The sequence below is a fragment of the Pantoea sp. X-Soil-OKNW-556 genome (assembly GCF_059730695.1).
Genome location: NZ_AP035990.1, coordinates 2986759 through 3448131 on the forward strand (window position 1 = coordinate 2986759; position 461373 = coordinate 3448131).

Below are 461373 nucleotides of genomic sequence, written 5' to 3' on the forward strand. Positions count from 1 at the left end.
GGATACGCTTTATTGGGGCGGGTTTGACAGCGCCAACGACTGGACGCAGAAAAACTACGATGTGATCATCTCTAACCCGGATTACGTCTATATGGATTTCCCGTATGAGGTCAATCCTCTGGAACGCGGTTATTACTGGGGCACCCGTTATAGTGATGAACGCAAGATGTTCAGCTTCGCACCTGATAACCTGCCGCAAAATGCTGAAACCTCGGTTGATCGTGATGGCAATGCGTTTACCACTACCTCGGAGAAACCCTGGGGTGGCGCATATGGTCTTTCTGCCCAGTTGTGGAGCGAAACCGTACGTACCGATCAGCAGATGGAATATATGATCTTCCCGCGTTTGTTATCCGTGGCCGAACGTAGCTGGCATCGCGCCAGCTGGGAACTGGATTATCAGCAAGGTCGCAACTTCAAAGGGGGAGAAACCCAGCATGTTAATCAGAAGCAGCTCAAGCGCGACTGGCAACGTTTTGCCAATCTGCTGGGGCAACGCGAACTGGGTAAAATGGATAAAGCCGGTATCCACTACCGTCTGCCGGTGCCTGGCGCACGCATTCTCGAGGGTAAGCTGGAAATGAATGTCGCCCTACCTGGTTTGCCGCTGCAATATAGCCTCGATAACGGCAACAGCTGGCTGGATTATAACCCACAAGACCGTCCTGAGATTGGCGTAAACGACAAGGTGATGGTGCGCAGCCAAAGCCCGGATGGTACACGGATAAGCCGCGTAGAAGCACTGTAAATCGCGAAATTGCGCTGGATCAATTCAGGCAGGTAATCAACCACACCGGTCTGACTGATCCAGCGCAAATTTTCATACCAACGCTAAATCAATCAAAATAGAGGCGACGCATTAAATAACCAATAAGAGTTACGCGAATGAAATTAAATTAATAACAAAGATCAAAATAATTAAAATAAAACCATCATCCGCGGCGGGGTATTTTTATCTGCAAATAAGAAATAATATCAAAATGAGACCGACATCACTGCAACTTGATTAATATCAAGCCGCCACCAGGAAAAAAACGGCCTAATTTCATTCCGGACTAAAAGCTCATAATTCCGGTAAACACAATGAAATTAAAATTATTCAGTTTTATTCCGCACGCACACAAATGGCGCAACATCACGATTTCACGTAAAGGCGCAGTTTCACCAGGCGGCCGCCACTATCACTCCACGCATGTTCAGGCTCATTGCAAAAGGTGTGGCGAACGCATTCATCGCGTTTATTATCGTGATATCAGCGATGCCGAAGCGCGTCGTTGGTTAGGATAATCGTATTAATATCAGCGGATTGTATGTTGCAGCCCTTGGCTGGCATGTTACCCTGCAAGCATTGACCTCTTGCCAATATTGCAGCTATGCCTGATTTGCTTACAACATTGAGTCATCAGATCTACCTCTCGGCCCCATTATTTATCCTTATTTTTCTTGGCTACTGTCTGACCCGTATTGGCAAATGGCCGGCCAGCATCAGCGAAGGGATGAATCGGTTTGTTTTCAACGTTGCCCTGCCCTGCATGCTGTTTGATGTAATGAGTGACTTTTACAAAAGCCCACCCGTGGATTTCCGTCTGCTGCTGGCATTTTTTGGTAGCTGTTTGCTGGTGTTTATTGTCGGGCGCATCATCGCAGCAAAAGTGTTTCAGTTGGAAAGCATCGCCGGGTCGGTGTTTGCACTGGGCGGTATTTTTTCCAATAACGTGATGCTGGGTATTCCGATTGCCACCGTGCTACTCGGGGAGCAGGCGTTGCCCTCGGTGGCGCTAGTGCTGGTATTCAACAGCCTGATCCTCTGGACATTACTCACGGTTTCGGTGGAGTGGTCAAAACACGGCAGCTTCTCACTTCAGGGTCTTGGCCGAACGGTGATTAGCGTGCTGAAGAATCCGTTAATTATCGGCATCCTGAGCGGCACGGCATGGAGTTTCCTGCAACGACCGCTGCCCCTGATTGCCGCCCAACCAATTGACATGCTCGGCACCATCGCAGCACCGCTGTCGCTGGTGACGCTTGGCATGAGTCTGGCCCATTACCGGGTACGTGATGGCCTGAAGGAGAGTTACAGCATCTGCATGTTGAAACTGATTGTGCAGCCGATGTGTATCTGGGCGATCGCATGGCTGACCGATCTCCCGGCGTTGGAAAGTAAAGTGGTGGTTTTACTCGGTTCGATGGCGGTCGGGGTCAATGTTTATCTGATGTCACAAAAGTTTCAGGTACTGACCGGTCCCGCAGCAGCCAGTATGTTGTTTTCAACGCTATTTGCCGCAGTGACGACCCCAGTGTGGATGATGCTGATGACGCTGGCCGGTTATTAAGTTGCCACCTCGCGTAATGCCGCGTAACGGCGCGATATATCGGGGAAATTTTCACAAAAAAAGCCCCGCAACACAGGTTGCAGGGCGGTTGCGTGGCTATCGCAAGAAAACTTATTCAGCCGGTTTGGTGCGGATCAGATAGTCAAAGGCGCTCAGTGACGCTTTCGCCCCTTCACCGCTGGCAATGATGATCTGTTTGTACGGCACCGTGGTGCAGTCGCCCGCAGCGAATACGCCTTTCAGGCTGGTTTCGCATTTGGCATCAATAATAATTTCACCCATGCGGTTGCGTTCCACCGCGCCTTCCAGCCAGGTGGTATTTGGCAGCAGGCCGATCTGGACAAAAATACCGCTGAGTGCAATTTCATGGCTGGTCTGGGCGCTGCGGTCAATATAAGACAGACCGGTCACTTTGCTGCCGTCACCTTTCACTTCAGTGGTTTGCGCGTTCAGGATCACATCCACGTTTTTCAGGCTGCGCAGTTTATCCTGCAACACCTTGTCGGCACGCATTTCACTGGCGAATTCCAGCAGCGTCACATGTTCAACGATACCTGCGAGGTCAATCGCCGCTTCAACGCCAGAGTTACCTCCGCCGATGACTGCCGTGCGTTTGCCTTTGAACAGTGGGCCGTCACAGTGCGGGCAATAGGTCACGCCTTTGGTGCGATACTCTTCTTCACCCGGCACGCCCATATTACGCCAGCGAGCCCCGGTCGCCAGGATAATGCTGCGTGATTTCAGCACTGCGCCAGATGCCGTTTCAATCGCATGCAGGCCACCCTCTTTGGCGGCAGGGATCAGTTTGATCGCGCTCTGGGTGTCAATAACATCCACATCGTAATCATCAACGTGTGCGCGCAGTGAACCGGCCAGCTTCGCGCCTTCGGTTTTCGGCACTGAAATGTAGTTCTCGATGTCGACGGTATCCAGTACCTGACCACCAAAACGCTCGCCCATCAGGCCAGTGCGGATACCTTTACGTGCGGAGTAAATGGCTGCCGCTGCCCCCGCCGGGCCGCTGCCTACAATCAGCACTTCATAGGCATCACGTTTGTTCAGCTCTTCCGCCGCGCGTTTTTCAGCGTTGGTATCCACTTTGCCGACGATCTCTGCCAGGCTCATGCGGCCCTGGCCGAACTCTTTACCGTTCAGGAACACCGCCGGAACGCCCATCACGTTACGGTCGGTGATTTCATTCTGGAACATGCCACCGTCAATCGCGGTGTGGCTGACGTTCGGGTTCAGGATCGCCATCAGATTCAGCGCCTGCACCACATCCGGGCAGTTGTGGCAAGACAGGGAATAATAGGTTTCGAAATGGAACTCGCCTTCCAACGCAGCGGCCTGATCCAGCAGGCTTTGTGCTTCTTTAGAAGGATGTCCACCGGTTTGCAGCAGTGCCAGCACCAGTGAAGTAAATTCGTGGCCCATCGGCGAACCAGCAAAACGCGGGCCGCTGTGGCTGCCAGGGTTAGTAATCAGGAACGAAGGTTTACGTACCGGGCGATCGTTCTCTTCGCGGAAGCTGACTTTGTCAGACAGGCTCGCGATATCTGCCAGCAGGGTCCGAATCTCTGTGGATTTGGCGCCATCATCCAGTGTGGCAATTAACTCAACCGGTTTCGTTAATTTCTCAAGGTAAGCCTTGAGTTGGGTTTTTAAATTGGTGTCGAGCATAATAAGTTCCTGTTGCTGGTCGAAAAATCGGGTGCCGTAGCACCCGATTGGAGAAAAATCGAAGAGCTGGGAGGTTGCTTAGATTTTGCCAACCAGGTCCAGTGACGGAGCCAGAGTTGCGTCGCCTTCCTGCCATTTAGCCGGGCAAACTTCACCTGGGTGAGAAGCAACATACTGAGCCGCTTTCACTTTACGCAGCAGGTCAGATGCGTCACGGCCAATGCCTTCTGCGGTGATTTCGATAGCCTGGATGATGCCTTCCGGGTCAACGATGAAGGTACCACGATCTGCCAGACCTTCTGCTTCACGCATGATTTCGAAGTTACGGGTCAGCGCACCAGTCGGGTCACCGATCATCGCGTATTTGATTTTCGCGATGGTTTCAGAAGAACCGTGCCAGGCTTTGTGGGTAAAGTGGGTGTCGGTAGAAACAGAGTAGATATCTACGCCCAGTTTCTGGAATTCTTCGTGATGATCAGCCACGTCGCCCAGTTCGGTCGGGCAAACGAAGGTAAAGTCAGCTGGGTAGAAGAAGAAAACACTCCATTTACCCTCAACGTCTTTCTCGGTTACGTCGATAAATTCGCCGTTTTTGAATGCTGCGTTTTTGAACGGTTTAATTTTGGTGTTAATGATAGACATCGGGTGACCTCCGTTAAAAGATGTGATGCAGGTTACATAATTTTCGGGCCAACATCTAATATGCAGCCGTTATCAATTGGATAAACAAAAGCTATCAAACGCGGTAAGGCCCGAGGGGTGCGGCCTGCCGCGGCATTCTACACAGAAATAACCCTGATTTAACGTGGTTTATCTTTTTGCCGCATCGCTGCTACTTTTGAGTTAACCGCCTGCTGGAGTTTATCTGTGCAAATCCGATTTTTTCAGGAAGCTGATCGCCCTTTTCTGCGCACGTTGTTCCTCGCCGCACGCCGTTCCAACTGGACCTGGCTTAAGGGGGATGACTGGCAGTTGGAAGATTTTGACCGGGTGATCCTCGGTGAGACGGTGCTGGTGGCCGAGGTGGACGGACATCGCGCCGGGTTTGCCGGGGTGCTGGATAATGATAATTTCCTGCATAGCCTGTATGTTGACCCGGCTTTTCAGGGCCAGGGCGTTGGCAGTGCATTGCTGAAAGCCGTGCAGGCACGTTTTACCGGCACCGGCGCGTTAAAATGTTTGCTGCTGAATGTGCCGGCGCAACGCTTTTATCTGCAACATGGCTGGCAAAAGGTGGCGCAAGGTGAAAGCGATCAGGGGAAATATCTGTTGATGCACTATCCGCTGGCGACACGCACCAGCGGAACCTGAACCCTTAAACCGCGCGGAAGGCGATATCGCCGGGGATTACTTCCCCCTGCCAGTAAAGCTGCGCGGCGACACGTCCCGCCAGTTGGCGATACAACGCGGTAAACTCGCTATCGGGACGGCGGATCACCGTCGGCTCGCCATCATCCAGATCCTCACGCAAGTTAATATGCAAAGGCAACTGAGCCAGCAGACGGGTGTTGTAATCCTGCGCCAGCTTTTGTGCCCCGCCAGTGCCAAAGATCGGCTCATGATGACCGCATTCGCTACAGATATGAATGCTCATGTTCTCCACCACGCCAAGTACCGGCACGTTGACCTTCTCGAACATCACAATCCCTTTGCGTGCATCAATTAACGCAATGTCCTGGGGCGTAGTGACCACCAGCGCACCCGTGACGGGCACATTCTGTGCCAGCGTCAGCTGGATATCGCCAGTGCCGGGCGGCATATCCAGCACCAGATAATCCAGATCCGGCCACAAGGTTTCATTCAGCAACTGCATCAGTGCCTTGCTGGCCATAGGGCCACGCCACACCATCGCGTTGTCATCCGTCACCAGATAACCAATCGAGTTAGTTGCCAGCCCGTGCGCCATAATCGGTGCCATATGGGTGCCATCTGGCGAGGTCGGTCGTTGGTTTTCGGTGCCGAGCATATTCGGGATCGACGGACCGTAAATATCCGCATCAAGGATGCCGACGCGCGCGCCTTCCGCCGCCAATGCCAGCGCCATATTCACCGCGGTACTCGATTTACCGACGCCGCCCTTGCCTGAACTCACGGCGATGATATTTTTCACTCCGGTGGCTCCGGGATGATTTTTCACCCGCTTCAGCGTGGCGATATCGTGCCGTAGCCGCCAGTCAATGGCATCGCTCTGCGTCAGTCGCAGCAGCTCGCCACTGGTCTGTGCTTTCAACTCTTCAAACGCACTGGCCCAGGCGAAAGGCATCACCAGTTCAAGATGCAGTTTGCCATCCAGTAACGCCACATGGCGCAACGCTTTCAGGGTGGTCAGATTGTGTTGCAGTGTCGGGTGTTCAAAGCCACTCAGCACGCCCATCACCACGGCACGTAGGGCCTCGGGTGAATATTGTTCCCGGGATAGTGAAGTCATCCCCGCTCCTTACTCTTTATTCTGACGCTGAATTTCAGCGATGTGTTTTCAATAATATCAGATAGGCGCTAAATGTGACCGTGGTTGTCCCCAGAGAGTGCTTCGGTTAACATCTTAAGCCCGATTTTTCATTTACAGAAAGCTACGCAAACTATGACTCAAGTCGCTAAAAAAATTCTGGTAACGTGCGCGCTGCCATACGCGAACGGTTCAATCCATCTCGGCCACATGCTCGAGCATATCCAGGCAGACATTTGGGTGCGTTACCAGCGAATGCGTGGCAATCAGGTTTACTTCATCTGCGCTGATGATGCGCACGGCACACCGATCATGCTGAAAGCCCAGCAGCTCGGTATCGCGCCTGAGCAGATGATTGCTGAGATGAAGCAGGAACACGAGACAGATTTCGCCGGCTTCGACATCAGCTATGACAACTATCACTCGACGCACGGCGATGAGAACCGCCAGCTGTCGGAGCTGATTTATCGCCGTCTGAAAGAGAACGGCTTTATTAAAAATCGCACCATCTCTCAACTGTTCGACCCGGAAAAAGGCATGTTCCTGCCTGACCGTTTCGTCAAAGGTACCTGCCCGAAATGTAAATCGCCGGATCAGTATGGTGACAACTGTGAAGTCTGTGGCGCGACCTACAGCCCGACGGAATTGATCGAGCCAAAATCCGTCGTCTCTGGTGCGACACCGGTGATGCGTGATTCCGAACACTTCTTCTTCGACCTGCCGTCTTTCAGTGAAATGCTTCAGGCATGGACCCGTTCTGGCGCGTTGCAGGAGCAAGTGGCGAACAAGATGCAGGAGTGGTTCGAGTCTGGCCTGCAACAGTGGGACATCTCGCGTGATGCCCCGTATTTCGGCTTCGAAATCCCTGATGCTCCGGGCAAATATTTCTACGTATGGCTTGATGCGCCTATCGGCTATATGGGTTCCTTTAAGAACCTGTGCGACAAACGCGGCAATATCGATTTTGACGAATTCTGGAAACAAGATTCCACTACCGAGCTGTATCACTTTATTGGCAAAGATATCGTTTATTTCCACAGCCTGTTCTGGCCAGCGATGCTGGAAGGCAGCCAATACCGTAAGCCGACTAACCTGTTTGTACACGGCTATGTGACGGTAAACGGCGCGAAGATGTCGAAATCACGCGGCACCTTCATCAAGGCCAGCACCTGGTTGCAGCACCTGGATGCCGACAGCCTGCGTTACTACTACGCGGCGAAGCTCTCTTCACGCATTGATGATATCGATCTGAATCTGGAAGACTTCGTCCAGCGCGTCAACGCAGACATCGTCAACAAAGTGGTGAACCTGGCGTCACGTAACGCGGGCTTCCTGACCAAACGCTTTGGCGGCAAACTGTCGGCTGAGCTGGCGGACCCTGCGTTGTATCAGACCTTTATCGATGCTTCTGAGAAGATCGGCGAAGCCTGGGCCAGCCGTGAATATAACCGCGCAATCCGTGAAATCATGGCGCTGGCGGATCTCGCCAACCGTTATGTGGATGAGCAGGCACCGTGGGTGGTAGCGAAACAGGAAGGCCGTGACGCTGACCTGCAAGCCATCTGTTCAATGGGTATCAACCTGTTCCGCGTACTGATGACCTGGCTGAAGCCGGTACTGCCGTCGCTCAGCGCGCGTGCAGAAGCCTTCCTGCAAAGCGAATTGAGCTGGGATGCCATTCAGCAACCGCTGTTGGATCACAACGTGGCACCGTTCAAAGCGCTGTATGGCCGCATTGAGATGGCTAAAGTCGACGCCCTGGTTGAAGCATCAAAAGAAGATGCTGCCGCGGCCAACAAACCGGCTGTTACCGGACCTTTGGCTGACGCGCCGATTGGCGATGCCATCACCATTGATGATTTCGCTAAAGTCGATATGCGCGTGGCGCTGATCGAGAAGGCTGAGCTGGTGGAGGGTTCGGATAAATTGCTGCGTCTGGAGCTGGATCTTGGCGGCGAAAAACGTCAGATCTTCTCGGGTATCCGTGCTGCCTATCCGGATCCGTCCGTGTTGGTCGGCAAGATGACCATCATCGTTGCCAACCTGGCACCGCGTAAGATGCGTTTTGGTATCTCGGAAGGCATGGTGCTGTCAGCCGGACCGGGTGGAAAAGACCTGTTTGTATTGTCGGTGGATAGCGGCGCGCAACCGGGGATGCCGGTAAAATAATACGCTGCTGTTACCCTCACCCCGGCCCTCTCCCGCAAGCGGGAGAGGGAGATGTTTGTGCGGCCCTCTCCCGCTTGCGGCAGAGGGAGATGTTTGTGCGGCCCTCTCCCGCTTGCGGGAGAGGGAGATGTTTGTTCGGCCCTCTCCCGCTTGCGGGAGAGGGTTAGGGTGAGGGTGACCAATTAAGTTGCCGATAAATCTCCTCCACCACCGCATCTAATTCGCAAAACACCTGATTATTCCAGAAGCGAATCACCCGCCATCCGCAACGATGCAAATAGGCTGTCCTGACTTCATCGTAGTGCAACGTCGATTGTTCAGCGTGCTGACCACCATCAAGCTCGATAACCAGTAAACGCTCGATACAGGCAAAGTCGACAATGTAACGTCCGATTGCGTATTGCCGACGGAATTTTACCCCGCATAAATTCCGGTCACGCAAAAAACGCCATAACCGAAGTTCCGCCTCAGTCATATTCTTGCGAAGCTCACGTCGCAGCAGAATCGCTCTTTTCATTCTCACCTCCTTATGAACGCCGCCAGACTATGCTTTTTTACCGGGTCTGTCTGGAAATGCCGCCAAACCCGGAATCTGTCTCGCAATGTGATCTCTGGCACGCTATGCGCTTAATGCGTATGATGAAGTCCTGAGAAAACAGGAGCCTGTCATGCCCACCGTGCTGTCTGTCTGCTGGCGCTATTTACGTGCCTTTGTCATTATTTACGCTGCTCTTTATGCCGGAATCGGCATTGCCGCCCTTCTCCCGATCACCATTCCCGGTAGCATCATCGGTATGTTGCTGTTGTTTGCCTTGCTGGCACTGCAAATTCTGCCGGTTGATTGGGTCAAGCCTGGCTGCCACTTGATGATCCGCTACATGGCGTTGCTGTTTGTGCCGATCAGTGTTGGCGTGATGGGCTATACCGACATCCTTACCGCCCAATTCGGTCCGATTGTGGTTTCCTGCCTGGTCAGTACTTTCCTGGTGTTGGTGGTGGTGAGCCTGAGCGCTGAACGGATGCAACGGCCAAAAGTGAGGAAGGAATCGAACGATGAGTGACATCTGGTGGTCATTACCCCTCACCCTCGCCGCTTATTTCCTGGCACGCAAGCTGGCCGCGAAAATCAATATCTCCATCATTAATCCGCTGCTGGTGGCGATGGCGATTGTGATTCCAATTTTGTTGCTCACCCATATGCCTTATGCGCGTTACTTCGCGGGCAGTGCGCTGCTGAATCAATTATTACAACCTGCCGTGGTTGCACTGGCCCTGCCGTTGTATGAGCAGATGCATCAAATCCGCGCGCGCTGGAAAACCATTATCAGCGTCTGTTTTATTGGCAGCCTGACCGCCATGATTTCCGGCACCGCCATTGCGTTATGGCTGGGAGCGACCCCGGAGATCGCCGCCACCATTATGCCGAAATCCGTCACCACGCCGATCGCGATGGCCGTGTCCGGCTCGCTGCATGGTATTCCCGCCATCAGCGCCATCTGCGTGCTGATTGCTGGGGTGCTGGGTGCCGTGTTCGGTCATATGCTGCTGAATCTGTTACAGGTAAAAAGCAAAGCATCGCGGGGACTAGCCATTGGCAATGCTTCGCATGCGTTGGGTACTGCGCGAGCGGCGGAAATTGATTATCAGGAAGGGGCATTCAGTTCTCTGGCGTTGGTGATTTGCGGCATTATTACGTCGTTACTGGCACCGTTTCTCTACCCGGTCCTGATGCACTGGCTGAGATGAAACTTGCGAGAGATCTCTCAAAGTTGAAACGCGCAAATCGTCTTACATTGTCAGAGAGATATAGATCACATATAAACCTTCTGGCGGCGTGCCGCCGCTGACGAGGTAACGAGGCCATTATGCATCCAAGATTCACTTCCGCTTTCTCTGCCCTGCCGCTCAGACTGCAACAGGCGCTGCAACCCTTGCTGGACGCGGCCGATTTTCATGGCGTGCTGCATGCCAATGAAGTGACACAGCTACAGCAGGCTACCGGTCTGGATGCAGATGCCCTCGCTCTCGCGCTGTTGCCATTGGCGGCATCCTGCGCGATTGCCCCGGTGTCGAACTTTAACGTGGGCGCGATCGCGCGCGGCATCAGTGGCAACTGGTATTTTGGTGCCAATATGGAGTTCCGCAACGCCCCGTTGCAGCAGACAGTACATGCTGAGCAAAGCGCTATCACCCATGCCTGGCTGCGTGGTGAAACCCGGCTGGAAACCATCACCGTCAACTACACACCTTGCGGGCACTGCCGCCAGTTTATGAATGAACTGAACAGTGGCACCGCAATTCGCGTCAGCCTGCCGGGACGGGCAATCCGCACCCTTGGCGATTATCTGCCCGATGCCTTTGGCCCGGCAGATTTGAATATTGCCGAACGTTTGCTCACCCCGGTTGATCATGGTTTTGCTTTGCAGGGCGATACACTGCAACAGGCAGCCATCGAAGCCGCCAATCAAAGCCATGCACCCTACAGTCAGAGCTACAGCGGCGTGGCGCTACGCAGTCGCAGTGGGCAGATTTTTACCGGACGCTACGCCGAAAATGCCGCGTTTAATCCCAGCCTGCCACCGCTACAGGCAGCATTGATTCTGATGAATATGCATAACGAAGCCCTGGATGGCATTCAGCAGGCGGTACTGGCGGAGTGTCAGACGGCAACCCTCAGCCAGCGAGATGCCACGCGTGCGACACTTGCGGCGCTGGGTTGTCATGCGTTTGCAACAGAAACCTTGTCAGCCATCGCAGTTAAGTGATCCTTTTACCGCTTTTGTGACCTTTTATTAACAAAAGCTGTACATCCGCAGGAAATTTCATAGGATCGGGCGCCAGAAATCACTTCACAATAAGAAAGGCTGGCGTTACCTTTCCCGGCGACACGCCAGAAAACACTGCAACCGGAGCAAACATTGCATGGAACTCGAGTACGAAAGTAAACGTCCGCTGTATATTCCTTACGCGGGTCCGATCCTGCTGGAATTTCCGCTGTTGAACAAAGGCAGCGCCTTCTCTCTCGAAGAACGTAATGAATTCAATCTTAATGGCCTGCTGCCCGAAGCGGTTGAAACCATTGAAGAACAGGCAGAGCGTGCCTGGCGTCAATTCCAGGATTTTAAGAACAATAACGACAAGCACGTCTATCTGCGTAATATCCAGGACACCAACGAAACCCTGTTCTACCGACTGCTGGACAATCATCTGGAAGAGATGATGCCGATCATCTACACCCCGACGGTCGGTGCCGCCTGTGAACACTTCTCCGAGATTTATCGTCGCGCACGCGGCGTGTTTATTTCCTATAACAATCGCGACCGCATCGAAGACATGCTGCAAAACGCCACCAAACAGAACGTGAAGGTAATTGTGGTCACGGATGGTGAACGTATTCTCGGCCTCGGTGACCTCGGCATCGGCGGCATGGGGATCCCGATTGGTAAACTTTCGCTGTATACCGCCTGTGGTGGCATCAGTCCGGCGTATACCCTGCCGGTAGTGCTGGATGTAGGTACCAATAACCAGCAATTGCTGAATGACCCGCTGTACATGGGCTGGCGTCATCCGCGTATTTCTGGCGAAGAGTACGAAGCCTTCGTTAATGATTTTATCCAGGCCGTTAAACGCCGCTGGCCGAAAGTTCTGCTGCAATTTGAAGACTTCGCCCAGAAAAACGCCATGCCGCTGCTGGAACGTTATCGTGATGAAATCTGCTGCTTCAACGATGATATTCAGGGCACCGCCGCGGTGACCGTGGGTACGTTGATCGCCGCCAGCCGTGCCGCAGGCAGCCGCCTGTGCGAACAAAAAGTGGTGTTCCTGGGTGCCGGTTCTGCTGGCTGTGGTATCGCCGAACAAATTATCGCGCAAATGAAGTCGGAAGGTCTGAGCGATGATGAAGCACGCTCTCGTGTCCTGATGGTGGATCGCTTTGGTCTGCTGACCGACAAATTGCCAAATCTGCTCGATTTCCAGAGCCGTCTGGTGCAGAAGAGCGACAATCTGAAGGGCTGGGATATCACCAGTGATTCGATCTCTCTGTTGGATGTGGTACGCAACGCCAAACCGGATATCCTGATTGGTGTTTCCGGACAGCCAGGTCTGTTCACCGAAGAGATCATTCGTGAGATGAACAAGCACTGCAAACGCCCGATTGTGATGCCGTTGTCCAATCCAACCTCGCGCGTTGAAGCAACTCCGGCAGATATTATCGCCTGGACCGACGGAGCCGCACTGGTGGCAACTGGCAGTCCGTTTGCACCGGTGAACTGGAAAGGTAAAACTTATCCGATTGCCCAGTGCAACAACTCCTATATCTTCCCCGGTATCGGTCTGGGTGTGATTGCCGCGGGTGCTTCGCGCGTCACCGATTCGATGCTGATGACCGCCAGCCGCGCTTTGGCTGATTGTTCACCGCTGGTGAATGATGGTGAAGGTCCGGTGCTGCCGGAGATCAAGGATATCCAGGGCGTATCGAAAGTGATTGCGATGGAAGTGGGCAAAGCCGCGCAGCTGGCAGGTGTCGCGGTGGTGACCTCAGAAGATGTCCTGTCACAAGCCGTCAACAATAACTTCTGGCTGCCGCAGTACCGTCACTATCGTCGTACTTCAATCTGATGCTGTTCCATGCCGGGCTGTGACACAGGCCCGGCAGTGCTTAAAAAAACGCCAGCCAACTGGCGTTAACTTGCTTCCCGCAGATGCCTAAAGTAGCCTTTAACCATTACTTTTTCCGCCAACCGAGTGCCTGCGTGCATGATTAAACGCATTTTCATTGGTCTGCTTTTCATCATCTTACTGATGATGGCGACCGCGCTTGGCCTCGATCGCTGGATTAGCTGGAAAACGGCTCCTTACATCTATGAAAACGTTGCCTCGCTGCCGCATCGGCAGGTCGGCGTGGTGTTAGGCACTGCCAAGTATTATCGTACCGGCGTTATCAACCAGTATTACCTGTATCGCATTCAGGGCGCACTCAACGCCTACAACAGTGGCAAAGTGAATTACCTGCTGCTGAGTGGTGACAATGCGCTGCAAAGCTACAACGAGCCGATGACCATGCGGCGCGATTTGATCAAAGCAGGTGTCGATCCAGCGGATATCGTGCTCGATTATGCTGGATTTCGTACGCTGGACTCGATAGTGCGCACCCGCAAGGTTTTCGACACCAACGATTTCATCATCATTACCCAGCGTTTCCACTGCGAGCGTGCATTGTTTATCGCCTTACATTTAGGGATCCAGGCGCAGTGCTATGCCGTGCCTTCGCCAAAAAATATGCTGACAGTGCGTTTCCGCGAGGTGGGTGCTCGCCTGGGTGCGCTGGCGGATCTTTATCTGATGAAACGTGAACCGCGATTTTTAGGGCCGCTGGTGCCAATCCCGGCACTGCATGAAGTGCCGGAGGATGCACAGAGTTATCCGGCAGTCACACCGGAACAGTTGCTGGAACTGGAACAGAAGCTGAAGAAATAACCCGATGCCGCTACGGGAATAACAAAAGGGCCGCTTATAGCGGCCCTTGTTGTTAACGGTATGGTTATTTCTTGCGTGCGTATTTCAGTGAATCCAACGCCACGGCGAAGATAATGATGCCGCCCTTGATGATGTACTGCCAGTAAGGGTTAACACCGATATAGGTCAGACCGTAGTTAATAACGGTGAAGATGATCACACCGGTCACCACACCCGCTACCGTACCAACACCACCGGCGAAGGAGACGCCGCCGACCACACAGGCCGCGATCGCATCCAGTTCATACATAAAGCCGAGGTTGTTGGTAGCACTACCGATACGCCCCGCTTCCAGCATCCCACCGAAGGCATAGAACACCCCCGACAACGCATACACCAGAATCAGGTTCAACGGGACGTTTACGCCAGAGACTTTCGCCGCTTCCGGGTTACCACCGATAGCGAAGATGTTTTTACCGAAACGCGTTTTGTTCCACAGAATCCACACGAACACGATAGCGATGATGGCGTAGAAGGTGATGTATGACAGTTTGAAATCGCCAAAGCGGAAGAAGCCCTGAGCAAACTTCGAGAAGCCCGCATCAAAACCAGCAATCGGCGATGCACCGACAAAGTCGTAATACAGCGAGTTAATACCGTAAACGATGATCATGGTGCCAAGGGTGGTGATGAACGGGGTCACTTTCAGGTAAGCAATGATGACACCGTTAACCAGGCCGATGATACCGCCAATCACGCACACGGTGAGGATCACCAGCGGAATCGGCACGGTATCAAGATGCGGGAACACCTTGTTAGCGTTATCCATCGCCTGCAACAGCGTTGCTGCCACCACCGCCGCCAGGCCAACCTGACGACCTGCCGACAAGTCAGTACCCTGGGTGACAATCAACCCGGCGACACCGAGTGCGATAATAATACGCACTGATGACTGGGTCAGAATATTACTCAGGTTCATTAAACTTAAAAATGTCGGATCCTGGAAAATAATAATAGCCAGCAGTACCAACAGGACAACGTAAATGCCGCCCTCTTTTAACCAGGTTAGCGCATTCTTTTTAGTAGTCGCTTTCATGTTAAAGCCCTTGCTTCATTAAAGGTGTAATGACGCTAAACGCAGGATTTCATTCTGCGAGGTCGTTTTAGTATCAACAATGCCCGCTACCTGTCCATTACTCATCACCAGAATGCGATCGGTAATGCCCAACAGTTCTGGCATTTCAGAAGAGATAATAATGATGCCCTTTTCTTTCTTCGCCAGCTCAGCAATCAACTGGTAAATTTCGAATTTTGCCCCAACATCAATACCACGAGTGGGTTCATCCAGCATCAGAATTTCCGGCTGAGTGAGCAACCAGCGGCCAATAATTACCTTTTGCTGGTTACCGCCAGAAAGCGATCCAATTTGTGTATGGTGCCCGGGCGTTTTCACCCGCATCGCATCAATCACCCATTGGGTGTCGCTTTTCATGCGTTTATTGTCCAACAGCCCCATATTATTTTTATACTTTCTGATATTAGAAATAAGCGAGTTAAATCCAATATCGAGGTAAGCATAAATACCGGTAGAACGACGTTCTTCCGTGACCAGCGCAAAACCGTGGTTAATGGCTTCGTTGGCGCTGTGGTTATTAATCGCTTTACCGTGCAATTTGATGGTGCCGCCCGATTTTTCGCGAATACCAAACAGCGTTTCGACGATATCGGTACGTTTGGCCCCCACCAGCCCGGCAATACCCAGGATTTCACCTTTATGCAGATCAAACGAGATATCGCGGATCGACGGTTGGCGCAGCGACGTCAAATGACGCACTTCCAGAATCACTTCACCCGGCACGTTGATTTTGTCCGGGAAGCGCTGGTTAAGCGAACGCCCCACCATCATGGCGATGATCTTATCCATATCCAGCCCTTCCAGCGGCTGGGTGGCAATCCATTGTCCATCACGCAGAATGGTAATCTCATCGCATAACTGGAAAATTTCTTCCATCTTATGCGAGATATATACGATGCCGCAGCCACGATCTTTTAACTTACGGATAATAGTAAAAAGATGATTAACTTCTTTTTCCGTCAGCGATGAAGTGGGCTCATCCATAATAACGATTTTGGCGTCATAGGAGAAAGCCTTGGCAATTTCAATCATCTGCATTTGTGAAACAGAAAGATTGGCCACTTTATCGCGTGGGTCGATATCAATATCCAGTTCTTCAAAGATCGCCTTGGTATCGCGATACATTTTATCCTGATCAACAAACACGCCTTTGCGCGGATAGCGGCCCAGCCACATGTTATCCATTACGCTGCGTTGCAGAACCAGGTTTAATTCCTGATGCACCATCGACACGCCATTTTCCAGCGCCTCTTTGGAGCTTTTGTAATCAATTTCCTCACCCTGAAACAGGATGCTCCCCGTATCCTTTTTATAAATCCCAAACAGACATTTTAATAATGTGGATTTCCCGGCACCGTTTTCACCCATTAATGCGTGAACTGAGTGAGGGCGCACTTTTAAATTCACATTATCTAAGGCTTTAACCCCTGGAAATGATTTTGAGACATTCGTCATCTCCAGCAGATATTCACGCTGTGTGGTCGGATTATCACTGGCCATAATTTACCTGGCTAAAAAAAGCGTTGGTCAGATGCAATAAGGCGCGGCGAAACGCCGCGCCCAGGACGGATTACTTCACAAACTGGGACAGATTTTCTTTATCTACCGGTACATAAGGAACACGGACGATCTTATCAACCATCTTGAAGTTGGTACCTTCAGTCGCTGGCTTGCCGTCAGCCAGGTTTTTCGCCATATCCAGCGTAGCTTTGGCCTGGTTTTCCGCATCGTTCAGCACCGTACCAGCCAGCGCGCCAGATTTGATCAGCGCCAGGGCTTCCGGCAGGGCGTCAACACCGAACACCGGGATAGAGGTCATGTTGTGTGCTTTCAGTGCTTCAACCGCACCCATTGCCATCGCATCGTTGTTGGCGATTACCACTTCGATTTTCTTAGAGTTAGGGCCAGACAACCAGGCGTCCATCTTATCTTTCGCCTGTGCGGTGTCCCACATCGCGGTATCCATCGCTAACTGCTGGGTTTTGATACCGTCTTTGTTCAGGGTATCAATAACGTATTTGGTACGGGCTTCCGCATCCGGGTGGCCCGGTTCGCCTTTCAGCAGCACAAACTGGATTTCGCCATCTTTGTTCAGATCCCACGCCGGAGTCGCTTTCCAGTGTTTCTCAATCAGTTTGCCCTGGATAACGCCAGACTCTTTGGAGTCAGTACCCACGTAGTAGGCTTTGTCATAGCTGGCCAGCACTTTCGCGTTCGGTTCTTTGTTGAAGAACACCACCGGCACATCATTCGCTTTGGCTTTATCAATCACCACCGCCGCTGCCGCCGGGTCTACCAGGTTGATCGCCAAAGCTTTCACGCCTTTGGCCATCAGCACGTCAATCTGGTCGTTCTGTTTTGACTGGTCATTCTGCGAGTCATTCATCAGCAGCTGCACGCCGCCCACTTTCTTCGCTTCACTCTCAATGTCCTTACGCACCATGGACATAAAGTTGTCGTCATATTTGTAAATGGTCACGCCAATACGGGTATCGGCGGCGTGAGCAGTTGCACCAAACATCATGCTGGCAACCAGTGCTGTGAGCGTGAAAACCTTCTTATTCATGGTATCTCCGGTTTTTTTATGCAGGGTATTTCATCGCGCCGTGCTGCTCTGCGGCAGACAACGCAGTCGGTTGAAACTCTCTGATGGGTGGTTGCATAACGCTTAAGCCGAACCCCATCGTTTTCCTGACTTCCCTGTGCGTAACCGCTTCCTGAAGAATGTTGTGAACCATTTCAATCGGCTGCTGAAACCATACCGGGGAAGGAAAACCCGGCGTTACATAATGTTTCAGTCCGGTAAGACGCTGCCATCATAGTGAGCGCCATGTTAATTAACTGTGAATACAATCACAGATTGAAAACGGTTACACTGCCCCATCGCCTGAATTAGTGACGGACTCCACATTTTGCCGCTGGGCCACGGAGTGGCGACGCACCAGCGTTGGCATAAAGCAATGCGTGGCATTGTGATCAAGTTCGCCAGCCGCCCCTTTCAGCGCCAGTTCGGTAGCCAGTTTTGCCATTGAAACAATGGGATAGCGCACCGTCGTCAGTTGCGGATCGGTATAACGCGAGATAGGAATGTCATCGAAACCGATGACGGAGAAATGTTGTGGCACCTGAATGCCGTTATCCTTCAGCGCGGTGAGCGCGCCTGCGGCCATGCCGTCGTTATAGGAAAAGACGGCGGTTAAATGTTGGTTACGTCCCAGTAACTCCACCATCGCCGCTTCACCGCCTTGCATATCGGGTTCAGCCTGGGCGATCCAACTCTCTGGCGGGCGTATTCCCTGCTCTGCCAGCGCCTGCAACCACCCTTCACGGCGCTGCGCGACGTCCTCAATCGGATGGCTGGAGCTGAGGAAACCAATGCGTTGATGGCCCTGCTGTAACAACATGCGCGTGGCAACCAGCGCACCGGTGACATTATCCAGACAGACGCAACGGTCCTCATAGCCTGGAATAGTACGATTAATCAGTACCATACCCGGAACCTGTTCGAGGAATTGCGCCAGCTCGGCGTCTGAAAGCGTTTTCGCGTGTACCACCAGCGCGTTGCAACGCTGGCGGATCAACACCTCAATCGCGTGGCGTTCTTTCTCTTCCTGATGCCAGGAATTGCTGATCAGCACATGTTTATGCATACGCTGAGCGACGGTATCAACCGATTTCACCAACGCACCAAAAAAGGGGTCAGACACGTCCATCACCACGACACCAATGGTATCGCTGACCTGGGTTGCCAGCGCCTGAGCATTGGCGTTGGGGCGATATCCCAAGGTTTCCACCGCCTGTAGCACGGCGTCGCGGGTATCTGGCGTAACGGCACTGCTGTTATTGAGCACTCGCGAGACGGTGGCTACCGACACACCGGCCTGACGGGCGACATCACGAATCGTTATCATGCAGCTGTTCCACAGAGGAGAAAATGCGCCTGGCGCGCGTAACGGCGCTATTCTGTCAGGGCATTTGTGGGCACAGCGTGAATTACGTCACACGGATGAAAACGGTTACATACAATTCTGCAACCTTTGTGATGGCCGTCATTATCTTTACGGGATCGCGTTACTTGATTTACCGGCAGCAAGGGCGGTCAGTTTCCGCCATAGCCACTCCATCGGCCCCTGGCGGAACGCGCGCAACCACAATACGGAAAACAGGATATTAACCAGCCAGATAGCCGGAACGAAAGCCAGCAGGTGCAGCCGGTCAAACTTCATAAACAGGCCAAAACGGTAGAACAGCGTGGTGCAGATTAAGGTCTGAAGCAGGTAGTTACTGAGCGCCATGCGTCCGACACATTGAATGGCAAAGCTGATGCGCGTGCGGGCGATTTGCGGCCAGAATCCCAGGCAAAGCGCGGCATAGCCGAGGCTGATAAACGGGCTGGCCACATCGCGCGGCACCTGTAAGTAAAAGCCACTCCAGAGGAATTCCCAACCAAGGTGCCACTGGGCGACGATGCCGGGGATGGCAATCAACCAACCCACACCCAGCAACATCACTGCCGCACGTCGATAATGCTGCACGCTGAACTGGCCGCTCAGCCAGCCGCTGCGCATCAGTGCCGCACCGATCAGCATCAATCCCGCCAGTTGCCAGCCGTATTGTGATGCCAGCGCCATCAGGCTGGATGCAAGGTGATCGAGCCGGTTTTGCACCGTCTCCCAACCGCCCAGCAGCTTCCAGTAACGTTCATATTGCAGATCGGCCGCTCCCGGCAACCAGGAACGGCTGGGCTGCGGCGTGGAAATCGCCCCAAACACCACCAGCACCCCACACCCCACCAGATACAGCAGCACGCCAGTTTGCAGCAAGGCTCGATCGGAGGGCACTTCACGCAGCATGCGCCAGATAATCAGCCCAACCAGGCCATAATCCAGCAGGATATCCCCTTCCCAAAAAAACACCGCGTGGATAAAACCAAGCAGCACCAGCAGCGATAAGCGCGATGTTATCCAGCGGCTGCCGCGCGGGATCTGCATATGCAGACCGGCCCCGAACAATAACGCAAACATTGTGAGGAATTTGAGTTGGGCCAGGCCATCCATGATCGCCCAGGTCCAGGCATCGGACAACGATATGTCACCCTGCCAGGCCGGGTTGAGGTAGGCCGCCGAAGGTAAACCAAAGCCGACAATGTTGAGCAGTAAAATGCCGAGGATGGCGCAACCACGAATGAAATCCAGCGCGAGATAGCGTTGCATCGGGTGTCCTGAGAGAAAAATGAAAACGGGCGGCAAACGCCGCCCAAATTAATTAGTTGTGACGCACTGCGCGCAGAAACTCCTGACGGGTATTCTGGCTGGATTTGAACAAACCACCTAACGAGGTGGTGGTGGTCGCACTGGTGGCATCCTTGACGCCGCGCGCTTTCACGCAGTAATGCACCGCATCGATCGACACCGCCACATTGTTGGTGCCCAGCAACGTTTGCAGCGCCACCAGCACCTGCTGGGTCAGACGCTCCTGCACCTGGGGGCGCTGGGCAAAGAACTGCACGATGCGGTTGATTTTCGACAGGCCAATGACCTTGTCTTTCGGGATATAAGCGACCGTGGCTTTCCCATCGATAATCACAAAGTGATGTTCGCAGGTGCTGGTCAGCGTGATATCACGTACCGTCACCATCTCATCCACTTTCATCTTGTTTTCGATAACGGTGATTTTCGGGAAGTTGGCGTAGTCAAGACCTGAGAAAATTTCATCAACATACATCTTGGCGATGCGATGCGGTGTTTCCATCAGGCTGTCATCTTCCAGGTCGAGATTCAGCAGCTGCATAATTTCGGTCATATGACCGGCGATCTGACGCTTACGGGTTTCGTCGTCCATCTCGCGCACCGGGGCGCGTAACGGCGTTTCCAGGCCACGCGCCAGCAGCGCTTCATGAACCAGGGCGGCTTCCTGACTTAAGGTGCTCATCGTACTCTTCTCCGGCAGGTGATGCGCCCGCAGATTTTTGCCTGCGGGGGAAATTCTGAGCGCGTATTGTGAAACACTCCGCGCCCTTAATCCAGCAATCAATCTGATTGGAGATGAAAGCTTTTCATGGTGCCGCGCGACGCAACACCAGAGCTCCGGCCAGCAACAAACCGGCTCCGGCTACCCACAACGCCGGCTCCAGCTGATGCCACAGCAGCGAGGAGATCCACGACAATAATGGCCCACCCAATTGCCCGACGGCATAACCGGTGGTCAGCAGCCCGGCCAGATAACGTGTATGCTGCGGAGCCAGTTCGCGGCCATACTGCAACGCCAGCTGCACCACGCACAGGAAGCCGCCACCAATTAACGCAGCCCCGATCATCAGGCCATTCAGCCCCGGCATAACACTGGCCGCAATCACCCCCAACGCCTGCGCCCATAACACCAGCGCAAGGCGAAAATGGCTGGTGCCCCAATGTCGGGTCAGGATGCCCAGCACAATCCCCAACACCGCCGCACCGCCGAATACCGGCCAGACAAACTGCGCAAACGCGCTGTGCGGGAAACGCGCAGCAGCCATTTGCGACAGAAAGGTGGCGGGCAGAATATAACCGAATCCGGCCAGGCTGTAGCTCAGCACCAGTCGCTTCAGGTTGCCATTCAGCACCAACGGTGCAGGTGCCTGATCGGGACGATGGAGCTGGCCCTTGCGCGGCAGAAATCGTGCGATGGCGGCAATCAATACCAACGCCAACAGGCCATAAGCGCCCCATGCCAGCGCCGCGCTGGCACCGATGGCGTGCAGCAGTACCGCCAGCATGCCGCTGAGGAAGATGCCGGTACCCGGCCCGGCAAACACCGCCGCCGACAGGCCCGGACGACCGTGGTGCAGCAGCTGCTCATTACTCCACGCCGCCACCAGCACCATCGCCCAACCACTGGCACAACCGATCAGGAAACGGATCAGCCCATGCATCCACGGGCCACTGACGCAGGCGGAGATCAACGTCAGCACCACCGCGCCCCAGACCCCCATCTGTAAACGCCACTCAACGCGTTTGCGTGCGCGCATGGCATCAAAAGAACCGCACAGATAACCGAGGTAGTTGAGCGCCGCCACCAGGCTGGCGCTGGTTAAGGTCAGCTGATGGTCCTGAATCATCAACGGCACCTGCGGCGTGAAAGCAAATCGCCCAATCCCCATAGCAACCACTAAACTTAAGAATGCGCTGAGCGCGACGCGAAACGGCATAACCAACCCCTGATCTTGTTTTATCACTTGCCTCAAGCATGCGCGATGTTTAAACTCACGAAAAGTGAATAATACTAACTAAGTTGTTTACGAGAAGAGAATATGGATTTAGTCCAGTTACGTATGTTCTGTTCTGTAGCCGAAACCGGCTCGCTGGTTCGCGCGGCGGAACAACTGCACCGTGTCCCCTCCAACCTCACTACCCGCCTGCGTCAGCTGGAGGAAGAGTTAGGAGTGGATCTGTTTATCCGCGAGAAACAACGTATCCGTTTGTCGCCGATGGGCCATAACTTTCTGAATTACGCCCAGCGTATTCTGGCGTTGAGCGATGAGGCGCTGAGTATGACACGCGCGGGCGAACCCGGCGGCAATTTTGCCCTCGGCTCGATGGAAAGCACTGCGGCAACCCGTCTGCCTGGCCTGTTGGCGGCTTATCATCAGCGTTTTCCTGCGGTGGCGCTCTCGCTGATCACCGGCACCTCCGGGGAGATCATCGATAAAGTGCGCGAAGGTACACTGGCGGCAGCGCTGGTGGATGGCCCGGTCACCCACGACGACTTAAACGGTTGTATCGCTTTTCGGGAAGAGATGGTGCTGATCACCAGCCTTGAACATAAACCGATTAAAAACGCACGGGATACCCAGGGCGACACGCTGTTTGCCTTCCGTAACAGCTGCTCGTATCGCGTCAAACTTGAGTCCTGGTATCGCGACAGCCAAACCGCACCGGACAGCGTGATGGAAATCCAGTCCTACCACGCCATGATGGCCTGTGTGGCGGGAGGGGCCGGCGTCGCGATGATCCCGGCCTCGGTGCTGAACCAGATGCCGGGTAAAGTTCGGGTACAGGAACACGCGTTGCCACCGGAGTATCGCGACACCGCCACCTGGCTGATGTGGCGGCGTGATGCCTTCACTCCCAACGTGGAAGCGTTGAAGTATTTGATTATTGAACAATTTGACGACCGGCCGCTCAATGATGAGTTAATGCATCCTTTGCATGCTGCTGAGTAATTTTAACCCTTATCACGACCAACGGGCTGTTTGGCCCGCATCTACAGGAAGAGGAATTGCATGAACATGATTAAAACCCGTGCCGCCGTTGCCTGGGCAGCTGGTGAACCGCTGAAAATCGAAGAAGTGGATCTGATGCCACCACAGAAAGGCGAAGTGCTGGTGCGCATTGTGGCGACCGGTGTGTGCCACACCGATGCTTATACCCTGTCGGGTAAAGATCCGGAAGGCGTGTTCCCGGCGATCCTTGGCCATGAAGGCGGCGGCATCGTGGAAGCGGTTGGTGAGGGTGTGACCAGCGTGGCCGTCGGCGACCATGTGATCCCGCTGTACACCCCGGAGTGTGGCAAATGTAAGTTCTGCCTGTCGGGCAAAACCAACCTGTGCCAGGCGATTCGCGCCACCCAGGGCAAAGGCTTGATGCCGGATGGCACCACCCGTTTCTTTAAAGACGGTCAGCCGATTTTCCATTATATGGGTACCTCGACCTTCTCTGAGTACACCGTCGTGCCGGAAATTTCGCTGGCGAAAATCAGCAAAGAAGCGCCGCTGGAAGAAGTGTGCCTGCTGGGCTGTGGCGTCACCACCGGTATGGGTGCGGTGATGAACACCGCCAAGGTGAAAGAAGGCGATACCGTGGCGATCTTCGGCCTGGGCGGTATCGGTCTGTCGGCGATTATCGGCGCGAAAATGGCGAAAGCTGGCCGCATTATCGGTATCGATCTCAACACCAGTAAATTCGATCTGGCACGCAAACTGGGCGCCACCGATCTGATTAACCCGAAAGATTATGACAAGCCGATTCAGGATGTCATCGTCGAGTTGACGGATGGCGGCGTGGATTTCTCATTCGAATGTATCGGTAACGTCAACGTGATGCGCTCCGCGCTGGAATGCTGCCACAAGGGTTGGGGCGAATCCGTGATCATCGGTGTGGCGGGTGCCGGGGAAGAGATCTCCACCCGTCCGTTCCAGTTGGTGACCGGTCGCGTATGGCGTGGTTCCGCATTCGGCGGCGTGAAAGGCCGTACCCAGCTGCCGGGTATCGTGCAGGATTACCTCGACGGGAAATTCGCGCTCAACGATTTCATCACCCACACCATGCCGCTGGAAGAGATTAACGACGCCTTTGAGTTGATGCATGAAGGAAAATCCATCCGCTCGGTGGTGCATTTCAACAAATAAGCAGGAGGCGTTATGGCATCCACTCTGGAATTGCTGGAAGAACATCGCATGTTTGGTGGCTGGCAACAGCGCTGGCGGCATTATTCAGCGGTGCTGAACTGCCCGATGATCTTCAGCATTTTTTTGCCGCCGCCGCAAGACGACACACCGCCGCCGGTGGTGTGGTTCCTCGCCGGACTGACCTGTACCGACGAGAACTTCACCACCAAAGCGGGTGCGCAGCGCGTGGCGGCGCAGCTGGGTCTGGTGCTGATTATGCCGGATACCAGCCCACGCGGTGACGATGTGGCGAATGACAGTGCTTACGATCTGGGCCAGGGCGCGGGGTTCTACCTCAACGCCACCCAGCAACCGTGGGCCGCGCATTACCGCATGTTCGATTATCTCAGCAAGGAGTTACCGGCACTGGTCGCCGATAACTTCAAGTTGAGCGAACGACAGTCGATTATGGGGCATTCGATGGGCGGCCACGGCGCATTGCTGCTGGCGCTGCGCCTGGGCGGACGTTTCTCTTCGGTGTCCGCTTTTGCACCCATCGTAAATCCGACGGAAGTGCCGTGGGGACAGAAGGCGTTCAGCGCCTATCTGGGCGAGGATCGTGCCGCCTGGCGTGAGTACGATAGCTGCCTGTTGATGAGTGAGGTGGAAAATCGCCTGCCAATCCTGATCGATCAGGGTGACAACGATCAGTTCCTGGCGGATCAACTGCGTCCGGAACGTCTGGAAGAGGTGGCGCGTGAACAGGGTTTCCCGCTGGAGTTACGTATTCAGCCGGGCTACGACCACAGCTACTTCTTTATCGCCAGCTTTGTTGAAGACCATCTGCGTTTTCACGCGAAGCATTTACTGGTGTAACTGACAAAACCTACGTAGCGGCGCGATTTATCGCGCGAGTCTTGAGCACGCAGCTCGAAAAAAACGCGCGATAAATCGCGCCGCTACGAACGCCTTAAATGATAGATTCGGCTACCAGCCCATCAATCATCACCTGCGGCATACCACGCGAGCAGCATTCAATGCGGCCGCGCACCCCATAAACCTGAGCCAGCGTCTCCGGCGTGATCACCTGAACCGGCTCGCCGTCAGCCAGCAGCGTCCCGTTTTTCAACATCAACGCATGATCGGCATGGCGCAGCGCAATGTTGATATCATGTACCACCACCACGGTGACGATATTGCGCAATTGCGTTTCACGGCGTACCAGATCCATAACGTGGAACTGATAGTTAAGGTCCAACGCACTGAGCGGCTCATCGAGCAGCAACAACTCCGGGCGACGAATTAAGGATTGTGCCAAACCGACTAACTGTTTCTGCCCACCCGAGAGTTGGTCCAGATAGCGCATGGCCAGATGTGCAATGCCCAACTGATCCAGCAGATGCATAATTTCTGCTTCGCTGGCTGCGCTGTGCAGACCACCAGAAGCGCGCTGCGCGACAATGATCGATTCCAGCACATGCAGATGCACCCCGGCGGGTAGGGTCTGTGGCAAATAAACCACACGCTGGGCACGACGGGCAAACGGCTGAGTCATCAACTCTTCACCATTCAACCACAACTCGCCCTCCCCCTTGCTTAACCCCGCCAGCGCACGTAGCAGCGTCGACTTACCACAACCATTTGGCCCCAGCAGCACGGTGATTTTACCGCGAGGCAGTTGTGGCACATTGAGGTCTTCAATGACTTTGCGTTTGGGGTAGCCCGCGTAAAAGTGGCTGAGACGTAATCCTTGCTCCATCACACATTCCCCCGATGACGCAAAATAATACTCAGGAAGAACGGCACGCCAACCAGAGAGGTCACGATACCGACCGGAATGATGACGCCGGGGATCAGGTTTTTCGATGCCACAGAAGCCAGCGACAGCACCAGCGCACCGATCAGCGCACTGGCAGGCAGATAATAACGATGGTCTTCACCGAACATCATACGGGCGATATGCGGCGCCACCAGGCCAATAAAGCCAATCGGCCCAACAAACGCCACTGCCAACGCGGAAAGGATGCTGATACGCAGCAGGGTGGCGAGGCGCAGACGGCGCACGTCAATACCGAAACTGATGGCACGATCTTCACCAAGACGCAGCGCGGTCAGCTTCCAGCTACTGAGCATCGAGAAAGGCAGCAGAATGGCAAACGCAGCGGTTAGCACGCCGAGTTTCTCCCAGGATGCGCGCGCCAGACTACCCATGGTCCAGAACACCAATCCCTGAAGCGTATCTTCGCTGGCGATAAACTGCATCATCGACACCAGCGCATTAAAGGTAAACACCAGCGCGATACCAAACAGCACCACGCCTGAGGTAGAGACTCGCGTCCAACGTGTAATGCCGTCCAGCATCAGCGCGGCAAACAGCGCGAAGATAAAGGCGTTAGCCGAGATAAACCACTGGTCCGGTACGCCGGGAATACCAATGCCGAGAATAATCGCCAGCGCCGCACCAAAAGCCGCCGCAGAAGAGACACCAAGGGTGAAAGGGCTGGCCAGCGGGTTATTAAGGATGGTTTGCATCTCCGCACCGGCAAGCCCGAGCGAGAATCCGACCACAATCGCCATCAGCGCATAAGGCAGGCGGATATCCCAGACAATCACTCGTGTACCCGCATCGACGCTATCGGGGTGCGTCAGGGTTTGCCACAGGGTATCTAGTGAAAGACCGGCCGGGCCAAGAGTGAAATCGAGAATTAATGATGCCAGAATCGCCAGCACCAGAACGCCAATCAGCAACATCCTCTGACGCAGCACCTGGTGATAGCGCGTCATGGTATCGATATCGTTGCTGTTTTCCGCCACCAGCGCGGCTTCCGTGGTACGCATTGATCTACCTGTTCCCCGTTGCAATCATAACGGCTGCCACAATAGAGCAGGTGATAATAATTATCAATTTTATCTCTGTTACAAAGAAGCAAAAAAAAGCGCGGACTTTGCCGCGCATTTCTCTTTATTACGTCACTCTTTAAACGTCGGGAAATCCATTTCGTTGTATTTCACAAAACGGGTGCCACGCACCAGCTTGTAACCCAACCAAATCACCAGGAACAGTGGAATACCGATATAGGTTGCCACCACGCCGTACCAGTCAATACGGTCTGCCAGGAACGCCTGATAATTCTGGCCCAGTGTAATAATCAGACACAGCACAAACGCGAAGATAGGTCCAAGCGGGAAGAAACCTGAGCGATAGGGTAAATCCGCCAGATCCCTGCCCTGCGCCATATAGCCGCGACGGAAACGATAGTGGCTGATGGCAATGCCCAACCAGGCGATAAAGCCGGTCATACCCGAGGTGTTCAGCAACCACAGATAAACTTCCTGGTTACCAAATTTCGAGGTCAGGAAGCACAGCCCGGCAACCACGGTGGTGGCATACAGCGCGTTACGCGGCACACCGCCTTTCGACAGTTTGCCAAAAATACGCGGGGCTTTACCTTCACGCGCCAGATTGAACAGCATACGGGTCGAGGCATACATGCCAGAGTTACCCGCTGACAACACCGCCGTCAGGATCACCGCATTCATCACCGCCGCCGCAGACAGCAAACCGGCATTCTGGAACACCAGGGTGAACGGGCTGATGCTGATATCGGTGATGTCGTTATGCAGCAGCTTAGGATCGGTATACGGCAGAATCAGGCTGATGATCAGAATGGCGAACACGTAAAACAGCAGGATACGCCAGAACACCTGACGTACCGCACGCGGAATATTCTTCGCCGGATCTTCAGACTCTCCCGCAGCGATACCAATCAGTTCGGTACCCTGGAAGGAGAAACCAACAATCATTGCCACGCCAATCATCGCGGCAAAACCACCAGCAAACGGCGCATCCCCTACCGTCCAGTTATGCCAGCCCGCATTTTCCGCGCCACGCATAATGCCGACGATCATCAACACGCCGACCACAATAAAGATAATCACGGTGGCGACTTTAATCAGCGAGAACCAATATTCCGCTTCACCAAAGCCTTTAACCGAGATGTAGTTGAGCAGGAACATCAGGCCGAGGAACAGCGCGCTCCAGATCCAGCCGGGGGTATCCGGGAACCAGTAGTTCATTACCAGCTGAGAAGCGACGAGATCGACCGCGATGGTCACTGCCCAGTTGTACCAGTAGTTCCAACCCAGCGCGAAGCCGAAGCCCTCTTCCACGTATTTGGCACCGTAGGTGGCAAAGGAACCGGACACTGGCATAAAGGCGGCCAGTTCGCCGAGGCTGGTCATCAGGAAGTAAACCATCAGCCCGATCAGCGCATAGGAGAGCAGCGCACCGCCCGGACCAGCCTGAGAAATGGTGGCACCCGAGGCGACAAATAGACCAGTGCCGATCGATCCGCCAATGGCGATCATAGTGAGATGGCGCACTTTTATTTCACGGCGCAGCCCAGGTTGTTGTGTTGTTTTTGAGTCATTATGCATGTGTAAACGCTATGCTGAATAAAAATAAGGCGCGATTGTAGCAGCTAAGCCTGCTCTGTATAGCATTCACGTCGGGTTATTAGTTACGTTCATAATCGTTACAAAATTATTAGCCAGTTGCGTTTACTCGCGGCAATACGTCAGGAAACGGTTGAGTGCTTTTGACAGGTGTTTCTGCCGATGATGGATGCGATACAGGGTGCGTGTCAGACGCGGCAGCGGCACCGCTACCTCAACCAACGTGCCGGCTTCCAGCAGATCAGCAATCACCCGCCGTGACAGGCAACTGATGCCCATCCCGTGGCGCACCGCGTGTTTGATCGCCTCGGAATTCCCCAATTCCATACCCAGTTGGAACTGCGGCAAATGCGACAGCAGCAGATAATCGACGATTTCACGCGTACCGGAACCGCGCTCACGCAGGATCCAGGGGGCAGCCGCCAGACTTGCCAGGGTGATCGGTTGTTGCAGGATGGCGGCATCTGGCGCGGCAAACACCACCAACTCATCTTCCAGCCAGGGTTCGCTAATCAATTCCGGCATATGGCATGGCCCTTCAATCAGACCAATATCCACGCGGAAATCAGCCACTGCATTGATGGCATCCTGGCTGTTACCCACGCTCAGTTCCAGCGGCAGCGCGGGAAAATCGCGCCGATACGCCGCAATCATGCCCGGCAACAGGTAGTTGCCAATGGTGCTGCTGGCGAACAGACGGATCGCCCCGTTGTCCTCTTTAAACAGCTGCTCGATTTCGCCAGCCTGCTCCAGTAACCCAACGGCGCGCGGATAAAGCAGACGACCATGCTCGTTTAACACCAGACGTTTGCCGACCCGGTCAAACAGTTGCACGGCAAGCTGGCTTTCCAAATCCGCCAGCGCGGCGCTTACCGCCGACTGCGACAGCGCCAAAACCTGCGACGCCTGCGTCGTTGAGCCACTTTTCAGTACTTCAGTAAAAACCTCGATCTGACGCAGCGTAATGTGCACGCGTCCTCCTCACATTGCTTACCACTTATAATGGTTAATTATAAATATATTATCAATTTCACTTTTAAGCCAGCCAGGCGCACGCTAAAGACCTACTAAGGAGGAGTGTATGGCTGACATAAGCGTAAGCAAAACCCCGTTTCCCTTTCATCACTGGCTACCCGGCTTGCTGCTGACTGCCGCCATTGCGGGCTGTGCCGCGTTACTGGCTCAGCAGCCCTGGCTGGCTGGCGCAGGGTTTGGTGCATTAACGCTGGCGATTATTTTGGGCATCCTGCTCGGGAACAGCCTGTATCCCCGTCTGGCCAGCCAATGTGATAGCGGCGTGCTGCTGGCGAAACAGCGTCTGTTGCGTCTCGGCATTATTCTGTATGGCTTTCGCATTACCCTACAGCAAATTGGTGATGTTGGCCTGAGTGGCGTGTTGATTGATGTGCTGGTGCTCAGCTCGACTTTCATGTTGACCTGTTTTCTCGGCATTCGCCTGCTGAAAATGGATCGCGAAACCGTGTGGCTGATTGGTGCGGGTAGCAGCATCTGTGGGGCAGCGGCAGTACTCGCCAGCGAACCGATTATCAAAGCCGAGCCGTCAAAAGTGGCCGTCGCGGTCGCCACCGTGGTGCTGTTTGGCACCCTTGGCATCCTGTTATATCCGGTGATCTGGACGCTGATACCGCCGGTCAGTGAAGCGCATTTTGGCATCTACACCGGTTCGACGCTGCATGAAGTGGCTCAGGTAGTCGCTGCCGGTCATGCTATCGGCGCGGATGCGGAAAACAACGCGGTGATCGCCAAGATGCTGCGCGTGATGATGCTGGCCCCTTTTCTGCTGGTGCTGGGCAGTTGGTTACGCCGTCAGCGCAGTCACAGCAGTACGCGTTCTCAACCGGTGGCCTTTCCGTGGTTTGCCCTGCTGTTTATTGGCGTGGCGTTGTTTAACTCATTGCATCTGTTGCCTGCCAACGTTGTGGGTGGCATCAACCAACTGACAAACCTGATGCTGGCGATGGCGATGGCCGCGCTTGGCTTGACCACCCGCTTTAGCGCGTTGAAGCAGGCTGGCGTTAAACCTCTGCTGCTGGGATCGATGGTGTTTATCTGGCTGATTATCGGTGGCGGCGCACTGAATGTGCTGGTGCAACATTTCATGGCCCAGGTACATCCGCTATGATGGGCGTTTTGCAAAACCCAGCCCATTCAGGAGAGCGGCATGAAATATATCGGCGCACATGTCAGTGCATCAGGCGGCGTAGACCAGGCAGTGATCCGTGCCCACGAACTGGAAGCCACAGCTTTCGCGCTGTTCACCAAAAATCAGCGCCAGTGGCGCGCCGCCCCCCTCTCCGGCGAGGTGATTGATGCGTTCAAAAGCGCCTGCGAGACGTATAAATTCACGCCAGGCCAGATTTTGCCGCACGACAGCTATCTGATTAACCTTGGCCACCCGGTGATGGACGCCCTGGAAAAATCCCGTGATGCCTTTATTGATGAAATGCAACGCGCTGAACAACTTGGCCTGACGTTGTTGAACTTCCATCCGGGCAGCCATCTGCAACAAATTGAAGAAGAGGCCTGCCTGAAACGTATCGCGGAGTCGATCAATATCGCGCTGGAGCAGACGCACAACGTTACAGCCGTGATTGAAAACACCGCCGGTCAGGGCAGCAACCTCGGTTTCCGCTTTGAACATCTCGCGACCATCATTGAACACGTCGAGGATAAATCACGCGTTGGCGTGTGCATTGATACCTGCCATGCCTTTGCCGGGGGTTATGACCTGCGTACGGAAGAGGCCTGTGTCGCGACCTTTGCTGAGTTTGAACGCATTGTTGGTTTTCAGTATCTGCGCGGGATGCATTTGAATGATGCCAAGAGCACCCTCGGCAGCCGTGTTGACCGTCATCACAGCCTTGGCGAAGGCAATATCGGTAAAACCGTGTTTAGCTGGCTGATGAAAGATGCACGCTTTGATGGTATCCCGATGATTCTGGAGACTATCAACCCGGACATCTGGAAAGACGAAATTGCCTGGCTGAAGTCGGAACAGCAAGGATAAAAAAAGGGGCGACCTTACGGTTCGCCCCTTTGCTTTTCCTGGTGTTGGCGTTAAATCAGGCGGCTTTGGTTGCCAGCTCTTCTTCCGGGCGTTTCAGGATAGCGTAGCCAAGGCCCGCCACCGCTGTACCAATCACGATGGACATCAGGTAACCCAGTACCGGCGTAATCGCCCCTGGAATCAGCAGCACGAACAGACCACCGTGTGGTGCCATCAGCTTCGCGCCAATTGCCATCGAAATCGCACCGGTCACCGCCCCACCAACGATACAGCATGGCAGGACACGCATCGGATCACGCGCTGCGAACGGAATCGCACCTTCAGAGATAAAGCACAGGCCCAGTACCAGCGCAGCTTTGCCACCTTCCTGCTGACCTTTGTTGAATTTACGACGCGCAACAATAGTCGCCAGACCCATCGCCAGCGGTGGCACCATACCGGCGGCCATAATCGCGGCCATCGGTGCGTAAGTCTGCGAGCTCAGCAGTCCCACACCAAATGCGTAGGCCACTTTGTTCACCGGACCACCCATATCGGTACACATCATGCCACCGAGGATAGCGCCCAGCAGGACAGCGTTCGCCGTACCCATGTTCGCCAGCCAGTGAGTCAGGCCGCTCATGATGCCCGCTACCGGTTTGCCTACCACGTAAATCATCAACAGGCCGGTGATCAGACTGGCAACCAGCGGAATAATCAGAATCGGTTTTAGCGCTTCCATACTTTGCGGCAACTTCACTTTGCTGCTCAGCATCTTCGCGGCGTAACCGGCAATGAAACCGGCGATGATACCCCCCAGGAAACCGGCGTTAATGCTGGTCGCGATCATCCCGCCGATCAGACCTGGCGTCAGACCCGGGCGGTCAGCAATGGAGAAGGCGATAAAGCCTGCCAGCACCGGCACCATCAGGGCAAAGGCGCTGCCGCCACCAATCTGCATCAGCGCAGCGGCGAGGGTGCCCGGCTCTTTAAACGCGGTGATACCGAAGGCGAAGGAGAGCGCAATACTCAGACCACCAGCCACCACCATCGGCAGCATGTACGACACGCCGGTCAACAGGTGACGATAAGCACCGGTTTTTTCCTGCTTATCTTCCTGGCCGCCAGAAGCACGCGCACCGCTTGGCTGGTAAGTTTTGGCTTCGGTCTGGGCTTTATCCAGTTCCTGCGCGGTTTTCTTCAGCGCAAGGCTGGTTGAGGTACGGTACATCGGCTTCCCGGCGAATTTCGCCAGATCCACATCGATATCGGCCGCAACCACCACCAGATCGGCAGCTGCCACTTCTTCCGGGGTGATAGCGTTACCCGCACCCACGGAACCGCGGGTTTCCACTTTCACCCACCAGCCACGTTTTTTAGCTTCAGCTTCAATGGCTTCGGCAGCCATAAAGGTATGCGCTACGCCAGTCGGGCAAGCGGTGACAGCAACGATGCGTTTCGGCCCGCTGCTCTGTACCGCAGCCGGGGCGGCAACCGCACTTTGCACCGGTTGGGCGTTGGCTTTCGCCTGGCTGATTGTCGCCAGCGGATCGCGCAGCAGCTGCTGAACATCCACCAGCGCCAGTGATTTGCCTGCCAGCTGTGCATCGCTCGGGGCGTTGTGACCCGCCACCAGCACCAGATCGGCGTCAGCAGCATTTTCTGTAAGGGTAAGACCAGCCTGCGCCGCAACCGCACGCAAACTTTCCATCGCTAAATGACCTGAGGCGAGGCCCAGGGAAGAATCTTTAATCAGCAGCGTTTTCATTATACCTCTCCTGCTGTTAGTTAACGGGTTGTAAGTCAACACGCGCCATCATCGCGGCCAACTGGGTACGATCGGTAACCCCAACGTTGCTCTGGCTGACGGCCATAGCCGCCACTGCCGTTGCAAGACGCAGGGTGTGTTCACTGGATTCGCGCATCAGCAGGCCATAAATCAGTCCACCAACCATTGAATCCCCGGCACCTACGGTGCTGACCACTTCACACGCAGGCGGTTTGGCAATCCATTCGCCTGAAGCATTCACCCACAGCGCCCCTTCTGCTCCGAGTGAAATCACTACATGGGCTATGCCCTGCTCGCGCAGCTCATGCGCGGCGTCAATCACATCTTTCAGCGTCGGCAGCTTACGCCCCGCCCAAATCTCCAGTTCGCGGCGATTGGGTTTTACCAACCACGGCGCGGCTTTCAGACCTGCCACCAGCGCTTCACGGCTGCTGTCGAAAATGATGCACGGACATTGGGTGCGCAGATCGCTCATCCACTGGGTAAAGGCTTCCGGCGCCACCCCTGCTGGCAGGCTGCCGCTGACGCACACCATGTCGAACTGACCAAGCCAGGTCAGAGAGTCGGCGGTGAAGCGCTCCCAATCCTGGGCGGTGACGTCAAAACCGGAAAAGTTCAGGTCGGTCACTTCACCGTCTTTTTCCGTCAGCTTGACGTTGATACGGGTACGGCCCTGCACCACCTGAAAACGGTTGGCGATACCCAGCTCGCTGAACAGCTGCTGAAAGCCGTCCTGGTTCTCTTTACCAAGAAAACCACCCACGGTGACATCGATGCCTAAGTCTTTCAGCACTTTCGCGACATTGATGCCTTTACCTGCGGCATGCAGGCCGGTGGTTTTGACCAGGTTAACTTCCCCGCGCTCGATCTCCGGCGTATAGCCGACCAGATCATAAGCCGGGTTAAGTGTGATGGTGGCTACGCGACGACTCATGCTACCCCCTCGCCCAGGCCGCTATTAATGGCCTCTTCAATGGCATTCAGTGCCTGCTGTGCATCTTCACCGCTGGCGGTAAAGCGCAGGCGATGACCTTTCTTCACACCCAACGCAACCACTTTCATCAGGCTGCGACCATTGGCGGGTTTACCGCTGCCGTCAAGGTTGGTGACGGTGATGTCGCTGTTAAACTGTTTGATCACGCTGACCAACGCGGTACCCGGACGGGCATGCAAACCGTGTTCGTTACGGATGGTGTATTCAGCGGTCAGCATATCGGCTTGTTCGTCCACTTCGCTGGTCAGCAACGCCAGAATCCCGGCAGCATCGGCTTTCAGCAGACGTTCAGCTTTATTGGCATGCAGTAAGCTGCTGAGGTAGCCCAGCACTTCCAGCGGACGGTCGTCGCTGGCTGCCACGGTCACCAACAGCGCCACGTTTTCACCGGCGTGGTCAAACGGTGTTGCCGCACGGCTGACGGCCACGGCGCTGTTCAGGTTGCCGATGGCGCTATCGCTCAACCAGATGCCCTGGCCGAGACTCAACGGCGCGTTTGATACCACGCTGGCAACGAAACCAGCATCCACGGCACCTGCCGCCTGTAAACGACCGGCGTTCAGTGCCTGCAACGTCATCAGGTCACTGGCAGCAACATCGACTGCAATCAAGGAAGTATCGAATTTGAATTCCGCCGCCTGCTTTTCACCCATCAGCAGCGCACGCAGATCTTCTGCCGATGCAGTTTTCAGCTGCTCGGCAATGCTGTCATCGCTGAGTACATGGGTCAGCTGACGCAGCAAGGCGAGATGTTCGTCGGATTTCGCGGCAATACCGATGGCGACATACGCCGTCTGGCCGTCGCCCCACGCCACACCCTGCGGGAACTGGAACACCTGCACGCCGGTTTTCAGCACCAAATCGCGGGTGTCGGTCGTACCGTGTGGGATGGCAATGCCGTTGCCGAGAAATGTGGTGGTTTGCTGTTCGCGCGCCAACATGCCATTAACGTAGCCTTCCGCTACATTGCCCGCAGCGGTTAACGCTGCCGCGACCTGACGAATGGCTTCTTCTTTGTTCTGTGCGCTGGCACCGGTATGAATGGCCTGAACTTCGAGCTGGAACATATCTCTCCTCGCTTGCTGAATTGAATCGTTTCAGCTTGATGGCGAAAAAATACGCTGTACGACATCGGCTTAGCCGGGACGACAACGCTGAAACGTTTCAGGGAATATGGTACAGCTCTGCCCGACAGGCAAGAAAATGCGTAATCGACGTAGCAGATTTTTGACGCTACGCACACTTCAGATGTGATTTAGGATTTTCGCCAGATGCAACGCTGACGGTTTTGCTGTAACGCCAGCGGCAGTTAAAGCCACCATTTCAGCAAAATATCAGCAAATCTTCAGGGCGCGGTATCCGCTTCTAATTTCAGCAGATAAATCATGGCCTCAGCGCGACTGGTGTGACACATTTCGGCGCTGGGTTGCAGGCCCGCGCACACCGCCGGGCGTAACGGTGAACCAAATATTTTACAGCGTTGCTGGGCATCAAGCTGAATGCAGGGGGTATTGGCCGGTTTGCCATTGGGCATGCCAGGAATGGGAGATGAGATGGAGGGAGCTGTGCAACAGGCACCGCACTGGTCACGACACAACATTACAGGTACCTGCACCGGGATTTCGCGGCGACAATAGCAGGCTACCTGTGGGAACGCCACTTCATTTCCCGTAGCGGCGCGATTTATCGCGCTCTTTTGACCTTTGGGTATAAAAAACCGCGCGATAAATCGCGCCGCTACACAATATGCCCGAATTCCCTACAAGATGGGAAAATTTGCGCCAGTCCGCTTGCCTGTTTTTACCGGCGCGGGTAACGTGGCGCGATCAATTCTCTCTTAGCGAGTAACACACGATGCCAAAGGCAAACGAAGTTAAAAAAGGGATGGCTGTCACCTGGAATGGCAAACTGCTGCTGGTGAAAGACATCGATATTCAAAGCCCCAGCGCGCGTGGCGCGTCAACCCTATACAAGATGCGTTTTACCGACGTGCGTACCGGCATGAAAGTGGAAGAACGCTTCAAAGGCGACGATATTCTGGAAGCGATCACCCTGACCCGTCGCTTTGTCTCCTTCTCTTATATAGATGGTGACGAATACGTGTTTATGGATGATGAAGACTACACGCCATACACCTTCAAAAAAGAGCAGATTGAAGAAGAGCTGCTGTTTATTCCTGAAGGCGGTATGCCTGGCATGCAGGTACTGACGATGGATGGTCAGTTGCTGGCACTGGAACTGCCACAAACCGTTGACCTGGAAATTGTTGACACATCACCGGGCATCAAAGGCGCTTCCGCCAGCGCGCGCACCAAACCCGCCGGAATGAGCACCGGTCTGGTTATCCAGGTTCCGGAATATCTCAGTAATGGCGAACGCATCCGCATTCATATCGCGGAACGTCGTTATATGGGACGTGCTGATTAAGCACACCCTGACTGTCCGGCGCGCCACAAATGTTATAGTATAACAATCTATTGGCTGCGCCGGGGAGTGATCTCCTGCGCACGTTGTTCTCGATGATTGAGGCAGAATTGTGACGCATGTAAATCTGATTACCGGATTTCTCGGCAGCGGCAAAACCACCGCCCTGCTACATCTACTCGCCAATAAGCCGCCCGGCGAAAATTGGGCAGTGCTGGTGAATGAGTTTGGCGAAATTGGTATTGATGGCGCGCTGCTCGCCGATCGCGGAGCCACGCTCAAGGAGATCCCTGGCGGTTGTATGTGCTGCGTCAACGGCCTGCCATTGCAGGTTGGCCTGAATATGCTGCTGAAGCAAACCAAACCTGACCGCCTGCTGATTGAACCTACCGGGTTGGGCCATCCCCGACAATTACTTGATATGCTACGCGCTGCCGTCTATCAACCCTGGTTACAGGTTGATGCTACGCTGACGCTGCTCGATCCGCGGCATCTGGCTGACGAACGCATTGTGCAGAATGAAAACTTCCGCGATCAACTCAGTGCCGCCGATATCGTGGTTGCAACCAAAAGTGACCGTTGGCATGCAGAGGATCGGCAACGGCTTACTGCCTGGAAACAGCAAAACCTTGGCGATCGTCAGTGGGTAGAAGCGGCCTTGGGCCAGATCGATCCCGCGCTACTCAGGCAACAGGGTTTGGCGGATCGTGCGGTTCCCCAAGCACAACATCACCACCCAGAATCTCGCCCGCAAGGGCTGGCGGCGCTGAAACTTGATGGTCAGGCGCGCTGGCGACGCGCGCTAAATGATGGTCAGGGTTATGCTTCCTGCGGCTGGATTTTCGATGCTGACACGGTGTTCGATACCCTCCCAGCCCTTGAATGGGCGCGGCTTGCGCCAGTGGACAGGGTGAAAGGCGTGCTGCGTACGCCTGACGGATTGGTCACCATTAATCGTCAGGGTGAGGACCTGTTTATTGAAACGCGTCCCACCACACCACCTGATAGTCGCATTGAATTAATCCACCATCAGCCCGTCGACTGGAACATTTTGCAGTCCGGCTTGTTGAAGATTCGTTTAAAATAACTGCGGTAGGTTTCCCCGTTATTTTTCTTTTTTTGAGTTGAACTATGCGCGCTTCTCGTCTTCTCACCATCCTGCTGTTGAATGTGCTGGGTGTGGTGATTTTCTTTTCCTGGTATTTGCCGCCCGACCACGGCTTCTGGTTTGGGCTTGATAAAGCCATCTTCTTTGGTTTCAACGATCAGATGGTGGTACACCACGGCTTTGCGATTTTGGTGGCGATCACCAACTTTCGCGGTTTTGACCTGGTGTCACTGCTGGCAATGGGGCTGCTCTATCTGTGGTTCTGGCGTCGCGAAACACCGCAGGGCCGTCGCCGGATGTTGGCAATCGGCGTCACCATGCTACTGACTGCGGTGGTGCTGAACCAACTGGGTCATCTGCTGCCCGTGCAACACGTCAGCCCGACGCTGTTCTTTGAAAACGTCCATCGCGTCAGCGAACTGACTGGCATTCCCGCTAAAGATGCATCCAGCGATAGCTTCCCTGGCGACCACGGTATGATGCTGATTATCTTTGCCTGCTTTATGTGGCGCTATTTCGGCTTCCGCGCTTTCCTGGTGGGTTTGGTGATCGTATTCGTGTTTGGTTTGCCGCGTGTAATGGCTGGTGCGCATTGGTTCACTGATATCGCTGTCGGTTCACTGTCCGTCGTACTGGTGGGCCTGAGCTGGTGGTTATTAACGCCGGCCAGTGACAAATTAGTTAACTGGTTGTATCGAAGCTTGCCGGGTAAATATAAGCCGCAAGCGTAATTGTTTAGCGCGAGTGATCAAACAACAAAATAGTGATCGCTCGCGCTTAATGAAACCCTAAATAGATTATTAGCTCGCTAAGTAGTTATCAGTAAAAAGAAAAGATTATGGTGTGATCTGTTGTAGACCAGGCTTTTTCTTAACCTGTCCAGTCAGAACCCTCTTAAAATCGGCCTTAACGCCAGAATTAGCCCCTGATCCTGCCGCTATTTCCCTGTTTAATCGCTGCCAGTTGTCGATAAAGTAGCCATTGTGTTACAGATTGATTTCACATCGAAAAAACCTATAAAAATTTATATAAAAGCACTCGCCACGCGGTCTGTAATCGGTTAACCTCAAACGCAATCAGTAGCTGAACAGCATAAAATGTGGTTCCGAAGGCAACAAAAATGTGTGCATTAACACATTTTAGTAATTAAGGAATTGTCTTAGCTGGTCGCTCTTATTAATCTCGACTCGTTTTGTCATCTGGCTGGCGACATTTTGTCGTAAGGATTTCGAAGGAAAACACCCATAATGGTCAAGTCTCAACCAATACTGAGATACCTCAGACGGATTATTCCGGCAGTAGCATTAGCAACGCTCTTATCAGCATGTAGCAGTACCCATAACGGGCAGAACGCGAATAACGAGAATCATGAAGTTAACAACCAGAATGGTTTTTTACTTCAGGCGTCTCAGGATGAATTCGAACAGATGGTGCGGAATGTGGATATCAAATCCCGCATCATGGACCAATACGATGACTGGAAAGGCGTGCGTTATCGCTTAGGCGGTGATACCAAGCGCGGCATCGATTGTTCCGCTTTTGTTCAGCGCACCTTTCGTGAGCAGTTTGGGTTAGATCTTCCGCGTTCAACTTATGAACAGGAAGATACCGGTAAGCAGGTCTCTCGTACAAAACTGCGCCCTGGTGATTTAGTGCTGTTCCGCGCCGGTTCAACCGGTCGCCATGTCGGCATCTATCTGGGTAATGATAATTTTGTACACGCATCCACCAGCAGTGGTGTGATGATCTCCAGTCTCAACGAGAGTTACTGGAAGGCACGTTACCGTGAAGCACGGCGTGTTTTAGGGCGTAATCCCAGCTAATCAATCCCCTTTGAAGATCCTCTCAGCCAGAGAATCAGAAGACGCTGCCCCGGCAGCGTTTTTTTTCGCCTGTCGTTTTTTTCTCCCTCAGAATCGATAAAAAGTAATTGAGAATCAGAAATATAACGAGACTTTTCTCGCGCTCTCGTTATATTCTCGTTCACTTACTTACCCTCATCAAATCGGGTTGCACAGCGGCGAAAGACGCAGCAGCAACCAGACGGAAGACGGGAAGACACCAGATAGCAGTAGTGCGCGGTTAACATAATAAAATGGCAAGACAAGGGGAATTCACTCCATGCCACTGTCGGGGACGTTAAAACGTCATGCAACCTATTCGCGCCGAATCGCCTGGAGCAGCGTGATCGTCGGCGCCGTGTTCTTTCTGTTGTTTGTCACTGTCCTGTTAACGATGACCTGGCAAAAAAGAGTTCAGCAGCATACGTTGCTGTTGTCTCATAGTCGGGACGATTTACAACAGGTGATGACAACTCTGGTCAATACCCTTTATCCACTTCAGCAATACACCCAACTGGAGTGCAACAGCGTTGGTCGCGAGCTTACCTCACGCGCCGCCTTCGCCGGTAATATTCGTGCCATCCTGTTGGTGCGTCATGGTAACGCCTATTGTTCATCCGCCACCGGGGCCTTCCTGTTGCCGGTGGGGGATATCTCCCCGGAATCGGAACTGGAGCGCGACAGCGATCTGCGCTTAATGGAAGGCACGCCGCTGCAACCCAAAAAACCGGCGCTGGTATTGTGGATGAAAAATCCCGGCAACGAAGAAACCGGCATTCTCACTACCATGAACCTCAGCCTTACGCCTTATCAGCTACTGGCCTCTTACCATCCAGAAATCACCGGCATGGCGCTGATAGTCGGTGATCGGGCTATATTAAGCGGCAGTAACCAAGTGGTGCACGTAAGCGATTTACCCCCGTCTCTGGCAAGTATTACGTTTAATCAGGGCACCATGCAGTTTGTCCTGTTTGGCTCCACCCTCGCCGCACCGGATTATCACCTGATTGTTCTCAGCGGCATGTTATTTTCACTGCTGGTGGGTGGTGCCTGCTGGTTGCTGTTGACGATTCATCAACACCCCAGCAAAGAGATTATGCAGGGCATCAAACGAGGTCAGTTTCACGTTGAGTATCAGCCGCTGGTCACCGCACAAGACGGCAAACCCTATGGTGTGGAAGCCCTGCTACGCTGGACTCATCCCAGCGAAGGCATGATCCCGCCCGATGCATTTATCAGCTACGCTGAAGCCCAAAACCTGATTATCCCCCTCACCCGTCATCTGTTTAAATTGGTCGCGCGTGATGCTCATGAGATGTGTCATCAATTACCGCGTGGCACCCGCATGGGTCTCAACCTGTCACCGTTGCACCTCGCTTCCGACAGTTTCCGACGTGATGTGCAGGACTGGATTGCCGACATGCCGCCCAATCACTTCAACTATGTGTTTGAGATTACCGAACGCACCATGGTGAAGGAGAAAAACGCAGGTGAAATCTTTGCCTGGTTGCATGATAACGACATCAAAATTGCGATTGATGATTTTGGTACCGGACACAGCGCCCTGATTTACCTCGAAAAATATCCCTTCGACTATCTTAAGATTGACCGTGGTTTTGTACAAAGCATCGGTACCGAAACCGTCACGTCACCAGTGCTGGATGCAGTGCTACTGCTGGCAAGAAAACTCAATCTGAAAACCGTGGCGGAAGGGGTGGAAACCGGTGACCAGGCAGCCTGGCTGGTTAATCGGGGGGTGACGCATTTGCAGGGTTATCTGTTTAGCCGCCCGCTGAAACCGGAGAATCTGGTGAATTATTATCAGCAGCAACTGGCTGCTGCGGGTTAACGTCACGCGAACGTCATGAAACTGCTACCATAAGGTGCGGATAACGAAAGGAGAGCGTCCCTCTTATGCTGCTTCGTTTAATCACAGCGTTATTGATTGGCTGTGTCATGTCGTCAGTACATGCGGAAACCATCAACGAAAGCTATGCCTTCGCCAAGCTGGGCGATCCAAAGTATGAGGTGAACTTCACCCATTATGATTATGCCAACCCGGCAGCGCCGAAAGGTGGCAAGCTAACGCTGGCGGTGATCGGCACCTTTGACAACTTCAACCGTTACGCTTCGCGCGGCAATCCCGGCGCTGCGACCGATACGCTGTACGACGGTCTGTTCACCACCTCCGATGATGAGCCAGCCAGTTACTATCCTCTGATTGCTGAATCCGCTCGCTATCCCAGTGATTTCCACTGGATGGAAGTGTCCATTAACCCACACGCGCAATTCCAGGATGGCACGCCGATTACCGCGCAGGATGTCGCCTTCACCTTTCAGAAATTTATGACCGAAGGTGTGCCGCAGTTCCGTGTGGCATTTCGCGGCGTTGAAGTCAAAGCGCTGAACCGCCTCACGGTGCGGATAGATCTGCCCAAGCCGGATAAAGACTTAGCCCTCAGTTGGCTGACGCTGCCGGTGTTGCCGCAAAAATTCTGGCAGGATAAAAAATTCAACGAACCCATTGGTTATCCCCCCCTTGCCAGTGGCCCTTATCGCGTCACGTCGTATAAATCCGGGCAGTTTATTCAGTACAGCCGGGTGAAAAATTACTGGGCCGCCAATCTTCCGGTGAATCGCGGTCGTTTTAATTTCGACACTATCCGTTACGACTACTATCTCGACGATAATGTGGCGTTTGAGGCCTTTAAAGCCGGTGCCTTCGACCTGCGTCTTGAAGGTTCCGCCAAGAAATGGGCAACGCAATATCGTGGCCGCAATTTTGACAACCACGCCATCGTCAAACAGGTCACGCCGAATGATGTCTCCACCAATACCAGTTGGCTGGCATTCAATAATGAAAAGCCATTGTTTCAGGATTTACGGGTACGTCAGGCGATGAGCCTTGCCTTTGATTTTGAATGGATGAATAAGGCGTTGTTCTACGGTGCGTATAAACGCTCCAGCAGCTACTTCCAGAACACCGCGTATGCGGCAAAAGGTTACCCCGACGCCGCACAACTGATTTTGCTGGCACCTTACAAAAGCGAACTGCCGCCGGAAGTGTTTACCAATGAGTATGCGCCCCCCCGCTCCGATGGTAGCGGTTTCGATCGTGACAATTTGCTGAAAGCCATGAACCTGCTGAAAGAAGCCGGTTGGGAGATTAAAAACCAGCAGTTGGTCAATTCGAAAACCGGTCAACCATTCCGCTTTGAGCTACTGCTGAACAGCGGTTCAAACAATGACTGGACCCTACCGTTCCAGCACAGTCTGGCGCGACTGGGCATTCAGGTCTCCCTGCGTCAGGTAGACAGCTCACAATATCTGCGTCGCCTGCGCCACGGTGATTACGATATGACGCCATCAACCTATTACGCGATGCCGTGGCCATCGACCGATCTGCAAACCATCTGGCAGTCTGAATATATCGAATCAACCTGGAACACCGCGCGGGTGAAAGATCCGGTTGTTGATCACTTCGTGCAACAGATAGTCGCGGATCAGGGCAATGAGAAAGCGCTGCTGCCGCTCGGTCAGGCGCTGGATCGCATCCTGCTGTGGCGCGCCTATATGATCCCGATGTGGTACAACGCCGAACAACGGCTGGCATACTGGAATAAATTCTCGCACCCCGAAATCAAGCCCGCCTTCGCCACCGGGCTGGAAAACTGGTGGTACGATGTGAACAAAGCCGCGCGTTTGCCGGCCGATCGACGCTGAGGAGTGCGGTTTGGGTGCTTATTTCCTGCGCAGATTACTGCTGATCATCCCCACCTTGTGGGCCATTATCACGCTCAACTTTTTTATCGTCCAAATCGCACCGGGTGGGCCTGTGGATCAGGCGCTGGCGAATATTCAGTTTGGTCACAGTAGTGGGATACCCGGCGCGCCAGCTGGCGACAGTGGCGGAGCGCGTGGTGCGCTAAGCCGTGATAATCCCGGCGATAGTCAGTATCGCGGCGCACGCGGCCTTGACCCTGAAGTGATTGCCGAGATCAAAAAGCGCTACGGCTTCGATAAGCCGATGTGGCAACGCTATGTGGAGATGCTGTGGAATTACGTGCGCTTCGATTTTGGCGACAGCCTGTTCCGCAGTTCGTCGGTGCTCCAGTTAATCAAAGAAAGTTTGCCGGTCTCCATCAGCCTTGGGTTATGGAGCACGTTAATCATTTATCTGGTGTCCATTCCGCTCGGTATCAAGAAAGCGGTCCGTAACGGCAGCGCTTTTGATATCTGGAGCAGCAGCTTTATCATTATTGGTTACTCGATTCCGGCGTTTCTGTTCGGCGTGATTTTAATTGTGTTATTTGCCGGGGGCAGCTATCTCGACTGGTTCCCACTGCGCGGTCTGACATCACCCCAATTCGACAGCCTGCCGTGGTACGGCAAAATTACCGATTACCTGTGGCATATTACGCTGCCGGTGCTGGCGACGGTGATTGGCGGTTTTGCCACCCTGACCATGCTGACCAAAAACTCTTTTCTCGATGAAATCCGCAAACAATATGTAGTGACCGCACGCGCGAAGGGCCTTGATGAAAAACGCATCCTGTATGGCCATGTGTTCCGCAACGCCATGCTGTTGGTCATTGCTGGTTTTCCCGCCACGTTCATCAGCATGTTCTTCACCAGTTCGGTGCTGATTGAGGTGATGTTCTCCCTTAATGGCCTTGGCCTGTTGGGCTACGATGCCACCATCCAACGTGATTATCCGGTGATGTTTGGCACGTTGTATATTTTCACGCTGATTGGCCTGCTGATGAATATTCTCAGTGATTTGACCTACACCCTGGTCGATCCACGCATTGATTTTGAGGGTCGCTGATGCGCTTGTCCCCATTAAACCAGCAGCGCTGGCAGCGTTTTCGCCACAATCGACGGGGTTACTGGTCGCTGTGGATTTTCCTGATTATTTTCCTGCTGTCGCTGGGTGCCGAGTTACTGGCTAACGATAAACCGTTGCTGGTGCATTATCAGCAGCGCTGGTATGTTCCGCTGCTGTTTAACTACAGCGAAAGCGATTATGGCGGGGATTTTTCGACCCCGGCGGATTATCAGGACCCGTGGCTGAAACAACGCCTTGCTCAACAAGGCTGGGCCATTTGGGCACCGATTCGTTTCAGTGACAGCACCATCAACTTTGCAACCAATGTCCCCTTCCCTTCTCCTCCGTCGACGCAGAACTGGCTCGGCACCGATGCTAACGGCGGCGATGTGTTGGCCCGCCTGTTGTATGGCACGCGGATTTCGTTGCTGTTTGGTCTGCTGCTGACGCTGTTCTCCAGCGTGATTGGCATCGTGGTCGGCGCGGTGCAGGGGTATTTCGGCGGACGCGTCGATTTAGTCGGGCAGCGCCTGATTGAAGTGTGGTCCGGCATGCCATCGTTGTTTTTATTAATCTTACTTTCCAGCGTCATTCAGCCGGGTTTCTGGTGGCTGTTGCTGGTGACGGTGGTGTTTGGCTGGATGAGTCTGGTCAGCGTGGTCCGGGCAGAATTTCTACGCACCCGCAACTTTGACTATATTCGTGCAGCACGCGCGCTGGGCGTCAGTGACAGCCGCATTATGTTGCGCCATATGCTACCTAACGCGATGGTCGCCACCTTAACCTTTTTGCCCTTTATTCTGTGCGGGTCGATCACCACGCTGACCTCACTCGATTTCCTTGGCTTTGGTCTGCCAGTGGGTTCACCGTCGCTGGGCGAGTTGCTGTTGCAGGGTAAGAATAATTTGCAGGCGCCGTGGCTCGGGTTATCGGGCTTTTTTGCGTTGGCCATTTTGCTGTCGCTGCTGATTTTTATTGGTGAAGCGGTACGCGATGCCTTTGATCCAAGCCGGGGGAGCTAAATGAGCAACTTACTGACCGTCAATCACCTCGCTGTTGCGTTTCAACAACGCACCGTGGTGGAGGATATTTCGCTGCGCATTGATGCGGGTGAAACCCTGGCGCTGGTCGGCGAATCCGGTTCTGGGAAAAGTGTCACCGCGCTGTCGATTATGCGCTTGCTGCCGCAGCCGCCGGTCAGCTATCCACAAGGCGAGATTCTGTTTAATGGGCTGAACCTGTTGCAGGCCAACGAACGCACGTTGCGTGGCTTGCGCGGCAACCAGATGGCGATGATTTTCCAGGAGCCAATGGTATCGCTCAATCCGCTGCACAGCGTAGAAAAGCAGTTGTATGAGGTGCTGTCGCTGCATCGGGGGATGCGGCGTGAAGCGGCACGGGCGGAGATCCTTAGCTGCCTTGATCGTGTTGGCATCCGCCAGGCCGCAACGCGTTTGCAGGATTTCCCTCATCAACTCTCCGGCGGTGAACGCCAGCGCGTCATGATTGCGATGGCGCTGCTGACTCAACCAAAATTGCTGATTGCCGATGAGCCAACCACCGCACTGGATGTCACGGTACAGGCGCAGATCCTGCAACTGCTGCGCGAGTTGCAACGCGAGTTGAATATGGGGATGCTGTTTATCACCCACAACCTCAACATTGTGCGTCAGCTGGCACATAGCGTCACCGTGATGCGTAATGGCCGGGAAGTCGAACATAACCGTTGCGCTGCGCTGTTCAGCCAGCCACAGCACGCCTATACCCGAGAATTGCTGGCAGCGGAGCCAGATGGCAGGCCCGCCCCTCTCAGCGACACTCTCCCGCTGTTGCAGGTAAAGAATCTGCATGTCGGCTTTCCGGTGCGCCGTGGCCTGCTAAAACGTACCGTGGCGGAGAAAACGGCGGTGCAGGATCTGAGTTTTACCTTGCGGCGCGGCGAAAGTCTTGGCCTGGTGGGTGAGTCCGGCTCCGGCAAAAGCACCACCGGGCTGGCACTGCTGCGCCTGATTGCGGCGCGTGGGGAAATCTGGTTCGATAATCAACCGTTGCATCAGTTGTCAGCGAAGCAGTTGTTACCGCTGCGGGAAAAAATTCAGGTGGTGTTTCAGGATCCTAACTCGTCACTTAACCCACGGATGACGGTGCAGCAGATTATCGCCGAAGGCCTGGCAGTACATCGCCCCTCTCTCAGCGCCGCCGAGCAGGAAGCCAAAGTGATAGCGGTAATGGAGGAAGTCGGACTGGATGCGGCAAGCCGTACACGCTATCCGGCTGAATTTTCCGGCGGCCAGCGTCAGCGCATTGCTATCTCGCGGGCGTTAATTCTTGAGCCACAACTGATGGTGTTGGATGAGCCGACCTCATCGCTCGATCGCTCGGTGCAAAAACAGATACTTAGCCTGCTACGTCGTTTACAGCAACAACATCAGCTGGCTTATCTGTTTATCAGCCACGATTTGCAGGTGGTGCGCGCCCTGTGCCATCAGCTGATTGTGCTGCGCCAGGGAGAGGTGGTGGAGCAAGGTGAATGTGATGCGCTATTTGATGCGCCACAGCAGGAATATACGCGGCAGCTGTTGGCATCCGCGCAGGTTGAAAGCCTGATTTAATGACCGTCAAAAGTTTCCGCGATGGCGACACCCTGATTCTTCAGGCAGCAATTCGTGGCGCTTTCGTCACCACGCTGGATCAGCAGGCAGGGCTGCCCTTCACATTGGGCGATCTTGCACTCAACCTGAATCTGCGCCAGCGTATCCTGCAACTGACGCAGAATCTCCATTGCCGGATGGCCGTCGTGGCTAAGCAGGCGTAACGCCACCAGATCCTGGTCATTTTCAGCATCGGCAGATTCCTGGCGCTCAATCTCACCAGCATGATCAAGCGACCAGCGGTAATGTTGCGGCAGACGATGCACAACGGAAAGTTGCAGCATAGATACGTAATCCCCAGAGACGTTAACGTTATTCACAACGAACGGCGCACACGCAGTGAATCCTTTTTCCTGGTTAACTCAGAATACGGACGTCAAGGTTAGCCTTCTCGTTTTAAACACAAAGCATGTAGCAGAGTTATTATTTGCGAGTTTGCTCGCATTTATCGCTATATGTACCCTGTTCGGCGGTAGTTAACAATCATTTTAGACGCAATAACGTTACTTTTTTACTTATTAATTTTCACAATATGGAAACATTACAAACAGAAAAGGTATTACATAAACCGTAGCGACGTGATTTATCGCGCAAATTGCAGAACAGCGCGATAAATCGCGCTGTTACGAGTTGGGGGGATGTTAACAGGTCAGGCGCTGGCGTGGCGGGGTCGTGAAGCGTAACTGAACAACGCAATTGAAACGGTGGCGCACAGCGCGATAGTCGCCACCATCGGCCAGGCGCTACTGACATTGATCATTGACAACAATGCCCCAACCAGCGCACCGACACCGAAACGTAAGGTGCCCGCCAACGAGGATGCCGTGCCAGCCATATGTGGAAACTCATCCAGCACCACCGCCATCGCGTTGGAAGATACCGTTGAGACGCAGCCGATAAACATCGCTACTCCCAGTACCAGCGGCAGAAAACCTAGGTTAAGCGCGCTCACCACCAGCAGCCAAATTCCCATGCAGAACTGGATTACCAGACCAATGCGGAACATCGCCAGTGGCCCAAAGCGGCGCACGGCACGGCTGTTGATTAACGTCATCACAAACAGGAACACCACGTTGAGGCCAAAGTAGTAACCAAAATTCTGCGGCGAGACGTGGTTCACCTCGATGTAAACAAAGGGACCGGCATTGAGGAAAGCAAACAATCCGGCAAAGGAGAATCCGCTCGCCAGCATATAGCTGAAAGCGCGTTTATGGCGGAACAATGCGACAAAATTCCCCAGTGTGGTACGCAGGTGAAAACGCTGGCGCTGCTCCGGTTTTAGCGTCTCGCGGATTTGCGTGACCACCAGCACCGTGGTGACAATAGCGGCAATCGACAGTGTCCAGAAGATGGCGTGCCAGCTCCATAACAGCAACAACCAGCCGCCGATAATTGGTGCCATCAAGGGTGCAATGGTGGTGATTAGCATCACGAACGACATCATGCGCGAGAAATCCTCTTTCGAGTAGCTGTCACGCATCAGGGCGTTGATCACCACACTGGCCGCCGCAGCTGACAGGCCGTGCAGAAAACGCATGAAGATCAGTTGATCAATGGTTTGCGACAACGCACATGCCGCCGCCGCACAGGCAAAAATCAAGGTGCCAAGGGCAATCACCGGTTTACGGCCATAGCTGTCGGCCAGTGGCCCATACACCAACTGACCAATCGCAAAGCCGAAGATATACAGGTTTAACGTCATCTGTACGCTGCCAGACGAAACAGCAAACTGGCGGGCAATTTGCGGCATAGCGGGCAGATACATGTCGATGGAGAGCGGCATCAGCATCGCCAGCAATCCGAGAATAACCACTAACCCGACCGGTGAATTCTTTTCCTTTGGCACCACATGCTCCCGCTATTTTTGCTGTTTTAATTCGTCAGGTAAGCCAATGCTGGCAACTTCTTCTTCAGTCAATTCCCGGTACTCACCTTCCGCAAGCTCCGCATCAAGCACGATTTCGCCAATGCGTTCACGGTGCAGCGTCACCACATGGTTACCTACCGCGGCAAACATGCGTTTTACCTGGTGATAACGCCCTTCGCTGATGGTCAGCAACGCTTCCTGCGGGCCAACAATTTCCAGCGTAGCCGGTTTAGTCAGATCTTTTTCATTGTGCAGTTGCACGCCGGTGGCAAACTTTTCTACCAGAGCCGGATCTATCGGCAACTCCACGCCAACACGATAGGTTTTTTCGCAGTGATGACGCGGTGACGTAATACGATGCGACCACTGACCGTCATCCGTCAGCAGCACCAGACCGGTGGTATCGATATCCAGACGCCCTGCCGCATGCAGCTTCCCAACCATTGGCTCTTCAATAAAGAACAGAATGGTCGGGTGATCCGGATCATCGGTGGAACAAACATAACCCTGTGGCTTGTTTAACATGAAATAACGCGGGCCGTGCTGCTGCACCAGTGGATTGCCGTCGTATTCGACTTCGTCATCCGGCAACACTTTATAGGCGGTGTCGCGTACCACTTCGCCATTGATGGTGATTTTTTTCGCGCGGATTTCACGCGCGGCAATGGCACGGCTGATTTCCAGTTGCTGAGATATGAATTTGTCGAGTCGCATGAATTCGCTTTGCCTGTTTACTGCGGAGGGAAACTGAAACGGTGTTTTTATCCGTTGAAAATGTGAGGGCAGTATAGCCTGAACCTTCGGCGGCTAACAGAGCTGATCCTGCGTTTCACGCCCTTTCATGGCATAATGCGCGCCCGTTTCAGAAAAAAGTTTTTTCCGATGTCCTTCACCCTGCGCCCCTATCAACAAGAGGCGGTTAATGCGACCATCGCGCACTTCCGCCAGCATGCTTCGCCCGCCGTCATTGTGCTGCCTACCGGTGCGGGCAAAAGCCTGGTCATCGCCGAGCTGGCCCGACTGGCGCGTGGACGGGTGCTGGTGCTGGCACATGTCAAAGAACTGGTGGAGCAGAACCACAGCAAATATCAGGCATACGGCCTGGAGGCTGACATCTTCGCCGCCGGTCTGCAACGCAAACAAAGTGAACGCAAAGTGGTGTTTGGCAGCGTACAGTCGGTGGCGCGCAACCTTGACCGCTTCGATAGCGCCTTTTCACTGGTGATCGTCGATGAATGTCACCGCATCAGTGACCAGAGTGAAAGCCAGTATCAGCAACTCTTCAGCCATCTGCGCCAACATAACCCACAACTCCGTCTGCTGGGGTTGACGGCCACGCCTTTTCGCCTCGGTAAGGGTTGGATCTATCAGTTTCATTATCACGGCATGGTGCGCGGCGATAACCATGCCTTGTTTCGCGACTGCATCTACGAATTACCGTTGCGTTATATGATCAAGCACGGTTTTCTGGTGCCACCTGAGCGGCTGGATATGCCGGTGGTGCAATATGATTTCAGTCGCCTGATTCCGCAAAACAATGGCCTGTTCAGCGAAGCCGATCTGAATCGCGAGCTGAAGCAACAACAACGCATCACGCCGCATATCATCCAGCAGATCGTGGAATTTGCCGAGGATCGACGCGGGGTGATGATTTTTGCCGCCACCGTCGAACATGCGCGGGAAGTGCTGACGTTATTGCCGGAGGATAGCGCGCTGGTTTCGGCCGAAACCGCCGTGAAAGAGCGCGATCGGCTGATTAACGCCTTTAAAGCACAGCAACTGAAATATCTGGTCAATGTTGCGGTGCTGACCACCGGATTTGATGCCCCCCATGTCGATCTGATCGCCATCCTGCGTCCGACCGAATCAGTCAGCCTGTATCAACAGATTGTCGGGCGCGGTCTGCGGCTTGCCCCCGGCAAAACCGATTGCCTGATCCTCGATTACGCTGGCAACCCGCATGATCTTTTTACGCCAGAAGTCGGTGCGCCAAAAGGTGCCAGTGACAACCAACCCGTGCAGGTGTTTTGTCCGGCCTGCGGCTTCGCCAACACCTTCTGGGGCAAAGCCACTGCCGATGGCCATGTGATTGAGCATTTTGGTCGCCGCTGCCAGGGAGTACTGGAAGATGACGACGGCGCACGCGAACAATGTGATTACCGTTTCCGCTTTAAAAGCTGCCCGGATTGTGGTGCGGAAAACGATATAGCTGCGCGCCGCTGTCACCAGTGTGACAAGGTGCTGGTCGATCCCGACGATATGCTGAAAGCGGCGCTGAAGCTGAAAGATGCCCGGGTATTACGCTGTGGCGGTATGACGCTGACGCAAGGACGAGACGAGAAAGGTGAATGGTTAAAGGCCACCTACTACGATGAAGATGGGCTGGATGTAAGTGAGCGCTTCCGTCTGCATACGCCCGCACAGCGCAAAGCCTTTGAGCAACTGTTTATGCGCCCGCATCAGCGCGCGCCTGGCGTACCGCTGGGATGGCAGACCGCCGCTGATGTGGTGGCGTTGCAGCCGTTATTGCGCCACCCTGATTTTGTCGTCGCGCGCGCGAAAGGCCATTTCTGGCAGGTTCGCGAAAAGGTGTTTGATTATCAGGGGCGTTATCGCCGCGCCAATGAGCTGCGATAAGCCACGGAATCATTTGCCCGGCGCCGGGATAGCGGCTATAATGCCGCCCGCTTTTGCATCCGCAAGAGCGTTTGAATAATCGTCCTGTTGCTGGGTCGCCTGTAGCAGGAATCAACGAAGAGACATTAAGATGTTCACTATCAACGCAGAAGCACGTAAAGAGCAGGGTAAGGGTGCGAGCCGCCGCCTGCGCCACGCTAACAAGTTCCCGGCCATCGTTTACGGCGGAACTGAAGCACCGGTTTCTATCGAACTGGATCACGATGCAATCATGAACATGCAGGCTAAAGAAGGTTTTTACTCTGAAGTTCTGACCATCGTTGTTGACGGTAAAGAAACCAAGGTTAAAGTTCAGGCTGTACAGCGTCACCCGTTCAAGCCGAAACTGCACCACATCGACTTCGTTCGCGCTTAATCGCCTGACGAGTTGAAGAAAAAACGCCGCATTTGCGGCGTTTTTTTATGGGCGAAAATCAGTTGCCGCCAGTGCGACGTTGTAACTGATCGCGCAGATTCGGCGGTGTCCCTTTAATCGTCAGCGTATCGGTCGCCGGATCCCAGAAAATACGTTCGCCCAGCAGCATGGCATCGAAATTCAGGGTTAAGCCACCGCCGCTGCCAGCAAACTTAGTCAGCTGACGCAACGTGCTACGGTCAGCCGGAAAATGCTCTTCCAGTTCGTAGCCCTGTTCCTGGGTAAATGCCTGGAACGTCTTCTCGCCCAGTGGCGGCAGTTCGCTGGATAGATCTTCCAGCGCAATCTCCTCACCGGCCTGGAGCTGATCGTTGCAGTAGCTGTAGACCTGCTGACGATAATTCTGGCGCTCGTTTTTATCCAGATTCGATTCCGCGCAATAATCATCAACCGCCTGCAACAAGCCACGGTTCTGCGCTTTGGTATCGAGGCCCACGCTGGCACCGAGAAAATCCATAAAGAAGTCAGCGACTTTACGCCCTACCCGCCCGCGTAAAAACGTCAAATAACGGGTGGACTCCGGGTTGGTTTCCCATTCGGTGAGATCAATGCGCGCCACAATATCCGCATGATTGATATCAAGATAATGGGTGCTGCTGATGTCCAGTTGCTCGTTAACACGCATGCTGGACTGGCTGTTAAGCACCGCCACCAGCAAATATTCCACCGCCAGATAACGATAATGGATAAACAGAACGATACCGCCTTCAGCAAACGTATATTTGCTCAGTTCATCGCGCAGACGACCGGTCGCCGCCCGACTGAAGGCCAGAAAGTCATCTTCTCCTTTGCGGCAGTTACGCAGCGCAGCGGCCAGTTCGCTCTCTTCATCGAATAACCCATAGGCTTTGTTTTTCGCGCTATAAACCCGGTGTAACTCTTCTGCCATCTCTTCCACCGCTTTGGTGGCAGGCAGCAGGGTATCGCGCAGCACCAGCTCCAGCTGGTTTTCATCACGTTTGACTAACTGATGCAGGGCGATCTGGTCGATATCCAGACTCATGATAGACTCTCCTTTAAGCTCAGGCGCGTATTCAAACACCGCCCGCCGCGGCTTTCAACTCCATGCACAACACGAACATTTCGCTTTCGATAAAATTGCGGAAAAAATCGCGTTGTTACGGTAATATACCGCCTTTTGATACTTGATTAGTCGACGATATGCCACAATCATCCCGTTACAGTGACGAACGCGTGGAGAAACTCCTCGCGCAACTGGCGCAGGTTCTTGAAAAAGACAAAGCGCCAACCGACCTTTCCCTGATGGTGCTGGGAAATATGGTAACCAATTTGATCAACACCAGTGTATCTCCGGCGCAGCGCCGTAGCCTGGCGCGATCTTTTGCCGATGCATTGCAGGCGTCGGTTCGCGATGACAACGCCCATTAATTTGCAGATTTGACCTTATAATATGGTAACCAACCGGCAGCGCTACCGTGAAAAAGTCTCCCAGATGATCAGCTGGGGGCATTGGTTTGCCCTGTTTAATATTATCTTCGCGTTAATTTTAGGCAGCCGCTACCTGTTGGTTTCCGACTGGCCTGCCTCGCTGGCTGGTCGTATCTATGCCTACAGCAGCTGGATTGGCCACTTTAGCTTCCTGGTGTTTGCTGGCTATCTGCTGATAATTTTCCCCCTCACCTTCGTGGTGATGTCGCAACGGCTGCTGAGATTCCTGTCGGCCATTATCGCGACGGCGGGCCTGACGCTGATTATGGTCGACAGCGCGGTGTTCAATCGCTTCCATCTCCACCTCAATCCGGTGGTGTGGGAACTGGTGATTAACCCCGACCAGAGTGAGATGGCGCGTGACTGGCAGCTGATGTTTATCGGTGTGCCGATCATATTCCTGGTGGAGATGCTGTTCGCCACCTGGAGCTGGCAGAAACTGCGCAGCCTCAATCGACGCTCATTCGGCAAGCCGCTGGCGGCGTTGTTTATCTCAGCGTTCTTCGCCAGCCATCTACTGTATATCTGGGCCGATGCCAATTTCTATCGCCCCATCACCATGCAGCGCGCGAACCTGCCACTTTCTTATCCAATGACCGCAAGACGTTTCCTTGAACGCCACGGCCTGTTGGATGCACAGGAATATCAGCGTCGTCTGGTGCAACAAGGTGATCCCGAAGCCCTCTCGGTTCAATATCCGCTGAGCGACATTACTTTCCGCGATGGCGGTACACGGCATAACTTGTTGGTGCTGACGGTAAACGGCCTTAACAACGCTACGGTAGAGAAAGCCCTGCCGTCGCTCACTCAGTTTGCCAGCGACAATGTGCGTTTCACGCAGCACTTCAGCGCGGGCAACCAGGCTGAAAAAGGCCTGTTTGGCCTGTTCTACGGCATCTCATCCAGCTATATGGATGGCGTGTTGGCGGCGCGTATGCCTTCCGCGTTACTCAGCGCCCTGAATAGCCAGGGTTATCAGTTCGGTCTGTTCTCGTCCGATGGCTTTAATCAGCCGTTGTATCGCCAGGCATTGCTGGCCGATTACTCGCTGCCAACGATGGAGAGTCAGACCAATAGCGCTACGGTTACCCAATGGCAAAACTGGCTGAATGGGCAGAAAGACAATAATGCCCCGTGGTTCTCCTGGATCGCGTTGAACGGCATTACCGTGAATGGCGACAGTGTTAAAGCGCGCCAGCGCAGCTATCTGCGTCAGGCTGCTGGCGTTGACAGCCAAATCGCCGCTGTGCTGCAAACTTTGCAGGAGCGCGATTTGTTGAAAAATACCGTTGTGGTGATTACCGCCCAGCATGCGATTGCGCTGGATGGTGATGATGACAATCCAGGTAACCGTGCGACGCTTCAGGTACCGCTGGTGGTGCACTGGCCTAATACGCCTGCACAAACTATCGATCGCCTGACCGATCAGCAGGATGTGATGGCAACATTGATGCAGCGTCTGTTGCATGTGCGTACCAATCCGGTGAACTACTCTCAGGGTGAAGATCTTTTTGCCGCGCAACGCAACCATAATTGGGTGGCGAGCAGTGAAGATGGCAGACTGGTAGTCACTACCCCTGAAACAACCCTGGTGCTGAACAACAACGGCAGCTATTACGCTTATGATGCGCAGGGAAAAGTCCTCAGGGACCATAAACCTGAACTGGCATTGCTGTTGCAGGTGCTGACGGAACAGAAGCGTTTCATCGCAAACTGATTAATTATGAGGCAGTTAAATCCCGTGCATCTTGCAATCGTGCGCGGAAACGTTACTATATGCCTCCACGTTCGGCACGTAGCGCAGCCTGGTAGCGCACTGTCATGGGGTGTCAGGGGTCGGAGGTTCAAATCCTCTCGTGCCGACCAAAATTCCCAATAAAAAAGCAGCCTTTATGGCTGCTTTTTTATTTTCCGCATGCAGCAATCACAGCAGACGGTTGCCATCCTTATCAATCACTTTTTCGCCATCTTCTTTGCTGAACGCCCCCTGCTGTGGGTCAGGAAGAATATCAAGCACCACTTCTGAGGGGCGACATAACCGCGTCCCTAACGGTGTCACCACTATCGGACGGTTAATCAGGATGGGATAAGACAGCATGGCATCAAGCAACTGATCATCGCTAAAGTGCTCATCAGCCAAACCGAGTTGCTGATAAGGCTCGACATTCTTGCGTAATAAGGCCCGCACGCTGATCCCCATCGCATGGATCAGTTCCTTTAACTCTTCACGTTGCGGCGGTGTTTCCAGATAGTGGATGACAACAGGTTCAACCCCACTGTTGCGAATTAATGCCAACGTGTTACGTGAAGTCCCGCAAGCAGGATTATGATAGATGGTGATGTCAGTCATGTTCATTCTCAAATCATTGGGTAAAGGCCAGGCGCAAAGCTAGCGCACTCAGAGTTACCAGCAGCACTGGCAGTGTCATCACAACACCCACCCGGAAGTAGTACCCCCAGCTAATCTTGATGTTTTTCTGATCGAGTACATGCAGCCAAAGTAACGTAGCGAGACTTCCAATGGGTGTGATCTTCGGCCCCAAATCGCAGCCAATTACGTTGGCATAAATCATGGCTTCTTTGATGACACCTTCCGCCGTGCTGGCATCAATTGAGAGCGCACCGATCAAAACAACAGGCATATTGTTCATCACAGATGAAAGTATCGCCGTAATTAAACCAGTGCTAAAGGTGGCACTCCATACCCCCCCGTTTGCAAAGGTATTCAACAGCAAGGTGAGATACTGGGTGAGGCCCGCATTTTTCAGACCGTAGACGACCAAATACATCCCCAGTGAGAAAATGACGATCTGCCAGGGTGCGCCTCGCAGAACTTTCCCTGTGTTAATAGCATGACCGCGTTTAGCCACCGCAAATAGCGTTAGCGCACCAACCGCCGCTATTGCACTGACAGGAATACCGAGCGGCTCAAGGAGGAAGAAACCAACCAACAGCAGAACCAACACCAGCCAGCCCATTTTAAATGTCGCAGGGTCTTTGATGGCTTCAGCCGGGGACTTTAGCAGGGAAAGATCGTAGTGTCTGGGAATCTCCTTGCGGAAGAAAAGATGCAGTACGATCAGCGTGGCAATGATGGCAGCAAGATCAACCGGCACCATGATTGACGCATAATCACTAAATCCCAGTTGGAAAAAATCGGCAGAAACGATGTTAACCAGATTGGACACTATCAGCGGCAAACTGGCGGTATCCGCGATAAAGCCTGCCGCCATAACGAAAGCCAGTGTCGTTCCTTTGCTGAACCCCAATGCCAGTAGCATCGCGATAACAATAGGTGTCAAAATCAGCGCCGCACCATCATTAGCGAATAATGCAGCAACCGCAGCACCTAACAGGACGATATACGTAAACAGCAACCGCCCTCGCCCGTTACCCCATTTGGCGACATGCAAGGCACACCATTCGAAAAAACCCGATTCGTCCAACAACAGGCTGATGATTATTACTGCGATAAACGCAGTCGTTGCGTTCCAGACGATATGCCAGACAACCGGAATGTCATGTAACTGGATGACCCCGGTCATCAACGCCAGAACTGCGCCTATCGACGCGGTCCAGCCGATGCTAAGTCCGCGAGGTTGCCAGATGACAAAAATGATGGTGAGAACAAATATTGCGCCTGCCAGTAACATTAAAATCCCCTGCCCTGAAAATACATATGCTTTTATGAATATGTTTTAACGGCCGCACACATTTGCCTTGGCACTTTTGAATGATTCACGTAATTCATCACGCTGACTGCTCCAGGCAGTATCTATTATCGACGCCGCCCAGGCTGGCATATGAGGCGATAAACGGTAGTGAATCCATTTACCCTCACGACGATCCAACACCAAACCAGCATCTCGCAATAACGCAATATGGCGTGAAATCTTCGGCTGGGATTGACTTGTAAAGGCACACAGGTCGCACACACAGAGTTCTCCAGCCTCACGCAACAGCAAGATGATTGTTGTGCGTGTCTCATCAGCAAGGAGTTTGAAAAGTTGAACTGGCTGCATCAGTGCATGTTTCCTGATAATCATTGAACAAATATGTTAAATCATATATGTTCAATGTAAAGGCAGATTTTATTCACTGGGGGAACATTACATATCGTTATTTCCAGCCTTTGATGCTGAACATTTTGTTCGATCCACTGCCTGCGGAGATTCAAATCCTCTCGTGCCGACCAAAATTCCCAATAAAAAAGCAGCCATAAGGCTGCTTTTTTATTTTCTGCTATCCCTCATTCACCCAGATTCGCATCTCGCCTTCCCCTCGATTCGCCCAGCTAAACCAGGGAATAAAGGTCAATGTTTGTGTCTGACGGGTGGCAGGAGAGCGATCATAATGCCATAGCGCTTGTTCTTCCGGCGAACTCGCACTGTGTGTGCTGCCTTCAGCCTGGATCAACACCTTGTGCGCAAACAGCCCTTTACCTTCAAAAGTGCGGAAGGTCGCCGTTTGTGGTAACCACAGGTTATGCAGTTCCTCACCGTTATCGGCCTGTTCAAGACAATAGACCAGCGGCCCGCGCTGGATCGCCACTTTGCCCGCCACATGACGTACCAGCGGATTGCCATAGACGCGACGTACCGGCATCGGCAACGTCAGGATTAAGGTATCGCCCTCCTTCCAGCAGCGGCTAATATGCAGATAGCCTTTCCGGGACTGACCTTCCACTGCCGTACCATTCAGCATCACCTGTGGCGCATCGCACCAGTCCGGCAAGCGTAATGCCAGCGTGTGCTGAATGGGTTGCGGGGAATCAATGGTGATGGTCACCTGCTCCTGCCACGGGAAATTGCCACCGATGCGCAAGCGCAACTTATCCTCACCCACCGGCACTTCAAGGCTATTGCCAACATAGAGATTGATATACAACGCATCTTCGCGTGGCGTATAGATGTAATGACCGAGTGAAGTCAGCACGCGAGCAATATTGGGTGGACAACAGGCACAACCGAACCAGCGCTGGCGCACCGGTTTTACGTGGTCATAGATATGGTTTGCGCTGAGGGTTTTCGGATGGACTTCCAGCGGATTGACGTAGAAGAAGTGTTTACCATCCAGCGCCATCCCCCCCAGCACGGTGTTATATAACGCCCGCTCCATCACATCGGCATATTGGCTGTCGGCCTCCATCTCCACCATGCGACGGGCAAACATCATCAGGCCAATCGACGCGCAGCTTTCGGCATAGACGCTGTCGTTCGGCAAATCGTAATCACTGCTGAAAGCTTCGCCACTGCTTTGCGAACCGATACCGCCGGTGATATATAACTGGCGCTGGGCCATGTTATTCCACAGCCGCAGGCAGTCCTGACGTTTCGCCTCATCCTGGTTGAGTCTGGCCAGGTGCGCCACCCCGGTCATCAGATAGACAAAGCGCACTGCGTGGCCAATCGCCGTGTGTTGTTCGGCAATCGGTTGATGCGCCTGACTGTAGGCTTTGTCTTTTACCATCCATGCGGGGCCATAGGTATTCCAGTAAGAGGTCTTGCCACGCTTTTCGTACTCGCTATCGTAAAAATGCGGCTGCGTGCCACGCTGCTCAACGAAGTAGTTCACCAGCGTCAAATAACGCGGCTCCCGGGTCACTTCATGCAGACGCATCAACGCCAGCTCGATTTCCGGATGTCCCGGATAGCCGTGCAACTGGGTATCACCCGGCCCGAACACGCTGTCGATATGGTCGGCAAGTTTACACACCACTTCCAGCAGTCGGCGCTTGCCGGTGGCCTGAAAGAAAGCGACACCAGCCTCGATCATGTGTCCGGCACAGTACAGCTCATGACACTCCGCGAGGTTAGTCCAGCGTTCGTTGGGCGCTTTGACAGTGAAGTAAGTGTTAAGATAGCCATCGTCACACTGGGCGGCCGCCACCAGTTCAATCACCTCATCAGCGGTTTTCTCCAGTTCTGCATCTGGCCGCTGGCACAGCGACCAGGCAACCGCCTCCAGCCACTTCGCCACGTCGCTGTCCTGAAACACCATGCCGTAGAATTCCCCCTGCTGTAACCCGGCAGCGATACGGAAATTTTCAATCGCATGGCTGGGATCGGCTTCAGCAATCCGGTCGTTCAGTGCCGCCCATTGATAGGGGATCACGACATCACGCACCAGTTGTTGATACTGACCGAGGAACGGATCGTTAATTTTGAGCTGATGCAGATCGACTTCCATTACAGACATAACGTTCTCCTTAAGACTGGACATGGCGAACACGCAGATCGCTGGCAATGCGCGCCATCATGGGATTTTTGAGTTTGCAGGCGAGAATGGTGAACGCCAGCAGCAGGTGGAAAAAGGCAGGCAACAAGGTTTCCATGCTGGTGATGCCGTGCAGAGATACCGCCGTCTGGTTAGCTGCACCTGGTTGATAGGCGACGAAAATAAACACCAGACTGATGATGCCGGCACTGGAGGCCCAGGCCAACTTGATGAAAAACAGGTTAAAGGCGAAGTTCATCCCCGAAGAACGTACGCCGGTTTTCCACTCGCCGTAATCATCGGCAAAGGCCATCAGTGAAAAATGCAGCGGCAGCGTGAAGCCAAGGATAATCCCATTGCCAAGGATCACCACCAGCCAGAGGGTTTGCCACGCCGGGCCGGTGGGCAAGAGCCACATTAATACCGCCAGCGCAGCCAGCACGATGTTGGTCCAATAATACAGCCTGACGGTATCCACGCGTTTTGACAGCGGGCTGACCAGCACCGAGCCAAGAATCGAAGCAAAAGTCACCATGGTAAAAAACAGCGAGGTGTAAGCGGTACTGCCCTGCAACACGTAGGTGATGAAGTACATGTAGCCGCCCCCCCGAATGTTGAACACATTGATCAGCAGGAACGACATCAGCAGCATCAGCAGCAGTTGGTCATTTTTGCGCAGCCCTGCCAGATGTTCCCGCAGGGTAAATTTCCCCATACTGTCCAGCGAGACACGCTCACGCACCCAGAAAAAGCAGCACAGAAACATCACTACCGCCACGCTACACAGGATACCGACACCGAGCTGATATCCCTGCGCCGCATTGCCTTTGCCCAGGGTCGATACCAGCCACGGCAGCCCCACCGATACCAAAAAGCCCGCCACACCGCACAGCACAAAACGCCATGACTGGCAGGCAATCACTTCGCTGTGGCGGCTGGTCATGGTGTTGATCAATGCGCAGTAAGGCACGTTAATCGCGGTGTAGCTGACGGAGAGCAGCAGATAAGTACCAAACGCCCAGATGATCTTCATATTCATACTGACGTCAGGGACGGTAAAGGTCAGTACGCCGATAATGCCAATCGGTACCGCGATCCACAGCTGCCACGGACGGAAACGTCCCCAGCGACTTTGAGTACGGTCTGCCACAATGCCCATAATCGGGTCGGATACGGCATCAAACACGCGCAGCGCGATAAACAGCGTCCCGACCAGCGCAGGTGTCAGGCCAAACACATCGGTATAGAAAAATGTCAGGAAATTCATGATCAGGCAGGTGATCACCGTGCCACCGGCATCACCCAGCCCGTAACCGATTTTCTCACGCAGAGAGAGCGAATCACTCGCTGCCTGCTGCGTCAATTCGGTGTGGGTAATCGGGGTAGAAGTCATTGCAAACTCCTCATCAGGGTCAGAGTCCATTACCCGCATCAGGGCGGGCTTATTTTCAGGTACGGATTTATTCTGCCCGGAATATGCCGTGCAACAAGGGAAGGGAAAAGTATAAAAAAGGGGTAATTCCGACCTGATTAACAAAGTGTGAACTGGATCGAGCGAATGAAGATTTTATGATTAATAATCAATAAGAAATCGTATTTCACATAACATAAAAAGCGGAAAATTGAATATCAATGCTCGAATTATCCATAGCATTTCCGATTCAGGTGCAAAATGGCGGGTTGTTCATTTCGCGTGGGGTAGGAAGCCATCCGGCACGGATTCTGACCTCGTGGGAAGTCATCTTTGTTGAACGAGGACAACTGCAAATCCGCGAAGACGATCGCCTGTTCACTGTGCAGGCTGGAGAGAGTTTGCTGCTGCGACCCGGCCATCGTCATGTGGGTGAAGGAACATTTCCTGCCGACCTCAAATTCTACTGGTTGCATTTTGACTGGCTGAAAGCCACATCGGCAGCCGGGTTACATGCGACACTGCTGAACATCCCGCAGCACACACGCGTCAGCGATCCCCAATACGTCATTTCGCTGTTTCGTCAGTTTCTCAGCGAGCAGGAAAACATTCATCGCAGCATCTCGCTGGAGTGTATTTTGTTGCTGATCCTGCAACAAATTGCCGCGCCCGGCCCGCAGGAAAGCACCAATGACAGTCCCGGCCTGGCATTGGCGTGGAAAGCCAATCAGATCATCCGCACGCAATTCCACCTGCCGCTTTCCACATCATCACTGGCAAAAGAGTTGCACTGCAACGCGGATTATCTTGGGCGTGTCTATCGCCGCACCTTTCGCCTGACGCTGACGGAGGCCCTCCACCGCCAGCGCGTTCTGATGGCGGAAAAGTTGCTGATCAATAATTCGCTGTCGTTAACTGAGGTGGGACGACAGTGCGGATTCAACGACACCAGCTACTTTCGTCAGATTTTTCGTAAACATACCGGGCTGACCCCAGCAAGCTGGAAACGCCGCTACTGCAAGGAGCACATTAACTCCTGAGCGCAAAATAGCGTTGTGGCGTCATGCCCAGCACCTTGCTGAACATGGCAATCAATGCGCTGCCGTTGCAATACCCCTGCTGTTGAGCGATCTCTTCCACCGACACTCCCTGGGATAACTGGTTGATGGAGGTCATGATGGTTAACTGCTGCCGCCACTGCGCAAATGTCAGGCCCGTATGCTGGCGAAACAAACGGGCAATGGTGCGTGACGTCGTGCCGGCACGCAGGCTCAGGGTTGCCAGCGTTTGGTGGTTACCGGGGTGCATGGTCAGCATTCCGGTGAGCGCCAGCAATCTCGGCTCGGTCACCACCGGCAGACACCCCACCGTAGCCGCAGGGGCCTGGCTTAATTCATTGCATAGCAGCGGCAGAATCAGTGCATTGCGCGCCGGGTGCTGCGCACTGAGTTCGTTGACCAACTGATGCACCAGGGGCGTCACCCGCAGCGGGCACAGTGCTTCGATACATTTCTTCTCACCGGTTTCAGACAGGTAGAGATTATGGGTTTGCGTCCCCGCCTGAGCATGGGTTTGATGTGGCAGCCCCGAAGGGATCCATAGTCCACGCCAGGGGGGCAACGTCCAGCTTGCCTGCGCGGTGTGAATGGTGATGGCACCACGACTGCACCAGGTCAACTGTACCGTTGCGTGGGAGTGCCAGGCCTGCGCCTGCTCACGGGCATAAAAATAGGAAACCGCGGTAGGTACCGAGGTTGCACTCAGCATCTCAGGCTTCAGTTGCGGAATCTGACCTTTCATCACCCCTCTCGCCGGATACCTGAAAAACGCGTAACGATTTGTCGTTTGCGACAACCTTTGTCGCATTTTCAGGGTTAGTTATAAAGACACAGATTAGCAGACATCCGCCATCTTTTAATAAGAAATAAAATCATTATCATTCGCCTTCTCCTGGTCATGATTCCCCGTTACGCTGCCCTTTCCTTATCGTAACGCGAGTCAAAAAAGCCTTATCCAGTATGCACTTTTTAATGGTGAGCATTTCTTTAACTTATTCAAAGATAGGGAAAATTGATGTGCAAAATGACAGGCATGAGCAAAGCGCCTTTCGCACTCAGCATGATGGCGTTAATGCTAATCGCATGCAGAAGCAGTGCCGCCGATCAGCAAATGGTGGTCACCGCCAACGCGCAGAATAACCCGCTACAGCACATGGATGGCAGTGGCGTCGTCGCCACCAGCACCACCAGTGCCACCAAAACCGCCACCCCGAAGATTGAGGTGCCGCAATCAGTATCCAGCGTGACGCGTAAGCAGATGGATTTGCAGGCCGCACAAACCGCCGCAGAAGCGCTGCGTTATACCTCCGGCGTGGTTTCAGAGATTCGAGGTGCATCCAGCAGTGGCGCCGGGTATATGTTCAGTCGCGGTTTCTATCTGGAGCAGTTCCTTGACGGTGCACGCATGCCGAGTGACAGCAGCTTCGGCTATGCCATCGCCAATTATGACACCTATGGTTTTAGCAACATTGAAGTGCTGCACGGCCCAGCCTCGGTGCTGTACGGCCAGGTGAATCCGGGCGGGGTGGTCAATCTGACCAGCAAAAAACCCACCGAGACGCCAGTACACGAGGTGTTTGTCACCGCAGGCAACCATGACCATCTGCAAACCGGCTTTGACGTTGGCGGTAAGGCCAACGATGACGGCACCCTGCTCTATCGCCTGACGGCCAGCGCCACTGACAGCAAAACCCAGGTGGATGACACCCGCCAGAAGCATGTGTATGTCGCGCCAGCCATCACCTGGAAGCCGAATGACGATACTTCACTGACGCTGCTGGCGAAGTATCAACGTGATCCGGATGTGGGTTACTACAACTTTGTCCCGGCAGTTGGCAGCGTGTACAGCGGCCCGCATGGGAAAATCTCACCGCAGACCAACCTTGGCGATGCCAATTTTGATCACCATTCACGCACCCAGTTCTCGGTTGGCTACGAATTCTGGCATCGTCTGAACGACAGCCTGATGATGCGGCAAAATGTGCATTACAGCGACGTGAAAGATAACCTCGAGAATGTCTTCACCAACGGTTACGCCAGCGGCTCTGACCGGGTATTAAATCGCTACGCCTTCTTTAACCACGAGCAGGCGAAAACACTGTCCGTTGATAATCAGTTAGAAGCGGAGTTCAATACTGGCGCGCTGTCGCACCAACTGCTGTCAGGCGTCGATTTCCAACGCGTGCTGTATCGCGAAACCGTCGGTTTAGGTGCCGCGTCAACCATTGATGCCTTCGCCCCGCAATACAGCGACATCACCATGCCAGCCACCAGTTCGGACGACCATATTCGCCAGAAACAACTGGGCGTATATACCCAGGATCAGATGCGCTTGGGCAACTGGAGCTACCTGCTGGGTATCCGCGAGGATTGGGCTCATGCGGATGATGTCAATCCGGTGACTGACTCTTCCACCGAACAATCCGCCCGTGCCTTTACCTGGCGTACCGGGTTGGTATATCAGTTTGATAATGGCATCGCGCCCTATGCCAGCTTTGCCAAATCCTTTATCCCGCAGGTGGGTACCCTGTATGGCGGCGGTATGGCACAACCGACCACCGCTAATCAATATGAAGTGGGGGTGAAATATCAGCCAACTGGCTTCAATGGCTTTATCACTACCTCATGGTTTGATTTGACCGAGAAGAACGTACTGACCAGCGATCCTGTGCACTCAGGCTACGATACTCAGGCAGGTAAAGTCCGGTCAAAAGGGGTTGAAGTTGAGGCTCACGCCAACCTGACGACAAACCTGACGCTGATCTCCGCCTATACCTGGCTGAATGCCGTCACCATCGACTCCAACGACAGCGCCACCACGCTGGACGGTGGTACAACCTCGATGCAAGGCAAACGTCTGTGGGGAATGCCGCGCAATACCGCCTCAGCCTGGCTGGATTACACCTTCCATCAAGGCGCATTGCAGGGCTTTGGTATCAATGCCGGGGTGCGTTATATCGGGGCCAGTAAAGATACCTCCAACACCATTCGTGTAGCCTCTGCGACGGTGATGGATGCCGGTATCCACTACGACATCGGTGAGCACTGGCTGTTCAGCCTGAATGCCAGCAACCTGCTGGACCGTCACTATGTTGCCTCTTGCTACAGCGCCTCGACCTGCACCTATGCCGCAGGTGCTGACGTGCTGGCAACGGCGCGCTACCGCTGGTAATGAGATGAGAAGACGCACTTTTCTGCAAACGATCACCTTGCTCCCGCTAGCGGGTATGGCGTGTCGGGTTGGTGCGTCTTCTCTGCCCGCTCCCCGTTTAGTGGTACTCGACTGGGGACTGGTGGAAACGCTGCTGGCCATCGGGGTGGTCCCGGTTGGCGTCGCCGAGATCGCGGGTTACCACGACAATGTGGTGACCCCGGTAATCCCGGCACAGGTTCCCGATGTTGGATTGCGCCTGGCACCCAATCTGGAGTGGCTACAACAACTGGCGCCGGACTATATCCTGATCAACTCCAGCCAGGAGTCACAGCGCGCAATGCTGGAGCGTATCGCACCGGTACGCGCCTTTGCCATTTACAGCGACAGTGGCACTCCGTATCAACACGCCATTACGGCAACCCATCAACTGGGTGAACTGTGTCAGCAACAGGTTGCGGCGGCACGGTTAATCGCTGAGGCGGCAAACGCGTTGCAGCCAGTGACCCAGTCGCGACAACCAGATATCCCCCTGTTCCTGATCCGCTTTTTCGATGCGCGCCATATCGGTATCTATGGTCAGCACAGCCTGTTTCAGGATGTGCTGGATGCTTTAGGGCTTACTAACGGCTGGCACCAGACTACCGATTACTGGGGGATTAGCGTCACCGGGCTGGATAGTCTGGCAGTGAGGGATGATGCGCGGATCCTTTATTTTACCCCGTTACCCACCAATATGACGCACGGCCTGACAGACAATGCGCTATGGCAGGCTTTGCCTGCGGTACAGGCCGGCCATAGCGCAGCATTACCGGCGTTTTGGGGCTTTGGCATGCTGCCTTCTGCGATTCGTTTTGCCCAACAGTTATCCGCGGTGCTGGCAGCATGAAGCGCGGGTCAGCTATCGCGTTATTGTTGGCTGTGCTACTGAGCCTGCACAACCTGACACAATTGTTACCCGCAGCGCAGTGGCGCGCGTTGCTCCCCTGGACGGCGAACCCTGATATTCACCGGTTGTTGGTATTGCAGAGCTGGCTGCCTCGTCTGGCAATCAGCCTGTTATGCGGTGCCGCGCTGGGGCTGGCAGGCTTACTGTTTCAGCAAACGCTGCGCAATCCACTGGCTGAGCCAATGACACTTGGCGTTGCTGACGGGGCACAACTTGCCCTGTCATTGACCACCGTATTTCTCCCGCACTGGCTGGCAGCCAGTTCCTGGATCACCCTCGCCGGTGCGCTTATCGCTGCCGTGCTGGTACTGACGCTTGCGGCCTCGCGTGGGCTGGAGCCCTCCAGGGTCGCCATTGCCGGGTTGGTGGTGAGTTTATTCTGTGGCTCGTTAATCACGGTGCTGCAATTGTTATACGCCCCGTATTTGCACAGTTTATTTATCTGGGGAGCCGGCTCACTGGTGCAGCAGGGCTGGGGCAATGTCCGTTTGCTCGGTGGACAATTGTTGGTCGGCTGGCTGCTGGCGCTGATGTTATGTCGTCCGTTGCAACTGCTGGGGTTGGGAGACATGCACGCCAGCAGTCTCGGCTTGCCCAGTCGCTATGTGCGGCTGGGAGGATTTTCGCTGGCAGTCCTGCTGACCGCCGCAGTAGTCAGTGCCGTGGGAGTGATTGGCTTTGTCGGGTTGGCTGCGCCGGCTCTGGCACAGTTACTCGGTGCCCGCCGTCTGGCACAGCGATTACTGCTGGCCCCGTTATGTGGCGCGCTATTACTGTGGGCCACCGATCAGGCAGTGCAACCGTTCGCCAACGCATTGGGGGAACTGGTGCCAACCGGTGCTGCGACCGCGCTGTTTGGCGCACCGCTAATCCTCTGGTTGCTGCTCAGAATGCGCACCCCGTCAGTACCGTTCAGCTCGGTTAATGCTGCCGTTGAGGGGGCACAGGTTGCGGATGGTCGATTGTATCTGCTTAGCCTCACTCTGTTTCTGTTACTGGTGCTGACTCTCCTGCTCTCGCTGGTTTTTGGCCGCGCGCCCAACGGCTGGAGCATGGCGTCACTGTCCCCGCTGTCGCCACTGCTGCCCTGGCGCTGGCCACGCTCCCTGGCGGCTTGTGCCGCGGGGATGATGCTGGCTGCGGCAGGCGTGCTGCTACAACGCTTTAGTGGTAATCGGCTGGCCAGCCCGGAGATGATGGGGGTCAGTGCCGGGGCGGCGTTGGGAATGCTGGCATTAACCCTGGTGACCGGAGAGGTGTCGCACAGTTTGCGTTTTGCCGTTACCAGCGCCGGGGCACTGCTGGCGCTACTGATGATTTTGTCTTTCTCGCGTCGTCACCATTTCGCAGCCGATCGCGTGCTGTTGGTCGGCGTCGCCATCAGCGCGCTGTTCCAGGCCCTGGTGGCAACCATCATCGCCTCCGGAGACGAACGTGCCGTGACATTGTTGAGTTGGCTCTCTGGTTCAACCTATACCATCATGCCTGGCGATGCCGTAACCGCGCTACTGCTGGCGTTGACGCTCAGCGTGCTGACGGGGTTGTTCCGTCGCTGGATGATGATTCTGCCGCTCGGCCCCACCTGTGCCAGTGCGGTGGGAATCGCGCTGGCGCAAACACGTCTGCTCACGCTGGGTTTGATCGCCATGTTGACAGCAGGGGCTACGCTTACCGTCGGTCCGATATCCTTTATTGGTCTGACCGCCCCGCATATTGCCCGCCTGCTGGGTGCCCGTCGCCCCGGCCAGCAGTTACTGCTGGCCATTCCCTGTGGCGCACTGATGATGGTGGTGGCCGACTGGATCGGGCGCAACCTGCTGGCACCACAGGAACTTCCGGCAGGGCTGGTTGCTACCTTGCTCGGTGCCCCCTACATGATGTGGCTATTCACCCGCCGCGAGAGTCGCTCATAACGACGGGCGTTGCGCCAGCCACTCGTCGCGCGTGATTTCCCAATTGCCCGCCAGCATTTCTCCACCGACAAAGGCTTTGCTGAAGGTTTCAATCAGTCGCATCCCGCTGCGTTCTGAGATCCGTCGTGACGCCTGGTTATCCATCGCTTTTGGCACGCGTAAACGGGGTTGTTGCAGGGTCTGAAACCAGAAATCCGTTATCAGAGTACAGGCTTCACTCATCAATCCTTGCCCCTGCCACTCCGGTACCAGCCAGAAACCACGGTTATCTTCATCGCCTGCGCGTAACGAGATCAGGCCGATTAGCCGATCCGGATCCGAGCGATGACGCAAGCTCCAGTGCCATGCCTGTCCCGCGACCATAGCCGGTAACGCGACCTGATCAACGAAAAAACGGGCGCCGTCCGACGGATAGGGCCAGGGCACCGCATTGGTTAAATGACGCACAATTTCCCAGCGCGGAAAAACCTGTTGTATCTGGATAGCATCGTCGCTTTGTAAGGGTTCAAGTAGCAAACGCGGGGTAGTAAGCCGGGGTACTGTCATCTCAACCTCCTGTTGGGGAACTGATTAAGCTTTATCAGAAAAAAATCAGTTTTAACAATGTTTTTATCCAAAACATCAGTCAGTTACCGTAAGCAATCAATATGGACCAGGATCACACTTTTGGCAGATTGTGACAGCAATTCATCTGATTGAAACAAAACTGTCACAGACATCCCCTACCTTATAGCTTCCTGTTTTTCGATGGAAAACCGATATGGTCATCAAAGCAAAAAACCTGCAGGACGCTGAAGAACTCCTGCACTCCGGTATCAGCAAAGTCGAACTGGCTTACGATATCGGTAGCGACGATTTCTTCCGCCTGGCGTCTCGCTGGTGCGATCGCGGAGCGCGCATCAGCAAAGGCCATCAGCATTTTGTGGTATCGATCAAGAGTTTTGCCATTCCCCCCAATGACTAAAGACGGTGAGCGCTGAGCTTGCCCTCTCTCCGGCTGACTGATTAAATAGCTTTTTCCGTCAGCCGTGATTCTCTATGTTTACCTTCTCCTCACCGCTTGCCCTCCCAGACTCACCTTTTTTCACTGCTGCCGGTTTAACGTCTGGATCTCTGCTGCTGGCCGGGTGTCAATTCGAGCAACAGCACTGGCAGGCCGATCTGCATCAGCGCTGGCAACTCCCCCTACCCGCTGCGCTGGCAAACGCTGTGGTCAAACGTAAGTCGGAACACCTCGCCAGCCGCTGGCTGGCGCGTGAAGCGTTGCTGCAATTGGGCGTGGAGGGCTTCGTGCTGCGTAATGCGGCGGATCGTTCCCCCTGCTGGCCTGCTGGCATTCAGGCTTCGCTATCGCACAGCCATAATCAGGTGGTGATGGCGGCCACGCGAGAGCCGCTGTGTGTCGGGGTGGATGTGGAACAGGTGATGAGCAACGATACTGCCCGGGAAACGGCAGAAATGCTGATGAACACCCAGGAACGCCAGTTGCTGGAACAACTGGCGCTTCCTTTTGCCCAGGGGGCGACGCTGCTGTTTTCCCTGAAGGAGAGTCTTTACAAAGCGCTGTGGCCGCAGTTACATCAGCCAATGGATTTCTTGCAGGCCGCATTGTGCGCGGCCGATCTGACCACCGGTAGCGCCGTACTGCGCTTAACCGCCGATTTTGGTAATGGATTTAATCAGGACGTTGCTTTGCAGGCGCGTTTTTGTTGTGAAGCTCAACGCATTATCACGCTGGTGACTCACCCGCTTGCCGGGCAATAAAAAACCGGCTCAGAACCCTCCAGAGCCGGTAACAACACAAGACGACAGAAAATGTTCCAGGGAGGCAGAAACCGAAGTCTCTGCTGGTGGTTAACTTAGCGCGCTCCGCCTCCGCTGCCCAATAACCCTTTCCGCTAAGCTTTGCCAGTTGGCGTTAATGGCCGGTATCGGTACGTTTTACCGCATCGAGCGTCGCCATTTCACGTTCTCTGCCGGTCAATTCACTCAGTTTGCCATCACGCATTTCCAGCAGGCGGTCAGCATGGATAAAGTAGTGATCGTCATGGCTGATGGCGAACACCGTCTTGCCCGACTCCTGTAACCACGGCAGCAATTCACGATAGAAGATACGACGGAAGTGCGGGTCCTGATCGGCTGCCCATTCATCAAGCAGCAGGATGTCACGCTCCTCGGCCGCGGCCAACAGCAGCGCCAGACGCTTGCTCTGCCCTTTCGACAGTTGCAGGTTCAACACCTTGTTGCCTGCCAGCTTCAATTTATCCTGCATTTTCAGGCGTTCCAGCCACTGCTGCACCAATGCCGGATTGGCGGGCTTGCCTGCCCGGTTGATCAGGCGATCAAACAGATGCACATCTGTGAATACCGCGGAGAAGTGCTGGCGATAAGCCTCCAGGTTATGCCAGTCAACCACCTTACCATCCAGCAACAGCGCGCCAGATTGCGGCTGGTACAGGCCGGTGAGCAGCATTGCCAGCGTCGATTTACCACTGCCGTTACCCCCAATCAGAAACACCAGCTCGCCTCGTCGTAAAGTCAGGTTAATCGGCCCCACTTCGAAGCCATGTTCGCCATAATGGAAGCGCACATCGCGCAGTTCCAGCGTTTGCCAGTCACCAATCGCAGGCAAGTTTTTAAATTCCGCCTCATAGGGGGCGAGGTCAAAGGTATGGAGTTTGCGGAACGCCACCTGCGCGCTGAGCAAGGTCGGCAACGCCCCCACTGCCGCCAGCAGCGGCGTGCGCAGGAACAGCAACGTCAATGAATAGGTGGCGGCCACGGCGGTATTGGCCCAGCCAAGACCGTTAGCCATCCAGAACACGATGCCAATCGCGCCAAGCATCATAATGTTTGACCAGTTCACCGCGCTCAGGTGGAACGTATCGGCACGCACAATATGGTGGCGATAGCTGTTGGCATTTTCCTGATAGACGTTGTCGTAAATCAATTGCGCGCGTTGACGGTTCAGCTGTAGCTCTTTACGCCCTTCAATGATGGTCTGATAGTCGCGATACAGGTCATCCTCCACCTCACGTAACTTCGCCATATGCTGATATACGCGTGACACCAGCAGCCAGCCGCCAACCAGAGTCACCACCAACCACACTGACGTTACCAGCAGCATTTTGGGTGAGAGCCACGCCATATATAGCGCAGAACCGAGGGTAATAATGATGCCCTGAATCAGTTCAGGCAGGCGAACAAAGGCGATAGTAATCGCACGCACGTCACTGGTCAGCCCGGCCAACAGTTGTGCGTTGCCGATCTGTTCAAGACGCTCCACGCGGGTGTCGAGAATACGTTTGATAAACTCCCCACGCAGACGCCAGACAAACTGATGCCCGAGCAACGTTAACGAAAGCTGTGAGCCCAGCGTCACCGCCATCAGCAAAAACAGTTGCAGGAGGAATTCTGGCAATACACCAACCGAGGTATTCACTGCCGTGATCAGCTCGCTATTGATCCAGGCGATCATGCCGATGCCAAGCGCGGCGCTGAGTAAAGTAAGAAGGATGACGCCAATAAAAGGCCAGCGGAACTGGCGATAAACAACCTGAAGCAGAGCCATTAAAAGGTTCCAGCAAGTAAAAAAGCAGCTAGCAGTTTAATGGGGCGTCAAATGATAGCAAGAATAATTCTCAACCCACCCTAGCCTCTGCCAGGTCCGTAGTAGCGCGATAAATCGCGCCACTACGAATTAATGCGCACGGCGGAATGTGAGGTTGTAGCGGAAGGCGCCCGCCTGCGGATGAACGCCGGGCTTGAGCGGCAGGATGCCGTGATAACGCAGGCGCGACGGACCGCCCCACACCACGATATCGCCATGCTCCAGCAGTACGCGTTGCGTGGCATCGCCGCGCTCAAAACCACCGAACTGGAAAACGGCAGGCAACCCGAGCGACACGGACACGATCGGCTGTCGCAAATCCTTCTCATCTTTATCCTGATGCAACGTCAGTTTTGCCCCCGGTTCATAACGGTTGATCAGGCAAGCATCAGGATTGAAACCACTGAATCCCGCCTCCTGCGCCGTCTGTTGTGCCAGCTCGCGGAACAGGGAGGGCATTGGCGGCCATTTATGACCGCTATGGTTGTCCTGCTCGGTATATTGATAACCACGCGAGTCGCTTGACCAACCTAAATCACCGCAATTGGTCATCGCCACCGACATACGGTGTCCACCGGGGGTAATACGATGGGCAAACGGATTCTGCGCGGCGATAGCATATATTTCCGCCAGCAGCGCATCCGCCTGATCACGCGCGCGGCGACGCAGAATCACCGCCCCTTCTGCCAGCGGCTCCTGCCACGGCGCTTCTTCACTAAACAGATCCAGCATCTGCGCCTCCGTTATGGGTGGTCATCCACGGAAATCAGGAAGGATTTAAATTGGGGCGACATCCAGTGAGTAAAACCGTCGCCCTGTTTGGTGATCAGATACACCGCCAGGTGCTCCTTCAGCGCCAGCGCTTTCGCGCGTTCAGTGCCCAGCACCATCAAGCCGGTATCCCAGCCATCAGCCTCCAACGCAGTGGTGGCAATCACCGTTGCCGACACCAGTTTATGCTCAATCGGTCGACCGGTACTGGGATCGATAACATGAGAAATACGTTTACCATCCAGTTCATAATAGTTGCGATAACTGCCGGAGGTGCTGATACCGTGGCCTTGTAAATCGACCCGCGCCTCCACCGCATTTTCACGATCGGTGGGTTTCTGGATCGCCACCCGCCACGGCTGGTTTTGTGCATTGTGACCCCGACTCAGCACCGCGCCGCCTACCGATACCAGATAATCGGTGATCCCTTGCTGCTCCATCAGGCGCGCCAGATGATCGGTAGCGTAACCCTCGCCCATAGTGGACAGGTCAACATACAAACCCGGCAGATCTTTTTGCAGCCACTGGCCGTTAACCGCCTGAATCACACGCAGATGTTGCAAACCCGTGAGCGCCTTCGCTGCTGCGATTGCAGCGTCTGACGGGGTATGCGCCGGTTGCTTTGTCGGACCAAACCCCCACAAATTCACCAGTGGTCCGACGGTGATATCCATAGCACCTGCGGTTTTTTGTCCAATACGCAAGGCCTCCGTCACAATATCCGCCATATCGGCACTGACCGGCTGTGGATCTGTGCCCTGATACTGATTGAAGCGCGACAACACCGAATCCGCTTTCCAGGTGGAGAGTTCACCATCATCATGGTCAAGCTGCTGCTGTATCGCTTGCTGAAGTGCTGCTTTACGTTGTTCATCCACACCGGCAACACTGACACGCCATACGGTACCCATAGTTTTACCTTCCAGTACCAGGCTTGCCCGGCTGGCGGTTTGGTCGCAACCGCTTACCCCGACCACAACCAGACAGGTCAGCAGAATATTCTTAAAACGCATCTAATCCTCATCTGTAACGCTTTAATAATGTCTATTTCAAAGCATAACTCGCTTGTAAATCAGGCTAAAGTCGCTTGAAGTCGGTGACAGGCTACCGCAGGATAACCCGTTCCTGCACAACCGCGAAGACCGGAGCGTCAGATGATCTATGCAATCCTTGTCGTGGCCGCTGGCCTGTTTTTCTACAGCAGCCTGAAATGCTGGCAACACTATCGCCACCGTCATCTGCGCGGGCGTTAAATTTTTGCACCAGAAAGACCCGCGTTGCACCGCTTCAGCGCTGGCGCAGTGTAGCAAAGCCAGAATGGCGCGCGTGGCGCTGAGAGCGGTGCTGTGGCACGAATTCTGCATCGTTGACGCTGAGTTGAATATCAGCGAGGCAGTAAAATGGAAAAGGCAAAAACACCACAGGATAAATGGCAGCAGTGGCTGAGCTTCTCAGCATTCACGCTGGCGGGAGTAGCACTGGAAGGCAGTCTGCCCCCGACTCAGCCTCAATTACAGCAGGCACCCAAAGCCAAAAAATGGCGTGCCATGCCATAAACGCCGCTACAACCCCAATTCACTCAGGCCCGGATGATGGTCCGGGCGTCGCCCCAATGGCCAGTGGAACAGACGCTGAGATTCAGCAATCGGCAAATCGTTGATGCAAGCGTAGCGCGTGATCATCAGTCCATCTGCGCCAAAGTGCCAGTTCTCATTGCCAAAGCTGCGGAACCAGTTGCCGCTATCATCACGCCATTCATAGGCAAACCGCACCGCCAGCCGGTCATGATGCCAGGCCCATAACTCTTTAATCAGTCGATACTCCAGCTCGTTAGCCCACTTGCGTTGTAAAAACGCCACCACTTCGGATCGGCCATTGACACATTCGCTGCGATTGCGCCAGCGCGTGTCTTCACTGTAAACCTGTGCGACTCGCTGCGCGTCGCGACTGTTCCAGGCATCCTCTGCCATGCGGACTTTTTGCATGGCGCTCTGTTCATTAAACGGGGGAATCAGCATCATCGTCTCCTTGCATGTAGACAGGTCTGTCTACTTGATTCATCCTGCCGTATGTAGACAATTCTGTCTACCCCATTTTATCGGTGACATTATGCTCGCACCCCTGATCTTCGATCCGCAGGCCTCCGCCCGCGATCGCATTCTCAACACCGCCCAACGTCTGTTTTATCAGCAGGGCATCCGCGCCACTGGCATTGATAAGGTGATTGCTGAAGCAGGCGTTACCAAAGTGACTTTTTACCGCCACTTTCCAGCCAAAAACGCGCTGATTCTGGCGTTCCTGCAACAGCGCCATCAACGTTGGATGAGCGCTTTTAGCACAGCGCTGGCGCAGCAGTCAGAATTGGTGGACGCCCTGCCCGACGCCCTGCTTAGTTGGTTTAATGAAGCGGATTTCCGTGGCTGTGCCTTTATCAACAGCGCAGCCGAATTAGGAGATAGCCTGCCAGAAGCCAATGTTCTGATTATTGGCCATAAAAGAGAGATGGCGGCAGCGATCGGGCAGAAACTTAGCGCTGAACAGCGTGATAAGATCGGTCAGATTGTGTTGCTGGTGGAAGGCGCGATTGTGCAGGTGCAACTGGGTGAAGCGGTACTGGATACGATCGGGATATTACGCGCGGCATTGAGTACACTGCTAAAAACCGGAGCGTGACCACGAGGCCACGCTCCACAACACTTCTTAGAACTGGTAAACCAGGCCCAGTGCTACGATGTCGTCGGTGTTGATACCGGCAGCCTGGGTGAAGTTGTTGTCGTCCAACAGGTTGATCTGGTAGTCAACATAGGTGGACATGTTTTTGTTGAAGTAGTAGGTCGCGCCTACGTCGATATATTTTTTCAGGTTCTGGCTGCCATAACCTTCGATATCTTTACCACGAGAGGAGACGAAGGCCAGAGACGGACGCAGACCGAAGTCGAACTGGTACTGTGCAACCAATTCCCAGTTATCCGCTTTGTTGGCGTAGCCATAAGCTGAGGCATCGCTGGAACCGAAGCGGGTTGCATTATAGGAACGGGTGTACATTGCCGCCAGATAGATGTTGTTGGCGTCATATTTCAGACCACCGGTGTAGGCATCAGCACGATCGCCACGACCGAGGATACCCGCAGAACCGCCGTTCTGGTTGTTGGTACGGTCAGACGACATCATCGCAGCACCAACACCGAAGCCAGCACCGATATCATAGGTGGTGCTCAGACCGTAACCGTCACCGTTCTCACCCAGTACATCACGGCCAGATGAAGATTCAGTCGGGTTATCGTTTTTGCCCTGATACTGCACAGCAAAGTTCCAGCCATCAACCAGGCCGAAGAAGTTGCTGTTGCGGTAGGTCGCCAGGCCGTTGCTACGCTGGAACATAAAGTTGTCCGCACCGTAGGTGTCACCACCAAACTCTGGCAGGACGTCGGTCCATGAACCGATGTCATACAGCACGCCGTAGTTACGACCATAGTCGAATGAACCGGCGTCGCCAAATTTCAGACCAGCAAAACCAACACGGGTAAAGCTGTTAGCGGTGCCTTGTGACTCAGCGGTGTTCAGCGCAGCCTGGTACTCCCACTGACCATAACCGGTCAGTTGGTCGGTGATCTGAGTTTCACCTTTAAAACCGAAGCGCAAGTAAGACTGGTCACCGTCACTGCTGTCGTTGTCGGAGAAATAGTGCAAACCGTCAACTTTGCCGTAGAGGTCTAATTTGTTGCCATCTTTATTGTAAATTTCCGCTGCATTTGCAGCGCCTGCTACCAGAAGCGCAGGAATCATCAGGGAGAGAACACGAAGTTTCATTTTATTACCCTCTGTAATGTGCCTTATTTATGCCACTGCGAGCTGAGCGAATAAAAATCAGCCGGCAATCCATTGTTATTTTATACCGGGCAATAATCTATCATGAAAATGATACTAAATTTCCAAAAGTGTTTCATTGTATTAAATAGATATTTCTAAATGTAAATATAGGGGAACTAATAATCAGCACGCATCGGTAAAAAATATAGCACGTATTGATAAACCGATTTTTTATCCTTTAAAATCAATAAAATGAACAACACCACCTTTCAGCACTGAATGATAAAACTTTTCAGCCATCAGAGAATACAATTACCCCCGCTATCATCATTTATTTCATTATTACCTTCATTCACCCCGAATGAGATGTTTACCCTAAATTCCCGCCGGACATGATTGTCCGGCATTTTTTTATCCGAATTTCACTTCAATTTGTCATTTTCCGTAAACTTAGTTGACTGGGTACAATTAAGGCAATCCTGAGATCACATTAATTGCTTAATTCCGCACATTTTGTTTAATAATAAAATAAAAAAGCGGAATGTTAATTTCCGCCCGTAACAAAGTTAATTGGAATTATTTGCGGACTGCAATATTAACGTCTACAGATTACTTCTTCGAATTTATTCAGCGAGTTAAACCAACCCCTAATGATTGGTTTATAGCCGTTTTTATTTATAGTAGCTTCGGCGTCACAGATAATCAGTGCCAAAATAAACTCGCCATATCACGACCAGGACTTAAGCCATTATTTCCCGGTCAGCAACAGGGCAGCGCTCAGGCAAGTTTCTCATCAACTCGTGACAGATATCACAAATTCCTTTCTGACGACCCTGCCCTTTTTCAGCTAACCTTTTGAATCTACGTTGGATAATTTGAGTTAAGTTCAATCAACTCGCTTCCCCGACTCCAGGAAAGTTCTGGAAAAAAAATGCAGCGTCGTAAAAGTCGGTAAAATGCCCTCCTAATCCTGATTTTCGATGGCACGGTACGGGTCTTTAAACCCGCGCAGCACCTGCTGTTGCGGCGAGTTGATGCTAAAATCGCCCTTTTTATATAGAGAAAGATAATAACCTCATGACAGCACTGGACGCCGCACAACAGCCACAAGACGCACGCCATCTGCACTGGTCAACCCGCACCGTCTTCCTGATCAATGGTCTTGGCATGTCAGCCTGGGCTCCTCTGGTGCCGTTCGCCCGCGACCGCCTGCATTTATCCGGCAGTATGCTGGGCGCGTTATTGCTGTGCCTGGGTATTGGTTCTCTGGCTGCCATGCCGGTCACCGGCAAACTGGTGGCTCGTTTCGGCTGTAAACGGGTGATGCTGTGCTCCACCGCGCTGGTGCTGGCGATGTTGCCGCTGCTGGCAACCTCCCACCACACTTTATTGATGGCGCTGACGTTGATGCTGTTTGGTGCCGGGTTAGGTACGCTGGACGTGGCAATGAACTATCAGGCGGTTGAGGTCGAAAAGGCTGCGCGCCGTCCGATGATGTCCGGCTTCCACGCCTTCTTTAGCCTGGGAGGCATTCTGGGGGCCGGGACGGTGAGTCTGCTGATGAGCGCAAGTTTGTCGCCGCTGGCTGCCGTTGGTGTGGTGATGCTGGTGATGGTGTTGTTGTTGCTGCGCAGTCAACCCGGCATGATGACCACCCGCCTGCATCAACCCGATCAACCCTGGCTGGTACGTCCGCGCGGCTGGGTGGCGTTTCTCGGCTTGCTGTGCTTTATCCTGTTTCTGGCGGAAGGGGCAGTTCTCGACTGGGGTGCGTTGCTGTTGTTACAAAGCCCGGAGATGACACCCAGCCTGGCCGGATTGGGTTACGCGGTGTTTTCTGTCGCCATGACGCTGGGGCGTTTCACTGGCGATAAGATTATTCAGCGTTGTGGTCGTTACCCGGTGATGCTGGGCGGTGCGCTGGCTGCCGCCGCAGGGATGACGCTTGCCGTGTTGATCCCCTGGCCGTTAATGGCGCTGCTGGCATTTCTGTTGGTCGGCTTCGGCCTCGCCAATACGGTGCCAATGTTGTTCAATGCGGCAGGAAATCAACACGATATGCCGTCAAATCTGGCGATTTCCGCCATGACAACCTTAGGCTATGCAGGTATTCTTTCAGGTCCGGCTTTGATCGGATTGATATCCCAGTGGATCAGCCTGAGCGGCGCATTTCTGCTTATCGCCCTGCTGCTGCTGGCCGTGGCTGCCAGTGCCCGACTGGTTGCGCGATAATTTCAGGTGCCTGAGACGCTATGCTGCCTTACAAATTCCCTCTGACATCCGGCAATGTGACCCGCTTTTTTGTGGTGTTCAACCTGGTGCTTTTTCTGGCGCTGGGCGCAATGGTCCACAACAGCGTCAACGCCTGGGTGACAGAAAAACGCTACGCCATGACCGATCTGGCCCGCGCCATGCAGAAACGCATCGATGCCTATCGCTTCGCCACCTGGCAGATCTATGAAAACCTTGCGACCAGTGCGGCTGGCTCTGCGCCGAACAGCAGTTTGCAGGAAACCCGTCTGCGCCCGGATGTCTATTATCTGGAAAAAACGCGCCGTAAAACCGAAGCGCTGATTTTTGGTTCTCACGACAGCAGCACGCTGGACATGACCATGCGCATGTCCAACTACCTCGACACCCTGTGGGGCGCAGAGAATCCAACCTGGTCGATGTATTTCCTCAATGGTCAGGATAATAGTCTGATCATGATCTCTACCCTGCCGCTGAAAGACATGGCGACACGGTATAAAGAAAGCGCCATCAATTCCCTGGTGGACAGTCGCCGTGCTGAGATGCTGCAACAGGCCAATGCGCTGGATGAGCGCGAAAGCTTTTCGCCCCTGCGGCATTTCGCCTGGCAGAACGATCATTACTTCACTCTGCGCACCACCTTTAATCAGCCGGGCCATTTAGCGACGGTCGTGGCTTTTGATTTACCGGTGAATGATCTTATTCCACGCAGCATGCCGCTGGAGAATTTCCAGTTGCGTCAGGACGCGACTCAGACCAGCAGCACCGATGACGAATCCAGCGAAAGTACGCATGTTTCGTTGGTAAACCCGAATCTGGAGATTGCCGCCTCGCTGCCCAGCACCTCATTGCAGCTGGTTTATCGTGTGCCGCTCACCAGTCTGGCGCTGGATACCCTGCGTAATCTGCTGTGGCCGCTGCTGATCAATTTGGTGCTGTTCCTGCTGTCGATTGCGGGGATCACCCTGCTGCGCCAGCAGTCACTGCGCCCGAATGAGAACCAAAGCGCTGAGCTGGACTCGCTGCGCATGTTGAATGAGGAGATTGTCGCCAGTCTGCCGGTCGGACTGCTGGTGTATGACTTCGCGACTAACCGCACTCTCCTCAGCAACAAAATCGCCGAACATCTGCTGCCGCATCTGAATCTGCAAAAAATCATCAATATGTCAGATCAGCATCAGGGTGTGTTACAGGCCACGATCAATAACGAAGTGTATGAGATCCGCCATGCCCGTAGCGTACTGTCGCCACATACCCAACTGTTTATGATGCGCGATCAGGATCGCGAACTGCTGGTGAACAAAAAGCTGCAAAAAGCCCAGCAGGTACTGGATCGTAACCACCAGATGCGCCAGCAGTTGATGCATAACCTCGGCCATGCGCTACATCGCCCACTGGAAAGTATGGTGATGCAACTGGTGCAACTCAGCCAGCGTGACGATGATGAAAGCGTGCTTGACCTGCTCGACGAAAGTCAGGGTCTGGCACGTCTGGTGGATGACATCGTGCTGCTTAATCGTCTGGAGGCACATGACTGGTCACCGGATGCCAGCCGTTTTAACCTGCAAGAATTGTTAGATGAGATCGCGCTGGAGAGTCTGCCGCTGCTGCGCCGTAAAGGACTGGCGTTGGTCGTGAATAATCACCTCGCCAATGATGAAATGCGCTTCGGCGATCGTCGGGCACTGCGAAAAGTGCTGACCACCCTGATGCATTACTCATTGACCACCACGCAATGGGGCAAGATCTCGCTGGAGATCAAAGCCAACGAAGGCAAAGCAGACCGTATCCTGCTGCAACTGGTGGACACCGGCTCGGGACTGACCGTCGATGAGTTGTCCAATGTCGATTTCCCGTTCCTTGGCGATACCACCCAGGACCGCTTTGGTCAGGCATCGGGGATGGCCTTCTTCCTGTGTAAACAGCTGTGCAAGCAGATGGGCGGCACCCTGGAGATTGTGGCGAAACCGGATATTGGTACGCGTTACAATATTCAACTGCCGCTGGCGCTGGAGCAGCAAACCGAGCAGGAAGAGAAACTGCTGGAAGGCGTCAGCGTGCTGGTGGATATCGCGATGGAAGATGTGCACAAAATTGTTTGCCGCCACCTGGAGAACTGGGGGGCGAAATGCCTGACCTCTGACGAACGCTTGTCAGGGCAGGAACATGATGTGCTGGTCACTGACGATCCGGCCCGACTGAGTGGTTGGGCGTTGTTACTGGCCGGTGACGAAATGGGTCACCACGCACTCAATGATCAGCAGTTCCGTGTCAATTTTAATCTCAGCAATGCGCTGTTGGATGCACTACTGGCGCTGATCGAGAAGCAACTGGCCCATGATTTGATGGAGGAGAATAACGAAGATGAGACTGCCACACCGCTACTAAGCGGAGGCTATTTTCAGCTGTTTACCGAGACAGTACCGCCTGATGTCAAGAGACTGTATACTGAGGCGGCGGAGAAGGATTACCCCTCGCTTGCTCAGACAGCGCATCGCCTGAAAGGCGTGTTTGCCATGCTAAATCTGGTTCCAGGTAAACAGCTTTGTGAAGAGTTAGAACAGCACATTAAAGTATGTGACGATTCAACCATTAAAAATACCACCAGTGACATTGACACTTACGTCAATCAACTGCTGCAGCAAGGTAACCCATAAGATGAATAACTTGAATGTAATTATTGCCGATGACCATCCAATTGTTCTGTTTGGTATCCGTAAATCTCTGGAACAGATTGAATGGGTCAACGTTGTAGGTGAGTTTGAAGACTCAACAGCACTGATTAACAGCCTGTCCAAACTGGATGCCAATGTCCTGATCACTGACCTCTCCATGCCTGGCGAGAAGTACGGCGACGGTATCACCCTGATTAAATACATCAAACGTCACTATCCGGATCTCTCGATTATCGTTCTGACCATGAACAATAACCCGGCGATCCTGAGTGCCGTGCTGGATCTCGATATCGAAGGGATTGTGCTGAAACAGGGTGCACCAACTGACCTGCCCAAAGCACTGGCCGCGTTGCAAAAAGGCAAGAAGTACACGCCGGAAAGCGTCGCCAAGCTGCTGGAAAAAATCAGCGCGGGTGGTTACGGCGACAAGCGCCTGTCACCTAAAGAGAGCGAAGTTTTGCGTCTGTTTGCTGAAGGCTTCCTGGTCACCGAGATTGCCAAGAAACTGAACCGCAGCATCAAAACCATCAGTAGCCAGAAGAAGTCGGCGATGATGAAACTGGGCGTGGATAACGATATCGCGCTGCTGAATTATCTCTCTTCGGTCAGCGCCACGCAGGTCGATAAAGAGTAATCCCTGGCAGGCGGTGCTAACGCACCGCGTGTTCTTGATAAGACTATCCCGTAGCGGCGCGATTTATCGCGCCGTTATGCATCGGGAATGAAGGTCAGCCTTCCCGCGTCTTCCGCACCCGCTCTGCGTAGATCGCCAGCGTGGTTTTCAACACATCCAGCGTCACCGGTTTGGACAGACAATTATCCATCCCTGCCTCCATACAACGCTGTTTCTCTTCTGCCAACGCATTCGCCGTGACGCCAATCACCGGGAACGCATGTCCCAACTGACGTAGACGTTGCGTCAGACGATAACCATCCATATTCGGCATATTCACATCGCTTAACACGATATCGATATGGTTACGGCTCAGTACATTCAATGCATCAACGCCATCCTGCGCGGTTTTCACCTGATAGCCCAGCGTACCCAGCTGTTCTGACAACAACATACGGTTGATAGGATGGTCATCGACAATCAGCACCATGATGTCTTCATAACTGGCCTGTTCCGCCACAGCCCCCGGCAACGCCAGTGGTGCGGAGGTTTCGCTGTCGATAGCAATGCGATAAATACGTCCCAGCAGCACCGGCAATTCATGCAGCGTGGCGCTACTGTGCAGCCATAATCCCGGCTCGCTTTCCTGCGGCATATCAATATGTTCCCCGCTGATGCGAATGCGGGCTCGCAGGCTGTGGCCTGGCGCATCATCATGATCGCTGATCATCACATCATCGCTCCCTGCCCGGCCCTGATAGCGCGCCACCTGCATCCCCTGTTGTTGCAGCAGTCGCAGCAGGAAGCTGGCGAGGTAATCATTACGCAAATCGAGCCAGATCGCTTTTTCCTCCAGCCCCTCCAGCAACGGTGGCGGTGGCTGATGCCCGGCGTAGATCGGGATACGCACCACAAACTGACTGCCCATGCCTGGCTCGGAATCCACCTCGATATCGCCGTCCATCATGTTGATCAATTTTTCGCAGATAGCCAGTCCGAGGCCAGTCCCCTGGAAGTTACGCTGCACGCCACTGCCGACCTGGAAGAACGGATCGAACAAACGTGTTACCTCTTTGGCCGGAATTCCAACACCGGTATCACGCACGCGGAATGCCAGATACCCTTCGTGCTGGTAAGCATGCAGGATGATACAACCGGTATGCGTGAACTTGATGGCGTTATTTAACAGGTTGGAGATCACCTGTTGCAGGCGTAGCGGATCCCCCTCCAACGCCAGCGGTACATCGTTTTCGATAAACACATACAACGCCAACCGCTTGCGAACCACCAGCGAGAGGTAGTTGCCGACGATATGGTTGATCACTTCACGCGGTGAGAACGGACGCGGTTCGATTTTCAGCTGTTCCGACTCAATTTTCGAGAAGTCGAGAATGTCGCTGATAATTTTCAGCAGCAGACTGGAGGAGTTGTTCATCGCCGTGACCAGCGAATCAACCCCCTTCGGCAGTGCTTTGGTTTGCAACAGATCAAGGTTGCCGATGATGCCGTACAGCGGCGTACGTAATTCATGGCTGACGGTGGCAAGGAACATCGATTTCGATGCACTGGCCTGTTCCGCCGCCTGCGCCATCTCCTGCAACGACTGCTCCATGCGCACACGCGCTGAGACATCCACCAGCACGCAAATGGCGACGTTTTCGTTGCGGTAGCGTGAATGGACAAAGCTGATTTGCAGGTTGGTGTTACTGCCGGTCAGCACGTCAACAAAGTTCACCTGCTGCCCGCCGATGATCTCGTTCAGACGCTGTCGATCTTCCTGAGTCAGCAATGTCAGATAGTTATGCGCCAGTTCATTACTCAGGATATTGGTGCCGTCGCTGGTGCGCAAAATACAGATGCCAACCGGCGCCGAGGCGACAATTTTACGGTTGAACTGCTCATGCTCCTCCAGCCGATGCGCATTGTCTTCCGCCGGTAAAAACATCCGGCGTTCAAACACCCAGGCGAGGGTAAACAGCAGCAGTGCGCTGAAAATATTCAGCAACAGCGCATTAATCAGCATCAGTTTTAGCTGATCGACCAGGACATCGGTGGAGAGTGACCACACCACATTGAGATCAGAAGGCGGCAGCGGTTTCTTCAGCACCAGTTGGCGGTAGCCGTCGAGATAGCCGAACCAGGTTTTGTCATCCGGAAGATCGTCGAGCGAGTAGCCAGGTCCCCCGCGACGCGAGCTCAACAGCGGGCGGTAGTTATCATCGGTGATGGTCGCCACCAGCGGCAGGCCGCCTGGCTGAATAAACTCATCGAGCCGGATATTTTGTTCCACCCCGAGTAACGCCTGAAGCTTGTTGGCGACATAGACCGGCATCACCATGTAGAAGCTGCCAACGCCGGGCTGCGAGCTTTCGGTGATCCAGTACATCGGATTACGGCGTTCGTCTTCGTTACTGCTGCGATAGTGCAGCACACGCTCGCGCAGTATCTTCAGGCTGCGTTCGCGATCCATCGTATTGCTACCGATGGTGAAATCCGCCAGACACTGATTTTCTCCGCCGATAAAGAACACCCGGTTCAGCTCATAGGCCGAAGCAAAGTTACTTTTCCAGTAGTTGATGTAGTAACTGAGTGAGTCGAGAGAATTGCGCCAGGTGCTGCTCATCGAGGTGCAATCACCGTCGGAAAATAACGGGGTAAATTGCGGCAACGTACCTTTACTGGTCGGGATGCCGTTAAGTACATCGAGGCCGCTGGCGCTGCTGGTCAGGCGATTTTCCGTGATGTATTTCAGTTCACGCATCACATCCGCCGAATGGCGCACATACCACTCCGCCTGGCCATAGTTGATATCGAATTCCTGACGAACCGCGTTCTCTTTCTCGTGCAGCACATTGATGATGTAAAAAGTGGTCAGCAGCGCACCCAGCGACCAGAGCAACAGCGCCAGCGCGCGAAACAGGTAGCGCGAAATGCGCAGCGTGGTGCGAAACGAGACGAGATATTTCAAAACAGGCTCAACTCACGGTAATAATCATGGCGAAACACTAGCTTTATCATCCCTTAAAAGCCAGTCAAAGCGCTCTTGGTGGCGAAAACTCTGAAAAAGAAACGGCAGGTCGGTTGCCCTGACCTGCCGTTGATTTTCAAGATTACGAATTACTCTTCTTCATCCGCATCTGGCGCGTCATCGTCATTATCGACTTCCGGCGTGATATCGTCATCGCCTTCCGCCACACTGCCGTCGATGGAATCCAGTTCTTCTTCTTCCACCGGTTCAGCAACGCGTTGCAGACCCACCACGTTTTCATCTTCTGCGGTACGAATCAGAATCACACCCTGGGTGTTACGACCCACCACGCTGACTTCCGATACGCGGGTACGCACCAGGGTACCGGCATCGGTGATCATCATGATCTGATCGCTGTCGTCCACCTGCACCGCACCGACCACCGGTCCGTTGCGTTCGGTGACCTTAATCGAGATCACACCCTGCGTGGCACGGGATTTGGTCGGGTATTCGCTGTTGGCAGTACGTTTACCGTAACCGTTCTGCGTCACAGTAAGGATGGCACCCTCTTCACGCGGCACAATCAGCGACACCACTTTGTCGCCTTCGGCCAGCTTGATACCACGAACGCCCGAAGCAGAACGTCCCATTGCGCGCACTGCCGACTCGGCGAAGCGCACCACTTTACCGGCGGCTGAGAACAGCATGGTTTCGTCGCTACCGTTCGTCAGCGCCACACCGATCAACTCATCGTCTTCACGCAGGTTGATGGCAATGATGCCGGCACTACGTGGACGGCTGAACTCCTGCAACGCCGTTTTCTTCACGGTACCGTCAGCGGTCGCCATAAAGATGTTGAAGCCTTCGGTGTATTCACGCACCGGCAGAATGGCGGTGATACGCTCGTTGGCTTCCAGCGGCAGCAGGTTGACGATTGGACGTCCACGCGCACCACGGCTGGCTTCCGGCAACTGATAGACCTTCATCCAGTAGAGACGGCCACGGCTGGAGAAGCACAGAATGGTGTCGTGGGTGTTAGCCACCAGCAGACGGTCGATAAAGTCTTCTTCTTTAATACGGGCTGCGGATTTGCCTTTACCGCCACGACGCTGGGCTTCATAGTCCGACAGCGGCTGGTATTTGACATAACCCTGATGCGACAGCGTCACTACCACATCTTCCTGATTGATCAGGTCTTCGATGTTGATATCGGCGCTGTTGGCGGTGATTTCGGTACGACGTTCGTCACCGAACTGATCGCGCATCGCCACCAGTTCTTCGCGGATCACTTCCATCAGGCGCTCAGCGCTTTGCAGGATGTGGATCAATTCCGCGATTTGGTCGAGCAGCTCTTTATATTCATCAAGCAGCTTCTCGTGCTCCAGGCCGGTCAGTTTCTGCAAACGCAGATCCAGAATCGCCTGAGCCTGTTGTTCCGTCAGGTAATACTGACCGTCACGGATACCGAATTCTGCTTCCAGCCACTCCGGACGCGCCGCGTCATCACCAGCACGCTCCAGCATGGCAGCCACGTTGCCGAGATCCCACGCCTGAGCGATCAATCCGGCTTTCGCTTCTGCCGGGGTCGGCGCGCGACGGATCAGCTCGATAATCGGATCGATGTTGGCCAGCGCAATCGCCAGACCTTCAAGGATATGGGCACGGTCACGCGCTTTACGCAGTTCGAAAATGGTACGACGCGTCACCACTTCACGACGATGGCGGACAAAGGATTCCAGAATCCCTTTCAGCGTCATGATTTTCGGCTGGCCCTGATGCAGCGCCACCATGTTGATGCCGAACGAAACCTGCAACTGCGTCAGCGAGTAGAGGTTATTCAGAACCACTTCACCCACAGCATCGCGTTTGATTTCGATGACGATACGCATGCCGTCTTTGTCAGACTCATCACGCAGCGCGCTGATGCCTTCAACACGCTTCTCTTTCACCAGCTCGGCAATCTTCTCGATCAGGCGCGCTTTGTTCACCTGATAGGGAATTTCGTGAATGATGATGGTTTCGCGGCCGGTTTTGGCATCGGTTTCCACTTCGCCACGGGCGCGGATGTAGATTTTGCCGCGACCGGTACGGTAAGCCTCTTCGATACCACGGCGACCATTGATAATGGCGGCGGTCGGGAAATCGGGTCCCGGAATGTACTCCATCAGCCCTTCAACGCTGATGTTTTCATCGTCGATAAAGGCGAGGCAGCCGTTAATCACTTCCGTCAAGTTGTGCGGCGGAATGTTGGTCGCCATACCTACGGCGATACCGGACGAACCGTTCACCAGCAGGTTAGGAATTTTGGTCGGCAAGACTTCAGGGATCTGCTCGGTGCCGTCGTAGTTCGGCACGAAGTCGACCGTTTCTTTCTCCAGGTCAGCCAGCAGCTCATGGGAAATCTTCGCCATACGCACTTCGGTGTAACGCATAGCTGCGGCGGAGTCGCCGTCGATGGAACCGAAGTTACCCTGACCGTCAACCAGCATGTAACGCATGGAGAACGGCTGCGCCATACGGACAATGGTGTCGTAGACGGCGGAATCACCGTGGGGGTGATATTTACCGATAACGTCACCGACCACACGGGCGGATTTTTTATAGGCTTTGTTCCAGTCGTTACCCAGTTCGCTCATGGCAAAAAGCACACGGCGGTGCACCGGCTTCAGGCCGTCACGGACATCGGGTAAGGCTCGGCCAACGATGACCGACATGGCGTAATCGAGATACGAGTTTTTCAACTCTTCTTCGATATTGACCGGTGTAATTTCTCTCGCAAGGTCGCTCATGGAGCCGCTATCCCTCTACATAATCCCGGAATTCAAAGGTGCGAAAGTATATCACATTGCTTACATGGGGTGAATGTTAAGCGCGGTTTAATGCGGCTTTTCCTTCGTTCTGAGAGGTGCGCAGGCCGCGCTTAAGCGTTTATACTGAAGCCACATTTTGTCTGGAGTCATGATTCAATGAATGAACAACCGCAGGAAAGCCGCCAGAACGTCGATCACAACGAAATTGCCAAGTTTGAGGCAGTCGCATCGCGCTGGTGGGATTTAGAGGGTGAATTCAAGCCGTTACACCGGATTAATCCCCTGCGTCTTGGCTGGATTGCCCAGCACAGCAACGGCCTGTTTGGCAAAAAGGTGCTGGATGTCGGCTGCGGTGGCGGCATTCTGGCAGAAAGCATGGCGCGTGAAGGTGCCGATGTCACCGGGTTAGATATGGGGGCTGAACCGCTGGAAGTGGCGCGTCTGCATGCGCTGGAAAGCGGTGTCAGCGTCAATTACGTCCAGCAAACGGTGGAAGATCACGCCGCCAGTCACGCCGGTGCATATGATGTCGTCACCTGTATGGAGATGCTGGAGCATGTGCCCGATCCGCGTTCGGTGGTACTGGCCTGCGCGCAACTGGTGAAACCAGGCGGCGAAGTATTCTTCTCCACCATTAACCGCAACCCCAAAGCCTGGCTGCTGGCGGTGTTCGGTGCCGAATATGTGATGCGCATGGTGCCGCGCGGCACCCATGACGTGAAGAAATTTATCCGTCCGGCCGAGTTGCTGAACTGGGTGGATGAAACCCCGCTGCGTGAACAGGGGATGATTGGTCTGCATTACAACCCGCTGACCAACCAGTTCCGCCTGGGACGCGGGGTGGATGTGAATTATATGGTGCATACGCATCGTCAGATGTAATGGCACCTTGCGTGATGAATCGCGCCGCTACAATTTGTTCTTAGCCCTGTAGCGGCGCGATTTATCGCGCATAAGACAAACTAGGCCGGGAATATCCCGTTAAACACCGTTTTCTTTCTCGGCTCGGACATCAGCGCCTCCAGCGCGTCGACACAGGCGAGATAGTGCGGTGTTTTTTTATGCGCCAGCACCGCCGCTTCATTGGCGTAAGCTTCGTAAATAAAAAAACGCGTCGGTACGTTGCTATCCTGCAACACATCAAAACGCATGTTGCCCGGTTCCTGCACCGCGCCTAGATGATTTTCGCGAAAAACTCGTAGAAATTCGTCGATACAGTCGGGTTTGACGTTAATCTCAACCAAAGTGACTTCCATTCGCCTGCTCCTTAAAAATCGTAGTTATCGATGTTGTCTTTGGTAAATACCACCCGCTCCGGCAACAGCACGATGCCGTTGTCTTTGGCCTCATAATTGTAGCCCTGCACGCTGTTGTCTGAGACTGTCACTTTCCCCACGCCGGGCACCTCCAGGGTATCGCCCGGATTAAGGTTGCCCTTCAGCAGTTGGTTGGCAACCGCGATAGAGATTTTGCCCTGCTTCACCACGTCCCACAGGCCAAACTGTTGCACCGTACCGCGTTTGACATAAGGCCGCATCACGTTCGGCGTACTGAAGCCGACAATGGTGACATTCTTGCGCCCGAGGTTTTCCGCCGCCTGCGCCGCTGCCGGTAACGCATTGGCATCCGGGGCGATAATCGCATCCAGATCGTTCCAGGATTTCAGAATACCTTCGGCGGTTTGCAACGATTTGGTGGCATCGTTATAACCGTACTGCGTGGTGACGATCTCCCAATTCGGATGATCTTTGGCAATCTTCGCTTTGGCTTCTTTAACCCACTGGTTTTGGTCCGTCACCGTTGGGCTGGAGTAGAAAAACGCCACCTTCGCTTTGTCCTTCTTCACCTGGCTGGCCGCCATATCCACCAGCATGCCGCCCAATTGTGTCGGTGTGCCCTGATTAATGTAAATCGAGCGGCATTCCGGTTTGGTATCGGAATCCCAGGTCAGCACCTTCACGCCACGTTGCATGGCGCGTTTCAATGCCGGACACAGCCCGTCTGGTGAAACGGCCGCCACCACAATGGCGTTGTAACCCTGATTGACGAAGTTGTTGATCATCTGAACCTGGCCGGAGACGCTGGGTTCGGTCGGGCCGTCGTAAGTCACATCTACCCCGAGGGCCTGACCCGCGTCCGTGGCCCCTTTGCCACCGCTGGTGAAATAGCCCACGCCCACCAGTTTCGGGATAAAGGCGATTCGCTCGGCTGCCTGCACGCTAAAGCTCACGCCGAGCACACAGCAAAGCGCCAGTGATAAACGCTGCATTTTCATCATTTTTACTCCTGGTAAGATGTGCGTTCCCGCGTGAAGCGTGCACACAAGCGCCGGCTAAGCTGGCGCACAATGCCTGGATTCAGGCTCCAGGAGCGTCCGATCACCGCAAGAATCAACAAAGCACCCGCAAGCGCACTGCTGACCTGACTCGACACTCCCACCATTTGCAAGCCCTGCTGCAAAAACCCAATCACCAGCGTCGCCAATGCGGTGCCCAGCACCGAACCTGCTCCGCCGTAAATATTTGCCCCGCCCAGCACCACCGCGGTGATAGCAGGCATCAACAAGGGGGCGCCGAGATCGGCACGCGCCGAGCCAAAATAGGCACTCATCACCGCCGCCGCGATGGCGGATGCCAGGCCAACCAGGCTGTAGAGCAGCAACAAGGTGCGATTCACCGGCAGCGCGCCGTACCGTGCCGCACGCAGGTTCTGCCCCAGCAAAAACACATAACGCCCGGTACGGGTGCGATGCATCAGCAACCAAAACACCAGACACAACAGCGTAAATATCAGCAAGGGCATGGGGATACCGAGCGGGGTGAGATTGGCTAAATCGGTAAAGGTCGCCGGAAAGTCTCCGATGCCTTCAAAACCGGTCGCCCCGACCAGACCAGAGAGCAGCAACGCGCCGCCGCCGTAGAGATAAAGGGTGCCCAGGGTAATCACCAGCGGGTTGACGCCGGTCCACAGAATCAGGGCACCGTTGAGCCATCCACACAGGCTGCCGAGCAGCAGCGTGCACAACAAGGCGACAGGCAACGGCCAGTGACTCTGCAACATGATGCCGAGGGCGATGGCACACAAGCCGGTGACCGCCGCAAAGGAGATATCGATACCCCCACTGACAATCACCAACGTCAGCGGCAACGCCACAATGCCGACGGTGATAAAATCGCTGGTGCTGAACAGTAAGGTGTCGATATTCAACATCCGGGGGTTGGCCCAGCCGAACAGCAAAATCTCCAGAACCAACAGCAGCGCCAGCGCCCCTTCCCAGTTCAGATAGCGTTTCATTCCGTCGCTCCCCGGCGCGTCGCCGATGTCGATGTGGCTTTAGCTGCGCTTTTTTTTCGCACCGGGGGCGTTAAAAAACGCGTATAGCGCTGACGATGTAAACGGCGCGCCAGCGCCTGACGTAAACGCCCATCAATCACCAGCACCAGCAACAACACCAGGCCAGAGATAAAATCGTTCCACCAGGCGGGCAGCCTGAGCAACACCAGCACGCTGTCGATTTGCGTCAGGAACCACGCGCCAAGTACCGCTCCCAGCAAGGTGCCGGAACCTCCCAGCAGGCTTACGCCACCGAGCACGCAGGCGGCAATCGCTTTCATCTCCATGCCGGTGCCGGTTTGATTGGGTACAAAGCCAATTTGTGCGGCGAACACCATCCCGGCCAGCGCCGCCATCGCCCCGTTGACGGTAAACGCCAGCAGGCGAACCTGATGCACCGGTACGCCTAACTGACGCGCCCCTTGCAGGTTATCGCCAGTAGCGTAAAAGTTACGACCTGCCGCGCTGCGGGCGAGGAATACCATCATCACCACGGCAATCAGCAGCACCATGATCCCCAACGGGGACAGGCCGCCAAACAGCGGTACGGCCAGGGTTTTCAATTGCTCGGGCAGCCCTTCAATCCATTTGCCGCCGGTCAGGAGCAACATCAGGCCACGGTATAACCCGAGGGTACCGAGCGTGGCGACAATTGCCGGTATGCGCAACCCAACCACCAGCACGCCGTTAAACAACCCGGCCAGCATACCGCTGGCCAGCGTCAGTAAGCAGGCCAGCGGCAGCGCCATCCCCTGATTCAGCAGGATGCCCAGCACCGCCGCGCACAACCCCATTGTGGAACCACTGGAGACATCGATGTTGCGCGTCAGCAGGACCAGCGTCGCCCCCATTGCCAACAGGATGGCGATCTGCGCACTGCCAAAAATCATTCCCACCAGTTGCAGACTGGCAGTTTGCCGATCCAGCAACCACGGCAGCAGAAATAACAGCAGGATCGCCAGCAACGTGCTCAGTTCACGGTGGGTTTGCAGATATTTCAGCATCAATGTTCTCCTGCCGCCTGAGCGTGACGTCCCCAGGCCATCTGGATAATATTTTCAGCGCTGACCGCCGACTGCGTTAATTCGCCGACCCACTCGCCGTGATGCATCACCACCACGCGATCCGCCAGTTGCGCCACTTCATCCAGATCCGAGGAGATGATGATCAAACCAATCTGCTGCGCCACTACCGAGCGCAGCAGCTGATAAATGTCAGCGCGGGCCGCCACATCCACCCCGCGCGTCGGTTCATCGACGATCAGGACTTTTGGCATCGCTTCCAGGCAATTTGCCAGCAGCAGCTTTTGCTGATTGCCGCCGGACAGGGTACGCGCCAGTTGGTCACAGCGGCTAAATTTGATGCCCAGCGCTCGCTGGTAACGCGTCAGTACCGCCCTCTCCTGCGCAGGTCGCAGCCACCAGTTACGGCGCGGCAGGGTTAACGCGGTAACGTTCCACGCCAGTGGAGCATCCGGGTAGAGGCCGGAGGTTTGCCGATCTTCAGGCAGGTAAACCAGCCCGGCGCGCAGCCGTTGCGCCGGCGACATTGCCAGCAGCGATTGTTGCTGCAAATGCGCCGATCCACTGCTGGCCGGACGCAAGCCATACAGGGTTTCCGCCAGCTCGGTGCGTCCGGCACCGACAATGCCTGCCAGCCCGAGAATCTCTCCCGCCTTCACCTGGAGAGAGATCTCGCGGAAGCCTTCACCGCTCAAAGCCTCCACCTGCAACAACACCTCGCCTTTGCGGCCCGATGGCGAATTACCTGCCTGCAACCACAGTTGCTGTTCCGCGCTGAGCGGCGGCTGTCGTTCTGGTGGCATCATCGCGGCCACCAGCGCGTCATCATTAAGGACGTCAATGTTGTCGTGCAGCACCACGCAACCATCGCGCATTACGCTAACCTGATGTGCCAGCGCGCGGATTTCCGGCAGCTTGTGGGAAATAAACACCACGCCAACGCCTTGCGTGGCGAGCTGGCGGATCAAACGAAACAACCGATCGGTTTCTACCGGCGTGAGTGAGGCAGTGGGTTCATCGAAGATCACCACCCGGGCGTCACGCATCAGACCACGCAAAATCTCGACCTGCTGCTGGTCAGCCACGGCCAGGGAGCCAGCCTGCGCATCCAGCGGCAGCGTGCTGCCCATCTGACCGAGTAAACGTTGCAGTTTCTGCTGATCGGCCTGCGCACGCGGCAGGCGAAACAGGATGTTTTCACGCACCGTCAGACTGGGAAACAACAACGGCTCCTGCGGCACCAGATAAATGCCGCGTTGATGCGCTTTGGCAGGGGTCATCAGGGGAAGAGTCTGCCCGGCGAGCAGGATCGTGCCGCTATCCGGCTGTTCAATTCCGGCGATGATCTTCATCAGCGTTGATTTGCCGGCACCATTCCCCCCCAGCAGCGCATGGATTTGCCCTGCATGCAGTTGAAAATCGATGCCCCGCAATACCGGCACGCCGGAGAAGGCCTTACTCACTCCGGTGATTTGCAACAGCAGGCTGCTCTGCCCCATCACGACTCCCGTTACGAACAAATGATTTTTAAAACACATTATGTTCACAATCCTGGATAAGCTTTTTCGATAAAACTCTCGCAGCGGTCACAGATTGTTATTTCGCCATGATGGCGCGTATGATTGTGGCTGACTTGTTGAGCGAACTGCCAGCAAGGTCACATTTTCTTTACGATCCCGAACGAACAATTGATTTACTTTTTATAAAGTGTTCATCATGAAAAGCGATCTTAACCCGGCAACGGGTCTGACTGTGGAACACAGTATGAGTGAAGAAGAGCTACTGGCGCGTACCGCCTGGTTCTATTACCACGACGGACTGACACAGAACGAAATTGGTGAGCGGCTCGGTTTGACGCGCCTGAAAGTGTCGCGCCTGCTGGAAAAAGGCCGTCAGTCGGGCGTGATCCGCGTCCAGATCAACTCCCGTTATGAGGGCTGCCTGGCGCTGGAACATGCGCTGCTTGAGCGATTTAACCTTAAGCAGGTCCGGGTGCTGCCGCAGCTCGATAGCCCCAACCTCAGTCAGCGACTGGGCGTGGGGGCGGCACAAATGCTGATGTCGCTACTCCAGCCGCAGCAACTGCTGGCGGTGGGATTTGGCGAAACCAGCATGAACACGCTGCAACATCTGAGCGGCTTTATCGCCTCGCAGCAGATCCGCATGGTGACGCTGTCCGGCGGCGTGGGGCCGTATATGACCGGGATTGGTCAGTTAGATCCGGCGTGCGGCATCAGCATTATCCCCGCGCCGCTGCGCGCTTCCAGTGCCAGCGTTGCACAAATTCTGCGCCACGAGCGCAGCGTGCAGGACGTAATGCTGACCGCCTGTGCTGCCGATGTGGCGATCGTCGGCATCGGGGCGATCGGTCAACGTCAGCAGGCGACGATTTTGCGCTCGGGGTATATCAGCGAAGGTGAGCAATTGATGTATGGCCGTAAAGGCGCGGTGGGCGACATCCTCGGCTACTTTATGTGTCATGACGGGCAACTGGCTGAAGCGATGCCCATCCATGATGAATTGATTGCCGTTAGCCCTGACGAGCTGGCGACGATCCCCACCGTGGTCGGAGTGGCCGGTGGTGCAGAGAAAGCCGAAGCGATCATTGCCGCGCTGAAAGGCAAACGCATTAATGCTCTGGTGACTGAAGAGGGAACAGCCCGCGCGATGTTGGCGTTATTGTCGTAGCCCTGCGGCGGGGTCGATCCGGTCAGATTATTGCAGGAGTTACTGAGATGACGATATCCCACGCCCCGCATTTAATGGCGCTCGACGCCGGTACCGGCAGCATTCGAGCCGTGATTTTTAACCTGCAAGGCGAGCAGGTTACCGTCGCACAAGCGGAATGGCAGCACCTTGCCTTGCCCGATGTGCCCGGATCGATGGAGTTTGATCTGGCAAAGAACTGGCAGCTCGCCTGCCAGTGCATTCGCCAGGCGCTGCACCAGGCGCAACTGCCTGCCAGCGCGATTCGTGGCGTGGCCTGTTGCTCAATGCGTGAAGGTATCGTGCTGTATAACAAGGCTGGTGATGCCATCTGGGCCTGTGCCAACGTCGATGCCCGTGCCAGCCGCGAAGTCAGCGAACTGAAAGAGATCCATCACGGCGAGTTTGAGCGGGAGATCTACCAATGTTCCGGGCAGACGTTGGCGCTTGGCGCGATGCCACGTTTGCTGTGGCTGGCGCACCATCGACCGGATATTTATCGTCAGGCTTCCACGCTGACGATGATCAGCGACTGGCTGGCGAAATGCCTGAGCGGCGAACTGGCCGTCGATCCTTCCAATGCCGGTACCACCGGTTTGCTTGATTTATACACCCGCAACTGGCGTCCCGATCTGCTTGAGATGGCGGGCCTGCGCGGCGATCTCCTGTCACCGGTAGCGGAGACCGGCACGCCGATCGGAGCGGTCACCGCTGAAGCAGCCGAGGCGTGTGGGCTGCGGCAAGGGACGGTCGTCGCCGTGGGTGGCGGTGATGTCCAGCTCGGCACCCTGGGGCTGGGTGTCGTCAACGCCGGAGAAACTGCGGTGCTGGGCGGCACATTCTGGCAACAGGTGGTGAACCTGCCGCAGCCACAGGTCGATCCGGCGATGAATATTCGCATCAATCCCCACGTCATTCCGGGGATGGCGCAGGCTGAAGCCATCAGCTTTTTTACCGGACTGACCATGCGCTGGTTTCGCGATGCCTTTTGTAGCGAAGAAAAATTGCTGGCAGAACGGTTGGGTGTCGATTGTTACAGCCTGCTGGAAGAGATGGCGGCGCGCGTTCCGGCAGGTGCCTGGGGAGTGATGCCGGTGTTCTCCGACGCCATGCACTTCAACAAGTGGTATCACGCCGCCCCCTCGTTTATTAACCTTTCTATTGACCCTGAACGTTGTAATAAACAAACCCTGTTCCGCGCGTTAGAGGAGAATGCCGCCATTGTCTCAGCCTGTAACCTCGACCAGGTGGCTGCCTTTTCCGGCGTCCGTGCGCCGCATTTGGTGTTTGCCGGCGGGGGTGCCAAAGGCAAGCTGTGGAGTCAAATCCTGAGCGATGTCACCGGCCTGACGGTAAAAGTGCCCCAGGTCAAAGAGGCCACCGCGCTGGGCTGTGCGATTGCGGCGGGGGTGGGAGCCGGGCTGTACCCCAATCTGGCGGAGACGGGGCGTGATTTGGTGCGCTGGGAGCGGGAGTTTACCCCCAATGCGACTAACCATGCTTTGTATCAACAGCAAAAGACCGTGTGGCAGAAAGTGTATGCGGATCAACTGGCGTTAGTGGATAACGGGCTAACGACTTCGATGTGGAAAGCGCCGGGGTTGTAAAGAAGTGCGCGATAAATCGCGCCGCTACGAATGGGTGCACACGTCGGAGCGGTGCGATTCATCGCACAAAACTGCATCTTGATTTCATAAAAACTTCATAAGAAAAACCAGAAAAGTCCGACTATGCGTAGCTTATGCTGCCATTTTTTCACCAGAAATTTGGCTTGCCGGAGAGGATTGCATAAGAAATACGCGCTCGATCAAGTTCTGAAAAAAATCTCCAATTTGGTTGACACGGGGTCGGGCCTTATAAGACAAGGCCTAAGAAATTTCGCAAAAATTACAACCCCTCGATACATCATTTTTTCCTCTTGTTAACCCGCGTTAAAATACTAAAATATGCCTCCATGTAGTTATGATTTCCCCCTTCAGCCCCTAGATGTAGTGTTTATCCACAACATTATTCACAATGAATATGCTGTGTATAAACCGGGGTTTCTTTTAATTTTTGGATACTCACGCAAAGGTAAAAACGCGACATGAACCAAAGTCTGCTCGTTACTAAACGCGATGGCCGCCAGGAGCGCATTGATCTCGACAAAATTCACCGGGTACTGGACTGGGCAGCCGAAGGTCTGAACAACGTCTCAGTGTCACAGGTTGAGCTGCGTTCCCACATTCAGTTCTATGATGGGATTCGAACTTCAGATATTCATGAGACCATCATCAAGGCCGCTGCAGACCTTATTTCTCGCGATGCCCCGGATTATCAGTACCTTGCCGCACGCCTGGCGATTTTCCACCTGCGCAAGAAAGCCTACGGCCAGTTTGAGCCGCCAGCGCTTTACGATCAGGTAGTTAAAATGGTCGAGATGGGCAAATACGATCGCCATCTGCTGGAAGACTACAGCAAAGCAGAGTTCGAGCAGATGGACAGTTTTATCGACCACTGGCGCGATATGAACTTCTCCTATGCCGCCGTCAAGCAGCTGGAAGGTAAATACCTGGCGCAGAACCGCGTTAGCGGTGAAATCTACGAAAGCGCGCAGTTCCTGTACATTCTGGTCGCAGCATGCCTGTTCTCAGGTTATCCGCGTGATACACGTATGGATTACGTCAAACGTTTCTATGACGCAGTCTCGACCTTCAAAATCTCGCTGCCGACGCCAATTATGTCTGGCGTGCGTACCCCGACTCGTCAGTTCAGCTCTTGCGTGCTGATCGAGTGTGGCGACAGCCTGGATTCCATTAACGCCACCTCCAGCGCGATTGTGAAATACGTTTCGCAGCGTGCCGGTATCGGTATCAACGCCGGTCGCATTCGTGCGCTGGGTAGCCCGATTCGTGGCGGTGAAGCGTTCCATACCGGCTGTATCCCGTTCTACAAACACTTCCAGACCGCCGTGAAGTCCTGCTCGCAGGGCGGTGTGCGCGGTGGTGCCGCTACCCTGTTCTACCCGATGTGGCATCTGGAAGTGGAAAGCCTGCTGGTGCTGAAAAACAACCGTGGTGTTGAAGGCAACCGCGTGCGTCATATGGACTACGGCGTGCAGATCAACAAGTTGATGTATCAACGCCTGCTGAAAGGTGAAGACATCACCCTGTTCAGCCCGTCTGACGTACCGGGCCTGTACGACGCGTTCTTCGCCGATCAGGACCAGTTCGAGCGTCTGTACACCACCTATGAAAAAGACGACAGCATTCGTAAACAGCGTGTCAAAGCGGTTGATCTGTTCTCACTGATGATGCAGGAACGTGCCTCCACTGGCCGTATCTACATCCAGAACGTTGACCACTGCAACACCCACAGCCCGTTTGATCCGTCCATCGCGCCGGTACGTCAGTCCAACCTGTGTCTGGAGATCGCCCTGCCGACTAAGCCGCTGGACGACGTTAACGACGAAAACGGTGAAATCGCCCTGTGTACGCTGTCAGCGTTCAACCTCGGCGCGATTGATAGTCTCGACGATCTGGAAGAGCTGGCGATTCTGGCGGTACGTGCGCTGGATGCCCTGCTCGACTATCAGGATTACCCCATTCCGGCCGCGAAACGCGGTGCGATGGGCCGCCGTACCCTGGGTATCGGCGTGATTAACTTCGCCTACTACCTGGCGAAAAACGGCGTGCGTTACTCTGATGGCAGCGCCAACAACCTGACGCATAAAACCTTCGAAGCGATTCAGTACTATCTGCTGAAGGCGTCGAACGAGCTGGCGAAAGAGCAAGGTGCCTGCCCGTGGTTCAACGAAACCACTTATGCGCAGGGCATTCTGCCGACCGATACCTATAAAAAGGATCTCGACAGCATCTGCAACGAACCGCTGCACCTCGACTGGGAAACGCTGCGTGAGTCGATCAAAACGCACGGTCTGCGTAACTCAACGTTGTCGGCGCTGATGCCGTCAGAGACGTCATCGCAGATTTCGAACGCCACCAATGGCATCGAGCCGCCGCGCGGCCACATCAGTATCAAAGCGTCGAAAGACGGTATCCTGCGTCAGGTAGTGCCGGAGTATGAGCGTCTGAAAGATCAGTACGAACTGCTGTGGGAAATGCCGTCTAACGATGGTTACCTGCAACTGGTTGGTGTGATGCAGAAGTTTATCGACCAGGCGATTTCGTCGAACACCAACTACGATCCGAGCCGCTTTGCTAACGGCAAAGTACCGATGAAGCAGCTGCTGAAAGATCTGCTGACCGCTTACAAGTTTGGCGTGAAAACCCTGTACTACCAAAACACCCGTGACGGTGCTGAGGATGCACAGGACGATCTGGCCCCCTCCATTCAGGACGACGGCTGCGAAAGCGGCGCTTGTAAGATTTAATCAGAGGCGGAGCTGCGGCTCCGCCCACATTTGGACATCCCTATGGCTTACACCACATTCTCACAAACCAAGAATGACCAACTGAAAGAGCCGATGTTTTTCGGTCAGTCGGTTAACGTTGCCCGTTTCGATCAGCAGAAATATGACATCTTTGAAAAGCTGATTGAGAAGCAGCTCTCCTTCTTCTGGCGTCCGGAAGAAGTGGACGTGTCGCGCGATCGCATCGACTATCAGGCGCTGCCGGATCACGAAAAACACATTTTTATCAGCAACCTGAAATATCAGACGCTGCTGGACTCGATCCAGGGTCGTAGCCCGAACGTGGCGCTGCTGCCGCTGATCTCCATCCCGGAGCTGGAAACCTGGGTGGAAACCTGGGCGTTCTCTGAAACCATCCACTCACGTTCCTATACCCACATCATCCGCAATATCGTTAACGATCCGGCGCTGGTGTTTGACGATATCGTCACTAACGAGCAGATCCTTGCCCGTGCGCAGGATATCTCCAAGTATTACGACGATCTGATTGAGATGACCAACTACTGGCATCTGCTGGGTGAAGGCACCCATCAGGTCGCGGGTAAAACCGTGACCGTGGACCTGCGTTCGCTGAAGAAACAACTCTACATCTGCCTGATGAGCGTCAACGCGCTGGAAGCGATTCGCTTCTACGTCAGCTTCGCCTGCTCGTTTGCCTTTGCCGAGCGTGAGCTGATGGAAGGTAACGCCAAAATCATCCGTCTGATCGCCCGTGACGAAGCGCTGCACCTGACCGGTACCCAGCATATGCTGAACCTGATGCGTACTGGCGAAGATGATCCGGAGATGAAAGAGATTGCGGCCGAATGCCGTGACGAATGCTATGACCTGTTCAAGAAAGCAGCCGAACAGGAAAAAGAGTGGGCAGAATATCTGTTCAGCGGCGGTTCAATGATTGGCCTGAACAAAGACATTCTGTGCCAGTACATCGAGTACATCACCAACATCCGTATGCAGGCGGTCGGTCTTGACCTGCCATTCCAGACCCGTTCGAACCCGATTCCGTGGATCAACAGCTGGCTGGTGTCTGACAACGTGCAGGTGGCACCGCAGGAAGTTGAAGTCAGTTCCTATCTGGTCGGCCAGATTGACTCGGAAGTGGGCGAAGACGACTTTAACGACTTCCAACTCTAAGTATGAGCCGTTCCGTTGTTATTCTGCGTAGCTCCGGCACCCGACTGGAGTGCGCAGAAGATCATCCCAATCTGCTGGCAACCCTCGAAGCGCATAATGTCTGCGTCGAGTATCAGTGTCGTGAAGGCTATTGCGGTTCTTGCCGTATGCGTTTGCTGAAAGGTGAAGTGCAGTACGCCGAGACACCGCTGGCTTTTATTCAGCAGGGCGAGTTTCTGCCCTGCTGCTGTAAAGCCAACGGCGAGATTGAGATTGAGCTGTAGCGACGCGCTTTATCGCGCAATCCGTGCGCCTGACGGAAAAAGCCGCGCGATAAATCGCACCGCTACAACCGAGCCTGTTTTGGCTAGAGCCTCACCGTTTCCAGCACATCAATCCAGCCGTGTCCGGTGCTGACTTCGCTGCCATGCAACCAGCGGCGCAGCATATTCATAGCCATCATCGCCACCACTTTCTGGCGGATCTCGCGGTTATGGCGTCCGTGGTTGAACTTCACCAGTTGGCCCCAGCTCGCCTCCGGGGTGTGCAATGAAATCGCCACCTCTCCTTCGCGTAGCGTGCCGACCGCCAGCCCAACCTCAGCCTGCTGCTGAGCCGCGAACTCACGCAGACGCTGCACCTGCTGCTCCAGGCTTTCCGTCTGTTCCGGCAACACATTACCGGCACGCAACGGCACCTCGGCTGATGCCAGTTGCCATTGCAGCAATCCGGCGGTATAGGATTCACTCACGGCCAACGTCAATTCACGCGCCGCCAGTTGTTGCGCCAGCCACGCCGGTAATCCTTCTGTGCCTTCAAAAATGGTGCATTCCGCCAGCAGCAGTTTGACCTGCTGCCACACCTGTTCCATCGCCACCCGCTGGCTGGCCGGGCCGGTCAGTTTAATTTCAATAATTGGCATTGAGGAGCGATACCCCATCACCACGCCTTCCGGCAGGGCTAGCGGCTCCAGTTCCGCCGCTATATCACTTTCTCCGCGCCCGAAAGTGGTGAGACGCAGGCACAGAGGCGGTTCGGGTAGGTCGAAACGCGCTTTCAGACGCGGCAGGATCTCCTGCTCCACCATCACCTTAAACTCGGAAGGTACACCCGGGGTGAAGAATATCCAGCAGCGATTGAGTTGCAGCGCGAAACCACAAGCGGTACCCACCGGGTTATCGATCAATTCCGCATTGGCGGGGATCTCCGCCTGTTTACGGTTGCTCGGAGCCATGACTCGCCCACGACCGGCAAACCAGGCCTCCATCTTTTCCAGCCACTCCTGATGCAGCACCAAATGACTGTTGCTGGCGGTTGCTGCCGCCAGCGCGCTGAGATCATCACTGGTCGGGCCGAGGCCACCATTCACAATCAGCACATCAGCAACCTGGCTGCGGCTTTGTAGCGCCTCCACCAGTGATGGCAGTGCATCGCCTACTGTGCTGCGGCTGGTCATGGGTAAGCCATGCTGGAATAACACATCAGCCAGCCAGGCGGCGTTGGTATCGACAATCTGCCCGTGTAACACTTCATCGCCCGTCGAGAGCATTTCAACTCGTATCACGTTTATTCTCCTTTATCCCTGTCGGTTTAATGTAGAAAGCGGGAGAGAGAAACACAATCGCTGTCGATGCGGTTTGGGGTATTTCAGGGGGAGGACGGGCGCGATGGGTACGCGCCCGATAATGATTAGCGGCGGGCCAGCAGCAATCCTAAGAACAGACCGGCGGCGGCACCAATACCAATGCCCTGCCAGGGTTTGTCGTGCACATACTCATCGGCACGGTAAGCAGCTTTTTTTGCCCGATAGTAGTAACTGTCGGACGCCTGGCTGACGCGAGACTTCACCTCTTCCAGCGCCTGCTCCGCTTTGCTTTTCAGTTCGATATATTTTTGATCGGCCGGATCGCCGGACGAACGCAGCACCTCTTCCAGCGTTTCGGTCAGCAAAGCCAAATCATCATCAAGACGGGTTTCAAATTGATCGGTGGATGACATTACGTAGTTCCTCCATGTATTTAACTTACCTGTCGGTTAACTATAGTCACTAAACGCCCGTTCGGGGCAAGCAACGGCCAGGAATCGCCCGAGTTTCGTCGGCAAAGGGTAAAGATATGAAATCTGCTTCGCTTCTATGATTTATCTGATAAATTTCTTCGGACTGAATTTTTTCATTCGGCGACTGTCGTAACCCCCTGTAGCCTGACGCTATCAGGTCTGAAATGCGTGCATGATGCACGGCAGTCACCTTAAACCCGAGCAGCTAAGGATTAGATTTCTGGCATGAATCGTAGAAAGTTTATGAAAGCGTCCATGGCCCTCTCTGCCCTGAGTGGTATGACGGGTCTGTCCACGCTGTTTGCACAGTCCGCCTGGGCCGCAGATGGCATTGCCGACGGTACTGCGGTTCGCTTCGATTTCGATGTACTGAAAAAGAAAGCTGCCGCACTGGCGAAGCAACCCTGGGGCGGCGCGCCAGGCCCGCTACCGGACACCCTGGCCAATCTGACGCCACAGGCCTATAACGCCATTCAGTATGACGCCAACCATTCGCTGTGGAACAACATCCCCAACCGCGAACTGGATGTACAATTCTTCCATGTTGGTATGGGTTTTAAACGCCGTATCCAGATGTTCTCCGTGGATGCCGCCAGCCGTGAAGCGCGTGAAATCCACTTCCGCCCGGAGTTGTTTAACTATAACGACGCCAACGTTGATCCCAAACAACTGGTTGGCAAAACCGATCTCGGCTTTGCCGGTTTCCGCGCCTTTAAGAAACCGGAACTGGCGCGCCGCGACATCGTCTCTTTCCTCGGTGCCAGCTACTTCCGCGCCGTGGATGAAACCTACCAGTACGGTCTGTCCGCCCGTGGCGTAGCGGTGAACACCTTCAGCAACGGTCATGAAGAATTCCCGGATTTCACCGCCTTCTGGTTTGAAACCCCGAAAGCCGAAGACACCACCTTTGTGGTGTATGCCCTGCTGGACGGTGCCAGCGTGACCGGTGCGTATAAATTCACCATCCACTGCGAAGCCAAACGCGTGGTGATGGAGGTGGAAAACCACCTGTTTGCCCGCAATGATATCCGTCAGTTGGGTATCGCGCCGATGACCAGTATGTTTAGCTGTGGCACCAACGAACGCCGCATGTGCAACACCTACCACCCGCAAATCCACGACTCTGACCGTCTGGCAATGTGGACCGGCAACGGTGAATGGATTGCCCGCCCGCTGAACAACCCGCAGCGTTTGCAGTTCAACGCTTATCAGGATGAGAACCCGCGCGGTTTTGGTCTGTTGCAGCTCAATCACGACTTTAAGGATTATCAGGATGTGATTGGCTGGTACGACAAACGTCCAAGCCTGTGGGTTGAGCCGATTGGCAAATGGGGCAAAGGGGCCATCAACCTGATGGAAATCCCCACCACCGGCGAAACGCTGGATAACGTGGTGTGCTTCTGGCAACCGGAAAAACCGGTGAAAGCCGGTAGCGAGTTCAACTTCCAGTACAAACTTTACTGGAGCGGCCTGCCACCGGTACGCAGCGGTCTGGCGCGTGTGGATGCCACCCGTACCGGCATTGGCGGTTTCCCGGAAGGTTGGGCGCCAGGCGAGCACTTCCCGGAGCAGTGGAGCCGTCGCTTTGCCATCGATTTCGTCGGGGGCGATCTCAAAGCCGCTGCACCGAAGGGGATCGAACCGGTGATTACCGTGTCAGCGGGCACCATCAAGCAGGTCGAGATTTTGTATGTGGAGCCGATCGATGGCTACCGCATCCTGTTTGACTGGTACCCGAACAGCGATTCCACCAAGCCGGTGGATATGCGTCTGTTCCTGCGTACCAAAGACGAGACACTGAGCGAAACCTGGTTGTATCAATACTTCCCGCCAGCGCCGGACCAGCGTAAATACGTTGACGATCGGCAGATGACGCCGGGCTGATAAACATGGCGAGGTGAGAACCTCGCCATTATTTTTTGGAAATCGCGCCGCTACGAAGTTGTGCGCGACATATCAATATGCGGGATATCGTCTTCGAGATAGATATCACTCACCGCCACAAAGCCATGCCCGGCATAGAACGATTGCAGATGCGCCTGCGCTGAGAGGAACGGCGAATGCTGCGGCCAGTGCTGCTGGCAGCTCTGCAAAGCCTGCGTCATCAAGCGATTGCCGAGATTGATTCCCCTGGCGCGACTGGAAACAATCACCCGCCCAATCTTCACCGGACTTTGCGCATCAGTAGGCGATAAAATACGTGCATACGCCACCAATTCGTCACCCAGCATGCCCAGCAGATGGCGATTTTCCGCTACCAGATCCTGTCCATCGACATCGAGATAGGGACAATTTTGTTCCACTACAAAGACTTCACTGCGCAACGCCAGCAACGCATAAAGTTGTGGCACCGTTAAATCGCGGTGATGAATATCCAGCCAGTTAATATCCATGATCATTTCCTTCCGTAGCGGCGCGATTTATCGCGCAGGTTTTATGAAGCCGAAAAATAAATCAACATCGTCGTTGTTGTAAGGCGAAACCGGTAAAGAAGGCGCACAATAGCGCCGCCATCCACGGCAGGCCATGCAGCGTGAGTGACATCGCTAATCCCCCCAATGCCGGGCCAACAAAGGCGCCAATACCCCACGCCACCGACAGCACCGCATAGGCTGCCGCCAGTTCCGAACCCTGAAAGCGCTGCCCCACCAGCGTGATGATCACTGTATAAATGCCGACAAATACCCCGCCCCAGCAGAACAACAGCAAACGCGCCAGCCACAACGATTGCAACGCCAGCGGCCAGGCAAGCGCCCCCAGGGTCGACAACGCAGCCAGCCAGACAATCAAATGATGGCGATCCATACGATCGGCCAGCCAACCGATCGGCAACTGCAACAGGATCGCACCGACCAGTAAAATGGTGATTAAGGATGTCGCCTGCGCTTCAGACCAGCCAAGATTGATGGCGTAAAGTGCCAGCAGATTCATACCAGCCGCTTCCAGAGCCGCGTTGAGGATGGTCGCCGACAGTGCCAGAGGTAACAATCGCAACCAGCGTGAGAAACTCCGTGCCCCCCCCTGTTCCGCACTGAAACGCAGTTTACCGCTGCCGAGCAGCGCCAGCGCGGCAATGGCAGACAAGGCGGCCCCGGTAATAAACGCGCCATCCCCGCTGCCCTGCAAGGTCAAGATAAAAGGACCAAGCGCAAACCCTGCCGATAACATCGCGGTGTAGGTTGCCAGCATCTTCGCGCGATTGCTTTCCACGCATTGTTGATTGAGCCAGGTTTCCGTGACCACCAGAATCACTTCGGAAGCCATACCGAGCAGCAACCGCAACAAGAAGCTGCTGGCAATGGGTAACAAAGGAAAAAAGATTAACAGCAGCATTGAGGCCAGCAGTGCGGTGATCAGCAATGCTTGTGGCGAAAAACGGCGGCAAAGTGCTGGCAAGGCAGGGGCGATAATCAGCACACCTGCCGCATGCATCGCCGCATTGATGCCAATCAGCGTTTCACTATAGCCAGCCGCCGAGAGCCTGAGTGCAATCAGTGGTGCGCTTAAACCATAAGTCAGACCAAAGATAGTGATCGCGACAAGGATCATTACGCTGTTTCGCGTCATTTGATCACACTGCGCGATGGCGTCCGTTTTTGCTGCCATAACGCATGGCGTAAGCACAGGCTACGCCACAAACGAACCGGCCAGAGCGAGCTGGGCTGTGGCTCAATGACACGGTGCAGCAACCGGACATAATCCAGCACCAGGCCAGGCGTCCAGGTCATCTCCTCCGCCCTGCCGCGTACGACCCCCAATAACCAAAAGTTGGGATCGCTGAACAATCGCAATCCGGCATAGGGTTTTCTGGCGAGAACGCCCTCAATCGCGACATCTAATGCCTGAATCACGGCGGAAGAACAGTTTCGCGCGGTCAGGTTGTAGGTACTGTCCAGGCGGTAACTGTGCCAGAAATTATGTAATGCCTTGAAATTATAATGGGTAAACAGAATTTGTTTATCAGGGGTGCACCAGTCAGCGACCTCCAGCGTAAGGGAGGCAAGGAAACGTCCGGCTACATCATTGTGTTCCCCGGAACGCAGCACCGCGCGGAAGTTACTGCTGTCGCGATCAATATCATCCAGCGGATAGTGGCTGATATACAGATCCTCGCCCGCTTCCATCGCCGCATGGCCGGTTGATATCACGCCATGTTGATCGACGGCGGCAATATAACGATTGATTAGCTGGTAACTCTCGCGCAGCCTGCCTGATCCCAATGGGGTCCAGACATAGACTTTCAATGGCTGAGTGGGTGGTCGGTGGGGAAATGGCGGATGGACGTATTGGCTGCTGTGCCATTGTCGCAATCCCCCGACTTTAAACAGCGGTAGCGTGGTGACGGTGCTGTTATCCGTCAACAAATTCGCCTGTCGTGCCATTTGTAGCAGCGTGGTGCCGATACTCAGCAACAACAACGCGAAACATAAGGGCACGGCGATGTGATGATGAAACGGCCAGTCGCTGAGGATCAGAATGCTGATAAACCACTCGACAACCCCGGTCAGGCACTGCTTACGCCAGCGCCAGCCACGCAATACCACAGCTGCAGCAATACGAAACAGGCCATCGACCATAAACGCGATGCCAAACAGCACCGCCGAAACATCATTGTTGTCCTGGGGAATATTGAGGATCAGAAAACCGATAAACCATAATCCCAGCGCTTTCAGCAGGGTCAGCCCGTCAATACGCATTTCGCGGATAAACGCGAATGTCATCTGCACCAGACCTTCGATGATAAAAAATATCGCCAGCAGATCCAGCGGCACCGAAAGCAGGCCGTCGCTACTGATGTCATAGAGGATTAATGCAGACAAAATCAGCAAGGCCGAACCCACTAAAGCCAGCCAGTACCAGCGTCTGCGGATCACCTGAGCACCGGTGAGCAAAAATATCAACTTGATCACAAGGCCTCTGCGCGACGAGTGAACACTGCTTAAAAACTAGCAACACGCGGCAAAATTGTCAGATAGCGGGCAAAAAAAATCAGGCCCGCAGGCCTGATTTGTCTGAAGCAACAACACGAAGGTTACATCAGCGGCTGAGCCATCTGTACCAGCGTGATTAGCGGCTGCGGATAAACCCCCAGCAGCAACACCAGAATCGCGGAAATCAGTACCACCACACCACCGGCGGTGAATGCCCAATTCGCTGGCGTATCGCGGGTATGCAGCTCTGGCGGGCTGAGGTACAGGCTGACAGTCACGCGCAGATAGTAGTACAGGCCGATGGCGCTACCTGCCACCACCGCACCCGTCAGCCACCACAGATGGGCGTTCACACCGGAAGCGATCACGTAGAACTTACCAATAAAGCCCAGTGTCATCGGGATACCGGCCAGTGACAGCATCATGATGGTCATCACCGCCGACAGAATCGGACGATGCCAGAACAGGCCACGGTAGGAGTACAGAGTATCGGCATCCGGGCCACGGTAAGGGCTGGACATCAGGCTGACCACACCGAACGCGCCAAGGCTGCTGAACAGGTAACCGGCCAGATAGACGCCAGCGGTTTCCAGCGACAGCTGATGCGTTTTCACCGCAATCAACGCCACCAGCAGATAACCGAGGTGAGCGATGGAGGAGTAACCGAGCAGACGTTTGATGTTGCTCTGCGAAATCGCCATCAGGTTACCGAACAGAATCGAAACAAAGGCAATCACACCCAACACGGTACGTACCGCTTCGCTGTCGGTCACCGGCGCGTACATGAACAGACGCATGATCACGCCAAAGATAGCGATTTTGCTGGCGGTCGCAAGGAAAGTGGATACCGGAGCGGGTGCGCCTTGATAGACATCCGGCGTCCACAGATGGAACGGCACCAGCGACAGTTTGAAGCCAAGACCGATAATCATCATCCCGAGGCCGACCAGCAGCAGCGGCTGCTGCATCATGCTGTCATTCAGGCTTTTACCCAACTGCACAAAGCTCAGGCTGCCGGAATCCGCGTAAATCAGTGCGATACCAAACAACAGGAACGATGAGGCTGCAGCTGACAGGATGGTGTATTTCAGTGCCGCTTCCAGCGAACGTTTCTGGCGGAAGGCGTAACCAATCAAACCAAACAGCGGCAGAGACAGCAGTTCAATACCGATGAACAGCGCCGACAGATGGTTAGCGCTGGCCAGCACAATACCGCCCAGCGCGGCAATCAGCACCAGCAGATAGAACTCATCCTTGTTGTCCGGGAAACCGGCCAGCCACGGGTAGGCGAAAGTACAGGTCGCCAGACTCGCCAGCATCACCAGTCCGGTGTAGAAGATGGAGTAACCATCAACGCGCAGCATCGGCGTCACATCCATTGCCCCGACATGGGCAACAAACCACAGAGAAAGCAGCGCCAGGTTAAGACCAATGACCGTCAGCGTGGCATTTACAAAATGGTTGCGTCGCCATGCAATGGACAGCATCACAACCACCACCGTCAATCCGACGATCAACAGCGGCAGTAACGCGATCAATTGTTGAGGAGTTATTGTCATGGCGAATTACGGCCTTGTAGTTGAAATTGAAGCGGTAAACCACTGCTGAATATTGCTCATTGCAGCATGGGAGGTATCAAGAATCGGCTGCGGATAAACCCCCAGCAGAACCAGCAACACCACCAAAACCATAATCATAATGAACTCACGCGGTGACATCCCTGGCAGTGGGGCCTGTGATTTGGCTTCGCCGTAGTACGCGCGCTGCATCATCACCAGCGAGTACACCGAGGCAAATACCAGACCAAAGGTGGCAATCACGATAATCACCGGCACCACCTGGAAGCTGCCAGTCAGAATCATAAATTCCCCGGCAAAGTTACCGGTGCCCGGCATCCCGAGGTTAGCCACGGCAAAGAACAACGACAGGCCCGGAATCCATTTGATACGTGACCACAGGCCACCCATCTGACGCATATCACGGGTATGCAGGCGTTCATACAGTTGGCCGCACAGGATAAACAGCGCCGCGGCGGACAGGCCGTGGGCAATCATCTGTACCACCGCACCCTGGAACGCCAACTGACTGCCGGTGTAGATGGCAATCAGCACAAAGCCCATGTGCGAAATGGAGGTATAAGCGATCAGACGTTTGATATCGGTCTGCGCGAACGCCATCCAGGCACCGTAGAAGATACCAATCACGCCGAGCCACATGGCAATCGGAGCAAATTCTGCCGACGCGTGCGGGAACAACGGCAGGCTGAAACGCAGCAGACCATAGGCTGCGGTTTTCAACAGAATCCCGGCGAGGTCGACCGAACCTGCGGTAGGTGCCTGGCTGTGCGCATCTGGCAGCCAGCCGTGTAACGGCACCACCGGCATTTTGACGGCGAAGGCGATAAAGAAGCCCAGCATCAGCAGATATTCCACGGTGTGGGACATCGGGGTTTTCAGCAGCTCTTCGTAGCTGAAGGTCCAGACGCCGGTCGCGTTGTAGTGCACAAACACCAGCGCCAGGATAGCAATCAGCATCACCAGACCGGATGCCTGGGTGTAGATGAAGAACTTGGTCGCTGCCGTGATACGGGTTTTACCGTCTGACGCTTTGTGACCCCAGAGTGCGATGAGGAAGTACATCGGCACCAGCATCATTTCCCAGAAGAAGAAGAACAGGAACATGTCGATGGAGAGGAACACACCAATCACGCCACCGAGGATCCACATCAGGTTGAGGTGGAAAAAGCCCTGATACTTCTCAATTTCATTCCACGAACAGAGCACCGCCATCAGGCCGAGCAGACCGGTCAGCACCACCATCAGCAGCGACAGACCATCAATCGCCAGATGGAAATTGATGCCAAAACGCGGAATCCACGGTACGGAGAAGGTGGATTGCCACTGTGGCATGCCAGCCGCCTGCGTCAGTGAATAGCCACCCTGCAACCAGAGTTGCAACGAAATCACCAGCGTCAGTGCCATGGTGATCAGGGCTATCCAACGCGGCACCTTCGCGCCAAGGCGCTCAGCCAGCCAGCACAGCAAGCCACCGAGAAAAGGTATGATTATTAGCCAAGGTAATAACACGGCATACTTCCCTTTTTTCTGCCTTTATCAGGCAATTTTTACTTTCTCGACTGGGGTGAAGAAACCCTCACCCCGCCCATCAATCTTGTTAGATCACCAGCAGCAGCGCCAGCACTACCACGGCACCGACGCTCATCGACGCCACGTACCAGCGCAGATAACCGTTTTCGCTGACCACCAGACCTTTGTTGCCAATGCGCGAAATCAGGGCTGGCAAATTCATCAGCGAGTTCAGCGGATCACGATGCAGTAGCCACGCAATGCCGAGGAAAGGTTTAACGAACACTTTGTCGTATAACCAATCGAAGCCCCAGGCGGCAAACCACCAGGTGCCGAAGAAACGGCCCGGCGCGCTGTTGGCAACGCGGGTAACCAGCTGACGTTTGCCCAGCCACAACGCAGCAGCAATCAGAATGCCGACGATCGCCACCACACCAGAGGTGATTTCCAGTGCCACTTTGCCGCCTTCACCAAATTCGTTCTGCGGCAACACACCCGCCAGCGGCGGTGTAATCAACGCACCAATGAAGGTGGACAACACCAGCAGCACAATCAGCGGCAGATGATGAGTAATACCTTTACCGGCATGAGCATGGATTTTCTCTTCACCGTGGAACACGATGAAAATCATGCGGAACGTATAGATTGAGGTCAGGAACGCACCCACCAGACCCGCCACCATCAGATTGATGTGACCATTCGCCAGCGCACCAAACAGGATTTCATCTTTACTGTAGAAACCTGCGGTAATCAGCGGCAGCGCAGCCAGTGCGGCCCCCCCCACGAGGAAGCAGGTATACACCAGCGGGATGCTCTTACGCAGGCCGCCCATCTTGAAGATGTTCTGTTCGTGATGGCAGGCCAGAATTACCGAACCGGATGACAGGAACAGCAACGCTTTGAAGAACGCGTGGGTCATCAGGTGGAAAATCGCCGCATCCCACGCCTGCACGCCAAGCGCCAGGAACATGTAGCCAATCTGGCTCATGGTGGAGTATGCCAGCACGCGTTTGATGTCGGTTTGCACCAGCGCAGCAAAGCCCGCCAGCACCAGGGTGATGGCACCCACAATACCGACCAGATGCAGCACGTCAGGCGTCAGCAGGAACAGGCCATGCGTACGGGCAATCAGGTAGACACCCGCAGTAACCATCGTCGCGGCGTGGATCAGCGCTGAAACCGGCGTCGGACCGGCCATCGCATCCGCCAGCCACGTTTGCAACGGCAACTGGGCAGATTTACCAACCGCACCACCCAGCAGCAGCAAGGTTGCCCATTGCAGCATATGGTTGTCGGCGGCGAAGTGCGCCGGAGCCAACTCCATCAGCTCGCGGAAGTTCAGCGTGCCAAGTTCGTTGTAGAGAATGAACAACGCCAGCGCGAGGAACACATCACCCACACGGGTAATGATGAAGGCTTTCATCGCCGCTTTGCCGTTTTCCGGGTTGCTGTAGTAGAAACCAATCAGCAGGTAGGAACACAGCCCCACCCCTTCCCAGCCGAGGTACATCAGCATCAGGTTATCGGCCAGTACCAGAACCACCATGCTGGCGATAAACAGGTTGGTGTAGGCGAAGAAGCGTGAGTAGCCCTCTTCACCACGCATGTACCAGGACGCGAACATGTGGATGAAGAAACCCACACCGGTCACCACTGACAGCATGGTCAGCGACAGGCCATCCAGCACCAGATTGACCTTGATGTCAAAGTGACCAACCTGCATCCAGGTCCACAGCGCCTGAGTGAACGGTTGCTGTCCCTGGCTGAAGAAATCCATGCCGACAAAAATCGTGGTCAGGGCAGCCAGACCGACTGATCCCATCCCCACAGCGGCAGACAGGTTCTCCGACCAGCGACCACGGGAAAATGCCAACAGCAGGAAGCCAATCAGCGGAAATAAAACAGTTAAGTAGAGAAGATTCATCCGCGCATCTCGCTCACAGTGTCAATGTTCAGCGTCTGACGACGACGATAGAGCTGGAGCAGCAGCGCCAGACCGATACTGGCTTCCGCCGCCGCGAGGCTGATTGCCAGGATATACATCACCTGACCGTCGGCTTGCCCCCAGTAGCTCCCTGCGACCACCAGCGCCAGCGCGGCGGCGTTGATCATGATCTCCAGACCAATCAACATAAACAGCAGGTTACGGCGCAGCACCAGTGAGGTCAGGCCGAGAACAAACAGCACAGCAGCCAGAATCAGGCCGTGTTGTAACGGGATCATGCGTGCTCCTCCTTATTCCCTTGCGCCTCAGCCGGGCGATTGCTGAGCACCTCGCCCTGACGCTCTTCACGTCCAATATGGAAGGCAACAACCAGACCGGCCAGCAGCAACATGGATGCCAGCTCCACCGCCAGTACGTAAGGACCAAACAGGCTGATACCCACGGCTTTGGCGTCAATGACAGTGCCATCAATGCCCTGATCGTGCGCGGTGCTGATGGCATAAATCATCACCACCAGCAGCAGCAGGGATACGATGCCAGGACCAATCCACAGCGACGGCTTCAGCCACTCACGCTCCTGATCCTGCTGGGATTTGCCAAGGTTCAGCATCATCACCACGAACACGAACAGCACCATAATGGCACCGGCGTAGACGATAATTTCCAGCGCCCCGGCAAAGTACGCGCCCATTGAGAAGAACACGCCAGCAATCGACAGCAACGAAACAATCAGGTACAGCAGTGCATGCACCGGGTTGGTGTGGGTGATGACGCGTAGCGTCGTCAACACCGCCACCAGACCGCAAAGATAAAACGCAAATTCCATAGCTGGCTCCTTAAGGTAACAAGCCTTTGACGTCGATCGGTTTGGCTTCGTTTTCCGCGTCGCCTTTGCCTTTGCCGTCAATTGCCATACCCGCCATGCGGTAGAAGTTGTACTCCGGATATTTACCCGGACCGGAGATCAACAGATCCTGTTTTTCGTACACCAGATCCTGACGCTTAAACTCACCCAGTTCGAAATCCGGGGTCAGCTGGATAGCGGTGGTCGGACAGGCTTCTTCGCACAGACCACAGAAGATGCAGCGTGAAAAGTTGATGCGGAAGAATTCCGGATACCAGCGACCATCCTGCATTTCGGCTTTTTGCAGCGAAATACAGCCTACCGGACAAGCTACCGCACACAGGTTACAGGCAACGCAACGCTCTTCACCGTCCGGGTCGCGCGTCAGCACGATACGGCCACGGTAGCGCGGTGGCAGGTAGACCGGCTCTTCCGGGTACATCTGGGTTTCGCGTTTGGCGAAGGCATGCATGCCTATCATCCAGATACTGCGCACTGTCGTGCCGAAGCCAACGACAATATCTTTTAAAGTCATCTCAAAACCCCTTACTGCGCAGACAGAATCACTGCGGCGGTCGCCAGCAGGTTCAACAGCGTCAACGGCAGACACACTTTCCAGCCGAACGACAGCACCTGGTCATAGCGTGGACGCGGAAGCGCAGCACGAATCAGGATAAACATCATCATGAAGAACGCGGTCTTAATAGCGAACCAGATGAACGGCGGCAGGAACGGTCCGTGCCAGCCACCGAAGAACAGCGTCACAATCAGCGCTGATACGGTGGTGATCGCCACGTATTCACCCACGAAAAACAGACCGAACTTCATCCCGGCGTATTCGATGTGGTAACCATCGGCCAGTTCCTGTTCTGCTTCTGGCTGGTCAAACGGGTGACGGTGACACACCGCAACGCCCGCGATACAGAAGGTCAGGAAGCCAAAGAATTGCGGAATGATGTTCCACAAATGCGCCTGACTTTCGACGATAGCGTTCAGATTGAAGGAACCTGCCTGTGCCACCACGCCCATCAGCGACAGGCCGAGGAACACTTCGTAGCTCAGGGTCTGCGCGGAAGCACGCATCGCGCCGAGCAGCGAGTATTTGTTGTTACTCGACCAGCCCGCGAACAGCACCGCATACACCGCCAGACCGGCCATCATCAGGAAGAACAGCAGACCGATGTTCAGGTCGGTGACCATCCAGGTGGGCGATACCGGTACGATGGCGAAAGCCAGCAGCAGCGAAACAAACGCAATCACCGGGGCCAGAGTAAAGATAAAGCGGTCGGTAAAGGGCGGGACCCAGTCCTCTTTAAAGAACATTTTCAGCATATCTGCTGCTAATTGCAGCGAACCGCCCCAACCTACACGGTTTGGTCCGTAACGGTTCTGCCAGAGGCCGAGCAGACGACGCTCGGCAAAACTCATGAAGGCACCGCAGGCCACCACCACCAGCAAGATGACGATGGCTTTGACGATGCTAATCAGGATGTCAATAACGTCCGGTGTCAGCCAGCTCATTGCGCCGCCTCCTGCAATTTGTCAATTTGCGCACCGGAGAGGAACGGCGGCACGCCCGGCATACCCAGCGGCAGACCTACCTGCCCCGCCTGCAACGCACTGGAGAAGCGCACCGGCAGACGCAGCGTTTCACCGGCACACACCAGCTCAACGGCGGCACCATTGTTGACGCCCAGTTTTTCCGCATCGGCCGGGTTAATGACCAGCGTAGCCGGAGCCATACGTTTCTGGAACACCGGAGAACGCTGGGTCATCTCCTCGCTACCAAACAGTTGATAGTAAGGGGCGACACGCCACTGGCTGCCACTAACGAAGCTGTCCGGAATCGCGCTGAACCACGGCAATGCACCTTCCGTAGCTTCAAACAGACGCACACCCGGATCACCATTGCGCAGCTTACCGCCCACTTCGGCCTGGAATTTGTTCCATGCCTGCGGGGAGTTCCAGCCTGGCGCCCAGGCAAACGGGATCTGCGAACGGGCCGCACCCGGCTGGTTGTTACCCTCCATCGAGAAGGCGAACATGGTGTCTTTATCTTGCGGCTGACGCGGTTCGTGCACGCTGATGTTGGCACGCGCGGCGGTACGGCCGCTGTAACGATGCGGTGAACGCGCCAGTTTTTGTCCACGAATACGGAAGCTGGCATCCGGTGCCGCGTCCTTGATACCTTTCAGTTGTGGCAGAGCAGCCACCGCAGCATCAATCACATGATCAAGCAGCGTCCAGTCAATCTGACGGCTTTCAACCGTGCTGTGCAGCGAGTGCAACCAGCGCCAGCTCTCCAGCATCACCACGCTGTTGTCGTAGTAGGCCGGATCGAAAACCTGGAAGAAACGCTGTGCGCGGCCTTCGTGGTTGATCGAGGTGCCGTCGCTTTCCGCAAAGCTGGCACCAGAGAACACCAGGTTGGCTTTTTCCAGCGTGCTGGTGCGTTGATGATCGACCACAATCACGTTGGCTGCCTGAGCCAGCGCGGCGTCCACCGTCGCTTTTGGCGCGTGGCGGTAAAGGTCGTTTTCCAGCACCACCAGAGTGTCCGCTTCGCCTTTGCTCAGTTGATCCAGCGCGCTGTCCAGCGATGCCCCCCCCATCAATCCAAGACCGATGCTGTTTGCCGCTGACGCCAGCAAGGTAATGCCGACATCCGCGCCGCGCGCTTTTAGCGCTTTCGCGACGTTAGCCGCCGCTTCAATCATGGCGGTGCTGCCCGAGTGGGTACCGGAGATAATCAGCGGCTTTTTCGCCCCTGCCAGCGCCTGCACCACGACGTCCAGCTTGCCGTCGAGAGCTTTGTCAAAGTTGCCTGGGGCTGGCGCGGATTCGTCCAGCGCATGCGCAATAGCAAAACCAAGACGCGCCTGGTCTTCCACCGGTGCACGGTAGCTCCATGCCGCGATATCATCCAGACGGGTTTCATCAACGTTGGTCACAAACAACGGATGTTTGGCGTGCTGACCAATGTTCAGGATCGCCGCAATCTGCCAGTCAGCGACTTTCTGCGCCGCCGCCATTTCGCGGGCTTTACCTTTAACTGCCTGACGCACGGACAGTGCGACACGCGCACCGACCTGAGTGAGATCTTCACCCAGCACCAGCACCGCATCGTAGCTTTCAATTTCACGCAGAGACGGGGTGTAGATGCCGCCTTCACGCAGCACTTTCAGCATCAGCTCAAGACGCGTCTGCTCGCCAGCAGGCATACCGGTGGAGAAGTTTTCTGCACCCACCAGCTCACGCAGCGCAAAGTTGCTTTCAATGCTGGCGCGCGGTGAACCTATACCAATGACTTTTTTCGCCTGACGCAGCACATCTGCCGCCGCGTTCACCGCCTGTTCGGCATTCAGCGTAACCCAGTCATTACCGCGCAACTGTACCGGATGACGAGGACGATCTTTGCGGTTGACGTAGCCATAACCAAAGCGACCACGGTCACACAGGAAATAATGGTTTACCGTGCCGTTGTAACGGTTTTCAATGCGACGCAGTTCACCATAACGTTCACCCGGGCTGGTGTTACAACCGACGCTGCACTGCTGGCAGATGCTCGGAGCAAACTGCATGTCCCATTTACGGTTGTAGCGTTCGGAGTGGGTTTTATCGGTGAACACCCCGGTCGGACAAATTTCGACCAGGTTACCGGAGAATTCGCTCTCCAGCGTGCCATCTTCCGGGCGACCAAAGTAGACGTTGTCGTGTGCGCCGTAGACACCAAGGTCTTTGCCGTCGGCATAATCTTTGTAGTAACGCACGCAGCGGTAACAGGCGATACAGCGGTTCATTTCATGCGAAATAAACGGGCCGAGATCCTGATTTTGGTGGGTGCGTTTGGTGAAGCGATAGCGACGGAAGCTGTGGCCCGTCATCACCGTCATATCCTGAAGGTGGCAGTTACCCCCCTCTTCACACACCGGGCAGTCGTGCGGGTGGTTGGTCATCAGCCACTCCACCACGCTTTCACGAAACTCTTTCGCTTCGCCATCGTCGATGGAGATAAAAGTGCCGTCCGACGCCGGTGTCATGCAGGACATAACAAGGCGGCCGCGAGTATCTTCGGCATTCTGGAATTGCTTTACCGCACACTGGCGGCAGGCACCTACGCTTCCCAGCGCGGGATGCCAGCAAAAATAAGGAATATCAAGGCCCAGGGAGAGACAAGCCTGTAGCAGGTTGTCCGCCCCGTTCACATCATACTCTTTACCGTCTACATGGATTGTAGCCATAGTGAATATGCTTCCGTAAGGCCCGTCCGAAGACGAGCGTTAAACATCTCTTTCTTTCCCCCGCCGCGATGCTCTCGCCACAGGGTTATCCGTGTACGGCGGCTGATTACCAGCGCGCTTTCAGCAGGTTGGGCTGAATACCGCCAATAGCGCGGGTATTGCCAAACACCTGCGGCGCAATGCCGGCTTCAAACTCTTCACGGAAATATTTAATCGCGCTTTGCAGCGGCTCGACGGCACCCGGCGCATGCGCACAGAAGGTTTTACCTGGGCCAAGCTGACGGCAAAGTTGTTGCAGGGTTTCGATATCACCCGGCTGACCTTGCTTTTGCTCCAGTGCACGCAGGATCTTCACGCTCCACGGCAAACCATCACGGCATGGCGTACACCAGCCGCAGGATTCGCGAGCAAAGAACTCTTCCAGATTGCGCACCAGCGAGACCATGTTGATCTCATGATCCACCGCCATCGCCAGCGCGGTACCCAGACGACTACCGGCTTTACCAATGCTGGCAAATTCCATCGGCAGGTCGAGATGCTGATCGGTGAGGAAGTCGGTCCCTGCGCCACCTGGCTGCCAGGCTTTGAACTTCAGGCCATCGCGCATGCCACCTGCATAGTCTTCGAGGATTTCACGCGCGGTAGTACCGAACGGCAATTCCCAGACACCCGGATTTTTTACGCGGCCTGAGAAGCCCATCATTTTGGTGCCGGTGTCTTCACTTTTTGAGATGTTCTTGTACCAATCCACCCCATTGAGGAAGATGGCAGGCACATTTGACAGCGTCTCAACGTTGTTAACACAGGTCGGTTTGCCCCACACACCGGCGCTGGCCGGGAACGGTGGCTTGGAACGCGGGTTAGCGCGACGTCCTTCCAGTGAGTTGATTAACGCTGTCTCTTCACCACAAATGTAGCGGCCTGCCCCGGTATGCACGAACAGCTCGAAATCAAAGCCGGTGCCGAGGATGTTTTTACCGATAAAGCCCGCTTCGGTGGCTTCGGCAATCGCTTTACGCAGGTTGGCCGCTGCTTCGATGTATTCACCACGCAGGAAGATGTAGCCACGGTAAGCTTTCAACGCAAAGGCGCTGATCAACATACCTTCCACCAACTGGTGCGGCATTTGTTCCATCAGCAGGCGGTCTTTATAGGTGCCTGGCTCCATTTCATCGGCGTTACACAGCAGGTAACGGATGTTCATGGATTCGTCTTTCGGCATCAGGCTCCATTTCAGACCGGTGTTAAAACCTGCACCGCCGCGACCTTTCAGACCGGAGTCTTTTACGGCTGCGACGATTTCGTCCTGGCTCATACCTTTCAGCGCTTTTTCGGCACCGACGTAACCGTTTTTGCTGCGATATTCATCAATCCACACCGGCTGTTTGTCATCACGCAGACGCCAGGTCAGAGGATGCGTTTCCGCAGTACGAATGATCTGTTTGATGGTCATTGATACTGCTCCAGTAAAGTGGCGATACCTTCCGGCGTCAGATGAACGTGGGTGTCTTCATCCACCATCATGGTCGGGCCTTTATCACAGTTACCCAGGCAGCAAGTCGGCAGCAGCGTAAAGCGACCGTCCGGCGTAGTCTGGCCCGGTTTGATATGCAGGTTTTGTTCTAAAGCGGCCTGAATACCCTGATAACCGGTGATATGGCACACCACGCTGTCGCAGTAGCGAATCACATGACGGCCCACTGGCTGACGATAAATCTGGCTGTAGAAGGTCGCGACACCTTCCACGTCACTGGCCGGAATTCCCAGCACTTCAGCAATGGCGTTAATCGCGCCATCGGGGACCCAGCCACGCTGTTTCTGCACGATCTTCAGGGCTTCAATCGAAGCCGCACGCGCATCTTCGTAATGGTGTTTTTCGTGCTCAATCGCGTGGTGTTCTGCCTCGCTCAGCACAAAGACCTCATTAGGGTCGATCGTTTGGATGGCAATTTTTTGATCGTGCATAATTAGCGGTCCACGTCTGACATAACAAAATCGATACTACCGAGGTAAACGATCAGGTCGGATACCAGGCTGCCACGGATCACCGACGGGATCTGTTGCAGATGCGGGAAGCTCGGCGTACGCACACGGGTGCGGTAGCTCATGGTGCTGCCGTCGCTGGTCAGGTAGTAACTGTTGATCCCTTTGGTCGCCTCGATCATCTGGAAGGATTCGTTGGCCGGCATTACCGGCCCCCAGGAAACCTGTAGGAAGTGAGTAATCAGGGTTTCAATGTGTTGTAGCGTGCGCTCTTTTGGCGGCGGCGTGGTCAGCGGGTGATCCGCCTTGAACGGCCCTTCCGGCATATTTTTCAGGCATTGCTCCAGAATACGCAGCGACTGCCACATTTCTTCCATTTTCAGCATCACGCGGGTGTAGGCATCGCTGATGCCCGCACCGACCGGAATCTCAAAATCGAAGTGTTCATAACCTGAATAGGGGCGCCATTTACGCACGTCAAAATCAAGACCGGTCGCGCGCAGACCCGCACCGGTGGTGCCCCAGGCCAACGCTTCATCCATGTTGTAGGCGGCAACACCCTGTGAACGCCCCATCAACACGCGGTTACGCAGCGCGGCTTTGTCGTACTCTTTCAGACGCTTAGGCATCCAGTCGAGGAAGTCACGCAGCAGACGTTCCCAACCTTTCGGCAGATCGTGCGCTACACCACCAATACGGAACCATGCCGGGTGCATACGGAAACCGGTGATGGCTTCCACCACGTCATAGATTTTCTGACGGTCGGTAAAGGCAAAGAACACCGGCGTCATCGCGCCGACGTCCTGAATAAAGGTCGAGATATAGAGCAGATGGCTGTTGATGCGGAACAGCTCTGACAGCATCACGCGAATCACATTGACGCGATCTGGCACGGTGATACCCGCCAATTTTTCGACCGCCAGCACATACGGCATTTCATTAACGCAACCGCCGAGGTATTCGATACGGTCGGTGTACGGAATATAGCTGTGCCAGGACTGACGCTCACCCATCTTTTCGGCACCACGGTGGTGATAACCGACATCCGGGACGCAATCGACAATCTCTTCACCGTCGAGTTGCAGAATGATGCGGAACGCACCGTGTGCAGACGGGTGGTTCGGACCCAGGTTGAGGAACATGAAGTCCTCATTGGCGGTGCTGCGCTTCATGCCCCACTCTTCTGGCTTGAAGGTCAGCGACTCCATCTCAAGGTCTTCTTTTTGCTTGGTCAGCGTGAAGGGGTCAAACTCAGTCGCGCGCGCCGGATAGTCCTTACGCAGCGGGTGCCCTTCCCACGTCTGCGGCATCATGATGCGCGTCAGGTGCGGGTGACCATCAAAAGTCATACCAAACATTTCCCAGGTTTCGCGCTCATACCAGTTGGCATTCGGGAAAATTTTGGTGATGGTTGGCAAATGCATATCGTTTTCAGACAACGCGACCTTGAGCATGATGTCGCGATTGCGTTCAATAGATAGCAGATGATAGAAAACGGAAAAATCCGCGGCGGGTAACCCGGCGCGGTTGGTACGTAAACGCTCATCCATGCCATGCAAATCATAAAGCATGACGTAAGGCTTCGGCAGCTTACGAAGGAATTCAACAATTTCCAGCAATTGTTCACGCTTCACCCAAACCACCGGGATGCCGGTGCGGGTAGCCTGAACGGTAAAGGCGTCCGGCCCAAAACGGTTACGCAGCTCGCCGATCACCGGGTCGTCCAGGTGATCCCGGGTTTGCCATGCAGGCTGAGCGAGATCTTGCGTGGTTAAATCTGTCATACGTTACTCACCATTCCGGCCTGTAATCAGGCACTCAAAAGAAGGCGTCAGGATGGCGGCACACATTAAATTGTGGTGTTCTGCTGCGGCCGTGGCTCCATCCGTGTACGGGTAGCTTAAACTTCGTCGGGTGTTCTCAGGTTGGTGACGGCAATGCGTTCACCGCGTTTTCTTTCGCGTTCCGACTGCATATTGGCGCGATACACACCCTGATCACCCACCACCCACGAGAGAGGACGACGCTCTTTACCGATGGACTCGCGTAACAGCAGCAGCGCCTGCATGTAAGCTTCCGGACGCGGCGGGCAGCCCGGAATGTACACATCCACCGGCAGGAATTTATCCACGCCCTGCACCACTGAATAGATGTCATACATGCCGCCGGAGTTGGCACAGGCTCCCATCGAGATCACCCATTTGGGTTCCAGCATCTGGTCATACAAACGCTGAATCACCGGTGCCATCTTGGTAAAGGGCGTACCGGCAATCACCATGAAGTCAGCCTGACGCGGGGAGGCACGCATAACTTCCGCACCAAAACGCGCCACGTCATGCACCGCAGTAAATGACGTGGTCATTTCCACGTAGCAACAGGAAAGGCCGAAGTTATACGGCCAGAGAGAGTTTTTACGTCCCCAGTTCACCATGTCGTGCAGGGCATGCTCAAGTTTGCCCATGTAGACGCTGCGGTGAACATGCTGCTCCAGAGGATCGGCGACAATCTCCTGTTTTTGCAGCGGATAGCGATCGTTATCGCCCCCGTTTGGGTCTACGCGTGTCAGCGTGTAGTCCATCTTATTGCCTCGCTTTTACTGCTTATGAGGATTGGTGTGGCTGTGACTGATCGGGATTGATTTGACGACAACGCGACGACGCGCAGGCGCCCAATCCAGTGCACCGATGCGAACCAGGTAAACCAGGCCTGCCAGCAGCACCAAAATGAAAATTGCGGCTTCGACAAAGCCGACCCAGCCGCTTTCGCGGATGGAGGTCGACCATGCGTATAAAAAGAGGGCTTCGACGTCGAAAATTACGAAGAACATCGCAACCAGATAGAATTTTGCGGAGAGGCGAATATGGGTGTCACCGACCGAGTCGATACCCGATTCAAACGGGGTGTTTTTGTAGCGCGCCCGGGCACGTCCACCTAACAACCAGCCACCGGTCAACATGAAGGCACAAAGACCGAACGCGATAACAATAAATACAATAAATGCCCAGTGATGAGCGATCACTTCAGTGGTTGTCGACATACTCTTTGCTTACTCATCAAAAGTGGCGCTGGCATCCTGCACTGTCGCAGCAAACACACCACATCGATTCAAGGGAAGGATAAAAAACCTTATAAACTTTGCTGTCATTATCAATTAAGCAGCAATTTTATGGGGTTTTTTACTCCTTTCTATAACCTTTTGTCAACTTTGACAAAAGTATCCAAACATTATTTTACATCCGCAGCATATTATTAACATACAAGGCCCGTTGCGCCAGCTAAATCGCTTCAGTTTGTGAGGTTAATTTCAGTGTAGCGGGAATTCACATGCATGGATCGTGCATTTAACAATCATATTTTGACAGGAATTAACCGGATTTCCTTGTCCTTTTCAGGGCTATTTTTTTGATCCAGAACACATAACAGTGCTTTTTGCTGTAAAAATCGGCAAAAGGGACAGGCAAACGCCCAGGAGAAGATGGCACGAAATGATAAAAGCGTTCTATTTAACACAAAAATGGAATGCATTTCATTTTTTTGGAAGGCTGGGAATAATTTGGTGCTAATTTCGTCTGATATATCCAACAAAAATGACACAAAAAAAGCCTTAGCCGGTAAAAACCAGGCTAAGGCTTATTTATCGATGTTTTAACAATTGGCCGATGTTCTATTTGAGAACGATTATCGGCTCAAATTGTTATTACTCTTCATCATCCAGCAGCAGCGTACTATCCGGATTCGCGCTCAGGTTGTACGGATCGTTAGTGGATTGCATGGCATTGAAAATCGCCAGCGCCAACTCGTTATCGCTGTCCGGGTTACGGCACAGCAGATATTGCGTATCCGGCAACACAGGCAAACCTTCAGCCGCTCCCATCACGCGCAGCTCCGGACTCATCATCTCAACCGGACGCGCCGTGACCCCAAGCCCGGCTTTAACCGCAGCACGGACCGCAGCCAGGGTGGAAGCGACGTAAGAGATACGCCACGGGATACCCGCTTCGTTCAGATGGTCAATCGCCATATCGCGATACGGGCTGGGCTCATCCAACAGCACCAGAGGAATCGCTTCGCCGCGCTGGAAGATGTAGTCAGCCGCGCAATACCACAAGGTCGGCGACGTGCGCAGTACCTGATGGGTGAAGTTACCCGGACTGGAGGTGGTCACCACCAAATCTACTTCGCCCTGGTTCAGCATTTCCATCATAAATGGATTGCGCTTCACGCGAACATCAATCGCCAGTTTCGGATAGACCGAGGTTACGCGATTAAGCAGGAATGGCAGGATGGTGTCGGAAGTATCATCAGAAGCGCCAATGGTCAGCACGCCCTGAATATTGCTGTACATCAGAGAGGTACAAGCTTCGTCGTTGAAACGAAGGATCTTTCTGGCGTAGCCCAGCAGTTGGATGCCATGCTCCGTCAGCAATTTATTACGTCCATGTCTGGCAAACAGCTCTTTACCTACCAATTGTTCCAGACGCTGCATCTGCTGGCTTACTGCTGATTGCGTTCTGCACACGGCCGCAGCCGCAGCTGCAAAGGTGTTCAGGTCAGCAACGGCGACGAAAGTTCTCAGCAGATCGAGGTCGAGATTCAGTATCGGACGATTTGCATTAGTCATGTTTTTCTTCACTTATAAGATTTTTTACAAACTACTACCCTGGTGTATTACCTTACTCATCATTGGGATAAGAGGTAATGGTGCTTAATGACAGCCCTGTGTGGAGACTGTCATGAAAAACTGTGTCAGGCGGATACCAACGATTACGTCACTCTGAAAACAGAGCAGCGGCGTCAATAAGACAGAACAACTTCTCGGGCCGAAAGCGTAAATCGCGCAAATGCAGGAAGCTGTGTAGTTGCCTGGTTTTCCGCAAAAAGGAGCTGCGGATCAAAAAATGATAACTGCGTGTTATGATGATGCGAAGAGGTAAACTGCATCAAATAATAAATTATACTTAATCATTTTTGCACCAGAAAGGGAAATGTTTTTATCAGAAACCTTGTAATTTTTGACCAAAACCCCTTTCCAGCACATCCTGCCACAATGCTGCTCATTTTTTAAGCCCCCCCGGTTCCTAAACTTGTCAGGGAAAGCTTAAGTTTCAGCGCAAATGCTCTTTATCGCAGGCCGCCAGCGGCTATCTGAACCAGGCCCATCTTTGAATTAGCCCACTGAAACTCGATGAGAATGAGGTGCATTTTCTAACGCCAGCAGAGGATGGGCCAATAACGATTAACTATTCATCTTCTGACAAATATTTTTTAACTATTTCATCCTGTCGCTAATAATCCAATCCCGCAGTTGTGAATAAATTTTTTTTAATCACACCCTCATCATCTGGATTAAGGTGTTTACAGACCACCTCAACGCAAGCAGCATTAAATTTCAACTTTCTTTACTTTACTGGACAATTTAACCACCTTAATTAGTCTAAGATATCTTTTCCCCCAGGACTAGTTCGAAAAATTGCCAAACACGCCAAAACCTGAGGTGACCCTTCTTTTGTTACGGGGAGAGGAGTAAATTGGGCGGGTTTGTTTTTTGTGGCAGGTTAAATGGACTCTGCCCGTTAAGGCGGTAGCGATGAATTTTCAAATTGATAAATCCGGTAAGCTGGATAATGTCTGCTATGACATCCGTGGGCCGGTACTGAAAGAGGCGAAACGTCTCGAAGAAGAAGGCAACAAAGTTCTCAAACTCAACATTGGCAATCCTGCCCCGTTTGGTTTTGAAGCCCCCGATGAAATCCTGGTTGATGTGATCCGCAACCTGCCCAGCGCACAAGGGTATTGTGACTCCAAAGGTCTCTACTCGGCGCGCAAAGCGATCATGCAGCATTACCAGGCGCGCGAAATGCGCGATATGACCGTTGAAGACATCTATATAGGTAATGGCGTTTCGGAACTGATCGTGCAAGCCATGCAGGCATTGCTGAACAGCGGCGATGAAATGCTGGTGCCCGCACCTGATTACCCGTTATGGACAGCAGCGGTTTCGCTTTCCAGTGGTAAAGCGGTTCATTATCTGTGTGACGAGTCTTCGGATTGGTTCCCGGACCTGGATGATATCCGCAGCAAAATCACGCCGCGCACGCGTGGTATTGTGATCATCAACCCGAACAACCCGACCGGTGCGGTCTACAGCAAAGAACTGCTGCTGGAGATTGTCGAGATTGCGCGTCAGCATAATTTGATCATCTTTGCCGATGAGATCTACGACAAGATTTTGTACGACGAAGCCCAGCATCATTCTATTGCTGCGCTGGCACCTGACCTGCTGACCGTTACCTTTAACGGTCTGTCAAAAACCTATCGCGTTGCCGGTTTCCGTCAGGGCTGGATGGTGCTGAACGGCCCCAAAAAGCATGCCAAAGGCTATATCGAAGGTCTGGAGATGCTGGCGTCAATGCGCCTGTGTGCCAACGTACCGGCGCAACACGCAATCCAGACGGCGTTGGGTGGCTACCAGAGCATCAGTGAGTTTATCGCACCAGGTGGACGGTTATATGAACAGCGTCAGCGCGCCTGGGAATTAATCAATGACATTCCCGGCGTCAGCTGTGTGAAACCGCAGGGTGCGCTTTATATGTTCCCGCGTATTGATGCGAAAAAGTTCAACCTGTTCGACGACCAGAAAATGGTGCTCGATTTCCTGCTACAGGAAAAAGTGCTGTTGGTTCAGGGTACCGCGTTCAACTGGCCGTGGCCGGATCATGTGCGTATCGTGACCCTGCCACGCGTTGACGATCTGGAAATGGCCATCAGCAAGTTTGGTCGCTTCCTGCAAGGGTATCGTCAGTAACCGCAGACGCGTATAGTTGTGGTATTTCGGGGAGAGTCCTCTCTCCCCGTTGTACGACAGGAACCGCTCATGACCCGAAGCCATTTTTTCGCCCATCTCTCCCGTCTCAAACTGATCAACCGCTGGCCGCTGATGCGCAACGTGCGCACTGAAAACGTCTCTGAACACAGCCTTCAGGTGGCGATGGTTGCTCATGCGCTGGCGATCATTAAGAACAAAAAATTTAACGGTAATCTCAATGCTGAACGCATTGCGATGCTGGCGCTTTATCATGATGCCAGTGAAGTGCTGACCGGTGATCTGCCAACTCCGGTGAAGTACTACAACGCGCAAATCGCTCATGAATATAAGAAGATAGAGAAAATTGCACAGCAAAAGCTGATTGAGATGCTGCCTCCTGAATTGCAGGATGCTTACCGCCCATTACTGGACGAACATCTGCACAGCGAAGCGGAACAGGCGGTGGTGAAGCAAGCCGATGCCTTGTGCGCGTACGTGAAGTGTCTTGAGGAGTTGTCAGCCGGGAACAACGAATTCCTGCTGGCAAAAGCGCGTCTTGAAAAAACCCTGGCGCAACGCCGTTCGCCAGAAATGGATTACTTTGTCGAGGTGTTCATTCCCAGCTTTAGCCTGTCACTGGACGAGATTTCGCAGGAAACGCCGCTGTAGCGGCGTGATTCACGGCGCGGTAAATCGCGCCGTTGCGAATTATGCTTTCAGCGACAGGGTAAAACCGCCCTTCCCATCACCGGTGACCACCAACGCTTCCAGCGTAGTCAGCGAAAAAGTTACATCGCTGAGACGTGGAGTATCGGCTGGGGCATTCACGGCGATCACCGCGCTTCCGGCATTCAGTCCCGCCAGCACGCCCGCAGGCGCATCTTCCACTACTACGCATTCACGCGCGCTTAACCCCAGTTTCTCAGCTCCCAGCAGATAGGCGTCCGGCTCCGGCTTGCCGCGTTTAACATTCTCAGCCGTGATAAAGACCGCGGGCGCAGGCAGACCGGCGGCTTTGTGGCGCGCATGAGCAACCGGAATCGAACCCGAAGTCACGATTGCCCACGGAATTTGCAGCTCGTTCAGCGTTGCCAGTAGCACCTGCGCGCCAGGTAAGGCTTGAACGCCATCAGTATCTGACGCTTCAATGCTTTCCAGACGCAAAAACTCCGCCTGAATCGCTTCCTCGCTCTGGCCCGCCATAAAATGACGTAACGATGTTATTGCCTGTTTGCCATGAATGAAGTTCAGAATGACGTCTGCCGTAAACCCATGGCGTGCGCCCCATTGTGTCCACGCACGCTCTACGGCAGGCAGTGAATCCACCAGCGTGCCATCCAAATCAAACAGAAAACCTCTGTACGTCACTCGCTACTCCTTCTTCAGGCATTGAGAATTTGCGCAATCTCATTCGCGCTTAAATGATACTGGCGGGGGCAAGTGTGCCACAACGCCAACATCCGTTGATATTTTTCCCACATCGGCGTTTGCGCATTAAAACCGTGGGTACCGGAATCGAAATGGGTATAACGCCCTTCGGTGTTAACCATAAAACGCACATAGCCGAGATAGCGCGCTTCCGTCGCGGCATCAAAGCCAAGAAAGGCAAGGCGACGCTCCTCGATCTGTGCACCCTCTTTGAGATTGGACCAGGAGACATGCAACGCATGGTGCATCTCCATGATATCGATCAGGGTGCGACAAGTTGCTTCACTCAACTCGCCAAACTCTTTATCCAGTTCGCGCAGTTGCAGGCCATAGCCGCGTTCGATGATGGTTTGATAACGACGATAGCGCTCGGCATTATCCGGCTCAAGCATCGCCATCATTTTGTATTGATTCGACAGGATGAGCCGCTGTGCGTGGGTCATTTCCATGATGTTCTCCAGGGTCATTGCGACCGTTTAAAATTTAAACCAATGGAGAAATGATTGCACAACGGAAGTGATGCGGGTATGTCCGCACCACTTTTCTTTGATTTGACCCCGGATAAGCGGCAAATTCTGTCGCAGTTAAAAAGACGCTGCGATCAAAGATCGTCAAGAAAGGTACGGTCGAGTTGCTTGAACGCGCGTTTTAACACATCCGCCAACGCCTGATAGGTCGGCTTTCCTTCCACCGGGGCAATCGCCTGTCCGGCCTCTTCCAGTTTGGCGCGCACTTCATGGAACCATTGCAGTAAGGTTGGCGGAAGCGGTGTCATCGAACGTTTGCCCAGCCACCACAGCCCCTGCATTGGCAGGCTACAGGCGAATAATGCTGTTGCAACGGCTGGTCCCAGTTGCCCACCCATCGCGATTTGCCAGGTCAGGGTGAAGATAGCCAATGGCGGCATAAAACGAATAGAAAAACGCGTTGCCGTCACTACCCGATTTTCAGGAAAAACAGGTGCCAGGCGTTTATCAGCCGGCCAGGTCTTCATGTAATGCTGTCCGCGCTGAAATAAGCCGAACCAGCCAGGATTGCCCGTGTCATTCGCCATGATAGACCTCAACTATTCTTACAACATTTAAAATAAACTGATAACTACACAACTTTACGTGACATCCTTCAAAAGTTTTTGTCTTTAAGGGTGACACTGAGTATTCTGACGCCGTTTTAGCAACATTACCGGAAGCTACTGCTCAATTAAAGAACAGTTTAGAGCCATGTTTCGCTAAGCGGATTTCAAAAATTCGCGTAAAATTACCAAAATTTTTTGCGGAACGGTCTCTTTTTGACTACCGCATGATGTTAATCATTAATTTACCAGCTTTCATGGGCTACGCTGTTAGTCTGATCGCGTTATTTTTCGCCACTATTTAACCAATAGGTACTTCCATGTCGACGAAGTTAGTTCTGGTTCTGAACTGCGGCAGCTCCTCACTCAAGTTTGCCATCCTCAACCCCGCCAGCGGCGACGAATATCTCTCCGGTCTGGCTGAATGCTTCCATCTGCCCGAAGCACGCATTAAGTGGAAACTGGAAGGTAGCAAACAGGAAGCCCCTCTGGGTGCGGGTGCCGCGCATAGCGAAGCCCTCAACTTCATTGTTAAAACTATTCTGGCACAAAAACCAGAGCTGTCGGCACAAATCGCTGCAATCGGTCATCGCATCGTGCATGGCGGCGAACAGCTGACCCAATCCGTTGTGATTGATGAATCCGTAATCCAGGGGATTAAAGACGCTTCTTCCTTTGCTCCGCTGCACAATCCGGCACACCTGATTGGTATCGACGAAGCGATGAAAAACTTCCCGCATCTGTCTGACAAGAATGTGGCGGTTTTTGATACAGCTTTCCATCAGACAATGCCTGAAGAATCTTATCTCTACGCCCTGCCCTACAAACTGTATAAAGAGCACGGCGTACGTCGTTATGGCGCGCATGGTACCAGTCACTATTATGTGACTCAGGAAGCGGCCAAAATGCTGGATAAACCGGTGACAGAACTGAATGTGATCACTTGCCACCTTGGCAATGGCGGTTCTGTTTCGGCCATTCGCAACGGCGTGTGCGTTGATACCTCAATGGGTCTGACGCCGCTGGAAGGTCTGGTGATGGGTACCCGCAGCGGTGACATCGATCCGGCGATCGTATTCTTCCTGCACGACACCCTCGGCATGAGCGTGGATGCCATCAACAAACTGCTGACCAAAGAGTCCGGCCTGCTGGGTCTGACCGAAGTCACCAGCGACTGCCGTTATGTCGAAGATAACTACACCACCAAAGAAGATGCTAAACGCGCTATGGACGTGTTCTGTCATCGTCTGGCGAAGTATATCGGTGGCTACACCTCCCTGATGGAAGGCCGCCTCGACGCCGTGGTGTTCACCGGCGGTATCGGTGAGAATGCCGCGATGGTACGCGAACTGTCATTGCAGAAACTGGGGTTGATCGGCTTCGAAGTGGATCACGAACGTAACCTGGCCGCGCGTTTCGGCAAGTCTGGCTTCATTAACAAAGAAGGGACTCGCCCGGCACTGGTCATCCCGACCAACGAAGAGTTGGTCATCGCCCAGGACGCTGCGCGTCTTACCGCATAAATGCTTCTCTCCGTCAGCTCAGGCTGACGGAGTTGTTTTGAGCCATTGCAATACCAGAGAGGATATAACGTGTCTCGTACAATTATGCTCATTCCTACCGGCACCAGCGTCGGCCTGACCAGCGTCAGCCTCGGCGTGATCCGTGCGATGGAACGCAAAGGCGTGCGCCTGAGCGTATTTAAGCCTATCGCCCAGCCGCGCGCTGGCGGCGATACGCCAGACCAGACCACCACCATCATTCGTAAGAACTCCGCCATCCCAGCCGCCGAACCGCTGCTGATGTCACGCGTTGAGTCGCTGCTCGGTTCTAACCAGCAGGATGTGCTGATGGAAGAGATCATCGCCCGCTACCACGAAAACACCAAAGACGCGGAAGTGGTGCTGGTTGAAGGTCTGGTGCCGACGCGCAAACATCAGTTTGCCTCTGCGCTGAACTATGAAATCGCCAAGACCCTGAATGCGGAAATCGTGTTTGTGACCGCACTGGGCAACGATTCACCGGCGCAGCTGAAAGAACGTATCGAACTGACGCAAAGCAGCTTTGGCGGCAGCAAGAACAAAAACATCACCGGCGTGATCATCAATAAACTGAACGCCCCGGTCGATGAACAAGGCCGTACGCGTCCTGACCTGTCAGAGATCTTTGACGACTCCTCCAAAGCCAGCATCGCCAACATCGATCCGAAGCAGCTGTTTGCTGACAGCCCGCTGCCGGTGTTGGGTTGCGTGCCGTGGAGCTTTGATCTGATCGCTACCCGTGCGATTGATATGTCCCGTCACCTGAACGCTGACATCATCAATGAAGGCGACATCCACACCCGTCGGGTGAAATCCGTCACCTTCTGCGCCCGCAGCATCCCGCATATGCTGGAACATTTCCGTCCGGGTTCCCTGCTGGTGACCTCGGCAGACCGCCCGGATGTGCTGGTGGCAGCCTGCCTGGCCGCGATGAATGGCGTAGAAATCGGTGCCATTCTGCTGACCGGCGGTTATCAGATCGATGAACGTATTGGTCGTCTGTGCGAACGCGCCTTCCAGACTGGCCTGCCGGTCTTTATGGTGAAAACCAACACCTGGCAAACCTCGCTCAGCCTGCAAAGCTTTAACCTTGAGGTTCCGGCTGACGATACCCAGCGCATCGAAAAAGTGCAGGAGTACGTTGCCAGCTACATCAACAACGACTGGATCGAGTCGCTGACGGCGACGTCAGAGCGCAGCCGTCGTCTGTCACCACCAGCATTCCGCTACCAGTTGACCGAGCTGGCACGCAAAGCGGGCAAACGCATCGTACTGCCGGAAGGCGACGAACCGCGTACCGTGAAAGCGGCCGCAATCTGTGCCGAACGTGGCATCGCCACCTGCGTGCTGCTGGGTAATCCGGACGAGATCCAACGCGTTGCTGCGGCACAGGGTGTTGAACTGGGTAAAGGTATCGAGATTGTTGATCCGGAAGTGGTCCGTGGGAACTACGTGCCACGCCTGGTCGAACTGCGTAAGAGCAAAGGCATGACCGAAGTGGTCGCGCAGGAGCAACTGGAAGATAACGTGGTGCTCGGCACCATGATGCTGGAAAGTGGCGAAGTCGACGGCCTGGTATCCGGTGCCGTTCACACCACCGCTAACACCATCCGTCCGCCGTTGCAGTTGATCAAAACCGCGCCGAACAGCTCACTGGTTTCCTCGGTGTTCTTTATGCTGTTGCCGGAGCAGGTGCTGGTGTATGGCGACTGCGCTATCAACCCGGATCCGAACCCGGAACAGCTGGCAGAAATCGCGATTCAGTCTGCCGACTCGGCCAAAGCCTTCGGTATCGATCCGCGCGTGGCAATGATCTCCTACTCCACCGGTAACTCTGGTGCCGGTAGCGATGTAGAGAAAGTGCGTGAAGCGACCCGTATCGCGCAGGAAAAACGTCCGGATCTGGTGATCGACGGTCCGTTGCAGTATGACGCCGCCATCATGGAAGACGTGGCGAAATCCAAAGCGCCGAACTCGCAGGTTGCGGGCCGTGCGACCGTGTTTATCTTCCCGGATCTCAACACCGGTAACACCACCTACAAAGCGGTACAGCGTTCCGCTGACCTGATCTCCATCGGGCCGATGTTGCAGGGGATGCGTAAGCCGGTGAACGACCTGTCACGCGGTGCGCTGGTAGATGATATCGTCTACACCATCGCGCTGACGGCGATTCAGTCACAGCAGGCTGAAGGTTAAAACGCTAAAGGCGTCCCGTGGGACGCCTTTTTTTGCGCGATAAATCGCGCCGCTACGGCCAGGAAAACGTTGGTAGTGGCGCGATTTATCGCGCATTACTGCATTATTGCAACATCACATCCAGCGCACGCAGATGCTGCGGCTGCCACGATAGCGTCACCTGTGCACCCGGCTGCCAACTCTTGTCCATCTTCGATGGCGACAGTTTCACCATAAAATTCCCCTGACCTGCTACGCTGGTCAACATCCGCACATGGTCGCCAAGATAAATAAACTGCTGGATCTGTGCCTGCACGATCTGATCGCCCTGCTCCGGTGCATTGACGTTGACGCGCTCCGGACGAATGCTGAGCTGGATCTTTTTACCCGGTGAACTGGGACGCACTTTTAACGCATCCAGTTGTGTACCGTCATCCAGTTTAACCTGATAGAAATCACCGTTCTGCGCCACCTGCGTTGCCAGCAAGCTGTTGTTTTCACCGATAAACTGCGCAACGAAGGCGTTCTCCGGCTGCTCGTAAAGTTTATCCGGGCTGTCCATCTGCTGGATCATACCGTCGTTAAACACCGCTACCCGATCGGACATGGTCATTGCTTCGCTTTGATCGTGCGTCACATAGACGATCGTCAGGCCGAGCATATCGTGTAACTGTTTGATCTCCATCTGCATATGTTCACGCAATTGTTTGTCCAGCGCACCGAGGGGTTCATCCATCAACACCAGCTTCGGCTCAAACACCAGGGCGCGCGCCAGGGCCACGCGTTGCTGTTGTCCACCGGACATTTGCGCCGGGTAACGATCCGCCAGCGAGGTGAGCTTGATCATGTCAAGGATGCGATCCACACGGGATTTGATATCCGCTTTGTTCATACGCCGGATCGACAGCGGAAACGCGAGGTTCTCCGCCACGGTCATATGCGGGAACAGCGCATAGTTCTGGAACACCATACCAATATCGCGCTGGTGCGGCGGCAACGTATGCAACGGTTTATCACGCAACAGAATCTCGCCATCAGTCGGCGTTTCAAACCCCGCCAGCATCATCAGACTGGTGGTTTTACCCGAACCGGATGGGCCAAGCAGCGTGAGAAACTCCCCTTCCTCCACGTCAAGATTGAGGTTACGCACCACCAGCTTATCGCCGTCGTAACTCTTTTTTATGTTCCTGAAACTAACGAAATTTCTCATGACGTTCTCTCGTAATGCGTGAAGGAAATGTAATCCAGGCACGGTTCCTGCATGAACAAGTTGAAAATGCACATGCTGGCGGCTCTTTTTTTAGCACTACCACATCGCATTTCAGGAACACAAGAGAAATTTGACAATTCAACTACAAAATTAGCCTGAATCAAAAATCGCAGGCTATTGTTTTCTATTGTCTTTTTAAAATTAACGTTGCGAAAATGTTAAAAATAACGCAACTGCACTGATAACGTGCCCTGCACCGTGTCAGGGCAACATCGGATCACTGAGCAACAGGCGTGGTTTTAAGGTGATGTTGCAACCGTTGCAGAATCGGCGCGAAGGCGGTGGCCATCTGCGCTTCGTCGACACAGGCGTAGCCCAGCAGCAACCCGCGACGCAGCGTGCCGCGCTGGTAATACGACGACAACGGGCGCGTTAACACGCCGTTCTGCTCCAACTCCGCGCTGAAGGCCACATCGTCGATACTTTCCGGCAATCCGAGAATCAGGTGCAGTCCGGCGTTGCTGTGATGCACCACCCAGGACGCGCCCAGCGTTTCGCTGATCAACGCCACCAGCGCCGCGCGGCGGCGACTGTAAATCTGCCGCATGCGCCTGACGTGCGCAGCGTAATGCCCTTCGCGAATAAACTCCGCCAGCGTCAGTTGCACCAGACCGTAGCCGCCACGATACAACTCCGAATGGGCCATTTTCATGCGGGCCGCCAGCGGTTTAGGGACCACCATGTAACTCAGGCGGATACCCGGATAGAGCGTCTTGCTGAAAGTACCGAGATAAATCACCGGCGCATCCGGGGACAACCCCTGAAGCGCAGGAATCGGGCTACCCGCAAAGCGAAACTCGCCGTCGTAATCATCCTCAACCACCCAGCTACCGGTACTTTTGGCGCGATTTAATAACTCATGCCGGCGTTGCAGGCTCATCACCGCCCCAAGCGGATACTGGTGCGATGGCGTCACGCAAATCAGGCGCGGAGCAGGTCGGTCACTCTGCTCCGGCGGCAGCACCAACCCCTGCTCGTCCACCTCGGTGGGGATCAGCTCGATACCGTTAACCGCCAGCACATTGCGAATGCCCCAATAGCCCGGTTCTTCCACCAGCGCGCTATCGCCGGGATCGCACAGCATCTTCGCCAGCAAATCGAGCGACTGATGCGTCCCGGCTGTCACCAGCACCTGCTCTGCCGTGCAGTTGACCGAACGGATCACCCGCAGGTACTCAGCCAACGCCTGTTGCAGCTCAACGCAACCACCGTGGTTGGCGTAGCTCAGGGATTCCACCGGCAGACGACGGCTGATACGCAACTGGATTTTGCGCCAGATGTCGTGTGGCATGTAGCTGACATCCGGCACCCCCGGCATAAACGCCCCCCACTGGAACGCCCCGGCCCCACTTTGCGACAGCAGCCGCGTACCGCGCCGTGACAAGCGGATGTTGCTCATCGCACGCGGTTTGATGGTGGGTGCAGGTGCCACTTCCGGGCTCTCTTCAGGCAACACAAGGGTGACGAAGGTACCACTTCCGGTTCGCGTCTCCAGATACCCTTCAGATTGCAGTTTTTCATAGGCCGCCAGCACGGTATTACGTGATACCGACAGCTCGCGCGCCAGGTCACGGCTGGCGGGTAAACGCACGCCGGTGGCAATGGCCCCTTCCTGAATCGCCCCCTGCAACACATCGTACAGGCGCTTCGCCAACGGGCCGCCGGAAAGCTGATTTAAACGCTGAAACAGCAGGTCACCCAGTAAGCTGCGCAAAATTGGTACCTCAAAATAAAAAAAACTGGCTCTGGATTATAAAACCCTGAAAACGCTAAAAAGCAAGCAGGGCAGTTTTCCGGCGTGAAATCAGCCGGCGAATCACATGATGAGGTTGAGCTATGAGTAACAGCGAATTACAGGCACGTCGTTTAAACGCCACCCCGCGTGGGGTCGGTGTGATGTGCGATTTCTATGCCGTGAAAGCGGAAAACGCCACGCTCTGGGATCATCAGGGCCGCGAATACACCGATTTCAGCGCTGGCATCGCGGTGCTGAACACCGGTCATCGCCATCCTAAAGTGATGGCAGCAGTGAAGCAGCAACTGGATTGCTTCACTCACACCGCATTCCAGGTCATCCCGTACGAGAATTACATCAGCCTGGCCGAGCGTTTGAACGAACGTGTACCGGTGGCCGGTCCAGCCAAAACCACGTTCTTCTCCACCGGCGCAGAAGCGGTGGAAAACGCGGTGAAGATTGCCCGTGCGGCCACCGGACGTCCGGGTATCATCGCCTTCACCGGTGCGTTTCATGGCCGAACCCATATGACCATGACCCTGACCGGCAAAGTGGTGCCTTACAAAACCGGTTTCGGCCCGTTTGCCAGCTCGGTATTCCACGCCCGCTATCCCAACGCACTGCATGGCCACAGCGTTGCCGCAGCACTGGAAAGCCTCGAAGCGATTTTCAAATGCGATATCAGCCCACAGCAGGTAGCGGCAATTATTTTCGAACCGATTCAGGGCGAAGGCGGCTTCAACGTCGCGCCGCCAGAGTTTGTCAGCGCGCTGCGCAAGCTGTGTGACCAGCACGGAATTCTGCTGATTGCCGACGAGATTCAGAGCGGGTTTGCCCGCACCGGTAAACTGTTCGCCTGTGAATACTACGACGTCAAACCCGATCTGATCACCATGGCGAAGAGCCTGGCAGGCGGCATGCCGCTGTCAGCGGTGGCCGGTCGCGCCGAAGTGATGGATGCCCCGCAACCGGGTGGTCTGGGCGGCACCTACGCCGGTAGCCCACCAGCAATTGCTGCGGCACACGCGGTGCTCGATGTTATCGATGAAGAACAGCTGTGCCAGCGTGCCAATCAGCTCGGCGCAAAACTTACCGAAACCTTACAGGGTGCCGGTTGTCGCGCACTGGTTGACGTACGTGGCCGTGGTTCGATGATCGCCGCAGAATTTAACGATGCGGCTGGCAAGCCGTCTGCCGATATCGCCCGTTCCATCCAGCAACAGGCGCTGGCTCAAGGGTTGATTCTGCTGACCTGCGGTGTATACGGCAACGTGATCCGCTTCCTCTATCCGCTCACCATTCCGGACGCGCAGTTCGACAGCGCCTTGCAACTGCTGACCGGCATTCTGGCAAAACACTAAGTCTCCCCCGGCGCATCGCTCCGTTCCAGCGCTGCGCCGGTTACCTGGCATAAAAGCTGCATTGCAAACACCACGCAGGTTCGCCTGCACATCAATAATAATTCAGGAGTTGTGGGATGGTTAAAAAGTTAGCTGTACTCATTTTCGCTACCATAGCACTGCAAGCACAGGCAGAAACCCTGACTGTGATCTCTTTTGGTGGCACCAATAAAGACGCCCAGGACAAAGCATTCTATAAACCGTTCACTGCCGCTGGCCTTGGCACCATTGACGCGGGCGAGTACAACGGCGAGATGGCACGTATCCGCGCGATGGTTGAAACCAAACAGGTTGGCTGGGATGTGGTGGAGCTGGAAACGCCGGAACTGCTGCGCGGTTGCGAGGAAGGGCTGTTCGAAACTCTCGACTGGAACAAGCTGGGGAAAAAAAGTGATTTTATTCCCGGTAGCGTGAGCGAATGCGGTGCCGGGATTTTTGTCTGGTCGACCGTACTGACCTATGACGCCGACAAACTGAAAACCGCCCCGACCAGCTGGGCTGACTTCTGGGATGTGAAGAAATTCCCGGGTAAACGCGCGCTGCGTAAGAGCGCCAAATATACCCTTGAAATCGCGCTGATGGCCGATGGCGTGAAGCGTGAAGATGTCTACAAAGTGCTGGCGACCCCGGCCGGTGTTGATCGTGCCTTCAAAAAACTGGATGAGCTGAAACCGAATATTCAGTGGTGGGAATCCGGTGCGCAGCCGCTGCAATGGCTGGTATCGGGCGACGTGGTGATGGCTTCCGCTTACAACGGCCGCGTTGGTACCGCGCAGGCTGAAGGTCACAACTTCAAAATCGTCTGGGACGGCGGCCTGTATGACCTGGACAACTGGGCCATCGTCAAAGGTTCGCAACATAAGGCACTGGCGGAAAAGTTTATCGCCTTTGCTAACCAGCCGGAAAACCAGAAAGTCTATGCCGAAAATATCCCTTACGGTCCGACCAATATTAAAGCCGGATCGCTGCTTGAACCTGCCCGTCTGAAGCAACTGCCAACCGCGCCGGATAACCTGGCGAAATCGGTACAGGTAGATGCCAATTTCTGGCTGGAGCATGGCGAAGAGCTGGAACAGCGCTTTAACAGCTGGGCCGCGAAGTAAGTAGTCCCGTAGCGGCGCGATTTATCGCGTTTTTTTTCCGGCACGACGCACAGCATTGCGCGATAAATCGCGCCGCTACGAATGAGTGCAGAAATATCAGTAAGGAGTCCGGCCATGAGCCAAAATCCCGTGTTGGATACCCCAGCACAATCGGCGCCCAACGCGCACGAACCGACACTGCGCCAGCGCCTGAACCGCAGTGAGTTTGCCAAAACCCGGCGTTCGCTGCTGCTTATTGCGCCGTTGTTGGTGTTCGTGGTGGTCTGCTTCCTCTTCCCGATTGGTTCGATCCTCAGCCAAAGCATCAATAACCCGGAACTGCCAGAGGCGTTGCCGCAAACCAGCAAAGCCTTACAGGCATGGTCGGGGGATGCATTACCGGACGAGCACCTTTATGCCCTGCTAGCGAAAGAGTTAATCGCCGCGCGCGATCAGGGACAAATCGCCAGTGTAGCGAAGCGTCTCAGCTACGAAGATGCCAGCTACCGTCGCCTGATCCTGGCCGTTCCACGTCAGGCACCGGCCGATGGTGTTGATGTGAAGAACATCCTGATTGCCAAACAGCCGCTGTGGGGAGATATCACCACCTGGCGCACGCTGCAACGTGCCGCCAAACCTCTGACCAGCCTGTATCTGCTGTCGGCCTTTGACCGTAAAGTCGATGCCAAAACCGGTGCTATCGTCAGCCAACCCGCTGACCAGGCGCTGTACGTAAATGTACTGCTGCGCACCTTATGGATGGCGACGGTGGTGACCCTGTTGTGTGTCGGTATCGGCTATCCCCTCGCTTACTGGCTGGCGAAGCAGCCGTCAGGCCGTGCCAACCTGTTGATGATTCTGGTGCTGCTGCCGTTCTGGACCTCGCTGATTGTCCGTACCGCCAGTTGGATTGTGCTGCTGCAATCGGGCGGGCTGATCAACCGGGCGCTGATGGGGATTGGCCTGATCGATCATCCGCTGACGCTGGTGTTTAACCGCCTCGGCGTCTATATCTCGATGACCCATATTCTGCTGCCGTTTATTGTGCTGCCGCTGTATGCAGTGATGAAAGGCATTTCACCCAGTTACATGCGTGCCGCCATCTCCCTTGGGGCGCATCCGTTTCTCGCTTTCTGGCGCGTGTATGTGCCGCAAACCTTCGCGGGTATCACCGCCGGTGCGCTGCTGGTATTTATGATGGCGATTGGTTATTACGTTACCCCGGCGCTGCTCGGCGGTCCCGACGACCAGATGGTCAGCTATTTTGTGGCCTTCTTTACGAACAGCACCATGAACTGGGGCATGGCCGCTGCACTCGGCAGCCAGTTGCTGATCATCGTGATGCTGCTGTACATCGTCTATGTTCGTGTTACCCGTACCCCCGCTGAAGCGGCGGCGCGTTAAGGAGTGGCGAAGATGAAACAACAAGGTTCTACTCTGCTGCGCCTGTGGGGCGCATTCTTCAACTTCTATGGCGCGGCGGTGTTGCTGTTTTTGATCCTGCCGATTCTGGTGATTGTGCCGCTGTCGTTTAATGCCAGCTCGTTCCTCAGCTATCCACTGAGCGGCTTTTCTCTGCGCTGGTATCAAACCTTCTTCCATTCACAGGAGTGGCTGGGCGCGCTGGGTAACAGTTTGCTGATAGCGCCGCTGGCGACGTTACTCGCCACCGTCCTTGGCGTGCTGGCATCGATGGGTCTGGTGCGGGGTGAGTTTCGAGGTAAAGGTCTGGTCATGGCGATCATCATTTCGCCGATGGTGGCTCCCGTGGTAATCATCGCGGTGGGGATGTTTTTCTTCTTTGCCCGGCTGTCATTGCTGAACAGCTATCTCGGTCTGGTACTGGCGCATACTTTGCTCGGCGTGCCCTTTGTAGTGATTACCGTGGTCGCGGTGCTGAAAAGCTATGACACCAATCTGTCACGCGCGGCTGCCAGCCTTGGGGCATCACCGCTGCTGACTTTTCGCAAAGTCACCCTGCCGCTGATTGCGCCGGGGGTATTTTCGGGGGCGCTGTTTGCCTTTGCCGCCTCATTCGATGAAGTGGTGGTGACACTGTTCCTCGCCAGTCCAAGCCAGCGCACGCTACCGATTCAGATGTTCGCGGGGATCCGTGAAAACCTTGATCCAACCATTGCCGCAGCGGCAACGCTGATGATTGGAGCGTCGCTGGTGCTGCTGATTGTCATGGAGATCTTACGGCGACGGGGTGAGCGGATGCGTCAGTCGCATCCAGCCCATTAATGCAAAAGGCGCCAGTTGGCGCCTTTGTTTTATGCGTCGCTGTTGCGACTTAGCCACAACGACAAGGCTTTCAGTGAATCATCGGTGAACTCGTCACAACGCGCGGTGATCTCTTCTGGCGTCATCCAGAATACTTCATCCACTTCCTCTTCCTGCATAGCAAAAGGACCGTGCGAGACGCAGCTAAACAAACCGCCCCAGACGCGGCAATGTTCATCTTCGAAGTAGAATTTGCCGTGCTCAGCAAACGGGACCGCAGCGATACCCAGCTCTTCTTCCGCTTCGCGCCGCGCCGATTCCAGCATATCCTCACCACTCTGCACCACGCCACCCGCGGTAGCATCAAGCTTGCCTGGCATGAAGTCTTTGATTTCAGTACGACGTTGCACCAGAATTTTTCCCATGCCGTCGTGCACCACGATATAGGTGGCGCGATGACGCAGGCATTGTGCACGCATCTGTGCGCGGCTGGCCTGTGCAATCACTTCATTCTCTTCGTTAACGATATCTACCCATTCGATACCGTCAGCTGCAGGTTGATCCACCATCCGTAACCCTTTTCTGTTTAGGCGTGCCGGGCACGCGCCTGTTTACTGTTCTTTATTAGAGTGAGCGGTAAGGTAAAGGGTTCTTTTCCCCATCGCAAGACCTCTTCGTGCTTAGCGCTGTTTACCTGATTCAGCCAGCCACAGCTGCACGGAAGCGCGCTGCCATTGGAACTCGGCATAGTGCTGTAACTTCACCGGTAATGGATCGCCGTGCAATGCCAGACGGTTAATCATCACCGCCAGATCGGTATCGGCAATTGACCATTCACCAAACAGATTCTGCTGCCCATCTGGCAACAGGCGCAGCACCGCGCTGATCAGCTTTTCGGCTGCCTGCTCACCCGCCGGTGTCAGCGGCGCAAAACGTTCGCCGGCAAATAACACTTCGGTCGGACGTTCCTGACGCAGCGCCATGAAATCGCTGCGCAACCACGCCTGAATCTCACGCGCATGGGCGCGCTTTTCACGATCGCGCGGGTACAGGCGTTCATATTCCGGTGCTGGAAAACGCTCCTCAAGATATTCGGCAATCGCCGAGGACTCATTCAGGATCAAATCGTCAATCTGCAAGGTTGGCACCCGGCAGGTAAGTGACAACGCACGATACTCATCATCCCATTGCGCATTACGCGACAGGTCAACGCGTTTCAGGGTGAACGGGATGCCCTTTTCGGTCAGTGCTACGTAGACCGACATGGCATAAGGGCTAAAGAAAGAAGCATCGGACCACAACGTCATGTTCGGGTAATTCATCGGCTGCCTCGGATATGCATCAGGAGTGCTTCATGTTTACCGATTTTTCGCGCATTAGGCAATGGCAGTCAGGCCAGTTGCTGGGGCGGTAAGACCAGTTAAGACTGCGGATTTTTCATCGTAAGCGTCGGCGCGGTCACGCCAGTTATACGCTTCTCTTCTATGCTGAAACTGAGCACATAACAAGCACAAGGAGGCTCAACATGCATCTGCTTATTACTGGCGGCACCGGTTTAATTGGTCGCCATCTGATCCCGCGTCTGCTGCAACTGGGTCAGCAGGTCAGCGTGGTCACGCGCGACGTCGCCGCCGCGCGCGAAAAGCTGGATCCGCGCGTCGCTATCTGGTCCGGTCTGGCGCAGCAGCAGGATTTAAATGGGGTGGATGGCGTGATTAACCTTGCCGGTGAACCCATTGCTGATAAGCGCTGGACCGCCGAACAAAAACAGCGGCTGTGTGAAAGTCGCTGGCAGATTACTGAACGAATCGTCGCTCTCATCAACGCCAGCAGCCAGCCACCGAAATTTTTGATCTCCGGTTCAGCGACCGGATTCTATGGTGATACCGGCGATCTGGTACTTACAGAGGATGATCCCGGACACGAAGAGTTTACCCATACACTGTGTGCCCGCTGGGAACAACTGGCCCAGGCGGCTCAGAGTGAACGTACCCGAGTATGCCTGCTGCGAACTGGCGTGGTGCTGGCGAAAGAAGGCGGTGCACTGGCGAAGATGAAGTTGCCGTTTAAACTCGGCGTTGGCGGCCCGATTGGTAGCGGTAAGCAGTATCTGCCGTGGATTCATATTGATGATTTGGTCAACGCTATCTGGTGGCTGATTGATAATCCGTTACAGGGCCCCTTTAACCTGGTCTCCCCCTACGCTGTGCGCAACGAACAGTTTGCCGCCACGCTGGGTCATGTGATGCATCGCCCCGCTTTTATGCGCACGCCTGCCAGCGCCATCAAACTAATGATGGGCGAGTCTGCGGTTTTGGTACTGGGCGGCCAGCATGTGTTGCCGAAACGACTGGAAGAGTCAGGATTTGGCTTCCGTTGGTATGACTTGCAGGAGGCGCTGGAGGATACGGCGGCGTAAAGATAATAACCCCTGGTAGCGGCGCGATTTATCGCGCAATGTCGTGCGCGATGCAGGAAACACCCGCGCGATAAATCGCGCCGCTACAGCGGGATCGATTATTTCAATGAACCCTTCAGGAATTGTTGCAGGCGTGGGCTTTTCGGATTGTTAAACACCTCATCCGGCGCGCCCTGTTCCTCAATTTTACCCTGATGCAGGAAAATCACATGGCTGGAGACATGACGGGCAAACTCCATTTCGTGCGTCACCACCACCATGGTTTTACCCTCTTCAGCCAGCTTCTGCATGATGCGCAGCACTTCGCCAACCAGCTCAGGATCGAGGGCTGAGGTTGGTTCGTCAAACAACAACACTTCAGGTTCCATTGCCAGCGCACGGGCGATGGACACACGCTGCTGCTGACCGCCAGAAAGATGCACCGGATATTTCGCACGGGCGCGCTCGTCAATACCGACTTTATCGAGATACTTAATGGCACGTTCACGCGCTTCTGCTTTGCTCAATCCTAAAACCTGGATCGGTGCTTCCATGACGTTTTCCAGCACCGTCATATGGCTCCACAGGTTGAAGTGCTGGAACACCATAGTCAGGCGGGTACGCAAGGAACGCAGCTGCTCTTTGTTCGACACCTTTAACTGACCATCGGTATCGCGTACCAGATTGATCTGCTCATTATTGACGGCAATGGTGCCTTCACTCGGTTTTTCGAGGAAGTTAATGCAGCGCAGAAAAGTACTTTTCCCGGAACCTGACGAGCCAATAATACTGATAACGTCCCCGGCATCTGCCTGTAATGACACACCTTTCAGGACTTCATGTTCACCGTAACGCTTATGCAGTTCGGTAACGCTTAATTTATTTTCAGACATAGGTTACTCAATGCGATGAAGAGGGTTTCACATGCGCTAGCCAGCGGCGCTCCGCCATACGGAACAAGCTAATCAGCACGTAAGAGATAATCAGATACAGCACTGCGGCAATGCCAAACGCAACAAACGGCTGATAGGTCGCCGAGTTAATATCACGCGCGATTTTCAACAGATCGGGCACCGTGGCGGTGAACGCCAGCGCGGTGGAGTGCAGCATCAGGATCACTTCATTGCTATACGCAGGCAGCGCAGTGCGCAGCGCCGACGGCAGAATGATGCAACGATACAATTTAAAGGTGGAGAAGCCATAGGCACGCGCCGCTTCAATTTCCCCGTGCGGCACGGCACGAATCGCGCCGGCAAAAATCTCGGTGGTATAAGCACAGGTGTTGAGGGTAAACGCCAGCAAAGTACAGTTAAGACCGCTGCGGAAAAAAGCATTAAGCAATTCGGTGCCCTTCACCACTTCCAGCGTATACATACCGGAGTAGAACACCAGCAGCTGCACATACAGCGGCGTACCTCGGAAGATGTAAGTGAACAACCACACCGGGGTGGAGACGAAGCGATTAGGCGACACGCGGGCAATTGCCAGCAACACCGCAAGGCAACCGCCGATCGCCACCGAAATAATCAACAGCCACAGGGTAATGGCGACACCGGTAAAACGGTAACCATCGGTCCAGAGCAGGGATTTCCAATACTCGTGAATAATATCGATCATAGCTCTGCCCTTTTCACACCTACCGAGTAGCGGCGTTCAAGCCACCACAACACGCCATTCGACAGCGTGGTAAACACCAGATAAATCACTCCGGCAACAATCGCGAAGTAGAACGGTTGCCAGGTACTTTTACCGGCCAATTGAGTGGCTTTCACCACATCTTCCAGGCCCAGCAGCGACACCAGCGCCGTCGCCTTCAGGATTACCTGCCAGTTGTTGCCAATACCCGGCAGCGCAAAGCGCATCATCGCCGGAAACAGAATGCGGCGGAAGGTTTGCGAACCGGTAAAGCCAAAGGCGGTAGCGGCCTCAATCTGCCCTTTCGGCACTGCGAGGAAAGCACCACGGAAGGTTTCGGTGAAATAGGCACCGTAGATAAAGCCCAGCGTGATTATACCGGCCACCATCGGGTCGATATCGAACTGCGCCACACCCAGCGCATCAGTCAGGGCATTCAGGGCGATCTGCAAACCGTAGAAAATCAGCAGCATCAGCACCAGATCCGGCACGCCACGGATCAACGTGGTGTAGCCTTCGAACAGCATCGCCAGAGGGCGGCTGCGGGAAAGTTTGGCGCCAGCGCCAATTAAACCGAGCACAACGGCCAGCAACACTGAACTGAGCGCCAGTTCCAGCGTGACCAGGGTGCCTTTCAGAATGACGTCAGAATAGCCATACAGCATGAATTTGATCCTGTCGTGGGGGTAATTAACGAAGCACTGCCCGCACGCGGCGGGCAGTCTGGTCGACAGGTTTTACTCAGTCACCGTAAACATTAAAATCAAAATATTTCTTCGCAATCTTGTCGTAAGTACCGTCTTTACGCATCGCATCGAAGGCTTTATCGATAGCGGCTTTCAGGTCTGCATCATCTTTACGCAGGCCCATACCGGTGCCAACACCAAAGATTTTGTCATCTTTTACTGCCGGGCCAGCAAACGCGTAGTTTTTACCAACCGGCTGCTTCAGGAAGCCTTCGCTCGCCTGCACTTCATCCTGGAACGCCGCATCAATACGACCCGCGTTCAGGTCCTGGTAGACCAGGTCCTGGTTGGCGTACGGCGTGACCGTTACACCTTTCGGGCGCCAATATTCGTTAGCGTAGGTTTCCTGGGTGGTGCCCTGCAACAGGCCGATGTTTTTGCCTTTCAGCGATTCAACAGTCGGCTGAATGGTTGAACCTTTCGGTGCCACCAGACGGGCGTTGGCCGCATAGAGTTTTTCAGAGAAAGCAATCTCTTCCTGTCGTTTTTCAGTAATGGAGAGAGAAGAGATGATGGCATCAATCTTCTTCGCTTTCAGCGACGGGATCAGTGCATCGAAATCACTTTCTACATAGGTACATTTGGTTTTGATGCGTTTACAGATTTCGTTAGCCAAATCAATATCAAAACCCACTAACTGTCCTTGCGCGTTTTTTGATTCAAACGGCGGGTAAGTCGGGTCAGTCCCGATGCGTAGCGTATGCGGTACCGCCGCGAACACGCTCGCGGCGCTGGACATGGCCAGCATCAGAGAAAGAGCCAGAACTCGCTTTTTCATAGGTAACCCTCAAGTGAAGTGCTTTTTGTTATGTGCTGCGTGATGTGTTTGCGCTGATTAATGTGCATGTTTCATGCCAGTTATGCAAATTGGCGAAACGCTGTACAGGCGCACTAAATACTGCGTCCACCAGGGGCGCAAGCACTTAGTTTGTGAGGGAAATATAACAGCGAAGTGAGCAGGAAAAAGCGACATTGTTAACTTTTGGTGCATGAAATGCACGAAGAGTGATCGGACGCGATATTTTGCACCAATTTTGTGCGCAACTGCACCATTTAAGCGCCTTGCCAGCGGGTAAACAGATCCTGTGGCAACTCAATATCGAACTGATCCAGCACACGGTTGACCGTTTGATCCACCAGTTCTCCGATATTTTGTGGACGATGATAAAACGCCGGTACCGGTGGCATAATCACCGCACCCAGTTCTGCGGCGGTGGTCATCATACGCAAATGTCCAACATGGAGCGGTGTTTCACGCACACACAGCACCAGTTTGCGCTGTTCTTTCAGCACCACATCGGCGGCACGCGTCAGCAGGCTATCGCTGTAGCTGTGCACAATGCCGGACAGGGTTTTCATTGAACACGGCAGAATCGCCATGCCAAGGGTCTTGAAAGAACCGGACGAGATACTGGCGGCGATATCGCGCACATCATGCACCACATTGGCCAGCGCCTGCACATCGCGCAGATTAAAATCTGTTTCCAGCGCCAGCGTCTGCCGTGCCGCCTGGCTCATCACCAGATGGGTTTCCACCTCTGCCAGCGGTTGCAGCACCTGTAACAGTCGCACGCCGTAGATGGCGCCGCTGGCACCGGAAATACCAATGATGAGTCGTTTCATAATGATCTTGCTATGCAGGTAAACCCTAATCATAACCCGCAGCGAGAAAAGAAAACAAAAAAAGGTAATCGCCGAAGCGATTACCTTGCAGGATCAAAACATCTTTAATGACATGGGCTGATTAACAGCGAACAAACATAATTTTAGGTTTCGGACCGTCAACACGTTTGCCATTGATCATCACCTTCAACGTATAAGTGGTTGTTTTATAGTGCGGAGTAGCAATCGCCGCAGAGCCGCTTACGTTACCTTTTATATCGGTCTTGTTCTGGTTGAGAAGTTGGATATTGACCAATTTCCCTGCGGTATCTTCTACCGCCAGCACAGACACTTTCTCGCCAATAATCGGGTTTTCGAAGCGATCGCGCAGCGTGATGGTAAAGCCAGCCGGTTTACTCATCTGAACCGACCCGGCTTTTATTTTTCCGTCTGTGGTTTGGCTTTTCCAAATCTGAGCCGAATTGACATCGGCTATGACGGTAAAACGCTTCATTGCTACCGGTTTTTTCTCACCCGCAACACGCACGGTTACGCTGTAGTTACCCGCTTTTTTCTCTACCAGAGTTGCTGACACGTTACCCTGTGCATCAGTTTTCCCGTCATTCGCCGCAGCGATAGTTTTGCCATTTTGGTCGGTGAAGGTGATGATCGCATCCTTAACCGGTTTGCCATTAATATCCGTGGCTTTCACCGTAAAGGTGGCATTGCTGCCTGCGACAAATTTGTTTTCCTTGCTGACAAATGCCAGGTTGGTCACCTTAACCACTTCCGCTTCTTTGGCCTTTAACTTCAGGGTTTGCGGTTGTCCCAACTGTTGGTTGCCGTGATACAACGTCAACGTCACGATACCGTCTTCATGACCTGCGGTCAGATCCACCACGTAGTTGCCCTGCACCTTACCTAATTCACGGAACTGGCCGATGGTCACACGGGAACTGGCACGCATTTTCGTATCCAGCAACGTGGCTTCCAGACGCAGATTATCCGTTTCGTTACTGACCGGATTGCCATTTTTGTCTTTCAGATCAATCACCGCATGGGTCTGGTCAGTACCGTTAGCAATCAGCTCATCAGCACCCAGTTTCAGGGTGGATCTTAACGCATCGGGTTGTGCCGGTTGGGCGGGCTGTTCAGGCTGAGTTTGCTCCGCTTTTTCTACCGTAATCTGTACCTGGGCGCGTGGCGAGGCTTTCCCTTTGTTGTCATAAGCGATGGCGCTCAGGGTATAGTGGTTATCCGCACCCTCCTTATAAGTTGGCAACACCAGCGCCGAATTGGCGCCAGTACCGACAACTTTTCCGCCCGCTGCGACCAAGGCCGCGTCATCCCAGACAATTTTGTCCAGACCATGCTTAGCCCAGACGCTCACGCCAAGAGAATGTTGCGTGCCTTCAACGCCCTGAATCGCACTTGCCAGCGAGAAGGTGATCACCGTCTGCTCGCGATAGTCCATCACGATCTGGTTATTACGCGACACCAGATCGTAGCGCGAACCAGCCAGACTGCGCTGTGCGGCTACGGCTTCTGGTGACAGATGCCAGTCCAGAGAGCGGCCAAAATTCCAGTTCAGGTTCAGCCCTATGGTGGTGTCCTCTCCGCGCTGCATACTCATGCGATGTCCCGCATCAATCGTGACCAACGGAACCGGTGTCCAGTTTACCCCGACAGTCGCGACCGATGGATTATGCTGGAGACGATCACGGCTGATCAGTGCAACATTATCACCATAATATTGTTCATATTTTACTTTCGCACCGAGCTGCGGATAGACTGGCAACCAACTGGACAGCTCAATATCCCAGCCATTGGCTGGACGTTCGTCATGGTCGGCGATAAACCGCGAATCATGCCAGCCATTGAGTTTGAAATAGCCGTTGGCGTTCAGCCGCATGGCATCAGTCCCGACTTCAGCACCGATACCGATACGGCGGTTATTGCCGCTGAAATCGTTATCAAAAAAGACGTTATTACCCAACATCCAGCCATCAGCAAAATAACGCGCGCCAACACCGACGTTGCCGGTGGTGCGATCATCCGCGTGACGCACACCTAACTGGCTGAAAATCATGAAATCTTCACGACTGTTCCACAGCGGCAGCAGCACATCACCGGCATAGTTGTATTTTGCAAAATTTTTCGCCGAGCTGATGGCGACACGAGAAGAGCCGCCAAAGCCATTGAGCCACGCTTCCGCCTGTTTGCTGGCCAGCGAGTTCAGTTGGTCCTGGCCGAACTGGCGGGCATCGGTGGTTTTGTCGTTGGCTTTGACATCCGCCTTATTGGTTTTTGGTGCCTGTACGGTGGCGTGCGCCAGCGGCAACGTGGAGGCTTTTACGGCCGGAGCTGCCGGAATCCAGATGGTTTGCCCGGCACCTGCCGCCAGGAAAGCCGCTTTGTCACTCCATTCAAAGGAGTTAATTTCCCAGAGATGATCAACCATCAGGTTATTTTTGCGGGCAATATCCGCCACGCTCTCACCAGGCTGGAGTACGGTAGATTCAACCGCCATATCCTGATATTGCGTGCTCCTTGCATGAGCAACTCCGGTGACACCAACAGTTGAAATCGCGAGTTGCAAAAAAATCGCCGTATAAATAGCGGAATGCTTAAACTTCTTAAATCTCATTTATAAATAACCCAGCAAAGTGAAGACGCTTGTAATCATTAAGCAAGGGGCAAAATAATTTCCTCCTGTGCTTTTTTCGCCGGGCATTCTCTATTCAACTCGCAAAAAACGGTAATGAGATTTTTCACAGAAATTTATGATGAGTTTATCCTGAAATTCATTTCCTGATTTCCCGATATCACACTCCTGAAACCTGAACCATTAATATCTTTATCAAGAAAAAAACCAGTGGAAAAATGATCTACTACAAGAAGTCGCCAACAGGTCACAATAAAATTAACTTTTCGAGGCTGATAATAATGCAATTGGCGATAATTTTATTTTTTCTTTTTAATTAATAAAATAATAACAAAAATCAGCATATCCTCATTGCTACTTAACAGAAAAAAGGCAACCACCGGAGTGGTTGCCTTAAAGGAGAAGAGTGGACTCCCCTGCTATTTAATTGACATTGGTAAATTCCATCGTAGTGCTGGGACCATCAAGACGTTTACCGTCTATCATGACATACAGGTCGTAATAAGCATTCGACGACTGAGTATGCCCAGACAATGTTGCCTCACCAATGACCACACCATCCCCATTGGTTTTGTTGTTTACAATAGTAATTGTCGGCAAGATATCCGATCTTGGTTCCGCTACAACAGTTACCGTTTTGTTAATCAATGCATTTTGGAAGCGATCCTCCAAAGCAATGGCAAACGTTGCTGGTGTCACTGTTTCTACTCCAGCGGTTCCTACTCCTCTGTAAGTTCCCTGTGTGGACTCACCACTTACAACTCGTGCCGAAGCCATATCAGCTATCGCCATATAAGGTCTTTGTTGCATTACTTTACTATGGTCTTGAACACGAACGCCAAGGATCAGATTAGTTCCAACACTTTCTTTTTCTGGCATCCTCATCGTGGTAGACGCCTGACCTTGTGCATTAGTTTTAACCCTGTCGATAATGTTGTTCGCTTGATTAAAGAACTCAACCGTTACATCTGGAACCGGAATATCAAAGCTGTCAGTCACAACAACTGGGAAGTTTACTTCACTGCCAACAACGAATACCTGATCGTTATTCTCGAAGCGAATTGTGGCAGGCTCACTGGCTACGCGCTCCATCGTCACCGGTTTAACATTACCTTCAACACGCTTACCATCAATCATGGCATAAAGGTTATAGGTTACTGTGGTCTCTTCTACAGGGACCTGCAATGTCACCGTTCCGCTCACCTCACCATGTTCATTGGTCTTACCAGCGCCGTTCGCTGTAATTTTGATCTGATTACCATTTTGTTCCGCCTCAAAAACGACAGTTTGATAAATAAGTGGATTTTGGAACCGATCCTGCACTATGGCAGTAAAGGTTGCGGGTGTAATCATTTGTACTACACCATTATTTGTTTTAAATTTTCCAGCCGTGATCTCACTCTGAGCAACTTGCGCTGAAGCCACATCTGCCATCACCATATAAGGTTTATCAACCAAATATTTATCAGAGCCAGCAACACGAATGGCGATGTTATAGTGTTGCGCTTTTTCTTTCATCAGAGTTAAAGATACTTTGCCCTCTGCGTCAGTTATGCCGCCATTATCAGCAATGATGGCATTTCCCTCTCGATCATTAAACTCAAGGGCTGCACCTGAAACGGGCTTACCCTCGCTGTCAGTAGCAATGACGGTATAGGTAAAGCTCTGACCCGCAACAAATTGATTTTCAATAGAAGTGAAGTTAATTTGTGCAACATCTCCCGCATCAGATCCTTTCGCCTTCAACGTCAGTTCCAGATGACCCAATTGCGTGCTGCCATGATACATCGTCAGCATTACTACGCCGGCTTCAGTACCTGCGGTCAGATCCACCACGTAACGCCCTGAACCTTCTTCACGGAATTTGCCGACAGTCACACCGCTATTAGCTGCACGGGTCAGTTTATTCTGCATCTGCGCGTCCAGACGCAAATTACCGGCATTGCCACTAATAAGCTTGCCTTCTTTATCTTTCAGCTCGACCACCAACTCGGTTTTACTTGTACCATTGGCCACAAGTTGCCCATTGATGAGGGTCAAAGTGGTCTGTCCGGCATCCGGCTGGCCCGGCTGCTCAGGAATCTGCTCCGTTTTTTCTACCGTGATTTGTACCTGTGCACGCGGTGAAGCCTTGCCTTTGCTGTCGTAAGCTACCGCACTCAGGGTATAGCTGTTGTTCGCGCCATCTTTATAGGCGGGTAACACCAACGCCGAATTAGCACCTGTACCGGTAATTTTACCGCCCGCCGCCACCAATGCGGCATCGTCCCAGACAATTTTGCCCAAGCCATGCTTCGCCCAGACGCTGACACCCAGCGGCTGTGAAGTGCCTTCCACACCTTTGATCGCGCTCGCCAGTGAGAAGGTAATCACGGTCTGCTCACGGTAATCCATCACAATCTCGTTATTACGTGACACCAACTCATAGCGTGAACCCACCAGGCTGCGCTGATCGGCCACCGCTTCCGGCGAAAGGTGCCAGTCAAGTGATTGACCGAAGTTCCAGTTCAGGTTCAGGCCAACGGTGGTGTCTCCGCCACTCTGCATGCTCTTACGATGACCCGCGTCAACAGTCACCAGCGGTACCGGTGTCCAGTTCACACCCATCGTCACGGCTGACGGATTCTTTTGCAGGTTACTACGGCTCATCAACGCCACGTTGTCGCCATAGAATTGTTCGTATTTAACCTTACCTCCGAGCTGCGGATACATCGGCAGCCAGCTCGCCAATTCGATATCCCAGCCATTGGCTGGACGCTCATCATGATCCGCCAGCAATTTAGACTGATGCCAGCCGTTAAGTCCGTAGTAGCCGTTAGCAGCCAGACGCAGCGCTTCAGTCCAGATCTCAGCACCAAGACCAATACGACGGTTGTTACCGCTGAAATCGTTATCAAAGAAGACGTTATTACCCAGCATCCAGCCATCAACAAAATAACGTGAACCGAAGCCAATATTGCCGGTGGTACGTTCGTCAGCATGACGCGCGCCCAACTGGCTGAAGATCATAAAATCACGGCTGTCCCACAACGGTACCAGCACATCACCGGCATAGTTGTAGTTAGAGAAGTTCTTATCAGAGGAGATGGAAACCCGCGATGACCCACCAAAACCGTTCAGCCAGGACTCCGCTTGCTGGCCCGCCATCGAGTTGAGCTGGTTCTGACCGAATTGACGTGCATCGGTGGTTTTGTCATTTACTTTAACATCAGCCTGCTGTGCTGATTTATTCGCTTTTGTATCCTGCTGGGTCGCTCTTTCCAGCGGTAAGGCTGCTGCTTTGCCAGCCGGTATCCAGATAGCCTGACCGGCAGAAGCCGCCAGGAAAGTGGCTTTATCGCTGAACGCAAACGAGTTGATTTCCCACAGATGATCGACAGATACCTTATTGCGTTTTGCTACGTCTGCAACACTCTCGCCCGCTTTCAGCACCGTGGACTGCACCTTCATGTCCTGCTGCGTACTCGCTTGAGCAACAATGGGCATACCCAATGTCGAAACTGATAGCTGCATAAAAATTGCAGTATAAATAGCCGAGAGCTTAAATTTTTTAAATTGCATTAAGATTTACCCAGTGATTGAAAAACGCCTGAAAAATATCGCCCGGAATAAAAATCGCTGTTTTATTTCGAGCTTTACCGCAGCAAATTTTCAATGCAGTGAGAAAAAATCGTTAATGAGATTACGCGGAATAATTATGGATGAGAAAAATCGTCGCGAACAGGCTATTTTTCTCACTCATAAGCACATCGACAAGTAAAATCTCAAAAATCAGCCATTAACCATTTATGCCATTGATAATTAGGAATACAAGGCATAACAATCCTGATAAGAAACTGAAAATAAAACCTGTTCCCTTCTGAGTTATTAACAATATGGAAATGATATGTTTAAATTAATGTATGCTTTTTAATTAAACCCATCACTAAAAATCAGGGCAAGAAAAAAAGAATAATCAGGAATTAGTCATTCCCCAATCAAGGCTTATCAGTTTTTTACTACTGCAATTAAGAATAAATAGTCGGACAGGTGGCAATTAAACGCGCAGGAGAGAGGTGAGAAAAGTTAGCAGTGAAATTATTTGCAGAGTATGCCCGTTTTTAATCATCAATTAAAAACGGGCAATAAAACTTAACCTTCGTTATGCAGTTCCAGACCTTCAACCTCAGTCTGACGTGCAATGGCTTTCGCATCGTCGTTACGCAGTGACTGGAGGTAGTCCAGATAACGTTGGTCAACGTCTTTGGTGACATAAACACCGTTAAACACCGAACACTCGAACTGTGCGATATCCGGGTTCTCTTCGCGAACCGCTTCAATCAAATCGTCCAAATCCTGGAAAATCAGCGCGTCAGCTTTGATCAGCTGGCGAATCTCTTCCACTTCACGACCGTGAGCGATAAGCTCAGTTGCGCTCGGCATGTCGATACCGTAGACATTCGGGAAACGAATTTCCGGTGCGGCTGAAGCCAGATAGACACGCTTGGCACCCGCTTCACGCGCCATCTCGATAATCTGCTCAGAGGTGGTACCGCGCACGATGGAGTCATCCACCAGCAACACGTTTTTGTCACGGAACTCGGCACGGTTGGCGTTCAGCTTACGACGCACCGCGCTACGGCGCAGATGCTGACCCGGCATAATAAAGGTACGGCCCACGTAACGGTTTTTCACAAAACCCTGGCGATACGGTTTGTCGAGAATACGGGCGATTTCCAACGCCACATCGGTTGAGGTTTCCGGAATCGGAATCACCACGTCGATGTCGAGATCTTCCCATTCACGAGCAATTTTCTCACCCAGCTTGGTGCCCATACGGACGCGCGCGCTGTAGACCGAGATCTTATCAAGGAAGGAATCCGGACGCGCAAAGTAAACGTACTCGAACAGACACGGATTACTTTTCGGGTTCTCAGCACACTGGCGGGTCGAGAGTTGGCCCTGCTCGGTGATGTACACCGCTTCGCCCGGCGCTACGTCACGAATAAATTCAAAGCCCAGCGTATCCAGCGCGACGCTCTCGGACGCGACCATATACTCGGTGCGACCATCAGCAATCACGCGTTTACCCAGTACCAACGGACGGATACCGTTCGGGTCGCGGAAGGCCACCATACCGTGACCGATAATCATCGAAACCACCGCGTAAGCCCCGCGCACCTGCTGGTGCACCGCAGCCACTGCGGCAAAAATGTTGTCAGCTTCCAGCGGGTAATGCTGAAAACGGTCCAGCTCCTGCGCAAAAATGTTCAGCAGGATTTCGGAATCTGAGGTGGTGTTGACGTGACGGCGACCCACTTCGAACAGCTGTTTACGCAGCTCGTGTGCGTTAGTCAGGTTGCCGTTGTGCGCCAGTGTAATGCCATAAGGGGAGTTCACATAGAAAGGCTGCGCTTCAGAGGCGCTGGAGCTGCCTGCTGTCGGGTAGCGTACATGACCAATCCCGATGTTGCCCTGCAAACGCTGCATGTGGCGTGCTTCGAAGACATCGCTCACCAGCCCGTTGGCTTTGCGCAGACGAAAGCAGTTCAGCGCATCGATGGTACAAATGCCGGCGGCATCCTGCCCGCGGTGCTGTAGCACCGTTAACGCGTCATAGATCGACTGGTTTACTGGCATAAAACCGGTGATACCAACAATACCGCACATGTTGTCATTTCCTCATTAGCCGCACTCCCGATGGCGTCACCGGGGTAAAAAACTGGACGTGCTTTTCAGATAGTCGAAGAACCACCTGATGATGTAACTGAACTGGGGAATGAGTTGGGACTGCTGCCAGTCCGGGCTTTTCGAGAAGCCGGTGAATGTATCGAGGAAGAAGAGAATAGCGGCAACGATCAGCACGCCACGCAACGCCCCGAAACAGACCCCCAACACCCTGTCGGTTCCCGACAGACCGGTCTTTTCAACCAGCGTGCCGATCACATAGTTCACGATGGCACCCACAATCAGGGTGGCAACGAAGAGCACCGCGATAGCGATACCGTTGCGAACCAGTTCGTCGTCAAAACCTGTAAACCAGACTGCAAGGTAGGCGTAGTAGTGACTGGCGACAAAAAACGCGCATCCCCAGGTAACGAGAGATAAGGCTTCCCGGACAAACCCACGAACCAGGCTGACCAGGGCCGAAAAACCAACTACCGCAATAATGACGTAATCAATCCAGATCATGAACTCTTCCAGCGCCAGCGCGATTGCACCCCTGCATCCAGTTCGGGGCGCATTCTAACAGAAAAAGAAAACGTTTGCGTAGGGTTTTCCGGTTCTGCATCCATAAAAAGGGCGATGAAAAAAACTTTCCTCGCCCTGAGACAATTCAGTGCTGTAATTCACTGAAATATAGTAATTTTTAAGCCAACATCACGGTGAACACTCCGTGCTATGCCGCGCCTTTTTCAGCCATCGGCGCGGCTTATCAACGGTTTAGCGCGTGCTGTAGGGTTTCACCACTCCACCGAGTCCGGAGAGGTTTTTCAGTTCACCCAGCGCAGCTTGCATCTTCGCTTTTGAGGCATCAGGCCCGACGTAGATGCGGGTAATTTGCCCCTGAACCGGCGTGGATGGCACGGTAAATGCGCGATATCCCGACAGACGCAACTGCGCGACGATCTCATTCACTTTAGCCGCGTTTTTCAACGCACCGAGTTGGACCACATAAGCCTGGCCCGCCGGGGCTTCCGCTTCGCTCTGCTTCGGCGCTTCAACCGGTTTAGCGGTTTCTACTGGCTTCGGCTGCTCGACCGGCTTCGGTTCAACCGGTTTTGGTTTCGGCTGCTCCACCGGTTTCGGCTTAGGTTGCTCGACCGGTTTCGGTTTCGCAGTCTGCACCGGCGCACTCTGGTGCACTGGCGGAGGTGTCACTACCGTGGGTTCGTTGTTCTCCACTGGCTGCGCGCTGCCAGACTCGACCGGGGTGGTGGTTTTACCACTGGCTTCGCTTTGCGCCGCACCTGCGCCTTCCGGCGGCTGGGCAGGCAGCGACTGCGTCACCGGGGGCACCATCTCACTGTCCTGCTGATCATCCGGTTTTGGCACCAGCGGAATTGCAGCGAATTCCTCTTTGTAGTGCTTTTTCTTGCCATCCAGCAGGCCTGGTAACACGATGACGCCAACCGCCACCAGGATTACCGTGCCCACTAAACGGTTCTGAAACTTACTTGCCACTGCCGTTCTCCGCTGCCATCGATTCCATTACCTGTGCTACGGTGTGGAAAGAACCACACACCAGAATCACATCCTCGGGCCGAGCCTGCTGACGCGCAGCCTGCCATGCTGAGTCTACGGTCGCAAATGCCTCACCGCTTGCCAGGTGAGCAATCAACTGCTCCGCCGTCGCACCACGCGGGCCGTCAAGCGGTGCGCAGTACCAGCTATCCACCTGTGGTGCCAGCGCCGCCAGTGTCCCGGCGATATCTTTATCATGCAGCATCCCGACCACCGCATGAACCTTACCGGTACGCGGCAATTCAGCCAGACGTGAAGCCAGATAATAAGCGGCATGGGGATTATGCGCCACATCGAGGATCACACGCGGCGAGGTGCTTACCGTCTGAAAACGGCCTGGTAAAATCGCCAGCGGCAGATGCTGGCGAATGAGCGCTTCGCTTACCGATAAGCCCGAGGCGCGCAACGCAATGAGCGCGGTGGCGGCATTGGGGAGCGGCACCTGTGGCAGGGGAAGATCGCGCAATTCGCCCTGCGCATCCTGCAAACTCCAGCTCTCGCCCTGCTGCTGCCATTGCCAGTCACGGTTACGCTGCAACAACAGCGCGCCCTTCTCTGCTGCAACCTCGGCAATGGTGTGCGGCATATCGGGCTCACCCACCACTGCGGGTTTCCCACCACGAAACACGCCTGCTTTCTCGCGGCCAATGCTTTCGCGGTCCGGTCCCAACCAGTCGGTATGATCCAGTGCGATGCTGGTGATAACGGCGATATCCGCATCAACGATATTGGTGGCATCCAGTCGCCCACCGAGACCGACTTCAAGGATCACCACATCAAGCCCGGCAGCACGAAACAGATTGAGTGCCGATAAGGTACCGAATTCGAAGTAGGTCAGGGAAATATCGCCACGTCCGGCTTCAATCTCGGCAAAGCTGGCGCTGTGCAACGCTTCATCCAGCTCCGCGCCCTGGACGCGCACCCGCTCGGTGTAGCGCACCAGATGTGGTGAGCTGTAGACGCCCACGCGGTATCCCGCCGCCATCAACAGGGTTTCCAGCGTACGGCAGGTGGTGCCTTTGCCGTTAGTCCCGGCAACGGTGAAAACAAATGGCGCGGGTTTGAGCAGGTCAAGACGTGAAGCGACGCGTTGAATACGATCCAGCCCCAGTTCAATGGGCTGAGAATGCAGGTGTTCAAGATAATGAAGCCACGTAGCTAAAGGCGACGTGGCTTGGGGAAGGTGAAGAGTGTCCATGTGTCCCGTTAACTAACTTTATACGGTGCATTGGTGAAAAGGCGCATTTCTGCGCCTTTCCGTTGCCTGTCAGGCCTCGTTGCTCTCCGGCTCAGCCGCAATCGGCTGATCACCATCCTGCAGCGGCGCTGGCAGGTTCATCATTTTCGCCAGCAGGCTGGCCAGCTTAAAGCGCATCTCCGGACGACGGATGATCATATCGATCGCGCCTTTTTCGATCAGGAATTCACTGCGCTGGAAGCCCGGCGGCAGTTTTTCACGTACGGTTTGTTCGATAACACGCGGACCGGCAAAACCGATCAACGCTTTCGGTTCCGCCACGTTGAGATCGCCCAGCATCGCGAAGCTGGCGGAAACGCCACCCATGGTCGGGTCAGTCAGTACCGAGATATACGGCAGACCGCGTTCCTGCATTTTCGCCAGTGCGGCACTGGTTTTCGCCATCTGCATCAGCGACATCAGCGCTTCCTGCATACGCGCACCGCCACTGGCGGAGAAGCAGATCAGCGGGCAATTATCTTCCAGCGCCTGCTCAACCGCACGCACAAAACGCGCACCAACCACTGAACCCATTGAGCCGCCCATAAAGGAGAACTCAAACGCCGCAGCCACGATCGGCATACCGTGCAGTTGGCCTTTCATGACGATCAGAGCGTCTTTCTCGTCAGTCTCTTTCTGAGCCGCCGCCAGACGATCTTTGTACTTCTTCGAGTCACGGAACTTCAACAGATCCTTGGGTTCCAGCTCGCTACCTAATTCTACCAGCGTTCCTTCATCCAGCAGGCTATGCAGGCGCTCACGGGCGTGCATGCGCATGTGATGGTCGCACTTCGGGCAGACCTCAAGATTACGCTCCAGCTCGGCGCGATACAGCACCTGGCCACAGCTGTCGCACTTGGTCCAGACCCCTTCCGGGATGTTGGCGCGGCGCGTCGGCGTAATATTGCTTTTGTTAAGTATGCGTTCAATCCAGCTCATTGATGACCTTTCTGTTTAAAACCGACCTGGTCCAGTCTTCTCATTGCTGCTGAAATCACCTTCAGCAGGCCGTAAATGTCGCTCATTAAACCACAACCGCTTCTCGCTGTGGATAAAAATCTGGTTTTGGGCTTACTGGGATTTCTGCTGACGTGCCTGACGACGATGACGCCAGACTTCAATCACGCCTGGCAGGATCGACACCACGATAATCGCGACGATCAGCAGTTTCAGGTTCTCCTGCACCACCGGCAAATCACCAAACAAGTAACCGGCGTAAGAGAACAACAACACCCACAGCAGCGCACCCGCAACGTTAAAGAGCGCGAAGTGACGATAGGACATGTGTCCCATCCCTGCCACAAAGGGGGCAAAGGTTCGCACGATTGGTACAAAGCGCGCAAGTATTATGGTTTTACCACCGTGGCGCTCGTAGAACGCATGGGTCTTATCCAGATAGCTGCGGCGGAAAATCTTTGAATTGGGATTGCTGAACAGCTTCTCGCCAAACAGACGACCAATGGTGTAGTTAACGGCATCACCGAGAATGGCCGCAATCACCATCAGGGCCACCATCATATGCACATTGAGGTCATTACTCGGCAGTGCGGCCAATGCGCCAGCAACAAACAGCAAAGAATCACCCGGCAGGAACGGCGTGACCACCAGACCGGTTTCGCAGAACAGAATCAGGAACAAAATGGCATAAATCCAGATACCGTACTGCGCCACCAGTTCGGCCAAATGCACATCAATATGCAGAATAAAATCGACGATAAAATGGATGAACTCCATAAAGCCAGGCTCCTTACATCCTTCGAGTAACAATTAATCCGCGAGGAACAGTGGTCCCAGCGCAGGCTGAGGTAACGCAAAGTGGGACGGATAATCCACCGCCACCAGATACAACCCCTCGGCTCTGGCGGTCGCTGCGGCAAGGGTGCGATCTTTCGCGGCCAACAACGTTGCCATCCAGGTTTCAGGCTGATTACCGCAGCCAATTTCCATCAGGCTGCCAACGATGTTGCGCACCATGTGGTGTACAAACGCATTCGCTTTGATATCCACAATCACGTACGGTCCCTGACGCGTAACGTTAAGATGCATCACATTACGCCACGGGGTACGTGACTGACACTGCACGGCGCGAAATGAGGTGAAATCATTTTCGCCCAGCAGGCATTGTCCGGCGCGCTGCATTTTTTCTGCATCCAGCGGATGATAAAAGTGCGTCACGCCGCTGCCCAAAATCGCCGGACGCAGCCGCTGGTTATAAATAACATAACGGTAGCGACGCGCTGTAGCGCTGAAACGAGCATGAAACTCATCCGGCACCGCTTTAACCCAACGCACGGCGATATCCGGCGGCAGGTTGGCATTGACGCCCAACGTCCAGGCACCCTCGGCACGCTGAGAAGTGGTTTCAAAATGCACCACCTGCCCGGTGCCATGTACCCCGGCATCGGTACGTCCGGCGCAAAACACGCTAACCGGATGGTTAGCGACTTTCGACAGCGCTTTTTCCAGCTTTTCCTGCACGCTGCGCACTTCCTGCTGCCGCTGCCAGCCATAATAACGGCTGCCGTCGTACTCAATACCCAGCGCCAGCTTATGCGTGTTACCTTCAGACAACATTAATACAGATACTCCTGCACCAGCTTCTCAGCGGTTTTGACCGCCATCAGCGCGCCGCCGAAGCGGATGTTGTCAGCCACTGACCAGAATTGCAGCAGCTCTGGGATACCGTAATCGTTACGCACGCAGCCAACGCTCAATTCGCCGTTGCCGGACGCATCCTGCACCTGAGTCGGATAATCGCCTTCGTCGCTCAGACGGATATCCTCGGCACGCGCCAGTTCATCTCGCGCTTCTTCAGCAGACAAGGGGCGCAGATTTTCCACATGGACGATCTGCGCATTGCCGTAAAATACCGGGGCCTGCACGCTGCTCACCGCAATCGGTAAGCCTTCGTCCTGTAACACTTTGCGCACCTGATCCACCAGACGACGTTCGCTCTCCACGCTGCCGTTGCTGTCCACCTGCTGTGGCAGCAGGTTAAACGCCAGCTGACGACCATAATAATGTTCATCCGCCGGTACGCCGTTGAGCAGACGCGCGCTCTCGCCCGCCAGCGCATCCACCGCGCTCTTACCATCGCTGGAGACTGACATCAGGTTTGTTACCTGCAAACGCCCCAGACCGGCAGCATCCACCAGCGGTTTGATGGCGCTTAACAGCTGGCTGACCAGGCTATCCGCCACACAGATGATGTTGCGGTTGCGGTAATCCGCCAGCACCTGGGGATTCACATCCGGCACCACCAATGGCACATCCGGCTCCAGCGCGAACAGATCGCTGCTGTCGATCACCAGGCAGCCCTGGCTGGCGGCTTCTTCGGCGTAACGCGCCGAGGCGCTGCGACCGGCAGCGAAAAAGGCCAGTTGCGCCTGCGACCAGTCAAATTCCGCCGCATCTTGTACCCGCACCGAACGCCCCTCGAAACGCAGAGTTTCGCCTGCGCTGTTCTCGCTCGCCAGCAGATATATCTCACCAACCGGGAACTGGCGTTCCGCCAGCAGTTCCAGTACAGCGTTCCCTACTGCGCCTGTCGCGCCCAATAGCGCAATATTCCAGCCGTCAGACATGTTGGTTTACTCCAGACAATGACATAAAAACAGAAGGCGGTGATCTTCACCGCCCAGGAATTAAGATTTATCCCGCCAGGGTCAGGTTAACTGTGCTGCAAACTGGCACGGAAACCGAGTTGATTCAGCATCGCTGCCGCCTCTGCATCATCACAGATCACCTGCAACGACGACCATTCGCGGCGCTCCTCATATTGCTTACGCAGGCGGTCAAACTCACCTGGTAGCGCAGCCACTTTACGCAGCGGCGCATCATCGCGGCGCACATCATACACCAGGTGCACCAGACGTTTCAGCGTCGGCTGATCGAGCTTGCCGTGTAAGGTAATGCGACCAAACTCTGGCGCAGGCAGCAGGCTATCCAACGGCACCTGTTGCGGCTGACCGAGGAATGCGCACCAGGCTTCAAACACCTGCGTGGTACCGCGTGCCTTCCCTTCCAGGGTATAACCGGCGATATGGGCGGTGGCGATATCAACTTTATCCAGCAGGTCCAGCGACAGCTCCGGTTCCGGCTCCCACACATCCAGCACCACGCTGAGATCCTGGCGTACTTTCAATACTTCCAGCAGCGCGGCGTTATCCACCACCGGACCACGGCAGGCATTGATCAGGATGGTGTTGGGTTTCAGCGCCATCAACAGCGCAGTATCGGCCAGATGCCAGCTTTTATACGGACCGTCTTTAAACAATGGCGTGTGGAAGGTCAGGATATCCGCCTGTGCCACCACCTCATCCAGCGAGCGAAAATCTTCCGCATCGCCACGATCGGCACGCGGCGGATCGCACAACAGGGTTTTCACCCCCCAGGCCTGTAAACGTTTGTGCAGACGGCCACCGACATTACCGACACCGACAATCCCCACGGTACGATCGCGCAGCGCAAAACCATCACGTTCCGCCAGCAACAACAGCGAGGAGAAGACATATTCCACCACCGCGATGGCGTTGCAGCCCGGTGCTGCCGAGAACGCGATTCCTGCATCAGCCAGTGAGGCCTCATCGATATGGTCGGTGCCTGCCGTCGCAGTGCCAACAAATTTCACCGGTGTTCCTGCCAGCAGCGCGGCATTAACTTTCGTGACCGAGCGCACCATCAACCCGCTGGCATCCGCCAGTTCGGCTTCCGGTAACGGACGCCCCGGCACCGCCAGCACCTCACCGGTGCGGCTAAAGAGTTCACGGGCGTACGGCATATTTTCATCGACGAGAATTTTCACCACGGCTGTCCTGTAAATTCGCAAGGGCCATATTCTGGCACAAAGCCTTTGATTAACCTAACCGGCTGCGATAGCGATCCGGTGTTGTGCCCGCCTGATGCTGAAACATCACAATCAGCGCCGAAGCGGAGCTGTAGCCCAGCTCATGGGCGATGGCCTGCACGCTGATGCCCTGCTCCAGCAGGGTGATAGCGCGTAAAAAACGCAGGCGCTGCCGCCACTCGCTAAACGACATATTCAGCTGCTGCTGACAACGTCGCGCCAGCGTACGCTCGGTGGTAAACACGCGCTTCGCCCATTGTGCCAGCGTGGTGTTATCACCGGGGTGTGCCTGCAAGGCGTGCAGGATCGGAGCGAGCAGTTTGTCATTCGAGCCAGGCAGGTAACTTTTATGTACCGGCGCAAGACGTAGCCGATCCACTAAAACCTCACACAAACGCCAGTCTGCTGCGCTGTGCGGCTGCTCCAGCTCACGCCGGGCAAACTCGTCCATAATGGCATGAACAATGGCATCAACATTGAGCAGGCAGGCCTGTTGGGGTAAGCCGTCGCACAAATCCGCCGCCAGATTGAACGTGCGGAACAGCGACTGACGATGGTTATAGCTGCTGTGGCGCTGGCCCGAAGGGATCCAGATCGGCATATCTGCTGGCGTCAGCAGGCGTTCCCCTTCCACCTCCATCTCCAGTACATGGCTTTTAACGAAAATCACCTGTCCCCAGGCGTGGGCGTGCGGCAGATATTCGGTTTTAGCATTGGCCTGTTCGAAACGCATAAAGTAGCGCAGCTGCGAGGCATCGACGGGTGGCTGATACTCAACCTGTAAATTCATTCTGTCCGGTCATTAATGATTTTTGTCCGATTTTAGTTATCTGTTCTAAACCGGTCAAACGTAAACTGTTCGCGTTTACTTTCAGGAGCTGTACGATGAACTTTCTGTTTCCGCTGGTGGCGGTGCTGATTTGGTCAATCAACACCATCGTGAGCAAACTCTCCGCCGGTAGCATCGATCCTGCCGCGATCTCGTTTTATCGCTGGATTCTGGCGCTGGCGGTGTTGACCCCGTTTGCGCTACCGGGTGTCTGGCGTCATCGTCGCCAGATTGTTGCCAGTAGCGGGCGTTTACTGATCCTCGGCCTGCTCGGCATGGTGCTGTATCAAAGCCTTGCCTATTATGCGGCGCACAGCGTGTCGGCGGTCATGATGGGGATTCTGGGCGCGACTATTCCACTGCTGACCATTCTGCTCAGCCTGGTGGTGTTGCGCCTGGCACCGACGCGCGGCATTTTGTTTGGCGGGCTGTTGTCGTTTGTCGGTCTGGTGTGGCTGGTAAGCGCCGGAAATCCGGCGCAACTGCTGAATCAGCGCCTCGGCAACGGGGAGTTAATGATGCTGGCGGCGTCAACTTCATACGCGTTGTACGGTGTGCTCACCAAACGTTGGGCAATCCCGTTGCCCACCTGGCAAAGCCTGTATGTGCAGATTTTCTTTGGTGTGTTGTTGCTGTTGCCCGGTTTTCTGCGCGCGCCCGATGTGTCACTCAACACGCACAATATCCCACTGGTGCTGTTTGCCGGGCTGTTCGCGTCGATCATCGCCCCCTTCCTGTGGATCCTCGGCGTGCAGCGTCTGGGCGCCAGTACCACCAGCATCTTTATGAATTTTGTGCCGGTGTTTACCGCCATCATTGCCGTGTTGTTCCTGCATGAACAACTGCATGCATATCACTGGATTGGCGGCGGCATGACGCTGGTGGGGGTGATTCTGGCACAACGCCTGCGTACGCCACTGCGCCGCGCCCGCGCCGTGACGCCCCCCGTCAGCGGAAACTGATGGTCACCCGTAGCCCGCCCAACTGCGGGCTACGATCCAGAGTCAACTGCGCCCCGTGCCAGGTGCAGATATCCTTCACCAGCGCCAGCCCGATCCCCGCACCAGGCTGCTGCTGACCATGATCCAACCGGGAAAACGGTTGCAGCGCCTGCTGCTGATACGCTTCCTCAATCCCCGGACCGCTGTCTTCAATCTCCAGCCCCATCGCACTGATTCTTGCCGTGACGGTGCCGTGCGCCGGTGTGTACTTGATGGCATTATCCAGTAAATTGGCGCACAACTCCGCCAGCAGCAACACGTCGCCCTGCACCTCGAGCTGACTGGCCCCTTCATACCCCAGATCGATCTGTTTATGCCGCGCCGCCGCATAGCCGCTTAAACACGCCTGCTGCACAATCGCCGCCAGATCAACACGCGCCATTGCTTTATCTTCACCGTGGCGCGCCTTGATCTGCGCCAGTTGCAACAACCGGTCGGTTAACTGAACGGTGTCATCCAGCGTGTGGCGCATGCCTTGCAGGCTTTCGCGCCATTGCTGTGGATCGTCACTGTTCAACGCCACCCCCACCTGCGTTTTCAGAATAGTAAGCGGAGTGCGTAATTGGTGTGAAACATCAGCGCTGAAGCGTTCCTGGCGTGCCAGCAGGCCGCGTAAACGCTCCAGATGACGGTTGAAGGCGATGATGAGCGGTTGTAGCTCCGACCACGGCAGCAGCGACGGCAGCGGCGTCAGTTCACCGGGAGCACGCCGCAACACCAGTCGCGACAAGCGCCGCAGCGGCCGCAACACCTTGCGCAGCAGCCACCCCGCCAACAGCAAGGTTATCAGCACCAGAATACTTTGGCTGATCAACGCCGTACGTAGCAAGCCTTCCGCAAAGGCATGGCGTGAATTGAGCGTCTCCGCCACCAGCACCAGCGCCATGCCCTGCACGCCCTCGTCACTAACCGGTTGCCACAGGGCAGCAACACGAATCGGTTGCAGGTGATAACGCGCGTCATAGAAATGCACCAGCGCCGGAAAGGCGTCCGATCGCGGGGCCGTCGCGGGTAACGGGGGGAGATCATCGTAACCGGACAGCGTCTCCCCCTCTGGCGAGATCACCTGATAGAACAACTGGTCATTCATATTGCGTTCAAAGCTATCCAGCACCACCCAGGGGACATCGACGCGAATACGCTTTTCCCGCACTTCCAAGCGTTCCGCAACGGTCCTTGCCGAGGCCAGCAGGGAGCGGTCATAAGCCTGATTCGCAGCATGCAACGCGCTTTGATAGTGGGTGTAGACCGATAATCCCCACAGCAGCAACAGCGGGACCCCCAGCCACAACAACAACTCGCCGCGTAATGAGTGGATCAACCGCATTGCTGGCACTCAAGGCTGTAACCTAATCCGCGCAGCGTCACGATCGCCACATCGCTGCCCGCCAGTTTTTTGCGTACCCGATGGACATATAACTCAATCGACTCCTGACTGGCTTCATCACACAGCGTAAAGGTCTGTTCATACAGATGTTGGCGGGATACCGGATGACCCGGTCGGCGCATCAGGGTCGTCAGCACACTCGCTTCGCGCGGCGTCAGGCGCAGCGGTTTACGGTTCAACATGAAGCAGCCCTGGTTATCCCGCTCCAACTGACCAATCACCTGTGATTGCGCTAACTGCCCCTGGCCGCGCCGCAGCAAAGCGCGCAAGCGCGCCTCCAGCTCATCCAGCTCAAAAGGTTTGGTGAGATAATCATCTGCACCGGCATTCAAACCCTGAACCCGTTGCGCCAACGCGCTACGGGCAGTCAGCAGCAGAACCGGCACTTTCTGCTCACGTCGACGCAAACGCGCCAGGACTTCCAGACCATTCATCCGCGGCAACGTCACATCCAGCACCACCAACGCATACTCTTCGGTTTGCAGAACATGATCTGCCGCCACGCCATCGGCGACCCAATCAACCGCAAATCCTTTTTGCGTCAGCGCTTTTTGCAACCAACCCGCCAGCTCAACCGTGTCTTCCACCAGTAAGAGACGCATGTCACACCCCGCCATTTTTCCCGATGAATGAAAGGTAAATGAAAGGCTCGGGCCTTAACAATTCATTAACCGCGATTCTTCGGCGGGTATCACACTCTGAAACCTACTATGGAGCGACCAATGAAAAATACTATTCGCACCAGCCTCACCGCAGGCCTGCTGGTCTTGTCAATGTCGTCAGTTTTTGCCGCTGCACCAGAACGCACTGAATGTATCGCCCCCGCGAAACCGGGTGGTGGTTTTGATCTGACCTGCAAATTGTTGCAGGTGTCCCTGCAAGAAACTGGGCAAATCACCACACCGATGCGCGTGACCTATATGCCTGGTGGCGTGGGTGCCGTCGCCTACAATGCCATCATTGCCCAGCGTCCGGCAGAAGCGGGCACCCTTGTCGCCTACTCAGGGGGTTCTCTGCTTAACCTGTCACAAGGCAAGTTTGGTCGTTATTCGGTGGACGACGTGAAATGGTTGGCGGCGATTGGCACTGATTACGGCATGGTCGCGGTGCGCGACGATGCGCCGTGGAAAACCCTCGGTGAATTGATGGAAGCAATGAAACAGGACCCCACCAAAGTGGTGGTAGGCGCTGGCGCCTCCATTGGTAGCCAGGACTGGATGAAAACCGCGCTGCTGGCGCGTGAAGCCGGTATCGATCCCCGCAAAATGCGTTATGTCGCCTTTGAAGGCGGTGGTGAACCCGTTACAGCGTTGCTTGGCAACCATATCCAGGTGGTCTCCGGCGATATGAGCGAAATGGTACCCCATTTGCAGAGTGGCAAAATGCGTGTTCTGGCCGTGATGGCTGACAAACGTTTGCCGGGCGAACTGGCGCAAATCCCCACCGCCAAAGAACAGGGCTTCAACGTTGAATGGCCGATTATCCGTGGTTACTACCTGGGGCCAAAAGTGAGCGATGCCGATTATCAATGGTGGGAGGATGCGTTCAAAAAGCTGGTGACCACCAAAGAGTTCCAGCAGCAGCGTAATATGCGCGGCCTGTTTGAGTTCAACATGTTTGGCAGCGAGTTAGACGCGTATGTAAAAAAACAGGTCGCCACCTATCGTGAACAGGCTAAATCGTTCGGTCTGGCGAAATAAGGGGGCTATATGAGCGATCGTATTTTTGCCTCCGTCTGGCTGTTGCTGTGTATCGCCGGGTTGTTTATCGCCTGGCAGATTCAAAGCGAATACAGCTACGAACCGGTCGGGCCCCGCCCCTTCCCGATGCTGCTGCTCGGCCTGATGGCCTTGTGTTCGGTGTTGATGCTGTTGCGCCAACCGGATGCCATACATTGGCCCGCGCCAGCCACACTGAGAAAACTTATTGTCCTGTGTCTGATGTTGATGCTGTATGGCTGGCTGTTTGAACGCATGGGGTTTGCCCTCTGCACCACCCTGTTGACCTTCGGCATCGGTCTGCTGTTTGGCGCACGCTGGTGGGCAGCGGTGATTTCTGGTGGCGTGATGGGCATCGCACTGTTTTACGCCTTCGATCATCTGCTGGATGTCACGCTGCCGGTCGGCAGTTGGTTCAGTTAACGGGAGATTATGATGGATACCTGGTCTTTTCTGATGCAGGGTTTCGCCGTCGCCATGACGCCGGAAAACCTGATGATCGCCCTGATCGGCTGCTTTATCGGCACCATTGTCGGACTGCTGCCGGGACTTGGGCCAATTAACGGCGTGGCAATTCTGATGCCATTGGCATTTGCCCTGCACTTACCGGCGGAATCGGCGCTGATCCTGCTGGCGACGGTGTATATCGGCTGTGAATACGGCGGTCGCATTTCGTCGATTCTGCTAAATGTGCCGGGCGATGCCGGAGCGATTATGACCGCGCTGGATGGCTATCCCATGGCACAACAGGGCAAAGCCGGGGTGGCGCTATCGATTTCGGCCGTCAGTTCGTTTATTGGCTCCACCATCGCCATCATCGGCATCATCTTGTTCGCCCCTTTGCTGGCAAACTGGTCGCTGGCCTTTGGTCCGGCGGAGTATTTCGCCTTGATGGTGTTCGCTATCGCCTGCCTCGGCAGCATGATGAGCCACAACCCACTGAAGTCGTTCCTCGCCGCGTTGATGGGATTGGGAATGGCAACGGTGGGCGTTGATGCCAACACCGGCGTCTATCGCTTCACCTTCGACAGCGTGCATCTCTCCGACGGTATTCAGTTCGTGGTGGTGGTGATTGGCCTGTTCTCGGTGAGCGAAATTCTGCTGATGCTGGAATCCACCAGCAGCGGTCAGAAGATGGTGCGCGCCAGCGGCCGGATGCTGTTCAACATGAAAGAGGCGGCGATGTCGACCGGAGCGACCCTGCGTGCCTCTTTTATCGGCTTCTTTGTCGGCGTGTTACCCGGTGCCGGAGCAACCATTGCCAGCGCCATCGCCTACATGACCGAGAAAAAGATCAGCGGCAGCGATCAGTTTGGTAAAGGGGACATTCGCGGCGTGGCCGCCCCGGAAGCGGCCAATAACGCCTCGGCCTGCGGTTCGTTTATCCCGATGCTGACGCTGGGCATTCCCGGTTCCGGCACCACGGCGGTGATGGTCGGCGCGCTGACGTTGTACAACATCACCCCCGGTCCGGCGATGTTCACCGAGCAGCCGGATATTGTCTGGGGATTGATCGCCGCGCTGCTGATTGGCAACGTGATGTTGCTGATTATGAACATCCCGATGATTAACCTGTTCGCGCGCATGCTGACCATTCCGCTGTGGTTTTTGGTGCCGGCGATTGCGGCAATTTCCGCGGTGGGCGTCTATGCGGTGCACAGTACCACCTTTGACTTACTGTTGATGGTGGGACTGGGGATTTTTGGTTACATCCTGCGCAAGATGGATTTCCCGATGTCACCGTTGATCCTTGGCTTTGTGCTGGGGGAGATGCTGGAGCAAAACCTGCGACGCGCGTTGTCGATCAGCAACGGCAACCTGCCGATTCTGTGGGAAAGCCTGATCTGCAAAGTGCTGCTGGTGTTGGCCGTGGCGGTGCTGATCGTTCCCCCCATCTGGAAACGCTGGCGACGTAAACGTGTGAAACTGGTCGAGGTAAAATAATTCCCTGCCCTCTGCTGCCCCCGTGGATTTCCCGGGGGCATTTGCTATCATATGGCCTCGTTTTTCCGGCGCACCCGGATCTGACTCGGTTTTCAAGGATTCCGCCATGCAACCTATTAGCGGTCCCGGTGTGCCCGCGGGCGATCGTTCCCCTCTCACCAACGCAACTGGCCGTCCCGGTGGCCCCGCTGGCGAGCAGCCATTAAGCCCTGCCCAGCGCACCACACTGGAACGTCTGATTGTGCGTATCATGTCGCTCAGCACCCTGAAAGCCCCGGAACTGTGGGCTGGCGTCCGTCATGAAGTTGGCGTAAAGAATGATGCGGAACTGCAATCGCGCCATTTTCCCGCTGCTGAGCAGCATCTCAACAGCCGCCTGACGCAAGTGCAGGACAGCCACGCCACGCGCCAGCTGTTGCAGCAATTGCTGGAAAAACTGCCGCAGGGTAATAACCGTCAGGCGGTGAGCGACTTTATCCGCCAGCAGTTTAATCAGACGGTGCTGAGTGCGTTGTCGCCGGATCAATTGCGTCAGGTGCTGACCATGTTGCAAAACGGTCAGATGGCCATCCCGCAGCCGCAACAAACGCGCAGCAGCGATCGCACCCTGCTGCCGGCTGAGCATCAGGCGCTGAATCAGCAAGTAACGCGTCTTGCCGCCAGTACCGGCGAATCGCCGGTTAAAGTGCTGGAAGACGTGCTGAAGCTGGTGAATCTGAAGAGTGGCGACCCGATCCCGTCACGTCACTTCCCACTGCTGACGCAATATTTACAGGTGCGGCAAACGTTGAGCCAACAGAGCGCGCCAACACTGCACATGCTGGAAAGCTCGCTCAAACAGCCGTTAACCCCCAGCGAACAACGCCTGCTGGAGGATTACAGCCAACAACGTTTCCAGGCCACACCGCAGATGGTACTGACCCCAGCGCAAACACAGGACTTACTGAATCTGCTGTTCAGCCGTCGCGCCGAGAAAAACCTGGAACAGCCGCTGGCTGGCAGCGAACTGCACCCTCAACCGATCTGGGCGCCGTGGGTTAGCCAACTGCCTGCGCCGCTGGCGCAGCGCCCAGCGTTGACCCTGAGCCTGGCGCTGGTGGTGTTTATTTTCCTGCTATGGGTTTTTCTGTGATTTAACAGCCGCACGATGCAGCCGGTGCCGCCGCAGGCCATTCGCCCGGCGCACTGCCCCATGCCATCGGGTGACCATCACGCTTCCAGAAATCCAGCCCGCCAATCAGTTCCTTCACCTGAAAGCCTAATGCCGCCAGCTTCAGCGCCGCCTTGGTCGAGCCATTGCAGCCAATGCCGTCGCAATAGGTGATGTAGACTTTTTGCCGATCCAGATGCGCGGTGGTGGCGGCGTTGATCGTGCGGTGCGGGAACGAGATCGCGCCACAAAGATGCCCGGCCTGATACACCGCATCCGATCGGGCATCAAACACCACGATCGCCTCACAACCGTTCGCCATATCTTCGGCTAAGTCCCAGGCGTCGGTGTAGTACGCCAGCTTATGTTGCAGATACGCCAGGCTGGCAGAGGGGCTGGCCGGGGGGAAGGCTAAGACAGATGACATCGTATTCTCCTGCTTTGAATTTCCTTCAGTGTAAGGCAAAGTGGTCTGCATATTGATACCACTTTTCATCCGATGATAAGACCACAATGACCTCTTCACCTTTGCTGACCCTGTTCAGCCATCAAAGCCAGGGCGGTCTGCGCGATCGGTTATGCGGCACGCTGCGTCAGGCAATTGCCAGCGGTCATCTGCGCTACGGCCAGAAAGTCCCTTCCAGCCGCCAGCTCGCCACTGACCTCGGCCTCTCCAGGGTGACGGTCGAAGCCGCCTATGCCCAACTGGAGAGTGAAGGTTATCTGCAACGCCATAGTGGACGCGGTACGTTTGTCGCGATTGCCATGCCACAGCGCGCACCGACCGTCCAGCCGCGCAACGGCCTGCGTTTCTCGGCGCGCGGCAGCCAGGTGCTGGCGACCGGGGGTTGTCAAGACCCGCCCTTTCCCCACGCTTTTGCCGCCGGTTCACCGGAATTGCGCGCCTTTCCGCATACGCAATGGCGGCGTATCAGCGCCAGCGTGCAACGTTCACTCGCCAGCAAAGTCATGGGCTATGGCGATCCCTGCGGTTATGCGCCTCTGCGGCAGGCACTGGCCGATTATCTGGCGCTGTCACGCGGAGTACGCTGTAGCGCCGAACAGGTGTTGATTCTGACCAGTTCGCAACAGGCGCTGCAACTGCTGGCATTGATGTTTCTGGATAGCGGCGACGATGTCTGGCTGGAGGAGCCGGGCTATCCCGGCGCTCGGAATGCGTTTCTCGCTGCCGGAGCCCGCTGCCGGGCGATGCCGTTGGATGAAGCCGGAGCCGTGCCACTCGAGGGCAGCGCAAAGCTGGTCTATCTCACCCCGTCACACCATTATCCGACCGGGACACCGATGAGTCTGGCGCGTCGCCTTGCATGGCTGGCCTGGGCGCGTCAGCAGGATAGCTGGTTGATTGAGGATGATTATGACAGCGAATTTCACTACGACGAACGCCCTCAGCCCGCGTTACAGGGGCTGGAAGCGGATAGCCGGGTAATCAGCCTTGGCACCTTTTCCAAAACCTTGTTTCCTTCGCTGCGTCTGGCGTGGATGGTGGTGCCTCCTGCATTGGTGGATGCGCTGGGCCGCGCGCGTAGCGTATTGGATGGACACGGCGCGTTGCTGCCGCAGGCGATCACCGCCGAATTTATCCAGCAGGGACATTTCGCCAGCCATTTGCGCCTGATGCGTCAGTTGTACCACAGCCGTCGTGATGTGCTGTTGCAACAACTCACCACACGCTGCGCCCCCTGGCTGACACCGTTGCCAGCAGCGGGCGGTTTACAACTGACAGTGCGTTTATTGCAGGGGGATGAAGCAGCATTAACCACTCAGGGACAAGCACAGGGATTGTTGCTGCCGCGCCTGTCCCCGCTCTATGCCGGACAGACGCGGCAGCCGGGTTGGATATTGGGTTTTGCCGCGCTGACGCCCGGTGAGATCGTCAGCGCCTGTGACAAGCTGGTTACGCTGCTGTCGCGCTGCGGGCAAAACGCCAGGTGACCATGATACCCAGCACCGCACAACAGGCACCCGCCGCATAGACCGAGCCATAGCCCAGCGCCGTTGCCAGCAAACCGGTCAACGGACCGCTGGCACCGTAAGCGATATCCTGGAACGCAGAGAAACCACCCAGCGCGGTGCCGCGAATCTGCGGTGAGACGCGTTTTATCACCTCAACACCCAGTGCCGGGAAGATCAGCGAACAACCACTGCCAGTCAACGCAGCGCCCAGCAGGGCTACCCAGCCCTGTCCGGCCAGTGCCAACAGCGTCAGACCCGCGGCTTCAACCAACAGCGAAACCATCGCCACCCGCGTTCCGCCGTGGCGGTCCGGCAGGCCGCCAAAGAACACCCGCACCAGCACAAAAGCACAACCAAAAGCGGTGAGTGCCAGACCGGCATTGCCCCACTGCTGGGCGGCAAAGTACAACGAGGTAAAGGTGCCGATTACCGCAAAGCCGGTGCCCTGCAACGCCAGCGCCAGGCCAGGCTGAAAGATGGTTTTCACCACACTAAACAGCGAAGGTCGTTCACCGCCCATTACCGGTACTGGGGCGATCCAGCTATTTAATGCCAGCGCCAGTAACGGCAACAACAGCGCCACCCCCCCCAGGGCAGCAAATCCGGCGTATTGATGAACCAGCAACCCAAGCGGCGCACCGGCGGCCAGCGACCCATAAATCGCCATACCATTCCACGACATCACCAGTCCGGATCGCCGACTGCCAACCAACCCCATGCCCCAGGTGAGATTACCCGTCAGCAGCAGGCTTTCACCAAAACCGAGCAGCAGACGGCCAATCGCCAACAGGCCAAACTTTGCCCACGGCGACACTGGCAACAGCGCTGCCGCCAGATAGGCCACGCCGACCAGCGCAATGGCGATCATGCCATGTTGGGTAGTGAGCTTAGCACCGTGCTGATCGGCCCGCCGTCCGGCAAAACTGCGTGTCAGCAAGGTGGCAAAGAACTGAATCCCCACCGCCACACCAACCATGACGTTGTTCATGCCCAGCTCCTGGTGGACATACAGCGGGATGACCGGCAGCGCGAGCCCCGCCGTCAGATAAGTGAGAAACACCGCAAAGGAGGTGCAGGCTAAAGGAAACACAGATTGCGTCTGCGCATCGGCAGCAGTAGACATAATGGACGTAACTCCTTGTTCTGAGACGTGCCATGCAGGCGAAAACCAGACACACGCACGTCTTCTGTAATTAACAGAAACGGGTGCGTTGGTTAACGTGAACGCTTACGTATTACGCGATGAGGGGATAGATTGTGGCAAGCGAAACGGAGAATGTCAAAACAGCGAGGGCCGGATTAACCGGCCCTCGTGGCATTCTGGTACTGAATCTTATGCGTGATATTTACGCATCGTCAGGGTGGCGTTGGTGCCACCAAAGCCGAAGCTGTTGGACATCACGGTGGTCAACGCTTTTTCCGTCGGCTGAGTAACGATGTTCATGCCTTTCGCCGCGTCGTCCAGCTCTTCCACGTTGATGCTTGGTGCGATGAAGCTGTGTTCCAGCATCAGCAGGGTGTAGATCGCTTCCTGCACGCCCGCCGCACCCAGTGAGTGACCGGTCATGGCTTTGGTAGCGGAGATGTACGGCGTGTTATCACCGAACACTTCGCGAATCGCACCCAGCTCTTTCACATCACCAACCGGGGTAGAAGTACCGTGGCTGTTGAGGTAGTCGATCGGGGTATCAAGACCCTGCATCGCCATCTTCATGCAGCGCACTGCGCCTTCACCTGACGGTGCGACCATATCCGCACCATCAGAGGTTGCGCCGTAGCCAACGATTTCGGCATAGATATGCGCGCCACGCGCCAGTGCGTGTTCCAGCTCTTCAACCACCACCATACCGCCGCCGCCAGCGATAACGAAACCATCACGGTTCGCATCATAAGTACGAGAGGCTTTTTCCGGGGTTTCGTTGTATTTGGTGGAGAGTGCGCCCATCGCATCGAACTCACAGGCCATTTCCCAGCTCAGTTCTTCGCCGCCGCCAGCAAATACCACATCCTGTTTGCCCAATTGAATCTGCTCAACCGCATTACCGATGCAGTGTGCCGAGGTAGCACAGGCGGAGCTGATTGAGTAGTTAACGCCGTGGATTTTGAACGGTGTTGCCAGACAAGCGGAAACGCCAGAGGCCATCGCTTTGGTCACCACGTACGGGCCAACGGCTTTCAGGCCACGCGGGCTACGCATCGCGTCAGCACCGAAGACCTGGAAACGCGGAGAACCGCCGCCAGAACCGGCGATCAGACCCACGCGTGGGTTGCTCTGATACTGCTCTTCGGTCAGGCCAGAATCTTTGATCGCTTCGGCCATAGAAAGGTAAGCGTAAATGGAGGCATCACTCATAAAACGCACGATTTTGCGATCGATAAGCCCGTTCGTATCCAGTTTTACATTACCCCATACGTGGCTGCGCATACCGGCTTCTTTCATCTCTTCGGAGAAAGTAATGCCAGAACGGCCTTCACGCAGAGATGCCAGCACCTCTTGCTGGTTATTACCAATGCTGGAAACGATACCCAGGCCAGTAATCACTGCACGTTTCATTCAAATAGTCCTCATTCCACTTCTTTTGGATTGACGTGCACTCTAGCTTACAGTTGTAAGCCGAACAAGTCCGATCAGCCATTTCCTTTTGTAAATTTGCGTCATGTGACGGCACTCGCTAAAATCACGCCACTGCCTGAAAAATGAGCCTTTCCCTTGAAGTTATCCCCGGTTGAACACGCACAACTGAACTGGAACGAACAGGGTACACCTGTTTCGCAAGCCTTCGACGACGTTTATTTCTCCAACGACAATGGTCTGGAGGAGACACGCTATGTGTTTCTCGATGGCAATGGCCTGCCGCAACGCTTCCACGATCACGATCGCGACCTGTTTATCGTGGCGGAAAGCGGCTTTGGCACCGGGCTTAACTTCCTGACCTTATGGCAAGCCTTCGACCATTTTCGCCGCCAGCACCCAACAGCCCACCTGAAACGCCTGCACTTTATCAGCTGTGAGAAATTCCCGCTGACGCAGCAGGATCTGGTCGCAGCGCATGCGCACTGGCCAGAACTTCACCCCTGGGCCGAACTGTTGCAGCAGCAATGGCCCGCGCCATTGCCGGGTTGCCAGCGTCTGCTGTTTGGCGGCGGTGAGGTCACCCTGGACCTGTGGTTAGGCGATATTAACGCGCTAATTGATACCTTTGATGACAGTCTGCATCGTCAGGTAGATGCGTGGTTCCTCGATGGCTTCGCCCCGGCGAAGAATCCGGAGATGTGGACAGCAGGATTATTTGCCGCGATGGCACGCATGGCACGTCCTGGCGGTACGCTGGCGACCTTCACCTCGGCCGGTTTTGTGCGTCGCGGTTTGCAGGAGGCGGGTTTTCACGTCAGCAAACGCAAAGGTTTTGGTCATAAACGCGAGATGCTGACCGGCCAACTCCCTGATGCCCCCGCCCTGCCACAGCGCCAGCCCTGGTATGCACGCCCGCAGGCGGCGGGCCAGGAGGTGGCGTTGATTGGCGGTGGCGTCGCCAGCGCGGTACTGGCGCTGGCGCTGTTGCGCCGTGGCTGGCACGTCACCCTTTATTGTGCCGATGCCGCGGCCGCGCTGGGTGCATCGGGTAATCGTCAGGGAGCGCTTTATCCGCTGCTCAATCAGCATGATCCGGCCCTGGCTAACTTTTTCCCCGCTGCATTCAGCTTTGCCCGCCGTATCTATGATGCACTGCCGGTGGCGTTCGAACATGACTGGAGCGGCGTGCTGCAACTCGGTTGGGACGAGAAAAGTGCTGACAAAATCGCTCAGATGCTGAGTATGGGGCTACCGCACGACATCGCTTACGGTGTTAATAAAGAAGCAGCAGAAGCGCTGGCAGGCGTTGAGCTGGGAATGGGCGGCATTTACTACCCACACGGTGGCTGGCTGTCACCGTCAGAATTGACCAGCAACCTGCTTGAATACGCGCAAACGCTGGGATTACGCGTGCACTGGCTGCATCGTGTGACCCGGCTGACATCGCAGGATGACGGCTGGACACTGAGTTTTGCTGAACAGCACGATGTCCGGCATCAACAGGTGGTGCTGGCAAATGGTCACGCGTTGCTGGATATCGAGCAGAGCCAGGATCTACCGGTATATGCGGTGGCGGGCCAGGTCAGCCATGTGCCGAGCCACCCGGCGTTAGGCGCATTACGCAGCGTGTTGTGCTATGACGGTTATCTCACGCCGGTCAGTCCAAATTATGCGACCCACTGTATCGGAGCCAGCTACCATCGTGGCGATACCGCGACGGATTACCGTGCCGATGACCAGTTGGAGAATCGTCAGCGACTGATCAATTGCCTGCCTGGCACCGACTGGCCTGAAAAAGTCGACGTCAGCGGCAGCGAGGCGCGTATCGGCGTTCGATGTGCCACGCGTGACCATCTGCCGATGGTCGGTAGCGCGCCGGACTATGACGCCACCCTGACGCAGTACGCCACGCTGGCAGAACAGCGGGCACGCGGGGAAACTATCGCCACCGCGCCGTTGTACCCGGGATTGTTTGTGCTGGGGGCGTTGGGGTCGCGCGGTTTGTGCAGCGCACCGCTGGCCGCAGAAGTGCTGGCGGCACAAATGAGTGGCGAGCCGCAGCCGCTGGATGTTACTACCCTGGCGGCACTGAATCCGAATCGCTACTGGGTGAGGAAACTGCTGAAAGGGAAGAAGGCAGGACGCCCGTAACAGCGCGATTTATCGCGCCGTTACGGAAGCGGCTTAGACGGTCTGACGCGCCTGGTTAAACAAGTTTTCCCACATACCCACTACCAGCGCCTGGTCGCGTGGTGACAGCTCACCGGCGGCGATGGCTTTTTGCAGGCTGTTAGTGACCTGAATCTGTAGCGCTTCCGGCGTGTGCTCGCCACTTTGTTCAATTTCGGCCACCGCCAACGTCAGGTGTCCACGCAGATAACCGCCAGCAAACAATTCGTCGTCACTGGCGTGATCCACCATATCGTCAATCAGCGCCAGAATGCGTGACTCAAATTCTACGATCATCTCAATTTTCCTTCATTAATGGTCACAGATCTTCCGGCCAGGGAAACTGTGCCGCAGTCAGCGCAGGGGTGCCGTAATAATCTCGTAATGCCTGAATAAACCGTGCCGGGCGCGCCGGAATGCCTTGCTCAAGGTAGGTCATCACCTGGGTATGCACCTTCCGCTGAAACGCAATGCGATCTGGCTCACAATCTCCTTCGAGATTGTCACAACTTACGTTGAAGGGAAAGCCTGCCGCCATACAAAACATCCACTCCAGCGCCTGCGGCTTAATCTCCACCGATTCAAACTGGTTTTGCGTCTGCGCATCACGCCCGTCCGGGCAATACCAGTAACCAAAATCCACCAGTTTACGCCGCGCCTCACCGGCGATACACCAGTGGGAAATTTCATGCATGCCGCTGGCGTAAAAACCGTGCGCAAAGACGATGCGATGCCACGGTGAGGTTTCATCTGCCGGAAGATAAATGGGTTCGTCGTCGCCTTTAACCAGACGCGTCTGAAACTCGTCCTGAAAGCAGCTATCGAACACGCTAATCAGCTGCTCGTAATGGTGTGTTGTACTCATGATGTCATTGTTCTGTTGAAAACCGGCGTCATTGTCGCATCGGCTGCCGGTATTGACGAGTGTTTGATCACAGGGTGGCCATCCATGCCAGCAATGCGCTGCCGTGACTATCCCATAACAGTTTGGCGCTCATCACCGCAGAGACCGTCACCACCATCGGGCGGATCAGTTTATGACCACGGCTCAGCACCAGTCGCGCGCCGAGTCTGGCACCGCAAAACGCACCCAGCAGCATAATCAGGCCGGTGCCCCACACCACCTTGCCACCAAACATAAAGAACAGCAGGCTGCCGAAGTTGGAGGTGAAATTGAGGATTTTGGCGTGCGCGGTCGCTTTAGCCAGATTAAAACCACACAGGGTGACGAAAGCCAGCGCGTAAAAGGAACCGGCACCGGGACCGAAGAAGCCATCGTAAAAACCGACACAGCCCCCGCCCACCAGCGCATAAGCCAAACCGTGCAGGCGCTGCGCACGATCCTGCTCACCAATACGCGGCATCAGCAGGAACCATAGGCCAATGCTGATCAGCAGTAGCGGCAGTACCTGGCGCAGAATATCGGCCTTGATATGCTGGATCAGCACCGCACCGCAAATCGCGCCGATAAAGGTCATGGCGATATTCAAGCGCTGTGCTCGAAGGTTAATTACCCCACGACGCACAAAGTACAGGCTGGCGGAGAAAGAGCCGCCGACCGATTGCAGCTTATTGGTGGCTAACGCCTGGGCCGGGGAAAGTCCGGCCGCCAGCAGTGACGGCAGGGTCAACAGGCCACCCCCACCGGCAATGGAATCAATAAAAGCCGCCAGCACCGAGACACCAAATAACACCACCAGCACCAGAGGGCTGGCTACAAACCATTCCATAATGTTGTTACATCCCTGTTATAACAGATGGTTATCCAACAATGCCTGACACGAAGCGGGCAGCGGTGGCGGTTCTTTTTTGACCGGGGCCGTGGTGCCTGGCTGTTTCGGCAGGAACCAGCTTTCCAGTTCCGCACCACAACCGTCTCCCGGAGGCGGCGCAGGTTGATCCTGACACTCCAGACTCCCCGGCGGGCAGCGCAGTCGGACATGCATATGTGCGCGATGCGCAAACCACGGACGCACTTTATTCAGCCAGCCGCGATCGCTTCCTGCATCGGCGCAAAGCTGCTTTTTGATCGCCGGATTGACGAAGATACGTGTCACTTCATCATCTTTCGCCGCCAGTTTAATCAGGCTATCGATCTGCGGCTGCCAATGACGCGCCACCACCTGCTTGCCATCCGGGGCGACCAGGTCGAGAGGTTGTGGTTTTAACAGTTGCTGCGCCGTCCAGCGATTGCGTGGCAGTTGCAACCAGATATCGACATCCAGCCCGGTTTGGTGGCTGGCGTGACCGCTGCTAAAACGTCCACCTGCCGCCATACCCATATCCCCAATCAACACCTGCCCCAGTTGCAGTTGATGCACCTGGTTGCTGAGACGCTGAATAAAGGCGATCAAATCAGGATGACCAAAATAGCGGTGCTGGTCCTGACGCATCACCTGGTAATCGGGCGAGTTCAACGGCAATTGTTGGGCACCCACGATGCAGCCATTGGCAAAACTGCCAATTGACTGTGGCGCACCGCTAATCGGTTGATAAATTTGCTGCCACGGTGTGGCAGCATTGACGGCGACGGTACACAGCAGCGCGGCAAGGGTAAGCAGCAGACGACGCATCGATTTACCAGCGTGGAACAGTGGAGTTAACGTCAGCACACTGCGCACGCTGGCGCAGCAGATGATCCATCAGCACGATCGCCATCATCGCTTCAGCGATCGGCACCGCGCGGATACCGACGCAGGGATCGTGACGACCTTTGGTGATCATCTCAACTTCTTCGCCGTCACGGGTGATGGTTTTACCCGGTACGGTGATGCTCGAAGTCGGTTTCATCGCCAGGTTTGCGCTGATGGTCTGGCCGCTGCTGATACCGCCGAGAATACCGCCCGCATGGTTGCTCTGGAAACCGTTAGCACGGATTTCATCGCGATGCTGGCTGCCACGCTGGTTCACCACCGCAAAACCGTCGCCAATCTCAACGCCTTTCACGGCGTTGATGCTCATCAGCGCATGGGCCAGGTCAGCATCGAGGCGGTCAAACACTGGCTCACCGAGGCCCGGAGGGACATTCTCTGCCATCACCGTCACTTTGGCACCAATGGAGTCACCCTCTTTTTTCAGCGCACGCATCAGTTCATCCAGCGCTTCCAGCTTGTCAGCATCCGGGCAGAAAAACGGGTTTTCTTCGACAATGCTCCAGTCCTTCAACTCACAAGCCACATCGCCAATCTGCGCCAGATAACCACGCACCTGAATGCCGTGTTTCATCTGTAGATATTTTTTGGCGATGGCACCCGCCGCCACGCGCATCGCAGTTTCGCGTGCCGAGGAACGGCCGCCACCACGGTAATCACGCAGGCCGTATTTTTGCTCGTAGGTGTAATCTGCATGGCCGGGACGGAACAGATCTTTGATGGCGCTGTAATCCTGGGAACGCTGGTCGGTGTTCTCAATCAGCAGGCCAATTGAAGTGCCGGTGGTCACACCTTCAAACACGCCTGACAAAATTTTCACCTGATCCGGCTCGCGGCGTTGGGTGGTATAACGCGAGGTGCCAGGACGACGACGATCGAGATCGTGTTGAATATCGGCTTCGGTCAGAGGGATGCCCGGCGGTACGCCATCGACAATACAGCCCAACGCAATACCGTGCGACTCGCCAAACGTGGTTACTCGAAAAAATTGTCCGATGCTGTTTCCGGCCATGCTGAATCCTTGTTGCGTTGTTCGCTTTTAGTCTTTAAAGAATGAGAAATGATGCTGCGCGTCAACGATTTGCTGACGAGTCAGCATAAATACGCCGTCGCCACCGTTGTCGAACTCCAGCCAGGTGAAAGGCACATCGGGATACTGTTCGATCATATGCACCATGCTGTTGCCCACTTCGCAAATCAGCACGCCCTGCTCGCTCAGGTAATTTGGCGCACAGGCGAGGATACGACGCACCAGCTTCAGGCCATCGCTACCTGCGGCCAGCCCCAGTTCCGGTTCGTGACGATATTCACCCGGCAAGTCATCCATATCTTCGGCGTCGACGTAAGGCGGGTTGGTGACGATCAGATCGTATTTCACCTCTGGCAGGCCACGGAACAGGTCGGCACGAATCGGGGTTACGTGGTTCAGCAAACCATGTTCTTCGATGTTCTGCTCTGCGACCGCCAGTGCATCGGTGGAGATATCAACGGCATCCACCTCGGCTTCCGGGAAAGCATAAGCGCAGGCAATGGCGATACAACCGCTACCGGTACACATATCAAGGATATGGTTTGGGTTTTCGGCGATCAGTCCGGCAAAACGGTTGTCAATCAATTCGCCAATCGGCGAACGTGGCACCAGCACGCGCTCGTCAACGTAAAATTCATGGCCGCAGAACCAGGCTTTGTTAGTGAGGTAGGCCACCGGAATGCGCTCGTTAACGCGGCGAATTACGCGTTCAACGATACGATGACGCTCGCTGGCAGTCAGGCGCGCATGGCGCATATCTTCCGGGATATCCAGCGGCAGCCAGAGGGTGGGCAGGACCAGTTGTACCGCTTCGTCCCAGGGGTTGTCTGTGCCGTGACCGTACCAGATACCGGCCGCAGAAAAACGGCTGACGGCCCAGCGCAGCATATCCTGAATGGTGTGCAGTTCGTTGACTGCCTCATCGACGAAAATTTTGTCCACGTAGCCCTCCAGCAGGCCATAAAATCAATCGGCCGATAGTTTGCCACGAAGCCGGGCAGAATTCAGCGCGGCGAGGCGAAAAAGCTGACATTTGTTAACACTTAAAGGTAAGGTAGGACCTCAGAACCCCCCGCCATTCCTGAAGATACCAATTGAGACATGAGTAAAAAGACGCCGCTAAGCCAGGACGATCAGGCGCTGTTCCGCCAGTTAATGACCGGAACACGCAAGCTGAAACAGGACACCATCGTGCATAAACCGGTGGTGAAAACGCGTGAAGTTCCGCTGAAAAGGCTGCTTTCCGAACAGGCCGATAATAGCCATTATTTCTCCGACGAGTTTCGGCCGCTGCTGTCCAGCGACGGGCCGGTGCGTTACGTGCGCGCCGATGTCAGCCATTATGAGTTGAAAAAACTGCGGCGTGGCGACTACACCCCGGAGATCTTTCTCGATCTGCACGGCTTAACCCAGATGCAAGCCAAGCAGGAGCTGGGTGCGCTAATCGCCGCCTGTCGGCGCGAGCACCTGTTTTGCGCCAGTGTGATGACCGGGCACGGCAAACACATCCTCAAGCAGCAAACGCCGCTGTGGCTGGCACAACATCCGTGGGTGATGGCGTTTCATCAGGCACCAAAATTGTTCGGTGGCGATGCAGCCTTGCTGGTATTGATTGAAGTGGAAGAGTGGCAACCGCCAGAATTGCCTTGAGGGATGGGGCCGCCGCAGCGGCCCATAGCGGGATTACATCGCTTTGGCCAGTTTCGAGGGACTGACCTGCCACTCCAGCTTGCCTTCGCAGGTTGCCGGGTCAAAATTGACGCAGGCAATGGCGGAGGTTGCGAACATCGGTGGCGTTTCCTGCGGGCACAACTCGGAAACCAGATACCCCACCAGCGGCAGATGCGAAATCACCAGTACCGATTTCACCCCTTCGTTCGCCAGCGCCTGTAAATAGCAGGCCACCAGCCCCGGATCGCCACCCGGCGTCAACTCTGGCAACACGTCCTGCCCTTCCGGCAGCGTCAGGGCTTCGCGTACCGTTGCCAGGGTTTGCCCGGCACGCAGATAGGGGCTGACCAGCACCCGTTCGATATCCAGCGCCTGGCCGTTGAGCCAGCTCGCCATCTGGCGTGATTCGTCACATCCGCAAAGCGTGAGTGGTCTGACTGAATCACTTGCTGCTTCCAGAGCCGCATCGCCATGACGCATGATAAAAACTTGCATAAAGCACCGCTGTTGTTTGTCGATATCATCCGGTACCACAGCACCAGACGCTTCATTCTGCGAATGAACGCTGTGTTTTACCGCAATGGCTTCAGTATAGTCAACCGGTTGTTTATTAAATAAGCATATCTCAGAATGCTACCGCATAAGCCTTATCCGAACCGTCTTTCTAACCCGCTGAATCTGTAAGCCTATTCAGATTTGTGCAGAAGTGTAAAATTTCGTTTGCTCTTGTACCGCTGTCATCAGAGTGTCACAAGGTGCGAAACGATCACCGTGCTGCTGCATTAAGGCGTTTAATGTATTGACCATTTCTGCGGCACCCAGCGTGTCCATATAACGGAAGGGGCCGCCCAGGAACGGCGGAAAACCGATGCCAAACACAGCGGCAATGTCGCCATCACGCGCGCTGCGAATCACCGCTTCGTTCAGACAGCGAGCGGCCTCATTCAGCATCATCATGACGCAGCGCGTGGCGATTTGCCCTTCACTTTGCCTGGCCTGCGGTTTGATGCCGAGCAGCGTGTAAAGCGACGGATCGGCTTTGCGTTTCATCGGGAAACGTGCGCGCTGATATAAATAGAAGCCTTTGCCGTTTTTACGTCCTTTGCGATCGTCAGCCAGAATCGCCGCGACGGCCTCCGGCGCGCTAAAACGATCGCCATATGCCTGTTGCAGAATCGGGCTGATTTTGCTGCCAACGTCAATCCCCACCTCATCCAGCAACTGCAACGGCCCCACCGGAAAGCCGAACTTCACCAGCGCTCGATCAATATGTTCAATTGGTTCGCCTTCCAGCAGACAACGCATCGCTTCATTTATATAGGGCGCCAGAATACGGTTGACGTAGAAGCCCGGTTTATCCGCCACCACCACGGCGGTTTTACCCTGCTGGCGCGCCAGCTGCACGGTAGTCGCCAGGGTTGCTGCCGAGGTGGTTGCGTGCGGGATCACCTCCACCAGCGGCATTTTGTCTACCGGACTGAAAAAATGCAGACCGATCACGTTCTCCGGGCGCTGGGCTTTGGCAGCAATGTCGCCAATCGGCAGCGATGAGGTGTTGGAAGCAAAAATGGTATACGTCTGACAATGGCTTTCAATTTCTGCCACCATCTGCTGCTTCAACGCCAGATCTTCAAATACCGCCTCAATCACCAGGTCTCGCCGGGCAAATCCCTGATAATCCTGCGTTCCGCTAATTAACGCCATCTGTTGCTGACGTTGAGCCGCCTTGATCTGGCGGCGTTTCAGGCGCTGCGTCAGGCGATCCCAGCTATATTGCAACGCATGATTAATGCCGCTGAGGTTAATATCGCGAATACGTACCGGCAATCCGGCATTCAACGCCGTGACGCTGGCGATACCCCCGCCCATCAGCCCGCCACCGAGCACGCCGATATGCTGAAGCTCGCGCGGTTCAGCATCAGCAAAGGCTTCTTTCTTTATCGCCGTGGAGGCAAAGAATAAACTGCGCAGCGCGACCGATTCGCGGGTCATCGCCAGTTGTCCAAAGGCACGCGCTTCTGCTTCATGACCGGCGCTGCTACCTTGATCCAGCCCGCTACGCACCACCTGTAAAATACGCTCGACAGCCGGATAGTTGCCGTGGGTTTTGCTGTCGGTCTGACGTTTTGCCAGCGCGAACACCACCTGTCGGGCGATTGGCCCTTGCAACAGTCGATCACGGCATGGCAGCGTTCGCAGCGTCTTTTTCCCCTTCAGCACTCGCGCAATGGCGGTTTCCAGCAGAATGGATTGCGGGACCGCGTCATCAACCAGCCCCAGCTTTAGCGCCTGCTTCGCCCGCAGTTGTTTCCCGGTCAGGAGCAACGGCAGCGCCTGCTGAAGACCAATTAACCGTGGCAAACGTTGCGTACCGCCAGAACCGGGCAGCAATCCCAACTGAACTTCCGGCAGACCCAAACGGGTTTTGTCATCCAGCGAGCAGATACGTGCATCACACGCCAGCGCCAACTCCAGCCCGCCCCCCAGGCAGGCACCGTGAATCGCCGCCACGACAGGAAACGGCAGCGCCGCAATAGCCGCCATCACTTCTTGTCCCTGCCGAGCCAGCGCTTCGGCGTCATCCGCCGTCTGACAGCGGTCAATCATGCTGATATCCGCGCCAGCGATAAAGTTGTCACGTTTACCGGAGATCAATACCAGCCCGACCAGCTCGGGATCGCGGCGGGCTTCTGCCAGCACCGCCTGAATTTGCGGCACAAATTCAGCTTTCAGGGTGTTCATCTTCTCGCCCGGTACATCAATGGTGATCACGCCAATGTGATCGAGGCGCATATGCAGGTGGAACGCAGAATCATGCATTATTCGGCCTCCAGTACCATTGCGGTGCCTAAGCCACCCGCTGCACAGGCGGTCACCAGTCCCAGCCCGCCACCGCGTCGCCGTAATTCCTGTAACGTCTGGGTGATCATCCGCGCGCCGGTCGCGGCGAAGGGATGACCATAGGCGATCGATCCCCCCAGCACGTTAAAACGTTCTTCATTCACCTCACCTAGCGCATGCGGGCGGTTTAACACCTCGCGCGCAAAGCGTTCATCATTAAACATTTTCAAATTTGCCAGGGTTTGTGCGGCGAAAGCTTCATGCATATCAATCAGGGTCAGGTCGTTGAGGCCAATACCAGCACGCTCCAGCGCCAGAGGCGAGGCATAGGCCGGTCCCAGCAACATATCCTGCCAGACATCAATGGCGCTAAACGCGTAGCTGCGTAGATACCCAAGCGGAGTGATGCCCAACTCACGCGCACGCCCTTCACGCATCAGAATCACGGCGGCTGCACCGTCGGTAAGCGGCGTGCTGTTGGCGGCGGTTACTGTGCCATGCTGACGGTCAAACGCCGGACGCAGCCGCGCATAGTCGGCAGCGCTGGCGTTAAAACGGACGTTGTTATCCTGCTCGATCGGGGCTTTCCACGGCGGCACAAAGGCAGGCATCACTTCCTGTGACAGCACACCAGATTGCCATGCACGCGCCGCACGCTGATGTGAACGCAGGGCTAACGCATCCTGCTGCTCGCGGGTGATGCCGTGCGTTTTCGCCATCTGCTCGGCGGTGTCCCCCATGCGCAGTCCGGTGGAATACTCAGCCACCGCCGGTGGCACCGGCAACAGGTCACGCGGGCGCAGGCGACGTAAAATTTGCAGCTTCTGGCTGAAGCGACGCGCTTTGTTAAGATCAACCAGCGCGCGCGCCAGGGTTTTACTGACGCCAATCGGCAATACCGAAGAGGAATCCGCGCCGCCAGCGATACCGGCATCAATGCTACCCGCCATCAGGCTTTCCGCCACATTTGCCACTGCCTGAAAACTGGTGGCACAGGCCCGGCTGACGCTGTACGCATCGGTATGCACGCTCAATCCACTACTCAACACGATTTCACGGGCGATATTGGGTGCTTCCGGCATTTGCACCACCTGGCCGAACACCAGTTGGTCGATAACCTCCACCGGCAATTCGCTGCGGGCCATTAATTCGCTCACCACCATCCGTCCCAGCTCCAGCGCCGGGATACCATGAAAATCACTCGCCTGGCGGGCAAACGGGGTACGGAGTCCGTGGGTTATGGCGATGCGTTCGCCCTGACGCGTCAGCAGCGGCTGCGCTTTGCTCATTGCCTGTCACCTGTGCTATTCGACCGGGGCGTCATTGCCCAAAGAGGTCTGACCTGATCATCAGTGTTAACCAGGAGCGCGTAAGTCGCCAATATGCAGAGGAAAAAAGTGCGAGGAGAAACACGAAATTAACAAACACTGCCGGAACCAAGTCCGGCAGTTGGGGGGATTAGCGCAGACCGAGCTGGAAAATCAGGGATTCTGCCTGACAGGCGAAGATGAAATCGATATTCAGGCGCACGCCTTCGGCTTCATTCTCCAGTTGTGGGCGGATATCGCACGGCTCGGATTCAACCTGTCGCGCCCGCTCACTCAGGTGCTTCAGCATCGCTTCAGCCGCATGGCGGTCGGCAAACAATCCAGACCAGCTGGCAGTGCAATCGGTGTTGTCGACAACAGTCCCCACATCAACGCAGCAGCAGGCTGCGGTTTCGTTGGCGCTGCATTTATTAATGGCATCAGTCATGGCTTTCTCCTGACGATAAAACAGACAAAAAGGAATTTTTTCTGCCACAAAGTGTACGCCTGAAGCCTTACCGTCGCCACGCTCAACCTGCTAAGTGACGAATATCACACTAAAAATTGATCCAAAACAAATTTGACTCGCTATGCTGGAACGTAACGGCAAGGATTTTGTTAAGCAGATCTGATTTTATCGATCAAATTGGAAATATTTTAAAAACATTATTGCAACAAATACACAGGTCCGACCTATACTCGTCGCACTGGTCTGATATGTGTCTCTGTCGTCAGTCCCTACAATCCGCCGACCCTTGTTACGCGATGTAACAACGTTTAATAATAATTGATGAGGTTGTGGTCATGAACCATAAGAACCTGTTTGCAAAGTCAGCTGTGGCAGCTGCAGTCGCGCTCGTCTCTTCTCATGTTTACGCTGCTGGCTTTCAACTTAATGAATTTTCAGCAATCGGATTAGGCCGTGCCTATTCAGGTGAAGGCGCAATGGGTGATACCGCCGCCTCCGCCAGCCGCAACCCTGCAACCATGGCGTTGATGGACCGCCCCGAGTTTTCAATTGGTGCGGTGTATATCGACCCGGATGTGAATATTAGCGGCACCAGCCCAACGGGCCGTAGCCTCGACGCCAAAAACATCGCCCCGAACCAGTGGATTCCCAATATCCACTATGTGCACCCGATTAACGATCAGTGGTGGGTGGGGGCTTCGGTCACCTCTAACTATGGCCTGGCGACAGAATTTAATAACGGTTACACCGCAGGCGCTTACGGCGGTACTACCGATTTAACCACCGGTAATTTTAATATCAGCACCGCTTATCGTCTGAATGAACATTTCAGTTTTGGTATCGGTTTTGATGCGGTGTATGCCAAAGCGAAAATCGAACGTTACGCCGGTGAATCTGGTGCTGCGCTGGGTCTTCCGGCTAATACCCAAATCGCCCATTTGAAAGGCGACGAATGGGGCTATGGCTGGAACGCTGGTATCCTGTATGAAGTGGATAAAAACAACCGCTTTGGCTTTACCTATCGTTCTGAAGTGAAAATCGACTTTGATGGCGATTACAAAAGTGACCTGCCGACCTCTGTTAACGCCATTAACCAGGCGATGGGTTTAGGTCTGCCGTATGCCACAGGGGGATCGACGATCCCAGGTTCACTGACACTCAATCTGCCGGAAATGTGGGAAGTGTCTGGCTGGCATAAAGTTGCGCCACAATGGGCGGTGCACTATAGCCTGACCTACACCAGCTGGAGCCAGTTCCAGGAGCTGAAAGCCACCAACAATGGTCAGACCCTGTTCTATAAAGATGAAGGCTTCCACGACGCCTATCGTATCGCGCTGGGTACCACCTATTTCTACGACGATAACTGGACCTTCCGTGGCGGTATCGCCTTTGATGACAGCCCGGTACCGGCAGATAAACGTTCTATCTCGATCCCGGACCAGGACCGTCTGTGGCTGAGCGCCGGTGCGTCCTATGCGTTCAACAAGGATGCGTCAGTGGATATTGGTATTTCCTACATGCACGGCCAGAACGTAACGATTAAAGAAGGTGACTACACCTTTAGATCGGAAGGGAAAGCGATGCTGTATGCAGCAGGCTTTAACTATAAGTTCTGATGAATACGGGTGTACATTGTTGTGCACCCCGTTCGTAGCGGCGCGATAAATCGCGCCGTTACAAATAAGAAGGCGGCTAAATCAGCCGCCTTCTTTTCATTTATTCCGCATCAATCTCGTTGAGATCGCCCTGAATCGCTTTAGCGTTCGGGTTTTCTTCTGGCTTCAGCTTACCGCCACGGGCCAGGAAATCATTACGCTGGAAATAAGCGTTGCGGATAAACGCATAAGGATCCTGTTGCTGACGCAGAATAGCATCGCTATCCAGCAACTGCGCACGGGTTTCCACCCCTTCCAGCGTCCATTTACCTATCGACATTGGCCAGGTCAGCCAACCCAGCACTGGATAGAGGGTATCAACATAGTCCCCGCCATCCTGACGCAGGGTAAAACTACCGTAAGCAGGCAGTTCCACATAAGGTCCATAACCGACGCCATAACGGCCCAGCGTACTACCAAAACGGTGCGGCTCTTCACGCGCCAGCTCAGGGTTAGCTTTGCCCGCTACGTCGATAAAACCACCCAATCCTAACGTCGAGTTCAGGAAGAAACGGGTGAAATGGATCATTGCACGACGCGGCTCGCCGGTCAGGAAGGCGTTGACCATACTCGCCGGTTCATCAAGGTTACTGAGCACATTGCTGATCCCAGTACGCGCAGGCACCGGCACATAATCGCGCCAGGCCACCGCCACCGGACGCACGACATACGGATCCAGCACGTTGTAGTTGAAATTAAACATCGTGCGGTTAAAGCCTTCAAACGGATCGCTGCGCTGCGCAGGTTGATCGTTGTCAGCCGGTTTGGAGCTGGCGCATCCCACCAGCAATACACTGGCCAGCGCCAGACCGGTCAGGCGGTAATTCATATTCTCTCCCTGTGCGTGCAGTTTTAGGGTGTATCGCTTCAGGGCTGCTGCTGATTAATCTCTACAGCCAGTTGCTGATGACCGTCCCAGGGCGTCACTGCGCTTAAACCAAACCAGTCTCCAGACTGCGGATTGGCGCTACCATCGCGCGAGACACGCACCCGGACCTGCACCTGATGCTGCGCCGACAATAAACGGTCTGGCATCATAGCGTTACTGTCATCCAGCGTGAGCGATAACGGGAAGTGGCTGAGCGGTAAACGCTTCACTGCCACAGGCACCGGTGATACACCGTCAGTCACAGAAATATACAACACTCCGCCTTGCGGTAACATTTTTTCTGCCTGGGGCGTTAAACTTACCGCCAATGCCAGGTGGCTATTTTGCTGTCCCGCATCGGTTTTTGCTTGTTCAATGCTGCGCTCGATCATCGCAATACGATGGTCCCCCGCAGGTAACAATTTCAGCATCGTCTGCCAGGCACCAATCGCCTCATCATATTGCTGCTGCTCAAAAGCGTTGAACGCCAGCAAACTCAGGGTACGGACATTGCTGTGATCGCGCTTCAGCAGGTCACGCAGCAACATGCTGGCCTGACGATTATCCTGTGGATCGCTGGAGCGCGTCAGCACTTCTGCGTAATCCTGTTGCAGTTCCAGATTATTCGGAGCCAGTTGCAACGCACGTTCGAATGCCTGACTGGCATCGGTGGCGTTATTCAGCACCATGCCAAGTCGGCCCAACATGGTCCAGTCATTGAGGTTTTGCGGGTCGGATTGCAGCGAGGTACGCAGCCCAAGTTGCAGACGCGCCAGTTCTTCCATCGTCAACGGTTTCGCCTGCGGATCCATCACGCGCGCACGTAACGCCGGATATTCTTGTTGTACCGAGGTCCAGCCCGCCAGTTGCGCCAATCCACCGGTTTTCAGGTACATGCCGAGTGAAACCACGATCAACAAACCGACACCGGGGAGCAGGACCCAGCGGCTGCTTTGATGGCTGCGCACCTCATCCTGTTGCGGCACATCGGTCAGCAACGTTTGTTGCAGCTCGCGTACCATCTCGGGTCGCTCTGCCACCACACCTTCATCTTCATCACGCTCCAGCTCGCGCAAGCGCTGCTGATAAAAGTCGGTGTTCAGACGATCGCGATCGCCATTACTCGCCACACGCTGACGCCAGCCTGCGCTCAGAAACAGCACCGTGGCTGCCGCCAGTAAAATTATCAGGGTAATCCAGAATCCACTCATTACGGCTTCCCGTCACGCTTCAGAATCGCCGCAAGGCGTTGTTGTTCGTTGTCATCCAGTTCGCTGCGCGTTTTACGCTGGCGACTGCGCAGGATAATGATCAGGCCACCGAGCACCACAAACAGAGCCGGGCCGACCCACAGGATCAGGGTTGATGGCGTCACCGGCGGTTCGTAAGTGACGAAATTGCCATAACGCGCCACCATATAATCAATGATTTGCTGGCGGCTCTGCCCCTGCTTCATCAGTTCATAAACTTTGAGACGCATATCCGCAGCAATCATCGCGTTGGAGTCAGCGATGCTGTTGTTCTGGCATTTCGGGCAGCGTAGCGAACCGGTCAGATCGCGATACTGCTCCTCCTGCTGCACCGAATCGAACTGGTAAGTATCAATCGCCGCCCACAGGCTGGTGCTCAACAACACGCCTGCGAGCAAAAGAAGCAGCCGTTTCACGCCCCTGCCCCCTTGCTGTATTTATCCCACAGCGGTTTCACTTCCTGCTGCCAGACACGCTCGTTCATATCACCGGCATGGCGATAACGAATAATGCCTTTGCCATCAATCAGGAAGGTTTCTGGCGCACCGTAGACGCCGAGATCCAGACCCAGCATGCCATCACCGTCATACAGGCTCAGCGCATAAGGATTCCCCAGGGTATTCAGCCAGGTCACCGCTTTGGTGCGATCGTCTTTATAGTTGAGGCCCACCACGCGAATGCCTTTTTCCGCCAGCGTGTTGAGATATTCGTGCTCCGCGCGGCAGGTCGGACACCAGGTGGCCCAGACGTTCAGCAAAATCGGTTTGCCATCAGTCAGCACCTGTTGGTCGTATATTTTACCTGGTTTGTCGAGCGCTTCGAGTTTGAACACCGGCACCGGTTTGCCAATCAGCGCCGACTCCAGCAACGTCGGATCGTCGCCATTGGCATTGCGCGTCAACTGCCACAGCAGCGCCGCCGCCAGCAGCAGAAACAACACCAGCGGGATAAAAAGGATTTTCTTGTTCATGCCTGCTCCTCCCGTTGCGCTTTTTTGCGCGAACGATAACGCGGGTCGAGCAGACAAAGCAGGCCACCCACCGCCATAAACACGCCGCCGAACCAGATCCAGCGCACGAAAGGTTTGTAGTAAATCCGCACTGCCCAGGAGCCGTCATCCAGCTCTTCGCCCAACGCCGCATAGAGATCGCGGGTAAAGCCACCGCTGATCGCCGCTTCGGTCATCATGGTACGCGCGGCGGTATAGAAGCGTTTCTCCGCGTGTAGCACCGCTTCCGGCTTACCGTTGCGGGTCACGTCGATAATCGCCACGCCACCGCTGTAGTTCGGCCCTTGCAGGTTATGCACGTCACGGAAGATGAAGTGGTAATTGTGGATATCAATATTATCGCCCGACTTCATCCGCACATCGCGCTCGACGCTGTACTGGGTACTGAAGGCGATACCAATCACCGTCACTGCCACACCGAGATGACCAAGCACCATACCCCAATGGCTGCGCGTCAGATGGCGCAAGCCTTTGAAGAAAGTATGACGATGGGTGGCGCGTTCGTGCAGCTCCATTAATGTCAGCAGGATCACCCAGATCGACATCAGCAAGCCAATCACCGTCATCGCTTCAATACGATCTTGCAACAACCACGGCAGCGCGATGGAGAGGATCAGCGTCACCAGTAAGGCGATGCCGAGACGTTTCCACAGTTTCTGCGGCTCATCACGTCGCCAGCGCACCAACGGGCCGATGCCGAGCATCAGCGCGAACGGCGCCATCAGCCAGGTGAACATGGTATTAAAGAAAGGTTCGCCGACCGAAATGCTGCCCAGCCCCAGTTGCTTATGCACCAGCGGCAGCAGGGTACCCAGCAGAACCACCAGCATGGCGGCAATCAACAGTACGTTGTTACCCAGCAGGAACGATTCGCGTGACCAGGCTTCATTTTGCACCCGGCTGCGTACCTGACCGCCTTTAATTGCGTACAGCAACAGCGAGCTACCAATCACGATCACCAGGAAAGCGAGAATAAACATGCCGCGCGCCGGATCGGAGGCAAACGAGTGCACCGATACCAGCACGCCGGAACGCACGAGGAAGGTGCCGAGCAAGCTCAGCGAGAATGCGGTAATCGCCAGCAGCACCGTCCAGGATTTAAAGCTGCCGCGCTTTTCCGTTACCGCCAGCGAGTGCATCAACGCTGTGCCTGCCAGCCACGGCATAAAGGAAGCATTTTCGACCGGGTCCCAGAACCACCAGCCGCCCCAGCCGAGTTCGTAATATGCCCAGGCCGAACCCAGCACGATGCCGATGGTCAGAAACACCCAGGCGGCCGTAGTCCACGGACGTGACCAGCGCGCCCATGCGGTATCGAGACGCCCCGCCATCAGTGAGGCGATGGCAAACGCAAAGGCAACGGAGAAGCCGACATAGCCCATATACAGTAGCGGCGGATGGAAGATCAGGCCGATATCCTGCAACATCGGATTGAGGTCACTGCCGTCAATCGGGAAGTTAGGCAAGGTACGGGTAAACGGGTTCGATGTCAGGGTGATAAACAGCAGGAAGCCGAGGTTAATCATCCCCATCACCGACAGCACGCGCGCCAGCGCATCCTGCGGCATGCCGCGACTGAAAATCGCCACCGCCAACGTCCAGCTACTCAACAGCAGCACCCACAACAGCAGCGAACCTTCGTGCGCTCCCCATGTCGCGGCGATGCGATAATAAACCGGCAGCAAGGTGTTGGAGTTGGTTGCGACGTAAGCCACGGTAAAATCGTTCACGATAAACGCGTGTACCAACAGCAAAAACGCCGCTGCGATACAGGCAAACATCCCGACCGTCAGCGGGCGCGCCAACGCCATTAAACGTGCATCCTGACGCACCGCGCCCCATAGCGGATAAATACTTAACAGCAGCGCCAGTCCCAGCGCCAGGCAGAGCAGAAAACTGCCAATTTCTGGCATCATGATTGGGCACCTGCCTGCTGATAGTTGGCCGCAGGTCCTGTGTGATTTTTCTTCATCGCGTCCTGGATTTCCGGTGGCGTATATTTTTCATCGTGCTTCGCCAGCACTTCTTTGGCATTCACCAGGTTGCCGTCCTCCAGCACCCCTTGTGCCACCACACCCTGCCCTTCGCGGAACAGGTCCGGCAGAATGCCTTCATAGCTGACGCTCACCACGCCGTTGGCGTCATACAGTTTGAATGAGACAGCGAGGGTTTTGGGATCGCGCTTGACGCTCCCCGGCATCACCATGCCACCAACGCGCAAACGCTGGCCTGGCTCGGGTTTCTGGTGATTTTCGCCCTTGCCGTACAGAATTTCGCTCGGGGTGTAGAACAGATCGATGTTGGAACGCAGCGCATACATCACCAGCGTAGTGGCAAGGCCCAAGCCCACCAACACCGCTACCACCACATACAGGCGGTTACGACGACGGATATTCACACAGATTCTCCTGCCGCTTCACTGGCGGCTTTTTTCGATTTAGCCGCACGGATGCGACGCTCCCTGGATTGACGCTGGCGAATTTCCGCCAGCAGGCGACGGCGGAACAGCACGGTGTGCAGCACCAGACCGATCAGCGGAATCAGCGTGAAGACCACGGCGAGCCAGACATAAAAGGCATAGCCACCCATGGCAAAGAAATCCTGCCAGGAAGAGAAAGCTGGCGTCATGATTTGCGCCCTCCCTGTGCGACCTCAATCGCCCAGGGACGATGACGTTCAGTAAACAAAATCATATTGCGCAGACGCATCAGCGTCAGCGAGATGAATACCAGTAGATAACCGAGGATCGCCCAACGCAGCGGGGTACGCATGCTCGGCGCAATCGCCTGTTGCAGAATGCCGGACGACCCCTGATGCAGGGTGTTCCACCACTGCACCGAGAAGTGAATAATCGGCAGGTTAATCACACCAACCAGAATTAAAATTCCAGCAGCACGACCGGCAGTGCGACGGTCATCAAAGGCGTGATAGAGGGCGATGACACCCATATAAAGGAACAGCAATACCAGTTCAGACGTCAGGCGGGCATCCCAAATCCACCAGGTGCCCCACATCGGCTTGCCCCAGGCGGACCCCGTGACCAGCGCGATAAAGGTGAACACAGCGCCAACCGGTGCCATCGCTGCCGATACCAGGTCAGCCATTTTCATCTGCCACACCAGACCGATAAACGCGGCAATCGCCATTGAGGCATAGACGCCCATTGACCACATTGCTGCCGGTACATGGATGTACATGATGCGGAAGCTATCGCCCTGCTGATAATCCGCTGGCGCAAAACCAAAGCCCCACACCCAACCCAACAACAAGGTGGCGACCCCAAGTACCGCGAACCAGGGAATTAAGCGACCACAAAGCCGATACAGCTTTTCAGGCTTTGCCCACTGGTGTAACCATTTCCACATTTGCATAGCTCACAATATAAGAAGAGAGATTTCGGCATCTCTGTGGATGCACGATTTAATGCAGACTAATACGCAGCGCCGCCGCCGTAGCAAACGGGGACAGCGTAGCACTGCCTGCCAGCATGGCACCGAGGATCGCCAGATAACCGCCAATCGGCAGGCCCTGTCCGGCGGCATCAATCGCTGCGCTGGCAAAAATCAACACCGGGATCGCCAATGGCAATACCAGCAAACTCAATAACACCCCGCCGCGCCGCAAACCGACGGTCAGGCCGGTGCCGATAGCCCCAAGAAAACTCAGGGTTGGCGTTCCCAGCAACAGGGTCAGCGCCATTGCCCGCCACCCGGCAAAGTCGAGTGACAACAGCAGTGCCGCCAGCGGCGACAATAAAATCAACGGCAGTCCGGTAATCAGCCAGTGAGCGATCACTTTGCCCAGAACCGTGACTGGCAATGGCGTTGGCAGTAACAACAGCTGCTCCAGCGAACCGTCCAGAAAGTCATCGCGAAACAGACGCTCCAGCGCCAGTAACGACGCCAGTAACGCAGCCACCCAGGCGATACCGGGGGCAATGCGTGCCAGTTGCTGCGGATCAGGGCCAATACCCAGCGGGAACAGCGTAATGACAATCAGGAAAAACCACAGCGGGTTAATCACTTCCGCACCACTGCGGAAGGCAATTTTCAGCTCACGCTGAATCACACGGCCCAGCATCATGCCCACTCCGATACCAGACGAATTTTACGAACCCGCTCTGCGCTGTCTGGCAAATCCTGATGGGTGGTTAAAATCACCGCGCCTCCGTTATCGGCATGCTGCGCAAAACGCGCCATCAATTTTTCCACGCCAGCTTTGTCGATGGCCGTCAACGGCTCATCAAGAATCCACAAGGTTGCCGGACTGAGCCACAGGCGAGCCAATGCGACGCGTCGCTGCTGACCAGCAGAAAGCTGTGCCACTGGCACCTCTTCATATCCCAGCAAATCAACCTGCTCCAGAGCCTGGAAAATCGCGTCACTGTGGCTGTCGCCATGCCAGAAATGCAAATTCTCTAATGGTGAGAGTACCGATTTCACTCCCGGGTGATGGCCCAGATAAAGCAGATTTTGATGCCATATTTCCCGCTGCTGACGAATCGGCTGCGCCTGCCACAGCACGTCACCCTCTTCCGCCCGGCTCAATCCGGCCAGCAAGCGCAGTAGCGAGGTTTTACCTGCGCCATTTGGCCCCTCAATTTGCACGATGTCGCCTGCTTCAACACGAAAGCTCAGCCCGTTGAACAGGGTACGCTCATCGCGAACGCATGCGAGATTAATGACTTCGAGCATAAAAGGGGGAATCACGGCAATGAAATTAGGCCGGGATAATACCACAATGAATCTGTGGGCCGTAGTCTGTGAGCCATGTCACACCTACCCCAAACGGGGTAAACGGGTGGTTCAGATCAATAAATCGCTCAAAAAACCACCACAGTTAAAATCTTGTTACTCTTAAATTGAATCCACGTAACAAATCAAGCTTGCGCAAAACGGCTACGCTTATTACGCAATGGCATTATCACCGGAGGAAAATATGAAGCGTTCACCATCGGTTTCTCAAGCGAATAATGACGTTGAAAGCGAAGAAAAAACGCAAGGCACAGAGATTGAAGTCGATGAGGAGGCGTTACCCTCACGAGCCGCTGCCATCCATGAAGAGATACGTCAGGACGGGGAAAAGGAACTAGAGCGTGACGGTATGGCGCTGCTGTGGTCAGCGATCGCAGCTGGGATGTCGATGGGCGCCTCTCTGATGGCGAAGGGGATTTTCCAGGTCCATCTGGAGGGCGTACCTGGGGGGTTTTTACTGGAAAATCTTGGCTATACCTTTGGTTTTGTTATCGTAATTATGGCGCGTCAGCAGTTGTTCACTGAAAACACCGTGACAGCTGTGCTGCCCGTAATGCACAAACCCACGTCAGGGAATATTTTGCTGCTACTGCGCTTCTGGGGGCTGGTGCTGTCGGGTAATTTGATCGGGACGGCACTGGGTGCGCTGGCGTTTAATTATATGCCGATCTTTGATGAGGCAACCCGTCAGGCTTTCACCGTGATCAGTGAAAAAGTAATGGCAAACCCGCCGGGAGAGATGTTCGCTAATGCGGTGATTTCCGGCTGGATCATTGCCACCATGGTATGGATGTTTCCCTATGCCGGTGCCGCGAAAATTGTGGTGATCGTGATGATGACCTGGCTGGTGGCGCTTGGTGACTTAGCCCACATCGTGGTTGGTTCAGTGGAGGTGCTGTATCTGGTGTTTGCCGGCCGTATTCCCTGGCATGAATTCCTCTGGCCATTCGCCCTGCCGACGTTGCTTGGCAATATTACCGGCGGAACGCTGATTTTTGCTTTGATCAGCCATGCGCAGATTCGCAACGATATGAGCGAGGCGGCAAAAGCCAAAGCCCGTGCCGAGCAAAAACGCCAGGCGAAGTGTGAGAAATCACGCTAATTTGTTGAGATATTAAGCAAACGGGAAACAGGCGGTTAAATTTGCGTAGCTGCTGGGGTATACTGCGCGCCGACGTTCCCTTAGTTAAATGGATATAACGAGCCCCTCCTAAGGGCTAGTTGCAGGTTCGATCCCTGCAGGGAACGCCATGTCTGGTGTTACCCCTTCAAAACAACCAACGCGCCAGCGCCAGAGACACTCCGGCAATCGCAGCCATGCTCGCCATTAACCATTTTGTTTGTTTACCGATTTCCTCAAGAAGATCACTACGCGTTGCGTGGTTTGACTTAATAACCGCCAGATCGGTTTTCATTTCGCTCAGATCCTGTTCCAACTTTGACACACGAATTTCCATATTGGGCTTCCTCGCATAAGAACCTACTGTGAAACAAGTGATAATCACACCATGTTAGCAAAACCATTTTAACTACTCAGCATTGAAAATCACGCTAATTCACTGGCCAGAATCACAAAATGCGTAGGGTCTCTCAGGAAAAGCAGGACGTTGCATGACGTTGCAGAACGATCTCAGCGAGTGACAGATCTCATCCCTGCGTCTGCCGCCACGCCGAAGGCGTCACCCCATGTAACTGGCGAAACCGGTTACTGAAGTGACTGGAGGAGTGGAAACCACAGCGTAGTGCAATCTCGGTCAGCGGTAACGCCGTGTGCCTGAGCAAGGTCAGGGCTTCGTCCATGCGTCGGCGCATCACATATTGGTGTGGTGCCTCCCCGACGCTGGCGCGGAACATGCGCGCGAAATGGAACTCACTCAACGCCGCCTCAGCCGCGAGGTGTGCCAGCGTGAGCGGTTGATCCAGATGCGCATCGATATAAGCCAGAATACGACGTAGCACTACCGGGGCCAGCCCACCACGTATCTGCGGTGCTTGCCATTGCACATCGCTGTAATGCTGCAACAAATGCGTCATTAATAAGGTTGATGCGCTGCTGAGCATCAACTGGTTGGCTGGTTGTTGCCAGTCGGTGCTGAGCAGGAAATGACGATAGAGTTGAGTGATGCGATCATCCGCCGAGAATACCTTCTCATGCAAATTAAGCCGAGCCGGACTGCGATCCCAGATTTGTTCAGCCATCTGGCGCAGGTGTTGATCGGTGCAGTAAAGATGCACAAACGACAGGTCTGCACGAATATCCCACACCGATTCGGTGCCGGAAGGCATCAGACAAAAACGATCAGGGCCACCGCCATTACGCCAACCATGCTGGGTTTTGTGCCAGGTATCATAACCATCCGCAGTGTAGAGGCTGAGGGTGTGGTGATTACTCAGATTGGTCACGCGATCGCCGCTGTTGAACCAGGCTGCCAGCTTGATGCCGCTGCTTAGCTGCACGCTGTCACGCAACTGCGCTTTATGGCGCTGAAGCATAGTAAAAGTCTGGTAATCAGGCATGGTCAACATCACTCGCTGGGCAATAGCGCTTAGTTTACGGATTCAGACGGACAGAAAACAGGCCACATTGGGACGCAGAGGTAAAAAGCGCAAGATTTTGCAATTGTGGCGCAAGAGAATGCAAGCCAACCACCACAAGGGACGTCACACTCGCCGCAAATCTGTTGTGGAGAGAGCATATGAACCTGGTGTTATATCTGGCGGTGGTTTTAATCTGGGGCACCACCTGGATAGCAATTTTTTTACAGCAGGAAGCCGCTGATACGCCGGTCCTGGTGGCGGTGTTCTGGCGCTTTTTGCTGGCTTCGCTGGTGATGCTGGTGGTATTGAAACTGATTCGTCGCCTGAAAAAACTGGATGCGCAGGATCACCTGTTCTGTGTTTTGCAGGGTTGTTGTGTGTTTGGCTTCAATTTCGTCTGTTTTTATCATGCCGCAGCATGGATTAGCAGTGGTCTGGAGTCGGTGATTTTTTCGATGGCGGTGCTTTATAATGCCCTGAATAGCTGGATCTTCTTCCGTCAGCGTCCCCCCTTTCGTCTGTTACCTGCCGCGATTCTCGGGTTAGGTGGCATCGTTGCGCTGTTCTGGGGCGATATCCGCGCTGCGCATCCAGCGCCACAATTGTTGTGGGGTGTGGGTTTGAGCGCGCTTGGCACGCTGGGGTTCTCCTTTGGCAATATGATTTCGACGCGCCACCAGCGTCGTCAGCGTGATGTTCTGACCACCAATAGCTATGCAATGCTTTATGGCGCGCTGATCATGGCGGTGCTGGCCACGCTAAACGGTGATTCACTGGCCCCGGCACTCAATCTGCAATGGTTGGGTTCCATGAGCTATCTGGCGATTTTTGGTTCGGTACTGGGATTTGGTGCCTATTTCACCCTGGTGGGACGAATCGGGGCCAGTCAGGCCGCCTACAGCACGCTACTGTTCCCGCTGGTGGCGTTAACGTTATCCACCCTGTATGAAGGTTATCAATGGCATAGCAACGCGATTGTCGGCCTGGTGATGATTCTGGCGGGAAATATGGTGATGTTCCTACGCTGGCCGACCGCAAAACGCCTGAGTCTGGCCTGATGCACGAGAGCGGGCATTGCGCCCGCTCTCTGGTCCTCTTAGCGCCAGCCCTGCACGCCGATATTGAGCTGGTGAGGTTGATTGATCGCTTTTCTGGCGATCCAGTAAAGCAGTATGCGCTCATCGTCTCTGTCGCGATCGGCCATTGCCAGTAGTTTCAACGACAGCGTGGATTTATTCACTGGATGATGTTCATCGCTTAACTCGATCACCGCCTGACCGATGATGCAGCAAACTTCATCCTCACTCGACGCGGATTCATATGCTCGGTCTTTCATATTTCCTCCTGTTTGATGAGCTTTAAGCATGGCAAAATTTTATTAGTTTGCAGCCCATAAATGGCCTGAGACGCATCTGGTTACATATCACCACCTGATGCAACAATCTTTCATGCGCTGACACGCAATGCGTGCTAGCAAGTAGCGCAATGCCATTCATACCGGTTTCACTGCATTTCATTCCGTCGCTACAGCCTCTCACGCCTTTTCTCCCCATGCCTACGCGCGAGCGGATTACCATCGCTTCAGTTTCCGAATTCCCGGATGGGAGAGAAAAATATGCAAACCACCACATCAAATTATCAACGCACCCGCTGGCTCACCCTGGCTGGCACCATTTTGACTCAATTTGCGTTAGGTTCGGTCTACACCTGGAGCCTGTTTAACGGCCAACTGGCGCATAAGCTTGATGCCCCGGTCAGTCAGGTCGCGTTCTCGTTTGGTTTACTGAGCCTCGGCCTGGCGATTGCTTCATCGCTGGCCGGTAAATTACAGGAACGCTTCGGCGTACGTAATGTCACCATTGGTGCCGGTGTATTGATGGCGCTGGGTTTCTGGTTAACCGCGCATGCGGATAACCTGATGATGCTGTACCTCAGCGCAGGGGTACTGGTCGGGCTGGCTGATGGTGCCGGTTATCTGATGACCTTATCCAACTGCGTAAAATGGTTCCCGGAACGTAAAGGGGTGATCTCCGCCTGTGCCATCGGTGCCTACGGTTTGGGTAGCCTGGGCTTTAAATTTATCTGCGGCGCGCTGCTCAACAGCCAGGGGCTGGAAAACACCTTCGTGATTTGGGGGGTGCTGGCAATGACCATGATCATCCTCGGCGCACTGCTGATGCGTGATGCACCGGTCCAGCAGAGCAGCAGCACCTCCGCCGTGCAAAGCAAAGATTACACGCTGGCGCAGTCCATCCGTTTACCACAATACTGGATGCTGGCGCTGATGTTCCTCACTGCCTGCATGAGCGGTTTGTATGTGATTGGCGTGGCGAAAGATATTGGCGAGGGTCTGGTTCATCTCAGCACACAAACTGCGGCGAATGCGGTGACGGTGATTGCTATCGCTAACCTGAGTGGTCGTCTGGTGTTGGGTGTGCTGTCCGATAAAATGGCGCGTATCCGGGTGATTTCGCTGGCACAGGTGGTTTCACTGGCAGGGATGAGCATTTTGCTTTTCACCCACATGAATGAATCCACCTTCTTTATTTCCCTGGCCTGCGTGGCATTCAGCTTTGGCGGCACCATCACCGTCTTCCCGTCACTGGTCAGCGATTTCTTCGGCCTGAACAACCTGACCAAAAATTACGGCCTGATTTATCTGGGTTTTGGTATCGGTAGCGTGCTGGGATCACTGGTGGCATCGGTGTTTGGTGGCTTCACTATCACCTTCAGCCTGATTATGACCTTGCTGGTGATTTCATTGTTCCTGTCACTCAGCATCCGCCTGCCGCAACGCCACAATGTACAGGAGCCGGTACTACATCGCAGTTAAGTTCCAGGCCATGCCGTGCTTTCGGGCACGGCATGTTTTTATCCTTTAAATAACGGCTCCGCTATTCCCGCCACGTCCACCTCCACAGCAAAAATATCGCCCGACTGCGGATAACGTGTCAGCTCCTCGGCAGTTCGATGTTCACGCGATGAGGTGATATACAGGGTTTTCAAATCGGCACCGCCAAACGCGACCATCGTCGGCCAGCGCACCGGCAACGTAATCTCATCGACGATCTTCGCTGTCAGCGGATCAATACGCACCACCCGACCACCGTCAAATAGCGCAGACCAGTAGTAACCTTCGCTGTCCACCGCAGCACCATCCGGCAATCCCCCTTTGGCATCAAACTGACGAAAACGCTGACGCTCGCCAGGTTCGCCGTTTTGGACATTCAGTGGGTAGCGATACAGCACTTCATTGGGGGTATCGCTGTGATACATCCATTGGCGATCCGGTGAGAACGCCAGACCGTTGGAAATTTTCACGTCCTCAGCCATCACCGCTAATACACCATCAGGGGTAACGCGGCACAGTAGCCCACCATTTTTATCCTGTGGCTCCCACAGGCTGCCGCACCAGAAATTCCCCCAGGGGTCGACACGCCCGTCGTTGAAGCGACTCTTCGCTGCAACCCCCGGATTATCTGCCAGCTTACGCTGGGGTTTACCCTGTTGATCCAGCAGCCAGACGCCACTGCGCAGCGCCGCAATTAAGCCGCCCTGCTCACGCAGCCCAATACAACCCACCTCTTCCTGTTGAGGAAACGTATGCAACTCACCACTGACGGGATCGAAACGATGAATGGCAGGTGCCAGAATATCCACACACCACAGCACCTGTTCGCGTGTTGACCATAAAGGACACTCAGCCAACTCGGCCTGCAAGGCCAGTACATTTCTCACTTCACGCGCCATGATTGCTCCTTATTTATGCTGTCCCGACTGTAACCTGTATTTCAGAAACCTGCGCGATAAATCGCACCGCTAACGTCATCTATTTTAACTGAGAACAGATATTATTTAGACTTGCTTTTCAGACTAATCGCGTTATTATCATCAGGCATTCAGCTTATTCCGATTGGTTTATATTCCTTCCTGACAATCCTCTCTGCAAATTGAAATATTCAGAAATAGATCCAGAAATAACTCTACATTCGCTGCATCTTCGCTCCACTTTTCCACTGTAATCTGGCCTCATTGGAAAAGAGGAGGACTCTCCATGAAAAAACTAATTAAAGTTGCGTCTGTCGTTGCCGTCGTTGCCATGCTGAGTGGTTGTATTATTGATGGTGGTCACGGACGTGGACCTGGCTGGGGACCGCCACATGGGGGCTGGCACGGTGGCTGGCATCATGGGCCCGGACCAGGCAGACACTGGTAAGCGGGCAAAGCTAACACACAGCAAATAATAAAAAAGAAAAAGGGCGGGAAAATTTCCCGCCCTTCTTTTTTAACTTTTCACTGCGTAATTGCATTGATACCAGGCTTTCTTTAGTCCTGGAATATGACTATCCTGGGCGGGTAACGCTTCAACTTTATCAAATCCACGCTTGCTGCAATATTCAGCCAAATCTACTGCCATGGCATCTTTATTAAATGTCTGCGGATCGTAACGATACTGCACAGTATTTGAGCTGGGATCTTCATCTACACGCTCAAATCCTCCTGGGTGACTGACACTACAGCCAGACAATAATAACAGCGCGATGGCACCCATTAACCCATTTTTCATTGTGATGTCCTCATTTAGCACCGCAGTGTAAAAAGCAGCGCTGCGTCTGGCTATAGGAATGGGGAGCGAAATATCTGAACAAAGAAAAGATTTTACCAATTAAATTAATAAAACCAAACGGCTATTCTTATCACTTCTGTAGTGACATACTTTTCTCAGACAAAACGAAGTCCACGCCACACCAGGTGAATAACGTAAGAGACTGACTGATTGTGACCTTATTGCCCGTGCTGAGCGGGCTTTTTTTTGCCCGCTATCCGGTAAGACTGACCATTTTACGCAGAAGATTAGCCGCTTGTTTGTCAGGCAATGCGAGAATGCCGTTGTAGAGGTCAATCGACATCGCGCACATCGCCGAACGATCGACCGTGGTATCCGCAGGCATATTAAGTTGTTGCAGACGGTCACCCCATTTGCTGTACAACGTCTCCACCACTTTCTGCAAATCACGCTGCGCCGCCTGATTATCCAGCGGTTGCTCATCTCCGGTGCTTTGCGCCAGCAATTCGTCCAATGCCTGCGCATCACGCTGATTCAGTTGTGGTGGCAGCAATTGCTGTAAATTGACACCGCCATTCACCTGCGGGTAAAGAAACCGGAAGCAGCTTTGTGCATTCTGTTGTTGCAGCGCCTGCATCTCCTCGACGGAAACGCGAATGTAATTGAGGATGGCGGTATCACTGGCACGGACCAGACGTTGATTAACTAAATCGAATAGCCAGCCACGCATCTCGCCCAACGCTTCTTCCGGTGGCACCCCGGCCAGACGTTTATGCAACAACTCACGATTCAGGAGCTGCCACAACACGGGTTCCTGGGTTTTCAACAGCCGATAACCCGGTGCCTCGCTGAGTTGATTAGCGACTTCAGTCGCCAGCGCCTGCCGCTGCTGGCGTGGATGCAGCCAGCTAAACCACAGCAAATTGGCCAGCAACACCGGTAACAGAAAGAGCAGCACACCCTGCCAGAGACGCAATGCGGTGGTACGCAACAGCACAATAATGATCAGCGCCAGCAGCCCAAATGCCACCAGCGTAATAATGAAAAGCGAGAGCATGGAGCGGTTATTAATCCTTGCGTACGTCAATCAGAACCGGACAGTTGGCGCGTTCAATCACGGCAGCGCTGACCGAGCCTTTCAGCAGGCGGTTGAACGGCGAAAGATGGCGTCGTCCCATGATAATCATGCTGGCCTGCACGGCAGCCGACTGTGCAACAATGGTTTCCGCCGCTTCCCCGGCCAGAATCACCCCTTTTGCTGTCACCCCGGCGCGCATAATCGGTGCGAGCGCATGGCGCACCACCATTTCAGCGGTATTTTGTTCATCCTTTGCCACCAGAAAATCATCCGGATCTTCACCGGCATCAATCTCAATCGGCTGGTTGCAGGAAGAATAAGCCGGGTCGATGCAGCACAGCACCACTACCTGCGCCTGGTGCGCAAGCGCCTGTTCAATCGTCAGGGCGATCACTTTCTCCGCCACTGGAGAGTTATCAATGGCCATCAACAAGGTTTTCATCTGCGGTTATCCTTCAACAGCGGTCATTTTGCCAATTTCGCGGGTCAGCGCCTCTTTACACTTCAGGATTTCCTCACAATAACGCGCCTCGTGTTTACGAAAACGCGCTGTCGGCACCAGCAGTGAAATAGAGAAGCGGCCAAATAAAGTGTCGATCGCCACCGCCATGGTTGAGATGCCCTCCAGCGTCTCACCACGATCGTAGGAGAAGCCGGTTTTGCGCACTTCACCAATCAACTCCAGCAACTGCGGCAGCGTTTTGATGGTCATCTCCGTCAGCTCTTTATAGGCTTCGCCGACAATTACCCTGACATCTTCATCGCTCTCCAGCGCCAGTAAGGCCCGACCGCCCGAGGTGCTGTAGAGCGGCAGATTCAGCCCCATGCGCGGCACCACACGCAGTTCGCGTGACGCCACCACATAATGGACGATAGCCAGTTGGGTACCACTGGCGCGTGCCAGTGAGACAGTTTCATTCGTCTCTGCGGAAAGTCGTTCAAGAAAAGGACGCACCACTTCAACCACGTCACTGTGCACGCTGGAGATCAGCTTCAGCAGCGCCGGACCGAGGCGTAATCCGCCTGCGCCACTGCTGCGTACCAGTTGCGCATTATCCAACGCGGCGACAATACGTTGCACCGTCGAACGGGGTAAATCCACCGCCTGAGCAATCTCCCCCAGGCTCATACCGCCGGGATGCTCACCCAATGCATTTAGAATTTTTGCCGCGCGGGCGATGACCTGAATGCCGCCCGCTTTTTCATCCTCACGGCAGGAGGGGATTTCAACCATAGTGCGATCCTTTGTGGCCTGCCCTACTTTAGCGCGATTAACCGCACTTTTACACCCTGTATCACATTGCAATACAACATACCGGGATGTAATATGCGATCTGTATCACATCGCAATACACTGCATCAACATAACGAGAAACCTGCTATGAATGCCCAGCCCGCAGCGGCCCCGGCACCCCATCCTTTTACCCTGCGCCTTGCGCTCGGTCTGGTGGGTGTGCTGATTGCCGCCCTGACCGCCGGTTTAAACGATCGCGTCACCGATATTGCTCTGGCGGATATCCGTGCAGCCATTGGCATCAGTTACGATCAGGGTAGCTGGATCATTTCTGCTTACCAGGCTGCCGAAGTGGCCACCATGATGATTGCGCCCTGGTTTGCCGTCACCTTCTCGCTGCGCCGTTTTGCGCTTACCGTCTCGGCTGGCTTCATGATCACCGGCATTCTGCTGCCGCTGCTACCCAATGCCACCTTATTTATCACCCTGCGCATTATCCAGGGGCTGTTTGGTGGCGCTCTGCCCCCGTTACTGATGACGGTCGCGTTACGTTTCTTGCCTCCGCCGATCAAACTTTATGGCCTTGGCGCTTACGCGCTGACAGCGACCTTCGGCCCCAATCTTGCCGCCTCATTGGCTGCTTTCTGGACCGACGACGTCAGTTGGATGTTCGTGTTCTGGCAAGTGGTGCCCGCTATGCTGGTAGCCATGTTGCTGATTGGCTGGGGCCTGCCCCAGGACCCACTGCGTTTCGAGCGTTTCCAGCAAATGGATCTGTTCGGCATGCTGACCGGTTGCAGCGGTATCGCGTTGCTGATCCTCGCACTGACACAGGGTGAACGATTGGACTGGCTCAGCTCGCCATTAATCGTCGCGCTATTATTTAGCGCCGCGGCATTGCTGATTGTGTTCTTTATTAATGAATGGTTTCACCCGTTGCCATTGTTCAAGTTGCAGATGCTGCAACGCCACAACCTCGCGCACGGTCTGCTGGCACTGGCCGGGGTACTGATTCTGTCGCTTTCCGGTTCAGCCCTACCCTCGGCTTACTTTGGCCAGATCGAGGGTTTCCGTACCCTGCAATTTGCACCGCTGGCACTGACGGTGGGTTTACCACAGTTGTTAATCGCACCGTTGATTGCCGCGCTGCTGAATATCCGCTGGATTGACTGCCGCTGGATGCTGACCGCAGGCGTGGCATTGCTGGTGACCTCCTGCCTGCTCGGGATGCAAATCACCACCGACTGGGGGCGACAAAATTTCTGGCTGATACAAATTTTGCAGGCTTTTGGTCAGCCAATGGTGATTTTGCCGGTGTTGATGAGCGCCACCAGCGTCGTTGCCCCGCCGGAAGGTCCTTTTGCCTCCGCGATGTTTAATACCGTGCGCGGCTTCTCCAGCGTCGCCGCCAGTACGCTGGTGGAGTGGTTTATCAGCCACCGCGAACAGTTTCATTCCAATATCCTGGTGGGTAACGCCGCCAGCCGTTCGTGGTTGATGACCGCACCCACCAGCGCACAGGCAAGCAGCAGCTTCCCGCTTTTGCCGGATGGCAGCGCCAGCAGCAGTGAAAACCTGAGCGGTTTCGCCAGTCTGCTGAAGCATCAGGCGATGGTGCTCAGTTTGAGTGATAGCTATGTGATGCTGATCGGTTTCGCCGCACTGCTTCTGCTGCTCACCGCCTGGCTGCCAAAACGTGTCTGGCCGCCACAAACTCTGATTCAACCTGTTACAAACACGTCGAGATAACTGATATGCGTGCTTTTGCTCTGAAAAGAACGGTGCTGCTGAGCGCCTTACTGCTGGTGTTGCTGATCATGGCTTTTTTCGTCTGGTCGTCGATGACCGGCAATGATCACCGAACGGATGATGCTTACGTCAATGCGGATTACACGCTGGTTGCGCCGAAAGTCTCCGGCTATATCGCCAGCGTTAATGTGCAGGATAACCAGCGCGTCAAAGCGGGTGAACTGCTGGCGACGCTCGACGACCGTGATTATCGCGTCGCGCTGGAAACCGCCAAAGCCAATTTACAGGTCAGTGAAGCCAAGCGTCTGAGCAGCCAGGCGCAACTGGAGCAACAGCAATCCACCATTGACCAGGCAAAAGCGACACTGGCCGCCAGCCAGGCTTCAGCTCAGTATGCCGGTCAGAGTGCGGCGCGTTACGACAGCCTGTATAAAAGTGGCACCATCGCCGCCGATGAGCAGCAAAAAGCCACATCTACTCAGCGTTCCGCTGCCGCCACCGTACGCCAGAGCGAAGCGGCGCTGGCCGCCGCCGTGAAGGAAGTTGGTGTTTTGCAGGCAGCATTGCGTCAGGCAGAAGCGGATGTCACCGCCGCACAAGCCAGCGTCGATCAGGCACAGCTTAATCTGTCCTACACCCGTATCGTCGCCCCGGTCGATGGCATGGTGGGACAACGTTCGGTGCGACTCGGGGCCTATGTTACGGCGGGAACCCGTTTGCTGGCGGTGGTGCCGTTGCAGCAAACCTATATCACCGCCAACTATCTGGAAACGCAGTTGACGGATGTGCGTGAGGGGCAAAAGGTGTTGGTGCGGGTGGATGCCCTGCCGGGCAAGACATTTTCCGGCCATGTTGACAGCATTGCGCCCGCCACGGGAGCAACCTTTTCCGCCATTTCACCCGATAACGCGACAGGCAACTACACCAAGGTGGTGCAACGCCTGCCGGTGAAAATCGTGCTGGATCCCAACCAGGCCGATCTGGCGCAATTACGCGTTGGCATGTCGGCGATCCCGGAAATTGAAGTGCACTAAAAACGTGAGAAATATCTCAGAATGGATCTATTTCTTTTCGGAAAAATTACGCGTAAATTAGCGTTCGATCCTGTTCTGAGTTTGCTCTGAACGACCTGAGATGAAAGCGTGTAGCGGTGATGAACTCCACCTTTCTCTTATTCTGTCGCGTTACGCTGGTCTGGGATCACCATCGTCGTAAACGCTCAGAGGAGTTGTAGTGTGAAATACGCTTTGATGGGAATCTCTTTTTTCCTGTTAATCTGGGTCGGCACCTTCATGCTGATGCTCTAGTATCACCAGGAAGGGGCGACGGGATTGTCGCCCCTGAAACGGAAGGCTATTCTTCTTCTGTGGTTTTCACGGTTCCGGGCAAAATCCCGTCGGCACGGAACATCGCTTTAATTCCCCGCACCGCCTGACGAATACGATCGCTGTTCTCAATCAGCGCAAAACGCACATGGGTGTCACCGTAGTCACCAAAGCCGATACCTGGCGACACGCACACTTTGGCCTCCTGCAATAAACGTTTGGCAAACTCCAGCGAACCAAGATGCGCGTAATGGTCAGGAATTTTCGCCCAGACGTACATCGAGGCTTTGGGCATCTCGACCATCCATCCCGCTTCGTGCAGCCCTTTCACCAGCACATCACGACGACGTTTGTACTGCTCGGCGATATCGCGTACACATTGCTGATCCCCTTCCAGCGCAGCGATTGCTGCCACCTGCAACGGCGTAAAGGTGCCGTAATCGTGGTAACTCTTGATACGCGCCAGCGCCGAAACCAACTCTTTATTGCCGACCATAAAACCGATACGCCAGCCCGCCATGTTGTAGCTTTTCGACAGGGTGAAAAACTCAACCGCGACATCGCGTGCACCCGGCACCTGCATGATCGACGGCGCTTTCCAGCCATCGTAGACAATGTCGGCATAGGCCAGGTCGTGGATCACCAACACGTTGTACTGCTTCGCCAGCGCAATCACGCGTTCGAAGAAATCCAGTTCCACGCATTGCGCAGTCGGGTTGGACGGGAAACCGAGGATCATCATCTTCGGTTTTGGGTAGCTTTCACGAATGGCGCGTTCCAGCTCGTTAAAGAAATCGACGCCCGCCACCAGCGGCACAGAACGGACCTGCGCCCCGGCAATCACCGCGCCGTAAATATGAATAGGGTAGCTGGGGTTCGGCACCAACACGGTGTCGCCGTGGTCGAGGGTTGCCAGCATCAAATGCGCCAGTCCCTCTTTCGAACCGATGGTGACAATGGCTTCAGACTCAGGATCGATATCCACCTGATAACGGTCAGCGTACCAGCGTGAAATCGCGCGACGCAGGCGCGGGATCCCTTTCGAGGTGGAGTAGCCGTGAGTGTCCTCGCGCTGGGCCACCTGGCACAGTTTTTCTACGATATGCGGCGGCGTCGCGCCATCCGGGTTCCCCATCGAAAAATCGATGATGTCTTCGCCGCGCCGACGCGCAGCCATCTTCAATTCAGCGGTGATGTTAAAAACGTAAGGGGGAAGGCGGTCAATACGAGAAAAACGACGGGGTGTGCTGTTATCAGCCATGATGTCCTCTGGAGTACGTTAGCGCCCGGACCGTCCGAGCGACGTGGGTCACTGCTGTGACCGAACCAAGAACATAACGCGGTGATAACAGGATTGTCGAGAGCCGAAGATAATATTTTTATTTTTGCTGATTCAGACGCCCCAGCACCCAATCGTTCACCCATTGGCCGTTTAACAGATAATTATCCCGTAGCGTCCCCTCCAGCACAAAATCATTCTTCTCCAGAATGCGTCTTGATGGCCAATTCCCCTCCACCACCAGTGCTTTCAGCTTATGAAATTCGGCTTGCAGCAAAAACGTACAAAGCGCACCCAGCGCCTCGCTGCCATACCCCTGTCCGGTAAAACGATGCAGCATCATGTAGCCGACCTCGGCCTGGCGATAGGGTTCCCACTCCGGGTTGCAACCAAACAGGCCTATTGCTTCGCCGGTTTCACGCAAACGGGCCACCATGCACAACATGTGAAAACTGCTGACCTGCCAGGGAGCAAGGCGTTCCGTAAACCGCTGACGGATATCCTCTTCATCGGGGATTTCACTTACCCAGATCATGGTCGCGGCATCTTCATGTACCGCTTTGAAAATCTGCCAGTCTTCCGGCTGGAGGCGGTTGAGGGTCAAACGGGCTGTAACTAATTGCATGGCTGCGCTCCGAAAAAGGCTTAGGCCAACATAACAAACCGCACCGGTGACAACCAGTCTCAGCGCAGGGAAAAGCTAATCCTCTTTTTACTACTCAACTTTTCCTCTTTTTGCGTTTTACACGATAAAAATTGATCCTGGCCATAAGAAGTGTCTGAGGCCGGTCAGGGCGCTGGCGGATCGCGATCACATTTTTTATCATAGCCCTACCCTCCGGTTACTGACGAGATGCCTGTGCCTTCTCACTTTGACATGCTGCTGGCGGTATTTGACCGCGCCGCGCTGATGCTGATTTGCCTGTTCTTTCTCACCCGGACGCGCGCATTTCGCCAGTTACTACAGAAAGATGAACACTCGCGTCAGGAAAAAGTGGTGGTGACAGCGATTTTTTCGCTGTTTGCCCTGTTCAGCACCTGGTCAGGTATTGATGTCGATGGTTCACTGCTTAACGTGCGCGTGATTGCCGTAATGTCAGGTGGCATTTTGTTTGGCCCGTGGGTCGGCATCGCCACCGGGGTGATTGCCGGCTTGCATCGTTTTCTGATTGATATTCATGGCATTACCTCGATTCCCTGCCTGATTACCAGCATCATTGCCGGTATCGCCTCGGGGGCGATTAATCGTCGGGTGAGCAAGGAACAGCGTTGGCGCGCCGGTATTCTCGGCGGCATGTTATGTGAAACCCTCACCATGCTGCTGATTGTGCTGTGGGCCAGACCGATGTCACTCGGCCTGGATATTGTTTCCGAGATTGCGCTGCCGATGATCCTCGGCGCTTCCAGCATCGGTTTGATTGTGTTGCTGGTACAGAGTGTCGAAGGTGAAAAAGAGGCGATTGCCGCGCGACAGGCCAAGCTGGCGCTGGAAATTGCCAACAAGACGCTGCCGTTGTTCCGCCAGATTAACAGCCACTCGTTGCATCAGGTATGCGACATCATTCGTTGTGAAATCAATGCTGACGCCGTGGCGATCACCAATACCAAACAGATTCTCGCCTACGTCGGCTACGGCGCGCAAAACTATCAGAATGGCGACGACGGCCTCAGCCCGACCACCGCGCAGGCGATCACCAGCGGTAAAATCATCATCAAGAATAATGACGAAGCGCACCGTACCAAGGATATTCACTCAATGCTGGTTATTCCCCTTTTGGAAAAAGGGGAAGTCACCGGCACGCTAAAAATCTATTATCGCCGCGCTCACCGTATCACCGGATCACTAAAAGAGATGGCCGTGGGGCTGTCGCAAATCATCTCTACCCAGTTGGAAGTGTCCCGCGCCGAGCAACTGCGTGAGATGGCAAACAAAGCTGAACTGCGTGCCTTACAAAGCAAGATCAACCCACATTTCCTGTTTAACGCCCTGAACGCCATTTCAGCATCGATTCGAATGAACCCGGATACCGCACGCCAGTTGGTAATTAATCTGTCGCGCTATTTGCGTTACAACCTGGAACTGAATGACGACGAGCCAATCGATATCAAAAAAGAGCTGTGGCAGGTGAAGGATTACATTGCCATCGAACAGGCACGCTTTGGTGACAAGCTATCGATGATCTATGACATCGACGAAGACCTGCATTTTACCTTGCCCAGTCTGCTGATTCAGCCGCTGGTCGAGAATGCCATCGTGCACGGCATCCAGCCCTGTCGCGGCAAAGGCGTGGTGACTCTCAGCGTCAAAGATCTCGGTGATCGGGTGCGGGTGGCGGTACGTGATACCGGAGCCGGAATCAGTGAAGAGGTAATGGCACGCGTGGCGCGGGATGAGATGCCCGGTAATAAAATCGGCCTGTTGAATGTACATCATCGGGTGAAGTTGCTCTCCGGCCAGGGATTGACCATAGAGCGCCATCAACCTGGCACCGAAATCTCCTTTACCCTCAGTAAACATGGCCATCGACTACCAGCAACACAGGCCAGCGTGACGGAGACTTCAGCGTGAAAGCCATTATTGTTGAAGACGAGTTTCTGGCACAGCAGGAACTGAGCTGGATGATTCAGCATCACAGCCAGATCACCATCGAAGCCTGTTTTGATGACGGACTGGAAGTCCTGAAGTATCTGCAAAACCATCGGGTCGATGTCATTTTCCTCGACATCAATATCCCCTCGCTGGATGGCATGTTGTTGGCGCAAAACATCAATCAATTCGCCCATAAGCCGTTAATTGTGTTTATTACCGCGTGGAAAGAGCATGCGGTAGAAGCCTTCGAGCTGGAGGCTTTTGACTACATTCTGAAGCCGTATCACGAATCACGCATCATCACCATGCTTAACAAGCTGGAGGCGAGCTGGCAACAGCAGCAGTCCCCCGCCAGCAGCCCGCAGGCTATTGCCCAGCAGACGGTAAATCTGGTGAAGGATGAGCGCATCATCGTCACCGATATTAACGATATTTATTATGTTGAAGCCCACGAGAAACTGACGTTCGTGTATACGCGACGCGAAGCGTATGTGATGTCGATGACCATCAGCGAGTTTTGTAGCCGCTTACCCGAGACGGCTTTCTTTCGCTGCCACCGTTCATACTGTGTCAACCTGAGTAAAATCCGCGAGATAGAACCCTGGTTCAACAATACTTATCTGGTGAAATTACGCGATTTGGATGCGCAGGTGCCGGTGAGTCGTAGCAAGGTGAAAGCGTTTCGGCAACTGATGCGCTTATAAGGCGAGCAGCGCTGGAGGCCACTCGCCTGCGGGAAATTACAGCACGCGACCCAGTGTCTGACGCAGATGCGCGCCTGCACCAAGCAAGCCCGGCTGATCGTGCGTAATCATAAACACGGGGATATCAACCAGATAGTCGCGGAAGCGGCCCTTGTCTTCAAACGCGGCGCGGAAGCCGGAGGCTTTAAAGAAGTCGAGGAAACGCGGCACAATACCACCGGCGATATACACGCCGCCAAAGGTGCCGAGATTCAGCGCGAGGTTGCCGCCAAAACGTCCCATGATGACGCAGAACAACGACAATGCGCGGCGGCAATCGATGCAGCTGTCTTTCAGCGCGCGTTCGGTCACGTCTTTAGGTTTCAGGTTTTCCGGCTCGCGCTGATCCGATTTGACGATAGCGCGATAGAGATTAACCAGCCCGGAACCGGACAGTACACGTTCCGCTGAAACATGGCCCAGTTCCGCGCGCAGCACTTCCAGAATCTCGCCCTCTTCTTCGCTGTTCGGCGCGAAATCAACATGGCCGCCCTCGCCCGGCAGACTGACCCAGCGCTTATCGACATGCACCAGATGGCTGACGCCGAGGCCGGTGCCCGCGCCGTAAATAGCGATCGGCTTATCTTTCACCGGGGCTTTGCCGCCAAACTGAATCACATCACTTTCCGCCAGCATCGGCACCGCCATTGAGATGGCGGTGAAGTCATTGATGATCTCAAGATGAGCAAAACCCAGGCTCTCTTTCATCTGCTTCGTGGAGAAAGCCCAGTCATGGTTGGTCATTTCGACCCAATCGCCGGTGATCGGGCAGGCAATGGCGATGCAGCCATCTTTAATATCCTGCTTCTGCTCATCCAGATAGTGACGAATCACCGCTTCGAGATTGTCATAGTCTGCTGTTGAGAATGTTTTGGCCTGGGAGATGGCACCGGTTTCCACCTCACACAGGGCGAGACGGGCATTGGTGCCGCCCACATCGCCGACCAGGGCGTATTTTGTCATTCTTCTGCTGCTCCGCTTGGGTCATAAATAATTGCAAGACACTATAAAAGCCTGCCAATAAAACAACAACGCCCATCAGTGCGTCAGATGGGCGTAATCACTCAGGTGCGACCACATCCTGCCATGCAGTGGCTGGACTGCACAGAGGCAACTGTCCGAATTCAGCCGCCGTTGCGCTGATGCAGCGAGGCAGTCACTTTACGCAGCAATGGTGGGATATCTTCTTTATCCAGCACCACTTCCACCAGCGACAAACGCTGATTATTCGCCAGCCGTGCCATCACCGCCTCCAGTTGCACCGTTTCGCTGACGCGCCAGCTTTGCGCTTCTCCCGTCAGACTGAGCGCCTGCGGCAGCGCAGTCCAGTTCCACTGCGCAATGTCGTTGTAACGCTGATGCGCGCCATGAATCGCGCGTTCGACGGTATAACCTTCATTATTGAGAAGAAAAATAATCGGCTGCTGACCATCGCGCTGCATGGATCCCAGCTCCTGGATGGTTAACTGCGCCGAACCGTCGCCGATGATGAGAATTACCCGCCGTTGCGGCTGCGCGGTTTGCGCACCAAAGGCGGCGGGTAAAGTATAGCCAATCGAACCCCAGAGCGGCTGAACCAGCAATTGCACATCCTCGGGGAGGCGTAAAGCGGCGGCACCAAAGGCGGCAGTACCTTGATCGGCAAGGATAATATCACCTGGCAGCAGGAAACGCTGCATTGCCTGCCAGAAGGCATGCTGACTGATGAAAGCATCATCATCCGATGTATCTTCCCGTGTCGCCATGCCACCGATAGCCCAACGTTCGCCATAACGTCGGAACAAAGGTTCCAGCACGCCCAGCGCTTCTGCCATGCTTAAGGGCGAGAAGGTTTCCCCGGCAACCACAGCATGGAACGGTTGCAGGTCGATAAGTTTTTCTGTGGGGAGCTGCTGGGTAAAACCGGCGGTTAAGGTATCGGTGAAACGAACACCGACGCAGACAGTCACGTCAGTTTCTTCTATGGCCGCCCGCACCGCTGGCGTACTGCCCTCCCCGGCATAGGTGCCGACAAAGCCTGGCTGCTGCTCATCCAGCACGCCTTTGCCCATCAACAGGGTGGCGGCAGGAATGGCACGCAGCTGACGCAGGGCAGCCAGGGGGGATTGCAGTTGCCAGCGCGCGGCAAGGAAATCGGCCAGCAGCGCCACATGTTGAGCCGATGACAGCATAGCTTCCGCCGCTGTCGCAAAGGCATCTACCGCGGAAGGAAGCGACGTGATGGCAGAGGATGGCAGCGGTAAGGTGACCTCGGCCTGAGCAACATCGACCGCCAACAGCAAATAACCAGGGCGGTGTTGATACAGGGCTTCACCCATCACGCGATCGATTTCCTGTACCGCATTCTCTGCGGTCAGCACCGCGCTCGCCGCACTCACCTCCTGCGCCATACGGCTGAAGTGACGGAAATCGCCATCGCCCAGAGAATGATGGACACAATCCCCCTGGCTCTGTACCTGGCTGGCCGGTGCACCCACGATATGAATCACCGGTACATATTCGGCGTAACTGCCAGCGATACCGTTGATCGCACTTAACTCGCCGACGCCGAAAGTGGTCAGCAAGGCGGCAGCGCCGTTACAACGGCCATAACCATCCGCCGCATAGGCCGCATTCAGCTCGTTAGCGCAGCCGACCCAGGTGATATCGGGATGCGCAATGACGCTATCGAGAAACTGTAAATTGTAATCCCCCGGCACGCCAAACAGGTGCCGGATCCCCGCTTGCTGTAAACGCATCAACAAAAATTCGCCAACTTTGAGGGTTTTCATGCGCAGCGACTCCTTGGTGGGTTATATCTGGAGTATTAGCGATGCGGCTGAATTGGTTAGATTTTCAACATCATTTCTCAGAATGATCTGGCAACAGAACGTTACGATGACGGAAAAATCCGTAAGTTGCGATCGCCGACGCGTTTGCCATTAGTGTAAACGCATACACTGCTATGCTGATGACACTTTCTCCCCCTTTGAGACAGGAACGCTGCATGAGTGTTTTTCCCCATCCCGAACGTTATCAACAGATGCAATATCGCCGCAGTGGTCGTAGTGGCCTGAAACTTCCAGCGATTTCGCTTGGCTTGTGGCACAACTTTGGCGACAGCACCCGGGTTGATAACAGCCGCGAACTGCTGCGCCACGCTTTTGATTGCGGCATCACGCATTTTGACCTGGCAAATAACTACGGACCGCCGCCGGGATCGGCTGAAGAGAATTTTGGGCGCATTCTGCGGGAGGATTTCCGTGGCTATCGTGATGAGTTGTTAATCTCCACCAAAGCCGGTTACACCATGTGGGATGGCCCCTATGGTGACTGGGGTTCGCGCAAGTATCTGATTTCCAGCCTCGATCAAAGCCTGAAACGCATGGGGTTGGAATACGTGGATATCTTTTATCACCATCGTCCGGACCCGGAAACCCCGCTGGAAGAAACCATGCGGGCGCTGGATCAGGTGGTGCGCCAGGGCAAAGCGCTGTATGCCGCCATCTCAAATTACCCGGCAGAGCGCGCCGCTGAAGCGATTGCCATTCTGCGCGACCTCGGTACGCCCTGCCTGATTCACCAGCCACGCTACTCGATGTTTGAGCGCGCGCCGGAACAAGGGTTGCTGGATGTATTGGGCGACAATGGCGTCGGCTGCATCGCCTTCTCACCACTGGCTGGTGGCGTTCTGACTGACCGTTATCTGCAAGGTATTCCCGAGGATTCAAGGGTGGCCAGCGGCAGCAAATTCCTGCGTGAAGACCAACTGACACAGGAAAAAATGGCCAAGGTCCGTGCATTGCAAAACATTGCACAGCAGCGTGACCAGAAACTGGCGCAGATGGCGCTGAGCTGGGTGCTGCGTGATACCCGCGTCACCTCAGTATTGATTGGTGCCAGTAAAACTGCGCAAATTGATGATGCCGTTGCCATGCTGAGCCAGCCTGCGCTGAGCGAAGCAGAGTTAGAGGCCATCAACGCGATTCTGGTGTAACCGCTTTCCCGCCCGGCCAAGGCCGGGCTTCCCTTCCGGCAGAAAACTCTTATTTCAGATTATCCTCAATGTATTCAGACTACGTCTTAAGGTCTTTTTGGTCCGATCTGGCAGACTAGCGCAACGGTAGCAATCGATAAGCTGCCGGAAAGGAGAATTATGAAACGTGGAATTTTGTTTGCCGCTTTGCTGGCAACGCTGTCCCCACTGGCACTACACACATCCCATGCCAGTAGTGCCACCATTAATCTGGCCCCTGGCATCACCCTGCATTTAGGCGATCGCGATCATCGAGGTTACTACTGGGATGGTGGCCGCTGGCGCGAACCGCGTTGGTGGAATGATCGCTATCGTTATCACGATCATCGTTGGTGGCGTCATGAGGAGTGGCGTCGACATGAGGCGTGGAAACGCGAGCAGGAACGTCGCCGTCATGAGCGCTGGCGTTATGAGCATCGTCATGACCATCATGGACATGGTCACGGCCATGACCACGGTCGCGACCGTTACTAATTTCGGCTTATTCCTCTGCGCAATAAATCGCGCCGCTACAACAAAAAGGTGTGCATCTGCACACCTTTTTTATAATCCCAGCGCCTGCCCGACCAGCAGATAAATATTCAGCGCCACCACTAACCCGACAATCACCCAACCGACGGTTTGCATCAGACGTGAGTTAACCATCTCAGCCCCCATCAGCTCACGGTTGCCGGTAAAAAACAGCAGCGGCACCAACGCCAGTGCGATACCGAAGCTCAGCAGCACCTGACTAAACACCAGAATGCGTGTCGGATCCCAGCCTGCCCAGATCACAATAAAAGAAGGCAGCATGGTAATAGCGCGACGTAACCACAGCGGAATCTGGAAACGGATAAAGCCCTGCATGACCACCTGCCCGGCGAGGGTTCCCACCACCGTAGAAGACAACCCTGCTGCCACCAGACTCAGACCAAATACCGTCGCCGCAGCATGGCTTAACAACGGTTGCAGCGTCAGATACGCCTGATCCAGATCGGCGATGCCGGTGTGACCGCTGAAGTGAAACGCTGCCGCTGCGGTTGCCATCATCGCCAGGTTAACAAACCCGGCAATGGTCATGGCAATCGCCACATCCAGTTTGGTGGAGGAGTAACGCTGTCCTTTGGTGCCCTGATTACCGTATTGCGTCAGTGCCGAATGCAGATAAATCACATGCGGCATAATGGTGGCACCGAGTACGCCGGCAGCAAGGAATACCGCATCCGCCGTCGGCAAGGATGGCAGCGCCATGCCGGTAATCAACTCGCTGACTTTGGGCTGGGAGAAGAACAACTCAACAATATATGCCGCGGCCACAAACAGCAGCAACCCGCCAATAACCAATTCGAGGGGCTTTTGTCCACGATTTTGCAGCATTAGAATCAGGAAGGTCGCGATACCGGTCAGCACCGCACCCTGGAAAAGCGAGATACCAAGCAACAACTTAAAGCCCAGCGCGGCACCGATAAATTCGGCCAGGTCGGTCGCCATAGCGATGATTTCGGCTTGTACCCAGTAAAACCATACCGCCGGACGTGGGAAGCGATCGCGAATATGTTCCGCGAGATTTTTGCCGGTAGCGATACCCAGCTTAGCTGACATGAGCTGAATCAGCATTGCCATGATATTCGCCCAGACCACCACCCACAGCAGTTTGTAGCCGTACGCAGCCCCCGCCTGAATATTGGTGGCGAAATTGCCGGGATCGATATAACCGATAGCCGCGATGAAGGCCGGTCCCAGCAAGGCAAGTTTTATCTTTCTGGCTCCGCGAGCAGCGCGCTCAGCGGTGCGGCTTTCTGACATAGTTTTTGACCCTGTCTTAACGCTTGTTGACCCGAACAGGTTACGGGGCAGGCGCGGCAAGTGAAATATGGTTATAGTTATCGCTTTAATAGATAGTGCTATAAAGTATAGCCTTTGCTATACATTGCGGTAAAGCCAGGTTTTGCCAAAATGTGTGCAACAGGAATCAATCTACCCTCGGCTCATTTTATAGACAATGACTTTGTGGTTATTTTTGTTGTAACAAGTGTGTGAAGAAGTTGTGATGGTTGAGACTAATCTTAAAAATATGTCGATAGTTAATACTTATAATGTGGTTTAGATCTCGTTTTTAAGTAACGCGTTACATAGAATACGCAGCAAAATACAACCCTCCTCAAATTTGGAGCCGACATGTCCCATATTTTGCACTTTCTTTTGGCATTGGTGGTGGTAGCCGTGCTGGCCTTATTGGTCAGTCACGATCGTAAAAGCATCCGTATTCGCTATATCGTTCAGCTTCTGGTGATTGAAGTTCTGTTGGCCTGGTTCTTCCTGAACTCTGAAGCGGGTCTTGGCTTCGTGAAAGGGTTTGCAGGCCTGTTTGACCATCTGCTCAAGTACGCCGCAGAAGGGACTAACTTCGTGTTCGGCAATATGAATGAAAAAGGCCTCGCCTTCTTCTTCCTGAATGTGCTGTGCCCGATTGTGTTTATCTCCGCCCTGATCGGTATTTTGCAACATTTCCGCATCCTGCCGTGGGTGATTCGTGGCATCGGTACCGTGCTGTCAAAAATCAATGGCATGGGCAAGCTGGAATCCTTTAACGCCGTCAGCTCTCTGATTCTGGGACAATCAGAAAACTTTATCGCCTATAAGGATATCCTCGGCAAAATGTCACAGCGCCGCATGTACACCATGGCGGCTACCGCGATGTCCACAGTGTCTATGTCGATCGTTGGCGCTTACATGACCATGCTGCAACCCAAATATGTGGTTGCCGCGCTGGTACTGAACATGTTCAGTACCTTTATCGTGCTGTCGCTGATTAACCCGTACCGCGTCGATAGCGAAGAAGATCTGCAATTGCAGGACCTGCACAAAGGTCAGAGCTTCTTCGAAATGCTGGGCGAATACATCCTTGCCGGTTTCCGTGTGGCGATTATCGTTGCGGCGATGTTGATCGGTTTTATCGCCCTGATTTCCGGCCTGAATGCGCTGTTTGATGTGATCTTCGGCATCAGCTTCCAGGGCGTGCTGGGTTATGTCTTCTATCCGTTTGCCTGGGTGATGGGCGTGCCTTCCAACGAAGCGTTGCAGGTTGGCAGCATCATGGCGACCAAACTGGTTTCTAACGAATTCGTGGCGATGATGGATCTGCAAAAAATTGCCGGTCAGCTGTCACCGCATGCGGAAGGTATTCTGTCAGTGTTCCTTGTCTCCTTTGCTAACTTCTCCTCTATCGGGATTGTGGCAGGTGCGATTAAAGGTCTGAACGAAGAACAGGGCAACGTGGTGTCCCGCTTCGGTCTGAAACTGCTGTACGGCTCTACCCTGGTGAGCGTGCTTTCCGCTGCGATTGCCGGTCTGGTGCTGGGCTTCTGATGTTAAGGGCGGGCTTCGGCTCGCCCTTCTCTTCTTTATTATTCCTATCCGTTATATCTCCTTTTTTTACCCCGCTCTCCGCGCCTGACGCTTCTTCACGTCAAAACGCAAAACCTTTGCACAATATTGAATTTCCGTTGCCACCGCCCGCGCCCGTAGCTTTTCTCCATGACTTCACATCAGGAGAACACTATGAGCATTCAGTTTCTTGGCATGATTGGCCACCGCCTCGCCTCCGAAATCATTCCAGCCAACGGCCCGTTATTTGATAAAGACTACATCGCCCGCTTCGCCCGCGCCCATGAAGACGCCGGGTTTGACCGCATCCTGGTCGGTTACTGGTCCGATCAACCGGACGGTTTTCTCGTCACCGCCCATGCCGCCGCCCATACTTCGACGCTGAAATTCCTGCTGGCCCATCGCCCAGGTTTTGTGGCACCCACCCTTGCCGCGCGCAAACTGGCTTCGCTCGATCACCTCACCGATGGCCGCCTGGCGGTGCATATCATCAGCGGCGGCAGCGACAGTGAACAACGCCGCGATGGTGATTTCCTCAATAAAGCCGAACGCTACGCGCGTACCGATGAATTTCTGACGGTGCTGAAGCAGAGTCTGGAATCGACGCAACCCTACAATCACCAGGGAACGTTCTACCAGGCCGAGCAGGCGTTCTCCGCGATTAAGCCGTTGCAGAAAAAGCTGCCGATCTATTTTGGCGGTTCGTCAGCAGAAGCGATTGATGTCGCGGCACGCCATGCCGATGTGTTCGCCTTGTGGGGCGAACCGTTGAAAGGCGCAGAAGAGACGGTGCGCAGCGTTCGTGCTGCCGCCGCAAAACAGGGGCGGGAAATTGATTTCAACATTTCTTTCCGCCCCATCCTCGGTAGCACCGAAAAAGAGGCCTGGGAACGTGCCGAGTACATTCGCGAAACGGCCGGGAAACAGTTGGCGGAAAGCGGTTATACCTTCGGCTTGCCAAAACCACAGAGCGTCGGTGCACAGCGCTTGTTAGCTGCCGCCAACGAGGGCGAACGCCACGATAAAGTGCTGTGGACCGGCGTCGCCAAACTGGTGCAGGGTGGCTACAACTCCACCGCATTGGTTGGCACGGCCGAACAGGTGTCTGACGCGCTGCTGGATTACTACCGCCTCGGCATCCATAACGTGCTGATTCGTGGTTTCGATCCCCTTAACGATGCGGTGGAATATGGCCGCGAATTGCTGCCACTGACGCGCGAAAAAGTCGCGGCTGTCGATCGCCATGAAAAAAGGAGTGCCTGATGCGGCTGGCTGCTTTATTTGCCGGTCTGACGCTGGCGCTATCGCTTAATCCGTTGTTTGCCGCCGAGAAAGTCACTTTGCGCCTCGGTGATGTAAAGGGTGACCGCTTTGCAGCGCTGAAGGCGTCTGGCGAGCTGACCAACCTGCCTTATGACCTTAAGCTCACGGCATTTGACTCCGGTGCACCGGTGCAGGAAGCGCTGAACGCCGGGGCGTTGGATGTCGGTTTCACCGGCGATCTGCCGTTCCTGTTTGTCTATGCTGCGGGGGCCCCGGTGAAAGCGGTAGGTGCGTGGCAAAACAACCCGGATAGTATCGCCCTGCTCACTCGTCCCAATGCCGGGGTGCACAGCTTGCAGGATTTGAAAGGCAAGCAAATTGCGGTGAATCGCGGCGGCTGGGGCCATTATCTGATTCTCGGTTTGCTGGAACGCGCGGGCCTTAAGCCCAGCGACATGACGTTGCGCTTCCTCGGTCCGGTGGATGGACGTGCCGCGTTAACCTCGGGTGCCGTGGCCGCCTGGGCACCGTGGGAACCTTATATCGCAACCTCTACCGCCGTCGATGGTACGGTGCGTGTGCCACAAGGCGGTGGCAAGGGCATTATGTCGGGATATTCCTATGCGCTGGCGCGTGATGAGGCACTGAGTAACCCGGAAAAACGCAAAGCCATCGCCGATTTGCTGGTGCGCTTAGCCAAAGCGCAGGTTTGGGCGCAGCAGCATCCCACTGAGTTCGCCCAGGTTCTGGGAAAAACCCTCAATATGCCAACCAGCATTACCGCCAGTTGGATCGCTGATGCGCGCATTCGTCCGTTGGTATTCGATGCCAGCCTGATTGGTACGCTGCAAAAATCGGCGGATTTTTTCCACCGTTACCAGGTGTTGCCAAAGCAGGTTGATGTCAGCAAAGCGTTTGATTTCAGCCTCGCCGCCGGGGCCAATCAGGTGGCAAAAAGTGTTCAGGGGGATAAATCATGAGAGAACTTCAGCACCACCGGTTACGTACCTTTGTCGGCAATCTGGCGCAACTGCTCGATAGCCATCCTGATGAGCAATCTCTGTTGCAACGCGCCAGTGCCTGGCTGGCTGAGTTGATCCACCATGACGACTGGCTGGACGAAGCCTTTACCCAACCGCATCCCCAACATTATCAGCAATATTTGTTGTACGCCGATGCGCAGCAGCGCTTCTCGGTGGTGAGCTTTGTCTGGGGACCGGGGCAGCAGACGCCGATACACGACCATCGCGTCTGGGGCTTAATTGGCATGCTACGTGGCGCGGAGATATCCCAGTCATGGCAACCCGGCCCCAACGGTTTACAACCGGAAGGCCCGCCGGTACGCCTTGAGCCAGGCAGCGTAGAGGCGGTATCTCCTACGGTGGGCGACATCCATCGTGTCAGCAATGCCTTTGACGATCGGGTATCCATCAGCATCCACGTCTATGGCGCCAATATCGGCGCGGTTAAGCGCGCGGTGTATCGCGAAGACGGCAGCGAAAAAGAGTTTATCTCCGGCTACAGCAACCGTTACTTACCAAACATTTGGGATCTTTCACATGACTAAACCGGTTTTTCCGTTACGCCAGGCGGCCGACATTCTGACCGCGCTGCGTCAGCAGCAGGAAGTGGCACTGGTCGATGTGCGCGATGAAGCGCTGTATGCCACGGGTCATCCGTTGTTTGCGGTGAACATCCCGTTATCCAAACTTGAACTGGAGTGGCTGGATCGCATCCCGCAGCGTGCTACCGCCATTACCTTATACGACAATGGCGAGGGTCTGGCGCAAACGGCTGCGGAACGCATTGCAGCATTGGGTTACCACAATGTCGCGTTGTTGGCGGATGATCTGCCAGGCTGGCAGGCCGCCGGAGGGGAGCTGTTTATTGACGTGAACTCCCCCAGTAAAGCTTTCGGTGAACTGGTGGAACATCATAACCAGACACCGTCGCTCTCCGCCGATGAGGTACATAGCCTGCTGAACGGCGACCACGATGTGGTGGTGCTGGACGCACGCCGCTTTGATGAATACCAGACCATGAGCATCCCACACGCTACCAGTGTACCGGGCGGTGAGTTGGTGTTGCGGGTGCGCGACCTCGCCCCCTCTCCGGAAACCACAGTGATCGTTAACTGCGCAGGCCGCACGCGCAGCATCATCGGCACGCAGTCACTGGTGAATGCCGGAATCCGTAATCCGGTGTTTGCACTACGGAACGGCACTATCGGCTGGACACTGGCGGGACATCCGCTGGATAAGGGACAGGACCGCCGTTATGGTGCAACCAGCGAAATCGCACAGCGCCAGGCGGCGGCAAAAGCGCGTGAACTGGCGGATCGCGCGGGCGCGGAACGCATTACGCTCGACACACTGCATCGTTTGCGACAGGAGCCTCGCACCACTTATCTGTTTGATGTGCGCGATGCACAGGAATATGCCGCCGGATATGTCCCCGGCAGTCGCCATGTTCCAGGTGGTCAACTGGTGCAGGAAACCGATCACTACGCCAGCGTACGTGGTGCGCGCATTGTATTGATTGACGACGACGGCGTGCGTGCCAATATGGCGGCCTCCTGGCTGGCGCAACTGGGTTGGCAGGTGGCGGTGCTGGAGGGTTTGCAGGTCAGTGATTTCAGTGTGACGGGCAACTGGCAAGCTCAGGTTCCGCCTGTCGCACAGCCAGAATTTGTCTCACCGCAACAGCTTGCCAGTTGGCTGGCTGAAGGACAAACCCAGGTGTTGGATTTCACCACGCGCGTCAATCACCTCAACAGCCATATTCCCGGTGCAGCCTGGCTGCTGCGCTCCACCCTGCAACAACAGGGCAACGCCTTATTGCCTGAAGCGCGACGTTATGTCCTGACCTGCGGCAGCAGTTTGCTGGCGGGCTATGCGGTCGAACAGATTGCAGAGCTGAGCGGAAAGCCGGTATATGTGTTGGAAGGCGGTAACGCCGCCTGGCGCGCGGCGGGCCTGCCAACCGAACAAGGAGAACAGCGGTTGCTGTCACCAGCGATTGACCGTTATCGCCGTCCGTATGAGGGCACCGATATTGAGCCGACGGTGATGCAGGCTTATCTCGACTGGGAATATGGTCTGGTGGCGCAGTTGGATCGCGATGGAACGCATGGATTCAGGGTACTCAAGCCAGTGTCACAGGCAGTGACCGTCTGACTGGTAGCGGCGCGATTTATCGCGCTGTTTTTAATTTGTTGCAGAAAAAAACCGCACGATAAATCGCGCCGCTACGGGGTACTTGTACCCAATAGTATGATTTTTTTTTAAAATTTGTTCGGAACGAACAGAGAAATGGTGGAGATAAGCGGGATCGAACCGCTGACCTCTTGCATGCCATGCAAGCGCTCTCCCAGCTGAGCTATACCCCCACATCTGGAATCGTTTTTTCAGTGCCAAACTTTTGGGAAGAAGTTTGGTGGAGCTAAGCGGGATCGAACCGCTGACCTCTTGCATGCCATGCAAGCGCTCTCCCAGCTGAGCTATAGCCCCGAACCGAAAAAACCGCCGAGTCACCTCGACGGACGGCATAATATGAAACCCCTTCCTGGGTGTCAACGTCAAATTTCCGTTCTGTGTTCAATCGCTGAAAAAGGCGGCAAACCCGTGTCGCTGTGGCTTTTTTTTCAGCATCATCGCCCGTTTTCTGATGCCGCCTGGTTAAACCATCGTTAATTGCTATCGTAAGAACGCTTGTTTTTTGTTAATGGTCGGTGTAAAACTTCGCACGCTAATTAACCGGTCATCGACCAGGGGTTTTGCCTCTTTTGATCGGCCAGCACGTCCCTTCCCTTGTTATTAATAAGAATGCGAATTTATGTCACTGCATACACCAAAAGAGATCGCCCAACTGGCGATTCAGTCTGGCGTGGTTAAAAGCCAGGCGCCGGTATCTACCTTATTGATCCTCGGCTTTATGGCGGGCGCATTTATTGCAACCGGCTTTCTGCTTGATCTGCACGTTATTAACCAACTGCCCGCCGATTGGGGCTCCTTCGGCGGGCTGTTGGGCGCGGCGGTTTTCCCGGTCGGTCTGATTCTGACCGTGCTGGCCGGTGGTGAACTGCTGACCGGCAATATGATGACCATGCCGATTGCCTGGTTCGCACGCCGTATCAGTGGCTTCAGCGTGCTGCGCAACTGGTTCTGGGTCACCATCGCCAACTTCCTCGGCAGTATCGCCGTCGCCTGGTTCTTTGGTCATATGTTGGGTATGACGGAGGGAGACTACCTGAAGAAAACGGTCGCCATCGCTACCGCCAAAGTGAATGCTGATTTCCTGCATGCCTTTATCTCTGGCATTGGCTGTAACTGGCTGGTGTGCCTGGCGGTGTGGCTGGCGTTTGCCAGTAAAGACGTGGTAGGCAAGATTTTTGGTATGTGGTTCCCGGTAATGGCCTTCGTGGCGATTGGCTTCCAGCACGTCGTGGCAAATATGTTTATCGTGCCGGCCGCGATTTTCGCCGGACAGTTGAGCTGGACTGAGTACCTGCCGAATTTTGTCGCCGTGTTCCTCGGTAATGGCGTTGGCGGGGCGATTTTTGTCGGTCTGACCTACTTTATCGCCTTCCGCCCGGCGATGGCGGCAGCGAGCGAAGCACGTTAATCGAATGGTGCCTTTTGCTGGTGGGCAAAAGGCATTTTGCTGCGTGATGACTTTCACCTGAAACGTTTTGTTGTAATATGTAATTCTAATGTATTTAACAGGGAAAGCGTCGTGAAAAAGGAATGGCTAACACCCGAAGAACTCGCGCTGGAAACCGGATACAGTCGCCAGACTGTTAACAAATGGATTAAACGCGAAAACTGGACAACCACGCCAAAGCCCGGTGTACAGGGCGGCAAGGCGCGTTTGATCCACATTGATGAACGCGTTAAAAGCTTTATCCAATCTACCCGACACGCGAGTGAACCGGCAGCTCATTACGGTGCTCAGCAAAATACGTTACCTGCGTTATTAATAAATTCTATCCAGCAAATGACAGTCGCCGAACAGGAACAATTGGTGGCACTTCTGTTGCGGGAAGGAATCAGAGGCGTATTACAACGGCTGGGAATTCAGGAAAAATAAAAAAGCCGGGAGCAACGCTTCCGGCTTTTTTACTCACGTCAGGTTTAGGCCTGCGCTTCACGTTCCGCAATAAAGGCCAGCGCTTTTTCAATGCGCGCCACGCTGCGGCTGCGACCAATCGCCTGTACCGTCACATCCAGCGCGGGTGATTGCCCGGCACCGGTTACGGCAACACGCAACGGCATGCCGACTTTCCCCATCCCCAGCTCCAGCTCATCAGCCGCGCTTTGAATGGCGTGATGCACATTTTCAGCGGTCCAGTCGTTGTCGCTGATGGCGGCCAGTTTGTCACGCACCACTTCCAACGGTTGACGCGCTACCGGGCGCAGGTGTTTCTTCGCTGCATCGGCATCAAACGCGTCAAACTCTTCATAGAAGTAGCGGCAGGAAGCGGCAATCTCCACCAGCGTTTTGCAACGCTCGCCCAGCAACGTAACCAGCTTCGCCAGTTCCGGGCCAGTACGGGTATCGATGTTCTGTTGTTCAATGTGCCATTGCAGATGGGTGGCGACATATTCCGGCGGCAGCGTATTAATGTAGTGATGGTTCAGCCACTGCAATTTTTCTGTGTTAAAGGCACTGGCTGACTTGCTGACCGCATCAAGGGTAAACAACTCCGTCATCTCCGCCACACTGAAAATTTCCTGATCGCCATGTGACCAGCCCAGACGCACCAGATAGTTGAGCAGCGCTTCCGGCAGGTAGCCGTCATCACGATACTGCATCACACCTACCGCACCATGACGCTTGGAGAGTTTTTTGCCATCGTCACCGAGGATCATCGAGACGTGAGCATAAGTCGGCACTTCAGCGCCAATCGCTTTCAGGATGTTGATCTGACGCGGCGTGTTGTTGATATGGTCTTCACCACGAATCACATGGGTGATCCCCATATCCCAGTCGTCCACCACGACACAGAAGTTGTAGGTCGGCGAACCATCGGTGCGGCGAATGATCAGGTCATCCAGCTCCTGGTTGCTGAATTCAATCGGACCACGGATCTGGTCATCGAAAATTACCGAACCCTCTTGTGGGTTACGGAAACGCACCACGCAAGGTTCATCAGCGGCATGATGTTCGTGGCTGTCGCGGCAACGACCGTCATAACGCGGTTTTTCGCCTTTCGCCATCTGCTCTTCGCGCAATGCTTCCAAACGTTCTTTCGAGCAGTAGCATTTATAGGCAGTGCCTGCTTCCTGCATTTCGTCGATCACCGCGTTATAGCGATCAAAACGTTTGGTCTGGTAGTACGGGCCTTCGTTCCAGTCCAGGCTCAACCAGTTCATGCCATCCATAATGGCTTCGATGGCTTCCGGCGTGGATCGCTCCAGATCGGTATCTTCGATACGCAGAACAAATTCGCCCTTGTTATGACGAGCATAAAGCCAGGAGTAAAGCGCGGTACGAGCACCGCCCACATGCAGATAACCAGTGGGGCTGGGTGCGAAGCGAGTTTTGATTTTCATTCAGCATTGCCTTAAATGCGCGGAGGTTCGTTGTCTGGATGACAAAAAACAGGTTAACGCGAAAAAACAGTGCGCATATTCTAGCAGCTGACCATGATTCCTCAATCATTGTCGCGGTACGCGTCACAATAGATAGTGGTTTTTCTGCTAATAAAACCAGCATATTGGCTAAAAGCGCCGCGAGATGTTTAATTTTAAAGCGAACGCACATTTATGTTTTAAAAAGCGTTGACTCACTTCGAAGGATCCCTATAATGCGACTCCACACAGCGGGGGTGATTAGCTCAGTTGGTAGAGCATCTCCCTTACAAGGAGGGGGTCGGCGGTTCGAGCCCGTCATCACCCACCACTCTCAAGGTGGCCCGCAGTGAACAAGAGATAAGATATGGGTGATTAGCTCAGTTGGTAGAGCATCTCCCTTACAAGGAGGGGGTCGGCGGTTCGAGCCCGTCATCACCCACCATATCTTAGTCTGATGACACTCTTGTTAAGTAGTACCGAAGTGGGTGATTAGCTCAGTTGGTAGAGCATCTCCCTTACAAGGAGGGGGTCGGCGGTTCGAGCCCGTCATCACCCACCACTTCGGGTCGTTAGCTCAGTCGGTAGAGCAGTTGACTTTTAATCAATTGGTCGCAGGTTCGAATCCTGCACGACCCACCATTATGTAGAAAGGCGCCCTAAAGGCGCCTTTTTGCTATGCGCGTTTTACAGATTCCTTTCACAACCTTAACGCTTTGAACCCTCATGTGATTTTATCCCCTTGCCGATAACGACTGTGAACTATTGCAAGGAGAAAACCATGAGTACCATTTCCAGTGTATCCAGTAGTACCACCAGTGCCAGCAGTAGCGGCAACACGTCGCAAATCGCCAGCCTGAATAAACAAATTCAGAGCCTGACCAAAGAACTCAAAGATCTGTCCAGTGATGACACCCTCACAGATGAACAAAAATCTGAACAGGAGCAGTTACTGGAGTCGCAGATTCAGATGATTGAAGCGCAGATTGCGCAAATCGAGCAGCAAGCGGCTGAAAAAGCGCAACAACAGCAGGAGCAGCAGCAAAAACAGGAAACCGCCAGCACCACGGCAAAAGCTGATGGTATCAACCGCCCGACGGATACCAATAAGATCAACGTTTACGTTTAAAACGCCGGTTTAAGAGAACGTTGTTGCGTCAGCAGCGCTGCCTGCTGACGCACTTCCTGCCAGATCGCCTCTGCTGCGGGCGTCAACGATCGATTTCGGCGTTTAATCAGCATCAGGCTACGGTTTATTTCCGGGTAAAGACGTCGCACCGTCAGTTTGCGCCCGGACGGTAAGGGCAACGCCAGCGCCGGAAGAATACTGATGCCAATCCCTGCTTCAACCATCGGATATAGCGTTGCCGGATGCCCTATCTCCTGCACCACGTTGACCGAGATCCCCTGCTGATGCAGCGCGGCGTCAATGAGCAGACGGCTGCCCGAAGCGTAGTCCTGAAGCACCATAGTACGCCCATCCAGCATTGACCACTGTGGCTGAAGCGCCTGTGCCAGGACATCATCTTCCCGACACAGCAATAAAAAGGGTTCATCCATAATGGTCTGGTAGTCAAAATCGCTATCACGCAATGGCCCGATGATGATGCCGAAGTCTACCTCCGCGTTACGCACGCTTTGCAGTACCCACTGCTGCGCGCGGTCATGCAAGATCACACGAATATCGGGATAGCGTTGTTGGCTGCTGGCAAGACATTGCGGCATCAGATGCGCAGAAGGCGTCTGGCTGGCCGCCACCCGCACCGTACCGCTACGCTGTTCACCGTAGCTACGGACATCCAACACCGTGGTGTTAAGTTCTTCCAGCAGATGCTCCAGGCGCGTGGCCAGCTGCTGTCCCGCACCAGTCAGCAGCACCTCGCGCGTAGTGCGATCCAGCAAACGCACCCCCATTTCCGCTTCCAGTTCTTTAATGCTGTGGCTGACCGCCGACTGGCTCAGGCCAATGACCTGCCCGGCCAGGCTGAAGCTGCCATGTTTTGCCACAGCGACAAAAGTGCGCAACTGGCGCAGCGTGTAATTCATCGATATCACTCATAGATTAATGCAATAAATCAATTTTATTTCTAAACCCGATTGGCGCACAATCAGCAACATCAAATTTTAATTAACCGGATTGTAACAATGGGATTTTTACGCCTCGACCCGATGATGGTCAAACTCATCATCACCGTGCTGCTGGCCAGCTTCTTACCGGCCAAAGGCGGGTTTGTCGACTTCTTTGAATGGCTGACCACCGCTGCCATCGCCCTGCTGTTCTTTATGCACGGTGCCAAGCTGTCACGCGAAAAAATCATCGCCGGTAGCAGCCACTGGCGACTGCATTTATGGATTATGTGCAGCACCTTCGTGCTGTTCCCGATCCTTGGCCTGCTGCTGGTGTGGTGGCATCCGGTTGATGTAGGCGCTGAAATCTATACCGGTTTTCTTTACCTGTGCATTCTGCCTGCAACCGTGCAGTCGGCAATCGCCTTTACCTCTATGGCCGGAGGCAACGTGGCGGCTGCGGTATGTAGCGCTTCCGCATCCAGCTTACTCGGCGTATTTGTTTCGCCGTTGCTGGTGAATCTGGTGATGAATGTGCACAGCGATGGTCCGAGCAACGGGCTGGAGCAGATTGGCAAAATCATGTTGCAGTTGCTGGTGCCTTTTGTGCTCGGTCATATTTCACGTCGCTGGATTGGCGGCTGGGTGGAGAAGCATCGCAGCCTGATTGGTAAAACCGACCAGACCTCCATTCTGTTGGTGGTTTATTCCGCCTTTAGTGAAGCGGTAGTCAACGGCATCTGGCACCGCGTGGGCGTGGATACGCTGCTGTGGATTCTGGCCGGTAGCCTGCTGCTGCTGGCTGTGGTGTTGTTGATCAACCTTGGCGCATCACGCCTGTTTGGCTTCAAGCGTCCCGATGAAATTACCGTGTTGTTCTGTGGTTCGAAAAAGAGCCTCGCCAACGGCGTGCCGATGGCCAATATCCTGTTCCCAGCCAGCAGCGTGGGGATTATCGTGCTGCCGCTGATGATCTTCCATCAGGTGCAGTTGATGGTGTGTTCTTTCATTGCCCAACGTTATAAAACCAGCAATGCGAAACGGCAGGCGCAGCAGCAACAGGTTGAAGTGCAGAAATCCTGATTCGTAGCCGCGCGATTTATCGCGCGGGTTGTAAAAAAACGGCGCGATAAACCGTGTCGCCTTACATCATGTACGTTTCAGCGGCTTCACCAAACCCTGTAACCCTTCAATCTTAATCGCCAGGGTGAGCTGCATCAGCTCACCCAGTTTACCGGCGGGAAACTCACCGCTGCGGGCAAACCACAGCAGATACTCCTCCGGCAAATCAATCAACACCCTGCCTTTGTATTTACCAAACGGCATTGGCGTGTTGGCAATCTCAATCAGCTGCTGCTTTTCCATATCAGGCTCCGAGCAGGCGAATCATCTCTGCTTCGTCGATCACCGCAATGCCCAGCTCCTGTGCTTTCGCCAGTTTGGAACCGGCGGCTTCACCGGCAATCAGCAAATCGGTTTTCTTTGATACGCTGCCACTGACTTTGGCACCCAGGGCCGTCAGACGCGCTTTGGCATCATCACGGTTCATCTGCGACAGCGAACCGGTTAATACCACGGTTTTACCGGCAAACGGGCTATCGATCTCTGCTGCATTTACCACCTCAACCTGCGGCCAGTGCACGCCCATTTCCACGGTCAGTTCGCGAATCACCTCACGGTTGCTCTCTTCATCCATAAAGTTGCGTACATGGCTGGCAACCACTTTGCCGACATCCTGCACCGCTATCAGCGCATCGAGGTCGGCATCCATCACTTTTTCCAGCTCACCAAAATGATTGGCAAGGTTAGCCGCGGTGGCCTCCCCGACTTCACGAATGCCAAGGGCATAGAGGAAACGCGGTAGCGTGGTGAGTTTGGCTTTCTCCAGCGCATCGACCACATTCTGCGCCGATTTCGGCCCCATACGGTCCAGCCCGGTGAGCTTACCGGCGGTCAGGCGAAACAGGTCGGCAGGCGTTTTGACGTACTCCTTTTCCACCAGTTGATCGATGATTTTGTCACCCATCCCCTCGACATCCAGCGCGCGGCGCGACACAAAATGCTTGAGCGCCTCTTTACGTTGCGCACCGCAAATCAGGCCACCGGTACAACGCGTCACCGCTTCGCCTTCCACACGCTCCACATCAGAGCCGCACACCGGGCAGTGGCTGGGGAACACAATCTCACGCGTGTCTTCCGGGCGTTCCGATTCCACAACATTCACCACCTGCGGGATCACATCCCCGGCACGACGAATCACGACTTTGTCACCAATGCGCAGCCCCAGACGGGCAATTTCATCGGCGTTATGCAACGTGGCGTTGCTGACCACTACGCCGGCCACCTGCACCGGCTCCAGACGGGCAACTGGCGTGATGGCGCCGGTACGGCCCACCTGGAACTCCACGTCACGCACCACGGTCATCTGCTCCTGCGCCGGGAATTTAAACGCAACAGCCCAACGCGGTGCGCGGGCGACAAAGCCCAGTTGTTCCTGTAATGCCAGCGAATCAACCTTGATCACCACACCATCGATATCGAACCCCAGCGTTGGGCGCGCCTCTTCAACCTCGCGATAAAACGCCAACACTTCATCGGCATTATTGGCCAGACGGATACGGTTGCTGACCGGTAAACCCCAGGCCTTAAATTGTTGCAGACGGCCGAGGTGGCTGGCAGGCATCTCACCGCCCTCCAGCAGGCCAAGGCCGTAGCAGAAGAACGTGAGTGGGCGCTTCGCGGTGATGCGCGGATCGAGCTGACGCAGCGAACCCGCAGCGGCGTTACGTGGGTTGGCGAAAACTTTCCCCCCGGTACGGCGCGCTTCTTCATTCAATTTTTCGAAACCACTTTCCGTCATAAACACTTCGCCACGTACTTCAACGCGGGCCGGGATATTGTCGCCGTGCAGGCGCAGCGGAATCGCGTGAATGGTGCGCACGTTGGCGGTGATATTTTCTCCGGTGGTGCCGTCGCCGCGCGTGGCGGCACTGACCAATAAGCCATCTTCATACAACAGGCTTACCGCAAGACCATCCAGTTTGAGTTCGCAGCAGTAGACAAGGTCATCGCTGCTTTTCAGACGATCCTGAACGCGTTTGTTGAAAGCGAGGAAACCGGCTTCATCGAAGGTGTTATCCAGCGACAGCATCGGCACTTCATGACGAACCTGTTCAAAGGCGGCCAGCGGTGCGGCACCGACACGTTGCGTCGGTGAATCCGGCGTGATCAGCTCGGGATGCGCGCTTTCCAGCTCACGCAGCTGTGCCATGAGTCGGTCATATTCTGCATCCGGGACTTCCGGCGTATCCATCACATGGTAGAGATATTCGTGGTGACGTAACGTGGTGCGCAGCGCGGTGATCTGCTCCTGAACCGATTTCATAGTGCCTCATCCGATAAAAAACCCCCGACAGGCGGGGGTTATAAGTAGAGATTGTTGACGCCTGCACGGGTTATCAGCCGATAACCTCGCGAATACGTGCTTTATAAGTTTCCAGCTTTTGTGGCGTCATCATTCGGCGCTCATCATCCAACACGACGCCGCCGACATCATCCGCGATACGCTGTGCGGATTGCAGCATCAGTTTAAAGTTCTGGTTCGCATCGCCGTACGACGGCACCATCATAAAGATGGATACGCCTGGCGTGCTGAAATCACCCATTTCATCCGGATTGAACGAACCGGGTTTTACCATATTCGCCAGGCTGAACAGCACCGGACCGCTGCCGGCCGGACTCAGATGGCGATGGAAAATATTCATTTCGCCAAACTGGAAGCCTGCCTGCAAAATCCCCTGCAACAGCGCTTCACCATTCAGCACGCCGCCAGCATGAGCCGCAACGTGCAGTACCAGCACGGCTTCTTTTTTGCTGCCCGCAGCGGCTGGCTGCGGTTGTTCTTCGTGGGCAACGGGCGTCTCTTCTTCCGGCTCAGGCTGTTGGGCCACGACCGGTGCGGCGCTAACCAGCGGGTCGTTATCCAGCAACGGATCTGCCTGAATCGGTTGCGGCTGTGGTTGCGGCTGCACAACAGGTTTTACCACTGGAGGAACAGGCGGTACGGGTTGCTGGCGCACTTCCGGCTCCGCATCAAACAGCGGATCGCGTGCAACTGAAGGTTCCTGACGCGGTGCAGGCTGACGAACAGGTTCAGGCGCACGCGGCGCACTGACCGGCTTTTCTGAATAGCCGCCCAGCTCAGGTTCATCATGCGTATCGCGACGAACCCGTACTTCGCCGACGCCTTCATCATCGTCGCCCAGCAGATCATCATCCGCTTCTTCGCGTTGTTTCAGACGTTTGTGCGGGCGATCGCGAAACACGGAGGAGCGCTCTTTACGGCTGGTCCACAGTCCGTGAAGTAGCAGCGCTATTATGGCGATCGCGCCAACAACGATTAATATCAGACGCAAATCCTGCATCATTGTATTCTCTGTTGTTCCAATACCTTGCCACCACGGCAAACTTTATCCTCTAACTGTATTTGCCCTGCTACACAAGTGCAAGTCTGTGCAGTATTTTCTGACAAATAAGATAGCTCCCCCACGCTTTTTTGCTGTTTTTTCGTGCAAAGCGACCCTGTTGCCGATAAAAAGCCAGGTTATGATGTTCGCGCCCGTACACATTGGAGAAAGGCTTGTTATGCCCGTTGAGAAATCGGTCTCATCTTTGAATGGTATTCATTACTTCGCCGAGGGATGGAAGCTGGTGCGTCTGCCCGGTATTCGCCGCTATGTTATCATCCCGCTGCTGGTCAATATCCTGCTGTTGGGGGGTGCCTTTATTTGGCTCTTCCACCGCCTCAGCCAGTGGATTCCCCAGCTAATGGCACATATCCCCGATTGGCTGCAATGGTTGAGTTACCTGCTCTGGCCGTTGTCGGTGATTTCGATTGTGCTGGTGTTCAGTTACTTCTTTTCCACCATCGCTAACCTGATTGCGGCCCCTTTTTGCGGACTGCTGGCAGAACAACTGGAAGGGCGTCTGACCGGTAAACCCTTGCCCGATAGTGGCTGGGTAGCCATGTTCAAAGACATTCCCCGCATCATGAAGCGTGAAATGCAGAAGCTGGGCTACTATTTGCCCCGCGCACTTGGGTTATTGCTGCTGTACTTTATTCCGGGTTTCGGGCAAACGGTGGCTCCGGTTTTATGGTTTTTGTTCAGCGCCTGGATGCTCTCAATCCAATATTGCGATTATCCATTTGATAACCATAAAGTGAGTTTTCAACAGATGCGCCATGCGTTACGTCGGCATAAAAGCGCCAATATGCAATTTGGGGCGCTGGTCAGCCTGTTTACCATGATCCCCATCCTCAATCTGGCCATCATGCCCGTTGCCGTGTGTGGTGCCACCGCCATGTGGGTCGATCGTTATCGCCAGCAAAATGGCCGTCATTAAACCATCAAAAAGCCTTATGCTTTTTTGCATGGGGCTTATGGTCAAGGGCTATATAGATATACGATTTCTTTCCTTCCGCACACGGGCAGAAAAGGTATGCTCTGAGGGTTCCCAATATTTCATACAGTTAAGGACGAGCTATGAGTAAGATCTATGAAGACAACTCGCTGACAATTGGTCATACGCCGCTGGTTCGACTGAACCGCATCGGTAACGGCCGCATTCTGGCGAAGGTCGAGTCCCGTAACCCGAGCTTCAGCGTCAAATGCCGTATCGGTGCCAATATGATTTGGGACGCAGAAAAACGCGGTATCCTGAAAGAAGGCGTAGAACTGGTTGAGCCGACCAGCGGCAATACCGGTATTGCCCTGGCTTACGTTGCGGCTGCTCGCGGTTACAAGCTAACGCTGACCATGCCGGAAACCATGTCGATCGAACGTCGTAAACTCCTTAAAGCACTGGGTGCCAACCTGGTGCTGACCGAAGGCGCGAAAGGCATGAAAGGTGCCATCGCCAAAGCTGAAGAAATTGTGGCCAGTGACCCGGACAAATATGTGTTGTTGCAGCAGTTCAGCAATCCGGCAAACCCGGAAATTCACGAAAAAACCACCGGCCCGGAAATCTGGGAAGACACCGACGGCGACGTTGACGTGTTCATTGCCGGTGTCGGTACTGGCGGTACGCTGACTGGCGTCAGTCGCTACATCAAAAACACCAAAGGCAAGAAAGACCTGATCACCGTCGCGGTAGAGCCAACCGACTCGCCGGTTATCGCCCAGGCACTCGCAGGCGAAGAGATCAAACCTGGCCCGCACAAAATCCAGGGTATCGGTGCCGGTTTTATCCCGGGCAACCTTGACCTGAAGCTGATTGACCGTGTGGTCGCCATCACCAATGACGAAGCGATCAGCACCGCACGTCTTCTGATGGAAGAGGAAGGTATTCTCGCCGGTATATCTTCAGGTGCTGCGGTCGCCGCTGCACTTAAGTTGCAGGAAGATGAAGCCTTCGCCAATAAGAACATTGTGGTGATTCTGCCCTCCTCTGGCGAGCGTTATCTGAGTACCGCGCTGTTTGCCGATCTGTTCACTGAAAAAGAGCTGCAACAGTGACCGGTCAAAGTCTGAAATGACGAAAAAAGCACCCAAATGGGTGCTTTTTTGTGGCTCAGATCTCACTTTTACCACCTGGCAGATTGCTTTCAGTGACGTGGGTCTGGTATTTAAGCAACCAATTATTTCGATGCCTGAAATTAATCGGGCTTTGAAGTGGATCAAGCTGAATCGATTTACTGATTTGGCGATACGGCGAATCACGGCATAATGAGCAGATGGAGCGATCATCTCTGCTTTTGATCCTTCCGCTGGATATGACGCTCACATCGCATGCGCATTTTTTGGTTAGCGTGATGCCATCCAGTGCACCTACACAGGCTAAAGTTACGGCTCCAGGCTAGACTTTAGATCCATAACACCAAACCTGATAAAGTTGGGGAAATAGAATGTTCCAGCAAGAAGTTACCATTACCGCACCTAACGGCCTCCACACTCGTCCTGCAGCTCAGTTCGTTAAAGAAGCCAAGGCTTTCCAGTCAGAAATCACTGTGACCTCGAATGGCAAATCTGCCAGCGCGAAAAGCCTGTTCAAACTGCAGACACTGGGTCTGACTCAGGGTACGGTTGTTACGCTGTCTGCCGAAGGTGAAGATGAGCAGCAAGCGGTTGAACACCTGGTAAAACTGATGGCTGAGCTGGAGTAATCCACTCAGTTTGTGACTAAACCGACTCCTTTGCCCCATTGAGTGCAAACATCTTGATCGCGGACAACTTGTCCGCGTTATTGCTTCCGTAGATTACACGTCCGCGACAATGGCAATGCATTGGGTCAACGAGCCATCGTGATTAAAAGGTAGGGTTATGATTTCAGGCATTTTAGCATCACCGGGTATCGCCTTCGGCAAAGCACTGCTGCTGAAGGAAGATGAGATCGTCATCAACCGTAAAAAAATTTCTGACGATCAGGTTGAGCAGGAAGTACAGCGCTTCCTCGACGGACGCAGCAAGGCTGCTACCCAGCTCGAAGCCATCAAAGTTAAAGCCGGTGAAACCTTCGGTGAAGAGAAAGCGGCGATCTTTGAAGGTCACATCATGCTGCTGGAAGACGAAGAGCTGGAGCAGGAAATCATCGACCTGATCAAAAAAGATCACGCGACTGCTGACGCTGCTGCCCATTCGGTTATTGATGGCCAGGCGAAAGCCCTGGAAGAGCTGGACGATGAATACCTGAAAGAACGTGCCGCTGACGTGCGTGACATCGGTAAACGCCTGCTGCAAAACATCCTCGGCCTGCATATCGTCGATCTCAGCGCTATCGAAGACGAATCCATTCTGGTGGCAAAAGATTTGACGCCGTCAGAAACCGCACAGCTGAACCTGAAAAAGGTGCTGGGCTTTATCACCGATCTCGGTGGCCGTACCTCGCATACCTCCATCATGGCGCGTTCACTTGAACTGCCAGCGATTGTCGGTACCGGTAACGTGACCGCGACTGTTAACAACGGTGATTTCCTGATTCTGGATGGCGTAAACAACAAAGTTTATGTCAACCCGACCCCTGACGTACTGGAAGAGCTGAAAGCCATCCAGACGCAATATCTGTCAGAAAAACATGAGCTGGCGAAACTGAAAGATCTGCCGGCAATCACGCTGGATGGTCATCAGGTTGAAGTCTGCGCCAACATCGGTACGGTACGTGACGTCGCCGGTGCCGAGCGTAACGGTGCGGAAGGCGTGGGCCTGTATCGTACTGAGTTCCTGTTCATGGACCGCGATTCACTGCCGACCGAAGAAGAACAGTTCCAGGCCTACAAAGCCGTTGCGGAAGCCATGGGCTCACAAGCGGTTATCGTGCGTACTATGGACATCGGCGGTGACAAAGACCTGCCGTACATGAACCTGCCGAAAGAAGAGAACCCATTCCTCGGCTGGCGTGCGATTCGTATCGCAATGGACCGCAAAGAGATTCTGCATGCTCAGCTGCGTGCGATTCTGCGTGCCTCGAAGTTCGGCAAACTGCGTATCATGTTCCCGATGATCATTTCTGTGGAAGAAGTTCGCTTCCTGAAAGCTGAACTGGAAACCCTGAAAGCGCAACTGCGTGAAGAAGGCAAACCCTTTGATGAGACCATTGAAGTGGGCATTATGGTGGAAACACCGGCTTCAGCGGTTATTGCTCGTCATCTGGCAAAAGAAGTCGACTTCTTCAGTATTGGGACAAACGACCTGACGCAGTATACTCTGGCGGTCGATCGTGGTAATGATTTGATTTCTCACCTCTATAACCCAATGTCGCCTTCCGTTCTGGGCCTCATCAAGCAAGTGATCGATGCATCACATGCCGAAGGGAAATGGACCGGCATGTGTGGTGAGCTGGCTGGTGATGAACGTGCTACACTACTGTTACTGGGAATGGGGCTGGACGAATTCAGCATGAGTGCCATTTCAATCCCAAGCATCAAGAAAATTATCCGTAATACCAATTTTGAAGATGCGAAGGCATTGGCGGAGCAGGCTCTGGCTCAACCCACAGCGGAAGATTTGATGACGCTGGTTAACAAGTTCATCAAAGAAAAAACACTCTGCTGATACGCGAGACGCTGGCCCCAAATTACTGCTTAGGAGAAGATCATGGGTTTGTTTTCTAAACTTTTTGGCGATAAAACAGAGAGCGCATCAGGGACTATTGAAATTGTAGCGCCTCTGTCAGGCGAAATCGTGAATATTGAAGACGTACCAGATGTGGTATTCGCGGAGAAAATTGTCGGTGACGGTATTGCGATCAAACCGACCGGCAACAAAATGGTTGCCCCGGTTGACGGCACCATCGGTAAAATTTTCGAAACCAACCACGCATTTTCAATCGAGTCTGACAACGGCATCGAGCTGTTTGTCCACTTCGGTATCGACACGGTTGAACTGAAAGGTGAAGGCTTCAAACGTATCGCTGAAGAAGGCCAGAAAGTGAAAAAAGGCGACGTGGTGATCGAGTTTGATCTGCCGCTGCTGGAAGAGAAAGCAAAATCCACGCTGACGCCGGTTGTGATCTCGAACATGGACGAGATCAAAGACCTGATCAAACTCTCTGGTCCGGTCACTGTGGGCGAGACCCCGGTGATTCGTATCAAGAAGTAATTCGCAGTCTGGATAGTAAAACGGCACCCAATGGGTGCCGTTTTTGTTTCCACGATAATCTAGTCCTGTTTCCAGCGTGGTAGCCTGATCGTCAGCTCCAGGCCACCCTCCGGACGATTTACCGCCTGGACTTCACCATGATGCGCCAGCACTACCTTCCGCACAATCGACAGTCCCAGCCCATAGCCTTTGCCCATCAGCGGCGAATTGACGCGCACAAAGGGGTCAAAAATGCTGGAAAGCTTTTCGTCATCGACTCCCGGTCCCTGATCGCGCACACGAATCGCCAGCCACTGGTTTTCCGCCTGCAAGCGCACCTGAATATGCTGCCCCTTGTGAGAGAAACGCAGCGCGTTGCGCAGCACATTCTCCACACCACGACGTATCAACTCAGCATTGCCGTGCACGGTGTAATCCGCATTTTCATCGACCTGAAAATCAACCTTCACCCCCGGAATCTGCGCCTCGTAACGGACGTCCGTCACTATCGCATGCAGCAGACCGGTCAGGTCGAAGTACTGTTCACCCGGCATACTCTCGTGCTCAGCACGCGAGAGCGTCAGCAGTTCACCAATCATCTTGTCCAGTCGACGCGCTTCTTCGTCGATACGATTAAGCGAGGATTCGACACTTTCCGGCGTCTGGCGCGCCAGACCTGTGGCGAGCTGAAGACGGGCTAACGGCGAACGCAGCTCATGGGAGATATCATGCAGTAGCTCCTCACGCGCTTTCACCAGCGTATCCAGCCGTTCCACCATCGCATCAAAATCCTGCGCGACGCTGGAAAGCTCGTCATGGCGTTTGCGCATTACCGGATAGAGCCGCACGCTCAGGTCACCACTACTGACGCGGGCAAAGCCCTCACGGAGCTGACGCATCGGACGCGTCAGGTTCCAGGCCAACAACAGGCTAAACAGCAAACCGAGCGCACCCGCAAAGGTGAACATCGGTTCCGGGATATTCAGGATGCGGCGAGGACCACCCACACCCATTGAGCTATCTTCCCGCAGTGCTTTGACGTCGTAACGCAGTTCATACTCTTTAGCATCAGCCCCTTTTACCCAACGTACAATCACATCCGGGAAGGGACCGTGGAACGGCTCGTTAAAGCCTGATGGCGGCAATACTTCCGGTGGCGCATTCACCGTAGCGACGGGTTTGCTGTGCTGGATCACCGAGAAAAACTGGCGATCGTTCGGTTCCCAGTCAGCCATCATGTCGTCGAGTGCGCTCGGCCCACCGCGCTCAAGCACCGAGACGGCTGAAGCCATCTGTAAATTCACAATACGACGGATCGCCACGATTTCTGGCGGTTCATGGCGGTTACCGGAAAGCGAAAAACCGAGCCACAGTAGCTGACTGATAATCACAAATACAATCCAGAAGCCCAGCAGGATCTTCCAGAACATGCGGCCACGGTAGCTGTGCTTCATCGAATGCGATAACCAATACTGCGCACAGTTTCGATATTGACGTTGTCAGCAGTTAACGCTGCCAGTTTCTGGCGAATATTGCTGATATGCACATCGACGCTGCGATCGTAGGCTTCACGCGGACGCCCCAGCCCTTTTTCCGACAGTTCATCTTTCGATACCACACGATCGGGGGCGCGCATCAGCAGGTCGAGCAAGTTAAATTCCGAAGCGGTGAGATCAAACGCCTTACCCTGCCATTCGGTGATACGGGTGGCAGGATTGAGGCTTAAATCCCCCCAACGCAGTATCTCTTTTTTGTCCGGCAGCGGGGCCTGATCTTCAAAACGACGCAGCACAGCACGCAGGCGCGCGACCAGTTCACGGGGATAGCAAGGTTTTGGAACATAATCGTCAGCGCCCATTTCCAGACCGATGACGCGATCGATGTTGTCACCTTTGGCGGTCAGCATGATCACTGGCAGACGGCTGTTCTGGCGTACCTGACGCAGCACATCAATTCCACTCATATCCGGCAGCATGATATCGAGGATCATGGCGGTGTAATTGCCTGAAAGCGCACCTTCAACCCCGGCACTTCCGGTTAAAACCAGTTGTGCATCAAAGCCTTCAGCAATCAGGTATTGGCTCAGCATAGTACCAAGCTCTAAATCGTCATCAACAAGCAGAATTTTCATCTTTATCTCTCGTACAAAATTGCCGCTATTTTGTCCTGAGTTCGTCCTGAGCGCAGCCGGTTTTACTCGATCCTTACAGTGACGATACTCCGTAGCGACGCGATTTATCGCGCGAATTTAAAACACAGGAAAACAGCGCGATAAATCGCGCCGTTACGCATTTTTACAAGAGGATAGTTTAGTGGAAAACACCGGTGGAGAGATAACGGTCGCCGCGATCGCAAATAATCGCCACCACCACACTGCCTGGTTGCGCTGCGGCAACACGTAATGCGCCTGCCACCGCCCCACCGGAGCTGACACCGCAGAAAATACCTTCGCGCCGCGCCAGCGCGCGCATGGTTTCTTCGGCTTCCTGCTGAGACATATCCATCACCTCGTCCACCAATTCCGGACGGAAAATCCCCGGCAGATAGGCACTCGGCCAGCGGCGGATACCGGGAATGCTGCTACCTTCCTGCGGTTGTAAGCCAATGATTTTCACCGCAGGAGCAAACTCACGCAGGTAACGTCCCACGCCGGTAATGGTACCGGTGGTGCCCATGCTGGAGACAAAATGCGTCATCCGTTGCTGACTCTGCTGCCAGATTTCCGGGCCGGTGGTCAGGTAGTGGCCGAGTGGGTTATCCGGGTTGTTGAACTGATCCAGTACCCTCCCCTCTCCACGCGCCGCCATCTCCTGCGCCAAATCGCGTGCCCCTTCCATGCCCTGCTCACGCGTTACCAGCACCAGTTCAGCCCCGTAGGCAAGCATCGCATCCTGGCGTTCCTGGCTCATGTTATCTGGCATCAGCAAACGCAGACGATAGCCTTTCATCGCCGCAATCATCGCCAGCGCGATGCCGGTGTTGCCACTGGTGGCTTCAATCAACGTATCGCCCGGTTTAATCTCGCCACGCAATTCCGCCTGGTGAATCATCGACCAGGCCGCGCGATCTTTTACCGATCCCGCCGGATTGTTACCTTCCAGTTTTAACCAGATTTCGCTGCCGTTGTCAGGCGTCAGGCGCTGCAACTTAATCAACGGCGTGTTGCCGATGGTATTTTCCAGTGTGGTCACGGTCAGATTCCCGGCGTAGAAAGAGGGGCAAAGAAATCGGGCGGGAAAATCCCGCCCGAAGGAGTGTCAAAAATATCAGGCGCTCTCGGCAAAGGCAACCGCGCGCAGCGGCGTTGTTCCCTGGTAAAGTCGTGCCTGTTGCAGGCCAACAAACAGGCGTTCACCGCGAATCGGTGCGGTTTGCTCGCCATCAAACACCAGGGTGAAGGGCTCGCTTTGCCAGCCACTGGGCTGCACCACCAACTGCCAGAAGTGACCACGCGGGCTGACTTCCAGCACCTGCACCGGCAACGGGGTTTCCAGGCTGCTCTGGCGCGAGACATCAATCTCCCACGGACGCAGGAACAACTCGACCTTGCCCTGGTGGGCAGGCGTGTAGCCCAGCGGCCAGCGATGCGCGGCGACATGGAACTGCGAGCCGTGCACTTCACCGTCGAAGCGATTTACTTCACCGAGGAACTCCAGCACGAAGCGGGTGGCAGGATCGCGCCACACGTCATCCGGTGTCCCCACCTGTTCAATGTTACCCTGACTCATCACTACCACCCGGTCAGCGACTTCCATCGCCTCTTCCTGGTCATGGGTGACGAATACGCTGGTGAATTTTAACTCTTCATGCAACTGACGCAGCCAGCGGCGCAGTTCTTTACGCACCTGCGCATCCAGCGCGCCGAAGGGTTCATCCAGCAGCAAAATCTGCGGTTCCACTGCCAGCGCACGCGCCAGCGCAACACGCTGTTTCTGGCCGCCCGACAGTTGTGCCGGGAAACGGTTAGCAAGGTGTGCCAGTTGCACCATTTCCAACAAGCGGGTCACCCGTTGTTTGATTTCGGCGCTGGAAGGACGCTCACGCCGCGGCAACACTGTCAGACCAAAGGCGATGTTGTCGAACACCGTCATATGGCGGAACAGTGCATAATGCTGGAAGACAAAACCGACCTGACGATCGCGAGCATGAATGCGGCTGACGTCTTTGCCGTGAAAATAGATCTGCCCGCTGTTCTGATGCTCCAGTCCGGCGATAATCCGCAGCAGCGTGGTTTTACCGGAACCGGATGGCCCCAGCAGCGCCACCATCTGGCCGGAAGGAATATCCAGAGAGATATCGTTCAGCACCGGGGTACGGCCAAACGCTTTGTTAATTTGTTTAATCTCAATGCTCATGATTTTCCTCCTGCTGGCGTTTCTGCTGATGCTCTAAACGCCACTGCAGCACGCTTTTCAGAAACAGTGTCACTATCGCCATCAGGGTCAGCAGCGCGGCGGCGGTAAACGCACCGACGGTGTTGTAATCCTGATGCAGTAATTCAACCTGAAGCGGCAACGTATAGGTTTCGCCGCGAATCGATCCCGATACCACCGAGACCGCACCAAATTCGCCGATGGTACGCGCGTTGGTCAGTACCACGCCGTACAGCAGCGCCCAGCGGATGTTGGGCAGCGTCACGCGGCGAAACATCTGCCAGCCGGATGCGCCAAGCAGCACCGCCGCTTCGTCTTCATTGCTGCCCTGGCTCAGCATCACCGGCACCAGCTCACGCACCACAAACGGACAGGTGACGAAAACGGTCGCCAGCACCATACCGGGCCAGGCAAACATAATCTGGATATTGTGCGCATCCAGCCAGCCGCCAGCCGGACCGTTGATGCCCCAGAACAACAGATACATCAAGCCTGCCACCACCGGTGACACGGCAAACGGAATATCAAACAGCGTGAGCAACAGCTGGCGACCAGGAAAGTTAAAACGCGTCACCAGCCACGCCAGCAGCGTACCGAACACCAGGTTTACCGGCACGGTAATCAACGCCACCATCACCGTCAGCCAGATGGCATGCAGCATGTCGCCATCTTTCAGATTGCTGATGACGCCGCCCAGCCCCTGGCCCAATGCCTCCCAAAAGATGGAGATCATCGGCACCACCAACAACAGCAGCGAAACCAGCGCGCCAATGCCAATCAGCAGCCATTTGCCCCAGTTAATCGGTGAACGGTCAACACGATTGATTTGCGAAATCTCTGCCATCAGTGGCCTCCTAAACGACGGCCAAAGCGGCTTTGCAGGGTATTAATGGCGAACAGCAGCAGCAGCGATGCGGCAAGGATCACCGAGGCAATCGCACTGGCGGCCGGGTAATCAAACTCCTGCAAACGCACGAAAATCATCAGCGAGGTGACTTCGGTCTTCCACGCGATGTTACCGGCGATAAAGATCACCGCGCCAAACTCGCCGAGGCTGCGGGTAAAAGACAACGCGGTCCCGGCCAGCAGCGCCGGTGCGACTTCCGGCAGCACCACGCGACGGAAGCTCTGCCACGGCGTGGCCCCGAGCGTTTCTGCCGCTTCTTCATATTCCGGGCCTAACTCTTCCAGCACCGGCTGCACAGTACGCACCACAAACGGAATGCTGGTGAAGGCCATCGCCACTGCGATACCAAGCCAGGTGTAAGAAACTTTGATATCAAACTGCGCCAGCCATTGCCCATACCAGCCGTTGACCGAGAACAACCCGGCCAGCGTCAGACCGGCGACAGCGGTAGGCAGCGCAAACGGTAAATCCATCAGGCCATCAAGCAACGTGCGGCCAGGGAAGCGATAACGGGTCAGGATCCACGCCATCAACATGCCAAACACCGCATTGAAGATGGAGGCAACACCGGCAGACAACAGCGTCACCTTGTAAGCCGCCACCAGTTGCGGACTGGTGATCACTTCCCAGTACTGCGCCAGCGTCATCTTTGACAACTGCATCAGCAGCGCGCTGATCGGCAGCAGCAGGATCAGGCAGGTAAACAGCAGGCTGGTACCCAGGCTGAGACCGAATCCGGGCAGCACCCGTTTTTGCGTAGAGGCAAACATCAACCGCGCCCCGCTGCCAGCAGTTTGTCCAGCTCAGCGCCAGACGCGAAATGGGTTTTCATCACGTTATCCCAGCCGCCGAACGCCTCGTCTACGTTGAATAATGCCGTCTGCGGGAAGCGACTTTTCTGCTCCGCCATCAGCTGCGGGTTGTTTACGCGATAGTAGAAGCTGGTGATAATTTTCTGTGCTTCCGGACTATAGAGAAAATTCAGGTAGGCTTTCGCCGCATCGGCGGTGCCATTGTGCTCAACATTTTTGTCCACCCAGGCCACCGGGAACTCGGCGAGGATGTTGGTTTTGGGCACAATCACTTCATAACCGTCTTTGGCGTACTGGTTACGGATGTTGTTCACTTCAGATTCAAAGCTAATCAACACATCCCCCAGACCACGCTCGGCGAAGGTGGTGGTCGCACCGCGACCGCCGGTATCAAACACTTCGACGTTCTTCAGGAATTTAGTCATAAAGGCTGCGGTTTTGGCCTGATCTTTACCATCAGCCTGATCCGCCGCGCCCCACGCAGCCAGATAGGTATAACGGCCATTACCAGAGGTTTTTGGATTGGGGAACACCAGCTTCACATCATCGCGCGCCAGGTCAGCCCAGTCGTGAATGTTTTTGGGATTGCCCTTGCGCACCAGAAACGCCATGGTGGAATAGAACGGTGAGCTGTTATTCGGCAGACGAGTTTTCCAGTCCGCCGGGATCAGATTGCCTTTATCATGCAGCACCTGCACGTCCGTCACCTGATTGTAAGTCACCACATCGGCACGCAATCCTTGCAGGATCGCCAGCGCCTGTTTTGAAGAACCGGCATGAGATTGTTTAATGGTCAGCTTGTCACCCGGATGGCTGGCATCCCACTGCTGCTCAAACGGCACATTCAGCGCAACAAACAACTCGCGCGAGACGTCATAAGAGCTGTTGAGCAGTTCTGTCGCCTGCACAGCACCCGCCATTGCCAGCGAAAGCGCGATACCGCCAACCAACTTTTTCAAAACGGGAAGTGTCATGCTGCACCCAGAGATATGGAGTTACGGCTGATGCCATTAGATGTTGTCAGTGTATTTATAACTCAGGGGAAACCAGTAACGGTTTTATATATCGTTTGCTGATTTCAAAGTCTAAAAAGGCATAAGACGGCGGGGAAGAATATGCGGCTGGCGGGATTGGGCACGGACGGCAGCGTGGCCGTCCGTAGCAGAGTTACAGCGCCTGCAACGCGTCGAGGGACGGTGCGAAATAGTAGCTGCCGGTCACTGGTTTGGTGAAACGCAGCATGGCGTCCATTTTGCCGTCACGCTCGCCAAACATACTCAGCAGCTGCTGTTCGATGTTATACAGACGATTGCAGTAGGCGATAAAAAACAGGCCGTGGGTGCCGCTGGCGGTGCCGTAAGGCAGGCTCTGACGCAAAATCTTCAGCCCTTTTCCCTCTTCTTTGAGATCGACACGGCTGAGATGCGACGTCGCCGGGCGCGCCTCACCCGGTATCTCTTCATTTTCCACTTTGGTACGCCCGAACACCGCTTCCTGCTTCTCAACCGCCATGCGGTTCCACAGCTTCAGGTTATGTTCCCAACGCTGAGTGAAGACGTAGCTGCCCCCGGCATCCGGGCCATCGGCGATAATCGCCACCTGCTGACGCTGTTCGCCCTGGGGGTTCTCGGTGCCATCGATGAAGCCTGAGAGATCGCGCTCCTCCACCCAGCGGAAGCCGTGCGTCTCTTCTTCAACGCTAACGGCGTCAGCAAAAGCCACCAGCGCCGCCTGGGCCAGGGAGAAGTTAACGTCATGGCGTAGCGACTGAATATGGATCAGCAAATCATGCTGGGTTGCGGGCGCAATGCCCTTACCCAGTTCGCGAAAGGCTTTCAGCTCCGGCGCGCTATCCGTCCCGTGCAAATCGCGCCACAGCGTGTCGCCAAAAGCGATAACCGCGCCCAGACCCGCATCGGTGAATTGTTGTTGCAGTGATTCGAGGTGTTGCAGAAAAGTTTTGCTGCCCAGACGCAGCGCATCGAGATCGCCCGTGACACGAGCTTCCAGCCAAATGGCGAAACGGCGGTGTTCCAGCAGGATCCCGCTCTGAAATTGAGACATCGACATGCTCTCCGGCGATGGGGGTTAAACGACGTTTTTTTCGCCCGTATCATACCGGAAAGCGGCGGTGATAGCCCGTATCACCGCACTTTTTTCAGGGTTACCGTTGCCAGACGATCTGACTGATTTTCCAGTTTTTCAGAGTATCGTCAGACGGCATCAGACCTTCAGGCCCGTGCCATTCACCGCTGTAGATGTAAGCGATGTGCTGGCTGTTGGGTGCCCGGCACTCAACATCACGGCTATCCAGGCCTGGCACCATTTTGCAGTTATCGAAAGCTTTGCTGAATTTCGCGCTGAACAGGTCACCGATTTTGCTGCCATCGGCACTTTTTGCGCTGCTATCCACGACTTCGATACGCTCCACGCTGCTTTGGCCGTGAATCACCATTTTGACCTTGCCATCATCCAACGCCTGCCAGAACTCCACCACCTGGCCGTTCTGGGTGCGCATGCCCTGGCGCAATTTGTAATCCCCATCCAGGGCTTTATCGATGGCAGTTTGCGTCATCGCGGTGCTGCTGGAAAGGCCTGCTACCCCCTGCTCCGTCACGGTAAGCGAACCACCAAACCAGTTCAGCGGATTCAGCGCTGACCAATGATAACTGAGCGGGTTGTACCAGTGGCTTTCATCAGCCTGGGAAGAGGAACCCGAACTGGCACATCCTGCCAGCACCAGAGCCGTCGCCAGCAGCGCGGGACGAACAACGTTCATGAAAACTCCTTGATCTTCTTTGCCGGTTGGCGTGCCTGTTGGAGTCGCAAAGCGACAAAAAGTTTATTCGTGATGCTGATGTTCGGGCAAAAAACAGTCACGCAGGCGGCGATGGGTTTGCAGCCAATATAACGCCAGCAGGTCAAACAACGTCAGCAACAGCGGAAATGGCGAGTCAGGCATCTCGCCCTGCCACAGATTAACCCCCTGCCACAGCAGGTTAATCAGTAGCGACAGACTCAACACCCAGCGCCAGCTTTGCCACACCCGGGGCCAACGCTGGCGATAACCGGTGAGTAATAAACCGATGGCCGACGGAACACCCAGCGCCAGACCGAGCCAGAAACTTTGCCGGTCCGGATAAAACAGCGCCAACAGGTCATTGCCCTGCTGACGTGAAGCGCCAGCCATCACCAGCAGCAGCCAGGTGCGCGCCTGCAATAACAGGATCAACCAGAAAAGAAACGGCAGCCGTAGCTGCCCTTTCGCATCATATTCTTCGGGTGGATATTTCAGCGTGACCACTTAATACTCGCGATCTTCAATCAACCGTTTACCAAACAGCAGCGAGTCCACCGGTTCGTAATCGAGCTTTTCATAGAACGCCACCACCTGGTCGTTCTCTTCACGTACCATCAGATGGATTTTCGGGCAGCCACGCGCAATCAGTTTCTTTTCCAGACGGTTCATCAGCGCATTGGCAAAGCCGCGTCCCTGATAATCCGGGTGGACCGCCAGATAGTATGCGGCACCACGATGACCATCGTAGCCGCCCATCAGCGTCCCCACCACCTCGCCACCGACTTCGGCTATCAGGAAGAGATCCGGGTCATGGTTCATTTTGCGTTCGATGTCCAACTCCGGGTCATTCCACGGGCGCAACAGATCGCAACGCTCCCAGAGCGTGATCACTTCTTCAAAATCTTCCTGGCGGAAAGAACGGATTTCCATCGGCGTTACCCTACAGTTGGCCACAATTCGCTGATTATCACGCATTCTTTGCCAGGTGCAAACCTTGCACCGCTCAGTGGCGGAAAAAAGCGGCAAATTTCCTGTTAGCGACCTGAAATACAAAGTAAAGCCCTGAAATAGTTGTGAGGTCGCACGCGACAGGGTGTTACGCTATAACACTTCGCAGGTTTACCTGTCAGGGATTCATTGATGAAAAAGATTTCACTGCTCAAACGCTTAACCAATCGCCGTCAGCTGCTGCTGTCCGGGCTGGCGCTGGCGGTGCTGTCACCGCGTCTGGTCCAGGCCAAAGAAGAGAGTGCGGATTTACGCATGCTGCCACGCCACAGCAAACCTGCGCCCCCAGCCCGCAGCGGCAAACGTATTGTGATGATCGACCCTGGTCACGGCGGCATCGATTCCGGTGCGGTTGGCGAGCAAGGTTCGGAAGAGAAGCATATCGTGCTGGATATCGCCAACAACGTACGTCAGTTGTTGCAGGATCATCCGAAGGTGGAAGTGCGTCTGACACGCGACACTGACTACTTTATTCCGCTCTATCAGCGCGTTGAAATCGCCCATCAGCACGGTGCAAATCTGTTTATGTCTATTCACGCCGATGGCTACACCAGCCCGGATGCCAATGGCGCGTCAGTGTTCGCCTTGTCGAATCGCGGAGCAAGCAGCGCGATGGCGCGTTATATGTCGCAAAAAGAGAACGATGCCGACAAAGTTGGTGGTGCCGAAGTGGCGGCGAAGGATCAGTATCTGAACCAGATTCTGTTCGACCTGGTGCAGACCGACACCATTCGTAACAGCCTGACGCTGGGTAAACATGTGCTGGATCAGATTCGCCCGGTGCATCATCTGCACAGCCAGCACACCGAACAGGCCGCGTTTGCGGTACTGAAGTCGCCATCCATTCCTTCGGTGTTGGTGGAGACCTCGTTTATCACCAACCCGCACGAAGAGCAGTTGCTCGGCACCCCGGCGTTCCGCCGTAAAATCGCCAGCGCAATTGCCGATGGCATCGTCAATTACTTTGATGAGTACGATCGTCGTCAGGCTTAGGTATAATCGCGGCAAATTTCCGGAACGAGTGACTCATGAGCAATCCCGATATTTCCCGCGTTAAAGCCTTTTTGCTGGCGCTCCAGGATGACATTTGCGCCCAACTGGCGGCGGAAGATGGTAAAGCAGACTTCGCAGAAGATAACTGGCAGCGGCCCGGCGGTGGTGGCGGACGCAGCCGCGTACTGCGCAACGGCGCGGTGTTTGAGCAGGCTGGCGTTAACTTCTCCCACGTTCATGGCGACCAGATGCCCGCTTCCGCGACTGCGCATCGTCCGGAGCTGGCTGGCCGCAGTTTCGAAGCGATGGGTGTATCGCTGGTGATCCATCCGGAAAACCCGTATGTACCGACCAGCCACGCCAACGTGCGTTTCTTTATTGCAGAGAAGCCGGGAGCCGATCCGGTGTGGTGGTTTGGTGGCGGTTTCGACCTCACCCCGTATTACGGTTTTGAAGAAGATGCCGTGCACTGGCATCAGACAGCCTTTGAGTTGTGCCAGCCGTTTGGCGAGGACGTCTATCCACGTTTTAAAAAATGGTGCGACGACTATTTCTATATCAAGCATCGTGAGGAACAGCGTGGCATTGGCGGTTTGTTCTTCGACGATCTCAACACCCCCGATTTTGACCACTGCTTCGACTTTACCCAGGCGGTAGGCAACGGTTTTCTGCAAGCCTATCGTCCGATTGTGGCAAAACGCAAAGCGCTGCCGTGGGGCGAGCGCGAGCGCCAGTTCCAGTTATACCGGCGTGGTCGCTATGTCGAGTTCAACCTGGTGTGGGATCGCGGCACCCTGTTTGGTTTGCAAACCGGTGGACGAACCGAATCGATCCTGATGTCGATGCCCCCCCTGGTGCGCTGGGAATATGATTATCAACCGGAAGCGGGAACGCCAGAAGAGGCGTTGTACCGCGATTTCCTGCCGGTGAAGGATTGGTTGAGTATCGCGTCCAGATAATGGCCATTTCGTAGCGGCGCGATTTATCGCGCAGGTTTTGAAACACGCGCGATAAATCGCGCCGCTACGATCTCACAACGGCTCGGTCTGCGCCTCCACCACCGCCAGCGCCACCATATTGACGATGCGTCGCACCGAAGCGATACGTGTTAATACATGTACCGGTTTGCTGATACCCATCAACACCGGGCCAACCGTCACCCCCTCCGAACAGGAGACGCGCAGCAGGTTGTAGCTGATACGCGCCGCTTCAACATTTGGCATAATCAACAGATTGGCAGTGCCTTTTAACGGGCTGTCCGGCATCAATTCCCGGCGGATATTTTCCACCAGCGCCGCATCGCCGTGCATTTCTCCGTCAATCTCCAGTTCCGGCGCACGCTGCTGAATCAATGCCAGCGCTTCACGCATTTTGCGCGCGCCCGGCGCATTCGAGGTGCCAAAGCTGGAGTGCGACAGCAGCGCCACACGCGGTTCGATACCAAAGCGTCGCACCGTCTCCGCCGCCATCAAGGTAATATCTGCCAGTTGTTCTGGTGTCGGATCTTCGTTGACGTAGGTGTCGGTAATAAAGGTGTTGCCGCTCGGCAGCAATAGCGCGTTCATCGCCCCGGCGACGCGTACATCAGGACGGAAGCCAAACACCTTCTCAATCACTTCGTAATGTTCATGATAATCACCAACGGTGCCGCAAATCATCGCATCGGCTTCACCACGATGGACCATGATCGCCCCAATCAGGGTGGGATTGCCTATCACCGCACGCTGTGCCATCTCCGGCGTAACGCCACGCCGTTTCATAATCTGGTAATACTCGCTCCAGTAGGCTTTAAAACGCGGGTCGGATTCGTTGTTCACTACCTCAAAATCTTTTCCGGCTTCGATTTTCAGTCCCTGCTTTTGCAGGCGCATGGCGATTACGTTAGGACGACCGATCAGAATGGGTTTCGCCAGTCCGAGCGTCACCAGTTCCTGAGTGGCATGCAGCACCCGCACTTCTTCTCCTTCCGCCAGCACCACCCGTTTCGGCTCTTTGCGTGCCTGCGAGAAAATCGGTTTCATAAACAGGTTGGTTTTATAGACAAACTCGGTGAGTTTCTCGCGATAGGCATCGAAGTCCTCAATCGGTCGCGTGGCGACGCCAGATTTCATCGCGGCTTGCGCCACCGCAGGCGCAATCTGCACAATCAGACGCGGATCAAAAGGTTTCGGAATCAGATATTCCGGGCCAAAACTCAGATCCTGATCATCATAGGCCGACGCCACCACATCGCTTTGCTCCGCCTGCGCCAGCGCCGCAATGGCGTGCACCGCCGCCAGTTTCATCTCTTCGTTGATCGCGGTAGCCCCCACATCCAGAGCGCCACGGAAGATAAACGGGAAACACAGCACGTTATTGACCTGATTAGGGAAATCCGAACGTCCGGTGCAGATGATGGCATCAGGCCGCACCGCCTTGGCTAAGGGCGGCATGATTTCAGGTTCCGGGTTTGCCAGCGCCAGAATCAGGGGATCTTTTGCCATCTGCCTGACCATTTCCGGCGTCAGCACCTGCGGCCCGGAGCAGCCAAGAAAAATATCCGCGCCAGCAATCACCTCCTCCAGCGTGCGTTTACCGTTGTCCTCAATGGCATACCGCGCTTTGGTTTCTGCCATCTCGGCATCACGACCACGCCAAATCACGCCTTTGGAATCGCAGGCCACGATGTTGTGACGCTGCATCCCCAGCGCTACCAGCAGGTTCAGACAGGCGATGGCTGAAGCGCCCGCTCCCGAGACCACCAGCCGCACATCGGAGATGGCTTTTTTCACAATCTGTAATCCGTTCAGCACCGCAGCGGTACAGATAATAGCGGTGCCGTGCTGATCGTCGTGGAACACCGGGATTTTCATACGTTCGCGCAGCTTCTGCTCGATGTAGAAGCACTCCGGCGCTTTGATATCTTCAAGGTTAATGCCGCCAAAAGTCGGTTCCAGCGCGGCAATCACCTCAATCAGTTTATCCGGGTCGTGTTCGTCGATTTCGATATCGAACACGTCTATCCCGGCAAACTTCTTAAACAGCACGCCCTTGCCCTCCATCACCGGCTTCCCCGCCAGCGCGCCGATATTGCCGAGGCCAAGCACCGCAGTGCCGTTAGAGATCACCGCCACCAGGTTGCCGCGTGCGGTGTATTTATGTGCCGCCAGAGGGTCCACGGCAATTTCAAGGCACGGGGCTGCCACGCCGGGTGAATAGGCCAGGGCCAAATCACGCTGCGTCGCCAGCGGCTTGGTGGGTGACACCTGAATTTTTCCGGGGGTGGGATACTGGTGAAAATCGAGAGCGCTTTGCTTCAGTTGATCGTCCATTGGGCATCCTGTTGCGCGGAGAAAGAGCGTTCAGTATAGAAATCAACCGCCCAAAAGAGGGTGAAGGCGCTCAAAGAATACGCGGTTTACAAGGGCACAGATTGCCACAGCCAGATCAACGCCCCGGTCACAGACTGCTATGCTTAGTGGTGGTAAAACGCGCAGCTGTCATCTCAGGCTGGCCCCTAATCACAAGCGCGCGCAGTGGGCGCCCCAGCGTCACAATCAGAGAAAACGCATTTTCTTCACCTGACGTCTGTAGCAATGTGTTGGACCGGTACTCACCTGGAAATGGCGTAATAAGGCCAAAGCTGCCTGAGGTTTTCTATTTGCCATAATGATTGCTAATCAAGGAGTTAAGCGATGAACCAGCTCGATGCATTAAAACAGTTCACCACCGTGGTGGCGGACAGTGGCGATATTGAATCCATTCGCCAATACCACCCGGAAGACGCCACGACCAACCCCTCATTAATCCTCAAAGCCGCCGGACTTGACGCCTACAAACACCTGATTGATGACGCCATCGACTACGCAAAAAAACAGGGCGGCAGTAAAGAAACGCAGATCATCAACGCCAGCGACAAAGTGGCGATCAACCTCGGTATGGAAATTCTGAAAAGCGTACCAGGCCGTGTCTCGACCGAAGTGGATGCGCGCCTCTCTTTCGATCGGGGCATGTGTGTTACCAAAGCCGAAAAACTGGTGCGGTTGTACGAAGAGAACGGCATTGACCGTTCGCGTATCCTGATCAAACTGGCATCAACCTGGGAAGGCATCCGCGCTGCCGAGGAGCTGGAGAAAAACGGCATCCATTGCAACCTGACGCTGCTGTTCTCCTTCGCTCAGGCCCGTGCCTGCGCCGAAGCGGGTGTGTTCCTGATCTCCCCGTTCGTTGGTCGTATTTATGACTGGTACAACAGCCGTAAACCGCTCGACCCGTATGTAGCAGATGAAGATCCGGGCGTGAAGTCCGTGCGTCGCATCTACGATTATTACAAAAAGCATCGCTACAACACCGTCATCATGGGTGCCAGCTTCCGTAAAGTGGAGCAGATTCTGGCGCTGGCGGGTTGTGACCGACTGACCATCTCGCCAAATCTGCTGGAAGAACTGGCCAACAGCGATGCGCCAGTGGAACGTAAGCTGGAACCGTCAACCGAAGGCTTCCATCAGCCTGCGCCGCTGTCTGAAGCGGAGTTCCGCTGGGAACATAATCAGGATCCGATGGCGGTAGAAAAACTGTCCGATGGGATCCGTCAGTTTGCCATTGACCAGCAAAAACTGGAGGACGTGCTGGCTGCTCGCCTCTGACCGACCATCACCTCATGCCGGACGGGCGTCTTGCCCGTCCTTATTGCCAAATCACAAGGGAGAACCCTATGTCTTCACGCAGAGAGTTGGCTAATGCGATTCGTGCCCTGAGCATGGACGCCGTACAAAAAGCAAATTCCGGCCATCCGGGAGCCCCGATGGGCATGGCGGATATCGCCGAAGTGCTGTGGCGCGATTTTCTCAAACATAACCCGACCAACCCGCACTGGCCCGATCGCGACCGTTTCATTCTCTCCAACGGCCATGCCTCTATGCTGCTTTACAGCCTGCTGCATCTCACCGGTTATGACCTGCCGATGGAGGAATTGAAAAACTTCCGTCAACTGCATTCGAAAACGCCGGGACACCCGGAGCTGGGTTATACCGCAGGGGTAGAAACCACCACCGGACCACTCGGTCAGGGGCTGGCGAATGCCGTGGGGATGGCGATTTCCGAACGCACGCTGGCGGCACAATTTAACCAGCCGGGGCATGAGATCGTCGACCATTACACCTACGTGTTTATGGGTGACGGCTGCCTGATGGAAGGGATCTCTCACGAAGCCTGCTCGCTGGCGGGTACCCTTGGACTTGGCAAGCTGATCGGTTTTTACGATCACAACGGCATTTCCATCGACGGTGAAACCGAAGGCTGGTTTACCGACGATACCCACAAACGCTTTGAAGCCTACAACTGGCATGTGATTGGCGACATTGACGGCCATGATCCGACCGCCGTCAGCAACGCCATCAAAGAGGCGCAGGGCGTCACCGACAAACCCTCGCTGATTATCTGTCGCACCATCATTGGCTTTGGCTCGCCCAATAAGGCCGGTAAAGAGGAGTCGCACGGTGCCGCGCTCGGCGAAGCGGAAGTGGCGCTGGCGCGCAAACAACTGGGCTGGAACTCTCCGGCGTTTGAGATCCCAAAAGAGATTTATCAGCAGTGGGATGCCAAAGAAGCCGGGGCCGCGCGCGAAAAAGCGTGGGACGAAAAACTGGCGGCCTATACAACAGCGCATCCCGAACTGGCGAAAGAGTTCACACGTCGCCTGAGCGGTGAGTTACCCGCTAACTGGCAAAGCGAGGTTCAGGCGTTTGTTGAACAACTTCAGGCAAATCCACAGAAAATTGCCAGCCGTAAAGCATCGCAAAATACCCTCGAAGTGTTTGGCAAGCTGTTACCGGAATTCCTTGGGGGATCTGCCGATCTGGCCCCCAGCAATCTCACTATCTGGTCCGGTTCTAAATCGATCAAAGAGGATATTGCCGGTAACTATATTCATTACGGAGTGCGCGAGTTTGGTATGACGGCGATCGGCAACGGTATTGCCAATCACGGCGGCTTTTTGCCTTATACCGCCACCTTCCTGATGTTTGTCGAATACGCACGCAACGCGGTGCGCATGGCGGCATTGATGAAGGCGCGTCAGGTGCTGGTCTACACCCACGACTCGATTGGTTTGGGAGAAGATGGCCCGACGCATCAGCCGGTGGAACAACTCGCCAGCCTGCGCGTCACGCCGAATATGAGCGTGTGGCGTCCGTGCGACCAGGTAGAAACGGCGGTGGCGTGGAAGGCGGCGGTTGAACGTCAGCACGGCCCAACCGCGCTGATTCTGTCGCGTCAGAATTTACTGCAACCGGAACGCAACCCTGCGCAGGTTGCAGATATCGCGCGGGGTGGTTATGTATTGCAGGATTGCGACGGCACGCCGGAAGCGATCATCATCGCCACCGGTTCGGAAATCGAAATCGCTCTTGGTGCAGCGGATAAACTGATGGCGGATGGTCATCGTATCCGCGTGGTATCCCTGCCCTGCACCGACGTGTTCGATAAACAAGATGCGGCTTATCGTGAATCGGTGCTGCCTTCTGGCGTTAAGGCACGCGTGGCGGTGGAAGCCGGGATTACCGATTACTGGTTCAAGTATGTTGGCCTTGACGGATCCATCGTCGGCATGACCACCTTTGGTGAGTCGGCACCAGCCGGTAAACTGTTCCCGGAATTTGGCTTTACCGTGGAAAATATCGTCAGCCATACCGAAGCCTTACTCAAGCCGCACTAATTGACCCGGCCCCCGCTGTGGGGCCGTTTTTGATCACAGCCTGAAACAGAAAAAAATCTTACTTGACCTCTTTCCGCCCCTCGCAAACTGATTACTATAAGACGTTCCTTTAATTAGCCTGGCGGACGCTTTCCCGTTGAAAAAACGTACACCCTTTTTACTGAGCTTACTGGTTTCGCTGCTTCCGTTAAAAAGCATGGCGCAGGCGTCTCCAGACCCCCTGCTCGCTTCGCAGATCGTTGATCGTTACGCTGAACATATCTTTTACGGCAGCGGTGCCGTTGGCATGGCACTGGTAGCGATTGATGGCAACCAGCGTGTTTTCGCCAGCTTCGGCGAAACCAGCCCCGGCAACAACACCCGGCCACAGCAAGACTCGGTGATTCGTATTGCCTCGCTCAGCAAGTTGATGACCAGCGAAGTGATGGTGAAAATGGCGGAGCGTGGTCAGATTCGCCTCGACGATCCTTTAAGCAAATACGCACCAGCGGGCGTGCGTGTGCCAAACTTCAACGGCCAACCGATTCGCCTGATTAATCTTTCGACCCATACCAGTGGTCTGCCGCGTGAGCAGCCCGGTGGCAAACCGCATCGTCCGGTGTTTGTCTGGCCAACCCGAAGTGATCGCTGGCAGTGGCTGTCGCGTGCTGCGCTGAAAGCGGCACCAGGTACTAATGCAGCCTACTCCAACCTCGGTTATGACCTGCTGGGCGATGCGCTGGCGAAAGCAAGCGGTCAACCCTATCCAGCCCTGTTCCAGCAGTTGATCACCCGTCCACTGGGGATGAAGGACACCACCTATACCCCCTCGCCAGATCAATGCAAGCGTCTGATGATTGCTGAAAAAGGTGCCAGTCCGTGTAACAACACCCTCGCAGCGATTGGCAGCGGCGGCGTCTATTCAACGCCGGACGATATGGGGCGTTGGATGCAACAGTTCCTCAACTCCGCCGTCAACAAGCGCACGCCGCAAATCGATCGTCTGCAAACGCTGATTTATCGTCGTGACCAGTTGAATAAAGTGGAAGGGATGGATGTCCCCGGACGTGCCGATGCGCTGGGTATGGGCTGGGTCTATATGGGGCCGAAAAACGGTCGCCCAGGCATTATTCAGAAAACCGGTGGCGCGGGTGGGTTCATAACCTATATGGCAATGATACCGCAGCAAAATGTCGGGGTGTTTGTGGTGGTGACGCGCTCGCCGCTAACCCGCTTTACGCCGATGAGCGATGGAGTCAATGATCTGCTGGCCGAACTGGTGGGTAACCAGAATGGCTCACCGATGATGGTACAGGCAATCCGTTAACGCGATTGCGGTGCCGTCTCCGACTGGCTGACCCACAAGGTTGGCCAGTCATCGCTGCTGTGCCAGGCATCACAGGTCTTCTCTTCCGCATACTCCGCCAGCACAAATTCATTGCCATCAAACTGCCAGCGCGTAGCGATGCCACAATCCCCCAGGCCACGCCCCTTGCTAAAGGTATAAAGGAAGCCGCTGCTGGCATCGTATTCGGCATTCACCAGCTCCAGTTGATTATCACTGCGTGACGCGGGTGTGAAGGGTAAGGTCAGCGTCAGACCGCGCACCACATAGGGTTGACTACGTGTCACTTCAAAGGCCAGATCAATCACGTTATACGCCCCGGTTTCACAGCTCACCAGCAGCAACGCTTTATCGTCGGTGAGCGGCGCGACGCTTACTTCACGCCGCATCGGATCGAGTGAACAACTGTCGGTATTGATGCGCCAGGTACCATAGTCGATCAACCCACTGGCTTCGTCATGGGTGAGTGGCGCAGGCTGCGGCAAAGGCGCAGGCAACCGGGGTAACGCTGGCTGCGGCGGTACATCCCATACCACACGATCGCCGCGCTTTACCCAGGCACTCAAACCGTTCACCCTGCCCTGCACCTCATCCATCAGCAGCAACGCCGCTTTCATCCCGTGCAATGAAACGGCTGCTTTGGCCTGCCAGGTGAGCTGGAGGGTATCCGCGTCCAGCGTTTGTGCCAGAAACTCATCAATGGCGATGGGATTGCTGGTAGCGAGATGATGCGGTTCCACGCTCCAGTGTTTGAGATCGGGTTTCAACAGACGCTGATCGAGCAACAGATTGTCCTGTAAGGACGCACCGGGAAGTTCACCAGTGTAAGCGCTGCCATAATCAATGCGCAGCAAAGGACGATCATCGACACCCGCATGCCGGGAGAGGGTCATGACCAGGCCATTATCACCAGGAAAACTGCGCGCTACGCAAAAAGCCGCATTGTTGCAGGTCAGCTGCCAGTCAGAAAATGACTTTTGCAGTGGATCCGCCTGCACTCCCGCAGCAAACAGAAAAAGCAATAAAAGCAGCGATTTCATCCAATACGACATTAAGAAAACCGATCCCCAAAATCTTAGAGAGAAGATGATAGCGCAGTGGCAGCGCTGACACCGGGCCTAATCTGTGAGCTGGCCCTAAAAGCGGTACTAACTGCCGAAAAAGACGTCGCCTGGGAGCGATCTGTGCGGGTGGTGCGAGGGGTCATCATCCTTGTCCAACGCCGTGCGCTCAATCGGATTTGTCGCACAATGCGTCAGCCAGCCCGGCACACGGTCAGGGATTATGAGAGAGATTGTCTGGAGTAGAGAAAGCGTCACATTATCGCCATGTTGGAGCATGTTAATTTTAACGCTGGCAAAGTGCCAATTCAGTGCGAAGTCATCAAGGAAGAGGATGAATTATGCTTAGTACTTACAATTCCACACGTTTCACAATACAGCCTTCACCCGTCAATGAAATCATTACTACAACGCCAGCTATCATTAATCAAATCTCCACCATCAACGAAAAAAATACCGTTCCCTATAGTCAGCAACCGCTGGAGTCACTAATTTCACCGTCATTGTCTCCCGCTTCGACTTCGTTTGGCATACATGTCACCCCGTCATCCTCCAGTCCAGCATGCTTTACTCTCCAGCCAAGAATAAAAGGTTTATCAAATATAAATGGTAAGCAGCATATAGAGCGATTGTTTAAACTTAATACTTTCACCGACTCCATTTTTCGACTTACCACTGAAATGGCTGGTTCAACTAACCCTCTGGTAATCCAATACAAAGATTGCCTGTTAAATTTCAAAGCCGAAAACGACAACATTATAAAAAGCATAAATAAAAAAGCAAAGGAAACCTACAAAATAAATAAAGCAACATTAAAGAAGCTAAGTAAAACCATTAACAACAAGAGCATTGGGGAGTTTATTCAAAAAATATTGGCCATCCATCAGGCAAAGACAAGTAAGGTATTTGCAAGATACTTCAGCCAAATCGATATGTTCATGACAGTTTATGAAAAAGAAAAAAACAACACAGAAAAAATCAAATCATTATGGCGGGCCATCATTGATGAAGGAGATAATCCCCTTAGAGATTTTTTGGTGGGATTTAACTTATGGGATTACTTCCGCGACAATGTAAACCATATGTTGGAGGCTAACGACGATGACAACTTTCCTGACTTCATAGCACGTCAATACCAGTTGTATGATGAATTAAAGACCCTTTGTGCTCCTTCAACACCTTCCCAGGAAGAAAACAATCTATATCGCCATCAATTTTGCGATCTGCATCTCAATGATAAAAGTGTTGCCGCAGCAATAGAATCAATGCAGGAAAATAAGGGCTTAACCTTCGTGTTAAGTTGTACGGATCATGGCAAACAGTTATTAGAACAGCTCAATAATTATAAGGTATTGTTAGCTCAGTACACCAGAACAAAAAGAGAAAAACAAATAGAAGCTGAACTGGCAACAATAGCTCCGGAACGTGCAACGTCGAAAAAAACCAGCTTACTAAAAGCGCTATTTAACTCCATACCAATTTGCATTAATTTACTGGATAGTACTGATGATCTGAGGAGTGAACTACGCGCATCCAGAAATTGGGGGCTGGATGTATCAGCATCTGTTGATTCAGGTCTGAAATCAATTTATGACACTGCCTATTCCGGAGTGAGAAAATCACTTACGACGTTACTTAAAAATGAAAAAATCCTTAATGAAGTTGTCAGTGCAATAGGCATAACACCGGAAGTAAAAGCTGTTACTCCTCAATTCATGACGGAGGAATTATCGGTATCAGAAGCGTTATGTGTTGCTAATACATTGTATAACAACCGCGTCATTGCAGATAATATGGGTAATCTTACTCAATTATATCACGTAATGAGAGAAAAATTCCTCCATCCCGATATGATTCAGGAACTCACCTTTAATCAGTTAGATCACGAAGGTCACGTAGTTATTAAGGCATTACTGCTGGCTGCTCTACAGAACTGTATTGCTGATCCTGAAATGGACTGGATGGCACAGTGGCATATATTACTGGGATTCGCCGATAAAAAACATGCTGAGAATACCGATGCGACCGAGCAAACGGTAATGATGCACGACAATCATAAAATCAGGCATTTTGTTAAACTTGATCATTTCGATACCATTTTAGAGTACGTTTCAAATAGAATAAACAAAGAAAAATTAAGGTGGAAATTTAAACAAAGCATTAAACTTGACCTAAAAATCATCAAGCTGATAAATCAAAATATCACAACCGAAGATTTGCAGCTAATATCTTCTGATATGATAAACTATTTACTTTGTGACGGATGTTTTTCTGATGCCGATTTAAGACCTTTCACTTTTCGCACCAAACTTGCCAGCCTGCTAAAAGTGGCACCACAAAAGTTCCTCAGTGATATGGCAGAAATAAATTATACACCGTCATATCATTTCAGACATCACGCTCATCAGACAGATAACCTCTTTACCGCAAAGCAAATCAGTAACGTTGATCATTTAGTGGTTATTATTCAGTACCTCCAGGAGGTGGTAGCTGAAACGACAACGACACTTGAACACCTTGAAAGCGTGGAGTATATCGTAAGGTTTGCTGACCTTAACGGATTCAGTGACGCCGAGCAGAACACGTTGAAAGAAGAATTTATTAAACAAAAGAACAGATTAAATCAGCAACCTTATAATATTGAGTTGAAAGAGAAACTCAAAGAGTTAGCCAAGACAATTTTGGAAAATGTGGAGTTGAATAGTTTAATCGAAGAAGATAATGACGAACCGCTTAACGAAATCATTCCTCTCCTGGATAATTATTTTTCATCCTACCAGGCTAAAGACATTAATAAATTTTATGCCAAGATGCAGGAAATGGGTCTTCCGCTGAACAGTGACAGTCAGGAAAAAACAACCCAATTCCTGAGCGAAATGCTAAATGATGGTAAAGAGCATCCAAATTATCATTCCGAAGTGATATCCGCTATTGTTCACGAATTATTTTCTTCCCTTCCCTTGTCAGACCCAGCAGCTACTTCACAAAGTGTACAAGTGGCTACGCCGTTTAATACCCTGTCAACACAGTTACTGGCACAGATGGACATCATTTTGAACGATGAAATAAAAAAATCGATTGATTTTTTTAACCCGGAACACGATCAGGCTGCATTTAACTTACTGGCCTTATGTCAAATTATTGACAACCCCGATGCTATCGAAAAAGCGTTGAAGGAGTACATTTCCAAACCTAACGAAAAAAATACTCATACCAGGAAACTCCGCTTAACACCCGATCAATTTAAACTGTTAAAACATGGATTATATAACTTGTTCAAGTCAGGTAGTAGCGACTACGCTTCAGATATAGAAAAGCTATTCGATAAAATGAAAGAATTAGCAAAAGAAAGCAGCGAAAGATATGCTATCTACATTTACGATCTCTATATGAAATTTAAAAAAGTATTTAGTGACAAAGAAGGTAAAACCCCGAGCCAATTATTTTTTGAAATCCAGGAACTTGATCAGGAAAAAGGTATCCCTTCACTTATCAAAATGGAACCTGATGTCATTAAACGCACTACCGCCAGACTATCGAAAGAAACCTTTATCTTAGGCGACATGAATGCTGCCAGTCATGCTGATTTCCTCCATGCATTAAACCGCAGGCATCAGCTTTCCCCCTCGCTCTATTTTAAATTCTTCAGGCTTAAACCCTGGCTTTCATTCGTATCCAAAATACGTGACGATGAAATTGAATGTAACCAAAAAAGAATAGAGGCCCTCAACTTTTCGCTGAATGCGAGCACAATAAATGCGGCGATTCAAGCAGGAGTTCTCTTAACGGAACACGAACGCCAGAGGGCACTCTATCGAGAAAAATGTGAAAGGGAAGATGCCATAAGAGATCAACGTCAGATTGAATACAGAAATGACCGAGACCTATGGAACCAACAGATGACGCTCGAGTCGAATATATTCCTTCAACATGTGATGGATTTCTCCAGGGAGTTTATGTTTTGGTGGCAGCCAAGATATATTGTTTACAAAACCATAGTACGTGACGGGCATAAATCGATAATTATATTTTCCAATGATGAGTTTTTCCAAAGTGAACATAGCCATGAATATGATATTGGTCTGACAATGATACGTACCAAGAATGTCGATATATTGGATGATAAAAAGAGACTAGATCAGAATAAGATTTTAAAAACCATTAAGAAAACCAACCCCGATTTTAAATTTGTAAATACACAAAGGATACGCACTGAAGTCAACCATAACATCAGAGTAAATATTGTTAAAAATGGAGAAGTTGAATCAAAACATGTCGCGACTCTCACACAAACACATACTTTAAGTACTGAAATCGTTATAAACACGATAACTGCTGACTTTATGCATGCGATCCCCAGCGTTTATCCTACATCTAATAATGACAAACTCTCTTATCATGAATTCTTTTTTCAGCCGGATACCCTTCGTGATATCCATCCAGTTGTAGCGGAGAGTGTATATAAAGAAAAGCAGACCTTTCTGCCGCCATATGTTGCTGACCCTAAGCCCTCAACCAGCGCCGCCGCCACAGCCATGATACCTGCCGCCAATACTGCCAGATCATGCAACCCCATCGACAATCAACTTAGAGAGATGGTTAGCCCTTTTACCCGCTTTCGTCCTGAGAACGTCTCTTTACCTGAACCCTTTCTCAGCTCATTGCAAGAGCGAACGTTGGAGCATCTCGCCCTTACCATCGGGAGAGATATCGTGACAATAAATAATAAAAATGAAGTGACCTACTACTACTCAGGCGGAAATATCGTTTCATATAATCTAAAACTGGAGATTTCTGCTAATGATGCGAAACGGGGAAATTATGCCGCAGCGTTACCCGATAAAATCATAGAAGACGTTCACAAAAGAGAGGTCATATTACTGAAAGTAGACGGCCAGAAATATAACGGCATACAGGTTCAGTCGACCGATGCTGGCTTCGTATCGAGTATGATACCTAACCAACCTGATTACCGTGATTCCGTCATTAATAGTACGTTGCATAAACTGGTCGAACCTGTCAGACCTTTAGTTGAGGAAATGTTTCCGGCTGTAATGAATGCGGCCTATGTCACCACACATGGCACAGTTCCTGATGGAAACATAACTACTTACCCATTAGTCAGAAAATTTCTGGAACAGTTAAACCACACAGCTGAACAGGAGAGTGAAGAGGATAATCAGCCGGGAACCTCCGGTTCTGGCAGCCATTAAACTCCAACGGCGCGATAAATCGCGCCGTTACGCTTTATGCCTGGCGTCAGCATCAGGCGTGCAGCCATCCTACAAGTTGCGCATGTTGCAGTAACATAATCGTTTTACCGTCACGGATACGACCATTTTTCACCATCGCCAGCGCTTCAGGAAACGCCAGTTCGAGCACGGTAATTTCTTCGTCTTCAATACCGCCGCCTTTGTTCGCGCGTTGAGCTTCGCTGTATTCAGCAGCGAAGAAGTGCAGAATCTCGGTAACGCCCCCTGGTGACATATAGGCTTCCCAGAGTTTTTCCACTTTACCCACCTGATAACCGGTTTCCTCAATCGCTTCCTTACGGATGCAGTCTTCAGGCGTATCGTCGTCCAGCAGGCCCGCGCAGGCCTCAATCAGTTCGCCACTCTCATTACCGTTCAGGTAGGTGGCAATACGGAATTGGCGCGTCAGCACCACGCTATTTTTTTCACGGTTGTAGAGCAGGATGGTTGCGCCGTTGCCACGGTCGTAGACTTCACGTTTGTGACGCAGCACTTCACCATTGTTGCGGGTAAGTTCGTAGGTAAAGTTGCGCAGCACAAACCAGTTTTCTGACAGCAACTTGTCTTTGATGATATTGATCTTTAACGGCATGACCACTCCACTGCAAATTTTGAGGGAGCCTGAAAGAGTAAAACGTTATGGCGGGGAAAACTATCTGAATTGTTTGTCACAGAGAACAAAAGAGCGCAATAAATTGCGCCGCTACGCACCTTTGTCGTAGCGGCGCGGTTTACCGCGCTGTAAACATCAAAATCCGTTCTTTTCCTCTTTCATATCTGGCAGGTGATGCGCAATCCCTTTATGGCAGTCGATACAGGTTTTGCCTTCCTCCACCGCTTTGGTGTGCATCTTCGCCGCGACCGTCTTCTGCGCGGTAAAATCCATATATTCAAAGTTATGGCAGTTACGGCAGGCTTGCGAATTGTTGTTCTTCATCCTGCGCCATTCGTTTTGCGCCAGTTCAAGCCGCTTTTCCTCAAACTTTTCTGGCGTGTCGACAATGCCGAACACCTTGGCATACACCTCTTTGCTGGCCTGTAACTTACGCCACATTTTTGGCCCCCACTCGTGTGGCACATGGCAATCCGGGCAGGTCGCACGCACGCCGCTGCGGTTGTTGTAGTGCACCGTCTGCATATATTCCTGATAGACGTTGTTACGCATTTCATGGCAACCGATACAGAATTGCTCGCGGTTGGTCATCTCCAGGCCGGTATTAAATCCGCCCCAGAAAATGATGCCTCCGGCGAAACCAATCAGCAGCAACGTGCCAAGCGCCAGGCGGCTGGGACGACGCCACCAGCGCCAGATGCGGAGAATCATCTGCTTCATTGACCAAAGCCCTCAGCCGGACGGAAGGTGTTTTCCACCACCGGTTTGGCATCGGTCTGCGGCACATGGCATTGCAGACAAAAATAGCGGCGCGGTGAAACCGTACTGCTGACCAGGCCATCACGATCGGTAAAGTGCGTTGGACTAACGCGGGGCGCACCGGTGGTGAGGTAACTTTGCGTACCGTGGCATTGCAGGCAGCGGTTAACGTTTTTCGTCACCTGGTAGCCATCAACGCTATGCGGGATCACCGGTGGTTGATTGACATAGTTCAGCGGCTTGCGGCTCTGCTCTTTGGGCTGATGGATCGTGCCCTGCTGCGTGGCCGTCACCTCCGGTGACTGTTGCAAGTCCACGCCGTTATCGGCCCAGACCGCGCCGCCCAATGTCAGGGCAGCCAATGTAAGAAGTGTGATAAGAGGTTTCATTGCATCCTGCCTTAAATTTTCACCAGCTTAACGGCGCATTTTTTATAATCGGTCTGTTTCGAAAGCGGGTCGGTGGCATCCAGCGTGACGTTGTTGACCAGCACCCCGGCATCGAAGAACGGTGAAAACACCAACCCCTGCGGTGGCTGATTACGGCCACGCGTTTCGACGGTGGCCATCGCTTCACCCCGGCGGGAAACCACGCGCACTTTCTCGCCCCGACGCAGACCACGCGCTTTGGCATCCAGCGGATGGATATACAGCAACGCCTGCGGCACCGCGCGATGCAGCTCCGGCACACGGCGCGTCATGGTGCCGGTATGCCAGTGTTCCAGCACGCGGCCGGTACAGAACCACAGATCGTATTCCGCATCCGGTGATTCAGCAGGCGGCTCGTACGGCAGGGCAAAAATGGTCGCTTTGCCGTCTGGTTTGCCGTAGAAGCGCACGCCCTCGCCTGCTTTGACGTAGCTGTCATGACCTTCGCGATAACGCCAGCGCGTCTCTTTGCCGTCAACCACCGGCCAGCGCAAACCACGCGCCTGATGATAAGTGTCAAACGGTGCCAAATCGTGGCCGTGACCACGACCAAAACTGGCGTACTCTTCGAACAATCCTTTTTGCAGATAGAAGCCGAAAGCACGGGCATCATCGTTCAGTTGGTCGTCGGCGACCTCACTCAGCGGGAATTGGTTAACCTGGCCATTGGCAAACAACACGTCGTAGAGGGTTTTGTCACGTAGCTCCGGCTGTTGGGCGATCAATGCCTCCGGCCACACTTCCGCCACGCGGAATCGCTTCGAAAAGTTCACCAGTTGCCACAGATCGGATTTGGCGTCACCCGGCGCTTTGACTTGCTGATGCCAAAACTGGGTGCGGCGTTCAGCATTGCCATAGGCACCCTCTTTTTCCACCCACATGGCGGTGGGCAGAATCAGGTCGGCTGAGAGCGCGCTGACGGTCGGATAGGGATCCGACACCACCACAAAGTTGCGCTCATCGCGCCAACCCGGCATACGTTCCTGCGTCAGGTTCGGTCCGGCCTGCATATTGTTGTTGCACATCGACCAGTAGGCATTGATTTTGCCGTCTTTCAGCGCGCGGTCCTGCGCCACTGCGTGGTAGCCCGGTTTGGCCGGGATGGTGCCGGACGGCAACTTCCACAGTTTTTCTGCCAGCGCGCGGTGCTTGTCGTTAGTCACCACCATATCGGCAGGCAAACGATGGGAAAACGTCCCCACTTCACGCGCCGTACCACAGGCTGATGGTTGCCCGGTCAGAGAGAAGGGGCCGGTACCAGGGCGTGAAATTTTGCCGGTCAGCAAGTGCAGGTTGTAGACCAGATTATTGGCCCACACGCCACGCGTATGTTGGTTGAAACCCATCGTCCAGTACGACACCACCTTGATGTTGGGATCGGCATACAACTCGGCCAGTTTCACCAGTTGATCTTGCTCGACACCGCTCATGGCACTGGCTTTTTCCAGCGTATACTCCGCGACAAACTTCGCGTACTCGTCGAAACTAATTGGTGTCGAGGCATCGCTGTCCGGATTTTTCGCCTTCGCCTGACGCGGGTCGGTCGGACGCAAACCATAACCGATGTCAGTCGTACCCTGACGCAGCGTGACGTGGTTTTCCAGGAAGGTTTTATCCACCTTGCCGTTCTGAATGATGTAGTTGGCGATAAAGTTGAGGATCACCAGATCGGTCTGAGGCACGAACACCATGCCGTTATCCGCCAGCTCAAAGCTGCGATGGCGATAGGTCGACAGCACGGCAACCTTGACGTTTTCATTGCTGAGACGACGCGCCGTGAGACGAGACCAGAGAATCGGATGCATCTCAGCCATGTTCGATCCCCACAACACAAAAGCATCAGCCTGCTCGATATCGTCATAGCAGCCCATCGGTTCATCCATGCCAAAGGTACGCATAAACCCAACCACCGCCGACGCCATGCAGTGACGCGCATTGGGATCGAGGTTATTGCTACGGAAACCGGCTTTCATCAGCTTGGAGGCCGCGTAACCTTCCCACAAGGTCCACTGGCCAGAACCGAACATACCAATGGATTCCGGTCCGTTGGCCTTAAGCGCAGCCTTAAACTTCTCCTCCATGATGTCGAACGCCTGTTCCCAGCTAATCGGCGTGAATGTGCCATTTTTGTCGAAACGCCCTTCGGTCATCCGCAATAGCGGCTGGGTCAGACGGTCCTTGCCGTACATAATTTTGGGCAGAAAATAGCCTTTAATGCAGTTCAGGCCACGGTTCACCTCCGCCTGCGGATCGCCCTGTGAAGCAACCACACGACCATCCTGAGTGCCCACCAGCACGCCGCAGCCCGTTCCGCAAAAGCGACAGGGCGCTTTTTCCCAACGAATCGGTGCCGCCAACGCCGTGGCGGCTTTGGTAACGGTAGGGATGACTAATCCCGCAGCGGTTGCAGCTGCCGCCGCCGCATTGGCTTTCATAAAATCACGACGACTCAGTTGCATGAGGTTTCCTTGGCAAGTTCTTCAAATTCGTCCTGCTGGTGATACACCAGCGATACCGCCAACACGCCTGGGATATTGCGCGTGGCTTCAATGTTGCTAAGCAGCGTGGCGCTATCGGACGCGCCCAACGTAACTGCCAGGGTGCCGCGTGCGGCGTCTTGAGCGGCGATGTCGCTGTCGGCCCAGGTCAGCAGCTCCTGCGTGACCGCAGCACAAGCCGCCGGTCGCGCCTGAATCACCAGGCCACAGACGTGCCAACTGTTATTCGGGTTCATGATGTAATCCTGTGGCTGAAACCGGGCAAGGCGCGATGCACGCACCACAACCGGTGCAATGTTGCGGCGTGGTTTCGGGTTGTGCGATACCGTTGGCAGTAAGGCGAAAAACGATGGCCTGCTGCTCACAACTTTCCTGACAACTGCGACAATTCACCCCCTGAAAGGTGATGCAATCACGGCTGATGCGGATACGTTGCTGCCACGGCTGCTGCTCGCGCGGATAAAACAGCGCCTGTGGGCAGGCATCGGCGCAGGCGGCACAGAAGGTACATTCACCTCGTTGAAAATCGATCTGCGGTACCGCACCGGGCGCAAGCTGTACAATCTGCGTTTCGCAGGCGGTTACGCAGTTGCCACAACCGTCACACCCGGTCTGATGGCGCCACCACGGCAATGCAATTGCCCCCGTGACAGCTTTACGCTGCCCGGTGAAGAATTGGCGTCGTGACAGCCCCATCGGCACACCTTAATTCGGGTTAGAAAATTAGGGCTTAAAATAACCTGACACAATGGAGGGCTATATCACCCGAAAGGAGTAATTCCCGGAGTGGGATCAAGGGGGGAGCAGATGGTGATCAGACGGGTCCAGGTGCCAGCAAAAACGCGGCATTACGGTGGCAAAAACAAAAAAGGCCGTCGGAGAGACGGCCTTCTGATAACACATCATGCGCGTTTAGCGTGAAGAATCTTCCGCCAGGATACGCGGTGCGTCATCCGACTCATCGACATGATGATCATGCTCTTTCATCGCTTCTTCGTGTACGCGCTTACGCACACCAAACCAGCCCAGCACCAACACCACCGCAATCAGCGGGATGGAGGCAATGGTGTAGGTGCCATTCGGGTAGTCAAACGCCATCAACACCAGCACGCTGACCAGGAACAGCAGCGTCAACCAGGAGGTGACCGGTGCCCACGGCAGCTTAAAGCTGACATCTTCCGCTTTGCCTTCTTTGATGGCTTTGCGCAGACGCATCTGGCATACCACGATAAAGCCCCACGAAGAGATGATACCCAGCGATGCCACGTTCAGGACGATCTCAAATACCTGAGAGGGTACGTAGTAGTTCAGCACCACGCCCACCACATAGACAGCAATGGTCACCAGGATACCGGCAAACGGCACCTGCTGGTTGCTCATCTTCGACATAAACTTCGGTGCAGAACCGCCCATCGACATCGAACGCAGAATACGACCGGTGGAGTACAGACCGGAGTTCAGGCTGGACAACGCCGCACTCAGCACCACGATATTCATGACACTGCCGATATAAGGCACGCCCAGTTTGGAGAAGAAGGTCACGAACGGACTCTGCCCGGCCTGATAAGCATTCCACGGCAACAGCAGCACCAACAGCACCACCGAACCCACGTAGAACAGGCCGATACGCCAAATCACGCTGTTGATCGCTTTTGGCAGCATGGTTTTCGGGTCTTTACACTCCCCCGCCGCCGTGCCTACCAGCTCGATCGAGGCGAAGGCAAACACCACCCCTTGCACCAGCACCAGCGCAGGCAGCAGACCATGTGGGAACAGGCCGCCGTTATCGGTTATCAGGTGGAAACCGGTGGCATTGCCGTCCAGCGGCTTACCGCTGCCGAGGAACACCACACCAACCACCAGGAACACCACGATGGCCAGCACCTTAATCAGCGCAAACCAGAACTCCATCTCGGCGAACCACTTCACGCCGATCATGTTCATGGTGCCAACAATCGCCAGCGCACCAAGGGCAAACACCCACTGGGGAACATCACCAAACGCGCCCCAGTAATGCATATACAGCGCAACGGCCGTGATATCGACGATACCGGTCATCGCCCAGTTAACAAAGTACATCCAGCCCGCCACATATGACGCTTTTTCACCAAGAAATTCACGCGCATAGGAAACAAAGCTGCCGCTGGAAGGACGATGTAAAACCAGTTCGCCCAACGCACGCAGAATGAAGAAAGAGAAGATACCGCACACCAGATACACCAGTGCCAGAGCCGGACCTGCCATCTGTAAGCGCGCGCCTGCGCCTAAAAATAGCCCCGTACCAATAGCACCGCCGATGGCGATCATTTGAACCTGACGATTACCCATAGCTTTGTGGTAACCGGTGTCGTGGGAATTCAGCCAGCGTCGTTTCGCAGCGCGTTGTTCGGCCGCGGTTTTTTTAGTAGGTTTCATAGCTTTCCTGTTTATCCTGACCATCAATCACCGGCTTACCAAACGTTTGCGTAGCACGGTGCGAAATGGGGTAAAACCCCGGTTGCAGGCGGCGGAACGATGTCGCGCAGCGATCCGGGAAATTACGGCGATGAATCCTACCCGTTCTGCAAGAACGAAGCAAAATATACCGCCAGATTGCACAGAATGAATTGAGATTATCCTTCACAGTGCACAAAAAAACCGGCCAGAGCCTCTGGCCGGTGAAGATTGCGGCAGGAAAAAATCGGGGAAATTAACGATAAATCTCGGCGGTACCACTCCACATGCTGGAGTCACCTGGATTTTGCACGCCGATGACGCGGTAATGGCTGGCACCCATCTCTTGCGCTTTCTGTGACAACTGACGGGTCGCATCATCCAGTGAGCCACTGACGCCACTGACGGAGACGCTACCGATACTTTGCATATTTTGAGCTTGTTCCGCGTTTAACGCTGTCGCGGCCAGCGAACTAAAACTTGCGGCGGCTAGCAGTGCACCAGCCAGAACAGCATATCGAGTCTTCATGGGATGCTCCTGTTATCTTGCGGGGAAACCGACGGCCTACGCAAAAAGTATTAGTCAGCCAGGCAAAAGCGGGATGACACAAGCGGTAAAACTGTTCAATTTTTCGACAGGGGTTTCAGATTTATCCTGGGAAATGTAAATTGCGGTTACTTTATGTGCGAAGAGTAACCTGATGTAGCGAGATAACGTCGCCGACATGACAACGCTGCTTTATAATTCCGCGCTCGCAACAGGGTTTTTATCGTGATGGTTAAACGTCCCGTAATACGCACTATCGCTCGCGCGCTGAGCGCAATTGTCCTGCTTTCGCTGCTCACTTCCGGGCTGGCGTTGATGACACTTTCCAGTAGCTTACGTGATGCTGAGACAGTCAATGTCGCCGGGTCGCTGCGAATGCAAATTTATCGCCTGGCCTGGGACAGCACGCGCGATCCCCAACAGCTAACTCATCATATTGGTTTATATGAACAAACCCTGGACGCTCCGGCATTGAGCAATCTGGAGCGCGCGTGGGTACCGATCGAAGTTCGCAACCGTTACCACTACCTGCGTGATAACTGGCCGGAACTGAAGCAACGGTTACAAACGCAGAACACCCTGATTTATCAACAGCAGGTCGCCAGCTACGTCAGTGAAATCAATCGTTTTGTGTTGTCCGTACAGCATTACGCCGAGCTAAAAATGCATCTGGTGGTTGCCAGCAGCCTGTTTGGTTTTCTGGCGATTGTCGGGCTGGCACTCTGGACCATCCGTTTTATTCGCAGCAACGTGGTGGGGCCGCTCGACGCGCTGGTCACCGCCAGTCAGTTTGTCGAACAAACTCGCTTCAGCTTTCCTCCCCTGCCCGTGGCACAGCCTAACGAACTTGGTGTGCTGGCCCATGCCTTCACGGCGATGGCGGCCAGACTACAATCACATTATCGCCTGCTGGAAGATGCGGTGCAGGAGAAAACCGAGAGCCTGACGCAGGCTAACCGCACGCTGTCTCTGCTCTATGAAAGCTCGCAAATGCTTACCAGCAGCGCCCTCAATCCCGATGTATTTCAGGGTTTTATCGAGCAACTTCAGCAGCGCGAAGGTTTTAACGTGGTGGTGCTGGAGAGTGACAACCAGACATTCCAGACCGGAAGCAGTGATGCCAACTGCCGCTGGCAGCGCATCACATTGCGTCAGGATGAGCAGCCCTTCGGCGAATTGCGTTGGCAATCGCCGCAACGCGCGTCGCCCGGAGAATTGATGCAGAGCCTGGCGAATATGCTGGCTCGTGCCCTGTGGGTGTGGCAGACGCAGAAGCAGTATCAGCAAATGCTGTTAATTGAGGAGCGCGCGACCATTGCCCGCGAACTTCACGATTCGCTGGCGCAGTCACTCTCCTTTTTACGGATTCAGCTTACGCTGCTGAGACGCACGGTCGATGGCAGCCAGTTGGCAGCGCAAAGTATTATCAGCGAGTTTGACCGGGCGCTGGCAGACGCTTATCAACAATTACGCGAATTGCTGACCACCTTCCGCCTGACCATTGAGCAGGCAGATTTGGTAGCAGCATTGCAGGCAATGATCGTACCCTTGCAGGAACAATCCCAGGCGGCGATCCAATTTGACTATCAACCTGGGCTACAAAGCCTCGATGCACAACAGCAGGTGCATGTTTTACAGATTGCGCGCGAGGCCTTACTCAACGCCATTCGCCATGCCGGTGCGCAGCAGATTCGCATTTGCTATCAGCGTATCGCTGAGGAGGATCATCTGTTAACCATCGAAGATGACGGTATTGGTATCCGCAGCACGGAAGAACCGCCGGGCCATTATGGCCTGACAATTATGGCAGAACGGGCAGCGCGCCTTGCCGGCACGCTGCTGATTACCCCGCAGGAACGCGGCACGCGTGTCACCTTACGTTTCCCGCCTCGCCCGACCTACCTGCTGGAATAACGCGATACATGGACTGTTTATTGGAGAGAATATGGACCAGCCAAAACTGACAATCATGATAGTTGATGACCATCCCCTGATGCGCCGTGGCGTTCGCCAGTTGCTGGCGCTGGAGCCACGGCTTCAGGTGGTGGCCGAGGCCAATAATGGCACGGAAGCGCTGGCAGAGGCCCGTCGTCTGTCGCCGGATGTGATTCTGCTCGACCTGAATATGAAAGGGATGTCCGGGCTGGATACGCTAAAAGCGTTACGCCATGAGGAGATCTCCGCCCGCATCCTGGTGTTGACCGTTTCCGATGCGCGTAATGATATCTACGCCATGATTGATGCCGGTGCTGATGGCTATTTGCTAAAGGACAGTGAACCGGAGCAATTGCTGCAACAAATCCTGTCCGGCGCCCAGGGGGAGAACGTATTCAGTGAGGTGGTGGAGGAGTATCTCGCCAATCGCCCACACAGCTCCAATCCGTTCCGCCAGTTGACCGAGCGCGAACTCGACGTACTACAGGAAGTGGCGCGTGGTTTGTCGAATAAAGAGATTGCCACCACGCTGCATATCTCTGAAGAGACGGTCAAAGTGCATATTCGCAATCTGCTGCGCAAACTGGATGTACGCTCACGCGTGGCCGCCACCGTGCTCTGGCTGGAGAGCCGGAACGTCTAGCACATCACATAAAACCGTCGGGACATTTACACTTTCTCCATAATTTCTCCACGATTATCTAATTTGCGCCGCGTAGAGTAAGCAGCGGCAGGAGATTCTCCCGAGATAGCGCATCCCCTCCGCCAGCGTGGGCCCACACGGGTTCACGCTTCTGATAATAAAAGTAAAAAATACGCAGCTGAGGAGTGTCGGTTCCATGTCGAATTTTTTTATCGACCGCCCCATTTTTGCCTGGGTTCTGGCGATTTTACTCTGCTTATGCGGCACTCTGGCGATCATCTCGCTGCCGATTGAGCAATATCCTGACCTCGCGCCACCGAACGTGCGCATCACCGCCAACTACCCCGGTGCTTCAGCGGAAACGCTGGAAAACACCGTTACCCAGGTGATTGAGCAGAACATGACCGGCATCGACAACCTGATGTATATGTCATCGAACAGCAGCAATACCGGTCAGGCCCAAATTACCCTCACCTTTACCGCAGGCACCGATCCGGACGAAGCACGCCAGCAGGTTCAGAACCAGCTACAGACAGCCCTGCGCCAGTTGCCCTCGGCAGTGCAATCCCAGGGCGTCACCGTCAACAAAACGGGTGACAGCAACATCCTGATGATTGCGTTTGTTTCTACCGACGGAAGTATGGACAAACAGGATATTTCAGATTATGTCGCCAGTAACATTGAGGATCCCCTCAGCCGTATCGATGGTGTCGGTGAAGTTGATGCCTACGGTTCGCAATATTCCATGCGTATCTGGCTCGATCCGAACAAACTGAACGCCTACGCGTTAACAACCGATGATGTCGTCAGCGCTATTGAATCGCAAAACGCCCAGGTTGCGGTAGGTCAGTTGGGAGGCTTGCCCTCGGTTGAAAAACAGGCGCTGAATGCGACGGTCAATGCCCAGTCGATGCTACAAACCCCGGAGCAGTTCAAAGCCATTACGCTAAAAACCAACACTGACGGTTCTGTGGTTACCGTGGGTGATGTGGCGGATGTCGCGATGGGGGCAGAGAAATATGACTATCTCAGCCGTTACAACGGCCAGGCTGCGTCCGGTTTGGGCATTAAACTGGCTTCCGGCGCCAATGAGATGAACACCGACAAACTGGTACGCGCCCGCATCGCCGAATTATCACAATACTTTCCACACGGGTTGGAAGCAAAAATCGCCTACGAAACCACGCCGTTCGTCAAAGCGTCGATCACCGATGTGGTGAAAACGTTGCTGGAAGCGATTCTGCTGGTGTTCCTGGTGATGTATCTGTTTATGCAGAACTTCCGTGCCACGCTGATCCCCACCATCGCAGTTCCTGTGGTGTTACTCGGTACCTTTGCGGTGCTGTATGCCTGCGGCTACAGCATTAACACCTTGACCATGTTTGCCACGGTACTGGCCATTGGTCTGCTGGTGGATGACGCCATCGTGGTGGTAGAAAACGTCGAACGTATTATGAGTGAAGAAGGTCTTTCACCCCGCGCGGCCACGCGTAAATCAATGGGACAGATTCAGGGTGCTCTGGTTGGCATCGCGCTGGTACTGTCGGCGGTATTTGTCCCGATGGCGTTTTTCGGTGGCACCGTTGGCGCGATTTACCGCCAGTTCTCCATTACCATCGTCTCCGCCATGATCCTGTCGGTACTGGTGGCATTGATTTTGACCCCCGCCCTTTGTGCCACTCTGCTCAAACCGATGGAACAAGGGCAACATCACGGTCGGCGTGGTTTTTTTGGCTGGTTCAACCGTCATTTCAACACCAATGCAGCACGTTATGAACGGGGTGTGGCGCGGATTCTGGTTAAAAGCGGCCGCTGGATGCTGCTTTATTTGGCGATCATTGGCCTGATGGCATTTATGTTTATCCGTCTGCCCACGTCGTTCCTGCCGCAGGAAGACCGTGGCGTATTTCTGACGCAGGTACAACTTCCGGCGGGATCAACACTCCAGCAAACCTCTAACGTGGTCGCTAAGGTGGAAAAATATTATATGACCGCCGAGAAAGATAACGTCTTATCGGTGTTTTCCACCATTGGTGCTGGCCCTGGCGGTAACGGTCAGAACGTGGCGCGTATGTTTATCCGTCTGAAGGATTGGGATGAGCGTCCGGGAGCTGACCGCACGTCTTTTGCCATCATTGACCGCGCCACCAAAGCCTTTAATAAAATCCGGGAAGCCCGGGTGATTGCCAGCAGCCCCCCGGCGATTACTGGCCTCGGCAGTTCATCTGGCTTTGACCTTGAAATACAGGATCATGGTGGAATGGGTCACACCGCCCTGATGGCAATGCGCGATAAATTACTGGATGCGGCAGCACATGACCCGGCGTTATCACGCGTACGCCATAATGGCCTGGATGACAGCCCGCAGTTGCAGATTGATGTTGACCAGCGCAAAGCGCAGGCACTGGGCGTTTCGATCGATACCATCAATGACACCCTCACCACCGCCTGGGGCTCATCCTATGTGAATGACTTTATCGACCGCGGTCGTGTTAAGAAGGTCTATGTCCAGGCCGCGCCGGAATTCCGCATGCTGCCAGACGATATCAATAAATGGTATGTGCGTAACAGCAGCGGCACTATGGTGCCCTTCTCGGCCTTTGCCACCAGCCGTTGGGAAGTCGGCTCGCCACGCCTGGAGCGCTATAACGGCTACTCCTCACTGGAAATCGTCGGTGAAGCGGCGAATGGCGTCAGCAGCGGGACGGCAATGGATGCGATGGAGAAACTGGTCAGTCAGTTACCTTTGGGCGTCGGTTTCCAGTGGACCGGTGCCTCTTATCAGGAGCGGCTCTCCGGTTCGCAGGCCCCGGCGCTGTATGCCATCTCGCTGCTGGTGGTGTTCCTGAGCCTGGCGGCGCTGTATGAAAGCTGGTCGATCCCGTTCTCAGTGATGCTGGTGGTGCCACTGGGCGTGGTGGGGGCATTGATTGCCACCTGGCTGCGTGGACTGGAAAACGATGTTTATTTCCAAGTCGGGTTACTGACCGTCATTGGCCTGTCGGCGAAGAACGCCATTTTGATCGTGGAGTTCGCCAATGAGATCAACAGCAAAGGTCGTGAGCTGATTGAGGCCACACTGGAAGCCTCGCGTCAGCGTCTGCGTCCGATTTTGATGACTTCGCTGGCGTTTATCTTCGGCGTGCTGCCGATGGCGATCAGCGCGGGTGCGGGTTCTGGCAGCCAGCACGCGGTGGGTACCGGCGTGATGGGGGGCATGATCTCCGCAACGGTGCTGGCCATCTTCTTTGTGCCGCTGTTCTTTGTGCTGGTGCGCCGCCGCTTCCCGCTGAAAGAGAAGCCGCATGATTAAGCCCTGATCCGTAGCGGCGCGATTTATCGCGCGCCTTTAACCTTCATGCAGCAATAACAATGCGCGATAAATCGCGCCGCTACTGGATGAAGCAATGTGTTCTGGTCATGGGCGATAAAAAAATTAAGGCAGCCGTTGGCTGCCTTAATTTATGTTTGGTAAGAATTACAGCAAGTTGGGGATTTGCCCTGCTTTTCTCTTCGCGTGTTACTTGCGCAACATCGCGTCAATAAATTCTTTCCAGTTCCCCAGTTCAGTGTCAACCATAATACCCTCTCTTATTGTGCTGGCGATAATACGCCGTTTTTTTCTACAGGTGAATACGTTTCCACCTGTTATCTGTATCGGCAAAAGCAGGCAAAAGCGTTAATTTGCTCAAATTGCGTACTGACGCACATTTCAGCAAACCCCTAACGCAACGGGAGAAAATTCCTGGTGACAAGGCGTAGCACATTTTTCGGCTTAGGATAATTCTGATCAGGCTTATGGTACGGAAGGGAACTATTCAGGACGTTAATGAAAGCGGTTACTGGTCCTGAATATATCCTGTTGAGTAGGGGCGCGATTAATCGCACAACAGGAATGAAAAACAAAAACAGCGCGATAAATCGCGCTGCTACGAACACATAAGATCCAGACTTCCGGGTCGCCCCGGAAGTCCACTTTATGCATCAGAAACGATCAAGGTTCATCACTTTGGTCCAGGCAGCCACAAAGTCATGCACAAACTTCTCGCGGCCATCGCTGCTGCCATACACTTCCGCCAGCGCGCGCAGAATCGCGTTAGAACCAAACACCAGGTCAGCACGGGTGGCGCTGTATTTGGCGACGCCGCTGCTACGGTCACTCCCTTCGTACAGACCTTTCGCCTGATCTACCGCTTTCCATTCGGTCCCCATGTCGAGCAGATTGACAAAGAAGTCATTGCTCAACACGCCTTTGTTGGCGGTAAACACGCCGTGTTCGCTACCATCAAAGTTGGCACCCAGCACACGTAAGCCACCTACCAGTGCCGTCATTTCCGGTGCGGTCAGGGTCAGTTGTTGCGCTTTATCAATCAGTTGCGTTTCCGCCTCTTGCGTAGTGCCTGCACGCTGATAATTACGGAAACCATCGTAACCCGGTTCCAGCAGGGCAAATGCCTCGACATCCGTCTGCTCCTGGGTGGCATCGACACGACCGGCAGTGAACGGCACCTTAACCGCAACATTCGCCGCTTGCGCCGCCTGCTCAACACCGACCACACCGGCCAGCACAATCACATCCGCCAGCGATGCTTTACCGGAGGCCTGTTGGATTGCTTTCAGTTTCGCCAGCGCAGGCTGGATACCGGCATTCACTTCCCAGCTGTTCTGTGGTGCCAGAGCCACGCGTGCGCCATTGGCACCACCACGTTTGTCACCACCTCGGAAAGTCGAAGCGGAAGCCCAGGCCACCGCAACCAGCTCACCTACGGTCAGACCGGAATCGGCAATCGCCGTTTTCAGGTTGTCGATATCGGCTGCGGTTGGATTGTGTGACGGGTTCGGCAGCGGATCTTGCCAGATCAGTGCTTCTTTCGGCACTTCCGGGCCTAAGTAACGTGCAATCGGCCCCATATCGCGGTGAGTCAGTTTGAACCACGCACGGGCAAAGGCTTCGTTAAATGCCTGCGGATTGTTCAGGAAACGACGCGAGATTTTCTCGAACTCCGGATCAAAACGCAGCGTCAGGTCAGTCACCAACATGGTCGGCTTACGTTTTTTCGCCGGGTCAAAGGGATCTGGAATGATATCCGGTCCATCCACGGCTTCGTACTGAATCGCCCCCGCCGGGCTATGGGTTTTCACCCACTCATATTTGAACAGGTTCTCGAAGAAGTAGTTGCTCCACTGGGTCGGCGTTTGCGTCCAGACCACTTCAAGGCCCGAGGTGATGGCATCCGCACCGACACCGCTGTTGTAGCTGCTTTGCCAGCCAAAACCCTGAGATTCCAGCGGAGCCGCTTCCGGCTCAGCACCGACATGGCTGGCAGCACCAGCACCGTGGGTTTTGCCCAGCGTATGACCACCGGCGATCAACGCCACGGTTTCTTCATCATCCATACCCATATTGCCGAAGGTGGCACGGATAGCCGGGGCCGCCGAGGCCGGATCGCCACTGGCGTTCGGACCTTCCGGGTTGACGTAAATCAGACCCATTTCGGTGGCAGAGAGGGGATTTTTTGCCAGCGCTTCTGGATGGCGGTGGGCCAGCCAGGTTTTTTCATCGCCCCAGTTCACATCCAGATCCGGTTCCCAGACATCTTCACGTCCGGCACCGAAACCGAAAGTGCGGAAACCCGCATTTTCCAGCGCCACGTTACCGGCGAGGATATAGAGGTCAGCCCAGGAAATTTTCTGACCATATTTTTGTTTTACCGGCCACAGCAGGCGGCGCGCTTTATCCAGGCTGACGTTATCCGGCCAGGAGTTCAGCGGCGAAAAGCGCTGCTGACCGCGACCGGAACCACCGCGCCCGTCGGTCATACGGTAAGTCCCCGCGCTATGCCAGGCCATACGAATAAACAAACCGGCATAGTTACCCCAGTCGGCAGGCCACCAGGGTTGAGAGTCGGTGAGCAGCGCTTTCAGATCGGCTTTCAGGGCAAAATAGTCAAGCTGGCTAAAGGCTTCACGATAGTTGAAGTCTTCACCGAGGGGATTCGAACGATTGGAATGCTGATTCAGTAAATCGACACGCAACTGCTTGGGCCACCAGTCACGGTTGTTGGTTCCGCCCCCCGCAGCAGGCAGGTCTGCACCCTGATGAAAGGGGCATTTGGCTGCTGTCGGGTTTGTTTCGTTTGAATTGCTCATGTTGCTCTCCGCTTTTTTAATTTGCGACTAGATTAAAACACCTCAATTGATAGGTAATACTCATTTAGATCAAACGATTTGATAGTTATTATCTTTATACAATAGTGGGCCTGCGCTTAATTGCCAGTGAGAATACAAGATCGCTGTTATCCCGTCTGGCAACCTTGTTACAATCCCTGGCCGACCACGCAATCCATCTTCACGCTAAAAGAGTAGTCAAATACTATGTTCCAGCTCTACGGCATTAAAAATTGTGACACCATTAAAAAAGCCCGCCGATATTTAGAGGCTTCTGGCATTGATTATCGCTTCCATGATTATCGGGTAGATGGCGTGGACGATGCGCTGTTGCAGTCGTTTATTGACACGCTGGGTTATGAGCCGTTGCTCAATACCCGTGGCACCACCTGGCGCAAACTGCCAGAAGCAGAACGCGAAGCGGTACAGGATGCTGACAGCGCCAAAGCCCTGATGCTGGCGCAACCTGCCATCATCAAGCGCCCGGTGCTGGCGGCGGCCAATGGCGACCTGCTGGTGGGCTTTAATGAATCCCTTTATCACGCGTTTATCCAGGAGAAGTCATAACATGTTTTGTCCGGTTATTGAGCTGGCTCAGCAGCTGATTCGCCGCCCTTCCCTCAGCCCGGATGATGCGGGTTGTCAGGCGCTGCTGATTGCCCGACTGGAGGCGATTGGCTTCCAGGTGGAGCCAATGCACATTGGCGATACCCTTAACTTCTGGGCAACGCGTGGTGAGGGTGAAACCCTGGCATTTGCCGGTCATACCGATGTGGTGCCGCCCGGTGATGCTAACCGCTGGATTAACCCCCCGTTTGAACCCACCATTCGTGACGGCATGTTGTTTGGTCGCGGTGCCGCCGATATGAAAGGATCGCTGGCGGCGATGGTGGTGGCGGCAGAACGCTTTGTTGCGGCCCATCCCAATCATAAGGGGCGTCTGGCCTTTTTGATCACCTCCGATGAAGAAGCCAGCGCCGTTAACGGCACGGTGAAGGTGGTTGAACGCCTGATGGCGCGCAATGAACGCATGGACTACTGCCTGGTGGGTGAGCCATCCAGCACCGAAGTGGTCGGCGATGTGGTGAAAAATGGCCGTCGCGGCTCCATCACCGCCAATCTGACCATTCACGGCGTGCAGGGGCATGTGGCTTACCCGCATCTGGCGGATAACCCGGTGCATCGCGCCATGCCTGCGTTAAATGAACTGGTGGCCACCGAGTGGGATCAGGGGAATGAATTCTTCCCACCAACCAGCATGCAGATTGCCAACGTCAAGGCAGGCACCGGCAGCAACAACGTGATTCCTGGCGAATTTTTCGTTCAGTTCAACTTTCGCTTCAGTACCGAACTGACCGACCAGATGATCCGTGAGCGTGTTGCCGCTCTGCTGGATCGCCACCAGTTACGCTACACGCTGGAGTGGAATCTTTCCGGCCAGCCGTTCCTGACATCACGCGGCAAGCTGGTGGATGCCGTGGTGAACGCGGTGGCACACTATAATGAAATCAAGCCGCAGTTACTGACCACCGGCGGCACCTCCGACGGACGTTTTATCGCCCGCATGGGGGCGCAGGTGGTGGAGCTCGGCCCGGTGAACGCCACCATTCATAAAATCAATGAATGCGTGAAGGCGTCAGATTTGCAGATGCTGAGCCGTATGTATCAGCGCATCATGGAACAGCTGATCGCCTGAGACACGCATAAGGAGTGGGCAAATGGAATGGTTGAAAGAGTATTGGTGGATCCTGGTGATCCTGCTGATGGTCGGTATTTTGATGAACGTCTACAAAGACCTGAAACGTATCGACCATAAAAAATTTATGGAAAACAAACCGGATCTGCCGCCACATCGTGATTTCAACGACAAGTGGGACGATGACGACGACTGGCCCAAGAAGAAATAACATCTAGCACCATCGTAGCGGCGCGATTTATCGCGCAGTTTTTTCCCGCATCACGCACCAAACCGCGCGAGAAATCGCACCGCTACGGGACCATGAGTTACACCATCATCACCACATCATCATCGCCGGGTTTCGCACCGCTCAGCGCTTCGTCAAAGTAGCGACGCGGCACGGTATAGCGCAGATGATTCAACGCCAGTTCCATACTGCGATCGTCGATGGCATGTGGCAAATCCTCCACAATATCCAGCGTGACGTCACCGCCCAACGCCGTTAAACGCTGCGCCGCGTCCTCAGCATGCTGCATCGGGATCTGATCATCATAGTCGCCGTGAATCAGATGGATAGTGGTACGGGTACTGGCGCGTTCCGGTAACGTCACGTAACGTCCACTGAACGCCACCACGCGTCCGGCCAGATCCGGCTGGGCCTTCACGCCTTCCAGCACCATGGTGCTACCCTGCGAGAAACCAATCAGCGCCGTGGCTTCCGGTCGGACCCCACTTTGTTGCTGCCAGTGGCGCACCGATTCAATAAATTCCGGCATCGCCCCATCGACGCCCTGCTGTTCGGAACGATCGTGCGCCGGGATTTCGGCATACCATTTACGCCCCTGCGGTACGCTGCCGGGCAAGGGTGCCCCCACCGCCACCACCAGCGCTTCCGGGAAGGCACGCGCAAACCAGCTCCCGATCTGCGCCATCGAGTCCGGGTTATCGTTGACACCGTGGTACAGCAGAAACAGCTGCGCGGGGTCGGTGCTCGGTTGCTGAACAATCACATAATGTAGTGCCATAATATCCTCCTGTGATCACTATACGCCGCTGTGAGCACAGTGATATTGGGAAAATTTGAATGAGATAATGGATTTATTGCAATGACGCGAGCCGTTGTTGCCAGCGAGATGCCGCACTGGCATCCCTGTCTGTCAGCGCCTGAGCCGCCTCAACCCGTAGCTGCGCCATCAAGGCTTTGCGCCCGCCACTCCCCACCTGACTCAGCGCTTGTTTTTGCACAAGTATGGCGTGCAACAACGGCTGTGGATGTTGTCGTACCAGGCGCTGCAAAGCCGCGAAGCTGGCCTCCCACGGACGTTGTGCCCAGGCAAAACCGGCCAGCAACGCCAGATCATCGTCATCGGTTTGCTGCTCCCCCTCCGGCTCCAGCGGCAGATCCAGTTCAATCAACTGTTGCAGCCACGGCCAGTCACGCGCCAATCTGCGGGCCGCCCGCTGTTGCAACATTTCGCCTGCTGGCGTCAGTGCCAGCATCGCCATCGCGGCGTAACATCCGCTACTGGCTTCGCGCTGTGAACCGATGCGTACCAGGGTAAAGCCGCAGCGCTGCCAGAAACGCCACAAGGCCTCGGTATAGCCAAAACTCACCGAGAGATAATCGCAACCCTGCGCTTGCTGACGGGCCGTCGCGACCAACGCGGTTCCAATACCACGCTGCCGCTGCGCCGCCATCACCGCGATACGGCTGATGCGTCGCGATCGCAAGGTCGCAGCCTCAACGAAACCGGCATGGGCGGCCAGCGATTGTGCCACCAGGTTTCCACGGGGACGACGCAACCCTGCCCATACTGACCAGGCCAGCGCGGGATCCAGCCCACCTTCCTCTACCAACCACAACGCCCCCTGAACGTTGTCTGGCGTACCCGCCAGCCAGAAACGCTGACCGGGAGCATCCAGCATCCGCCGCAAGTCGAGCGGCGAAGTACGATAGTGGGCACTGGCTAACAAGCGATACCCCGCAGCCAGGGCTTCGGCATGCTGTTCCGGCGAGGCGGGAAACAGCGAGATCGCAGACGGCGGCGCACTCTCCTGCGCGTCCTCAAATAACAGGACATGACTGAGCCAGGCTTCTAACGGATCGTGCGGCGACCAGCGCAGTGGCTCATCCAGCGCGAAATAATGTACATCCGACAACGAGGCACAGAAGCGCAGCATAAAACCGCGCCCGGTCCCTTCATAACCCTGTACCGTGGTCGTCAGCAACACACGCGGAAAGCGTGCCACCAGCTTTGCAAGCAGCGGTGCCGGAATCGCCGCCGCTTCATCGATAATCAGCCACTCCGCCTGTGGAGGAGGATTGATCGCCAATAACGCATCCGGGGCGATAAACTGAAAATGCTCACCGGCAAACTGCGCCAGCACGTCGGTGGAGACTTTCGCGGGGGCGGTGACAAGGCAGGGGCGTTTTTCCCGCGCCAGCATACCCGCCAGCGCAGATTTGCCACGCCCACGCGCGGCGGTGATGACCGCCACCCCGGTGGGCATGGCCAGTAATTGTTGCAGGATACGCTGCTGTTGTTGCGGTGCCCGACAGTGCCACTCCGGCCAGGCGATCGCCTGCGGTGCACGCGCGGGATAGCCTTCCCGCAGCAACATCACCTGGGGGTCATCAAGCATGCTCTGTTGTAATTGACGGGTGAAATGCGGCGTGGCGATCGCGACGGAGACATCCGCCCAACGCAGGCTGTCGGCATCCGCCTGGCTGGCCCATGCCTGCCACGGCGGCGTCAGCAACAACAGCCAGCTTCCGGCTTTCAGGGTACCCGCCAACGCGGCAAACGCTTCGGCATGGAAGCCATGACGGGCATCAAAAATAGCGTGCAGGAATTCCCGTCCCAGCAACGTGCGTAACGCCGCTGGGGCATGGGATGTCGCGCTGAAATCGGTTTGTTCGCTGATGCATAGCCAGTCACCTGCTAAGGTACTGCGCCACTGGGCAACCTGCTGGCTCGTCCATGCGCTGCTGCCGCTGATCACGCACAGGCGGCGAATGCCTGCCCACTGCATCGCCGTGCTGACTTCACGCAGGTTCATCCTTTGCTGGCAAAGGTGTTGCATTGACCAGGGTTGCCGCTGTCAAAACCCTGTTTGAACCAGGTATAACGCTGCTGCGACGTACCGTGGGTAAAGCTATCAGGCACCACCCGCCCCTGGCTTTTTTGTTGCAAGCGATCATCACCGATCGCCTCAGCTGCATTCAGCGCTTCCTGCAAATCCCCCACTTCGAGGATGTTCTGTTGCTGCATATAATGGCCCCAGACACCGGCAAAGCAGTCGGCCTGGAGTTCCATCTTCACCGATAATTGATTAACCTGCGCCTGGCTGGCGCCCTGCTGCATCTGACGTACTTTGGGTTCGATCCCCAACAATTTCTGCACATGATGACCCACTTCATGCGCAATCACGTAGCCCTGAGCAAAATCTCCGCCCGCACCGAGTTTGGTTTTCATGTCATCGTAAAAAGACAAGTCGATGTAGACGGTCTGATCCGCCGGGCAGTAGAAAGGTCCCATTACCGACTGGCCAGTACCACAGCCGGTGCGCGTGGCACCGCGATACATCACCAGTTTCGGCGGCACATATTGTTTGCCCATCTGCTGAAACAGTTTGTCCCAGGTATCTTCAGTGGTCGCCAGGATCACCGAGGTGAATTTTGCGGCTTCATCCTGTGCCGGTTTCGCCTGACGCTGTTGTTGCGTGGTGGACGTCAGATTGCCGCCACCTTCAAGCAGCGCCGTCAGGTCATAGCCGTAGTAACCGGCCACCGCCACGATGATTAATAGGATGATGCCGCCTTTACCACGCGGCAGACGGATCTGTCGACCTCCGCTGTAACCCGGCGATTGATCGCGTCGGTCTTCCACATTGTCGCTTTCGCGACGTCCCTGCCAGCGCATGGCATGCTCCTGTTTTGATCAAAATTGGCTTTGCATGATTTTAGATGGCGGCAGGAGGAAGCACCAGCGCGTAACGGCGCGATTTATCCTGCTATTCGGGACGCGGCACAAAAAAAAGCAGCGCGATAAATCGCGCCGCTACATGGGGTGCCGTCAATGGTTACCGATTAATTAATCCAGTTTCACGCCCAGACGGTGCGCCACTTCTTCATAGGCTTCGATCAGGCCGCCCAGGCTCTGACGGAAACGGTCTTTGTCCATTTTGTCCATCGTCTCTTTGTCCCACAGACGTGCGCCGTCTGGTGAGAACTCATCGCCGAGTACGACTTCGCCTTTGAACAGACCAAACTCCAGTTTGAAGTCGACCAGGATCAGACCGGCGTCATCAAACATTTTGCTCAGCACGTCGTTCGCTTTGTAGGTCAGCTCACGCATGCGCGCCAGATTCTCTTTGCTCACCCAACCAAAGGTTTCGCAGTAAGATTCGTTCACCATCGGGTCGTGTTTGGCGTCATCTTTCAGGAAGAGATCAAACAGCGGCGGATTGAGCAACATGCCCTCTTCTACGCCCAGACGTTTAACCAGTGACCCTGCCGCACGGTTGCGCACCACGCACTCCACCGGCACCATCTCCAGCTTTTTCACCAGCGCTTCGTTATCCGACAGCAGCGCTTCCATCTGGGTCGGAATGCCCGCTTCCTGCAATTTGGTCATGATGAAATGGTTGAATTTGTTGTTCACCATTCCTTTGCGATCAAACTGCTCGATTCGTGCACCGTCTCCTGCTGACGTATCGTTGCGGAATTCAAGTACCAGCAGATCCGGATTGTCGGTGCTGTATACGGTTTTCGCTTTACCGCGATACAACTCAGCTCGCTTTTGCATCTTGTTAACTCCAAACATGAAAGAACCCGTGTTCAACAGCGGTTGCCCACTGCACGGCGGCAATACGCAATCGTTTACCTCGCCGGGCGCTATTATGCCAAAATCTCAAAAAAAAGGCCGGATATTCTCCGGCCTGAGGCAATTTATTTGTTCAGTGCGCCCTGCATCACCGCCACCAGCGCATCATTCTGCGACTGGGTCAGCACATGACCTTTAGGATCAATGAACTGTAGGCTGCTGCGGTTATCGAGATCACCGACCTGCAATTTATAATCGCCGTTCGGTAAACCCGGATCTTTCGCACCAATGTCATCCCACGCGCCGCTGCCCGGCTGCTTGTAGGTGACGTTCAGACTGCCCTGCGAGCGATTGCTGTCGGTCACTTCCATGCCTGCGCGCTTCAGCGCCGCTGGCAGACGCTGCCAGGTCAGGTTGAACGGCGAACGCAGAATCAACAACGGCAAGCCAGTGTCATCAGCACCACTCTGAACGGCAATCTGGCCGACACCACGACCGGCTGCGGCATCCTGAGCTGCGGTATCGATCTTATCCATACCGGTGCTGAGGTCGTTCAACATCTGCGCGGTGTAGCGCTGGATTTGAACCGGCGTCGTCACCGTCTGGCCTGACTGTTGCAGCTCAAGCAGACGCACCGTCAGCACCTGCTGATAGCCCTGATTCTGCACGCTGACCTGGTAACGGCCACGATACTGATTGTCTTCATCCGCACGGTTCCACTGCACCCAATCGGTGGTCAGCTGCTGGGCAGCATCATCACGCTGGGCGATCGGGAATTTGTACGACTGCACCACGTTCACCACCTGAGACCAGATGGAGCCACGGCTGCTTTCCACTGCCAGAACACCGGTATTGCCGGTGAACTGCGCGCGTGTACCGTTCATCAGCGCCAGCGGCTGAGCAGGCGGACGAATATCCAGTTCTTTACCTACCGCGCCTTTGGCAACGGCGTGCGGTACATCATAATCACCATTCTGCACAGGCAGAATCATTCCCGCCGGAGCTTTTAAATCATGCAGTTCAGGCGCCTGCAAGTAAGATTCATCACCACTGACCTGGCGCTTATAACGCTGATCGCTGGAACAAGCTGACAGCAGCATCAGGGTGGACAAACCCACCACAGTCGCCAGCGTCGAGCGCTTCACTGTATAACGCATTGATTCTCCCTAATTATCGCAGACCCGCTTTGATCAATGCCTGCGCCGTTTTGCTCTGACCGGCTTCGGTCAGCGGCGTCATTGGCAAACGCAGCGTGTCATCCGCGATTAATCCTAGTTGTTTCGCGGCCCATTTCACCGGGATAGGATTGGGTTCACAGAAAAGCGTCTGGTGCAGGTGCATCAGACGCTGATTCAGGCGACGCGCTTCGGCGAAGTTGCCCTGCTGCGCCAGTGCGCACAGTTCAACCATTTCACGAGCCGCAATGTTGGCCGTGACCGAAATAACGCCTTTACCGCCCAGTTGCATGAAGTCCAGCGCGGTGCCGTCATCGCCACTTACCAGAATGAATTCATCATCAACCAGCTCTTGGATCTGACTAACCCGCGATAAGTTCCCGGTTGCCTCTTTGATTCCGATAATATTTTTGATTTCGGCCAGACGCGCAACGGTTTCCGGCAGCATGTCGCAACCGGTTCGTGAAGGCACGTTATACAGCATCTGGGGCAGATCGGTGCTTTCCGCAATCGCTTTGAAGTGCTGGAACAATCCTTCCTGCGTCGGACGGTTGTAATACGGGGTCACGGTCAGGCAACCCACCACACCGGTGCCGGTAAAGCGTTTGGTGAGCGAGATCCCTTCAGCGGTGGCATTTGCGCCGGTTCCGGCAATCACCGGAATACGGCCATCGGCCAGTTCGAGGGTCATCATCACCACATCGCCATGCTCTTCATGGCTGAGGGTGGCTGATTCGCCGGTGGTGCCAACAGAAACAATCGCCGCGGTGCCGCTGGCGACATGATAATCAATCAGTTTTTTCAAACTCGCGCGGCAGACATTGCCTTTGTCATTCATTGGCGTTACGAGCGCAACAATACTTCCGGTGAACATGGGCGATCCCCTCGACAAACAAGTGCTTCATGGTACGTTTTACGCTGTGGGAAAAGCAAGCGAGCCACGCCATTCCCGCGCTTGTCAGCAGTTTTTTTTATGTTTACCTTATGGTTATTAGCGAACACACAGGAAATGTCATTTTGTCGCAGCCACAGCCTCACCATCTGGTGATCACCGCATTGGGCGTTGATCGTCCGGGTATTGTGAATACCATCACCCGCCATGTCAGCAGCTGCGGCTGCAACATCGAAGACAGTCGCCTGGCGATGCTCGGTGATGAATTCACCTTTATTATGCTGCTCTCCGGAAGCTGGAATGCCATTACCCTGATTGAATCCACCCTGCCGATGAAAGGGGCTGAGCTGGAGTTGTTGATCGTGATGAAGCGCACCAATGCGCGCGCCACGCCACCAATGCCGGCCACCGTCTGGGTTCAGGTTGAAGTTCCGGATTCCCCGCATATCATCGAACGGTTTACCGACCTGTTCGATAAACATCAAATGAACATTGCTGAATTGGTTTCGCGCATTCAACCGGCGCAGGATGGTGTACCGCCTACCCTGTATATTCAGATGACGGCGCACAGCGCTGAAGGCGCGCGTATCGAACCGGCGTTTAATCAACTCTGTCAGGAACTGCACGCCCAGGGTACGATTCGCTTATATAGCGTGGCGGATGATGCCGTACCGCACTGATGCGACCTCCGGGTTATTTCGTCACACACTCTGTCCGGATTGGATAAACAGTGTGCGGAAATAACCCTGACGGTAAACTCCACCTGGCACTTTTGGCCCTGATGGTGTATTACCCACAGCATGAAGAAAAAAATGGAGAGTTGTGATGAATCCACTGAAAGCCGGTGATACCGCACCGAAATTTAGCTTGCCCGATCAGGATGGCGAACAAGTAAATTTGGCCGACTTCCAGGGACAGCGCGTTCTGGTCTATTTCTACCCGAAAGCCATGACGCCGGGCTGCACCGTACAGGCCTGCGGCCTGCGCGACAACATGGATGAATTGAAAAAGGTCGGTGTGGAAGTGCTGGGTATCAGCACTGACAAACCGGAGAAGCTATCGCGTTTTGCCGAGAAAGAGCTGCTGAACTTTACGCTGCTGTCTGATGAAGACCATCAGGTATGCGAACAGTTTGGCGTCTGGGGTGAGAAAACCTTTATGGGTAAAACCTACGACGGCATTCACCGCATCAGCTTCCTGATTGATGGTAATGGCAAGGTGGAGAAGGTGTTCGACGATTTCAAAACGTCTAACCACCACGACATCGTGCTGGATTACCTCCAGTCAGCCTGATGAGCAACGGGTGCGTACCACGCACCCGTTTTCTTTAATTCACGATAGTTTCTTCCGGCCAGGCCCGAACCACCGCTTTGATTAACGTAGCCAGTGGGATGGCGAAGAACACACCCCAGAAGCCCCACAACCCACCGAAAATCACGACCGACAGAATGATCACCAGCGGGTGCAGGTTGACCGCTTCCGAGAACAGAATCGGCACCAGGACGTTACCATCCAACCCCTGAATCACCAGATAAACCACAAACATGGTCCAGAAGTCGCTGCCCAGGCCCCACTGGAACAGCCCCACGCCAATGACCGGGATGGTCACCAGCATCGCACCGATATAAGGGATCAGGACCGATACCCCAACCAGCACCGCCAGCAGCAGCGCGTAGTTAAGGCCGAGCAGCAGAAACGCCAGCCAGCTCACCACGCCCACCGCCACCATCTCCAGCACTTTGCCGCGAATATAGTTGGTGATCTGTTGGTTCATCTCCTGCCACACCACGCCTGCCAGGCCACGGTTGCGCGGCAATACGCGACGCACCGCATTTAACATCTGCTCTTTATCCTTCAACAGGAAAAACACCATCAGCGGCACCAGCACCAGGTAAATCATCAACGTCATCAGCCCAACCAACGACGCCAGTGAATATTTCACCAGCGACTCACCTAGCCCGGTCAGGCGGCTGCGTAAGTTTTCGACCACGATGTCGATGATGCCCGCATCCACCAGTGCCGGATAACGCTTCGGCAGTCCGGCGGCAAACAGGTAAAGTTTGTTGAGCATATTGGGGAGATCGCGGGTGAGGTTGATGCCCTGCTGCCATGCGACGGGTGCAACAATCAACACCATCACCAGCACGATACCGCCGAACAGCACCAGCACGATGCTGGAAGCCCAGGTGCGGCTACATCCCACCCGCTCTAAACGGACTGTTGGCCACTCCAGCAGATACGCCAGCACCAGCGCCACCAACAGCGGGGCCAGCAAGCCACTAAAGAAGAAGAGGATAAGAAACGCCGCCAGCAAAATTGCCACCAGGCCAATTGCCTGGGGATCGCTAAAGCGACGTCTGTACCATTGAATAAGCAGAGCCAGCATACCTTTCCTTTCCCGTAACGGTGCGATTTATCGCGCAAACCCGTGCACTATACGGGAAAAATCTGCGCGATAAATCGCGCCGCTACAAATCCATAATGTCTCTTTAACGCGTAATACTACTGACCAGCGCATCCTGCCCGGCCAGCATCACACAATTTCGTCCGGCATTTTTCGCCTGATACAAGGCCGCATCGGCCTGTTTCAGGCTCTGCTCCTGTGAGCCGTTGTCCGGCTGCCACAGCGCGATACCCACCGAGATGGTGATATTCCCCACCGCATCAATCCAGCTATCAGCAATGCTTTGACGCAACCTTTCGGCGATGATTCTCGCCTCTTCCGGCGCAGTCCCCGGCAGCAACATCAAAAACTCTTCGCCGCCATTACGACAAACCACATCGGTCTGACGAGCACTGCTTCGCAACGCCTGCGCCACTTTTTTGATCACCTCGTCACCCACGTCATGACCAAAGTTGTCGTTGACCCGTTTGAAGTGATCAATATCCAGCGCCAGCACTGCAAACGGCTGACGCATGGCAAGGAAGTAATCCAGCACCGCACCGAGGCCGCGTCGGTTAAGCAAATTTGTCATCGGATCGGTCTGGACTTCGGATTTCAGCCGTCCGATTTTATCCTGCACCAGACCGATACCGGTCAGCATCGCGCGTTTAACCTGCGCGGCTTCAAAGTACCAGGCGCGGATACCATTGATCTCACCGGACACGCTTTGGGTATCCATCTGGCTGGCCTTACGCGCCAATTGCCACAGCGGTAAGGCAATCAGACGCGAAAGAATGACTGCCGCCAGCAGGGTTAACAACGCAAAAGGCACCGAGTTTTTCAACACTTTCAACAACAGGCCGGAGAGCGGTGCCAGCGTCACGTCGGTCGGTTTCAGCGCTACCACCATCCAGCCGGTGGTGGGCACAATCGCATAACCGGCCAACTTCGATGTCTCTTCATCCATCAATTGCAATGAACCGTTAGTCCGATTCTGACGCTCCTGGTCACTGATAATCCCCGGTACCGTTTTACCAATCAGTTGACTGTTCTGGTGATACAGCACCTGGTCATTACGATCCAATACATAGACATGCGTGCCATCGCGATAAAACTGCTCGCCGAGTAACGCATTGAGAATACTTTTCTTTTTCAGATAAATCGTGCCGCCAATGTAGCCCAGATAGCGTCCATCGTTGCTCCAGATTGGCCAGGAAACAAACACAATCAGGTTATTCGCTACCGAAAGCGTCGGTTTACTGACCATAGGTTGGCGTTTCGCCAGGGCTTCACGCGATGCCTGACTGGTGAGATGCATACCTTTTAACATCATCGATTCCGGTGAAATGGCTTTCACTACGCCATCGGTATCGACTATCGCCACCGAGTTGAAGCTGTTGGTTTGCTCGCGCAGGCGATTCACCTCTCCCTGAGCCAACTCAGAGTTATCAAAATCATTGCCCAGTTTTGTCGCGCTGTAGTGCAACTGTGATTCAGCCAGTTGAAAGAAGACTTCAGTGGTGGAAGCCAGTTTGGTGGCATAAGCGCGATTGGCTTCGAGGGTGCTTTCGATCAGGACCATGCGTTGCACCCGCCATGTTGCGTACAACGCATTAGCGAGCGTGATAACAATACTGGTGATCGCCAGCAGCATGATTAGCGTGCGCAGATCAGTTTTAGGCCAGATGCGCGTTAACATGGCGCACCCGCCATCAGGAGTCTGTTCATCATTGGTGTGCCTGGCAGTCTTGTTATTGTTGGACGTACTTACCCTGGTGAGGTAACGGAGAATTGTACACCCACAACCCAATTTGAGCACTAAGCATCCTGCCGACACCCCAATTCTTTTGCTTTTATCTGGCGCTAATTAGTCAATTAATCCGTTTATATCGTAAAAGGGAAACGGTCCGGGATAATCGTCAATCGCACAAAATTTCGCGATGGCTTTCGACTGGGTGCCCCAGTTAGCCCATTCCGACGTGCAGTTGTAGCAAATCGGGGTCAGCAACTTGAGTCAACCCGCTGAAGAACGAACAAGATGACAGCAGCGCATGCTGCCGTCTGGGGAATATTACAGCATCAGGAAGGCATAACCTTCGTTTTGCAGCGTCGCCACGGTGGTGCCGCTGGAGAGGGTATGCGTCACCATCGGGTCAATCCATTCACGCTCCAGTTGATGGAAAGCCACCGACTGATCGCAAATCGATACCTTGACCCCGGCTTTTTCCAGTTCGCTGATCAACTTCAGGTTAGGGTTATCCACACCGTAGGCTTTGCGGAACTGTTCATTGTTCAGCGCTGCGGGGACTGCATCGCTATTGATCGACACCACAAAGTTCAGTTGCTCCAACGGCACACCGGCAGCGTAATAAAGATTCGTTACCCGTGCCACCCGCTCCAGCCCGAGATTTGGCTGGCGAATATCCCCCTCACTGCGGTTAATCTGGAACACGATTTTATTGCTCAAACCAGGCGTGCTGGCCGGATTGTATGCAGGCGTGTCAACAAAGTGGATCTTGCCGTAACCCGCGATTGCTGGCGTGCTCCAGAAATCGGCCGGTTCGGTTTTCTTATCCGCAAAGCGGTCGCTGAATTTATCGACCATATCGGGAATCTGGAGCACATTGCCGCCAACAAAACCGGCCAGTGCTGCCACAACAATGTATGTCGCTGGACGCATTTCACTTCTCCTCAACCATCATCAAAATGCCTGTTTACATTTGCAACCACGCATAACCCTGATTTTGCAGCGTCGACACCGTGGTCGGGCTGGAGAGCGCGTGAATCACCGATTTATCGATCCAGTCATTGGGATAATGATGAAACGCCACCGACTGATCGCACACCGACACCTTTACCCCTTGCTTGTTCAACTCCGCAATCAGCGGCAGATTGGGGTTATCGGTGCCATAAAATTGTTTGAAATGCGTGTTATCCAGCATCGCCGGGGTGGCATCTCCGGTGACCGATACCACAAAATGCAGCTGATCGGCCGGTACGCCCGAGGCGATGTAGAGATTAACCACCCTTGCTACGCGCTCAAGGCCGAGATTAGGCCGGGCAATATCACCTTCGTTTTTAGTGAGCTGAAAGACGATCTTGTTGCTCAGTCCAGGCACAGGTTTAAAAGCGGCATCGGCTTCGTAATGGATCTTGCCGTACCCTTCGATACCTGGGGTACTCCAGAAACCTTCCGGGTCCGCTGGTGGAGCAGAAAAGTGGTTCATTACACGTTGATAGATGTCATCGCTTCTGCTGACGACAGCACCGACAAAACCCCCAACAATCGCGATCAGGGCCCAGGAGACAGCAGTACGCATAGAGATACTCCGGCAGGCATGGAAAGTCCGTTTGAACAAAGTACGTTATCTATACCACACCAGGACAACGCCTAAAGCAGGCGGATTTACTGCCCGCGCACGGTTTACTTGCAGGAAAAATAATTAGCGAGACTAATTGAATAACAACCTTGATGGAGCCTGAGCGAGGAGTTGAAAAATAGCTGGTCGGAAGTTTTGCCGGTAACAGGGATTGTCATGACAAACACCGACTTAAAATATGGCCGTCTTAATGTACAGTGCCGCATTTAACCTTTTGCGGCATGATAAAGAATGTCGATGGATAAAATGGGCCAGTTCGGGCTTAGATAGCTTGTTTTTCAGAGAAAACCTGGAAAAACTTATGCCAGGTTCAATAATTTTGAGTAACTTTACCAATCTTTAATCTGAGCCAACCGAAAACAGCCTGCTGGCGTCCAGGTCGCTTTATTCAAATTTTTGCTGCTTTTATCAACAGACAACAGCAACATTTTGCATTCATCACATCCCCCTGCTTTGCTTGCTTGTATGCTGCGGGTGGTTAAGATAAACAATCATCCCAACATTCGTAGCGGCGCGATTTATCGCGCGTCTTTCAAAACTGCGCGATAAATCGCGCCGCTACGAATGGGCGTTAACTGAGTGGCTTTACAGAACATTTGCACCACTTAACGGTCCAATTTCCGGACACTTTTTACAGGATCAAGGCATGTTTAACCGGTTGAAAAAATCAGCGCTGGCAGCCCTTATTCCTGCGCTGCTTCTCACACCTGTGCTGAGCGTCAGGGCTGACGTGAGCGACTCTCTGCCCGATATTGGCACCACGGCAGGCGCAACGCTGTCGATTAACCAGGAATTACAGATTGGTGATTTCTATGTACGACAACTGCGGGCCAGTGCACCACTGATCAACGATCCGCTGTTAAATCAATATATCAATCAACTCGGACAGCGGCTGGTGGCGCACGCCGATTCGGTGCGTACACCGTTTCATTTTTATCTGATCCAGAATGATGAGCTGAACGCCTTCGCCTTCTTCGGTGGCAACGTGGTGCTGCACTCGGCGTTGTTCCGCTTTACCGATAACGAAAGCCAGCTGGCATCGGTGATGGCGCATGAAATTTCGCACGTCACCCAGCGCCATCTGGCGCGTGCGATGGAAGAGCAAAAACGCAATGCACCGCTGACCTGGGTCGGCGCGCTTGGCTCGATTCTGCTGGCTATTGCTAACCCGCAAGCGGGTATGGCCGGGTTAATGGGCACCCTCGCCGGGACCCAACAGGGTATGATCAGCTTTACGCAAGCGAATGAACAGGAGGCCGATCGCATCGGCATTCAGGTGTTGCAGCGTGCCGGGTTTGATCCCCAGGCGATGCCAAATTTCCTGCAAAAACTGGCTGACCAGAGCCGCTTCTCTTCCAAACCCCCGGAAATTCTGCTGACTCACCCCCTGCCCGATAGCCGCCTGGCGGATGCGCGCAACCGCGCGAACCAGATGCGACCGGTGGTGGTGCAATCATCGCAGGATTTTTATATGGCGAAGGTACGCGCACTTGGCATGTATTCCACCGGTCAAAACCAACTGACAGATGACCTGCTCGATCAATACGCCAAGGGCAATACCCGCGAACAGCAGGCTTCACAATACGGCAAAGCGGTGCAGTTTTTGCAGGCGAAAAGCTTTGAAAACGCGAAGAAAATCATCTCCCCGATGCTGACTAAACAACCGGATAATGTCTGGTTTCTCGATATCATGAGCGACATCGACATCGGTCTGAATCAGCCACAACAGGCCATCAAGATGTTGAGCAGCGCCAAGGGCAGCAACAGCAATCCGGTAATTCAGCTCAACCTCGCCAATGCCTATGTCGAAGCCAAACAACCGGCCAATGCCAGCCGTATTCTTCATCGTTATACCTGGTCGAATCCCAACGATCCTAACGGCTGGGATCTGCTGGCGCAGGCATCGGCAGCCCAGGGTTTACAAGATGAGGAGTTGTCGGCACGCGCGGAGGGCCTGGCGTTAAATGGTCAGATGGATCAGGCGATCAGAGCGCTTAGCAGCGCCAGCGCCCAGGTGCCGCTCGGTAGCCTGAAACAGGCGCGTTATGACGCGCGCATTGATCAATTTAGAGAGCTGCAAAAACGCTTCCAACAGTATCAAAAAGGATCTTAATCATGGTGACCATTTATCATAATCCACGTTGCAGCAAGAGCCGCGAGACGCTGGCGCTGCTGCAACAGCAGGGAGTGCAGCCGGAAGTGGTGCTGTATCTGGAAACACCGCCTGATGCGCAAACGCTGAAAGCGTTGCTGAAAAAACTGGGTATGACGAGTGCACGCGAGCTGATGCGCCGCAAAGAAGATCAGTATAAATCGCTGGGGTTAGCTGAACCCGGTCTTAGCGAGGATCAGCTGATTCAGGCGCTGGTTGAGCATCCCAAACTGATCGAGCGCCCGATTGTGATCAACGGTGAACAGGCGCGCCTTGGCCGCCCGCCCGAAGCGGTGCTGGAGATTATTTAAAGCCCCAGCGCTTCTTTAACAAAGGGAATGGTGAGTTTACGCTGCGCGCTGATGGAGGCGCGATCCAGTCGATCCAGGGTTTCAAACAGAGTACGCATTTCGCGGTCGAGGCGTTTCAACAGGAAACGCCCGACATCCTCCGGCAATTCAAAGCCGCGGATCCCGGCACGCAATTGCATCGCCTGCAACTTGTCGTCATCCGACAATGGCTGTAAACGGTAAATCTGGCCCCAGTCGAGACGTGATGCCAGATCCGGCAACCCGAGATTGAGCTGGCGCGGCGGGCGATCGCCGGTGATCAACAGACGGGTTTTGCCGATTTCCAGAATGCGGTTATAGAGATCAAAGATCGCCATCTCCCACTCGGCGTCCCCGGCGATGCACTCGATATTATCGATGCACACCAGTGCCAGATGCTCCATCCCTTCCAGCACTTCCGGTACGAACCAGGTGCGTTTGTCCAGTGGGACATAGCCGACCGCTTCACCGCGTGCCGACATTTCGGCACAAGCAGCGTGCAGCAGATGGCTGCGGCCACCACCTTCGCGCGACCAGAAATAGAGATAGCTGCCGTGTTGTTGCACCAGCGCACCCTGAAGTGCAGCTAACAGGGACGGATTTTCCCCAGGCCAAAAGCTGGCAAAGGTTTCGTCATCAGGTAAGTAAAGTGGCAGTGAAAGCTGTGCCGGCGTGTTCAGAAGCACCTCAGCGTATGAACGGGCAGAAAACGGGGCAAGTCTATCACGATCCTCGCCAGAGATGAACCGGGCTTCCCTGCCCGGCAAACGCGCTTAGGGTTCGCGTTGCTCTTCAGCATCCAGAACCACTTCTTCCGGACGTAACAAGCTAATTACGCGGAAGATCAGGCTGAGTGCCACGCCAACAATGGTCGCCAGCGCCATACCTTTCAGCTCGGCGGCACCGATATGCACTTTGGCACCGCTGACGCCGATGATCAGGATCACCGAAGTGAGGATCAGATTCTGCGCTTTGTTGTAATCCACTTTGGATTCAATCAGCACACGAATACCTGAAGCACCGATCACCCCGTACAGCAGCAGTGACACGCCACCCATCACCGGCACCGGAATCGCCTGAATCGCGGCGGCCAGTTTGCCGACGCAGGAGAGCAGAATCGCCAGGATTGCCGCCCCGCCGATCACCCAGGTGCTGTAGACACGGGTGATCGCCATGACGCCAATGTTCTCACCGTAGGTGGTGTTGGGGGTTGAACCAAAGAAACCGGAGATCATGGTGGAAAGGCCGTTGGCGAACATGGAACGATGCAGGCCTGGATCGCGGATCAGATCTTTTTTCACGATATTCGCCGTCACCACCAGGTGACCAACGTGCTCGGCGATCACCACCAGCGCCGCAGGCAGAATGGTCAACATCGCCGCCCACTCAAAACGTGGCGTATAGAACGTCGGCAGTGCAAACCACGGCGCATTCTCAACCGACGCCCAGTTTACGATGCCCATAAAAGAAGAAAGCGCGTAGCCAACCAGCACACCAATCAGAATCGGGATAATGGCAAAGAAGCCACGGAACAGCACGGAGCCAAACACGGTAACACCCAGCGTCACCAGCGAAATAAACACGGTGGTGCCATCAGGTGAGGTGCCCTCAGCAGGCAGCAAACCAGCCATATTGGCCGCCACGCCCGCCAGTTCAAGGCCGATAACCGCCACAATCGCACCCATTGCCGCAGGCGGGAACATCACGTCCAGCCAGCCGGTGCCCGCCTTTTTCACTATCAGGGCAACAACACAGAACAGGAAACCGCAGAGGATGAAGCCGCCCAACGCGACTTCATAGCCCAACGGTAACAGCAGCAGGACCGGAGAAATAAAGGCGAAGCTGGAGCCGAGATAAGCCGGGATTTTCCCTTTACAGATGAAGAGATACAGCAGCGTCCCTACCCCGTTAAACAGCAGCACCGTGGCCGGGTTGATGTGAAACAAAATCGGCACCAGCACGGTTGCGCCAAACATGGCGAACAGATGTTGCAGACTGAGTGGAATGGTTTTGAGTAGCGGCGGTCGTTCGCTAACGCCGATGGCGCGACGAGTCATTCAGTGATCCCCTTGAGTTGTGTGGTGCATTTTTGCCAAAAAAAAGCCGACTCTCTGGCCGGCTGCTTTATTTATTTGGTTCCGAAAATCTTGTCGCCGGCATCGCCGAGACCAGGAATAATGTATCCCTTCTCGTTCAGGCCTTTGTCGATTGAAGCGGTATAGAGTTCAACGTCCGGATGCGCTTTTTCCAGCGCGGCAATACCTTCCGGTGCCGCCACCAGCACCAGCACCTTGATGCTGTTACAACCGGCTTTTTTCAGCAGGTCGATAGTCGCGATCATCGAGCCGCCGGTTGCCAGCATCGGATCCACCACCAGCGCCATGCGCTCTTCGATGTTGGAAACCAGTTTCTGGAAGTACGGTACCGGTTCCAGCGTCTCTTCATCACGGTAAACGCCGACCACGCTGATACGCGCGCTCGGTACGTGTTCCAGCACGCCTTCCATCATGCCCAGACCGGCACGCAGAATCGGTACGACGGTAATTTTTTTGCCTTTGATTTGTTCGATTTCTACCGGGCCATTCCAGCCTTCAATCGTAACGCGCTCGGTTGCCAGGTCGGCAGTGGCTTCATAAGTCAGCAGGCTGCCAACTTCTGACGCCAGTTCGCGGAAGCGTTTAGTACTGACATCATGCTCACGCATCAGGCCCAGTTTATGTTTGACCAGCGGGTGTTTGACTTCCACGATCTTCATGATTGTTCTCCCGGAATTGAGTTGAGCTAAAAAAAAATCGCGGGATTATACCGCCTTTTTCCTGCTGCGCCATATGTCATTGGTCAATACAACGCCTTCCACCATCTGAGATTAAGGATTAGCGAAAAAGCGGTGCCGTGCAAAGGGGGCGTGAGATGGGACTCGCAAACGTTTGCCTGCGCTGGTAGAATTACGCCGCTTTATTTTAACCACCAACCGCAACTCGCGTGGGGATTCCGCAGTGACCGACAAGACCTCTCTCAGCTACAAAGACGCCGGTGTTGATATTGACGCAGGTAACGCTCTGGTTGACCGCATTAAAGGCGTAGTGAAAAAGACCCGCCGCCCGGAAGTGATGGGTGGACTGGGGGGCTTTGGCGCGCTTTGTGCGCTGCCGCAGAAATACCGCGAGCCAGTGCTGGTCTCCGGCACCGACGGCGTCGGCACCAAGCTGCGTCTGGCGATGGATCTTAAGCGCCATGACAGCATCGGTATCGATCTGGTGGCGATGTGCGTGAACGATCTGGTGGTGCAAGGCGCTGAGCCGCTGTTCTTCCTCGACTACTATGCCACCGGCAAACTGGATGTCGACACCGCTTCCTCGGTGATCACCGGTATCGCTGAAGGTTGTTTGCAATCAGGCTGTGCGCTGGTTGGCGGTGAAACCGCAGAGATGCCTGGCATGTATCACGGCGAAGATTACGACGTGGCGGGTTTCTGCGTCGGCGTGGTGGAAAAATCAGAGATCATCGACGGTTCGAAAGTGCAGGATGGCGATGTTCTGATCGCGCTGGGTTCCAGTGGCCCGCACTCTAACGGTTACTCGCTGGTACGTAAGATCCTGGAAGTCAGCCAGACTAACCCGGAAACCAAACAGCTGGAAGGCAAACCGCTGGCCGATCATCTGCTGGCACCGACCCGCATTTACGTGAAAAACATCCTGAGCCTGATCGAACAGGTTGATGTGCACGCCATTGCGCACCTGACCGGTGGTGGCTTCTGGGAAAACATTCCGCGCGTACTGCCGGATAACACTCAGGCGGTGCTGGAAGAAAGCAGCTGGCAGTGGCCGGCAGTGTTCAACTGGTTGCAGCAGGCCGGTAATGTTAGCCGTCACGAAATGTACCGCACCTTTAACTGTGGCGTGGGCATGGTGATTGCGCTGAGCGCAGCCGAAGCTGATAAAGCGGTACAGCTGATGACTGACGCAGGTGAGCAGGCGTGGAAGATTGGTGTGATCAAAGCGTCTGATTCTGAAGAGCGTGTGGTTATCAACCCATGAAAAAACTGGTTGTACTGATCTCCGGCAACGGCAGCAATCTTCAGTCCATCCTTGACGCCTGCGCAAGCGGGCGTATTAACGGCAGCGTGGCTGCCGTTTTCAGTAATAAATCCTCAGCGTTGGGTTTAACCCGTGCGCAGGAAGCCGGTGTGCCGACTCATGCGCTGGCTGCCAGTCAATTCGCTGACCGTGAGGCCTTTGATCGCCAGCTGATGCAGGAGATTGATGCTTACGCCCCTGATTTGGTGGTGCTGGCGGGATATATGCGTATCCTCAGCCAGGCATTTGTCGCGCATTATCATGACCGTCTGGTCAATATCCACCCTTCCCTGTTGCCAAAATATCCCGGTCTGCATACCCATCGGCAGGCACTGGAGAATGGCGACGCAGAGCATGGTACTTCGGTGCATTTCGTCACCGATGAACTGGATGGCGGGCCGATTATTTTACAGGCGCGCGTACCGGTGTTTGCCGATGATACGGAAGAGGATGTTACCGCCCGCGTGCAGCACCAGGAACACGCCATCTATCCGCTGGTGATTAGCTGGTTTGTGGAAGGACGTTTGCAGATGCGCGAGGGTGCGGCCTGGCTGGATGATCAACCGCTGCCACCGCAGGGCTACGCTCACGATTGATCTCAGATTCAATACTGACTTCGCGCGATAAATCGCGCCGCTACCGTATTTGCAACCCTCCGTAGCGGCGCGATTTATCGCGCTTGTTTTTTGTGCCGCGAAAATGGCGCAGCGACATTCATAGCCCGGCATTCAGGTCGCATTTCATATGCGTCCAGCCCTGATAATTTTTGACTTCAGGTATCCGGTCCGGCAGGTTCTGGAAGTTGGTGTAATACTGGTTTACCGAGCGATGTAAAATGCGCGGATCGATATATTCACGGCCCCATAATGATGTATCCAGGCCTTCAGCCGGACGTATGGCATCGATATGGTGCGGTATTTTTCTTCCCCTGAACTCCACAACATAATCCACACCTGTTCCGCCGGGTTGCAGACGCGGGTCATCGAAAGGGTGAGAAGACATATAAATACGGCCCTGTCTGGTCAGCAGAAACCCCTGGTCGTTGATAATCGTGGCAGAGACAATGTCATCATATTTAGGTGCATTAGAACCATTGTCCTCTTCACCTTTAATTGACGCATTTTGCCAGGTTTTTCCGTAGTCTTTGGAAACCACAAATCCTGCTTCACCCCAGTTAGGAACCGCTATATATCGTTCAGAGGCATTAATATAGGGTTTGGTAAAAATTCGGTAAAACTGAGACCATATTTCGCTCCGAATGCCTCGTTGCTGATCCACGAACCAAAGTTCTCCCTCACAATTATAACCTTTCAGCTCCAGCCAGCGGTGGTCATCAAACCGGTACACTACCTGTACCGGTTTCTGGCGTGGTTTTAACAAGTTGTGCTGACATCCGCTAATCATGAACAAAGCAACAACCACTATCGTTGATGTAAATCCTTTTATATATTTCAGCATCATTAAAACACCATTTTTTGGCCGGTGGAGGGGATATCATAATGACTGGCCGGTTCCGGCATATCCCACTGAGGTAACGGGATCTCTTTATGATGAAATTCTCCAGGTCGAGCCGGATCAATTTTGGTTGCGGGATGGTATTCATTAACGACGCCAAATTCACCTTTTGGTAAAACATCATTGGGCTTATTCATGAAACGCTTCGTTTTCTTTTGGGACAACTCGCCAGATTTGTAATAAGTCTTAGTATCCTCATCCGGATTATACTTATGCCGCCAGTCGGCCAGCTTTCTCAGCCGTAGCCAGAATTCCGGATCCTCAAACGCCATACAGTTACCAATCGCCAGGTCATACGCCACCGCTTTTTCCTGTACATTCGGATCCATCACAATGGCCGAGTGCTGACTGAATTTGACCGGGTCACCATATTTCGCCATCTCTTCAATTTCCTGGTCGGTTTTGTTCCGCAACAACCGATATTCCATACGCTGCTGAGAACCAATAACCCGGCCGCCGGTAAACTGCGTTTTGTAATAATAATTCACCGCACTCAATTCATTTTCAGTGAGTACATGCCCCGGTTGCATAAAATAGGCGTGTAATTCGAGCACCGGACGGGTTTCTTTTACCTGCCACACGCCCTCGTGGGCACGGGCGGAATAATCGATATAGCGATCCTCTCCCGCAATACCGGTTTTAAACTTCATCTCCCCTTCATTGCTGCTGCCCATCATGGTCAGTTCAAACACCTGTGGCAGCGCTTCGGCATTGATAGTTACACCGCTGTGATGCGGATAGGTCGCGTTGGTGGCCCAACCGTCATAGCGGAAATCTCCTTCTTGCCAGGCCGGTTTCTCAAACGGCTGACCCGTCGGGTTGCCTCCGGTGGTATAGCGCTGGCAAAACGCCCGCTGGTAAAGGTTCTCCATCCCGGCGGCTAACTGGTCAGAGATCCCTCGCCAGCCAAAACCCTGCACGCTCTGGAGCGACACGATGCCATCGTCCGGGCAGAAGTAGTTGTACACCCGACCATAATTGTTGCGGCCGTAGCGCGGGTCGCTGTGCCACTGGTGTTTGCGCGCCAGCGTACCGTCGTTCATCATCGCCTGCACAAAGTCCGGGTGATAGCGCCCGGCAGGATCATATTTGGGGTTAGTCGCCATCAGCCGACAAAAGTTACACAGGGTTTCCTGACGGGCTTTTGCGGTCTGCTGGCGGCCCGGGAGCTGGTTTTCCAGAAAACGCGGTGCCAGCGAATAAGGGGAATGGCAGAGGATGGTGCAGTCAGCCACTGCATATTGGGGGTCCTGCTGTCTTACCAGCATATTGGCCAGCATGGTGATAATGGTGCCCTGGCTGTGCGCAACGATATTAATGGTATCAAGTTCAGTTTTAGGGTTTTTTCTAATCTCAAGAATCAAATCCGCCAGCCGCTGTGCCGCAAAGAACTGATAAATCCGGTGCGGATTGCCGTAAATCGGGTGCGTATAATCCCCCCCGTTCAGCTTGCGGCTGTATACCCCCGCCATCCAGATGGCGCCGCCGTTGGCGCCCGGCCCGAGCATATCCGGGATACAGGTGGTGGCATTGGCGAAGGTGCCACCCCCTTTCGCGACGGACAGATCCAGCACGTTACCGTAGTAATCGTTACAAAAACCGCGACTTTCCGGGTTAAGTTTTTTCAGCCTTTTAGGGTCATTCTCCTGAAACGCGTCATATGGCAGCACCGATTCCAGCCCGAGCTTTTTGACTTCATCCCGGTAACGCTGCTGGTCGTTGTCATACGTCTCGCGGTCCACCGGGCGATATCCCCAGTAAAACGGGATCACCGGCGAGCGTCCACTGTGGGTCACGCGCCGTGCAGCACCGTTCAGGTCGGTTAAGCCACTTATTTCCGCCCATCGATGAGGATGCATATCGGTGCGCGCCAGCCGGGTATTCAGCCCGGCGACAATCCCCTGCTCCTGCGTCTCGTAGGCTTCGCCAATATCATTGACGCCATGCACCAGAATAACGATGCAGGGTAATGGGCTGCGCACCGCAAATTCCTGGGTGAGCATTGCCCCTGCGGTATCACGGGGCACACCAATAAAAGTCCCGAGAACCGGGTTGTTGAACACATCGTCCGACTGCTTTTCCTTGCTCATCGTGTTGCTTCCCTTACTCACGATAGCGTTGCGTCTCGACTGGCAGACCGACGCAACATCTCCTGGCCACGCTACCAAGCGTGGCATCCATTTAGTTGCGTGAGAGGATAGTCAACAATGGTGACTAAGCGAGAAAATCTTTGTCAATCTGGCCGGCAGCACACAAAATTTCCCACTCAACCAAACCGCCCGGTGATGTAATCTTCGGTACGCCGCGCTTGCGGTGAAGTGAAGATCCGATCCGTCTCATCAAACTCCACCAACTGCCCGTTATGCATAAATGCGGTGTAATCGGACACGCGCGCCGCCTGCTGCATGTTGTGCGTTACCAGCACCAGCGTGAAATGTTGCTTGAGCGTCGTCATTAATTCTTCAATCACCAGCGTGGAGATGGGATCGAGCGCGGAAGTTGGCTCGTCCAGCAATAAGACTTCCGGTTCAATGGCGATCGCGCGTGCAATCACCAACCGTTGCTGTTGACCGGTAGAGAGGGTTAACGCGTTTTGCCCCAGTTGATCTTTCACTTCACTCCATAACGCCGCCGCGCGTAGCGCACGTTCGCAGGCTTCATTCAATATCCGGCGGTCACGCACCCCTTGCAAACGCAGGCCATACACCACGTTTTCATAAATTGATTTGGGGAACGGGTTAGGTCGCTGAAACACCATGCCGACACGGCGACGCAGTGCAGCCAGATCCTGCTCCGGTTGCATAATGGCATGCTGCCCCAGCCAAATCTCCCCTTCCATGCGGCTACCATCAATCACATCATTCATGCGATTAAAACAACGCAGCAACGTCGATTTGCCACAGCCGGAAGGGCCGATCAGCGCCGTGATATGGTTCTTCGGCAGTTGCAGGTCAATGTTATTCAGCGCCTGGCGCTCGCCATACCACAGCGAAAGCTGATTAACCTTGAGGGCAATGTCGTAATCAGGGGTCATGTGGAGAACCTTTTAATGCGTCATAAGCCGGTAACGCTCGCGCAGGCGGTGGCGCAACACCATCGCCAGCAGGTTGAGCGACAGGATAATGACCACCAGCAACAGAGCGGTGGCATAAACCAGCGGGCGGTCAGCGTCGATATTCGGGCTTTGAAATGCCAGATCGTAAATCTGAAAACCGAGGTGCATAAACTTGCGGTCAAGATGTAAATACGGAAATACCGCGTCCACCGGGAGTTCCGGCACCATCTTCACCACGCCAACCAGCATCAATGGGGCGGTTTCCCCGGCTGCACGCGCGACCGCCAGAATCAAACCGGTCAACATCGCTGGCACTGCCAGTGGCAACACCACGCGCCACAGGGTTTCCGCCTGAGTGGCTCCCAGCGCCAGCGATCCCTGTCGCAGGCTGTCCGGAATGCGTGATAATCCTTCCTCGGTGGCGACGATCACCACCGGCAACGTCAGCAACGCCAGCGTCAGCGCCGCCCATAACAAACCCGGGGTGCCAAATGTCGGGTTTGGCAGTGCGCGTGAGTAAAACAATTGGTCGATAGTGCCGCCAATCAGCCAGACAAAAAAGCCAAGGCCAAACACGCCGTACACAATCGATGGCACACCCGCCAGATTGACCACCGCAATTCGTACCAGCCGGGTCAGAGCATTACGTCCGGCATATTCATGCAGCCAGAGTGCCGCCACCACGCCAAGCGGCATAACGATGACCGACATCAGCAGTACCATCAGCACAGTGCCAAAAATTGCCGGTAGCGCGCCACTTTCGCTTTCGCCCGCCGCCGGATTATTGCTGACGAATTGCCACACCTGGCTGAAGAAATGTTGCACTTTCTGGCCGAAGCTCATGCTATTCGGGTACCAGGCCGCGACAATTTGCGCCAACGGAATCACATGGTCCTGCCCCTGCACATCGCGCAGCACCAGCACATCCCGCTGGCTTTCACTTTGCAGCTGGCTCAGTTGATTAGCCAGGGCGCTAAAACGCCGTTGCAGCGCGGCGCTGTTGGCATCGTATTCAGATTGCCGCCGCGCACTGAACACCCCTTTGCGTTGCTGCTCTTCCGCCTGTTGTTGCAGGTTTTCCAACTGGGCATTGAGACGCGCCATATCAATACGCCGGATCTGGCTCGCCTGACGTAGCTGCTCATGTGCCGCTTTTAAACGTTGATGCAGCAGCGCATCGCGATCGCGCGCCGTCAGCACTTCATTATTTTCACGCAATTCGATAAACCAGCCGTAAGCATTCCCGCCGCTGCGCCGCTGCAACACCATTACATCCGGCGGCTGACGGATTTCGGCCTGGTTTTGGCTGTCAATGACGCGGAAATCAGGCGGAGCAAAATCACGATTACCGGTTTTCACCACATAACGCCAGCCGCTGCCATGCTGCTGGCGCTGCACTGTCTCGCCCAGCAGCTTCACCGGTTCACCATCGGGTGGCTGGAGCTGATATAGATCGACCGGCTGGGGCCAGAAGGCGCGCATACCCTGCCAGGCCAGCAGCCCAATCAGCAAGGTAAAAGCCAACAGGCAGACGGCCACCGCTCCGGCGGTGAGCCAGCGCCAGCGATCATTTTGGCGCATCGCCTTCATCCCTGCCCCTCATGCTGGCTGAAACGCTGGCGCAGACGCTGACGAATGACCTCCGCCACCGTGTTAATGATCAGGGTAAAAATCAGCAGAATCAGCGCGCTAAGGAACAAGATACGATAATGGGCGCTCCCTGCCGCCGCCTCCGGCATCTCAATGGCGATATTGGCTGACAACGCGCGCAGCCCGGCAAACAAGCCACCTTCGCTCACCGGCGTATTGCCGGTCGCCATCAGGACGATCATGGTTTCACCCAACGCCCGACCAAAACCGATCATCAATGCGGCAAAAATACCCGCTGAAGCCCCCGGCAGCACCACGCGCGTCAGGGTTTGCCACGGTGTCGCCCCCAATGCCAGCGACCCTTGCCCCAGTGAGAGCGGCACACTGAACAAGGCATCTTCCGCTAAGGTAAAGATCAGCGGCACCAGCGCGAATCCCATCGCCAGCGCGGCCACCAGTAGGTTGCGTTGCTCATAATGGGCCAGACGCTCCCCGATATTTGGCCAGATGTAAGTGGGTAGCCACAGCGTAAACAGGGTGACGGCCAGCAATATCGGCAGCAATAACAACACTTCGTAGCCCGGCTGACGCCAGCGTGCGGGCAGACGCGGGCTTAACAGGCCACATAACAGCAAGGTCGCTGCCAGCACCAGTGGCAGCAACAGCACGCCAATCAACGCATTGCTGATGTGTGGTGCCAGCCAGATCCCGGCAATCAAACCGATGACCACGCTCGGCAGCGCCCCCATCATCTCAATGCCCGGCTTGACCCAACGACGCAAACCCGGCGTCATAAACCATGCGGTATACATCGCCGCTGCCAGCGCCAGCGGCGTGGCAAACAGCAGCGCCAGGCTGGCCGCTTTCAACGTGCCAATCACCAGCGGCATCAGACTAAACTTCGCCTGATAGCTGTCCCCTGCGGCGGTGGATTGCCACACCCAATCGGGCCGCGGGTAGTTTTCATACCAGATTTTTTGCCACAAATTACGCCAACTAAAATCCGGCCAGGGATCGTCGAGGCGCAGACGCTGCCATTGCCCTGCCCGCTCCAGCAGCAGCGTGTCACCGCGTGGAGAGAACGCAGCCGCCTGAACGCCGGGAGCCAGTTTGCGGGTGACAATCGGTCCCGGCTGTTTGCTGGCAAACAAGCTAACCTCGCCTGCCGCATTCAGGGTGGCGAATACGCGGCGCTGGGACTCAGTGACAATTAAGCTCGCGCCCGCGCTGGCATTGAAGGTGCGTATTTCCTGTAAACGCGGCCCCTGCGGCCCGGCAATGGCAAACCACTGGCTGACGCCGCGCGTATCCTGAATCAATAAGGTACGCCCCCCAGCCAACAGATGCAGGCTTTGCGGTTTCTCCGTCAGGGTTTGCGTTTCGCGCAATTGCGCACCATCCGCGCTGACTTGCCAGACGCGCAACAGGCGGCCTTCGCTGGTATACAGCACGCTGCCATCGGGTGAGAGCAACAGGCGATCGGCCTGCTGCTGCGGCAGAAGAATTTGACCAACGCGGTTTGAGTTATCCAGTGTCAGGAGAACAATTCCGGCAGCGGTTTGCGCTGCAATCCGCCATTGGTTGTCCGTGAGCGTAGCCAGCGCCATGTGCGACACCGCCCCCTGGGGAAGATGTAACGGACGATCGCCGAGTGGAAAGCGCCATTCGCCGTTAACCGGCTGCATCAGCAGTAGATCGCCCTGCATATTCAGCAGCAGGCTGTGATGGTCGGCGCTCTGCGCTACCCCATCCGGTTTGCCCTGCAACGCCAGCGCAGGTCCGGCAGGTTGTCCATCCAGCGGAATAAAACGTGCTTCGTTACGGCTGATACGCCAACCAAGCGGCCCATCACTGCCCATCGCCAACACCGGGGCTTTGTCCCACAGCTGTTGACTGGCAACCACCTGCACACCTGGCGTGCTAAAAAGGGGTAATACGACCCAGATTAACCAGAAGAACAGCAGTAACATCAATAGCAGAATTCCCACACCGCAAGCGGTGACGATACGCTTAACCCACCGGTCAATGGCACGGCGGCGGTTATCGCTAAAGTGGACGGGAATGCTTGTTATGCTCATGCAGATCAGGGTTAGGCTCGTAGACAAGCCGCTATGTTGCCCGTAGCTGATTGATAAGACAACTGTTGGCGTTGGACAAGCCTGCCATACTCTCGCCATAATGGTGAGGGAGACTGTGCGAAACAGCGCAATCGCGCCTTTTCGCCGGGCATCCCGTCCAGCAACAGCATCACGGAGTCAGAATGGGTCAGGAAAAGCTGTATATAGAAAAAGAATTAAGCTGGTTATCGTTCAACGAACGCGTGTTACAGGAAGCAGCGGACAAAAGTAACCCGCTGATTGAACGTATGCGTTTCCTCGGGATCTATTCGAACAACCTTGATGAATTTTATAAAGTTCGCTTTGCCGATTTAAAACGCCGCATTCTGATTGGGGAAGAACAAGGTTCACCTAGCACGCCACGCCACCTGCTGAAGAAGATTCAACAACGGGTACTGAAGTCTGACCAGGAATTTGATGCGCTGTATAACGATCTGCTGCTGGAAATGGCGCGTAATCAGATCTTCCTGATTAACGAACGCCAACTGTCACCCAACCAGCAGGTATGGTTACGTTACTATTTCAAGCATCAACTGCGTCAGCACATCACGCCAATTCTGGTCAATCACGACACCGACTTAATCGAATTCCTGAAAGATGATTACACCTACCTGGCGGTAGAAATTATTCGTGGGGACGATAAACGCTACGCACTGCTGGAGATTCCGTCCGATAAAGTGCCACGCTTCGTTAACCTGCCTGCTGAGTCGCCACGTCGTCGTAAACCGATGATCCTGTTGGATAATATCCTGCGTTATTGCCTTGATGATATCTTTAAAGGCTTCTACGACTATGATGCGCTGAACGCCTATTCGATGAAGATGACGCGTGATGCTGAGTACGATCTGGTCACGGAGATGGAATCCAGCCTGCTGGAACTGATGTCTTCCAGCCTGAAGCAGCGTCTGAATGCGGAGCCGGTGCGCTTCGTGTATCAACGGGATATGCCAGATGAAATGGTGGAGATGCTGCGCCATAAACTTTCCATCTCCAACTACGATTCGGTGGTGCCGGGTGGCCGTTACCACAACTTTAAAGATTTTATTAGCTTCCCGAATGAGGGCAAAAGCAATCTGGAAAATCGCCCGTTGCCGCAGATCCGTCACATCGGTTTTGATGGCTTCCGCAACGGCTTTGATGCGATTCGTAACCGCGATGTGCTGCTCTACTATCCGTATCATACCTTTGAGCATGTGCTGGAACTGCTGCGTCAGGCGTCTTTCGACCCGAGCGTGCTGGCGATCAAAATCAACATCTACCGAGTAGCCAAGAACTCACGCATCATGGATGCGATGATCCACGCCGCCTACAACGGCAAAAAAGTGACGGTGGTGGTGGAGTTACAGGCGCGTTTCGATGAAGAAGCCAACATCCACTGGGCCAAGCGTCTGACCGAAGCTGGCGTCCACGTTATCTTCTCTGCGCCGGGTCTGAAAATTCACGCCAAGCTGTTCCTGATTTCGCGTCGCGAAGGGGAAGAGATTGTGCGCTACGCGCATATCGGCACCGGTAACTTTAACGAGAAGACCGCGCGCCTTTATACTGACTACTCTTTGCTGACGGCGGATGCTCGTATCACCAACGAAGTGCGTCGGGTGTTTAACTTTATTGAAAACCCTTATCGCCCGGTGAGTTTCGACCATTTGATGGTTTCACCGCAAAATTCGCGCAATATGCTTTATCAATTGATTGATAACGAAATTGCCAACGTGCAGCAGGGAATTCCAGCGGGCATTACGCTGAAAATTAATAACCTGGTAGATAACGGGTTGGTGGATCGGTTGTATGCTGCTTCAGCGGCGGGGGTGAAAGTGAACCTGCTGGTACGCGGCATGTGCTCGCTGATCCCCGATTTACCGGGTATCAGCGAAAATATTCGCGTGATTAGCATCGTTGACCGCTACCTTGAGCATGACCGCGTCTATATTTTCGAAAGCGGCGGCGATAAAAAAGTGTTCCTCTCCTCTGCGGATTGGATGACACGTAACATCGATTACCGTATTGAAGTGGCCGTGTCGATCCTCGACCCGCGTCTGAAACAGCGCGTGCTGGATATCATCGCCATCCTGTTTAGCGATACAGTTAAAGCCCGTATCGTGGACAAAGAACTGAGTAACCGTTATGTGCCGCGCGGCAACCGCAGAAAAGTGCGCTCGCAACTGGCGATTTACGATTACATCAAGCAACTGGAACAACCTGAATAATTCCTATGCCAATATCCCATAAGAGTACGCCAAAGCCTCAGGAGTTTGCGGCCATCGACCTTGGCTCCAACAGTTTCCATATGGTGATTGCCCGTGTGGTGGATGGCGCCATGCAGGTGTTGGGACGCCTCAAGCAACGCGTGCATCTGGCCGATGGGCTGGATGCACAAAATCGGCTGAGCGAAGAAGCCATTCAACGCGGGCTGAATTGCCTGGCGTTATTTGCCGAGCGTTTACAGGGATTCAGTCCAGCCAACGTAACCATCGTCGGGACGCATACGCTGCGTCAGGCCATCAATGCGGAAGAGTTTTTGCAACGCGCGGCCGACGTCATTCCATACCCGATTGAGGTGATCTCCGGGAATGAGGAAGCACGTCTGATCTTTATGGGTGTGGAGCACACCCAGCCGGAGAAAGGTCGTAAGCTGGTCATTGATATCGGCGGTGGTTCGACTGAGCTGGTGATTGGCGAAGATTTTGAGCCACAACTGGTGGAAAGCCGCCGAATGGGTTGCGTCAGCTTTGCCCAGCTCTACTTCCCGAAAGGGGAAATCTCGCCGGAAAACTTTCGTCGCGCCCGTCTGGCAGCAGCACAGAAGCTGGAAACCCTGTCGTGGCAATATCGCCTGCATGGCTGGCAGTATGCGCTGGGCGCATCAGGAACCATCAAAGCGGCCTGCGAAGTGCTGCTGGCGATGGGCGAGAAAGAGAAACTGATTACCCCGGAACGGCTGGACCAGTTGTACAGCGAGGTGATCAAGCACAAATCCTTTGCTGCACTCAGCCTGCCGGGCTTGTCCGAAGAGCGCAAAGTGGTGTTTGTTCCGGGCCTGGCGATTTTGTGTGGCGTGTTTGATGCGCTGGCCATCCGCGAGCTGCGTCTGTCGGATGGTGCGCTGCGCGAAGGCGTGCTGTATGAAATGGAAGGTCGCTTCCGTCATCAGGACATTCGTAGCCGCACCGCCCAGAGTCTGGCAAACCACTACGCTATCGACAGCGATCAGGCTCGCCGCGTGTTGGAAACCACCGAACAACTTTATCTGCAATGGCTCGATCAGAATCCCAAACTGGCTAACCCGCAGCTTTCTGCCCTGCTGAAATGGGCGGCGCTGCTGCATGAAGTCGGGCTGACCATTAACCATAGCGGTATGCAGCGCCATTCGGCCTATATCCTGCAAAACACCAACATGCCGGGCTTTAACCAGGATCAACAGATGCTGCTGGCGATGCTGGTACGCTTCCATCGTAAAGCGGTGAAGATGGATGAGATGCCGCGCTTCACCCTGTTTAAAAAGAAGCAATTCTTACCGTTGGTTTTCCTGCTGCGTCTCGGCACCCTGCTGAACAATCAGCGCCAGGCGACCACGCGTCCGGATTCGCTGAAATTGTCCACCGATGACGGTCACTGGACGCTCACCTTCCCGTCTGGCTACTTTAGCCAGAATACATTGGTGCAGTTGGATCTGGAGCGCGAGCAAAGCTACTGGAATGAAGTGACCGGCTGGAACCTGATTCTGCAAGAGGAGTAAACGCGGGTTACTATGAGCATTCGTCCTGACAACTATTTCGCGGAAAAATATGGCCTGACGCCACCGCATTCGGAAGTGCTGGAAGCGCTGCCCAAATTAACGCCCGGTAAAGCGCTGGATTTGGGATGCGGCCAGGGCCGCAACAGCTTGTTTCTCAACCAGCAGGGCTTTGATGTGACAGGCTGGGACAGCAATCCGCAGAGTCTGGCGCGGTTGCAGCAGATTATCCATGAGGAGCAGCTGCAAAATATCCGCGCTGAGTCCTGTGATCTGAATCAGGTGCGCTTCAACGGCGAGTATCAGCTGGTGCTGTCCACCGTGGTGATGATGTTCCTGCAACCGCAGAGCATCCCGCAGTTGATTGCTGATATGCAGGCCAGCACGGTGAAATATGGCTATAACCTGATCGTCGCGGCGATGAGTACCGATGACTATCCCAACCCGCTGGATTTCCCGTTCACCTTTAAATCCGGCGAACTGAGCCACTACTATCGCAACTGGCATATCGTGAAATACAACGAACATGTGGGTGAGTTGCATCGCCGTGATGAAAACGGCCAGCGCATCCGCTGCCGTTTCGCCACGTTGCTGGCTCAAAAGGCAAGTTACTGACCGTAGCGGCGCGATTTATCGCGCGGGTTTTTCCTGCAACGCGCACGAAATTGCGCGATAAATCGCGTCGCTACGTGTTGGGTGGGTATTTTTAACCTTTTCTGCTCATTTTTCACCCAGCGATTGATTTAGCGATCTAAGTATGACTAAATGTTGCAATCGCCCAGAAGGGTATCAACAGGAAACACCCCGCGTGAATAACGCTTTCCCCGCACGAAGACGTCCCAAAACCGGTTCGATGACACGTATTGTTTTGCTGATCAGTTTTTTTATTTTGGTTGGCCGTCTGATTTTTACCATCCCTGGTGCCATTGAGCATCATCAGCAAAAGAAAGCCACTTCTGATCCGGTGACACAAAGCAGTAACGACACGCGTTAAGGAATTTGCGAGTCACTGCGCCGCCACATTGTCCATTGCGACGATGATGTTTGTTACGTCCTGTTTACCCGTAACGCACTACACTTCGAACTGACATTTACAGACACAAAGGACGCGTTATGTCTGCCACGCCCGCGCAACAACTGACTGAAACCCGCCATCGCATTCTAAACCTGCTGCTCACGCAACACGACCTGGTTGATGTCCTACTGGATAAGTCGGTTGACCTGCCTGCCAGCAAACTGAAAGAAGTCAGCGAGTGGCGTCATCAGTTGGAAGGCGATTTGCAGATGCTGCACGCCGCAGATTTGGCCGATATTCTTGAGGCGCTGCCGCAGGAGGAACGCCAGGCGTTGTGGCGCTTAGTGCCCTGTGAACAGCGTGGTCGGGTATTGGTGGAAGCGTCCGAAACCGTCTGGGCCAGTCTGACGGAAAGCATGACCGATCGCGAAATTCTGCGCGCGATCCAGCCGCTGGATATTGACGATCAGGCTTATCTGGCGCGTTATCTGCCGCGTGATCTGACTGGCCGTCTGTTGACCACCCTCGATCCCAGCCAACGCGCCCATGTTCTCAGCGTGGTGGAGTTCGATCGCGATCGGGTTGGTCGTATTATGGATTTCAACATTCTGACGGTGCGCGCCGATGTCACCCTCGGCACCGTACAACGCTTTCTGCGCCGCCGTCAGACCATGCCGGACGGCACCGATAAGCTGTTTATCACGGATAAAACCAATCAACTGCTGGGTGAACTGCCACTCACCACCATCCTGCTCAATCCACCAGAAACGCGGGTGGACGCGGTGATGAATGCCACGCCGACCACCTTCCAGCTCAACGATAAAGCCGAAGATGCCGCAGGCGCGTTTGAGCGTTATAACCTGATTTCTGCCGCCGTTACCGACGCCAAAGGCAAGCTGATCGGCCGCGTTATCGTCGAAGACGTGATTGACCTCGTCAATGAAGAGAATGAGAGCAATATCCGTAAAATGGGCGGTATCAGTCAGGAGGAGGATGTCTTCGCGCCAGTACGCAAAGCAGTGAGCAAGCGCTGGGCATGGCTGGCGATTAACCTCTGCACCGCTTTCGTTGCATCCCGCGTTATCGGCCTGTTTGAAGAAACCATTTCACAACTGGTGGCATTGGCTACCCTGATGCCGATTGTCGCCGGCATTGGCGGCAACACCGGCAATCAGACCATCACCATGATTGTGCGCGCACTGGCGCTGCATCAGGTGGAGCCGGGCAACTTTTCGTTTCTGATTATACGTGAGCTGGGTGTTGCGCTGCTTAACGGCGTGTTCTGGGGCGGCATCATGGGGGCCGTCACCTGGATGATGTACGATAATCTGGCGTTAGGTGGCGTTATGATGCTGGCGATGGTGCTGAACCTGTTGCTGGCCGCGCTGATGGGGGTGCTGATCCCGCTCATTATGACCAAGCTGAAACGTGATCCGGCGGTCGGCTCCAGCGTGCTGATTACTGCCATCACCGATACCGGTGGCTTCTTTATTTTCCTCGGCCTCGCCACCTTGTTTTTGTTGCACACGTAATTTCGCACAACCTAATGCGCAGGGGCGCTATCTGCCAGCTAGAATCAGCCATACCTTAACCTCGCAGGAGAATACGATGTTTAACGTGGATGATTTTGTGCAGTCGAAAACCGGTGGTCCAAAAATGTTGGTGCTACGCGTTGACGGCGATACCCTGTGGTGCGCCCGGATTGATGATGCCACCAAAAAGGAAATTGCGATCAAAGCCGACACCGTCAATCTCTATCACGAAGACGGTGACTTCGGCGTGTGTTGATGGGCTTCGCCGGGGATTAGCCCGGCGGATTATCCTGCTGCACGTTGTCGCTGCCAATGCCGCCAATAAAAGGCAGTCGCAGACGCAATGGGGTAAAATCCAGCCCCATATTCAACCCCAGAATATTGAGTTCAAACCCTTCTTCCGCGCCGAGAGTCACCCCCGCCACCCCCAGCACTGATACCTGAATCCCACGCCCCGATGGCGGCAACCCGATTGGCCGCCATAAAGGGCGATAATCTTTGCCGACCGCGTTGGCAGGCAAATCCAGCGCCAGTGCCGGTACTTCACGACCAATATGAGCAAGGAAGGTGTTGCTGTTCGGGCCTGGCCAGGCATGGTAGGTCTGCGGCCAGGGATAGGATTTGATCGCGGCTTCAATCTGCGGAATCATCGCCTGCGCTGCCGCCCCGCGATGATCGACCAGCAATCTTGGCCGTGCACCATACCAGTAGCCATCGGGGAGATTGGCGTTGTGCCGCACTTTATCGTCACTCCCCCAACTGATCACTTCATAGCGGTTGTACTGTGTTTCTCCAGCGCGTTTAAAAATAATCCACGGATGGACCGCCACCGCCCCTTTCCAGCCATAGGTGGGGGCGGCATAGACCTGAACAATGGCTTGTGCAGCATAGACGCGCGGATCGGGGGCGATGCCAGCAGAATCTCGCCGTGCCGACCACCAGCCCCCGCGTTCGCTGGAGAGCGTACCGCCATGCGTGGCTTGTGCCAGGCTGGCAAACAGCGACAACAAAACGATGATAAAAAAACCAATGGAAAATGCTTTGACGGTCAACATGGCAACATCCGGCGAGAAAACAGGCCATTCACCGTAGCCTGTCTTTCGCTGGCTCGCTTAACGTGGTGTGGCTTTCGGAGTCAATTTCAAAAATCGCATTATGCAGAGGCGACGTTCAGAGGTAAATAACAGACGATTGTCATCGGTCATATCCCTTAATTCTGGCAGGTGGTTGGTTGTACGGTCAATACGCTCAACCATTTCGATATCAAAGAAGTGGTGCGCGTTACGCAGCAACTGAACATATTTTTCCTGGAAATTATCAACCCAGTTATGCACCTCAATAATAATGGTTCAAGCTTGTAATTTCGCTAAAAAAGCCTTACTCAACAATTCAAATCCTTCGATATCGATCAACACCAGCGAGCGTTGCAACTCTTCTGGCCGTAACGACGACAGGCTCAGCTCATTAGCCTCACCGAGGATTTTAAGCTTTCCCGGTGCCAGATTACGCTGCCAGCGTGGAGATTTGCTGATCGGCTGAACAGATATTTTTCAGGGTGAGGAGATCTTTTAACTTTATCTCATTGATTCCATTACTACAATCTGCTGATTGGATTGGTGAGATGTTCAGGCCGGATAGTTGTTTTTTTCTGCCGCAGCGGTCGCCACCAGCCAGTCACGGAAACGACGGTTTATGCGCTGCAAGACGGCAGACTCTTCCCAGACCAGGTAATAGGCGATCGGAGACGTCACCGCCACCTTGAGCGGATTGATTAACAAACTCTGAGCAATCGCCTCTCTGACCAGCGATTGCCGGATGAGAGCGATACCCTTCCCTGCCAGAGCGGCTTCAACAGCACCATTTGAATCAATAAATACCGGCCCTTTAGCGGTTTCAGCATTGTGAAAGCCAAGGGCATGGAACCATAGCTCCCAGTCAAGACGATGTTCATCATGCAGCAGGGTGTAGCGCAGGATATCAGGAGGTGTCAGAGGTTTTGCCACCAGCTGGGGGCTGCATACCGGTATCAGTCGATCATTGAGCAGACATTCAACCTCCAGCCCTGGATAGTCCCCCGTACCGTGTCGCACAGCAAAATCAATCCCCTCGGAAAGCAGATCCACTTTACGGTTGGTGGTGCTGATTTGTACCTCCACACCGGAATTAGCTTGTTCAAAAGCGGGCAAGCGCGGCAGCAACCACTGCATAGCAAAACCGCTGGTACAGCTCACGGAAATTTTATTGCGCTTGCCTTCATCCATCAGCCGTTGTGTTGCTTCACTAATCTGGCTGAAAGCTGGACGAATAGCGCGCAGATACACCCTTCCTTCTGTGGTCAATTCCAGCCTGCGTGGCGTACGAATAAACAGCCGGACATTTACACTTTCTTCCAGTTTGGCTATCTGCTGACTCACCGCGCTGGGGGTGACACAGAGTTCCTCCGCCGCGTTCTTCATACTGAGCAACCTGGCGGCCGATTCAAAGCACATCAGTGCATAAAGCGGTGGGAGTTTCATGTGCCTCCATAAATTAGAAAATCTAAATATGATAAGAAATCGTCGTTTGAAACGTCATTTCAAGCGCTGCAAAGTGATATTTACGATTAAGTTGAGCTAATGGAGTAATCAAATGCGTATCCAGGACTATACAAGACTGATTCTTCTGGCCGCAATCTGGGGGGCAAGTTTTCTGTTTATGCGGATTGCCGCGCCTCAATTCGGGGCAATAAATACGGCGTTCCTGCGTGTCTTGTTTGGTTTTATTGGGCTGGCGCTGATCATGCTGGTACTGCGCTCCTCGTTTAATTTTGCCGGTAAACTGCGTGCCGCTCTCGTCCTTGGCGTGATCAATTCCGGCCTGCCGTTTTTTATGTATTGTCTGGCGGCAAAATGGCTCCCGGCAGGTTACTCCGCCATCCTGAATGCGACGACGCCATTAATGGGGGCAATCATCGGAGTGATGTTCTTCAGTGAAAAACTGACGGCACGCAAATGGATTGGTGTGATACTGGGACTGGTGGGTATCACCATCATCACTACGCTGGGCGAAAGTCATGCAGACAGCAACGTGCTGGCGGGTGTCGTAGCCTGTTTGGTGGCAACCGGCTGCTACGGACTGGCTGGCTTCCTGACACGACGTTGGATTTCGCAGCGCGGCGGTCTGGATGCGAAGACAGTCGCCTTTGGTAGCCAGATTGGTGCGACGTTATTTCTGCTGCCGTTTTTTGCCTTTTCTGTCGCGTATGAACCGGAGATTAACTGGCAGCAACCGAGCGTATGGGCCAGCGTGATCGCTGTTGGTCTGATTTGTACCGCACTGGCTTACATTCTTTATTTCCGCCTGATCGCCGATATCGGTCCGCTGCGTTCGTTAACCGTCACCTTTTTGATTCCGCCTTTTGCGGTGCTGTGGGGTTATCTGGTGCTGGGTGAGACGCTGTCCAGTGGGTTTGTGCTGGGCGCGGTGATGGTTTGTGTAGCGGTGTGGATGGTGGTGGGGCCGGGCAAGGAGAAGATGGCAGCAAGATAAATACCCTCATCATTTCTATGCAATATTAGTGTCGTAATACTGGGAAGTTTAAACACATTCCGTAACGCGCGATTTATCCTTTCAAAAAGGGGCATCATGATGAAAAACGAAAATCCCACTGTTGCGCTGATTGGCCCCGGCGCTATTGGCACCACCATTGCGGCTGCACTGCATGAAGTAGGTCGCACGCCGATGATTTTTGGCCGCACGGCACATGCGCAGCTGGAACTGCGTCACGACGAGGGAAAAATTATCGTGCCCGGGCCTGTACACACAATCCCCGCTGAAGTAGCAGCCCCCTTCGATCTGGTTTTCGTTGCAGTAAAAACCACCCAAATTGCAGCCACCGCCCCGTGGCTGGCCGCGCTGTGCGATGAACAGACGGTCGTCTGCGCGCTGCAAAACGGTGTTGAACAGCCAGCACAGTTGGCCCCCTTTGTCGCAGGTGCCACGGTTCTGCCCTCAGTGGTGTGGTTCCCTGCGCAACGTGAACCTGACGCCTCGGTGTGGCTGCGCGCCAAACCACGCCTGACCCTGCCAGCTACCCCGCAGACCCACCTGGTGGTAGCTGCGTTACGCGATACCCGCTGTCAGGTCGATATCTCAGACGATTTTAAATCGATTGCCTGGCGTAAGTTATTGCAGAACGCGGTCGCCGGGTTGATGGTGCTGGCAAATCGTCGTGCCGGAATGTTTTCGCGTCCTGATATCACTGAACTGGCGCTGGCGTATCTGCGCGAATGTCTGACGGTAGCACGCGCAGAAGGCGCGAATCTGAGTGATGCGGTGCCACAGGAAATTGTCGATGGCTTCCATCGTGCACCGGTGGATTTAGGCACCTCGATTCTGGCGGATCGCCAGGCCGATCGCCCGCTGGAATGGGACATCCGCAACGGCGTCGTACAGCGCTATGGCCGTGTCCACAGTATCGCTACCCCGATTAGCGATGTGGTGGTGCCGCTGCTGGCGGCGGGCAGTGACGGACCGGGTTGATGAAACAAAAAAGCCCGCAATAATGCGGGCTCAGGATGATTATGCAACTGGAGCGGGGATTATTCCCACTCAATGGTTGCCGGTGGTTTACCCGAAATATCATAAACCACGCGTGAAATACCGTTCACTTCGTTGATGATGCGGTTGGAGACACGGCCAAGGAAGTCATACGGCAGGTGCGCCCAATGTGCGGTCATAAAGTCGATGGTTTCGACTGCGCGCAGTGACACTACCCAATCGTATTTACGACCATCGCCCATCACACCCACGGAACGGACCGGCAGGAACACGGTGAACGCCTGGCTGACTTTGTTATACAGGTCAGCTTTATGCAGTTCTTCAATGAAGATGGCATCGGCACGACGCAGCAGATCGCAATACTCTTTCTTCACTTCGCCCAGCACGCGCACGCCAAGGCCTGGACCCGGGAACGGGTGACGGTACAGCATGGCGTATGGCAGGCCCAGCTCCAGACCGATTTTGCGCACTTCGTCTTTGAACAACTCTTTCAGCGGCTCGACCAGACCTAACTTCATCTCTTTCGGCAGGCCACCGACGTTGTGGTGCGATTTGATGACATGCGCTTTGCCAGTGGCAGAAGCCGCAGACTCAATCACATCCGGATAGATGGTGCCCTGCGCCAGCCATTTTACGTCAGTCAGTTTGCCCGCTTCTTCGTCGAAGACTTCAACGAATACGCGACCGATGATTTTGCGTTTGGCTTCCGGATCGTTTTCACCCGCCAGCGCTTCAAGGAAACGCGTTTCCGCCGCTACGTGGACAATGTTCAGCCCGAAGTGGTCGCCAAACATCTCCAGCACCTGGTCAGCTTCGTTCAAACGCAGCAGGCCGTTGTCGACGAATACACAGGTCAGACGGTCACCAATCGCGCGGTGCAGCAGCATCGCAGTGACGGAAGAATCCACGCCGCCAGACAGGCCAAGGATGACTTTGTCTTCGCCAACCTGCTCGCGAATACGCTCAACCGCATCTTCGATGATTTTTGCCGGGGTCCACAGCGCTTCACAGCCGCAGATATCGCGCACAAAGCGCTCCAGCATACGCAGCCCCTGACGGGTGTGAGTCACTTCCGGGTGGAACTGCACGCCGTAAAAACGCTTCTCTTCGTTGGCCATGATGGCAAACGGACAGGTTTCGGTGCTGGCGACGGTAACGAAGTCAGCCGGGATGGCAGTCACTTTGTCACCGTGGCTCATCCATACGTCCAGCAGCGGTTTGCCTGCGTCGCTGATGGCATCTTCGATGTCACGAATCAGCGCGCTCGGGGTTGTCACTTCAACCTGCGCATAACCAAACTCACGTTCGGTGGAGCCTTCAACTTTACCACCCAGCTGCATCGCCATGGTCTGCATGCCATAGCACACGCCCAGCACCGGCACGCCAGCGTTGAAAACGTATTCCGGTGCACGCGGGCTGTTCAGTTCGGTGGTACTTTCCGGGCCGCCAGAAAGAATGATGCCGTTCGGGTTGAACTGACGAATTTGCTCTTCGGTGACATCCCACGCCCAGAGTTCGCAGTAGACGCCCAGCTCACGCACGCGGCGCGCGACCAGTTGCGTATACTGAGAACCAAAATCGAGGATCAAAATGCGATGTTTATGAATATTTTCAGTCGTCATTGCGGCGTTTCCATTGGGATGGACTTAATAATAAAAGCGCCCGGCTAAAGCCGGGCGGTAAATCTTACGGGATTATGAACCCAAGCGGTAGTTCGGCGACTCTTTGGTGATGGTCACGTCATGGACGTGGCTCTCCTGAATGCCTGCGCCGCTGATACGCACAAATTCAGCTTTGGTGCGCAGGTCATCGATAGTCGGACAACCGGTCAGACCCATACAGGAGCGCAAACCGCCCATCTGCTGGTGCACGATCTCTTTCAGACGGCCTTTATAGGCTACACGACCTTCGATACCTTCCGGCACCAGTTTGTCGGCGGCGTTATCGGTCTGGAAGTAACGGTCTGAAGAACCTTTAGACATCGCACCCAGCGAACCCATGCCACGGTAGGATTTGAATGAACGGCCCTGATACAGCTCGATTTCACCCGGAGATTCTTCCGTACCCGCCAGCATAGAGCCGACCATGACTGCCGCCGCACCGGCTGCGATTGCTTTTGCGATGTCGCCAGAGAAACGGATACCGCCATCAGCAATTACCGGAATACCGGTACCTTCCAGCGCTTCTACCGCGTCAGAAACGGCGGTGATCTGCGGAACACCTACGCCGGTTACGATACGGGTAGTACAGATGGAGCCAGGGCCAATACCCACTTTCACCGCGCTCACACCCGCCTGCGCCAGCGCCAGAGCACCAGCACCGGTGGCAACGTTGCCGCCGATAATCTCGAGGTCCGGGTATTTCGCACGAGTTTCACGGATACGCTGCAACACACCTTCAGAGTGACCGTGTGAGGAGTCGATCAGCAGAACGTCCACGCCTGCCGCAACCAGCGCATCAACACGCTCTTCGTTGCCCGCACCGGCACCTACCGCCGCACCCACACGCAGACGGCCCTGCGCATCTTTACAGGCGTTAGGTTTACGTTCGGCTTTCTGGAAATCTTTAACGGTGATCATGCCCAGCAGGTGGAAGCTGTCATCCACCACCAGCGCTTTCTCAACGCGTTTTTCGTGCATTTTCTGCAACACGATGTCACGGGCTTCGCCCTCTTTCACCGTGACCAGGCGCTCTTTCGGTGTCATCACCGCAGAAACTGGCTGGCTCAGATCGGTCACGAAACGCACGTCACGACCGGTGATGATACCTACCAATTCGTTGTCGGCGTTAACCACCGGGTAACCGGCAAAGCCGTTACGCTCGGTCAGTTCTTTCACTTCCGCCAGGGTGGTGGTCGGCAGCACGGTTTGTGGCTCGGTGACCACGCCGCTTTCGTGTTTCTTCACCTTGCGAACTTCATCCGCCTGGCGCTCAATTGACATGTTTTTGTGGATAAAGCCCAGACCACCTTCCTGTGCCAGCGCGATCGCCAGACCGGCTTCGGTCACGGTGTCCATCGCTGCGGAGAGCATAGGGATGTTCAGACGAATGTTTTTCGTCAGTTGGGTGCTGAGATCGGCCGTGTTAGGCAGAACGGTAGAATGAGCAGGAACGAGCAGAACGTCGTCAAATGTGAGTGCTTCTTTAGCGATTCGTAGCATGGCAATATCTCAACCTGGGGGTGAATGAGAACAGATAAAATATTGCCGCGGCATTATACAGGCCGAAATCGGTTGCCTCCAGTGTTTTTTCAGAAAAACTCTTGATCCCCTGTACCAGCCATGTAGTATCGGTTAATTAACCCTCTGATTTGATATTTGATCTGCATCACATGTCGCTACCGCCAACCGCCAATATTTTTACTGTCAGCCGCCTGAATACCACGGTGCGTCAACTGCTGGAAAATGAAATGGGCCTGGTGTGGCTCAGTGCTGAGATATCCAACTTTACCCAACCGGCATCCGGCCACTGGTACTTCACCCTGAAGGATGATGGTGCCCAGGTACGCTGTGCCATGTTCCGTAACAGCAACCGTCGGGTGGCCTTTCGCCCCCAGCACGGTCAGCAGGTGCTGGTGCGTGCCAGTATCACGCTGTACGAACCGCGTGGCGACTATCAACTGATTATCGAAAGCATGCATCCGGCCGGTGAAGGCTTGTTGCAGCAGCAGTTCGAACAGTTGAAAACCCGGCTGGCGGCAGAGGGTTTATTTGATCAGCAATTTAAACAACCGTTGCCGGATCCGGCACGCCAGGTTGGGGTGATCACATCGGCAACCGGCGCGGCGCTGCACGATGTGCTGCGCGTGCTGCACCGTCGTGACCCTTCCCTGCCGGTGGTGATTTATCCCACCGCGGTGCAAGGAGTGGATGCCCCCGCTGCGATTGTGCGTGCCATTGAACTGGCAAACCTGCGCGATGAATGTGATGTGCTGATTGTCGGACGTGGTGGCGGTTCGCTGGAAGATTTGTGGAGCTTCAACGACGAACGCGTGGCGCGCGCCATTTTTGCCAGCCGCTTGCCGATTGTCAGCGCAGTCGGCCACGAAACTGATGTCACCATCGCCGATTTTGTTGCCGACCTGCGTGCGCCAACCCCCTCAGCCGCCGCTGAGCTGGTGAGCCGTAATCAGCTGGAATTGTTGCGCCGTCTGCAATCTCAGCAGCAACGCCTGGAAATGGCGATGGATTACTATCTGGCGCAGCAGCAGCGCCGCTACACGCGTACTCTGCATCGCTTGCAGCAGCAACACCCGCAACTGCGGCTGGCACGACAAAACACCGCCCTGCTGCAATTGCAGCAGAAACTCCATGACGCAATGGATCAGCGTCTGCGTAGCGCCAGTCATCAACAGGATCGTCTGCTACAACGCCTGAACGCACAGCAGCCACAGCCACGTATTTTGCGTGCTCAGCAACAGCTACAGCAGTGGCAATATCGGCTGCAACAGGGAATGCAGAACCAGTTAAATCAGCATCGTCAGCGCTTCGGCACGCTGGCGGCACAGCTTGAAGGGGTCAGCCCGTTGGCGACCCTGGCGCGTGGCTTTAGCGTCACCACGGATACCCAGGGCCATGTGGTGAAGAAAATGCAGCAGCTGAGCAAAGGCGATCTGCTACGCACCCGGCTGGATGATGGTTGGGTGGAAAGTGAAGTGACCGCCCTTACCCCTCGTAAACCCGCCCGATAAATCGCGCCACGACCTACCTGGCCTATACTTTCTGACACATTCATCTGTCAGGGAGTCTGATATGCCTTACAGCGTGATTCCACCTTACATGTTACGCAATATTATTGCGCATGGCTCCGCTCCACAGCAGGATTATGCACGCCGCACGCTGACCCATGTTCAACATCTGATGGCCGAACACAAACGCACCACCTCCCCCAACAGCGCGGCCACACCCGGCCAGGTGGTGCGTGCGATTTACGATGCCGAACATACGCAAAATCTGCCCGGCACGCTGTTACGCCAGGAAGGCCAGCCTGGCAACGGTGACGTGGCAGCAGAAGAAGCCTGGGACTATCTCGGGATCACTTACGATTTCTACTGGCAAATCTATCAACGTAACTCGCTGGATAACCGGGGGTTAAAACTGGACGGTACCGTGCATTACGGCAAGGAGTATCAGAACGCGTTCTGGAACGGCCAGCAAATGGTGTTCGGTGACGGCGATGGTGAGATCTTTAATCGTTTTACCATCGCCATCGACGTAGTGGCGCATGAGTTAACCCACGGCGTGACCGAAAGCGAAGCCGGGTTGGTTTATTTCTCACAGCCGGGTGCGCTGAATGAGTCGATGTCGGATGTGTTCGGTTCGCTGGTAAAACAATTTCACCAGCAGCAAACCGCCGATCAGGCCGACTGGATCATCGGGGAAGGGTTGCTGGCAAAAGGGATCAACGGACGCGGCCTGCGCTCCATGTCAGCGCCTGGCACGGCGTATGATGATCCGATGTTAGGAAAAGATCCGCAACCTGCCGATATGGCCCATTACATCGAAACCCGTGATGATAATGGTGGCGTACACCTCAACTCCGGGATTCCTAACCGGGCATTTTATCTCGCTGCCAAAGCGCTGGGCGGTTTTGCCTGGGAACTGGCGGGTCAGGCATGGTACGACACGTTATGCGACCGTAGCCTGCCGCAGGATGCGAATTTCAGCACCTTTGCTGGCTTTACCATCCAGCATGCCAGCAAACGCTTTAATCGCTCGGTGGCGGATGCAATTCAATCTGCATGGCAGGAGGTTGGTGTAATGTGAACATTCCCCCACTCACCGATGATGCGATTATTGAACTGGCTCGCGAAGGCGGGCTGGCTTTTATCCCACATTTACGTGGCGAACGCCGTTTTGCCCTGGCGCAATTGCCTGAACCACAAAAACACCGGGTATGCAGCGTGCTTGAGCAGGCGATGTCACTGGGTGAACCAGAAGATCAGGCTGCCAGCATGGGGCGTGGCGATCAACGCTATTTTCGCCTGCAAATCAGTTATGCCACCCATCAGCAGTCAGGAACGATTGTGATACTGATTCCTGAGCAGGTTGCGCCACCCGAGCTGGAAGCGCTGTGGCGAGATGGCGAACAGGCATAAAAAAAGGACCGGCGATGTCGGTCCTTTTTTCGTTTACCCGGCCAGCAGGCACTGGCCGAGGCAGTGACGGTTACGGCAGAGCGTAGGCGATCACGTAATCACCACGGTCCGGAGACTGACGAGCACCACCTGCGGAGATCAGGATGTACTGTTTGCCGGTTTTCGGAGACACGTAGCTGATCGGGCCACCCTGGCTACCTACTGGCAGACGGGCTTTCCACACTTCTTTACCGGTTGAGCTGTCAAACGCACGCAGGTAGTAATCCTGAGTACCGGCGAAGAATACCAGGCCACCCTGCGTTGCCAGAGAGCCACCCAGCGTCGGCATACCAATAGGCATCTGAGCGTGCATCTTGATACCGAACGGACCGGTATCCTGCACCGTACCTACCGGCACCTGCCAGACAATCTGACGGGTCTTCATATCAATCGCAGACATGGTACCGAACGGCGGAGCCTGGCACGGAATACCCAGCGGAGACATAAAGCGGTTTTTGTTGACTGCATACGGTGTGCCTTTCAGCGGGACCGCACCCATACCGGTGTTCACCGCTTCGCCACCATTGCTGGTAGCTGCTTTGCTGGTGTCCTGCGGAACCATCTGCACCCACAGGCCCAGACGCATATCGTTGACGAACATGTACTGGTTGTTCGGATCAAACGAGATGCTACCCCAGTTCATACCACCCAGTGAACCCGGGAAGCTGAGGGACACATCGGTGTCCGGCACGGTAAACAGGCCGTTGTAACGCATGGATTTGAAGCTGATACGACACATCAGTTGGTCGAACGGCGTAGCACCCCACATATCAGACTCTTTCAGGGTCTGGTTACCGATGTTCGGCATTTCTACCGAGTGCGGTTGGGTTTTGGTGTATTGCTCGTTCGGGATGTGGCCCTGCGGCATCGGCAGTTCTTCAACTTTGGTCAAAGGCTTGCCGGTCAGGCGGTCCAGTACCCAAATCATACCGGTTTTCGCACCGATCACGACCGCAGGCTTAGTGGTGCCATCCTTCATCGGGAAGTCAACCAGGCTCGGCTGCATCGGCAGGTCGAAGTCCCACAGATCGTTATGGACGGTCTGGTAAACCCACTTCTCTTCACCGGTAGTCGCATCAAGCGCCAGAATAGATGCGCCGAATTTGTGATCCAGTTTGGTACGATCTGCACCATACAGGTCAACAGACGAGCTACCCATCGGCAGGAACACGGTGTTCATCGCCGGATCGTAGGACATTGGTGCCCAGGAGTTCGGGGTGCTGCGGGTATAGTCTTTGCCCGGCATTAGTACGGCATTCGGGTCCACGTTGCCTGGGTCAAACGCCCAACGCATCTGGCCAGTGATGACGTCGAAGCCACGCAGTACGCCGCCCGGCATGTCGGTTTGCACGTTATCAGCAACACGACCGCCCACCACTACAGTGGTACCTGCCATCGCAGGTGCGGAAGTCAGCTGATACTGCGGGTCTGGTGCGTTGCCGAGGCCCGCTTTCAGATCCACCACGCCGTGGTTACCGAAATCTTCACAGAACTCACCGTTGTCAGCATTGATAGCAATCAGACGCGCATCGATGGTGTTCATCAGAATGCGACGCTGACAGGTATCACCCGCCGCCAGAGTCACCGGGGTCACCGGCGTTGAGCCAGGTTGAGTCGGTTGCGTCAGCGGTTTGGTCGCGTCAAAGTACGCCAGGCCACGGCAGCGGTTCCACACCTGAGACTGGGCGTTGATTTCACGTTTCCAGATCTGCTTACCGGTATCAGCCGCAACCGCAATCACGTTGTTGTGTGGCGTACACAGGTACAGGGTGTTGCCAACCTGCAACGGGGTCTCCTGATCTTCCGCGCCGTTACCGGTCGGGCTGATCGGGGTATCACCGGTGTGGAACGTCCAGGCGACTTGCAGATCCTTGACGTTATCACGCGTGATCTGGTCCAACGCCACAAAGCGATTACCCCCCGGGGTGTTACCGTAATTGTCCCAGTCTTTCTGCTGTTTCGCTTTATCCACCGGAATCAGCGGCAGCTCTTTGCCTTCAAAAGCCACGGTCGGATGAGGCTGGAACATCTGAACAAAGGTCACCACCATGCCCACGGCAATCACCGCAGACAGCGCGTAAGAGACTTTAGCCAGCGAGGTTTTGCCCTCAGCTTTGCGCAATGCAGGCCAGGTCAGGAACGCCAGCAGCATCAGGCCAGCAGGGACCATCAGGCGTGAAACCAGCGGCCAGAATACCCAACCCGCATCCACCAGCGCCCAAATCAGGGTGCCAGCGAAGACCAGAATAAACAGGGTAACGGCTGAAGATTTACGACGGAAGAATTGAACCGCCGACAGCAGCATAACAATACCGCTGATCAGGAAGTACCAGCTGCCGCCAAGAGAAACCAGCTTACCACCGCCGATGGCGAAGAACAGGCCAACGGCCAACAGGACCAGTCCGAACAATACAGACCAGATGCTCAACCCTTTACAGGGGCGAGCGGGATTTTCTGCCATAACACAAACTCTCCTGAAAAAATAAAGCGCAGGTGCCAGATATGGGTGCTTTCCGGTCACAGATCCCGTGCCCTGCCTGTGGCAGGAATCGTTTCGTTTACGTCTTTATTTTAGAACTATTGGTACGGGTGCGACGCCCGAGATGCAGTCTTGTGAGGAAGGACACAGCGAAGCGCTATTGATGTTCGCCACAAGGCGGCAGGATTGTACCACCTGGTACATTAAAAAGTGAACATCCATAACGCAGGAGTTACTGGGTAATAGCATTTTTGCTACAAATCCAGTCGTAACTTATTAAAATTTAAGAAGCTGAAATAGCATATTTCCGTAGCGGCGCGATTTATTGCGCGGGGGTTTCTTACATCGAGCGCGGAATTGCGCGATAAATCGCACCGCTACGATTCGGCGACGTCGGGGATAAACGTCACCCGCTTTTTCGAAATCAGGCCGTCGCCGTGCTGGCAAAAATAATCCACTGCGCCACAGGCTTTCAGCACCTGCAACGGTTGATGGCAATCCGGGCAGATGGCGATCTCACCAAAATGGCTGCCGCAATGGCGACAATCGAATCCCGCATCGCTGTGGGTGAGTAATTGCTGACAGTTGGGGCAATGGGCGCTCATATCGTTCTCCAGACAGATAGAAAAATGAGGGCCAATCTGGCCCTCATCATCTTATTTCTTGTTCTTTTTCAGGTGCGCCATCAGACGCTTACGTTTACGCTGCTGCGTTGGCGTCAGCAGGTTACGTTTGCCTGCATAGGGGTTATCCCCTTCTTTGAACTGAATACGAATCGGCGTACCCATAACGTTCAGTGAACGGCGGAAGTAGTTCATCAGATAACGTTTGTAGGAATCAGGCAGATCCTTCACCTGGTTACCATGAATCACCACAATCGGCGGGTTATAACCACCGGCATGCGCGTATTTAAGCTTCACGCGACGACCACGCACCAGCGGCGGCTGATGGTCTTCGGCAGCCATATTCATGATGCGCGTCAGCATCGAGGTATTCACACGCTTGGTGGAACAATCGTAAGCTTCGGTCACTGACTCAAACAGGTTACCCACACCACTGCCGTGCAGGGCCGAGATAAAGTGCACACGCGCGAAGTCGATAAAGCCCAGACGGAAATCCAGCGTCTCTTTCACTTCATCTTTCACTTCCTGCGACAGGCCATCCCATTTGTTGACCACGATGACCAGTGAGCGCCCACTGTTCAGGATAAAGCCCAACAGCGACAGATCCTGATCGGAAATGCCCGCACGCGCATCAATCACCAGCATCACTACGTTAGCGTCTTCAATCGCCTGTAGGGTCTTAATTACCGAGAATTTCTCCACGGTGTCGGTGATTTTTCCGCGTTTACGTACACCGGCGGTGTCGATCAGAATATATTCACGATCGTCACGCTCCATCGGGATGTAGATGCTGTCACGCGTGGTACCCGGCATGTCATACACCACCACACGGTCTTCACCGAGGATACGGTTAGTAAGCGTTGACTTACCCACGTTAGGACGGCCCACAATCGCCAGTTTGATTGGCAGCGTGGTCGGGTCGAAGTCATCTTCTTCCTCTTCTTCCAGCGTCTCACCGTTCTCTTCTGCCGCTAACGCCGCCCAGTAGGCTTCGTTTTCGTCCTCTTCGCTGACTTCCAGCGGTGCCACTTCGTCCATCCACGGCAGCAGTGCCGTTTCCAGCAACGATGTCACGCCACGACCATGAGAGGCCGCGATTGCATGAATCTCACCGAGGCCGAGCGCGTAGAAATCCAGCACCGCCGCTTCCGGATCAAGACCGTCCGTTTTGTTCGCCACCAGGAACGTGGCCTTCTCACGCGCACGCAGGTGATTGGCGATCTGCTGATCGGCTGGCATCACACCCGCACGGGCATCCACCAGGAACAACACCACATCCGCTTCTTCAATCGCCAGCAGCGATTGTTCCGCCATGCGGTTTTCGACGCCTTCTTCGGTGCCATCGATACCACCGGTATCAATAACAATAAATTCGCGCCCTTCAACTTCGGCGCGACCATATTTGCGATCGCGAGTCAGTCCAGGAAAATCCGCCACCAGCGCATCACGGGTGCGCGTTAAGCGGTTAAACAGCGTAGATTTTCCCACATTGGGACGCCCAACCAGCGCGACCACAGGTACCATAACACTTGCCTCAGTTTTTAAAATTTAATCGCCCGAATGGCGTGATTATAACGGCATTTGCCGTAAGGTTCAGGCTGAAGGCGCTAAGAATACCATAAAAACGAAACGGCCCCTGAACAATCAGGAGCCGTCGTAACCTACAGCCAGACCAGGCCCTTAACGGGAGACGGCGTAAACCTCACCGTCTTTTGACTGAATCAGCAGCTTGTCACCCGCCACCACCGGTTCGGTCTGGAAGCCGGAGCTGTCGAGTTTCTGCTGTGCCACAAAGCGGCCATCCAGCGTATTGATCCAGTGCACGTAGCCTTCACTGTCACCCACCACCAGGTAGCCGTCAAACAGCACCGGGGAAGTCAGGTTACGGTGCAGCAACTCACTCTGACGCCAGATAGCCACACCGCCATCGGCGTTCAGCGCATCGACGCGGTCATTCTGGTCAACCAGGTAAATACGGCCACCATCAACAATCAGATCTTTCACACCACCGATTTCGCGTTTCCAGATAATCTGGCCTGAACGCAGGTCCAGCGCCGTCAGGTTGCCGTTGTAGGCCAGCGCGTAAACCACGCCATTGACGATCACCGGCGTGGTATCGACATCGTTCAGACGATCGATCTCAGTCGCACCACTTGGCTGCGAAATACGCTGCTGCCAAATCAACTGCCCCTGGTTCATGATCACTGCGCTGACGCGACCATTGTCACCGCCAACAATCGCACCGCCGAAGGCAACCGCTGGCGCGGATTCACCACGCAGTGACAGCGCTGGCATATCCAGGTTGACGCTCCACTTGATGGCACCCGTGGCCTGATCCAGTCCCTGCAACTGACCGTTGCTGGTGTGAATCAGTACCAGGCCATCGCTGACCACCGGACGCGACAACGCTTCACCCGCGACCTTCGTCTGCCAGGCAATGCTGCCATCGCTGGTGTTCAGTGCAAAGACCTGACCGCGTTCACTACCGATAAAGATGTGATCGCCGTTCGCGGTGACACCACCTGACAGCAGAGCGGAGATGTTTTTCGAGAAGAAGCCGGTCTTCTCAGAGAGATTCACTTTCCATTTTTCTTTGCCGTTGCTGGCATCAAGCGCTTTCACCACGCCAAAGCGGTCAGCCGCATAGACGGTACCGTCCTGCCAGGCCGGATGCAGATTGGAGTAGAAATCACCCACACCATCGCCAACCGAGGTACTCCACGCGGTTTGCGGCGTAAACTGGTTTTCAACCTTCGGCAGCGGGGCCATTTTCACTACATCTTCTTCGCCGCTGAACAGCGAGCAACCGCTGAGCAGGGTGACTGAAATCAGCCCTGGCAGCAGGTATTTACGTAATTCCATGTGCGCTCTCTTGACTGGCTTAACTTAAGTTATTCATCTTCATCTGCAACATTTGCTTCAGTGCCGGAGAAGCTTGCGACTCCGCACCTTTGCTCCAGGCATCACGCGCGCCCTGCTTGTCGCCTTTGCTCAGCAGCGCTTCGCCACGAATGTCCGCTACGATAGCTGTCCAGCCATCACCCTTAACATTGTTGAGGGTAGAAAGTGCGGCATCGGCCTGATTTTGTTGCAGTTGAATGCGTGCCAGACGCAGGTTAATGACCGCCTGCAGGTTGGCATCTTTGGTATCTTTCAGCCCGCTCTGCAACAGAGCGATAGCTTTGTCCAGCTGGTTGGTCTCAACGTACTGCTTCGCCAGGTCCAGAGACGCCAACGCACCGTAGGTGTTGTTGTTTGCACTGGCAAAACTGGCAACCGCTTCCAGCGTTTGCGGCTTATCAGCCTGCATGGCACTGGTCAGCTGCTGATACTGTGCTGAGGCTGCTTTATCGGCACCTGCTTGATGGCTGGCCCAAAAACGCCAGCCACCCAATGCTGCGATACCAATGACAACGCCTACCGCCAGCGCCTTGCCATTGTTGGCAAAAAAGCGACGCAGCGCATCAACCTGTTCGTTTTCGTTGCTGTAAACTTCCACGCAATCTTTCTCCTAAAAATGGCTGTTGCGATGCACGCTTACTGCAACAGCGTGCGCAACGTCGCGGCGGCTTCACTCTGGGCCAGCGTCTGCTGATCGCCGGTACGCAGGTCTTTAATCACTACCTGCCCGGTTGCCACTTCATCTTCACCCAGCACCAGCGCAATGCGCGCGCCCCACTTGTCTGCACGGGCAAACTGCTTCTTGAAGTTACCACCACCGAAGTTGGTCATCAGCTTCAATTGTGGGTCAGCATCACGCAGTTTTTCCGCCAGTTGCATCGCGGCAGACTGTACGCCCTGCCCCGAAGCGATAACATAGACATCAACAATGCGCGTCGGTTCAAATTCCGGGTTAACGGCCTGAACCAGCAACACCATGCGCTCCATTCCCATGGCAAATCCAACGGCTGGCGTCGCGCGACCGCCCAGTTGCTCCACCAGGCCATCATAGCGACCACCCGCACACACTGTGCCTTGTGAACCCAGCGCACTGGTCACCCACTCAAACACGGTACGGTTGTAATAGTCGAGACCACGTACCAGGCGTTGGTTGATGCTGTACTTGATACCGGCATCATCCAGCAGAGCACACAGGCCACTGAAGTGCGCGCGGGAGTCTTCATCAAGGAAGTCACCCAGCGTCGGCGCATCATTCAACAGCTGCTGGACGTCCGGATTTTTGCTATCAAGCACACGCAGTGGATTGGTGTACATGCGGCGTTTGCAATCTTCGTCCAGCACCTCTTTGTGCTTTTCGAGGAAGGCCACCAGCGCGTCACGATAGTTGGCACGCGCTTCCAGGGAACCGATAGAGTTCAGCTCCAGTTGGACATGGTCGGCGATACCCAGCGCTTTCCACCAGCGCGCGGTCATCATAATCAGTTCCGCGTCAATATCGGGTCCTTGCAGACCAAACACTTCCGCACCCATCTGGTGGAACTGACGGTAACGACCTTTCTGGGGGCGCTCATAACGGAACATCGGGCCCATGTACCACAGACGCTGCTCCTGGTTATACAGCAAACCGTGTTCGATACCGGCGCGCACGCAGCCCGCCGTGCCTTCAGGACGCAGCGTCAGGCTTTCGCCATTGCGGTCCTCAAAGGTGTACATCTCTTTTTCAACCACGTCGGTGACTTCACCAATCGCGCGGCTGAACAACGGAGTCTGCTCAACGATCGGCAGGCGAATTTCACTGAAACCATAGCTGGCCAGCACCTGCTTGAGCGTACCTTCAATACGCTGCCAGATTGCCGTATCTGCTGGCAGGTAATCGTTCATCCCGCGAATCGCTTGAATATTCTTCGCCACGTTAGAATCTCTTAAGACAAAAAAACCTGTCCGGCATCATACCTTATGAGGATGAAACCGCACAGGTTCAATCACAAACGGGTACGCGGATGCGTACCTTCCCTTATTTTTCCAGCTGCTGCACGTTGATGCGACGGCTTTCGTCCAGCATCGATGCCTTGGCACGAATACGCGCCTCCAACTGGTCGATCATGTCCTGATTGTCGAGGCGGTCGCGCTGACGCACGCCATCTTCGTAGAAACCACTTTTCTTATTACCGCCGGTCACACCGAGCGTGGAGACGGTCGCTTCGCCAGGTCCGTTGACCACGCATCCAATAATCGAGACATCCATCGGCGTGATGATGTCTTCAAGGCGTTCCTCGAGCGCATTCACCGTGCCGATCACATCAAACTCCTGACGCGAACAGGTCGGACAGGCAATAAAGTTGATGCCGCGTGAGCGAATACGCAGTGATTTGAGGATGTCATAACCGACTTTGACTTCTTCCACCGGATCGGCCGCCAACGAAATACGCAGCGTATCGCCGATTCCTTCAGACAGCAGCAGCCCTAAACCGATAGCGGATTTCACCGCACCGGCACGCGCGCCGCCCGCTTCAGTGATCCCGAGGTGCAGCGGTTGATCGATGGCTTTCGCCAGCAGGCGATAAGATTCCACCGCGAGGAAGACATCCGAGGCTTTGACGCTGACTTTGAACTGATCAAAGTTGAGACGATCGAGGTGATCCACATGGCGCATCGCTGATTCCAGCAGCGCCTGCGGCGTGGGTTCGCCGTACTTTTCCTGCAAATCTTTTTCCAGTGAACCGGCGTTAACGCCGATACGGATCGGAATATTGTAGTGACGTGCGCAATCCACTACCTGACGAATACGCTCGTTGTTGCCGATATTGCCTGGGTTAATACGCAGACAATCGACACCGTATTCCGCGACTTTCAGTGCAATGCGGTAGTCAAAGTGAATATCCGCCACCAGCGGCACATTGACCTGTTGCTTAATCAGTTTGAAGGCTTCCGCCGCATCCATCGTCGGCACTGAGACACGGACGATATCAACGCCCACGCGCTCCAGCGCTTTGATCTGATTGACCGTCGCTTCAACATCCGTGGTGCGGGTGTTGGTCATCGACTGAACGGCAATAGGCGCACCATCGCCGACTGGCACCTTGCCGACGTAAATCCGCGTTGATTTGCGACGGATAATGGGTGCTTCGTTATGCATATTCTCTCTCCACAATTGCCCGGCAGGTGAGGTGCGCGTTATTGCGCACCCACGGTCAGACGAGCAACCTGGTTATTACGGATAAAACGACTCAAATCAACGGGCTGATTCTGATATTGCACCTGCACAGCCGCTGGCGCACCAATTTTCAGACGATACGGAGGCTGACCGGCAAGGCTAAGTTTACCGCCACTGCGTTGCAGGCCGCTGAACAGCTTTTTACCGCTCGCGTCGGTCACTTCCAGCCAGCAGTCGGCACTGAAGTTCATCACCAGCGCGTTTGGATCGCTCGGTGCCTGGCTTACGCCAGCGCCACCGGTGGGCAACTGACCTTCCACGCTATTGACCGGCGCAGGAGAGGTCGCAGGTGGCGGTGTGGTATCGACCGGAGCCTGGCTCGGGGATACCACCGCGTTGTCATTGCTTTGTGCGGCTGGCGCAGCAGGCGTTGTTGCTGGCGCAGTGCTGCTCTGAGCGGATGTGTTCGGGGTAGCAACCGCACCCGCACCGTTATCCACTGGCGTGCCGGCACCGTTAGTATCGGCATCGGCAGTGGTGTCGTTGCTGCTGTTATCGCCCAACGGAATTGACTGGCTGTTATCGCTGTTGCTGCCGTTCTGGTCAGCCATCGACACCAGTTCCTCCTGAGAGGCTTTATGGTTCTGCCACCACCAGGCACCGGTTAAACCGATGACGACAAAGATCACCAACCAGGTGAAGATCATCAGCCAGCCATCACGTTTCTTACGGCGTTTACCCAAGGAGAAGCTCTGCATCGGCTCGATTTTGGCGGCACGCACCGGTGCCTGTTTCGCCATCATCGGCAACAAGTCGTCCTCCGGTACATGCACCAGACGCGCGTAGGAACGAATGTAACCGCGCAGGAAAGTGGAGGCTAAATCGGCTGGCGACTTGTCCTCTTCAATATCACGTACGGTGGAAAGTTTCAGGCACAGGCGTTCGGCGACGTTTTGCTGGGTCAGCCCCATCTGCTCACGGGCCAGTCGCAGGCGTTCACCTGTGGAATGTACTGCAGATTTCTCTTGAGTGGCTTCAGTATTCATTAGCTAAATAACGCTGGTACTGTATCGATTGTGGAAAACTTCGCGCCAACCGGTCGCCATAACGTGTAACGTCAGCAGCGTTTCCCTGTTGCGCGGCGAAACGTATCTGTAACCATAAACTGTCTGCACTGGCAGGCAGCCTGTGGTCATAAACCTCTAAGAGCAGTGAAACCTTGTTCCACGCTTGCTGATCAAACTGCCTTTCCGCCTCCGTCAGCAGTTGCCTGCCCTGCTCCGGTGCTTCATCCAACGCGCGAGTTAATTGCCCCCGCGCAGCGGCATTATCTTCAGCTTGCAGGTAACAATAGCCCGAAAATAATAATGCATCGTGACGGGCGTCGGGTTCCTGCGCATCAGCCGCTAACTTAAACTGTTGATGCGATTCGTCATACTGCCTCAAACCGCAGAGAAACGCACCGTAATTGTTAGCGACGTAACCGTTGGCAGGAGCCAGCTGCTGCGCGCGCTGGTAGTACCAACGCGTTTGCGCGATATTCTGCTGCGCCTGAGCCACGCGTGCAAGCGCCAAAGGAACACGATAGTCCTGTGGCGCAGCTTGTTGTGCTCGCAGCAAATTACGCTGCGCAGACGGAAAATCCTGCACCGCCAGATAGTGCAATCCAAGCTGCAAACGAATATCTGCCGCGCCCTGATGCGCGGGCTCACTGACACAACCGGTTACAACAAAGCCTGCCAATAACACTGCCGGTAATCCCTTACTCATTGTCCGTTCTCCCTGAGTGATTCAGGCGGAAGAGACTGACATGAGTTGCGCCTGGTGAATATCACCAGGCGCGGAGTTTCAGAGCGCCTTCACAGAGATGGCTTCACCGGCCATCTTTTTACGCATGGTACGTTTGGTACGGTCGATAACATCGCCCGCTAACTGACCACAGGCGGCATCAATATCGTCACCACGGGTTTTACGCACGATGGTGGTAAAACCATACTCCATCAAGACTTTAGAGAAACGATCAACGCGACTGTTGGAGCTGCGGCCATACGGCGCACCCGGGAAGGGGTTCCACGGAATCAGGTTGATTTTACTCGGCGTGTCTTTCAGCAATTCGGCCAACTGATGGGCATCGTCAGTGCTGTCATTAACGTGATCCAGCAGCACGTACTCGATAGTGACGCGTCCCTGGTTCGCATTCGACTTCGCCAGGTAACGTTTCACCGCCGCGAGGAAGGTTTCGATGTTGTATTTCTTGTTAATCGGCACGATGTCATCGCGCAGCTTGTCGTTCGGTGCGTGCAGTGAGATTGCCAATGCGACGTCAATCATATCGCCCAGCTTATCCAGCGCCGGAACCACACCTGAGGTCGACAAGGTTACGCGACGTTTGGACAGACCAAAACCGAAGTCATCCAGCATGATTTCCATCGCCGGTACAACGTTGTTGAGGTTCAGCAACGGTTCGCCCATGCCCATCATCACCACGTTGGTGATCGGACGCTGGCCGGTCACTTTGGCGGCACCGATAATTTTCGCCGCACGCCACACCTGACCGATAATTTCTGATACGCGCAGGTTACGGTTAAAACCTTGCTGCGCCGTCGAACAGAATTTGCACTCCAGTGCACAACCTACCTGGGAAGAGACGCACAGCGTAGCGCGGTCATCTTCAGGGATGTACACGGTTTCCACCAGTTGGTCGCCCACGCGGATCGCCCATTTGATGGTGCCATCGCTGGATCGCTTCTCTTCAGCCACTTCCGGGGCGCGAATCTCAGTGAGCTGCATCAGTTTGCCACGCAGCACTTTGTTGATGTCAGTCATCTGCTCGAAATCATCGCAGCAGTAGTGATACATCCACTTCATTACCTGATCGGCACGAAATGGTTTTTCACCCAGCGAAACAAAGAATTCGCGCATTTGCTGACGGTTGAGATCCAGCAGGTTAATTTTTTCGTTTTTTGGGGAGACAACCACGGGGGAAGCGGACGACGGCGTCACAATCTGTTCGGACATAATGTTCTCTGGCCTCGTTGTTACACGTTATGGCTCTGGTTAAGAATAGGAAAAAAACAGCGCCCTTGCTGAGCAGGCTCAACAAGGGCGCATAATTGTACTACATCTGCGGCATGATGCCAGGGGAACAGATTTACACCGGGTTAAAAGGTGTAAACCTTACGCCACCTTAGCGAGTGCGCGGGCAGACTTCGTTTTCAGCGAAGAAGTACGCGATTTCACGCGCAGCGGATTCTGCTGAATCTGAACCGTGAGTGGCGTTCTCGGTGAAGCTGTCTGCGTAGTCAGCACGCAGAGTGCCTGCCAGCGCGTTGTCCGGGTTGGTTGCACCCATCAGATCACGGTGACGCTGAACAGCGTTTTCACCTTCCAGTACAGAAACCACAACCGGACCAGAGGTCATGAATTCAACCAAACCGTCGAAGAACGGACGGCCTTTGTGCTCCGCGTAGAAGCCTTCAGCCTGCTCTTTGGTCAGGTGCAGCATTTTAGCGCCAACGATTTTGAAGCCCGCGCTTTCAAAACGGTTGTAGATTGCACCAATCACGTTCTTGGCGACAGCGTTTGGTTTAACGATTGAGAAAGTACGTTCGATTGCCATGTTGACCTCTATATTTAGCATCCTGAAGAAACCGGGAACCCGCCCGGTAAGAAAACGGGGCGATTATAGGGACATCATCGGGCGTTGCCTATCGTCGATCAGAGGAATTATTGAAAATAATTGATTTTTGTCGGGGCAAGCCGACCAAAAATGTGCCATACCCGAATGACCATCCCCAACTTTCTCCTTACTAACCCTTGAGATAGCGTCCACATTCCCGGACACTGAGTCTTTCCCGATTGATGAGAAGAGGTTGCTATGACAGCTCCCCTGTTTGTGTCTGCTGACTGGTTAAAAGAACATTACACCGAGGAAACCCTACAGGTGCTGGATGCGCGCATGTTGCCACCCGGCCAGGAAGCGGTACGTGATATCCAGGCAGAGTATCTGGCCGGGCATCTGCCCAACGCCCCTTTCTTTAATATCGAAGCCCTGTCCGATCATACCAGCCCTTACCCACACATGATGCCGCGTGCCGAGGCCTTTGCCGTGGCGATGCGCGAACTGGGCGTCAGCCAGGATAAACATCTGGTGGTTTACGACGAAGGCAACCTGTTCTCCGCACCACGCGCCTGGTGGATGTTACGCGCCTTTGGCTGCGTTAATGTGTCGATCCTCGCGGGCGGCCTGGCCGGCTGGAAAGCGGCAGGTTACGCGCTGGCGACCGGCCCGGTAAGCTTATCTGAAGGGGAGTTTGAGGCGAAGTATGACAGCACCCAGGTGAAACGGTTGACCGATGTGTTGTTGATCAGCCATGAGGGTGGCGCACAGATTGTCGATGCTCGCGCCGCGAATCGCTTCAATGCTGAAGTCGACGAGCCGCGTCCCGGCCTGCTGCGTGGCCACATCCCCAACAGCCGTAACGTGCCGTGGAACAATCTGGTGGCGAATGGTGCACTGAAACCCGCCGCAGAACTGCGTACGGAATTTGAGAAGGCAGGCGTGAAGCTGGAACAACCGATCATCGCCAGCTGTGGCTCAGGCGTGACGGCGGTGGTGGTGATTCTGGCGCTGACATCGCTTGGCGTGCGGGATGTTACCCTGTACGACGGCTCCTGGGGTGAATGGGGAAGTCGCGACGACCTCCCAATCGAGAAATAATCATCGTAGCGGCGCGATTTATCGCGCGCGGTGCCAGAAAAATCCGCGCGATAAATCGCGCCGCTACAGAGAATTCAGTTTTAGATAATGCGCTGACTGCCTTTAAAATCGCGCAGGAAGCTGCCCCAGCGGCGCTCGTAAAAAGGCGTAATGTGGGCGGTGAAGAAATGGCTGACGCCATGCTCGCCACTAACCACTTCACAGAGATCGATCGGCACATCGTCGGTGAGCGTATCTGTCGCCACGCTGCCCGCCGCCTGGATAATCGCGTCAATATCGCTATCCGCCTCGATGCCAATCAACAGATTTGGCGTCTCATCGGCCTGCTCACGAATGCTGGCAATATACGCGCGTCGTACCTGTTTATATTTGGCAAACAGCTGGGTAAGTGAGTCAACCATCTGCGCCGGTGGCTCAGCCACTTCGGAGAGCAGCAAGGCATGGCCGCCTTCCAGTACCGTTTGCTGGCTGAGCGCGCTGCCCTCTTCACCCAGTAGATGCGCAATTTCGCCCGGTGAAAATTCTTTCCCTGCCGGGAGTTTCGGGTTGAGGAACAAGGTTTCACCCAGTGTCATTTCAAACAAGGTGCGTACCGGCAGACGCAGGTAAGGTTGCTCATCTTTGATGGCTTCGCTCATCGCCTGTTCAGACGTGAAAAAGGGGATGACGCTACCGCCGTCTTCCTTTTCCCAGTGCTGAAGATCGACCGGTGTGGTGGCGTCGAACTGCTGCGCACTGCTTTCACCCGGCACCCAGACATCGGCTTCAAGCAGCAACTGAAAGAACTCCGGGCGGTGCGCAGGCTCGGTGGCAGCCAGTTTCAGCACCTCTTCAAGACGGTTACTCATGGTTTGGTTTTTCCAAAAATACGTGTCTGCACTGCTCCGTAGCGGCGCGATTTATCGCGCGTCATTTTCAAACCCGCGCCGCTACGTAATGTGCCTTAACGGGACATTATTTCAGTAACAAGTTCGCGATGGTGCGAACCCCGAGGCCGGTTGCGCCTGCTGACCATTGATCAACCGCGCTTTTGCGGTAGGTCGCTGAGCAGTCGATATGCAGCCAGCCCTGTTGATATTGACTGACGAAGTGCGACAGAAACGCGGCCGCGCTGCTGGCACCGGCGGAGTGTGCCGGGCTGGCGATGTTATTGAGATCAGCAAAGTTTGACGGCAGATGGCTGCGGTGGAACTCCGCCAACGGCAGACGCCAGAAGGCTTCGTTTTCACTGGCCGCGCTACCCAGCAGCGATTGCGCCAACACGTCATCAAAAGTGAACAGCGCGTGGTAATCGTTACCGAGCGCAGTTTTGGCTGCACCGGTCAGGGTTGCTGCGTCAATCAACAGTTCCGGCTTCTGCTCGCTGGCGTCAATCAGGCCATCGGCCAGCACCAGACGCCCTTCCGCGTCGGTGTTCATCACTTCAACGGTTTTGCCGTTGCGGTAACGAATGATATCGCCAAGACGGAACGCATTGCCGCTGACCATGTTGTCGGCACAGCACAGGTACAGCTTCACGCGTTTATTCAGACCGCGCGAGATCGCCAGCGCCAGTGCGCCAGTAACCGTTGCTGCCCCGCCCATATCGGACTTCATCGAGTCCATAAAGCCGCTCTGCTTCAGGCTGTAACCACCGGTATCAAAGGTGATGCCTTTACCCACCAGGCAAGCATAAACCGGGGTATTTTCGTCACCGCCCGGATTGAAATCCAGCGCCAGCAGAACCGGTGCGCGGGTTGAGCCACGACCAACGGTATGAATGCCGAGATAACCTTGCTCGCGCAAATCCTCACCCTTGGTGATGCGATAGCTCACTGCGTCGCCGCCGACAGCAGAAATCAGATCAATCGCGCTGTGCGCCAGTTGCTCCGGGCTGAGATCTTCAGCAGGCAGGTTGATGGTGTTACGTACCCAATCCACGATCTTCAGGCGACGATCAAATTCGTTCTGATCCTGCTCGCTCAGGGTCGGCCATTCCACCTGACGTGATCCTTTCGGGCCACGGTAGCCCTGCCAGAACGCCCAGCATTTCTCCAGATCCCAGCCTTCGCCGCTTAAGGCGACATGGCGAATACCCTGACCATCGAGTTTGCGCGCCGCGCGTTGAATACTCAGCAGCACATCTGCGCCGGTGAGATGAATCGTCATGCCACTGTCATTGCTGCTCAGCAACGCTTTGTCACCCCAGCGCGCGTCGGCGGCTTGGGAGCTGAGCGTAATCGTCATCGGTTGTGTTGTCATCGCGAGGCTCCGTATGCGTGAGTTATCACCTTCCGCCAGACCGGCGGAAGGATGCTGTTAAACGATAATTAGCGAGAATTTGCCGCAGGCATCAGCGCCCGCAGACGGGTTACCGCTTTGTTGACCAGCTCAATGGCGTAATCAATTTCCTCTTCGGTGGTAAAGCGTCCTAGCGAAAAACGCAGTGAGCTGTGTGCCAGCTCCTGCTCAACGCCCATCGCACGTAGCACATAAGAGGGTTCGAGGCTGGCCGAGGTACAGGCGGAACCGGAAGAGAGCGCCAGATCTTTCAGCGCCATAATCAACGATTCACCTTCAACGTGGGCAAAACTGATATTGAGGATATTTGGTGCGCCCTGCTCCAGCGATCCATTCAGCGTGACATCGCTCAGCGCGCTGATGCCCTGCCACAAGCGCTGACGCAGTGCCGCTAGTCGCGCAACTTCGCTGCTCATCTCTTCACGCGCAATGCGATAGGCTTCGCCCATGCCGACAATCTGGTGCACCGGCAATGTACCCGAACGCATGCCGCGCTCATGACCGCCGCCATGCATTTGCGCATCAATCTGCAAACGCGGTTTGCGACGAACCCAGAGCGCGCCGATACCTTTCGGGCCATAAATTTTGTGTGCCGAGAAGGACATCAAATCCACCGGCAGGACACTGACATCAATGGGCAACTTACCCACACTTTGCGTGGCGTCGACATGGAACAGGATGTCACGTTGGCGACACAAAGCGCCAAGCGCGGCGATATCCTGAATTACGCCGGTTTCATTATTTACATGCATCAACGAAACCAGCACCGTGTCGTCACGCAGCGCCGCAGCCAACATGTCGGTAGTCACGATGCCATCACGGCCGGGTTGCAAATAAGTGACCTCAAACCCTTCGCGCTCCAGTTGCTGACAACTGTCGAGCACCGCTTTGTGTTCGGTCTGACTGGTAATGACGTGTTTGCCGCGCGCCTGATGGCACTGTGCCGCACCTTTGATGGCGAGGTTATCAGCTTCAGTCGCGCCGGAAGTAAAAACGATTTCACGCGGATCGGCATTGACCAGCTCCGCAACCTGGTTGCGTGCCACATCAACGGCTTCTTCAGCCTGCCAGCCAAATCGGTGAGAACGGGAAGCGGGGTTACCGAACGTGCCATCCAGGGTGAGAAACTGCATCATTCTGGTGGCGACACGCGGATCCGCAGGCGTCGTTGCCGCGTAATCCAGGTAGATCGGTAATTTCATTGCGCTAAAGCTCCGTATAAAAAATCATACGACGTTATAGCATGATTCAGCCTTCCCTGCCTTAGCAGGAAAGGCCGAAAGAGAGCGGATTACGCACGCAGGTTAACGTTGATGGTTTCCTGCACGCGGTGAGTCTGGAAGCGACGATTGTCGATGGCGTTTTGACGGTCAGCAACATCCAGAATTTCCTGGTTGTTGACCAGTTCTGCCAGAGTGATGTTGTTGAGGAATTCGCTGATGCGTTCGCTCAGGTCACGCCACAGAACGTGAGTCAGGCAACGTTCACCGCCCTGGCAACCTTCTTTGCCCTGGCATTTGGTGGCATCAACGGATTCGTCAACGGCGGTAATCACCGCACCTACGGCAATCGCGCCAGCATCTTTACCTAACAGATAACCGCCGCCCGGACCACGGACACTGGCAACCAAACCGTGCTTACGCAGACGCGAGAATAACTGCTCCAGATAGGAGAGCGAAATGCCCTGACGCTCAGAAATGTCAGCCAGCGGCACCGGCCCCTCGTGCGAGTGCAGGGCAACGTCCAGCATAGCGGTAACGGCATAACGTCCTTTGGATGTCAGTCTCATAGCATACAACCTCGTAAGCGTCCGTCGGTTATCGGCGGGTATCTGATGAATGGCCGCTAGTCTGACATTCCTGAGTAAATTGGTCAACTATTTAACCAAGTAATTTGCTCAACTATTTAACCAAGCAATTTACTCAACTATTACCCTCACTACCTTTACGTTTTTCAAACGACGCCAGCATGCCACGCAGAATATTCAGCTCATCGCGTTCCGGGCGCGCGCGGGTGTACAAGCGACGCAGTTTGCTCATCACCTGACCGGGATTGCCTTCACGGATAAAGCCGCTGTTCAGCATCATCTGTTCCATATGCTGATAAAAACGCTCCAGATCATCGACCAGCGGATAAGGGGACTCTTCAAACTGTGGCTGCGGCGTCGCTTTTTCCTGCGCATCCAGCCAGGCCATACGCACCTCGTAAGCGATGATCTGTACCGCCATCGCGAGGTTCAGCGAACTGTATTCCGGGTTCGCCTGAATCGCGACGTGATAGTGGCACTTCTGCAACTCTTCATTGGTCAGGCCAACACGCTCACGGCCAAACACCAGCGCGACCGGTGCCTGCTGCCCCTCTTCGACACTTTTGATACCGCATTCACGCGAATCCAGCATCGGCCACGGCAAAGAACGCGAACGTGCGCTGGTGCCAACCACCAGGCTACAACCCGCAATTGCCTCATCGAGGGTGTCCACGATCTGCGCATTGCCGATCACATCGCTGGCACCTGCGGCGAGAGAGATGGCCTGAGAATCAGGTTTGACCAACGGGTTGACCAGATACAGATTGCTCAAACCCATGGTTTTCATGGCACGGGCTACCGAGCCCATGTTGCCGGTGTGGGAGGTTTCCACCAGTACAATTCGGATATTTTGCAGCATAATAGAAGCAGGTAAGAAAATGATGGCGCGATGCTAACATAAAACAGGACATTTACCGAATGCGCTGCTATACTCCGCGCCGTTTTCCCTGTTCTTTAACATCCAGCGAGAGATACCGATGCATCCGATGCTCAACATCGCCGTGCGCGCTGCGCGCAAGGCCGGAAATTTAATTGCAAAGAATTATGAAACCCCGGACGCTGTCGAAGCCAGCCAGAAAGGCAGCAACGACTTCGTTACTAATGTTGACCGTGACGCAGAACGTCTGATTGTCGAAGTGATTCGCAAGTCATACCCGCAACACACCATCATCACCGAAGAAAGCGGTGAGCTGGCGGGTGACGATCAGGACATTCAATGGGTAATCGATCCGCTGGATGGCACCACCAACTTTATCAAACGCCTCCCTCACTTCTCCGTTTCTATCGCTGTGCGCATTAAAGGTCGCACCGAAGTTGCGGTGGTTTACGATCCAATGCGTAATGAACTGTTCACCGCTGTACGCGGTCAGGGCACTCAGTTGAACGGCTACCGTCTGCGCGGCAGCACCGCTCGCGATCTGGATGGCACCATTCTGGCGACCGGCTTCCCGTTCAAACTGAAGCAGCATTCTCAGTCTTATATCAATGTGGTGGGCAAACTGTTTACCCAGTGTGCTGACTTCCGTCGTACCGGTTCTGCGGCACTGGACCTGGCTTACGTGGCTGCGGGTCGTGTAGATGGCTATTTCGAAATTGGTCTGAAACCGTGGGATTTCGCTGCCGGTGAACTGCTGGTACGCGAAGCGGGCGGCCTGGTAACTGACTTTACTGGCGGTCATGGCTACCTGATGTCAGGTAACATCGTTGCCGGTAATCCGCGTGTGGTGAAAGCGCTGCTGTCCACCATGCGTGACGAACTGAGCGAAGCGTTGAAGCGTTAATTGCTTTTCCCGTAACGGCGCGATTTATTGCGCCGTTACGTTATGGTCGATGGTTAAAATGGCCGCAGGCCGCTGCTCATCATCGGCTGGGCGCTTTGCCACAGTAACGCCCCCGCGACCAGTAAGACCACGCTGCCGACTAACGCCAGCAATGGCATCAACACTTTCACCCCTTGCGCTGTCGCACTGGCACTGCCCAGTTTCTCCGCCAGTTTACGCGAACGCTGCACCAACAATCCCATCGCCGATACGGTCACCGCCGTGCCCATCGCCATCGCAATCGCCGAGGCCACTCCCCAGAGATACACATCAATCACTTTGGCAAACAGCAACATCATAATGGCCCCCGAGCAAGGACGTAGCCCCATCGAGAACACCACCAGCGCCTGCGTTTTGCCGCTAACGGCTTGTTCCATCTGTGCTGCACTCGGCAAGTGAGCATGGCCACAGCCGCAGTTGTCATCATGCTGATGGTGAGGGCGGATAGCATGGATCTGCATTTTCGGCACCGGTTTTAACGCCGCCCGCAAGGCGCGGATCGCACGCCATCCAACCCAAATTCCCAATGCCATCACCAGCAGGTAACTGCCCTTCTCCAGCCAGTAGCTACCCAGATGCAGGGTGCGCGATGAGGTTTGTAGCACCACCAGCATCACCGTCACCAGACCGATCGCCACGCCCCCCTGCAACAATGCCGCCAGCAACGTCAGCCTCATACTGGTTTTCAGGCGCGCCGGATGGGTCGCGAGGAAGGTACTGATCACCACTTTACCGTGACCGGGGCCCAGGGCATGCAGCACACCATAAGCCAGACTAAACAGCATCAGGGTCACCCCCGCCTGGTGGGGTTGCTCCGCCACCTGTTGTAGCAGTTGCGTCATCTCGCGATTTAAGACTTTTTGCCACAGCACGCTTTGTAGCAGGATTTGCGGCCAGAATTGCCACACCATGCCAGCCGCCAGCAGCAGCACCAACGCCAGTAACCATAGCGGCCATAAACGGCGGGACCCGGAAGGCAGGGAAATTAATGACATGTCAGCGTTACCGTCTGCGCGAACTGCTGCCCCAGATCCATATCCTCTGGCGGCGCATCGGCTTTATCCAGCGACAACGCGTATTGTTTCAGCGAGTCATCCGGTTTTGGTGTGTGTAAATCCAGCTGGCAGCGCGATTTCAGCGCGTCCGGCAGAGTGAGCGCCAGAGCGTTGTCGTAATACATATCGACAAAGTAGCTCGGATCAAAGGTGAGAATGCGGTACTGCGTGTTACTCAGAGATTGCGGTTCGCCCAGAGGCAAAATGAACTCCAGCACCGCTTTGTTACCGTTGCGCGATAGCTGGTACTCCTTTGGCAGATTGAGGAATTTCACCCGATTTTTCCCCTGCCACACTTCGGTGAAATAGTGCTGACCCAACACATTGGCCATCACCTGCGCCGCCAGTTTTTTCCACACCACGCTGCCCGGCTCGGCTTTACCGGCATCGTACAGCAGATCGGCAGAGGTGATCTCGTCCATGGTCCAGACCATTTTGAAGCCGGTAAGATGGTCATTGTCGGTCAGAAGCTCGGTTTTCATATCAATAAAACTGTGTGGATGTGACCAGGCCATGTGACTGACCAACAGCATCAGGGTAAAAAGCGCAATTTTCATAACGTTATAAAGTAACAATTAAAAGGTTCAGATTCCAGTGGTCCAGAAAAACTGTGACCCGCTTTAAAGCTCTGAATAAAAGTCACGACAAAGTGCAGGGTTACCGCGCGGAGTTGGCTATTCTTAGCTCAAAAATGACCTGCTGGAATGACTATTGATGAGTTCTGCAACCTCCTCTGCACCACTCTTCAGCCGTTCCCAACGTCGCTGCCATCTGCTACTGCTGCTGTTTTTGCCCGCTCCCGCGCTGACGCTTGAAAAGCTCTGCCAGTTAAATGGCGTGGACCCTGTTGTCGCCCGACAGGATATCGCGGATGTCAGTGACGAGATACAGCGTTATCATCAACTGGAACTACACCAGATGGTCGATGGTAGCTTTCGCGTACATGGAACGGAGTTGGACAGGCGTTTATGCCTGCTCCATTGGTTGCGACGCGCTCTGCGCCTGTCGCAGGATTTTGTTTGTGAACACTTCGCCCCGGTGCTGCGTCAACGCCTTAAGGTGCTCAAAATCGAAAAAGCGCTGTGGGATGAAACCAACTTACAGGCGCTGATCCAGCATTGTAGCCTGCGACTCAACCGGAACTTTAGTCAGCGCGATCGGTTATTTCTGCAAATCTACATGAAGTATGCCCTGTGCCAGCGGCAGATGGCGCTGTTCAACGATGCGCAGCGTGCCTGGCTGGCCGAAAAGGCAGAGCGCGAGGCCGCCGATGATGTGATTCATCACTGGCAAAAACGTTGCCACCTCGCGCCCGATGCCAGCGAGGCCGACTTCTGGACGCTACTGTTTAGCCTGATTCACGCGCCGGATGGCACGCAGTTGCAGCATCCGCAGGCGCAAATCCTGATGCAGGCCGTGGAAGCGTTAATCATCCGCTTTGAAAAACTGGCGCTGACGCAAATCAGTAATCAGGAAGAGTTGAAGCAGCAACTGTTTACCCATCTGGCGCAAGCGCTGGACCGCAGCCATTTTGCCATCGGTATTGATAACAGCGTGGCGCTGGATGTCGCCCGGCTCTATCCACGCTTGCTGCGCACCACCCGCGCCGCGCTCGATGACTTTGCGGCGCAATTTGCCACGCGTTTCAGTGCGGAAGAAGTGAGCCTGGTGGCGGTGTTGTTCGGTGCCTGGTTGATGCAGGAGAGCGCCTTGCAGGAGAAACAGGTGCTGCTGCTGACTGGCGAGGATGCCAGCCTGGAGCAACTGCTGGAACAGCAAATCCGTGAGCTGACGCTGCTGCCAATTAACATCACCTATCAGGATATGCTGCAATTCAGGCAGGAGGGTGCGCCGCGTGATATTGCGCTGGTGATTACCCCTTATGCGACCTCGCTGCCGCTGTTTTCACCGCCATTGATTCACGCCGAGCTGCCGCTGAGCGAACATCAGCAGCAGCGTATTCGCCAGTTACTCGAGTCTTAAGCAGAACGGGGGCGCAGGAACAAGGCAGGCAACGCCACCAGCGCCATCACCCAAAACAGATGCCCCTGCAAAGGGGTAAACAGCACGCCACAAATCATGGTCATCACCGCAATGCCGCCGCCCATCGCCAGCGCCGAATACAGCGACTGTAAACGGATCACCTCTGCGCCCTTACGCGCCGCAATAAAGCGCATCGCCGCCAGATGGCAAACGGTGAAGCTGCCGCAGTGCAGAATCTGCGCCACAATCAGCAGTGGCAATGCGGTGCTGGCCCCAAGTAACGTCCAGCGTACCAGCGCACACACGCAGGAAAGCAGCAGCAGGTCGCGCGCCGTCCAGCGGCGAAATAGCCGGTTGCTGAGGGCAAAGACCACAATTTCCGCCACCACTCCGAGTGACCAGAGATACCCCACGGTGCTGGCTGAATAGCCAGACTCCTGCCACCAGATAGCACTGAAGCTGTAATAAGCGGCGTGTGCGCCCTGCATCAGGGTGACACACAACATAAAGCGCCAGACGGCATTTTCCCGCAGCAGGTTACGCCAGGCAGACCAGCCACCACTCGCCCCCTGGCGTGCATCGCCCTGCGGTTGCGTTTTGGGTGGCAACATCATGCCGGACAGCATCGCCAGCACCCCGACCGAGAGCAGCACCAGAATCGCCTGCGAGGAGTACTCACTGACCAGCATTCCGGTCAACGCCGAGCTAATCACAAACGCCAGCGATCCCCATAAACGCACCGGCCCATAGGCGAGGCCAATTTGCTGTGTCCAGGTGGCGGCCAGCGCATCACTCAGTGGCACCAGCGGAGAAAAAAACAGGTTAAAGCCAATCATCACCAACAGCAGCCATAGCCACTGGCCACCGAGCCAAAATCCCAGCGCGAACAGGCAGGTCATTAGCGCCAGCAGGCGTAGCGCGCGAATCAAATGGGAAGGGGTTTTCACCTGAGAAGCAATTAACAAGCTGCCGACAAAACGTGCCACCATGCCGCAACCAATCATCAGACCGATTTTTTCCGCATCCAATCCTAAACCTTTGAGCCATACGCTCCAGAAAGGTAAGTAGATGCCGTAACAGAAAAAGTAGGTGAAGTAGCTCAGTCCAAGCCACTTAGCCGATCCGATGGTCATACAAACTCCGCAGGGTAATTATTAACGTTATTATTTTGCGCGGTACTTTGTCAGAGCCGTGGGAAAAAGGAAATAATGAATTTTAGTTTTTATGTAATGAACTATCGGCCACCATCGACGCTGAGAACTTGCCCGGTGACCCAGTTAGCCCAGTCGGAGGCGAAATACAGCACCGCATGGGCAATATCCTCGGCCACGCCGAGTCGTCGCAGGGCAATATTGTCCACCAGCCGCTGCTGGCCCGCGCTGCCCATTGCCTCCCACTGCTTCTCGGTGGAGGGATTGCTGCGAATAAATCCGGGTGCCACGTTATTGACGGTGATGTTCCACGGCCCCAACTCGTGCGCCAACTGACGTGTCAGGCCAATCTGTCCCGCCTTGGCACTGGCATAGGCCTGGATACCGGTAAGGCTGACGTCCAGCCCGGCCCGGCTGGAGATATTGATGATGCGACCAAATTGCCGCGCCTTCATCCCCGCCACTGCCGCCTGGGACATTAAAAACACCCCATTCAGATTCACATCAACTATCGCCTGCCACTGTGTGAAGGTGACGGTTTCGAGCGGTTGACCTGATTGCCCCACCACCCCGCCCGCGTTGTTGACCAGCGTATCGACCTGAAGCCGGTGCGACGCCAGCGTGCAAAACAGCGCGTTAACTGCCTCGGGTGAGCTGATGTCGACGGTAAACGCCAGCGTCCCCTCGCCGCATAACGCTGCCGTCTCCTCAACCTGCGCCTGCTGGATGTCACAGGCGATGACCTGTGCCCCGCGTGCGGCGAAGGCCAGACAAATCGCGCGGCCAAATCCCTGCGCGGCGCCGGTCACCAGCACCGTGCGCCGGGAATAATCAAAAGGGTCTTGCATCAGGATGCTCCCGTTTCGTTACTTTCCAGCAAGGCCAGGGTTGCCTGAGTTTGCGGCAGCATCCCCTGCTCCACTTCGTGAATCAGTTGCACCAGACGCGAGGTTAATGGCATCGGTACATTAACGCTCAGACCAATCGCGATAGCCGGAGCGATCTGCGCGTCAATCTCGGTCTGGCGTTTGCGCACCGCCAAATCACGCCAGATACCTGAGTGAGATTTCGCTGAACGGCGGTTATGCGCCACCATATCGTCAAAGGATTGTCGGGTGTGGTCAGGGCTGGCATCAGGCAGAAACGCCGCAGGATCAAAGCCATCAAACCCTTGCAAAACGATTTGCTGCGCATGGGCCACGCTGCCGATTTCCTGTGCCAGCCGTGTCAACACGGGTCGGAAACGTGGCATCGCAAGGACATCGGCAATGCTGTCATTGGTTAATGCCGTGGCGAACAACAGCGCACCGTAGATCATCTTCGCCCACAGAAATCCCCAAATGTTTGGTGTGAGGATCGCCGCAGCGTCCACGTTCAGCAGCAGCCTGTAGAGCATTTCAGTCCGTGGGCGGGTGATGCCGTCTAACTCACCAATTACCACTGCGCCGCGACCACCGTGGTGGATCACGCCGGGTTCCAGGAAGTCTGCGCCAAAATTCAGGAAAGCGCCGACGGTACGATCAACGCCGATGCTATCGGCGATAACCCGCTCGTTGAGGCCGTTTTGTAGCGATACCACAAAACCTTCGGGCGCGAGGTGCGGTGCAATTTGTTGGATAGCGCCAGCGGTATGGTGAGATTTTACCGCCAGCAGCACGCAGCGATAGTGACCGGTAAGTTGCTCAGGCAAAAATGCCTGCGCCCGCACCACTTTTTCACCGAGGGGACCGGTAATGCGCATCCCCTGAAGATTAATCGCGGCAACATGCTCTGCCACATTATCGACAAAAATCACCGTCTGACCGGCAGCGATAAACGCAGCACCGATCACGCCACCAATCGCCCCCGCCCCCCAAATAACCAGAGGATCCTGGGATTGCGGTACTGCGGGGGAAATTGCGGTTTCTGGCTGAGTGACAACTGACATCCGTACCTCCGGGCAAGTCGCGCATCACCGGCTAGAGCGCGTCAATAATCTCGCGAATTTCCGCCAGTGCGGTTTGCCAGATAGCGAGCATCTCCTCATCGGCGCGCTGATAATAGCCGCCGTAGTTGCCGTCACCGAGATACGCTTTGGCACGCGTTGGGTCCAGTTTCCGCAGCGCCACCAAATCCACCATCGGTTTTTGCTGCTGCGGCTGGGTCACGCCCGGCAAACGCGTCCAGGGGAAGTTTTCCATCCAGGAGGCGTGTGACGCGACCGGATCGATAGACATCACTTTTTCCCAGGTTTTCGGCGCATTCCACCAGTTATGCAACTGAACCGTCACCCCCGGATTGGTCACCATCCATTCACTGATGATGTTCTGCGCCGGTGCGTTACCACCGTGCCCGTTGATAAACAAAATGCGGCGAAACCCCTGCCGTTTCAGGTTATTAAGTATGTCATTCAACATGCACACATAGGTTTGCATGCTCAGACTGATGGTGCCGGGATAGTCGCTAAACGCCGGCGTCATACCGAACGGCATCACCGGGAAGACAGGAATGCCGTAAGGCTCTGCGGCCTCTGCGGCGACTCTCTCAGCCAAAATTGAATCCACTGACAGGCTGAGTAGCGCGTGCTGCTCAGTACTGCCGAGCGGCACAATCACCCGGTCGTCGGTGGTGAGATAGTGGGCTAACTGCTGCCAGTTCATTTCACTGATTTTCATTACGGTCCCCGGTGTTGGACGCGTGTAAAATATCCTGTTGCAGCAACGGCACAACCACCCGTTGAATCTCTCCTGCATCAGGAACATGGCGGTACTCAAAAGAACGTTGGTGCTCTCCCAACCGGGCGGTGAGTTCCTGAACGCCGGTGGCATACACCAGGGCATCGGTCTCTTTTAATAATTCACCCAGACGAGGATCATCGCTTTGCACCACGGTGACCTGGGTTACATGAGGCGCAAAGCGCGCCACGCCAGACGTCATCAACGCGGTAAATTCCGGGAAAATCGACACCACCAGCGTGCGCGTCAGTGGATCGAGCGAAGCCAACGCACGGCGAGTAGCTTCGGACGGAATAAAACTGATATTCAGCAACGGCAGCCCCGGAATCAGTTGGCTGACCTCACGCCGACGATGGGCAAAGGTCAGCAACAGATCGGCACTGGCAACACGTTGACGGAGTAACAGGTCGTTTTTTATATCGGTGAGCGTGGTCGCTTCTACCTGCGCGATTTCACCCAGCGTTTCGCCGATGCAGTGTGCATAATCCCGCGCCGCATCGATAAAGTTGCCAATAAAAAATACCGTCTTCTTCCTGAGCTGGCGTTGTCGTTCCGCAAACCGACTGCTGACCAACGCCCCCAGTTCTGCCGCGTTTAAACCGAGCAACATTCCGCTGTTGATAAATGCATCAAGATGCTGATGCAACTCGTCAAGGGCGAGTTCTGACGATCCCACCGCAAGCGCCGCATCGGCGATAAAGGTACCGGCGCCTGGCTTGCTGTACACCAACTCGGCCGCTTTGAGTTCGCGATATACCTGCGCCACGGTCATCGGCGCAACGCCTACCTGTTCGGCCATGTCGCGCACCGAGGGTAGCTGTTCGCCAGGTTTCAACGCGCCAAACGTAATGGCGTATTCAATTATCCCGCGCAACTGCGCTCCCAACGGGATTGAAGAGTCACGATCGAGGTGGAATTCCATAACCTGCCTGGTCAGTGTACTAGACTGTTAATACAATTATGCTGTTTTTTACATCAATTCAAGTCATCAGGCAAAAAAATCATGACGAAATAACTTACTGTTATAACCAATTCTTATTTTTTGCATTTTTTTTGCGCTGATTATTGACAGTTTGTGAGCAATACATCAATTATCGTACCAGTTAACTAGAACACAATCATTACCGCCATTTTTGCCGGCTCCGCTCTCCGCAGTTTTCGGGGGGCATTTGAGGGCCTGACAAACATTTTTCTGACTTACAAACAGAGGGGCAAGGTCATGAAAGTTATGCCTAAATTAACGTTAATCGCCTTACTGGCAGCGGGTGCATTCAGTACCCTGGCGGCTCAGGCGGCGGAGGTAGTACAGCGCGGCGGTACCCTGATCTATGGTCGCTACGCTGACAGTAATTTCCTCGAACCTATCCTGAACGAAAGCAATAACGATATCTGGATTCTCTCTAACCTCTACGACACCCTGCTGCTGCCGACTAACGATGGCAAAGGCATTCGACCGGGCCTGGCTACCGCGTGGAAGCTGTCGGAGGACGGTAAAAGCCTGACCCTGACTCTGCGTCCTGACACCAAATTTTCTGATGGTTCACCGATCACCGCTGAAGACGTGAAATGGTCACTGGAGCGAGCAGCCAAACCGGGTAATGGCGTGTGGCAATTTCTGGTGAGCGCCATCGCTAACGTCACCATCAGCGATCCGCACACTGTGGTGATCCATCTGTCGCATACCGATCCCGCCATTCTCACCGCGCTGACAGTGTTCAACACCGCGATCATGCCAGAGAAATTGTTCGAAGCGGAACCCGGCGCGACTGACCACGACAAAGCCGCGGCATTTGCCGAGCATCCGGTGGGTTCCGGTCCGTTTATCCTCAAGTCATGGCAACATAACTCCACCATGACGCTGGTACGCAACCCGTACTATTGGGAGAAAGGCGCTGACGGCAAAGCGCTGCCCTACCTCGACAGCATCAAGTTCGAAATCATCCCCGACGATGCGACACGCATCCTGAAGCTGCAATCCGGTGAACTGGACGGTGCCGAGTTTATCCCTTACTCACGCGTTAAAGAGTTGCAGGGAAATCCGGCAATAAATATGGCGTTGTTCCCCTCCACCCGCGTGGAAGTCGCCAGCGTGAACGCGCGCCCGGAGATAGATGGCAAGCCGAACCCACTGGCGAATCCCAAAGTACGTGAAGCGCTGAACTACGCCACCGACAAAGAAGGCATCATCCAACTGGTGACCTTTGGACTCGGCAAACCGATGACCTCGTTTATGTCGACCTCCACGCCACTCAACTCGGGCACCAAGCCGTTGTGGCCCGTGGATGTTGAGAAAGCGCAGGCGCTGATGAAAGAAGCCGGTTACCCGGATGGCTTTAGCACCAGCATGAATATTCTGGCGGGTAATGAAGACAGCCTGAGCATCGCGACCGGCCTGCAACAGATGTGGGCGCAGATTGGCGTCAAGCTGACCATTAACCAGATGGATAACGCCACGCTGAACGCCAACTATCGTAAGGGGAATTTCAGCACCCGTATTGGTCCGTGGACCGATGACATCGCTGACCCCAACGAGATCACCTCCTACTACGCGTATTCGAAGAATATTCAGGCACTGCATTCCGGCTGGAAGAGTGATGAATTAGACACGCTGTTTGAAGCTTCGCAGCAGGAAACTAATCCAGCGAAACGTGCCGAAGAATACAAACGCATCCAGGATATCTACAACAGCACCGGCCCCACCATCCCGCTGTATGAAAGCTCCTATCCGGTGGCGCTGAAGAAAAATGTCGAAGGATTTGTCCAGATCCCGTTGGGGAATAACATCTTCACTGAAACCTGGCTGAAGAAATAATTCGCCTTTATTACATCGAGTGAAATCCAGGCATCTGGCGCTGTACCCGCGTGGGCTACAGCGCCTGTACGCTGGATTTGGGAGCACGCGTTGACCGAACTGAATTATATTTTCAAACGCATTCTGCTGATTATTCCGACGCTGCTGGTGATTTTGGTGGTCACCTTCACCATCGTGCGTCTGCTGCCTGGCGATCCTGCCAGCGCGATGATTGGCGACCGCGCAACGGACGCCGACGTCACGCGTATCAATAAAGAGCTGGGATTAAGTCAACCGCTGCCGGTACAGTTCGTCTTCTTTGTACGCCAGGTCGCCAGCGGTAACCTTGGCAACTCCTATGCCATGCACGCCCCGGTGACCACGGTCATTGCCGAGCGTTTGCCCGTGACCTTGCTGTTGACCGGCATGGCCGCGCTGTTTGCGCTGCTTATGGCCATTCCGCTGGCCTTTATCTCTGCCCTCAAACGCAACAGCGCCACCGATATCACCATTCGCGGCGCGTCACAGGTGACGTTGTCGATGCCCTCGTTTTATATCGGATTGGTGCTGCTGACGGTATTCGCCGCCCAGTTGCACTGGTTCCCGGTCGGTGGCTACGGCGATAGCTGGGGACAACGCCTCTGGCATCTGTTTCTTCCGGCAATGACGCTGGCGGTCAGCATCACTTCGGTACTGATTGGTAGCCTGCGCAACTCGATCATCGCGGTACTGGACGCGGAATATGTCACCTTTGCGCGTGCCAAAGGTCTTAGCAATCGCGTGGTGTTGCTGCGGCATGTGTTACGCAATTCGCTGATCCCGATGCTCAGCCTGTTTGCGCTGAATATCGGCACCACCATTGGCAGCGCGGTGATCACCGAAACTGTCTTCGCCGTGCCCGGCATTGCGCGCCTGATGGTTGATAGCATTTTCAGCCGCGACTACCCGATGATTCAGGGGCTGGTCATCGTGCTGTCGGTGCTGGTGTCGTTGATTTTCCTGCTGACCGATATCGTGCAGGTCATGATTGATCCGAGGAGAGCGCGATGAGTGAATTGATTGCCCGACGCTCCCTCACGCGTCATTGGCGAAAGCATCTGCCGTGGCCGTCGCTGCTGGGTTGCGCCATTCTCGCTCTCAGCCTGCTGATGGCGTTCTTTCCGCATCTGGTTGCCACCGCCGATCCGCTGAAATTTGATTACCGCGCGATCCTGAAGGGGCCGAGCCTGCAACATATTTTTGGTACCGATAACTTTGGCCGCGATATCTTTTCACGCGTGGTCTTCGCGTACCGTATCGACCTGCAAATCGCGTTTTTCACCACGCTGTTTCCGATGGTGTTTGGCACCCTGGTCGGACTGTTGGTGGGTTATTTCGGCGGCGTTGCCGAAATGCTGTTTCAGCGCATCGTGGATGCGGTGGTCACCTTCCCGCTGCTGGTTTTGGTGATCGCCATTGTCGCGATTCTGGGTCCGGGCCTGAACAGCATGTATATCGCCGTTGGCATTATTTATTGGGTGTTTTACGCCAAACTTATCGCCGGTGAAGTCAGTATCCAGAAACGCCTTGAATACGTCGCCGCAGGCAAAGTGATGGGCTACAGCACGCCAAGGATTATCTTCCGCCATGTGCTACCAAACGTGATCACCACCACGCTGGTGTACTGGATGACGGATATGGCACTGGCTATTCTGCTCGGTTCCAGCCTCGGTTATCTTGGCCTCGGTGCGCAGCCACCGACAGCCGAATGGGGGGTATTGATCGCCTCCGGCAAGAATTTCATGGACACCGCCTGGTGGATAACCATCTTCCCCGGTATCGCCATCGTGCTGACCGGGCTGGGATTTAGCCTGTTTGGTGACCTGCTATCGGACTGGCTGCGCCCCGGCAGCCGTTAAAAAATGAGAGCGAATTATGCCCGGTAAAACATCCCCTTTGCTGGAGGTGAATCAACTCAATACCCTGATTCATACTTCTCGCGGTAGTCTGCGGGCCATTCAGGAGGTGAGCTTTAACCTTCTGCCGGGGGAAATTCTCGGGTTAGTGGGTGAATCCGGTTCCGGCAAAAGCGTTACGCTGCGCTCGCTGCTGCGTCTGATGCCAACCAGCGCGGAGGTTTCCGGCTCCGTCAAATGGCAGGGACGTGAAATCTCAACCATGAAAGCTGCCGAGCTGCGCAACATTCGTGGGGGGGAGATTGCCATGATTTTCCAGGAACCGATGATTGCCTTGAACCCGGTGCTCACCGTCTGGCGGCAGATTGAGGAAAGCCTGCGCGCGCACACCGATTTAAAGCGCAGGCAGCGGCGTCAGCGGGCCATTGCGCTTTTGACGCAGGTTGGGATCCCTGCCCCGGAACTCCGGCTTGACGATTATCCGCACCAGTTTTCCGGTGGGATGCGCCAGCGCGTGATGATCGCCATCGCGCTGGCAGGGAATCCACGTCTGCTGCTGGCCGATGAACCGACCACCGCACTGGATGTCACCATTCAGGAGCAAATCCTCAACCTGTTGTTTAATCTGCGCGATCAGCTCGATATGGGGATTATTTTTGTCACCCACGACCTTGGCGTAGTCGCCCAGCTATGCGATCGCGTGGCGGTGATGTACGCGGGACGGATCGTCGAAACCGCTCCGGTAGAGGAGATCTTCCGTCAGCCCCGCCATCCATATACTCAGGGGTTGATCGCCTCCGTGCCGCAAAATGGTGGTGAACGCCAACCGCTGCTGTCGATTGAGGGCACGCCCCCTTCCCTGCTCGATCTGCCAGCGGGATGCAGCTTCAGCCCACGTTGTCGTTATAAAACTGACGTTTGTCTCAGGCAACTGCCTGCGTCTGAGGTGATAAATCCACATCATCAGGTTGCCTGTCATCATCACGCGAACCTGAGGTTGCCGGAAGGGGTTGGAAATGAGTGAAGTGATCGCGCAGCGAGCGCTACCGATTGTCAGCGTCGAGGAAGCGATTGTGCACTTTCCGGTGGCACAGTCGATCTTCGAAAAAATTCAGGGCAAGCCACGTAAGTTTGTCCAGGCACTAAACGGTGTCCGGCTGGATCTGCTGCCAGGAGAAACGCTCGGCGTGGTGGGTGAGTCGGGCTGCGGCAAGTCAACGCTGGCAAGAACAATGGTCGGACTGCTGCAAACCAATGAAGGTAAAATCTACTTCAATGGTAAAGACATCGCCACGCTGCGCGGCAAAGCGCGGCGTAGTTTTAACCGTCAGGTGCAGATGATTTTTCAGGATCCCTACAGTTCGCTGAACCCGCGCATGACTGTAGGGCAGGTACTGACCGAGGCGCTGTCGGTACACAACATGTGTCCCAAAGAGCAGATTCCCGCCCGCATTCGTGAATTGATGACGCTGGTTCGTCTTCCGCTCGACGCTATCGACAAACTGCCACATGAATTTTCCGGTGGGCAACGTCAACGCATTGGTATCAGCCGCGCGCTGGCTGTGGAGCCGCAGGTGTTGATCGCCGATGAGCTGGTGTCGGCGCTGGATGTTTCGGTGCAGGCGCAGGTGGTTAACCTGCTGCTGGATTTGCAGCAAAAACTCAATCTGACGGTGTTATTCGTCGCCCATGATCTGCGGCTGGTCAGGCATATTTCTCACCGGGTGGCGGTGATGTATCTCGGTGAGGTGGTGGAAGTCGCCGATACGGAAACGCTTTTCAATACGCCGTTGCATCCTTACACCCAGGCCCTGCTGCGTGCCGCACCGAGCATGGATCCCTGCAATCGCGGTAAAAACGTTAGTCTGATGGGTGAACTACCCAGCCCACTTTCCCCACCATCGGGCTGTCGCTTTCATACCCGCTGTCCTTATGTTACTGAACGCTGTCGCATAGAACGCCCCGTGCTGGCGACCAAAGCGGAGGGGCAGCGCGTGGCCTGCCATCTGGCACCGGTTGAATCCGGGGCATAAGAAAGTTCACAGTCGATGGAAGCCAGCGTAGTTGTATTCATTTGTAGCGGCGAGATTTATCGCGCTGTCTTCTGTGATGTTAACCTGCGCGATAAATCGCGCCGCGACCACTGATGTCATTCACAAGGCATAAAAAAAAGGATGGCTTAACGCCATCCTTTCTATCGCTTCGAACTCAGGCCTTATCAGGCATAAACCGGCAGACGTGCGCAGATATCCAGCACTTTCTGTTTGGTACGTTCGATGGTGGCTTCGTCGTTGATGTTGTCCAGCACGTCAGCAATCCAGCCAGCCAGTTCACGCACTTCCGCTTCTTTAAAGCCACGACGGGTTACCGCTGGGGTACCGATACGGATACCAGAGGTCACAAACGGGCTTTTCGGATCGTTCGGCACGCTGTTTTTGTTGACGGTGATGTTGGCACGGCCAAGCGCGGCATCCGCTTCTTTACCGGTCAGGTTTTTGCTCACCAGGTCAATCAGGAACAGGTGGTTGTAGGTGCCACCAGAAACGATGTTGTAACCGCGCTCCAGCAGCACTTCCACCATCGCTTTGGCGTTTTTGGCTACTTGCTGCTGGTAAGTTTTGAACTCAGGCTCCATCGCTTCTTTGAACGCAACCGCTTTACCGGCGATAACGTGCATCAGCGGGCCACCCTGACCACCCGGGAACACCGCGGAGTTCAGTTTTTTGTACAGCTCTTCGTCACCGTTTTTCGCCAGGATCAGGCCGCCACGCGGACCCGCCAGGGTTTTATGGGTAGTTGAGGTTACGATGTGTGCATGCGGAACCGGGTTCGGATAGACGTCAGCAGCGATCAGGCCAGCAACGTGAGCCATGTCCACGAACAGCCAGGCGTCCACGCTGTCGGCGATTTCACGCATTTTTGCCCAGTCAACCACGCCAGAGTATGCCGAGAAACCGCCAACGATCATTTTCGGCTTATGGGTTTTCGCCAGTTCAGCCAGTTCGTTGTAGTCGATTTTACCGGTTTCATCGATGCCGTATGGCACCACGTTATACAGTTTACCGGACAGGTTAACCGGAGAACCGTGAGTCAGGTGACCACCGTGCGCCAGGTTCATACCCAGAATGGTATCGCCCGGTTGCAGCAACGCGGTGTACACCGCAAAGTTAGCTTGAGAACCGGAGTGCGGCTGTACGTTAGCGTAATCTGCGCCAAACAGCGCTTTGGCGCGATCGATAGCCAGCTGTTCAACGATATCTACGTATTCACATCCGCCGTAGTAGCGTTTGCCCGGATACCCTTCCGCGTATTTATTGGTGAGCTGTGAACCTTGCGCCTGCATAACGCGTGGGCTGGTGTAGTTTTCAGAAGCAATCAGTTCAATGTGCTCTTCCTGACGCACTTTCTCTTGCTCCATCGCCTGCCACAACTCGGCATCATAATCGGCAATGTTCATATCACGCTTTAACATCCGCATCTCCTGACTCAGCTAACTTTTTTAACGGCAGTTTAAGCCCCGCTAAGGGGCGAAGGCCAACAGTGTAAACCGTTTTGGCAGGTGACGGTAGCCGCAATCCTTTCTTTTTACGCAAACGATTGGCAAGGCGCTGGAACGGGTTTTTTACGCATTTTTGCAACCCTGTGAATCACGATATTTCCTCAGCATGAAGCGGAAAAAATTTCAGGTTTGCGAGGCGGATTCCAGAGCAGGCGAAAGATCCCGCAACGATCAGGGGGATTTACAACCCCTGCGCCTGGATTATAAGATGCATTTAAAATGCATCTTATAAATTGCCATGAGGATTCACCATGCTCGACGCGCAAACCATCGCTACCGTTAAATCGACCCTGCCCGCCATTGCCCAATTAGGCCCCCAGCTCACCGGCCATTTCTATCAGCGAATGCTGACGCAGCACCCGGAACTCAAAGACGTGTTCAACATGAACAACCAGCGCAGCGGTAATCAGCGTGAAGCGCTGTTCAATGCCATCTGCGCTTACGGCGCCAATCTGGAGAACCTTGCGGTGTTGTTGCCCGCGGTCGAAAAAATCGCCCAGAAACATGTCAGCCTGAATATTCAGCCGGAGCAGTACGCTATCGTGGGTGAGAATCTGCTGGCGACCATTCAGGAACTGCTGAACCCCGGCGAGGAAGTCTTACAGGCCTGGGGTAAAGCCTATGGGGTATTGGCTGAGGTGTTTATCCAGCGTGAAGAAACCCTTTATCGCACGTCAGAGGCGAAAATCGGCGGCTGGCGTGGCGCGCGTGATTTCCGCATCCGCGCCATTCAGCAGCAAAGCAGCGTGATTAAAAGTTTCGAACTGGCCCCCGTCGATGGCGAGGCAGTGGCAGATTTCTTGCCTGGTCAGTATCTGGCGATCAGTCTGCGTCCGGACAGCACAGGAAATCTGCAACACCGCCAGTACTCCTTGACGCATCAACCAAATGGTCAGTGCTACCGCATTGCGGTGAAACGTGAAGATCTGGGCACGGTGTCCGGCTGGCTGCACGATCGGGCAAAAGTCGGTGATGTGGTGCAGTGCGCGGCACCGGCGGGTGATTTCTTCCTGCAAGTGACACCGACCACACCCGTCACGCTGATCTCGGCGGGTGTCGGTCAAACGCCAATGTTGGCAATGCTCGCCACGTTGGCTGCACAGACGCATCCGGCGGCAGTTAACTGGCTGCATGCGGCGGAAGATGGCAAACAACATGCGTTTGTTGAAGAAGTCAAAGCGTTGGGCAGCCGCCTGCCGCATTTTGCCAGCCATATCTGGTATCGCCAGCCCGCTGCCGAAGAGACGGGGCGTTACGATGCGGCGGGATTGATGGATTTAGGCTCCGCTTCTGCCGCTCTGGGCGAGGCAGACCGTCAGTTCTGGCTGTGTGGCCCGCTGGCGTTTATGCAGTTTGTCGCTCGCCAGTTGCTGGATGCCGGCATCGATGCGGATCGTATTCATTACGAGGTATTTGGCCCGCATAAGGTTTTGTAAATCCTGCAATAAAAAAGCCCGCAACGCGGAACGTTGCGGGCTTTTCAGCAATTCGAGGGGCTTAGATCGCCTCTTCATCCTCTTCGCCGGTACGGATACGCACCACACGCGCAACATCAAAGACAAAGATTTTACCGTCGCCGATCTTGCCGGTCTGCGCGGTTTTCATGATGGTTTCAACGCAGGTATCAACGATATCGTCGCCCACCACCATTTCGATTTTTACTTTCGGCAGAAAGTCGACCATATACTCAGCACCGCGATACAGCTCGGTGTGACCTTTCTGACGACCAAAACCTTTCACTTCGCTGACCGTCATCCCGGTGATGCCAACTTCGGCTAACGCCTCACGTACATCATCGAGTTTGAATGGTTTGATAATTGCATCGATCTTTTTCATGACAGATCCTTTTTTCACTCCCTCCGTGGCCGGACGGGTAACAGATAGTATAAGTGTTTCTGCCGCAGCCGCAGCAAGCTACTCTTTAAAATCGCTGGCGTCCAGTTCATGGCGCGACAGCAGCTTATAGAATTCAGTGCGGTTGCGTCCAGCCAGACGCGCCGCATTGGTCACATTTCCTTTGGTCATTTGTAGCAGCTTGCGCAGATAATTCAGCTCAAACTGGTTACGCGCTTCGACAAAGGTCGGCAGTGCCGTATTTTCACCCGCCAGCGCCTGCTCCACCAGCGCATCGCCAATCACCGGCGAGGTACTCAACGCCACGCATTGCTCGATCACGTTCACCAACTGACGCACATTGCCAGGCCAGCTGGCACCCACCAGGCGTTTCATGGCATCCACCGAGAAACTGCGCACAAAAGGTTTATGGCGATCGGCAGCCTGGCGCAGCAGATGATTCGCCAGCAGCGGAATATCCTCGGCACGTTCGTGCAACGCCGGGATCTTCAGATTCACCACGTTGAGGCGATAGTAAAGATCTTCGCGGAAACTCTTCTTTTCCATCGCTTTGGGCAGATCACGATGGGTGGCGGAAATGATCCGCACATTGATACTGACATCATTGTTGCTACCGAGCGGGCGCACTTTACGTTCCTGCAACACGCGCAGCAGCTTAACCTGCAATGCCTGCGGCATATCACCAATTTCATCAAGGAACAGCGTACCGCCTTCCGCCGCCTGAAATAAGCCTTCACGCGCGCTCACCGCCCCGGTAAATGCGCCTTTGGCGTGGCCAAATAGCTCCGATTCCAGCAATTGTTCCGGCAATGCCCCGCAGTTGATGGCGATAAAGGGTTTGCTGGCACGCGGGCTGGCGGCATGAATCGCCTGCGCCAGCACCTCTTTACCCGTACCGCTCTGGCCGTTGATCAAAATGCTGACGTCAGATTGCGCCACCATATGTGCCTGCTCCAACAGTCGCAACATCAACGGGTTACGTGTCACGATCGCTTCCCGCCAACTGTCATCGCTGGCCGGGGCGCGTTGTGCCAGCGCCTCATCAATGGCTTTATACAGCGCGTCACGATCCACCGGTTTGGTGAGGAAACTGAATACCCCCTGCTGGGTGGCTGAGACGGCTTCCGGGATCGATCCATGCGCGGTCAGGATGATGACGGGCAACCCCGCATGACGCTTCTGAATTTCGCCAAACAGCGCCAGACCATCCATCTCATCCATCCGCAGATCGCTAATAACCAGATCGACCTTCTCTTTTTGCAGATGGCGTAACGCCTCCGGGCCGGAGGCCGCAGTCGCTACCTGATAGCCTTCACTGCTCAAACGCATTCCCAACAGCTTGAGTAAACCAGGATCGTCATCCACCAGCAATAATCGTGCGGCCTGTTTCATTAGGGCTGCTCCTCATTGGTACTGCTGCTGTGTGCACTGTCGCTGCTGTCGGGTGTCTTACGCGAGGACAACTGGCGCTCGATATCAGTCAGACGCTCCAGCTTGTGTTGCGTGTCATCCAGCGATTTACGCAGCGTGCGTTGCTGCTGACGCAGGCTATCCAGTTCAGCGTCGCTGCTCTGTTGCAGACGCGTATAGCGGCCTCGCGCCTCGCTCAGTTCAAGCTGCGCGGCCTGATTGCTGCGCCACAATTGAATCAGTGGACGAACGGCAGCAGGAAACGCGGTGCTATAGCTATCCAGCGTCTCCACATAATCACGGCGCTCCTGAGGCGTCACGTTGCCATTCGCCAGCAATACGCCCTGCTTAAAGGCGCGTGACCAACTTTGCACCGGCCAGCGGCGCGCCTCCGCTCGGGCTTCCGCCGGGGAGAGTCGCTCAGCACAATCAATCGCCCGTTGCCAATACAAAGGGTTATTCATCGCGGCAAGATAATCGATTTGCCAGATGTTGCCACAATCGGTTGCCAGATAGTCCGGCAGCCGCACCTGCGGCTCCGGCAGCGTTGCATCTTCACGCAGGGCGCTGTTGTTGGTCGGTGCATGGCAGCCCGCCAGGCCAAAGACCATCAAGCCAGCTGCGAGTAAGTTACTGAGGGATAATTTCATTGATCAGGCATTCCCGGCGGTGGTAGTCAAAATAATACGAAAACAGACATCCGCATCCTTGCGCGTCACCAATTGCAAATCACCCTGCATCCTGCGCAGGCAATCTTTAGCAATGCTTAAGCCCAGCCCGCTGCCTTTAACCGGCCCTTTGCGCTGCTGGCTGCCCTGATAAAAAGGCTCGAAAATCATCGCCTGCTCCTCAGCCGGAATGGGTGTGCCGGTGTTTGCCACCTCAATCCACACCACATCGCCCTTCTGTTGGCTGTGCAGCCAGATGTTACCGGATTCGCTACCGTAGTTCACGGCGTTCGAATACAGGTTATCGATCACCCGTTGCAACAGGGTGGTTTCCGCCAGGCAATGGTTCACCTGCAAATCAACGTGGGTATTCATCTGCCGGGCATGGGCGGGCAATGAATGTGCCTTCACCACGGTATCGATGATGCTATCCAGCGCCACCGTTTCCAGCGCCATTGGGCCATCCGCCAGTTTGCGGTTGTAGTCCAGCAATTGCTCAATCAGGCGTTGCAGATGACGACTGCTGGTATCGAGGATCGCCACCACTTCCTGCTGCTCACTGTTCAATGGACCGGCCACCTGATCGGCCAGCAGCTCCGTACCCTCACGCAGGCTGGCAAGCGGTGTTTTCAGCTCATGTGACAGGTGGCGTAGAAACTCATGCCGCTGCGTCTCCAGCCAGCTAAGGCGTTCGCTTAACCATACGATCCGTTGGCCGAGGGAGCGGATTTCTCGCGGGCCACCAAAGCTGACACTGTCGCCCAGCGCTTTCCCTTCGCCCAGCCGGTTGATCATACGTTCGACGCGCTTGACCGGACCAATAATCATACCGGTAAACAGCAGCACCAATGCCAGACTGATCAGAAACAATATCAGTGCCTGCCAGCCAAAAAACTGACCGCGATCGGCAATTTCTCGCTGCAATTGCAGACCACGGGAAAAGACCACTTCGCGTGTGGCCTGGACCATCTGCGCATTAGTATCGGAGAAACGTTCCAACGCCGCCGCAGCGGGGGCTGCCGGATTGCCATTAGTGCATTGCAGCGTTTCCAGCTGTGGCAGTGTCGCGGATAAGACCCTGAACGCGGGTAACTCCGGCAGGCTGGCCGCGTGGCTACTCAGCATCTGGTCGTAGCGCACCCGCTGCGACTGGTACAAATGGGCCAGGGTCTCGTCACCCAGCACACAATATTGCCGATAGCTGCGTTCGAGTTCGATGGCCGTACGTGCCATCGCTTCGCTTCGGCGCACATCGGTAAAGGTGTTGCGATTGGTATCCGCCGCCTGATTACTCAGCGCCGAAAGGCTTTCCCATGCCTGCCAGGCCAGCACCAACAAGGGCAGCAGCACCAGCAGGAACGCCATCAACACCAGTTGACGCAACGATCGGGGAAACAGACGCCATCTCTTCACAACAGATTTCCTTAAAATTTAACTGAGGAATGCTAGCGGAGTCTGACAGCGGAAGAAAGTACAGATAAGAAAACGGCAGGCGCGATGCCTGCCGTTAAGCGCGACGCCGAATGCCTCGCGCAGGAATAAGGTGGTGCCTAACTCAACGTTACGTCCGATGCTTGATAACGTTGCAAAGCAAGCGATTATCGGTTGGGTGGACGGCAGGCACCGTTTGGTGCGTCATTCAGTTTTTATGAGCTCAACCGCAATGCGGGGCAATCATAAGCAGGAGAATGAGCAACGCAAAGATTATAGCAAGTATCGTGCCAAAAATAAAATAGTGTTTATTATCAGACAAATGCCCGAGTGAATGTTCGACTGGCGGGAAATTTTTACCGTCCGGTCCGGTAAAGTGTCGCTAATTAGCAACGGGTTTCAGGGGCAAAAATTACCACTAATAATATCAATGAGTTAAATGTCACCTTTTGACGACATGATAACCGTAGCGGTGTCGCCATTTTCCGACATTCAATAAAAAAGGGCGCCCTGATGGACGCCCCTGATGCGCGATAAATTGCGCTGCTACAAGCGGTGCGGTTAACCCAACTGCTTACGTGCGTTGCGGAAAATACGCATCCACGGGCTGTCCTCGCCCCACTCTGCCGGGTGCCAGGAATTGCTCACGGTACGGAATACGCGCTCCGGATGCGGCATCATAATGGTGACGCGACCGCTTTCGTTGGTCACGGCGGTGATACCGTTCGGCGAGCCATTCGGGTTGGCCGGATAGGTTTCCGTCACCTTACCGAAGTTGTCGACGAAGCGCAGCGCCACCAGACCTTTGCTTTCCAGCGCGGCCAGATGGGCACCATCACGCACTTCAACAAAACCTTCACCGTGCGACACGGCGATCGGCATACGCGAACCGGCCATACCATCCAGCAGCAGCGACGGGCTGGCAGCAACTTCCACCAGGCTGAAGCGCGCTTCAAAACGTTCTGACTGGTTACGTACAAAGCGTGGCCACAGTTCGCTGCCCGGCACCAGCTCGCGCAGGTTGGACATCATCTGGCAACCGTTACACACGCCCAGCGCCAGCGTCTGTGGACGATGGAAGAAGTTTTCAAACTCATCGCGCACGCGGCTGTTGAACAGAATCGATTTCGCCCAGCCTTCACCGGCACCCAGTACGTCACCGTAGGAGAAGCCGCCACAAGCCACCAGCGCGTGAAACTCTTCCAGACCGCGACGGCCCGCCAGCAGATCGCTCATATGGACGTCAACGGCGGTGAAACCAGCACGATGGAACGCGGCTGCCATTTCAACGTGCGAGTTCACACCCTGCTCACGCAGCACGGCGACGCGTGGGCGTGCACCGGTGGCGATCATCGGTGCTGCCACATCTTCTTCTGGTTTGAAGGTCAGATGGACGTTCAGGCCCGGATCGTTGTCGTTTTTCTTCGCGTCGTGTTCCTGATCGGCACAGGCGGGGTTATCACGCAGGCGTTGCATCTGCCAGGTAGTTTCTGCCCACCAGGTACGCAGCGTGGTACGGCTTTCGCTGTACACCGCGTGCTCACCAGAACGGATAACAAAGCGATCGCCCGGCAGCGCCTGACCAATCACATGTACGTTGGTCGCCAGACCGTGGTCAGCGAAGGTCTTCAGCACTGCATCGCGATCGGCTGCATTGATCTGAACCACCGCACCCAACTCTTCGGTAAACAGCGCGGCCAGAGCATCGCTGCCCAGTGCGGCGATATCCGCCTCAACACCGCAGTGGCCGGTAAACGCCATCTCAGCCAGCGTCACCAGCAGACCGCCGTCGGAACGGTCATGGTAGGCCAGCAGTTTCTGCTGTGCCACCAGCGCCTGAATGGCGTTGAAGAAGCCAGCCAGTTGCTGTGCATCGCGCACGTCGGCCGGTTTGTCGCCCAGTTGACGATAAACCTGTGACAGCGCCGTCGCGCCCAGGGTGTTGGCACCGTTGCCGAGGTCCACCAGTAACAGCAGGTTGTCTTTGTCCGCCTGTAGCTGCGGGGTGACGGTACGACGCACGTCTTCAACGCGGGCAAACGCGGTGATCACCAGCGACAGCGGTGAAGTCATTTCGCGTTGTTCATTGCCTTGCTGCCAGCGGGTTTTCATCGACATGGAGTCTTTACCCACCGGGATGGTGATACCCAGCGCCGGGCAAAGTTCTTCACCCACCGCTTTCACCGCTTCATACAGACCGGCATCTTCACCCGGATGACCAGCAGCCGACATCCAGTTCGCAGAGAGCTTAACGCGCTTCAGCGAACCGATTGCCGTGGCCGCCAGGTTAGTCAGCGCTTCACCCACCGCCAGACGGCCCGAAGCTGCGAAGTCGAGCAACGCCACTGGCGCGCGTTCGCCCAGGGCGAAAGCTTCACCGTAGTAACTGTCGAGGCTGGCCGTCGTCACTGCACAGTTAGCAACCGGGATCTGCCACGGACCAACCATCTGGTCACGCGCCACCATACCGGTCACGGTACGGTCGCCAATGGTGACAAGGAAGGTTTTCTCGGCCACGGTCGGCAGGTGCAGCACGCGGTTTACCGCATCGGCAATCGTGATGCCGTCACGCTGCAACGCTTCGCCTTGTGCCTGCTGACGGACTACGTCACGCGTCATCTTCGGCGTTTTACCCAGCAGCACGTCGAGCGGCATGTCGATCGGTTTGTTATCGAAATGGCTGTCGGCGAGGCTCAGATGCTGTTCTTCAGTGGCTTCACCAATCACCGCGTAAGGTGCGCGCTCGCGTTTGCACAGTTCATCAAACAGCGGCAATTTGTCCGGCGCAACCGCCAGCACATAACGTTCCTGCGATTCGTTACACCACACTTCCAGCGGGCTCATGCCTGGCTCATCGCTCAGCACATCACGCAGATTGAAGCGTCCACCACGGCCACCGTCGCTCACCAGCTCTGGCATGGCGTTAGACAGACCGCCCGCGCCAACGTCGTGGATAAACAGAATCGGGTTAGCTTCACCCAACTGCCAGCAGCGGTCGATCACTTCCTGGCAGCGACGTTCCATTTCCGGGTTGTCACGCTGAACGGAAGCGAAGTCGAGGTCGGCATCAGACTGGCCAGAAGCCATCGACGATGCCGCACCACCACCCAGACCGATGTTCATCGCCGGGCCACCCAATACAATCAGCTTGGCACCAACAACGATCTCGCCTTTCTGGACATGGTCGGCACGGATATTACCAATACCGCCCGCCAGCATGATGGGCTTGTGGTAGCCACGCAGCTCTTCACCGTTGTGGCTGTTAACGCGTTCTTCATACGTACGGAAGTAGCCGTTCAGAGCCGGACGACCGAATTCGTTGTTAAATGCTGCGCCACCCAACGGGCCTTCGGTCATGATATCCAGCGCGGTGACGATACGGTCTGGTTTACCGAAATCTTCTTCCCACGGCTGTTCAAAGCCCGGAATACGCAGGTTGGAAACGGAGAAGCCCACCAGGCCCGCTTTTGGCTTCGCGCCACGACCGGTTGCACCTTCGTCACGGATTTCGCCACCGGAACCGGTCGCGGCACCCGGCCACGGCGAAATCGCCGTCGGGTGGTTATGGGTTTCTACTTTCATCAGGATATGGGCTTCTTCCTGATGGAAGTTGTATTCACCTTTTTCAGCATCGGCGTAGTAGCGGCCGACTTCAGAACCTTCCATCACCGCTGCGTTGTCTTTATAAGCAGACAGCACATGATCCGGGGTTTGTTCGAAGGTGTTTTTGATCATTTTAAACAGCGACTTCGGCTGTTTTTCACCGTCGATAATCCAGTCGGCGTTGAAAATTTTGTGACGGCAATGCTCTGAGTTCGCCTGCGCGAACATATAGAGTTCAATGTCGTTCGGGTTGCGGCCCAGTTTAGTGAAGGCATCCAGCAGATAGTCGATTTCGTCATCGGCCAGTGCCAGCCCCAGCGTCGTGTTGGCCTGCTCCAGCGCCTGACGACCACCACCCAGCACATCCACGCTTTTCAGCGGTTGCGGTTCATGGTGCACAAACAGCTGCTGCGCATCGTTGAGATCGCCATACACCGTCTCCATCATGCGGTCATGCAGCAGGCTGGCGAGGGTTTGCCACTGTGCTTCGGTCAGTTCAGGTGCCTGTACGTAGAACGCCATACCGCGCTCCAGACGGAGCACCTGCGGCAGATCGCAGTTGTGAGCGATATCGGTCGCTTTGGAAGACCAGGGTGAAATGGTGCCTGGACGCGGCGTCACCAGCAACAGACGCCCTTGTGGCGCATGCTCGGCGAGAGACGGACCGTATTTCAGCAGACGTTGCAGGCGGGCTTTTTCATCCGCACTCAGCGGCGCGCTGACATCGGCAAAATGGACGTACTCGGCGTAAATATCACTCACCGGCAGATGAGCGTCCTGAAAGCGGGTCAGCAGTTTGTTTACACGAAATGCCGACAGGGCGGGCGAACCACGCAGAATTTCCATCATTAAAGATCTCTCGTCTTCGAAGCGCCGGGCGACGCTTCATTGGGCGCAACAGGGAAAACGGGGCGTATTATAGAGAAACGGCACCGGTTACGAAACCGTTTGCGCAGAATTTATGAGTCTTAGTATTTGCCTGAAAATTGCGCAAATCTTGCTATATAAGTTGCTCCGACTCACTTTGTTGCGCAAAATGCCCTTCGCTCTGGGAGTTCAAAGAAGATCAATACTGCCTATTAAAGACAGAGGCCTTAGAGCCAGCGAGAGACAACTATTTGAAACGCCTGAAATTAAACTATCTGTTCATCGGTCTGATCACCGTGCTGCTTGCGCTGGCACTGTGGCCTTCGATCCCCTGGTACGGGGGTGGTAAAGACGCGATATCGCAGATCAAATCACGGGGAGTGCTGCGCATCAGTACCGTTAACTCCCCGCTGACATACTACACCGTCAATAATGCACCAGCCGGTATGGACTACGAGCTGGCGAAACGCTTCGCCGATTATCTGGGCGTCAAACTTGAGGTAACGGTACGTCCGAACCTCGGTGACCTGTTTGACGATCTCGATGATGGTAAAGCGGATTTGCTGGCGGCGGGCCTGATCTACAACAACGATCGCATCGCCCGTTATCAGACCGGACCGAGTTATTATTCGGTATCGCAACAGCTGGTGTACCGCATTGATAAGCCGCGACCTAAAAATCTCGGTGACCTGAAAGGCCGGCTGGTTGTGCAGTCCGGATCGGCGTACCTGTCAACTTTGCGTTCCGCTAAAGCTGACCATTATCCCGATCTCGATTGGTCAATTGCTGCCGATCAGGGGCAAAAAGCGCTGCTGGAAGCCGTGGCGGATGGCAAGCTGGATTACACCGTGGGGGATTCTGTCACGATCGGCCTGCTGCAACGCATCCATCCCCAGCTGGCGGTCGCCTTTGATATCACCGACGAAGAACCGGTCACCTGGTATCTGCCACGCGATGAGCAGGATGACAGCCTGAACGCGGCGATGCTCGACTTCTATAGCCAGATGGGTGAAGAAGGCACGATGGCGCGACTGGAAGAGAAGTACCTCGGTCACGTCGGCACCTTTGATTATGTCGATACCCGCACCTTCCTGCGTGCCATCGACAACACGTTGCCGGATATTAAGCCGTTATTTGAAAAGTATGCTTCCAGCATCGACTGGCGCTTACTGGCAGCTATCTCTTATCAGGAGTCGCACTGGAATCCGCAGGCAACCTCGCCTACCGGCGTACGCGGTATGATGATGCTGACGCGCAATACCGCCGATAGCCTCGACGTTGCCGATCGGCTTGACCCCGAGCAAAGCATTCGTGGCGGCAGCGAATATCTGCAACGAATGATTGAAAAGGTCCCCACGACCATCCCGGACGATGAACGTATCTGGTTTGCGCTGGCTGCCTATAACATGGGTTACGCTCATATGCTGGATGCACGTAAGCTGACCGCCAAACAAGGCGGCAACCCGGACAGTTGGGCTGACGTGAAGTTGCGTTTACCGATGCTGAGCCAGAAACGTTACTACGCCCAGACCACCTACGGCTATGCGCGCGGCCATGAGGCGTACAATTACGTCGAGAATATCCGTAAGTATCAGATAAGCCTTGAGGGTTACTTACAGGAACAGGAGAAGCGGCTGGCACAACAATCCGCTATGGAAGCAGAACTGGGGGCCGGTTACCCGGCAGTCGAACCCAAAATTGCGATGAATTAACCGGCGTCGCGCTGCGCCTGGCGCAGTGCTTTCTTTTGCTCGCGGCGCATGCGGAAAAAGTCACTCAGCATCGCTGCGCACTCCTCCGCCAACACACCAGAATCGATCTGAATCTGGTGGTTCATCCCGGGATGACCAATCACATCCAGCAGTGAACCCGCAGCACCGGTTTTTTCATCTTTTGCGCCATAGACCAGCCGGGTAATCCGGCTGTGTACCATCGCCCCGGCACACATTACGCAGGGTTCAAGCGTGACGTATAAGGTAGTATCCAGCAGGCGATAGTTTTCCAGCACTTTGCCGCCCTGACGTAGCGCCATGATTTCCGCATGTGCCGTAGGATCATGCTGACCAATAGGTCGGTTCCAGCCTTCACCAATCACCGTATCGCCCTGCACCAGAACCGCGCCAACCGGCACTTCACCCTGCTCCCACGCCAGCCGTGCGAGACGCAACGCGTGACGCATCCAGTATTCATCTGTCTGTGGGTTCACCGGGCAGCTCCTGCGGGTTGTAAAGGCGGCGCATTATAACGGAAACGATGGGTTATTCCAGTTGTTGCAGGTTACCCTGCGGGGTGACACGCCAGCGGTGCTGACAAAAGAACAACAGCGGGTTGTCCTGTTTGCTGTCGCTGTAGCCACTGTATAACTGGAGAGGTGTACCGATTTTCTCCTCCAGCTGCGCCACTTTTTCATGCCCCAGACAACGCATCGCCAGCACCCGTCCACCACGGCCTGGTTTCATCTGACTGGCAATCAGCTGCACACGCGGCAGAAATGACGAATCGAAATAGACCTGCTCCACCAGCGATTGGGGGGAGCCGGTGATTAACCAGACATCCGCATCATCGCTACTGAGATAATCAGTCAGGCGTTGCTGTACCACCGGAAATGCGGTGACGCGCTGACGAAACCAATCGGCAAACTCGGCTTCGCGCTGCAACAGACGCTTTTCACTGTGGCCAAAGGTGATCGCCCATAATAACAAGCTCATCGGCCAACGTGCGGCACGGCCTTTCCACAGCAATCCTGCGCCGATCACCGGCAACAATGGCAGCACCAGCAAAAGATTCAGCGGCTGATGTCTCAGCAGATAACGCATAAACGTACCGAACATATCCTGCTGATGTAGCGTGCCGTCGAGATCAAAAAACACCACGCGTCGTTGCGTACCCTTTGTCAACCTACTCTCCTGGTATTCTGCCGCATGTGCCTTACAGTGTAGCCAGCATCCGCGGTCGGGGGTGAAAAGTGTCATTTTTAATTCCAATGACTACAATGCCAGCTGAATAGTTTATTCTCTTGGTCGGTAGTCTGTCATGCGACATTCCTGGTCGCCGGGATCAGACTAAAAACGCCTTACGTTCTGAATTAAGGATCGGACATGAGTTCATTGCTGCGGATTCGTCAGCTTTATCCGCGCCTGGCGCTTAACGAGCGTCGTTTGGCGGATTTTTTATTGTCGCAGCCAGATCGCGCACGGCATCTGAGTTCGCAAAAACTGGCGGAAGAATCCGGCGTCAGCCAGTCCAGCGTGGTCAAGTTTGCCCAGAAACTGGGCTATAAAGGTTTTCCGGCATTAAAGCTGGCCCTGAGTGAGTCGCTGGCCGATCGTGATGCCATCACCGTGCACAACCATATTCTCAGCGATGACCCACTGAAAGTGGTGGGTGAAAAACTGTTGGCGGAGAAAATCTCGGCGATACGCGCCACGCTGGATATTAACAGTGAAGAGATGCTGCTTCAGACATTGCAGTTGCTGAAAAATGCCAATCGCATTCTGCTGGTGGGAATTGGTGCATCCGGTTTGGTCGCCAAAGATTTTTCGTGGAAGTTGATGAAAATTGGCATCAACGCGGTGGCCGAGCAGGATATGCATGCGTTGCTTGCCAGTGTGCAGGCGATGACTGCCGGGGATGTGTTGCTCGCCATCTCGTACACCGGTGAACGGCGCGAAATCAACCTGGCAGCGCAGGAAGCGGCCCAGACCGGCGCGGATGTGCTGGCATTTACCGGCTTTACCCCCAATACCTTGCAGCAGTGCGCTACCCATTGTCTGTATACCGTTGCGGAGGAACAAAGTACGCGTAGTGCGGCAATTTCCTCAACCAGCGCCCAACTCGCCCTGACCGACCTGTTGTTTATGGCGTTGGTGCAGAACGACCCGGAACGCGCCTCCAGCCATATTCGTCATAGCGAAGAATTGGTGAAAAAACTGGTGTAAACCGTGCCGGATATGTAGCGGCGCAATTTATCGCGCTTTTGATTCTGACGTTGTGGTCAGAAAGCGCGATAAATCGCGCCGCTACGAGTAAGGTGCTCGATTATTTCTATCGCGCTGCGTACGCGCATAACCAACGCCACCACCATAAGGGACGCCAATATTTTCTTATTTTTGGTGCCGTGATTGACTGTCGGCAATGGCTTTTCACTTTAACCCAGTTAAAATTAAGAAACAGCCGACTGTGACCAAATTCCTTGCCGAAAGTGTCACACTCCTGCTTCTTGCGTAAATCGATGGGCGTATTAACCGATAAATCGCGTTCTAAACTGTGGTAGGTTTTTGCTCTATCCAGAGAGCGTTCATAACACCAAATATCCTTTGGCATATAACGTTGTTGCGAACCCTGATATTTCTGGTATTTCACAAATCGATAATCTTCTGCGCCATAGTGACCACAATATTCTTCATCATAACCATAAAAGCGTAAGAAGCGGGCGCGGCTCATAAAAAAAAGATTGGCATGGCCTTTATAGTAAGTCCCATCCGCACGCTTGCGACACAGTTTGTAGAAACGTCGTCCCGGGTTTGCCATGTTCGCCAGAGAAGTCAGAGTGGCTGCCGGAAAAGCGTGGTCGAGATCCGATAATAAGATTTTATCAGATTTGGCATAGGCCACCCCCAGATTACGTGCCCCACCCTGATTCCATTTAATATCAGTCGTAATACGCAACCAGGTGAAATTAATATTCAGCTCAGGAATATCGTAGGCAATTGGTGAGCCGTCATCTACAATAATAAACTCAACCCGATCCAATAACCCATCTGGATAGGTCTCATACTCTTTCAACAGCGATAAGACGGAATCGATAGATTCCTGATTGCAATAAAAGTGAGTTATATAACTTAAATCAATATGGGACTTATCACCAGCGTGACGCTGCCTGATTAATTCAGTCGAGGCATCCATTTTCAATCCATCTAACTCATCCTTGATGCCACAGATGCTAACTCAAAACACCCATTATGCTTTCATTAGTAAACATGAAAAAACATTGAGATTATTCGCCTGATAAAAACTTACCGTAAAATTCATCACATTATCACTGAAATTAAATAGATGTCAGCGTTTTGCGCTAGCGCAAAACTGATGAAGAAAAAACGGACTTCAGATTGGGGCAAAGATTAAATTATGGTAAGGTGCGCGGCTTATTACTACCGATTAACCAGAATTTCAACAGATCATGGCTTTACTGATTACCCAGCGTTGTATCAACTGTGACATGTGCGAACCGGAGTGCCCTAACCAGGCCATCAGCCTCGGGGATGCCATTTACCAGATCGATAGCGACCGCTGCACCGAATGTGTCGGTCATTATGATGTACCAACGTGCCTGAGCGTGTGCCCCATTGATAACACCATCATTCCCGATCCACAGCACCCCGAAAGCCGCGAGGCGCTGTGGGAGAAATTTGTGGAGCTACACCACTAATTCTCGATAATCACCGTGGCACAGGCGTAATGGCGCTCATCCGCCAGCGTGACGTGCACATGCTGCACCCCGAGTTGACGGGCAATGTCAGCGGCATGCTGGAAAAAACGCAACCCCGGTTTGCCCAGCGCATCGTTATAAACCTCAAACTGATTGAACGCCAGACCACCACGGATGCCGGTGCCAAACGCTTTGGCTGCGGCTTCTTTCACCGCAAAACGCTTCGCCAGAAAACGCACTGGCTGCTGATGCGTTTGATATTGCTGCCACTCGGCTTCGCTCAGCACACGACGCGCCAGTCGGTCGCCGGAACGTTCAATCACCCCGGCAATGCGCTCGATTTCAACAATATCGGTGCCCAGTCCGAGAATAGCCATTAACGACGCGCTTCCCGCATCAGTAACTTCATCTCTTTGACCGCCTCAGCCAGACCACTCATCACCGCACGACCAATAATGGCATGACCGATATTCAGTTCATGCATTTCCGGCAGCGCCGCAATCGGCAGCACGTTATGGTAGGTCAGACCGTGCCCGGCATTCACTTTCAGGCCGAGACTGGCTGCAAAGGTGGCTGCTTTACGAATACGCTCCAGCTCCGCATCGCGTGCCAGACCTTCGGGTGCTTCCGCATACGCACCGGTGTGAATTTCAATGTAAGGTGCACCGCTCGCCACGGCGGCTTCGATTTGGCGGTGATCGGCATCGATAAACAATGACACCAGAATCCCCGCCTCGCTCAGCTGTTTAACCGCAGCATTGATTTTGTCCTGCTGACCCGCCACATCAAGACCGCCTTCAGTGGTCACTTCCTGACGTTTTTCCGGCACCAGGCAGCAGAAGTGTGGTTTGATGTCACAGGCAATGCCAACCATCTCATCGGTCACCGCCATTTCCAGATTCATACGCGTCTGGATGGTATCGCGCAGAATACGGACGTCACGATCGGTGATATGACGGCGATCTTCACGCAGATGTACGGTAATACCATCCGCACCCGCCTGTTCAGAAATAAATGCAGCCTGCACCGGATCGGGATAATTCGTGCCACGCGCGTTACGTACGGTGGCGATGTGGTCAATGTTGACCCCTAACAGCAACTCAGCCATGACAATCCTTAACCAGGGTTAGTGAGTTTACAGTGTACCGCGTAGCAACAGGACTGGCATCATTCGCTCGACGCATCCGGCTTCTTTTTCGGTACAAACTGGCGAAAAAGTTCCTGACTCTTAAGCGGTTTGCCACCCAGATAGGGCTTCAGCGCCATTCGGGTAAAGCGTTTGGCAGCACGCAGGCTATCGGTATCAGGGAACTCGCGTGACCACAGCGCCCGCAACTGGCGACCGGTAAAACTACGTTGATTGACCACCAGGCTGGCAATGAAACCTTTCTCTTCACGGTAGCTGTAGGTCATACCATCATCCACCGCTTCGCCACTGCCCGCGCAGTGCAGGAAATCAACGCCGTATCCCAGATGTCCGAGCAGCGCCAGTTCGAAACGACGCAAGGCTGGCTCCGGCGTGCCGCTGACGGCGGCAAGCGCCTGGATGCAATTCAGGTAATCGAAGAAGAGGTCAGAGAAAGGGATTTCCTGCTCCAGCACCCGCGACAGCAGTTCATTGACGTACAGACCGCAGTAGAGCGTGATGCCACTCAGGGGGAGTGCCAGCGATACCGCTTCAGCGTTGCGCAGCGTTTTGACTTCGCCGCGCCCGCCCCAGCGTACCAGCAAGGGGGTAAAAGGTTGTAACGCCCCCTTGAGTTGTGAACGACGTGAACGTGCGCCTTTGGCAAGGACACGCACACGCCCTTCGCTTTCGCTAAACAGATCGAGCAGCAGGCTGGTTTCGCTGTAGGGGCGACTATGCAGCACAAAGGCGCGTTGCCAGCCTTCCATCGGTTAGAGGTCGTCTACATAACCCAGACTGCGCAGCGCACGTTCGTCATCCGCCCAGCCAGATTTCACCTTCACCCACAGTTCGAGGTGAACCTTGGCCTCGAACATCTCTTCCATATCTCTACGCGCTTCGATACCAATGGTTTTGATTTTGGCACCTTTGTTGCCAATCACCATTTTCTTCTGACCATCGCGTTCGACCAGAATCAGGCCGCTGATATCATAGCCACCGCGTTCGTTAGTCTCGAACTTTTCAATCTCAACGGTAACGGAATACGGCAGCTCTGCACCGAGGAAACGCATCAGTTTTTCACGGATGATCTCGGACGCCATAAAGCGCTGCGAACGGTCGGTGATGTACTCTTCCGGGAAGTGATGTTCCGCTTTGGGCAGACGCTTGCGCACGATGGCCGCAATCGTATCAACGTTTTTACCCGTCTCAGCCGAGATTGGGACGATATCCGTGAAGTTCATCTGCTGACCGAGGAACTGGAGATGTGGCAGCAGGATGCTTTTATCCTGGATGTTATCCACCTTGTTCACCGCCAGTACCACCGGCACTTTGCCGTCACGCAGCTTGTTCAGCACCATTTCGTCATCTGGCGTCCAGCGTGTGCCATCAACCACGAAAATTACCAGTTCAACATCACCGATGGAGCTGCTGGCAGCACGGTTCATCAGGCGGTTAATCGCCCGCTTCTCTTCCATGTGCAATCCGGGCGTGTCCACATAGATAGCCTGGTATGGCCCTTCAGTATGGATACCCATGATGCGGTGACGCGTGGTTTGCGGCTTACGCGAGGTGATCGACACCTTTTGCCCCAGCAACTGGTTCAGCAAGGTGGATTTGCCGACGTTGGGTCGGCCAACAATCGCGACAAAGCCGCAATAAGTTTCGTGTTCGCTCATTCGAGTCCTGACTTAATCAGCACCGGTCAGGGTGCTGCGATGTGACTATTCAAGGCCGAGTTTAATCAACGCCTGTTCGGCGGCGGCCTGTTCTGCTTTACGGCGGCTGGAACCTACGCCCACCACCGGCTCAGCCATGCCACTCACCTGACAGTGAATGGTAAATTCCTGGTCGTGGGCTTCACCACGCACCTGCACTACCAGATATGAAGGCAGCGGCAGATGGCGTCCCTGCAAAAACTCTTGCAGGCGCGTTTTTGGATCTTTTTGTTTATCGCCCGGACTGATCTGTTCCAGCCGCGTTTGATACCAGTCGAGAATTAGCTTTTCGACGGTCTGAATATTGCTGTCGAGGAAAATGCCGCCAATCAGCGCTTCCACCGTATCAGCAAGAATCGATTCGCGACGGAAGCCGCCGCTTTTCAGTTCACCTGGCCCCAGACGTAAACACTCGCCAAGATCAAACTCACGCGCCATTTCTGCCAACGTATTTCCACGTACCAGTGTCGCACGCATACGGCTCATGTCGCCTTCATCAACCCGCGGAAAGCGGTGATACAGCGCATTAGCAATGACATAGCTGAGAATTGAATCGCCAAGAAATTCAAGACGCTCGTTGTGTTTACTGCTGGCGCTGCGGTGAGTCAGAGCCTGTTGCAACAATTCCGGATGAGTAAAAGTGTAGCCCAGTTTGCGCTGCAACTTGTTAATGAGGATGGGGTTCATGCGATTCCAGTTCTTTTGTGCTTCTGTCACTCTGCATACGAAACAGGGCTGAGGTTCCAACACGTTCCGTTTCGTGTGCAGTGGCTCCCCACAGGGAGCCAACCGTTTATCAGTGAATACCGCCAATGCGACTTAAGCGCACGCCGGTAGGCCACTGTCCTTCTTGTTTCTCAAAGCTCATCCAGATAGCGACCGCTTTACCGACCAGGTTGCGCTCGGGTACAAAGCCCCAGTAGCGGCTGTCGGCGCTGTTATCACGGTTATCGCCCATCATGAAATATTGCCCCTGCGGCACAATCCAGGTCGACTGAGGCTGGCCTGGCTGCTGGTAATACATGCTCGCCTGACTCTGTGCTTCGTTAACCAACAGGATATCGTGCGTTACGCTGCCCAACGTCTCTTTACGTGTACCAAGACGTAAGCCACCGCGCATCGTTTCGCCCTGCGGTACCTGGAAGAAACCATTACCGGTTTCGTTGCCATCAAAACCGCTGAAGGTCTGAATAAAGCTGCTTGGCTCGATATTGGTATAGGTGATTGGCAGCGCAGTGTCACATTTTCCGTTGCCACAACCCGGATTCACCGTCAGGGTTTTGCTGTATGGATCGTAAACCACTTTGTCGCCCGGCAGACCAATTACCCGTTTGATGTAATCCATGCTCGGATCCTTCGGGTATTTGAATACCGCGATGTCGCCGCGCTGTGGATGACCGGTCGGGATCAGCGTCGTTTGGGTGATTGGATCTTTCAGGCCGTAGGCAAATTTCTCCACCAGGATAAAGTCACCGATCAGCAGAGTCGGCATCATCGAACCAGATGGGATCTGGAATGGCTCATAAACGAATGACCGAACGATAAATACCACTGCCAGCACCGGGAAAACCGACGCTGCGGTTTCCACCCAACCGGGTTGCGGAGAGACTTTCGCCAGCGTTTTGCTGTCCAGCGTATTACCTGCCTGCGCCTGTGCGGCAACCTGCTTCGCACGACGCGCCGGTGCCCACTTAAAACGATCAATACACCAGATAACACCCGTTACCAGCGTCGCGATCGCCAGAATCAGGGCGAACATATTAGCCATTGAGGTTCCTTATTTGCTGTCTTTACCGACATGCAGAATGGCAAGGAATGCTTCCTGCGGCAGTTCAACGTTACCGACCTGCTTCATTCGCTTCTTACCTTCCTTCTGCTTCTGCAACAGTTTTTTCTTACGGCTAACGTCACCGCCATAGCATTTCGCCAGAACGTTTTTACGCAGCTGCTTGACTGTTGAGCGAGCGATAATGTGGTTGCCGATTGCTGCCTGAATCGCGATATCGAACTGCTGGCGTGGGATCAGATCTTTCATCTTTTCCACCAGCTCACGGCCACGATATTGCGAGTTATCACGGTGAGTAATCAGCGCCAGCGCATCGACACGTTCTGAGTTGATCAGCACGTCGACACGCACCATGTCAGAGGCCTGGAAACGTTTGAAGTTATAATCCAGTGAAGCATAGCCGCGCGACGTTGATTTCAGACGGTCAAAGAAGTCGAGAACCACTTCCGCCATCGGGATTTCGTAAGTCAGCGCAACCTGGTTACCGTGGTAAACCATATTTGTCTGAACACCACGTTTCTCGATACAGAGCGTAATGACGTTGCCGAGGAACTCCTGCGGCAGCAGCATATGACACTCGGCGATCGGTTCACGCAGTTCTTCAATATTATTCAGCGGCGGCAGCTTAGACGGGCTGTCAACATACACCACTTCGCCATCTGTGGTTTCCACTTCATACACCACGGTCGGTGCGGTGGTGATCAGATCGAGATCGTATTCACGCTCCAGACGTTCCTGGATGATCTCCATATGCAGCAGGCCAAGGAAGCCACAGCGGAAGCCAAAGCCCAACGCCGTGGAGCTTTCTGGCTCATAGAACAGTGACGCATCGTTCAGGCTCAGTTTGCCCAGCGCATCGCGGAAAGCTTCATAATCATCAGAGCTGACCGGGAACAGACCGGCATAGACCTGCGGCTTCACTTTTTTAAAGCCTGGCAGCGCTTTATCCGCCGGGTTACGTTGCAGCGTCAGGGTATCGCCCACCGGTGCGCCAAGGATGTCTTTGATTGCACAAACCAGCCAACCTACCTCGCCACATTTCAGCTCGGTACGATCAACCTGTTTCGGGGTGAAAATCCCCAGACGATCGGCGTTATACACCTGACCGGTGCTGATCACTTTAACTTTATCGCCTTTGCGCAGGGTGCCGTTCTTAATACGAATCAGTGACACAACGCCAAGATAGTTATCGAACCATGAGTCGATAATCAGCGCCTGCAATGGGCCTTCTGGATCGCCTTCCGGCGGCGGAATATCGCGCACCAGGCGTTCCAGCACATCCGGAACACCCACGCCGGTCTTCGCTGAACAGCGTACGGCGTCAGTCGCATCAATACCGACGATATCTTCAATCTCTTCCGCCACGCGCTCCGGATCGGCCGCAGGCAGGTCGATCTTGTTCAATACCGGTACCACTTCCAGATCCATTTCCATGGCGGTATAGCAGTTCGCCAGCGTCTGTGCTTCTACGCCCTGGCCTGCATCGACCACCAGTAACGCCCCTTCACAGGCCGCCAGAGAGCGGGATACTTCATAAGAGAAGTCAACGTGTCCGGGAGTATCGATAAAATTGAGCTGGTAAGTTTCACCGTTCAGCGCTTTGTAATCGAGCGTTACACTCTGCGCCTTAATGGTAATGCCGCGTTCACGCTCCAGATCCATTGAATCCAGAACCTGCGCCGCCATCTCACGATCGCTCAGGCCACCACAAATTTGAATCAAACGGTCTGACAGCGTCGATTTGCCGTGGTCGATATGAGCGATGATGGAGAAATTTCGTATGTGCTTCATTTATATGAATATCTTCACGTAGAATATCAGTTGAATACTTGAGCACAGACATATTCAGGAAATGGAGTTTTACCTGGAAACCTGTCAGCCTCATTAATGACGACGCATATTACACTGTTAACGCCTTGCGTTAAAGAATGGAACTGCGGGGAATCGCAACAGATTTCAGCGGCTAAACGCCGTGAAAAAGGCCGCGTTCGACGCGGCCCGGCAAGTATCAAACTTCAGTTTCAACCCGCATGGCATCAGGAGGCAAAGCAATATTGAGGATTACCGGCTGAAAAGCCTCACGCTCACCAAACACCAATGAAACGCCTTTTGCCACAATAAAGCCACCCACTCCACCCAACAGCGCGCCACAGGCGGAAGCCAGATCGCTATGGAACAGCATCTGAAACAGACCTGCGACCAAAAACAGGCCAAACAGCGGCGTCATATAAACCAACAGTGCTGAGCCTAACAAACTGCTTTCGCGAATCCCCAATTCGATACGCTGACCTGGCTGCAACGGTTCGGGACTGACGATCTCCATCACATGCGCATTTTTCGGCCCCAGCTTATTCAGCATATGGCTGCCGCAACCTTTACGCGCCGAGCAACTGTTGCAGGAGGTTTTCGCTTCGGTATGTAGCGTCGCGATACCCTCTTTCCACGCCACCACAGTGGCCCATTCTCTCATCATTTTGCTGATCCCGAATCAATGCTGTCCGCAATACGTTTTGCTGTGGTCGGTGGAATCTCACCCACCACGGTAATCTCGTTATTATTGCGCACTTCAGTCTGCACCGTACGACGCCCAGTGCGCAATGTCTGCGCCACGCTGTTTTTATCTGCGGGAGTAATGTTAATCGCAAAACTAAACAGGCCATCGCTGTAGAGGCGGGATTCAACGGTTTTATTCAGCGCCGGGATATCTCGGCGACTCTGAGAGATGAGGGTCATTCCTGCCGGAAGCCATGTTGGCTGCCAGTTGAGCTGCACTTTATCGCCCGCCGGTAATGATAATGTTGGCGGCAGATTTGCTTTCTCCAGCCCCTGCATCAGATTACGCACACCTTCATCAACGGCAAAACTGATAACCCGGAACTGTTCCAGCGTCTCGCCATCACGATCCAGCAGGTCAATGCGTAACGGCAGCTTGGTATCAACATCCAGCCACACCACATAGCTGTAGCGCGAACCGTCGCGTGAGACGATGCGTACCACCTCACACAACTGATCAGCGATGCGTGACCGACCAACGGGAATGAAATCGTAGGCATCGCTCAGGCGTGAGAAGTCGGCAAACATCAACGGCGGCAGGGCATCCACAATATGGTTGCCGGGCAAGGAGAACGGATCAAGGCCGGGTTCAAAGTAGCTGATATCGTTACCACGCTGAATCACCTCACGACGTGGCCCGTCCATCTGCAACAATTGAGCAAAGATACGATTGTCGATAACCGCATGGCGATAACGCAAGGACTCTATGCCAAGCCGGGAGACATTGATGTAAGCGAATTCATAATTGAGGGACTGGCTTGCTTGCTCCATCTGCTGTAACAACGCCCCGGACGCAGAAGTCTGCGCCGGGGCGGTAGATGTATAAAGCAGGCTGCCTGCCAGCAGGCTAACGGCACACCAAAGCTGCTTCATTACTGCTGCTGAATTCCTAACGACTGATTACCGGGAACATTCGCTTGCGCCTGTTGCGGATCGTTCTTCTCAAACTGAACCTGATCGGCATGCAGACGACGTTGCAGCTCATAATCTTGCAGCATCGCGTTGATACGACGACGCTGTTCCTGCACCTGCTGGTTTGAACTGTTGGTATCAAACGCATCAGACGGCACACCCAGACTAACCGGTGAAGCCTTGCCCATCATCGGCAGCGTATTAAACACTGGCGAATCAGACGATTCGGTTGCGTTGCTACCCGCAGGCTGATTGTAGTGCTGAACACCGACAATCACCGCCAACGATACACAGGCTGCTACGCCAACCTGCGCCAGCTGCGCAGTCCAGGAACCGGACTTACGCCAGAACGGCATTTTCTTCCAGCGCACCGGTTCGGGTTGTGCTTCCGGAATCATCGAAGTCACTTTACGCACCGGTTCATTTTCGATGGCTGCCGCCACGCGCGCGGAGATATCAAAATGCAGCACTTCACCCACATCGCCCCGCAGGGTGTCGCGGATTAGATGGTAGCTTTCCCAGCTTTTTTGCAGATTCACATCCCTTGATAACGACGCCAGCAGCTCGTTATCTAAAGTTTCACCATCCATTAAAGCGGAAAGTTTTTCTTTCTGCATGCTTTGGTACCCTTCCAGTAGCCGTTATCACTGACGTTGGATAAGCGGTTGAACTTTGTTATCAATAGCCTCTCGCGCACGGAAGATACGAGAACGTACTGTACCGACCGGGCAATCCATGATGGCGGCAATCTCTTCGTAGCTTAACCCATCCAGTTCTCTGAGGGTGATTGCCATACGAAGATCCTCAGGAAGCGCCTCAATGGTACGAAAAACAATTTGTTTCAGTTCGTCAGACAACATTAAGTTCTCAGGGTTCGAAATTTCTTTTAATGCACCCGCACTTTCGAAGTTTTCCGCATCAATTGCGTCAACATCACTCGACGGCGGACGGCGCCCCTGAGCCACCAGATAATTTTTTGCTGTGTTCACCGCAATACGGTACAGCCATGTGTAAAATGCGCTGTCGCCACGGAATGATTCCAGTGCGCGATACGCTTTAATAAAAGACTCCTGTACCACATCTGGCACATCGCCCGATGGGACATAACGTGAAACCAGGCTCGCCACTTTATGCTGGTATCGAATCACCAGTAAGTTAAATGACTTTTGATCTCCCTTCTGAACCCGTTCAACGAGAACCTGATCCGTTAACTGCTCGCTCATCCGAGGTAATGTCTCCCCAAACTCTTTTTTTATGCGTAAATGAACTGCCAGCACATCTCATTGTTCTGAGCAAGCATGCGCTTAGAGTCATATTCTGGCATGAAGTTCACCACGACCTGAAAATTTTCCGTATAGGAACCCAGACGCTGTTGTTGTTGATTGTCTTTCAGTGTAGCGATTTGCCGCGCTGGCAGCCTCATTTCCGGCACCGATAATCGCTGGCAGAGTAACCTATGACGCCACGATTTTCATCTTTATTACCTGAATTTTCAGTAAGTTTGGTATAAAAAACACGTAAAGGTTATTTTCAGACATAACTTACTGAAATCGCGCAATTATCGCCGGGAAACGCCGAATTCCTCGACAAAGCCTGTTTAAAATACTTCACAGAGTTGGCATCCGGGCTTATGCTCTGAACACCTTTTGTTTAGTAAATTAAACATCATGACTTCCCAATCCGATTATCAGTGCGACGTACTTATCGTCGGCAGCGGCGCTGCTGGCCTGTCACTGGCGCTGCGCCTGGCGCCGCATTATCAGGTTACGGTCCTGAGTAAAGCGCAGGTGAATGAAGGTTCAACGCTCTACGCACAAGGCGGCATCGCAGCGGTGTTCGATGAAACCGACAGCATTGAATCGCATGTGGAGGATACGCTGATTGCCGGAGCGGGGTTATGCGATCGTGCTACCGTCAATTTTATCGCCAGTAACGCACGCGACTGCGTGCAATGGTTGATTGATAATGGCGTAGCCTTCGACAAAGAACCGCAAGCTGATGGTGAAGCTCGCTACCACCTGACACGCGAGGGAGGCCACAGCCATCGTCGCATTTTGCACAGCGCTGACGCCACCGGTCGCGTGGTGGAAACCACGCTGGTTAGCCAGGCCCTCAGTCATCCCAACATCCGCATTCTTGAACGTACCAATGCTGTTGACCTGATTCTTTCCGATAAAATCGGCGTACCCGGACCTCGTCGGGTTGTTGGGGCCTGGATCTGGAACCGTAACCGTGAGCAGGTTGAAACCTGCCGGGCGCGCGCGGTGATCCTCGCAACCGGCGGGGCCGCCAAAGTGTATCAATACACCACCAACCCGGATGTCGCATCCGGCGATGGCATTGCTATGGCCTGGCGTGCGGGTTGTCGGGTAGCGAATCTGGAATTCAATCAATTCCACCCCACCTGTCTGTTCCATCCACAGGCACAAAATTTCCTGTTAACTGAAGCATTACGAGGCGAAGGGGCATGGCTACTGCGCCCGGATGGCACGCGCTTTATGCCTGACTTTGATCCCCGTGCCGAACTGGCACCGCGCGATATCGTAGCGCGAGCCATTGACCATGAGATGAAACGTCTTGGCGTGGACTGTATGTATCTCGACATCAGCCATCAGCCGGCCAGTTTCATTCGCGCGCATTTCCCGATGATCTATGAAAAATTGCTGACTTTCGGCCTCGATTTGACCAAAGAGCCGATCCCGATCGTTCCGGCTGCTCACTATACCTGCGGCGGTGTGATGGTTGATCAGCAAGGGCGTACTGATATCGATGGCCTGTATGCGATTGGTGAGGTGAGCTATACCGGCCTGCATGGTGCCAATCGCATGGCTTCGAATTCGTTGCTGGAATGCCTGGTCTATGGCTGGTCAGCCGCCGAAGATGTGATCCGCCGGCTACCCGGTACAGAACAGGTTAATCACCTGCCTGCCTGGGATGAAAGCCGCGTGGATGACGCCGATGAGCGCGTGGTGATTCAACATAACTGGCACGAGTTGCGGCTGTTTATGTGGGATTACATGGGCATTGTGCGCACCACCAAACGGCTGGAGCGCGCATTACGTCGTATCAACTTACTCCAACAGGAGATAGACGAGTACTACGCGAATTTTCGCCTGTCCAACAACCTGCTGGAGTTACGTAATCTGGTGCAGGTTGCTGAATTGATGGTGCGTTGTGCGCTGGAGCGTAAAGAAAGTCGAGGCCTGCACTATACGCCGGACTATCCGGATTTGCTGCCGGATGCGGTTCCTACGGTATTGGCTCCGCCTCACTACATGAACAGGTAGAAATCACGCGTCAGGCTGCACCAGTCTTCCGAGTATTGGGTGTTTTCATCGCGTATCGCCAACCGCTCTATCAGTTGTTCTCCCATGCAGGGGGAAAAACCCAATAGCACGCGATGAGGCGGGCGTTGAGCATACTCGGCAACGTCATAACGAAAACGCAGATGCCAGCCATCTTGCTGCGCCTGTTCAATCATACTTTGGCCCAGTGATTCTGGCAGCACCACGCAAAAGAAGCCTTCTTCTTCTATTAACTGGGCGGCACAGCGCAACAAAGTATGATGATCCAGGGTGTCGGTCGAACGCGCGGTCGCACGCTGCGGCGTGGCACAGGCCACACCGGGAGCAAAATAAGGTGGGTTGCTAACGATCAGGGAATAGCGCTGTTCACAAGCATCGGCCCATTGCACGATATCTGCCTGATGGGTTGTTACCCGCGATGGCCAGGGGGAGGCCTGCACATTCTCCTGCGCCTGTTGTGCTGCATCAGCATCCAGCTCAACTGCATCTATCTGCACATCATCCGGCGTTCGCTGCGCAATCATTAAGGCTATCAGGCCGCTACCGCTACCAATATCCAGCACGCGTCGCACACCCGCCACCGGTGCCCATGCGCCTAACAAAATACCGTCGGTGCCAACTTTCATTGCACAGCGATCGTGGGCAATAAAAAATCGCTTAAACGTAAAACCATTTTTTTGTAACTGAGGCCGCGGATGCGGCGTCGTTTTTGTCATTCTCTGCAACCACTCAACAAATCCTGCCCAATGGCAGAGCTTCAGTGTAACGTGACAGAGCAGGGAAAACATCTCCTGGCATGGCGAGTTGGCACACAAACAGATGAAGATTATGTTTGTTCTGTCTATAATCAGCGCCCCAAACTGAGGTAGACCATGACCGTAACCACATTCTCCGAACTCGAACTCGACGAAAGCCTGCTGGATGCCCTGCAGGAAAAAGGCTTCACGCGCCCAACAGCCATCCAGGCTGAGGCCATCCCTGCCGCTCTGGAGGGCCGTGACGTACTGGGTTCAGCGCCGACCGGAACGGGGAAAACCGCAGCCTATCTGCTGCCGGCTATGCAGCACCTGATCGATTTTCCACGTAAAAAATCAGGCCCGCCGCGCATTTTAATTTTAACGCCCACGCGTGAACTGGCGATGCAGGTTGCCGACCACGCGCGTGAGTTAGCGAAACACACGCATCTGGATATCGCCACCATCACCGGCGGCGTTGCCTATATGAACCACGCTGAGGTATTCAGCGAAAATCAGGACATCGTAGTCGCGACCACTGGTCGTCTGCTGCAATACATCAAAGAAGAGAACTTTGATTGCCGTGCAGTAGAAACGCTAATCCTGGACGAAGCTGATCGCATGCTGGACATGGGCTTTGCCCAGGATATTGAAACTATCGCGGGTGAAACCCGCTGGCGTAAACAGACGATGCTGTTCTCCGCCACACTGGAAGGCGACAGCATTAAAGATTTTGCTGAGCGTCTGCTGAACGACCCGGTATCGGTTGATGCCGATCCCAGCCAGCGTGAGCGTAAGAAAATTCAGCAATGGTATTACCGTGCCGACGATGTTGAGCATAAAACTAAATTGCTGGTGCACCTGCTGAAGCAGCCGGAAGTGACGCGCTCGATTGTGTTTGTACGTAAGCGTGAACGCCTGCATGAGTTGGTGACCTGGCTGCATGAAGCTGGCATTCGCTGTAGCTATCTCGAAGGCGAAATGGTGCAGGCTAAGCGTAACGAAGCGCTGAAGCGTCTGAATGATGGTCGCGTTAACGTGCTGGTAGCGACCGACGTTGCTGCACGCGGGATTGATATCGAAGACGTCAGCCATGTCTTCAACTACGACATGCCGCGTACTGCGGATACCTATCTGCACCGTATCGGACGCACCGCACGCGCCGGACGCAAAGGAACCGCGCTGTCACTGGTTGAAGCGCATGACCATGTGTTGCTGGGTAAGATCAGCCGCTATATTAATGAGCCGTTGAAACCTCGTACCATCGATGAGCTGCGCCCAGAATCGCGCGCACCAAGCGCAAAAGTCACCGGTAAACCGTCGAAAAAAGTGCTTGCGAAGCGTCAGGAGCAGAAAGAGAAAGAAGCCGAGAAACCGCGTGTGAAGAAACGTCACCGCGATACTAAAAATATCGGTAAACGCCGCAAACCGAGCGGCTCCGGGACATCGGGACAGAGTGCGGAATAAATCAGCACCCTGACGAAAATGCCGCCTCATTTGAGGCGGTTTTTTTATTTTTGACTGCCCAAAACAGACACTTCACTCTACTTCTTTACTCAGGCTCGATGAACTAAGCCATCTGACTCGCTGACCAAAATGAAAAGGCCGCACCGGTATGCACCAGCACGGCCTTTATTACTGTGTGTCTTTTCGTCAGTGGTACAAAAAGCCGAATTACAGGCTTTCGGTGAAAGTGCGGGTGATCACATCACGTTGTTGTTCTGGTGTCAGGGCATTAAAACGCACCGCATAGCCTGATACGCGAATGGTCAGCTGCGGGTAATTCTCCGGATGTTTCACGGCATCTTCCAGAGTTTCACGGCGCAGGACGTTAACGTTCAGATGCTGACCACCTTCAATACGCACCACCGGTTTTTGCTCCAGCGGAATTTCGCGGTAAGCGATTTCACCCAAATCGCTGATAGCAACAACCTGATCTTCTGCAAAATCGCCTTTTGCACACAGGCAGCGCGCTTCGGATTTTTCATCATCCAGCAACCAGAAAGAGTTCAGCAGTTGCGGGTTATTGGTTTTAGTAATTTGAATACCGGTAATCATAGATGGCCTCCTGAGCCTGGCGCTGCCGCAGGCGAACAGCGTGGTTATCGAAATTTTGTGATGCTCAGGTATAGCACTGCAACAATCCAGCCGTTTTGACCTGCATCAATTTCATCCAGCCAGATTCTCGGCCTCGACACCTAATAAATTGATTTGAAATAATTTTCTCGTTTAAATTTTTTTTGTAAATTCTCAAATTTTTTTAACCTTCTGCTCCCTGCCAGGACGGGTTAAGCTAAGCGCAATTTTTTTGGCAGGGAGTCAATAATGAGCGAGAAGCTGACCTGGCACGATGTGCTGGCTGAAGAGAAACAGAAACCTTATTTTGTTGAGACGCTGAAAGCGGTCGCCAACGAGCGTGCTGCGGGCGTCACTGTCTATCCGCCGCAAAAAGATGTCTTTAACGCCTTTCGACTGACCGAATTGGGTGATGTTAAAGTCGTGATATTGGGCCAGGATCCTTACCACGGCCCTAATCAGGCGCACGGACTGGCTTTTTCAGTGCTGCCCGGCGTCGCCATTCCCCCTTCGTTGTTGAACATGTACAAAGAGCTGGAACAGGATATTCCCGGCTTTATACGCCCACAGCACGGCTTTCTGGAAAGCTGGGCAAAACAAGGGGTGATGTTATTAAATACCGTGCTAACGGTGCAGGCGGGTCAGGCGCACTCCCATGCCCGCTTTGGTTGGGAGACCTTTACCGACAATGTCATTAGCGCTATCAATCAGCATCGTGAAGGGGTGATTTTTCTTCTGTGGGGGTCACATGCGCAGAAGAAAGGAAGCATCATCGATCGTCAGCGCCATCATGTGTTGAAAGCACCGCATCCCTCGCCACTCTCCGCGCATCGCGGTTTTTTCGGCAGCAAGCACTTTTCACAAGCCAATGCATTGCTCAGCCAGGCAGGACAAACACCCATCGACTGGACACCAGTGTTACCGTAAAACAAAAACGGCCGCGTCAGGCGGCCGTTAACTATTGTGCGAGAAATCAGCTTTTCGCTTTTGCCACAGCAACCATTGCCGGGCGCAGCAGGCGACCGTTCAGGGTGTAGCCTCGCTGCATCACCATCATGACGTGATTCGGTGCAACCTCTTCAGATTCCATCATCGACATCGCCTGATGTACATCCGGGTTGAATGGTACGTTGGTTTCACCTACCACTTCGACACCAAATTTACGCACCGCACCCAGCAGTGATTTCAGCGTCAGTTCGATGCCTTCAATCATTGATGCCAGCTCAGAATTCTCTTTGTCTGCCACTTCCAGCGCACGCTCCAGGCTATCAATCACCGGCAGCAGCTCGTTGGCAAATTTTTCCAGCGCAAATTTGTGCGCTTTTTCCACATCCATTTCAGTACGACGACGGATATTTTCAATCTCCGCCTGCGCACGCAGTTGCGCATCACGCACGCCAGACTGCGACTGAGCCAATTCAGCCTCCAGTTGCGCAATACGTTCATCACGCGGATCCACCTCAGTTGCTGTCTCTGCGTCCGCGTGCTGTTGATCCTGTTGAATTTCGTCTGAGACTTGCTCGTTTGGGGTGTTCTGTTCTTTACTACTCATGAATTTCTCCGCGTTTTGCACATTCATCTCGCTGTTCGCTTATTATGGGGATCAGTTTGACGGTTTCAAGAGAACCCATCACATTGCCTGGCCGTTTTGGCTTATGAGGAACACCAGCTCAAATGAATAAACACTTTAACTGCATTGGGATTGTTGGCCATCCGCGTCATCCTACTGCGTTAACCACCCATGAAATGCTCTGGCGCTGGCTGACGGCAAAAGGCTATGAGGTGATTGTCGAGCAGCAAATTGCACGCGAACTTTCGCTAAAAGATGTACAGACCGGTTCACTGGCGGAAATTGGCCAACGCGCCGATCTGGCCGTTGTTGTCGGTGGCGATGGTAATATGCTTGGCGCTGCACGCGTGCTGGCGCGTTATGACATCAAAGTGATTGGCATTAACCGCGGAAATCTCGGTTTTTTGACCGACCTTGATCCTGACAACGCGCAACAGCAGTTGGACGATGTCCTGGAAGGTGACTATTTCATCGAAAGCCGTTTCTTACTGGAGGCGCAGGTATGCAAAGAAGATTGCTCCCCGCGTATTGGCAGTGCCATCAACGAAGTGGTGCTGCATCCGGGAAAAGTGGCACATATGATCGAATTTGAAGTTTATATCGATGAAGTATTTGCCTTTTCACAACGTTCCGATGGCCTGATCATTTCAACCCCCACGGGTTCAACAGCCTATTCGCTCTCCGCTGGCGGCCCGATTCTTACGCCTTCGCTGGAAGCGATTGTCCTGGTGCCAATGTTTCCACATACCTTGTCGGCACGTCCTTTAGTGATCAACAGCAGTAGCACCATCCGCCTGCGTTTCTCTTCCTTACGCAGCGACCTGGAGATCAGTTGCGACAGCCAAATTGCGCTACCGATTCAAGAAGGGGAGGACGTATTGATTCGGCGCAGTGCCAATCACCTCAATCTAATCCACCCCAAAAATTACAATTACTTCAACACATTAAGCTCAAAACTCGGCTGGTCAAAAAAATTGTTCTGAAAATCACCCATCACCACTTTACTGGATAAAAAACCAGTTTATACTGTATGAAAAACCATGTCTGTTTTTCTATACAGGTGAATGTATGCTGGCACAACTGACCATCAGTAATTTTGCTATCGTTCGTGAACTGGAAATCGATTTTCATCGTGGCATGACGGCGATCACCGGTGAAACCGGCGCAGGAAAATCTATCGCTATTGATGCACTTGGTCTGTGCCTCGGTGGCCGTGCTGAAGCAGATATGGTACGCCAGGGGGCGAGTCGCGCAGATATTTGCGCGCGCTTTCAACTGAAAGCCTCCCCTTCGGCTCAACGCTGGCTGGCAGAAAACCAGTTGGACGATGGCAATGAATGTTTATTACGCCGTGTGATCAGTGCCGATGGCCGTTCTCGTGGTTTTATTAATGGCACGTCGGTCCCTCTCTCTCAACTGCGCGAACTCGGCCAACTTCTCATCCAGATTCATGGTCAGCATGCTCACCAGTTGCTGCTCAAACCCGAGCACCAAAAGCATCTGCTGGATGCCTACGCCGCACACGACGATGTGCTGGCTCAGATGCGTGTCCATTATCAGCACTGGCACCAGAGTTGCCGCGCCCTGGCTCAACATCAACAGTTATCACAGGAACGTGAAGCACGGCGCGAACTGTTGCAGTACCAGTTGAAAGAACTCAATGAATTTGCGCCTCAGCCCGGCGAGTTCGAGCAAATTGATGAAGAATATAAACGTCTGGCTAACAGCGGGCAGTTGCTTTCCACCAGCCAACAGGCCTTGCAAATTTTGGCCGACAGTGACGACACCAACATGCAAAGCCTGCTTTATAGCGCACGCCAGATGTTGAGCGAGTTGGTCAGCCTGGATGATAAAGTCAGCGGTGTGTTTAACCTGCTCGAAGAAGCCGCGATTCAATTGAGTGAAGCCAGTGATGAACTGCGCCACTATTGCGATCGTCTGGATCTCGACCCCAATCGCCTGCACGAACTGGAACAACGCCTGTCCCGGCAGATTGCTTTGGCACGCAAGCACCACGTTACACCCGAAGCGTTGCCTGTACTCTATCAACAACTGTTGGATGAATCAGAGCAACTCTCGCAGCAGGAAAGCGATCAGGAAACGTTGCAGGCTGCCGTTGGCGCTCATCACCAGGCAGCCCTGGCAAGTGCCGAAATGCTGCATCAGCAACGTGAAGGGGCAGCCCGCGAGCTGACGCATTTAATTACCCAAAGTATGCGTACGCTGGCGATGCCACACGGTGAATTCGCCATTGTACTGGAGTTTAACCCGGATCAACTGACCGCCGAGGGCGCCAGCCGGATCGATTTTCGCGTCACAACTAACCCAGGACAACCGTTGCAACCGCTGGGTAAAGTGGCCTCAGGGGGCGAATTGTCACGTATCGCGCTGGCTATTCAGGTCATCACCGCGCAGAAAATGGAAACCCCGGCGATGATTTTCGACGAAGTGGATGTCGGCATTAGCGGCCCTACCGCTGCGGTTGTCGGCCAGATGTTGCGCCAGTTGGGTGAATCAACCCAAGTGATGTGTGTAACGCATCTGCCACAAGTGGCTGGTTGCGGCCACCAACATTTCTTCGTCAGTAAAGAGACTGATGGCGCGATGACCGAAACGCACATGCAGCCGCTGGATAAACGGGCACGTTTGCAAGAACTGGCGCGTTTGCTGGGCGGTAGTGAAGTTACACGCAACACGCTGGCAAACGCGAAAGAACTTTTAGCAGCCTGATACCGCACTTTTTTCCGGCCCGGTGGTCATATGCTTGCTCTGTAGAGGTTTCAAATAGCGAAAAGGTTTATTATCATCGGCAACTTATGTCGCCAGAGTAATAAAGCCTGCCGCAGGCAGAGTTCAGAATTTGATGGCAAAAAAACAGCCTGATGAAAAGGCGTTTGGCCCCAGAAAAGGAATGTATAGATGCGCTGTAAAATGCTGACTGCCGCGGCAGTGGTAATGTTGATGATGACCGCCGGATGTTCCACTCTTGAGCGTGTTGTGTACCGCCCGGATATCAATCAGGGGAACTATCTGGTCGCCAACGATGTGGCTAAAATTCACACTGGCATGACGCAGCAGCAGGTGGCGTATACCCTCGGAACACCGATGATGCGCGATCCTTTTGGCAGCAATGTCTGGTACTACATCTTCCGTGAAGAGCCGGGTCATGAGCGCGTAAGACAGCAAACTCTGACGCTGACATTTGACAGCAACGGCGTGCTGACCAACATCGACAACAAACCACGTCTCACGGGTAGTGAAGGCTGATGAGTTGCAACAAAAAAGGCGCCTGAGCGCCTTTTTTGCTTCTGCGATTTCGCTATTTCTTTTCAGCAGCTCGTTCTGCCCGCTGGCGTCGCATCTCTTTAGGGTCGGCAATCAATGGACGATAGATTTCTACCCGATCACCATCCTGTAACAGATCATCCAACTTCACCGGACGACTGTAGACGCCGACTTTATTGTTTTTCAGATCGATATCTTTGCGCAATGACAACAGCCCCGAGGCCTTAATCGCCTCTTCAACCGTTGCCCCTTCTTCCAGCGTCACCGTGCGCAGATACTGTTTTTCTGGTAGCGCGTAAACCACCTCAACCGATATATCAGGCACGATAAACCTCTTTGGCGCGCTGGGTAAAAGCCTGCACCATGCTGTTGGCCAGCTCTTTAAATACGCGACCAAACGCCATTTCTACCAACATATTGGTAAATTCAAAATCCAGACTCAGTTCAACCTTACAGGCATCATCGCCCAGCGAGACAAATCGCCATCCGCCGCTCAGCTTGCGAAAGGGACCATCGACCAACTGCATATGAATGCTTTGGTTGCTGGTTAAGGTATTACGCGTCGTGAAGGTTTTACTGATGCCTGCTTTGGAGACATCAACAGCAGCAGTCATCTGGTTTCCGCTATTATCCAGCACCCGACTGCCGGTGCAGCCCGGTAGAAATTCTGGATATGAATCCACATCATTCACGAGCTGGTACATCTGTTCAGCGCTATAGGGGACCAGCGCGGAACGACTAATCTGGGCCATAATGGTTCCTGTTCATCACAAAACCGTTAAATAATATCATTTTCGGCTATCAAACAAAAATTCACGGGTATGCCAGCTGTGCTAAAATAACCCGTTTTTTACCGCCCCGCAGGACAGGGGATGCGTCCACAGACTGAGTGATGTAGACTACGCCGCACTATGACAAAGAAAAAAGCCCACAAACCTGGTTCAGCCACTGTTGCCCTCAATAAACGCGCTCGCCATGAATACTTCATTGAAGAAGAGTTCGAAGCGGGATTGTCGTTACAAGGATGGGAAGTCAAATCTCTCCGCGCCGGCAAAGCCAACATCAGCGACAGCTACATTTTGCTGCGCGATGGCGAAGCTTATCTGTTTGGCGCAACTTTTCAGCCGCTGGCGGTGGCCTCAACGCATGTGGTATGCGACCCAACCCGCAACCGCAAACTGCTGCTGAAGCAGCGTGAACTCGATTCGCTGTATGGCCGCGTCAACCGTGAAGGTTATACCGTGGTCGCGTTGTCGATTTACTGGAAAAATGCCTGGGCCAAACTGAAGATTGGTGTGGCACGCGGTAAGAAAGAACATGATAAGCGCGATGACATCAAAGAGCGCGAGTGGAAGCTGGATAAAGCGCGAATCATGAAAAATTCCAACCGCTAAGGGATGGAATCAGCAGAATTTTTTGCTATAATCGTTAGTTCCTGGGGCTGATTCTGGATTCGACGGGATTGTGAACCCTTAGGTGCATGCCGAGGTGCGGTAGGCCTCGTAAAAAAGCCGCAAAAAAATAGTCGCAAACGACGAAAACTTCGCACCTGCTGCTCTCGCAGCTTAATCAGCCTAAGAAACTGAAGGTGTCCTCTCTCCCTAGCCTCCGCTCTTAGGACGGGGATCAAGAGAGGTCAAACCCAAAAGAGATCGCGTGGATGCCCTGCCTGGGGTTGAAGCGTTAAATCCAATCAGGCTAGTTTGTTAGTGGCGTGTCCATCCGCAGCTGACAGGCGAATGTAAAGATTGGACTAAGCATGTAGTGCCGACGGTGTAGTAATTTCGGACGCGGGTTCAACTCCCGCCAGCTCCACCAAAATTCTCCATCGGTGATTACCAGAGTCATCCGATGAAGTCCTAAGAGCCCGCACGGCGCAAGCCCTGCGGGCTTTTTTGTGCCTTCAATTTGTCCCGCGAAATCCGAACTTAACTAATTAAATCCGAACCTTTTAGGCTCCTTGTTAGGCACCTCATAAAGCTTTATTGTTTTTGAGGTGCCTAAAACTACGGAAACCCGGCAATGGCAAGACAAACTAAACCTCTCTCCGTTAAGGAAATCGAATCTGCCAAACCCAAGGAAGCGGACTATGTGCTCTATGATGGCGATGGCCTTGAGCTACTGATCAAATCCAGCGGAAGTAAAATTTGGCAGTTTCGCTACATTCGCCCTGTCACCAAAAAGCGAGCGAAAAAGAGCATTGGCTCCTACCCGTCCGTTACGCTTGCCGATGCTCGAAGCTATCGGGCAGAGTCTCGTTCTCTTTTAGCAAAGCAGATCGATCCTCAGGAACATCAGCAAGAATTACTGCGGAGTTCGCTTGAAGCCAAAACCAATACTTTCCAACTCGTGGCTGAACGTTGGTGGAATGTGAAGAAAACCAGTGTGACCGAGGACTATGCAGAGGATATTTGGCGATCTCTGGAAAGAGATGTCTTTCCGGCGATTGGTGACGTCAGCGTTACAGATATCAAAGCTCATACCCTGGTTCAGGCCGTGCAACCGGTTCAGGCCAGAGGAGCACTGGAAACTGTTCGTCGCCTTTGTCAGCGCATTAATGAGGTCATGATCTATGCCCAGAACACGGGGCTGATTGATGCTGTTCCCAGCGTCAATATTGGCAAAGCATTCGAGAAACCGCAGAAGAAAAACATGCCCAGTATTCGTCCGGATCAGCTGCCTCAGTTAATGCAGACGATGCGCACGGCCAGCATTAGCCTTTCTACACGGTGCCTATTCATGTGGCAGCTTCTTACTATCACCCGCCCTGCCGAAGCGGCTGAAGCCCGTTGGGAAGAGGTAGACATGGAAGCAAGAGAATGGAAGATCCCTGCATCACGCATGAAGATGAACCGTGACCATACTGTGCCATTGTCAGATGAAGCCATCGCTGTTCTGGAAATGATGAAACCGTTAAGTGGTAATCGAGAATTCATTTTTCCCAGCCGTATTAAGCCAAACCAGCCAATGAACAGTCAGACCGTTAACGCATCGCTGAAACGCGCAGGTTTTGGTGGGGTGCTCGTTTCGCACGGACTGCGATCTATAGCCAGTACTGCCCTTAATGAGCAAGGATTGCCACCTGATGTCATTGAAGCGGCACTTGCCCATGTGGACAAAAATGAGGTTCGTCGTGCGTACAACCGAAGCGATTATCTTGAGCAACGTCGTCCTATGATGCAGTGGTGGGCAAATTTCGTTACAGCGGCAGACCGAGGAAGTATTATTGAGAATGGGTTTAAAGGTATCAAATTAATTGCTATGGCATAATTACATCGAGTCCAAACGTTGCGCACGATGCAGACTCATCGGCTGCTAAGTGCCAAAAGCGGACAAACACTGTCTAATATAGCTTTACAGTTTCCCCAAAAATCCTATAACTTACTGAAGAAAAAACAGCAACTACAGTGAGTTAATTTCAAACAACTGATGAATAGAGAATACATATTTGTCGGAAGTGCTTTCTCGGTTTGAGTAAAACCGGTTGAAAAAAGCAACGGACCGAAAAACTAGTCACTTAAATTCCAGGGCAATTCCGTACCAGATCCTGCGGCCACTGTAGTCGTCATTAGGCAATCGAGGAAATTATGTTTCCCAAATATAACCAGACTAATTCTCAAGAAAGATTAGGTGTAAATGCTGTAGCAGAAGCTATGGCAAAAATGGGCCAGATTTGGCGTGAAAATCCAATGGCTGACGTTGGAATTGATGGCCAGATTGAGTATGTTAGTCCTGAGGGGTTTGCCACAGGAAGGTTGATCGCTGTTCAAATAAAGTCAGGTCCTTCCTTTTTTAAGGAAAGCAACGGAGATTGGCTTTTCCACCCAGAAGAGAAGCACCGATTTTATTGGGAAAGATTCCCGTTGCCTGTACTCATAATTATCCACAACCCCGATACAAATTTAAGTTATTGGCAAGATGCTCGCCAAGCTTTAAGAGTTGCCAAGCCAACAGATGCAAAGGGAATTACGATACCCAAATCAAATATTTTACAATCTACAAGTGCTAAAACACTCTTTGAAGGGTTTGCAGTTATAGATCAAGACTTCATGTCGGTCGAAGATGTTCTTGACTATTTGATTAGGGCAAAAAGTAAAAACGCCTCGTTCCCTGTCTCATATTTAAATCTTTTCTGCTCCGGGCTGACTAATATCTGTCGCTCTTTATATTTTAGTATGGATGTAGCATTGACTGTAGCAGAAACAGAGCTGGAAAATCAAAATTCACCTTTTGGTGTCGGAATGGGCGACTCAGAACATAACTTTCTGTTTGATTATATAAAGTTCATCGTACACCAGCATATAGCTGATGTTGATTTCTCTGACTGTATGATTGATTGGCATGATCGTCAAATGCAGCCATCATTTATGGCACCACTGACATCAAGAGGTAAAAAATTGGTACGCCTCATTCATGAATTAGAAGGTAAGTTGAAGTCGGAAGGGAAAATAGAAAACACTGGAAACTTACACGCAGCACAAGAGAGTTTTGTACAATTGCTATTTACCCCAAGCGAGATAAAAAGGATTGAACTTACAAACAAATTTCAGCAGGAGTACTTAAAAAATGCCTAACAAGCACATGTCGTCTTACTAGTTTCCTGCTGCGCTTCAAAACAATCGAAAATACGAGCGCCACTCCCACAAGTCGCTCACAGCGGGCCTTACCCAGAGGGCATAATTGCTGCGAGCCAGAGTGAAAGTTGATTGCAATATTATCGATATCAATCTTGTGGGGAGAGTGTTCCTTCCTCGTGAATTATAAATTCTTTGTCTTATCATAATGGAGAATTGTGATGAAACTTCATGAACTCTCCGGTGTTATGGAAGATAAACACATGGCAACTGGTCTGAAATGACTAAGTCAGATGCAGGGTGATCCTACCCACGTAATGTGGACATGCCTCTAAGCGGAGAGTCTCGGTAGCCTATTTCCCGTTGATTAACACACGACCATACTAGAAATAGCCGGGGCGACTTAATTGCGAGCTTCCACTTTTCGCTCACAGCTTACTCTGCCGTACGGGCATGCCTGCTCCCTACCAAAGGAGAACCTCGCAAAGATAGGTAGAATCTTATCAATAAGATGCAACCTCAATGATGATGGACCTGGCAAAAAATAATGTGTTAACAAGTTAAAAAATATAGAATTGAACTTCAATCCGCAACTAAAGACATATGGATGCCACATGAATAATCCTTTTACATTGGAAATACTTCAAGCTATCAATGATTGGCAGCTAAGTACAACTACAGCTCGAGGAAAAAAATTAGAAAAACTATGTGTACAACTCCCTTCAGAATACAGAACGGTTGACTTCCCTTGTTACAGGAAAATAAATTTGAAGAAAGATGGTGTGTTTAGCGTGTTTGCGCGTCATAGTCTTCCGGAACGAATTTCCTCATGGTCTTCTTCCGTTGATGTCGTGAAGAGTTTTAAGCATGGTGTATCACTTAAAATAGGCGAACAATCCTTTATCTATCAAACTAATCCAGCTCGAAATGAGGTCATTCTTAATCTTATAGCAGTTTACAAATCGTGTTACTTTCATAATGCCCTCAATCAACACAGGAATAACATCAAGAATATTAAGCTAGGCATCGACCGCTATAAAGACACCCAGTCTGAAGTAGTATTAAAGAAGGAAGTAGTTACTCACAAAGACATTTATATGCTGGGTGGTCGCTCTCAGGCTTTTTGTATATCTCACCATTCTGACATCAAAAGCTTGTCATTGAGCAACTCTGTTTATGACATCACGACAAATACAATAATTATCTTTAAATGGTTAACCCCTGAAAAAACAAGTAAAGTTATTTCTAAGGTACTCACTAGGTACCCGCAACCATTTAATGTTTATAGTTTGAATTACGGATATGTAAGATCCAAGAAGTAATAGGAATGAGGGGGAATACAACACACTGGAATTATGAGGTAATATTATATGCGGTTTATATAATTACTCTAATTATTTTACTTCTCCAATTGACTAACACAGACAATACTATTACCGTCGTCCCGGATGATGGTAATGACCTACTCAGACGCTTGTATGACCAAGGCTAGATCAGGATTGATTGTCTCCTGATATCAGGGGAACCCCGGCAAGTTTGAATGTGCAATTAAAACTAAAATAGTCTGTAGGATATTCTGACAATACGGTAATCAATACGACACTTTGTTGATTACGTGAGTGCCAAGCTGTGCGTGGCTTTGAGTAGAAACTCTCTAAATATCTCATTACACCTCCCTTCTATTACCTTCGCCGCTTTCTATCTATTGAATGCCTTTTCATAAATTAGTTATCATAACAGTTATTCTTTCCATGCAACGATGCCCATTCTTCATTCATAGCAGACCTGATATCCTCCCAGTCTGTACGCTGTGTCACAAAAGCGGAAGTACACTGCAACGATTCACTTAGTAAAGAACGAAGTCATTTCTTTAATCTGCCTATATTAACATAAAGAGTTTCAATTAGTTTTTTTGCATTTTGGCTGTAGTGTAAGGCCCTATGGCAATTAGGACAAATTGCAACACAGTTGCTTGTGGTATCCGCTCCGGCTGATGAAAGAGGTACTACGTGATGTACTTCCAGATACGGACTGCCATCATTTAAATAAAACGGTGCCTTTTCACCACAATTTTCACAAATGCCTTTACTTTGCTGCAAGATCCAAGCTTTTACCGCTGGATCTCTAACATAGACCTTTTGAAGTCGCTCTATCGAGCTTGGTGATTTATATCCGTCTGGTTCGGTCAAAGGTTTCTTTATCAGTCGGCTAACCCTTGCGTTCAAAATTCTCTCATCATCTGTAGGCTGCAAGATATCTGATGATTCTCCATATATTACACGGTTCCAAAACTTTTCACTATTGACTGTAGGAACATATATTATTATTCGTTTAGTTCTATTACCTGAAGGTACTTCTTTTCTGCCTGTACTACTGAAATGGGATTGATAACTACACATTTCTTGGCGAATATCTCTAGGGCTATTGCCGACCAAAGCGAAATATTCACCTGGATGGATTTTTCTTTCAGCTATGGACGGCATGTGTTTTTTGGCTGTCGATGAGGCAAGATAGACAACGACGTTTTGCACACCGTAATTAATCAGCCGCTCAATAATACAATCGAGGGCTATATTGTAGTCTTTATTTCTGTGTGCTGGCCCCCAAGATTCAAGAATTAATCCATAAACCCCATCTTCCTCAACTACAGAGCACTCTGCATTTAGTTCAGTACCATCATTATCAAAAATTTGCATCGCATTTATCTTTTTGAGGTTTTATGGAAAATACTAGCTATAACTAGCAATATGAAATTTTCATTAAAAAATAATGTTATCTAGTTGCTATTCAATTGATAAGTAAGTATACCCCCCTAACTTCTTTAATAAGATACCTTAATGGAGAGCTTATGTGGGAAGCCTACATTAGGGAACTGAGAAGAGTTTTATGTAACTTTTATTACACTAACCAAGGCTGCCTTCGACAGTAAACTTGTTAAGTTTAAGAAATAAAAACAGCACAGTAAAAAAACCTAACCAACCACTATTTTTAACTACCGAAAACAACACTCAAAGCAGCATTACTTCCAACTCAACACTTTTGCCCCCCCTTAAATGCCTCAAATATTTTAATTTATAGTTTCTATAATATCAATATCACCGGAGCATTTAATGTAGCTTTAATGAGTGTATAGGATATCTGACTTTGTGTTCTCCAACTGAAAACATTCCTTATTTTAACTTAGCATAGTACATCATAGAACCATCCCCCCTGGATTAAGTAGCACACGCATTAAGATAATTTAACACTATTAAAAAGAACAAAGCTCTCCACCTGTAATCTCTGCACTGAAAAAGGGAATATAAATGAACAAACCAAGCTTAAAACTACTCGCGCTGCATTGTTATATCTATCATTAACTCTGGATAACAGTCGGATAAAGTTTGTAAATTAATACCCGGCGATGTCTTGTGATTATATATAATGCGCTTTCATATCGAAAGCGCATCCAATAAAACCTCATCAATCAACAATTATCAGCACTATTGCTATATTTTAACTAGACTTAAGGTTAGCAAGAGCACGTAATGGTCGTCTTTCCAGCTCGAATGTATCAATAAACTTAAGTGAAGATCTCCCATCAGCTAGCCCCATGGAATCAATCAGAGCATTTCGCTCAGGTTCCTTGGATTGCCATAGGGGATGTGTAACAACTGCACGCCAGAGTTCTTTTCCATCCTGAATTTCGATAAGAACAGGTAACGAATACTCTTTTAACAATTTGATTGTTGCTGGTCGTAGAGCCTCGACGTCTTCCGCTAACTGAAATGCTCTTTCTAGCCATCCCTTCATTTCCGGCTGGTTCCAGTCTGCGGCATTCAGACCACATGCGAATTCGGGCATAACCATCGCACGTAAATAGGCCAAACCTAAACGCCAGTCGAGTAAACCGTGATACTGGCGATTACCATAGCGCTGTATGCACTTGTAACACGCGGTTTGGCATTGAATCGGGTGATCTTTGCTTAAAAAATCAACCATCGGCCATTTGTTATTTTCTTCGAGAATCTCATGTAATAGTTTGACTATCAGAGGAAAGCCGTTAGCAGTAGCTGGTTCGGCAAGCCGTCTGCATAGTCCTGAACCGTTGATTAACGCATCGGCGATTTGCAGTCTTGGTTTACCAAGATGCAGTCGGGGTTCAAGCATTTCAAATTCATCTGGCGAAACATCCAGATAGAGCGCTGCCTTGTGCGTCAAGATCTGGGTCGCACTAATAGCCGCAGCGCGCGAAGGTAAATTCATGTACTCGCCATATCTGGCAACCATATCCATATTAAGGCGAGTATCGAATTTCGTTATTTCAAGATGAAGAGACTCTGTCTCTTTGCTTGATACAAGCCCAAAACTTTTATTCTCGCCGCGAAACTGCCAGCGTGGGTTATCGTGCGATTTTAGCCAATCTGAATCGATAGCCTGCTCACCATTAACTGGCGGGCAATATGTAGAAAAGGGCATTGGCGCTTTTTGATCGTTCACCAAGTCAACATTAAATCGTTCGCCTTCCTTTTCTCCATTAATGGGACCATCATTGAGACGTAGAATGGTCACTTCGCCGCGTTGCACCGTGAAGGAACCGCATTCTGTTGGAACGCCTTCATGTAATACTGTTGCTGTGGTTTTCAACGACATGCGAATAAAGCTATCCATATCGTCTTTGGGTTTGAAATCCGTACGAAAAGCAGCTGGTGTGATATAAAGCTTGAATTCTTTAGGGCTAATCGGCGTGCAGCAATCCTCGCAATTAATGTCGTTGTCAGGTTTATGTAGCTCTAGCTTGGCTGAACCACATGCCGGGCAAACTGCTATATGGCTGCATGACTCCTGCCACGAGCCTACCGTCGAAAGATCCGATATTCGGTTATTCTTGACCTGCGGTTCTTGATAATTACCAGTGAAACCTATTACCTCATGCTTTTTCTTATCCTTAATCAATACTGAGCCAGGAGCATATTCGAAAACTGCGAGATCAAGATCACGATCCATCGTCGACCATTCGTATTCTTCTTGCGCGTTAAGACCTTTTGTTTTCCTCAACCCCAAATAAAGGTTGCGCACCCTAGTCGGCATTCCATACATTGGTAATTTTCCGTGCTCAGCGAGGAAACGTGCAAGCCCCATATCCTCTCCAGTGACATAAATTTTCAGTTCAGAGATTTCATCAATTATGTTTTCCGCATTTAATCTTGAATTAAGACGTTGTTTTTGTTCTGGATCGAACGTTGCTGCTTTAATAAAGCGATTAAGTATATTCTGAGTTGCTTTCAACGCTCCCAGCAACCGCTCAGCCCAATTATTTTCATCGCTATGATAGTAATCATGCGTAGAAATATATTCGCCATGAATATCAGGCGGAACGAGTTTATCTCCAGGGAAAGCTATTCCCTTTTTATTATCCTCTTCACGTAAAAGATTAAATGCAGCTCTAAGCCATACTTTCCGCATAAGTCTTAATGGAATGGCATCGTGATCTACTGCCAAAAAAGGCGGCGGTGGTGGGTCTCCGGTGATCGCATGAGGATGAGCGAAATAGTAAGCATCATGAGTTCTTCCGCGGCAAAATGTGATAACGAAAGAAAAAGCCTGTCCACGTCGCCCAGCGCGGCCGACACGCTGCTGGTAGTTAAACCGCTGAGGAGGCATGTTGGCTTGATAAACCGACTGAAGTGAACCGATATCAATTCCAACTTCCATTGTCGTGGTAACGGCAAGCATATCGATTTCCGCATCTAATTTTTCGAGTTCACTCATTTCATCAACAAAAATGCCCTTAAATTTACGTAGGCGATCAGAGAAATCATCTGTCTGCCCCGTCAATTCCTCGACGTTCAGCCTGAAACGTTTAACTCCGTCTTGCTCTCCACGAACAATGCGTTTACCAAGAAAATTTTCCTTCCATAGCTTTTCGACAACTCCGCTGGGTTCAACTTCAAGTGGGGTTAAGCAGCGAGTACAATTATTAAAACCCAAATGTAAGTGAATTCGCCCACATTTTCTACATTGCCAATAACTATCGCCTGGCTTACTAACTTTGAGGAACAATTTACCTATCTTAATTCGCCCAGCCTTATGCTCAAGCTGAGAGAATTGATTTAAAATACGTGTCAAACCTTCTTGATACCCTCTATCACCGAATAATACTCTGGCAACGCGCTTAACTTTTTCTTTTTCAACATGACTGCCTTCATACCAATCACGGGTACGTGTAGAGTCAAAATATTTATTATCTGTAACGCGATACGCCCCTGAAAACACCCTTAACCATGCATCTAACTCTGGTAAGTCATCTTTATCTGATATACATGGATATGCCAGACCTGTTTCCTCAAGCGCGAAGAAGGTATTAGCAAAAATAACATCATCTATCAGCTCAAATTGATCGCCGGCGACTTTTGTTTTTATCTTCATTTTTTCATGAGAAGATAGTCCATCGCTATATTTAACGACCGTATCTTCTTTAGTAAAATTAGCATGCCAAACATTGCTATCCTCATCATCTGAACTGGAACGATACTTATATGGTGATATTCCCAACCCAACCAGCTCAGATGTAATCCTTCCGATTGAATCACCTTCAGACTCTAACAGCCTATCTATTTTTATGCGTTTATACTTATAAAGATTAGCAATGCTCTCTTGATTTTTTTTTATAGCATATAGTCGGCCGTACTCATTATCATCATTAGCCAGCATGGCTTTGGTCATCTTATCTTTAAGAATATCTTCTGAAATATAATTCTTTTCTGCTTCTTTAAGCATCGTTCTGGCCGCTGCGACCAATATTTCCCTGCGTAGATCGCGCAAGTGCAATCGTTCAATTTCTAGCGCCATAGATGCCGCATCCTGCCGACTATCTGAAAAAACAATACTCTTTGCTTCCGCACCGATCGCATGTAGCAATTCAAATAATTCTGTCGCCACAAGCTGGGATGACTTAGTCACACCAGTACGAAATGCGCGAATGGGCGTTCTGGTACGATTGCTGGCAGGCCGGCTGGAGTAGTCAATGCCACAGTTAGGACAGCAGAAAGGCTGCGCGGAGGGTCTCTTTGTCGGCTCGCCTTTTTTACCCGGAATTGTTTTTTGGAAATACAGATATCCGTGAACCGCGTCAGTATTTGTCGGAAATATTTCCTGCCCGATCGTCACAATGCCTGTAACAGGATTAAGCACCGCCTTATCCCAGACATCCCAACCTTTTTCGCAGCCTACCGGGCTTGAATGAGTAGTATCGACAGGCCAGAAAACCGCAAATTCATCCAACGTCATATCGTCGTAATATTCAGCGCCGGGGCGTTCTGGAAGATTTTCCAGATTGGTCGCCGAAGGTAATAATTCGATTGTCTTACCGCCCTTCTGTCCCTTCTGACCACCGATCAGTAATTCTCCACATGCCTCGCAGTACAACATCTCGAATAAACGGCGGCCTCGTTTCTCCCCCAGGCCTGCTGGAGCGTGCGACAAACCACGCTCCAAACAAAAATCGGAGAATTTCGCCTTTTGCTCTCCCGGCAATACGGAGGCGAAGAAACCCTCAATATTTCTGACGAATGTATGCACGCGAAAAGCTGGTGTGACGTTAGCGGGTTTATCGCATTCTATCTCCGATTCTGGCAGCGCACGCACCAGCATTAATCCGCGTAATGCTAATTCCAATTCACCTTGATTACTTGGGTCTTCCTTCAGAAAAACCTTATCAATGATTATTCCCGGCGGCATCGCTCGCGGCAAATCGCTGCCATCTTCTATACAAGCATTGGTCAGCAACGCTGCTGCTTTCTCAGCTGCTTGTTTAATGCCTTGCATGCTATTTTGCGCTTTCACGTCTAGAGCTATGAAGACATTAGATAAAGCCTGACTAAGCGCGTCCGTCATTTTTAGATTGCGTACTACATTTTCCTGCCCCTCGAGGGCAACACGCATCAATGCGGCGAAAGGCCGCACAGCGATTTTTCCTTCTGGTTTCAATGGTACATAGGGTATTCCCTTAATGACGCAGTTACGCCAGAAATCAGGATCATCACGACCGGGATCGAGAGAATCGCGGCAAGTACCGAAGGGCGAAAATAGATCGCGTAGGTATTTACGAGATTGCTCTCCATCCACGCCATCCATCGGCAGCGATGCTGAAGACGCGAGTAAACGCAGTTTGTAGCGATGTTTCGGGTCGTCAAGCCCGAGTCTTACAATTAGCGACTTAATCAACATCGCGGTCTCAGTTCCAGCAGAACCACGTAATAAATGCAACTCGTCAAATACCAGATAGAAGTATGCGTCGTTATTATTCATTAACCATTCGCGCGTAGCGTCAAATATACCGTCTTCGACTTCGCGCGAAAGCATTGCCCCGAGCATTGAGGCGTTAGTGACGAGGAGGTCAGGCGGAGCAGCCTGCATATCCCAGCGAGACATCATTTCCCCGCCGTCTGTCGAAGGAAATATATATCGAGTCTTTTCCACAGTGTTTTCTTTTTCATCGAACGCGCGTGCAGCCTGCTGATCGCTATCAATACGTTTCAATGCCTTACGTAACTTTTCAAGATTACGAGCACGGCGACTTTTTTCCGATTTGACTCCGGAAAGACGTGGATGGCTGGCATAGCCTGTAATCGGTGTTGCGCTGGTATATTGCCCAAAGAATATCTTGTTTCCGGAGAAATGCTGCTCCATAACCCCACGCGCCCCTTCGGAATCCAGCGTTTTACGCAAACGCGCCATTTGATCTTCAACCAGAGCGTTCATCGGGTAAAGCACCATCGCCCTGAGGGCCGCCGGGCGTTGTTCTCCTTCTCGACGAGAAGTCCAGTTTGTTTTTTCGCCAGTCCACCACCGATTTTGCAGATAGCCTTCGCGAGGCGTGGCCCAGCTGACAGCCTCATTCGATAATGCAGCCAATATAGGCAACATAAAACTTTCGGTTTTTCCCGAACCTGTACCAGATGTCACGATGCCGGGTCTACCGGGAAGAATACCGCGCTCCAGCATTTGCGTCTGGTGGCTATACGGTGCATGGACTGAACGACGCGACCAGACTTCGTCACCTAGTTTCGAATCAAATAGACCGGATAACGCTAGTTCAACGAACGCTTTCCGTCCTTTGGGAGACAAGCTATTGAGCGGTCCACCGTCCATCTCGGCCAGAGCTTCAAGCGTTTTATCAGAAGACTCATACCGCAAAACAGGTTCAATGTAAGGCTCCGCTGCAAATTCTCCGCGACTATTCAAAAGATTGCGTCTTGAGGCCGCGACTGAAGGATCGGCAATTCGAAAGCTAGTTTCTATATATGAAATGAAGAAGTCCTGAATACGGCGAAAACCGCCAATAGGGTCTAACATGATTTCCTTCTCCTATAATTTATTGGGCAAACATCTCGTCATTATTTAAATTTGCATATAAATCGACTAAATATTTTTGATGCATCGCTTTGTTTTCAGTATCAAGCGGCACCACCTCATGTGCCGTTCTCATCGCCCGTAGTGTATTTGCTAGATCCAAACGTCCGGCTGACATTTCATCCGCGATAGCGAGCTTGTCAGGGAAAGAACCTTGCGATTTTGGACCGGGGTCCAGTTCGCTATGATTTTCTGAAGAAAGATATAAAGGAGATAGCGCAATCGCATCCCTAATGACGACATTTTCCATTCGAAGGCGAAGATGTTGTTCCTTAATTTCCTCCGTTTCTTCACAATCTTCGTTTTCAATGGTGCCGCAAATCAGAAAGCGTCGGTGCAAATCACCTCGGTACAATCGATCTTTCAGTGCTGGCAACCAGAAACGCACAGCGGAACACTCGACACGTTCAATCACGGCGAGGATCGTTCGGGGACAAGAAGCCTCACTCAACAATAATCCTTGGTAAAGCGGCGTCGCCATATTATTTCCCGCACGAACCCACAGATCCTCGCAGGAAATTATCGTTGGATCGGCGATCTGTCGAATTGAGCGGCCTGAAGAAATCAGCGATTCAGCAACAGCAAGGAAGTCTTGTGTTTCCGGACCAAATAACAACGGACATTCACCGGCCAACATTAACGCAAGAAATTGCGTCATCAATATTTTTCCGCCAGGTGTCAGCAATTTGTTCTCTCTAACGAGCTGGCCGAATTCTTCGCATGATACTACTCTCGCTTGCGTCGGAAGACATACTTTGGGGAATACTGAATAAGCCATATAACGAAACTTCTCAGCAATCGCGACATCCATCTTTTCGAGTTCAATTTTTGCCTGAGCAGTACGTTCTTCGGTCTCTCTTAAAGATGCTAAACATGCTTCATGATCGTAGGTTAAGGAAGCCAATATATGATGCTGATTTTCGTTCTGGGCGCATAACTCATTGTTGGCGTCTTTCAGACGGCTAATTTCTCTTTCGAGATACTCTTTTTCCTGATTGAACGTTTTTTCTATATCCGCTTTATTTTCTGCAAAATCAGTCTGTAATTTTTCTTTTTGGAGCTGCCATAATTGTGCAATCTCCTCCTCGATTTCGCTTTTCCTTGTCTTATCAAAAACGGTCATTTCCATTTCAATAACTTCACGACGTCGAAGCCGTTCAGCCGAAAATTCATTATCGAGCGCCTTATGCTCTTGGGCGCGCAACTTGACTCGCTCTTCTTCCGCGATGCTTTGTATCTGATGCTCGAGAAGGCGGGTGATGTGCTGGTCCTTCAATACAGCTTCGGTAAATTGACGAGTCAGAGAATCCTGCTCTTCCAGTTTCTTAGCCAACTCTCCTGCCCGAAGCATTTGAGCAGCAGCCAGAAGAGCATCGACGCCGGAAGATAATTTTCCGTTTTGCTCGTCTGTATGCGCTCGAAGCCATGAAGAGATCTCGACCGTCAAATCAGCGCAGGAAAGAAGTTGAATAACGTATTCGATGTACTGCTTATCCGGCGTCCAGTCATGGATCTGGGTAGGCAACGCATCGACATCGGGCATATAAAACAATTTTCCGTTATCAGATATGCCTGATACGGAAATCACGCCGTCTTCACGGAAATCATATTCATAGACGTTCTGACTCTTGGAAATGATCAGACAGCCAGTTTTCGACTCAGTCAGATTTGCCAGAATCAAGCCATCCGGCCCAAAACGAATAGCCCACAACCCCGGTTCGCCATCTGTCGTTATGCCATCAAAGCTTAATTGGCGACGCGCTTCCAGCAGCGACTGGCCAGAAGATAAATCATAATAAGGATAAATACGCCGAGTACGTTTCGCCTGCGCTCTGTTGCGAGTACCAGGCCCAACATGAAAAGCGGCCCATTCGCCCTTACGGAGCGGCAAAGCATCAGAATCGTTAAACTCAACCTCACCCGTACGAGGAAATAGTTTCTTAGGGTTCTCGATCGTACGCCAGCCATCAGGTGTTTCCTGCGCAATAGCTGTAAGGTAGGACTGATAATTTCTGCGATCATATTGACCCAGATACAAAGGGATGTTGCCCATTATTAATTTTCCTTATTATCCCAGCGTCAATGTTAGTCGACCGTTTCTCCATATCGGACGTATTCTTCCGCCAGAATGGCGACTGACTGAAACTAGTCGGCTTGAATCGTCCTCGCCATTTGACGAGAGAGAATAAAAACATCCCGGAAGTAGCGACTCTAGCCAGTGGAAAGATATGTCATCGACGGGATAGGTGTAACCGGAGTCCATCGGACCTCCGTTTCTGAGCGCGTGACGCCGTATTCCCGTAGCCAATACGTCGGGCAGGCCACAATCATTGATAAGACACAGCAGATGATTTTTAGCGACGCGTTCAAACATGGGTTCCCTGTTATTTGCGCCAGCGGCGATAATAGCTGCGGTTCGGGAAAGATAATGTGTTGTTTTTCTTCCGGAAATAACCCGATAGATATCATGATCTCGCCCCCCAGGATGAGTATGCAGTGACAGCGACGCAGATTCTTTATCCTGGATACCATGTTGCTGAAATCGCCCTGAATGCCAGTCCCAGACCGCAGCTAGATCATGTAATTCAGCAGCGCGTTCTGTCGTGGCTAGTGAAAGCGGTATTGTATCGGATGACGATGAGGCTTCGATTAGCGGCCATCCTAGACGCTGAGATAACGCAACAGGATCAGCAAGTACAGCGCCAAACACAGGGGGCGACCAAAGGCTAACGCCGCAACGACGAAAACTTTTTCCGCCCAACCCAGCGACCACTTTTTGAAAATCATCCACCAGTCTGGCGCAGACTGCGCCTTCCACAACAATTAGAGAATTTTCTCCGTTACGAATATGAAGCAATGAAGATTTAACCAGCGTCCATGCCCGGCCTTTCCATCCGGGACGCAGGCGTGGCTCGATCAGACCCGCATTTTGTAAACAACGAATCAAATGCCATACGTTGATCTTCCCGTCTACAAGCCTTAGAAGCGCGATTAACTCGGCCTCTTCCCAGCCGCTTGCTCCGCTGGCGTATATCGCCTCCAGAAGATGATCGCAACATACTTCGCTATCTTCCCATTGAAACTGACCTTCGAAATTAAATGTCGGCACCTTTAGTGAAGACGTCGACCAGTCGCAAAACGGCTCAAACCGGTATCTTGCACTTTCGCCTAAAGTCGGGTGCGGTACAGCGTAGGTGAAAAAACGCGCGCGACGCCGCCACGGCGGAGTTTTTTCTCCCGTCTCAAGCGCTGGCTCGATGGAAAGTTCACAGTTAAGAGGTACAGAAGAAATCAAACGGCCATCAATTACAGAAACGTTGATTCCTGCTTCATCATTCCCAGATGAATATATTTTGTATCGTAGCGTATCTGACTCAATAAAAGGCAAAAATGCGGGTAATCCCAGCCATCCGCCGGGGAGGCGTATTCCACCGTATAGCTGAGGGCGCGTGACGTCATCACCCTGAGTGCCCCATGAGGGTCTCAGTAAGCGAAATATATCCATCGCCGAGACTAGGTTCAGAGGCTGGACCGTTAAAATCCAATCGTCCTCTACAATATAACCGTTGAGACGCTTGCTTATCTGTACGGAATGTTTACTGGATAAGGCAATATGAAACCGTTGCGAGTTTACGTCAGGAGACGGTTTCGCTCTCCAGCGCCCGTGCCCGATCTCATCAAAAAATAGTAAGCCGGCCTGCGACGCCTTGCCCAGATTTTCGCTGCTCCCTGCACCACGGTCTTTAAGAGCTTTGGATAACACAGGATAAAAAACGGTTTCGCCTGTATCGCCCACACTACTGAAATAACATCGTGAACCGTCAAAGTCGACATACATATCAATAATGATTTGATGATTCGGTGCGCCGGATGATATTTCGAACGCCCGTTGACGCAGGCGCCAGAAAGGCATATCGAATAGTGCGCGGTGCCCTAGTAACCACGCGTCTCTGAATTCTGCGTAAGCCTCCTTCAGCGCATAAGAAACGCCAGGTCTTTGAATAACAATCTGAAAACACTTGATTAACTGGCGCGGATCAGCGGCCGCTTGCGGATAACGTTCCAAGCACTCGCTCATCAGGCGTAGATCGGCTTTATTAGGGAATGCCAACCGCAAGGTGTGACCGATTTGAACCCAACCATCCCGCGGCGGCAGGACAAGATGCCGGTAAGACTCACCTTCCAGAATTCGTTGGTTAAGCCATTCGGCTAATGCCTCCCACATCTGGTTGACGCCAGATAAATTCTGAAAACTATGCGAGGTCTGCAGCCAGTTCTGTAGCTTCAGACGAAAGTCATTGCGCTCTTCCTGTGCGTCGAATTGGCTGCTAATAAGCAACGTCATGACCAGATAAGTAAAAAATCCGGGCGTATCACGAGTCGACTTTTCTATCATGCCGTATTCAAGGCGCTGTGGCAGATCCCGTATTTTTGACATACAGGTTCGAAACGCTTCTTCAATTTCATTCGCATTAGCACTGCTGTCAGCGAATGCTGCCGCAAGCGTCGACGGCGTAACCTCAAACCAGCGAATATCCTGCGCGTCGCCGCCGGCACCGAACCGGAGAAAATAATCAATCAGTTTACTTTCCCAACCATCGGGCGTAACGAGAGACGTCCAGTTCATTCAGGTATATCCTCCGTCCGCTGACTATTGATTCGGATTGCCATCACCAGTGGCTCCAGAATACGTTCTGCCAGAAAACGAACGGGAGGAACGGCAAGGCCGTCACCTATCACTTTGAATGCTGACTGATACGCAGCTGGGAGGATGAAATCATCCGGCAACCCCATTAACGCCGCCGCTTCTTTGACCGACAACAAACGCGTTTTCACTTGGCTACCTTTTACAACGATAATACGAGGACGAGAAGCTCCGCCTTTTGGCGTTCTCAGGCAACCAAGAACTGTCGAGAACGTTATTTCGGTCCGTTGCCGGTTGACGCCTTTTTCTTTGCGCATGCGTAAATAAAGGCTGCCTGCAATTGTCTCGCCGGATGCCTGCGCGTTCGCCAGACGCGCCAAATTAGCCGGTGCCATCATACTGATAAGCCGTTGTGTTTCCTCGGCAGAATGCCATAGCGCGTTTTCATGCTCAAAATCGATTAAGTCGTCCAGTTCCCTCATTCTGGCGTCTGGTAAATCGCCAGGCGACCACCAGATCCAGTCATTGCGAGCTTCCTTCGCCAGCGCATCGCAGGCGCGTAGGAGCGAAGGTGAATGCCATTGCGACAAAGGTTCTTCTGAAACCAAACATTCAGGAATGGAAACATGGCGACTAATCGCAACAACAAATACGCGGGGGCGGGACTGTGGTAGAAAGTGCTTTGCATCGATGATTATTGCGCCATACCGATAGCCAGTTTTGCTTAGCTGATGGCATATCGCGGCGAAATGGCTCCCCTTATCCAGCGTCAGCAATCCAAGAACATTTTCAAGAACAAGAATCGGCGGCTTACGGTTTTCCTCGCCGAGCTTGCTTATTAAATCGAGGAATGGCCATATCGCACCGGAACGCGTGGTTTCATCCGCACTGGAATCTCTTTCGCCAATTCCCAAGCCATTACCGGCCAGAGACAAATCCTGGCAAGGAAATGACGCCCAGCTTAAATCAGCGTGGAGAGGCAGTTCAAAGGAGGTAACCTCTCGAACATCACGCATGTCGAGATGTTCGTCACCCCAGTTATCGATGTAGGTCGATGCTTTTATCGGGTCCATGTCGTTGGCAAAAAGGCATCGCCATTGTTTTCCCAGCCCAGCCCTAGCCATACCGCCGCCCGCGAAAAACTCATAGAAACTAAACCCTGCCTCGTAAGGTTCTGTTAAATGATTGTCACTCATGGCAGCCTTAGTGCTCATGACCTGACCATAAAATAGTATTGCTGAATCGGGGCATCGTTCAATTTCCTGAAAGAGGTATTCTTAACTAGATAGTCTATAAAATCAGGAAGATAATATCTATATTGATAATTGTATCGGTCATGTGACAAAGCATGAAAATAACTGAAAAATAAGATATTTTTCGAAATCATCAAGCAAGACTGTTGAATCGGCAATGTTAGAAATGCAAACAGTCAGCATCTGTGCTGTAAATTGTTTTTTATTTAGAAAAATTCACTATTGGAGCAGATAACTAAGATGTCATTTTCCATTCTCCCTTGGTCTGAGCTGGCACCACGATATGATGGGACAATTTTGCTGGGCAACGGTGCAAGCATCGCCGTCAGTCCTCGTTTTGCATATGGCTCTCTTCTTGAACACGTCACCCAAAAAGAGAGTCTGGAGGCAGATGTACGAAAACTTTTTGACTTTTTTCAAACTAAAGATTTCGAACTCATTCTGCGTATTGTTTGGCAGGCGTCAAACGTCAACAAATCATTAGAAATTGAAGATGCCCGCACTCATGAGGCCTACCTACGAATACGTGAATGCCTTATTCAAGCTGTACGAGATGTGCATCCTGAGCATGATGAAGTTGACGAACAGCTGCCATATATTTACGAGTTTCTGAAAAGATTTAACACGGTCATTTCGCTTAACTACGATCTGATCGTCTATTGGGCAATGACATATGGTCTGGATCTCAACGACCATCATCGGTTTAAGGACTGCTTTCTTGCCAGAGGCCTTTTTGAGCAGGACTGGCAACGGTTAAGAGGAATGCTTGGAAATGAACAATCGAATACACTTGTTTTTTATCCACATGGCAGCCTCATATTGTGCCGTAATCGTATTGAACAAGAGAGTAAAATTCATATTAGGAATGCAGGTTTACTTGAATCGATTCTGAAGCGGTGGCAAAGCGAGGAAGTTGTTCCTCTGTTTGTTAGTGAAGGAACGCATGAACAAAAAGTAAACTCGATTCAGAGCAGTTTTTATCTTTCAACGGTTTATCGGGAAGTACTTACCGAACAGCGTGAAAATCTTGTGATTCTAGGCTGGGGAATGGGAGAACATGATGTACATCTACTAAAACGAATGGCTAGTGCAGGCATAAAAAAAGTCGCAGTATCTGTATTCAGAAGAGACCAAGCATATTGCAATAGAGCCAACCAATTAATCAAAGATAATCTTGGAAAAAACATTTTGATAGAGTTTTTTGACAGTGAAAGTCCCGGATGCTGGAATCAGCAGCCAGAAATTTGATGCAGGGACTGTAATTGATAATAGTATAGAGGCATGGCTAAGATGGCGCGTTACCATGCTTTTTTTAAGCGATTCCTGTAAATTATTCTATTCAATTGCCACCATATTAAAGGTTAGCACCCAGACGATCACCGAACTCGATAATAAAACGGTTCATTGTCAGCCTCCAGTTGTGGATCGACATAATACATTTCTTCGACTCATCATTGATAGCCAGATAAATCACCTCATAGATCGAGTAGTCTACCGGGAACACCTTGCGCTTTGTAATAGCTGCATGTATTCACCAACATAGTGGGCTAAGGTTCGCGTTAACTGAGACATCTAATCTGCAAGCAGTGCCACATATTTACAGCAGCAAAGAGAGCACTGCAAAAAAGTTGAAAGGCCGTTGTAGAAGTTGGTCACCAGCTTTTTGTTGTGCGCTTTCTGCGATTTGTTCGGCATTTATTTATGTGGCGGTTAAGTAAGTCAGGTCAAATTAAGAGGGCATGCTTTCTTAGCTCTCTGATGAATCATCAGTCACTCAGAAAACTGATCGGTAAAAACGATCGATAACGATTTATCGATCTATCAAAACGATTATCTTTGCCACCGCCGCGTTGTTTATCCTTCCCATTCATTAACCTGCATGCATCGGTTTTGTGCCCACCAGCCTGCACGGATGCCACCTCCTCAGGAATGCCCACATGAAACGCTGCGAGCGTTGCAACAAAAAGCGCGGTTTCATTGAGCACCTGCTGTCCACGGATAAAACGCTTTGTGAAGAGTGTTTGCATGACTTGATGCGTGAAGTCCGGGAGAAAACATCAGTGCCAGTCAGGCCACGCAAACGTTGAGAAGTGTTGACACTACTATGCCGAACCCCGTTGATGTCAGCGTTATTATCCCTGCATGGAATGCAGCCAATACCATTCGCGCACTTATCAACCAGCTGTTGAGCGAACACAACGTCAGCATGGAGATCATCGTGGTGGACGACAGTTCCACAGACGACACCCGCCACATCGTCGCCAGTGTTGAAGACCCGCGCCTGGTGCTAGTGACACAGTCGAACCAGGGGGTTTACGCGGCACGAAACGCTGCGCTAGCGATTCACCGGGGGGAGTGGCTGATGTTCCTCGATGCGGATGACGAGGTGAGCGACGGGTTTGTTTATAACCGCTGGCAAAAAGTGCAGGCAGCACAGGCCGATGTGATGGTTTGCAACGGCTGGCGGATTGAGCCTGACGGTCGTAGCAGAGCGATACATACCCGCCAGCCTTACGGGCAGTTGCTATCGGGCCATGACTGGATCCGTCACTGCGTCACACAACGCGAATGGCCGCACTATCTCTGGTTGCAGATTGCACGTTCATCCTGCATCCGTTTGCATCATTTGCAGTTCCATCCGGGCAAAAGCCATAAAGACATTCTCTGGACAATTGAACTGGCTCTGAACAACGCGCAGTTCTTCATCGCTGATGATAAAGATTACGCGTACCGAATTAACACGGCCTCCATCACCAACCGTGCTGATTATTACGATGTCAGGGCGATAAGTTACCTGGAAGTAATTGCTGAAATAATTCGGCTTAGTGAGCAACCTGAGCATCAGGCCGTGCGCAGGTATCTGCTCCGGCACGCACTGGTAGAGTCCCGTCATTTTCTGGGGCTCTACCGCAATAACGTTCGCGATAAGGCGGTAATGCGGTAATGCGGTAATGCGGTAATGCGGTAATGCGGTAATGCGGTAATGCGGAGCAGTTTCCATGAGCGGGTTTACTCCGGTAGCTTGTTTCGTGGCATAAGTAATTTCAGCGATCTGTGCTTTTATCTGAAGTTATGGCTGAGGATGCGGGGCTGGAATTAAAACCAGTGGGATGAGTGCGGGTCTCACTCCCTACCGGGTGGTCTTCTAAAACTAAGGCGAATACAGGTATCAGGACTGCCTATTTTTGCTCAAAATCCATTCATCGACTTCCGACTCCAGCCAGCCAACCGCTTTTACTCCAATTTTTATCCTCAACGGAAAAGTCGGGTCATAACGGGTCGAATCCGGGTCAAGCCAGTCATATACCGTTGAACGACCAATTCCTAACTTCTTGACAAGTGCCGGTATGCGCAGGATTTTAACGGCTGCTGGTTCCATGATAAGGCTTCCTCTTTTGGTTTGCTTTGGACGGGAGCCAGACTATCTGCTGCTGCAGTTGTGCAACATACGGCTGCAATACCTCATTTTTTACGGAGTGCAACTAACTGAAATATAGATGATTTTAATTTTGATAATTTTATCACTGCTCTGAAAACTACTTTCAACAACAAGAGCGCAGCATTGTCGTTGAGACTCAGGTTGGCTGAGCGGGAACAGGAAGAGGCGGTTTCAGATGCCAATGAATATCACGAGTTTGTACTATCGCTGGTTGAAAGCATGTTTAAGAATCCGGTAGTACGCCGTAAGTTTGATGATCAAGTTCACAGGATGACATTTGATGAACCGGTCACAACTCGCGAAACTATAGGTGATCTTGTTTTTCTGGCTGATGTTAACTGGCATCTGGGACTTGGACTCCTGAACACGAATAAAAATGAAGCGATAAAGTGCCTTCTCCGGGGTATTGAACACCTTGATTACTGCCGAGGTCTCGCAGATGAAGAATTGTGGCAACAGGATCAGGCCGTAAAAACGGACGTTCCCACGCAGGGTGGCAAAAGTAAAGCAGCTCGCTTTGATGCCGTTAAAACTGAAATTATCAGACTGTTGCAAGAAACGTGCCCCGCAGGCGGGTGGAACACTAAATTAGAAGCGTTAAAAACCATAGAGAATGGAATAAATAAACTGGAATGGCCATCTGCCCGTGATCGAAATAATCAGTCCAAAACGAGAGATGAAATATTTGCAATGAAGATGCACAGGGTTGAGGTCTGGTCAAGTCAGGATCAGAAAATCAAAGCTGCATTTGATAATGTCGTAAAGCCTAAAAAGAAATAGCTGTGATTAAAGCCAAATATACTGGCAGCCGATATGACCAGACTGCCAGTTTTATCCGTACATACTACCTGCGACTCGAACCAATAGAACGATACCCATCACCATAGGGCTTAGAATAATTTTTCACCATGCAATCAATATTACGCAGCAGGTCAGTCGCTTCCTGCATATAATTGGCTGAATTGCCATGCAGATAGCAACATGCCTTTTCAGGGAAATGAACCAATTGCCGGTGTTGCTCCCATTCCAGACTTAACGCACTACACCATGCCTGTTGAATTAAGGCAGCCAGGCTGTTATCGGAATCAAAATTGCCTGACCCCTTGTAGATATTTTTATTCAGCAGAAGCAGAACATGATAATGCTTGCGACGATTAAGCTCACCAAGCTCTCGCACCCAGATATAACGTAAGCGATTACGCATGGTGCGATTCCATCGTTCGCTACGCTTCCGGCAGTCCACCGCTAACTTGGCTTTAAAGGATCCAATAAAGCGTGTGATTTCTTTGCTGGATATTTCATACCGATAATCCTTTGAAAAGCGCAAATCAACCCGTAGCGCTAAAGTACGAGGGAATTGCTCAACAGCATCATGAATGACATTCATAAAGTCCTGTCGATATTGTTCATTATGAGAACTATTATCCATTTCAATACCTTTAAGTTAATTCGATTAATTATGACAGCAGACTAAAGCGCAACCATTGCAAGCTTATTCGTTGCACACACTACGCATGAGTAATAAACACTGACGAGTGATTAATGATATGTACCTACACTCAATTGATAACAATCTAGGATGACTAGACCATTAGATCAATGCATTGATGGTTAATGAGTATGTATAATTAACCATCAATGAATATGATGGAGGTATACGTATATATAATACTACACCGACAGTTAAATATTAATTATTCAGACCAAAGCAATAGTATGTGCCCATGACTGATGGGCACATGAAAAACAAAGCCTCAATAATTTCACTCTGAAATTAATTTATTGTAATTCTATTAAATTTAGCTGCTACAACTTGCTACAGTCGCAGGTGTAGCAACTCAGTAGTACTCAAAAACAGGGTTTTTAGTGAAAGTATTACCACGAAAATTACGACCTCTCAGCACCAACCTTGCTCCATGGAGTGAGAAGTCAATTTCAATGGCTTTTTCTTTTTTCAGGTTGCTGATTACTTTATCCAGTAATCTACCTTTCCGCAGAACATTAGGTCCAGACCTTCTGATATCATTATATTTGATATCAGCATCTGAGCGATAATATTCACGGCGCAGCCATGATAACAAGAGCGCTTCATAGTAGCCTTCTTCATAACCAAAAAGATTAATGGCTTGTTTCATGTACCATTCGCATATCAACCATGCACTTTCGACATGCTCCTTTTCAATCGGACGCTCACCCTGGGTAAAGTAACTCAGTAAAGCTGATAAACGAGCAACATTATTAGCAAGCTTGGACGCAAAGTCATTCATGTTGGCGTAATCTTCATCCGGACCGATACGGCTTTCAATCAGATTATAAATTTCCTGCCATTCATACAAAGCAGCAGGAGTGAAGTACAGAGTTTTTTCAGAAGGCACTTCATCCTGTAAATCTTTCTCATTCAGAAGTTCATTTATTCGTTTATGGAAGAGTGTCAGATAATGAGAGTTTTTTGGGCGCTCATCGATATATCGCTCACCTTGTGTGGAAAGCTGTTCATCAATATTAACTATCAGGCAACGCGCAAAGAAGCCACTACCGCGGGCTTTTTCTCCCTGGCGCCTTAAATATAAATCAAAAGGTTTTTTCTGCACCATCACAGACAAGGTGATGCGACCATTTACGATAGTAAAACTCGGCGACGTTTTTCGTTCAACACTAAAAGGAACGCCATCCCACATTGAGCAAGTAAAGCTGAATTCGTTCATCACTTTACGATCCAGAATATTTGTTCCCTCATCGGCAATCAATCCTACGTGCGAACCATGATTATACATCGCATGTTGTAGAGCCTCGGGAGTGACGTTGTTATAAATGAGTTTGTTCATTTTGGGCAGAAAAGGCTTTTCAAGTTGCAATTCGACTAACGCATCAGACAATGCAGCAGTGCATTGCCCCTTGACTGTTTTTTTCCTGATTTGACTCAGAATACCTTTTTCTCTCTCACGCCATGCCATCAGCCTGGCACCATGACCTGACTTCAGTTCATCAGACTGTGCCAGTTTGATTTTGTCATGTTGATAAAATGGTGCGAGAACCATTCGGTCAACGGATGTTTTTCTTTCTCCAGAATTAGCAATTACCAGAGAAAAAATAGAGGTGTTATATTCAAGACTATCATTCACCCTCACTTTTATTAAACCCTGGCATGCCAGAGAGAGCGCGCTAATAACAGAGGATGTTATTAAAGCCCGTGGGGCTTGTGTATGCTCCGCTATATCATAAATGGTTTCACGAATGAGCTCAGGAAGTGCATTGACTGGAATGTTAGACATGTTTCGCCTGTAGTCTGTTGGTATGCAGTGGTAGCAATTAATAGCAAACCCGATCGCACGTCAATATCAAAATAAATATCGAACCAAATTGCATTTTATAAGACCTGGCTGGATGTTTTGTTTCTCACTGGAGTCGATTGGACTGAAATAGACAAATCAGGATGAATTATAAAGTTGATGAGGTTACACATCAGGGTTTTTAAATCACCCTCCCGCAAGAGGAACTTCACATTTTCGCTGCTTTAATTTTTATTTGAATTCCCCTCGGCATTATTGACTCACTGTCTTTTTTCACGAACAAGTAAAAACGCCAACGAAAAAAATTTTTAAATAATTTTAAGATATATATCACTCTACTGAATTCCCTCCCATTTGACTACTTCAGGCCATCCACACCGGATGGCCTTTTTTATGCTGAGAACGCCTATGAAAAAACCTTCAGGTTATGCCCTTATCCGTCGCCATTTGCGGCGTTATCCGCGAGTGCTACGCCAGACGCTAATTCACGAACTCAATCAGCTTGTCACCTATGAGCCAGTGATTGGCATTATGGGCAAAACCGGTGTCGGCAAATCATCGCTTTGCAACGCGCTATTCCGCAGTGAAGTCTGTGATGTGAACGCGGTGGAAGCCTGCACCCGACAGCCACAGCGTGTGCGGTTACGGTTTGGCAATCACTGTCTGACACTCGTGGATCTCCCCGGCGTCGGTGAAAGCCAGCAGCGCGATGGCGAATACTGTGATCTCTACCGCCAGCTGTTGCCTGAACTGGACATGGTGATTATGGGTACTCAAAGCTGATGATCGTGCATTCTCCATTGAAGAGCAGTTTTATCGCGATGTGCTCCAGCAGTTCAGTGGACCGCTACCACCGGTTATCTGGGTGCTGAATCAGGTGGACAAAATCGAGCCAGCGGAACAATGGCGCTGGCCGTCGGCACAGCCTTCGCCTGTACAGGCTGAGCATATTGCGCTGAAGCAGCAGGCGGTGGCCCGACAGCTTGGCCTGGCAGAAAACGTCGTCTTACCAGTCTCGGTACGCGGTCGCTACCGGTTGCCCGCGCTGGTTGAACACATCATTACTCACCTCCCAAAGCAGGCCCGCAGTCCGCTGGTGCCGCACCTGCATCCGGGTTACCGCACCAGCAGCATTATCAGCACTGCCCGCAGCAGTTTTGGCGAAGGCGTCGTGGAGGTTATAGACCGTGTGATTGACCTGGCTCCGCTGCCTCAGCTAGCCCGCAGTGCGCTGAAGGCCGTCACGCATACTGTTGCCAGCGTGGCGGGTTCAGTCTGGTCATTTTTCTTCAGGTGACGATCAGAATCATCGAACGGTCCGATCGGTTATCTTCATCATCGCCCACCAGCCCCGGACTATAAAATCCGGCTGACATGAGCGCACAACTCATTACCGATGAGCAGGGCTATATGGTGTGCCATCTTTGTGGGCCTGACAAATCAGACCATCATCTGATGGCTGACTATCCGAAAGGTGCAAAGGAAAAAGCCGTCAACTATACCCGCGTCGGAGAAACGAGCCGCTACGCCATTCTGATGTCATCCGATGCACCAGAAACTGCTGCAAATCAGATGCCTGACTTCTGGTATATCGATAAGCAGGCTGATTCTTCGTCCCTCACCAGTATTGTTTTCGACGAGGACCATTCGAATCTCTCCCGTGCTGAAAATATCATCGTTACCTGGGCTAACGGCAAACGTAATGGGTTTGCGCTGCCCGACTGAATATTTATCCCCCTGACATCACAACTGCAGACGCCCCGTTCGAAAGAGCGGGGCGTTTTGCTTTATGCCGAAAAGGAATCGTTATGAATCAAACCACATCAACCGTCACCCCCGTTTCCGTACCCGATGCACAGCGTCTTCACTTCTGGCCGAAGCACTTCGGCAAAATCCCTCAGTGGATGCTGCTGGAACCTCGCGCTTTCGCCTGGATGGATCGCCTGTGCGAAGCCTACAACGGTGGGTACTGGAATTATTACACGCTCAGCAACGGCGGTGCTTTCATTGCACCTGATTGCGAAGACAGCTGGGCCATGTTCAACAAGCTGAATGGCAACAGCTCGGAGATGAGCAGCGAAGCCGCTGGCATCAGCGTTTGCCTGCTGAACTGGAGCCATCATGCCTGCAGAATCGGAAGCCCCGCCATGAGTGAGCACTACTATCACCTGCGTGAATTTGCGCTGAGCCATCCTGAGAGCAACGCCATCATGCACATCATCGACTGACGGCGGAGAACATCATGGAAAATACCGTATTGCCCCATCCGCTCACTTCACACCGCACTATAAAACGCGCCCTGACACTGTTGGAAAATCACCTGCGCGAACCGGGCGTGGCGTTTACCTCAGCAACCGCCACCCGCGACTGGTTGAGGCTGAACCTCGCAGGGCTGGAACGGGAAGTGTTCATTGTGGTGTTTCTGGACAATCAGAACCGGCTGCTGGCACACGAAACGCTGTTTTGCGGCTCTATCGCCAGCACGGAGATTCATCCCCGCGAGGTGGTGAAAGCCGCATTACGCCATAACGCCGCCGCAGCCATCTTTGCCCACAATCATCCCTCCGGTCATGCCGAACCCAGCGATGCCGACCGGCGCATTACCGAGCGACTGAAAAAAGCGCTGGCGCTGGTTGAGGTACGCGTGCTGGACCATCTGATTGTCGGCAGCAAAGAGATTGTCTCGTTCGCCGAACGCGGCTGGTCATAAAGGAGGCTATATGCATTCTGAACAATGGGGACTGACGTGCGGTAAAACGCCGTGTTTCAGTGCCCGGCTGGTGCAGGAAGGCAACCGGCTGCATTTCTTGGCTGACCGTGCAGGGTTTACCGGCGACATCAGCGACGATGAGGCACTGCGCCTTGACCAGGCTTTTCCGCTGATAATGAAGCAGCTGGAACAAATGCTTTCAGCCGGCGAGCTGGATCCCCGCCATCAGCAGCGCGTCACTCTGCATCAAAACGGGCTGACATGCCAGGCCGATACCCTCGGTTCACACGGCTACCTTTACATCGCGATTTATCCCTCAGCGGCAGCAACCGGCTGACCGACAGCACCTCCAACATCAGGACATCCTTAATGCAAACTTTACCCTTACCCGAACCCCGGGCGGCTGAGCCATGCCCGTCGCCCGTACAGGTCTGGCAGTTGCTGCTTACACATCTGCTGGATAAACACTATGGCCTCACGCTCAGCGACACACCGTTTGGCGATGACAGCGTGATTCAGGCGCACATCAACGCCGGTATCTCGCTATGCGACGCCGTCAATTTCATTGTGGAACGATATGAGCTGGTGCGCACCGACCACAGCCGTTTCAGCCTCAGCGAGCGCTCATCGCTGATTGGGGCCATCGACATCCTGCGTGCCCGCCGTGCAACCGGGCTGATAGTGAGCAGCGGCTACAGCACCATCACCCGCATCACAACGGGCCGGTATCGGGAGGACAAAACACAGTGAAAATCGGTCTGAACCTCAGTGCCGACAGCATCAGCGTGCTGGCGCTGCACATGGGCAAAATCGCAGTGGAGGCTGACGGTATCGACATCGCTGAGCTGATAGATGCCGTTAATGCACAGGGGCTGGTGCTGCGTATCGCGGATGAACCCGGCAAGGTAGTGGTTGAAACCCCGCTACCTGCTGGCTCCCGCCTGACAGGCGTCTGCTACAGCACCGCCCATATCACCAGCGGAGATAATGCACTGCTGTATACGCTTTCTCACGAGGCACAGGAATACGGCGATGCCGAGTGGATACACTTCACCGGCTCAGGTTATCTCATTCGGCTGGATGCCTGGTCATTTCCGCTGCTGCGCCTGAAGCGGCTGGGCCTGTCGAAGGCCAGCCGACGCCTGGTTGCCACACTGATAAACCGTTACGGCATCGGCCTGATTCATCTAGACGCGTTTGGTGAACTGCTGCCGGACTTTGACACCTTTGAGTGGTAGCTGTACTTGCCCAACCCTGTTACCGCCACTTTTCATCAATTCCCACTTCAACTTATGCATCGGCCCTTCAAACCGGCGGGTGTTTTCATCTATGGAGATATCATGCAACCCGAACCCGACGTGCTTACCGACCATACCGAGATTATCTGCTCCACCAGCATCGAGCGCATCGTCACCGGACGTGATGCAGCGTTGGTGCAGATTGAACAGTTGATTCAGCAGCTCAATGCCATTTCTCAGCTCACTGCCGGAATCGGTGGTGGCAACGCTGCCGACTGGGCGATGAAGCAGGGGCATCGCTATGACTGTTGGCTGATGGAAAAGCCGGAGAAAGCGATGCCAGCAATCACCCGCAACATTGACCGCAGCCTGTGGCGCGACCTGATGCTGAAATCCGGCATGCTAACGCTGATGGATGCTCAGGCGCGTGACCAGTGGTACCAGAACCTCGAAGATAGCGATCTACCGGCCATCAGTGAAGCCAACATTCTCAGCACATTTGAACAGTTGCACCAGAGCAAAGCGGAAGTGTTTGAGCGCGGCATCATCAATGTGTTTAAAGGACTGTCATGGGATTACAAAATCAACAGCCCGTGTTTCTTCGGTAAGAAGATCATCATTAACAATCTGGTGACGCACAACCGCTGGGGGTTTAGCCTGGCGTGGGAGTATAAGCGGGATCAGCTGGCAGATCTTGAACGAATGCTGTATTTACTCGACGGCAAAGCAATACCGGATAATCGTGCTGACATCGCCATCAACCTGATGAACCACATCCGCGATAACCCTGGCAAGGATGTTTATGAAGATACGTACTTCTCCATCCGCTACTTTCAGAAGGGTACAGCGCATCTCACGTTTAAGCGCCCTGAGTTAGTCGAGAAGATGAACGGCATCATCGCTAAGCATTATCCGGACCAGCTCCCACCTTCGACTAACCAGCGTTGTTAGATGATGAAAAACGAGCTGAAAAAAATGAAAAAATGTTTTAGGCACCCTCTTAGGCACCAATTAAAAGTTGAATTGATAAATTAACTATATAATTCATTTAGTTATAAAACCAATTCAGACTCCGCCAGCCACCAAAATTCTCCGTCAGTGATTACCAGAGTCATCTGACGAAGTCCTGAAAGCCCGCAAAGCGCAAGCTCTGCGGGCTTTTTTGTTTTGTACCGAAGGCCAGTAATGGTGAGACCATCGCTACCAGTGAAATGTACTCAAGCAAGCTGCACACAATGGGAGCAAATCAGTGCAGCCAAATGGTAGCTCTGTCGACGTTCATGATGAGAAAGACATCACGGTGCAACTGGGCTCAAATGCCCCCTCACATCATGACCTCGTTATTAATGCTACCTCGGTCGGAATGGGAAACGATGAACGCATTCCCTTCTCTCTTGAAAAACTGCAACGCTCTGCACTCGTCTGCGACATCATCATCTACCCCGAAAAAACAACATTACTACGAGAGGCAGAGTTGAAAGGCCATCCCATACATTTCAGGCGATTGATGTTACAGCATCAAATCAGCCTTATGCGGGCGTATATGTTGAATGACTGAGCGCAGGGCTATGGTCAGTAAAATCCACCCCACCAGAACACGATGATTCATTTACAGTTTATTCCTAAAGCCAGATGTTATTGAGCGTGCCATTGTTAACTACAGTCATAACAATGATGACTTTGATGAGGGAATATTCATGAAAAAGACAATTATCGCTTTATCAACATTTCTGCTGGCTTCGTCGGCATTTGCCGCTACCACACACGCAACAGATAACGATGTGGCCAATGCACAGGCTGGCGCAAATACGGCTAAAGAGAAACTGCATCAGGCCCAGGATCAGGGCGCTGAGCTGAAACTCAAGTCCAAACATGCCGCTGAAGGAAAGAGCGACAGCCTGAGCAGCAAAGCCAGCGAAGGGACGCAAAAAGCCTGGCATAAAACCAAAGAAACCACGGAAAAAGGTGTGGATGCCACCAAAGAAGGTGCGCAAAAAGGCTGGAACAGCACCAAAGAAGGTGCCAGCGAACTGAAGAAAAAAGTGACCGAATAATGCTCACAGAGGCCGCAGCGAATGCGGCCTTTTTTATTGCCATAATCCTCAATTTTGCTTCCCGACGACATAGCGCTTACACTGGTGTTTTCCATTCATAACCATTAATCATTCTTATGTCAGACACCTTCACTCGCCAACCTCTTCCCCTGCCAAATGGTCACAACAAAGTGCTGCTGCACTCCTGCTGCGCGCCCTGTTCAGGTGAAGTGATGGAAGCGATGCTGGCTTCCGGTATCGACTACACCATCTTTTTCTACAATCCGAACATTCATCCGCTGAAAGAGTACGAACTGCGCAAAGAGGAGAATATCCGCTTCGCCGAACAGTTTGGCGTACCTTTTGTTGATGCAGATTATGACAAAGACAACTGGTTTGAACGCGCGCGCGGTATGGAGTGGGAACCGGAGCGTGGGGTGCGTTGTACCATGTGTTTTGATATGCGTTTCGAACGCACAGCGCTGTATGCTTATGAACATGATTTCCCGGTGATTACCAGTTCCCTCGGCATCTCTCGCTGGAAAAACATGCAGCAAATCAACGATTGTGGCGTACGAGCCGCAGCGCGCTATCCCGACATGTTGTATTGGGAATTTAACTGGCGCAAAGGTGGTGGCTCGGCACGTATGATTGAAATCAGCAAGCGCGAACGTTTTTATCAGCAGGAATACTGCGGCTGTATCTATTCGCTACGCGATACCAATCGTCATCGCGTGGCCAGCGGCCGTGAACGCATTGAAATAGGCGTACAGTATTACCAGCCAGATGAATAAAGCCAAAGATTAACTTTGCAGGATGCTGTTGAAAAAACGCTGCACCAGCGCCGCATTCGGTTTTTTCCCTTCCTGAATGATGGAACGTAACAGCCAGGCGTCGGTAAAGGCGACTACCGCCTCGGCTTGCTGCGCAGTCAGTGCAAAATGTTGCTGTAAAATGTGCTGGTGGCTGGCAATCCATGCGGCAGCAGCCTGACGCAGACGTGGACGCGATACTGCCGCCACAAATAACGCGTATTCACAAATTAGCCTTTCGCGTTCATCCAGAGTCCAGAAAAGAAATTGGGTTAGTTGCTGCGCGACAGAGTTTTCTTCCATTGCAGCAAACCACGCGTGCGTCTGCTGCGTAAAGCTCTCCACCGCCCGTTCAATTACCGCCGCATGCAGTTCATCCAGGTTTTTAAAATGATAGGTGACGGTGCCTGGTGAAATCGCGCACTGTTCAGCCACCGCACGGTGAGTACAGGCATGCAGTCCCTCCAGGCGGATAATCATCGCCGCATGATGCAAGATCGAATCACGCATCTGTTCACCACCGGCGCGCCCTGCCCTTTTTCCGTCACCTGACATTTGGCTCACCTTATTTCAATAGCTCGGCAGTGCCTGAAAAGGTGTTCTTACCATTGGCAGAAGTGATATGAAATGCCGACGCACCGGCAAGGTCAGCTTTCTGCCCCAGTGCAGCCACCAATTCATCCAGATTACGGGCACCGCTGGCGCTGATATGCCCAACCACCTGTTGCGTACCAGGCATTATCACTTCCGTCGCCGCCAGAGAAGAAGCACTGACTGCAACCAGCGCGCCCGCCATCATCATTTTCACAAGGATATTTTTCATGTTTGCTCCAATTAACAGGGAAATGTTGGAGCGCATGGTAGAGCGGTACTCAGACAAACATAACCCCGCCCCGCTGACAAACTTATTCACTAATATTGAACAACCAAACACAACAAAATTACCGTACATCGTACAAATTGCAGCACTAAAACCCAACCATGAGCTGAATGACATGGTTATGCAGCCAAAACCTCTGCTAATCGTACTGGCGTACAACCAAATCGTGTCAAGCCTTCTCGATATGCAGCAAAAAAAAAGCAGCGTTTCGCGCGGAAACGCTGCTTGATAAAAAGCCCAAATGGTTAAATTCGTTAGCGAATCACCACGGTTAACAGCACAATCACCACCATGATGATCAGGCAATGGCACACCACTTTATCCAGTTTGCGCATCATGCCTCCCTGGGGTTAGAACCACTGACCAAAACGTTTGATGTAGAGGGTTTTCATTCCCTGAGCAACCAGGCAGTAACCCAGCAAGGTGGCGACCAGCCACGGGAAGTAAGCCCACGGCAACGGGACCAGTCCCACCATGGCACCAAGCGGTGAGAACGGCAGCAATATCCCCGCTACCATCACACAGGCCGTCGTCAGCAGCACCGGTAACGCTGCGCGGCTCTGAATAAACGGGATCTTTTGCGTACGCAGCATATGTACCACCAGCGTCTGCGACAGCAATCCCTCGACAAACCAACCGGACTGGAACAACGACTGCATGGCCGGAGAATTAGCGGCAAACACATACCACATCACCGCAAAGGTGGTGATATCGAAGATCGAAGATGTCGGCCCAATCCACAACATAAAACGTTTGATGTTGCGCGCATCCCATTTACGCGGTTTACGCAGAAACTCGCGGTCCATTTTGTCCCACGGTAGTGCCAGCTGCGAGACGTCATACATCAGGTTCTGAATCAACAAATGAATCGCCAGCATTGGCAGGAATGGAATGAACGCACTCGCCACCAGTACCGAGAACACGTTGCCAAAGTTAGAGCTGGCGGTCATGTTGAGGTACTTAATGATGTTGCCGAAGGTTTCACGTCCTTTCATCACTCCCGCTTCCAACACCATCAAATCTTTTTCCAGCAGGATAATGTCAGAAGACTCCTTGGCGATATCTGCCGCACTGTCCACCGAGATGCCAACGTCGGCATCGCGCAGTGCCGGAGCATCATTGATACCATCGCCCAGAAAGCCTACGGTATGATCCTGCTGCTGCAAGGCTCGCAAAATGCGCGATTTTTGTAACGGCGTCAGTTTGGCAAACACCGCGCTACGTGCAGCAACTGTTGCCAGCTGCTCATCGTTCATTGCCGCGATATCATCGCCGGTGACAATGGTGCCGCAGTCGATGCCCACCTGCTGGCAAATACGCGCCGTGACCACCGGATTATCCCCGGTCAACACTTTCACGCTGACACCATTCTCCTGAAGCGCGGTGATGGCTTTCGCAGCGCTCTCTTTAGGCGGATCGAGGAACGTCAACAACCCTTCCACCGTTAACCCCTGCTCATCTGCCACGCTCAACGCATGTTGTAAGCCCGGATCAGGCAGCACACGACTGGCTACCAGCAAGACCCGGAATCCTTGTTGGTTGTACTGATGAGCCAGCGCCAGTAGCTCCGCACGGCGGGTTTCATTAAGTGGCTGGATCAGTTTGCCTTCACGTTCAGCGACGGAAATGCTCAACATCTCTTCCACCGCGCCTTTACAGATCAACAGTTGCTGGCCGAGACGACGATCGCCCACCACCACCGAGACACGGCGACGGACAAAATCAAACGGCAACTCATCCACTTTGCTGTAATAATCGGCCACCGCATGGCTGACGCGGGTTTCACCGTAGCGCAGAATCGCGCGATCCATCAGGTTGGGCGTGCTGCTCTGATAGTGGCTGTTCAGCCAGCTCAGCATCAGAACGCGTGAGTTCTCGACACCAGCGCAATCCAGATGATGCTCCAGAATGATGTTGTCCTGGGTCAGTGTGCCGGTTTTGTCAGTACACAGGATGTCCATCGCCCCGAGGTTCTGAATCGCGTTCAGACGCTTCACAATCACTTTGCGGCGCGACATGGCGATGGCCCCTTTCGCCAGATTGGAGCTGACAATCATCGGCAACATTTCCGGCGTCAGACCCACCGCCACCGCCAGCGCGAACAGGGTGGCATCCAGCCAGTCGCCTTTGGTCAGGCCATTGATCAGCAGCACCACCGGCACCATCACCAGCATAAAGCGAATCAATAACCAACTGACGCTATTCACCCCCCGGTCAAAGGCAGTTTGCGTCCGGTTGCCAACAATGGATTTCGCCAGGCTGCCAAAATAGGTTTCTTCGCCGGTTGCCACCACCACCGCTTTAGCGGTGCCGCTGGAGACATTGGTGCCCATCAGACAGACGCTACCTAACTCCAGCAAAGATGCGCCCTGCTGGCTTTCGCTGCTGCTTTTACTCGCCACATTGCCGGTGACATCATATTTTTCTACCGGCAGCGATTCGCCAGTCAGAATCGCCTGGCTGATAAACAGATCGCGTGAATCCAGCAGGCGCACATCAGCCGGGACCAGATCACCGGCAGACAGCCAGATAATGTCCCCTGGCACCAGCGTGGTAATATCCACTTCCTGTTTGCGGGCGGGTTGCTGTGCCGATTCACGACGCTGCACCGTGGCAGTGGTGCGAACCATCGATTTCAATGCCTGGGCGGCTTTATTGGTGCGAAACTCCTGCCAGAAGCGCAGCAAACCGCTGAGCGTTACCATCGTTACAATGATGATGACACCGGTAAGGTCAGTCTCCTCCCCACGACGCGCGGGCAGCCAGAAATCGGTAACGAAACTCACCAACGCCAGTACCATCAGGACATAGATAAACGGGTTGTTGAATGCCTGGACCAGTTGCACCAACGCCGGTGGCGCTTTGTCATGAGCCACCTGGTTGTAGCCAAATACCGCGAGGCGCGCTTCGGCTTCGTTGTGGCTCAGCCCCTCGGCATCGCTGTGCATGCGCGCGAGGGTTTCATTGGCGGAGTAAGCCGCTTCTTCTTCAATCAGATAGCGAGGAGTTTTCTGGCGTGGTGGACGTGCCAGATTCAGCACACTTTTTTCATTATTGAGTTTCATGTCAGTCATCGTGACATTCCTCTTTTTTACGGCGATAAATATCCCTGCATGTCAGGCATGCATTATTGGGGTGCAAATTAACGGCTGAGCGTTATTTAGAAAAAAATAACCTTTCGGGAATTTTCATATATCCTCCCGGAAATAAAGAATAAACAACCCACCTGCCTCACAGGCAAGAAGTTGAACTTAAGATGTGGGTCTGCACACGACAGGCGCAGTAAAAATCAGCACACTGAAGATCAGTGTGCGCACCGAGGTGGAGGGAAAAGTGCGTGTAAAATCATATGCATGACGTCAACCCCCGAGCATTAGCCCGTAGCAAATCCATATAAAGGGGAACAATCGTCAGAAATGAGAGAGGATTGCTGCCCGCCGACTCCGGCAAGCAGCAACAAAAGAATTCGCGCGTCAGCTTGCCTTGTGTAATGTTAAATAAGGGTGACTGTCCAACTGAATTCTCCTGTTTGAAGTTGCGGCCATTATATTCCCGAGTCGGGTATTGTAAAGTTAATTATTCGGCCATCGGCTTCCGTTTAATTTCCGTTGTAAATTGCCGGATACGCCGCAGCCGAATGTTAAGGTTTCGCAAATCCGTTAACCTCCTTATAACCGTAACGCTAGTCTTAGAACAGATAAGCATATGCATAGCCAATAATTGACTATTCTTCATGGCAGCGCTTTCGTAAACTCGCGTTACTTTTTTATAAGGCAAGGAAATCACATGAAAAAAATAATCCCCTCCCTGCTGGCGTTATCGATGGTAGCCGCATTCACAACGCAAGCCGCCACCCCGAAAGATACGCTGGTGATTGCCCAATCTACCGACGATGCCGACAGCTTTGACCCGGCGAAAGGTTTTGAGCTGACCACGGTGCAGGCGTTTACTAACCTTTATCAACGTCTGGTCCAGTCTAATCCGCAGAATCCGACCGAACTGCAACCGACACTCGCCACCTCGTGGCAGCCAGGCAGCGACAACCGCAGCCTGACCTTTGAACTGCGTAAAGATGCCAAATTCTCCAGCGGCAACCCGCTGCGCCCGGAAGATGTGATCTTCTCGCTGGGCCGCGTAGTGAAACTAAACCTCGATCCATCCTTTATCCTGACCCAGTTGGGCTGGAACAAAGACAACGTCGACAGTTTCCTGACCAAAGTCGACGATAACCACGTCAAAATCAGCTGGAGCGCCAACGTCAGCCCGGCCTACGTGCTGAGCCTGCTTTCGGCACCGGTTTCTTCGATTGTTGATGAGAAAACCGCGCTGGCGCATGAAAAGAATGGCGACTTCGGTAATGGCTGGCTGGCGACCAACTCCGCAGGCAGCGGTCCGTATCAGATCCGCAAAGTGGTACTGCATGAAGTGGTGCTGCTGACGGCTAACCCAACCTCGCCGGCTGGCGCGCCAAAACTGAAAAATATTCTGATCAAAAACGTGCCGGAACCGGCCGCCCGTCGTCTGCTGCTGGAACAGGGTGATGTGGATATCGCACGTAACCTCGGCGCTGACCAGATCGCCGCGCTGAAAGGCAAAGCGGGCGTCAAAACCGAAGCCATTCCGATGGCCTCGCTTTACTACATCCAGTTCAACGTCGGTTCCGATCCGGTGCTGAAAAACCCGGCCCTGTGGGAAGCAGCACGTTACCTGTTCGACTACAAAGGTATCGCTAACGACCTGCTGAAAGGTCAGTTCGAAGTGCACCAGACCTTCCTGCCGAAAGGTTTCCTTGGCGCGCTGAACGATACCCCGTACAGCTACGATCCGGAAAAAGCCAAAGCGATTCTGAAGAAAGCCGGTCTGACCAACGTCAGCTTTACCCTCTCCACCAGCAACCAGCCGCCGTATCTCGACATTGCTCAGGCGTTGCAGGGCAGCTTTGCCAAAGGTGGCGTGAAAGTTGAAGTCCAACCGGGCCTCAGCTCTGAAGTCTCCACCAAAGTGAAGGCGCATCAGTACCAGGCCACGCTGAATGCCTGGGGTGCTGACTACTTCGACCCCAACACCAACGCCGCCTCTTTTGCTTACAACCCGGAAGATGGCAGCAAAACCATCGCTTACCGTTCCGACTGGCATATCCCGGAGCTGAGCAAGCAAACGCTGGCGGCCACCGCCGAGAGCGACAACAACAAACGTGTTGAGCTGTACCAGGCAATGCAGCGTGAAGTGTTGAAGAACTCACCGTATGTCATCGGCTTGCAGGCACGTAACCTGATTGCGTTACGCGATAACCTGAAAGGCTATGTGCAGGGGATCAACCCGGATATGGTGTATTACTCACAGGTCACCAAGTAATGGCGGCGTCAGCCCCACAGGCCGGGTCCGCCCGGCCACTCTGGCAACGCACCAGCCGATTGCTCACCAGCCTGCTGTCGTTGCTGGTGACGCTGATCGGCCTGCTGGCCTTTACCTTTATGCTGTCGCATCTGTCGCCGGTCGATCCGGTACAACAGATCGCGGGCGATCACGCCAGTGAAGCCACCTATGCCCAGGTGCGGCACGATCTCGGTCTCGATCAACCGGTGCTGGTGCAGTTCTGGCGTTATATCAGCCATCTGGCACAGGGTAATCTTGGGCTGTCCCACCTGACCAATCAGCCGGTAAGTGCCGACCTGATGCGCACCTTCCCGGCCACCATTGAGCTGGCAACCTGTTCGATGATTTTTGCCGCCGTGTTCGGCGTGGCGCTGGCATTGCTGGCTGCATGGAAACCGGGCAGCATCATCGACAACGTGGCACGTTTTATTTCACTGCTTGGCTACTCGGTGCCGGTGTTCTGGCTCGGCTTGCTGGGCCTGCTGCTGTTTTATGCCGTGCTGCACTGGTCTGCCGGACCAGGACAGTTAGACGACATCTGGATTTATACGCTGGAGCCAAAAACCGGCTTCGTACTGATCGACAGCTGGCTGTCGGGCGATCCTGAGATGTTCCGCAACGCCATTGCCCATATCTGGCTGCCGGTGGTGATCCTCGGGCTGCTGGCGATGGCAGGGATTACGCGCCTGTTGCGTGCCGCGCTGCTGGAAGAGAGCAGCAAGGAGTACGTCATCCTGGCGCGCGCCAAAGGTGCTGGCCGCACACGTATTCTGCTGCGCCATATCTTTCCTAACGTGCTGGGCACGCTGATTACCGTTATCGCCCTCTCATACGCCACCTTGCTGGAAGGTTCGGTGCTGACTGAAACCGTTTTTGCCTGGCCTGGTGTTGGGCGTTATATGACCAATGCCTTGTTCTCCGCCGATGTTCCGGCGATTCTCGGCGCCACCTTGCTGATTGGCAGCTGCTTTATCCTGCTCAACGCCGTGGCCGACGCCCTGACCTGGTTAACCGATCCGAGAACCCGATGACTCAACAACTCTCTGAACTGGAAACGTTACGTCCACGCCGCAGCCGTCGCCGCATCACCTCCCTCAGCATCGGTTTAACGCTGGTGGGAATTCTGCTGGTGATGGCGATCTTTGCCCCGTGGCTCGCCCCTGACGATCCCAATGTGCAAACCATCGGTATGCGTCTGCTGCCCCCTTCGGCCGCCCACTGGTTTGGCACCGATGGTTTTGGCCGTGACCTGCTGTCGCGCGTGATTTACGGTACGCGCCCAACGCTGATGCTGGTGACGCTGATTTTGGTGCTAACCATTCCGGTGGGTCTGCTGGTCGGTATCACCGCCGGTTACGTTGGCGGCTGGACTGAACGCGTTTTGATGCGCATTACCGACATCTTTCTCTCGCTGCCTAACCTGGTGATCGCTCTGGCGTTTGTCGCCATGCTTGGCCCCGGCCTGATGAATGGCGCATTGGCGCTGGCGCTCACCAGTTGGCCGCCATTTGCCCGTCAGGCGCGTGCTGAGACTCTGGCACTGCGCCGCAGTGATTACCTCGCCGCAGCGCGTATGCAAGGCATTACCGGCCTGCGTCTGATGTTTGGTCATATTCTGCCGCTCTGCCTGCCCACCGCCGTGGTGCGTGCTGCGCTGAGTCTCGGTGGCATCATTCTTTCCGCTGCCGGTTTGGGCTTCCTTGGTATGGGCGTGCAACCGCCGACCGCCGAATGGGGTTCGATGGTGGCCGAAGGCAGTAAAGTGATTTTCGACCAATGGTGGGTCGCCGCTGCGCCTGGCGGGGCTATTTTACTTGCCAGCCTGGCATTTAACCTGACAGGCGATGGCCTGCGCGATCAACTGGATACCCGTCATGCCAAATAATCTGTTAATTGATGCGCAGGGACTGACGATCCGTAGTGACGATGCCCTGCTGGTCGATAACATTCACTTGCAGCTGGGCCGCGAACGCGTGGCGCTGGTCGGCGAATCCGGCTCGGGTAAATCCCTCACCGCCCGCACCCTGATGGGCCTGCTGTCGCCGTCGCTGCATTTGCAGGCCGAACGTTTGCAGGTGGTTGGAGAAGATGCGTTGCAGATGCGTGAGCGTGACTGGAGCCGACTGCGCGGTAGCAAGGTGGCGATGGTGATGCAGGACCCGAAATATGCCCTCAATCCCACGCGCACCATTGGCTGGCAGGTGGAGGAACCGCTGGTGTTGCACCATCGTCTGAGCCGCGCCGAGCGCAAAGAGAAGGTGTGCGAGATGCTGGATGCGGTGGGCCTGCCCGATCCGCGCCAGCTGATGAAGCGTTATCCCCACCAGCTCTCCGGTGGTATGGGGCAGCGCGTGATGCTGGCGATTGCGCTGATCACCGATCCCGAACTGCTGATCGCTGATGAACCGACCTCTGCGCTCGATCATGCAATGCGCGATCAGGTGCTGGCGCTGATTCGCCGTCTGGTGGAACAACGCAATATGGGGCTACTGCTGATCAGCCACGATCTGCAACAGGTGTCGGAACACTGCGAACGGGTGATGGTGATGTACAAAGGCCGCCTGCTGGATACGCTGCCAGCGGCGGAGTTGTCCCACGCCAGCCATCCTTATACCCGCACGTTGTGGGCCTGCCGCCCGAGCAAAGCCACTCATGGTACAGCACTGCCGGTGCTGGATCGTGCCGCCCTGGAGCAGAAGCATGATTGAGTTATCCAACCTGAGCGTCTCCCATAAGCAGGGCTACGAGCTGCGTACCGTGGTGCATGACGTCACCCTTAACGTGAAGGCTGGCGAGTGTTTTGGCCTGGTTGGCCCTTCTGGCTGCGGCAAATCATCGTTGCTGTGGGTGATTGCCGGTCTGAATCCCCACTGGTCCGGCAGCATGGCGCTGGCAGGCACCCGCGTGCAGCCCGGTAAGCCCTTTACCGGCCAACTCCGCCGCGATGTGCAGATGGTGTTTCAGGACCCCTATGCTTCGCTGCATCCACGCCACCGGCTGCGTCGCACCCTGGCCGAGCCGCTGAAGATGCTGAAATACGACCATATCGATGATCGTATTAACGAGGGCTTTCGCCATGTCGGTCTTGATCCGGCATTGGCGGATCGCTATCCACATCAGTTGTCCGGTGGTCAGCGCCAGCGCGTGGCGATCGTGCGCGCCCTGCTGTTGCAGCCGAAGATCCTGTTACTGGATGAGCCGACGTCGGCGCTGGATATGTCGGTCCAGGCAGAAATCCTTAACCTGCTGAACGAGCTGAAGCGCGATGATGGACTGACGATGGTGCTGGTAAGCCACGATCCCGATGTCATCGACCATATGTGCGATCGTGCGGCGCGTATGGCTCAGGGGCGGATTGTTGAACAGTTAAGTGCATAAATTTCCGTCGCGGCGCGATTTATCGCGTCGCGACGGGTGGATTCATCGCGCAATCCATTAATGCGCCATCGTTTGCAGCGTTTCGCTGCGAATCGACTCCGTTATCTCCGCCTTCAGCGTCATAAATTCCGGTGAGGTTTTGATGGTGTAATCCCGCCCACTGTTAAAGTTCACCGCCACTTCCTGCTTGATGCGACCCGGCCTGGCACTGAAAATCGCCACTTTGTTCGCCATAAAAATCGCCTCGTCGATATCGTGGGTAACAAACAGTACCGTCTTACGCGACTGCTCCCACACCGATAACAACAGTTCCTGCATCATCACGCGCGTCTGATTATCCAGCGCACCGAACGGCTCATCCATCAACAACACTTTGGGATCGTTCGCCAACGCGCGGGCAATGGCGGTACGCTGCTGCATCCCGCCCGATAGCTGGCGCGGATAGTGCTGTGCAAAACCGCGCAGACCCACCTGCTGGATATAGTAATCGCTGCGTTCTTTCTGCTGCGCCGTGCTTAAGCCCCGCTCACGCAGGCCGAAGCGAATGTTCTCCTCCACCGTCAGCCACGGGAACAGCGTGTAGCTCTGGAACACCATGCCCCGGTCAGCGCCAGGGCCATCGACCGGTTGTCCATCCAGCCAGATCTCCCCGCGCGTGGGGGTATCCAGCCCGGCGATAATGCGCAGCAATGTTGATTTTCCACACCCCGATGGCCCAAGAATGGTAATGAAATCATTCTCTTCCACCTGATAATGAATCGGTTGCAGCGCCTGGGTTTGTTCGCCTTTCGGCCCGGTAAAGACGCGCTCCACTCCGCGTACATTCAGCTTGCTGTGCTTCATCACAGGTTACTCCATGCAAACAAGCGCCGGTTGGCGACTTTGAACAGATAATCCGACACCAGACCGATACAACCAATCACAATGATGCCAAAGATAATTTGCCCGGTATTCAACAGCGCCTGGCTGTCGACGATCATATGACCGATGCCGCTTTCCGAGCCGATCAGCTCCGCGACGATGACGTAAGTCCAGGCCCAGCCCAGTACCAGCCGCAACAGCTCCGCAATGCCTGGAGCGGCGCCAGGGATCAACACCCGACGCACGATCGAGCGATTGCTACACCCCAGCGTGTAGGCCGCTTCGACCAGATCGCGCCGCGCGCTGCTGACAGTGACCGCCACCATCAACACAATCTGGAAAAAGGAGCCGATAAAGATGACGAGGATCTTTTGCATCTCACCAATACCGGCCCACAGGATCAGCAGCGGCACAAACGCCGACGCTGGCAGATAACGGCAGAAGGAGACAAAAGGTTCGAGAAAGGCTTCCCACATTTTGTACGCGCCCATCATGATGCCGAGCGGCACACCTATCAGCGCCGCCAGCAGAAACCCGGCCAGTACACGCATCACCGTCATACCGATATCCAGCGAGAAATTATATTCGGTGAACAGCGATACGCCCTGCTCCAGCATGGTGATCGGATCGGCCAGGAAGGTAGGCGAAACCATGCCACTGAAGGTCACCAGCGCCCACACCGCGACAAACAGCACAAAGAATCCCACGCCGAGGCCAATTCTCAGCCGGGTTGAGATCGCTTTCAACGGCACCATCAGCGGATTGTGCCAGCGACGTGGCGCATCCGGCAGTGCCTCGGGTGGCGTTACGGGTTGGCTTTTACTCATCTCCATCTCCTGTCTCCCTGATTACTGCACGAAGCTGGCGTCGTACAGGCTTTTCACGTCCGGCATTTTCTTGATCACACCGGCACGCAACAGCAGCTTGCCCGCTTCATCGCTAAAGCTTTCGATCTCACCATTAAAGAATTTTTTGTTCTCTTCCGGGCCTGCCCAACGCAGGTAGCTGGCAGATTCGGCAAACTCTTTACCGCTGGATTTCACCGCCGCACCCATGATTTCGTTCGATTTATCTGGCTGTTGTTTGATCATCTCCAGCGCATCGTAGTAGCTCGCCACCAGCGCTTTGGCTGCCTGTGGATGCTCTTTCAGGAAAGTTGGCGTGCAGCCGAGGGTATCCATCACCATCGGGTAGTCGAGGGTAGTGGCAAGGATTTTGCCGGATTTCGGTTGATTACGGATCACCGACAGATAAGGTTCATAGGTTACCGCCGCATCGTTTTGCCCGGCCGCGAATGACTGAGCCGCGGCCTGCGGTGCCATAGTCGCCAGATGGACGTCTTTCATCGTCAGGCCGTTTTTATCCAGCATCCACGCCAGCAAGAAGTAGGGTGACGTGCCCGGCGCATCAACCGCAATGGTTTTGCCTTTCAGGTCTTTGATGCTGGTGATGTCGCTACGGGTTGCCAGACCATCAGCGCCGTAGGATTTATCCAGCTGGACGATCTGTTTAATCGGCACACCGGCTGCATTCCACGAAATATAGGTTTCTACCGTGGTTGCCGCGCACTGAATGGTACCCGATGCCACCGCCAGATGACGGCTGCTTTGCGGGATCATTTTTACATCAACATCAAGGCCATGTTTTTTGAAGATTCCGGCTTTGTCGGCCAGGGTCAGAGGCGCAAATCCGGTCCAGCCGGAGATACCGATTGCCACTTTAGTGTCGGCTGCCTGGGCGCTCAGCACGCCTCCTAACATCACTGCTACGGTTAACGCACGAACTGCATGTTGCACTGGCTTACCCATCTTCCACTCCTGTCAAAAAGGTGATGAAAAACAACAGTTGTATAGGCTTATCTATACAAGCAAAGCAATGGCTGTGCCAGAAAGGAGATTGAGTCTGTGCGGTGGCGCACGCGGATGATCCGAAAATGCGCTGCACCGTCACAGAGCAAGTTTGCAAACGTAACAACCACTTTGGTGCAGCTATACTCGCCACATCTCAGTCAAAAAAGGAATGCCGTATGACGGTCAAATTGCGTCCGCTGGAGCGGGAAGATCTGCACTTTGTGCACCAGTTAGATAACAACGCCAGCGTGATGCGTTACTGGTTCGAGGAGCCGTATGAGGCCTTTGTTGAGCTTTCGGACCTGTACAACAAACATATTCATGATCAGACCGAACGCCGTTTCGTGGTTGAGCATGATGGACAAAAAGCCGGGCTGGTGGAGTTGGTCGAGATTAATCACGTCCATCGTCGCGCTGAGTTTCAGATCATTATCGATCCGGCGCATCAGGGCAAAGGTCTGGCAAGCCAGGCGGCGAAGCTGGCGATGGATTACGGATTTTCGGTGTTGAATCTCTACAAACTCTACCTGATTGTCGATCAGGAGAATGAGAAGGCCATCCACATCTACACCAAGCTGGGATTTGAGGTGGAAGGGGTGCTGAAACACGAGTTTTTTATCAACGGCGCCTACCGCAACACCATCCGTATGTGCATCTTTCAGCAGCAGTACCTGGCGCAGCATAAAACGCCGGGGGCGATGGTGAAACCAACCGCCCAGTAGCGGCGCGATTTATCGCGCCACTACGGTTCTTGCGTACCATTAACCGCGCGCGCCCACTGGGTTCAGGAAAGGTTTAGGGTTGGCTGGCTTCAGGTCATACATGCCACCGTAGAAGGGATCGACCAGCAGCCAGCCAGGGAAACCAAGCAACGGAATATTACCCAGCAGATACCATAAATTGGCGCTGCCCTCGATCGGCATCGTCACCGGCACATAGCCCGGTCTTTCCAGCATCACCTGATAATGTTTCTTGCCAAAATAACGACCGGTGGATTTCGCCAGCTCAACGTTTTGCGGCGTAAAGCCCTGCGCCACGGCATGGCCGGTCTCATCCTGCACGGTAAAACGCGCGCCTTGTGGCACGGAGTCGATTCGTACCGATTGCGTTTCGGTGCCAACAATGGTCGCACAGCCGCTTAACAGTAGCGCGCAGGCAGGAAGGAGATGTCGCAGGTTCATAGCAGGTCCGCTTCAGAGTCAGAAGGGACAGTCTAAACTGCCCTCCCGCCCTTTTCACTCGCCTCAATCGCGCTATCAGTGGCGCTTTTCTGCGCTTTATTGCGGTTGACAACAGGCGGCAATCGCCGCGATATCCTGTGGCGTGGTGCGACAGCAACCGCCAATCAGGCGTGCACCAGCCTGTTGCCATTCGGGGAATTTGTCGTGCAACGTGCAACCCGACGGGGCCGAATGCCAGGTTTTACTGGTGGCATCGTACTGTTCGCCGGAATTGGGATAAACCAGCAACGGTTTGTCGCACAGCGCCTGCAAGGTGCGCAGCGCGGGCGTGACGCTCTCCAGCGCAACGCAGTTGATTCCCACCGCCACCACCTGTGGAGCCGCGTTGAGCAACGCCGCAACCTCGTTCAGCGGGGTGCCATCGCTGATATGATTTGCGTCACGCAGCGTAAAGGAAAACCAGGCACTGCTGTCCGGGAACTCCGCCAGCAGGCTGACCAGCGCCTGCGCTTCGGCAAATGATGGCAAGGTTTCACACGCCAGCAGATCCACACCCGCTTCAAGCAAGGCGGCAACGCGCGGGCGATGGAAGGCTTTCATTTCAGCCTCTGGCAGCGCGTAATCACCACGATATTCCGCGCCATTGGCGAGAAAAGCTCCGTAGGGACCAACCGAACCGGCCACCAGCAGCGGTGCTGCCGTGCCTGATGCTGCGCGATAATCATCACGCGCCCGTTGTGCCAACGCGGCACTTTGCTGAATCAGCGTACGAGACTGAGCTTCATCCAGGCCGCGTTGCGCAAAGCCCTGCGGTGTGGCCTGATAGCTGGCGGTAATGGCGCAATGGGCGCCTGCGGCGAAGTAGTCGTAGTGCACCTGATAGATCAGTTCAGGGTTTTCCATCAACACCTTCGCCGACCAAAGCGTATCAGCCAGATTACAGCCTCGCGCTTCCAGTTCGGTTGCCAGTGCACCATCAAGAATCAGGGTATCGGTTTGAGATAGCGCCTGCGCTACCGGGTTACGCCACATCGTTGGCCTCCTCAGCCTTCAGAGATGATTTACGTCGTTGCGTGACATGGTATGCGGCATAGCAGAAGAGAACAAACGGAATCCCGCACCACAAGGCAATCCGCTGTGACGGGTCGAAAGCCAGCCCAACACATGCCAACAGGCACAGCAGAAAGCCGAGAATCGGCGTCAGTGGGTAAAGTGGCGCTCGATACACCAGATCTTTCAGCGAACCGCCCTGCTGCACATGATGGCGACGGAACATAAAGTGAGATGCGCAGATACTGAGCCACACGGCCACCACGGCAAAACCGGAGATGGCTGACAACGCAACGAAAACGGTATCGGGGGCAATCACGCTGGAGAATAACGCCAGCAGGCCGCCAATCATGCTGACGGTAATCGCCAGCACCGGGATGCCACGACGATTCACGCGGGCAAAACAGCGCGGCAAGGTGTTTTCATTGGCCAGTGACCACAGCATACGACCCGAGGCGTACAAGCCGGAATTTGCGGCCGACAGGATGGCGGTGAGAATCACGAAGTTGAAGATATCCGCCGCCCAGGGAATGCCAATCTTCTCGAATACCAACACAAACGGGCTTTTCACGATCCCCGCCTGATCCATCGGGATCAACGCGGCCAGTACCAGCACGGTGCCGATAAAGAACACAATCAGACGAGCGACCGTGGTGCGGATCGCCAGCGGCAGGGCTTTTTGCGGCTGTTCGGTTTCACCGGCGGCAATGCCAATCAGTTCGGTGCCTGAGAAGGCAAAGTTGACGGCGACCATAGTCATCAGAATCGGCAGCGTGCCATGCGGCAGCCAGCCGGATGCGGTGAGGTTATGCAAGCCAGGTGCAGCACTGCCATCCTTCATCGGGATAAAACCAAACATCGCCCCGGCACCGAGAATGATAAAGGCGACAATGGTGATGACCTTGATAATCGAGAACCAGAACTCGCCTTCGGCAAAGAAGCGCGTTGAGACAATATTCAGCAAATAGATGGCGACGCAGAACACCAGGCACCAGACCCAAACCGGGATGCTCGGGAACCAGTACTGCATACAGAACCCGGCGGCGGTCAAACTGGAGCCGAGGGCCACCGTCCAGGTCAGCCAGTAGAGCCAGGCCACGGTATAACCGGTGGCCGGACTCAAATAGCGCGCGGCATAGACATGGAAAGCACCGGTTTCCGGCATGGCAACGGCCAACTCGCCGAGGCATACCATCACCAGCCACACCACCAGCGCACCAATCAGATACGCCAGTAGCGTACCGGCGGCACCGGTGGTGGAGATGATATAACCGGTATTAAAGAACAGACCTGTGCCGATCACACCGCCGAGCGACAGCATCACCAGATGCCGTACTTTCATGGTGCGCTTAAAGTTTTCCTGCGAAGGATTTTGCTCGCTTTGCATTATTTTTATCCATATGGACGTCTAAACATCTACATGGATACAGGGTTATACGCGCCAGCGCGTCGAAATGCAACGTGGCAAAAGGTAAGGATTTTGTTGGAAGGGTGCGGCCCCGCGATGGCGGGGCGCAGCGTCAGCCGCCGAAGACACCTTGCAGATAGCGCTCCAGCGCAATACGCGAACTAAAGCCGTGCGGGATACCGTAATGTTCCTGGTTATCGCCTGCCAGATAGAGAGGAAACTGCGTATAGTGATCGCAGGTTTTCATTTCTGATGCCGGTTCAGCAAAGTTCAGACTTTTCTCTTTCAGCGTGGGATGAATGATCAGGGCCGTACGCCCCATGCGGGCTTCACGGTTGACGTAGACATAATTGTCGCCACGACGATAACCATAGATTTTGGGCGTAAGGGTATCCATTTCGAACCCTGCTTTTTCCAGTACGCGCGCTACCTCATCTGGTCGTAAATACATGCTTGCTCCTCTCTTCTTAGCCTCGCAACCTTACAACAGCCGTGCTGCACAAGGCATTCGGAATTTTCCATAAAGCCAGGTTAAAACCTGCCATCACTGGCAACTCGTCTGCATTAAGTATTACGTTTTAATTTAAAGGGAGCGAAAAATGTTTAGCCAGATTGGCAAAATGTTCCCATCGCTGCCGCAAATTAACGGAGCTCGCTCGAGCCACCGTAGATGCACTGCAAATAGCGCTTCAGAGATGCACGCGAGGTAAAGCCGTGAGCGATACCGTAATGCTCCTCCGTTTCGCCCGCCAGATAGAGCGGAAACTGCGTGTAGTGATCGCAGGTTTTCATCTCTAAAGCCGGTTCAGCGAAGCCCAGGCTGCGTTCTCTCAGCGTAGGGTGAATGACGAGTGCGGTGCGCCCCATGCGCGCTTCGCGGTTGACGTAGACATAGTCCTCGCCACGGCGATAACCAAAAATTTTGGTGGTAAGGGTATCCACTTCGAAGCCTACCTTTTCCAGTACGCTCGCTACCTCATCCGGTCGTAAATACATGATTGTTCCTCTGTTATAAAAGTCGCGCAACTTTACACAGCGGGGAAAAACGGGACATCCGGAATTGTCCCGAAAGTCAGGAGAAAATCTGCGTTTGATCGCGATTCGTCTACACTAAGTCTTACGTTTTAAAGTAAAGGGAGCGAAAAATGTTTAACCGAACCAGTAAAAACGAGGCCTCTGATATCAATCAGGATGTGAACGAGCTGGCTGATTCGCTGGAAGCATTGCTGAAATCGTACGGCAGCGAAGCCAAAGATGAAGTGGAAAACGCACGCAGTAAAGCACAATCGCTGCTGAAACAGACGCGCGCGAAACTGAACGGTAACAACCGGGTTTCCCAGGCCGCGCGTGACGCGAGTTACCAGGTTGATGCGTATGTACATGATAAACCCTGGCACGGTGTCGGCATTGGTGCCGCGGTCGGTCTGGTGATTGGTGCGCTGCTGGTCTCGCGCCGCTAATCCACATTGTAATCCCGTAGCGGCGCGATTTATTGCGCGATAAATCGCGCCGCTTGTATCTTGAAGTTGTAACTGGTTAGCTACCCGTTACACGAAACGGAGGCAGCTTGTCGCGCCGCTTAAGACCCGATCTTGTGCCGTAGCTTAAAGCCCTCCGTTTCTCCTTTCACGCCAGCATCTACTCTGAACGGTAACCAGAAGCTCTGACTTCGTATGTACAAGGCAAGATGGCGTGATGGTTCATGTGAAAGGGAGCTGTCTTATGATTTATCTCGGTATTGATGTCAGTAAAAACAAACTCGACCTCTGCCTGTTGCCCGGCAACGGGAAAAAGAAAACCAAAACCCTCAAAAATCATCCCGACGCCGGCCGGGAGATAAATGACTGGTTAATCAGGCAAAAATGCCATCCTGAACAGGTGATGGTGGTGCTCGAAGCGACCGGCATTTATCACGAAAACGTCGCCTTCAGTCTTCATGAAAATACCCCCGTCACGGTCTGCATCAGCAATCCTCAGCGGGTCAGGGAGTTCGCCCGTGGAATGGCTATCCTGACTAAAAACGACTCCGTTGATGCTTACATCCTGGCCCGTTATGGCGAGCTGAAACAGCCTGATGCCTGGGTGCCACCCTCCCCGGAGGTCCGTAAACTTCGGGAGCTGGTGCGTCTGCGGGACTCACTTCAGGCTGATGTCCAGCGGGCGGAGAACCGACTGGAAAAAGCCCATTCAACCCGCACAGCGCCTGAAATCATTGACTCGCTGGAGAGAACCCTGAAAGCCCACAGGGACGAGCTGAAGCGTATTGAAGCGCTCATCTCAGACCACACAGATAATCATCCGGGTCTGAAGGAAGACCGTGAGCTGCTGGAATCGATAAAAGGAATAGGCAGCGTGGTGGGCACGACAATGCTGTCGGTGCTGCGCTCGTGTCCGTTCCGGAGTGCTTCACAGGTCGCTGCGTGGCTGGGTGTGGTACCGGTGGAAAAAACGTCCGGGAGCTCAGTCAGGGGGCGTGCGCGGATGTCAAAAACAGGCCCGGCAGACGTAAGGGCGAAACTGTATATGGCGGCGATCGTAGCGATCAGGTGGAATGCCCCAGCGAAGGCGCTGTACCAGAGGCTAATCGCGAAGGGCAAAGCCAGCAAGGCCGCGCTTGGAGCGGTGATGCGCAAGCTGGTTCATCAGTGCTTCGGGGTGCTGAAAACGCGGATGAAGTGGGATGAAAATTACGCAGCTACCGCTTGACGTTCAAGACGGTAGCTACGGTCCGGTCATTGTTCAAATTTGCAGCAGCGCTTGCCTTAATCACCCCGCCCTCACCCTTCACAAAAATTTTTTTTCCTCGCAAAGGCGCATGATCCCTGGTCTTAGGCCAATTCTGAGGCTTCAAATCACAAACCCATATATATAGTGGGCTTGACCACAACAACCACTACATCTAGTATTTGCTTCATCAGTTCACTACCAGATGTCGGCAAGGATGAGGCTCGCAGCAAAAGGATTTTTTGCTTCGTATCTCGCATCCTGACCATACCAAGAGGGAAATACGAATCATGCGCATTATTATTTACACCAAGAACAATTGTGTCCAGTGCAATGCAACAAAAAATGCCATGGACCGTAATGGCATCGATTACCAACTGATTAACCTCGATGCTCAGCCTGAAGCTATCGACAACCTCAAATCCCTTGGCTATCGCCAGGTGCCGGTGGTGATGACTCACGATGATCACTGGAGCGGCTTCCGTCCCGATAAAATCGCCAGCCTGCGCCAGCTCGCTGCTGTCGGGGGATAAGGCGATGTTTCCACTGGTGTACTTTTCCAGCCAGTCGGAAAACACGCACCGATTTATCACACGTCTGGGCCTGCCTGCACGACGAATACCCATCGACAGCACGCAGCGCCTGCATATCGACCAGCCCTACATTCTGGTGGTGCCGAGCTATGGCGGCGGCAGTGCCAGAGGGGCGGTGCCCGGACAAGTGATCCAATTCCTCAATGATGAAGCTAACCGACGCGGTATCCGCGGGGTGATTGCTGCCGGCAACCGCAACTTCGGAGCGGGATTCTGCCTGGCAGGCGACATCATTGCGCAGAAATGTCAGGTTCCCTATCTCTACCGCTTTGAGTTGATGGGAACCCCCGACGATATCGCTAATGTAAAAGCGGGAGTGACCCAATTTTGGCAACGACAGACACCCTCAATGGCGCAGGACTTGACTACCACGCCCTGAACGCGATGCTGAACCTGTATGACGCCGATGGCCGCATCCAGTTCGATAAAGACCACGAAGCCACGCATCAGTTTTTCCTGCAACATGTTGCGCCCAATACCGTGCCTTTCGCCTCTGCGGCGGAACGCCTGCGCTATCTGGTGGCTGAAGGCTACTACGAAGCTGAGGTACTGAATCAGTACGATTTCGCCTTCCTGTGCCAGCTGCACGACGAAGCTGATGCCTGGGGTTTCCGTTTTCATACCTTCCTGGGGGCGTGGAAGTTCTACACCAGCTACACGCTGAAAACCTTTGACGGCAAGCGTTACCTCGAAACCTTTGAACAGCGCGCCTGCATGGTGGCGCTGACGCTGGCACGCGGTAACGAATCCCTGGCGCGCGAACTGCTGGCAGAGATGCTGAGCGGTCGCTTCCAGCCTGCAACGCCCACCTTCCTGAACTGCGGTAAACAGCAACGCGGTGAGTTGGTTTCCTGCTTCCTGCTGCGTATCGAAGACAATATGGAATCGATTGGCCGTGCGGTGAACTCCGCATTGCAGCTCTCCAAACGTGGCGGCGGCGTGGCATTTTTGCTGTCGAACCTGCGAGAGTCCGGCGCACCGATCAAGCGTATCGAGAACCAATCTTCCGGCGTGATTCCGGTTATGAAGATGCTGGAAGATGCGTTTTCTTACGCTAACCAACTGGGAGCACGTCAGGGTGCGGGCGCAGTGTGGCTGAATGCCCATCACCCGGATATCCTGCGTTTCCTCGATACCAAGCGTGAGAACGCCGACGAGAAAATTCGCATCAAAACGCTGTCCCTCGGCGTGGTGATCCCGGACGTCACTTTCCGTCTGGCAAAAGAAAATCGTGAGATGGCGCTGTTTTCGCCGTATGACGTGGAACGCATCTACGGTAAGGCGTTTGGCGACATCAGCATCAGCGAACATTACGATGAGATGCTGGCCGACGACCGCATTCGCAAAACCTTTATTCAGCCGCGTGATTTCTTCCAGACGCTGGCGGAGATTCAGTTCGAATCCGGCTATCCCTACATCATGTATGAGGATAGCGTCAACCGCAGCAACCCGATTGCCGGCCGCATCAATATGAGCAATCTGTGCTCGGAGATTTTGCAGGTCAACAGCGCCAGCGAGTTCCATGACGACCTGAGTTATCGCCGTGTCGGCAAAGATATCTCCTGTAACCTGGGTTCGCTCAACATCGCGCATGCGATGGATTCACGCAATCTGGCGCAGACCGTGGAAGTCGCGGTGCGAGCCCTGACTGCCGTGTCGGATATGAGCGAGATTAACTCGGTGCCCTCGGTGGCTGAAGGCAACCGCCGTTCACACGCGATTGGTCTTGGTCAGATGAACCTGCATGGCTATCTGGCGCGCGAAGGCATGGCTTACGGTTCACAAGAGGCGCTGGATTTCACCAATCTCTATTTTTACTGTGTCACTTATCATGCGGTGCGCACCTCTAACCTGCTGGCACAGGAGCGTAAACAGAGTTTTGATGGTTTTGCACAATCCACCTATGCCAGCGGCGCGTACTTCGACAAGTACACCGAACGGGCCTGGCAACCGCGTACTGCACGGGTAGCGCAACTGTTTGCTGATGCTGGCATTGCCCTACCCAGCCAGGCTGACTGGCAGGCATTGCGTGAAGCGGTGATGACGCACGGTCTGTATAACCAGAATCTCCAGGCGATTCCGCCCACCGGTTCGATCTCATACATCAACCACGCGACCTCCAGCATTCACCCGATCGTGTCACGGATTGAGATTCGCAAAGAGGGTAAAACCGGCCGTGTTTACTATCCGGCCCCGTTTATGACCAATGACAATCTGGATTTCTATCAGGATGCCTACCAGATTGGCCCGGAAGCGATTATTGATACCTACGCCGAAGCGACCCAACACGTCGACCAGGGACTTTCTCTGACGCTGTTCTTCCGTGATGACGTCACCACGCGTGATATCAACAAAGCGCAGATCTACGCGTGGAAGAAAGGCATCAAAACGCTTTATTACATTCGACTGCGCCAGATGGCGCTTCAAGGCACTGAGGTGCAGGGCTGCGTCTCCTGCGCGCTGTGATGAAAACTATGCGACTAAATCAAATTCAAGCGATTAACTGGAACCGTATCCAGGACGAGAAAGATCTCGAAGTGTGGAACCGCCTGACCAGTAACTTCTGGCTGCCGGAAAAAGTGCCGTTGTCCAACGACCTGCCCGCCTGGCAGACACTGGATAAACAGCAGCAACAGCTGACCATCCGCGTGTTCACCGGACTGACGCTGCTCGATACCATTCAGAACGTGATTGGCGCACCGGGGCTGATGGAGGATGCGTTGACACCACATGAAGAAGCGGTACTGTCCAACGTCAGCTTTATGGAAGCGGTTCACGCCCGCTCCTATAGCTCGATTTTCTCCACCCTATGTAACACGGCAGATGTTGATGCCGCTTATCGCTGGAGTGAGGAGAATGAGGCGCTGCAAAATAAAGCGAAAATCGTGCTGGAGCATTATCGCGCAGATGACCCGCTGAAGAAGAAAATTGCCAGCGTGTTCCTCGAATCGTTCCTGTTCTATTCCGGCTTCTGGCTGCCGATGTATTGGTCAAGCCGTGGCAAGCTGACCAATACGGCGGATTTGATTCGTCTGATTATTCGCGATGAAGCGGTGCACGGTTATTACATCGGTTATAAGTACCAGAAAGCGCTGGAAAATGTCGATGATGCACGCCGTGAAGAGTTGCAGCAATTCGCCATCGAGCTGCTGCTGGCGCTGTACGAAAACGAGGTTGTTTATACCGAAGCGCTGTATGCCGATGTGGGTTGGGCGGAAGAAGTGAAAACCTTCCTGCACTACAACGCCAACAAAGCGCTGATGAACCTCGGTTACGAAGCGCTGTTTCCGGCGGAACTCACAGCAGTGAACCCGGCGATCCTTTCTGCCTTGTCGCCAAATGCCGATGAAAACCACGACTTTTTCTCCGGTTCCGGCTCCTCCTATGTAATGGGCAAAGCGGTCGAAACAGAAGACGAAGACTGGAACTTTTAATCGCTTCATATCGGGCTGGCCTCAGCCCGATATTTCCTCTGTTCACTGCTGGATATTTCCCCGTTATTTCGCCTCTACATCGTCATCAGTCTGTCATTTTTTCTTCCTTGCAATGGTCCATATATCGCCTGGTAAAGCGCGATTTATCGCCGCTCAGATAAATAAAACCGCCAGAAGCACAAAAATTCAGCCTGAATTTGAGAAAAAATTGATCCTTGCTTATCCCTTGTGAGCACTGGAAATTCTCGCCATTCTCTCCATCATCGCCAGCCAAATATCACCCTCAAGGGTTGTCAGATAATCTCATTATGTTACGGTATAGGCCGCTTAATTTTAACCAGGGCCACAACAAGAAATAGCGAAACATCAATTAACCAGGAATTTAATTACTGCATGGCAATTAAACTCGAAGTAAAGAATTTATATAAGATATTTGGTGATCACCCGGAAAGGGCATTTAAACATATTGAACGCGGTGAGGGTAAAGAGGCAATTCTGGCGAAAACCGGACTTTCTCTCGGCGTAAAAGATGCCAGTCTGGCCATTGAAGAAGGCGAGATCTTCGTCATCATGGGGCTTTCAGGTTCAGGTAAGTCCACCATGGTTCGCCTTCTCAATCGTCTGATCGAGCCGACACGCGGCCAGGTGATTATTGATGGCGTCGATATTGCCAAAATATCCGACGCCGAACTGCGCGAAGTGCGCAGAAATAAGATCAGCATGGTATTCCAGTCATTTGCTCTGATGCCACATCTGACGGTATTAAATAATACCGCCTTCGGCATGGAATTAGCGGGCGTAGCATTGCAGGAGCGTCAGGAAAAAGCGCTGGAAGCATTGCGTCAGGTCGGACTGGAGAATTATGCCCATGCATACCCGGATGAACTTTCCGGTGGTATGCGTCAGCGCGTCGGATTAGCCCGTGCGCTGGCAATCAATCCCGATATTTTGTTGATGGACGAAGCCTTCTCTGCACTTGATCCGCTTATTCGTACTGAAATGCAGGATGAGTTGGTAAAATTGCAGGCAAAACATCAACGTACCATTGTCTTTATTTCCCACGATCTCGATGAAGCGATGCGTATTGGCGATCGCATTGCCATTATGCAGGGCGGTGAAGTGGTCCAGGTCGGCACACCGGATGAAATATTGAATAATCCAGCCAACGATTATGTGCGAACCTTCTTCCGTGGCGTCGATATCAGCCATGTGTTCAGCGCCAAAGATATTGCGCGACGCAGCGCGGGTGCGCTGATCCGTAAAGCGGCGGGTCTTGGCCCACGCTCTGCGATCAAGTTGTTGCAGGATGAAGATCGCGATTTTGGCTATGTACTGGAAAAACAAAAATTTGTTGGCGTGGTTTCAACCGATTCGCTGAAAGCGGCTCTGGCCGCAGGCGAGGGTCTGGACAACGCGCTGTTGGATATTCCGGCGGTTCCGGCGGACACCTCACTGAATGATCTGCTCTCCCATGTGGCGCAGGCACCTTGTGCCGTACCGGTGGTAGGTGAAGAAAATCAGTATGTTGGTGTGATATCGAAAAGCACGCTGCTGCGCGCTTTAGACCGTGAAGGAGCCTGATAATGAGTGAACAAAATAGCAATCCGTGGGATAGCGCCAGTCAGACTACGCAGGCGGCCACTCCCGACAGTAGCGCAACCGATCCCTGGTCAACCGGGGCCAGCGCACCGGCAAGCCCCGGCACGCATGAGGCCGCCAGCAACGCCGCCAGCAACGCCGCCAGCAACAGCGACTGGTTAAGCAGCGCACCTGCGCCGCAGCCGGAACATTTCAATATTCTGGATCCGTTCCATAAGACGCTGATCCCGCTCGATAGCTGGGTGACTCACGGCATCGACTGGGTGGTAAACCACTTCCGCCCGGTGTTCCAGGGCATCCGTGTGCCGGTGGATTATATCCTCAGTGCCTTCCAGCAACTGCTGCTGGGTATGCCTGCGCCGGTCGCGCTGGTGGTGTTCGCGCTGATCGCCTGGCAGATCGCCAGCCCGGCAATGGGTATCGCGACCCTGATTTCGCTGGTGTTGATTGGCGCAATTGGTGCCTGGTCACAAGCGATGGTGACGCTGGCGCTGGTGCTCACCGCCCTGTTGTTCTGCATCATTATCGGTCTGCCGCTCGGCATCTGGCTGGCACGCAGCGAACGCGCGGCGCGCATCATCCGACCACTGCTGGATGCGATGCAAACCACACCAGCCTTCGTCTATCTGGTGCCAATTGTCATGCTGTTCGGCATCGGTAATGTGCCGGGCGTAGTGGTGACCATTATCTTTGCCTTGCCGCCGATTGTGCGTCTGACGATTCTCGGCATTAAACAGGTTCCGGCAGATTTGATCGAAGCCAGTGAGTCCTTTGGTGCCAGCCCGCGTCAGATGTTGTTTAAAGTGCAACTGCCACTGGCGATGCCGACCATTATGGCTGGCGTTAACCAGACGCTGATGCTGGCGCTGTCGATGGTGGTGATCGCCTCGATGATCGCCGTCGGTGGTCTTGGCCAGATGGTGCTGCGCGGTATCGGTCGCCTCGATATGGGCCTCGCCACCGTGGGCGGTGTGGGTATCGTGATCCTCGCCATTATTCTTGATCGTCTGACCCAATCGGTGGGTCGCGACAGCCGCAGCCGTGGCAATCGCCACTGGTACAGCAGTGGCCCGGTTGGCCTGCTGATGCGCCCTTTCAGTAAAAAGCCCTGATTCATTTGGGCGGCCCACTGTAGCCGCCCGTCTCCGACGCCACACGTAAAATAAGGAATGACTATGCGCAAGACAGCCCTATTCGCTGCCGTCCTGACGACATTCGCCGTGACGCATGTGTCCGCCGCCGACCTGCCGGGTAAAGGCATCACCGTTAAACCGGTGCAGAGCACCATCTCAGAAGAAACGTTTCAGACGCTGCTGGTGAGCCGCGCGCTGGAAAAACTGGGTTATACCGTCGATAAACCCAGCGAAGTGGACTACAACGTTGGCTACACCACCATTGCCGAAGGCGATGCCACCTTTACCGCCGTCAACTGGCAGCCGCTGCATGATGATATGTATAAAGCCGCCGGTGGCGACCAGAAGTTTTACCGCGAAGGGACTTATGTAACCGGTGCGGCACAGGGTTACCTGATCGACAAAAAAACAGCGGATCAGTACCACATCACCAACTTTGCCCAGTTGAAAGATCCTAAGCTGGCGAAGCTTTTTGATACTAACGGCGACGGCAAAGCTGACCTGACCGGTTGCACCCCAGGCTGGGGCTGCGAGGCCGTGATTAACCACCAGATTGACGCTTACGGTCTGAGCAAGACGGTGGAGCACAACCAGGGAAATTACTCGGCAATGATTGCCGACACCATCACTCGCTTTAAGCAGGGTAAGCCGATCCTGTACTACACCTGGACCCCCTACTGGGTGAGCGACGTGCTGAAGCCGGGTAAAGATGTGGTGTGGTTGCAGGTGCCGTTCTCATCGCTGCCGGGCGAGCAGAAAAATGTCGATACCAAGCTGGCGAACGGTGCCAACTACGGCTTCCCGGTGAATACCATGCATATCGTTGCCAACAAAGCCTGGGCTGAGAAAAACCCGGCGGCGGCGAAACTGTTTGCCGAGATGAAACTGCCAATCACCGACATTAATGCGGAAAATGCTGCCATGCATGCCGGTCAGTCTTCTGAAGACGATATCAACCGTCACGTTGATGGCTGGATCAAAGGTCATCAGGCCGAGTTTGATAAGTGGGTGCAGGACGCACTGGCTGCGGCGAAGTAAATATCACCGGGCCCACATACTGCACACCTCCTTCTCCCGCTTGCGGGAGAAGGTCGGGATGAGGGCCATCAGCAGCTAAAGTCGCGCGATAAATCGCGCCGCTACAGAGGGCGACCTGGTTTTCCCAATCGATTCGGACGCTATAGCGTACTGGTACGTCCTGTTAATTAACACAACAATGAAATAGTTTTTTGGGTTACTATTAACCCATTATGATTATTTGCCTGCTCATGACGCTATGAATGCTTCCCATCAGGGCCTCAGTTCTGCCCTGGTCGCGCTGATGTCGGTCGCGACTGGCCTTGCCGTCGCCAGCAACTACTATGTCCAGCCGCTGCTGGATACCATCGCCCACCAGTTTAATCTCTCCGTCAGCCTCGCCGGCTTTATCGTCACCACCGCCCAACTCGGTTATGCCTGTGGCCTGCTGTTGCTGGTACCACTCGGCGATATGCTGGAACGGCGCGCCCTGATTGTTTCTATGAGCCTGCTCGCGGCCGGTGGCATGATGATCACCGCGCTCTCCCCTTCCCTGCCGTTAATGCTGCTGGGCACGGTAGTGATCGGGCTGTTTTCTGTCGTGGCACAAATTCTGGTGCCTCTTGCGGCCACCCTCGCAGCGCCCGAGAAACGCGGCAAAGTAGTAGGAACGGTAATGAGCGGTTTATTGCTCGGTATCCTGCTGGCACGAACCGCCGCAGGTGCGCTAGCGCAACTGGCTGGCTGGCGCAGCGTTTACTGGACCGCCAGCGTATTGATGATCCTGATGGCACTGGCGCTGTGGCGTTATCTGCCACGCTATAAGCAGAATGTCCCACTTAATTACCCGCAGTTGTTACGCTCCATCTTCAGCCTGTACGCCGCTAACCGGGTGATACGTACCCGCGCGTTAACCGGCTGCCTCTCTTTCGCCAATTTCAGCATGCTCTGGACCTCCATGGCGTTCCTGCTATCAGCGCAACCTTATGGTTTTAATGAAGGGGAGATTGGTCTGCTGGGTCTGGTGGGTGCCGCAGGGGCACTGGCGGCACGTCAGGCCGGTAGTCTGGCTGATAAAGGGAAAGCCAAACTGACCACCAGCACCGGGTTGATGATTATGTTAGCGGCGTGGGGTGTAACCGCGCTGGGGGCACACCATTTGCTGGCACTGATTATCGGTATTTTGCTGCTCGACTTAGCGGTGCAGGCAGTACATATCACTAACCAAAGCGTGATTTATCGTCATAAACCAGAGGCGCGCAACCGCCTGAATGCCGGCTATATGACCAGTTATTTTATCGGTGGTGCGCTGGGTTCAATCATCTCGGCGAACGCATTTCATCATGCAGGCAGGTATGGCGTTTGTGGAGCCGGTGTGCTGCTCACCACAATTAACCTGTTGATTTGGTGGCGCAATGCGCGCTACGAAAGTGTTTAGAAAACGTAAAGACCGGACCTAATCGATGAGCAATACTGTTCATCAATGATTGGGTTTGTTATGGTTAGCCAGAGAGTTATTCATCATGGTTATTTTTTCTCGCGAAATTATTCAACTGTAAAAAGATTTCGCGAGGCGAATTGATAGCATCCAATGCCTGCGCATCCGTAGCCTTGGATCGGGCAACACGCCCAGGGTCAGGGAATGACCTGGAATCGCCGGGTGCTGACAGTGTGATCGTGCTAACAATCACTGGCGGGAATTATGACTACGCTTAATCTGTCACCACCATTACTATACCAGTTGCAACTAGTGAGGTTTTTTTAGAATGGAAAGTTCGTTTACTCCCATAGAGCAGATGCTAAACATCCGTGCTACTCGCCATAAAGATTTTCCATTGCAGGAGATCATCCTGACGCGTCTGTGCATGCATATGCAGGGCAAACTGCTGGATAATCGCAACAAAATGTTGAAGGCGCAGGGAATTAACGAAACCTTATTCATGGCGCTGATCACCCTTGATGCGCAGGAAAATCAGAGCATCCAGCCTTCTGAACTGAGTTCTGCTCTCGGATCTTCCCGTACCAACGCCACACGTATTGCTGATGAGCTGGAAAAACGTGGCTGGATTGAGCGTCGCGAAAGTGACAACGACCGTCGCTGCCTGCATCTGCATCTGACTGAGAAAGGTAACGAATTTTTACGCCAGCTGCTGCCACCGCAGCACCAGAGCCTGCAATATCTTTGGTCGTCGCTCTCCTCAGACGAGCAAGGACAGCTGGAAGCGATTACCCGTAAGCTGCTTAACCGCCTCGACAAAATGGATGAAGAGCAACTCATCGCCTCCCTGTCACGCTAATAGCAAGAAGTGCGACACAATCACCTGTCGAAACCGATATTTTAATCCCCTTTTTATCCGGCCAGCGTCACAAGCGCTGGCTTTTTTCGACTCGGGACCCCGTGTTGATGGATGAACACATCCCGAAAAAATGGAAAACGTGGAGAATAACATGAGTGCGACAGCGGCAGATCAAAGCCCGCAACAGCCAGCAAATAAAAAGAAAAAGCGCAAAGGTGCGCTTATCCTGCTGGCTATCGTGTTTGTCATTATTGGTATTGCCTATCTGGCTTACTGGTTCCTGGTGCTGCGTCATTTCCAGGAAACCGACGATGCTTATGTCTCAGGTAATCAGGTGCAGGTGATGGCGCAGGTGTCTGGCAGCGTCAATAAAGTGTGGTTTGATGACACCGACTTCGTGAAGAAAGGTGACGTGCTGGTATCACTCGATAAAACCGATGCAGAACAGGCGTTTGAAAAAGCGCAGACTGCACTGGCTACCAGCGTACGTCAGACGCATCAGTTGATGATCAATGGCAAGCAGGATCAGGCCACTATCAAGTTGCAACAAACGGCGCTGGAGCAGGCCGAGGCAGACCTGAAGCGTCGTGAGCCGCTGGGTGCCGCCAACCTGATTGGCCGTGAGGAACTGCAACACGCGCGCGACGCCGTGGCTACCGCTAAAGCGCAACTCGACGTAGCAGTGCAGCAGTACAACGCGAATCAGGCGATGATCCTCAACACCTCACTGGAAAACCAGCCGGCGGTGAAACAGGCCGCCGCTGAACTGCGCGATGCCTGGCTGGCACTGCAACGTACCGAGATCCGCAGCCCGATGGATGGCTATGTCTCCCGTCGTAGCGTGCAGGTTGGCTCGCAAATTTCCACCAGCACGCCACTGCTGGCAGTGGTGCCTGCCACCAATTTGTGGATAGATGCGAACTTCAAAGAAACCCAACTGGCAGACGTGCGCATTGGCCAACCAGCGACGGTCGTCAGTGATATCTACGGTGATGATGTGGTGTATCAAGGCAAGGTGGTAGGTCTGGATATGGGCACCGGTAGCGCCTTCTCCCTGCTGCCGGCACAGAACGCCACCGGTAACTGGATCAAAGTGGTTCAGCGTCTGCCGGTACGTATCGAGCTGGATGCGAAAGAAGTGGCAGAACATCCGCTGCGTATCGGCCTGTCAACGCTGGTCAAAGTGGATACCTCCAATAAGGATGGCGCAACACTTGCCAGCAGCGTCCGTAGCCAGGCCGCTTATGAAAGCGATGCGCTGGCAATCGACCTGACGCCAGTAAACCAGATGATTACTG

At 53.9% G+C, this 461373-nt stretch carries 414 protein-coding genes, 8 tRNA genes, 1 other RNA gene and 2 pseudogenes (2 of these 425 cut by a window edge); 181 read left to right on the top strand and 244 right to left on the bottom strand.

The genetic code is table 11. The annotated features are described in order from the left end of the window. The 3 genes from AC6I8T_RS14000 to AC6I8T_RS14010 all read left to right on the top strand — a co-directional run. Positions 1-748 carry the final stretch of a beta-N-acetylhexosaminidase gene (locus AC6I8T_RS14000; RefSeq protein ID WP_208723967.1) on the top strand. The gene continues 1916 nt to the left of window position 1, outside the view, so the window shows 748 of its 2664 coding nt (coding positions 1917-2664); the start codon falls outside the window, past its left edge; it ends in the stop codon at positions 746-748. Between the two features lie 335 nt (positions 749-1083). After that, positions 1084-1287, top strand: a complete 204-nt coding sequence (locus tag AC6I8T_RS14005; RefSeq protein ID WP_021186008.1) for a hypothetical protein — start codon at positions 1084-1086, stop codon at positions 1285-1287. Between the two features lie 86 nt (positions 1288-1373). Continuing rightward, on the top strand, positions 1374-2333 hold the full coding sequence (locus AC6I8T_RS14010; RefSeq protein ID WP_208723966.1) for an AEC family transporter: 960 nt from the start codon (positions 1374-1376) through the stop codon (positions 2331-2333). 111 nt (positions 2334-2444) lie between these two features. On the opposite strand, the gene ahpF is transcribed toward AC6I8T_RS14010, so the two are convergent. Beyond that, positions 2445-4013, bottom strand: a complete 1569-nt coding sequence (ahpF, locus tag AC6I8T_RS14015) for an alkyl hydroperoxide reductase subunit F (RefSeq protein WP_497834051.1) — start codon at positions 4011-4013, stop codon at positions 2445-2447. A 78-nt stretch (positions 4014-4091) separates the two neighbouring features. Continuing rightward, positions 4092-4655: an alkyl hydroperoxide reductase subunit C gene (gene ahpC, locus AC6I8T_RS14020; RefSeq protein WP_013509781.1), complete on the bottom strand. Its 564-nt coding sequence runs from the start codon at positions 4653-4655 to the stop codon at positions 4092-4094. 225 nt (positions 4656-4880) lie between these two features. On the opposite strand from ahpC, the gene AC6I8T_RS14025 reads away from it, so the two are divergent. Further along, positions 4881-5324 carry a GNAT family N-acetyltransferase gene (locus AC6I8T_RS14025; protein WP_208723964.1) on the top strand — a complete coding sequence of 148 codons (444 nt, stop codon included), beginning with the start codon at positions 4881-4883 and terminating at the stop codon, positions 5322-5324. Positions 5325-5328: 4 nt separating this feature from the next. On the opposite strand, the gene apbC is transcribed toward AC6I8T_RS14025, so the two are convergent. Then, entirely contained in the window at positions 5329-6441 is a 1113-nt protein-coding gene (apbC, locus tag AC6I8T_RS14030) for an iron-sulfur cluster carrier protein ApbC (protein ID WP_021186012.1), read from the bottom strand. A gap of 153 nt (positions 6442-6594) precedes the next feature. Between apbC and metG the strand changes: the two genes are divergently transcribed. After that, positions 6595-8628, top strand: a complete 2034-nt coding sequence (gene metG, locus AC6I8T_RS14035) for a methionine--tRNA ligase (RefSeq protein ID WP_036627651.1) — start codon at positions 6595-6597, stop codon at positions 8626-8628. A gap of 163 nt (positions 8629-8791) precedes the next feature. Here the strand turns inward: metG and AC6I8T_RS14040 are convergent, their stop codons facing one another. Next, positions 8792-9145 (bottom strand): endonuclease domain-containing protein, encoded by a 354-nt coding sequence (locus AC6I8T_RS14040; protein ID WP_021184986.1) that lies wholly within the window; start codon positions 9143-9145, stop codon positions 8792-8794. Between the two features lie 151 nt (positions 9146-9296). Here AC6I8T_RS14040 and AC6I8T_RS14045 point away from each other — a divergent pair, with 151 nt between their 5' ends. The 5 genes from AC6I8T_RS14045 (at position 9297) to sanA (ending at position 14106) form a co-directional block, all read left to right on the top strand. Further along, positions 9297-9689 (top strand): CidA/LrgA family protein, encoded by a 393-nt coding sequence (locus tag AC6I8T_RS14045; RefSeq protein WP_208723963.1) that lies wholly within the window; start codon positions 9297-9299, stop codon positions 9687-9689. Further along, positions 9682-10374: a CidB/LrgB family autolysis modulator gene (locus AC6I8T_RS14050; protein WP_497834052.1), complete on the top strand. Its 693-nt coding sequence runs from the start codon at positions 9682-9684 to the stop codon at positions 10372-10374. Before AC6I8T_RS14045 ends, AC6I8T_RS14050 begins: the two co-directional genes overlap by 8 nt. A gap of 119 nt (positions 10375-10493) precedes the next feature. After that, positions 10494-11393, top strand: a complete 900-nt coding sequence (cdd, locus tag AC6I8T_RS14055) for a cytidine deaminase (RefSeq protein WP_208723962.1) — start codon at positions 10494-10496, stop codon at positions 11391-11393. Between the two features lie 157 nt (positions 11394-11550). Continuing rightward, positions 11551-13248, top strand: a complete 1698-nt coding sequence (locus AC6I8T_RS14060; protein ID WP_021184990.1) for an NAD-dependent malic enzyme — start codon at positions 11551-11553, stop codon at positions 13246-13248. Positions 13249-13386: 138 nt separating this feature from the next. Further along, a complete protein-coding gene (sanA, locus tag AC6I8T_RS14065; protein WP_021184991.1) occupies positions 13387-14106 on the top strand; it encodes an outer membrane permeability protein SanA in 720 nt (239 codons plus the stop codon). A 64-nt stretch (positions 14107-14170) separates the two neighbouring features. Here the strand turns inward: sanA and mglC are convergent, their stop codons facing one another. The 7 genes from mglC to AC6I8T_RS14100 all read right to left on the bottom strand — a co-directional run bounded on the left by mglC (position 14171) and on the right by AC6I8T_RS14100 (position 22406). Beyond that, positions 14171-15181 (bottom strand): galactose/methyl galactoside ABC transporter permease MglC, encoded by a 1011-nt coding sequence (gene mglC, locus AC6I8T_RS14070; protein WP_013509791.1) that lies wholly within the window; start codon positions 15179-15181, stop codon positions 14171-14173. Between the two features lie 18 nt (positions 15182-15199). Continuing rightward, positions 15200-16720 carry a galactose/methyl galactoside ABC transporter ATP-binding protein MglA gene (gene mglA / locus AC6I8T_RS14075; protein ID WP_021184992.1) on the bottom strand — a complete coding sequence of 507 codons (1521 nt, stop codon included), beginning with the start codon at positions 16718-16720 and terminating at the stop codon, positions 15200-15202. 70 nt (positions 16721-16790) lie between these two features. Further along, a complete protein-coding gene (mglB, locus tag AC6I8T_RS14080; protein ID WP_021184993.1) occupies positions 16791-17786 on the bottom strand; it encodes a galactose/glucose ABC transporter substrate-binding protein MglB in 996 nt (331 codons plus the stop codon). A gap of 304 nt (positions 17787-18090) precedes the next feature. Beyond that, positions 18091-19131, bottom strand: coding sequence for an HTH-type transcriptional regulator GalS (gene galS, locus AC6I8T_RS14085; protein WP_021184994.1), 1041 nt, complete (start codon positions 19129-19131; stop codon positions 18091-18093). Between the two features lie 147 nt (positions 19132-19278). Next, positions 19279-20433, bottom strand: coding sequence for a DUF418 domain-containing protein YeiB (gene yeiB / locus AC6I8T_RS14090; RefSeq protein WP_021184995.1), 1155 nt, complete (start codon positions 20431-20433; stop codon positions 19279-19281). A gap of 52 nt (positions 20434-20485) precedes the next feature. Then, positions 20486-21151, bottom strand: coding sequence for a GTP cyclohydrolase I FolE (gene folE, locus AC6I8T_RS14095; RefSeq protein WP_013509796.1), 666 nt, complete (start codon positions 21149-21151; stop codon positions 20486-20488). Positions 21152-21275: 124 nt separating this feature from the next. Beyond that, entirely contained in the window at positions 21276-22406 is a 1131-nt protein-coding gene (locus tag AC6I8T_RS14100; RefSeq protein WP_208723961.1) for a YbfB/YjiJ family MFS transporter, read from the bottom strand. A gap of 102 nt (positions 22407-22508) precedes the next feature. On the opposite strand from AC6I8T_RS14100, the gene ptrR reads away from it, so the two are divergent. The 3 genes from ptrR to fghA are packed head-to-tail and all read left to right on the top strand — an operon-like array spanning position 22509 to position 25460. Next, positions 22509-23420: a putrescine utilization regulator PtrR gene (ptrR, locus tag AC6I8T_RS14105; RefSeq protein WP_021184997.1), complete on the top strand. Its 912-nt coding sequence runs from the start codon at positions 22509-22511 to the stop codon at positions 23418-23420. Between the two features lie 60 nt (positions 23421-23480). Next, positions 23481-24605 (top strand): S-(hydroxymethyl)glutathione dehydrogenase/class III alcohol dehydrogenase, encoded by a 1125-nt coding sequence (locus AC6I8T_RS14110; protein WP_021184998.1) that lies wholly within the window; start codon positions 23481-23483, stop codon positions 24603-24605. A gap of 12 nt (positions 24606-24617) precedes the next feature. Further along, entirely contained in the window at positions 24618-25460 is an 843-nt protein-coding gene (fghA, locus tag AC6I8T_RS14115) for an S-formylglutathione hydrolase (RefSeq protein ID WP_497834053.1), read from the top strand. Positions 25461-25554: 94 nt separating this feature from the next. Here fghA and AC6I8T_RS14120 read toward each other — a convergent pair whose 3' ends face one another. The 4 genes from AC6I8T_RS14120 to yieE form a co-directional block, all read right to left on the bottom strand. Further along, on the bottom strand, positions 25555-26343 hold the full coding sequence (locus tag AC6I8T_RS14120; RefSeq protein ID WP_021185000.1) for an ABC transporter ATP-binding protein: 789 nt from the start codon (positions 26341-26343) through the stop codon (positions 25555-25557). Further along, the gene (locus tag AC6I8T_RS14125) at positions 26343-27422 is read right to left on the bottom strand and encodes a FecCD family ABC transporter permease (protein WP_021185001.1); all 1080 of its coding nucleotides are present in this window, start codon (positions 27420-27422) and stop codon (positions 26343-26345) included. The genes AC6I8T_RS14120 and AC6I8T_RS14125 overlap by 1 nt, the downstream gene beginning before the upstream one ends. A 132-nt stretch (positions 27423-27554) precedes the next feature. Further along, positions 27555-29021: an amino acid permease gene (locus tag AC6I8T_RS14130; RefSeq protein WP_497834054.1), complete on the bottom strand. Its 1467-nt coding sequence runs from the start codon at positions 29019-29021 to the stop codon at positions 27555-27557. 123 nt (positions 29022-29144) lie between these two features. Next, the gene (gene yieE, locus AC6I8T_RS14135) at positions 29145-30011 is read right to left on the bottom strand and encodes a DNA-binding transcriptional regulator YeiE (protein WP_208723958.1); all 867 of its coding nucleotides are present in this window, start codon (positions 30009-30011) and stop codon (positions 29145-29147) included. A gap of 109 nt (positions 30012-30120) precedes the next feature. Here yieE and AC6I8T_RS14140 point away from each other — a divergent pair, with 109 nt between their 5' ends. Next, a complete protein-coding gene (locus AC6I8T_RS14140) occupies positions 30121-31182 on the top strand; it encodes a YeiH family putative sulfate export transporter (RefSeq protein WP_208723957.1) in 1062 nt (353 codons plus the stop codon). A 39-nt stretch (positions 31183-31221) separates the two neighbouring features. After that, positions 31222-32067, top strand: coding sequence for a deoxyribonuclease IV (nfo, locus tag AC6I8T_RS14145; RefSeq protein WP_021185008.1), 846 nt, complete (start codon positions 31222-31224; stop codon positions 32065-32067). Between the two features lie 55 nt (positions 32068-32122). Here nfo and fruA read toward each other — a convergent pair whose 3' ends face one another. The 4 genes from fruA to AC6I8T_RS14165 all read right to left on the bottom strand — a co-directional run bounded on the left by fruA (position 32123) and on the right by AC6I8T_RS14165 (position 36429). Beyond that, entirely contained in the window at positions 32123-33814 is a 1692-nt protein-coding gene (gene fruA / locus AC6I8T_RS14150) for a PTS fructose transporter subunit IIBC (protein ID WP_208723956.1), read from the bottom strand. Between the two features lie 16 nt (positions 33815-33830). After that, positions 33831-34769 (bottom strand): 1-phosphofructokinase, encoded by a 939-nt coding sequence (gene fruK, locus AC6I8T_RS14155; RefSeq protein WP_021185010.1) that lies wholly within the window; start codon positions 34767-34769, stop codon positions 33831-33833. After that, positions 34766-35896 (bottom strand): fused PTS fructose transporter subunit IIA/HPr protein, encoded by a 1131-nt coding sequence (fruB, locus tag AC6I8T_RS14160; RefSeq protein ID WP_021185011.1) that lies wholly within the window; start codon positions 35894-35896, stop codon positions 34766-34768. Before fruB ends, fruK begins: the two co-directional genes overlap by 4 nt. A 278-nt stretch (positions 35897-36174) precedes the next feature. Beyond that, entirely contained in the window at positions 36175-36429 is a 255-nt protein-coding gene (locus AC6I8T_RS14165) for a YkgJ family cysteine cluster protein (RefSeq protein WP_036626791.1), read from the bottom strand. A gap of 254 nt (positions 36430-36683) precedes the next feature. On the opposite strand from AC6I8T_RS14165, the gene yeiP reads away from it, so the two are divergent. The 9 genes from yeiP to yejF all read left to right on the top strand — a co-directional run bounded on the left by yeiP (position 36684) and on the right by yejF (position 47642). Continuing rightward, positions 36684-37256, top strand: a complete 573-nt coding sequence (yeiP, locus tag AC6I8T_RS14170; RefSeq protein ID WP_021185013.1) for an elongation factor P-like protein YeiP — start codon at positions 36684-36686, stop codon at positions 37254-37256. A gap of 109 nt (positions 37257-37365) precedes the next feature. Next, positions 37366-38340, top strand: a complete 975-nt coding sequence (locus AC6I8T_RS14175; RefSeq protein WP_208723955.1) for a CobW family GTP-binding protein — start codon at positions 37366-37368, stop codon at positions 38338-38340. A gap of 44 nt (positions 38341-38384) precedes the next feature. After that, positions 38385-39092: a phosphatase PAP2 family protein gene (locus AC6I8T_RS14180; RefSeq protein WP_208723954.1), complete on the top strand. Its 708-nt coding sequence runs from the start codon at positions 38385-38387 to the stop codon at positions 39090-39092. Between the two features lie 516 nt (positions 39093-39608). After that, entirely contained in the window at positions 39609-40184 is a 576-nt protein-coding gene (gene mepS / locus AC6I8T_RS14185; RefSeq protein ID WP_013509814.1) for a bifunctional murein DD-endopeptidase/murein LD-carboxypeptidase, read from the top strand. Between the two features lie 298 nt (positions 40185-40482). After that, positions 40483-42051 (top strand): cyclic di-3',5'-guanosine monophosphate phosphodiesterase PdeN, encoded by a 1569-nt coding sequence (gene pdeN / locus AC6I8T_RS14190; protein WP_208723953.1) that lies wholly within the window; start codon positions 40483-40485, stop codon positions 42049-42051. Between the two features lie 65 nt (positions 42052-42116). Further along, the gene (locus tag AC6I8T_RS14195; protein ID WP_208723952.1) at positions 42117-43925 is read left to right on the top strand and encodes an extracellular solute-binding protein; all 1809 of its coding nucleotides are present in this window, start codon (positions 42117-42119) and stop codon (positions 43923-43925) included. Positions 43926-43935: 10 nt separating this feature from the next. After that, on the top strand, positions 43936-45030 hold the full coding sequence (locus AC6I8T_RS14200) for a microcin C ABC transporter permease YejB (protein WP_208723951.1): 1095 nt from the start codon (positions 43936-43938) through the stop codon (positions 45028-45030). Continuing rightward, positions 45030-46052, top strand: a complete 1023-nt coding sequence (locus AC6I8T_RS14205) for an ABC transporter permease (RefSeq protein WP_021185019.1) — start codon at positions 45030-45032, stop codon at positions 46050-46052. Before AC6I8T_RS14200 ends, AC6I8T_RS14205 begins: the two co-directional genes overlap by 1 nt. Continuing rightward, positions 46053-47642: a microcin C ABC transporter ATP-binding protein YejF gene (gene yejF, locus AC6I8T_RS14210; RefSeq protein WP_497834055.1), complete on the top strand. Its 1590-nt coding sequence runs from the start codon at positions 46053-46055 to the stop codon at positions 47640-47642. It abuts the gene before it with no gap. Here yejF and AC6I8T_RS14215 read toward each other — a convergent pair. The 3 genes from AC6I8T_RS14215 to rsuA form a co-directional block, all read right to left on the bottom strand. Continuing rightward, positions 47639-47965 (bottom strand): YejG family protein, encoded by a 327-nt coding sequence (locus AC6I8T_RS14215; RefSeq protein ID WP_021185021.1) that lies wholly within the window; start codon positions 47963-47965, stop codon positions 47639-47641. The two genes, yejF and AC6I8T_RS14215, sit on opposite strands and share 4 nt — an antisense overlap. A gap of 365 nt (positions 47966-48330) precedes the next feature. Next, entirely contained in the window at positions 48331-49527 is a 1197-nt protein-coding gene (locus AC6I8T_RS14220; protein ID WP_036626795.1) for a Bcr/CflA family multidrug efflux MFS transporter, read from the bottom strand. Positions 49528-49539: 12 nt separating this feature from the next. Next, positions 49540-50262 carry a 16S rRNA pseudouridine(516) synthase RsuA gene (gene rsuA, locus AC6I8T_RS14225; RefSeq protein ID WP_021185023.1) on the bottom strand — a complete coding sequence of 241 codons (723 nt, stop codon included), beginning with the start codon at positions 50260-50262 and terminating at the stop codon, positions 49540-49542. A gap of 168 nt (positions 50263-50430) precedes the next feature. Between rsuA and radD the strand changes: the two genes are divergently transcribed. Then, positions 50431-52185: a DNA repair helicase RadD gene (gene radD / locus AC6I8T_RS14230; RefSeq protein WP_497834056.1), complete on the top strand. Its 1755-nt coding sequence runs from the start codon at positions 50431-50433 to the stop codon at positions 52183-52185. Between the two features lie 130 nt (positions 52186-52315). Then, complete coding sequence (gene rplY, locus AC6I8T_RS14235; RefSeq protein WP_208723947.1) at positions 52316-52600, top strand: 50S ribosomal protein L25; 285 nt, start codon at positions 52316-52318, stop codon at positions 52598-52600. Positions 52601-52658: 58 nt separating this feature from the next. On the opposite strand, the gene yejK is transcribed toward rplY, so the two are convergent. Then, positions 52659-53663, bottom strand: a complete 1005-nt coding sequence (gene yejK / locus AC6I8T_RS14240; RefSeq protein WP_021185025.1) for a nucleoid-associated protein YejK — start codon at positions 53661-53663, stop codon at positions 52659-52661. Positions 53664-53821: 158 nt separating this feature from the next. Between yejK and AC6I8T_RS14245 the strand changes: the two genes are divergently transcribed. The 3 genes from AC6I8T_RS14245 to AC6I8T_RS14255 all read left to right on the top strand — a co-directional run bounded on the left by AC6I8T_RS14245 (position 53822) and on the right by AC6I8T_RS14255 (position 55975). Beyond that, a complete protein-coding gene (locus AC6I8T_RS14245) occupies positions 53822-54049 on the top strand; it encodes a YejL family protein (RefSeq protein ID WP_021185026.1) in 228 nt (75 codons plus the stop codon). 22 nt (positions 54050-54071) lie between these two features. Further along, positions 54072-55826, top strand: a complete 1755-nt coding sequence (gene yejM, locus AC6I8T_RS14250) for an LPS biosynthesis-modulating metalloenzyme YejM (protein ID WP_021185027.1) — start codon at positions 54072-54074, stop codon at positions 55824-55826. Positions 55827-55898: 72 nt separating this feature from the next. Continuing rightward, a tRNA-Pro gene (locus AC6I8T_RS14255) sits at positions 55899-55975 on the top strand. 58 nt (positions 55976-56033) lie between these two features. Here AC6I8T_RS14255 and arsC (AC6I8T_RS14260) read toward each other — a convergent pair. From arsC (AC6I8T_RS14260) to AC6I8T_RS14280, 5 genes are all read right to left on the bottom strand, one after another. Continuing rightward, positions 56034-56459, bottom strand: coding sequence for a glutaredoxin-dependent arsenate reductase (gene arsC, locus AC6I8T_RS14260; RefSeq protein ID WP_208725568.1), 426 nt, complete (start codon positions 56457-56459; stop codon positions 56034-56036). A gap of 13 nt (positions 56460-56472) precedes the next feature. Further along, positions 56473-57762 (bottom strand): arsenic transporter, encoded by a 1290-nt coding sequence (locus tag AC6I8T_RS14265; RefSeq protein ID WP_208723945.1) that lies wholly within the window; start codon positions 57760-57762, stop codon positions 56473-56475. A gap of 45 nt (positions 57763-57807) precedes the next feature. Then, the gene (locus tag AC6I8T_RS14270) at positions 57808-58131 is read right to left on the bottom strand and encodes a metalloregulator ArsR/SmtB family transcription factor (protein WP_437180257.1); all 324 of its coding nucleotides are present in this window, start codon (positions 58129-58131) and stop codon (positions 57808-57810) included. A gap of 220 nt (positions 58132-58351) precedes the next feature. Continuing rightward, on the bottom strand, positions 58352-60307 hold the full coding sequence (locus AC6I8T_RS14275; RefSeq protein WP_497834057.1) for a glycoside hydrolase family 127 protein: 1956 nt from the start codon (positions 60305-60307) through the stop codon (positions 58352-58354). A 10-nt stretch (positions 60308-60317) separates the two neighbouring features. Continuing rightward, positions 60318-61718, bottom strand: a complete 1401-nt coding sequence (locus AC6I8T_RS14280; RefSeq protein ID WP_208723943.1) for an MFS transporter — start codon at positions 61716-61718, stop codon at positions 60318-60320. A gap of 239 nt (positions 61719-61957) precedes the next feature. Here AC6I8T_RS14280 and AC6I8T_RS14285 point away from each other — a divergent pair, with 239 nt between their 5' ends. Next, complete coding sequence (locus tag AC6I8T_RS14285; RefSeq protein WP_497834058.1) at positions 61958-62776, top strand: helix-turn-helix domain-containing protein; 819 nt, start codon at positions 61958-61960, stop codon at positions 62774-62776. Here the strand turns inward: AC6I8T_RS14285 and AC6I8T_RS14290 are convergent. Next, entirely contained in the window at positions 62766-63536 is a 771-nt protein-coding gene (locus tag AC6I8T_RS14290; protein WP_208723941.1) for an AraC family transcriptional regulator, read from the bottom strand. The two genes, AC6I8T_RS14285 and AC6I8T_RS14290, sit on opposite strands and share 11 nt — an antisense overlap. 273 nt (positions 63537-63809) lie before the next feature. Between AC6I8T_RS14290 and AC6I8T_RS14295 the strand changes: the two genes are divergently transcribed. The 3 genes from AC6I8T_RS14295 to fhuB are packed head-to-tail and all read left to right on the top strand — an operon-like array spanning position 63810 to position 68807. Next, a complete protein-coding gene (locus tag AC6I8T_RS14295; RefSeq protein ID WP_497834059.1) occupies positions 63810-65966 on the top strand; it encodes a TonB-dependent siderophore receptor in 2157 nt (718 codons plus the stop codon). A 4-nt stretch (positions 65967-65970) separates the two neighbouring features. Next, positions 65971-66834, top strand: a complete 864-nt coding sequence (locus AC6I8T_RS14300; RefSeq protein ID WP_497834060.1) for an ABC transporter substrate-binding protein — start codon at positions 65971-65973, stop codon at positions 66832-66834. Next, the gene (gene fhuB, locus AC6I8T_RS14305) at positions 66831-68807 is read left to right on the top strand and encodes a Fe(3+)-hydroxamate ABC transporter permease FhuB (protein WP_208723938.1); all 1977 of its coding nucleotides are present in this window, start codon (positions 66831-66833) and stop codon (positions 68805-68807) included. Before AC6I8T_RS14300 ends, fhuB begins: the two co-directional genes overlap by 4 nt. On the opposite strand, the gene AC6I8T_RS14310 is transcribed toward fhuB, so the two are convergent. Then, on the bottom strand, positions 68802-69353 hold the full coding sequence (locus tag AC6I8T_RS14310; RefSeq protein ID WP_208723937.1) for a GNAT family N-acetyltransferase: 552 nt from the start codon (positions 69351-69353) through the stop codon (positions 68802-68804). The genes fhuB and AC6I8T_RS14310 overlap by 6 nt on opposite strands. 214 nt (positions 69354-69567) lie before the next feature. On the opposite strand from AC6I8T_RS14310, the gene AC6I8T_RS14315 reads away from it, so the two are divergent. Beyond that, positions 69568-69771 (top strand): hypothetical protein, encoded by a 204-nt coding sequence (locus AC6I8T_RS14315; protein WP_013509840.1) that lies wholly within the window; start codon positions 69568-69570, stop codon positions 69769-69771. A gap of 74 nt (positions 69772-69845) precedes the next feature. Continuing rightward, a complete protein-coding gene (locus AC6I8T_RS14320) occupies positions 69846-70571 on the top strand; it encodes a 4'-phosphopantetheinyl transferase family protein (protein WP_497834061.1) in 726 nt (241 codons plus the stop codon). Positions 70572-70725: 154 nt separating this feature from the next. Here AC6I8T_RS14320 and AC6I8T_RS14325 read toward each other — a convergent pair whose 3' ends face one another. The 3 genes from AC6I8T_RS14325 to apbE all read right to left on the bottom strand — a co-directional run bounded on the left by AC6I8T_RS14325 (position 70726) and on the right by apbE (position 74201). Then, positions 70726-72378 carry a multidrug ABC transporter permease/ATP-binding protein gene (locus tag AC6I8T_RS14325; RefSeq protein WP_208723935.1) on the bottom strand — a complete coding sequence of 551 codons (1653 nt, stop codon included), beginning with the start codon at positions 72376-72378 and terminating at the stop codon, positions 70726-70728. Positions 72379-72507: 129 nt separating this feature from the next. Continuing rightward, complete coding sequence (gene alkB / locus AC6I8T_RS14330) at positions 72508-73149, bottom strand: DNA oxidative demethylase AlkB (RefSeq protein WP_021185040.1); 642 nt, start codon at positions 73147-73149, stop codon at positions 72508-72510. A gap of 11 nt (positions 73150-73160) precedes the next feature. Beyond that, the gene (gene apbE / locus AC6I8T_RS14335) at positions 73161-74201 is read right to left on the bottom strand and encodes an FAD:protein FMN transferase ApbE (protein ID WP_497829300.1); all 1041 of its coding nucleotides are present in this window, start codon (positions 74199-74201) and stop codon (positions 73161-73163) included. Between the two features lie 387 nt (positions 74202-74588). On the opposite strand from apbE, the gene AC6I8T_RS14340 reads away from it, so the two are divergent. Then, positions 74589-74744, top strand: a complete 156-nt coding sequence (locus tag AC6I8T_RS14340) for a hypothetical protein (protein ID WP_208723933.1) — start codon at positions 74589-74591, stop codon at positions 74742-74744. Between the two features lie 6 nt (positions 74745-74750). Here AC6I8T_RS14340 and AC6I8T_RS14345 read toward each other — a convergent pair whose 3' ends face one another. Beyond that, positions 74751-75206, bottom strand: coding sequence for a nuclear transport factor 2 family protein (locus AC6I8T_RS14345; RefSeq protein ID WP_208725566.1), 456 nt, complete (start codon positions 75204-75206; stop codon positions 74751-74753). A gap of 91 nt (positions 75207-75297) precedes the next feature. On the opposite strand from AC6I8T_RS14345, the gene AC6I8T_RS14350 reads away from it, so the two are divergent. Then, a complete protein-coding gene (locus AC6I8T_RS14350; protein ID WP_497834062.1) occupies positions 75298-75861 on the top strand; it encodes a TetR/AcrR family transcriptional regulator in 564 nt (187 codons plus the stop codon). A 27-nt stretch (positions 75862-75888) separates the two neighbouring features. Here AC6I8T_RS14350 and ompC read toward each other — a convergent pair whose 3' ends face one another. Further along, entirely contained in the window at positions 75889-76998 is a 1110-nt protein-coding gene (gene ompC, locus AC6I8T_RS14355) for a porin OmpC (RefSeq protein WP_208723931.1), read from the bottom strand. Between the two features lie 1077 nt (positions 76999-78075). Here ompC and AC6I8T_RS14360 point away from each other — a divergent pair. From AC6I8T_RS14360 to rcsB, 3 genes are read left to right on the top strand one after another with little or no spacing between them, the layout of a single operon-like run. Further along, entirely contained in the window at positions 78076-79230 is a 1155-nt protein-coding gene (locus AC6I8T_RS14360; protein WP_208723930.1) for an MFS transporter, read from the top strand. A gap of 23 nt (positions 79231-79253) precedes the next feature. After that, positions 79254-81905, top strand: a complete 2652-nt coding sequence (gene rcsD, locus AC6I8T_RS14365; RefSeq protein WP_208725565.1) for a phosphotransferase RcsD — start codon at positions 79254-79256, stop codon at positions 81903-81905. 1 nt (position 81906) lies between these two features. Next, positions 81907-82557, top strand: coding sequence for a response regulator transcription factor RcsB (rcsB, locus tag AC6I8T_RS14370; protein WP_013509853.1), 651 nt, complete (start codon positions 81907-81909; stop codon positions 82555-82557). A gap of 94 nt (positions 82558-82651) precedes the next feature. On the opposite strand, the gene rcsC is transcribed toward rcsB, so the two are convergent. Next, positions 82652-85504, bottom strand: a complete 2853-nt coding sequence (gene rcsC, locus AC6I8T_RS14375) for a two-component system sensor histidine kinase RcsC (protein ID WP_021185049.1) — start codon at positions 85502-85504, stop codon at positions 82652-82654. 149 nt (positions 85505-85653) lie between these two features. After that, positions 85654-88293, bottom strand: coding sequence for a DNA topoisomerase (ATP-hydrolyzing) subunit A (gyrA, locus tag AC6I8T_RS14380; RefSeq protein WP_208723929.1), 2640 nt, complete (start codon positions 88291-88293; stop codon positions 85654-85656). 177 nt (positions 88294-88470) lie between these two features. Here gyrA and ubiG point away from each other — a divergent pair, with 177 nt between their 5' ends. Then, on the top strand, positions 88471-89196 hold the full coding sequence (gene ubiG / locus AC6I8T_RS14385; RefSeq protein WP_021185051.1) for a bifunctional 2-polyprenyl-6-hydroxyphenol methylase/3-demethylubiquinol 3-O-methyltransferase UbiG: 726 nt from the start codon (positions 88471-88473) through the stop codon (positions 89194-89196). 80 nt (positions 89197-89276) lie between these two features. Here the strand turns inward: ubiG and lsrG are convergent, their stop codons facing one another. Genes lsrG through lsrA form a run of 5 tightly spaced genes read right to left on the bottom strand, consistent with a single transcriptional unit; the run spans position 89277 to position 94168 of the window. After that, positions 89277-89570, bottom strand: coding sequence for a (4S)-4-hydroxy-5-phosphonooxypentane-2,3-dione isomerase (gene lsrG / locus AC6I8T_RS14390; protein ID WP_208723928.1), 294 nt, complete (start codon positions 89568-89570; stop codon positions 89277-89279). Positions 89571-89581: 11 nt separating this feature from the next. Then, on the bottom strand, positions 89582-90589 hold the full coding sequence (lsrB, locus tag AC6I8T_RS14395; RefSeq protein ID WP_208725564.1) for an autoinducer 2 ABC transporter substrate-binding protein LsrB: 1008 nt from the start codon (positions 90587-90589) through the stop codon (positions 89582-89584). A gap of 5 nt (positions 90590-90594) precedes the next feature. Beyond that, positions 90595-91608: an autoinducer 2 ABC transporter permease LsrD gene (gene lsrD, locus AC6I8T_RS14400; RefSeq protein WP_208723927.1), complete on the bottom strand. Its 1014-nt coding sequence runs from the start codon at positions 91606-91608 to the stop codon at positions 90595-90597. Further along, positions 91605-92651, bottom strand: a complete 1047-nt coding sequence (gene lsrC, locus AC6I8T_RS14405) for an autoinducer 2 ABC transporter permease LsrC (protein WP_497834063.1) — start codon at positions 92649-92651, stop codon at positions 91605-91607. The genes lsrD and lsrC overlap by 4 nt, the downstream gene beginning before the upstream one ends. Continuing rightward, the gene (lsrA, locus tag AC6I8T_RS14410; protein WP_497834064.1) at positions 92651-94168 is read right to left on the bottom strand and encodes an autoinducer 2 ABC transporter ATP-binding protein LsrA; all 1518 of its coding nucleotides are present in this window, start codon (positions 94166-94168) and stop codon (positions 92651-92653) included. Before lsrA ends, lsrC begins: the two co-directional genes overlap by 1 nt. Positions 94169-94385: 217 nt before the next feature. Here lsrA and lsrR point away from each other — a divergent pair, with 217 nt between their 5' ends. The 5 genes from lsrR (at position 94386) to yfaE (ending at position 101183) form a co-directional block, all read left to right on the top strand. Further along, on the top strand, positions 94386-95357 hold the full coding sequence (gene lsrR / locus AC6I8T_RS14415; protein ID WP_208723924.1) for a transcriptional regulator LsrR: 972 nt from the start codon (positions 94386-94388) through the stop codon (positions 95355-95357). 47 nt (positions 95358-95404) lie between these two features. After that, positions 95405-96982 (top strand): autoinducer-2 kinase, encoded by a 1578-nt coding sequence (gene lsrK / locus AC6I8T_RS14420; RefSeq protein ID WP_497834065.1) that lies wholly within the window; start codon positions 95405-95407, stop codon positions 96980-96982. Positions 96983-97461: 479 nt separating this feature from the next. Beyond that, entirely contained in the window at positions 97462-99747 is a 2286-nt protein-coding gene (nrdA, locus tag AC6I8T_RS14425) for a class 1a ribonucleoside-diphosphate reductase subunit alpha (protein WP_021185059.1), read from the top strand. A gap of 42 nt (positions 99748-99789) precedes the next feature. Continuing rightward, positions 99790-100920, top strand: coding sequence for a class Ia ribonucleoside-diphosphate reductase subunit beta (nrdB, locus tag AC6I8T_RS14430; RefSeq protein ID WP_021185060.1), 1131 nt, complete (start codon positions 99790-99792; stop codon positions 100918-100920). Positions 100921-100922: 2 nt separating this feature from the next. After that, positions 100923-101183, top strand: coding sequence for a class I ribonucleotide reductase maintenance protein YfaE (gene yfaE, locus AC6I8T_RS14435; protein ID WP_021185061.1), 261 nt, complete (start codon positions 100923-100925; stop codon positions 101181-101183). 83 nt (positions 101184-101266) lie between these two features. Here the strand turns inward: yfaE and AC6I8T_RS14440 are convergent, their stop codons facing one another. Next, positions 101267-102463, bottom strand: a complete 1197-nt coding sequence (locus AC6I8T_RS14440; RefSeq protein ID WP_036626806.1) for a nicotinamide mononucleotide deamidase-related protein YfaY — start codon at positions 102461-102463, stop codon at positions 101267-101269. Between the two features lie 125 nt (positions 102464-102588). Next, positions 102589-102897 (bottom strand): stress response protein ElaB, encoded by a 309-nt coding sequence (gene elaB, locus AC6I8T_RS14445; RefSeq protein ID WP_013509869.1) that lies wholly within the window; start codon positions 102895-102897, stop codon positions 102589-102591. A 285-nt stretch (positions 102898-103182) separates the two neighbouring features. Here elaB and AC6I8T_RS14450 point away from each other — a divergent pair, with 285 nt between their 5' ends. Then, positions 103183-104841 carry a glucan biosynthesis protein D gene (locus AC6I8T_RS14450; RefSeq protein WP_497834066.1) on the top strand — a complete coding sequence of 553 codons (1659 nt, stop codon included), beginning with the start codon at positions 103183-103185 and terminating at the stop codon, positions 104839-104841. Positions 104842-104891: 50 nt separating this feature from the next. Here the strand turns inward: AC6I8T_RS14450 and AC6I8T_RS14455 are convergent, their stop codons facing one another. The 17 genes from AC6I8T_RS14455 to lrhA all read right to left on the bottom strand — a co-directional run bounded on the left by AC6I8T_RS14455 (position 104892) and on the right by lrhA (position 124608). Next, positions 104892-105350: a GNAT family N-acetyltransferase gene (locus AC6I8T_RS14455; RefSeq protein WP_021185064.1), complete on the bottom strand. Its 459-nt coding sequence runs from the start codon at positions 105348-105350 to the stop codon at positions 104892-104894. 61 nt (positions 105351-105411) lie between these two features. Beyond that, on the bottom strand, positions 105412-106524 hold the full coding sequence (locus AC6I8T_RS14460) for an MFS transporter (protein ID WP_208723921.1): 1113 nt from the start codon (positions 106522-106524) through the stop codon (positions 105412-105414). After that, positions 106521-107867, bottom strand: a complete 1347-nt coding sequence (locus AC6I8T_RS14465; protein WP_497834067.1) for an HdeD family acid-resistance protein — start codon at positions 107865-107867, stop codon at positions 106521-106523. Before AC6I8T_RS14465 ends, AC6I8T_RS14460 begins: the two co-directional genes overlap by 4 nt. A 122-nt stretch (positions 107868-107989) precedes the next feature. Next, a complete protein-coding gene (nuoN, locus tag AC6I8T_RS14470; RefSeq protein WP_021185067.1) occupies positions 107990-109447 on the bottom strand; it encodes an NADH-quinone oxidoreductase subunit NuoN in 1458 nt (485 codons plus the stop codon). Between the two features lie 6 nt (positions 109448-109453). Further along, entirely contained in the window at positions 109454-110974 is a 1521-nt protein-coding gene (gene nuoM / locus AC6I8T_RS14475; RefSeq protein ID WP_208723919.1) for an NADH-quinone oxidoreductase subunit M, read from the bottom strand. An 88-nt stretch (positions 110975-111062) separates the two neighbouring features. Further along, a complete protein-coding gene (gene nuoL / locus AC6I8T_RS14480; RefSeq protein WP_208723918.1) occupies positions 111063-112898 on the bottom strand; it encodes an NADH-quinone oxidoreductase subunit L in 1836 nt (611 codons plus the stop codon). After that, entirely contained in the window at positions 112895-113197 is a 303-nt protein-coding gene (gene nuoK / locus AC6I8T_RS14485; protein ID WP_013509877.1) for an NADH-quinone oxidoreductase subunit NuoK, read from the bottom strand. Before nuoK ends, nuoL begins: the two co-directional genes overlap by 4 nt. Beyond that, positions 113194-113745 (bottom strand): NADH-quinone oxidoreductase subunit J, encoded by a 552-nt coding sequence (gene nuoJ, locus AC6I8T_RS14490; protein WP_013509878.1) that lies wholly within the window; start codon positions 113743-113745, stop codon positions 113194-113196. Before nuoJ ends, nuoK begins: the two co-directional genes overlap by 4 nt. A 10-nt stretch (positions 113746-113755) precedes the next feature. Next, positions 113756-114298 (bottom strand): NADH-quinone oxidoreductase subunit NuoI, encoded by a 543-nt coding sequence (gene nuoI, locus AC6I8T_RS14495; RefSeq protein WP_013509879.1) that lies wholly within the window; start codon positions 114296-114298, stop codon positions 113756-113758. Positions 114299-114309: 11 nt separating this feature from the next. Further along, on the bottom strand, positions 114310-115284 hold the full coding sequence (nuoH, locus tag AC6I8T_RS14500; protein ID WP_021185071.1) for an NADH-quinone oxidoreductase subunit NuoH: 975 nt from the start codon (positions 115282-115284) through the stop codon (positions 114310-114312). Then, entirely contained in the window at positions 115281-118004 is a 2724-nt protein-coding gene (nuoG, locus tag AC6I8T_RS14505; protein ID WP_497829313.1) for an NADH-quinone oxidoreductase subunit NuoG, read from the bottom strand. Before nuoG ends, nuoH begins: the two co-directional genes overlap by 4 nt. Before the next feature lie 106 nt (positions 118005-118110). After that, positions 118111-119451: an NADH-quinone oxidoreductase subunit NuoF gene (nuoF, locus tag AC6I8T_RS14510; protein WP_152521892.1), complete on the bottom strand. Its 1341-nt coding sequence runs from the start codon at positions 119449-119451 to the stop codon at positions 118111-118113. A 2-nt stretch (positions 119452-119453) separates the two neighbouring features. Next, positions 119454-119969, bottom strand: a complete 516-nt coding sequence (gene nuoE, locus AC6I8T_RS14515; RefSeq protein ID WP_013509883.1) for an NADH-quinone oxidoreductase subunit NuoE — start codon at positions 119967-119969, stop codon at positions 119454-119456. A 2-nt stretch (positions 119970-119971) separates the two neighbouring features. Further along, the gene (gene nuoC / locus AC6I8T_RS14520) at positions 119972-121771 is read right to left on the bottom strand and encodes an NADH-quinone oxidoreductase subunit C/D (RefSeq protein WP_021185074.1); all 1800 of its coding nucleotides are present in this window, start codon (positions 121769-121771) and stop codon (positions 119972-119974) included. A gap of 116 nt (positions 121772-121887) precedes the next feature. Then, positions 121888-122565 carry a NuoB/complex I 20 kDa subunit family protein gene (locus tag AC6I8T_RS14525; RefSeq protein ID WP_013509885.1) on the bottom strand — a complete coding sequence of 226 codons (678 nt, stop codon included), beginning with the start codon at positions 122563-122565 and terminating at the stop codon, positions 121888-121890. A gap of 15 nt (positions 122566-122580) precedes the next feature. After that, positions 122581-123024 carry an NADH-quinone oxidoreductase subunit A gene (locus AC6I8T_RS14530; RefSeq protein WP_021185075.1) on the bottom strand — a complete coding sequence of 148 codons (444 nt, stop codon included), beginning with the start codon at positions 123022-123024 and terminating at the stop codon, positions 122581-122583. Between the two features lie 660 nt (positions 123025-123684). Beyond that, positions 123685-124608, bottom strand: coding sequence for a transcriptional regulator LrhA (lrhA, locus tag AC6I8T_RS14535; RefSeq protein WP_497834068.1), 924 nt, complete (start codon positions 124606-124608; stop codon positions 123685-123687). Between the two features lie 966 nt (positions 124609-125574). Between lrhA and AC6I8T_RS14540 the strand changes: the two genes are divergently transcribed. Both AC6I8T_RS14540 and yfbR read left to right on the top strand, forming a co-directional pair. Next, complete coding sequence (locus AC6I8T_RS14540) at positions 125575-126792, top strand: pyridoxal phosphate-dependent aminotransferase (RefSeq protein ID WP_013509888.1); 1218 nt, start codon at positions 125575-125577, stop codon at positions 126790-126792. Positions 126793-126861: 69 nt separating this feature from the next. Then, a complete protein-coding gene (gene yfbR, locus AC6I8T_RS14545) occupies positions 126862-127461 on the top strand; it encodes a 5'-deoxynucleotidase (protein ID WP_021185076.1) in 600 nt (199 codons plus the stop codon). Between the two features lie 39 nt (positions 127462-127500). Here yfbR and AC6I8T_RS14550 read toward each other — a convergent pair whose 3' ends face one another. The 3 genes from AC6I8T_RS14550 to yfbV form a co-directional block, all read right to left on the bottom strand. Next, positions 127501-128160 carry a sugar phosphatase gene (locus AC6I8T_RS14550; RefSeq protein ID WP_208723915.1) on the bottom strand — a complete coding sequence of 220 codons (660 nt, stop codon included), beginning with the start codon at positions 128158-128160 and terminating at the stop codon, positions 127501-127503. 14 nt (positions 128161-128174) lie between these two features. After that, complete coding sequence (locus AC6I8T_RS14555; protein ID WP_021185078.1) at positions 128175-128669, bottom strand: YfbU family protein; 495 nt, start codon at positions 128667-128669, stop codon at positions 128175-128177. Positions 128670-128821: 152 nt separating this feature from the next. Then, entirely contained in the window at positions 128822-129274 is a 453-nt protein-coding gene (gene yfbV, locus AC6I8T_RS14560) for a terminus macrodomain insulation protein YfbV (protein ID WP_036626815.1), read from the bottom strand. Positions 129275-129612: 338 nt separating this feature from the next. On the opposite strand from yfbV, the gene ackA reads away from it, so the two are divergent. Further along, positions 129613-130815 (top strand): acetate kinase, encoded by a 1203-nt coding sequence (gene ackA, locus AC6I8T_RS14565; RefSeq protein ID WP_208723914.1) that lies wholly within the window; start codon positions 129613-129615, stop codon positions 130813-130815. 69 nt (positions 130816-130884) lie between these two features. After that, positions 130885-133029 (top strand): phosphate acetyltransferase, encoded by a 2145-nt coding sequence (pta, locus tag AC6I8T_RS14570; protein ID WP_208723913.1) that lies wholly within the window; start codon positions 130885-130887, stop codon positions 133027-133029. A gap of 103 nt (positions 133030-133132) precedes the next feature. Here pta and AC6I8T_RS14575 read toward each other — a convergent pair whose 3' ends face one another. Both AC6I8T_RS14575 and pdxR (AC6I8T_RS14580) read right to left on the bottom strand, forming a co-directional pair. After that, a complete protein-coding gene (locus tag AC6I8T_RS14575; protein ID WP_013509895.1) occupies positions 133133-134218 on the bottom strand; it encodes an ABC transporter ATP-binding protein in 1086 nt (361 codons plus the stop codon). Positions 134219-134495: 277 nt separating this feature from the next. After that, complete coding sequence (gene pdxR / locus AC6I8T_RS14580; protein ID WP_497834069.1) at positions 134496-135992, bottom strand: MocR-like pyridoxine biosynthesis transcription factor PdxR; 1497 nt, start codon at positions 135990-135992, stop codon at positions 134496-134498. Between the two features lie 122 nt (positions 135993-136114). Between pdxR (AC6I8T_RS14580) and AC6I8T_RS14585 the strand changes: the two genes are divergently transcribed. From AC6I8T_RS14585 to AC6I8T_RS14600, 4 genes are all read left to right on the top strand, one after another. Further along, the gene (locus AC6I8T_RS14585) at positions 136115-137374 is read left to right on the top strand and encodes a 4-aminobutyrate--2-oxoglutarate transaminase (RefSeq protein WP_208723911.1); all 1260 of its coding nucleotides are present in this window, start codon (positions 136115-136117) and stop codon (positions 137372-137374) included. Between the two features lie 116 nt (positions 137375-137490). Then, positions 137491-138516 carry an ABC transporter substrate-binding protein gene (locus tag AC6I8T_RS14590; protein WP_021185086.1) on the top strand — a complete coding sequence of 342 codons (1026 nt, stop codon included), beginning with the start codon at positions 137491-137493 and terminating at the stop codon, positions 138514-138516. 114 nt (positions 138517-138630) lie between these two features. Beyond that, complete coding sequence (locus AC6I8T_RS14595; protein WP_497834070.1) at positions 138631-139899, top strand: ABC transporter permease; 1269 nt, start codon at positions 138631-138633, stop codon at positions 139897-139899. Positions 139900-139911: 12 nt separating this feature from the next. Further along, on the top strand, positions 139912-140739 hold the full coding sequence (locus tag AC6I8T_RS14600) for an ABC transporter permease (protein ID WP_021185088.1): 828 nt from the start codon (positions 139912-139914) through the stop codon (positions 140737-140739). A gap of 29 nt (positions 140740-140768) precedes the next feature. Here the strand turns inward: AC6I8T_RS14600 and yfcD are convergent, their stop codons facing one another. Continuing rightward, complete coding sequence (gene yfcD / locus AC6I8T_RS14605) at positions 140769-141287, bottom strand: NUDIX hydrolase YfcD (protein ID WP_021185089.1); 519 nt, start codon at positions 141285-141287, stop codon at positions 140769-140771. A gap of 111 nt (positions 141288-141398) precedes the next feature. Continuing rightward, the gene (gene yfcF / locus AC6I8T_RS14610) at positions 141399-142040 is read right to left on the bottom strand and encodes a glutathione transferase (protein ID WP_021185090.1); all 642 of its coding nucleotides are present in this window, start codon (positions 142038-142040) and stop codon (positions 141399-141401) included. Positions 142041-142243: 203 nt separating this feature from the next. Here yfcF and AC6I8T_RS14615 point away from each other — a divergent pair, with 203 nt between their 5' ends. Further along, positions 142244-143137: a TIGR01777 family oxidoreductase gene (locus AC6I8T_RS14615; RefSeq protein WP_208723909.1), complete on the top strand. Its 894-nt coding sequence runs from the start codon at positions 142244-142246 to the stop codon at positions 143135-143137. 98 nt (positions 143138-143235) lie between these two features. Here the strand turns inward: AC6I8T_RS14615 and hisP are convergent, their stop codons facing one another. The 17 genes from hisP to AC6I8T_RS14700 form a co-directional block, all read right to left on the bottom strand. Then, entirely contained in the window at positions 143236-144009 is a 774-nt protein-coding gene (gene hisP / locus AC6I8T_RS14620; RefSeq protein ID WP_021185092.1) for a histidine ABC transporter ATP-binding protein HisP, read from the bottom strand. Between the two features lie 7 nt (positions 144010-144016). Continuing rightward, positions 144017-144733 carry an ABC transporter permease gene (locus AC6I8T_RS14625; protein WP_021185093.1) on the bottom strand — a complete coding sequence of 239 codons (717 nt, stop codon included), beginning with the start codon at positions 144731-144733 and terminating at the stop codon, positions 144017-144019. Continuing rightward, positions 144730-145416, bottom strand: coding sequence for a histidine ABC transporter permease HisQ (locus AC6I8T_RS14630; RefSeq protein WP_021185094.1), 687 nt, complete (start codon positions 145414-145416; stop codon positions 144730-144732). Before AC6I8T_RS14630 ends, AC6I8T_RS14625 begins: the two co-directional genes overlap by 4 nt. A 76-nt stretch (positions 145417-145492) precedes the next feature. Then, on the bottom strand, positions 145493-146275 hold the full coding sequence (gene argT, locus AC6I8T_RS14635) for a lysine/arginine/ornithine ABC transporter substrate-binding protein ArgT (protein ID WP_208723908.1): 783 nt from the start codon (positions 146273-146275) through the stop codon (positions 145493-145495). A gap of 275 nt (positions 146276-146550) precedes the next feature. Beyond that, positions 146551-147120, bottom strand: a complete 570-nt coding sequence (locus AC6I8T_RS14640) for a UbiX family flavin prenyltransferase (RefSeq protein ID WP_021185096.1) — start codon at positions 147118-147120, stop codon at positions 146551-146553. 121 nt (positions 147121-147241) lie between these two features. Beyond that, positions 147242-149629, bottom strand: a complete 2388-nt coding sequence (locus tag AC6I8T_RS14645) for an inverse autotransporter beta domain-containing protein (RefSeq protein WP_208723907.1) — start codon at positions 149627-149629, stop codon at positions 147242-147244. Between the two features lie 558 nt (positions 149630-150187). Beyond that, entirely contained in the window at positions 150188-153325 is a 3138-nt protein-coding gene (locus tag AC6I8T_RS14650; protein WP_497834071.1) for an inverse autotransporter beta domain-containing protein, read from the bottom strand. Positions 153326-153895: 570 nt separating this feature from the next. After that, positions 153896-155413: an amidophosphoribosyltransferase gene (gene purF, locus AC6I8T_RS14655; RefSeq protein WP_021185100.1), complete on the bottom strand. Its 1518-nt coding sequence runs from the start codon at positions 155411-155413 to the stop codon at positions 153896-153898. A gap of 36 nt (positions 155414-155449) precedes the next feature. After that, on the bottom strand, positions 155450-155935 hold the full coding sequence (gene cvpA / locus AC6I8T_RS14660; RefSeq protein ID WP_013509911.1) for a colicin V production protein: 486 nt from the start codon (positions 155933-155935) through the stop codon (positions 155450-155452). A gap of 252 nt (positions 155936-156187) precedes the next feature. Then, the gene (gene dedD / locus AC6I8T_RS14665; RefSeq protein ID WP_208723905.1) at positions 156188-156928 is read right to left on the bottom strand and encodes a cell division protein DedD; all 741 of its coding nucleotides are present in this window, start codon (positions 156926-156928) and stop codon (positions 156188-156190) included. Continuing rightward, a complete protein-coding gene (folC, locus tag AC6I8T_RS14670) occupies positions 156918-158186 on the bottom strand; it encodes a bifunctional tetrahydrofolate synthase/dihydrofolate synthase (RefSeq protein ID WP_497834072.1) in 1269 nt (422 codons plus the stop codon). Before folC ends, dedD begins: the two co-directional genes overlap by 11 nt. Before the next feature lie 69 nt (positions 158187-158255). After that, a complete protein-coding gene (accD, locus tag AC6I8T_RS14675) occupies positions 158256-159164 on the bottom strand; it encodes an acetyl-CoA carboxylase, carboxyltransferase subunit beta (RefSeq protein ID WP_013509914.1) in 909 nt (302 codons plus the stop codon). 132 nt (positions 159165-159296) lie between these two features. Then, complete coding sequence (locus AC6I8T_RS14680; protein WP_021185103.1) at positions 159297-159959, bottom strand: DedA family protein; 663 nt, start codon at positions 159957-159959, stop codon at positions 159297-159299. Positions 159960-159992: 33 nt separating this feature from the next. Further along, positions 159993-160799 carry a tRNA pseudouridine(38-40) synthase TruA gene (gene truA, locus AC6I8T_RS14685; RefSeq protein ID WP_021185104.1) on the bottom strand — a complete coding sequence of 269 codons (807 nt, stop codon included), beginning with the start codon at positions 160797-160799 and terminating at the stop codon, positions 159993-159995. Then, a complete protein-coding gene (locus AC6I8T_RS14690; RefSeq protein WP_021185105.1) occupies positions 160799-161809 on the bottom strand; it encodes an aspartate-semialdehyde dehydrogenase in 1011 nt (336 codons plus the stop codon). The genes truA and AC6I8T_RS14690 overlap by 1 nt, the downstream gene beginning before the upstream one ends. Before the next feature lie 86 nt (positions 161810-161895). After that, positions 161896-163029 carry a 4-phosphoerythronate dehydrogenase PdxB gene (gene pdxB / locus AC6I8T_RS14695; RefSeq protein ID WP_208723903.1) on the bottom strand — a complete coding sequence of 378 codons (1134 nt, stop codon included), beginning with the start codon at positions 163027-163029 and terminating at the stop codon, positions 161896-161898. Between the two features lie 52 nt (positions 163030-163081). After that, on the bottom strand, positions 163082-163861 hold the full coding sequence (locus AC6I8T_RS14700; RefSeq protein WP_021185107.1) for an AraC family transcriptional regulator: 780 nt from the start codon (positions 163859-163861) through the stop codon (positions 163082-163084). Between the two features lie 95 nt (positions 163862-163956). Here AC6I8T_RS14700 and AC6I8T_RS14705 point away from each other — a divergent pair, with 95 nt between their 5' ends. Then, entirely contained in the window at positions 163957-164862 is a 906-nt protein-coding gene (locus AC6I8T_RS14705) for a DMT family transporter (RefSeq protein WP_208723902.1), read from the top strand. Here AC6I8T_RS14705 and AC6I8T_RS14710 read toward each other — a convergent pair. Together AC6I8T_RS14710 and tctD are read right to left on the bottom strand one after the other, a co-directional pair. Beyond that, positions 164849-166228 carry a sensor histidine kinase gene (locus tag AC6I8T_RS14710; RefSeq protein ID WP_208723901.1) on the bottom strand — a complete coding sequence of 460 codons (1380 nt, stop codon included), beginning with the start codon at positions 166226-166228 and terminating at the stop codon, positions 164849-164851. The genes AC6I8T_RS14705 and AC6I8T_RS14710 overlap by 14 nt on opposite strands. After that, a complete protein-coding gene (gene tctD / locus AC6I8T_RS14715; protein ID WP_021185110.1) occupies positions 166219-166890 on the bottom strand; it encodes a transcriptional regulator TctD in 672 nt (223 codons plus the stop codon). The genes AC6I8T_RS14710 and tctD overlap by 10 nt, the downstream gene beginning before the upstream one ends. A 120-nt stretch (positions 166891-167010) precedes the next feature. Here tctD and AC6I8T_RS14720 point away from each other — a divergent pair, with 120 nt between their 5' ends. The 4 genes from AC6I8T_RS14720 (at position 167011) to flk (ending at position 171082) form a co-directional block, all read left to right on the top strand. Further along, entirely contained in the window at positions 167011-167988 is a 978-nt protein-coding gene (locus tag AC6I8T_RS14720; protein ID WP_497834073.1) for a Bug family tripartite tricarboxylate transporter substrate binding protein, read from the top strand. Between the two features lie 9 nt (positions 167989-167997). Further along, the gene (locus AC6I8T_RS14725; protein WP_021185112.1) at positions 167998-168429 is read left to right on the top strand and encodes a tripartite tricarboxylate transporter TctB family protein; all 432 of its coding nucleotides are present in this window, start codon (positions 167998-168000) and stop codon (positions 168427-168429) included. A 12-nt stretch (positions 168430-168441) separates the two neighbouring features. Further along, positions 168442-169950: a tripartite tricarboxylate transporter permease gene (locus AC6I8T_RS14730; protein ID WP_208725563.1), complete on the top strand. Its 1509-nt coding sequence runs from the start codon at positions 168442-168444 to the stop codon at positions 169948-169950. A gap of 106 nt (positions 169951-170056) precedes the next feature. After that, on the top strand, positions 170057-171082 hold the full coding sequence (gene flk, locus AC6I8T_RS14735; protein ID WP_208723899.1) for a flagella biosynthesis regulator Flk: 1026 nt from the start codon (positions 170057-170059) through the stop codon (positions 171080-171082). Between the two features lies 1 nt (position 171083). On the opposite strand, the gene AC6I8T_RS14740 is transcribed toward flk, so the two are convergent. Beyond that, entirely contained in the window at positions 171084-171527 is a 444-nt protein-coding gene (locus tag AC6I8T_RS14740) for a rhodanese-like domain-containing protein (protein ID WP_208723898.1), read from the bottom strand. A gap of 86 nt (positions 171528-171613) precedes the next feature. Here AC6I8T_RS14740 and pdxR (AC6I8T_RS14745) point away from each other — a divergent pair, with 86 nt between their 5' ends. Continuing rightward, complete coding sequence (gene pdxR / locus AC6I8T_RS14745) at positions 171614-173053, top strand: MocR-like pyridoxine biosynthesis transcription factor PdxR (RefSeq protein ID WP_208723897.1); 1440 nt, start codon at positions 171614-171616, stop codon at positions 173051-173053. Here pdxR (AC6I8T_RS14745) and AC6I8T_RS14750 read toward each other — a convergent pair. Both AC6I8T_RS14750 and fabB read right to left on the bottom strand, forming a co-directional pair. Next, on the bottom strand, positions 173016-174197 hold the full coding sequence (locus AC6I8T_RS14750; RefSeq protein WP_208723896.1) for an MFS transporter: 1182 nt from the start codon (positions 174195-174197) through the stop codon (positions 173016-173018). The genes pdxR (AC6I8T_RS14745) and AC6I8T_RS14750 overlap by 38 nt on opposite strands. Before the next feature lie 210 nt (positions 174198-174407). Then, positions 174408-175628 carry a beta-ketoacyl-ACP synthase I gene (fabB, locus tag AC6I8T_RS14755; RefSeq protein WP_021185117.1) on the bottom strand — a complete coding sequence of 407 codons (1221 nt, stop codon included), beginning with the start codon at positions 175626-175628 and terminating at the stop codon, positions 174408-174410. Between the two features lie 156 nt (positions 175629-175784). Between fabB and mnmC the strand changes: the two genes are divergently transcribed. After that, positions 175785-177800: a bifunctional tRNA (5-methylaminomethyl-2-thiouridine)(34)-methyltransferase MnmC2/FAD-dependent 5-carboxymethylaminomethyl-2-thiouridine(34) oxidoreductase MnmC1 gene (gene mnmC / locus AC6I8T_RS14760; protein WP_497834074.1), complete on the top strand. Its 2016-nt coding sequence runs from the start codon at positions 175785-175787 to the stop codon at positions 177798-177800. 33 nt (positions 177801-177833) lie between these two features. On the opposite strand, the gene AC6I8T_RS14765 is transcribed toward mnmC, so the two are convergent. From AC6I8T_RS14765 to prmB, 6 genes are all read right to left on the bottom strand, one after another. Beyond that, positions 177834-178115 (bottom strand): YfcL family protein, encoded by a 282-nt coding sequence (locus tag AC6I8T_RS14765; RefSeq protein WP_036626867.1) that lies wholly within the window; start codon positions 178113-178115, stop codon positions 177834-177836. Between the two features lie 22 nt (positions 178116-178137). Then, complete coding sequence (locus AC6I8T_RS14770) at positions 178138-178683, bottom strand: elongation factor P hydroxylase (protein ID WP_208723894.1); 546 nt, start codon at positions 178681-178683, stop codon at positions 178138-178140. A gap of 67 nt (positions 178684-178750) precedes the next feature. Next, positions 178751-179548 carry a sulfite exporter TauE/SafE family protein gene (locus AC6I8T_RS14775; RefSeq protein ID WP_497834075.1) on the bottom strand — a complete coding sequence of 266 codons (798 nt, stop codon included), beginning with the start codon at positions 179546-179548 and terminating at the stop codon, positions 178751-178753. Positions 179549-179566: 18 nt separating this feature from the next. Then, entirely contained in the window at positions 179567-180391 is an 825-nt protein-coding gene (gene mepA, locus AC6I8T_RS14780) for a penicillin-insensitive murein endopeptidase (protein ID WP_497834306.1), read from the bottom strand. A 4-nt stretch (positions 180392-180395) separates the two neighbouring features. Then, complete coding sequence (gene aroC / locus AC6I8T_RS14785) at positions 180396-181481, bottom strand: chorismate synthase (protein ID WP_021185123.1); 1086 nt, start codon at positions 181479-181481, stop codon at positions 180396-180398. Positions 181482-181508: 27 nt separating this feature from the next. Then, on the bottom strand, positions 181509-182441 hold the full coding sequence (prmB, locus tag AC6I8T_RS14790; protein ID WP_208723893.1) for a 50S ribosomal protein L3 N(5)-glutamine methyltransferase: 933 nt from the start codon (positions 182439-182441) through the stop codon (positions 181509-181511). A 159-nt stretch (positions 182442-182600) separates the two neighbouring features. On the opposite strand from prmB, the gene smrB reads away from it, so the two are divergent. Beyond that, the gene (gene smrB / locus AC6I8T_RS14795; protein WP_497834076.1) at positions 182601-183149 is read left to right on the top strand and encodes an endonuclease SmrB; all 549 of its coding nucleotides are present in this window, start codon (positions 182601-182603) and stop codon (positions 183147-183149) included. Between the two features lie 33 nt (positions 183150-183182). On the opposite strand, the gene sixA is transcribed toward smrB, so the two are convergent. From sixA to AC6I8T_RS14815, 4 genes are all read right to left on the bottom strand, one after another. Then, a complete protein-coding gene (gene sixA, locus AC6I8T_RS14800) occupies positions 183183-183665 on the bottom strand; it encodes a phosphohistidine phosphatase SixA (protein WP_036626869.1) in 483 nt (160 codons plus the stop codon). Between the two features lie 195 nt (positions 183666-183860). Next, the gene (gene fadJ, locus AC6I8T_RS14805; RefSeq protein WP_497834077.1) at positions 183861-185990 is read right to left on the bottom strand and encodes a fatty acid oxidation complex subunit alpha FadJ; all 2130 of its coding nucleotides are present in this window, start codon (positions 185988-185990) and stop codon (positions 183861-183863) included. Continuing rightward, entirely contained in the window at positions 185990-187300 is a 1311-nt protein-coding gene (fadI, locus tag AC6I8T_RS14810) for an acetyl-CoA C-acyltransferase FadI (RefSeq protein WP_208723891.1), read from the bottom strand. The genes fadJ and fadI overlap by 1 nt, the downstream gene beginning before the upstream one ends. Positions 187301-187469: 169 nt before the next feature. Continuing rightward, on the bottom strand, positions 187470-187766 hold the full coding sequence (locus AC6I8T_RS14815) for a YfcZ/YiiS family protein (protein ID WP_208723890.1): 297 nt from the start codon (positions 187764-187766) through the stop codon (positions 187470-187472). Positions 187767-188122: 356 nt separating this feature from the next. Between AC6I8T_RS14815 and fadL the strand changes: the two genes are divergently transcribed. Continuing rightward, positions 188123-189403, top strand: a complete 1281-nt coding sequence (fadL, locus tag AC6I8T_RS14820; protein WP_208723889.1) for a long-chain fatty acid transporter FadL — start codon at positions 188123-188125, stop codon at positions 189401-189403. A 100-nt stretch (positions 189404-189503) separates the two neighbouring features. Here fadL and mlaA read toward each other — a convergent pair whose 3' ends face one another. The 10 genes from mlaA to ccmA are packed head-to-tail and all read right to left on the bottom strand — an operon-like array spanning position 189504 to position 197263. After that, positions 189504-190271 (bottom strand): phospholipid-binding lipoprotein MlaA, encoded by a 768-nt coding sequence (gene mlaA, locus AC6I8T_RS14825; RefSeq protein WP_021185130.1) that lies wholly within the window; start codon positions 190269-190271, stop codon positions 189504-189506. A 38-nt stretch (positions 190272-190309) separates the two neighbouring features. Next, positions 190310-191521, bottom strand: a complete 1212-nt coding sequence (ccmI, locus tag AC6I8T_RS14830) for a c-type cytochrome biogenesis protein CcmI (protein WP_208723888.1) — start codon at positions 191519-191521, stop codon at positions 190310-190312. After that, positions 191521-191976: a cytochrome c-type biogenesis protein gene (locus AC6I8T_RS14835; protein WP_036626831.1), complete on the bottom strand. Its 456-nt coding sequence runs from the start codon at positions 191974-191976 to the stop codon at positions 191521-191523. Before AC6I8T_RS14835 ends, ccmI begins: the two co-directional genes overlap by 1 nt. Beyond that, on the bottom strand, positions 191973-192530 hold the full coding sequence (locus tag AC6I8T_RS14840; RefSeq protein WP_013509947.1) for a DsbE family thiol:disulfide interchange protein: 558 nt from the start codon (positions 192528-192530) through the stop codon (positions 191973-191975). Before AC6I8T_RS14840 ends, AC6I8T_RS14835 begins: the two co-directional genes overlap by 4 nt. Next, positions 192527-194485 (bottom strand): heme lyase CcmF/NrfE family subunit, encoded by a 1959-nt coding sequence (locus AC6I8T_RS14845; protein WP_021185132.1) that lies wholly within the window; start codon positions 194483-194485, stop codon positions 192527-192529. Before AC6I8T_RS14845 ends, AC6I8T_RS14840 begins: the two co-directional genes overlap by 4 nt. Continuing rightward, on the bottom strand, positions 194482-194967 hold the full coding sequence (gene ccmE, locus AC6I8T_RS14850; protein ID WP_021185133.1) for a cytochrome c maturation protein CcmE: 486 nt from the start codon (positions 194965-194967) through the stop codon (positions 194482-194484). The genes AC6I8T_RS14845 and ccmE overlap by 4 nt, the downstream gene beginning before the upstream one ends. Beyond that, a complete protein-coding gene (gene ccmD / locus AC6I8T_RS14855; protein WP_021185134.1) occupies positions 194964-195197 on the bottom strand; it encodes a heme exporter protein CcmD in 234 nt (77 codons plus the stop codon). Before ccmD ends, ccmE begins: the two co-directional genes overlap by 4 nt. Further along, complete coding sequence (locus tag AC6I8T_RS14860) at positions 195194-195934, bottom strand: heme ABC transporter permease (RefSeq protein WP_036626875.1); 741 nt, start codon at positions 195932-195934, stop codon at positions 195194-195196. Before AC6I8T_RS14860 ends, ccmD begins: the two co-directional genes overlap by 4 nt. Positions 195935-195989: 55 nt before the next feature. Further along, entirely contained in the window at positions 195990-196649 is a 660-nt protein-coding gene (ccmB, locus tag AC6I8T_RS14865; RefSeq protein WP_036626878.1) for a heme exporter protein CcmB, read from the bottom strand. After that, positions 196649-197263: a cytochrome c biogenesis heme-transporting ATPase CcmA gene (ccmA, locus tag AC6I8T_RS14870; RefSeq protein ID WP_021185136.1), complete on the bottom strand. Its 615-nt coding sequence runs from the start codon at positions 197261-197263 to the stop codon at positions 196649-196651. The genes ccmB and ccmA overlap by 1 nt, the downstream gene beginning before the upstream one ends. A gap of 244 nt (positions 197264-197507) precedes the next feature. Between ccmA and AC6I8T_RS14875 the strand changes: the two genes are divergently transcribed. Together AC6I8T_RS14875 and AC6I8T_RS14880 are read left to right on the top strand one after the other, a co-directional pair. After that, positions 197508-198425, top strand: coding sequence for a formate/nitrite transporter family protein (locus tag AC6I8T_RS14875; RefSeq protein WP_497834078.1), 918 nt, complete (start codon positions 197508-197510; stop codon positions 198423-198425). A 74-nt stretch (positions 198426-198499) separates the two neighbouring features. Then, positions 198500-198574, top strand: a tRNA-Arg gene (locus tag AC6I8T_RS14880). A 17-nt stretch (positions 198575-198591) separates the two neighbouring features. Here the strand turns inward: AC6I8T_RS14880 and AC6I8T_RS14885 are convergent. Continuing rightward, positions 198592-198780: a hypothetical protein gene (locus tag AC6I8T_RS14885; RefSeq protein ID WP_208723887.1), complete on the bottom strand. Its 189-nt coding sequence runs from the start codon at positions 198778-198780 to the stop codon at positions 198592-198594. A gap of 190 nt (positions 198781-198970) precedes the next feature. Next, on the bottom strand, positions 198971-199840 hold the full coding sequence (locus AC6I8T_RS14890; protein ID WP_497834079.1) for an AraC family transcriptional regulator: 870 nt from the start codon (positions 199838-199840) through the stop codon (positions 198971-198973). Positions 199841-200019: 179 nt separating this feature from the next. On the opposite strand from AC6I8T_RS14890, the gene AC6I8T_RS14895 reads away from it, so the two are divergent. After that, positions 200020-200919: a DMT family transporter gene (locus AC6I8T_RS14895; protein WP_497834080.1), complete on the top strand. Its 900-nt coding sequence runs from the start codon at positions 200020-200022 to the stop codon at positions 200917-200919. A 38-nt stretch (positions 200920-200957) separates the two neighbouring features. On the opposite strand, the gene AC6I8T_RS14900 is transcribed toward AC6I8T_RS14895, so the two are convergent. Further along, on the bottom strand, positions 200958-201197 hold the full coding sequence (locus AC6I8T_RS14900) for a hypothetical protein (RefSeq protein ID WP_497834081.1): 240 nt from the start codon (positions 201195-201197) through the stop codon (positions 200958-200960). A gap of 279 nt (positions 201198-201476) precedes the next feature. Here AC6I8T_RS14900 and AC6I8T_RS14905 point away from each other — a divergent pair, with 279 nt between their 5' ends. Continuing rightward, positions 201477-202694 carry an L-lactate MFS transporter gene (locus AC6I8T_RS14905; protein WP_208723884.1) on the top strand — a complete coding sequence of 406 codons (1218 nt, stop codon included), beginning with the start codon at positions 201477-201479 and terminating at the stop codon, positions 202692-202694. Between the two features lie 38 nt (positions 202695-202732). Here AC6I8T_RS14905 and AC6I8T_RS14910 read toward each other — a convergent pair whose 3' ends face one another. Beyond that, entirely contained in the window at positions 202733-203611 is an 879-nt protein-coding gene (locus AC6I8T_RS14910) for an SMP-30/gluconolactonase/LRE family protein (protein ID WP_208723883.1), read from the bottom strand. A 304-nt stretch (positions 203612-203915) separates the two neighbouring features. Between AC6I8T_RS14910 and AC6I8T_RS14915 the strand changes: the two genes are divergently transcribed. Beyond that, entirely contained in the window at positions 203916-204077 is a 162-nt protein-coding gene (locus AC6I8T_RS14915) for a hypothetical protein (RefSeq protein WP_200864702.1), read from the top strand. A gap of 69 nt (positions 204078-204146) precedes the next feature. Here the strand turns inward: AC6I8T_RS14915 and AC6I8T_RS14920 are convergent, their stop codons facing one another. From AC6I8T_RS14920 to AC6I8T_RS14935, 4 genes are all read right to left on the bottom strand, one after another. Continuing rightward, complete coding sequence (locus tag AC6I8T_RS14920) at positions 204147-204428, bottom strand: putative periplasmic lipoprotein (protein ID WP_021186345.1); 282 nt, start codon at positions 204426-204428, stop codon at positions 204147-204149. A gap of 253 nt (positions 204429-204681) precedes the next feature. Next, positions 204682-205485, bottom strand: a complete 804-nt coding sequence (locus AC6I8T_RS14925; protein WP_208723882.1) for a hypothetical protein — start codon at positions 205483-205485, stop codon at positions 204682-204684. Between the two features lie 10 nt (positions 205486-205495). Beyond that, the gene (locus tag AC6I8T_RS14930; RefSeq protein WP_021186343.1) at positions 205496-205948 is read right to left on the bottom strand and encodes a universal stress protein; all 453 of its coding nucleotides are present in this window, start codon (positions 205946-205948) and stop codon (positions 205496-205498) included. A 6-nt stretch (positions 205949-205954) separates the two neighbouring features. Next, positions 205955-206740: an IclR family transcriptional regulator gene (locus AC6I8T_RS14935; RefSeq protein WP_208723881.1), complete on the bottom strand. Its 786-nt coding sequence runs from the start codon at positions 206738-206740 to the stop codon at positions 205955-205957. A gap of 147 nt (positions 206741-206887) precedes the next feature. On the opposite strand from AC6I8T_RS14935, the gene AC6I8T_RS14940 reads away from it, so the two are divergent. The 3 genes from AC6I8T_RS14940 (at position 206888) to ypdK (ending at position 209796) form a co-directional block, all read left to right on the top strand. Further along, on the top strand, positions 206888-208489 hold the full coding sequence (locus AC6I8T_RS14940) for an MFS transporter (RefSeq protein ID WP_497834307.1): 1602 nt from the start codon (positions 206888-206890) through the stop codon (positions 208487-208489). Positions 208490-208494: 5 nt separating this feature from the next. Then, positions 208495-209523 (top strand): HlyD family secretion protein, encoded by a 1029-nt coding sequence (locus tag AC6I8T_RS14945; protein WP_021186340.1) that lies wholly within the window; start codon positions 208495-208497, stop codon positions 209521-209523. A gap of 201 nt (positions 209524-209724) precedes the next feature. Next, complete coding sequence (gene ypdK / locus AC6I8T_RS14950; protein ID WP_150105822.1) at positions 209725-209796, top strand: membrane protein YpdK; 72 nt, start codon at positions 209725-209727, stop codon at positions 209794-209796. 46 nt (positions 209797-209842) lie between these two features. Here the strand turns inward: ypdK and alaC are convergent, their stop codons facing one another. Then, positions 209843-211075, bottom strand: coding sequence for an alanine transaminase (gene alaC, locus AC6I8T_RS14955; protein WP_021186339.1), 1233 nt, complete (start codon positions 211073-211075; stop codon positions 209843-209845). Positions 211076-211193: 118 nt separating this feature from the next. Further along, complete coding sequence (locus tag AC6I8T_RS14960) at positions 211194-211718, bottom strand: GNAT family N-acetyltransferase (RefSeq protein WP_208723879.1); 525 nt, start codon at positions 211716-211718, stop codon at positions 211194-211196. 252 nt (positions 211719-211970) lie between these two features. Between AC6I8T_RS14960 and AC6I8T_RS14965 the strand changes: the two genes are divergently transcribed. After that, positions 211971-213662: a sensor histidine kinase gene (locus AC6I8T_RS14965; RefSeq protein WP_302474913.1), complete on the top strand. Its 1692-nt coding sequence runs from the start codon at positions 211971-211973 to the stop codon at positions 213660-213662. Further along, positions 213659-214387 (top strand): LytR/AlgR family response regulator transcription factor, encoded by a 729-nt coding sequence (locus tag AC6I8T_RS14970; RefSeq protein WP_208723877.1) that lies wholly within the window; start codon positions 213659-213661, stop codon positions 214385-214387. The genes AC6I8T_RS14965 and AC6I8T_RS14970 overlap by 4 nt, the downstream gene beginning before the upstream one ends. 36 nt (positions 214388-214423) lie before the next feature. On the opposite strand, the gene glk is transcribed toward AC6I8T_RS14970, so the two are convergent. Then, a complete protein-coding gene (gene glk / locus AC6I8T_RS14975; RefSeq protein ID WP_021186335.1) occupies positions 214424-215389 on the bottom strand; it encodes a glucokinase in 966 nt (321 codons plus the stop codon). Positions 215390-215550: 161 nt separating this feature from the next. Further along, the gene (locus AC6I8T_RS14980; RefSeq protein WP_208723876.1) at positions 215551-217197 is read right to left on the bottom strand and encodes a thiamine pyrophosphate-binding protein; all 1647 of its coding nucleotides are present in this window, start codon (positions 217195-217197) and stop codon (positions 215551-215553) included. A 215-nt stretch (positions 217198-217412) separates the two neighbouring features. Between AC6I8T_RS14980 and mgrA the strand changes: the two genes are divergently transcribed. Next, entirely contained in the window at positions 217413-218402 is a 990-nt protein-coding gene (mgrA, locus tag AC6I8T_RS14985; protein WP_021186333.1) for an L-glyceraldehyde 3-phosphate reductase, read from the top strand. A gap of 159 nt (positions 218403-218561) precedes the next feature. Continuing rightward, positions 218562-218915, top strand: coding sequence for a DUF2502 domain-containing protein (locus tag AC6I8T_RS14990; protein ID WP_497834082.1), 354 nt, complete (start codon positions 218562-218564; stop codon positions 218913-218915). A 69-nt stretch (positions 218916-218984) separates the two neighbouring features. Here the strand turns inward: AC6I8T_RS14990 and AC6I8T_RS14995 are convergent, their stop codons facing one another. Next, positions 218985-220265 carry an Nramp family divalent metal transporter gene (locus AC6I8T_RS14995; RefSeq protein ID WP_255341981.1) on the bottom strand — a complete coding sequence of 427 codons (1281 nt, stop codon included), beginning with the start codon at positions 220263-220265 and terminating at the stop codon, positions 218985-218987. A 333-nt stretch (positions 220266-220598) separates the two neighbouring features. Here AC6I8T_RS14995 and AC6I8T_RS15000 point away from each other — a divergent pair, with 333 nt between their 5' ends. The 5 genes from AC6I8T_RS15000 to AC6I8T_RS15020 all read left to right on the top strand — a co-directional run bounded on the left by AC6I8T_RS15000 (position 220599) and on the right by AC6I8T_RS15020 (position 226246). After that, entirely contained in the window at positions 220599-221789 is a 1191-nt protein-coding gene (locus tag AC6I8T_RS15000; RefSeq protein WP_021186330.1) for a NupC/NupG family nucleoside CNT transporter, read from the top strand. Positions 221790-221981: 192 nt separating this feature from the next. Next, positions 221982-223070: an LLM class flavin-dependent oxidoreductase gene (locus AC6I8T_RS15005; protein ID WP_497834083.1), complete on the top strand. Its 1089-nt coding sequence runs from the start codon at positions 221982-221984 to the stop codon at positions 223068-223070. Further along, a complete protein-coding gene (locus AC6I8T_RS15010; protein ID WP_497834084.1) occupies positions 223070-224050 on the top strand; it encodes an ABC transporter substrate-binding protein in 981 nt (326 codons plus the stop codon). The genes AC6I8T_RS15005 and AC6I8T_RS15010 overlap by 1 nt, the downstream gene beginning before the upstream one ends. Continuing rightward, positions 224047-224637, top strand: a complete 591-nt coding sequence (locus AC6I8T_RS15015; protein ID WP_497834085.1) for a cysteine dioxygenase family protein — start codon at positions 224047-224049, stop codon at positions 224635-224637. Before AC6I8T_RS15010 ends, AC6I8T_RS15015 begins: the two co-directional genes overlap by 4 nt. After that, positions 224630-226246 carry a rhodanese homology domain-containing protein gene (locus AC6I8T_RS15020; protein ID WP_497834086.1) on the top strand — a complete coding sequence of 539 codons (1617 nt, stop codon included), beginning with the start codon at positions 224630-224632 and terminating at the stop codon, positions 226244-226246. The genes AC6I8T_RS15015 and AC6I8T_RS15020 overlap by 8 nt, the downstream gene beginning before the upstream one ends. 136 nt (positions 226247-226382) lie before the next feature. On the opposite strand, the gene AC6I8T_RS15025 is transcribed toward AC6I8T_RS15020, so the two are convergent. Continuing rightward, positions 226383-226458 (bottom strand) — tRNA-Ala (locus AC6I8T_RS15025). Positions 226459-226503: 45 nt separating this feature from the next. Continuing rightward, a tRNA-Ala gene (locus AC6I8T_RS15030) sits at positions 226504-226579 on the bottom strand. A gap of 325 nt (positions 226580-226904) precedes the next feature. Here AC6I8T_RS15030 and AC6I8T_RS15035 point away from each other — a divergent pair. Both AC6I8T_RS15035 and AC6I8T_RS15040 read left to right on the top strand, forming a co-directional pair. Continuing rightward, positions 226905-227693, top strand: a complete 789-nt coding sequence (locus AC6I8T_RS15035; RefSeq protein WP_208723871.1) for a formate/nitrite transporter family protein — start codon at positions 226905-226907, stop codon at positions 227691-227693. A gap of 111 nt (positions 227694-227804) precedes the next feature. Continuing rightward, positions 227805-228158 carry a YfeC-like transcriptional regulator gene (locus tag AC6I8T_RS15040; protein WP_208723870.1) on the top strand — a complete coding sequence of 118 codons (354 nt, stop codon included), beginning with the start codon at positions 227805-227807 and terminating at the stop codon, positions 228156-228158. A gap of 44 nt (positions 228159-228202) precedes the next feature. On the opposite strand, the gene gltX is transcribed toward AC6I8T_RS15040, so the two are convergent. Beyond that, positions 228203-229624, bottom strand: a complete 1422-nt coding sequence (gene gltX / locus AC6I8T_RS15045) for a glutamate--tRNA ligase (protein ID WP_208723869.1) — start codon at positions 229622-229624, stop codon at positions 228203-228205. 273 nt (positions 229625-229897) lie between these two features. Here gltX and AC6I8T_RS15050 point away from each other — a divergent pair. The 5 genes from AC6I8T_RS15050 to AC6I8T_RS15070 all read left to right on the top strand — a co-directional run bounded on the left by AC6I8T_RS15050 (position 229898) and on the right by AC6I8T_RS15070 (position 230771). After that, positions 229898-229973: transfer RNA gene (locus tag AC6I8T_RS15050), tRNA-Val, on the top strand. A 38-nt stretch (positions 229974-230011) separates the two neighbouring features. Next, positions 230012-230087, top strand: a tRNA-Val gene (locus AC6I8T_RS15055). A gap of 41 nt (positions 230088-230128) precedes the next feature. After that, positions 230129-230204, top strand: a tRNA-Val gene (locus tag AC6I8T_RS15060). Between the two features lie 4 nt (positions 230205-230208). Then, a tRNA-Lys gene (locus tag AC6I8T_RS15065) sits at positions 230209-230284 on the top strand. A 139-nt stretch (positions 230285-230423) separates the two neighbouring features. After that, a complete protein-coding gene (locus AC6I8T_RS15070; RefSeq protein WP_208723868.1) occupies positions 230424-230771 on the top strand; it encodes a FlxA-like family protein in 348 nt (115 codons plus the stop codon). On the opposite strand, the gene AC6I8T_RS15075 is transcribed toward AC6I8T_RS15070, so the two are convergent. Beyond that, positions 230768-231688 carry a LysR family transcriptional regulator gene (locus AC6I8T_RS15075; protein ID WP_208723867.1) on the bottom strand — a complete coding sequence of 307 codons (921 nt, stop codon included), beginning with the start codon at positions 231686-231688 and terminating at the stop codon, positions 230768-230770. The two genes, AC6I8T_RS15070 and AC6I8T_RS15075, sit on opposite strands and share 4 nt — an antisense overlap. 99 nt (positions 231689-231787) lie before the next feature. Between AC6I8T_RS15075 and AC6I8T_RS15080 the strand changes: the two genes are divergently transcribed. Beyond that, positions 231788-232792 carry a bile acid:sodium symporter family protein gene (locus AC6I8T_RS15080; RefSeq protein ID WP_497834087.1) on the top strand — a complete coding sequence of 335 codons (1005 nt, stop codon included), beginning with the start codon at positions 231788-231790 and terminating at the stop codon, positions 232790-232792. 66 nt (positions 232793-232858) lie between these two features. On the opposite strand, the gene AC6I8T_RS15085 is transcribed toward AC6I8T_RS15080, so the two are convergent. From AC6I8T_RS15085 to zipA, 3 genes are all read right to left on the bottom strand, one after another. Then, a complete protein-coding gene (locus tag AC6I8T_RS15085) occupies positions 232859-233074 on the bottom strand; it encodes a DUF3820 family protein (RefSeq protein ID WP_021184259.1) in 216 nt (71 codons plus the stop codon). Position 233075: 1 nt separating this feature from the next. Then, on the bottom strand, positions 233076-235094 hold the full coding sequence (ligA, locus tag AC6I8T_RS15090; RefSeq protein ID WP_497829351.1) for an NAD-dependent DNA ligase LigA: 2019 nt from the start codon (positions 235092-235094) through the stop codon (positions 233076-233078). Positions 235095-235167: 73 nt separating this feature from the next. Further along, positions 235168-236136, bottom strand: coding sequence for a cell division protein ZipA (gene zipA / locus AC6I8T_RS15095; protein ID WP_208723865.1), 969 nt, complete (start codon positions 236134-236136; stop codon positions 235168-235170). 217 nt (positions 236137-236353) lie between these two features. Between zipA and cysZ the strand changes: the two genes are divergently transcribed. From cysZ to crr, 5 genes are all read left to right on the top strand, one after another. Beyond that, positions 236354-237112, top strand: a complete 759-nt coding sequence (gene cysZ, locus AC6I8T_RS15100) for a sulfate transporter CysZ (RefSeq protein WP_208723864.1) — start codon at positions 236354-236356, stop codon at positions 237110-237112. Between the two features lie 140 nt (positions 237113-237252). Continuing rightward, positions 237253-238224 carry a cysteine synthase A gene (cysK, locus tag AC6I8T_RS15105; RefSeq protein ID WP_208723863.1) on the top strand — a complete coding sequence of 324 codons (972 nt, stop codon included), beginning with the start codon at positions 237253-237255 and terminating at the stop codon, positions 238222-238224. A gap of 389 nt (positions 238225-238613) precedes the next feature. Further along, positions 238614-238871 carry a phosphocarrier protein Hpr gene (gene ptsH / locus AC6I8T_RS15110; RefSeq protein ID WP_007889063.1) on the top strand — a complete coding sequence of 86 codons (258 nt, stop codon included), beginning with the start codon at positions 238614-238616 and terminating at the stop codon, positions 238869-238871. Positions 238872-239028: 157 nt separating this feature from the next. Then, on the top strand, positions 239029-240756 hold the full coding sequence (gene ptsI / locus AC6I8T_RS15115; RefSeq protein WP_021184264.1) for a phosphoenolpyruvate-protein phosphotransferase PtsI: 1728 nt from the start codon (positions 239029-239031) through the stop codon (positions 240754-240756). Positions 240757-240798: 42 nt separating this feature from the next. After that, complete coding sequence (gene crr / locus AC6I8T_RS15120; protein ID WP_013509993.1) at positions 240799-241302, top strand: PTS glucose transporter subunit IIA; 504 nt, start codon at positions 240799-240801, stop codon at positions 241300-241302. A gap of 59 nt (positions 241303-241361) precedes the next feature. On the opposite strand, the gene AC6I8T_RS15125 is transcribed toward crr, so the two are convergent. The 11 genes from AC6I8T_RS15125 to AC6I8T_RS15175 all read right to left on the bottom strand — a co-directional run bounded on the left by AC6I8T_RS15125 (position 241362) and on the right by AC6I8T_RS15175 (position 251103). Then, the gene (locus AC6I8T_RS15125) at positions 241362-242735 is read right to left on the bottom strand and encodes an ATP-binding protein (RefSeq protein WP_021184265.1); all 1374 of its coding nucleotides are present in this window, start codon (positions 242733-242735) and stop codon (positions 241362-241364) included. Beyond that, on the bottom strand, positions 242732-243412 hold the full coding sequence (locus tag AC6I8T_RS15130) for a response regulator transcription factor (RefSeq protein ID WP_021184266.1): 681 nt from the start codon (positions 243410-243412) through the stop codon (positions 242732-242734). Before AC6I8T_RS15130 ends, AC6I8T_RS15125 begins: the two co-directional genes overlap by 4 nt. A gap of 178 nt (positions 243413-243590) precedes the next feature. Next, positions 243591-244472 (bottom strand): cysteine synthase CysM, encoded by an 882-nt coding sequence (gene cysM / locus AC6I8T_RS15135; protein WP_021184267.1) that lies wholly within the window; start codon positions 244470-244472, stop codon positions 243591-243593. Positions 244473-244547: 75 nt separating this feature from the next. Then, positions 244548-245636, bottom strand: coding sequence for a sulfate/thiosulfate ABC transporter ATP-binding protein CysA (cysA, locus tag AC6I8T_RS15140; RefSeq protein WP_021184268.1), 1089 nt, complete (start codon positions 245634-245636; stop codon positions 244548-244550). Beyond that, positions 245626-246498 carry a sulfate/thiosulfate ABC transporter permease CysW gene (gene cysW / locus AC6I8T_RS15145; protein ID WP_021184269.1) on the bottom strand — a complete coding sequence of 291 codons (873 nt, stop codon included), beginning with the start codon at positions 246496-246498 and terminating at the stop codon, positions 245626-245628. Before cysW ends, cysA begins: the two co-directional genes overlap by 11 nt. Continuing rightward, a complete protein-coding gene (gene cysT, locus AC6I8T_RS15150; protein WP_021184270.1) occupies positions 246498-247331 on the bottom strand; it encodes a sulfate/thiosulfate ABC transporter permease CysT in 834 nt (277 codons plus the stop codon). Before cysT ends, cysW begins: the two co-directional genes overlap by 1 nt. Next, positions 247331-248347 carry a sulfate ABC transporter substrate-binding protein gene (locus tag AC6I8T_RS15155; RefSeq protein WP_497834088.1) on the bottom strand — a complete coding sequence of 339 codons (1017 nt, stop codon included), beginning with the start codon at positions 248345-248347 and terminating at the stop codon, positions 247331-247333. The genes cysT and AC6I8T_RS15155 overlap by 1 nt, the downstream gene beginning before the upstream one ends. Before the next feature lie 193 nt (positions 248348-248540). Next, positions 248541-249437 (bottom strand): Dyp-type peroxidase, encoded by an 897-nt coding sequence (locus tag AC6I8T_RS15160; protein WP_021184272.1) that lies wholly within the window; start codon positions 249435-249437, stop codon positions 248541-248543. 100 nt (positions 249438-249537) lie between these two features. Beyond that, positions 249538-250152: an RpoE-regulated lipoprotein gene (locus AC6I8T_RS15165; RefSeq protein ID WP_208723860.1), complete on the bottom strand. Its 615-nt coding sequence runs from the start codon at positions 250150-250152 to the stop codon at positions 249538-249540. A 63-nt stretch (positions 250153-250215) separates the two neighbouring features. After that, on the bottom strand, positions 250216-250677 hold the full coding sequence (locus AC6I8T_RS15170; protein ID WP_021184274.1) for a DUF2919 domain-containing protein: 462 nt from the start codon (positions 250675-250677) through the stop codon (positions 250216-250218). Beyond that, the gene (locus AC6I8T_RS15175) at positions 250678-251103 is read right to left on the bottom strand and encodes a GNAT family acetyltransferase (protein ID WP_021184275.1); all 426 of its coding nucleotides are present in this window, start codon (positions 251101-251103) and stop codon (positions 250678-250680) included. It abuts the gene before it with no gap. 210 nt (positions 251104-251313) lie between these two features. Here AC6I8T_RS15175 and amiA point away from each other — a divergent pair, with 210 nt between their 5' ends. After that, positions 251314-252174, top strand: coding sequence for an N-acetylmuramoyl-L-alanine amidase AmiA (amiA, locus tag AC6I8T_RS15180; RefSeq protein WP_021184276.1), 861 nt, complete (start codon positions 251314-251316; stop codon positions 252172-252174). 35 nt (positions 252175-252209) lie between these two features. Continuing rightward, positions 252210-253133: an oxygen-dependent coproporphyrinogen oxidase gene (gene hemF / locus AC6I8T_RS15185; RefSeq protein ID WP_208723859.1), complete on the top strand. Its 924-nt coding sequence runs from the start codon at positions 252210-252212 to the stop codon at positions 253131-253133. A gap of 72 nt (positions 253134-253205) precedes the next feature. On the opposite strand, the gene maeB is transcribed toward hemF, so the two are convergent. Next, entirely contained in the window at positions 253206-255485 is a 2280-nt protein-coding gene (maeB, locus tag AC6I8T_RS15190; protein WP_208723858.1) for an NADP-dependent malic enzyme, read from the bottom strand. 363 nt (positions 255486-255848) lie between these two features. On the opposite strand from maeB, the gene tal reads away from it, so the two are divergent. The 3 genes from tal (at position 255849) to ampH (ending at position 260174) form a co-directional block, all read left to right on the top strand. Beyond that, entirely contained in the window at positions 255849-256799 is a 951-nt protein-coding gene (tal, locus tag AC6I8T_RS15195; RefSeq protein ID WP_208723857.1) for a transaldolase, read from the top strand. Positions 256800-256867: 68 nt separating this feature from the next. After that, the gene (gene tkt, locus AC6I8T_RS15200; RefSeq protein WP_497834089.1) at positions 256868-258868 is read left to right on the top strand and encodes a transketolase; all 2001 of its coding nucleotides are present in this window, start codon (positions 256868-256870) and stop codon (positions 258866-258868) included. A gap of 136 nt (positions 258869-259004) precedes the next feature. Then, positions 259005-260174 carry a D-alanyl-D-alanine-carboxypeptidase/endopeptidase AmpH gene (gene ampH / locus AC6I8T_RS15205; protein ID WP_208723855.1) on the top strand — a complete coding sequence of 390 codons (1170 nt, stop codon included), beginning with the start codon at positions 259005-259007 and terminating at the stop codon, positions 260172-260174. Here ampH and AC6I8T_RS15210 read toward each other — a convergent pair. Then, positions 260171-261244 (bottom strand): DUF1176 domain-containing protein, encoded by a 1074-nt coding sequence (locus tag AC6I8T_RS15210; RefSeq protein WP_497834090.1) that lies wholly within the window; start codon positions 261242-261244, stop codon positions 260171-260173. The genes ampH and AC6I8T_RS15210 overlap by 4 nt on opposite strands. Positions 261245-261594: 350 nt before the next feature. Here AC6I8T_RS15210 and AC6I8T_RS15215 point away from each other — a divergent pair, with 350 nt between their 5' ends. Next, positions 261595-266466: a hypothetical protein gene (locus AC6I8T_RS15215; RefSeq protein ID WP_497834091.1), complete on the top strand. Its 4872-nt coding sequence runs from the start codon at positions 261595-261597 to the stop codon at positions 266464-266466. Positions 266467-266518: 52 nt separating this feature from the next. Here AC6I8T_RS15215 and nudK read toward each other — a convergent pair whose 3' ends face one another. The 8 genes from nudK to AC6I8T_RS15255 form a co-directional block, all read right to left on the bottom strand. Next, a complete protein-coding gene (nudK, locus tag AC6I8T_RS15220; protein WP_497834092.1) occupies positions 266519-267097 on the bottom strand; it encodes a GDP-mannose pyrophosphatase NudK in 579 nt (192 codons plus the stop codon). A gap of 156 nt (positions 267098-267253) precedes the next feature. Further along, positions 267254-267838: a cytochrome c-type protein NapC gene (gene napC, locus AC6I8T_RS15225; protein WP_208723851.1), complete on the bottom strand. Its 585-nt coding sequence runs from the start codon at positions 267836-267838 to the stop codon at positions 267254-267256. Then, positions 267835-268266, bottom strand: a complete 432-nt coding sequence (gene napB, locus AC6I8T_RS15230) for a nitrate reductase cytochrome c-type subunit (RefSeq protein ID WP_021184286.1) — start codon at positions 268264-268266, stop codon at positions 267835-267837. The genes napC and napB overlap by 4 nt, the downstream gene beginning before the upstream one ends. Before the next feature lie 11 nt (positions 268267-268277). Further along, a complete protein-coding gene (gene napA, locus AC6I8T_RS15235) occupies positions 268278-270764 on the bottom strand; it encodes a nitrate reductase catalytic subunit NapA (protein ID WP_208723850.1) in 2487 nt (828 codons plus the stop codon). After that, positions 270755-271039 (bottom strand): chaperone NapD, encoded by a 285-nt coding sequence (locus AC6I8T_RS15240; protein ID WP_021184288.1) that lies wholly within the window; start codon positions 271037-271039, stop codon positions 270755-270757. Before AC6I8T_RS15240 ends, napA begins: the two co-directional genes overlap by 10 nt. After that, entirely contained in the window at positions 271026-271499 is a 474-nt protein-coding gene (gene napF / locus AC6I8T_RS15245; protein WP_497832536.1) for a ferredoxin-type protein NapF, read from the bottom strand. Before napF ends, AC6I8T_RS15240 begins: the two co-directional genes overlap by 14 nt. Positions 271500-271715: 216 nt before the next feature. Next, positions 271716-273218, bottom strand: a complete 1503-nt coding sequence (gene ansP / locus AC6I8T_RS15250; protein WP_021184291.1) for an L-asparagine permease — start codon at positions 273216-273218, stop codon at positions 271716-271718. Positions 273219-273492: 274 nt separating this feature from the next. Further along, positions 273493-273765, bottom strand: a complete 273-nt coding sequence (locus AC6I8T_RS15255; protein ID WP_021184293.1) for a YdgH/BhsA/McbA-like domain containing protein — start codon at positions 273763-273765, stop codon at positions 273493-273495. A gap of 243 nt (positions 273766-274008) precedes the next feature. Between AC6I8T_RS15255 and narQ the strand changes: the two genes are divergently transcribed. The 3 genes from narQ (at position 274009) to acrD (ending at position 279674) form a co-directional block, all read left to right on the top strand. Continuing rightward, positions 274009-275697: a nitrate/nitrite two-component system sensor histidine kinase NarQ gene (gene narQ, locus AC6I8T_RS15260; RefSeq protein ID WP_208723848.1), complete on the top strand. Its 1689-nt coding sequence runs from the start codon at positions 274009-274011 to the stop codon at positions 275695-275697. Positions 275698-275728: 31 nt separating this feature from the next. Further along, positions 275729-276361, top strand: a complete 633-nt coding sequence (narL, locus tag AC6I8T_RS15265; RefSeq protein ID WP_208723847.1) for a two-component system response regulator NarL — start codon at positions 275729-275731, stop codon at positions 276359-276361. Positions 276362-276557: 196 nt separating this feature from the next. Continuing rightward, on the top strand, positions 276558-279674 hold the full coding sequence (gene acrD / locus AC6I8T_RS15270) for a multidrug efflux RND transporter permease AcrD (RefSeq protein ID WP_497829367.1): 3117 nt from the start codon (positions 276558-276560) through the stop codon (positions 279672-279674). A gap of 207 nt (positions 279675-279881) precedes the next feature. On the opposite strand, the gene ypfM is transcribed toward acrD, so the two are convergent. Both ypfM and katG read right to left on the bottom strand, forming a co-directional pair. After that, entirely contained in the window at positions 279882-279941 is a 60-nt protein-coding gene (gene ypfM, locus AC6I8T_RS15275) for a protein YpfM (RefSeq protein ID WP_139810981.1), read from the bottom strand. A gap of 404 nt (positions 279942-280345) precedes the next feature. Beyond that, positions 280346-282511, bottom strand: coding sequence for a catalase/peroxidase HPI (gene katG, locus AC6I8T_RS15280; protein WP_497834093.1), 2166 nt, complete (start codon positions 282509-282511; stop codon positions 280346-280348). A gap of 225 nt (positions 282512-282736) precedes the next feature. Between katG and AC6I8T_RS15285 the strand changes: the two genes are divergently transcribed. From AC6I8T_RS15285 to AC6I8T_RS15295, 3 genes are read left to right on the top strand one after another with little or no spacing between them, the layout of a single operon-like run. Then, complete coding sequence (locus AC6I8T_RS15285) at positions 282737-283096, top strand: ArsC family reductase (protein WP_021184298.1); 360 nt, start codon at positions 282737-282739, stop codon at positions 283094-283096. Between the two features lies 1 nt (position 283097). Beyond that, positions 283098-284225, top strand: a complete 1128-nt coding sequence (dapE, locus tag AC6I8T_RS15290) for a succinyl-diaminopimelate desuccinylase (RefSeq protein ID WP_021184299.1) — start codon at positions 283098-283100, stop codon at positions 284223-284225. Positions 284226-284247: 22 nt separating this feature from the next. Further along, positions 284248-284436: a YpfN family protein gene (locus AC6I8T_RS15295; RefSeq protein WP_208723844.1), complete on the top strand. Its 189-nt coding sequence runs from the start codon at positions 284248-284250 to the stop codon at positions 284434-284436. Positions 284437-284533: 97 nt separating this feature from the next. Here the strand turns inward: AC6I8T_RS15295 and ypfH are convergent, their stop codons facing one another. The 6 genes from ypfH to dapA form a co-directional block, all read right to left on the bottom strand. Then, on the bottom strand, positions 284534-285232 hold the full coding sequence (gene ypfH, locus AC6I8T_RS15300; RefSeq protein WP_021184301.1) for an esterase: 699 nt from the start codon (positions 285230-285232) through the stop codon (positions 284534-284536). Between the two features lie 73 nt (positions 285233-285305). Beyond that, entirely contained in the window at positions 285306-287267 is a 1962-nt protein-coding gene (locus AC6I8T_RS15305) for a tRNA(Met) cytidine acetyltransferase TmcA (protein ID WP_497834094.1), read from the bottom strand. Then, entirely contained in the window at positions 287264-288130 is an 867-nt protein-coding gene (ypfJ, locus tag AC6I8T_RS15310; RefSeq protein WP_208723842.1) for a KPN_02809 family neutral zinc metallopeptidase, read from the bottom strand. The genes AC6I8T_RS15305 and ypfJ overlap by 4 nt, the downstream gene beginning before the upstream one ends. 171 nt (positions 288131-288301) lie before the next feature. Further along, positions 288302-289015 carry a phosphoribosylaminoimidazolesuccinocarboxamide synthase gene (gene purC / locus AC6I8T_RS15315; RefSeq protein ID WP_013510031.1) on the bottom strand — a complete coding sequence of 238 codons (714 nt, stop codon included), beginning with the start codon at positions 289013-289015 and terminating at the stop codon, positions 288302-288304. A 143-nt stretch (positions 289016-289158) separates the two neighbouring features. After that, positions 289159-290190 (bottom strand): outer membrane protein assembly factor BamC, encoded by a 1032-nt coding sequence (gene bamC / locus AC6I8T_RS15320; RefSeq protein WP_021184304.1) that lies wholly within the window; start codon positions 290188-290190, stop codon positions 289159-289161. A 13-nt stretch (positions 290191-290203) separates the two neighbouring features. Next, complete coding sequence (gene dapA / locus AC6I8T_RS15325) at positions 290204-291082, bottom strand: 4-hydroxy-tetrahydrodipicolinate synthase (RefSeq protein WP_013510033.1); 879 nt, start codon at positions 291080-291082, stop codon at positions 290204-290206. 143 nt (positions 291083-291225) lie between these two features. Here dapA and AC6I8T_RS15330 point away from each other — a divergent pair, with 143 nt between their 5' ends. Both AC6I8T_RS15330 and bcp read left to right on the top strand, forming a co-directional pair. Beyond that, complete coding sequence (locus AC6I8T_RS15330) at positions 291226-291780, top strand: glycine cleavage system transcriptional repressor (protein WP_021184305.1); 555 nt, start codon at positions 291226-291228, stop codon at positions 291778-291780. A gap of 145 nt (positions 291781-291925) precedes the next feature. Continuing rightward, a complete protein-coding gene (bcp, locus tag AC6I8T_RS15335; protein WP_021184306.1) occupies positions 291926-292393 on the top strand; it encodes a thioredoxin-dependent thiol peroxidase in 468 nt (155 codons plus the stop codon). Positions 292394-292427: 34 nt separating this feature from the next. On the opposite strand, the gene AC6I8T_RS15340 is transcribed toward bcp, so the two are convergent. The 4 genes from AC6I8T_RS15340 to AC6I8T_RS15355 all read right to left on the bottom strand — a co-directional run bounded on the left by AC6I8T_RS15340 (position 292428) and on the right by AC6I8T_RS15355 (position 296803). Continuing rightward, positions 292428-293486 carry an AI-2E family transporter gene (locus AC6I8T_RS15340; protein WP_021184307.1) on the bottom strand — a complete coding sequence of 353 codons (1059 nt, stop codon included), beginning with the start codon at positions 293484-293486 and terminating at the stop codon, positions 292428-292430. 103 nt (positions 293487-293589) lie between these two features. Next, complete coding sequence (locus AC6I8T_RS15345; RefSeq protein WP_208723839.1) at positions 293590-295182, bottom strand: sensor domain-containing diguanylate cyclase; 1593 nt, start codon at positions 295180-295182, stop codon at positions 293590-293592. Positions 295183-295554: 372 nt separating this feature from the next. Beyond that, positions 295555-296163 carry a DsrE family protein gene (locus tag AC6I8T_RS15350; protein WP_021184315.1) on the bottom strand — a complete coding sequence of 203 codons (609 nt, stop codon included), beginning with the start codon at positions 296161-296163 and terminating at the stop codon, positions 295555-295557. A 34-nt stretch (positions 296164-296197) separates the two neighbouring features. After that, a complete protein-coding gene (locus tag AC6I8T_RS15355; protein WP_036626447.1) occupies positions 296198-296803 on the bottom strand; it encodes a DsrE family protein in 606 nt (201 codons plus the stop codon). Positions 296804-297509: 706 nt separating this feature from the next. Between AC6I8T_RS15355 and bepA the strand changes: the two genes are divergently transcribed. Then, on the top strand, positions 297510-298976 hold the full coding sequence (gene bepA, locus AC6I8T_RS15360; RefSeq protein ID WP_021184319.1) for a beta-barrel assembly-enhancing protease: 1467 nt from the start codon (positions 297510-297512) through the stop codon (positions 298974-298976). Between the two features lie 2 nt (positions 298977-298978). Next, the gene (arsC, locus tag AC6I8T_RS15365; RefSeq protein WP_208723837.1) at positions 298979-299326 is read left to right on the top strand and encodes an arsenate reductase (glutaredoxin); all 348 of its coding nucleotides are present in this window, start codon (positions 298979-298981) and stop codon (positions 299324-299326) included. On the opposite strand, the gene hda is transcribed toward arsC (AC6I8T_RS15365), so the two are convergent. The 3 genes from hda to upp all read right to left on the bottom strand — a co-directional run bounded on the left by hda (position 299323) and on the right by upp (position 302099). Continuing rightward, on the bottom strand, positions 299323-300030 hold the full coding sequence (gene hda, locus AC6I8T_RS15370) for a DnaA inactivator Hda (RefSeq protein ID WP_021184321.1): 708 nt from the start codon (positions 300028-300030) through the stop codon (positions 299323-299325). The genes arsC (AC6I8T_RS15365) and hda overlap by 4 nt on opposite strands. 87 nt (positions 300031-300117) lie before the next feature. Next, positions 300118-301401 carry a uracil permease gene (uraA, locus tag AC6I8T_RS15375; protein ID WP_208723836.1) on the bottom strand — a complete coding sequence of 428 codons (1284 nt, stop codon included), beginning with the start codon at positions 301399-301401 and terminating at the stop codon, positions 300118-300120. A 71-nt stretch (positions 301402-301472) separates the two neighbouring features. After that, positions 301473-302099 carry a uracil phosphoribosyltransferase gene (gene upp, locus AC6I8T_RS15380; RefSeq protein WP_021184323.1) on the bottom strand — a complete coding sequence of 209 codons (627 nt, stop codon included), beginning with the start codon at positions 302097-302099 and terminating at the stop codon, positions 301473-301475. A gap of 241 nt (positions 302100-302340) precedes the next feature. Here upp and purM point away from each other — a divergent pair, with 241 nt between their 5' ends. Continuing rightward, positions 302341-303381 (top strand): phosphoribosylformylglycinamidine cyclo-ligase, encoded by a 1041-nt coding sequence (purM, locus tag AC6I8T_RS15385; RefSeq protein ID WP_013510051.1) that lies wholly within the window; start codon positions 302341-302343, stop codon positions 303379-303381. Then, entirely contained in the window at positions 303378-304016 is a 639-nt protein-coding gene (gene purN, locus AC6I8T_RS15390) for a phosphoribosylglycinamide formyltransferase (protein ID WP_497834095.1), read from the top strand. The genes purM and purN overlap by 4 nt, the downstream gene beginning before the upstream one ends. A 118-nt stretch (positions 304017-304134) precedes the next feature. Here purN and AC6I8T_RS15395 read toward each other — a convergent pair whose 3' ends face one another. From AC6I8T_RS15395 to AC6I8T_RS15415, 5 genes are all read right to left on the bottom strand, one after another. Continuing rightward, entirely contained in the window at positions 304135-304878 is a 744-nt protein-coding gene (locus AC6I8T_RS15395) for a T6SS immunity protein Tli3 family protein (protein ID WP_208725560.1), read from the bottom strand. A 2-nt stretch (positions 304879-304880) separates the two neighbouring features. Further along, positions 304881-307025: a T6SS effector phospholipase Tle3 domain-containing protein gene (locus AC6I8T_RS15400; RefSeq protein ID WP_497834096.1), complete on the bottom strand. Its 2145-nt coding sequence runs from the start codon at positions 307023-307025 to the stop codon at positions 304881-304883. A gap of 176 nt (positions 307026-307201) precedes the next feature. After that, the gene (pstB, locus tag AC6I8T_RS15405) at positions 307202-307969 is read right to left on the bottom strand and encodes a phosphate ABC transporter ATP-binding protein PstB (RefSeq protein ID WP_208723832.1); all 768 of its coding nucleotides are present in this window, start codon (positions 307967-307969) and stop codon (positions 307202-307204) included. 12 nt (positions 307970-307981) lie between these two features. Then, positions 307982-309580, bottom strand: coding sequence for a phosphate ABC transporter permease PstA (gene pstA, locus AC6I8T_RS15410; RefSeq protein WP_208723831.1), 1599 nt, complete (start codon positions 309578-309580; stop codon positions 307982-307984). After that, positions 309577-311658, bottom strand: a complete 2082-nt coding sequence (locus AC6I8T_RS15415) for an ABC transporter permease subunit (RefSeq protein WP_208723830.1) — start codon at positions 311656-311658, stop codon at positions 309577-309579. The genes pstA and AC6I8T_RS15415 overlap by 4 nt, the downstream gene beginning before the upstream one ends. A 182-nt stretch (positions 311659-311840) precedes the next feature. Between AC6I8T_RS15415 and ppk1 the strand changes: the two genes are divergently transcribed. The 6 genes from ppk1 (at position 311841) to AC6I8T_RS15445 (ending at position 318230) form a co-directional block, all read left to right on the top strand. Further along, on the top strand, positions 311841-313901 hold the full coding sequence (gene ppk1, locus AC6I8T_RS15420) for a polyphosphate kinase 1 (RefSeq protein WP_208723829.1): 2061 nt from the start codon (positions 311841-311843) through the stop codon (positions 313899-313901). 5 nt (positions 313902-313906) lie between these two features. Beyond that, the gene (gene ppx / locus AC6I8T_RS15425; protein ID WP_021184330.1) at positions 313907-315430 is read left to right on the top strand and encodes an exopolyphosphatase; all 1524 of its coding nucleotides are present in this window, start codon (positions 313907-313909) and stop codon (positions 315428-315430) included. Between the two features lie 12 nt (positions 315431-315442). Next, complete coding sequence (gene tehB / locus AC6I8T_RS15430) at positions 315443-316042, top strand: tellurite resistance methyltransferase TehB (protein WP_021184331.1); 600 nt, start codon at positions 315443-315445, stop codon at positions 316040-316042. 193 nt (positions 316043-316235) lie between these two features. Continuing rightward, on the top strand, positions 316236-316421 hold the full coding sequence (locus AC6I8T_RS15435) for a YfgG family protein (protein ID WP_036626450.1): 186 nt from the start codon (positions 316236-316238) through the stop codon (positions 316419-316421). Between the two features lie 119 nt (positions 316422-316540). Next, entirely contained in the window at positions 316541-317974 is a 1434-nt protein-coding gene (mgtE, locus tag AC6I8T_RS15440) for a magnesium transporter (RefSeq protein ID WP_208723828.1), read from the top strand. 76 nt (positions 317975-318050) lie between these two features. Further along, positions 318051-318230: a GDFGVC terminal motif YodC-like protein gene (locus tag AC6I8T_RS15445; RefSeq protein WP_021184335.1), complete on the top strand. Its 180-nt coding sequence runs from the start codon at positions 318051-318053 to the stop codon at positions 318228-318230. A 16-nt stretch (positions 318231-318246) separates the two neighbouring features. Here the strand turns inward: AC6I8T_RS15445 and AC6I8T_RS15450 are convergent, their stop codons facing one another. Together AC6I8T_RS15450 and gcvA are read right to left on the bottom strand one after the other, a co-directional pair. Further along, positions 318247-319029, bottom strand: coding sequence for a DUF3750 domain-containing protein (locus tag AC6I8T_RS15450; protein ID WP_208723826.1), 783 nt, complete (start codon positions 319027-319029; stop codon positions 318247-318249). Between the two features lie 570 nt (positions 319030-319599). After that, the gene (gene gcvA, locus AC6I8T_RS15455; RefSeq protein WP_497834097.1) at positions 319600-320490 is read right to left on the bottom strand and encodes a transcriptional regulator GcvA; all 891 of its coding nucleotides are present in this window, start codon (positions 320488-320490) and stop codon (positions 319600-319602) included. Positions 320491-320602: 112 nt separating this feature from the next. Here gcvA and AC6I8T_RS15460 point away from each other — a divergent pair, with 112 nt between their 5' ends. Beyond that, positions 320603-321502: a DMT family transporter gene (locus AC6I8T_RS15460; RefSeq protein ID WP_208723824.1), complete on the top strand. Its 900-nt coding sequence runs from the start codon at positions 320603-320605 to the stop codon at positions 321500-321502. A 99-nt stretch (positions 321503-321601) separates the two neighbouring features. Continuing rightward, positions 321602-322495, top strand: a complete 894-nt coding sequence (locus AC6I8T_RS15465; RefSeq protein ID WP_208725559.1) for an oxidoreductase — start codon at positions 321602-321604, stop codon at positions 322493-322495. A 59-nt stretch (positions 322496-322554) separates the two neighbouring features. Here the strand turns inward: AC6I8T_RS15465 and guaA are convergent, their stop codons facing one another. Both guaA and guaB read right to left on the bottom strand, forming a co-directional pair. Further along, on the bottom strand, positions 322555-324135 hold the full coding sequence (guaA, locus tag AC6I8T_RS15470; protein ID WP_021184338.1) for a glutamine-hydrolyzing GMP synthase: 1581 nt from the start codon (positions 324133-324135) through the stop codon (positions 322555-322557). Between the two features lie 72 nt (positions 324136-324207). After that, on the bottom strand, positions 324208-325674 hold the full coding sequence (guaB, locus tag AC6I8T_RS15475) for an IMP dehydrogenase (RefSeq protein ID WP_013510071.1): 1467 nt from the start codon (positions 325672-325674) through the stop codon (positions 324208-324210). Between the two features lie 170 nt (positions 325675-325844). On the opposite strand from guaB, the gene xseA reads away from it, so the two are divergent. The 3 genes from xseA (at position 325845) to AC6I8T_RS15490 (ending at position 328610) form a co-directional block, all read left to right on the top strand. Further along, complete coding sequence (xseA, locus tag AC6I8T_RS15480; protein WP_208723823.1) at positions 325845-327203, top strand: exodeoxyribonuclease VII large subunit; 1359 nt, start codon at positions 325845-325847, stop codon at positions 327201-327203. Between the two features lie 61 nt (positions 327204-327264). Further along, positions 327265-328278, top strand: coding sequence for a M4 family metallopeptidase (locus AC6I8T_RS15485; protein ID WP_208723822.1), 1014 nt, complete (start codon positions 327265-327267; stop codon positions 328276-328278). Continuing rightward, positions 328254-328610 (top strand): protealysin inhibitor emfourin, encoded by a 357-nt coding sequence (locus AC6I8T_RS15490; protein WP_497834098.1) that lies wholly within the window; start codon positions 328254-328256, stop codon positions 328608-328610. The genes AC6I8T_RS15485 and AC6I8T_RS15490 overlap by 25 nt, the downstream gene beginning before the upstream one ends. A gap of 70 nt (positions 328611-328680) precedes the next feature. Here the strand turns inward: AC6I8T_RS15490 and AC6I8T_RS15495 are convergent, their stop codons facing one another. The 11 genes from AC6I8T_RS15495 to ndk form a co-directional block, all read right to left on the bottom strand. After that, complete coding sequence (locus tag AC6I8T_RS15495; RefSeq protein WP_497834099.1) at positions 328681-331110, bottom strand: glucose/quinate/shikimate family membrane-bound PQQ-dependent dehydrogenase; 2430 nt, start codon at positions 331108-331110, stop codon at positions 328681-328683. 395 nt (positions 331111-331505) lie between these two features. Beyond that, positions 331506-331733 (bottom strand): zinc ribbon domain-containing protein, encoded by a 228-nt coding sequence (locus AC6I8T_RS15500; RefSeq protein WP_021184343.1) that lies wholly within the window; start codon positions 331731-331733, stop codon positions 331506-331508. 51 nt (positions 331734-331784) lie between these two features. After that, positions 331785-333275: a ribosome biogenesis GTPase Der gene (gene der / locus AC6I8T_RS15505; RefSeq protein ID WP_208723820.1), complete on the bottom strand. Its 1491-nt coding sequence runs from the start codon at positions 333273-333275 to the stop codon at positions 331785-331787. Positions 333276-333431: 156 nt separating this feature from the next. Then, positions 333432-334613: an outer membrane protein assembly factor BamB gene (bamB, locus tag AC6I8T_RS15510; RefSeq protein ID WP_497834100.1), complete on the bottom strand. Its 1182-nt coding sequence runs from the start codon at positions 334611-334613 to the stop codon at positions 333432-333434. A gap of 19 nt (positions 334614-334632) precedes the next feature. Beyond that, positions 334633-335250: a YfgM family protein gene (locus AC6I8T_RS15515; protein WP_021184346.1), complete on the bottom strand. Its 618-nt coding sequence runs from the start codon at positions 335248-335250 to the stop codon at positions 334633-334635. A 38-nt stretch (positions 335251-335288) separates the two neighbouring features. Beyond that, complete coding sequence (gene hisS, locus AC6I8T_RS15520) at positions 335289-336563, bottom strand: histidine--tRNA ligase (protein WP_208723818.1); 1275 nt, start codon at positions 336561-336563, stop codon at positions 335289-335291. 103 nt (positions 336564-336666) lie between these two features. Beyond that, positions 336667-337788 (bottom strand): flavodoxin-dependent (E)-4-hydroxy-3-methylbut-2-enyl-diphosphate synthase, encoded by a 1122-nt coding sequence (gene ispG, locus AC6I8T_RS15525; RefSeq protein WP_013510081.1) that lies wholly within the window; start codon positions 337786-337788, stop codon positions 336667-336669. 38 nt (positions 337789-337826) lie between these two features. Next, positions 337827-338852, bottom strand: a complete 1026-nt coding sequence (gene rodZ / locus AC6I8T_RS15530; protein WP_497834101.1) for a cytoskeleton protein RodZ — start codon at positions 338850-338852, stop codon at positions 337827-337829. Next, positions 338842-339576, bottom strand: a complete 735-nt coding sequence (gene pilW, locus AC6I8T_RS15535; RefSeq protein ID WP_208723816.1) for a type IV pilus biogenesis/stability protein PilW — start codon at positions 339574-339576, stop codon at positions 338842-338844. Before pilW ends, rodZ begins: the two co-directional genes overlap by 11 nt. Positions 339577-339654: 78 nt before the next feature. Continuing rightward, complete coding sequence (rlmN, locus tag AC6I8T_RS15540; protein WP_013510084.1) at positions 339655-340824, bottom strand: dual-specificity RNA methyltransferase RlmN; 1170 nt, start codon at positions 340822-340824, stop codon at positions 339655-339657. A 169-nt stretch (positions 340825-340993) separates the two neighbouring features. Next, complete coding sequence (gene ndk / locus AC6I8T_RS15545; protein WP_007884899.1) at positions 340994-341425, bottom strand: nucleoside-diphosphate kinase; 432 nt, start codon at positions 341423-341425, stop codon at positions 340994-340996. A gap of 258 nt (positions 341426-341683) precedes the next feature. Here ndk and sseA point away from each other — a divergent pair, with 258 nt between their 5' ends. Further along, entirely contained in the window at positions 341684-342526 is an 843-nt protein-coding gene (gene sseA, locus AC6I8T_RS15550; protein ID WP_208723815.1) for a 3-mercaptopyruvate sulfurtransferase, read from the top strand. 80 nt (positions 342527-342606) lie between these two features. Here the strand turns inward: sseA and sseB are convergent, their stop codons facing one another. From sseB to trmJ, 5 genes are all read right to left on the bottom strand, one after another. Next, positions 342607-343374: an enhanced serine sensitivity protein SseB gene (sseB, locus tag AC6I8T_RS15555; protein WP_021184351.1), complete on the bottom strand. Its 768-nt coding sequence runs from the start codon at positions 343372-343374 to the stop codon at positions 342607-342609. Between the two features lie 106 nt (positions 343375-343480). Continuing rightward, a complete protein-coding gene (gene pepB / locus AC6I8T_RS15560) occupies positions 343481-344767 on the bottom strand; it encodes an aminopeptidase PepB (RefSeq protein WP_415175658.1) in 1287 nt (428 codons plus the stop codon). Positions 344768-344835: 68 nt separating this feature from the next. Further along, positions 344836-346008, bottom strand: coding sequence for an IscS subfamily cysteine desulfurase (locus AC6I8T_RS15565; protein ID WP_497834102.1), 1173 nt, complete (start codon positions 346006-346008; stop codon positions 344836-344838). Positions 346009-346097: 89 nt separating this feature from the next. After that, positions 346098-346595 (bottom strand): Fe-S cluster assembly transcriptional regulator IscR, encoded by a 498-nt coding sequence (gene iscR, locus AC6I8T_RS15570; protein ID WP_021184354.1) that lies wholly within the window; start codon positions 346593-346595, stop codon positions 346098-346100. 133 nt (positions 346596-346728) lie between these two features. Further along, positions 346729-347472, bottom strand: a complete 744-nt coding sequence (trmJ, locus tag AC6I8T_RS15575; protein WP_208723811.1) for a tRNA (cytosine(32)/uridine(32)-2'-O)-methyltransferase TrmJ — start codon at positions 347470-347472, stop codon at positions 346729-346731. 118 nt (positions 347473-347590) lie between these two features. Between trmJ and suhB the strand changes: the two genes are divergently transcribed. Then, a complete protein-coding gene (gene suhB / locus AC6I8T_RS15580; protein ID WP_021184355.1) occupies positions 347591-348394 on the top strand; it encodes an inositol-1-monophosphatase in 804 nt (267 codons plus the stop codon). A gap of 53 nt (positions 348395-348447) precedes the next feature. Here suhB and AC6I8T_RS15585 read toward each other — a convergent pair whose 3' ends face one another. Both AC6I8T_RS15585 and AC6I8T_RS15590 read right to left on the bottom strand, forming a co-directional pair. Continuing rightward, positions 348448-349428, bottom strand: coding sequence for a nickel/cobalt transporter (locus AC6I8T_RS15585; protein WP_208723809.1), 981 nt, complete (start codon positions 349426-349428; stop codon positions 348448-348450). Then, on the bottom strand, positions 349419-350045 hold the full coding sequence (locus AC6I8T_RS15590) for a DUF1007 family protein (RefSeq protein ID WP_208723808.1): 627 nt from the start codon (positions 350043-350045) through the stop codon (positions 349419-349421). The genes AC6I8T_RS15585 and AC6I8T_RS15590 overlap by 10 nt, the downstream gene beginning before the upstream one ends. 157 nt (positions 350046-350202) lie before the next feature. Between AC6I8T_RS15590 and csiE the strand changes: the two genes are divergently transcribed. After that, positions 350203-351471, top strand: coding sequence for a stationary phase inducible protein CsiE (gene csiE / locus AC6I8T_RS15595; RefSeq protein ID WP_021184358.1), 1269 nt, complete (start codon positions 350203-350205; stop codon positions 351469-351471). On the opposite strand, the gene AC6I8T_RS15600 is transcribed toward csiE, so the two are convergent. The 5 genes from AC6I8T_RS15600 to AC6I8T_RS15620 all read right to left on the bottom strand — a co-directional run bounded on the left by AC6I8T_RS15600 (position 351468) and on the right by AC6I8T_RS15620 (position 356258). Beyond that, positions 351468-352604 carry a 3-phenylpropionate MFS transporter gene (locus tag AC6I8T_RS15600; protein ID WP_021184359.1) on the bottom strand — a complete coding sequence of 379 codons (1137 nt, stop codon included), beginning with the start codon at positions 352602-352604 and terminating at the stop codon, positions 351468-351470. The two genes, csiE and AC6I8T_RS15600, sit on opposite strands and share 4 nt — an antisense overlap. 101 nt (positions 352605-352705) lie before the next feature. Continuing rightward, positions 352706-353470: an SDR family NAD(P)-dependent oxidoreductase gene (locus AC6I8T_RS15605; RefSeq protein ID WP_208723807.1), complete on the bottom strand. Its 765-nt coding sequence runs from the start codon at positions 353468-353470 to the stop codon at positions 352706-352708. After that, the gene (locus tag AC6I8T_RS15610; RefSeq protein WP_208723806.1) at positions 353470-354549 is read right to left on the bottom strand and encodes a ketopantoate reductase family protein; all 1080 of its coding nucleotides are present in this window, start codon (positions 354547-354549) and stop codon (positions 353470-353472) included. Before AC6I8T_RS15610 ends, AC6I8T_RS15605 begins: the two co-directional genes overlap by 1 nt. 31 nt (positions 354550-354580) lie before the next feature. Further along, the gene (locus AC6I8T_RS15615) at positions 354581-355276 is read right to left on the bottom strand and encodes a creatininase family protein (RefSeq protein ID WP_497834103.1); all 696 of its coding nucleotides are present in this window, start codon (positions 355274-355276) and stop codon (positions 354581-354583) included. Then, the gene (locus AC6I8T_RS15620) at positions 355263-356258 is read right to left on the bottom strand and encodes a GntR family transcriptional regulator (RefSeq protein ID WP_021184363.1); all 996 of its coding nucleotides are present in this window, start codon (positions 356256-356258) and stop codon (positions 355263-355265) included. The genes AC6I8T_RS15615 and AC6I8T_RS15620 overlap by 14 nt, the downstream gene beginning before the upstream one ends. A gap of 297 nt (positions 356259-356555) precedes the next feature. Here AC6I8T_RS15620 and AC6I8T_RS15625 point away from each other — a divergent pair, with 297 nt between their 5' ends. The 5 genes from AC6I8T_RS15625 to AC6I8T_RS15645 all read left to right on the top strand — a co-directional run bounded on the left by AC6I8T_RS15625 (position 356556) and on the right by AC6I8T_RS15645 (position 362055). Next, positions 356556-358148 (top strand): ABC transporter substrate-binding protein, encoded by a 1593-nt coding sequence (locus tag AC6I8T_RS15625; RefSeq protein ID WP_208723804.1) that lies wholly within the window; start codon positions 356556-356558, stop codon positions 358146-358148. Between the two features lie 90 nt (positions 358149-358238). Further along, complete coding sequence (locus AC6I8T_RS15630; RefSeq protein WP_021184365.1) at positions 358239-359177, top strand: ABC transporter permease; 939 nt, start codon at positions 358239-358241, stop codon at positions 359175-359177. Then, the gene (locus AC6I8T_RS15635) at positions 359174-360025 is read left to right on the top strand and encodes an ABC transporter permease (protein ID WP_021184366.1); all 852 of its coding nucleotides are present in this window, start codon (positions 359174-359176) and stop codon (positions 360023-360025) included. The genes AC6I8T_RS15630 and AC6I8T_RS15635 overlap by 4 nt, the downstream gene beginning before the upstream one ends. Before the next feature lie 16 nt (positions 360026-360041). After that, a complete protein-coding gene (locus AC6I8T_RS15640; protein ID WP_208723802.1) occupies positions 360042-361046 on the top strand; it encodes an ABC transporter ATP-binding protein in 1005 nt (334 codons plus the stop codon). Next, positions 361039-362055, top strand: coding sequence for an ABC transporter ATP-binding protein (locus tag AC6I8T_RS15645; protein ID WP_208723801.1), 1017 nt, complete (start codon positions 361039-361041; stop codon positions 362053-362055). The genes AC6I8T_RS15640 and AC6I8T_RS15645 overlap by 8 nt, the downstream gene beginning before the upstream one ends. A gap of 185 nt (positions 362056-362240) precedes the next feature. On the opposite strand, the gene glyA is transcribed toward AC6I8T_RS15645, so the two are convergent. Next, entirely contained in the window at positions 362241-363494 is a 1254-nt protein-coding gene (gene glyA / locus AC6I8T_RS15650) for a serine hydroxymethyltransferase (RefSeq protein ID WP_013510106.1), read from the bottom strand. A 338-nt stretch (positions 363495-363832) separates the two neighbouring features. Here glyA and hmpA point away from each other — a divergent pair, with 338 nt between their 5' ends. Beyond that, a complete protein-coding gene (gene hmpA / locus AC6I8T_RS15655; protein WP_208723800.1) occupies positions 363833-365017 on the top strand; it encodes an NO-inducible flavohemoprotein in 1185 nt (394 codons plus the stop codon). Between the two features lie 61 nt (positions 365018-365078). Here the strand turns inward: hmpA and glnB are convergent, their stop codons facing one another. The 4 genes from glnB to AC6I8T_RS15675 all read right to left on the bottom strand — a co-directional run bounded on the left by glnB (position 365079) and on the right by AC6I8T_RS15675 (position 368926). Further along, entirely contained in the window at positions 365079-365417 is a 339-nt protein-coding gene (glnB, locus tag AC6I8T_RS15660; protein ID WP_007886217.1) for a nitrogen regulatory protein P-II, read from the bottom strand. Positions 365418-365495: 78 nt separating this feature from the next. Then, complete coding sequence (glrR, locus tag AC6I8T_RS15665; RefSeq protein WP_021184370.1) at positions 365496-366827, bottom strand: two-component system response regulator GlrR; 1332 nt, start codon at positions 366825-366827, stop codon at positions 365496-365498. Beyond that, on the bottom strand, positions 366827-367495 hold the full coding sequence (gene qseG, locus AC6I8T_RS15670; RefSeq protein WP_208723799.1) for a two-component system QseEF-associated lipoprotein QseG: 669 nt from the start codon (positions 367493-367495) through the stop codon (positions 366827-366829). The genes glrR and qseG overlap by 1 nt, the downstream gene beginning before the upstream one ends. Positions 367496-367498: 3 nt before the next feature. Next, positions 367499-368926 carry a sensor histidine kinase gene (locus AC6I8T_RS15675; RefSeq protein WP_497834104.1) on the bottom strand — a complete coding sequence of 476 codons (1428 nt, stop codon included), beginning with the start codon at positions 368924-368926 and terminating at the stop codon, positions 367499-367501. Between the two features lie 133 nt (positions 368927-369059). Between AC6I8T_RS15675 and AC6I8T_RS15680 the strand changes: the two genes are divergently transcribed. Beyond that, positions 369060-369278: a hypothetical protein gene (locus AC6I8T_RS15680; RefSeq protein WP_152521885.1), complete on the top strand. Its 219-nt coding sequence runs from the start codon at positions 369060-369062 to the stop codon at positions 369276-369278. 227 nt (positions 369279-369505) lie between these two features. Here AC6I8T_RS15680 and purL read toward each other — a convergent pair whose 3' ends face one another. After that, the gene (purL, locus tag AC6I8T_RS15685) at positions 369506-373396 is read right to left on the bottom strand and encodes a phosphoribosylformylglycinamidine synthase (RefSeq protein ID WP_497834105.1); all 3891 of its coding nucleotides are present in this window, start codon (positions 373394-373396) and stop codon (positions 369506-369508) included. A 269-nt stretch (positions 373397-373665) separates the two neighbouring features. On the opposite strand from purL, the gene mltF reads away from it, so the two are divergent. Continuing rightward, the gene (gene mltF, locus AC6I8T_RS15690; protein WP_021184374.1) at positions 373666-375126 is read left to right on the top strand and encodes a membrane-bound lytic murein transglycosylase MltF; all 1461 of its coding nucleotides are present in this window, start codon (positions 373666-373668) and stop codon (positions 375124-375126) included. On the opposite strand, the gene tadA is transcribed toward mltF, so the two are convergent. Beyond that, positions 375123-375620: a tRNA adenosine(34) deaminase TadA gene (gene tadA, locus AC6I8T_RS15695; protein ID WP_021184375.1), complete on the bottom strand. Its 498-nt coding sequence runs from the start codon at positions 375618-375620 to the stop codon at positions 375123-375125. The two genes, mltF and tadA, sit on opposite strands and share 4 nt — an antisense overlap. A gap of 52 nt (positions 375621-375672) precedes the next feature. Beyond that, a complete protein-coding gene (yfhb, locus tag AC6I8T_RS15700) occupies positions 375673-376311 on the bottom strand; it encodes a phosphatidylglycerophosphatase C (protein WP_208723795.1) in 639 nt (212 codons plus the stop codon). 201 nt (positions 376312-376512) lie between these two features. Between yfhb and AC6I8T_RS15705 the strand changes: the two genes are divergently transcribed. Further along, positions 376513-377352, top strand: a complete 840-nt coding sequence (locus tag AC6I8T_RS15705; RefSeq protein WP_021184377.1) for a MurR/RpiR family transcriptional regulator — start codon at positions 376513-376515, stop codon at positions 377350-377352. 106 nt (positions 377353-377458) lie between these two features. Here AC6I8T_RS15705 and AC6I8T_RS15710 read toward each other — a convergent pair whose 3' ends face one another. Beyond that, positions 377459-378319 (bottom strand): glycosyltransferase family A protein, encoded by an 861-nt coding sequence (locus AC6I8T_RS15710; protein ID WP_208723794.1) that lies wholly within the window; start codon positions 378317-378319, stop codon positions 377459-377461. 274 nt (positions 378320-378593) lie between these two features. Here AC6I8T_RS15710 and AC6I8T_RS15715 point away from each other — a divergent pair, with 274 nt between their 5' ends. Beyond that, positions 378594-378842 carry a YfhL family 4Fe-4S dicluster ferredoxin gene (locus AC6I8T_RS15715; RefSeq protein WP_208723793.1) on the top strand — a complete coding sequence of 83 codons (249 nt, stop codon included), beginning with the start codon at positions 378594-378596 and terminating at the stop codon, positions 378840-378842. On the opposite strand, the gene acpS is transcribed toward AC6I8T_RS15715, so the two are convergent. The 11 genes from acpS to rpoE form a co-directional block, all read right to left on the bottom strand. Next, complete coding sequence (gene acpS, locus AC6I8T_RS15720; RefSeq protein WP_021184380.1) at positions 378839-379219, bottom strand: holo-ACP synthase; 381 nt, start codon at positions 379217-379219, stop codon at positions 378839-378841. The two genes, AC6I8T_RS15715 and acpS, sit on opposite strands and share 4 nt — an antisense overlap. Then, positions 379219-379950 carry a pyridoxine 5'-phosphate synthase gene (pdxJ, locus tag AC6I8T_RS15725; protein ID WP_021184381.1) on the bottom strand — a complete coding sequence of 244 codons (732 nt, stop codon included), beginning with the start codon at positions 379948-379950 and terminating at the stop codon, positions 379219-379221. The genes acpS and pdxJ overlap by 1 nt, the downstream gene beginning before the upstream one ends. A gap of 59 nt (positions 379951-380009) precedes the next feature. After that, a complete protein-coding gene (gene recO, locus AC6I8T_RS15730) occupies positions 380010-380738 on the bottom strand; it encodes a DNA repair protein RecO (RefSeq protein ID WP_208723791.1) in 729 nt (242 codons plus the stop codon). A gap of 3 nt (positions 380739-380741) precedes the next feature. Next, entirely contained in the window at positions 380742-381647 is a 906-nt protein-coding gene (era, locus tag AC6I8T_RS15735) for a GTPase Era (RefSeq protein WP_021184383.1), read from the bottom strand. Positions 381648-381692: 45 nt separating this feature from the next. Continuing rightward, entirely contained in the window at positions 381693-382373 is a 681-nt protein-coding gene (gene rnc, locus AC6I8T_RS15740) for a ribonuclease III (protein WP_021184384.1), read from the bottom strand. Between the two features lie 109 nt (positions 382374-382482). After that, positions 382483-383454 carry a signal peptidase I gene (lepB, locus tag AC6I8T_RS15745; RefSeq protein ID WP_021184385.1) on the bottom strand — a complete coding sequence of 324 codons (972 nt, stop codon included), beginning with the start codon at positions 383452-383454 and terminating at the stop codon, positions 382483-382485. Between the two features lie 9 nt (positions 383455-383463). After that, positions 383464-385263 (bottom strand): translation elongation factor 4, encoded by a 1800-nt coding sequence (gene lepA, locus AC6I8T_RS15750; protein WP_021184386.1) that lies wholly within the window; start codon positions 385261-385263, stop codon positions 383464-383466. A gap of 217 nt (positions 385264-385480) precedes the next feature. Beyond that, a complete protein-coding gene (rseC, locus tag AC6I8T_RS15755) occupies positions 385481-385945 on the bottom strand; it encodes a SoxR-reducing system protein RseC (RefSeq protein WP_497834106.1) in 465 nt (154 codons plus the stop codon). Next, the gene (gene rseB / locus AC6I8T_RS15760; RefSeq protein ID WP_021184388.1) at positions 385942-386898 is read right to left on the bottom strand and encodes a sigma-E factor regulatory protein RseB; all 957 of its coding nucleotides are present in this window, start codon (positions 386896-386898) and stop codon (positions 385942-385944) included. Before rseB ends, rseC begins: the two co-directional genes overlap by 4 nt. After that, positions 386898-387554, bottom strand: a complete 657-nt coding sequence (rseA, locus tag AC6I8T_RS15765; RefSeq protein WP_208723789.1) for an anti-sigma-E factor RseA — start codon at positions 387552-387554, stop codon at positions 386898-386900. Before rseA ends, rseB begins: the two co-directional genes overlap by 1 nt. Before the next feature lie 27 nt (positions 387555-387581). Then, a complete protein-coding gene (gene rpoE, locus AC6I8T_RS15770) occupies positions 387582-388160 on the bottom strand; it encodes an RNA polymerase sigma factor RpoE (RefSeq protein WP_010617748.1) in 579 nt (192 codons plus the stop codon). 444 nt (positions 388161-388604) lie between these two features. On the opposite strand from rpoE, the gene nadB reads away from it, so the two are divergent. Continuing rightward, entirely contained in the window at positions 388605-390224 is a 1620-nt protein-coding gene (nadB, locus tag AC6I8T_RS15775; RefSeq protein ID WP_497834107.1) for an L-aspartate oxidase, read from the top strand. On the opposite strand, the gene trmN is transcribed toward nadB, so the two are convergent. Beyond that, a complete protein-coding gene (gene trmN, locus AC6I8T_RS15780) occupies positions 390209-390958 on the bottom strand; it encodes a tRNA(1)(Val) (adenine(37)-N(6))-methyltransferase TrmN (RefSeq protein WP_497834108.1) in 750 nt (249 codons plus the stop codon). The genes nadB and trmN overlap by 16 nt on opposite strands. A gap of 156 nt (positions 390959-391114) precedes the next feature. On the opposite strand from trmN, the gene srmB reads away from it, so the two are divergent. Further along, the gene (gene srmB, locus AC6I8T_RS15785) at positions 391115-392443 is read left to right on the top strand and encodes an ATP-dependent RNA helicase SrmB (RefSeq protein WP_021184393.1); all 1329 of its coding nucleotides are present in this window, start codon (positions 391115-391117) and stop codon (positions 392441-392443) included. A 207-nt stretch (positions 392444-392650) separates the two neighbouring features. On the opposite strand, the gene grcA is transcribed toward srmB, so the two are convergent. Then, positions 392651-393034 carry an autonomous glycyl radical cofactor GrcA gene (gene grcA / locus AC6I8T_RS15790; protein ID WP_208723786.1) on the bottom strand — a complete coding sequence of 128 codons (384 nt, stop codon included), beginning with the start codon at positions 393032-393034 and terminating at the stop codon, positions 392651-392653. A 267-nt stretch (positions 393035-393301) separates the two neighbouring features. Between grcA and ung the strand changes: the two genes are divergently transcribed. Continuing rightward, on the top strand, positions 393302-393979 hold the full coding sequence (gene ung / locus AC6I8T_RS15795; protein ID WP_208723785.1) for a uracil-DNA glycosylase: 678 nt from the start codon (positions 393302-393304) through the stop codon (positions 393977-393979). Between the two features lie 46 nt (positions 393980-394025). Here the strand turns inward: ung and grpE are convergent, their stop codons facing one another. Further along, complete coding sequence (gene grpE, locus AC6I8T_RS15800; protein ID WP_208723784.1) at positions 394026-394604, bottom strand: nucleotide exchange factor GrpE; 579 nt, start codon at positions 394602-394604, stop codon at positions 394026-394028. A gap of 122 nt (positions 394605-394726) precedes the next feature. On the opposite strand from grpE, the gene nadK reads away from it, so the two are divergent. The 3 genes from nadK to bamE all read left to right on the top strand — a co-directional run bounded on the left by nadK (position 394727) and on the right by bamE (position 397889). Next, positions 394727-395605, top strand: a complete 879-nt coding sequence (gene nadK / locus AC6I8T_RS15805; RefSeq protein WP_021184397.1) for an NAD(+) kinase — start codon at positions 394727-394729, stop codon at positions 395603-395605. Positions 395606-395690: 85 nt separating this feature from the next. Next, complete coding sequence (gene recN, locus AC6I8T_RS15810; protein ID WP_497834109.1) at positions 395691-397352, top strand: DNA repair protein RecN; 1662 nt, start codon at positions 395691-395693, stop codon at positions 397350-397352. 189 nt (positions 397353-397541) lie between these two features. Further along, on the top strand, positions 397542-397889 hold the full coding sequence (bamE, locus tag AC6I8T_RS15815; protein ID WP_021184399.1) for an outer membrane protein assembly factor BamE: 348 nt from the start codon (positions 397542-397544) through the stop codon (positions 397887-397889). Positions 397890-397941: 52 nt separating this feature from the next. On the opposite strand, the gene AC6I8T_RS15820 is transcribed toward bamE, so the two are convergent. Together AC6I8T_RS15820 and AC6I8T_RS15825 are read right to left on the bottom strand one after the other, a co-directional pair. Next, positions 397942-398232, bottom strand: coding sequence for an RnfH family protein (locus AC6I8T_RS15820; RefSeq protein ID WP_497834110.1), 291 nt, complete (start codon positions 398230-398232; stop codon positions 397942-397944). Continuing rightward, positions 398225-398659 carry a type II toxin-antitoxin system RatA family toxin gene (locus AC6I8T_RS15825; protein WP_013510141.1) on the bottom strand — a complete coding sequence of 145 codons (435 nt, stop codon included), beginning with the start codon at positions 398657-398659 and terminating at the stop codon, positions 398225-398227. Before AC6I8T_RS15825 ends, AC6I8T_RS15820 begins: the two co-directional genes overlap by 8 nt. 159 nt (positions 398660-398818) lie before the next feature. Between AC6I8T_RS15825 and smpB the strand changes: the two genes are divergently transcribed. From smpB to AC6I8T_RS15850, 5 genes are all read left to right on the top strand, one after another. Then, positions 398819-399301: an SsrA-binding protein SmpB gene (gene smpB, locus AC6I8T_RS15830; protein WP_021184401.1), complete on the top strand. Its 483-nt coding sequence runs from the start codon at positions 398819-398821 to the stop codon at positions 399299-399301. Positions 399302-399344: 43 nt separating this feature from the next. Then, positions 399345-399725, top strand: a transfer-messenger RNA (tmRNA) gene (gene ssrA, locus AC6I8T_RS15835). A 204-nt stretch (positions 399726-399929) separates the two neighbouring features. Then, positions 399930-401177 (top strand): integrase, encoded by a 1248-nt coding sequence (locus tag AC6I8T_RS15840; RefSeq protein ID WP_497834111.1) that lies wholly within the window; start codon positions 399930-399932, stop codon positions 401175-401177. Positions 401178-401494: 317 nt separating this feature from the next. Next, entirely contained in the window at positions 401495-402481 is a 987-nt protein-coding gene (locus AC6I8T_RS15845; protein WP_497834112.1) for a DUF4365 domain-containing protein, read from the top strand. A 614-nt stretch (positions 402482-403095) separates the two neighbouring features. Continuing rightward, the gene (locus AC6I8T_RS15850; protein ID WP_497834113.1) at positions 403096-403803 is read left to right on the top strand and encodes a hypothetical protein; all 708 of its coding nucleotides are present in this window, start codon (positions 403096-403098) and stop codon (positions 403801-403803) included. Between the two features lie 540 nt (positions 403804-404343). Here the strand turns inward: AC6I8T_RS15850 and AC6I8T_RS15855 are convergent. The 5 genes from AC6I8T_RS15855 to AC6I8T_RS15875 form a co-directional block, all read right to left on the bottom strand. Next, the gene (locus tag AC6I8T_RS15855; RefSeq protein ID WP_497834114.1) at positions 404344-405177 is read right to left on the bottom strand and encodes an HNH endonuclease; all 834 of its coding nucleotides are present in this window, start codon (positions 405175-405177) and stop codon (positions 404344-404346) included. A gap of 799 nt (positions 405178-405976) precedes the next feature. Beyond that, entirely contained in the window at positions 405977-411817 is a 5841-nt protein-coding gene (locus AC6I8T_RS15860; protein WP_497834115.1) for a DEAD/DEAH box helicase, read from the bottom strand. A gap of 19 nt (positions 411818-411836) precedes the next feature. After that, the gene (locus tag AC6I8T_RS15865; protein ID WP_497834116.1) at positions 411837-413927 is read right to left on the bottom strand and encodes a hypothetical protein; all 2091 of its coding nucleotides are present in this window, start codon (positions 413925-413927) and stop codon (positions 411837-411839) included. A 15-nt stretch (positions 413928-413942) separates the two neighbouring features. Further along, positions 413943-416501, bottom strand: coding sequence for a hypothetical protein (locus AC6I8T_RS15870; RefSeq protein WP_497834117.1), 2559 nt, complete (start codon positions 416499-416501; stop codon positions 413943-413945). Continuing rightward, positions 416498-417715, bottom strand: coding sequence for a DNA cytosine methyltransferase (locus tag AC6I8T_RS15875; protein WP_497834118.1), 1218 nt, complete (start codon positions 417713-417715; stop codon positions 416498-416500). Before AC6I8T_RS15875 ends, AC6I8T_RS15870 begins: the two co-directional genes overlap by 4 nt. A 297-nt stretch (positions 417716-418012) precedes the next feature. Between AC6I8T_RS15875 and AC6I8T_RS15880 the strand changes: the two genes are divergently transcribed. Then, positions 418013-419020: a DUF4917 family protein gene (locus AC6I8T_RS15880; protein ID WP_497834119.1), complete on the top strand. Its 1008-nt coding sequence runs from the start codon at positions 418013-418015 to the stop codon at positions 419018-419020. A gap of 106 nt (positions 419021-419126) precedes the next feature. Here the strand turns inward: AC6I8T_RS15880 and AC6I8T_RS15885 are convergent. Both AC6I8T_RS15885 and AC6I8T_RS15890 read right to left on the bottom strand, forming a co-directional pair. Then, positions 419127-419303 (bottom strand): annotated as a pseudogene (locus tag AC6I8T_RS15885) (IS256 family transposase); the annotation flags it as partial. Between the two features lie 235 nt (positions 419304-419538). Then, positions 419539-419799 (bottom strand): hypothetical protein, encoded by a 261-nt coding sequence (locus AC6I8T_RS15890; protein WP_497834120.1) that lies wholly within the window; start codon positions 419797-419799, stop codon positions 419539-419541. Positions 419800-419876: 77 nt separating this feature from the next. Between AC6I8T_RS15890 and AC6I8T_RS15895 the strand changes: the two genes are divergently transcribed. Further along, positions 419877-420716: a glycosyltransferase gene (locus tag AC6I8T_RS15895; RefSeq protein WP_497834121.1), complete on the top strand. Its 840-nt coding sequence runs from the start codon at positions 419877-419879 to the stop codon at positions 420714-420716. A 225-nt stretch (positions 420717-420941) separates the two neighbouring features. Here the strand turns inward: AC6I8T_RS15895 and AC6I8T_RS15900 are convergent, their stop codons facing one another. After that, entirely contained in the window at positions 420942-421151 is a 210-nt protein-coding gene (locus AC6I8T_RS15900; protein WP_497834122.1) for a helix-turn-helix transcriptional regulator, read from the bottom strand. A 201-nt stretch (positions 421152-421352) separates the two neighbouring features. Between AC6I8T_RS15900 and AC6I8T_RS15905 the strand changes: the two genes are divergently transcribed. Beyond that, a complete protein-coding gene (locus AC6I8T_RS15905; RefSeq protein ID WP_497834123.1) occupies positions 421353-421991 on the top strand; it encodes a hypothetical protein in 639 nt (212 codons plus the stop codon). A gap of 64 nt (positions 421992-422055) precedes the next feature. Here AC6I8T_RS15905 and AC6I8T_RS15910 read toward each other — a convergent pair whose 3' ends face one another. Beyond that, positions 422056-422640 carry an inovirus Gp2 family protein gene (locus AC6I8T_RS15910; protein ID WP_497834124.1) on the bottom strand — a complete coding sequence of 195 codons (585 nt, stop codon included), beginning with the start codon at positions 422638-422640 and terminating at the stop codon, positions 422056-422058. Between the two features lie 409 nt (positions 422641-423049). Beyond that, a complete protein-coding gene (locus tag AC6I8T_RS15915) occupies positions 423050-424483 on the bottom strand; it encodes a YfjI family protein (RefSeq protein ID WP_497834125.1) in 1434 nt (477 codons plus the stop codon). A gap of 426 nt (positions 424484-424909) precedes the next feature. On the opposite strand from AC6I8T_RS15915, the pseudogene AC6I8T_RS15920 reads away from it, so the two are divergent. From AC6I8T_RS15920 to AC6I8T_RS15970, 11 genes and pseudogenes are all read left to right on the top strand, one after another. After that, positions 424910-425798, top strand: a pseudogene (locus tag AC6I8T_RS15920) (GTPase family protein). A 77-nt stretch (positions 425799-425875) separates the two neighbouring features. Beyond that, positions 425876-426226, top strand: a complete 351-nt coding sequence (locus AC6I8T_RS15925; RefSeq protein ID WP_497834126.1) for a hypothetical protein — start codon at positions 425876-425878, stop codon at positions 426224-426226. A gap of 83 nt (positions 426227-426309) precedes the next feature. Further along, complete coding sequence (locus tag AC6I8T_RS15930) at positions 426310-426729, top strand: antirestriction protein (RefSeq protein ID WP_497834127.1); 420 nt, start codon at positions 426310-426312, stop codon at positions 426727-426729. A 14-nt stretch (positions 426730-426743) separates the two neighbouring features. Beyond that, positions 426744-427211, top strand: a complete 468-nt coding sequence (radC, locus tag AC6I8T_RS15935) for a RadC family protein (RefSeq protein WP_497834128.1) — start codon at positions 426744-426746, stop codon at positions 427209-427211. 10 nt (positions 427212-427221) lie between these two features. Further along, the gene (locus AC6I8T_RS15940; RefSeq protein WP_497834129.1) at positions 427222-427548 is read left to right on the top strand and encodes a type IV toxin-antitoxin system YeeU family antitoxin; all 327 of its coding nucleotides are present in this window, start codon (positions 427222-427224) and stop codon (positions 427546-427548) included. A gap of 32 nt (positions 427549-427580) precedes the next feature. Next, positions 427581-427961 carry a TA system toxin CbtA family protein gene (locus AC6I8T_RS15945; protein WP_497834130.1) on the top strand — a complete coding sequence of 127 codons (381 nt, stop codon included), beginning with the start codon at positions 427581-427583 and terminating at the stop codon, positions 427959-427961. Beyond that, complete coding sequence (locus AC6I8T_RS15950) at positions 427958-428449, top strand: DUF5983 family protein (RefSeq protein WP_497834131.1); 492 nt, start codon at positions 427958-427960, stop codon at positions 428447-428449. The genes AC6I8T_RS15945 and AC6I8T_RS15950 overlap by 4 nt, the downstream gene beginning before the upstream one ends. 102 nt (positions 428450-428551) lie before the next feature. Continuing rightward, positions 428552-429400 (top strand): DUF4942 domain-containing protein, encoded by an 849-nt coding sequence (locus AC6I8T_RS15955; protein WP_497834132.1) that lies wholly within the window; start codon positions 428552-428554, stop codon positions 429398-429400. Between the two features lie 298 nt (positions 429401-429698). After that, complete coding sequence (locus AC6I8T_RS15960; RefSeq protein WP_497834133.1) at positions 429699-430007, top strand: hypothetical protein; 309 nt, start codon at positions 429699-429701, stop codon at positions 430005-430007. 139 nt (positions 430008-430146) lie between these two features. After that, positions 430147-430503 (top strand): KPN_00521 family repetitive protein, encoded by a 357-nt coding sequence (locus AC6I8T_RS15965; protein WP_021184411.1) that lies wholly within the window; start codon positions 430147-430149, stop codon positions 430501-430503. Positions 430504-430619: 116 nt separating this feature from the next. Continuing rightward, positions 430620-431276 carry an epoxyqueuosine reductase QueH gene (locus AC6I8T_RS15970; RefSeq protein WP_208723765.1) on the top strand — a complete coding sequence of 219 codons (657 nt, stop codon included), beginning with the start codon at positions 430620-430622 and terminating at the stop codon, positions 431274-431276. 9 nt (positions 431277-431285) lie between these two features. Here the strand turns inward: AC6I8T_RS15970 and AC6I8T_RS15975 are convergent, their stop codons facing one another. Beyond that, entirely contained in the window at positions 431286-431804 is a 519-nt protein-coding gene (locus AC6I8T_RS15975; RefSeq protein WP_497834134.1) for a TetR/AcrR family transcriptional regulator, read from the bottom strand. 55 nt (positions 431805-431859) lie between these two features. Beyond that, on the bottom strand, positions 431860-432117 hold the full coding sequence (locus tag AC6I8T_RS15980) for a YdgH/BhsA/McbA family protein (protein ID WP_021184414.1): 258 nt from the start codon (positions 432115-432117) through the stop codon (positions 431860-431862). Between AC6I8T_RS15980 and AC6I8T_RS15985 the strand changes: the two genes are divergently transcribed. Continuing rightward, complete coding sequence (locus AC6I8T_RS15985; protein WP_497834135.1) at positions 432116-432403, top strand: hypothetical protein; 288 nt, start codon at positions 432116-432118, stop codon at positions 432401-432403. The genes AC6I8T_RS15980 and AC6I8T_RS15985 overlap by 2 nt on opposite strands. 121 nt (positions 432404-432524) lie before the next feature. Here the strand turns inward: AC6I8T_RS15985 and mgtA are convergent, their stop codons facing one another. Continuing rightward, positions 432525-435248 carry a magnesium-translocating P-type ATPase gene (gene mgtA / locus AC6I8T_RS15990; RefSeq protein ID WP_497834136.1) on the bottom strand — a complete coding sequence of 908 codons (2724 nt, stop codon included), beginning with the start codon at positions 435246-435248 and terminating at the stop codon, positions 432525-432527. 712 nt (positions 435249-435960) lie between these two features. On the opposite strand from mgtA, the gene AC6I8T_RS15995 reads away from it, so the two are divergent. Genes AC6I8T_RS15995 through AC6I8T_RS16015 form a run of 5 tightly spaced genes read left to right on the top strand, consistent with a single transcriptional unit; the run spans position 435961 to position 440928 of the window. Continuing rightward, complete coding sequence (locus AC6I8T_RS15995; RefSeq protein ID WP_021184417.1) at positions 435961-437529, top strand: ABC transporter substrate-binding protein; 1569 nt, start codon at positions 435961-435963, stop codon at positions 437527-437529. Further along, complete coding sequence (locus AC6I8T_RS16000) at positions 437529-438581, top strand: ABC transporter permease (RefSeq protein WP_208723761.1); 1053 nt, start codon at positions 437529-437531, stop codon at positions 438579-438581. Before AC6I8T_RS15995 ends, AC6I8T_RS16000 begins: the two co-directional genes overlap by 1 nt. Further along, entirely contained in the window at positions 438578-439435 is an 858-nt protein-coding gene (locus AC6I8T_RS16005; protein WP_208723760.1) for an ABC transporter permease, read from the top strand. Before AC6I8T_RS16000 ends, AC6I8T_RS16005 begins: the two co-directional genes overlap by 4 nt. Beyond that, on the top strand, positions 439425-440258 hold the full coding sequence (locus AC6I8T_RS16010; RefSeq protein ID WP_021184420.1) for an ABC transporter ATP-binding protein: 834 nt from the start codon (positions 439425-439427) through the stop codon (positions 440256-440258). The genes AC6I8T_RS16005 and AC6I8T_RS16010 overlap by 11 nt, the downstream gene beginning before the upstream one ends. Continuing rightward, positions 440251-440928, top strand: a complete 678-nt coding sequence (locus AC6I8T_RS16015; protein ID WP_021184421.1) for an ABC transporter ATP-binding protein — start codon at positions 440251-440253, stop codon at positions 440926-440928. Before AC6I8T_RS16010 ends, AC6I8T_RS16015 begins: the two co-directional genes overlap by 8 nt. A 57-nt stretch (positions 440929-440985) precedes the next feature. Here the strand turns inward: AC6I8T_RS16015 and AC6I8T_RS16020 are convergent, their stop codons facing one another. The 3 genes from AC6I8T_RS16020 to AC6I8T_RS16030 are packed head-to-tail and all read right to left on the bottom strand — an operon-like array spanning position 440986 to position 443549. Continuing rightward, positions 440986-441771, bottom strand: coding sequence for an ABC transporter ATP-binding protein (locus AC6I8T_RS16020; RefSeq protein ID WP_021184422.1), 786 nt, complete (start codon positions 441769-441771; stop codon positions 440986-440988). Beyond that, positions 441771-442616, bottom strand: coding sequence for an ABC transporter permease (locus AC6I8T_RS16025; protein WP_208723759.1), 846 nt, complete (start codon positions 442614-442616; stop codon positions 441771-441773). The genes AC6I8T_RS16020 and AC6I8T_RS16025 overlap by 1 nt, the downstream gene beginning before the upstream one ends. A 21-nt stretch (positions 442617-442637) precedes the next feature. Further along, the gene (locus AC6I8T_RS16030) at positions 442638-443549 is read right to left on the bottom strand and encodes an ABC transporter substrate-binding protein (protein WP_235056588.1); all 912 of its coding nucleotides are present in this window, start codon (positions 443547-443549) and stop codon (positions 442638-442640) included. Between the two features lie 266 nt (positions 443550-443815). On the opposite strand from AC6I8T_RS16030, the gene speG reads away from it, so the two are divergent. After that, positions 443816-444361, top strand: coding sequence for a spermidine N1-acetyltransferase (gene speG / locus AC6I8T_RS16035; protein WP_021184425.1), 546 nt, complete (start codon positions 443816-443818; stop codon positions 444359-444361). Between the two features lie 39 nt (positions 444362-444400). Here the strand turns inward: speG and AC6I8T_RS16040 are convergent, their stop codons facing one another. The 5 genes from AC6I8T_RS16040 to AC6I8T_RS16060 form a co-directional block, all read right to left on the bottom strand. Continuing rightward, positions 444401-444820, bottom strand: a complete 420-nt coding sequence (locus tag AC6I8T_RS16040; RefSeq protein WP_021184426.1) for a peptidase associated/transthyretin-like domain-containing protein — start codon at positions 444818-444820, stop codon at positions 444401-444403. A 96-nt stretch (positions 444821-444916) separates the two neighbouring features. Next, complete coding sequence (gene mmuM / locus AC6I8T_RS16045) at positions 444917-445852, bottom strand: homocysteine S-methyltransferase (protein ID WP_021184427.1); 936 nt, start codon at positions 445850-445852, stop codon at positions 444917-444919. Further along, positions 445842-447257 carry an S-methylmethionine permease gene (gene mmuP, locus AC6I8T_RS16050; RefSeq protein ID WP_208723758.1) on the bottom strand — a complete coding sequence of 472 codons (1416 nt, stop codon included), beginning with the start codon at positions 447255-447257 and terminating at the stop codon, positions 445842-445844. Before mmuP ends, mmuM begins: the two co-directional genes overlap by 11 nt. A 133-nt stretch (positions 447258-447390) precedes the next feature. Next, on the bottom strand, positions 447391-447729 hold the full coding sequence (locus AC6I8T_RS16055; protein WP_021184429.1) for a DUF2002 family protein: 339 nt from the start codon (positions 447727-447729) through the stop codon (positions 447391-447393). 191 nt (positions 447730-447920) lie between these two features. Beyond that, a complete protein-coding gene (locus AC6I8T_RS16060) occupies positions 447921-448274 on the bottom strand; it encodes a DUF2002 family protein (RefSeq protein ID WP_021184430.1) in 354 nt (117 codons plus the stop codon). Positions 448275-448423: 149 nt separating this feature from the next. Here AC6I8T_RS16060 and AC6I8T_RS16065 point away from each other — a divergent pair, with 149 nt between their 5' ends. The 12 genes from AC6I8T_RS16065 to emrA form a co-directional block, all read left to right on the top strand. Next, the gene (locus AC6I8T_RS16065; protein ID WP_021184431.1) at positions 448424-448738 is read left to right on the top strand and encodes a DUF883 family protein; all 315 of its coding nucleotides are present in this window, start codon (positions 448424-448426) and stop codon (positions 448736-448738) included. 262 nt (positions 448739-449000) lie between these two features. Next, a complete protein-coding gene (locus AC6I8T_RS16070) occupies positions 449001-449984 on the top strand; it encodes an IS110 family RNA-guided transposase (protein ID WP_497833612.1) in 984 nt (327 codons plus the stop codon). Positions 449985-450292: 308 nt separating this feature from the next. After that, positions 450293-450535 carry a redoxin NrdH gene (locus AC6I8T_RS16075; protein WP_021184432.1) on the top strand — a complete coding sequence of 81 codons (243 nt, stop codon included), beginning with the start codon at positions 450293-450295 and terminating at the stop codon, positions 450533-450535. 4 nt (positions 450536-450539) lie between these two features. Continuing rightward, on the top strand, positions 450540-450974 hold the full coding sequence (nrdI, locus tag AC6I8T_RS16080) for a class Ib ribonucleoside-diphosphate reductase assembly flavoprotein NrdI (protein WP_415175348.1): 435 nt from the start codon (positions 450540-450542) through the stop codon (positions 450972-450974). Beyond that, positions 450923-453061, top strand: coding sequence for a class 1b ribonucleoside-diphosphate reductase subunit alpha (gene nrdE / locus AC6I8T_RS16085; protein WP_497829422.1), 2139 nt, complete (start codon positions 450923-450925; stop codon positions 453059-453061). Before nrdI ends, nrdE begins: the two co-directional genes overlap by 52 nt. Before the next feature lie 8 nt (positions 453062-453069). Continuing rightward, entirely contained in the window at positions 453070-454029 is a 960-nt protein-coding gene (gene nrdF / locus AC6I8T_RS16090) for a class 1b ribonucleoside-diphosphate reductase subunit beta (protein ID WP_021184435.1), read from the top strand. Positions 454030-454422: 393 nt separating this feature from the next. Continuing rightward, positions 454423-455610, top strand: a complete 1188-nt coding sequence (gene proV / locus AC6I8T_RS16095; protein WP_021184437.1) for a glycine betaine/L-proline ABC transporter ATP-binding protein ProV — start codon at positions 454423-454425, stop codon at positions 455608-455610. A 2-nt stretch (positions 455611-455612) separates the two neighbouring features. Continuing rightward, entirely contained in the window at positions 455613-456740 is a 1128-nt protein-coding gene (gene proW / locus AC6I8T_RS16100; protein ID WP_497834137.1) for a glycine betaine/L-proline ABC transporter permease ProW, read from the top strand. Positions 456741-456803: 63 nt separating this feature from the next. Beyond that, positions 456804-457799, top strand: coding sequence for a glycine betaine/L-proline ABC transporter substrate-binding protein ProX (gene proX / locus AC6I8T_RS16105; protein ID WP_021184439.1), 996 nt, complete (start codon positions 456804-456806; stop codon positions 457797-457799). Positions 457800-458037: 238 nt separating this feature from the next. Next, a complete protein-coding gene (locus tag AC6I8T_RS16110; protein ID WP_497834138.1) occupies positions 458038-459216 on the top strand; it encodes an MFS transporter in 1179 nt (392 codons plus the stop codon). Between the two features lie 328 nt (positions 459217-459544). Next, positions 459545-460075 carry a transcriptional repressor MprA gene (mprA, locus tag AC6I8T_RS16115; protein WP_013510181.1) on the top strand — a complete coding sequence of 177 codons (531 nt, stop codon included), beginning with the start codon at positions 459545-459547 and terminating at the stop codon, positions 460073-460075. 151 nt (positions 460076-460226) lie between these two features. After that, positions 460227-461373, top strand: partial view of a multidrug efflux MFS transporter periplasmic adaptor subunit EmrA gene (emrA, locus tag AC6I8T_RS16120; protein WP_021184441.1) — the 5' portion only. 26 nt of this gene lie beyond the right edge of the window; 1147 of the gene's 1173 nt are visible here — the first part of the coding sequence; the start codon lies at positions 460227-460229; its stop codon lies beyond the right edge, outside the window.

Excerpts from the sequence above, each read along its gene's own strand:
- AC6I8T_RS14005 (WP_021186008.1), top strand. The coding sequence starts at position 1,084 with ATGAAATTAAAATTATTCAGTTTTATTCCGCACGCACACAAATGGCGC.
- AC6I8T_RS14010 (WP_208723966.1), top strand. The coding sequence starts at position 1,374 with ATGCCTGATTTGCTTACAACATTGAGTCATCAGATCTACCTCTCGGCC.
- ahpF (WP_497834051.1), bottom strand. The coding sequence starts at position 4,013 with ATGCTCGACACCAATTTAAAAACCCAACTCAAGGCTTACCTTGAGAAA.
- ahpC (WP_013509781.1), bottom strand. The coding sequence starts at position 4,655 with ATGTCTATCATTAACACCAAAATTAAACCGTTCAAAAACGCAGCATTC.
- apbC (WP_021186012.1), bottom strand. The coding sequence starts at position 6,441 with ATGACTTCACTATCCCGGGAACAATATTCACCCGAGGCCCTACGTGCC.
- metG (WP_036627651.1), top strand. The coding sequence starts at position 6,595 with ATGACTCAAGTCGCTAAAAAAATTCTGGTAACGTGCGCGCTGCCATAC.
- AC6I8T_RS14040 (WP_021184986.1), bottom strand. The coding sequence starts at position 9,145 with ATGAAAAGAGCGATTCTGCTGCGACGTGAGCTTCGCAAGAATATGACT.
- AC6I8T_RS14045 (WP_208723963.1), top strand. The coding sequence starts at position 9,297 with ATGCCCACCGTGCTGTCTGTCTGCTGGCGCTATTTACGTGCCTTTGTC.
- AC6I8T_RS14050 (WP_497834052.1), top strand. The coding sequence starts at position 9,682 with ATGAGTGACATCTGGTGGTCATTACCCCTCACCCTCGCCGCTTATTTC.
- cdd (WP_208723962.1), top strand. The coding sequence starts at position 10,494 with ATGCATCCAAGATTCACTTCCGCTTTCTCTGCCCTGCCGCTCAGACTG.
- AC6I8T_RS14060 (WP_021184990.1), top strand. The coding sequence starts at position 11,551 with ATGGAACTCGAGTACGAAAGTAAACGTCCGCTGTATATTCCTTACGCG.
- sanA (WP_021184991.1), top strand. The coding sequence starts at position 13,387 with ATGATTAAACGCATTTTCATTGGTCTGCTTTTCATCATCTTACTGATG.
- mglC (WP_013509791.1), bottom strand. The coding sequence starts at position 15,181 with ATGAAAGCGACTACTAAAAAGAATGCGCTAACCTGGTTAAAAGAGGGC.
- mglA (WP_021184992.1), bottom strand. The coding sequence starts at position 16,720 with ATGGCCAGTGATAATCCGACCACACAGCGTGAATATCTGCTGGAGATG.
- mglB (WP_021184993.1), bottom strand. The coding sequence starts at position 17,786 with ATGAATAAGAAGGTTTTCACGCTCACAGCACTGGTTGCCAGCATGATG.
- galS (WP_021184994.1), bottom strand. The coding sequence starts at position 19,131 with ATGATAACGATTCGTGATGTCGCCCGTCAGGCCGGTGTGTCGGTAGCC.
- yeiB (WP_021184995.1), bottom strand. The coding sequence starts at position 20,433 with ATGCAACGCTATCTCGCGCTGGATTTCATTCGTGGTTGCGCCATCCTC.
- folE (WP_013509796.1), bottom strand. The coding sequence starts at position 21,151 with ATGAGCACCTTAAGTCAGGAAGCCGCCCTGGTTCATGAAGCGCTGCTG.
- AC6I8T_RS14100 (WP_208723961.1), bottom strand. The coding sequence starts at position 22,406 with ATGCCGTTTCGCGTCGCGCTCAGCGCATTCTTAAGTTTAGTGGTTGCT.
- ptrR (WP_021184997.1), top strand. The coding sequence starts at position 22,509 with ATGGATTTAGTCCAGTTACGTATGTTCTGTTCTGTAGCCGAAACCGGC.
- AC6I8T_RS14110 (WP_021184998.1), top strand. The coding sequence starts at position 23,481 with ATGAACATGATTAAAACCCGTGCCGCCGTTGCCTGGGCAGCTGGTGAA.
- fghA (WP_497834053.1), top strand. The coding sequence starts at position 24,618 with ATGGCATCCACTCTGGAATTGCTGGAAGAACATCGCATGTTTGGTGGC.
- AC6I8T_RS14120 (WP_021185000.1), bottom strand. The coding sequence starts at position 26,343 with ATGGAGCAAGGATTACGTCTCAGCCACTTTTACGCGGGCTACCCCAAA.
- AC6I8T_RS14125 (WP_021185001.1), bottom strand. The coding sequence starts at position 27,422 with ATGCGTACCACGGAAGCCGCGCTGGTGGCGGAAAACAGCAACGATATC.
- AC6I8T_RS14130 (WP_497834054.1), bottom strand. The coding sequence starts at position 29,021 with ATGCATAATGACTCAAAAACAACACAACAACCTGGGCTGCGCCGTGAA.
- AC6I8T_RS14140 (WP_208723957.1), top strand. The coding sequence starts at position 30,121 with ATGGCTGACATAAGCGTAAGCAAAACCCCGTTTCCCTTTCATCACTGG.
- nfo (WP_021185008.1), top strand. The coding sequence starts at position 31,222 with ATGAAATATATCGGCGCACATGTCAGTGCATCAGGCGGCGTAGACCAG.
- fruA (WP_208723956.1), bottom strand. The coding sequence starts at position 33,814 with ATGAAAACGCTGCTGATTAAAGATTCTTCCCTGGGCCTCGCCTCAGGT.
- fruK (WP_021185010.1), bottom strand. The coding sequence starts at position 34,769 with ATGAGTCGTCGCGTAGCCACCATCACACTTAACCCGGCTTATGATCTG.
- fruB (WP_021185011.1), bottom strand. The coding sequence starts at position 35,896 with ATGTTCCAGCTCGAAGTTCAGGCCATTCATACCGGTGCCAGCGCACAG.
- AC6I8T_RS14165 (WP_036626791.1), bottom strand. The coding sequence starts at position 36,429 with ATGTTGTGTCGTGACCAGTGCGGTGCCTGTTGCACAGCTCCCTCCATC.
- yeiP (WP_021185013.1), top strand. The coding sequence starts at position 36,684 with ATGCCAAAGGCAAACGAAGTTAAAAAAGGGATGGCTGTCACCTGGAAT.
- AC6I8T_RS14180 (WP_208723954.1), top strand. The coding sequence starts at position 38,385 with ATGCGCGCTTCTCGTCTTCTCACCATCCTGCTGTTGAATGTGCTGGGT.
- mepS (WP_013509814.1), top strand. The coding sequence starts at position 39,609 with ATGGTCAAGTCTCAACCAATACTGAGATACCTCAGACGGATTATTCCG.
- pdeN (WP_208723953.1), top strand. The coding sequence starts at position 40,483 with ATGCCACTGTCGGGGACGTTAAAACGTCATGCAACCTATTCGCGCCGA.
- AC6I8T_RS14195 (WP_208723952.1), top strand. The coding sequence starts at position 42,117 with ATGCTGCTTCGTTTAATCACAGCGTTATTGATTGGCTGTGTCATGTCG.
- AC6I8T_RS14205 (WP_021185019.1), top strand. The coding sequence starts at position 45,030 with ATGCGCTTGTCCCCATTAAACCAGCAGCGCTGGCAGCGTTTTCGCCAC.
- yejF (WP_497834055.1), top strand. The coding sequence starts at position 46,053 with ATGAGCAACTTACTGACCGTCAATCACCTCGCTGTTGCGTTTCAACAA.
- AC6I8T_RS14215 (WP_021185021.1), bottom strand. The coding sequence starts at position 47,965 with ATGCTGCAACTTTCCGTTGTGCATCGTCTGCCGCAACATTACCGCTGG.
- rsuA (WP_021185023.1), bottom strand. The coding sequence starts at position 50,262 with ATGCGACTCGACAAATTCATATCTCAGCAACTGGAAATCAGCCGTGCC.
- radD (WP_497834056.1), top strand. The coding sequence starts at position 50,431 with ATGTCCTTCACCCTGCGCCCCTATCAACAAGAGGCGGTTAATGCGACC.
- rplY (WP_208723947.1), top strand. The coding sequence starts at position 52,316 with ATGTTCACTATCAACGCAGAAGCACGTAAAGAGCAGGGTAAGGGTGCG.
- yejK (WP_021185025.1), bottom strand. The coding sequence starts at position 53,663 with ATGAGTCTGGATATCGACCAGATCGCCCTGCATCAGTTAGTCAAACGT.
- AC6I8T_RS14245 (WP_021185026.1), top strand. The coding sequence starts at position 53,822 with ATGCCACAATCATCCCGTTACAGTGACGAACGCGTGGAGAAACTCCTC.
- yejM (WP_021185027.1), top strand. The coding sequence starts at position 54,072 with ATGGTAACCAACCGGCAGCGCTACCGTGAAAAAGTCTCCCAGATGATC.
- arsC (WP_208725568.1), bottom strand. The coding sequence starts at position 56,459 with ATGACTGACATCACCATCTATCATAATCCTGCTTGCGGGACTTCACGT.
- AC6I8T_RS14265 (WP_208723945.1), bottom strand. The coding sequence starts at position 57,762 with ATGTTACTGGCAGGCGCAATATTTGTTCTCACCATCATTTTTGTCATC.
- AC6I8T_RS14270 (WP_437180257.1), bottom strand. The coding sequence starts at position 58,131 with ATGCAGCCAGTTCAACTTTTCAAACTCCTTGCTGATGAGACACGCACA.
- AC6I8T_RS14275 (WP_497834057.1), bottom strand. The coding sequence starts at position 60,307 with ATGTCTGTAATGGAAGTCGATCTGCATCAGCTCAAAATTAACGATCCG.
- AC6I8T_RS14280 (WP_208723943.1), bottom strand. The coding sequence starts at position 61,718 with ATGACTTCTACCCCGATTACCCACACCGAATTGACGCAGCAGGCAGCG.
- AC6I8T_RS14285 (WP_497834058.1), top strand. The coding sequence starts at position 61,958 with ATGCTCGAATTATCCATAGCATTTCCGATTCAGGTGCAAAATGGCGGG.
- AC6I8T_RS14290 (WP_208723941.1), bottom strand. The coding sequence starts at position 63,536 with ATGAAAGGTCAGATTCCGCAACTGAAGCCTGAGATGCTGAGTGCAACC.
- AC6I8T_RS14295 (WP_497834059.1), top strand. The coding sequence starts at position 63,810 with ATGTGCAAAATGACAGGCATGAGCAAAGCGCCTTTCGCACTCAGCATG.
- AC6I8T_RS14300 (WP_497834060.1), top strand. The coding sequence starts at position 65,971 with ATGAGAAGACGCACTTTTCTGCAAACGATCACCTTGCTCCCGCTAGCG.
- fhuB (WP_208723938.1), top strand. The coding sequence starts at position 66,831 with ATGAAGCGCGGGTCAGCTATCGCGTTATTGTTGGCTGTGCTACTGAGC.
- AC6I8T_RS14310 (WP_208723937.1), bottom strand. The coding sequence starts at position 69,353 with ATGACAGTACCCCGGCTTACTACCCCGCGTTTGCTACTTGAACCCTTA.
- AC6I8T_RS14315 (WP_013509840.1), top strand. The coding sequence starts at position 69,568 with ATGGTCATCAAAGCAAAAAACCTGCAGGACGCTGAAGAACTCCTGCAC.
- AC6I8T_RS14320 (WP_497834061.1), top strand. The coding sequence starts at position 69,846 with ATGTTTACCTTCTCCTCACCGCTTGCCCTCCCAGACTCACCTTTTTTC.
- AC6I8T_RS14325 (WP_208723935.1), bottom strand. The coding sequence starts at position 72,378 with ATGGCTCTGCTTCAGGTTGTTTATCGCCAGTTCCGCTGGCCTTTTATT.
- alkB (WP_021185040.1), bottom strand. The coding sequence starts at position 73,149 with ATGCTGGATCTGTTTAGTGAAGAAGCGCCGTGGCAGGAGCCGCTGGCA.
- apbE (WP_497829300.1), bottom strand. The coding sequence starts at position 74,201 with ATGCGTTTTAAGAATATTCTGCTGACCTGTCTGGTTGTGGTCGGGGTA.
- AC6I8T_RS14340 (WP_208723933.1), top strand. The coding sequence starts at position 74,589 with ATGGAAAAGGCAAAAACACCACAGGATAAATGGCAGCAGTGGCTGAGC.
- AC6I8T_RS14345 (WP_208725566.1), bottom strand. The coding sequence starts at position 75,206 with ATGCTGATTCCCCCGTTTAATGAACAGAGCGCCATGCAAAAAGTCCGC.
- AC6I8T_RS14350 (WP_497834062.1), top strand. The coding sequence starts at position 75,298 with ATGCTCGCACCCCTGATCTTCGATCCGCAGGCCTCCGCCCGCGATCGC.
- ompC (WP_208723931.1), bottom strand. The coding sequence starts at position 76,998 with ATGAAACTTCGTGTTCTCTCCCTGATGATTCCTGCGCTTCTGGTAGCA.
- AC6I8T_RS14360 (WP_208723930.1), top strand. The coding sequence starts at position 78,076 with ATGACAGCACTGGACGCCGCACAACAGCCACAAGACGCACGCCATCTG.
- rcsB (WP_013509853.1), top strand. The coding sequence starts at position 81,907 with ATGAATAACTTGAATGTAATTATTGCCGATGACCATCCAATTGTTCTG.
- gyrA (WP_208723929.1), bottom strand. The coding sequence starts at position 88,293 with ATGAGCGACCTTGCGAGAGAAATTACACCGGTCAATATCGAAGAAGAG.
- ubiG (WP_021185051.1), top strand. The coding sequence starts at position 88,471 with ATGAATGAACAACCGCAGGAAAGCCGCCAGAACGTCGATCACAACGAA.
- lsrG (WP_208723928.1), bottom strand. The coding sequence starts at position 89,570 with ATGGAAGTCACTTTGGTTGAGATTAACGTCAAACCCGACTGTATCGAC.
- lsrB (WP_208725564.1), bottom strand. The coding sequence starts at position 90,589 with ATGAAAATGCAGCGTTTATCACTGGCGCTTTGCTGTGTGCTCGGCGTG.
- lsrD (WP_208723927.1), bottom strand. The coding sequence starts at position 91,608 with ATGAAACGCTATCTGAACTGGGAAGGGGCGCTGGCGCTGCTGTTGGTT.
- lsrC (WP_497834063.1), bottom strand. The coding sequence starts at position 92,651 with ATGCTGAAATATCTGCAAACCCACCGTGAACTGAGCACGTTGCTGGCG.
- lsrA (WP_497834064.1), bottom strand. The coding sequence starts at position 94,168 with ATGGGGCAGAGCAGCCTGCTGTTGCAAATCACCGGAGTGAGTAAGGCC.
- lsrR (WP_208723924.1), top strand. The coding sequence starts at position 94,386 with ATGAAAAGCGATCTTAACCCGGCAACGGGTCTGACTGTGGAACACAGT.
- lsrK (WP_497834065.1), top strand. The coding sequence starts at position 95,405 with ATGACGATATCCCACGCCCCGCATTTAATGGCGCTCGACGCCGGTACC.
- nrdA (WP_021185059.1), top strand. The coding sequence starts at position 97,462 with ATGAACCAAAGTCTGCTCGTTACTAAACGCGATGGCCGCCAGGAGCGC.
- nrdB (WP_021185060.1), top strand. The coding sequence starts at position 99,790 with ATGGCTTACACCACATTCTCACAAACCAAGAATGACCAACTGAAAGAG.
- yfaE (WP_021185061.1), top strand. The coding sequence starts at position 100,923 with ATGAGCCGTTCCGTTGTTATTCTGCGTAGCTCCGGCACCCGACTGGAG.
- elaB (WP_013509869.1), bottom strand. The coding sequence starts at position 102,897 with ATGTCATCCACCGATCAATTTGAAACCCGTCTTGATGATGATTTGGCT.
- AC6I8T_RS14450 (WP_497834066.1), top strand. The coding sequence starts at position 103,183 with ATGAATCGTAGAAAGTTTATGAAAGCGTCCATGGCCCTCTCTGCCCTG.
- AC6I8T_RS14455 (WP_021185064.1), bottom strand. The coding sequence starts at position 105,350 with ATGGATATTAACTGGCTGGATATTCATCACCGCGATTTAACGGTGCCA.
- AC6I8T_RS14460 (WP_208723921.1), bottom strand. The coding sequence starts at position 106,524 with ATGACGCGAAACAGCGTAATGATCCTTGTCGCGATCACTATCTTTGGT.
- nuoN (WP_021185067.1), bottom strand. The coding sequence starts at position 109,447 with ATGACAATAACTCCTCAACAATTGATCGCGTTACTGCCGCTGTTGATC.
- nuoL (WP_208723918.1), bottom strand. The coding sequence starts at position 112,898 with ATGAATCTTCTCTACTTAACTGTTTTATTTCCGCTGATTGGCTTCCTG.
- nuoK (WP_013509877.1), bottom strand. The coding sequence starts at position 113,197 with ATGATCCCGTTACAACACGGCCTGATTCTGGCTGCTGTGCTGTTTGTT.
- nuoJ (WP_013509878.1), bottom strand. The coding sequence starts at position 113,745 with ATGGAATTTGCGTTTTATCTTTGCGGTCTGGTGGCGGTGTTGACGACG.
- nuoI (WP_013509879.1), bottom strand. The coding sequence starts at position 114,298 with ATGACTTTAAAAGATATTGTCGTTGGCTTCGGCACGACAGTGCGCAGT.
- nuoH (WP_021185071.1), bottom strand. The coding sequence starts at position 115,284 with ATGAGCTGGCTGACACCGGACGTTATTGACATCCTGATTAGCATCGTC.
- nuoG (WP_497829313.1), bottom strand. The coding sequence starts at position 118,004 with ATGGCTACAATCCATGTAGACGGTAAAGAGTATGATGTGAACGGGGCG.
- nuoE (WP_013509883.1), bottom strand. The coding sequence starts at position 119,969 with ATGCACGATCAAAAAATTGCCATCCAAACGATCGACCCTAATGAGGTC.
- nuoC (WP_021185074.1), bottom strand. The coding sequence starts at position 121,771 with ATGACAGATTTAACCACGCAAGATCTCGCTCAGCCTGCATGGCAAACC.
- AC6I8T_RS14525 (WP_013509885.1), bottom strand. The coding sequence starts at position 122,565 with ATGGACTACACGCTGACACGCGTAGACCCAAACGGGGGCGATAACGAT.
- AC6I8T_RS14530 (WP_021185075.1), bottom strand. The coding sequence starts at position 123,024 with ATGTCGACAACCACTGAAGTGATCGCTCATCACTGGGCATTTATTGTA.
- lrhA (WP_497834068.1), bottom strand. The coding sequence starts at position 124,608 with ATGACTAATGCAAATCGTCCGATACTGAATCTCGACCTCGATCTGCTG.
- AC6I8T_RS14540 (WP_013509888.1), top strand. The coding sequence starts at position 125,575 with ATGAATTTTCAAATTGATAAATCCGGTAAGCTGGATAATGTCTGCTAT.
- yfbR (WP_021185076.1), top strand. The coding sequence starts at position 126,862 with ATGACCCGAAGCCATTTTTTCGCCCATCTCTCCCGTCTCAAACTGATC.
- AC6I8T_RS14555 (WP_021185078.1), bottom strand. The coding sequence starts at position 128,669 with ATGGAAATGACCCACGCACAGCGGCTCATCCTGTCGAATCAATACAAA.
- yfbV (WP_036626815.1), bottom strand. The coding sequence starts at position 129,274 with ATGGCGAATGACACGGGCAATCCTGGCTGGTTCGGCTTATTTCAGCGC.
- ackA (WP_208723914.1), top strand. The coding sequence starts at position 129,613 with ATGTCGACGAAGTTAGTTCTGGTTCTGAACTGCGGCAGCTCCTCACTC.
- AC6I8T_RS14575 (WP_013509895.1), bottom strand. The coding sequence starts at position 134,218 with ATGAGAAATTTCGTTAGTTTCAGGAACATAAAAAAGAGTTACGACGGC.
- AC6I8T_RS14585 (WP_208723911.1), top strand. The coding sequence starts at position 136,115 with ATGAGTAACAGCGAATTACAGGCACGTCGTTTAAACGCCACCCCGCGT.
- AC6I8T_RS14590 (WP_021185086.1), top strand. The coding sequence starts at position 137,491 with ATGGTTAAAAAGTTAGCTGTACTCATTTTCGCTACCATAGCACTGCAA.
- AC6I8T_RS14595 (WP_497834070.1), top strand. The coding sequence starts at position 138,631 with ATGAGCCAAAATCCCGTGTTGGATACCCCAGCACAATCGGCGCCCAAC.
- AC6I8T_RS14600 (WP_021185088.1), top strand. The coding sequence starts at position 139,912 with ATGAAACAACAAGGTTCTACTCTGCTGCGCCTGTGGGGCGCATTCTTC.
- yfcD (WP_021185089.1), bottom strand. The coding sequence starts at position 141,287 with ATGGTGGATCAACCTGCAGCTGACGGTATCGAATGGGTAGATATCGTT.
- yfcF (WP_021185090.1), bottom strand. The coding sequence starts at position 142,040 with ATGAATTACCCGAACATGACGTTGTGGTCCGATGCTTCTTTCTTTAGC.
- AC6I8T_RS14615 (WP_208723909.1), top strand. The coding sequence starts at position 142,244 with ATGCATCTGCTTATTACTGGCGGCACCGGTTTAATTGGTCGCCATCTG.
- hisP (WP_021185092.1), bottom strand. The coding sequence starts at position 144,009 with ATGTCTGAAAATAAATTAAGCGTTACCGAACTGCATAAGCGTTACGGT.
- AC6I8T_RS14625 (WP_021185093.1), bottom strand. The coding sequence starts at position 144,733 with ATGATCGATATTATTCACGAGTATTGGAAATCCCTGCTCTGGACCGAT.
- AC6I8T_RS14630 (WP_021185094.1), bottom strand. The coding sequence starts at position 145,416 with ATGCTGTATGGCTATTCTGACGTCATTCTGAAAGGCACCCTGGTCACG.
- argT (WP_208723908.1), bottom strand. The coding sequence starts at position 146,275 with ATGAAAAAGCGAGTTCTGGCTCTTTCTCTGATGCTGGCCATGTCCAGC.
- AC6I8T_RS14640 (WP_021185096.1), bottom strand. The coding sequence starts at position 147,120 with ATGAAACGACTCATCATTGGTATTTCCGGTGCCAGCGGCGCCATCTAC.
- AC6I8T_RS14645 (WP_208723907.1), bottom strand. The coding sequence starts at position 149,629 with ATGGCGGTTGAATCTACCGTACTCCAGCCTGGTGAGAGCGTGGCGGAT.
- AC6I8T_RS14650 (WP_497834071.1), bottom strand. The coding sequence starts at position 153,325 with ATGCAATTTAAAAAATTTAAGCTCTCGGCTATTTATACTGCAATTTTT.
- purF (WP_021185100.1), bottom strand. The coding sequence starts at position 155,413 with ATGTGCGGTATTGTTGGTATCACCGGTTTTATGCCAGTAAACCAGTCG.
- cvpA (WP_013509911.1), bottom strand. The coding sequence starts at position 155,935 with ATGATCTGGATTGATTACGTCATTATTGCGGTAGTTGGTTTTTCGGCC.
- folC (WP_497834072.1), bottom strand. The coding sequence starts at position 158,186 with ATGGACACTCTTCACCTTCCCCAAGCCACGTCGCCTTTAGCTACGTGG.
- accD (WP_013509914.1), bottom strand. The coding sequence starts at position 159,164 with ATGAGCTGGATTGAACGCATACTTAACAAAAGCAATATTACGCCGACG.
- AC6I8T_RS14680 (WP_021185103.1), bottom strand. The coding sequence starts at position 159,959 with ATGGAGTTCATCCATTTTATCGTCGATTTTATTCTGCATATTGATGTG.
- truA (WP_021185104.1), bottom strand. The coding sequence starts at position 160,799 with ATGTTGTCTGAAGGTAACACGCATAAGCTGGCGCTGGGTATTGAGTAC.
- AC6I8T_RS14690 (WP_021185105.1), bottom strand. The coding sequence starts at position 161,809 with ATGTCTGACGGCTGGAATATTGCGCTATTGGGCGCGACAGGCGCAGTA.
- AC6I8T_RS14700 (WP_021185107.1), bottom strand. The coding sequence starts at position 163,861 with ATGAATTTACAGGTTGAGTATCAGCCACCCGTCGATGCCTCGCAGCTG.
- AC6I8T_RS14705 (WP_208723902.1), top strand. The coding sequence starts at position 163,957 with ATGAACTTTCTGTTTCCGCTGGTGGCGGTGCTGATTTGGTCAATCAAC.
- AC6I8T_RS14710 (WP_208723901.1), bottom strand. The coding sequence starts at position 166,228 with ATGCGGTTGATCCACTCATTACGCGGCGAGTTGTTGTTGTGGCTGGGG.
- tctD (WP_021185110.1), bottom strand. The coding sequence starts at position 166,890 with ATGCGTCTCTTACTGGTGGAAGACACGGTTGAGCTGGCGGGTTGGTTG.
- AC6I8T_RS14720 (WP_497834073.1), top strand. The coding sequence starts at position 167,011 with ATGAAAAATACTATTCGCACCAGCCTCACCGCAGGCCTGCTGGTCTTG.
- AC6I8T_RS14725 (WP_021185112.1), top strand. The coding sequence starts at position 167,998 with ATGAGCGATCGTATTTTTGCCTCCGTCTGGCTGTTGCTGTGTATCGCC.
- AC6I8T_RS14730 (WP_208725563.1), top strand. The coding sequence starts at position 168,442 with ATGGATACCTGGTCTTTTCTGATGCAGGGTTTCGCCGTCGCCATGACG.
- flk (WP_208723899.1), top strand. The coding sequence starts at position 170,057 with ATGCAACCTATTAGCGGTCCCGGTGTGCCCGCGGGCGATCGTTCCCCT.
- AC6I8T_RS14740 (WP_208723898.1), bottom strand. The coding sequence starts at position 171,527 with ATGTCATCTGTCTTAGCCTTCCCCCCGGCCAGCCCCTCTGCCAGCCTG.
- pdxR (WP_208723897.1), top strand. The coding sequence starts at position 171,614 with ATGACCTCTTCACCTTTGCTGACCCTGTTCAGCCATCAAAGCCAGGGC.
- AC6I8T_RS14750 (WP_208723896.1), bottom strand. The coding sequence starts at position 174,197 with ATGTCTACTGCTGCCGATGCGCAGACGCAATCTGTGTTTCCTTTAGCC.
- fabB (WP_021185117.1), bottom strand. The coding sequence starts at position 175,628 with ATGAAACGTGCAGTGATTACTGGCCTGGGTATCGTTTCCAGCATTGGT.
- AC6I8T_RS14765 (WP_036626867.1), bottom strand. The coding sequence starts at position 178,115 with ATGATCGTAGAATTTGAGTCACGCATTCTGGCGCTGATTGACGATATG.
- AC6I8T_RS14770 (WP_208723894.1), bottom strand. The coding sequence starts at position 178,683 with ATGAGTACAACACACCATTACGAGCAGCTGATTAGCGTGTTCGATAGC.
- AC6I8T_RS14775 (WP_497834075.1), bottom strand. The coding sequence starts at position 179,548 with ATGGAATGGTTTGTAGCCAGCCCTCTGGTGCTGGTGGTGTTATTTGGT.
- mepA (WP_497834306.1), bottom strand. The coding sequence starts at position 180,391 with ATGCGTCGTCTGCTGCTTACCCTTGCCGCGCTGCTGTGTACCGTCGCC.
- aroC (WP_021185123.1), bottom strand. The coding sequence starts at position 181,481 with ATGGCCGGAAACAGCATCGGACAATTTTTTCGAGTAACCACGTTTGGC.
- smrB (WP_497834076.1), top strand. The coding sequence starts at position 182,601 with ATGAGTAAAAAGACGCCGCTAAGCCAGGACGATCAGGCGCTGTTCCGC.
- sixA (WP_036626869.1), bottom strand. The coding sequence starts at position 183,665 with ATGCAAGTTTTTATCATGCGTCATGGCGATGCGGCTCTGGAAGCAGCA.
- fadJ (WP_497834077.1), bottom strand. The coding sequence starts at position 185,990 with ATGCATGATTCTGCGTTCCACCTGCATATGCGCCTCGATCACATTGGC.
- fadI (WP_208723891.1), bottom strand. The coding sequence starts at position 187,300 with ATGAGCAAAGCGCAGCCGCTGCTGACGCGTCAGGGCGAACGCATCGCC.
- AC6I8T_RS14815 (WP_208723890.1), bottom strand. The coding sequence starts at position 187,766 with ATGACTGATGCCATTAATAAATGCAGCGCCAACGAAACCGCAGCCTGC.
- fadL (WP_208723889.1), top strand. The coding sequence starts at position 188,123 with ATGAACCATAAGAACCTGTTTGCAAAGTCAGCTGTGGCAGCTGCAGTC.
- mlaA (WP_021185130.1), bottom strand. The coding sequence starts at position 190,271 with ATGAATTACCGCCTGACCGGTCTGGCGCTGGCCAGTGTATTGCTGGTG.
- ccmI (WP_208723888.1), bottom strand. The coding sequence starts at position 191,521 with ATGAGTGGATTCTGGATTACCCTGATAATTTTACTGGCGGCAGCCACG.
- AC6I8T_RS14840 (WP_013509947.1), bottom strand. The coding sequence starts at position 192,530 with ATGAACAAGAAAATCCTTTTTATCCCGCTGGTGTTGTTTCTGCTGCTG.
- AC6I8T_RS14845 (WP_021185132.1), bottom strand. The coding sequence starts at position 194,485 with ATGATGCCAGAAATTGGCAGTTTTCTGCTCTGCCTGGCGCTGGGACTG.
- ccmD (WP_021185134.1), bottom strand. The coding sequence starts at position 195,197 with ATGACGCCAGCTTTCTCTTCCTGGCAGGATTTCTTTGCCATGGGTGGC.
- AC6I8T_RS14860 (WP_036626875.1), bottom strand. The coding sequence starts at position 195,934 with ATGTGGAAATGGTTACACCAGTGGGCAAAGCCTGAAAAGCTGTATCGG.
- ccmB (WP_036626878.1), bottom strand. The coding sequence starts at position 196,649 with ATGCTGGGCCGTGTGATTCAGCGTGAGCTGAAAATTGCCTTCCGCAGT.
- ccmA (WP_021185136.1), bottom strand. The coding sequence starts at position 197,263 with ATGCTCGAAGTCATTAATCTCGCATGCGTTCGCGATGAGCGTACCCTG.
- AC6I8T_RS14875 (WP_497834078.1), top strand. The coding sequence starts at position 197,508 with ATGAAGCGTTCACCATCGGTTTCTCAAGCGAATAATGACGTTGAAAGC.
- AC6I8T_RS14885 (WP_208723887.1), bottom strand. The coding sequence starts at position 198,780 with ATGGAAATTCGTGTGTCAAAGTTGGAACAGGATCTGAGCGAAATGAAA.
- AC6I8T_RS14890 (WP_497834079.1), bottom strand. The coding sequence starts at position 199,840 with ATGCCTGATTACCAGACTTTTACTATGCTTCAGCGCCATAAAGCGCAG.
- AC6I8T_RS14895 (WP_497834080.1), top strand. The coding sequence starts at position 200,020 with ATGAACCTGGTGTTATATCTGGCGGTGGTTTTAATCTGGGGCACCACC.
- AC6I8T_RS14900 (WP_497834081.1), bottom strand. The coding sequence starts at position 201,197 with ATGAAAGACCGAGCATATGAATCCGCGTCGAGTGAGGATGAAGTTTGC.
- AC6I8T_RS14905 (WP_208723884.1), top strand. The coding sequence starts at position 201,477 with ATGCAAACCACCACATCAAATTATCAACGCACCCGCTGGCTCACCCTG.
- AC6I8T_RS14910 (WP_208723883.1), bottom strand. The coding sequence starts at position 203,611 with ATGGCGCGTGAAGTGAGAAATGTACTGGCCTTGCAGGCCGAGTTGGCT.
- AC6I8T_RS14915 (WP_200864702.1), top strand. The coding sequence starts at position 203,916 with ATGAAAAAACTAATTAAAGTTGCGTCTGTCGTTGCCGTCGTTGCCATG.
- AC6I8T_RS14920 (WP_021186345.1), bottom strand. The coding sequence starts at position 204,428 with ATGAAAAATGGGTTAATGGGTGCCATCGCGCTGTTATTATTGTCTGGC.
- AC6I8T_RS14925 (WP_208723882.1), bottom strand. The coding sequence starts at position 205,485 with ATGCTCTCGCTTTTCATTATTACGCTGGTGGCATTTGGGCTGCTGGCG.
- AC6I8T_RS14930 (WP_021186343.1), bottom strand. The coding sequence starts at position 205,948 with ATGAAAACCTTGTTGATGGCCATTGATAACTCTCCAGTGGCGGAGAAA.
- AC6I8T_RS14935 (WP_208723881.1), bottom strand. The coding sequence starts at position 206,740 with ATGGTTGAAATCCCCTCCTGCCGTGAGGATGAAAAAGCGGGCGGCATT.
- AC6I8T_RS14940 (WP_497834307.1), top strand. The coding sequence starts at position 206,888 with ATGAATGCCCAGCCCGCAGCGGCCCCGGCACCCCATCCTTTTACCCTG.
- AC6I8T_RS14945 (WP_021186340.1), top strand. The coding sequence starts at position 208,495 with ATGCGTGCTTTTGCTCTGAAAAGAACGGTGCTGCTGAGCGCCTTACTG.
- alaC (WP_021186339.1), bottom strand. The coding sequence starts at position 211,075 with ATGGCTGATAACAGCACACCCCGTCGTTTTTCTCGTATTGACCGCCTT.
- AC6I8T_RS14960 (WP_208723879.1), bottom strand. The coding sequence starts at position 211,718 with ATGCAATTAGTTACAGCCCGTTTGACCCTCAACCGCCTCCAGCCGGAA.
- AC6I8T_RS14965 (WP_302474913.1), top strand. The coding sequence starts at position 211,971 with ATGCTGCTGGCGGTATTTGACCGCGCCGCGCTGATGCTGATTTGCCTG.
- glk (WP_021186335.1), bottom strand. The coding sequence starts at position 215,389 with ATGACAAAATACGCCCTGGTCGGCGATGTGGGCGGCACCAATGCCCGT.
- AC6I8T_RS14980 (WP_208723876.1), bottom strand. The coding sequence starts at position 217,197 with ATGAAAACCCTCAAAGTTGGCGAATTTTTGTTGATGCGTTTACAGCAA.
- mgrA (WP_021186333.1), top strand. The coding sequence starts at position 217,413 with ATGAGTGTTTTTCCCCATCCCGAACGTTATCAACAGATGCAATATCGC.
- AC6I8T_RS14990 (WP_497834082.1), top strand. The coding sequence starts at position 218,562 with ATGAAACGTGGAATTTTGTTTGCCGCTTTGCTGGCAACGCTGTCCCCA.
- AC6I8T_RS15000 (WP_021186330.1), top strand. The coding sequence starts at position 220,599 with ATGTCCCATATTTTGCACTTTCTTTTGGCATTGGTGGTGGTAGCCGTG.
- AC6I8T_RS15005 (WP_497834083.1), top strand. The coding sequence starts at position 221,982 with ATGAGCATTCAGTTTCTTGGCATGATTGGCCACCGCCTCGCCTCCGAA.
- AC6I8T_RS15010 (WP_497834084.1), top strand. The coding sequence starts at position 223,070 with ATGCGGCTGGCTGCTTTATTTGCCGGTCTGACGCTGGCGCTATCGCTT.
- AC6I8T_RS15015 (WP_497834085.1), top strand. The coding sequence starts at position 224,047 with ATGAGAGAACTTCAGCACCACCGGTTACGTACCTTTGTCGGCAATCTG.
- AC6I8T_RS15020 (WP_497834086.1), top strand. The coding sequence starts at position 224,630 with ATGACTAAACCGGTTTTTCCGTTACGCCAGGCGGCCGACATTCTGACC.
- AC6I8T_RS15035 (WP_208723871.1), top strand. The coding sequence starts at position 226,905 with ATGTCACTGCATACACCAAAAGAGATCGCCCAACTGGCGATTCAGTCT.
- gltX (WP_208723869.1), bottom strand. The coding sequence starts at position 229,624 with ATGAAAATCAAAACTCGCTTCGCACCCAGCCCCACTGGTTATCTGCAT.
- AC6I8T_RS15070 (WP_208723868.1), top strand. The coding sequence starts at position 230,424 with ATGAGTACCATTTCCAGTGTATCCAGTAGTACCACCAGTGCCAGCAGT.
- AC6I8T_RS15075 (WP_208723867.1), bottom strand. The coding sequence starts at position 231,688 with ATGAATTACACGCTGCGCCAGTTGCGCACTTTTGTCGCTGTGGCAAAA.
- AC6I8T_RS15080 (WP_497834087.1), top strand. The coding sequence starts at position 231,788 with ATGGGATTTTTACGCCTCGACCCGATGATGGTCAAACTCATCATCACC.
- AC6I8T_RS15085 (WP_021184259.1), bottom strand. The coding sequence starts at position 233,074 with ATGGAAAAGCAGCAGCTGATTGAGATTGCCAACACGCCAATGCCGTTT.
- ligA (WP_497829351.1), bottom strand. The coding sequence starts at position 235,094 with ATGAAATCGGTTCAGGAGCAGATCACCGCGCTGCGCACCACGTTACGT.
- zipA (WP_208723865.1), bottom strand. The coding sequence starts at position 236,136 with ATGATGCAGGATTTGCGTCTGATATTAATCGTTGTTGGCGCGATCGCC.
- cysZ (WP_208723864.1), top strand. The coding sequence starts at position 236,354 with ATGCCCGTTGAGAAATCGGTCTCATCTTTGAATGGTATTCATTACTTC.
- cysK (WP_208723863.1), top strand. The coding sequence starts at position 237,253 with ATGAGTAAGATCTATGAAGACAACTCGCTGACAATTGGTCATACGCCG.
- ptsH (WP_007889063.1), top strand. The coding sequence starts at position 238,614 with ATGTTCCAGCAAGAAGTTACCATTACCGCACCTAACGGCCTCCACACT.
- ptsI (WP_021184264.1), top strand. The coding sequence starts at position 239,029 with ATGATTTCAGGCATTTTAGCATCACCGGGTATCGCCTTCGGCAAAGCA.
- crr (WP_013509993.1), top strand. The coding sequence starts at position 240,799 with ATGGGTTTGTTTTCTAAACTTTTTGGCGATAAAACAGAGAGCGCATCA.
- AC6I8T_RS15125 (WP_021184265.1), bottom strand. The coding sequence starts at position 242,735 with ATGAAGCACAGCTACCGTGGCCGCATGTTCTGGAAGATCCTGCTGGGC.
- AC6I8T_RS15130 (WP_021184266.1), bottom strand. The coding sequence starts at position 243,412 with ATGAAAATTCTGCTTGTTGATGACGATTTAGAGCTTGGTACTATGCTG.
- cysA (WP_021184268.1), bottom strand. The coding sequence starts at position 245,636 with ATGAGCATTGAGATTAAACAAATTAACAAAGCGTTTGGCCGTACCCCG.
- cysW (WP_021184269.1), bottom strand. The coding sequence starts at position 246,498 with ATGGCAGAGATTTCGCAAATCAATCGTGTTGACCGTTCACCGATTAAC.
- cysT (WP_021184270.1), bottom strand. The coding sequence starts at position 247,331 with ATGTTTGCCTCTACGCAAAAACGGGTGCTGCCCGGATTCGGTCTCAGC.
- AC6I8T_RS15155 (WP_497834088.1), bottom strand. The coding sequence starts at position 248,347 with ATGACACTTCCCGTTTTGAAAAAGTTGGTTGGCGGTATCGCGCTTTCG.
- AC6I8T_RS15160 (WP_021184272.1), bottom strand. The coding sequence starts at position 249,437 with ATGTCTCAATTTCAGAGCGGGATCCTGCTGGAACACCGCCGTTTCGCC.
- AC6I8T_RS15165 (WP_208723860.1), bottom strand. The coding sequence starts at position 250,152 with ATGAACGTTGTTCGTCCCGCGCTGCTGGCGACGGCTCTGGTGCTGGCA.
- AC6I8T_RS15175 (WP_021184275.1), bottom strand. The coding sequence starts at position 251,103 with ATGGAAATCCGTTCTTTCCGCCAGGAAGATTTTGAAGAAGTGATCACG.
- amiA (WP_021184276.1), top strand. The coding sequence starts at position 251,314 with ATGAAAAAGATTTCACTGCTCAAACGCTTAACCAATCGCCGTCAGCTG.
- hemF (WP_208723859.1), top strand. The coding sequence starts at position 252,210 with ATGAGCAATCCCGATATTTCCCGCGTTAAAGCCTTTTTGCTGGCGCTC.
- maeB (WP_208723858.1), bottom strand. The coding sequence starts at position 255,485 with ATGGACGATCAACTGAAGCAAAGCGCTCTCGATTTTCACCAGTATCCC.
- tal (WP_208723857.1), top strand. The coding sequence starts at position 255,849 with ATGAACCAGCTCGATGCATTAAAACAGTTCACCACCGTGGTGGCGGAC.
- tkt (WP_497834089.1), top strand. The coding sequence starts at position 256,868 with ATGTCTTCACGCAGAGAGTTGGCTAATGCGATTCGTGCCCTGAGCATG.
- AC6I8T_RS15210 (WP_497834090.1), bottom strand. The coding sequence starts at position 261,244 with ATGTCGTATTGGATGAAATCGCTGCTTTTATTGCTTTTTCTGTTTGCT.
- AC6I8T_RS15215 (WP_497834091.1), top strand. The coding sequence starts at position 261,595 with ATGCTTAGTACTTACAATTCCACACGTTTCACAATACAGCCTTCACCC.
- nudK (WP_497834092.1), bottom strand. The coding sequence starts at position 267,097 with ATGCCGTTAAAGATCAATATCATCAAAGACAAGTTGCTGTCAGAAAAC.
- napC (WP_208723851.1), bottom strand. The coding sequence starts at position 267,838 with ATGAAGCAGATGATTCTCCGCATCTGGCGCTGGTGGCGTCGTCCCAGC.
- napB (WP_021184286.1), bottom strand. The coding sequence starts at position 268,266 with ATGAAACCTCTTATCACACTTCTTACATTGGCTGCCCTGACATTGGGC.
- napA (WP_208723850.1), bottom strand. The coding sequence starts at position 270,764 with ATGCAACTGAGTCGTCGTGATTTTATGAAAGCCAATGCGGCGGCGGCA.
- AC6I8T_RS15240 (WP_021184288.1), bottom strand. The coding sequence starts at position 271,039 with ATGAACCCGAATAACAGTTGGCACGTCTGTGGCCTGGTGATTCAGGCG.
- napF (WP_497832536.1), bottom strand. The coding sequence starts at position 271,499 with ATGGGGCTGTCACGACGCCAATTCTTCACCGGGCAGCGTAAAGCTGTC.
- ansP (WP_021184291.1), bottom strand. The coding sequence starts at position 273,218 with ATGAAACCTACTAAAAAAACCGCGGCCGAACAACGCGCTGCGAAACGA.
- AC6I8T_RS15255 (WP_021184293.1), bottom strand. The coding sequence starts at position 273,765 with ATGAAGACTCGATATGCTGTTCTGGCTGGTGCACTGCTAGCCGCCGCA.
- narL (WP_208723847.1), top strand. The coding sequence starts at position 275,729 with ATGGACCAGCCAAAACTGACAATCATGATAGTTGATGACCATCCCCTG.
- acrD (WP_497829367.1), top strand. The coding sequence starts at position 276,558 with ATGTCGAATTTTTTTATCGACCGCCCCATTTTTGCCTGGGTTCTGGCG.
- katG (WP_497834093.1), bottom strand. The coding sequence starts at position 282,511 with ATGAGCAATTCAAACGAAACAAACCCGACAGCAGCCAAATGCCCCTTT.
- AC6I8T_RS15285 (WP_021184298.1), top strand. The coding sequence starts at position 282,737 with ATGTTCCAGCTCTACGGCATTAAAAATTGTGACACCATTAAAAAAGCC.
- dapE (WP_021184299.1), top strand. The coding sequence starts at position 283,098 with ATGTTTTGTCCGGTTATTGAGCTGGCTCAGCAGCTGATTCGCCGCCCT.
- AC6I8T_RS15295 (WP_208723844.1), top strand. The coding sequence starts at position 284,248 with ATGGAATGGTTGAAAGAGTATTGGTGGATCCTGGTGATCCTGCTGATG.
- ypfH (WP_021184301.1), bottom strand. The coding sequence starts at position 285,232 with ATGGCACTACATTATGTGATTGTTCAGCAACCGAGCACCGACCCCGCG.
- AC6I8T_RS15305 (WP_497834094.1), bottom strand. The coding sequence starts at position 287,267 with ATGAACCTGCGTGAAGTCAGCACGGCGATGCAGTGGGCAGGCATTCGC.
- ypfJ (WP_208723842.1), bottom strand. The coding sequence starts at position 288,130 with ATGCGCTGGCAGGGACGTCGCGAAAGCGACAATGTGGAAGACCGACGC.
- purC (WP_013510031.1), bottom strand. The coding sequence starts at position 289,015 with ATGCAAAAGCGAGCTGAGTTGTATCGCGGTAAAGCGAAAACCGTATAC.
- bamC (WP_021184304.1), bottom strand. The coding sequence starts at position 290,190 with ATGCGTTATACAGTGAAGCGCTCGACGCTGGCGACTGTGGTGGGTTTG.
- dapA (WP_013510033.1), bottom strand. The coding sequence starts at position 291,082 with ATGTTCACCGGAAGTATTGTTGCGCTCGTAACGCCAATGAATGACAAA.
- bcp (WP_021184306.1), top strand. The coding sequence starts at position 291,926 with ATGAATCCACTGAAAGCCGGTGATACCGCACCGAAATTTAGCTTGCCC.
- AC6I8T_RS15340 (WP_021184307.1), bottom strand. The coding sequence starts at position 293,486 with ATGCTGGCTCTGCTTATTCAATGGTACAGACGTCGCTTTAGCGATCCC.
- AC6I8T_RS15345 (WP_208723839.1), bottom strand. The coding sequence starts at position 295,182 with ATGTTAACGCGCATCTGGCCTAAAACTGATCTGCGCACGCTAATCATG.
- AC6I8T_RS15350 (WP_021184315.1), bottom strand. The coding sequence starts at position 296,163 with ATGCGTCCAGCGACATACATTGTTGTGGCAGCACTGGCCGGTTTTGTT.
- AC6I8T_RS15355 (WP_036626447.1), bottom strand. The coding sequence starts at position 296,803 with ATGCGTACTGCTGTCTCCTGGGCCCTGATCGCGATTGTTGGGGGTTTT.
- bepA (WP_021184319.1), top strand. The coding sequence starts at position 297,510 with ATGTTTAACCGGTTGAAAAAATCAGCGCTGGCAGCCCTTATTCCTGCG.
- arsC (WP_208723837.1), top strand. The coding sequence starts at position 298,979 with ATGGTGACCATTTATCATAATCCACGTTGCAGCAAGAGCCGCGAGACG.
- uraA (WP_208723836.1), bottom strand. The coding sequence starts at position 301,401 with ATGACTCGTCGCGCCATCGGCGTTAGCGAACGACCGCCGCTACTCAAA.
- upp (WP_021184323.1), bottom strand. The coding sequence starts at position 302,099 with ATGAAGATCGTGGAAGTCAAACACCCGCTGGTCAAACATAAACTGGGC.
- purN (WP_497834095.1), top strand. The coding sequence starts at position 303,378 with ATGAAAAAACTGGTTGTACTGATCTCCGGCAACGGCAGCAATCTTCAG.
- AC6I8T_RS15395 (WP_208725560.1), bottom strand. The coding sequence starts at position 304,878 with ATGCTGAAATATATAAAAGGATTTACATCAACGATAGTGGTTGTTGCT.
- AC6I8T_RS15400 (WP_497834096.1), bottom strand. The coding sequence starts at position 307,025 with ATGAGCAAGGAAAAGCAGTCGGACGATGTGTTCAACAACCCGGTTCTC.
- pstB (WP_208723832.1), bottom strand. The coding sequence starts at position 307,969 with ATGACCCCTGATTACGACATTGCCCTCAAGGTTAATCAGCTTTCGCTG.
- pstA (WP_208723831.1), bottom strand. The coding sequence starts at position 309,580 with ATGAAGGCGATGCGCCAAAATGATCGCTGGCGCTGGCTCACCGCCGGA.
- AC6I8T_RS15415 (WP_208723830.1), bottom strand. The coding sequence starts at position 311,658 with ATGAGCATAACAAGCATTCCCGTCCACTTTAGCGATAACCGCCGCCGT.
- ppk1 (WP_208723829.1), top strand. The coding sequence starts at position 311,841 with ATGGGTCAGGAAAAGCTGTATATAGAAAAAGAATTAAGCTGGTTATCG.
- ppx (WP_021184330.1), top strand. The coding sequence starts at position 313,907 with ATGCCAATATCCCATAAGAGTACGCCAAAGCCTCAGGAGTTTGCGGCC.
- tehB (WP_021184331.1), top strand. The coding sequence starts at position 315,443 with ATGAGCATTCGTCCTGACAACTATTTCGCGGAAAAATATGGCCTGACG.
- mgtE (WP_208723828.1), top strand. The coding sequence starts at position 316,541 with ATGTCTGCCACGCCCGCGCAACAACTGACTGAAACCCGCCATCGCATT.
- AC6I8T_RS15445 (WP_021184335.1), top strand. The coding sequence starts at position 318,051 with ATGTTTAACGTGGATGATTTTGTGCAGTCGAAAACCGGTGGTCCAAAA.
- AC6I8T_RS15450 (WP_208723826.1), bottom strand. The coding sequence starts at position 319,029 with ATGTTGACCGTCAAAGCATTTTCCATTGGTTTTTTTATCATCGTTTTG.
- gcvA (WP_497834097.1), bottom strand. The coding sequence starts at position 320,490 with ATGAAACTCCCACCGCTTTATGCACTGATGTGCTTTGAATCGGCCGCC.
- AC6I8T_RS15460 (WP_208723824.1), top strand. The coding sequence starts at position 320,603 with ATGCGTATCCAGGACTATACAAGACTGATTCTTCTGGCCGCAATCTGG.
- AC6I8T_RS15465 (WP_208725559.1), top strand. The coding sequence starts at position 321,602 with ATGAAAAACGAAAATCCCACTGTTGCGCTGATTGGCCCCGGCGCTATT.
- guaA (WP_021184338.1), bottom strand. The coding sequence starts at position 324,135 with ATGACGACTGAAAATATTCATAAACATCGCATTTTGATCCTCGATTTT.
- guaB (WP_013510071.1), bottom strand. The coding sequence starts at position 325,674 with ATGCTACGAATCGCTAAAGAAGCACTCACATTTGACGACGTTCTGCTC.
- xseA (WP_208723823.1), top strand. The coding sequence starts at position 325,845 with ATGTCGCTACCGCCAACCGCCAATATTTTTACTGTCAGCCGCCTGAAT.
- AC6I8T_RS15485 (WP_208723822.1), top strand. The coding sequence starts at position 327,265 with ATGCCTTACAGCGTGATTCCACCTTACATGTTACGCAATATTATTGCG.
- AC6I8T_RS15490 (WP_497834098.1), top strand. The coding sequence starts at position 328,254 with ATGGCAGGAGGTTGGTGTAATGTGAACATTCCCCCACTCACCGATGAT.
- AC6I8T_RS15495 (WP_497834099.1), bottom strand. The coding sequence starts at position 331,110 with ATGGCAGAAAATCCCGCTCGCCCCTGTAAAGGGTTGAGCATCTGGTCT.
- AC6I8T_RS15500 (WP_021184343.1), bottom strand. The coding sequence starts at position 331,733 with ATGAGCGCCCATTGCCCCAACTGTCAGCAATTACTCACCCACAGCGAT.
- der (WP_208723820.1), bottom strand. The coding sequence starts at position 333,275 with ATGGTACCTGTGGTCGCGCTGGTTGGGCGTCCCAATGTGGGAAAATCT.
- bamB (WP_497834100.1), bottom strand. The coding sequence starts at position 334,613 with ATGGAATTACGTAAATACCTGCTGCCAGGGCTGATTTCAGTCACCCTG.
- ispG (WP_013510081.1), bottom strand. The coding sequence starts at position 337,788 with ATGCATAACGAAGCACCCATTATCCGTCGCAAATCAACGCGGATTTAC.
- rodZ (WP_497834101.1), bottom strand. The coding sequence starts at position 338,852 with ATGAATACTGAAGCCACTCAAGAGAAATCTGCAGTACATTCCACAGGT.
- pilW (WP_208723816.1), bottom strand. The coding sequence starts at position 339,576 with ATGAGTAAGGGATTACCGGCAGTGTTATTGGCAGGCTTTGTTGTAACC.
- rlmN (WP_013510084.1), bottom strand. The coding sequence starts at position 340,824 with ATGTCCGAACAGATTGTGACGCCGTCGTCCGCTTCCCCCGTGGTTGTC.
- ndk (WP_007884899.1), bottom strand. The coding sequence starts at position 341,425 with ATGGCAATCGAACGTACTTTCTCAATCGTTAAACCAAACGCTGTCGCC.
- sseA (WP_208723815.1), top strand. The coding sequence starts at position 341,684 with ATGACAGCTCCCCTGTTTGTGTCTGCTGACTGGTTAAAAGAACATTAC.
- sseB (WP_021184351.1), bottom strand. The coding sequence starts at position 343,374 with ATGAGTAACCGTCTTGAAGAGGTGCTGAAACTGGCTGCCACCGAGCCT.
- pepB (WP_415175658.1), bottom strand. The coding sequence starts at position 344,767 with ATGACAACACAACCGATGACGATTACGCTCAGCTCCCAAGCCGCCGAC.
- AC6I8T_RS15565 (WP_497834102.1), bottom strand. The coding sequence starts at position 346,008 with ATGAAATTACCGATCTACCTGGATTACGCGGCAACGACGCCTGCGGAT.
- iscR (WP_021184354.1), bottom strand. The coding sequence starts at position 346,595 with ATGAGACTGACATCCAAAGGACGTTATGCCGTTACCGCTATGCTGGAC.
- trmJ (WP_208723811.1), bottom strand. The coding sequence starts at position 347,472 with ATGCTGCAAAATATCCGAATTGTACTGGTGGAAACCTCCCACACCGGC.
- suhB (WP_021184355.1), top strand. The coding sequence starts at position 347,591 with ATGCATCCGATGCTCAACATCGCCGTGCGCGCTGCGCGCAAGGCCGGA.
- AC6I8T_RS15585 (WP_208723809.1), bottom strand. The coding sequence starts at position 349,428 with ATGTCATTAATTTCCCTGCCTTCCGGGTCCCGCCGTTTATGGCCGCTA.
- AC6I8T_RS15590 (WP_208723808.1), bottom strand. The coding sequence starts at position 350,045 with ATGAAAATTGCGCTTTTTACCCTGATGCTGTTGGTCAGTCACATGGCC.
- csiE (WP_021184358.1), top strand. The coding sequence starts at position 350,203 with ATGAGTTCTGCAACCTCCTCTGCACCACTCTTCAGCCGTTCCCAACGT.
- AC6I8T_RS15600 (WP_021184359.1), bottom strand. The coding sequence starts at position 352,604 with ATGACCATCGGATCGGCTAAGTGGCTTGGACTGAGCTACTTCACCTAC.
- AC6I8T_RS15605 (WP_208723807.1), bottom strand. The coding sequence starts at position 353,470 with ATGCAAGACCCTTTTGATTATTCCCGGCGCACGGTGCTGGTGACCGGC.
- AC6I8T_RS15610 (WP_208723806.1), bottom strand. The coding sequence starts at position 354,549 with ATGTCAGTTGTCACTCAGCCAGAAACCGCAATTTCCCCCGCAGTACCG.
- AC6I8T_RS15615 (WP_497834103.1), bottom strand. The coding sequence starts at position 355,276 with ATGAAAATCAGTGAAATGAACTGGCAGCAGTTAGCCCACTATCTCACC.
- AC6I8T_RS15620 (WP_021184363.1), bottom strand. The coding sequence starts at position 356,258 with ATGGAATTCCACCTCGATCGTGACTCTTCAATCCCGTTGGGAGCGCAG.
- AC6I8T_RS15625 (WP_208723804.1), top strand. The coding sequence starts at position 356,556 with ATGAAAGTTATGCCTAAATTAACGTTAATCGCCTTACTGGCAGCGGGT.
- AC6I8T_RS15635 (WP_021184366.1), top strand. The coding sequence starts at position 359,174 with ATGAGTGAATTGATTGCCCGACGCTCCCTCACGCGTCATTGGCGAAAG.
- AC6I8T_RS15640 (WP_208723802.1), top strand. The coding sequence starts at position 360,042 with ATGCCCGGTAAAACATCCCCTTTGCTGGAGGTGAATCAACTCAATACC.
- AC6I8T_RS15645 (WP_208723801.1), top strand. The coding sequence starts at position 361,039 with ATGAGTGAAGTGATCGCGCAGCGAGCGCTACCGATTGTCAGCGTCGAG.
- glyA (WP_013510106.1), bottom strand. The coding sequence starts at position 363,494 with ATGTTAAAGCGTGATATGAACATTGCCGATTATGATGCCGAGTTGTGG.
- hmpA (WP_208723800.1), top strand. The coding sequence starts at position 363,833 with ATGCTCGACGCGCAAACCATCGCTACCGTTAAATCGACCCTGCCCGCC.
- glnB (WP_007886217.1), bottom strand. The coding sequence starts at position 365,417 with ATGAAAAAGATCGATGCAATTATCAAACCATTCAAACTCGATGATGTA.
- glrR (WP_021184370.1), bottom strand. The coding sequence starts at position 366,827 with ATGAAACAGGCCGCACGATTATTGCTGGTGGATGACGATCCTGGTTTA.
- qseG (WP_208723799.1), bottom strand. The coding sequence starts at position 367,495 with ATGAAATTATCCCTCAGTAACTTACTCGCAGCTGGCTTGATGGTCTTT.
- purL (WP_497834105.1), bottom strand. The coding sequence starts at position 373,396 with ATGATGGAAATTCTGCGTGGTTCGCCCGCCCTGTCGGCATTTCGTGTA.
- AC6I8T_RS15705 (WP_021184377.1), top strand. The coding sequence starts at position 376,513 with ATGAGTTCATTGCTGCGGATTCGTCAGCTTTATCCGCGCCTGGCGCTT.
- AC6I8T_RS15710 (WP_208723794.1), bottom strand. The coding sequence starts at position 378,319 with ATGGATGCCTCGACTGAATTAATCAGGCAGCGTCACGCTGGTGATAAG.
- AC6I8T_RS15715 (WP_208723793.1), top strand. The coding sequence starts at position 378,594 with ATGGCTTTACTGATTACCCAGCGTTGTATCAACTGTGACATGTGCGAA.
- acpS (WP_021184380.1), bottom strand. The coding sequence starts at position 379,219 with ATGGCTATTCTCGGACTGGGCACCGATATTGTTGAAATCGAGCGCATT.
- pdxJ (WP_021184381.1), bottom strand. The coding sequence starts at position 379,950 with ATGGCTGAGTTGCTGTTAGGGGTCAACATTGACCACATCGCCACCGTA.
- recO (WP_208723791.1), bottom strand. The coding sequence starts at position 380,738 with ATGGAAGGCTGGCAACGCGCCTTTGTGCTGCATAGTCGCCCCTACAGC.
- era (WP_021184383.1), bottom strand. The coding sequence starts at position 381,647 with ATGAGCGAACACGAAACTTATTGCGGCTTTGTCGCGATTGTTGGCCGA.
- rnc (WP_021184384.1), bottom strand. The coding sequence starts at position 382,373 with ATGAACCCCATCCTCATTAACAAGTTGCAGCGCAAACTGGGCTACACT.
- lepB (WP_021184385.1), bottom strand. The coding sequence starts at position 383,454 with ATGGCTAATATGTTCGCCCTGATTCTGGCGATCGCGACGCTGGTAACG.
- lepA (WP_021184386.1), bottom strand. The coding sequence starts at position 385,263 with ATGAAGCACATACGAAATTTCTCCATCATCGCTCATATCGACCACGGC.
- rseC (WP_497834106.1), bottom strand. The coding sequence starts at position 385,945 with ATGATGAGAGAATGGGCCACTGTGGTGGCGTGGAAAGAGGGTATCGCG.
- rseB (WP_021184388.1), bottom strand. The coding sequence starts at position 386,898 with ATGAAGCAGCTTTGGTGTGCCGTTAGCCTGCTGGCAGGCAGCCTGCTT.
- rseA (WP_208723789.1), bottom strand. The coding sequence starts at position 387,554 with ATGCAGAAAGAAAAACTTTCCGCTTTAATGGATGGTGAAACTTTAGAT.
- rpoE (WP_010617748.1), bottom strand. The coding sequence starts at position 388,160 with ATGAGCGAGCAGTTAACGGATCAGGTTCTCGTTGAACGGGTTCAGAAG.
- nadB (WP_497834107.1), top strand. The coding sequence starts at position 388,605 with ATGACTTCCCAATCCGATTATCAGTGCGACGTACTTATCGTCGGCAGC.
- trmN (WP_497834108.1), bottom strand. The coding sequence starts at position 390,958 with ATGACAAAAACGACGCCGCATCCGCGGCCTCAGTTACAAAAAAATGGT.
- srmB (WP_021184393.1), top strand. The coding sequence starts at position 391,115 with ATGACCGTAACCACATTCTCCGAACTCGAACTCGACGAAAGCCTGCTG.
- grcA (WP_208723786.1), bottom strand. The coding sequence starts at position 393,034 with ATGATTACCGGTATTCAAATTACTAAAACCAATAACCCGCAACTGCTG.
- ung (WP_208723785.1), top strand. The coding sequence starts at position 393,302 with ATGAGCGAGAAGCTGACCTGGCACGATGTGCTGGCTGAAGAGAAACAG.
- grpE (WP_208723784.1), bottom strand. The coding sequence starts at position 394,604 with ATGAGTAGTAAAGAACAGAACACCCCAAACGAGCAAGTCTCAGACGAA.
- nadK (WP_021184397.1), top strand. The coding sequence starts at position 394,727 with ATGAATAAACACTTTAACTGCATTGGGATTGTTGGCCATCCGCGTCAT.
- recN (WP_497834109.1), top strand. The coding sequence starts at position 395,691 with ATGCTGGCACAACTGACCATCAGTAATTTTGCTATCGTTCGTGAACTG.
- bamE (WP_021184399.1), top strand. The coding sequence starts at position 397,542 with ATGCGCTGTAAAATGCTGACTGCCGCGGCAGTGGTAATGTTGATGATG.
- AC6I8T_RS15825 (WP_013510141.1), bottom strand. The coding sequence starts at position 398,659 with ATGGCCCAGATTAGTCGTTCCGCGCTGGTCCCCTATAGCGCTGAACAG.
- smpB (WP_021184401.1), top strand. The coding sequence starts at position 398,819 with ATGACAAAGAAAAAAGCCCACAAACCTGGTTCAGCCACTGTTGCCCTC.
- AC6I8T_RS15840 (WP_497834111.1), top strand. The coding sequence starts at position 399,930 with ATGGCAAGACAAACTAAACCTCTCTCCGTTAAGGAAATCGAATCTGCC.
- AC6I8T_RS15845 (WP_497834112.1), top strand. The coding sequence starts at position 401,495 with ATGTTTCCCAAATATAACCAGACTAATTCTCAAGAAAGATTAGGTGTA.
- AC6I8T_RS15850 (WP_497834113.1), top strand. The coding sequence starts at position 403,096 with ATGAATAATCCTTTTACATTGGAAATACTTCAAGCTATCAATGATTGG.
- AC6I8T_RS15855 (WP_497834114.1), bottom strand. The coding sequence starts at position 405,177 with ATGCAAATTTTTGATAATGATGGTACTGAACTAAATGCAGAGTGCTCT.
- AC6I8T_RS15860 (WP_497834115.1), bottom strand. The coding sequence starts at position 411,817 with ATGTTAGACCCTATTGGCGGTTTTCGCCGTATTCAGGACTTCTTCATT.
- AC6I8T_RS15865 (WP_497834116.1), bottom strand. The coding sequence starts at position 413,927 with ATGGGCAACATCCCTTTGTATCTGGGTCAATATGATCGCAGAAATTAT.
- AC6I8T_RS15870 (WP_497834117.1), bottom strand. The coding sequence starts at position 416,501 with ATGAACTGGACGTCTCTCGTTACGCCCGATGGTTGGGAAAGTAAACTG.
- AC6I8T_RS15875 (WP_497834118.1), bottom strand. The coding sequence starts at position 417,715 with ATGAGTGACAATCATTTAACAGAACCTTACGAGGCAGGGTTTAGTTTC.
- AC6I8T_RS15880 (WP_497834119.1), top strand. The coding sequence starts at position 418,013 with ATGTCATTTTCCATTCTCCCTTGGTCTGAGCTGGCACCACGATATGAT.
- AC6I8T_RS15890 (WP_497834120.1), bottom strand. The coding sequence starts at position 419,799 with ATGCAAACACTCTTCACAAAGCGTTTTATCCGTGGACAGCAGGTGCTC.
- AC6I8T_RS15895 (WP_497834121.1), top strand. The coding sequence starts at position 419,877 with ATGCCGAACCCCGTTGATGTCAGCGTTATTATCCCTGCATGGAATGCA.
- AC6I8T_RS15900 (WP_497834122.1), bottom strand. The coding sequence starts at position 421,151 with ATGGAACCAGCAGCCGTTAAAATCCTGCGCATACCGGCACTTGTCAAG.
- AC6I8T_RS15910 (WP_497834124.1), bottom strand. The coding sequence starts at position 422,640 with ATGGATAATAGTTCTCATAATGAACAATATCGACAGGACTTTATGAAT.
- AC6I8T_RS15915 (WP_497834125.1), bottom strand. The coding sequence starts at position 424,483 with ATGTCTAACATTCCAGTCAATGCACTTCCTGAGCTCATTCGTGAAACC.
- AC6I8T_RS15925 (WP_497834126.1), top strand. The coding sequence starts at position 425,876 with ATGAGCGCACAACTCATTACCGATGAGCAGGGCTATATGGTGTGCCAT.
- AC6I8T_RS15930 (WP_497834127.1), top strand. The coding sequence starts at position 426,310 with ATGAATCAAACCACATCAACCGTCACCCCCGTTTCCGTACCCGATGCA.
- radC (WP_497834128.1), top strand. The coding sequence starts at position 426,744 with ATGGAAAATACCGTATTGCCCCATCCGCTCACTTCACACCGCACTATA.
- AC6I8T_RS15940 (WP_497834129.1), top strand. The coding sequence starts at position 427,222 with ATGCATTCTGAACAATGGGGACTGACGTGCGGTAAAACGCCGTGTTTC.
- AC6I8T_RS15945 (WP_497834130.1), top strand. The coding sequence starts at position 427,581 with ATGCAAACTTTACCCTTACCCGAACCCCGGGCGGCTGAGCCATGCCCG.
- AC6I8T_RS15955 (WP_497834132.1), top strand. The coding sequence starts at position 428,552 with ATGCAACCCGAACCCGACGTGCTTACCGACCATACCGAGATTATCTGC.
- AC6I8T_RS15965 (WP_021184411.1), top strand. The coding sequence starts at position 430,147 with ATGAAAAAGACAATTATCGCTTTATCAACATTTCTGCTGGCTTCGTCG.
- AC6I8T_RS15970 (WP_208723765.1), top strand. The coding sequence starts at position 430,620 with ATGTCAGACACCTTCACTCGCCAACCTCTTCCCCTGCCAAATGGTCAC.
- AC6I8T_RS15975 (WP_497834134.1), bottom strand. The coding sequence starts at position 431,804 with ATGCGTGATTCGATCTTGCATCATGCGGCGATGATTATCCGCCTGGAG.
- AC6I8T_RS15985 (WP_497834135.1), top strand. The coding sequence starts at position 432,116 with ATGTTTGCTCCAATTAACAGGGAAATGTTGGAGCGCATGGTAGAGCGG.
- AC6I8T_RS15980 (WP_021184414.1), bottom strand. The coding sequence starts at position 432,117 with ATGAAAAATATCCTTGTGAAAATGATGATGGCGGGCGCGCTGGTTGCA.
- mgtA (WP_497834136.1), bottom strand. The coding sequence starts at position 435,248 with ATGACTGACATGAAACTCAATAATGAAAAAAGTGTGCTGAATCTGGCA.
- AC6I8T_RS15995 (WP_021184417.1), top strand. The coding sequence starts at position 435,961 with ATGAAAAAAATAATCCCCTCCCTGCTGGCGTTATCGATGGTAGCCGCA.
- AC6I8T_RS16000 (WP_208723761.1), top strand. The coding sequence starts at position 437,529 with ATGGCGGCGTCAGCCCCACAGGCCGGGTCCGCCCGGCCACTCTGGCAA.
- AC6I8T_RS16005 (WP_208723760.1), top strand. The coding sequence starts at position 438,578 with ATGACTCAACAACTCTCTGAACTGGAAACGTTACGTCCACGCCGCAGC.
- AC6I8T_RS16010 (WP_021184420.1), top strand. The coding sequence starts at position 439,425 with ATGCCAAATAATCTGTTAATTGATGCGCAGGGACTGACGATCCGTAGT.
- AC6I8T_RS16015 (WP_021184421.1), top strand. The coding sequence starts at position 440,251 with ATGATTGAGTTATCCAACCTGAGCGTCTCCCATAAGCAGGGCTACGAG.
- AC6I8T_RS16020 (WP_021184422.1), bottom strand. The coding sequence starts at position 441,771 with ATGAAGCACAGCAAGCTGAATGTACGCGGAGTGGAGCGCGTCTTTACC.
- AC6I8T_RS16025 (WP_208723759.1), bottom strand. The coding sequence starts at position 442,616 with ATGAGTAAAAGCCAACCCGTAACGCCACCCGAGGCACTGCCGGATGCG.
- AC6I8T_RS16030 (WP_235056588.1), bottom strand. The coding sequence starts at position 443,549 with ATGTTAGGAGGCGTGCTGAGCGCCCAGGCAGCCGACACTAAAGTGGCA.
- speG (WP_021184425.1), top strand. The coding sequence starts at position 443,816 with ATGACGGTCAAATTGCGTCCGCTGGAGCGGGAAGATCTGCACTTTGTG.
- AC6I8T_RS16040 (WP_021184426.1), bottom strand. The coding sequence starts at position 444,820 with ATGAACCTGCGACATCTCCTTCCTGCCTGCGCGCTACTGTTAAGCGGC.
- mmuM (WP_021184427.1), bottom strand. The coding sequence starts at position 445,852 with ATGTGGCGTAACCCGGTAGCGCAGGCGCTATCTCAAACCGATACCCTG.
- mmuP (WP_208723758.1), bottom strand. The coding sequence starts at position 447,257 with ATGCAAAGCGAGCAAAATCCTTCGCAGGAAAACTTTAAGCGCACCATG.
- AC6I8T_RS16055 (WP_021184429.1), bottom strand. The coding sequence starts at position 447,729 with ATGTATTTACGACCAGATGAGGTAGCGCGCGTACTGGAAAAAGCAGGG.
- AC6I8T_RS16060 (WP_021184430.1), bottom strand. The coding sequence starts at position 448,274 with ATGTATTTACGACCGGATGAGGTAGCGAGCGTACTGGAAAAGGTAGGC.
- AC6I8T_RS16065 (WP_021184431.1), top strand. The coding sequence starts at position 448,424 with ATGTTTAACCGAACCAGTAAAAACGAGGCCTCTGATATCAATCAGGAT.
- AC6I8T_RS16070 (WP_497833612.1), top strand. The coding sequence starts at position 449,001 with ATGATTTATCTCGGTATTGATGTCAGTAAAAACAAACTCGACCTCTGC.
- AC6I8T_RS16075 (WP_021184432.1), top strand. The coding sequence starts at position 450,293 with ATGCGCATTATTATTTACACCAAGAACAATTGTGTCCAGTGCAATGCA.
- nrdI (WP_415175348.1), top strand. The coding sequence starts at position 450,540 with ATGTTTCCACTGGTGTACTTTTCCAGCCAGTCGGAAAACACGCACCGA.
- nrdF (WP_021184435.1), top strand. The coding sequence starts at position 453,070 with ATGCGACTAAATCAAATTCAAGCGATTAACTGGAACCGTATCCAGGAC.
- proV (WP_021184437.1), top strand. The coding sequence starts at position 454,423 with ATGGCAATTAAACTCGAAGTAAAGAATTTATATAAGATATTTGGTGAT.
- proW (WP_497834137.1), top strand. The coding sequence starts at position 455,613 with ATGAGTGAACAAAATAGCAATCCGTGGGATAGCGCCAGTCAGACTACG.
- proX (WP_021184439.1), top strand. The coding sequence starts at position 456,804 with ATGCGCAAGACAGCCCTATTCGCTGCCGTCCTGACGACATTCGCCGTG.
- AC6I8T_RS16110 (WP_497834138.1), top strand. The coding sequence starts at position 458,038 with ATGAATGCTTCCCATCAGGGCCTCAGTTCTGCCCTGGTCGCGCTGATG.
- mprA (WP_013510181.1), top strand. The coding sequence starts at position 459,545 with ATGGAAAGTTCGTTTACTCCCATAGAGCAGATGCTAAACATCCGTGCT.